Genomic DNA, 444358 nt, shown 5'->3' with positions numbered 1-444358 from the left:
GTGGTGCCGTTCGTGCGGCTGGGGCGCGAGGACAATTCGCTGTCGCAGTTGCGGGGGGCGGGGTTCTCGCTGGTCGCCACTGTGGTGCGCGATGGGTTGCCGTTGTTCGAGGCGCCGATTCCCGAGCGCGTAGTTTATGTGCTGGGTGCGGAGGGGGAGGGGATGTCGAGTGCGCTCGCTGCGTTGTGCGACTTGCGCGTGTCGATTCCTGGGAGTGGCAAGGTCGAGAGCTTGAATGTTGCGGCTGCGACTGCGGTGTTGCTTGCTGAGTGGATTCGGAGACGCTAAGAGCGCGACTCCATCATTGGCGCGCCGCCCGAACGTGTGAAGTTCCAAATTTTTTTGGGAAAAAAATTTGAAACTCCCCACGCTGGGGCATTACCTTGCGGGTCGCTTCGATCAGAGGGCTTTCGCTGGGGCAGTCGTTGGGGGCTGCAAAGCAAGCTTTGCAGATGGCCGATCGTTTTCAACAGCGACCACCTCCCCTCCGGGGAGGTCAAAAAGAAGCCCGCCGAATGGCGGGTTTCTTTTTGGGTGGGGTTCCCGACCGACTTCGCAGAACATCCAGTCGCGAGATTTGTCCCGCGCGGGATGGGCGTTCGTCTGATTGGTTGCACTCACGTCCGCTTGCAGCATGGACGTCCACTGCAATCGCGGAGGTCCCCATGAGTCGCATCCCCACGCCCGAGGTTCTCGTCGTTCCGGAATCGGCGCAGCGCAAACTGGTCCACGTGCACGAGCAACTGCGATTTCTCACGAGGGCGACGGACGCCGCGAATTCGTCCAGCGCATTCGACAACCTGTTCCGCGACCAGTCGTTGTCCTGGTGGTTCACGCGCCTGGCGCGCGACCTGGATGAAATCCTCGAAGAAATCGATCGCGAAAACGGTCTCGCAGTGAGGCAAGCGCAGTAGCCCACCGCAGCCACGCCCCCCCGCCACGCCCCCGCTCTCAACAATCGGCTACCTGCAAAGCTCCGCTTTGCAGCCCCCAACGATTGCCCCAGCGAAAGCCCCTGATCGAAGCGACCCGCAAGGTGATGCCCCAGCGTGAGTCGTTTCAAATTTTTTTCCCAAAAAAATTTGGAACGACTCACGTTCGGGCGGCGCGCCAATGCTGGAGGAAACGCAAGAAGTCGAGGAGAACTAACAGCAACTTGACACCCCACCCCCCAGCCTCCAAAGGATGCCCACCGACCCGAACGCGAAATCCGCAGCCCAGGGAGGCCTGACCTACGTCGGCGACACCGACCCCGGCATCCGGCGCAAGCGTGCCGGCAAAGGCTTCGCCTACCTCGACGCCCGAGGCCGCACGCTCCGAGATAAACGCACGATCCAACGCATCCGCACCCTTGCCGTTCCACCCGCGTGGACCGACGTCTGGATCTGCACCAAACCCGATGGCCACATCCAGGCCACCGGCCGCGACGCCCGCGGCCGCAAACAGTATCGCTACCACCCCCGCTGGTCCCACGTCCGTGGCGTCGAAAAATTCGACCGCATCGTCGACTTCGGCAAAGCCCTGCCGAAGCTGCGCCGCGCCCTGCGGCGCGACCTCGCCCTCGATGGACTGCCGCGCGAAAAAGTCGCGGCGATCGTCGTTGCACTCCTCGGCGGCACCCTCGTGCGCGTGGGCAACGACGAATACGCCGAGACCAACAACAGCTTCGGCCTGACGACGCTGCGCAATCGCCACATCGAATTCATCAAAGGGGGCCGCGCGCGCATCGCGTTCCGCGGCAAGGCCGGCAAGGACCACGAGATCGTGCTCGACGATGCGCGCCTCACGCGCCTGGTCCGCCGCATCCAGCAACTGCCGGGGCAGCAGTTGTTCCAGTACGAGGACGACGAGGGGAAGCCGCAGCCCGTGGACTCGGGCACCGTCAACGACTATTTGCGCGACGCGATGGGCGCCGACTTCACCGCGAAGGACTTCCGCACCTGGGGCGGCACGATCTCCGCGTTGCGACTACTGGCTGACCAGCCGGTGCCGCTGAAGGACGACGGCAGCCTCAACCAGCGCGTGGCGAACGCACTGCGCAATACGGTCGTCGAACGCGTCGCCAAGCGACTGGGCAATACGCCCGCGGTGTGCCGCAAGTCCTACATCGACCCCGGCATCTTCGCCGCCTGGGAAGACGGGCGTCTGCATCGCGCCTGCGCCGACGCGCGGGGCCCGCGCCAGTGGGAGCAGGCCGGACTGCGCGTGCTGCGCGCCGCCCACCGCGGCAACGGGGCGCCGGTTCGCTAGACTGCGCGCATGACGCTCCGCATCGCGCTCGCGCAATTCGACTTCCCGGTGGGGGCCGTCGCCGCCAACGCCGACCGCATCGCCGCCTTGATCGTGGAGGCACGCGACCTCCACGGCGCCGACATCGTCCTGTTCCCCGAATTGGCGGTCAGCGGCTATCCGCCGGAAGACTTGCTGCTGCGGCCGCGCTTCCTCGCCGATTGCGAGGCGGCGGTTGCGCGCATCGCACAAGCGACGGACGGCATCGTCGCCGTCGTCGGCTGGCCGCAGGCGGTGGGCGCGGTCGTCTACAACGCCGCGAGCGTGTTGCGCGACGGCGCGATCGAACAGACCTATCGCAAGCGCGAGTTGCCGAATTACGCGGTGTTCGACGAGCGCCGTTACTTCGACGTCGATCCCGATGGCGAAGCCTGCGTGTTCGAAGTCGACGGCACGCGCGTTGGCCTGGTGATCTGCGAAGACCTGTGGTTTCCCGAACCCTTGTCGCGCACGGTGGAAGCCGGTGCGCAGCTGGTGCTGGTGCCCAACGCCTCGCCGTTCGAACGCGACAAGCATGCGCAGCGCGATGCGCTGATCGCCGATCGCGTGCGCGAGTCGGGCTGTGCGCTGGCATACCTCAACGTCGTCGGCGGGCAGGATGCGGTGGTGTTCGACGGCGCGTCGGTCATCGCCGATGGCGACGGCCACGTGCATCCCGCGGCGCGCGCGTTCGAGGAACACTGGCTCGTCGCGGATTTCGACGGCGGCACGCGCAAGTTCGTGCCGGTGTCCTGGCCGGTCGAAGACGAGGAAAGCCGCGACGCGCTCGCGTGGCGCGCGATCGTGCGCGGCATCCGCGATTACTGCGGGAAGAACGGGTTCCGCAACGTGTGGCTCGGGTTGTCGGGCGGCATCGATTCGGCACTGGTGCTCGCGTTGGCGGTCGATGCGCTGGGTGCGGAGAACGTCACCGCCGTGCGCTTGCCATCGCGCTACACGGCCGGGATGTCGAACGATCTTGCAGCCGAGCAATGCGCCTCGCTCGGCGTGAAGCTGCACGCGGTGTCGATCGAGAAACCCTTCGCTGGTTTCCTCGAAGCGCTCGCGCCGATGTTCGACGGCAAGCCGGTGGACGTGACCGAAGAAAACCTGCAGTCGCGCAGCCGTGGCGTGCTGCTCATGGCTTTGTCGAACAAGTTCGGTGGCCTGTTGCTGACGACCGGCAACAAGAGCGAATACGCGGTGGGCTACGCGACGATCTACGGCGACATGTGCGGCGGCTATGCGCCGATCAAGGATCTGTACAAGACCGAAGTCTTCGCGCTCGCGCGCTGGCGCAATGCGTCGGGCGGCTCGGCGCCCAACGGCGGCATGGTGATTCCAGTGGCGGTGATCGATCGCCCGCCGTCGGCGGAATTGCGCGAGAACCAGAAAGACCAGGATTCGCTGCCGCCCTACGACGTGCTCGACGCGATCCTCCTGCGCTACGTCGACCTGGAGCAATCGCCGGAAGAAATCATCGCGGCGGGGTTCAACGAACAGACCGTCGAACGCGTCGTGCGCCTGGTCCGCATCAGCGAATGGAAGCGGCACCAGGCGGCGCCGGGGCCGAAGGTGTCGCGCCGTGCATTCGGCCGCGAGCGGCGGTATCCGATCACGAATGGGTATGGTTGATCCAAGCCAGGCTGAAACGAAAACGGCGCCCGAAGGCGCCGTTCTTGTTCAAGGACCCGGTGGTCCTCAGTCCCCGTGCTCCGCACCCGACTTCTCGCCCGCGAACGGGTTGAGGCGGCGGAACGTGGAAGGGTAATCCGGCCAGTCGCCCGAGAAATACGGGTGGTTGGGCTCGTTGGCCTGCAGCACGCGCTTGGCGTCGGCGGCGAGCACCTGGTTGCCGATGTGCTCGTAGCCCACGACCAGCGTGGCCACCGCATCGTCCTGCGAGGCGCTCTGCGGATAGGTTTCCAGCAGGTACTTCGCGCGCGTGATCGCGGCGACGTCCGCGCCGCGGCGCAGGTAATAGACCGCCGTGTCGAGCTCGTGCTTCGCGAAGAGGTTGCGCAGCGAGATCATCCGCTGGGCCGCGTCGGCGGCGTAGCGGCTGTTCGGGTAGCGCTCGACCACGATCGAGAAATCGTTGTACGCCTGCATCGGCGTGCTGAGGTCGCGGTTGCTGGTCTGCAGCGAGAACACGCGCGCGAGGAAGATCGCGTTGCGCGTGGCGTTCGACAGGCCGCGCAGGTAATAGAAGTAGGCGATGTTGCGGTGCGTCGGGTACGTGCGAATGAAACGGTCGATGGTCGACACCGCGTCGTCGTGCTTGCCGGCCTTGAACTCGGCATACGCCATTTCCATCTGCGCCTGCTCGGTGTACGGGCCGTACGGATACTGGGCAATGAGGCGCTGCCAGGTTTCCGTCGCGCTGGCCCAGCGCTCTTCCAGCATCTGTTCGTGCGCCTTGTCGTACAGCACTTCGACCGGCTGGCCCTCGTTGGGGTCCTTCTTCTTCCAGAGCTTGCTGATCGAGCTGCAGCCCGACATCGACAGCACCAGGGCGACGAGCAGCAGGATCAGGGCGGGGCGCTGGAACAGGGGGCGGCGCATGGAGCGTGGGGTCATGGGCAGGACGCAGCTTCGTTCAGGGGCGCCGGGAGGGCACGAAGGACCGATAATACCAGTCCGAAGAACCACGCCGGACCGGGCCATGCCTCCGGCGGCTGAACCGGAGTACCGATGACACCCAACGATCCACCCGCGGGCGACGCCGCGCGCACCGCCGTCGTCCCCCACGAGGCCGCGGGCCGTCGTTTCGACGCCGTCCTGGCCGATTTGTTCCCCGAATTCTCGCGTTCGCGCCTTTCGGAGTGGATCAAGTCGGGCGACGCCCTGCTCGACGGCCGCCTCGTGCGCGGGCGCGATCCCGTGCGTGGCGGAGAGTCGGTTTCCCTCACCGTGGTCCTGGAAGTGCAGACCCACGCGGTGGCCGAGGACATCCCGCTCGACGTCCTGTACGAAGACGCGGCCGTGTTCGTCATCGACAAACCGGCCGGCCTGGTCGTCCACCCCGGCGCCGGCAACCCGGCCGGCACGCTGGTCAATGCGCTGCTGCATCGCGATCCGACCCTGGCCAACCTGCCGCGCGCGGGCATCGTGCATCGCCTCGACAAGGACACCTCCGGCGTCATGGTCGTCGCGCGCACGCTCGAAGCGCACACCGCGCTGGTGGAACAACTCTCCGCGCGCGGCGTGCATCGCCAGTACCTGGCCGTCGTCGTCGGCGCGCTGGTCTCCGGCGGCACCGCGAACGCGCCGATCGACCGCCACCCGCGCGACCGCATCCGCATGGCCGTGCGCGAAGACGGCCGCGAAGCGATCACGCATTACCGCCTGCGCGAACGCTTCCGCGCGCACACCGCACTCGAATGCCGCCTGGAAACGGGCCGCACGCACCAGATCCGCGTGCACATGGCGCATCTGAAACACCCGATCGTCGGCGATCCCCTGTACGGCGGCCCGCTGAAACTCCCGCGCGGCGCGACGCCGGCATTGATCGAAACCTTGCGTGGCTTCAAACGCCAGGCCCTGCACGCCGAAACCCTGGAGTTCGCGCACCCCGTGACAGGCGAACCGATCCGCTGCACCGCGCCCGTCCCCAGCGACATGCGCGCACTGATGGATGCATTGCGCGACGACCAACGCGCGGCGACGGAGTTCGGCCGGTGACGGCCTTGCGTGCGGATTGGCCGTTGACCGGCAGCGTCGAAGTCTTCACGACCCTGCGCCACGGCATCGGCCACTCCCGCGCACCCTTCGACACTTTCAACCTCGGCACGCGCAGCGGCGACGACACACACGCCGTCGCACGCAACCGCGCAGACCTCATCCAACACTTCGCGCTTCCGAGCGAACCGCGCTGGCTGCGCCAAACCCACGGCACGCACGTCGCGATCGAACCCGGCACCGACGAACCCGAAGCCGACGCCGCCCTCACAAGAACCCCCGGCACCGTCCTGGCGATCCTCACCGCCGATTGCCTCCCCGTCGTCCTCGCCTCGAGAACCGGCGACGAACTCGCCGCCGCACACGCCGGCTGGCGCGGCCTGGCAAACGGCGTCCTCGAAGCCACGCTCGATGCAATGCGCACCCCGCGCGAAGCCATCACCGCATGGCTAGGCCCCGCAGCAGGCCCGCAGTCCTACGAAATCGGCCGCGAAGTCCACGACGCATTCGTCGCGCACGACAACAACGCCGAATCCGCCTTCGTCCCCACGCGAGAAGGCCATTGGCGCGTCGATCTCTACAAACTCGCACGCCAACGCTTGGCAGCCGCCGGAATTACGGATGTACACGGCGGTGGACTCGACACCATCGGCGACACCCGGTTCTACTCGCATCGCCGCGACCAACACACCGGACGCATGGCGACGATCGCCTGGCTCCGCTAAAAAATGATCGGCTAGTGCGAAGCTCGCTTCGCACCCACCAATGACTGCCCGAGCGACCGTCTCCGATCGAAGCGACCCGCAAGGTGATGCCCCAGCGTTGTGAGTTTCAAATTTTTTTCCCAAAAAGATTTGGAACTCACAACGTTCGGGCGGCGCGCCAATGCTGGAGCAACGCTCTTAAGCAGCAGCCCCAAGCATCCCGACAATCTGCTCCCGAGCAACCTGCGCAAGCACATTCCGCTCATTCGCAGCCAACCCGACCGTCTCGATCGGCGTACCGAACCGAACACGAATGACCCCCGGCCGCACCAGAAACCCCGAAGGCGGCAACACCTTCCCGGCCCCCTCGATCGCCACCGGCAACACCCGCACACCGGCCTCCAACGCAACCTGCAGCGCCCCCGCCTTGAACGGCCCAACGACACCATCCTTGCTGCGCGTCCCTTCCGGAAACGCAGCAAACGTCGCATCCCCACGCAACTTGTCCGCCGCGGCCACCAACTTGCGCTTCGCCTCCCGCGCATTCCCGCGATCGATGAACACCATCCCCATCATCCGCGCATACCACCCGACCAACGGGATCTTCGCGATCTCGTGCTTGAGCACGAACCGCAACGGCACGGGCACCGCGCGAAACAACGACGGAATGTCGATCATCGACTGATGATTGGCGACCAGGACCATCGGCTTGGACCAGTCGATCCCCTCGGCCCCCTCGACCTCCAGCCGCGCCCCCGCACCGGCGAACAGCAACGGCGCCCAGTACCAGGCGGCCATGCGCAACGCCAACCGCGGCCCGAGCACCAGGGCCAGCACGAAGGCCACCGGCATCCCCAACACCGTCACCACGACCGTAAACAACGCTTGCAGCGCGTTGAGCGCCCCCCACATCCACCGCGCCATGCGAACCGAACCTGCCGAGCCTGAAAAACGGCCGACAGGATACCCGCACCGGCGCTTGCATCCGGCCTCCACGCCCGCATCTCCACGCTATTCGCCGGCCGCCGGGCCGGCCCCAGTCTCCAGAGGTCCCATCCCCATGCGAATGGACAAACTCACGTCGCGATTCCAGGAAGCGCTGTCCGACGCGCAGTCGCTGGCCGTCGGCCGCGACCACAGCGTGATCGAACCGGTCCACCTGCTCGCCGCGTTGCTCGACCAGCAGGGCGGCACCGCCCGGTCGGTGCTCACGCAGGCCGGCGTCAACGTGCCGCTGTTGCGCGAACGCATCGGCGAGACGCTCGAAAAACTCCCCAAGGTGTCCGGCCAGGCCGGCAACGTCAGCCTCGGCAACGATCTGGCCCGCCTGCTCAACGTCACCGACAAGCTCGCGCAGCAGCGCGGCGATACCTTCATCGCGAGCGAATTGTTACTGCTCGCGCTCGCCGACGACGGCAGCGAGGCCGGCCGCGCGCTGAAAGCCGCCGGTGCCTCGAAGCAGAAACTCGAAGCCGCCATCGACGCCATTCGCGGAGGCGAGAAAGTGCAGAGCGAAAACGCCGAAGACCAGCGCCAGGCGCTGGAGAAATACACCATCGACCTCACCGAGCGCGCCGAGAAGGGCAAGCTCGATCCGGTCGTGGGCCGCGACGAGGAAATCCGCCGCACCATCCAGGTCCTGCAGCGCCGCACCAAGAACAACCCGGTGCTCATCGGCGAGCCGGGCGTGGGCAAGACCGCGATCGTCGAAGGCCTCGCGCAACGCATCATCAACAACGAAGTGCCCGAAGGCCTGCGCGGCCGCCGCGTGCTGTCGCTCGACATGGGCGCATTGATCGCCGGCGCGAAGTTCCGCGGCGAATTCGAAGAACGCCTGAAAGCCGTGCTCAACGACCTGGCGAAGAACGAAGGCCAGATCATCCTGTTCATCGACGAACTGCACACGATGGTCGGCGCGGGCAAGGCCGAAGGTTCGATGGACGCCGGCAACATGCTCAAGCCCGCGCTCGCGCGTGGCGAACTGCATTGCATCGGCGCGACCACGCTGGACGAATACCGCAAGTACGTCGAGAAAGACGCCGCGCTCGAGCGCCGCTTCCAGAAGGTCTTCGTCGGCGAACCCAGCGTCGAGGACACCATCGCGATCCTGCGCGGCCTCAAGGAAAAATACGCCGTGCACCACGGCGTGGAGATCACCGATCCGGCGATCGTCGCCGCGGCCACCCTCTCGCACCGTTACATCAGCGACCGCCAGTTGCCCGACAAGGCCATCGACCTGATGGACGAAGCGGCCTCGCGCATCCGCATGGAGATCGACTCCAAGCCCGAGGAACTCGACCGCAAGGAACGCCGGCTGATCCAGCTGAAGATCCAGCGCGAGGCGCTGAAGAAGGAAAAGGACGCCGAATCGAAGCAGCGCCTGCAGGACCTGCAGGAAGAAATCGATCGCCTCGAACGCGAATACAACGACCTGGAAGAAGTGTGGAAGGCCGAGAAGGCCACGCTGCAGGGCGCGACCAAGATCAAGGAACAGATCGAGCAGGCCAAGCTCGAACTCGAAGGCGCGCAGCGCAAGCAGGACTTCGCGACGATGAGCGAGATCCAGTACGGCCGCTTGCCGGAACTGGAGAAGCAGTTGCAGGCGGCGCAGGAAGTCGAATCCAAGGGCTTCACGCTGCTGCAGGACAAGGTGACCGCCGAAGAGATCGCCGAAGTGGTTTCGCGTTGGACGGGCATCCCCGTCACCAAGATGCTCGAAGGCGAGCGCGAGAAGCTGCTGCAGATGGAATCGGTGCTGCAGAAGAAAGTGGTCGGCCAGGCCGAAGCGGTGCGCGCGGTGTCCGATGCGATTCGCCGTTCGCGCGCGGGTCTGTCCGATCCGAACCGGCCGAATGGATCCTTCCTCTTCCTCGGCCCGACGGGCGTGGGCAAGACCGAGTTGACCAAGGCGCTGGCGGATTTCCTGTTCGATTCGCCCGACGCGATGGTGCGCATCGACATGAGCGAATTCATGGAGAAGCATTCGGTCGCGCGCCTGATTGGTGCGCCCCCGGGCTACGTGGGTTACGAAGAGGGCGGCTATCTCACCGAAGCGGTGCGTCGCCGTCCCTACAGCGTGATCCTGCTCGACGAAGTGGAGAAGGCGCATTCGGATGTCTTCAACATCCTGCTGCAGGTGCTCGACGACGGGCGCCTGACGGACGGGCAGGGGCGCACGGTCGATTTCCGCAACACCGTGATCGTGATGACCTCCAACCTGGGCTCGCAGATGATCCAGGAACTCTCGGGCGAAACCCCGGAGGCCTACACGCAGATGAAGGCCGCGGTGATGGGCGTGGTGCAGGCGCATTTCCGGCCGGAGTTCATCAACCGGCTCGACGAGATCGTCGTGTTCCATCCGCTCGACAAGGCCCAGATCCGCGAGATCGCGCGCATCCAGACGCAATACCTGGGCAAGCGCCTGGGCGAGCGGGGCATCCGCATCGAGCTCTCCGATTCGGCGCTGGCCTTGCTCGGAAACGTGGGTTTCGACCCGGTCTACGGTGCGCGGCCGCTGAAGCGGGCGATCCAGCAGCAGCTCGAAAATCCGCTGGCGCAGATGATCCTGGCCGGTGAATTCGTGAGCGGCGATACGATCCGGGTCGAGGCCGAAGGCGGGAAATTGGCGTTCAGCAAGGGCTGAGCGCCACCGCGGCTGCTAAAATCCCGGGGCTATGATCTCCTTCCGCAATTTCTCGCTCCGCCGGGGCGAGCGCCTGTTGTTGTCCAACGTCGATCTCGCGATGCACGCGGGGTACCGCGTGGGCGTGGTCGGGCGCAACGGCACCGGCAAGTCCTCCCTGTTCGCCGCGATGATGGGCGAGGTGGAAGCCGACAAGGGCGACATCGACATGCCCGGCAAGGCGCGCATCGCCACCGTCGCACAGGAAACGCCGTCGCTGCCCGATTCGGCCATCGACTTCGTGCTCTCCGGCGACCAGGCCGTGCACGACGCGATCCAGATGGAAGCCAACGCCTTCGCCAACGAAGACTGGGAAGCCGTCGCCGTCGCGCATCACAAGCTCGAAGAACTCAACGGTTACGACGCCACCGCGCGCGCGGGCCGCTTGCTGCACGGTCTGGGTTTTCCGCCGGAAACGCACGCGAAAGCCGTTTCGGATTTCTCGGGCGGCTGGCGCGTGCGCCTCAACGTCGCGCGCGCGCTGATGACGCCGAGCGACCTGTTGCTGCTCGACGAACCGACCAACCACCTCGATCTCGACGCGGTGTTGTGGCTCGAACAATGGCTGCTGCGCTATCCCGGCACGCTGCTGGTGATTTCGCACGACCGCGAATTCCTCGACAACATCTGCACGCACACGCTGCACCTGCACGAACAGCGCGCCAAGCTCTACGCCGGCGATTACACCGCCTTCGAACGCCAGCGCGCCGAGCAATTGCGCCAGCAGCAGATCGCCTTCGAGAAGGAACAGGTCGAGCGCGCGCACCTGCAGTCGTTCATCGATCGCTTCAAGGCAAAGGCCAGCAAGGCCAAGCAGGCGCAGTCGCGCATGAAGCGCCTGGCGAAGCTCGCGGGCACCGAAGCCGTGCGCGCCGAACGTTCGCTGCACATCACCTTCCCCGAACCGCAGCGGCTGCCGACCTCGCTCGTGCGCCTGCGCGATGTCGATGCGGGCTACGGCGACGTGCAGATCCTGGGCAACGTGAACTTCGGTCTGGAAGCGGGCGATCGCGTCGGCTTGCTGGGTCCGAACGGCGCGGGTAAATCGACGCTCGTGAAAACGCTCGTCGGCGAATTGCCGCTGCTGGCGGGCGAACGCATCGCGCATCCCGACATGCGCATCGGGTATTTCGCGCAGCACACCGTCGAATCGCTGATGGCCGGGCAGACGCCCATCGACCATCTGCGCAAGGTCGCCGGCGACCTGCCGACGCAGGTGTTCCGCGATTTCCTCGGCAAGTGGAATTTCCCCGGCGACCGCGCGTTCGAATCGATCGACGGTTTCTCCGGCGGCGAGAAAGCGCGCCTGGCCTTGGCGATGATCGCGTTCAAGCAGCCCAACGTGCTGCTGCTCGACGAACCGACCAACCATCTCGACCTCGACATGCGCGAGGCGCTCGCCGAAGCGCTGAGCGATTTCGATGGCGCGATCGTGCTGGTGTCGCACGATCGCCATTTGATCGGCCTGGTCTGCGACCGCTTCGTGCGCGTGGCCGACCACAAGGTCGAGGATTTCGACGGCGACCTGGATCAATACGCGGCGTGGCTGCGTTCGCGTCCGGGCAGCGAGTCGTCGAAGGCCGAAAAGGCCGCGAAGGCGCAGCCCGCGGTTGCCGCACCGCCGCCGCCGAAGGCGCCTGCGAAGAAGATCAACACGCACGCATTGCAGAAGGCCGAGGCCCGCGTGGCGGAGCTGGAGGCGAAGATCGCGCAGCTCGACGCGCAACTCGCCGATCCGAAGGTCTATGCCGACGGCCGCGCAACCGATCTGGGCAAACAGCAATCGAAGTTGCGCAACGATCTCGAACGTGCCGAAGCCGACCTGCTGGCGTTGTACGACGCCGCCTGACTTTTCAACGAACCGAATCGAATCCCGCCATGCCCATCTACGCTTTCGAATGCACCAACTGCGGCCACACGTTCGACCGTCTGCAGAAGATGTCGGACGCCGATCCGACGACGTGCCCGAACTGCGGCAAGGAAACGGTGAAGCGCAGCATCACCGCGCCGTCGTTCCGTCTCTCGGGCAGCGGTTGGTACGAGACGGATTTCAAGAAGGACGGCGACAAGAAGAAGAATTTGACGGGGGAGGCGAGCAAGCCGGCGGAGTCGAAACCGGTGGAATCCAAGCCCGCCGCTGCGAAGCCGTCGTCGTCCGAGTAAAGCCGCGGTTTCACGTCGCGGAGTGACTCTTGGTGGCGGGGCGATGCTGCGCCACCGCGGTGTTGTATAAGGCGGCCATGCGCAAACTTCCGCGATGGACCGCACTGGGCTTGCTGGCCTGTCTCTCGCTCTCGAGCGAGGCGTTCGCCTGTTCCTTCTTTTTCCCGGTGATGCGATTCGAGCCGAACGCAAAGGCCGATGCCGCGCTGCTCCGCAGTGATCCGCCGCCCGCCGTGGACGTCAAGATCGGCGCGATCGAGCGCACGAGTTCGGCCGCGGCCTGCGACGTCTACGCAAGCGTCGACCTCGAGTTCTCTTGGTCCGATCCTTCGGCGCCGAAGTGGAGCGATGTCGGTTTCATCGTTCGCCCGGTGCTCGCGGATGGCTCCTCGCCCGAGTTCGGCAAACACGTGCATCGCACGCGCGCCGGGGACGGGGAACCCATCGAAGCCGAGATGGTGCAGGTGATCGACGGCAAGGCACACCTGGACGTGATCATCGGCGATTCCCCGCCGGGCGGCGCACTCGACTTCGACATCGACGTCACGCCGATGGATCGCGCCGGCCGCCTGGGACAAACCACGCGTGTGCACGTGCACTCGAACGCGCGCCCCGGGGAACGCTTCGAAAGCGACCTGCGCCTGAAATCGCGCCTGCTGGCGGAGGGCGACAAGCAGGGGTTCGTCTGGTTCACCCATGCGCTCGAAGCAGAGGTGAAAGCGGGAACAATCTCCTACGAACCGTGCGGACCCTACGCGCCCTATGGCTGCGGCGCGACAGAGACCGCGCTGCTTGCACGGGGCGAGATGCCGTACGCCGTGCTCGAGTGGGAAGAATCGAAACCCTGGAAGCAAGCCTGCGTGGGCGTGCGTCAATTCTCCGGTCGCGTCGCGCGCGTGGTGATGATCGACGATGGGTTGTTCACCTCCATCGCGGCCGCCGAATGGGTGCAAACCAGCGGCGCAAACTGGATACGGGACGCCGCCTTGGGATGCCGTGCACTCATGGACGTAGCGATCGCCCGCGAAACCGCCTACCTGGACGCTGGAAAAGCGCGTTACGCGCATTTCCGCCGCCTGCGCGAGCTTCGCGAAGCTGCGGAAGCCAAGGAAGCCAAACCACCGGCGAAGTCCAACTAGCCGCAGCTAAGCCGCCACACCCGCACTCCACTGCACGATCCGATTGCGGCCACCACGCTTCGCTGCAAGCAACGCCAAGTCCGCGCGATGCAGCAAATCGGACAAGGTCTCACCCATGTGCCACTCCGCGACACCCACACTCGCAGTACACGAAAACCCATCGACCGCCAGCGCACCGATCCGCTCGCACACAACCGCGATGAACTGCTCCGCCTCCAGCGCATGCATCCCCGGCAGCAACAACGCGAACTCCTCGCCGCCCACGCGCCCGATCAAACGCCCTTCGCCCTGCAACTCCAGCAGGCAATGCGCGACTGCCGCGAGCAACTGATCCCCGATGCGATGCCCGCCCTCGTCGTTCACCCGCTTGAAATGATCCAGGTCGACGAAGCAAGCACTCAGCACCTGCCCGGGCCGCATCCGCATCAACATGTCTTCGCCGGACTCGATGAAATGGCGGCGATTCAACACCGACGTCAACGCATCGAGCCGCGCGCGTTGCTCGAGCTCTTCCTCCGCGAGGAAATACCCGCGGCGCGCGTTGTCGACCGTCGCGTGCATCGCCATCGCGATCGCCCCGCCGGCCAATGCCTGGATCCCGTAGGCCAGCCACACCGTGCTGCCCGCAGCGCTGTGCCACAGGGCCAGCGCGCCTGCGAGATAGGCGCAGACGATCGCGATGAACACCGTCCGCGCGCGTGCCCAGAACGGCGCGGTCACCAGCGGCGTCGCGACGAACATCGGCAGCAGCAGTGCGAGCCCGCCGTGGCCCGGGCGCGTGCTCAGGGCGCAGAACACGAGGAACAAGGTCTGCAACGCCACGCCCGCCCAGGCGAACAGGTCGGCACTGCGCACGGTCCGCATCCACAGGCCGATGGCGCCCAGCAGCACGAAGCCGATCCACGTGAGGGGCGCCCGCAGCCAGTCGGCCAGCGGCGCCGGCATCAGCAGCGCCTGGATACCGATGAAGATCAGGAAGAACAACGGCGCGAAAAGCACCAGCCGCCGCAGGCGCGTGCCCTGCCAGCCGAACATCCTTTGTACGTACGCCGCCTCGCGTTCCGGCGGAAATACCATCGGCTGCCCCTCGCGACCCCTTGTCCTGATCCAAACGGGGGCAGCGGCCGGAGGAGGACGGGCTAGAATGGCGCCCTTTCCGGCGCCCGCGCCGGTGGCAACTCGAACGGAACCCCCATGCGTACCCACTTCTGCGGCCTCGTCGACGAGGCGCTGATCGGCCAGACCGTCACCCTGTGCGGCTGGGCCGATGTCGCCCGCGACCTCGGCGGCCTGTGCTTCATCGACCTGCGCGACCACGAAGGCATCGTCCAGATCGTCGCCGAACCGTCGGAAACCGCCGGCAACGCCGCAGTCGTGGCGGCCGCTTCCCAGGTCGGTTATGAGGATTGCCTGCGCATCACCGGCACCGTGCGCCGCCGCCAGAGCGTGAACCCGAAGATCAAGACCGGCCAGGTCGAAGTCGTCGCCACGCAGATTCAGCTGCTCAACAAGGCGGAGCCCTTGCCCTTCCACGCGCACGAGAACCCGGGCGAGGACATCCGCCTGAAGTACCGCTACCTCGACCTGCGCCGCCCGGAAATGCAGCAGATGATGCGCACGCGCATCCAGCTGGTGCAGTCGCTGCGCCGCTGGCTCGACGCGCGCGGCTTCCAGGACATCGAAACGCCGATCCTCACCAAGGCCACGCCCGAAGGCGCGCGCGACTTCCTCGTGCCCGCGCGCATGCACCACGGCGAGTTCTACGCGCTGCCGCAGTCGCCGCAGTTGTTCAAGCAGATCCTGATGATGGCGGGCTTCGACCGCTACTACCAGATCGCGCGCTGCTTCCGCGACGAAGCCCTGCGCGCCGATCGCCAGCTGGAATTCACGCAGCTGGACATGGAGTTCGCGTGGGTGTCCGAACGCGACGTGCAGGACACGGTCGAGGAAATGATCCGCGTGGTCTTCCGCGAAGTGATGAACGTCGAACTGGCGAATCCCTTCCCGCGCATGACGTACGAAGAAGCGATGCGCCGCTACGGATCGGACAAGCCGGACCTGCGCAATCCGATGGAATTCACGGATATCGCCGAACTCGTGAAGACCTGCGAATTCAAGGTCTTCACCGATTGGGCGAACCACGCCGACGGCCGCGTCGTTGCGTTGCGCACGCCGGGTGGCGCGCAGTTCTCGCGCAAGCAGATCGACGACTACGCCTCGCACGCCGCCAAGTACGGCGCGAAGGGCTTGGCGTGGATGAAGGTCGACGATCTGGCGAAGGGCCGCGAAGGCATCAACTCGCCGATCGCCAAGTTCCTCGACGATGCGACGCTCGACGCCATCCTCAAGGCCACCGGCGCGCAGAGCGGCGATGCGGTCTTCTTCGGCGCCGCCACCTACAAGTCCGCCTCCGACTTCATGGGCGCGCTGCGCCTGAAGCTCGGCAAGGACCTGGGCCTGGTCGCCGACGGCTGGACGCCGTTGTGGGTCACCGACTTCCCGATGTTCGAATGGGACGACGAAGAAAACCGCTTCGTCGCGCTCCACCATCCCTTCACCGCACCGGCCGTGGATTCGATCGAAGACCTGCGCGCGAACGCGAAGACCGCGGTCTCGCGCGGCTACGACATGGTGCTCAACGGCAACGAGATCGGCGGCGGTTCGATCCGCATCCACAACTCGAAGATGCAGAGCGCGGTGTTCGAACTGCTCGGCATCGGCGCGGAAGAAGCCGAAGGCAAGTTCGGCTTCCTGCTCGACGCGCTGAAGTACGGCGCGCCGCCGCACGGTGGCATCGCGTTCGGCATCGACCGCATCGCCGCGCTCATGGCGGGCACCGAATCGATCCGCGACGTCATCGCCTTCCCGAAGACCACGACCGCGCAGTGCCTGATGACCGGCGCGCCGTCGCCGGTGCCGGATGCGCAGCTGGCCGAGGTGCACATCCAGGTGCGCGAGAAGCCGGCGAAATGAGCGCCGACGTGATCCGCCGCGCGACGCCCGACGACGCCGCGGTGTTGTCGGATGTCGCCGAGCGCGCATTCGTGCGTGCGTTCGGCCATCTGTATCCGCCGGCGGATCTCGCGCAATTCCTGCAGGACAGTTATTCGGTCGAACAGCACGAGAAGTTCCTCGCCGATCCAAAGTGCGCGATGTGGATCGCGCAGCGCGATGGCGAGGTGGTGGGTTACGCGCTCGCAGGCCGCCCGTGCACGTTGCCGCATGCCGAGGTTCGCCCCGAAGACGGCGAGCTCAAGCGCATCTATCTGTTGCCCGAAGCGCAGAACGGCGGCCTTGGATCGCGCCTGATCCAGACGGCGTTCGATTGGCTGGAACAGGACGGCCCGACCACCTTGTGGATCGGCGTGTACTCGAAGAACTTCGGTGCGCAGCGTTTCTACGAGCGCCTGGGGTTCGAGAAGGTCGGCAATTACGAGTTCCTCGTCGGCAGCGTGCGCGATCCCGAATTCATCCTGCGCCGCGCGCCCGCCGCGTGAAACGCACCGTCGTCCTGTTGCACGGCCTGTGGATGCCGGGCGTGGCCATGCATTGGCTGGCGCGGCGCCTGGAAGACGCGGGTTACGACACCGAAGTGTTCTCGTACATGAGCGTGGCCGATGGCCCCGATCGCGCGGTGCAGGCGCTGGTCGAGCACATCGGCGCGCGTGAAGTCGACCTGGTGGCCCACAGCCTCGGCGGCCTGATCGCGATGCAGGCCTTGCGCCAGGCGCCGCAGCTCAAGGTCGGCCGGCTGGTCTGCATCGGTTCGCCGCTCAGCGGCAGCGGCGCGGCGTCGGGGCTGTTGCGGCTGCCGATGGCGGCGATCCTGCTGGGCCAGAGCGCGACATTGCTGCGCGAAGGCTTCCCCGATTGGGAGGGCGCCACGGAGGTCGGCGTGGTCGCCGGCAACTCGCCGCACGGGCTCGGCGCCTTGTTCGCAGGCTTCGGCGGGGAGCACGACGGCACGGTCGCGGTCTCCGAAACGCGCCTGCCGGGCGTGAAGGACCACGTGGTCATCGCGGCCAGCCACAGCGGACTGCTGTTTTCGGCCGAAGCCGCCGACCGCACCCTCGCTTTCCTCGGCAGCGGCCGGTTCGAAGGGCAGGGCGCTTAGCCGCCCCCGCCTGTAGAATCCGCGCCTTCGCAACGCAGCTCCTAGGTTTCCAGCATGGGTCGTGGCCCTTCCATCGAAGCCCGCAAGAACGCGGTCGACGCGCAGCGCGGCAAGATCTTCACCAAGGTGATCCGCGAAATCGGCGTGGCCGCCCGCGCCGGCGGCGGCGACCCGTCGGGCAATCCGCGCCTGCGCGCGGCGATCGACCGCGGCCTGCAGGTGAACATGTCCAAGGACGTCATCGAGCGCGCGATCAAGAAGGCCACCGGCGAACTGGAAGGCATCACCTACGAAGAGATCCGCTATGAAGGCTATGCGCCCGGCGGCGTCGCGGTGATCGTCGATTGCCTCACCGACAACAAGGTCCGCACCGTCGCCGACGTGCGCCATGCGTTCGGCAAGTTCGGCGGCAACCTCGGGACCGATGGCTCGGTCGCGTTCATGTTCAAGAAGCTCGGCGTCCTCTCCTTCGCGCCGGGCGCGGATGAAGAGCGCATCACCGAGATGGCGATCGACGCCGGCGCCGACGACATCGTGGTCTATCCCGAAGACGGCGCGATCGACGTGCTCACCGCGCCGGACGCCTTCGAAAGCGTCAAGGCCGCGATGGAAGGCGCGGGCCTGAAGGCCGACCTGTCCGAAGTGACGATGCGCGCCGACAACGACATCGCGGTGACCGGCGAGACCGCCGAGCAGGTCGGCAAGCTCCTGCGCTGGCTTGAAGACCTGGACGACGTGCAGAACGTCTACTCCAACGCCGACCTCAACGCGTAAGCACCGGCGTAGACTCAAAACGTGACCCGCATCCTCGGCATCGACCCCGGTTCCCAGCGTACCGGCGTGGGCGTGATCGACGTCGACGACGCCGGGCGTTGCACGTTCGTGCATTGCGAAGCACTGGTCCTGCTCGATGCCGCCGATTTCCCCGCGCGCCTGGGCCGCCTGTGCGAAGGCCTGGAAGCGGTGATCGACGGCTATCGGCCCGACGAGGTCGCGATCGAAACCGTCTTCATGGACAAGAACGCGTCCTCCGCGCTGAAGCTGGGCCATGCCCGCGGCGCGGCGCTCGCCACCGTCGTGCGTCGCCACCTGGCCGTGCACGAATACGCGCCGCGCCTGATCAAGCAATCGCTGGTCGGCCGCGGCGCCGCCGAAAAAACGCAGGTGCAGCACATGGTGCGCCTGCTGCTCAAACTGCCCGACACCAAACTGCAACCCGACGCCGCCGATGCGCTGGCCGTCGCACTCACGCATGCGCACATGAACGCCACCGCGTTGCGCGCCGGCGCGAGCGTGGCCTTGTTGCGCCGCCGCCGCTGATCGACGACGCGATCGACACCCACCAGGACCCAGACACGTGATCGGACGCCTCAAGGGAATGCTCGTGCACAAGCAGCCGCCGTGGCTGGTGGTGGACGTCAACGGCGTGGGCTACGAACTCGAAGCGCCGATGAGTACGTTCTACGACTTGCCCGAGATCGGCCGCGAAGTCGCCTTGTTCACGCATTACGCGCAGAAGGAAGACAGCGTGTCGCTGTACGGCTTCCTGCGCGAGAACGAGCGCCGCCTGTTCCGCGACGTGCAACGGGTCTCCGGCGTCGGCGCGAAGATCGCGCTGGCCGTGCTCTCGGGCGTGAGCGTCGAGGACTTCGCGCGCATGGTGCAGACCAGCGATGTCACCGCGCTCACGCGCATCCCGGGCATCGGCAAGAAGACCGCCGAACGCATGGTGGTCGAACTGCGCGACCGCGCGGCCGACCTCGGCGGTGGCGGCGGCCCGCTCGGTTCCCCCGGCGTGCCGGGCGATCCGCAGTCCGAAGCCACCGTGGCGCTCCAACAACTCGGTTACAAGCCTGTCGAAGCGGCGCGGATGGTGCGCGACGCGGCTGCGACGGGCGACGACGCCGCGACCATCATCCGCAAGGCGCTAAAGTCCGCGCTCCGCTGAGGCACCCCGGTCCATGGCCGATACCCGCCAAGCTCCTTCCTCCAACCACGCACATGCCCACCATGCCGGGAAGTCCGGCCTGTTCGGGCTGGCCGTCGGTGCGGTCGGCGTCGTCTTCGGCGACATCGGCACCAGCCCGCTGTACACGCTGAAGGAAGCCTTCTCGCCGCACTACGGCCTGGTGGCCAACCACGACACCGTGCTGGGCATCCTCTCGCTCGTGTTCTGGGCGCTGATGATCGTGGTGACGCTCAAGTACGTCACCATCATCATGCGCGCCGACAACGAAGGCGAGGGCGGCATCATGGCCTTGATGGCGCTGGCCCAGCGCACGTTGCCGAAAGGATCGCGCTCGGCGTACGCGGTCGGCATCCTCGGCATCTTCGGCGCCTCGCTGTTCTTCGGCGACGGCGTGATCACGCCGGCGATCACCACGCTGTCGGCGGTGGAAGGCCTGGAAGTGGTCGCGCCGCAACTGGATTCTTGGGTCGTGCCGATCACGCTGGGCATCATCGTCTTCCTGTTCGGCACGCAGCGCTTCGGCACCGCGCGCGTAGGCAAGGTGTTCGGTCCGGTGATGGTGGTGTGGTTCATTTCGCTCGCGGGCATCGGCGTGTTCAACATCCGCCACAACCCCGAGGTCTTCCACGCGATCAACCCGTGGTGGGCGATGAACTTCTTCGTCACGCATGGCGGGCACGCGATCTTCATCCTCGGTGCGGTGGTGCTCGCGGTGACGGGCGGTGAAGCGTTGTACGCGGACATGGGCCACTTCGGCGCGCGGCCGATCCGGCATGCGTGGTACTGGTTCGTGCTGCCGGCGCTGATGCTCAACTACATGGGGCAGGGCTCGTTGCTGCTGCTCGATCCCAAGGTCGCGGCCAACCCGTTCTATCTCGCCGTGCCGGCCATGGTGCGCATCCCGATGGTCGTGCTGGCCACCGCGGCGGCGGTGATCGCCTCGCAGGCGGTCATCACCGGCGCGTATTCGGTGGCGCGCCAGGCCATGCAGCTGGGCTATATCCCGCGCATGCGCATCCAGCACACCTCCAAGGACACGATCGGCCAGATCTACATCCCGTGGATCAACTGGGTGCTCGCGCTGGCGGTGATCGCGGTGGTGCTGATGTTCCGCAGCTCCACGGGCCTGGCCTCGGCGTACGGCGTGTCGGTGTCCGGCACGATGCTGATCGATACGCTGCTGCTCTTCATCGTCGCCCGCGCGATGTGGCCGAAGGCGCGCACCTGGGTGTTGCCGCTGTGCGTGCTGTTCGGCGTGATCGACGTGGCCTTCCTCGTCGCCAACGGCGTGAAGTTCCTCGACGGCGCGTGGTTCCCGGTGGTGCTGGCGATCATCGTGTTCACGGTGCTGCGCACCTGGCGTCGCGGCCGGCAGCTGCTGTACGAGGAAATCCGCAAGGAAGGCATCCAGCTGGATTCCTTCCTGCCTGGCCTGATGCTCGCGCCGCCCACGCGCGTGCCGGGCACGGCGATCTTCCTGATCGCGCAGTCGGGCATGGTGCCGCACGCGCTGCTGCACAACCTCAAGCACAACAAGGTGCTGCACGAGCGCAACGTGTTCCTGACCGTGCAGACGCTCAACGTGCCGCACGCGCCGAAGGACAAGCGCCTGAAGATCGAGGCGATCGGCGACGACTTCTACCGCATCACCGTGCGCTTCGGCTTCATGGAAGTCCCCGACGTGCCGCTGGCGCTGATGCGCTCCTGCGACATGGGCGAGAGCATCGGCATCCCCTTCGACCCGATGGACACGACGTATTTCGCCAGCCGCGAAACCATCGTCGCCGGCCGCCACCGCGGCATGCCGGTCTGGCGCGATCGCCTGTTCGCCTTCCTGCATCGCAACGCGGCACCGGCGACGGGCTTCTTCCGCATTCCGGGCAACCGCTTGGTGGAGCTCGGCGCGCAAGTCGAAATCTGAACGGGCGCGCGGACGCGTTCACCCTTTTTCGGACGGAAGCTTGGCGTCCGGCGGCGCGCAATGCGATCCTGTCCCCGCCCATCCAGGCGGTGGGTGGAAGGCAAGGGGAAATGGGGATGCTGGACAACGCGGCGCGCGAAAGTGCGCGCACGTGGGCGGTCGTCGTCGGCCACCCGGGGCACGAATTGCGATTGCTCGGCTGGATGCGCCAGGTGCGCCCCGCCGTGGCGGTCCTCACGGACGGATCGGGCAGCGGCGAACGCGGCCGCCTTCCGCAAACGATCGAATTGCTCGACAAGATCGGCGCCGCCACCGGCCCGGTCTTCGGCGTGCTCGGCGATCGCGAGGTCTACGCCGCCATGTGCGCCGGGGATGCGGCGCCGTTCCTGGCCATCGCGCACCGCCTGGCCGATTGGTTCGTCGAAACCGGCGTCGATTGCGTCGCCAGCGATGCGCCCGAAGGCTACAACCCGACGCACGACCTGTGCGCGGCGATCACCGCCGTTGCCGTGCGCCTGGCCAACCAGCGCCGCGCCGATCCGGTGCGCCACTACACCTATCCCGTGATCCTGCCCCCGGTGCCCAGGCCCGCGAGCGTGCACGTGTCGCTCGACGACGCCGCGCTCGACGAAAAGCTCGACTTCGCGCGCGCCTACGCCGCCAGCGCGGGCGGCGCCCTGATCGAAGAAACCGAACAGATGATCGCGCACTTCGGGCGTGAGGCCTTCCGCGACGAAGTGATCTCCCCGGCCGACACGCAGGGCGCGTTCGCCGCCTTCGCCACGACCGCACCGTTCTACGAAGCCTACGGCCGCAAGAAGGTCGCCGAAGGCTTGTACGACACCGCGATCTGCTTCGCGCCCCACTTCGCGCCGCTGCTGCGCGCCATGGAGGCTTGAAGTGGCCAAGGCATCGAAGGGCGGGTTGCGCGTCCTCATCACCAACAACACCGCGGCGATGCGCGCCGGGTCGGAGCTGTACGTGCTCGACCTCGCGCGCGCGCTGCTGCGCCGCGGGCACCAGCCGGTCGTCTACAGCACGGTGCTCGGCGACGTGGCCGAGTCGCTGCGTCGCGCGACCGTGCCCGTCGTCGACGATCTGTCCGCGCTGAACATCGCGCCCGACGTGATCCACGGCCAGCACCACCTGGAAACGATGACGGCCGCGCTGCACTTCGCGGGCACGCCGGTCGTGGCGCTGTGCCATGGCTGGATGCCGTGGGAAGAAACGCCGCCGGTCTTCCCGACCATCGCGCGCTGGATCGCCGTCGACGATCTGTGCGCAGAACGCCTGGCGACGACGGCGGGCGTGGATCGCACGCGCATCCGCACGCTGTACAACGGCGTGGACATCGAACGCTTCCAGCCGCGCGCGCCGCTTCCGCAGACGCCGCGCCGCGCGCTGATCTTCAGCAACTACGCCACGCGCGATGCATGGGCCGCGACCATCGAGCGCGCGTGCCGCCAGGCGGGCATCGCCGCCGACATCGCCGGCCTGTGCTCGGGCAGCGCGAGCGACGCACCGGAAACCTTGCTGCGCGATTACGACATCGTCTTCGCCAAGGCGCGTTGCGCGCTCGAAGCGATGGCCGTGGGTTGCGCGACGGTCGTCGCCGACCGCGCGGGCCTGGGAGGCCTGGTGTCCTCGTCGAACTTCGACCGCCTGCGCGCGCTGAATTTCGGCATCCGCACCATGCAGGCCGCGGCGGTCACCGAAGCTGGCGTGCTCGAAGCCATCGCCGCCTACGACGCCGAGGATGCCGCGCGCATCCGCGATCGCGTCCGCAGCGAAGGAAACTACGACGCACTCGCCGACGCGCTCGTCGTCCAGTATCGCGAAGCCATCGACGCCGGCCGCTTCCCCGATCCGCAAGCCTGCACGCAAGCCGCCGCGCGTTACCTGCGCGACACGGTCTCGCCGATGGTGAAGTCGATGGAACAGGCGCAGGCCGCGCGACGCGAAGCCGAACAGGCGCGCGAAGCGCTGATCGAATCCGCCGCCGAGGCGACGGCTGCCGCGAACAAACGCATCCAGTCCGCGATCGACGCGCGCGAAGCGGCCGTCGTCGAACGCGCCGTCGCGCTCAAGGCGCACGACGAGATGGAAGGACGCGTGGCGCGCGCATCGCAGCGTGCGCTGGATGCGGGCATCGAACGCGACGCCGCGTTCGCCGCGCGCGACGAAGCCAAGGATGCAACGCTCGTCGCGACGCTCGCGCAGGCGCGCACCGCCGAGGCGCTCGCCGAAGCCTTGCGTGCGCAGGCGCAGATCGCACTGGATCTCAGCGAAGCCTTGCGCGGGCAGGGGCAGGCGACGCGCGAGTTGGCGCAGGCGCAGGCGCACATCGCCTCGCTGCAATCGCAAATCGACGAGGCGCATCGCGTGCGCGACGAACTGCATCGCTCGCGTGCATGGCGCGCGGTGAGCACGTATCGCCGCTTCCGGGCGAAGTTCGCATGACGCCCGTGGCCGTGGTGGGCTTCGGCCGCATGGGGCGCCTGCATGCGCGCACGCTGTCGGCGATGCCCGAATATCGCCTGGCCGCCATCGTCGATCCCGACGTGGGCTGCGCCGAGGAAGCCGCCGCACTGGGGGCGACCTGGCACGCTTCGATCGAAATGCTCGAACACGACATCCGCCATGCGATCGTCGCCGTGCCGTCGGCGCGCCACGCCCAGGTCGCCTGCGCGCTCGCGCGTCGCGGCGTGCATTGCCTGATCGAAAAGCCGGCCGGTGCCAATGCGCAGGACGCGGCCGCGCTGATCGCCGCGTCCGACATCGACGGCACCTGCATGCGCGTGGCCTTCAGCGAACGCTTCAACCCGGTGATCGAATCGCTGCTCGCCGCGCCGCCGCCGACGACGCTCGCGATCCGCCGTCATTCTTCGCATGCGCTGGATGTTCCGCGCGAGAGCGACGTGTTGCGCGACCTGCTCGCGCACGACCTGGATTGGTTGTGCGCACTCGCCAAGGCCGCGCCGACGCAGATCGAAATCCTCGATGCGCGCCGTCACTACGAACGTTGGGAGGCGATCCGTTGCCGCCTGCGTTTCCCGAACGGCATGGAAGTCGACCTCTCCGCGAGCCGCATCGCCACGCGCCCCGAACGCGCCGTGCACGTCGCGGGGAAGGGCGTGCTGCCGCTGGACGAAGTGCGCGAAGACGAAGATGCGCTGACCGCACAGGCGCGCGCGTTCCTGCGCGCCACGATGGACGAACCCGCGCCGCTGGCATCGCTCGAGCAGGCCTTCCAGGTGCATCGCGTGCTGGATCGCGTCGAACGCGCCGCCTGCGAACTGGAAGCCACGCATGCAGCGTGAGGTCGCCTTCTTCGACGCGGTCGCGCTGCATGCGCCGATCGCGGACGAACTGCTGGCCGCGTGCGAACGCGTCCATCGCCATGGGCAATATCTCGACGGCCCGGAAGTCGCGGCGCTCGAAGCGCGCCTGGGCGCGTGGGTCGGCGGCGAGGCGATCGCCTGCACGTCGGGGACCACCGCGCTGGTGATGGCCTTGATGGCGGCCGGCGTCGGTGCGGGCGACGAAGTGATCCTGCCGGCTTTCACCTTCGCAGCGCCCGTCGAAGCGGTGCTGCTGCTCGGCGCGGTGCCCGTGCTGGCCGACATCGAACCGGCGACGTATACGCTCGACGTCGAGGCCACTCGCGGTGCGATCACCCCGCGCACGCGCGCCATCGTCGCGGTGTCGCTGTACGGCCAGCCGGCCGACATGCCTGCGCTGCAGACGCTGGCCGATGCGCACGGCCTGATCCTGATCGAAGACGCCGCGCAAAGTTTCGGCGCCACGCTGCACGGCACGCGCAGCGGCGCGTTCGGCCACATCGCGTGCACGAGTTTCTTCCCGACCAAACCGCTCGGCGGCTGCGGCGACGGCGGCGCGTTGTTCACGCGCGACCCCGTGCTGGCGCGCGCGCTGCGCGAGATCCGCAATCACGGCCAATCCGCCAAATACGTCCACGCGCGCCTGGGCTTCAACGGCCGCATGGATACGATGGCGTGCGCGCAGTTGTTGGTGAAACTCGCGCATTTCGAAGCGCAACTCGCCCGCCGGCGCGCGATCGCCGCGTTCTATGCGCGCGCGTTGCCCGAAGCGCTGCAACGGCCCGTCGTCCGTCCCGGGGCCGAAAGCGCGTGGGCCCTGTACACGGTCCGCATTGAATCGCGCGATGCCTTCGCGAGCGCGCTGGCGCAGGCCGGCATCCGCACCGCGATCCACTATCCCGTGCCGCTGCATCGCCAGCCGGCCTTCGCCGGGCGCTGCCGCTGCCGCTGGACGCACCTGGATGCCACGCAAACCGCCTGTGCACAGGTCCTGAGCCTGCCCCTGCATCCGGCGCTGGACGATGCGGCGCTGGCCCGCGTGGCCGAAGCGGCCGCCGACGCCCTGGCCGTCGCCGCCTGAAGTTTTGCGCCCGCGCGCAAAGGGCGCGAACATGGCGGCATGAACGACACCCGCGTCATCACGTCCACCGCCACGCGCGAAGACGAGGCCATCGAAGCCTCCATCCGCCCCAGGAAGCTTTCCGAATATCTCGGCCAGGTGCCGGTCCGGGAGCAGATGCAGATCTACATCGAGGCGGCGAAGGCGCGCGGGGAGGCGCTCGACCACGTCCTGATCTTCGGTCCGCCGGGCCTGGGCAAGACCACGCTCTCGCACGTGATCGCCAACGAACTGGGCGTCGGCCTGCGCCAGACCTCCGGCCCGGTCATCGAGAAGGCGGGCGATCTGGCCGCGCTGCTGACCAACCTGCAGCCGCACGACGTGTTGTTCATCGACGAGATCCATCGCCTCTCGCCGGCGATCGAGGAAGTGCTGTATCCGGCGATGGAAGATTTCCAGATCGACATCATGATCGGCGAAGGCCCCGCGGCCCGTTCGATCAAACTCGACCTGCCGCCCTTCACCCTGATCGGCGCGACCACGCGCGCGGGCCTGCTCACCGCGCCCCTGCGCGACCGCTTCGGCATCGTGCAGCGGCTGGAGTTCTACACGCCCGAAGAGCTCACGCGCATCGTGCGTCGTTCGGCCAACATCCTGGCCATCCAGTGTTCGCCCGAAGGCGCGGCGGAAATCGCCAACCGTTCGCGCGGCACGCCGCGCATCGCCAACCGCCTGTTGCGCCGCGTGCGCGACTTCGCGCAGGTGCGCGCGGCCGGCATCATCGACCGCGAGGTCGCAGACGCGGCGATGCAGATGCTGAAAGTCGACCCGCAGGGTTTCGACGAACTCGACCGCCGCATGCTGCGCACCATCGTCGAATCCTTCGACGGCGGCCCGGTCGGCGTGGAATCGCTCGCCGCCGCGCTGAGCGAGGAACGCGGCACGCTCGAGGACGTGATCGAGCCCTATCTCATCCAGCAGGGTTACCTGGTCCGCACCGCGCGCGGACGCATGGCCTCGGCGAAGGCGTATCGCCACCTCGGCCTGCGACCGAAGGCCGGCGCACAGGACCTCTTCGCCTCGCCTGCACCGACGGATCCCGATGATGCAAGCGGTGAATGAGCCCGTGTTCAGTTGGCCGACACGGGTGTATTGGGAGGATACCGACGCCGGTGGCGTGGTCTACCACGCGCAATACCTGGCCTTCCTCGAACGCGCGCGCACCGAATGGATGCGCGCGCAGGGGCACGGCCAGGATCACCTGCGCAACGAACATGACCTGGTGTTCGCGGTGCGGGCGATGCAGATCGACTTCCGCCTCCCGGCGCGGCTGGACGATGCGCTGCAAGTGTCCGTCGCGTTGCGCGAATGCCGTCGCGCGAGCCTGGTGCTCGTGCAGGAAATCCGCCGCGACGGGGAACTGTTGCTCGATGCGCAGGTCCGTGTCGCTGCGTTGTCGGCTTCCCGCTTCAAACCCGTTGCCATCCCCCAACCGTTGTTCGATGCATTGAACCGCCTCGTGGAGACCCCCGCATGACGCCCATCCTGATGTTGCAGGAAGCCGCCACCCAGGCCCTGCCCGACCAGGCGCCCGCGCAAACCGTGTCGATCGCCGACCAGGCGGGGCAGGCGGCGCACGCCGCATCGGCGGGCAACATCAACGTGCTCGACCTGGTCCTCCACGCGAGCATCCCGGTGCAGCTGGTGATGCTGTTGTTGCTGTTCGCGTCGATCGCCTCGTGGGTGATCATCTTCCGCAAGAAGCGCGTGCTCGACCGCGCGGAAAAAGACACCGAACGTTTCGAAGAACGTTTTTGGTCGGGTGCCGAACTGTCGAAGCTGTATGCCGGCGCCACCGAGCGCGGCCGCGTCGCCGAAGGCCTGGAAGCGATCTTCGAAGCCGGCTTCCGCGAGTTCAACCGCATCCGCCAGCGTCGCGGCGTGGACAGCCGCATCCAGCTCGAAGGCGCGCAACGCGCGATGCGCGCCACCACCTCGCGCGAAGTGGACGGCCTGGAACACAACCTCGAATTCCTCGCCAGCGTCGGTTCGATCAGCCCCTACGTGGGCCTGTTCGGCACGGTGTGGGGCATCATGATTTCCTTCCAGGGCCTGGCGAACGTGAAGGAAGCGACGATCGCCACCGTCGCGCCCGGCATTTCCGAAGCGCTGATCGCCACCGCGATGGGCCTGTTCGCCGCGATCCCGGCGGTGTGGGCCTACAACCGCTTCGCCACCAAGGTCGAACGCATCGCCACGCGTTACGACGCATTCTCCGAAGAGTTCTCCTCGATCCTCCAGCGCCAGGCGCACGCCGACGAATAAGGAGCGGGCAATGACCGCCATGTCACCGCGCCGCCATCGCAAGCGCAAACTCAAGGCCGAAATCAACGTCGTGCCGTACATCGACGTGATGCTCGTGCTGCTGATCATCTTCATGGTGACCGCGCCCTTGTTGAACCTCGGCGTCGACATCGAACTGCCGCAGTCCAACGCGCGCCCGGTGGAACAGAAGCAGGAACCGGTCGTGATCAGCATGAACGCGCAAGGCAAGCTGTGGCTGAAGCTGCAGGGCCAGGAAAACGAAGCGACGACGCTCGACGACCTCGTGCTGAAGGTCGGCGCCTTCGTGCGCAACAACAAGGACACGCCGGTGTACGTGGCCGCCGACAACGACGTGGCGTACCAGAAGGTTTATGACGTGCTCACCGCGCTGCAGACGCGCGCCAACGTGCCGCGCGCAGGCTTGATGAGCCAGCCCACGGGCGCATTGGCGCCGGGAGCCGCGAAGAAGTGAAGGAGACGCGCGCCGATACGGTGCAGTCCATCGTTGCGGCGATCGTGCTGCACGCGCTCCTGTTTGCGCTGATGTATTTCGGCCTGTTCTGGACGTGGAGCGAGGCCGACGAGATCCAGCGCGGGCCGGTGATCGAGGCCACGCTGATCGATCCCAATGCCTTGTCTGCGTCGATGCGCCGTTCGCTGGCCAAGCGGCCCGAACAGACCACGCCCGCGCCGCAGGAAATCGCGCCGATCGAGCAACCCAAGCCCGAACCGCGTCCCGAGGATGCACCGACGCCGCCGCAGCCGATCGCGCAGGAGGTCGTGCCCGAGCCCGATGTCGAAACGCAGGAAGCGGTCGTCGACGCGCCTTCGCCGAAACCGCCCGCGCCGAAGGTGCAGGAAGCGAAACAACGCCAGGAACAGATCGACACGACCGCGCAGGAACGCCAGCAACAGGCCGAGCGCGAGCGTCGCCTGAGCGCGATGGAACAGATGCGCCAGAAGCAGCTCGAAGACATCCGTCGCCAGCGCGAAGCGAACCAGAAAGAATTGAACCTGCGCGAGCAGAAGTTGCGCCAGATCGCCGATGCGCGCGGGATGGCCGAGGCCGCAGCGACGGCCGATTCGAATTCCGAAGCCTCCCCGCAACCCGGCTCGGGCGGCGATGCCGACACGCTGCGTTCGCGCTGGTTGCAGGCCATCGTCGACCAGATCCGCCAGAACTGGAGCCGCCCCGACGACGTGCCCAACGGCATGTGCCCGATCCGCATCCAGATGGAGCGGGGCGGGCGCGTGGCGTCGGTCGAAGTGCTCCCCGGTTGCCCGTACGACGAACTCACCCGGCGTTCGGTCGAAGCCGCGGTGCTGAAGGCCCAGCCGCTCCCCTACGCCGGATTCGAGCGCGTTTTCCAGCCCGAATTGCGACTGGGTTTCCGCGCGGAATGACGCGACTCGACCCGCGGGTCCGGTCTCGTTCATCTTTGTTCCACATTTCACGGCCAAGCTGTTAACTACGTCCGCTCCATTCAGGAATCCCCCGATGACCCGAACGCTGCGCCGGCTCGCCGCCACTGTCCTGCTGCTGCTCTCGACCGGCATGGCCCCTCTGGCTGCATTGGCCCAAGTCGACGCCGAAGTCGTGGGCGGTACAGCCTCGGCCCTGCCGATCGCGGTCGTTCCCTTCGCCGGTTCCACGGGCGAGAACGAAATCGGGGGCATCGTCGCCGCCGACCTCGCGCGTTCCGGCGCCTTCCGCGTGCTGCCCGATCGCGACCTCGTCGAGCGCCCGACGCGTTCGAGCGAAGTGAACTACGCCACGTGGCGCTTGTTGAAGCAGGAATTCCTGCTCGCCGGCCGCGTGATGCCCGAAGGCGGCAACCTGCGCGTGGAGTACGAGCTGTTCGACGTCTCCAAGCAGCAACGCATCCTCGGCGAAGCGAAGATCGCTCCCGGCACCGCGGCGCGCGACCTCGCGCACCAGGTCGCCGACTCGGTGTACGAAAAGATCCTCGGCGTGCGCGGCGCGTTCTGGACGCGCATCGCCTACGTCACCGCGAGCGGCACGGGCAACAACCGCCACTACCAGTTGATGGTGTCCGACAGCGACGGCTTCAATTCGCAGGCCGTGGTGAGTTCGCCGCAGCCAATTCTCTCGCCGTCGTGGAGCCCGGATGGAAAGCGCTTGGCGTACGTCAGTTTCGATCGCGGAAATTCCTCGATCTACATCCAGAACCTGACGACCAGCGGGCGCGAACTGATCGCGAGCTTCCGCGGAATCAATGGCGCGCCGAGTTTCTCGCCCGACGGTACGAAGCTCGCGATGACGCTCTCCAAGAGCGGCAACCCCGAGGTCTACGTGATGACGCTCGGCAGCAAGCAGCTGAGCCAGATCACCAACCACTTCGGCATCGACACCGAACCGGTGTGGAGCGCCGACGGCGGCACGATCTATTTCACCTCCGATCGCGGCGGCAAGCCGCAGATCTACCAGGCGTCTTCTTCCGGTGGCGGCGCCACGCGCCTGACCTTCGCGGGCAGCTACAACGCACGCGCGACGGTTTCGGCCGATGGCAAGAAAATCGCCACCGCGCAGGGCAACGGCAACACCTATCGCATCGCGCTGATGGATCGCACGATGGGCAATCGGTGGACGCCCTTGTCGCCGGGCAACCTCGACGAATCGCCGAGCTTCGCCCCCAACGCATCGATGCTGTTGTACGCCGCGAAAGAAGGCGGGCGCAGCGTTTTGTACACCGTGTCCGCCGACGGCCGCGCCCGCGCGAAGCTGCCGGTACAGGGCGCGAGCGTCCAGGAACCGGCCTGGGGCCCGTACCGGCTGAAACGCTGAACGGGCGTAGTATTTCGGATCCACGGCCGTGTCCCCCGACGCGGCCGCCCCACACTGCGAGAAGACGAGGAACGACGATGAACGCAACGACACACAAGTTCGGTCGCATCATGATGGCCGCCATGCTCTGCACGGCCGTCGTGGCCTGCTCCAAGAAGGTCAAGGAAGAGCCGGTGCAGCCGGTCGCGCCGAGCACGATGGCGCCGGTGACCGAAGCGCCCGCCGCCGCGGGTGCGTTCACGCCCGAAGACCTCGACACCGATGCCTGCCTGCGCCAGCGCGTGGTGTACTTCGACTTCGACCAGGATTCGCTGCGTCCGGAATTCCAGGCCGCGATGGCGTGCCATGCCAAGTACCTGCGCGATCGTCCGTCCGCGCGCATGTCGCTGGAAGGCAACGCCGACGAGCGTGGCAGCCGCGAATACAACCTCGGCCTCGGCGAACGCCGCGGCAACGCCGTGTCCTCCGCGCTGCAGGCCAACGGTGGTTCGGGCAGCCAGATCACCGTGGTGAGCTACGGCGAAGAACGCCCGACCTGCAACGAATCGACCGAAGATTGCTGGGCCAAGAATCGTCGCGTCGAGATCGTCTACACGGCGAAGTAAGACATGCGGCGCCAGATCGCCTTGTGTGTCATCGCGGCGGCCCTCGTGGCCGCCGCGCCCGCGTTCGCGCAACGCGCCAGCCTCGCCGACCGCGTGGCCCTGCTCGAACAACAGGCGGCCAACAACCAGGGCAACGTCGACCTGCTCAACCAGGTGCAGCAACTGCGTTCGGAAGTGACGGCGCTGCGCTCGCAACTGGAAGAAGCGCACCAGCAGAACGCGCAGATGAAGGCCGATTACGACGCGCGCTGGGGCGATCTGGATGCGCGCCTGGCACGCATCGAAACCGGCGGCGGTGCGAACACCGTGCCGGCGACGCCCGCCAGTGCATCGACGGCGTCGCGTGGCGCGACGACGGTCGCTGCCGAACGCGCGCCGACCGTGCGCGGCGATGCCGGCAAGGTCGCGCAATCGGCCGACGAACGCAGCGCCTACAACGCCGCCTTCGACGTGCTCAAGGCCGGCGACTACGTGCAGTCGGCGCAGAAGTTCCAGCAGTTCCTGCACGACTATCCCGGCGGCACGTACACGCCGAATGCGTTGTACTGGCTCGGCGAGAGCTACTACGTCACGCAGAACTACGAGCTCGCGCAGGAGCAGTTCCAGGCCCTGCTGAGCCAGTATCCGACGCACGACAAGGCCCCGGGAGCGCTGCTCAAGGTGGGCCTGTCGCAGTTCGGCCTGAAGCAGATGGATGCCGCGGAAGCCACCCTGGCCCGCGTTTCCCAGCAATACCCGGGCACCGACGCCGCCCGCACCGCGGATGACCGGCTCCGGGCGATCCAGCTGAGCAAGGTTCGCTAAACCGCAGCCTCACATGGGGTCGCCAGGGGGCGTTGCCCCCTGGCTCCCACCGCACAAGTCGCCGGGCAATCAGGGTACTCGCGACCTGTAAAATGGCCCCATGTCTGCCGTCCTCCCCGCCACCGACGCGGCCCCCGCCGCCGAGGCCGCGCGCCTCAAGCTCACCGAAATCTTCCTGTCCCTGCAGGGCGAAGCCCGCGATGCGGGCTGGCCGACCGTGTTCGTTCGCCTCACCGGCTGCCCGCTGCGGTGCCGCTACTGCGATACCACCTATGCCTTCTTCGGCGGGGAGTGGTGGGACATCGACGCGATCCTCGCCGAAGTGGCCAAGCACGGCGTCCGCCACGTCTGCGTCACCGGCGGCGAACCGCTCTCGCAGAAACGCGTGATCGGGTTGCTGGCGAAACTCTGCGACGCCGGTTACGTCGTCTCGCTCGAAACTTCCGGCGCGATCGACATCTCCGATGTCGACACGCGTGTCTCGCGCATCGTCGACATCAAGACGCCCGACTCCGGCGAAGTCGAACGCAATCGCTGGGAAAACCTGGCGCTGCTCACGCCGCACGACCAGGTGAAGTTCGTGATCTGCAGCCGCGCGGATTTCGACTGGGCGTGCAAGGTGCTGTTCGAACACAGGATCTTCGAGCGCTGCGACGTCCTGTTCTCGCCGAGCCACGCGCAGATCGCCCCGCGCGAACTCGCCGACTGGATCGTCGAAGCGCGCTTGCCCGTGCGCTTCCAGACGCAGTTGCACAAGGCCCTGTGGGGCGAGGAGCCGGGCCGTTGAATCGTGAATCCAAGCGTGCCGTCGTACTCGTCTCCGGCGGCATGGACTCGGCGGTGGTGCTCGCGATCGCGCACGAACTGGGCTTCGAGACCTACGCGATGAGCGTGCGCTACGGCCAGCGCCACACGAGCGAACTGGACGCCGCCGACCGCGTGTCGAGTGCGCTCGGCGCCGCCGCGCACAAGACCGTGGTCGTCGACCTGCGTTCGATCGGTGGCAGCGCGCTGACCGACGCCGACATCGACGTCCCCGAATCCGGCGGCCCCGGCATCCCCGTCACCTACGTGCCGGCGCGCAACACGATCATGTTGTCGCTCGCGCTCGGCTGGGCCGAAGTGCTCGGATCCTCGGACCTGTTCTGCGGCGTCAATGCCGTCGACTTCTCCGGCTACCCCGACTGTCGGCCCGAATTCATCGACGCCTTCGAGAAAGTCGCGAACGTGGCGACCAAGGCGGGCGTCGAAGGGGCGGGATTCCGCGTCCACGCGCCGCTGATGCGGATGTCGAAAGCCGACATCGTGCGCGAAGGCCTGCGCCTGGGCGTCGATTTCTCGCAGACCGTCTCGTGCTACCAGGCCGACGCCGAAGGCCGCGCCTGCGGCCATTGCGACGCGTGCCGCCTGCGCGCCGAAGGCTTCGCGGCCGCGGGCGTCGAAGACCCGACACGCTACGTCGGGTAGAATGCCCGCCGCGCGCCGGATGGCGCCGCGCCTGGAACATGTGGGCCGTTAGCTCAGTCGGTAGAGCATCGGACTTTTAATCCGCTGGTCGATGGTTCGAATCCATCACGGCCCACCAGCTCGCGCTAAGCGCGCGGGCTGGTGGGGGTCATTCGCGAGGCGAATGACCTGCCCAACATTCGCTTCGCAAATGTCGGGGCCCTGCTTGCAGGCCAAATACCCCGCGCTGTCGCGCCGCCCCTTTTACTAAAAGGGGCTGTTCCTCCATTTCGGGGCGCAGATTTCTGGCGGTCAAAGCACGGCGCTGAATCCGCGGGGCGTGGGCATCCGTATCTGGATGCATGAACAAGCTCTCCCGAAGGAAAGTGATCGTCGCCGGTGGCTTGGCGCTGACCGGGTGTGTGCTCGGGCTGGGGGCCTGCGATGCGCAGCGTCCTGCGGCTGCGGCCGCCAGGCAATTCGAAATCATGCGTAGCGACGCGCAGTGGCGCGAGCGCCTGACGCCCGCCCAGTACGCCGTGCTGCGACAGGCGGCGACCGAGCGTCCTTATTCGAGTCCGCTGAACGACGAGCATCGCAAGGGCACGTTCGCATGGGCGGGCTGTGCCTTGCCGCTGTTCTCTTCGGCCACCAAGTTCGACAGCGGCACGGGCTGGCCGAGTTTCTGGCAGCCGCTGACCAATGCGGTCGGCGAGGACGTGGACACCTTGCTCGGCATTCCGCGCACCGAAGTGCATTGCCGTCGCTGCGGCGGCCACCTGGGCCACGTCTTCGACGACGGGCCGAAGCCCACCGGCTTGCGTTACTGCATGAACGGCGCGGCGATGACGTTCATGGCGGGCTGACCGCCTTCCACACGGGATTTCCGAATGTTGCTCCTCATCCTCGCTTACCTCGGCGGCGCGCTGACGATCGTCAGCCCGTGCATCCTGCCGGTCCTTCCGTTCGTGTTCGCACGTTCCGACCAACCCTTCGCACGTAGCGCGCTTCCGCTGCTCATCGGCATGGCGGCCACGTTCGCCGTCGTCGCCACGTTCGCGGCGGTCGGCAGCGAGTGGGTGGTGCAGGCCAACCACGTGGGGCGCTGGATCGCGCTCGTGTTGATGGCGGCCTTCGCATTGGCGTTGCTGTGGCCGGGCCTCGCGCTGCAAATCGGCAAGCCCTTCCAGTGGTTGGGCGGGAAGCTGAGCACGTCGGTCGATGGGGCCAACGGGCGCGGCGCGAGTGCAGGTTTCGGTGCATCGCTACTGCTCGGTGTTGCGACCGGTTTGCTTTGGGCGCCGTGCGCTGGCCCGATCCTCGGATTGGTGCTCACCGGCGCTGCGTTGCAGGGCGCGAATGTCGGCACCACCGGATTGTTGCTGGCCTACGGCCTCGGTGCCGCGACGTCGCTGGCGATCGCGTTGCTCGTCGGCGGGCGCGTGTTCGATGCGCTCAAGCGCTCCATGGGCGCCGGCGAATGGGTGCGCCGTGGCTTGGGCATGGCGATGTTGGTCGCGGTGGTCGCCATCGCGACGGGCGCCGACACGGGCGTGCTCACCAAGCTTTCCATCGCCAGCACCGGCCGCATCGAGCAACGCCTGCTCGACCGCCTGCAGCCTTCGCAAGCGCGCGCGGAAGCGGCCCCGAGCATGATGATGATGGACGCCAAATCGGGCGCAACGCAGGCCTTGCCCGTCGAAGGCACCTTGCCTGCGCTGGATGGCGCAACCGCGTGGTTGAACACCGCGCCGCTCACCGCAGCATCCTTGCGCGGCAAGGTCGTGCTGATCGACTTCTGGACGTACTCGTGCATCAACTGCCTGCGCACCTTGCCGCACGTGCGCGCGTGGGCCGACAAGTATCGCGACGCCGGCCTGGTGGTGATCGGTGTCCATGCGCCCGAGTTCGCCTTCGAGCGCGACCTCGGCAACGTCCGCAAGGCGGTGAAGGATCTGGGGATCACCTATCCGGTCGCCGTCGACAACGGCTATGCGATCTGGCGCGGCTTCGACAACCAGTATTGGCCGGCGCACTACTTCATCGACGCGCAGGGACGCGTACGCGCCCATCACTTCGGCGAAGGCGAGTACGCGCAGTCCGAGCAGATCATCCGCACGCTGTTGAGCGAAGCGGGGAAGCACGCGCTGCCCGCGATGGTCGCGCAGCATGCGCCGACGACGGGCGTCGAAGCCGATGCGGACCTGGCGCAGCTCAAGTCGCCCGAGACCTACATCGGGTACGCGCGCGCGGAAAACTTCGTGTCGGTCGGCGGCGTCGAAAAGGACCGCGTCAAGCGTTACGACGCGACACCCGGCGTGTCGCTCAACCACTGGGCCTTGAAGGGCGAGTGGAATGTCGGCGAAGAAGATGCGCGACTGGCATCAGCGAATGGCGACATCGTCTATCGCTTCCACGCACGCGACCTGCATCTGGTCCTCGCGCCCGGCAAGGAGGGCAAGCCGGTGCGCTTCCAGGTGCGCATCGACGGCAAGCCGCCCGGCGGCGACCACGGCGACGACATCGACGCGTCGGGCGCAGGCGTCGTCGACGGCCATCGCCTCTACCAGTTGGTGCGGCAACGCACGGCGGTGCAGGAACACACGTTCGAGATCCGCTTCCTCGACCCCGGCGTTCGCGCCTACGCATTCACCTTCGGCTGACGCGTCGCGACATTCGACGCGCAAGGAGTTCCGATGCACGTTGCAACAGAAAAAATCGTGGCCGGTGCGGTGGCACTCGGTGTCGTCGGTTTGCTGGTGGCTGGCCTGTCGACGATTCGCAATCCGGCGGTGGCCGCGGTCCAGGCGATCGAGGTGCCGGCGTTCGTCGAGACAACCGCCACCAGGCCCGCCGCAACGGCACGCCCGGAGACCGTCGTCTTCGCCGGCGGATGCTTCTGGGGCGTGCAGGGCGTGTTCCAGCACGTCAAGGGCGTGCAGCGTGCGGTGTCCGGCTACATCGGTGGCGACGCGGCGTCGGCGCACTACGCGATCGTCGCGACCGGGCTGACGGGCCATGCCGAAGCGGTGCAGGTCATCTACGATCCATCGCAGATTTCCTATCCGCAGTTGATGCAGGTGTTCTTCTCCGTCGTGCACGATCCGACGCAACGCAACTACCAGGGCCCCGACCACGGCACGCAATATCGGTCCGCCATCTACACGACGACGCGCGCCCAATGGCAGGACACCACCGCGTACATCGCGCAACTGCGCAAGGCCGCCATCTTCCACGCACCCATCGTCACGCAGGTGCAGACGGCGCGGCCCTTCTATCCGGCGGAGGCCTACCATCAGGATTACATGGCCCTGAATCCGCAGGCCGGCTACATCCGCTATTGGGATGCGCCGAAACTGACGGCGTTGAAGGCGACTTACCCGGCCTTGTACCGCGACAAGCCAATGCTGTTGACGCAGCGATAGATCGAATCTCGTCTGTCGCTCCCCCTCGCGGGTGACCCCGTCCGCATCGAAGCAAGGCAATCGTTTTTCTCCATGGCGGTGCTGCGATCCGCCCTGGAGATGCCCCATGAAGCCACGCAATCTCATCGGTGCGTGCGCACTCGCGTGCGCGCTGGCCTTCGGCGCGCATGCCGCGACGCCTTCCGATCCGCTCCTGCGGGCGCAGGAACTGATCACCACCGCGCCTGGCGTTTCGGTCAGCGTGTATGCCACCGGGTTCAACAACCCGCGCGGTTTGAAGTTCGCCATCGGCGATCGCCTCGTTGTCGCCGAAGGTGGCACGGGCGGTACGCAGTCGACGGCGGGGCGGTGCGATCAGATCGATCCGCCGATCGGGCCGTATACCGGCAGCGCGACGGGTGGGCGGATTTCCCGCGTGCTCGACTTCGGCGGGTTCCGTCGGCGCGCGACGTACTACAGCAACCTCCCCAGCAGCCAGACGAGCGCGGGCTCCGGTTCCCTCGTCAGCGGCGTCGCGGACATCGCGTACGTCGACGACACGCTGTACGCGCTGATCAGTGGTGCGGGTTGTTCCCATGGCGTCGTCAATCGCGACAACGCGATCGTTCGCCTGGTGCCTGGTGCTTCGCCCGTCATCGTTGCCAACCTCAGCCGGTGGTTGAAGGCGCACCCAGGCGGCGCGCTCGGGCCGGACGTCGAGACCGACGGCACCTGGTACAGCATGGTGGCGTACAACGGTGCGCTGTACGTGGTCGAGCCGAACAACGGGCTCTTCATCCGCGTGAATCCGACGACGGGTGCGATCACGCGCATCCTCGATGTCTCCGCGGCGCTCGGCGGCCACAGCGTTCCGACGGCGCTCACGCGACACAACGGCTATTTCTACATCGCCAACCTCGGCACGTTCCCGATCGTCGACGGTTCGCAGCGCGTCTGGCGCGTGTTGCCGAATCCGACACGCCTGCAAGCGGTCGCACGCGGAACCGCGATCCTCGGCATCGCGTTCGACAGGAACGATGCGCTCTACATCCTGCAGATGTCGTCCGGCGGGCCCGACCCGACGCCCGGCATGGGCAGCATCGTGCGGATTCGCCCGGGCGGTGGCCCGCAGACGATCGTGCGCGGGCTGACCTTGCCGACCGCGATGGTGATGGGACCCGGGGGGGATCTGTTCGTCTCGAACATCGGCTTCGGTCCGCCGCTGCCCGGCGCCGGTCAAATCCTGCGCGTGCATGTGCCCTGATGCGCGAAGCGCGTGATCGCGTCGAGGATCGGCGCGGTCTCGCCCAGCCACCACCAATGCGCGGTCCCGGGCAATTCGAGCCATTGCGCGCCGGGAATCGCGTTCGCGACCTGGCGGCCGGCGCCGACGCGCACGGCGCGGTCGCCGGTGCGATGCATGACCAGCGTCGGCACGCGCACCTGCGGCAGTAAATCGCGCACGTCGCTCAGCGCGAGCGTGCGCAGGACGGCGCGCATGCAGCGCGGGCTGGACCCAAGGCGCAGCATGCGGGCCCACCAGCGCTGCAACAGCGGATCGTCCGCGTGGCCGGGCGCGAAGGTCTCGATGTCCGCCGGCCGCCCCCATTGCGCGACGAGCGCATCGAGCCAACGCGCGTACTGCTGCGCAGTCAGTGCCCACGGATAGTCGTGCGTGGCGGTTCCGCGCGCGAGCGTTGCCCAAAGCGCGAGCCCCGCAACGCGTTCCGGATGCTCGACCGCAAGCCGAATCGCGATCGGCCCGCCTTCGGACACGGCGAACACGAGCGCGCGTTTGCTCCCGACTGCGTCGAGGACCGATAACGCGTCGACGCTGCTCACCGACGTATCGGAGGGATCGACGGTGCGATCCGAGAGCCCGACACCGCGCCGGTCGTAAAGGATCACGCGGAACTCGCGCGCGAGCGCGCGGAAGAAATCCGCGGGCCCGCCGGGCTCCCAGGCCTGCTCCAGGTTCGAGACGAAGCCGCTGATGAAGAGCACATCGAGCGCGCCGTCGCCAATCACCTGATAGGCAAGATGTGTGTCGCCGCTGCGCGTGAACCGCGCCGTCGCGGGTGCGGGGGCGTTGTCGTCGCGCATTGTCGTCCCGGCGTCGCGCGCGCGGATTTCATCGGCGACTCGAAGCGTCGCGGCTTCCGGTTCGACACCGAGCTCGTCGTGCAGGAGTTGCCGGCAGCGCTCGAACTGTTGCAAGGCTGCGTGTGGCTGTCCGACTTCGACGTACAGCCGGATGAGCCGGCGCTGCGCCGCTTCGTTCAGCGGATCGATCGCGAGCAGATCCTGCGCATGCTGGAGCGCGCGTTCGTACTGTCGTGCGTCTTCGAGCCGCGTGATGAGCTGGGACAAAGCCTGCGCACGCGCCTGGCGCAGCGATTCGCGCTGTCGTTCCAGCCACGCCGACAGCTCGTCGCATTCGTCGAGCACCAGGCCCTCCGCGAACTCGGCCGCGGCCAGGTGCGCTGCGTGTTCGAGGACGGTCAGGCGCTCGTCGCTCGCATCCTCGGTCGCGCGATACAGTCCTTCCGCGAGGTCGCGGCGCAGCGCAGCCAGGTCGGTGGCGGCACGCACATCGTCGGCGAGCGCGACGGTCTGACGATCGGTGACGAGCGTGTCGTGCCCAACGTGGCTCGACAGCGCATGCAACAAGCGGCGCATGCGCCCGCGCGCGTCTGTCTCGTCGGCATCGGGCCAGAGCAGGGCGGACAGGCGCGCGCGACTCATCGGACGCGCTTCGGCGGCGAGCAGCGCGAGGACTGCCTGCTCGCGCCGCGCGCCCGGTTCGAACGCGCCCGCTGCATGCTCGAGCCGCACCGGCCCGAGCACGCGAAGCGCGAGGGGCGATGTCACCTCAACGCTCATGCAGCGGCTCGTTCGCGACGTTCGACGTCGCCCCGGCGCGACTGCGCGCACAACCACGCGATGATTTCAGCGACCACCGCGTCCGGGCTGCGCGCCCAGGAGAAGTGCCGCCGCCACGGCGCGTCGGCGGTGACACCGTCGATCTGCCGACGCGCGATCGCGCAGGACGCGAGCTTGGCGAGCAACTCGGTCGTCGCGCCGGTCGGCGCCACCGGATCGCCACGGAGTTCGACCGACAACACGGGCAACACGAGGGCATGCAGCGCCTCCTCGTAATCGATTCTACTGCCGGCAAAGCGATACCGGCCGGTGCTGGCGTTGTAACTCCAATCGGCCATCAATCGACGCGGCTGGTCGCCGCCGAAGCCCAGCAGCCGGCCCGGATACCAGGGCAGCAATGCAGCCGCCATTCGCACCGCCTGCACCGTGATGCGCGCGCGCAGGCGCAGGGCGTTTGGCCACGCGCGATAGTGCGCGGTACCGCTTGCAATCAGGATCAAACCCGCGAGGCCGCGCGATGCGTGCACGGCCGCAAGACTGCCGAGCTGACCGCCGAGGCTATGGCCGACGAGATAAATGGGCCGACCGGGAAACTGCGCGGCGATCGCGGCGATCAACGACGGGAGGTCTTGCTCGACGATCTCCTGATAACCGAATCGCGCGCCGTGTCGTGCAAGCGCCGTGCTGTCGCCTTGTCCGCGCAGATCGGCCAGGACCGCCACGCCGCCGGTCGCTTGCGCAAGCGCTTCGGCGAACGGCGTGTAGAAGCTTGCGGCGACCCCCATCGCCGGCAGGCAGACGAACACAGGCGCGCGCGCGTGCGGCCGGGAATGATTGAAGAGGACGACGGTGGACGCCCCATCGTCGTCGGCGAACAAGGTTCGGATGGAATCGAAGATCGCCATGGTCGGCTCCCGGTGCATTGAGGAGCCGCGAGCGTAGGCATCGAGCGTCCGCTGATCGTCCGCTGGCGCGCGTGCTCACTCTCCGCCGGCGCCCATGCGGCGCATTCGCGAAAACGGAAAGCCATTGCAACCGGTCTTCGGATCGTCGCGGCGCGCGATGGTCGTGCGCTCCGCATCGGCTTGTGTGCGGGCGTTGTAAGCACTCAGGCAAAACCCCCATTCGTACGGCGGCATGCCGGGGAGGGCGACCCAGTCGATACGCGTCCACAGGCCGGCGTCGCTGGCGTTGGCGCCATCGTTTTGCGCGACCAGGTACTGCGCCTCCGGATGCCATGCGACCAGGCGATAGCGTGTGTTCGGCCGTTGATGCCATTCCTGCGCCGAGACGCGATACGGGATGCCGTAGTCGTCGACGAAGTCCCCGAGCAGCATTTGCGGAGGCGTGGTGTCGAGCGCGTCGCCATGGGAGGCGCAGCCGCAGAGCGCGAGCAACGCAACGAAGACGGCACGTCGCCTGAGTGATGGATGCATCGGGGCGGTTCCTCTTGCCGACCGGTCGTCGGCGTATTCTAGGAAGTTCGCAATCCCACCGCTGAGCCAGCGCGATCCAAGATGCCACCCAGCGATTCCCCGGATCTCGGCAACTCAGCACGGGCCATGGCCATGAAGGCGTGTCGGTCGCTCCTGCGCACACTCTCGTCGCAACGTCGCGTGCACATCTCGATCCACACTGCGCGCAAGGCGATTCGGCGCCTGCGCGCGTTGCTTTCGCTCCTGGCGTTCGTCGAATCGGAAGACAGCGACCACGTCCTGAAGCGTGTCGGCGACAGTCTGTCCGCGCTGCGCGATGCACACGTTGCGGTCCTGACCGCCGAGCGCCTGGGCAAGCAGGGCGCGAAGGAAGCATGGAGGCCGGTCGTGGTTTGCCTGCGTCGCCGGCGCGACGTGTTGATCCAGCGGGCGCTGGTGCGAGACCCCGAATTCCGGTTGCGTCGCACGCGGGTGGAACGCGTTGCCCGCGCGCTGGAGGCCCTGCCATGGCAGGAACTGAACGCCGCGGACCTGCGCTCCGCACTCAAGCGCAGTCGACGGCGTGTCGCCAAGGCCAGGCGGCGGGCGAAAGACGATCCGTCGATGCAGAACCTGCACCGTTGGCGTCGTCGCGTGCGCAGACTGCGCATGCAGTTGGAAGCCGTCGCCGAGTTCGCGCCCGACGTCGCGAAGAAGGCGACGAAACATCCCATCGAATCGGAAACACGGTCCCTGGAAAAGTTGGGCGACCGGCTCGGCGAGCGGCACGACGAAGCGGTCCTGCAGAAGCTCCTGCGTCGCCTCGCCGATCCGACGCGCCGCGCGACGGGCACGGGTCGCTGACCGTGGAACGGGACATCCGCATCTTCGAGGCGCAGGGACGACTCGAAATCACGTTCCGTGGCCCCGTCAGTTTCCAGGACCGCATCGACGTCATGGAGGCCGTGTTCCCGCTGCTCGTCGAACATGGGCTGAYGGGCATCCTGATCGACTACTCGAAGGCCTGGGTGCACGAGCCGTCCCCCGCAACGTTCCAGGCGCTGGAAGCGCGCCTGCGCAGCGAGCCTTACCTGCAACGGTGTCGCGTCGCATTGGTCAATCCGCCGGAGTTCCACGCCGTCCCCACCGAATCGATCGCGAAGGACATCGGCTACCCGGTGCGACGCTTCAACAGCCATCGCGCGGCGGTCGCGTGGCTCGAAAGCTAGCGCCGCCACTGCCGAGCCAAGCGCGTTGGCCCGAAGTCCAATGGATTCCCCTGCGGCCGAGTGTTGCCATTGCACGACAGGGCCGAACTGCGGAGGGTCGGCATGTCCGACAAGATGGATGCTGCCACCAGCCAGGCCCTGATCGACCGCCTGATCGAGCAGCGCCTGCCGCGTGCGCTGGCGCTGGACAAACGCATGGACGAGGGCGAGCGCCTGCGCGAGGAAGACATCGCGTTCCTCAAGCAGATGCTCGACGACGCCAATCGCAGCACGAGTTTCGTCGTGCAGCATCCGGAATTGCATTCGCTCGCGGGTCGCCTGGTCGACCTGTACGGGCAGATCATGCGCAAGGCGCTCGAAAACGAACAGAAGGGCGCGTGAGGCACGCATGTTCGCCGGCCTCAGGTTGCGCGAGGACGTCGTCGCCGGCTTGGTGACGGCGGCGGTCGTCATTCCCAAGGCGATGGCCTACGCGACCATCGCCGGGCTCCCGGTCGAAGTGGGCCTGTACACCGTGCTGGTGCCGATGGCGGTGTATGCGTTCCTCGGCACGTCGCGACCCTTGTCGGTCAGCACGACCACCACCATCGCCATTCTCACCGGCGCGGAGTTGTCGCAGGTCGTGCCGAATGGCGATCCCTCGCAACTGCTGGCCGCGACGGCGACGTTGGCGTTGCTCGTCGGCGTTGCCTTGATGCTCGCGGCCGTGCTTCGCCTGGGCTTCGTCGCGAGTTTCATCTCCACGCCCGTGCTGGTGGGCTTCAAGGCCGGCATCGCGGTGGTGATCATCGTCGACCAGGTGCCGAAGTTGCTTGGCCTGCATTTCGAGAAGGCAGGCTTCGTGCACAACATCGGTCAGATCCTGGGCGGGTTGGGGCATGTGTCGTGGCCGACCCTTGCCGTCGGGCTGGGCACGATCGCGTTGCTGACGACGCTCGAGCACGTACGCCCCCGATGGCCCGCGCCCTTGATCGCGGTCGCGGTGGCCATCGCGTGTTCGGCGCTGTTCGCGTGGGAGCGCTTCGGCATCGACCTGGTCGGTGCGATTCCCGGCGGCTTGCCGCACATCACGATGCCCGACCTGCACCTGGTGCAAGCGCTGTGGCCGGCGGCCCTGGGCATCGCGTTGATGAGTTTCACCGAGACCATCGCCGTCGCGCGCGCCTTCCAGGGGCAGGACGAGCCATCGCCACGGCCTGATCGCGAGTTGATCGCGACGGGTGCGGGCAACGCGGTCGGCGCGTTCTTCGGGGCGATGCCGGCGGGCGGTGGCATGTCGCAGACGGCGGTGAATCGGCGCGCGGGTGCGTCCTCGCAAGCCGCGGGCCTGGTCACCGCCGCGACCGCGCTGGTGACGATGCTGTGGCTCGCGCCGCTGATCGCGCGCATGCCGCAGGCCACGCTCGCGGGCCTGGTGATCGTGTACTCGGTCGGCTTGTTCAAGCTCGAGGACTTCCGCGACATCCTCCGCATCCGCCGCGTCGAATTCATCTGGGCGCTCGTGGCTTTCGCAGGCGTGATGCTGCTCGGCACGCTGAAGGGCATCCTCGTCGCGATCATCGTCTCGCTCGTCGCGCTGAGCCAGCAGGCGACGCATCCACGTCTGCATGTGCTGCGGCGCAAGCGCGGGACCAATGTGTTCCGGCCGATTTCCCCGGAGCATCCCGATGACGAAACCTTCCCGGACCTGTTGTTGTTGCGGCCCGAGGGAAGGCTGTTCTTCCTCAACACCGATCGCCTTGCCGAACGCTTCCAGGCCCTGGTCGCGGAGTACCACCCGAAGGTCGTCGCGATCGACATGTCGGGCGTATTCGACATCGAGTACTCGGCACTTCAGGCGCTGATCGCAGGGGAGCGGCGCATGCGCGAGGCGGGCATCCAGGTCGTGCTCGTCGGGCTGCTGCCGGAGGCCCTCGCGATGGTGCGCCGCTCCCCGCTGGACGAAACGCTGGGCCAGGGGCGCATGTTCTTCAATCTCGAAATGGCGGTGCAGGCGTTGCAGCCGCCGATGGCAAACGTAACGGAGTCATCCCCATGACACGCACCACGAAAAAGAGCGCGACGAAGAAAGTCGCGAGACTGCCACGCGCCGTGGCGAAGCACGCAGCCGTCGCCGAAGGCGAGGTCGCCGCGCCGCCCGGCAAGATGAAAGCGAAGGAGTACGAGGAAGAGCTGGACAAGCTGCACGTGGAGCTCGTGAAATTGCAGCGCTGGGTCGTCGCCAAGGGCCTGAAGATCTGCATCCTGTTCGAAGGCCGCGATGGCGCGGGCAAGGGCGGCACGATCAAGGCGATCACCGACCGCGTCAGCCCGCGCGTGTTCCGCGTGGTCGCGCTGCCCGCGCCGACCGAGCGCGAGAAATCGCAGATGTACCTGCAGCGTTACATCAAGCACCTGCCGGCCGCGGGGGAGATCGTGATCTTCGATCGCAGCTGGTACAACCGCGCGGGCGTGGAGCGCGTGATGGGCTTCACCGACGAAGCCCACGTGCAGCAGTTCCTGGCGATGGTGCCGATGGTGGAATTGGCGATCGTCCACTCCGGCGTGCAACTGCTCAAATACTGGCTCGAGGTGAGCGAAGAGGAACAGACCAAGCGCTTGCGGGATCGTGCGGAGGACGCGCGCAAGATCTGGAAGCTCTCGCCCATGGACATGAAATCCTTCAGCCGCTGGTACGACTACTCGCGCGCGCGGGACGAGATGTTCACGGCCACCGACAGCGGCCAGGCGCCGTGGTACGTCGCGCGCACCGACGACAAGCGCCGCGCTCGCCTCAACATCATCCGCCACCTGCTCGACCACGTGCACTACGAAGACCTGCCGCGTGAGAAGATCAAGTTCCCGAAACGGCAGAAGCCGCACGGGTACGTGGATCCCAAGTACCCCTACAAGTACGTGGAGGAGCGGTATTGAGGTTCATCCACTCTCCGCTCCATGCGCTCCACGACGGCGGCATGGAACTGCATCGCGGCAAGCTGGTGCCGTCGTTCGAGATGCCCAGCCGCGTCGACCACATCCTGGCTGCGATCGCGCAGGCGGGATGGTCGGTGGAGGCCCCGCGCGACTACGACGACGCGGTCCTGGAAGGCGTGCACGACGCCGACTACGTTGCATTCCTGCGCGGCGCGTACGACGAATGGCAAGCCGAGGGGCGCGACGGGTTCCTGTTGCCGGGTGCGTTTCCGGCGCGCGGCATGCGTCGCGACCGGATGCCGACGGGCTTGCACGGTCGACTTGGTTACTACAGCTTCGATTCGGGCAGCCCGATCGTGGCGGGCACCTGGCAGGCGGCACGCGCGGCCGCGCATTGCGCGTTTACGGCGGCCGACCTGGTGGCCGAAGGCGATCGCAGTGCCTATGCACTTTGCCGCCCGCCCGGCCATCACGCGGGGCGCGGCATGTTCGGTGGGTATTGCTTCCTCAACAACGCGGCGCTGGCAGCGCAGCGCCTGCGCGATGCTGGCATGGAGAAGGTGGCGGTGCTCGACGTGGACTACCACCACGGCAACGGCACGCAGGACATCTTCTGGGAGCGTGGCGACGTACTGTTTGTTTCGATCCACGGCGATCCGAATACCGAGTACCCGTACTTCCTCGGTCATCCCGACGAGCGTGGTGCAGGCGCGGGCGAGGGTTGCAACTTCAACTTCCCGCTGCCGCGCGGAACCGATTGGGCCGCGTATTCGGCCACGTTGGAGCGTGCCCTCGCGCATGTTCGCGACTTCGCACCGCAAGCGCTCGTCGTCTCGCTCGGCGTCGATATTTTCGAAGACGATCCGATCAGCCAGTTCCGCCTGGGCGCCGCGGATTTCCCGCGCCTTGGCGCGCAGATCGCGGCGCTCGACCTGCCGACGGTGCTGGTGCAGGAAGGCGGCTACGCGGTTGCGCAGATCGGCGAGAACGTGGCCGCCGTGCTGGCGGCGTTTCGCTGACGCCCCGACGCCTCAGGTGCGATGCTGCGCGCCCGCGAAATCGCGCGCGCGCGCCAGGACGTCCATCATCATCGCGTGGTCGATGGGCTTGACCAGGTGGAAGTCGAGCCCGGCTTCGCGCGAGGCGGCGTGATCCTGCGGCTGCCCGTAACCCGACAGCGCCGCGAGCACGCCGGTGCGTGGGCCGAGGCGTTCGCGAATGCTGCGTGCGAGTTCGTGTCCGGTGATGTCGGGCAGCCCGATGTCGAGGAAGGCCACGTCCGGCGGCTGCGCCACGATCGATTCGAATGCATCGCGCGCGCGATGGAAGACGCGCGCGCGATGTCCCATCGCCTGTAGCAGGACCTGCAGGGTTTCGGCCGCGTCCACGTTGTCGTCGACGACCACGATGTCCAGCGCGGTTCCCTCGGGCGTCGCGCGGTCGCTCGCGCGAGGGTCTTCGCTCGTCGGCGCTTGTGCCTGTGGCAGGGACACGGTGAACGCTGCACCCTGGTTGCGGCCCTTGCTGTCGGCCGTGATCGCGCCGCCGTGCAACACCACCAGGCTCCGCACCAGCGCCAGGCCGATGCCCAGGCCACCCTGCGTGCGATCGGGAGAACGATCGGCCTGCGTGAACAGATCGAAGATCTTCGGCAACAGTCCCGGATCGATGCCTTGTCCGTTGTCGCGGATCGACACGCGTACTTCGTCCTGCACCACATCGGCGACCAAATGGATCTCACCGCCTTCGGGCGTGTACTTGGCGGCGTTGTTCAGCAGGTTGGCGAGGATCTGCACCAGGCGCGTGCGGTCGCCGTTCACCCACATGCGGCCCGCCGGCAGGCGCGTGCGCAGGGCGTGGCCGCGCGCGTCGATGAGCGCGCGCACCTGCTCGATCGCGCTGGTCACGATCGACTTCAGGTCGACCGTTTCCATGTCCAGGTGCACCAGGCCTCGCGTGACGCGCGAGACATCGAGCAGGTCGTCGACCAGCTCGGTCATGTGCCGCACCTGTCGCGCGATGACTTCGCCCGCGGCGCGCACGCGCGTCGGATCGGAGGACAACATCAACAACTGCGAAGCGGTGCCGATGGGTGCGAGCGGATTGCGCAGTTCATGCGCGAGCATCGCGAGGAATTCGTCCTTGCGCTGGTCGGCGTCGCGCAGGGCGCGTTCGCTGCGTTCCAGGGCTTCCTGCGCGATGCGTTGTTCGTGGATGTCGGTGGCCGTGCCGAGCCAGTGCAGGATCGCGCCGTCGTCGCCGCGCACCGGCACCGCACGCGCCAGCACCCAGCGATAGCCGCCGGAGTGATGGCGCAGGCGAATCTGGACTTCGTAATCCTCGCCCGAGTCCAGGCTGCGGCGCCAACGCGACCAGGCGCGTTCGAGATCGTCCGGGTGCAGCACGTCGGCCCATCGCTCGCCTTCCGACGTGCCCGCGACCAGCCCGGTGAAGTCGTACCACTGCTGGTTGTAATAGTCGTTGTAACCATCCGGCAGCGCCGACCACACCATCTGCGGCATCGCATTGGTCATCGTGCGGAAGCGCGCTTCGCTCGCGCGCAGATCCGTTTCGGCGCGCACGCGGTCGCTGATGTCGGTCTGCACGACGACCGCGCCGGCGAGGTCGCCGCCCTCCAGGCGCACGGGCCTGGCCTGCATCAGCACGGTGCGCCGCGGATGGTCGTCGAACGGGGCGATCTCCACGATGTCGCCGCGCACGACTTCGCCCCGCAACGCGCGCGCCAGCGCCCAGTCCTCGTCGTCCAGGGCCTGCCCGCGGCGCGTGGAGTCGTCCGCCCACCAGCCCTGCCGCGCGCGATAGGCAGACAGCGCACCGGTCGTCGGAGGCATGCCCCAGAGCTCGCGATTGGCGGCGTTCACGCGCGTGATCACGCCTTCGGGATTGGCGAGCGCGACACCGGAGGGCAGCGACTCCACGACCGCATCCAGGCGCAGGCGCTCGGTTTCCACCTGGCGTTCGGCGAGGGCGTGGTCGGTCATGTCGGTGCCCTGGATGAAGATGCCGTCGACTCGTCCGTGGTCATCGACGATGGGCTGGAACACGAAGTCGACGATGCGGTCTTCGATGTCGCCCTCGTGCCCGCGACGCAGGCCGACGGGAATGCGGCGGCCGATATACGGCTGCCCGGTTTCGTAGACGTGCGTGAGCTGGTCGATGAACTTCTGGTCCAGTTCCGGCAGCGCGGTGCGCACCGACATGCCGACGATGCGCTCCTTCCCGACAAACGCCAGGTACGCCGGATTCGCGATCTCGTACACATGGTCGTGCCCGCGCGTGACCGCGACGAAGCCCGGCGCCTGTTCGAAGAGGGAGATCAGCCGCTGCATCTGCGCGATGCGCGTGCGCTCGGCGGTGACGCCCGCCGTGGTTTCCGTGCATGTGCAGAACATGCCGGCCACATCGCCCTGTTCGTCGGTGACCGGCGAATAGGAGAAGGTGAACCACGTCGATTCGTCGTAGCCCTTGCGCCGCATCATCAGCGGCAGGTTTTCCATGTACACCGATTCACCGGCCAGCGCGCGGCGCGCCAGCGGGCCGACGTCTTCCCAGATTTCCGACCAGATTTCCTCGAACGGCAGCCCGAGCGCGAAGGGATGCTTCGCGCCGAGCACTTCGGCGTAGGCATCGTTGTACAGAAACCCGAGCGCCGGCCCCCAGGCCACGAACATCGGGAACTCCGACCGCAGCATCAGGCTGACGACGCTGCGCAGCGATTGCGGCCAGCGATCGGGCGGTCCCAGCGGGGAGCGGCTCCAATCGTGGTCGCGCATCAAGGCTGCGACTCGCCCCGGTGCATCGAGGAAGCGCAGGTTCGAATGGGCGTTCATGGGGTGGGTTGCGTCGGGCACGCCCGATTATGAAGGCCCGGGTGGTGAACGATCAGCGACAGCGATACCGGCCCGGTGCCACGCGCTCGCACGAATCGGGCGGCCCGTACTGCTCCCATGCCTCCACCCAGCCGATCTTGCGCGCGGCCTCCGGGAATTGCGGCAACGCGCGCATCGGTGCGTTCTCCGGCGCCCACATGCGGAGCATGACGCCGGCGTCGTCGGTGATGAGGTGCCCGGCGAAGACATCGAGTGCGCGTGCGTACTGCTTCAGCCGCATCAGCGACAGGACGGTCCACGACGGCACGATCGCCGGGTGCGTGGCCAGGCATTCGTCGATGAGCCGCAGCGAGCGGGCCTGCGCGCCGGCATCACCGTGGATCGTGCCTTCGAGCAAGGTATCGAAATGGCCGGCACCCACGCCGCCGCAGAGCGAGGGATCGAGATTCGGTGCGACGCCCAGCAATCGCCGGGCTTGCACGAAATCGCCGCGGCGATGCGCGACTTCGCCCAGGCCTGCCTTGGCCAGGCTCAGGCCGAGTGCATCGGTACGCGCGAACAGCGCCTGCGCGTTGTCGATGTCGCCGGCGAACAGATATTGATAACCGCGCCAGTTGACCGCGTTCGGCAACATCGGATCGATCGCGATGGCGCGGTCCAGCTCGGCGATCCCTTGTTTGGTGTAACCGCTGACGATCAGCCATTGGCCCAGGTACATGTGGGCCGATGCGTCCTGTGGCGCCATCTGCACCGCGCGATCGAGATACGCCCGCGCCTGCGCCAGGTGGCGCGCGTAGCGCAAGGTCAATCCCATCACGTACACCGGCTGGGCCAGGTGCGGGTCCATCGCCATCGCCGCGCGCGCATGGCGCTCGGCTTGTGCGCCGTGCGCGGGGTCGCGGATGTCGAGCACCATCTGCACGAGCGCCAGTTGCGATCGCGCGCGTACGAACTTCGGGTCGAGCACCAGCGCTTGTTCGAGCCACGCGACCGCATCCTTCGCGTGCGCGTAGTCGCGCTTGTTCAACACCTCGCTCGCGCGCAGGTACATCCGATAGGCCTCGGGGTTGTCCGTGGCCTGCGTCACCAGGCGGGACTTCTGTTCGTCGTCCAGCACCAGTTGGAGTTCGTCGGCGATCGCGCGTGCGATCTGGTCCTGCAGCTTGAACACGTCCGACAACTCGCCGTCGTATTGCTTCGACCACAGGTGGATGCCGTCGACGCTGCGGATCAACTGCGCGGTGATGCGGACCCTGTTGCCCTGGGTGCGCACGGAGCCTTCGAGCACGTGCGCGACGCCGAGCGCCTTGCCGATCGTGCGCAGGTCGACGTTGCGGCCCTTGTAGTAGAACGACGACGTACGACCGGCCACGCGCAGGTCGCGGATCTGCGCGAGCGCATTGAGGATCTCCTCCGACATGCCGTCGGAAAAATAATCCTGGTCGTGCTTCGGGCTCAGGTCGGTGAAGGCGAGTACGGCGATCGACTTGTTGTCGGGCGCGGGTGCGGCCAGGGGTGCGGGTGTCGCGGACGATTCGACGACCTGCTGCCCGGGCCGCACGCTCGGCTGGCCGAAGAAAAACCAGGCAAGGCCGAGCGCAACCAGGACCAGCGCGATGCCGATCACGCGCTTGTTGCCGACCGGGGAGGGCTCGATGCGCATTCCCTCGGGCGTGAGTTCGAGCACCCAGGTGAGCACCACCACGATGGGGAATCCGAGCAGCAACACGAGGATGAAAACGCGCAGCACCCAGGCGGGTGCGTCGAAGGCGGGGAAGCCGATGCTCGCGGCCTGCACGGCGAGCCACGCCGCCACCAGGTAGACGGCACCGACCTTCACGACCTTGCGCCGCTTCAATTCGGCGAACAGAGCGCTAGCCATGCGTGCGGACACCCTTGGCGTGGCGGGCGCGTCCGCCGTAGCGAACCATACAACAAGCGGGTGGGGTGACGCGGTGACATGGACGATGGCGGCATGCGCGCCCGTTCGTGGAAGTGGGGCATCCGCGAGAGGCGGCGAGGTGCACGCCATGCAAGCAACGCAAGCTTCCACCACGAAAGGGTTATTGCTGGGTATCGCCTGGGTGGCGGCGATCACCGGGGCACTGGTTCCATCGACATCCTTCGCCACCACGCCCGGCGCGAAACGCAGCGATTTCAACGGCGACGCGCGCTCGGACATCCTGTGGCGCTTCGCCATTCCCATCGGCGGCACGAGGGAGGTCGCCTGGCTTTCGGCCGATACGGCCATGCGCCTGCAGGGACCGCTGATGCCCACCACCTTCCGGATCGTGGGCCTCGGGGATTACAGCGGCGACGGCCGCACGGACATCCTGTGGCGCGACACGGCAGGGGCCATGCGGATTTCGCTTTCGACCACGTCCGTGCTGCAGCCCGTGGCGAGCGTGAGCAACCTGTCCTGGATCGTCGTGGGCTCCGGCGATTACAACGGCGATGGACGCGCCGACCTGTTGTGGCACAACACCGGCACCGGTGCGAACGTGATCTGGCGCTCGGCCAATGCGGTGACGCGGCAAGCGGTGTCCTCGCTGCCCGTGGCTTGGGAAGCAGTGGGCTCGGGCGACTACGACGGCGATGGTCGCGCCGACATCCTGTGGCGCAATGGCACCACGGGCGCGAACATCATCTGGCGGTCGGGCAATTCGACAACGCCGCGCGCCGTCCACACCGTCGCCAGCCTGGACTGGGCCGTCGTCGGATCGGGCGATTACAACGGCGACGGGCGATCGGACCTGTTGTGGCGCAACTTCAGCACGGGCGCGAATGTCATCTGGCGCTCGGCCGATGCGGCCAATCCGCAAGCGGTGGCCGCGGTTGCACCCACATGGTGGATCGTCGGCTCGGGCGATTACGACGGCGACGGCCGCGCCGACATCCTGTGGCGCAACGCCAACACGGGAACCAACGTCATCTGGCGCGCGGCGAACAAGGCGACGACGCAATCGGTTGCCGCGATGGATTATTACCTGTGGTCGGTCGTCGGTTTCGGAGAGTAGGCGCAGCCGCGTCGATCAAGCCGTCGACGCAGCCTTGAACACCGCCAACTGCGCGGCGAACGCGCGCTGGTAGGCGGGGCGCGCTTCACCGCGCGAGACGTACGCGCCGAGGTTCGGATACGCATCGAGCAGGCCGCCGGCCTTCACCCGCAGCAACACCGTGATCATCATCAGGTCGCCGGCACTGAACGCGCCGTCGAGCCATTCCGCGTCCTTAAGGCGATCGGAGAGTTCGCGCAGACGTTCGTGGATGCGTTGTTCGACGGCGGGCAAACGTTTTTCGAACCACGACTCCTTGCCCTCCACGAACTTGACGATCACCAGGTCGAGGATCGGCGGCTCGATCGTGGAAAGCGCGGCGAACATCCACATGATCGCGCGGGCGCGGGCATTCGCATCGACCGGCAGGAGGCCGGGATGGCGCTGCGCGATGTGGAAGACGATCGCGCCCGATTCGAACAGCACCAGATCGCCTTCTTCGTAGATCGGGATCTGTCCGAACGGATGCAGCGCGAGATAGTCGGGCGACTTCATTGCTTCGAACGACAGCAGGCGCACGTCGTAAGGCTGCCCCACTTCTTCCAGCGCCCAACGCACGCGCATGTCGCGCGACAAGCCCCTGCCGCGGTCGGGTGAATGTTCGAATGCGGTGATCGTCGGCTTCATCGAAGTCCTCTCGAACGGTGGGTTTCAGTCGCGCAGTTCGGCTTCCAATCGCGCCTTGAGTTGCAGCGCATCGCGCCTGTCCTCGGGCACGGTGATCGACGCGATGCGTTGGCTGGACAACCAGAACCGCAATTCACGCGCGAGTTCCGGGGACTGCGCGTAAGTGGCAAGGATGCCACGCGCGCGGGCTTCGTCGATGGGCGCGGGGCAGTCGATCATGCGCTGGTCGCGCCCGCTTCCCGGCATGAGCTGGAAACAGTGCGTCCAGATGTAGTCCTGCACCGCGATGGGCGTGACGCTCCGGATGTCCTGCCGGTACTGCGGCACCAGGTTCATGATCATGCTGTCGGCCATGCGGTTGGTGTTGGACTCGAAATAGAACGCCAGCTGGCTGCGCAACTTCGGATCGGCGATCAGGCCCAGGTCGCCGGCATCGCGCATCTCGTCGAACGTATTGTTCTCGCGCGAATACGCATAGAACTGACCGCCCTGGAAATAGGCGAGCACGGTCTTCCATGCCGAGCCTTCGACCAGGTTGCCCGTCTCCGCATGCGCGAGCGCATGTTCGCCATAGCTGCGGACCTGCGCGAGGAATCGATCGCGATTGGCGTTCACCCGCAGGTCGGTGTCGAGGTCGGTGACGATGCGCGCGAGGTAGGCATGCTTGCGCCGTGCGTCGACCCGGTCCTCGTGCCAGTTGCCGACCTGCAATGCGATCAGGATGCCGGCCACCACGATCACCAGGTCGATCAGCGCGCCGACCCAATCGTGGTCGCGCAAGCGTCGGGCGAGTCGTCTGGGCATGCGTCATGCCAACGTGGCTGATCGGCGGGCCCGGCCATGCGAACCGGATTCGCGCGTTGGTGTATCCACCGGAGGGCCGGTCCGGGCAAACCGGCGAGGTGCGCGCCATGCAAGCAAAGCAAACATCGATCGCGATCGGGGTATTCCGCGCTTTGGCGTGGTCGGCGGTGGCCCCCGGCGTGCTGCTTTCGTCGGCGGCCTTGTCGGCGAACCACGTCGTGAATGCGAATTCGAACATGACCTTTTCGCCGAAAACCCTCTCCATTCCGGCCGGCGATACGGTGACGTTCCACAACAACGGCGGCACGCACAACGTGCGCTCCGATCCGGGATCGCCGACGAGTTTCCGTTGCGCCAACGGCTGCGATGCCACCGGTGGAAACGGCAACCTCAGCAGTGCGGCCTGGAACGGGACGGTGTTCTTTCCGACGACCGGCACGATCCGGTATTTCTGCGAGCGCCATGGCGCCGCCGGTGGCGTGGGCATGTCCGGCACCATCACCGTGACTGCGCCCATCGCGAAGCTCAGCAATTTCAACGGCGACAATCGCTCCGACATCCTGTGGCGCAACAGCAGTACGGGCGGCAACGTGATCTGGCGTTCGGGCAGTTCGACCACGACCACGGCGGTGACCACGCTCGCGGTCGCGTGGCGCGCAGTGGGCGTCGGCGATTACAACGGCGATCGCCGCGCGGACATCCTGTGGCGCAACAGCAGCACCGGCGCGAACATGATCTGGCGTTCGGGCAGTTCGGCCACGACACAATCGGTGGCGAGCATGATCAGCCTGTCATGGACCGTGGCGGGCTCGGGCGATTACAACGGCGACGGTCGCGCCGACATCCTGTGGCGCAACACCAGCACCGGCGCGAACGTGATCTGGCGTTCGGCGAGTTCGAGCACGACGACGGCGGTGTCCACGCTCTCGGTTGCGTGGCGTGCCGTGGGCTCGGGCGACTACAACGGCGATGGCCGCGCAGACATCCTGTGGCGCAACAGCAGCACGGGGGCGAACGTGATCTGGCGCTCGGGCAGTTCGGCGACAACGCAGGCCGTGACCACCATGGCCAGCCAGGCTTGGACCGTGGTGGGGTCGGGCGACTACAACGGCGATGGCCGCTCGGACATCCTGTGGCGCAACACCAGCACCGGCGCGAACGTGATCTGGCGCTCGGGCAGCTCGGCCACGACGCAGGCCGTGGCGACGGTCGCCACCGCGTGGCGCGCCGTCGGATCGGGCGATTACAACGGCGACCTGCGCGCGGACATCCTGTGGCGCAACACCAGCACCGGCGCGAACACGATCTGGCGTTCGGCCAACGCGGCGACCACGCAGGCGGTGGCCACCATGGCCAGCCAGGCGTGGTCTCCCGTCGCCTTTACGGAGTAGGCTTGCGCGACAAATTCCCGAGGAGCCGTCCACCATGAATGTATTGCTGAAGTTCGCCGCTTCCGCCGTCATCGGGGCCGTGGCATTCGCCGCGCCCGCGCTTGCCGCGTTGAAAGTCGATGCGAAGGCCCCCGACTTCAGTGCGCCGGCTTATCTCGCCGGTGCGCCGTTTACGTTCAACCTGGCCGATGCGCTGAAGAAGGGCCCGGTGGTCGTGTACTTCTTCCCCGCGGCGCACACGTCCGGCTGCAACCTGGAAGCGCATCTGTTTTCCGAGGCGATCGACCAGTTCAAGGCCGCGCACGCCACCGTGATCGGCGTGACCGCGGGCAACGTCGACGAGCTCGCCGATTTTTCGAAGGAAACCGAACACTGCGGCGGCAAGTTCGCGGTCGCCGCCGACGCAGGCGCGAAGATCGCGAAGCAGTACGACGCGATCCTCGCCGAGAAGCCCGAATGGTCGAACCGTACGTCCTACGTCATCGCGCCCTCGGGCACGATCGCGCACGTGTACTCCGACCTCAACCCCAACAAGCACGTGAAGGAAACGCTCGATGCGGTGAAGGCACTCGACGCCCATCACGCCGGGGCCGCGAAGTAAGGCCGATCAATACGCCGGCTTGTCGTGCGGTTTGTAGCGGAAGCCGGCGTCGACCAGCGTACGGTCGATGATCGAAGTGACTTGGTAACCGCTGCGTTCGATCGCAGCGCTGGCATCGTCGACCGTCATGCGGCCGGCGATGCTCACAAGGGGTGCATCGAAGTTGATGCGTGCGCCCAGGTCCACGTCGAGCAGCGCATCGATGATCGTGCGGATGCCGTCGTCGCCGCGAAGGCCGTCGATGCGCAGTTTCATCGTGCTTCCACCGTCGTTGTCTGCAGCGTTTCGGATTCGGCTTTGCGCCACCAGGTCGTGCCATGCGGCGCAGCCAGGTCGAGGCGTTCGCCCATGCGCGGTGTCGTCAGTGCGATGCCGCGCGCGGCGCTCAATGCGAGCACGCGTTCGAAAGGCTCCTGCCAGCCATGCATCGCAAGATCGAAGGTGCCGTTGTGGATCGGCATCAGCCAGCGGCCGCGCAGGTCTTCATGCGCCTGCACCGTTTCTTCCGGCTGCATGTGGACGTAGGGCCACTGCGGATCGTAGGCGCCGGTTTCGATCATCGCGACATCGAAGGGCCCGAAGCGCCGGCCGATTTCCCTGAATCCTTCGAAGTAGCCGGTGTCGCCGCTGAAGAACAGGCGCAACGCGGTGTCGTTCGGGCCGCGCGTGGTGCGCGCGCCATCGACGATCACCCACGAGGCCCACAGCGTCTTGTTGCCGTCGAAGAAACCGCGCCCGGAAAAGTGCTGCGCAGGCGTTGCGGTGAAGGTGATGCCGTCGATCGACGTGTCCTGCCACCAGTCGAACTGCCGCACTTTCCCTGCATCCACGCCCCAGGCGATCAGGCGGTCGCCCACGCCCAGCGGCGTGAGGAAGACATCGGTGGTCTGCGCCAGTTGCACGATGGTGTCGCGATCAAGATGGTCGTAGTGATCGTGCGAAAGAATCACGCCGCGCAGCGGCGGCAGGTCTTCCAGCGCGATGGGCGGCGCATGGAAACGCTTCGGGCCCATCCATTGCACGGGCGAGGCGCGCTGGGCGAACACCGGGTCGGTGATCCAGAACCCACCGCGCAGCTTGATCAACATCGTCGAGTGCCCGAGGCGGAACAGGCTCCGGTCGGGCGCCGCGTCCAGGGCCTCGCGGGTCAGGGCATCCACCGGCAGCGGGGCGGAGGGCACGGCCGTGGCGGGTTTGTTGAACAGCGCGTTCCAGAGAATCCGCACGATTTTCGCCGCGCCCTCGGCCGGCTTGGGGGCCGGGTTGCGGAAGCGGCCGTGGGCGGCCTGCGGGGAGGCGGGGTAGTCGGCGACGGGGAGGACGGGGCACACGTTCATGGACGGGTCCTGAAGAAGTACACGACACAGTGTAGTTTCCAGTTCCGAAAAGTAAACCCCCCGGTGTAAACTTTTTCGCATGTCCAGCCAGCCCACCCCCGTTCGCCTCACCGACCGCAAGCGCGCGGCCATCCTCGATGCCGCCATGGCCGAGTTCCGCCAGTCCGGTTACGCGGCCACCAGCATGGATCGCATCGCCGCCAGCGCCGGCGTGTCCAAGCGCACCGTGTACAACCACTTCCCCAGCAAGGAAGCGCTGTTCGCGCAGATCCTGGAGCAGCTGTGGGAACGCAGCATGGAAGGGGTGGACCTCGCCTACAGCAAGGCGCGACCGCTGCGCGCGCAGTTGCTCGAACTGCTGGACCAGAAACTGGCATTGCTGCGCGACGAAAATTTCGGCGAGCTGGCGCGCGTGGCGATCGCCGCGGGCCTGCATTCGCCCGAACTCGCGCAGGAAGTGATTGCCCGCATGGGCGATCGCGAAGAAGGCCTCACGACCTGGATCCGTGCGGCCGCCGCCGATGGACGCCTGAAGACCGACGACCCGCTGTTCGCCGCGATGCAGATGCATGCGTTGGTGAAGGGCTTCGCGTTCTGGCCGCAGATCGCGCTGGGGCAGGCGCCGCTCACGCCCGCGCAGGGCAGGCAGGTCGCGGAATCGGCGGTCGACATGTTCCTGGCGTACTACGAACGCCGGTGACCTCCGGGCGTTGTACGGGCCCAGCGCGTCCGTTACGCTCGGGCCAATGATCTTTCGCCGCCTCCACCGGTATTTTCGCGCCAGCTTGCTGGCGCTGCTGGTGTTGGGGCTGGTCGCGATGCCCGTCATGCACGTGATGTGCGAAGTGCATTCGATCCAGCACGCGATGCTGGCTTCGCAAGATCCGCACGGCGTGCACTTCGAAGGCGACAAGGACGATCCGGGCGACATGGGCCAATCGGGCACCAAGCACGTGCACGGCGCCGACGGCATCTGGAACCTCGGCGGCGGGCCGTCTTTCGCACCCGTCGCGCCGGTGTTCGCGATGACCTTGCTGGAACTGCCGCACGTCGCGCTGCCGCCGATGGCGACGTCTGACGTCGATCCGCGCGCAACCTCCTCTCCGTTCCGACCTCCGATCGCCTGACGCGGTTTGCCGCTGCCTTGCGCAGCCTTTCCCGTTGTCCATTCGATCCGGAGGTTATCCGTGGATTTGTCTTACCCATTGCGTCGCGGCTTGCTCGCGGGCGCACTGCTGGCCGTGTTGGCCACGCCCGCATACGCACAGACCGCCGACCAGCGCATGTCCGCGCTGGAAGCGAAGATCAAGCAACTCGAAGACGCCCAGGCCCAGACGACGCAGGCGCTGCAGGACGCGCGTGCGGAAATCGAAGCGCTGAAAGCCAACCCGCCCGCGCAGGCGCAGTCGGCGGAACAACCGCAGGTCGCCGAACAAGCGCAGGAAGCGCCGGCCGAAGAAGTCGCATCGTCGAGCGAAAGCGCGGCGTCCAACCCCAACGCGTTCAATCCCGCGATGAGCGTGATCCTCAACGGGCGTTATGCGTACAACTCGTTGAATCCCGACGACTACGTGCGCGCAGGTTTCCCGCTCGCGGGTGAAGCCGGTCCCGGCCCGCAGGGCCTGTCGCTGGGCGAAAGCGAGTTCGCCTTCTCCTCGAACATCGACGACAAGTTCTACGGGCAGGCGACGCTGTCGGTCCACAACGAAGATGGCGAGGATCACCTCGGCGTCGAAGAGGCCTACATCGACACGATCGCGATGCCCGGCGGTCTGTCGCTGCGCGCGGGGCGCTTCTTCTCCAACATCGGCTATCTCAACAGCCACCACGCGCACACCGATGCATTCTCCGATCGGCCGCTGGCCTACCAGGCGTTCCTCGGTAACCAGTACGGCGACGATGGCGTGCAGGTGCGTTGGGTCGCGCCGACCGATGTCTTCTTCGAAATCGGCGGCGAAGTCATGCGCGGCGATAGCTTCCCCAGCGGCGGTGCGGGCCACGCGGGTGCTGGCGTCAAGACATTGTTCGCGCACGCGGGCGGCGATGTCGGCACGAACAACGAATGGCTGGCCGGCGTGTCGATGCTGCGTTCGCAGACCGATGGCGCGGAAGACGGATTCCGCGGCGACGAAAACCTCTACATCGCCGATTTCACCTGGAAGTGGGCGCCAGGCGGCAACACGAAGGACGGCGGCGTCACCGTGCGCAGCGAATACTTCCACGAAGATCGCGACGGCCTGTACCTGGATCCGACGGATTCCGCGCTCGACCAGCCCTGGTCGGGACAACGCGCAGGCGCCTATGTCGAAGGCATCTGGCGCATCAATCGCACCTGGGAAACCGGCTATCGCTACGACCGCCTGTGGTCCGACGACAGCGGGCCTTTCGCGAGCGACTTCGATCCGTTCCGCCACAGCGTGATGCTCGCCTGGCACAACAGCGAGTTCACGCTCATCCGCCTGCAGCTGGGGCAGGACCGCCCGAACGCGCAGGACACCGACAACATCGTCAGCCTGCAATACCAGGCTGCATTCGGCGCCCACGGCGCCCACAAATTCTGATCGGAAGGTCAAATCAAATGAAAAAGCAACTTGCCTGTGTCCTCCTGCTCGGCCTGGTCGCGACGCCCGTGTTCGCCAAGCCGAAAATCTTCGCCTGCGAACCCGAATGGGGCGCGCTCGTCACCGAACTGGCGGGCGACAAGGTCGAACTCAGCGTCGGTACCACCGCGTTGCAGGACGTCCACCAGATCGAAGCCAAGCCCAGCCTGATCGCGAAGGTGCGCCAGGCCGACATGATCGCCTGCACCGGCAGCGAGCTCGAAGTGGGTTGGCTGCCGCAGCTGTTGAAGCAATCGGGCAACGCACGCGTCGCCAGCGGCAACGGTTATTTCATGGCGAGCGAGCAGGTGCAGACGCTCGAACGTCCCACCGCGCTCGACCGCGCGAACGGCGACGTGCACCCGCGCGGCAATCCGCACGTGCAGCTCGATCCGTATCGCGTGCTCAAGATCGCCAAGGCGCTCGATGCGCGGCTGATCACGCTCGACCCGGCGAATGCGGCGACGTATCAATCGCGCCTCGCCGATTTCTCCACGCGCTGGCAGGCCGCGATCAAGCGCTGGGAAGCGAAGGCCGCACCGCTGAAGGGCAAGAAGGTCGTCGTGCACCACATCAGCTGGGTGTACCTCAACACTTGGCTGGGCCTGCAGCAGATCGGCGCGCTCGAACCCAAGCCCGGCGTGCCGCCGACCAGCGGTCATCTGTCGAGCCTGATCGCCACGACGAAGGCCGCGGGCGCGTACGCGATCATCACCGCCGCCTACCAGGACCCGAAGCCCGCGCATTGGTTGTCCGATCGCACGGGCGTGCCGGTCGTCGTGCTGCCGTTCTCCGTCGGCGGCGATGCGCAGGCCAAGGATCTGTTCGGCCTGTACGACTCCACGATCGACAAGCTGCTGGGTGCCGCCAAATGAATCTCGACGGTCTCGACGCCAGCATCCTCGGGCCCGCGTGCGTCGCGGGCCTGATCGTGCTTTCCACGCACGTGCCGCTCGGTCGGCAGGTGTTGTCGCGCGGCATCATCTTCATCGACCTGGCGATCGCGCAGGTCGCTGCGCTCGGCGTGATCCTCGCGCAATACCTCGGCGTGGACGAGCACGGCTACGGCGTGGAAATCGCCGCGGCGGTCGCGGCGCTCGCGGGCGCGGGTTTGCTCGCGTGGACGGACAAGCGCTGGCCGAAGTTGCAGGAACCACTGATTGGCACCTTGTTCGTGTTGGCGGCGACCGGTGGCCTGTTGCTGCTCGCCAACAATCCGCAGGGCGGGGAACACCTCAAGGATTTGCTGGTGGGCCAGATCCTGTGGGTGAGTTACGACCAGTTGTGGCCCGCCGCGCTGTTGTCGGCGGCGTTGCTCGCGTTCGTCTGGTGGCGGCGCAACAACTTGCGCGGGCTCGCGTTCTACGGCGCGTTCGCCCTGGCGATCACCGTGTCGGTGCAACTGGTCGGCGTGTACCTGGTGTTCGCCAGCCTGATCATCCCCGCGTTGGCGACGGTCGGTGGCAAGGGCAAACGGCAATTGGTCGCGGCCTACGTCATCGGCATCGCCGGTTACGTGCTGGGCCTTGCGTTGTCGGCAGTGTTCGATTTGCCCAGCGGCGCGTTGATCGTCTGGTTGCTCGCGGCGTGTGGCTTGTTCGCGCAAGTGGTGCCGGCGGTGCGCAGGATGCATCCGGCGACACGTTGAAAAAAACGCGGCGGGATTTTGGTCCCGCCGCGTTCGCTACACGCAGCGCATGATCACTGCCGCGCGACCATGGTCAACCCGCTGTACGACACCGTGCCGACCAACTTGATGTAGTAGGTTCCGGCTTGCGGCGAAGTGATGCGGATGGTCTCGGAGTTCCCCGTGCGCACGGAGCGGAACTGGTACGACGCCGCGCTCGGAGCGGCATTGAAGCTGACGTACATCGACGCATCGCCGATGCCGCCGAAACTCATGAACGAAACCGGCACGCCCGCCTGCGCGACGAACTTGTACAACACCTCGCCACCGGTCGGCGCGCCTTGCGCCGGGGCATTGACGTTGTTGAACAACTCGATCGCGTCCAGGCACGTCTGCGTTTGCGGGTTGCACGGCGGTTGCAGGGCATTGGCCAGCGCACGGCTCGCGTCGAGGAGGCCGACGCCGATCGGCTGCAGCGCGGGAATCCCCACCGGGAACGCACGCGCGCTGCGCTTCAACAGCGCTTCCATCGCGGCGGGCGTCAGCGGCGCGCGGCCTGCGCCGACCACCGCGCTTTGCACGAGGGCGACCGTCGCGCTGACATGCGGTGCCGCCATCGAGGTGCCCGCCATGTAGTAGTACGCCGGGCCCGTCACCGGATCCAGGTTCGGCGCGGTGCGGCTGCTGTTGCCGGCCTGCAGGATGTAGCCCTTGGGAAGGCCGTCCGCCGTCGGGTCGCCGCCCGGCGCCGCGATGTCGACGATCGCACCGTAGTTCGAATACGACGCCTTGCCGCCGTTGACGCGCGAAGCGCCCACAGTGATCACGTTCTGGCAATTGGCAGGCGAATACAGCGACGAATCGTCCGCGGAATTGCCGGCGGCGACCACCACCGTGACACCGCGCGCGACGGCGCCGTTGATCGCGTCCTGCGTATAGGTTTCGCACGGGCCGAACCCGCCGAGGCTGAGGTTGATCACTTCGGCCGGCGTGGGGTTGTTCGGCACGCCGGCGACCGAACCGCCGGACGCCCAGGTGATCGCATCGGCGATGTCGGAGGTGTAACCGCCGCAGCGGCCCAGCACGCGGACCGGCAACACCTTCGCGTTGTGCGCGATGCCGGCGACACCGATGCCGTTGTTGGTCACCTCGCCGATCGTGCCGGCGGTGTGGCTGCCGTGCCAGCTGCTGTCCTTCGGACCGGTGTACGGGCCGCAGTCGTCGGTTTCGGTGAAGTTGCCGTTGGCGTAATCGCCCATGTCGAGCGCGCCGGGGGCGCGGTCGTCGGTGGCGCGGCGCGAGACGAAGGCATCGCTGATGAAATCGTAGCCGGGCAGCAGGTTCGCGTTGAGATCCGGATGCGGCACCACGCCGGTGTCGATGTCCGCGACGACGACGCCGTCGCCCTTGGAGGTGTCCCAGGCCACGTCGGCGCGCATGCCGCCGATCTCGTTGTACAGGTTCCACTGATCGGCGATGTAGGGATCGTTGAAATCCCACCATGCGGTCGGGTGCATCATGCGATCGACTTCGACGCTCTGCACGGTCGGATCGGCCTTGAGCTGCGCGACGATGCTGTTCAATTCCGCCTGGTTGAGCATGCGGCCGACGCGCATCAGGTCGCGCCCGTTCCTGAGCGCGCGCAGGCGCATGGCACGCAGCGGCGCCGTCGTCTTCCCCACGCTCGGCGTGCGCAGGTTCGCACGCGCCGCGGCCGCTTCGACGATGGCGCGTTTGCGCGCGTAGTCGGTGGGAACGACCACGTTGGCGCGGTAACTCACGATCAAGCGCGCGGAGTTGCGGGTGGTCGTTCCCGCAACCTGCATCGGCATGACCTTGGGCTTGGCGACGACCGCGGCGTGCGTGGTCGGACTGGATGCGGCGATGGCCAGCAAGGCCAGCACGCGGGTGATGTGTTGGATCTTCATGATTGCTGCTTCCTCGAATGGATGCTTACCAACCGAAACCGGCACCGACGCCGATCGAACTGTCCTCGCCGCTCACCGCACCGCCGATGGTCAACGTCGCGCGATCGCTGATCGCACGCTGGTAGCCGATCGACAGCGCGGCTTCGCCGCCTTGCGCGCCGACGCCGACGCCGACGCGGTTGGGCGTGCGCACGCCCGCGGCGCTCACCGCCATGTTGAGCATCGCCGCGCTCATCGCACCCTGGCGTTCGATGCGCTGGTCCTGTTTGCCGAGGCGATGTTCGACATCGGTGCGCAGCTGCGAGAGGTTGTCGTCCCACGCCGCGAAGCGCGCATCGGTGTAGGCGTTGGCCGAATGCAGGGTTTGGGTTGCGGTGGAGTTCGCATAGGTGCGCGCGGACGCAAGGGTTGCCGCGTCGCCCGCATCGGCGACGGCCTTCGCCTGCGTCACGGCCGTGTCGACCACGCCGGATACCTGCTGGTCGGTGTAGGTGTTGGCCTGCGTCACCGCGGTATCGACGGCATTGGTGGCCACGTTCAATGCGGTGTCCGCCGTGGCCTGCGCGGTGCCTGCTGCGCTCAGCGCAAGATCCGCAGTCGACTGCGCGTTGTTCGCGGCGGCCAGCGCGGTGTCGGCCTTGGTGTCGACGGCCTGCAACTGGTCGAGATTGACCGCATCGGTGCCTTGCGTGCCTGCGGCCACGTTGGTGATCTGGCGATCGACCGCCGAATGCACGTCACCGGTGACTTCGTCGGTCCAGTCCGCGGAGGCGCCGACCGAAACGCTGTCTGCACGATCCGCCACCGAACCCGCGCCGAGCGCAACGCTGTTGGTGCCCGTGCTGGTCACTTGTGCGAAGTGCCCGATCGCGACGCCGCGGTCGGTCTGTGCCCAGGCGTTCGCGCCGACGGCCACGCTGCCGGTGTTGCGCGCCCAGGCGTTGTAACCCAGGGCTGCGCCTTCCCAGTTCGCGCCGGATTCGGCGCCCACCGCCGTGCCATTGACGACGATGCCGCCGATGTCGGCGTGTTCGTCGTTCCAATCGGTCACTGTCGAGCGATAGCCGACCGCGGTGTTGCCGTCGCCGTTGGCGAAGGAATACGAACCCAGCGCAGTGGCGGCGACACCAGTGGCATTCGAAGTCGAGCCGAGGGCCGTGCCGAAGAAATCCGTCGTCAGCGCCGCGTTGCCGATGGCGGCGCTTTCCCAGCCACCGGCTACGCTGAAGGAGCCGATCGCCATCGCGAACGGTGAGGTCGTGCTCGAATTGCCGCCGATGGCCATGCTGTAGAAGCCCATCGCGTGGGTGTTGGCACCGATCGCAACCGCACCGGAGCCTTCGGACCAGCTCATCGTCCCCAGCGCGACGCCGAACCCGTAGTCGGTCCGCGCACCGGCGCCGACCGCCGTGGTCGCCACGTCGTTGGCCTGCGTGTAATAGATCGTGCCGTCCCATGCGACGTAGGCGCCGCCGATCGCCGTCGCGCTGGCAGCGGCGGCGTAGCTGTTCGATCCCATCGCCAAGGCGTTTTCGCCGAGCGCGGTGGCATTGAAACCGAAGGCGCTGGCCCAGTTCGCGAACGACAACGCACCGGCGCCGAAGGAAGAAGCGCCATTCCCGATGGCGTTGGACGACTCGCCGCCGGCGGTGGCTTCCTCGCCTTCGACATAAGCACCGGCATCGTCGGCCGGATCGGTGCGGCCGGTGGCGTCGAATTTCGACTGCGCCAGCGCCGGCAGCGCGCTGCCGAACAGGATCGTGCCCAGCGCCATGGCGAGCGCCTTGGTGGCTTTGCGCGAGAGCGGCCGCGGCGCGATCTCGGGCGCCGGGCGGAAAGAGGTGTTCATCGACGTGTTTCCCCAGGTGTGATTGCAGACGCACGGGCAAGGCCGTGTCCGCCGAACTCTGGGGAACGGGGTGGGCGAAGTCATCCACGGTTTGTTCGCAAAACTTCGCCAGATTTCGCAGAATGCAGGCGCAGGCCTCGGGGAGGGGAAGCGTGATCAGTCGTTCCTGGCTAGCCGTGTCCGCGTGGCTCGAAGACGTGCCGATCAGCGATCCGGTCGACCGCAAGAACGCGCCGTTCATGCAGTTGGTCCTGCTGTTCTTCGGCGTGTACCTGCCGCTGAATTTGTATCACTACCTGTTCGTGTCGGGCTTCGTGGCGCGTTCGCCCGCCGTTTCGACGTGGCTCAACGCGACCACCGACGTGGCGATCATCTTCTCGGCATGGATCGGGATCTGGCTGATCCGCCGTGGCCAGCTCCGTCGTGCGGTGATCGGCTTCCTGGCGGCGGTCCTGGTGTCGCTGACCGTGGTGTTCCTGCAAACCGGATTGCGCGGCCTGGTGATCGACACGACCTATCCGGTGCTGTGCCTGGTCATCGGCGGCCTGGTGCTCGGGCGCGGTGCGTTGTGGAAAGTGTTCGCGTCGCTCGTGGCGATGCTTGCGCTCGGTGCACTCGTCGATACGTTCCGCCCGGCAGTTGCGCCCACCACCGCATACGCGCCGAACTGGGCGATGTCCGCGTTCCTGCTGTACGTGATGATCACGATCGTGCTCGATCGCACCATCCGCGCACTGCGCGGCAGCCTGGACGAAAGCGAGCGCAAGAGCCGTGCGCTCGCGGACGCGAACCAGCGCCTGCACCGCGAAATGGCCGAGCGCGAACGCGCGCAGGCGCAACTGATCCACGCGCAGAAGCTGGAAGCGGTCGGGCGCGTGGCCAGCGGCGTCGCGCACGATTTCGACAACGTCCTCAACGTCGCGCTCGGCTATGCCGTGGGCCGCGAACGCATCGCCGACCGCGGCGCGCCGGCATTGATCGACGCACTCGAGGGCGTGGAGCTGTCGGTGCGTCGAGCGCTGTCGATCAGTCGCAAGTTGCTCAACTTCAGTCGGCAGGATCTCAGCCGGCCGGAAGTGTTCGACGCGGTTGCGGCGCTACGCGAACTGCAACCGATGCTGCGCCAGTTGTTCGGTGCGGCGACGCGCGTCTCACTCGACATGGCGGACGAAACGCTGCACGTGCGCATGGATCGCGGGCAGTTCGAGTTGATGGCGCTGAACATCGCGGCGAATGCGCGCGACGCGATGCCCGACGGCGGACGCTTCACGGTGAGCGCGAAGCGTTCGCACGAGGCCATCGAACTCACGTTTTCCGACAGCGGCGGCGGCATGCCGGATGCGGTGCGCGAACGCGTCTTCGAACCGTTCTACACCACCAAGCCCGCGGGAAGCGGGACCGGCCTGGGCCTGGCGGTGACGCAGGATCTGATCCAGCAACTGGGCGGTTCGATCCGCGTGGCAAGCAGCGACGCGAACGGCACGACGTTCGCGATCCGGTTGCCGCGCGTCGAGGACTAGCTCGAAGCTGCGAACAGGAACCCGACGCCGCGCGTCGCCACCAACGGCAGCGTCGTGCCGGCCTGCACCTCGGCCTTGCGCCGCAGGCGATGCACCAACGCATCGAGCCGGCGTGCATCGAAGTCGCGATCGCTCCCGGCCAGCGCCGTCACCAATGCTTCCCGTTCGACCGGTTCTCCGGCCGCGGCAAACAACAGTTGAAGCACGCAGCGTTCCGGCGCCGTCAGTGCCAGCAACGTGCCATTGGGTGCGACCAGGCACCAGTCGTTGGTCTCCAGCCGCCAGCGACCCGGCTCGGCCGGTGCGACGTTCGCCGACGTCGATGTCGACGTCATCCGCCGCGAAAGACTGTGCAGCGTGGCCGCCAGCACTTCGCCGTCGACCGGCTTGGCCAGGAAGGCATCGGCACCATTGGACAGTGCGCGCACATGCTTGTCGGCGCCGCTGCTCGCGGTGAGCATGACGATGCCGAGGCCGGGCAGGGACGCGCGCAGATGTTGGATGACCTCCAGGCCGTCTTCGTCCGGCAGGCCCATGTCGAGCAGCACGATGTCGAACGTCTTTCCGACCATCCGACGATAGAGCTCGGCCGCGGTCGCCGCGCCCGCGACATCGAAACCGTAGTCGCGCAAGGTGGGCAGCAGGAACGATTCCCGCAACGCGTCGTCGTCTTCGAGCACCGCGACGCGAACGAGGACGCGCGCGGCGTCATTCATCGGCTGGTGGGTGGGTTTGATGGTCGTCGCCAAGGGTCGAACGCTGGGTGTCCGATGGCCGCAGGGTAGCGTAAAAACCGCCCTCAGATATTCGCGTCCTCGGGCGGCGCGCTGCTGCCCAGCGGCGCGGAGCCGCCGGCATTGTGATCGCTCGCGGGCCGTTCCATGCCGACCAGATACGAGGTCATCGACAGGGAGCCGAACGCATACCCGTCGACCAATACCTCCAGTGGTTGCCGCGTCTGCGCACCGAAGCCGGCGATGTAAAGGAAGGGCAGGAAGTGTTCGGGCGTCGGCGCGACGCGCAGGAAATCCGCGTCGCCGACGAGCGACGCAGCGCGATCCGGCGCGGAGGTCGCAATCTCGATGGCCTTCTCGTTGAACCGTTTCGCCCAGTCGAAACCTGCGTCCTTCGCGTTGCGATCCATCGCACGCAGGTTGTGCACGACATTGCCGCTGCCCATCACCAGCACGCCGCGTTCGCGCAAGGCCGCGAGCTTCGCGCCCAACGCGAGGTGATGGTCGGCAGGCTTGGCGGCATTGATCGACAGCTGCACGACGGGAATGTCGGCATCCGGGAATGCGTGCACCAGCACCGACCACGTACCGTGGTCCAGGCCCCAGCTGTCGTGGTCGGCGCCGACGTATTCCGGATGCACGGCGTCGGCGACTTCCTCGGCGAGTTCCGGCAAACCCGGCGCCGGGTATCGCACGTCGAACAAGGCCTGCGGGAAGCCGAAGAAATCGTGGATGGTTTTCGGGCGTGCCATCGCCGTCACCGCGGTGGCGTTGACGTACCAGTGCGCGGAGACCATCAGGATCGCGCGCGGCCGGGGCACGCATGTGCCGACCGCACGCCATGCATCGGAGTAGCGGTTGCGTTCGAGGGCATTCATCGGGCTGCCATGGCCGAGGAAGACCGCGGGCATCTGCATGTTGTCTGCCATGTCGAACCCTCCGCCCTGCGCCAACCGCTTGCTCAGTCGTTCGTGACCGCCGCGACCGTGAGGCGCGTCGTGCGTCCGCCCGGCAGCGCCCACTGGATCGTCTGCCCGACGCGCAGGCCCAGCAAGGCCGCGCCGACGGGCGCGAGGATCGACACGCGGCCCGCGGCGAAATCCGCGTCGCGCGGATAGGCCAGCGTCAGCGCATGTTCGTCGCCCGTGGTTTCATCGATGCAGCGCACCTGCGAACCCATCCTGACGACGCCCTCGGGCATCTGGTCGGGCTCGCGATATTCCGCGCGCGCCAATTCGGCTTCGAGGTCGTGGGCGACATCGTCGGCCTGCGCCGATGCCAGCAAGGCTTCCAGTCGGGAAGCGTCCTTTGTCGATACAACGATGTTCGGCGTCGCAGCCACGGCAAATCTCCGGAACGTAAAAAAGAGGCAGCGGCCTTCGCCCTGCCTCGACAATGCACCCAACGTAGTCCGGCGCGCGCGAAAGGTCAACGCGACGGCTGAGTTCGCGCGCGACAACACGCCTCATACACGGAGTCGGTCGGAAGGTACGGGGATCGAAAGGAAACCCCCATGGCCTCCACGTCGGTCGATCCGATACGCCCCGCGCCACCGCACCCGGCGCACRCCTTTTTCCTCGCCGCGATGGTGTCGCCCTTCCTCGGCGCGGTGCTGAGCGATTACGCGTATACGAAGACGTACGAAATGCAGTGGAGCAACTTTTCTTCGTGGTTGCTCGCAGGCGGCCTGGTGTTCGGCGCGCTGGCGATCGTTTGCGCGCTCCTGGATTTCGCGCGCGCTGCGGGCCGTCGTCGTCGTGGTCTGCAGTCCCTCGCGCTGCTCGTGCTGGTGGCGACGTGGGTGATCGGATTGATCGACGCGTTCGTGCATGCCAGGGATGCGTGGGCGGTCATGCCGATGGGATTCGTGCTTTCGATCGTCGTGCTCGCACTCGCGCTCATCGCGACCTGGTTGGGATTCGCGCGTTTCGACCGGAGCCTGAGTCCATGAGTCGCGTCGTGTTTTCCCTCGTCGTGCTCTCTGCGACCGTGATGACCGCGTGCGGCGGCGGCAACGACCCCGACGTCGCGCAAGTCGGGCCGAACCCGAAGCTGCCCGAACAACAGGGCGGGCTGCTTCCCGACATGAAGATCGCCAACCCCGCGCAGTGGGGCAACGCGCGGCCGACGGTTCCGGCCGGTTACACGATCACGGCCATCGCCACCGATCTCGCGATTCCGCGCCAGACCCTGATCCTGCCCAACGGCGACATCCTCGTGGCCGAAGGACGCGGTGGTGCGGGCGAACCCAAGTTGCGCCCCAAGGACATCATCGCCGGCTACATCAAGGCGAAGGGCACCACGCATGTGAAAGGCGGCAATCGCCTCACGCTGCTGCGCGACGCGGACGGCGACGGCAAATACGAACTCAAGACGATCTTCGCCGGCGACCTCAACGCGCCCTATGGGCTCGCGCTCGTCGGCGCGCGGTTGTACGTCGCCAACCAGGATTCGCTGGTCCGGTTCGATTACCACGACGGGCAAACGCGCGCGAGCGCGCCGCCGGTCAAGCTCACCGACTTGCCGTCGGCGGTCAACCATCACTGGACCAAATCCCTCGCGGCGAGCGCGGATGGTCGCTTGCTTTACGTGGGCATCGGATCGAACAGCAACATCACCGAGCGCGGCATGTCGCTCGAAGCCGACCGCGCGCGCATCTGGGAAGTGGATGCGACGACGGGCGCGCATCGGCCGTACGCGACCGGCCTGCGCAATCCCACGGCGCTGGCGATCCAACCGGGGACCGGGCGCTTGTGGACCGTCGTGAACGAACGCGACGAGCTCGGCCCGAACCTCGTGCCCGATTATCTGACTTCGGTGCGCGAAGGCGGCTTCTACGGTTGGCCTTACAGCTACTGGGGCCACAACGTCGATCCGCGCGTGCAACCGCCGGATCCGAAGAAAGTCGCCTCCGCGATCGTTCCCGACTATGGCCTTGGATCGCATGTCGCCGCACTCGGCGTCGCGTTTTCGAAGCCGTCGATGGGTGCGCAATTCGCCGATGGTGTGTTCGTCGGCGAGCACGGCAGTTGGAACCGCCACGATCCGGTGGGTTACAAGGTCGTCTTCGTGCCGTTCCGCGACGGGCGCCCGTCGGGCGCGCCGATCGACTTCGTCACAGGATTCCGCGGCGGCGACGGCATGACGCGCGGCCGGCCGGTCGGCGTGAGCGTGGATCCGCGCGGCGCATTGATTGTCGCCGACGATCTGTCCAACACGATCTGGCGCGTGGTGCCGGCGCACTGAGTGCGTCAGATCTCCACGCGCGATCCCAACTCGATCAAGCGCGTGCCCGGGATGCGGAAGAAATCCGTCGCCGGCGTCGCGTTGCGATGCAGGAACCGGAACACGTTGTCGCGCCAGGTCGGCATGCCGTGCCGCCGGGCAGCGACCACCGATTCGCGGCTGGCGAAATAGGTCGTGTCCATCGGGTCGAAGACCGGGCCGCCGGCATCGGTCGAACGCATCAGCGCCATCGGGACGTCCGGCGTTTCCATGAAGCCGAAGCGCACGGTGGCCTGGTGGAAGTCTTCGCCGATGGTGTGCAGTTGCAGGCGGTCGGCCGGCGCCACATGCGGGACTTCGAGCGTTTCCACCGTCAGCAACACGTTGCGTTCGTGCAGCACCTTGTTGTGCTTGAGGTTGTGCAGCAAGGCCTTCGGCACGAGATTGGCCTGCGTGGTGAGGAACACCGCGGTGCCCGGCACGCGCAAGGGCGGGGCGAGCATCAGGCCCGGCAGGAACGTGTCGAGCGTGGGCCCTTCTTCGCGCATCTGCGCATTCAACAACTGGCGACCGCGCGACCACGTCCGCAGCAGCACGAAGACGGCGACGCCGAGCAACAGCGGGAACCACGCGCCATCCAGGAACTTGACCAGGTTCGCCGACAGGAACGCGACGTCGACGAGCACGAACAGGGCCGCCAACGGCCAGAACACCGCGTGCGGCATCGAAGCGCGATGGCGCACGGCGACGATGAGCAGGATGCTGGTGATCAGCATCGTGCCGGTGACCGAAACACCGTACGCCGTCGCCAGGGCGGTCGAATTGCCGAAGGCCAGCACCGTGCCGATCGTGCACAGCATCAGCAGCCAGTTGATCGACGGAATGTAGATCTGCCCGATCGTCGCGTGCGAGGTGTGGCGGATGTCCATGCGCGGCAGGTAGCCGAGCAGGATGGCCTGGCGCGTGGCCGAGTACGCGCCGCTGATGACGGCCTGGGACGCGATGACCGTCGCGAGAGTCGCCAGCACCACCATCGGCAACTGCGCCCACCCCGGAACGCCGAGGTAGAAGGGATTTGCGACCGCGCGCGCGTCGTGGAGCAGCAGTGCGCCCTGGCCCAGGTAGTTGATCGTCAGCGCGGGCAACACGAGCAAGTTCCATGCGTACTGGATCGGCCGCCGTCCGAAGTGACCCATGTCCGCGTACAAGGCTTCGCCGCCCGTCACGGCCAGGACCACTGCGCCGAGGATGAACATGCCGTGCGGCCCGTGATCGAGGAAGAAGCGCATGCCCCACCAGGGATTGAGCGCGCGCAACACATCGGGATGACCGGCGATGTTGGACACGCCGATCGCCGCGAGTGCGAGGAACCACGCGACGATCACGGGACCGAACGCCTTGCCGACACCCTCGGTGCCGAAGCGCTGCGTTGCGAACAGGACGACTAACACGCCGATGGTCAGCGGCAACACCCAATGCGAGAACGCCGGCGTCGCCACCTGCAGGCCCTCGACCGCGGACAACACCGAGATCGCCGGCGTCAGCACGCCGTCGCCGAAGAACAGTGCAGCGCCGAACACCCCGAGGATGCCGACGACATACGCGGCGCGCGAGGTCTTCGACAGGGAGCGTTGCGCCAGCGCGGTGAGGGCCATGATGCCGCCTTCGCCGTTGTTGTCCACGCGCATAATCACGGCGACGTACTTGACGGTGACGACGATCACCAGCGACCAGAACACCAGGGACAGAATCCCGAGCACCGTCGCCACGTCGGGCGTCAGTCCGTAGTGCGGCGAGAAGGCTTCCTTGATCGTGTACAGCGGGCTCGTGCCGATATCGCCGAACACCACGCCGATGGCGCCGAGCAGCAGGGTGCCGAAGCGGGATCGCGACGTGGGTTGCTGCGCTTGCGGGAGGGTGGTGGTGTTCATCGGGGGGGCCTGGCCTCGTGCCGCCAGTGTTCGTCCGAAGGGCGTCACGGCTGAATCCCCTGGGCCCGTCGCCGGCATCAATTCTTCGTCAATTCTCGATGCCGCCCGCTGCACCGGCCGCCTGCAAGCGCCACAATCCCGCCATGCCCAGCGCCCAGGCCCGCAAGCGCGATTCACGTGGTTACGTCCTGGCCGTGCTCGGCACGGCCGTCGGCGTTGGCGTGGCCGCATTGGCCGAACGTTTCCTGGGCATCGACGACCTCTCGCTGGTCTTCATGCTGGTCGTCCTGCTGGTCGCCGCGCGCACCCACACCGGCCCCGCCGCGCTCGCGGCCTTGCTCTGCTTCCTGGCGTACAACTTCTTTTTCATCGCGCCGCGTTATTCGCTTTACATCGATGCACAGCACGGCATCGCGACGGTCGTGTTGTTCCTCGCCGCAGCCCTGATCGCCGGGCGCATGGCCGCGCGCCTGGCGATGCAGGTCGACGCCTTGCGCACGACGGGGCGGCACATCGCCGCACGCCAGGAACTCTCGCAACGCCTGGGCATGGCGAACGACGAGAACGCGATCCTGCAGGCCGCGCATCATGCGTTCGAGGGAAGCCTCGACGCGGAAACCTGGGTGCGCACCGAATCGCCGGACGAAGCGCGCGTGGGCATCGGCAGCGGTACCGACGACCATGGCTGGTGGTTCCTGCCGTTGCAATCGGCCGAAGGCGTGCTCGGCACCATCGGAATCAAGTTGCGCGATCCGGTCGCCGACATCGACGACGGCCAGCGCGCCCTCGCGCGTGCGATGGCGAACGACGTCGCGCAGGCCTTGCTTCGCGTTCGCCTCGCCGCGGCGGTGGAATCCCAACGCATGGAAGTGGAACGGGAACGGCTGCGCAGCGCATTGCTGTCGTCGGTCTCGCACGACCTGCGCACGCCGCTGTCGGCGATGATCGGTGCGGCCGATACGCTGGCGTTGTATGGCGATGCGATGGGCGACCAGGACCGGCGCAGCCTGGTCGACACGGTTCGCGAAGAAGGGCTGCGGCTGGAGCGCTTCATCCGCAACCTGCTCGACATGACGCGCGTGGGGCACGGCATCGCTCCGAAACGCGACTGGATCGGCGTCGACGAATTGATCGGGGCCGCGATCGGCCGCCTGCAACGCAGTCATCCGGGCGTGCGCGTGGACGTCGCGGTCGCGGGCGACATCGGCCCGGTGTGGGTGCAGCCCGCGCTGATCGAGCAGGCGTTGTTGAACGTGCTCGACAATGCGGCGGGATTTTCGCCACCAAGTGCGCCGGTACGCGTCGATGCGCGTGAAGTGCCGGGTCATGACGGTACGCGCGCGCTGCGCATCGATGTGACGGACGCGGGCCCCGGCATTCCCGCGGACGAACGCGAGCGCGTTTTCGATCTGTTCTACAGCGTCGCGCGCGGGGACCGCGAGCGCGAAGGCACCGGCCTCGGGCTGGGGATCAGCCGCGGCATGGTGGCGGCGCATGGCGGTACGCTTGTCGCACTCGATGGCATCGATGGGCGCGGCACGACGATGCGCATCACCCTGCCATTGCTGCAACCCGTCAAGGCGACGTCGGCATGAACACCGCTGCCCGCATCCTGGTCATCGACGACGAACCGCAGATCCGCCGTTTCCTCGACATCAGCCTGCGCGCCCAGGGCTACCAGGTGCTGCACGCAGCGGACGCGCACGCGGGCCTGGAAGCGCTCGCCACGCAAGGCGTCGACCTGGTGATCCTCGACCTCGGGTTGCCCGATCGCGATGGGCTGCAGGTCCTGGCCGATCTGCGCGAATGGTCGAAGGTCCCGGTCCTCGTCCTGACCGCGCGCGACGACGAAGCGGAAAAAGTCACCGCGCTGGATGCCGGCGCGAACGACTACGTCACCAAGCCCTTCGGCGTGCAGGAGTTGATGGCGCGCCTGCGCGCGTTGTTGCGGACCCAGGCATTGCCGGAAGGTGCGCTGCCGCCGGTCTTCGACGATGGCGTGCTGCAAGTGGATCTCGCGCGCCGCGAAGTGCGCCTGCACGGTGAACTCATCGCCCTGTCGCGCAAGGAATATGCGCTGCTCGCGTTCCTGGTCAGGCATGCAGGGCGCGTGGTCACCCAGCCGCAACTGTTGCGCGAGATCTGGGGCCCGACGCACCAGCAGGACGCGCATTACCTGCGCGTCCTGCTTGCAAAGCTGCGCCAGAAACTCGGCGATGACGCCGCGCATCCGCGCTGGCTCGCGACCGAGCCCGGGGTCGGGCTCCGGTTCGTCTCACCGTGACGCGCGGCCCCCGGCGCGCGCGCCACTCGGACACTCAGTTTTCCGTCAACGCCTTGCGCGGCAACTTCTGCGCGCGCATCGCCGCGTTGTAGGCGAACGCGGCCACGATCGCGGAGGCCTGCTTCAGATCCTCCGGCGCGATGTGGTCGAGCACGTCCAGGTCGGTGTGGTGGACGTTGGTGAAGTAGTCCAGGTCGTCCTGCACGAACTGGAAGCCGGGCAGGCCGATATTGTCGAAGGAAATGTGGTCGGTGCTGCCGGTGGTGCGCTGGGTGACGATCGTCGCGCCGACGTCGTTGAAGGGCTTGAGCCACGCTTCGAAAATCGGCGCCGCCGCCATGTTTTCCTGCGCGTACACGCCGCGGATCTTGCCGCCGCCGTTGTCGAGGTTGAAATACGCGGCGAGGTTGCCGTAATCGCGCGTGGGCTGCAGCGTGCCCTTGACCTTGCGCAGCGAGAGCGGCATCGCCTTCTCCTGCGGGTCGGTCGGGTCGGGGTACTTGCCGAAGTGGCGGGACACGTAATCCGCCGAACCCAACAGGCCTTGTTCTTCGCCGGTCCACAGCGCGACGCGGATCGTGCGATCCGGCTTCGCGCCGACCGCCTTGAGGATGCGCATGGCTTCCATCATCACCGCCACGCCCGCGCCGTTGTCGGCCGCGCCCGTGCCTGCGTGCCAGGAATCCATGTGCGCGCCGATCATCACCACTTCGTTGCGGTGGGGGCCGGTGCCGGGGATTTCGGCGATGGTGTTGTACGCCGGTTGATCGGCGTCGCTGGTGAAATTCGCATCGACGTTGACGCGCAGGCGCACGGTTTCATTGCGGCCGAGCGCGCGCATCACGTTGTTGTAGTTTTCCAGGGACATCGACAGCGACGGCACGCCGACCGATTCGCCCGCCTTGCGCGAACCGCCGCCGGTGACGATCAGGATGCCGTTGTCCCAGCCGCTCGGGCTGATCGCGGCGATCGCGCCTTCGTCGACGAGGAACTGGTTGAGCAGCGGGGTGAATTCGATGCGCTTGCGGCGGCGTTCGCGCGCTTCTTCGCGGGACTCGGGCGTCTGGTCGGCCGGGACTTCCAGCGACTTCATGGCGCCGAGTGTTTCGTCGGTCTCGCGCGTCCAGTCGGCTTTCTCGCCCGGCTTGTAGGCGCGCGCATCGGCGATGAAGACGATCTTGCCTTTCAGCTTGCCCTTGAACTTTTCAAGGTCCGCCTTCGATTCGAGCTTGGCGGCGAAGGCATCGCCTTCGACCGGACCGTTGGTTCCGGGCGTCCAGGCTTTCGGCAGTGCGTGCAGCGGGAAGGCGCGGGGGCTGAGCATTTCGACGCTGGCCGAGCGGAATTCCCAGCCGCGGCCGAAGGCGTCGGTCATGGCTTCGTCGTGGACGTTCGCCAGGCCCCATTCATTGAACTTCGAGCGGGTCCAGGCGTTGGCCTGCGCCATCGCGGGGGAGTTGGTGAGGCGGGGGCCGATCTGTTCGGTCAGGTGCGTAAGCAGCGGCAGCACCTGCGAATGGGTGAAGGCTTCCTGCCGGATGCGACCTGTCACGGCCAGGTCGATGTTTTCCTCGGCGTGCACACCGCCGACCAGCATGGCGGCCACGGCCGCCACCAGCACTCGCTTCATTGCAATTCCCCTGGGAACCCGGCAAAGCGTCGAGTCTGCCATTGGGGGCGCCGTGGCCGCTGGCCCATCAGTCATGGTGGGCTGGGAAATGGTCACGTATAGCGCCGAGGGGTGCGCAGATGGGTCGTCGGATGGGTTGTGGTCGGCGCCACCAGAATTGCGCGGCGCGCCGCCGCATTGAAGGGCCTCATTGCTCCGCAAGAGCTCACGCTCCGCAATGAGGCCCTCCAACGCGACGACCACCGCGCGTAGCCATTTGTTATGCGCGACAGCAATCTGGTGAGTGTTGTCGTCGCGAATTGATCGCTGCGCGCCTACAGCCAGCACACCAGACGGGCCGGCGCCTCGCCCGTCGAGGACATCGCGAGTCGCGTGGGTGCTGGTCCTCGCAACCGCGATGTCCTCTCTCGGGCATCGGCGCCTTCGCGGCGATTTGACGGGTGAAGCGGCGCAGCGACTGGTTCTACGCCGACTTGCGGGCGCGCTTCTTTGTCGCCTTGCGCGATGTCTTGCGGGCGGGCGACTTGCGCGCGGCTTTCTTCGCCGTCGTGCGTGCGGTCGATTTCTTCGTCGCCGACTTGCGTCCAGTCGACTTCTTCGTCGCGGACTTGCGGGCGGTGGTTTTCTTCGTCGCTTTCTTCACGGCCTTTTTTGTCGTCTTCTTCGCGGGGAATTTCTTCACCGCTTTTTTCGTCGACTTCTTTGTCGCTTTCTTGGCGGCCGTCTTGGTCGCCTTCTTCGCGGTCTTCCGACCCTTCGCGCCGCCGTCCTGTTTGTTGACGGTCGCCCACGCGATGCGTTCGGCCGCGGCGGTCGAGCGGCCTTCCTTCTTTTCCGATTCCTCGATGTGCGCGGCCTGGCGCCGCTGCTTGGGTGAGTACGAAGACTTGTCGCCGCGTGGCATTGCCGTGCCCTCCGGTTTTCGCGTGCGCCTTCTTTAAAACGGCGCGTGTCGCGGGTTCGTGAGGACGATTGGAAGCGGATGCAAGAGGCATCGGTCCCTGCTGCGAATCCGAAGCGTCTCACGCAAGAAATGCCTCGTTCGCTTTTCTCCAGGACACGGCATTAGATGTCAAAACACCGTTCGAAGAGCGACATCATGTCGGATTCCCTGCGCGCCCCGAAGGCACCCCATCCCTTGCGAGCGCTGATCAGATCCTTGCCCCTCGTGCTGGTCCTGTCCGCATGCACGCCGACGCCCGAGGCAGACCCCACGAACACCGACATTCCCGCAGCGAAATCGCAGTCGGTCGCCACCACCGTTTATCCCACGCGCGCCTACTTCGGCGACACGCACGTGCACACCGGCTGGTCCGTCGATGCAGGGACCGAAGGCGTGATCACCACGCCCGAGGATGCCTTCCGCCTGGCGCGCGGCGATGAGATCACGTCGAATACCGGGCGCCCCGCGAAGCTCAAGCGCCCGCTCGACTGGATGGCGATCACCGATCACTCCGACGGCATGGGCACGATCAGCGAAGTCATCGCGCGCAATCCCGAGATGATGGCCGACCCGGTCGTCCGCGGTTGGTCGGATGCGCTGCGCAGCGGCGATGAACATCGCACGCACGAAGCGGCGATGGACCTGATTCGCCACCAGGCCAACGGCCAGACGCCGAAGGTGATGGAAGATCCCAAATGGATGGGCTCGGCATGGGAGAAAACCATCGCCATCGCCGATCGTTACAACGCGCCCGGCAAGTTCACCGCGTTCATCGGTTACGAGTGGACCGTCAACGCCAACGGCGGCAACAACCTGCATCGCAACATCATCTATCGCGACGGCGCCGACAAGGCGAAGCAGATGCTGCCGCTGACCACCTTCGAAAGCCAGGATCCCGAAACGCTGTGGGCGTGGATGGAAGCCTACGAGCACAAGACCGGTGGCAAGGTGCTCGCGATCCCGCATAACGGCAATCTGTCCAACGGCCGCATGTTCGAAGAACAGCGTTTCGATGGCCGTCCGTTGACGCCGGAATACGCGGCCACGCGCGCGCGTTGGGAACGCCTGTTCGAACTGGTGCAGATCAAGGGCCAGAGCGAAAGCCATCCCAGCCTGTCACCGAAGGATGCGTATGCCAATTGGGATCTGTGGGATGCCGGCAACCTGGTCGGCTTGCCCAAGCAGGCCGGCATGTTGCGCACCGAGTATTGGCGCGAAGCCTTGAAGTCGGGCCTGCGGCTGGAACGCCAGCTCGGCGTCAATCCCTTCAAGCTCGGCGCGAATGCGGCGACCGACACGCACACCGGCATGCCCACCGCCGAGGAAGACAATTTCTGGGGCAAGTTCCGCGGCGTCGAGCCCTCGGCCACGCGCTGGGAGCCGACGGTGCTCGGTGCCGGTCCGGCTGCGAAACACGGTTCGGACATGGTGTCGGCGGGCTACATGGGCGTCTGGGCCACCGCGAATACGCGCGAAGCCCTGTGGGATGCGATGCAACGCCGCGAAACCTTCGCGACCACGGGATCGCGCATGACCCTGCGTTTCTTCGGCGGCTTCAACTTCAGCAACGCCGACTTGAAGGATCTCGTCGCGAACGGTTACGCCAGGGGCGTGCCGATGGGCGGCGATCTGTCCGCTTCGCCGCAGCGCGCGAAGGCGCCGACCTTCCTCATCGCGGCGATGAAGGACGCCGACGGCGCGAACCTCGATCGCGTCTCGGTGATCAAGGGCTGGGTGGGTGTCGACGGGCAAACCTACGAAAAGGTGTACGACGTGAAATGGTCGGGCGACCGCAAGCCCGACGCCGCGGGAAACCTGCCCGATGTGGGCAGCACCGTCGACCTGAAGACGGCGACGTACAAGAACACCATCGGCGCACCGGAGCTGGTGACCGCATGGACCGATCCGGATTTCGACCCGCGCGTGCGCGCCGTCTACTACGTGCGCGTGCTCGAAATCCCGACGCCGCGCTGGACCGCCTACGACGTCGTGCGCTTCCATTCGAAGATGCCGGCCTCGGTGCAGATGACGCTGCAGGAACGCGGCTTCACTTCGCCGATCTGGTACACGCCCATCGCGGGAGCCCGATAAGTTGAACGTCCCGCGCCTGCTCCGCGAACCCTTGCTGCACTTCCTCGCCATCGGTGCGTTGCTGTTCGCGGTCAACGCGTTCGTGAACGGGCACGCGGCGAGCGATCCATCGGCGATCGTCGTCGACCAGGCGCAATCCGATGCCCTGGCCGTGCGCTTCGAACGCACTTGGCAACGGCCGCCGACGGAGGAAGAACTGCGGCAATCCATCGAAGCCTGGGTCGAAGACGAAATGCTGTATCGCGAAGGCCTGTCCGCCGGGCTGGATCGCGAAGACGAAGTCGTGCGCCGCCGCGTCGCGCAACGCATGGCCTCGCTCAACGAAGGCATGGCGGCCGCGGTGCCGCAGGACGCCGAGTTGCAGGCCTGGTTGCAGACGCATCCGGCGGCCTATCGCATCGCGCCGCGTTACACCTTGCAGCAGGTGTATTTCGATCCGCGGCGCCGCGGCGCGCGTCTGGATGCCGACGTGCGGGCGGCGCGGGCGCTGTTGTCGCGCGGCATCGATGCATCGCCCGGCGACGCCACGCTGTTGCCGGCCACCGTCGATGCGATGGGCGAAGAAGATCTTGCGGCATTGTTCGGCAGCGCATTCGTGCACGCACTCGGCCGCGCGCCGCTCGGCGAATGGAGCGGGCCGATCGCCTCCGGTTACGGCATGCACCTGGTTCGCGTGGAAGCACGCACACCGGCACGCATGCCGCCATTGGCCGAAGTGCGCGACGACGTGGAGCGCGACTGGTTGCGCGATCGCACGCAACGCGCCGACCGCGCCTATCTCGCGGCGCTGCGCAAGCACTATACCGTCGACATCGACGCGGACCTCGCGCAATCGATCGCCGAGAACGTCAAACGCCTCGCGGCCGACGGTGCCCCGTGATGCGATGGCCGATCCGGTGCATCGTCCTGTTCCTGATCCTCGGTACCTGGTTCGGCATCGCGCACGCCGATACCTTCCGCCCGGCGTACTTCGAACTCCGGCAGGTCGACGCCGAACGTTACGACGTGTTGTGGAAGTTGCCGGCGCTGGATCGCAGCACGCCGATGGCGATGCATGTCCGTTTTCCCGACGGCACGGTGGTCGATGCGCCGCCGCGCAGCGCATTCACGGGTGACGCGATCGTCGAGCAGTGGCGTGTGCACCGGCCGGGCGGCCTGGTGGGGCAGGCGATCGCCTTCGAAGGGCGCGCGACGGGCGCGACGGACATCATCGCGCGCGTGGAATGGGCCGACGGCGCCAGCCAGGTCGAACGCCTCCCGCCGGAACGCACGGCCTTCGTCGTGCAGGCGCCCGCGACGACGAGTCAGGTCGCTTGGTCCTACCTGGTGCTCGGCGTCGAACACATCCTCGGCGGCATCGACCATCTGCTGTTCGTACTCGCGCTGTTGCTGGTGGTGCGCGGCGGCAGGCGGATCGTCGCGACGGTGACGGCCTTCACCGCGGCGCACAGCCTGACGCTCGTCGCCGCGACGCTGGGCTGGGTGCATGTGCCCGGTGCGCCGGTTGAAGCGACGATCGCGCTGAGCATCGTGTTCGTCGCCGCGGAAGTGATCCGCGGGATGCAGGGAAAACCGGGGCTCACGGCGCGCGCGCCGTGGGTGGTCGCGTTCTCGTTCGGGTTGTTGCATGGATTCGGATTCGCCGGCGCGCTGGCAGATGTCGGTTTACCGCAGAAGGCGATTCCCGTCGCGCTGCTGACCTTCAACGTCGGCGTGGAAATCGGGCAGTTGTCGTTCGTCTGCGCGGTACTTGCCATGGTTGCGGCCACGCAACGCTGGATCCGGCGCCTGCCGGCCTGGAGCCATTACGCGCCGGCCTATGCGATCGGCGGTGCCGCGGCGTTCTGGACGATCCAGCGTACAGTGTCGATCTGGGCTTGATTCCAAGGGGACGCGCCGATGCGCGCATGGATACGCCGGGTCGCGATTCTCGGTCTGCTCCTTCTCCTGACCTTGCTAGGGCTGCGCGCCTGGCAGTCGACGCAAGGCCCGCCGTTGCGGCCCTGGCACACGATCGTGCCGGTCGAGTTGCATGCCGATGCGATCGCGCGCGGCACGTGGGCCGACTACGTCGCGGCCGAGTCCCGGATGTTCGACCAATTGCATCGCGATCTGCAGCGGACGATGACGCCCGCCGACCGCACGCCGATCAATCGTTACAACGACGGGGGCCTGTCCTCGCCCGCGTCCTTCGGCCATGACTGGAACCGCTCCTTCGTCCTGGAGCCTGCCGAATCACCGCGCGGCGTTGTCGTCCTGTTGCATGGATTGTCGGACGGTCCGTACAGCATGCGCAGCCTGGCGCAGCTGTATCGCGACACCGGCTGGATCGCGATCGTGCCGCGCCTGCCGGGCCATGGCACCGTCCCCGCCGGCCTGACGCGCGAAGGCCGCAAGCAATGGGAAGCGACGGTCGACATGGCCATGGCCGAAGCCACGCGCCGTGCCGGCCATCGCCTTCCGGTGCACCTGGTCGGTTATTCGAATGGCGGCGCGCTCGCGCTGCTCCACGTCATGCGCCGCGTCGGCAAGGGCGAGCGTAGCGATGTCCAACGCATCGTGCTGCTCTCGCCGATGATCGAGGTCAACGCCTTCGCGCGTTACGCCGGTCTCGCCGGCGTGCCCGCGTATTTCGGTCGCTATGCGAAGTCGGCGTGGCTCGACGTGCTGCCCGAATACAACCCCTTCAAGTACAACTCCTTCCCAGTGCGCGCGGCGCGCGAATCCTACCTGGTGACGCGCGATCTGCAGGAGGCGATGGATGCCGTCGTCGAACGGCAGGCGATGGGGCAGGTGCCGCCGATCCTCGCGTTCCAATCCGTGGTCGACGACACCGTCACGGCGCAGGCGGTGATGGTGCGGCTGTTCGACAGGCTCCTCGCGAACGGCAGCGAACTGGTGTTGTTCGATGTGCACCGCGGGCGCGTGATCGATCCGATCCTGCGGCCGACCGCCGCCGCGTGGATGCGCGATGCCTTCAAGGTCCCGCGGCGCTACACGCTGACGCTCATCGGCGCGACGTCGGAAAGCGATGCGACGGCCAGCGCGCGCACCCGCCGCGCGGGCGCCGCGCAGGTCGAAACGCAAACACTCGGCATGCGCTACCCGGGCGACGTGTATTCGCTCTCGCACGTCGCGCTGCCGTTTCCCGCGGACGATCCGCTCTACGGCAATCGTCCGTCGGGCCTACCGGTGCTGCAACTGGGCGCCGTTGCCGTGCGCGGCGAGCGCAACACGCTGGCGATTTCGCAGGACAGCATCGACCGCCTGACGTGGAATCCGTTCTACGACGAGATGGCCCGGCGCATCACGGCAACGATCACAGCTTCCGAACGCGGAACCGCTTCGCCTTGATCTTGCCTTGCGTCAATCGCGCGAGCGCATTGTTGGCCTGCGCCGCGGGAACAGCGACGTAGCTGCGCGTGGCGAACACATCGATCTTGCCGATCGTGTCGCCCTTCAACCCGCCTTCGCCGGTGAGCGCGCCCACGATGTCGCCCGGGCGCAGCTTGTCGGTGCGGCCCGCGTCGATGCGCAGCGTCGCCATCGGTGCGCGTTGCCCGACGTTCGCCTTCAACGCCGCCATCGGCGGACGCTGCAAAGTGGCGCGCAGATTCAGCGCGTCCTCGATCGCCTTGAGCCGCGGCAACTCGCGCGAGGTGCACAGCGTCAGCGCCAGGCCTTCGCGGCCCGCGCGGCCGGTGCGTCCGATGCGATGCAGGTAGGTGTCCGGGTCGTTGGGCACGTCGTAGTTGACCACCGCGCCCAGGTCTTCGATATCGAGTCCGCGCGCGGCGACGTCGCTGGCGACCAGCACGGTGCAACTGCGATTGGCGAAACGCACCAGCACTTCCTCGCGATCGCGCTGTTCCATGTCGCCATGCAAGGCGAGCGCGGAGAAACCCAAATGCGTGAGCGAAGCGACGACTTCTTCGGTATCGCGCCGCATGTTGCAGAACACGACCGCGTTGTTGCCGCCATGGTCCATCAACAAGCCGGCGAGGGCGGCGGGTTTGCGCTCGGGATCGACCTCGTAGAAGCGTTGTTCGATGGGCGCGGCATCGGCGGCGCCTTCGACGGTGACTTCGACCGGCTCGCGCATCGTGGCGCGCGCGATGGCGCGCACGGCATCGGGGAAGGTCGCGGAGAACAACAGGGACTGCCGGTCCTTCGGCGTGGCCTTGATGATTTCGCGAATGGGCTCCTCGAACCCCATGTCGAGCAGGCGATCGGCTTCATCCAGCACCAGCGTGCGAATGCCGCGCAGGTCGAGCGCCTTCTTGCGCAGCAATTCCTGCACGCGGCCCGGCGTGCCCACGACGACGTGCGGCGCATGCCCCAGCGACGCGAGCTGCGGCCCGAGCGCGACGCCACCGGTCAACGTCAGCAGTTTCAGGTTCGGCAAGCCGGTGGCGAGCTTGCGGATGTGCTTGGCCACCTGGTCGGCCAGTTCGCGCGTCGGGCACAGCACGAGGGCCTGCGCGCGGATTTGCGGGAGGTCGATGCGTTGCAACAGGGCCAGGCCGAAAGCCGCGGTCTTGCCGCTGCCCGTGGGCGCCTGGGCGATCAGGTCGTGGCCTTCGAGCAAGGCCGGGAGGCTGCGCGCCTGGACCGGTGTCATGCGCACGTGGCCGAGCGCATCCAGGCCTTGCATCAGCGCCGGATCGAGCGGGAGATCGGAGAATTCGACGGCGTCGTTCATGCGCCATGATACCGGCCGCCATCGCCCCGCGTTCACCGTGGTTTCAATACAACCGGCTGGTCCCCATTGCGGAGCCATGCATGTCCACGCCCCAGGAACTCGAAGGAAAAATGTGGAAGGCGCTGAAGTCCGACCGGACGCTCTTCGTCGGCCTGCAGGGTGAGGACCATGCGCGCCCCCTGACCGCCGTGTACGAGGAAGAACGCGGTCCGATCTGGTTCTTCACGGCGCGCGACAGTGCGCTGGTGCAACAACTGGGCGATACGGGTGCCCGCGCCGTTGGCAGTTTTGCATCCAAGGGCCATGACCTGTTCGCGAGCCTGCGCGGTTCCCTCGCGCTGCACATGGACCGTGAAGTGATCGACCGTCTCTGGAATCCCTTCATCGCCGCCTGGTACGAGGGCAAGGACGATCCGAAGCTCGCACTGTTGCGCTTCGATGCCGACGACGCCGAAGTGTGGGAGAACGCCTCGAGCCTGTTCGCGGGCGTGAAGTTGCTGCTCGGCGTGGATCCGAAGAAGAGTTACAAGGAGCATGTCGCCAAGGTCGACCTGCACTGAGTCGACCTTCGACATCGGCGAGGTTCGAATGCTGTTGCGCCCCGACCAGCTCGCAGTCGCCGACGTGCGCAATGCGCCGTTCCCGCTGCTGATCGCGCGCGACGTGCTCGACGATGCGGCGCGCGCTGAGCTCGATGCGGATTTCCCGCATTACAGCGGCGCGGGGTATTTCCCCCATTCGGACAATGATTGCGGGCAGAGCATCAACGCACTGGTGTCGGAGCTGACGGCGCCTGCGTTCGCCGACGCGCTCGGCCAACAGCTCGGCATCGAGCGGCTGTCGCAATACCCGCCATTGGTGACGATCTGCCGCTCGCTCAACCTTCGCCACGGTTCGATCCACACCGACAGCTTGTCGAAAGTCGCCAGCGCGCTGTTGTATCTCAACCCGCAATGGCCGAGCGAAACGCACGCAGGATGCCTGCGTTTCCTCACGCAGCCCAACGACATCGAAGCCACGCTCGTGCCGGAAATCCCGCCGGTCTACGGCATGCTGGCCGCCTTCAAGCGCAGCGATTGCTCCTACCACGGGCACTTGCCGTTCGAAGGCGAGCGGCACGTGATCCAGGTGGCCTGGCTGGTCGATGCCGCGGCGAAAGCGCGCAAGACACGGCGCGGCCGACTCTCGCGCTTCGTCAAATGGTTGACCGGCCGCATGGACCGCGGCTACGGCAAGCATCGCGACAAGAATGCCGCGCACCTGGATTGAGGGCGCGCCTGGATTCAGTAAGATTGCCGCATGCACCGTTCCCGACTCTGCGCCCTGCTGATCGACTGCAACACCGATGACATCGACGCCGCGGCCGGCTTCTGGTCCGCCGCGCTCGGCCGTGGCATCGACCGCGAGCACCCGGGCACGCGCGGCGACTACGTGATGCTTCAAACGCCGCAGGACGAACCCATCGTGCAGTTGCAGCGCGTCTCGCACGAAAGCCGCGTGCACCTGGATATCGAGACCGACGACATCCCGGCCGAAGTGGCGCGCCTCGAACGGCTCGGCGCGAAAGTCGTGCGCACGCTCGAGCGTTGGGTCGTGATGGAAGCACCGACGGGCCAGCGGTTCTGCATCGTCCGCGTGCAACGCCCCGGTTGGCCGAAGAACGCCACCACCTGGGAGTGAGCCCCACGCTATGATCCGCGCCAGCCTGGACCGCCGGTCCCGGCCCGGGGAGCCTCTGGGGAGGGGACATGAAGCGAGTCATGTGGGCGGCGGCGCTGGTCGCGGTCCTGATCGTGGGCTATCAAGTGCATCGCAGTTGGTCGAAGAAGATCGCACCGGCGATCGTGCAGGTGCAGGCCAAGGCCGCTTACGAAGGCATGGTCGCCAAGGCGAAAGCCGACCACCCGGACATGCCGCTCGCCGATGCGATGAAGGCGACGTCCACCGAACTGGCGAACAAGACGCTCGCTTCGCTGGATGCGAAGAACCGCGCCAAGATGGCGGCGGGCTTCTACATGGGTTTCCATTGGTCGAACACGCGCACGCGCAAGGACTATTGCAACGCGCGCGGCGTGGACATCGGCCCGTTCGTGTCCGCATTCGAAAGTGCGCATTCGCAGGAATACGCGCGCGCCACCGCCATCCTCGCCGCCGAAGGCACCGATCCGGAACAGGCGTATCCGCTGATCAAGCCGCAGATGGTGCAGGCGATCGACCAGGACATGCGCGACATCGGCAAGGGCGCGCATCTTGGCGAAGCCGAGAGCTGCCAATTCCTGGTCGACAACGCCGACCGGATCATTCCGCTGCTGGTGCTTCCGCCGGCGGTGAAGTCGGCGCTGACCGACGCGTGAGCGCCGCGGGCTAGCCGCCCGGCATCGGCAGGCACTCCATCACTTCCACGCCGTCGCCGGGGAAGACTGTGAAGTGCGGGTGCCCTTCGAACATGCGCGCGGCCGCGTCGTGCGAATCGGCCTGGACCACCACCCAGGCCGACATCGCGTTGCGGATCGGATGCACGCCTTGTTTGTCGACGCGCAGGGTCTTGCCCAACGGCGCGCCGTTTTCCTCGACGGCGCCGGCGTGCTTTTCCATCCACGCCTTCCAGGCGGCGATGCCTTCGCGCTCGCGCACCTTGCGCTGGTCGTCGGGCAACGCATCCCATCCGCTCGCCGCGCGGGCTTCGGGCGTGCCGGTGAAAATCGCGAGATAGCGGGCCATGGCGGGATCCTGCGGGGGGAGGGGATGCCGAGCCTAACGCGAAGCCAAAGCGCAGGCGGCCTGCGCAGGAATCGGATATTGGCGCTTGACGCGACGCGCCAGACTGGCGTTTTCCAACCGGATGCGCCCCGATGCCGACGCTCTACGACTACCTGCCTTCGCAAAACGCCTGGAAGGTCCGCCAACTGCTGCGGCACCTGTCGCTGGAACACCGCACGGTCGAAGTGTCGATCTTCGAAGGCGAAGGCCGCGCGCCGGCGTTCCTCGCGCGCAACCCGACGGGCAAGGTGCCGGTGCTGGAACTCGACGATGGCCGCACGCTCGCCGAATCCAACGCGATCCTGTCCTTCCTCGCCGATGGCACGCAGTACCTGCCGGGCGATCCGTTCGCGCGCGCCAAGGTGCATCAGTGGCTGTCGTTCGAACAGGAGAACGTGGAAGCCGTCATCGGTTCGCTACGCCACTGGACCATGACGGGCAAACTTGCGAAGCGTTCGCCCGAGCTCGTCGAAGGCAAGCGCGCGGGCGGCGTGCGCACGCTCGCCTTGCTCGATCGCGAACTCGCGCAACGCGACTTCATCGCGGGCGACACCTACACCATCGCGGACATCGCGCTGTTCGCCTATGCAAGCCGCGCAGAAGAGGCGGGCCTGTCGCTCGCGCCGTTCGGTGCGTTCCGCGCATGGGTGGCGCGCGTGGAAGCGCAGCCGGGGTTCCTGGCGCAGATGCATCCATATTCGATCGATCCGCATTCGATCGGCGAATTGCCGTGAATGCGGCCGCCTTGCGTTGATTTAATCTGAGCCCCCGCGTTCGGCGGGACGATGACCAGGAGAGCGCGATGCATCGGTTCGGTCTTGCACTCGTCGTGGCCTGCATGCTCTGCGCATGCGCGACGACGGACGCGAAGGAGAAAACGGCCCCGAACGGCAAGGGCGTCGCGAAGTGCGACACCTCCAAGCTCGACTGGGCGAAAGGGCAGCCCGCGAACGAAGCGAACGCGCGCCGCCTGGTGCGCGAGAGCGGCTTCGGGCTGTGGCGGATCATCGGGCCGGACAATGTCGAGCGCGCGGATTACCGCCCCGACCGCCTGACGATCTACACGGACAAGGACAACATCATCCAATCGCTCGATTGCCACTGAGCGAAAGGCGCACGCGCCGCAGCATCATCATCGCGCTGCGGCGCGCGCAGCGATACACCTTGCGTTTTCGTTCGTCCGCCTCGCTGGCCCGCCCGTCCGTTTCGTGCCCGTGAAGAAGCGCCAGCGGCGTTTCAATGCACGTGCACGCAAATGTGCAGGCCACACAGGTCAGGATCATGGCGCGCGCGCCGTCCCCCGGATTCACCTTGCTGGAGCTGATGATCGCCGTGGCGATCATCGCGGTGCTGGCCGCGCTCGCCGCGCCGTCGTTGTCCGACTTCTTCGACCGCAACCGCGTGCGCGCGGCGGCCGACGACGTGGCCAGCCTCATCAGTCAGGCGCGGGCGGAGGCGGTGAAGAACGATTTGCCGGTCCTGGTCTCGGCAAGCGGCAGTGGCACCAACTGGTGCGTGGGCGCGAACGCGGCGGATGCGCCGACGCCTGGCGAAAAGGCGCGTACGGATGCCGACGCTTGCGACTGCACCGATGGCAACGACTGCATGGTTGCAGGCATTCGACGCGTGGTGTCGTCGACCGACTATCGCGACGTCTCCATCGGCGCGCTTCCCGGCGACATCCTGTTCGACAACACGCTGGGTGCGATGGTCTCGGGCAGTGGCGTCAACCGGACCTTGGGCAACCAGACCCTGACCTTGACCTCTCCGACCGGGAAGTACGACGTCCGCGTGGACGTGCCAGCGCTGGGCCAGGCCCGGGCGTGCACGCCGGCGGCGAGTCCGGTGTTGTCGGGGATGTCGCAATGTTGATGCGCCAGCGGACAGCGGGATTCACGCTGATCGAGCTGATGGTCTCGCTCGTGCTCTCGCTCGTCGTGATGGCGGCGGTGACCACGCTCGTCGTCGCGGTCATCCGGTCGAATCGCGAGACGCTGCAATCCACGCGCCTGAACCAGGAATTGCGCGCGACCCTCAACCTGGTCGCCAATGACCTGCGGCGTGCGCGGTCGGTGGGGGATCCGCTCAGTGCGGCGCTGGGTGCCAACGCGTATCGCGAAGTGCGCACGCCGGGAAATACGTGTGCGATCTACGCCTACGACGATGCGGTCGAAGGACCGTGGCACACGCTTGCTTTGCAGAATGGCCGCCTGATGATTCGCGGTGCGAACGCTCGCCCCAACGCCTGTGTCGGCGGCGGCGCCCAGCTCAGCTCCGATCAAGTCGAAATCACCGACCTCCGCTTCGAACGCTTTCCCACCACCGCCCCCGACGACTTCGTCCGGCAGATCGACGTGACCATCACCGGCCGCCTCGTCGATACCAATCCCTCGGCCACGCCCGTCGTACGGACCATGCGCCAGACCGTCTACGTGCGCTCGGTCGGTACGGGCACTTGAACACCACGGAGGCCGCCATGCGTGCCCACTGTCTTTCGCGTTCGCGCCAGTCGGGCACCGTGCTGCTCATCGCGCTCGTGTTGTTGTTGCTCGCGGGCCTGCTGACGCTGTTCGCGCTGCGCGTGGGCGTGTTCGAGCAGCACAGCACCGGCAACGACGTCCGTTCGAAAGTGGCAGGCGAAGTGGCCGAGGCCGGTTTGGCCCAGGGCTTCGAATTCCTGATCCGGCAACACCCGGACATGCTGACCAACGCGGGGCTCTGGGAGCGTTGCGACGCGGCCGACACGACCTTCCCCTGCGGCGCCGTCCCCGACACGCGGTTCGAGGTCAACGGCACCGAGTTTTCGCGCCGCGGTTCGATGTACCGACTCAGGGCCGACACCACCAACACCATCGGCAACATCGACACCGCGCTGTCGCAATACATGTTGCGCATGCCGGCCTCCTCGAAGATCACCTCGATGGCGAACGGGCAGGGCGTCGCCTACGGCGTGGCGCCGGTCGTGTGTTTCGCGCAATCGCCGGAGACGGAGACATCGCCGATCCCCTGCGGCGCCGTCGGGTCGTCGAGCGTGGAGATTGCCACCTTCGTCAGCGTTGCGCGCCTGCCCGGCGAAAACACCAACAGCACGCTCGTCCAAACCGTGGGCCAGTATCCGAAGCTCGGCGACGAGATCGTCAGCACGCCGCCGATCATGGCTTCCGGCGCGGTCGACGTGACCGGCAACCTGCAGATCGTGACGAACGCGAGGGCCGGTGGCACCGGTGTGCCGGTCTCGGTCTGGAGCCGCCTGGACATCGACAAGCACGGCACGCCCAATACCTGCTATTCCGATGAATTCTTCCGCTACACGCAGGGAAACCACACGCCGTCGATCTACCAGAGCACGATCCGCTGCGACGACTGCACCTGCGACGGCAACGGCGCGCCGGCAACGTTGAGTTACGACACCAGCGGCCTGGACCGCTGCTTGAGCGCCACCTCCGATTGCGAAGGCATCGACATCCTCGACGTCGACGCGGGCACCAACTCCAACACGCTCTACAACACCGGCGGCCACGTGGGCGCGAATTTCAACGTGCGCTCCGATTCCCTGTCCTATCCCACCTGCGAGTTCCCGCCGGACATGTTCCGTTTCGTCTTCGGCGTCAAGGCGTGGGTCGACAACGACCTGGATTGCTTCGCCGAAACCAAGGCCGCTTCGGTGCTGTACCAGAACCCCGACAACGGGGTGATCGCGACCATGCCACCCGACGAGGCCTATCTGTACAAGATCGCCGACAAGGTGATCCCGACCCTCGCGCACCAGAACCTCGTGCGCACGCTGCAGAACGGCACCAGCGCGCTGCTGTCCGCTTCATCGAGCAAGGGCATCATCTGGTGCCAGGCCGATTGCGACATCAGCGGGCAGGTCGGCACGCCGGATGCCCCGGTGTTCCTGATCCTCGACGGGCCGGTGACGATCCACGGCGTCGTGTTCGGTTACGTGTTCGTGCGCGATACCGGCAACACGCTCCGCCCGGCCACGGGCAGCAGCCTGTCCGGCTCTTGCCCGAGCAATTGCATGCTGCAGATGAACGCAGGCTCCGCGATCTACGGCGCGCTCGTCGTGCAGGGCCAGATGAAAGTCAACGGTACCGCGGCCGTGATCTCCGACAGAAGCGTGCTCGGGAGCATCGTCACGCAGACGGGCGACGTGTACGCGACCTTGCCGGGTGCGTGGACCGACCGCGAGTCGTACTGAGGAGAACGCACGATGATCATCCATCGCTGCAGCGGCGGGTTCAGCCTCCTCGAGGTGCTGGTCGCCATCGTCGTCCTCACCGTCGGCCTGCTCGCACTGGCGGCCTTGCAGGGCAGCCTGACGCGCTCGTCGGCCGATGCGAAGGTCCGCGCACGCGTGGCGGCGATGTTGTCGGCGCGCATGGACGCGTTGCGCAGCGGGAGTTACGGGGGGCTCACCCCGGAAGGCACGCAGGCGGCCGTCGTCAGCCAGGATGGGGTGCCTGCCAATGATTGCGATCCGGCTTCGCCCGACAACACCGACTGGCTCGACTGCGCGCGCGTGGAGTCCGGCCTGGGCAGCCTCAATACGCAGCAAACGGTCAATACCTGGTACGGCGCGGGGTCCTTCGCCACGCCCGCGCCCGCACCGAACGTGCAGGATCCGAAGGTCGCGCAGTTCAAGCGCATCACCCTGAACGCGTGGTGGACCGATGCCGGCAACGTGCGCCACGACATGCAACTGGTCTCCGACGTCAGTGCGATGACGCTGACCAGCAGTGTCGTCATCCCGCCTGACCCGATCAGCGTCGGCACCGGCGGGCCGATCGTGCGCACGACGAGCCCTGCGACGAACGGTGTCATCCCGATCGCGCTCAGCGATCAATCCAACAGCGCCACGAGCAACCCGAGCCCGGAACTGGTCGGTTCGCGTAACAACCAGATCGTGGTCGGTACGCGCTACACGGTGCTGAACTATTCGCCGCCGGGCTTCGGCGACGGCGTCACGATCCAGAAGCGCTTCGACCAGGAAGTGGTGAAGTGCAGCTGCAAGTACGGCGCGGGCGGCAACAACCTGCCCGAGATCTATCGCACGGCGCTGTGGCCGGCGGTGTGGACCGGCGAGGGCTACGCGGTGGCGCAGCCGGCGGGCAGTCCTGCGGCGCCGGGGCAATCGAAGGCCTCGGGCATGAAGTCGGGCGTGACGCAAAGCGACCTGTGCCAGGAATGCTGCCGCGACCACCACGACACGGGCAACAACACGCAGGTGCGTTTCGATCCGGAGCGCAACGACAACTCCGTCTCCAAGTACGACCTCAACAATTCGAATGTCCTGGTCGCCGTCAACAACACCAACAACGGGACGTATGTGGATTCGTGCCGCTTGGTGCGCGTCGATGGCTTCTGGCGGACGGCGTCTGACCTGTATGCACGCCAGTTCGGCCTGCTCGAAACGCAGCCGGCCGGCAGCGTCGCGGCGAAGAGCGGCTTGCCGACCAACGATGCGGTGACGCGTTACACCAACTTCGTGAAGAGCTTCCTGTCCGGCTACAACGCCAGCTCGTCGACGGCGCCGTCGAATGCGCAGAACACGTTCAACAACGATTTGCTCTTCAACGCGCCGACCGTGAACATCGCGACGGCCTCCAACACCGACTATCGCTACCTGCATGGGCGCGGCCTGTACGTCGACTATCTCGAACAGGATGCGCGCGACAGGCTCGGCAAGGCGTTGCAGGACACCGCCGCCGACGGCGAGTGCCCGAGCGGCACGCCGAACGAAGAATGCGTGATGCCCTTCCTGCCCTTCACGACGGTCAACCTGACCGAAATCGCGAAGTGGACGGCCAGCAACGCCGCGGTGATCACGGTCAACAGCGGCAACCTGTTGGCGAGCGACCCCTTGCAGCCTTCGGGAAGCCGGACGATCGGCAAGACCGCCGGCACGGCGAACAACACCGGCGAGATGCGGCGCTCGAGTTCGGGCGTGGCGATCAATGCGTCGCTGCCGAATCTCGGCGGCGTGGATCCCAACGACAACAGCGAAGTGTGGTCCGATGCGCAGGCCTTCCAGGTCGGCGGCAGCACGGGCGGTACCTTCGACGTGCGCGTGACCGGTGGCGGCGGCAATCCATTCGTCTTCGCGACGGTGTCCACGGACGTCAACAAGGAATGCCTGAAGCCGGCCGGGACGGACCATCATTGCGTGTTGTCGGCGGGCAATGCCTTGCCGCAGACGGGCGCGCTGCTGATCTCGAACTATTGGCTCGAGACGACGACCAACCGCAGCATCACGGGTAACTGCGGTGGCCGCACGGTGACGGACACGATCGCGGTGCCCACCTTCCGCAACTATGTGTTGTCGACGGCGACCCTGGGCGGCATCAACGGGATCATCGGCTCGCCCACCAACGACAACAAGACGGCCGAGACGACGAGCGTGAGTTTCTCCGCGATCGCGCAGGGTGGCCTGGTGATGATCGGATTCACCGAGCAGGCCGGCAGCCCCACCTACGCGACGATCGCCACGTGCTCGACCAACGGCGGCGGCAACAAGATCCTCACCCCGACCTGGAACAAGCCGTGGCTGCAGTGATCGCGCGTCAATAGATCGGCGTGATCGTCATTTGCGGCAAGGGCCGCGGCGCGCCTTGCGTGAGGTCGGGTTGCATGTCGCCCCAGGTTTCGCCCTGGTGCACGAGTTGCTGCAGCAACCGCGCCGATTCGTTGCGCTGGAAGTAATCGGTGAACGCATACGACGGCGGTTCGGTGTCGGGCGATTCGGGTAACGCGTACGCGGCGGCGTAATCGGGAACGCGGAGTGCGGGATCGTGCGTGCGCGCGACCTGGCGCGTGTAGCGCTGCAGGCCGGAGGCGAGATTGCGCCAGCGGATCCAGTAATGGTTCTCGAAGGAGAACGTGTTGAAGCGTTCGCCGGCCGCGGTGCCCTTGGCGGCGATGCGTTCGAGCACGGCCTGCGGCATGTCGAGGTTCAGGCCGCCTTCGTCGCCCTGCAGGGCGATGTGCACGATGCGGTCGCGTTGGCCCGGTGCGCGCGCGAGGAGGAGATCGCGCCAGTTCTGCATGGTCGCCACGATGCCGAACAGAAAACCCGCGACATCGCCCGCGGCGTTGCCGTCGCCGAGCCGCTGATACGTGCGTTGCCAGCCTTGGGCGTTGCGTTCGGGCAGGAAGATCGCATCGGCGCGCGTGTCGTCGACGCCCGGATAAACCAGGTCGATCGCGAAGGTCGGCCACAAGGGCAGCGCGGCATCGAACAGGTGGATCGGGAAATTGCTGCCGATGCCGCCATCGGAGAACCACACCGGGCGCATCGCACCGATGTTCGATGGGGCGCGTGCACCACCGGTGGCGAGTTGGTCGGCGGCATCGGCCTGCGATTGCGCGGGCGCCGGTTGCGCGCGGTCCACTTCGGGTTCGGGCGCGGCGCGTCGCGCCGGCTCGTGCAGCGGCACGGCGCTCACCAGGAACGGGAAACTCAGGCTCATGCGCGTGGCGACGAGGACGGGAAGCTGGTCGTCGGCCGGGAGCGGGTAATACGTTTTGCCTTCGACCTGTTCGGGCGTGCCGCCATTGGCGATCATCCAGTCCACGACGTCCTTCGGGAACAGGCGGTCGAACTCGTCGCGCAGGAACCAGAAGCGCACGTCGCGGAAGGGCAGCGTGCGCGGTTCGCGATGCGAGATGCTGGTGGTGATCATGCGCAGCACGATGGCGTCGGGCGTCGCCGGTTCGCCTGCGAAACGCGGCGCGTTGCACAGGTCGGCGAAGGTGAGGGGCGCATTGCCGGTTTGGCCTGAGAGGCGTTGCAGGACCGCATGCAGCCACTCGATGAGCGCCGGTTTCGACGTTGCGGACATGCCGTTGCACAGGCCGAACAGATTCCCGCGCATCACGCGCGCCACGCGCAGCGCCGCCGAAATCGCCGCGGCCGCGTACGCGCAGAACAGGGACGGCAACACCATCGCGAGCACGCCGCCTGCGTTCGCGAGCCAATGGCCGAGCGCGAGCAACATCCCGAACACGAGCGCGAATTCCAGCGGCGCCGTCGCCAGGACCGCGCCGACGATCGCGGCGATCTTCTTCCAGCGCGGCGCCGTGCCCGTCGCGCACACCAGCGCGCGATAGGCATTGCGTGCACCCCACGCGGGTTGGAACAGGCGCGCGATGAAACCTTGCGTCGTCAATTGCGCGGCCACGTCCGCCAGACCGTCGAAGCCCATGCCCTGTGTATCGCCGCGTGCCGCGCCATCGGCCCTGCGCCGATCGCCGCAGGCCGCCGCGGCGGTGACCGCAGCCGCGATGGCGCCGGCCGACGTGCCGCCGACGCTCTTGAAGCGGAACTCCCGGGCCAGGGCCAGGACCGCATTGGGATACACGATGCCGCTCGTGATCCCGCCCTTCATCACCAGGTCGCAGTACTTCATCGCGTGCTCCATGCCGATGCGATGGGGCGACCTTGGCCCTTGCGGCGCGCCGATGCAACGGGTCATGCTCCCACGCCATGCATATCCTGATCTGCGGCGGAGCGGGTTACATCGGCAGCCACATGGCCCGCTGGCTCGCCCTGCGCGCCCATCGCGTCACCGTGCTGGACAATCTCTCCACCGGACATCGCGAAGCGGTGCAATGGGGCGAGCTGGTCGAAGCCGACGTCCTGCAACCGGCATCGCTCGACCGTGCGTTCGAAGGCCGGACCTTCGATGCGGTCATGCACTTCTGCGCGCGCTCGCTCGTCGGCGAATCCGTCGCCGATCCCTACGCGTATTACGCGGCGAACGTGACCGGCACGCTCAACCTGCTGGAGGCGATGCGGCGGCATGGCGTCGCGCGGCTCGTGTTCTCTTCGACCGCGGCGGTGTTCGGCCATCCGAACAGCGAGCGCATCGACGAAACCCATCCGACGCAGCCGATCAATCCCTACGGCGCCAGCAAGCTGATGGTCGAACGCATCCTGGCCGATGCGGCCGGCGCCTACGGCTTGCGTTCGGTCGCGTTGCGTTACTTCAACGCCGCCGGTGCGAGCCCCGAGGCGACGATCGGCGAATCGCATTCGCCCGAAACGCACCTGATCCCCAACGTGTTGCGCGCGGCCCTCGGCAGCGGCCCCGCGCTCAAGGTCTTCGGCGAGGACTACGCGACGCACGATGGCACCTGCGTCCGCGATTACGTGCACGTCGACGACCTCGCCGAAGCGCACCTGCGCGCGCTCGCCTTCCTCGACGCGCATCCCGGCGCGCATGCCTTCAACCTCGGCAACGGCCGCGGCTTCTCCGTGCGCGAAGTGATCGCCGCGGCCGAAGCGGTGAGCGGCCGTTCGATCCCGTTCTCGATACAGCCCCGCCGCCCGGGCGACCCCGCGGTGCTGGTCGCAGCGAGCGACAAGGCGCGCGCGGCGCTGGGCTGGGTGCCCGCCTACGATCGCCTCGAACCCATGCTCGAAACGGCGCTGCGCTGGCACCGCGACCAGCGCTTCTGATCGCGTGAAGGCGCCATGACGGCGCCTTCTTCACAATCCCGGCCTTCCTGACCCTGCGACGGCGCCGGAGCGCACGTGCTCGACTTCGAAGCCCTGTTCCGCCATTCGCCCAACCCCTACATGGTGGTGGATCGCGAGTTGCGCTACCTCGCGGTCAACGAGGCCTACGCGACGCTCCTGAGTACGACGACGCAGGCGCTCGTCGGACGTCGCGTGTTCGATGCCTTCCCGGGCGAGGTCGACGACGCGGGCCATTCCCAAAGCGATGCGGTGCGCCGTTCGATGCTGCGCGTGTTCGAAACCGGGCGCCCCGACATGCTCGCGCTGGTGCCGTACACCATCGAGCGCGAAGCACCGGACGGCCGGCACGTGGAAGAGCGCTACTGGAGCGCGACGCACACGCCGATGTTCGACGACAGTGGCCGCGTGCAGGCGGTGTTGCAGCACACGACGGATGTCACCGAGGTCGAACGCAATCGCGCGGAGCTGGAAGCGGTGCGCCAACGCGAAGGCGCGACGCCGGAACAGATGTGGCAAGGCGTGGTCTCGCGCGCTCGCGCCGTCCAGGATGCGAACAGCGCGCTTGTTGCGCAGGGCCGCCACCTGATGTCGCTGTTCGCGCAGGCGCCGGGCTTCATGGCGGTGCTCTCCGGCCCGGAGTACGTGTTCGAAATCGCGAATCCCGCGTACGAGGAACTCATCGGCCGCAGCGATCTCATCGGTCGCAGGCTGCGCGAGGTCCTGCCGGAGATCATCGACCAGGGTTACTTCAACCTCCTGGACCAGGTGCGGGAGACCAAACGGCGTTTCGTCGGTCGTGGCATGGAAGTGCGCCTGGCCTCCAGCGCCGGCGAGCTGCATCCGCGCTACGTGGACTTCGTCTACCAGCCCATCGTGGGCGAAGACGGGCAGACCGCCGCCGTCTTCGTGCAGGGCCACGACGTCACCGACCGCGAGTCCGCGCTCGACGCGCTGCGCGAAAGCGAGCAACGCTTCCGCACCATCGCCGAGATGATCCCGCAGATGGTGTGGTCCACGTTGCCCGATGGCTACCACGACTACTACAACCGCCAGTGGTACGCCTACACCGGTGTGCCGGAAGGCTCGACCGACGGCGAGGCCTGGAACGGCATGTTCCATCCCGAAGACCAGCCGCGCGCATGGGAGCGCTGGCGACACAGCCTCGCGACGGGGGAGCCCTACGAAATCGAATATCGCCTGCGCCATCGCAGCGGCGAGTATCGCTGGACGCTGGGCCGCGCGCTCCCGATCCGCGACGCCACCGGCGCGATCGTGCGTTGGATGGGCACCTGCACCGAGATCCACGAACAGAAGCTCGTGCAGGAAGCACTGGAACGCAGCGAGTATTCCCTGCGCGACGCCGACCAGCGCAAGGACCGCTTTCTCGCGACACTCGCGCACGAGCTGCGCAATCCGCTCGCGCCGATCGCCACCGCGGCCTCGCTGCTGCGCATGTCTCCCGACGATCCCGACCGCGTGCTCGCCGCCAGCGACATCATCCATCGCCAGGTGGAACACATGACGCACCTGGTCAACGACCTGCTCGACGTTTCGCGCGTCACGCAAGGACAGGCGGTGCTCGACGTGCGCGAGATGGACCTGGCGCAATCGGTGCGCGAAGCGCTGGAGCAGGTCGCGCCCCTGGTCGAACGCAAGCGCCACGCCGTTCGCGTGTCTCTGCCGGAGGGCCCGGTGCGCGTGATGGGAGATGCAGCGCGCATGCGGCAGGTGTTCGCCAACCTGCTCGTCAACGCGGCGAAGTACACGCCCGACGGCGGCCACATCGACGTGCGGGTCCACGTGGCCGACCACCTGGCGTGCATCGACGTGGAGGACGACGGCGTGGGCATGGACGCTACCCTGATCCCGCGCGTGTTCAACCTCTTCGTGCAGGCCGAGCCGACGCCGGACCGCAACGAAGGCGGCCTCGGCATCGGTTTGTCGCTGGTGCGCAGCCTCGTGCAACAGCACGGCGGAACGATCAAGGCCACGAGCCCGGGCCTCGGCAAGGGCGCGCGGTTCCGCGTGTGCCTGCCGGTGGATCTTCCGGTCGCGCCGAGGCTCGCCGCGGTTTGATCAATTGGGCAGCACGTTCGACACCTGGGTCAGGCCGATCATCCACAGATCGCTGAGTGCGGCATCGTCGGTGAAGGTCGCCAACGAACGATCGGGATGGCGGCTCGGCCATTCGGTGGGATCCGGCGAAAACACCAGCCAGGATTTGCTGCCGACCGAGATGCGCGGACGGCCCGCGTAGTTGGAAAGACCACCGAAGGGACCCACGCGCACCATGCCGCTGAAATCCCACGCACCCTGGCCATTGGCGATCAGCGCCTCCGCGGTGAGGAAGCCGCAGAACGTCTTGAGCGACGAGTCCGTCCACAGGTGCAGCGACGCTTGCGCCGCCTGGCCGTTCGAAGAGCGGATCAAACACTTTCCGTTGACCTGGCTGCGGATGACGTGCGCGACCTTGCCCGACAGCGACGTGACCGGATAGATCGACCAAAGCGGTTGCGTGTTGCCCGATGCCTGGCCGCAGCCGGCCGCATCGGGGTTCCAGACGAACAGGGAGGGCACGCTGGCGTTGCCGCTGTTGCCGACGATCACGCATCCGCCCCACCAGGAGGTGCCGGGCGCCATCTTCTTGTCCGCGTCGATGAGGTAAGTGCCCGGGGTGACGGCGACCTGTGCGATCGCGGTGGAGCCGAACGATGCGATGCCGACCAGTGCCGTGAGGACGATGCGGCGGATTGCGTTGCGGAACATTGCGAACCTCCGGATGGAATACGGAGTCCGCAGCTTGGATTCGGTGCCCGCGCGTCGCTAGGTGATGTGCGCCGCCGCGTGTGGCGGAAGAAGCGCGCGTAAGCGCAGAATTCCCTTGGACGCTCAGTCGATTCGGTACACGCGCGCGCCGGGCGTGTCGTCGTCGATGCGGAAGAACCAACGACCCGCGGCGCCCGGCACGATCTTCACCTCGGGGTTCTCCAGCGGCTTGTTCAAGGTGTAATGCCCCTTGAGCACTTTCCACCGCTGCCCATTGGCGAACGTGAACTCGGTGCCCGGTTCCCATCCCGTCAGCGTGCCGACGACGCGCGTGAGGATCACGCCCTCGTCGTAGCCGAAGAGCGACTTGCGTTGCTCGCCGCCTTCCGCCGGAACCGTGGCGACGGGTGCGGGCGCGGGCGCCGATGCAGCAGCGTCGCGCGCGTCGTCGCGCAGCAATTGGTTGAGGAGCGCGAGTTGTTCGGGCGTCAACGTATCCAGGCCCGTCGCGTGCATCTGCCTGGGCGTGAAGCGCTTTTCGAGATCGACCCACGGCGCGGCAGCCCAGGCGACGCAGGCGGTGAGCAGCAACAGGATCGGCAACCAGCGACGGCGATGGGCGGTCATGCGATTTCCTCGGCGGTTCGCAGTAGCGGCGCCGGATTCTGCGCGCCATAAACAGTAAGCACACGCTGCATCAGCGCCTCGTGGCTCCATGCGCGCGCATCGCGCGGGCCGGCGGCGGAGAGCAAGGTGCGCAGCACCGGATCGCGCAGCACGCGCGTGACCTGGTCGGCGAAGCCCTCGACGTCCTCCGGCGCCACCAACGCCGACGCCGCATCGCGCAGCACGGTCGCCGTTCCCATCACGGCGGTGGAGACGATCGGAACGCCCAGCGCCATCGCCTCGATCAACACCAGGCCCTGCGTTTCGGTGGGCGATGCGAACAGGAAGGCATCCGCCCCGCGATAACAATCCAGCAGCGTCGTGCGGCGATCGAGGTTGCCGAGGAACAGGACGTTCGCCTCGAGCCCGCGCTCGCGAACGAGTCGCCGCAGTCGCGGCGCGTCCGGGCCTTCGCCTGCGATCACGAAACGCACCGTGGGAAATTCGGGCACGAGGCGCTGCACGACGTCGACCAGGAACGCGATGTTCTTTTCGACGGCCAGGCGGCTCACGGTGGCGAGGACCGGCTGCACGTCCTTCAATCCATGGCGCGCGCGGAAGGCCGTGCGATCGCCGCCGGTGAACTCGGCCAGGTCGATGCCGGTCGGCAACACGGTCGCCGGTGTGTCGATGCCGTAACGGCGCAACACATCCGCCATCTCGTCGGTGGGCACGATGAGCCGGTCGACTTCGCCGCAAAGCTTGCGGGACAGGCGCCGCGCAAGGAAGCGCGTCAGCGGCGAAGGGCACCACGGCAGATAGTGCGCGACGTACTCCTCGAAGTAGGTGTGGTAGGTCTCCACCACCGGCGCATTGCACGCACGCCCGACGCGCACCCCGAGCGCATGCGCACGAAACGGCGTGTGGATGTGCACCACATCCCAGCGGCGATGCGCCAGGCGTTCGAACACCGCCCGCAACGCGCTGCCTTTCATCAGGCGATCTTCGGGATCGAAGAAGATCGTGCGCGCGGGCAAGCGGATCACCTCGAACGCGGGCCCGAACTCCGCATCGCGCATGCGCTGTTCCTCGCGGTGCGCGCCGCCGTAATCCGGCGCGACGAGCACGACGCGATGGCCCAGAGCGACCAGCGCCTTGGCGAAGGTGCGGATCGACGTCGACACGCCGTTGATCCGCGGGAAGTACACGTCCGACACCATCAGGATGTCCATGCCGGCCACGGTATGGCAGGCCTGTGACACTTTTGCGACCGGCTCAGGCCGCGAGGCGCCGCGCGGAGGGCAGGGTGGGCACGAGGGCCGGCCGGGGCCCGATCCGCGCGAGCGTGGCATGCGTGTGCGACAGTAGCCGCAGCGTGCCGTCGTGGTCTTCGACCAGCGCGGTCAGCGATTCGACCCAATCGCCGTCGTTGGCGTAGACCAGGCCGCGCCGCACTTCTAGCGACGCACGATGGATATGCCCGCACACGATGCCGTCGAGCCCGCGGCGGCGCGCTTCGGCCAGGCCCGCCTCGCGATAGCGCCCGATGTAATGTTCGGCGGCATCGCTGCGGCGCTTGAGGAATTCGGCGAGCGACCAGTAGCGCATGCCGAACCGACGGCGCGCGCGATTGAGCCATTGGTTGCCGGTGAGGATCCGGTAGTACAACCAATCGCCGAAGCGCTCCTGCAGATTGCCGAACTGCGTCTGCGCATCGAACTCGTCGCCATGCACGACGAGCAACCGGCGCCCGTCGGCGGTGACGTGCACCGCGCGCCGCCGCACGCGCATCGCCGGCAGGGCAAGCCCGCAGAAGCGACGCATCGGACGATCGTGGTTGCCGGGGATGTAGACGATGTCGGTGCCCGCGCGCCGCAATGCATGCAGGGCTTCGATCACGCGTTGGTGCGAGGCTTGCCAGTGCGCGCGCCGATGCGAGAGCCACCACAGATCGACGATGTCGCCGACCAGGTAAAGCCGATCGCATTGCAGTGATTCGAGGAACGCCGCCAGTTCCGCGGCGTGGCAATGCCTGGATCCCAGGTGCATGTCGGAGAGGAAGGCGGTCCGCCGCGGCGTGGGCGGCAAGGGCACGGCGACGGACGATGCGGGCGTGCGCATGCGGGCTCCGGTCGTGGTTCGACTGTGCGCAGCCTGCTGCCGCTTGAAGACACGCAGGTGACATCGTTGCGTCGGACGCATGACACCGGCGCTGTCATCGAATCAAAACATCCACGCACTAGCCTCTCGCCGCTCAGGGGGAATGCCATGCGACTGTCCAAGACCGACAAGGCCCGCGATGCGCTGGGCGCGGGCAAGTCCGGCGCGCTGGAACTGCGCGACCGACAGATCCTGATCCTCGCCGACGGCAAGCGGACGCGCGCGGAGTTGATCGCGATGCTCGGCGCCGAGCGCGTCGCGTCGATCGACCGCCTCGTGCGCGAAGGGTTCCTGGCTTCGACGGACAACGCGCCCGTCGTCATTCCGATGGCGCCTGCACCCGCGATCGCACCGGCGACGACGCCGCCCGCGAAGCGCCGCTCGCTCGCCGCAGCGAAGATGTACCTCATCGACATGTTGCAACTGCAACGCTCGCCCACGGCAGCGGAATTGCGCCTGTCGATCCAGTCGACCAGCGATCCGGAGCTGTTGCTCCAACGCCTGCTGGAAGCGCTCGCCCACCTGGTGGCTTCGACGCCGCCCAGTTACGGCGAACGCGTGTCCGCGCGCTTCTCCGAAGTCGTGCCGGAAGAGGCCTTGCCGCGATTGCCCACGCTCGCCGCGTGAGCGGTCGCACGCTGCGCGTCGATCGCGCGCAGCATGTCCAGCGCGGCGGGTGTCCACACGCGCCAGTTGTGGCCGCCATCCCGCACGAACACCTGTTGCGCGTTCAATGCAGGCACGAACAGCGGCATCGCCTTGCGCAGCCGATCCGCATCGCCGTAAGCCAACCAGATGCGTTGGCTGCGCGCGGGGTCGTCGGCGAGTTGCTTGATGTAACGCCACACATCGCGCTGCCAACTTTGCGCCGTGAATCCCTGCGACGCGCCGCCGTTCCAACGGCGCACGCCGCCGGCGGTGTCGATCTCGAGCAGCAAGTCGAAGTCGCCGAGGTAGGGCGCCAACAGGATCATGCCGTCGAGCTCGCCGGGGAATTGCGCGTCGTACATCAGCGTGCCCATGCCGCCCATCGATGCGCCGGCCATCCACACTTCGCGATAGCCCCGTGCGCGCAGCGGTTCGATCACCTCGGACCGCAAGCGCTTCGGCGCATCGCCTTCGCGATAGAAGTCGAGCGTGAGTTCGGCGAACACGACATCCGCATCGGGCCACGCCTGGTGGATGGCGTCGGCGACGCCGCTGTCGTGCAGTGCGCGCAGGTCGTCGCCGCGACCTGGCAAAACGATGACGAGGCGATCGGCCTTGCCGCTCGTCGCGGGAATCGTTGCCGTCGGAATCGGTTGCGACGGATCTCCCTTCGCCACGCACGCACACAACAGCGCGGCGACGAGCACGGCCTGCAGCAGACGGAACATGGCGGTCATCCTTGCCGTGCGAGAGGCGCGACGCTCGCATGGCGCGCCACAGTGCGACGTGAATGCCCGCATTGTGTTTTGTGCAAGCGGCCGATGTTCAGCGCGCAGTTGAAGTAATACCTTCGATTGCGCGCTGAATGCGCGGACGTATCACGTGTTTCTCATGCAACCAATTGCAGACTGGGCGGGCCGGAGAAACACACGCCGGAGCATTGGTAACCAGACGGAGAAGAATCACGATGGCCAACAATCAGAACGATCGTACTCAGCAGAACCCGGGCAGCCCGCAGGACAAGAGCCAGCAGGCCGGTCAGCAGGGCATGGGCAAGGATTCGGGCGCACAGCGCCAGGCCAACCCGAAGGACGCCGACCGCGACATGCAGGGCGGCTCCGGCAAGTCCGGCACGCAGAGCACCGACCAGGCACGCAGCAGCGACCAGAACAAGAAAAGCTGACGCGTTCGCCAATGCAATAAACAGCCTTTGATCAGGGCTGGCGACGGGAAGGCCGAGAGGTCTTCCCGTCGTCGTATGTGCGTTCATTCGGGAACGAGAATCTCGAGCACTTCGCGCCCGTAACGCTCCAACTTCGCCACCCCGACGCCTTGGACCCGTGCCAGGGCGTCCAGGTCTCCGGGTTCCTGCAACGCAATCTGCCGCAACGTCGCATCATGGAAGATGACGTAAGCCGGCACGCCTTGTTCCCGCGCCACGCTGCTGCGCCAGGCGCGCAAGGCTTCGAACCGTTGCGCTGCATCTTCCGGCAGGTCTGCAACGACCTCGGCGTTTTTCGATTCTCGCCGCTTCGGCGCTTTCTCTGTTTCCGCGCGCAAGGTCAAGGTCGTTTCGCCTTTCAGCAGGCCCGCGCTCGCGGAGGTCAGGCGAAGCGCGCCATGGCCTTCGACATCCACCGCGAGCCAGCCGCCCGCGACGAGTTGCCGGAACACGCTGCGCCATTGCCTGGCATCGAGTTCGGTGCCGACGCCGTAGGTGCTGACGTTCTCGTGCCCGAACTGGAATACCTTCTGCGTCTGTGCGCCGCGCAGGACGTCGATGACATGGGCGGCGCCGAAGCGCTGCCCGGTGCGATACACGCACGACAAGGCTTTCTGCGCGGCGACCGTGCCGTCCCAGCTGCGCGGCGGCGCGATGCAGTTGTCGCAGTTGCCGCATTCGCCTGCGTGGGGTTCGCCGAAATACGCGAGCAGGGTCTGGCGGCGGCACGCGGTGGATTCGCAGTAGCCGATCAGCGCATCGAGCTTGCGGCGCTCCAGGCGCTTGCGCTCTTCGCCGGATTCGGACTCCTCGATCATCCGCTGCAACAGAACCGCATCGCCGAGGCCGTAGGCCATCCAGGCATCCGCCGGATCTCCGTCGCGGCCGGCGCGGCCGGTTTCCTGGTAGTAGCCTTCGAGCGATTTCGGCAAGTCCAGGTGCGCGACGTAACGCACGTCGGGTTTGTCGATGCCCATGCCGAAGGCGATCGTCGCGCACATGACGATGCCGTCTTCGCGCAGGAAGCGCCGTTGGTGCGCGGCGCGTTTCTCCGCATCGAGCCCGGCGTGGTAGGGCAGTGCGGAAAACCCCTGCGCGACGAGGAATTCCGCGGTCTGCTCGACTTTCTTGCGCGAGAGGCAATACACGATGCCCGACTCGCGCCGCCGCGCGCCGAGGAAATCGACGAGCTGCCGCCGGCTGTCCTGCTTGGCGACGACCGTGTAGCGGATGTTGGGGCGATCGAAGGAGCTGACGAACTGGCGCGCGTCCTCCAGTTTCAAACGCTCGACGATCTCGCGGCGCGTGGGGGCGTCGGCGGTGGCGGTCAGCGCGATGCGCGGTACGTCCGGCCAGCGTTCGTGCAGCAGCGTGAGTTGGCGGTATTCGGGCCGGAAGTCGTGGCCCCATTGCGAAACGCAGTGCGCTTCGTCGATCGCGAACAGCGCGATGCGCGCGCGTTCCATCAACGACAGGAACCGCGGCGTCAGCAGGCGCTCCGGTGCAACGTAGAGCAGATCGAGATGGCCATCGGCGAACGCGCGTTCGACCGACACCGCTTGCCCGGCATCGAGCGAGGAGTTGAGGAATGCGGCCTTCACCCCCAATTGCCGGAGGGCTTCGACCTGGTCCTGCATCAGCGCGATCAGCGGCGAGACGACGATCGCCGTGCCCTGCCGCAGCAGGGCGGGCAACTGGTAGCACAGGGACTTGCCGCCGCCGGTGGGCATGAGCACCAGCGCATCGCCGCCTTCGGCGACGTGCCCGACGATCGCGCCCTGCACGCCGCGGAAGGCGTCGTAACCGAAAACGTGGCGGAGGGTGTCGAGGGCGCGCTGCATGGTGGAAGGGTAGCAGCGGCGTCAAGCGCGGTGGCGCCGAGTCGTCGGCAAAAGCGGGGAATGGGGAATGGGGAATAGTAGTTCACCTATTCCCTATTCCCTGTTCCCTATTCCCGCTCTTTCGCTACTGCAGCAACGCGCGCAGCATCCACGCGTTCTTCTCATGCACCTTCAGGCGCTGCGTCAGCATGTCGACGGTCGGGTCGTCGCCGGCCTTGTCGGCGATTTCCAGCGATTTGCGGTGCGCGCGCGCGACCGCTTCATTGCCCACCACCAGCTGGCGCACCATCTCCCGCCAATCGGTATGTTCGACCTTCGTGCCCGGTTTGATGCTGGTCAGGCGCTGGAAATCATCATAGGAGGCCGGCACGTTGTAGCCCAGGGCGCGGATGCGTTCGGCGATCTCGTCGAAGGCCATCCACTGCTCGTTGTACTGGGTCTCGAACATCGTATGCAGGCTGTTGAACATCTCGCCCGTGATGTTGAAATGGAAATTGTGGGTCTTCAGGTACAGCGTGAAGGCGTCCGCCAGCGACACCATCAGGGATTCGGAGATTTTCTTGCGGTCGTCGGTGCTGATCCCGATGTCGATGTCGGGGGCGTTGCCGCCGACCTGCGGGTCTTCTTTGAGGCTCTTGGCGGGGGTGGCCATGCGGTTGGTGCTCCTTCGCGTCGGGTTGCGATCACAATAGTGGGGCGGGGTTGGCGACGGAAATCGATAGTTGCTTGCGTCGCGATTGATTCGGTGAATGGTCTTGGAGTGTATGGATACCGGTGCAAAGGGCGCGTCATCGCAGGGCAGGCGGGCGATCGACGGCGGATTGTCGAAGGATCGCGGCCGCCTGCTGGGGCTGTGGAACCGCTGGAACGCCAAGCCTGGCGATGAAGCCGCGCGCGATGCGTTCGCCGCCGCGCTGGCCCGTTCGGTCGAAGCGCGCGAGCTCCGCGCCGCGCGGTTGCCGCAGGCGGCCGTGGACGACACGCTCCCCATCGCGGCCGAAGCCGATCGCATCGTCGAACTGATCCGTCGCCATCCGGTGGTCGTGATCGCCGGCGAAACCGGCTCGGGCAAGACCACGCAGTTGCCGAAGTTGTGCCTGGCCGCCGGTCGCGGCGCGGCGGGCATGATCGGTTGCACGCAGCCGCGCCGCATCGCCGCGCGCGCGGTGGCCCGGCGTGTCGCCGAGGAACTGAAGGTGCCGATGGGCGGCGCGGTCGGCTACCAGGTGCGCTTCACCGACAACGTCTCCGAGCAGACCGCGGTGAAGTTCATGACCGACGGCATCCTGCTCGCCGAAATCCAGTCCGATCGCTGGCTGTCGGCCTACGACACGATCATCGTCGACGAGGCGCACGAACGCAGCCTCAACATCGATTTCCTGCTCGGCTACCTGAAGCAACTGCTCGAACGCCGCAAGGACCTGAAGATCATCGTCACCTCGGCGACGATCGACACCGCGCGTTTCTCCGCGCATTTCAACGACGCGCCAGTGGTCAGCGTCGAAGGCCGCGGGTATCCCGTCGATGTGCGCTGGCGGCCGATCGAAGGCGAGGGCGAGGACACGGGCGATCGCACCGTGCTCGACGGCATCGTCGGCGCGTGCGACGAAATCGCGCGCGATCACCCGATGGGCGACACGCTGATCTTCCTGCCGGGCGAGCGCGAAATCCGCGATGCGCACCTGGCGCTGGAGCGGCGCAAATATCGCCACACGGAAATCCTGCCGCTCTATGCGCGACTCTCCGCGAAAGACCAGGACCGTGTGTTCAATCCGGGCCCGAAGCGGCGCATCGTGCTCGCGACCAACGTCGCCGAGACCTCGCTGACGGTGCCGCGCATCCACGCAGTCGTCGATCCGGGGCTTGCGCGCGTCAAGCGTTACAGCCCGCGGCAGAAACTCGATCGCCTGCACATCGAACCGATCAGCCAGGCCAGCGCCGACCAGCGCAAGGGCCGCTGCGGACGCATCGCACCGGGCACGTGTTATCGCCTGTACGCGGAAGCGGATTTCGAATCGCGCCCGCGCTTCACCGATCCGGAGATCCGCCGCGCAGCCTTGGCCGGCGTGATCCTGCGCATGTTGTCGCTGGGCCTGGGGCGCATCGAGGACTTCCCCTTCCTCGAACCGCCCGAGCCGCGCGCGGTCGCCGATGGCTGGCAGCAGTTGCAGGAACTCGGCGCGATCGAAGAGGGCGACAAGGGGTTGCGCAAGCTCACGCCCATCGGCCGCACGATGGCGCGCCTGCCCGTCGACGTGAAGCTCGCGCGCATGCTCATCGCCGCCAACGAACGCGGTTGTTTGCGCGAGATGTTGGCGATCGCCGCCTTCCTCGGCATCCAGGATCCGCGCGAGCGTCCGGCGGACCAGCGCGGCGCGGCAGACACCGCGCACGCGGAATTCGCCGACCCCAAATCCGAGTTCGTCGGCATCGTCAAATTGTGGGACGCCTACCGGCAGGCGCACGAAGACCTCACGCAGTCGAAACTGCGCCAGTGGGCGGAGAAACATTTCCTCGGCTTCCTGCGCCTGCGCGAGTGGCGCGAACTGCATCGCCAGTTGAAGTTGCTGTGCGATGAACTCGGATGGCAACAGAACGACGCCGACGCGCCCTACGCGGACCTGCATCGCGCATTGCTGACGGGCTTGCCGACGCAGGTCGGCAACCGCGGCGACCGCAACATCTACGACGGCCCGCGCGGGCGCAAATTCCAGCTGTTCCCGGGCTCGCCTTTGGCGAAGAAGCCGCCGCCGTGGGTGTTGTCGGCCACGCTGCTCGATACCGAGCGTGTTTGGTCGCTGACCAACGGCACCATCGAGCCGGAGTGGGCGATCGAGGCCTTGCCGCACCTGCTCGCGCGCCGCCAGCACGATCCGCGTTGGGCGCGCTCGCAAGGGCGCGTGGTCGGCAGCGAGCAGATTTCCCTGTTCGGGCTGGTGCTCGCGCCCAAGCGGCCGATCCATTACGGCGCGCTGTTCCCGGAAGAAGCGCGGCAGATCTTCGCGCGCGATGCACTGGTGACGGGCGAGATCAACACGCGTGCCGCCTTCCTGCCGCGCAACCTGGCGATGCTCGCGAAGGCGAAGGAAGAGGAAGCCAAGCAACGGCGCACCGGCCTGGTCGTCGACGACGACTGGCAGGCGCAGTGGTATCTGGATCGCCTGCCGCCGCATGTGCACAACGCGCAGGCGCTGGATGCGTGGTATGCGCGTCTGTCGAAGGAACAGAAAGCATCGCTGGAATGGTCGCTGTCCGACCTGATGGTCGGCGACGAAAGCGATGCGACGCGTTTTCCCCCGTATTTCCCGATCGGCGAGGCGCGCCTGGCCGTGCGTTATCGCTTCGAACCCGGCGCGCCCGACGACGGCATGACGGTCGTGGTACCGCTGCATTTGCTCAACGCGCTCGATGCCGCGCGGCTTTCCTGGCTTGCACCGGGCTTCGTCGCCGACAAGGCGAGCGCGCTGATCAAGTCGCTGCCGAAGGCCTTGCGTCGCAACTTCGTGCCGGCGCCGGATTTCGCGCGCGCCTTCGCCGAAGCGTTTCCGCAACCGACCGGCGATGCGATCGAAGGCGAACTGGCGCGCTTCCTGCACAAGCTCACCGGCGTGGCGATTGCGGCGACGGAATTCGACCCTGCATCGATCGATTCGCACCTGCATGCGAACCTGCGTCTGCTCGATGTGGTGAAGCAGGGCAGGGAGGCGCCGGTCCTCGCCGAATCCCGCGATCTGGCCGATTTGCGCGCCCGCTTCGGCGCACGTGCGCAGGCCGCCTTCGCCGCGCGGGCCGCGGAGGGTCTCGCGCAACAAGGCCTCGTGCATTTCCCCGAACAGCCGATTCCGCCTTCGGTGCCCGGCGCCGGTGGCGTGCCCGCGTATCCGGCGCTGGAGGATCGCGGCGAATCGGTCGCGCTCACGGTGCACGCGAGCCGCGCCGAAGCCGATCGCCGACATCCGCAGGGTGTGCGTCGCCTGCTGCGCCTGGAACTTGCGGACAAATTGAAACAGGCGCGCAAGCAACTGCCGATCCAGCCAAAACTCGCGCTGCTGTACGCGGCCATCGAATCGGCCGCCCCGCGCGATCTGTCCGGCAACGACTCCGATCGCCTGCGCGCCGATCTCATCGAAGGTGCGTTCGCCGCGCTCGCGGCCGACGATCTGGAGAATGTCCGCGACACCGCCGCTTTCGACGCGCGCCGCGAGGCCATCTCCAAGGGCCTGTTCCCCGAAGCGACCGCGCGCCTGCGCCAGGCCGAAACGATCCTCGGCCTCGTCGCGGAGGTCCGCGCGGGCCTGGACAGCAAGCTGGTGGGCTGGGCGAGCGGCAATCTCGACGACATGCGGCGGCAACTGGCCGCGCTGGTGCCGCCGGGATTCCTGCGCGACGTGCCGGCCGCCGCGCTCGCCGACTACCCGCGCTACCTGCGCGCGCTGGTCCTGCGCAGCGAGCGCGCCCTGCGCGACCCCGCCCGCGACCAGGCCCGCATGCTCGAACTCAAGCCCTTCGCCGATGCGCTGGCCGCTGCCGGCGCCGATGCGGCGCTGGATCCCGAGTGGCAGGCCTTGCGCTGGGACCTGGAGGAGTTGCGGGTGTCGCTGTTTGCGCAGGAACTCGGCGCGCGCGCGGGAGTCTCGCCCAAGCGGCTCGCGGCGCGGCTGGCGCGGCTTCGCGGTGAATGAACGGCGCTCCCGCGCCCTTCGCACGGGGCGCGGTACTGTAGGGCTGTCGCAGGATTCGAACCCTTGAGCAAGCTCACCCCCCTCACATTGCCCGCTTTGCTGGCGCTGCCGCCGGCCGATGCCATCCCGCAACCCCTGCGCGACGCGATGCTGCAGGTCGACGGCGATCCGTTCGCACAAGCGCCCGATCCGCCGGCGGTGCTCGCCGATACGCTCGCTTCCCTGGCCAAACTCGGCGCGGACGGCGACGTGACAGCGGCTGCGGTGCTGCGCGCGTTGCCGGCGGTGGAAGCGCAGCTACGCCCTCGCCTGGACAAGGAGCATCCGCAGATCGTCGCGCTGCTCGAAGGCCAGCGCGCGGCCGTGCAGGTGTGGGCGCTGCACGCCGAACAACGTGGCCACGGCAACAGCGAAGGCCTGCGCCGCCTGCTGCTGGCGATCGTCCGCGATCTGCGCGTGGTGCTGGTGCTGCTCTCGCGCCACCTCGCGCGCCTGCGCCTGGCCGCCAACGCGCCACCCGACCAACAACGCGCGCTCGCGCAACTCACGCGCGACATCCACGCGCCGCTCGCCAACCGCCTGGGCATCTGGCAGTTGAAGTGGGAGCTGGAAGACCTCGCGTTCCGGTACCTGGAGCCGCAGACCTACCAGCAGATCGCACGCCTGCTCGACGACAAGCGCAGCGGCCGCGAGCGTTACATCGAAACGGTCAAGGACACGCTGCGCGAAGCGCTCGACGCATCGGGCATCCGCGGCGAAGTCGCCGGCCGCCCGAAGCACATCTACAGCATCTGGCGGAAGATGCAGAAGAAGAACGCGCCCATCGGCGAGCTCTACGACCTGCGCGCATTGCGCGTGCTCGTCGACGACGTGCCCGCCTGCTACGCCGTGCTCGGTGTCGTGCATGCGCTGTGGCTGCCGGTGCCGGACGAGTTCGACGATTACATCGCGCGTCCCAAGCGCAACGACTATCGCTCGCTGCACACCGCGGTGATCGGGCCTGAAGGCAAGACGCTCGAAGTGCAGATCCGCACGCACCAGATGCATGCGCAGGCCGAGCTCGGCGTCGCCGCGCACTGGAAATACAAGGAAGGCCGCGCGACCAGCAAGGGCGCCGACGCCGCGATGGAAAAGCGCATCGCGTGGATGCGGCAGTTGCTGGAAGGCACGCCGGGCGAAGAAGCGAACCTGTTGCGCGAGCTCGACAGCGAACTCGTCGAGGATCGCGTCTACGTGCTCACGCCGCGCGGCGAAGTCATCGACTTGCCGCAGGGCGCGACCCCGGTCGATTTCGCCTATCGGCTGCACACCGACGTCGGCCATCGCACGCGCGGTGCGAAGGTCGATGGCCGCATCGTGCCGCTCGACCACGTGCTGCACAGCGGCGATCGCGTCGAAATCCTCACCGGCAAGGTCGCAGAACCGCGGCGCGACTGGCTCGTGCAATCCAACGGGTTCCTTGCGAGCCCGCGTTCGCGCGAGAAGGTGCGCAGTTGGTTCCACAAGCTCGATCGCGCGCGCAACCTGCTGGCCGGGCGCGAGCTGCTCGACAAGGAACTCAAGCGCCTGGGCCTGGCGAAAGCCGACCTGTCGCCGGTGTTGTCGCGTTTCAATGTTTCCAACGAAGACGAGCTCGTCGTGCTCGTCGCGTTGGGCGACGTCGGCCCGCACCAGGTCGGTCGCGCGTTGCTCGAACACGAGCGTGCGCTCGCCGAACCCGAATCCGTCCCATCGCCCGTCGTCTCGCGCGCGCCGGCGAAGAAGGGACGCTCGGACTTCACCATCGCCGGCGTCGGCAACCTGCTCGCGCAACCTGCGCGCTGCTGCCAGCCGCTGCCGGGCGAGCCCATCGTCGGTTACCTCACGCGCGGCAAGGGCATATCGGTGCATCGCGCGGGATGCGCGACCTACGAACGCCTGGCCGCGGCACAACCGCAACGCGCGATCCCCGTCGAATGGGGCGGCGTGGGGGGCGGGCACGATGTCGATGTCGTGCTGCTCGCGCTCGATCGCAAATGGTTGCTGAAGGACCTGACCAACCTGATCGCGCAGGAGAACGCCCACGTCGCGTCGATTTCCGGCGATCCCGAACGCGGCACGGGCCGCGTGCGCATCAACCTGCGGTTGCGCGTGTCCGATTACGGCCAACTCTCCTCGCTGCTCGGCAAGCTGTCGTCCGTGCCTGGCGTGGAAGACGCACGGCGTGCGACCTGACATGCCCCGCGTGCCGCTCCGCCGCGATCCGCTCCGCCTGCGCCTGTTCGACTGGCTGCGGCGCTGGCCGCCTGCGTTGCGCCGGCGCGTGGAGATCGGCGCGGTCGCCGTGGTCGGGCTCGTGGTGCTGATCGTCGCGTTCCGGCAACCGATGTCCGACAAGGTCTATCCCGAAGCGCAATACCAGCAGACGCTCGATGCGGCCGCGCGTGCCTTGCAGGCCGGCAAACTCACCGCGCCCGACGGCACCGGCGCGCGCGAGTTGTACGCCGCGGCGCTCGCGATGGATTCCGATCGCGACGAAGCGCGCGCAGGCCTGCAGCGCGTGGGCGAAGTCGCGTTGGCGAAAGCGGACAAGGCGACGGACGCGCGCCGCTTCCAGGAAGCGCACCTGGCCTTGCGGCTCGCGCGCGAGCTTGCGGTCCCCGATGCGCAGGTCGTTCGCATCGAAGATCGTTTGCGACAACAGGAAGTGGACCTGGTCGCCATCGACACGCTGCTCGCCGACGCGGACAAGGCGCGACAGGCCGGACATCTCGATGGCGATCCCACGGCCGCGCTGCCGCTGTACAAGGAAGTGCTGACACTGCAGCCGGCGAACAACACCGCGCTGGAAGGGCGGGAAGACGCCCTGTCGCACCTCCTGCAGCAGGCGCAGGCGCGCCTGTCGCGTGGCGAATTCGACGAAGCGGCGACGATGGTGGCGCGCGTGCGGGAATTCGACCCGGGCCACGTCGGCTTGCCCGATGCGCAGGCCGCACTGACACAGGCACGCGACAGACAACGCGCGCGTGGCGATACCGCCCTTCGCGGAAAGCAACTCGACGCGGCGACGGATGCCTATCGCGCGGCACTCGCGTTGGATCCGAACGACGCGCAGGCACGCGACAACCTCGCGCGCCTTGCGGAGGCCTGGGCCAAGCGCAGCCAGCGCGCAGCCTCGGACTTCGATTTCGACGAAGCCCAGCGCGCGCTGGACCTGGCACGGGTCATCGATCCGAAATCGCCTGCGATCGCCGAGGCCGAACGCCACCTCGCGCAATCGCGCGCCCGCGGCGAACGATTGCCGTTGCGTGCTTCGTCGCCCGGCCGCATCGCCGAAGTACGTCGACTGCTCGCCGGCGCCGCCGAATCCGAGGCGCGCGGCGACCTGCTCACGCCGCCCGGCGACAGTGCGTACGACCAGATTCGCCGTGCACGCGCGCTCGCGCCGGACGATCCGTCGGTGAAAGCCGCGCAGGCGCGTCTCCTGCCTGCGGCACGCACGTGTTTCGACGATGCGTTGCGGACCAATCGCCTCGTTCGCGCGGAAGGTTGCCTGGATGCGCGCGACCAACTCGGCGACGACCGGGCCAGCGTATTGCAGGACCACAACCGCCTGGCGATGCGCTGGATCGCAGTGGGCCAGGAACGCTTGGGCGCGGGGGAAATCACGACCGCGCAACGCGCGTTGATGTCCGCGCGTGCGTTGGATCCGAATGCCGAAGGGCTCGATGCCTTCGCCGAGCGCCTGCGGCTGGCTTCGCGCCGTTAAGGCTTGTTGAGCAGCACGCGTCGCACGACCGCGCGCCCGGCGTCGAGCGAAAAGTGTCGTTCGACATTCACCAGCGCGTTGTCGCGAAGGTGCGTCCACAACGCTTCGTCTTCGTACAGGCGCACGATCGCATCGGCGAAGGCCTGCGCTTCATCGGCGACCAGCACGTCTTCGCCCGCGCGCAGATGCATGCCTTCCACCGCGCAGGAGGTGGCGACCACCGGTTGCCCGTGCGCCATGCTCAGGTTGACCTTGCCCTTCACGCCGGCGCCGAAACGCAGCGGCGCGATCGCGATGCGCGCGCCGCGCATGTAGGGATCGATGTCGGGCACGTGCCCGTGCACGATGACGCCTTCGACCTTGCCCAGCGCGCGGATTTCGTCCGGCGCGTGGCTGCCGATGCAATGGAAACGCACCTGCGGCAGGCGCGCGCGCACCGTGGGGAAGATCGCTTCGACGAACCAGCGCACCGCATCGACGTTCGGCGGATGGCGGAACCCGCCGACGAACACGAGGTCTGCGCGCTGCGCGAAGGGCTGGCCCGCGCCTGCGACCTGGTGCAGGTTCGACAGGATGTCGACCTGCGCGCCCGGTGCGTCGATGGCGAGCAGCTTGCGCTCGACCTCGCTCACCACCAGCGTGGCGTCGCTGCGCGCGATCACGTCCAGTTCCAGCGCACGCGTGCGCAGCGCGCCGCGGCGCTGGGCGGCGTCGTTCGCCAGTTCCGCGCCGCGCGCTTCGCGCAGGTAATGCAGGTCGACCGTATCGAAGACCACGCGCGCCTGCGGCGCGTAACGGCGCGCGAGCGGGAGGAATTCGGCGGCGACGTAATGGCGGCTGAGCACGATCGTGTCGAATCGCGGCCCATGTTCGCGGAACCACGCCGGCGCACGCGGCGCGAAGGGCGCGTGCCAGCATTCCACGCCCAGTTGCTGCAGCGCGTGCGTGGCGGCGCCGTCGTTCGCGCGATTGGCCGGGAGGAAGACGACATGCGCGCCTTCTTCGCGCAGCAACCGCATCAGGTTCACCAGCCGCAGCGAACCCGAATCGTGGTCCGGATGCGGCGTCAGCGCATCGACGATCAGCACCTGCGGGGTGCGCGCATGCAACACGGCGGGCGTGGGGATCGTGCCGGGTGGCGCATGCGCGGCGAGCGCATCGCGCCATCGCGCTTCGAACCGCGCCTGGTTGCGCACCTGCGCCGCCTTCGGGCCGACGTTGACGTCGGTGCCCGCGGTGCCGCCTTCGTCGTGCACGACCACCGCGTCGGGCTGGTACAGCACGCGCAAGCCGCGCGCACGCACGGCGAAGGCGAGGTCGGTGTCCTCGTAGTAGGCCGGCGCATAGGCGTGCGCGAAGCCGCCGAGTTCGGCGAACAAGGCGCGCGGCAATGCGATCGCCGCGCCGCTGGCGTAATCGCAATCGCGCACGTAGGCGTACCGGCAATCTTCGGGGGACGCGCGGCGGCCGTAGTTCCAGGCGCTGCCATCGGCGAACACGACGCCGCCGGCTTCCTGCAGGCGCCCATCGGGATAGCGCAGTTGCGCGCCGACCAGGCCGACGTCCGCGTGTTCATCGAAGGTGCGCAGCAAGGCATCGAGCCAGCCGGGTTGCGGGATCGTGTCGTTGTTGAGGAAGACCACGTATTCGCCGCGCGCGAGCGACGCGCCGTCGTTGCAGGCCGCGATGAACCCGCCGTTTTCGGCGCGCCGGTGATAGCGCAGGCCTTCGACGTGGGGCAGGGCGTCGGGCGTTTCGTCCGTCGAACCATCGTCGACGACGATCACCTCGGCGTGCTCGGCCGGCGGATGCGCCGCCAAAGCGCGCAGGCAGGCGAGCGTGCGCGCGAACTGGCCATAGACCGGGATCACGATGCTCGCGCGCGGCGCGGGGCCGGCGACCTGCAGCGTGTCGGGCAATGCGAAGGGCGCGAAGGGCGTGGCCTGCGGCAGATACAGCTGCGTTCGATCCACCGAAGGCGCGCGCGCGAACCGCAGGCGCGCCTGCGCCAGCGTCGCCGACCAACCCCGCGTGCGCAGGCTCGCCAGCCCGCGCGTGGCCAGTCCGACGGCCCGTCGCAGGAAGAAGCGCGCATCGGCCGGGGTCATCGACATGCCAACACAACTCCGGCTGAAGAAAAGGGGTGGGGCCACGGGGCGCGAACTGGCGTGGACAAGGCCCTGCGCTAGACTCGCGGCTCCATTGTCGCATCGCCCCGGCCCTTGGCCAGCGGGCTTTCCCTGAAGACCCAATGCCCAAATCCCCGCGGATCGAATACGACGAAGACGACGACGGCCGCGACGGACACGGCACGGCGACGGTGCCGGGCTGGCGCCGCAGGCTGCTGACCTGGGGGTTGGCCGCGGTCGGGTTGGGGCTCGGTTTCCTGATTCCGTACACGATCTACCTCAACCACCAGGTCGGCGAACGCTTCGGCCAGTTGCGCTGGCAGTTGCCCACGCGCGTGTACGCGCGCCCGCTGGTGTTGCGCGCCGGCACGGCGATGGATGCGCAGACGCTGAAGACCGAACTGGAAGCCGCCGGTTATCGCGACGATGGCGCGGGTGTGCGCCCCGGCACCTATTCGCATGATGGCGGGCGCTGGCGCATCGCCAGCCGCGGGTTCTTCGATGTCGACGGCCAGGTCGCGCCGCGCCAGGTGGACCTCGTGCTGTCGGGTTCGCGCGTGGCCAGCGTGCGCGACCACGCGCGCAAGCAGGCGATCAAGGCCGCGCGCCTGGACCCGGCGCGCATCGCCACGCTCTACGGCCAGCAGCAGGAAGAGCGCCGCATCGTGCGCATCGAGGAAGTGCCCGAACTCCTCGTCACCGGCCTGCAGGCGGTGGAGGACCGCGACTTCAACCGCCACCACGGCATCGACCTGTCCGGCATCGCGCGCGCGATGTGGGTCAACCTGCGCTCGGGCGAAGCCCGGCAGGGCGCGAGCACGCTCACCCAGCAGCTCGCCCGCAGCGGCCTGCTCGGCATCGGCAAGGAACAGACCTTCAGCCGCAAGTTCAACGAAATCCTCTATGCGCTGCTGATCGAAGCGCGCTACGACAAGAAGACGATCCTCGAGGCCTACTTCAACCAGGTGTACCTCGGCCAGCAGGGGTCGCAGGCGATCCATGGCGTGGCCGCGGCATCTGAATTCTGGTTCGGCCGCGACCTGCGCGACCTGTCGACCGAACAGATCGCCCTGATGATCGGCATGGTGCGCGGCCCCTCGCTCTACGATCCGCGCCGCAATCCCGAACGCGCGACCGAGCGGCGCAATTTCGCGCTCGGCAAGATGCGCGAATCCGGGCTGATCAACGACGAGGAATACGCGCGCGCCAAGGCCGCCCCGCTCGGCGTGACGAAGACGCCGGTGAACATCGCCAATCGTTTCCCGGCGTATGTCGACCTCATTCGCCGCCAGCTCGCGCGCGACTATCCGGCCGATGCCCTGCAGGGCGCGGGCCTGACCGTGCTCAGCGCGATGTCGCCCTCGGCGCAGGCCTATGCCGAAGGCGCGGTGACGCGCACGCTGAAGGCCGTCGAAAACAAGAAGCGCCCGCCCTTGCAGGCCGGCCTGGTGGTGACCGACGTGCACAACGGCGATGTCGTCGCCGTCGTCGGCAGCCGCAGTTTCCAGGAGCACGGCTTCAATCGCGCGGTGGAAGCGCAGCGCCCGGTGGGTTCGCTGCTCAAGCCCTTCGTGTACCTGCTCGCGCTTGCGCAGCCGAACAAATTCTCGCTCGCCAGCTTCGTCGACGATGCGCCGGTGGCGGTCACGCTCGGTCGCGGCAAGCGCTGGACGCCCGGCAATTCCGACGGCCGCAGCCACGGCCTGGTGCGGATGATCGATGCGCTCGGCATGTCCTACAACCAGGCCACGGTGCGCGTGGGCATGCAGGTCGATCCGCGCCGCCTGGCCGCGCTGATCAAGGCGCTGGCGGGCATCGACGCCGATCCGCATCCGGCGCTGATCCTCGGTGCGGTGGACCAGAGCCCTTACGCGATGGCGCAGCTGTATCAGTTCCTCGCTTCGGGCGGCGAAATCCAGCCGCTGCATGCCGTGCGCGGCGTGCTCAATGCGAACGGCAAGGCGCTCACGCGTTACGACATCGCACCGGCGCCCGCGCAGGAAGGCGATGCGATCGCCGCGCGCCTGATCGGAACGGCGCTGCAGCATGCCGTCACCTCCGGCACGGGGCGTCCGCTCGTGAGCGACGGCCTCGGCCGCCTGCAGGCCGCGGGCAAGACCGGTACCTCCAACGACAGCCGCGACAGTTGGTTCGCCGGTTACACGGGCGACCATCTGGCGGTGGTCTGGGTCGGCAACGACCAGAACCAGCCGACGGGACTGTACGGCGCGACGGGTGGCATGCGCGTGTGGTCCGGCATCTTCTCGCGCCTGCCGAGCCGGCCGCTGGAAATCGGCGACAAGGGACTGGATTGGCAGTGGGTCGTCGGCGGCAACGCGACCAACGCCGAATGCCCGGGTGCGCGCCGCTTCGCCTTCGTCGCCGGGTTCCAGCCGCCTTTCGAACCTTGCAGCGTGCAGGCGCAGAGCGCCGACGAATCGGGCGGCTGGCGCGACTGGTTCGGCTTCGGCAAGGACGAACAACAACAGCAGCAACCGCCGCCGCAGCCGCAAGCGCAGCCGGCGCCGCAGGAACAGCAATGACGGTGCGTTTCGCCTTCGTCTTGGCGTGCGCGGTCGGCCTGTCGGCCTGCGCATCGGCGCCGCCGCCGGCCGCCGACAGCATCGCGCCCGCCTACGACCCGGTCGCGCTCGTCGCGCAGATCCGCGCGGCCGCGGGCCCGGAGGATGCGAAAGACGAACTCGCGATCCGCCCGCTGCGCGACCCGATGGTCGAAGGCCTGCGCAACGATGCCACGCGCGCCGAGCGTGAAGGCCGGCCCGCGGACGCCGCGAAATCCCTCGACGAGGCGATCGCGCAGGTCGGCGACGACCCCGCGATCCTCCAGGAACGCGCCGAAGCCGCGCTGCTGAACCGCGATCTCGACGGCGCCGAACGTTTCGCGCGCCAGGCCATCGAGGTCGGCGCCAAGGTCGGCCCCTTGTGCCGGCGCCATTGGGAAACCGTGCGCGTCGTGCGCCTGGAGCATGGCGATTCGGCGGCCGTCGCCGACGCGCAACGTGAACGCGACGCGTGCAAGGTGACCGCGCCACCGCGGTATTGATGCGGCCGTAAGATAGGCATGATGTCCGACCTGTCCGCCGCCGCGCGCGACGCGCTCGCCGAAGGCGGCGCGCTCGCCGACGCCATTGACGCCTTCACCCCGCGCGCCTCGCAGCAGCGGCTTTCCGTTGCGGTGGCCGAGGCATTCGACGCGCGTGGCACCTTGCTTGCCGAAGCGGGCACGGGCACGGGCAAGACGTATGCGTATCTGGTGCCGGCGTTGTTGTCGGGCCTGAAGACCATCATCTCGACCGGCACGCGCGCGCTGCAGGACCAGTTGTTCCTGCGCGACCTGCCCCGCGTGCGCGATGCGCTCGGCACGCCGATCAAGACCGCGTTGCTCAAGGGCCGCGCGAATTATCTGTGCAAGCATCGCCTCGAACGTGCGAAGGGCGAGCCGCGTTTCGCCAACCGCGAGCAGATCGCGCAGTTCCAGCGCATCGTGTCGTGGAGCGGTCGCACGCGCATGGGCGACATGGCCGAACTCGACGCGCTGCCCGAGGATTCGCCGCTGCTGCCGATGGTGACGAGCACCGCCGAGAATTGCCTCGGCAGCGAATGCCCGTTCTGGTCGGATTGTTTCGTGGTGCAGGCGCGCGCGCGTGCGCAGGCCGCGGACATCGTCGTGGTGAATCATCACCTGTTGCTCGCCGATCTCGCGCTCAAGCAGGAAGGCTTCGGCGAAATCCTGCCGGGTGCGCAGGCGTTCGTGGTCGACGAAGCGCACCAGTTGCCGGATTTGGCCGCGCAGTTTTTCGGCGAAGGGATCGGCGCGCGGCCGCTGGTCGAACTGGCGCGCGACGCGATCGGCGAATGCAAGGATGTCAGCGCGTCGATCGCGACCGTGCAAGGGCCGGCGCAGCAGCTCGAACAAGCCACGCGCGTGTTGCGCGCCGCGATGGAAGTGCTGCCCACGCGTGGCACGCGTGGACGCGCGCTGCAGGACGCGCCGGTGCGCGAGGCGTGCGCGCAGTTGATGGAGCGCCTGCAGCATTTCGTCGATGCCTTGTCGGGGCTGCGCGAGGCATCGCCCGGTTTCGAGGCGTGCCATGCGCGCGCGCAGGATTTCGCGGGGCGGTTGAAGCGTTGGGTCGAATCGCCGGACGCCGATGATTTCGCGGAGGCGGGCGAACCGGACGCAGGCGACGTGTTGTGGTTCGAACTCTCGCCGCGCGGCTTCCGTCTGCAGCGCACGCCGCTGGATGTCTCGGGCCCGCTGCGCGATCACCGCTTGCGTTCGCACGCCGCCTGGGTGTTCACGTCCGCGACCTTGTCAGTCGCCGGTGGTTTCGATCATCTGCGCACGCGCCTGGGCCTGGACGATCCGCAAACGCTGCTCGAGCCGAGCCCCTTCGACTGGAACGCGCAGGCGCTGTGTTACCTGCCGCCGCGCATGCCCGAACCGATGTCGCGCGATTACGGCGCGGCGGTCATCGATGCCTTGACGCCTGTGCTCGAAGCCTCGAAGGGACGCGCCTTCGTCCTGTTCGCCTCGCACCGCGCATTGCGCGAAGCGGCCACCGCGTTGCGCGAGGGCCCATGGCCCTTGTTCGTGCAGGGCGAAGCGCCGCGCCACGTGCTGTTGCAGCGTTTCCGCGAATCGGGCAACGGCGTGTTGCTCGGTGCAGCGAGTTTCCGCGAAGGCGTCGACGTCGCGGGCGATGCGCTCAGTGTGGTGGTCATCGACAAGCTGCCCTTCGCCGCGCCCGACGATCCGGTGTTCGAGGCGCGGCTGGACGCCATTCGCCGCAGCGGCGGCAACCCCTTCCGCGACGAACAACTCCCGCAGGCCGTGATCGCGCTGAAGCAGGGCGTGGGCCGCCTCATCCGCAGCGAGACCGACCGCGGCGTGCTGGTGCTCTGCGATCCGCGCCTGATCGGCAAGAGTTATGGTCGCGTGTTCTTCGAATCCTTGCCGCCTTTCGCGCGCACGCGGGACGTGGCCGACGTGGCCGCGTTCTTTGCGGCAGAATCCCTCCAACCCATCCTCGAGGAGCCCTCCCATGGCTGATCGTCCCCGCGTCCACGGCATCGGCGGCATCTTCTTCAAGGCCGAGGATCCCAAGGCGCTGACCGCCTGGTATTCGAAACACCTCGGTGTCGGCTCGGAAGAGTGGGGCGGCCATATCTTCAAGTGGAAGCGCGACGACGGCTCGCCGGCCTACAGCGTGTGGACGCCGTTCAAGGCGACGACCGACCATTTCAAGCCCAGCGACAAGCCCTACATGATCAACATGCGCGTCGACGATCTCGACGCGGTGTTGGCCGCGTTGAAGGAAGAAGGCTGCCAGGTCCTCGACGAGCGCTACTCGGCGAGCGAATACGGCAAGTTCGGCTACGTGGTCGATCCCGAAGGCGGCCTCATCGAATTGTGGGAACAACCGCCGGAAGAACCCGCGGCGTGAAACTGCTCGCCTTCGAAACCGCGACCGAAGCGTGTTCGGTGGCCGTGTGGGTCGATGGCGAGGTGTGCGAACGCTTCGAACTCGCGCCGCGCCGCCATGCCGAACTCGCGTTGCCGTGGGCGGATGAAATGCTCGCGCAGGCGGGCATCGCACGGACCGCGCTCGATGCGATCGCCGTCGGGCGCGGGCCGGGTGCGTTCACGGGCGTGCGTCTGGCGATCGCCTTGGCGCAAGGTGTCGCGCTCGCGCTGGATCGGCCGGTCGTGCCGGTGTCGACGCTGGCCGCGCTCGCATTGCAGGCGCGCGCGCCGCACGTGCTCGCCGCGATCGATGCACGCATGGGCGAGGTCTACGCGGCGGCGTTCCGTTGCGAAGGCGACAACGCGTTCGCGCTGGATGACGAGCGCGTGCTTGCGCCGGATGCGGTGCTGCTTCCCGATGATTCGAACGATTGGGTCGGCGTCGGCACCGGCTTCGATGCGCTCGACGGAAACCTGCGCAAAACGCGCGCGCATCGCTTCGCGCGCATCGATGCGACGGCCTTGCCGCGCGCGTCCGATGTCGCGCGCCTGGCGGCGCAGGCATTCAAACGTGGCGAAGGTGTTGCGCCGGAGCGCGCGGAGCCGGCCTATTTGCGCGACAACGTCGCGCTGACGCTGGTGGAGCAGGAAGCGAATCGCGCCAGGCGGCGCTGACGATCTGCCCGAAAGTACAATGGCGGACCAAGCGCCACCCGGCTGAAATGCGCCTTGCGATCGCGACGTGCGATTGGAAACAGGGCGATGAACGCAGGTTCGAATTTTCCCGTGCTCGGCACGGTGCACGTGCAGTCCGTGCTGTGCGGCCATGCGCCCGATGTCGTTGCGCGCGCCATGGCCCACCTGGAGCGCGCCGCCGACATCGCGATTTCCGCGGGCGTCGCGCAAAGCGTGTCGCTGATTTTCGGCGATTGCTCGCCGTCGCCCGCGCTGCGGGATTCGGTCGAAGCGTTGCGTCGTCCCGACTCGGCGTTTTCGTTGCTGGGGTACCGATTCTTCGGGGCCGGTGTGGGCTCGGCGCGCGGCCATAACCGGCTTTTTCGGGAGGCACACGCCGACGCCGTGCTGCTCATGGCGCCGGACGTGATGGTCGCGCCCAACCTCCTGCTGGAACTGGCGAAGCCTTTCGCCGAACGCTCCGCCGGACTGGTCGAAGCCAAACAACTGCCGATCGAAGATCCGAAGGCGTACGACGCAGCGAACGGCGAAACAGCGTGGGCGTCCACCGCGTGCGCGCTGCTGCCGGCCGAGTTGTTCGAGCGCCTTGGTGGTTTCGACGAAACCTTTTTCCACTGCAACGACGTCGATCTGTCGTGGCGCGCGCGCCTCGCGGGCCGCAGCGTTGTTTACCTGCCCAGCGCGTTCGTGTTCCGCGACAAGCCATTGGGCGAGCGCGGCGCACGGATCGCCAACGAGATCGAAGGCGCCATTGCGGTGGAAGCCGCGCTGCTGCTGGCCTGCAAGTACGACCGCGACGACGTCGTCGACGCGATCCTGCAGACCTGCATCGCAAGCGACGCGCCGCACATGCGCACGGCTGCGGATCAGTTCCAGCGCCGCCAGGCGCGCGGCGCGTTGCCGCGCAGGATCGCGAACGCGCACAAGGTGGCTTCGTTCGTCGATGGTCCCTATTCGCAAACCAGGTTCGCGCTTTGATGCACGACCTCCCGTTCCTGACCGTCGTGATGCGAACGCAGGGCAATCGCACCACGACCCTGCGCGAGTCGCTGCTGTGCCTGTCCGCGCAGTCGTCGCAGGATTTCGAAGTCTGCATCGTCGGCCACGATCTCGACGACGAACGACAACGCGCCGTGGAAGGCATCATCGCCGAGCTGCATGAGGACATGCGTGGCCGCGTCCGCCTCGTCCGCGTGGCGGGCGGTTCGCGCGCCACGCCGCTCAACGCCGGATTCGCCGCGGCGCGGGGACGCTACATCGCCGTGTTCGATGACGACGACCTGCTGCTCGGGAATTGGGTGGAAGCCTTCGCGCAGCTCGCGGAACAAGCGCCGGGAAAGTTGCTGCGCCAGGTCGCCGTCGGCCAGGATTGGGATCTGGTGTCGCCGGCCGTCGGAAGCACGGCCACTCGCGCGGTCGGCGCGATGAAGCCGGTGTACGCCAGGCGATTCGACCTGCTGGACCACCTCGTCGAGAACCGCACGCCACTGCATTGCCTGGCGTTTCCGCGCGCGCTCTTCCACGAGATCCATGTGCAGTTCGACGCGTCGCTCACCACGCTCGAGGATTGGGACTACATCCTGCGCGCGGCGCCGCTTGCCGGCGTCGTGGCATCGCCGTCGATCGGTTGCATCTACCGCCACTGGCGCAACCTGGAAACCTCGGTCGCCACGCACGCCTTCGATGAGTGGCAATCCAACTACTTCCAGGTGTTGGACAAGCTGGATCGGCTGCCGCTGTTGTTGCCCGAAGGTTCGGCGCGCCGGCTGCGGGACATGGGGATCGAACTGGCGAAGCACGCGGTCGAGCCTCCCGAAAACACGAAAGCCGAAGAGCCGGATCTGCGTATCGAACAGCTGCGCCTGCGCTGCAACGCATTGCTCAACTCGGGCCTGTGGCGCTGGATCGCTTCGATGCGCGCGTTCGGTCGCGTGCTTCGCGGCAAGCGCCAGCGCGAGCCGCTGTGCGTGTGGCGGATGACCGAAGCCGAACTCGAGCAGGAGATCGTGAAGATCGAACAGTCGCGTTCGTGGCGCCTGGCCCGGCGCCTTGGAACGCTCGGCCGATGATTGTCCGCGATGTGAACCGTTGGTATCCCGGCGCGCGCCAGCGCTTCCCCCGAGTGCAATGGAGTTGGCTGCACTCGCCGGATGAAACTCTGCGAATGTTCTTTCTCGTTGCCTCGCTGAGCGGATTCGCAGGCGCCCTGTTGGCCATCGTGTTGTGGGAATCGGGCGTGCGCGGCATTGCGCGCGCAGTGTCCCGCATGACCGGAGCGGGGCGTTGATCGTGTCGCGCATGTTGTCCGGGCCTTTCGAGGCGCTGCTCGCCAATCGCGTGCTTGTCGCGCGCCTGGTGTCGCGCGACATCCGTTCCCGGTTCCAGGGCTCGATGCTGGGCGCGTGCTGGGCGCTCGCGGTGCCGTTGATCTCCTTCGCCGCGTATTGGTTCGTGTTGGGTGTCGTCCTGCAGGTCAAGTGGGGTGGCCGGCAGGATGCGTCGTTCGCACTGATGCTGTTCTCGGGCCTGGTCGTCTATTGGTTCGCCGCGGACGTTCTCGCGCGCGCGCCTTCGTTGATCCTCGAACACCGCGGATACATCGGCAAGGTCGTGTTTCCCCTGGCGACGCTGCCGTGGGTGTCGGTTGCGACGGCCGCGTTCCAGTTGTGCGCGAACCTGCTCATCCTGCTCGTCGCGCAATGGTGGATCGTCGGCGCCGTTCCACCCGCGTGGCCTTTGGTCCTGCTGGTCCTGCTGCCGCTCGTGCCGCTCCTGCTGGGATTGTCCTGGCTGCTCGCCGCGCTGGGCGTGTATCTGCGGGATCTGCAGCAACTGATTCCGCTTTCGCTGACGCTCGGGATGTTCCTCAGCCCGATCTTCTTTTCGACCGCGACCGTGCCCGATGCCTTCCGGCAGGCGATGTTCCTCAACCCACTCACGCTCATCATCGAGCAGTTCCGCGCGGTCGCGATCGAAGGGCAAATGCCGGACTTGCGCGCACTGTCGCTCCACGCGTGCATCGCCCTTTTCGTGATGTACGCAGGCCACGCGTGCCACGCACGATTGCAGCGAGGCTTCGCCGATGCGGTGTGAGGCGCCCATCCTGCACGCCAGGGCGATCGGCAAGCATTACGCGCTCTTCGACAAGCCGTCCCATCGCCTCTGGCACATGCTGTTTCCGCGCATGCGGACGTGGTGCACGCGGCAGGAGGTCCTCGTCGATGTCGACTTCGTCGTGCGGCGTGGCGAGACCGTCGGGCTCGTGGGGAGGAACGGCGCGGGCAAGTCGACGCTCCTGGGCATCCTGTGCGGCACGCTGGAACCGAGCAGCGGTGCGGTCGTGGTCAACGGCAGGGTGGCCGCGCTGCTCGAGCTCGGCGCCGGCTTCAATCCCGAACTGACCGGCCGCGAGAACATCGATCTCCGCGCGCGGCTGTACGGACTCGACAGCGCGAGGATCGACGCCAAACGGGACGAGATGATCGCCTTCGCCGACATCGGCGACTACATCGATCGCCCGGTGAAGCGCTATTCGAGCGGCATGTTCATGCGGCTCGCGTTCGCGGTCGCGGCGCACGTCGATGCGGAGATTCTCATCGTGGACGAAGCGCTCGCGGTCGGCGATGCGTTCTTCGTGCAGAAGTGCATGCGGCACCTGGAACGGTTTCGCGAGGGTGGGGGAACGCTCGTCTTCGTCAGTCACGACATGGGTGCAGTCACCGCGCTGTGCGACCGCGTGCTCTGGCTCGCCGAAGGTCGGATCGCGATGGATGCGGGCCCCAAGGAAGTGGCCGGCGCCTACCTCGCGGCGCTGTACGGCGGCGGCCAGGGCGATTCGACGATCGTTCGCAGGCCGGCGACCGGTGCGGGCGCCGACCATCGCGCCGCGCTGCTCGAAGACGCCAGGCTGCGCAACGACATCGCGGTCGCGGGGTTCGTTCCGGCGCACGACTTCGGCGAAGGCGGCGCGAGCATCGTTTCCAGCGCGTTCGTCGGGGTCGATGGAGAGCGACAGTCCCGCATCGTGGGCGGCGAATGCGTCCGGCTCGACGTGCAGGTGGTCGCGCAACACGCCATCGCTTCGCTGATCGTCGGCTTCGTGGTCAAGGACAAGCATGGCCAGCCGCTGTTCGGCGACAACACCTACCTGAGTCATCGGGATGCGCCGATCGCACTGTCGCCGGGAGACGGCGCGCGGGCGACGTTCGAATTCCGGATGCCGGTGCTGCCGCCGGGCCACTATTCGATCAGCCTGGCCGTGTCGGATGGGACACAGCGCGATCATCGCGTGCACCAGTGGATCCACGATGCGCTCCTGTTGACCAGCCGCGGCGATGCGATCGCCACCGGGCTGATCGGGATCCCGATGCATCGCATCGCATGCGTGCGCGACGATGCGGCTGCCATGGCGGCGTCGACATGAGCCGCGCGAACAACTTCGACGCAGTCCGCATCCTGGCGGCAGTTGCGGTCGTGTTCGGGCATGCGTGGCCCTTGAGCGGTGGCGTGGCGCCCACGTTGGCCGGCAATGGCGTGCAGGCGATCGCGGTGAAGATCTTCTTCGTCGTCAGCGGGTTCCTCGTGTCCAAGAGTTGGCGCGCGGATCCGGATCCGCGGCGGTACCTGCTGCGGCGCGCGATGCGGCTCATGCCGGCCTTGTGCGTGGTGCTGCTCGTGACGGTGCTGGCATTGGGTTTGATCGCCACGACGCTGCCCCGCGCGGACTTCTTCGCGCACGCGGACACCTGGCGATACGTCGTCGGCAATCTCGTACTCGCGCCGGTGTACGGATTGCCCGGAGTCTTCGGCCAGAACCCTTATCCCAACGCCGTCAACGGTTCGTTGTGGAGCCTGCCGGTCGAAGCGTTGATGTATCTGCTGCTGCCGCTGGTGGTGGTGACCGTCGGACGCAGTGCGCGAGGTCTGTTCGTTGTAACGGTGGCGATCGCGGCCGCTTGTCTGTATCACCTTGCCGGTTCGGGCGATTGGATCGCATGGGGCACGTCGTCGCGCTCGGTTGCCGATGTCGCGCCGTATTTCTTCTTCGGGGCGCTGTACGCAGTGCCCGCGGTCGAGCGCCGCCTCGACCCCGCGCTCGCGTTGCTGATGATCGGCGCCGTCGCGCTCCTGCAGTGGCCCGGCGCCATGGTGCAGCAGTTGGCGCTGATGCTGGTGCTGCCCTTCGCGGTGCTGTCCTTCGCTACGCGCGCCACCCCGGCCGCGTGCCGCGCGGGGCGCTTCGGCGACCCGTCCTACGGAATCTACCTGTACGCCTTCCCGGTGCAGCAAATGCTTTTCCACGCGTTTCCCGGGATGGGCCCCATGACCAATGCCGTCGTTGCGATTCCGATCGTTCTTCTCTTCGCCTATGCCTCGTGGCACCTGGTGGAGAAGCGCATCCTCAAGCGGAAGCCGCGTGCGCCCGCGCGCGCTGCGGCCTGCACCGAAGTGCAGCCGGCATGAAGGATTGCATCCTCGTCACCGGCGGTGCCGGCTTCATCGGCAGTGCGTTGTCGCGCGCGTTGGCCGGAAACGTTCGCCTGCCGATCGTCGCCGTCGACAACCTGCACCCCCAGGTCCATCCCGTGCGCCAGCGTCCCGCGGACCTCCACCCGTCGGTTGCGCTCGTGGTCGCGGATGTCTGCGAACCGCGCACCTGGCGCGACGTGCTGTCGGAATGGCGGCCTTCGGTGGTCGTGCATCTGGCCGCGGAAACCGGGACCGGCCAGTCGCTCAGCGAAGCCACGCGACACGCGCACGTCAACGTGACGGGCACGACCATGATGCTCGATGCGATGTCGGCGGTGGGGCACGTTCCGCGGCGCATCGTCCTGAGCAGTTCGCGCGCGGTGTATGGCGAAGGCACGTGGCGCAAGCGCGACGGTGTCCTGTTCAACCCGGGCCAGCGCTCGCGCGGAATGCTCGAGACCGCGTGCTGGGATTTCGCGGATGCCGACGCCCTGCCGTTCTCCGCCGGGCGCACGCCACCGAATCCGACCAGCATCTACGGTGCCACCAAGCTCGCGCAGGAACACATCGTGCGCAGTTGGGCGCTGAGCTTCGGTGCGGAGTTCGCCTGCCTGCGATTGCAGAACGTGTACGGGCCCGGGCAATCGCTCGACAACCCCTACACCGGGATCGTCTCCCTGTTCTGCCGGCTGGCCCGCGAGCGAAAGAGCATCCCCTTGTACGAGGACGGCAGGATGCGCCGCGATTTCGTGTTCATCGACGATGTCGCGCGTGCGCTTCGCGCGGCGATCGAATCGCCCGCCGCCGCCGGCGAGATCTTCGACATCGGCACGGGCCAGGCCACGACCGTCGCGGACATCGCCGATTGGGTATCGCGCCATTACGCGGCGCCGCCGCCGCACGTCTGCGGCGCCTACCGCCACGGTGATGTGCGGCATGCCGCATGCGAGATTGAGCGCGCACGTGCGATCGGTTGGTCGCCCGGGACCGCACTGCGCGAGGGCATCGTGCCTTTGTGCGACTGGATCGACACGCGACTGGGAACACGCCGATGAAGACGCCTTCGAAATCCCCGCCGCTGCGCAACGTGCACGTGCAGTCGGTGCTGTACGGCAACGCGCCCGAAGCGATCACGCGTGCCATGGCCCATCTGGAGCGTGCGGCCGATATCGCGATCGCCGCGGGCGTCGCCGAAAGCGTCGCGCTGGTCTACGGCGATTGCTCGCCGACACCCGTGCTGAAGGACGCCGTCAAATCCTTCCGGCGCCCCGGGTCTGCGTTTTCGTCGGTGGAATACCGTTTCTTCGGGGCCAACCTCGGATCGGCCCGCGGCCACAACCGCCTGTTCCAGGAAGCGCACGCGGACTACGTGCTGATCATGAACCCGGACATCATGGTCGCGCCCAACGTCCTGGTGGAACTGGCACGGCCCTTCCTCGACGGTCGCGCGGGGATGGTCGAAGCCAAGCAACTCCCGATCGAACATCCGAAGCACTACGACACGGCGACCGGGGAGACATCGTGGGCGGCGACCGCATGCGCACTGCTGCCGGCCGAGCTCCTGGAACGCATCGGGGGTTTCGACGCGGAGACCTTCTTCCTCTATTGCGACGACGTGGACCTGTCCTGGCGCGTCCGCCTCGCGGGCCGCACCGTCGTCTACCAGCCCAGCGCGAGCGTCTTCCACGACAAGGCCCTGGGCGCGCGCGGTGCGTGGGTCGCGGGCGAAGCCGAGCGCCGTTTTTCCGCGGAGGCGGCGCTGCTGTTGGCGTGGAAATACGACCGCGACGACATCGTCGCCGGCGCGTTGCAGTACTTCAACGCAAGCGACGACCCGCACCTGCGAGCGGCCGCCGGGGAATTCGCGCGCCGCAAGGCGAGTGGCGCGCTACCGCCGAAGGTGGAGAACGCAGGCAGGGTCGCATCGTTCGTCGATGGTGCCTATTCCAGACACAGGTTCGCACTCTGATGGACGACTACGACAACCAATTCGCCGACGACAACGTCTACGGGCATGTCCTCGCCTTGCTCGGCAAGTTCTCGCCCGCGTCGGGCGGGCTGTTCGTCGACGTCGGCTGCGGCTTCGGGCGCATCGCGGAAGTCGTGCGCGAGCGCTGCGGGCTCGAGTATGTCGGCTTCGATGTCGACGAACGCGCACTCGCGTCGCTGGCCTCGCGCGGCTTCGAAACCGTCACGCTCGACCTGCGCGCGCCGAAGGACATCGTGGAAGCGGCGCTCCGCAGGCATCTGCGCGGCCGGACAGTCGCCGCCCTGTGCGCGATCGACATCCTGGAGCATCTGCCGGAACCGACGCAGGTGCTGCATGCACTGCACGGCATCGGACGCGACATCGGCGCGCCGCTCCTGCTGTCGCTGCCGAACGTGGCGCATCGCGATGTCGGGCTCAAGCTTGCGATGGGGCGCTACGACGAAACCGTCGCAGGCCTGCTCGATCACACGCACCTGCAATGGTTCACCGCGAAGCGGCTCGCGCGCGTCCTGCGCTCCTGCGGGTGGCATGAAGTGCATGCGAAAGACGTGCTGCGGCATTCGAGCGACCAGTACTTCCCCGCCGAACACCCGTTGCTGAGCCGCGCCGCGCCGTTGCATCGCCTGGTCGCGCACCTCCGCGCGTCCGCCGACGCCTACGACGTGGTGAACCAATTCGTGCGCGCCTACCTGCCGGGGCCGCCGACGGTCGAGGTGGCGTCGCCGCATCCGCAAACGGACAGCGATGCGGATGTGCCGTTCCTCACCGTCGTGGTGCGGACGCAGGGGGCGCGCATCGCAACGTTGCGCGAAGCGCTGCTGTGCCTGTCCGCGCAGTCGTCGCAGGATTTCGAAGTGTGCATCGTCGGCCACGACCTGGATGCGCAGCGGCAGCTCGCCGTGGAGCGCGTCATCGCCGATCTCCACGACGACATGCGTGGCCGCGTGCGCCTGGTCCGTGTGGCGGGCGGGTCGCGCGCGACGCCGCTCAACGCGGGGTTCGCCGACGCGCGCGGACGCTACATCGCCGCGTTCGACGACGACGATCTGTTGCTCGGCAGCTGGGTGGAAACCTTCGAGGACCTTGCGCGAGGCTCGCCCGGGCAGATCCTGCGGCAAGTGGCGGTCGCGCAGGACTGGGACCTCGTCTCGCTCGCCGCGAGCGGGACGGCCTCCCGGGCCACGGGCGCGATGAAGCCCCTGTATCCGGAGTCCTTCGACCTGTTCGACCACTTCGTCGAAAACCGCACGCCCCTGCATTCGGTGGCGTTTCCCCGCGCGCTCTTCCATGACCTGCACTACCACTTCGACGAGACGCTGACCACGGTCGAGGATTGGGACTACATCATGCGCGCGGCGCCGCTCACGGGCGTGGCGGCATCGCCATCGGTCGGCTGCATCTATCGTCACTGGCGCAACCTGCACACCTCCGTCCTTGCGCACGATGACAGGGAGTGGCAATCCAACTATTTCCATGTCCTGCGCAAGATGGATCGATTGCCCCTGTTGCTCCCCGCGGGCTCGGTGCAACGCCTCCGCGACATGGCGGTGGAAGTGGCGCGAGGCATGCACCGGCCGCTCGAAGTCGTGAACTTCGATCCGCAACCCGATGCGCGGGTCGAGCAGTTGCGTCTCCAATGCCACGCCTTGCGCAACTCGCGGTCGTGGCGCTGGACCTTTCCCGTGCGTGCGATCGGTCGCATCCTCCGGGGAAAGTTCCAGCCCGACACGGACGTGCGCGTATGGCGAATGAGCGCGCCGGAACTCGAACGCGAGATCGCGGCGATCGAAGCGTCGACGTCCTGGCGCGTGGCCAGGGTCCTGCGCAAACTCAGCGGTCGATCAATTCACCGCCCGGCATGAACTGCCAGGTACGCGTGACGTGCAACACGTCGACGTCTTCCGGCGTCTTGGGCAAGGGCGCGAAGGGTTCGCTGAGTTTGACGATGCGCATCGCGGCCTCGTCGAGCATCGGCACGTGGCTGGAGTCGACGATCAACATCTTCTCGACCGTGCCATCGCGGCGGATCGCCACGCTGATGACGAGCAGGCCGCCGATGCGGCGACGGCGCGCTTCGTCCGGGTAATTGAGATTGCCGACGCGCTGCACGCGGTCGACCCAATTGCGCATGTATGCCGCGTACGCGTATTCCTTCGTGCTCGCCGAAACGAACTTGCGCTTCGGGCGCTTGGCGTAGGCCTCGCTGCGCAACTGGATTTCGGCGGCGCGGCGCGCCATCTCCATGTCGCGCTCGACCTTCGCGCGGCCTTCGGGATAAGGCGCCTCGACGGGTGGCGGCGTGTCGAACGGTTGCGTGGTGTGCGTGTCGCTGCGCATCGCGGTGATCACGCGGGCTTCGGGCGGCGGTTGCGGTGCCGGCGATTGGCGACGCAGCGGTTGCGCGGCCACGCCCGGCGTCGGACGGTCGGCGATGCCGATCTGCGCTTCGCCGGGGCGCGAGGCCTTGTCGTGTTCGCCGCCGCCTTCGTTGTTGGCTTGCGCGAGGAAGTCGGCCTGCTTGGGCGTCAGCGGGCTCTGGACTTGCGTGAGGATGACATCGAGCGTGGGCAGCACCGGCGCGGCATCGTCGAGCGCGAAGCCCACGCCCAGCACGAGGATGCCGTGCAGGATCAGCGAGAACACCGCGGTCGCGCCGAGACGTGCGTTGTCGCCGATCTGCGGCGGCGGGGGCGGGGCGGCGACGGCGGACATCGGGTCGGTGCGGTCTTCGGCTCTGGCGTCAGCGTTTGGCGAAAGCCACCGCGGCGCGGCGTTCGATCGCGTCGAACAGCGTACCGGCGATGTTGATCCCGAACTGTGCGTCGAGTTCGCGGATGCACGTCGGGCTGGTGACGTTCACTTCGGTCAGCCAATCGCCGATGACGTCCAGGCCGACGAAGACCATGCCGCGCCGGCGCATCTCGGGCCCGACCTGGGCGGCGATCCAGCGGTCGCGTTCGCTCAGCGGGCGGCCTTCGCCGCGGCCGCCGGCGGCGAGGTTGCCGCGGAATTCGTCGCCCTGGGGAATGCGGGCCAGGCAGTAATCGATGGGCTCGCCGTCGACCAGGAGGACGCGCTTGTCGCCCTGCGCGATCTCCGGCAGGTACTTCTGCGCGACGGCCTGGTGGCGGCCGTTGGCGGTGATGGTTTCCAGGATCACGTTGACGTTCGGCTCGCCGGCGGTCACGCGGAAGATCGATCGGCCGCCCATGCCGTCGAGCGGCTTGACCACGGCCTGGCCCACTTCGGCGACGAAGGCCTTCAGCGCCGTGGCATCGCGCGAGACCAGCGAAGGCGGGCAGCACTGCGGGAATTCGAGCGACCCCAGCTTTTCGTTGAGGTCGCGCAGGCCCTGCGGATCGTTGACGACCAGGGCGCCGGCGCCCTGCGCCAGGCCCAGGACCTGGGTGTCGTTGAGGTAGTCGGTGTCGACCGGCGGGTCGGTTCGCATCAGCACCACGTGCCCCGAACCCAGCTCAAAGTGTGACGTAGCTCCCAGTTTGTAGTGGTCGCCGTAGGTGTCGCGCACTTCGAGCGGGGCCGCGGTGGCGCCCGCGCGCCCGTCGCGAACCCAGAGCCCGCCGGGCAGCACGTACCACAGGCGATGCCCGCGGCGTTGCGCCTCGAGCAGCATCGCGAACGTGGAATCCTTGGCGATCTTGATCGACCCGATGGGGTCCATCACCACGACGACATCGAACATGTGGGCCTTGGCGACAGCGGCAATGGCGCCGGATGTTAGCAGGCGCGCATCCCGTGCCCCCGCCGGCGTGCGTGTGAATGCGTAGACTCGCGATTCAAGCTGAATTTCCGCTTGACGGCGATTCAATGGTCTGGGATATAGAGTGACCGCAGCGGCGCCGGGAAATGGGGGAGCGACGTGCGATTCGAAGGGGATCCCGTGATGCAGGAAGACGCGACGACCAACCTCAGTGGCTTGAGGGTGATGGTCATCGACGACTCGAAGACGATTCGACGCACCGCCGAAACGCTGTTGAAGCGCGAGGGTGCGGAGGTCGTCACCGCGACCGATGGTTTCGAGGCGCTCGCCAAGATCGCCGACAACCAGCCACAGATCATCTTCGTGGACATCATGATGCCCAGGCTCGATGGGTATCAGACCTGCGCGCTGATCAAGAACAACCAGATGTTCAAGTCGACACCCGTGATCATGCTGTCTTCCAAGGACGGCCTGTTCGACAAAGCACGGGGTCGCATCGTCGGTTCCGAGCAGTACCTGACCAAGCCTTTCACTCGGGAAGAACTGCTCGACGCCATTCGCAAGCACGTCACAGCCTGAACCGGGGGGTAGGGCAGCAACATGGCAAGAATCCTTCTTATCGAGGACTCGCCGACCGATACGGCGGTCCTCACGCAGCTGCTTGAACGCAACGGCCACCAGGTCCTTGCGTCGGCCAGTGCCGAAGACGGCATCGCCGTCTGCAAGCGCGAGCTGCCCGACCTCGTCCTGATGGACGTGATCCTGCCCGGCATGAACGGGTTCCAGGCGACGCGCGCGCTGTCGAAAGACGCCGCGACGAGCGCCATCCCCGTGCTGATCGTCAGCACGAAGGGCATGGAAACCGACAAGGCATGGGGACTTCGGCAAGGAGCCAAGGACTACATCGTGAAGCCGCCGAATGAGCCCAGCCTCATCGCGCGGATCAACGAACTGCTGGGTGCGTAAGGACATGGCCGTGATGACCGCTCCGACCCCACTGCGCCTTTCGCCGTACGAGGTCATCGCGGACTACGAGCGCCGCAGCCTCTCGCACGTCGCGGGCCTGCCCGAACAGCTCGAAGCGCCCGGCCTGTGGCGTGGCGTGGGCTATCGCATCGGCAAGCATCGCCTGGCCTCCGGCTTCGACGAAGTGGTGGAAATCCTGCCGCTCCCGCCGGTGACGCCGGTGCCGGGCGCACAGCCGTGGATGCTCGGCGTGGCCAACATCCGCGGCAACCTGCTGCCCATCGTCGACCTCAAGCAGTTCCTCGAAGGCGAACGCACCGTGCTGCACGAAGGCCAGCGCGTGCTGATCGTGCGCCAGGCCGGCGGCGACGTCGCGGTGACCATCGACGAGCTGTACGGCCAGCGTTCCTTCGTCGACGAACAGCAGATCGCCACCGACGGGCTGGCCGAAGGCCGCTACTCGCACTTCATCGACCGGGCCTACCGCCTGGGCGAACACCCGTGGGGCATCTTCAGCCTGTCGCTGCTGGCCCGCACTCCCGAATTCCGACAAGCCGCGGCCTGAGCCGCATCAGCAAGACATATAGAGGTTCGACATGAGCACGATGATGGAAAAGGGCCGCAGCATCGGCACGACGGCGTGGATCGGATTGCTGATCGTGTCGCTGATCTTGTTGGTGGGCAACATCGCCTACGCGACCTACCGCAGCTCCAAGCTGTCCGGCGCGAACGCCAACGCGGCCAGCCTGCAGGTGCTGTCGCAGCAGCTCGCGGTCCAGGGTCGTGAAGCCGTGTCGGGCAAGCCCGAGGCGATCGCGTCCTTCAAGGCCACGAAGGGCGAGATCGAAGACAACGTCGCCCGGCTGCGCAACGACTACGGCAACGAAGTCCCGGGCCCGATCGAGAAGGTCGCCACCACGTGGGCGCCGTTGGGCCGCAGCGCGGACCAGGTGATCGGCGCCGAGAAGACGGTCGTCGAATTCGCCGGCCACGCCGACAAGTTCACCGCCAAGGTCCCGCAGCTCCAGGCGCAACTCGACGAAGTCGTGCGCGCGATGTCGGCCGGCGGCGCACCCTCCTCGCAGGTCTACATCGCCCTGCGCCAGGTGGTGCTCGCTTCGACCATGGCCCAGCGCGTGACGCAGATCCGCGCCGGTGGCGCGACCGCCTCGCTCGCCGGCGACGCGCTCAAGCGCGATACCGACGTGTTCGAAAACGTCCTGAAGGGCCTGCGCGACGGCGGTTCGGCCAACGTGCAGAAGCTGTCCAACAACGCGGCGATCAGCTCGCTCGGGCAGGCCAACGTCCTGTGGACGGACATGAAGAAGGACCTCGACGCGATCCTCGCAGGCTCGGGCAACCTCTTCGCCGCGCAGTCGGCGGCCGCCTCGATCACCACCGGTTCGGACGCCCTGCTCGACGACAGCAAGAGCCTGTTCGACGCGCTGACCGCCTTCGGTTCGGTCAAGAGCACCAATCCCGTCGGCCATCCGCTGGTCACGCTCGGCTCGGGCTCGTTGCTGGTCATCTCGATCCTCGGCCTGTTGTTCTCCTTGTGGCGCCAGCAGCAGAAGCGCTTCGAAACCACCAAGGAACTCAACGACCGCAACCAGGAGGCGATCATGCGCCTCCTCGACGAAATGGGTTCGCTCGCAGAAGGCGACCTGACGGTGAAGGCGACGGTCACCGAAGACATGACCGGCGCGATCGCCGACTCGATCAACTTCGCCGTCGAACAGCTCCGCAGCCTCGTGGCCACCATTAACGACACGTCGGTGCAGGTTGCTTCGAGTGCGCAGGAAACGCAGGCCACCGCCATGCACCTGGCCGAAGCCGCCGAACACCAGGCGCAGGAAATCAACTCGGCGTCCGACAAGATCACGGAAATCGCGGCGTCGATTAACCAGGTGTCGCGCAACTCGGCCGAATCGGCGGACGTGGCGCAGCGCTCGGTGCAGATCGCGACCAAGGGCGCCGGCGTCGTGCGCCAGACGATCGCGGGCATGGACTCGATCCGCGACCAGATCCAGGAAACCTCCAAGCGCATCAAGCGCCTCGGCGAAAGCTCGCAGGAAATCGGCTCGATCGTTGAGCTCATTAACGACATCTCGGAACAGACGAACATCCTCGCGCTGAACGCCGCGATTCAGGCGGCCTCGGCGGGTGAAGCGGGCCGCGGCTTCGCGGTCGTCGCGGACGAAGTGCAGCGACTCGCCGAACGCGCGTCCAACGCGACGAAGCGAATCGAAACGCTGGTCCAGACGATTCAGTCCGACACCAACGAAGCGGTGAGTTCGATGGAACAGACGACCTCCGAAGTGGTCGCCGGTGCACGCCTCGCGGAAGACGCGGGTACGGCGCTGGGCGAGATCGAAAAGGTGTCGTCCGACTTGTCGAACCTCATTCAGGGCATTTCGACCGCAGCGCAACAGCAGTCCGGCGCCGCGGCGAACATCACCGCCACGATGAACACCATCCAGCAGATCACCTCGCAGACCTCGCAGGGCGCGAGCCAGACGGCCGAATCGATCGGCAACCTGGCCCAGCTCGCTGCCGACCTGCGTCGTTCGGTCGCGGACTTCAAGCTGCCTGCCTAACAACGCGGCAGCAGCTGCAAGGGATCAAAAGGCATGACCGCGTTGCGCGACGCCATCGACACCACCACGCTCGGCTGGATCAAGCCGGAGATCGACGAGACCCTGCGCCAGGCGCGCAGGGACATCGAGGCCTTCGCCGAAGATCCCTCCGACACCAACTACATGCGCTTCTGCGCGAGCTTCCTGCACCAGGTGCACGGAACGCTGCGGATGGTGGAGCTGTACGCCCCGGCGATGGTCGCCGAGGAAATGGAGCGCCTCGCGCTCGCCCTGGTCGTGCCGCAAGGCGCGGCCGGTGCGGTGGCCGATCGCGACGAAGCCTGCGCTGCGCTGATGCGCGGTGTCGTGCTGCTGCCCGATTACCTCGAGCGCCTGCAGGGCGGCCACAAGGACATCCCGATCGTCCTGCTGCCGCTGCTCAACGAGTTGCGCGCCGCGCGCGGCGAAACCGGGCTGAGCGAAAGCGTGCTGTTCGCGCCCAACCTCGACCGCCCGCTTCCCGAACACCTGCCCGCGCCGATGGCGCTGCCGCGCCAGAGCCGCCAGCTCATGGCTGGCCAGCAGTTGTCCGCGTTGCGCGAAGCCCTCGCGCAATGGCCCGAAGACGGTGCGCCGACCAACATCGGCGGCATCGCGAAGGCGATCGACGGCCTGCTCGAAAGCGCCGACCACGAAGCCACGCGCCGCATGCTGTGGGTGGCCTCGTCGGTCGCCACCGCGCTGCGCGACGGTGCGTTGCCTGCCACGAAGGCGCTGCGCCAGGCCTTCGCCGGCGTCGAACGCGAAGCGCGCCACATCTTCGAAGGCGATGGCTTCAACGCGCCGCGCGGTGAACCCACCGCCGAACCGACCCGCCAGTTGCTGTACCACGTCGCCCACAACGAACAGGCGCACAACGCACTCGATGCATTGCGCGACACCTTCGACCTGGCCGCGCAACTGCCGACCGAATCCGAACTCGCGCATGCGCGCGGCAGCCTGAGCGGTCGCAATCGCGCGCTGCTGGATACCGTCGCCGCGGCGATCAAGGAAGACCTGCTGCGCGTCAAGGACGCGCTCGACCTGCACCTGCGCACCAAGCAGACCGGCGTTGCCGACCTGCAGCCGCAGGTGGAAGCCCTCAGCCGCGTCGCCGACACGCTCGGCATGATGGGCCTGGGCGTTGCGCGCAACGTCGTGCTGCAACAGCGCGATGCCATGCATGAAATCGTCGCGGGCAATCGTTCCGCCGACGAAGGCGCGCTGCTCGACATCGCCGGTGCGCTGCTTTACGTGGACGCATCGCTCGACGACCAGGTCGCACGCCTGGGCCGCGCCGACAGCGAAGACTCGGACACCATCGGTTCCGAATCGCGCAAGGTGCTCGACATCCTGATCCGCGAGGCGATCGCCAACTTCGCCGACGCGCGCCAGGCCTTCGTCGCCTTCGTCGAAACCAGCTGGGACCATTCGCAGCTGACCGACGTGCCGCGCCTGCTCGATGAAGTCGGCGGCGCGCTGCGCATCCTCGAATTGCCGCAGCCGGCCGAATACCTCGTCGGCGTCGCGCGTTACACGCAGAACGAATTGCTCGCGCGCAAGCGCGTGCCGAACGGCCAGCAGCTGGACACGCTCGCCGACGCGCTCGCCTCGATCGAGTACTACCTCGAAGCGATGCGCGACAACCGCCCGAACCGCGAGGGCATCCTCGACATCGCGCGCCAGAGTCTGGAAACGCTGCGCTACTGGCCGCTGCCGGCGGTGGAAGCGGCGAAGGCCGCCGAATCCGAAGCGGCGTTCGACATCGGCGCCAGCGCCGAAGCCGAATCCACGCAGGTCGTCTCCACGCCGACGCAGCCCGTCGACGCCGAGCCGGTTGCGTTCGTTTCCGAACCGACGCCGCCGGTCGCCGCAGCGCCTCCCGCACCGGTCGCCACCGGCGCCGCGGGCGGGTTCGAAGCGACCAGCGACGACATCGACGACGAGATCCGCGAAGTGTTCCTCGAGGAATTCGAGGAAGAGATCGGCCATCTGGAATCGATGCTGCCCGCATGGCGCGCGGCACCGGAAGACAACGACAAGCTGCGTCCGATCCGCCGCGTCTTCCACACGCTCAAGGGTTCGGGCCGCCTGGTCGGCGCGAAGACGCTGGGCGAGTTCAGCTGGAAGATCGAGAACATGCTCAACCGCGTGCTCGACGGCACGCGCCCGCCGAGCGAAGCGGTCATCGCGCTCGTCGACCAGGCCTATTACACGCTGCCGCACCTGCACGCCGCGCTGCGAGGCGAAGCGCCGCTGACGGCGGACCTGGCCGGCATCGAAGCCATCGCCGATCGCGTCGCCGCGGGCGAAGAGGCGACGTATGTCGCCGCCGCCGCGCCGGTGGTCGAAGTGGCTGCGCCCATCGCCGAAGCCACGGTCGAAACGATCGTCGAAGTCGTGGAAGCGCCCGCCGTCATCGCGGAAGCCGTCGTCGCCGACGAAGAACCGACGATCGCCGCGAAGGTCGACCCGGTGTTGCTCGAGATCCTCGGCACCGAAGTCGGCGGACACCTCGTCACCATCGATGCGTGGCTCGCGCAGGCGCAGTCGCATCCGATCGCCGCCAACGATGCATTGCTGCGCGCGATGCACACGATGAACGGCGCGTTCGCGATGACCGAAGTGCCGGCCATCACCAACCTGACGGGCCCGGCCGAAACCTACATCAAGCGCATGCTCGCCGCGCACGCGTTGCCGACGGTGCAGGGCGTGGCCGCGCTGGCCGCGACCGCCGAGGCGATCCGCCGCACGGTCGATGCCTTGCAATCCGACACGCCGCGCGTGCCGGTGTTCGAAACGCTCGCGCGCCAGGTCGCCGAACTCCGCGACTCGCTGCCCGAAGCGAAGATGCCGCTGCTGCCGACCGAACCGGTCGAACTGGAAGCGGCCGAACTCACCGGTGGCATGGATCTGTCGGAGTTCACCGACCTCGCAGCGCAGGCGCCGGTCGATACCGGCCTGCAGTTGCAGGACGAAGCCGCGCAGCCGGAAAGCGAAGGCGTGGCCACGACCGACGAGATGGTCGTGTCCGAAGACCTCTCCGCCTTCCTCGACCTCGCGCGGGAGATCCCGGTCGATGCCGGCATCGTCGGCGGCGAAGCCGAAGACGACATCGAAGAGATCGTCCTCGAGGACATCGTGCTCGACGGCGAGATCCAGACGCCGACGCACGATGAGATGCGCGCCGACCTGGAATTCGACGAAGCGTCGATCGAATCGATCACGATGGAAGCATCGGATCTGTCGCTCGAATCGCCCGCGATGGAATCGGGCGAGGCCTTCGATGCGGCCGCCGTAGATGCGCAGGCCGCGCTGGAAGCCTCCTTGCTCGACGCCGAGCGTCTGGAATCCGAGCGCATGGAAGCGGAACAGCGCCTGCACGCGCTGGAAACCGCCGAGCGCCTGGAAGCCGAACGCATCGCCTTCGAACGCGAAGAAGCCGAGCGCGTCGAAGCCGAACGCGTCGAAGCCGAACGCCTCGAAGCCGAACGCGTCGAAGCCGAGCGCCTCGAAGCCGAACGCGTCGAAGCCGAACGTCTCGAAGCCGAACGCCTCGAAGCCGAACGCCTCGAAGCCGAACGCGTCGAAGCCGAACGCGTCGAAGCCGAACGCGTCGAAGCCGAACGCGTCGAAGCCGAACGCGTCGAAGCCGAACGCCTCGAAGCCGAGCGCCTCGAGGCCGAGCGCCTCGCCGCCGAAGAAGAAGCCGAATACGCACGCATCGAAGCCGAAGAGGCCGCGCTGCGCCAGGCCCGCGAGCAAGCCGAAGCGCAAGCCGCGCAGCCGATCGCACCGGTGGATGAACCCGCCGTCGAAGCCGAACCGGAAACCGAATCCGAACCCGCCGTCGCGCAGATGCTCGCCGACGCGATGGCCGGCCACGGCGACCCCGACGAACCGCTCGACCTCAGCGACCTCGACCCCGAACTCGTCGACATCTTCTGCGAAGAAGGCGGTGACCTGCTCGACCATTCCGACGGCCTGCTCGCGCAGTTGCGCGAAGCGCCGACCGAGCGCGAACACCTGGTCGGCCTGCAGCGCGACCTGCACACGCTCAAGGGTGGCGCGCGCATGGCCGGCATCATGGCCGTGGGCGAACTCGGCCACGCGATGGAATCGCTGCTCGAAGCGGTGGTCGAACATCGCTCCGAACTCGGTCGCGACGGCATCCCGTTGCTCGAGCGCGGTTTCGACCGCCTGCATGCGATGGTCACGCGCGTCGCCGAACGTCGCGCGATCGCGATGCCGGACGCCCTGATCGCGCAGTTCGACGCGCGCGCCAAGGGCCGCACCTACGAGCCGGAAGCCGAACCGGCTTACGAACGTCCGGTGCACACGCCGAAGGTCGAACTCAAGCCGCTGTCCGCACCGGTGGATTCGCAGCCGGTCGGCGACGACGACGATGGCAGCGTGCGCGCCCCGCAGGAACAGGTGCGCATCCGCGCCGACCTGCTGGACCGCCTCGTCAACTACGCAGGCGAAGTCGCGATCTACCGTTCGCGCCTGGAACAGCAGCTCGGCGCCTTCCGCGGCGCCATGGGCGAAATGGAGCAGACCAACGCGCGTCTGCGCGACCAGCTGCGTCGCCTCGATATCGAAACCGAAGCGCAGATCATCGCGCGCTACCAGCGCGAGGACACGGCGGACACGACGTTCGACCCGCTCGAACTCGACCGATTCTCCAACCTGCAGCAGCTCAGCCGCGGCCTGGCCGAGTCCTCCGCGGACTTGACGTCCTTGCAGGGTTCGCTCGAAGACCTGACGCGCCAGTACGAAACGCTGCTGCTCCAGCAGTCTCGCGTGAGCTCGGAACTGCAGGAAGGCCTCATGCGCACGCGCATGGTGCCCTTCGATGCGCTCGTGCCGCGTTTGCGCCGCGTCGTCCGCCAGGCGGCGGGCGAAACCGGCAAGAACGTGCAGCTCAAGCTCGAAGGCGCGCAGGGCGAACTGGATCGCAACGTGCTCGAGCGCATGACCGCGCCGCTGGAACACATGCTGCGCAACGCGGTCGCGCACGGTCTGGAAGCGCCGGCCGAGCGCAAGAAGCACAAGAAGAACGAGGAAGGCACGATCCGCATCGCGGTGCGCCGCGAAGGTTCGGAAGTCGTGCTGGAAGTCGGCGACGACGGTGCCGGCCTCAACCGCAACGCCATCCGCAAGCGCGCCGAAGAACGCGGCCTGATCCGCAACGACGCCGTGTTGGCCGACGCCGACCTCGACGCGCTGATCATGGAGCCGGGCTTCTCCACCGCCGACACCGTCAGCCGCCTCGCCGGCCGCGGCGTGGGCATGGACGTGGTGGCCAGCGAAGTCCGCCAGCTCGGCGGCGCGCTCGACATCAAGAGCCGCCAGGGCGAAGGCACGACGTTCACGCTGCGCCTGCCGCAGACGCTCGCGGTCACGCAGGCGGTGTTCGTCAAGATCGGCGAAACCACGTACGCGGTGCCGATCGCATCGGTGCGCGGCGTGGGCCGCATCGGCCGCGAACAACTCTCGGGCGAAGAGCACTACAGCTACGGCGGCGAAGAGTACGGCCTGCACGATCTGGGCCTGCTGCTCGGCCACGCCGCGGCGAAGGCCGAAGGCCAGTTGCAGATGCCGCTGCTGCTCATCCGTTCGGGTGAACTGCGCGCGGCGGTGAGCATCGACCAGGTCGTCGGCAACCGCGAAATCGTGGTCAAGCCGGTGGGCCCGCAGGTCGGTTCGGTGCCGGGCATCTTCGGCGCGACCATCATGGGTGACGGCTCGGTGGTCGTGATCCTCGACGTCGCACCGCTCGTGCGCCGCCAGGCCTCGATGCCGCGCGACATCGCGCCGGCGCCGCAGGTCGAAGCGCGCCGCGTCCCGCTGGTCATGGTGGTCGACGACTCGGTCACGATGCGCAAGGTCACCGGCCGCGTGCTCGAACGCCACAACTTCGAAGTCGCCACCGCGAAGGACGGCGTCGACGCGCTCGAGAAGCTCGACGAGCGCGTGCCCGACCTGATGCTGCTCGACATCGAAATGCCGCGCATGGACGGTTACGAACTCGCGACCGCGATGAAGGCCGACGCGCGCCTGCGCAACGTGCCGATCATCATGATCACCTCGCGTACCGGCGAGAAGCATCGCCAGCGCGCGTTCGACATCGGCGTGGAGCGTTACCTCGGCAAGCCGTACCAGGAGCACGAACTGCTCCGCAACGTGTTCGAACTGCTCGCCGAACAGGGTGGCCCGCGCAATGACTGATCCGTCCCCGCGCGTCGCACTGCTCGCGCGCCCCGGTGAAGCCTGCGAGCGCTTGCGCGCCGCGCTGCGCGAAGCCGGCGGCGACGTGGTGATCGAAGCCGATCCGTCGGTCATCGATCCCGAAGCCCTGCGCATCGCCGCGGTGGAGACCGTGCTCGTCGCGCTGGATCCGGCGGTGGAAGACGCGTTGGAAAAGTTCGACGACGTACTGGCCGATCGCGCGATCGAAGTGATCTTCGACGAAGCCGATCTCGCCGCGCGTCGCGAAGGCTGGGATGCCGCACGTTGGGTGCGCCATCTGTCGGCGAAGCTGCATCGCCACGACGACGTGCTGCCGCCGGGCCGCGAACCCGACGCCGATCCGCTGCCGCGTCCGGGGCGCCCGGAGAAGCCGGAAGATCGCCACGTCGACGCCGACATCGCGACCTTCGTGGCCGAAGCCGACGATCACGTCGCGCAGGTGCCGCGCGAAGAAGCGATCGGTGCGCCGCCCGTCGTGGAAGCGATCGCAGTCGAAGCGAACGAAGTCGAAGCGAACGAAGTCGAAGCGATCGAATTCGACATGCCGACTATCGATGCGGTGGTCGCGATGCCGGAGGTCGAAGAGATTTTCGAGGCGCCGGTTTTCGAAGCGCCGGTACTCGAAGCCCCGGTTGCCGCGGAAACACAGGAAGACACCTTCTCCTTCGCGCTGCCCGATTTCGAAGCCGCCGAACGCGAAGTGCCCGCGGCAGCGCCGCAACACGGTGAAGCCGCGTCCGGCGCGCTGTCCTTCACCGACGACATCAACGATCTGGACTTCGCCGGCGATACGCCGTCGTTCGAAGCACCCGCGCCGGCCTTCCGCGAGGAATCGGCGCAGGATTTCGACACGCTGCTGCGCGATCTGGGCAATGCTCCGACGGAAGAATTCGCGCCGAAGGAAGAACTCCCGAGCATGGGCTTCGACATCGCGCCCATCGACGCGCCGCCGACGCCCAAGCAGGCCGAACGCGCGATTCCGAGCTTCGGGAATCTTTCGCTCGAAGACCTGACCGACGCACCCGCGACGACCACGCCGCGCGTGGAGGAAGCGCCGGTCGCCGCGCAGTTCAAGCAGAACCTCGACGCGCTGGAAAAGAAGATCTCGTCGCTTGCGCTCGTGGGCGCGGGCGCGTCGGGCGGCGACCACCAGGGCGCGGTGCTGATCCTCGCCGGCATCGGCGGCCCCGATGCGGTGCGCCAGATCCTGACCGCGTTGCCCGCGAGCTTCCCGCGCGCGGTGCTCATCAGCCAGCGCCTGGACGGCGGCCGCTACGACCGCCTCGTGCAGCAGATGGCGCGTGCGTCGATCCTGCCGGTACACCTGGCCGATGCGAGCACGAAGATCTTCCCGAACAACGTGTACATCGTGCCGCCCGAGCTCGGCCTGGACGGCACGCATGGCCTGAACTTCGCGCCGGGTTTCTCGCTGCTCGATGCGCTGCCGGCGGAAGACTCCGCCGTGCTGATGCTGAGCGGCGCGGATCCTGCGCTCGTCGATTCCGCGATGGCCCACGCCGCACGCGGCGCGCTCGTCGCCGGTCAATCGCCCGATGGGTGCTACGACGCGGCCGCGCCGATGGCCTTGACCGAACGCGGCGCCGCTGCCGCGTCGCCCCAGGAACTCGTCCAGTCGCTGCTGCAGCGCTGGCCTGCTTGACGCATTCGAGAATGACCGCGATGTCCAACGCCCAAGCCACCGATCACCAAACGCACGACGTCCGGGGCGTTCTCATCCAGATCGCCGGCGGCCGCCTGCTGCTGCCGAACGCGACGATCGCCGAAGTGATGTCCTACGCCGATCCCGAGCCGATCGCCAACACGCCCGACTGGATGCTCGGCCGCATCCGCTGGCGCGGCTGGCAGTTGCCGCTGATCGCGTTCGCGCGCCTGTCGGGCATCGCCAGCGGCGAAGCCGGCGGCCTGGGCAGCAAGGTCATCGTGCTCAAGGCACTGGGTGGCGACTCGAAGGCGCCGTACTTCGCGATGTTGACGCAGGGCTTCCCGCGCCTGGTGACGGTGTCCCGCGAGACCGTGATCACCGACGCCAGCGACCCCGACGACCAACTGCCCGAAGGCGTGCAGGCACGCGTGCTGCTCAACGAAGACCACGCCTTGCTGCCGGACCTGGAGCGCATCGAGACGTTGATCGGCGAAGCGTTGACCGCCTCGGCCGCGTAAGCCTCAGGCCAAGTCGCCGAATCGGCCCTGCAACGCCGCGATCGCGGCGATGCCCGCGGTTTCCGTTCGCAATACACGCGGCCCCAGGCGCAAGCCCGTGAATCCCGCCGCGTGCAAAACGGCGCGATCGCGCTCCGACCATCCACCTTCCGGCCCCACCGCGAGCACGCACGCGCCTTCGATGGCCGGTAGCGTGGCGATCGTGTCCCGTGCTTCGGGATCGAGCAGGAAACGGTGCGGCGACTCCAGCGCCTGCGCGACACCCGACAGCGGTTGCACGACCGCGATCGCCGGCACCCGCGCACGCCCGCTCTGTTCGCACGCCGACACCACCACGCTGCGCCAGTGCGCGAGGCGCTTCACCGCGCGGTCGGCTTCCAGCTTCACTTCGCTGCGGTCGCTCTGCACGGGAAGCACCGAGGCCACGCCGAGTTCGGTCGCCTTCTGCAGGATCCAGTCCATCTTCTCGCCGCGCGCGATGCCTTGCACCAGCGCGATGCGCAGCGGCGATTCATTCCCGACTTCGCGACGCGCACCAACCTGCACTTCCACGCTGCGCTTGTTGGCGACCAGCAGCGAGGCCGCGTAATCGCCGCCGTCGCCGTTGAACAACACGCACGCATCGCCTTCCTGCAGGCGCAGCACGCGGACCAGGTGGGTGGCCGCATCGCCGGGCAGGGAGATGATCGCGCCCGCTTTCAAGGGCATGTCGACGAACACACGCGTGGTGCGCATCAGGCGGCATCCTTCGTGGCGTGGAAGATGGCCTCGCGCGTGACGCGCGCGAGCAGGTCGAGCTGATCATCGTCGGTGCAGTAGGGCGGCATCCAGTACAGGATGTCACCCAGCGGGCGCAGCACCACGCCGAGTTCGAGGGCCTTGCGATAGGCGTGCAGGCCCACGCGCGATGCCGCATCGAAAGGCGTGGCCTTGTCGCCGTGCTTCGTCAGTTCGAAGGCGACGATCATGCCGGCCTGGCGCGCATCGGCCACGTGCGGCAATTGCGCGACCGATGCCGCGAGTTCGTCCATCCGCGCGGCCCGCGCCTGGTTGCGCACGAGCACGTCGTCTTCGTCGAAGATCGCCTGCGCGCGCAGGGCCGCCGCGCACGCCAGCGGATTGCCGGTGTAACTGTGCGAATGCAGGAAAGCGCGTTCGCGCGAATCGTCGAGGAAGCCGTCGTAGATCGACTGCGTCGCAAGGACGGCCGCAAGCGGCAGGAAACCGCCGGTCAACCCCTTCGACAGACACATCAGGTCCGGCTGGATGCCCGCCTGCTCGCACGCGAAGCGCGTGCCGGTGCGACCGAAACCCACCGCGATCTCGTCGGCGATGAGGAACACGCCGTGCGCATCGCACAACGCGCGCGCGCGCTTGAGGTACACCGGATCGTGCATGCGCATGCCGCCGGCGCATTGCACGCGCGGTTCGAGGATCAGCGCGCAGACTTCGTGGCCATGGCGCTCGAGAATTTCGCGCAAACCTTCGGCCGCACGTTCTGCGCAATCGACCGCCGTTTCGCCATCGCGGGCCAGATACGCGTCCGGCGACGGCGCGAAGAGCGCTTCGGCCAGCAGCGGCGCATACACGCGGCGATACAGCGGAATATCGCCGACCGCGAGCGCGCCGATGGTTTCGCCGTGATACCCGTTCTCCAGCGCGATGAACTTCGTGCGTTGCGGCTGCCCCTGGTTGCGGAACCAGTGGAAGGCCATCTTCAGCGCGACTTCCACGCCCGCCGAACCGTTGTCGGCGTAGAAGACCTTCGACAGCGGCGCGCGGCCGGCCTCGCGCGGGGCGAGCGCAAGCAGGCGTTCGGCGAGCGCGACCGCGGGCTCGTGCGTGAAGCCGGCGAGGATCACCTGTTCGAGCGTGCCCGCCTGTTCCGCGATGGCACGCGCGATGCGCGGCTCGGCGTGGCCGAACAGGTTGGTCCACCAGCTCGACACCGCGTCGAGGTAGCGCCGCCCGTCCATGCCGACGAGCCATGCGCCTTCGCCCCGCGCGATCGGCACCAGCGGCAGAGTGGCGGGGTGTTCGCGCATCTGCGTGCAGGGGTGCCACAGCACCGTCAGGTCGCGCGCTATCATCGGGTCGAAGCTGTCCATTCGTGCATTCTGCGTCCATGACCCGCCGCCTGCCCACCATCCACGGCATCACCGAGCACGACGCCGGCCCCTGGCGCATGGAGCGCCTGGACCTGGAGTTCGACAACGGCGAGCGCCGCCGCTACGAGCGCCTTCACGGGCGCGGCCACGGGGCCGTGATCGTCGTGCCGATGCTCGACGCCGACACCGCGCTGCTGGTGCGCGAATACGCCGCCGGCATGCATCGTTACGAACTGGGCCTGGTGAAGGGCCGCATCGACGCCGGCGAGACGCCCGAACAGGCCGCCGACCGCGAATTGAAGGAAGAAGCCGGCTACGGCGCACGCTCGCTGCAGGTGCTGCGGTCGATCACGCTCGCGCCCACCTACATGAGCCACCAGACCCACCTGGTGCTCGCGCGCGACCTGTACGAAGAACGCCTGCCCGGCGACGAACCCGAGGAACTCGAAGTGATCCCATGGAAGCTCGATGCGCTGGACCAGTTGATCCTGCGCGAGGATTTCTCCGAAGGCCGGTCGATCGCGGCCCTGTTCGTCGTGCGCGAATGGTTGCGCACGCAGGCGGCGCAGCGATGATGAAGATCGACGACGCGTTGCGCGAAGGCGCGATCCGCCTGGCCGAACAGGCGGCCGTCGCGATCCTCGGGATCTACCAGGCGCCCTTCGACGTGGAGCGCAAATCCGACCAGAGCCCGCTCACCGCGGCCGACCTCGCCGCGCATCGCATCCTGGTCGAAGGCCTCGAGAAACTGACGCCCGATATTCCCGTGCTGTCGGAAGAGGCTGCAGAAGACACGACCTGGAACATGCGCCGCGACTGGCGTCGCCTGTGGCTGGTCGATCCGCTCGACGGCACGCGCGAGTTCGTCAAGCGCAACGGCGAGTTCTCCGTGAACCTGGCGCTGATCGAAGACGGCGAAGTGATTTTCGGCGTCGTGCAGGCGCCGGTGACGGGCGATCTGTGGCACGCATCGCGCGGTGGTCCTGCCTTGCATCGCGATGGCGAACGCGAGCGCGTGATCGCTTCGCGCCGCCCCGCGACCGCGCCGCTGCGCGTCGCCGCCAGCCGCTCGCATCGCGACGAACGCACCGATGCGTTCATCGCGAAGCTGGGCCCGACCGAACCGCTGGGTTTGGGTTCGTCGCTGAAATTCTGCCGCCTCGCCGATGGTGGGCTCGATGTGTATCCGCGCTTCGGCCCGACGAGCGAATGGGACACGGCGGCGGGACAGATCGTGCTCGAATCTGCCGGTGGTCTGGTCGTCGATCCGAAGGGGCGCCCGCTGCGTTACAACCAGCGCGAGACCATCCTCAACGGCGATTTCCTTGCGATCGGCGACCCGCAGTTGCCGTGGCGCGAGTGGCTCGCCGCATGAGCAAGCCCGACATCCAATCGCTGCTGCAGATCATGGCGCGCCTGCGCGATCCGAACGGCGGGTGCCCGTGGGACGTGGAGCAGACCTTCGCCACGATTGCGCCGTATACGGTCGAGGAAGCCTACGAAGTCGCCGACGCGATCGATCGCAAGGACCTGCCGGGCTTGCGCGACGAACTCGGCGATCTGTTGCTGCAGGTCGTCTTCCACGCGCGCATGGCGGAAGAACAGGGCGCCTTCGATTTCGGCGATGTCGTCGCGGCGATCTGCGACAAGATGGTGCGCCGGCATCCGCATGTGTTCGCCGATGCGCAAGTCGGTGACGCAAAGGCGCAGACGGTCGCGTGGGAAGAGCACAAGCGCCGCGAGCGCGATGCGGCGGGGCACGAAGATACGAGTGCGCTGGCGGGCATCGCGCGCGGTTTGCCGGAGTGGCAGCGCGCGGTGAAGTTGCAGCACAAGGCGGCGAAGGTCGGTTTCGATTGGCCGGGGCCTGCGCCGGTGATCGAGAAGTTGCACGAGGAGATCGACGAGGTGCGGGCGGAGTTCGAGGCGGTCGCAGCGGATTCGTCGGATGCGTTCGCGCGGGATCGGCTGGAGGACGAGATCGGGGATCTGTTGTTCGTGTGCGCCAACATCGCGCGTCACGCGAAGGTGGATGTCGGGTCTGCGTTGCGGCGGGCGAATCTCAAGTTCGAGCGGCGGTTCCGGATGATGGAGGTGATGGCGGCGGCCGAAGGGGTGCATCTGTCGTCGTTGGACCTGGATGCGCAGGATGCGTATTGGGTGCGGGCGAAGCGGTCGGAGTCGAAATGAAGTTCGCGAGTTTCCGGGAGTTTTATCCGTTCTATCTCGGGGAGCATGCGAATGTGGTTTGCCGGCGGTTGCATTTTGTCGGGAGCTGCGGGGTGTTGGCGTTGATCGGCGTGGCGATCTGGAGCGGCAATGCCTGGTGGCTGCTTGCGGCGTTGGGCTGCGGGTATGGGTTTGCGTGGGTTGGGCATTTTTTCTTCGAGCACAATCGGCCGGCTACGTTCAAGCATCCGGTTTATTCGTTCCTTGGTGACTGGGTGATGTTCGTGGACGTTCTGCGCGGGCGCGTGAAGCTCTAAAGCGCGACACATTCACTGGCGCGCCGCCCGAACGTCGATAGTTCCAAATTTTTTTGGGAAAAAAATTTGAAACTATCAACGCTGGGGCATCACCATTCGAGCGTCGCTTTCGATCAAGGGGCTTTYGCTCGGGCTTTCGTTGGGGGCTGCAAAGCAAGCTTTGCAGGGAGCTGATCGCTTTCGTCAGGGGGTGACCGGATGATGCTGTCGGAAATGCCGGCTGAGATTCAAAGCGCGCTGGCGCCGCTCGCGACTGCGTTGAACGCTGCGCATTTGGCGCCGGTGACGTGGCAATACTCTGCGGAAGCATTTGGTAATTTCGTGGTCACCTTTCGCAGCGAGCGTCATGCGTTCACGCTGACGCGTGATCGGGGGCAGTTTTTGTTCGATGGTGCGGATCGCAAGTCGGCAGGTCTCGGGAGGGTGTTTGAATCCGCCGAGGATTTGCTTCCGCATCTACTGAGTTGGCTGCGACGGTAAGCTGTCGAGCCGAAGGGGATCCACTCATGGACAGCAACGAAATCCTGACCCGCCGGGGATTCATTGCGCGATTGCTGCAGGCATGGCCCATTCGCATCGGCTTTGCGCTGGTGGTCGCTGGCTTCGTCTGTCTCGTGGCCCTTGGTCTCTGGCATGGGCGTGACGTCGTCGTCGCCCTTGCGATCTATTTCCTCGTGGTCCTCGGGATCGACGCCGTCATCGAGATCCTGCCGTTCTCCAGTGCGACGCGGTCTCGGATGGTCAGGCGCCGGGAACTCAATGCGCGCTATTGGTCTTATCGGATCAAGAGTTTTTTCTGGATCGGGCTGGGCTTTCTCGTAGGGCCCACCTGGAGGGCGTATCCCGGCCCATTCCACTTCGACGACTTCCTGGTGCCCTTGGTACTCATCGCAAGCGGCCTTGGTGCAATGTTTGTCTGGCGCTTCAGGGATCGGGATTTGGAAGAATAGGGCGAGGGGCTTTTGCCCGAGCGTTTGTTGGGGGCTGCAAAGCACGCTTTGCAGGGAGCTGATCTTTTTCTGAAGCAGGGAGCCACGATGCAGCGCCTTATCGGACTACTCTTTTTTTCCATGATCTTCGCCTCGGCCGGTTGCGCGCGGCCGCCAGCGCCAGCGCCAGCGCCTTCGGGCTACGTGACACTTTGCATACCCGTCTCGGAGGAACTTCCGCCGGACCAGGGGGAGCACGCGCCCGTCTGCGGGAAGTCACTACGGGTCGCTGTCGCCGTGACGGAATCCGGCATTGCGGAGGGCGTGCGGCGTCTCGACGAATCGGGCAATTGGGTGCCTTCCACTTCCTACCACGCCGTCATGTGGATCGTCCCCGACGATCGCGCTCGCGTCCGCGACTTCCTCGCCTCGCGCGTCAATCAAGGTGTCGTCGTCGTCGCGGGTGCGACTGTGATTTCGAACCTCTACGTCATGGAGGCCGATGTGACGAGGTTGGAACTGATCCGCGATTCGTCGCAGGAAGTCGCACAGATTCTCGCGTTGGTGAAAGCGGAAGCCGGCTAAGTTGCCGGAGCCGTTCGCCAATGGGAGAACGGAGCGCCTGGGACATCGCTCTTTCGATTGTTGAACCAGCGACGCGGGCCTTCCACCTCAGGAACCAGGTCGGAAGGTCTGCCGCGATCGCGCATGAACTCTCGGCGGCTCAGGCATACGAATGCCGAGCCGGCGAGGCCCCCTTTGAGGATCTTGGCTTGTACGTCGGCGGCGAATCGTTCCATTCCCATCTCCCCGAGAAACTCCATCTCCCGGGCAAGCGGCTGTAGCTGCGTATTCTCGGCGCGCGGAACGACGATGTAGTGGCCTGACTCGTGGCGATAGGAGCTCAAGCGCACGTGGTTTCCCCGCGGATCTCCATATCCAAAGCGGTGTTGCTGATCTGGAGAACCATTTGCGGAGACTCAGGAAGGATCGAAGTAGATCGTCTCCGACTATGGACCCATTTGTACTGGCGTGCCGGAAAGTGGCTTGTTTCGGATGGGCGGTCGTCGCGAAGGGCGCTACTCCATCACGCTCTACGGTTGGTTGGCACAAATAAGAACCAGGACGCAGGCCAACCGCTCTCAAGATCGGCTACCTGCAAAGCTCGCTTTGCAGCCCCCAGTGACGGCTCGGGCGAAAGCGCCCTGATCGAAAGCGACGCACGTAAGGTGATGCCCCAGCGTGGTTGGTTTCAAATTTTTTTCCCAAAAAAATTTGGAACCAACGACGTTCGGGCGGCGCGCTGATTGGTTTCCGAGCGGGCGTTACCGACGAAACCACACCGGACCCTCTCCCCAACCCCTCTCCCGGTGGGAGAGGGGCTCCAAGCGCAACTCACTCCTTCGGCGGCGTGACCTTCTTCGCCTCACTCCCAAAGTCACCCTGCGCATCGGCCGCCAAATAAGCAAACACCGCATACGCCGCGACATTCTGCGCGAGCGCCTTCGGATCGATCTTGTCGAGCGTGTCGTCCGGCGTGTGGTGATAGTCGAAATAATCCGTGCCGTCCTGGCGCAATGCACCCCACGCCAACCCGTTGGCAGCGAACGGACTCACATCCGGCCCCGGCCCACCTTCGCCCGGCGTGTACGCGATGCCCAGCGGCGCCAACACCTCGGCAATCTGCTTCACCGCACCCAAGGCCCGTTCCGGCGCACTCGTGCTGAACGCATAGATGCGCCCCGCGCCGAAGTCGCTCTCCGCCCCGATCTGATGCTTGCGCACATCCGGCCCATGCTTCAGCGCATACGCACGGCCGCCATGCAAACCCTGCTCCTCGTTGGCGAAGGCGACCACGCGAATCGTGCGCGCCGGACGCTGCTTCATGTCGCCGATCAACTTGCCCGCGCCCATCGCGATGGCCACGCCCGCGCCGTCGTCGATCGCGCCAGTGCCGAGATCCCACGAATCCAGGTGCCCGCCGATCACGACCACTTCGTCGGGCTTGCTGCGACCGCGCATCTCGCCGATCACGTTGTACGAGGTCGCTTCACCCGTCCAACCGCAATCGAGCGCGACCTTGACGCGGATCGGCTTGCCGAGCGCGACCAGGCGCGAAAGTTGTTCGGCATCCGGCGTGGACAAAGCGGCCGACGGAATCGGCGTCAGGCCTTCGTCGAAATGCGTGATGCCGGTGTGCGGGTTGCGGTGCGAATCGGTGCCCGCCGAGCGCATCAGGTATGCCGAAGCGCCGGCCTTGATCGCCGCCGAAGGACCCGCGCTGCGGATCTGCGAGCCCATGCCATAACCACTGCCGTCCTTCGCGCGCGCCATCGGGAAATCGATGAAGGCGATCTTGCCCTTCAGCGAACCGGCGGGCGCGGCCTGCAGGGATTTCAGATCGGCGAAACGCACGACTTCGCCTTCGACCGTGCCGCCGGGGCTGCCGCCGAGTGCGGTGAGCGTGAGCTTTTGCGAATGCTCGCCGAGGACTTCGGCGTGCTCGCTGGTGCGCACCCATTTCGGAAAGGTCACCGGCTCGGTCCACACCTTGTCGTAACCGAGCGACTTGAATTTGGCGACGGCCCACGCGACGGCGCGTGCGTCGGCTTCGCTGCCCGCCATGCGCGGGCCGACTTCGGTCGTCAGCGATTCGACGATCGCATAACCGGTGTTGTCGTCGACGGCCTTGTCGCGCAGTTGCGTGGCGTGCTGGATCGACGCGGAAGAAATCGTGGTGTTCTGCGTTGCCGGCGTCGCGGCGTTGGCGGCGGCGATCGTGGTGGCGAGGACGGCGGCGAGCATCGTCGGAACAAGGCGCATTGCGGACACACCCCAGCTGGCGGAAAGACGCCGAGCGTAGCAGCGGACCCCTGTGGCGCAGGGGTGCCGCTGGTCATGTTTCGCCTATCGCGACTTCAGCGAATCGCGGATTTCACGCAGCAGTACGATGTCCTCGGGCGTCGCCGCTTCGGGTGCCGGTTCGCGCAGGCGGTTGTAGGCCTTGAGCACCAGGAAGATGACGAAGGCGACCAGCAGGAAGTCGATGCAGGTCTGCAACACCAGACCGTACTTGAACGCGACTTCGGGGGTCAGCACTTTGCCTGCGGCGTCGGTGACGCCGGGCGTGACGACGTACTTCCAGTCGGCGACGCTCGCGCCGCCGGTGATCATCGCGATGATCGGCATGACGATGCCGTCTACCAGTGCCGTGACGATCTTGCCGAAGGCCGCACCGATCACGACCGCGACCGCGAGGTCGACGACGTTGCCGCGTGCGATGAAGGCCTTGAACTCCGAGAGCATCCCCATGCGCGTCCTCCCCCGGCGACAGGCCGGTGCGGCGAGGTTAGCGCAGGGGCGGGCCAATGCGGCCGTGAAGGGCGGGCAGGTCGTCGATGCGGGCCGTGAAGACGTCGCCGGGCTGCAGCGGGCCGACGCCCGCGGGCGTGCCCATGAAGACCAGGTCGCCGGCTTTCAGCGCATAGAGCTTGGTCAGCTCGGCGAGGATCTCGGGCACGTCCCAGATCAGCTGGTCGAGCGTGGAGGCCTGGCGCTGCGTGCCGTTGACCTCGAGCGTGATGTGGCGCGCGGCGAGCGGCTCGATGCTTGCGGCGGGGACCAGTTCACCCACCGGTGCGGAGAAATCGAAGCCCTTGCCGGTGTCCCACGGCAGGCCCTTGGCCTTTGCGGCCGATTGCAGGTCGCGGCGCGTCAGGTCGAGGCCGACGGCGTACCCGAACACGCTTGCGCCGTCACCGAGGGCGACGACGAGTTCCACTTCATGGTGTAAATCGTTCGTGCCCGGCGGGTAGGGCACGACGCCATCGATCACGACGGCATCGGCGGGCTTGGCGAAGAAGACCGGCGTGCCGCGTTCTGCTTTCGATGCGGGCACCGCGGCGCCCATTTCCTTCGCGTGGTCGGCGAAGTTGCGGCCGACGCAATAAACGCGGCGCACGGGAAACGTGCCGCCACCGCGCACCGGGATGCGCACCGGCGCGGTCGGCGCGACGACGTCGCTCATGCGGAGGGGAGGGCGTGCTTGTCGTTGCGGACGGCGCGATATTCGCCGTCGATGACGCGTGGGTCGCGTGCAACGCGCGCTGCATTGCGCGACTTCCACAACTTGACCAGCAGGCCCGCCGAAATCATCGCCACGCCCACGACGACGCTCACGGCGACCAGCGCGACGAGCAGCGCAACGCCGATCAGCCCGAACAACACGCGCAACCACGGGCGACGCGGCTTGCGCGGCGCGAAAGCGTTGCGGAACGCGGTGGAATCGAAGCGGTGCGTGAAAGCGATCATCGTCGGGGGCCGTGACACAATGCGGCAGTGCCGGGGCGGCGAGTATCCGGCCCCCCTTCGCAAAGCGTGTGAGGACTTCGTTAAATCGTGAACTCCGACGTCCCACAACGCGACGCATTGCTCCGCTTCGACCAACTCCCGGATGGCGGGCTGACGGAAATCGAGGCGCGCCTGGAAGGCAACGACGCCGAATCGCTGATCCTGCTGCGCGAGGGCGACACCGTGCGCGCCTGGCTCAACGTGTGCCCGCACGCCGGCCGCCGTCTCGACTGGGCGCCGGGCCGCTTCCTGCAGGACAAGCAGGGCCGCCTGGTGTGCGCGGTGCACGGGGCCACGTTCGAGCTGCAGCAGGGCGAATGCATCGCCGGCCCGTGCCGGGGTGCCGCATTGCGCACAGTTCCCGTCGTCGTGGAGGACGGGCTGGTGCGCGTGGTGCTCAGTACATGCGGCTCTAATACATGATGTTGACGGCCGCCACGATCACGATCAGGTAGACCAGCGACAGCGGTGCACCGAGCTTCCACAAATCCCGCGGCTGGTAGCCGGCGGGGCCGGTGATCATCGACATCACCGGGTTGGACGCCGTCATGAAGTTGTTCGACGCCGACATCGCGACGAGCAACGCGAACGCGGTGGGATTGCCGCCCGCGGCCAAGGCCAGGTTGATCGCCATCGGCACCATGACGATCGTCGCGCCGACGTGCCCGATGACCAGCGAGAACAGGGTGGTCAACACGCAGAGCGCCACTTCGACCACGACCAGCGGCAAATCCGATGGCATCTGTTCGATCGTGTGTCCCGCGATCCATGCCGCCGCGCCGCTGGAATCCATCGCCCATCCCAGCGGAATGAGGCAGGCCATGACGAAGACGGTCTTCCAGCTGATCGCCGCGTAGGCTTCGTCGATGTGCAGCACGCCGGCGACGAGCATGCCCGCAACGCCGGTCATCAGCGCGATCGACACCGGGATGCGCGTGGAGAGCGCAAGCAGCATCGTCACCACGAAGATGCCGATCGCGAGCTTGAACTTGTGCGGCCGCTGTTCGCCCTTCGGGTAGTCGGTGACGACCACGAAGTCCTTGTTTTCGGCGGCCTGCGCGAGGTCCTGCCAGATGCCGTGCAGCACCAGCATGTCGCCGGCGCGCAGGCCGAGCTGGCGGACGTTTTCGCGATGCACGGTCTTGTCGCGGTTCACCGCCAGCAGGCTGATGCCGTACTGCTTGCGCAACTGCAATTCGGCCTGCGACTTGCCGATGTATTGCGAGGTCGGCGGCACCACGGCTTCGGCGATGCCCGCGCGGCTGGGGTTGAACAGGTCGCCGAAGGTGCGCAGGCGCGTGCTCATGCGCAGGAAGTGGTTCTGCGCGAAATCGGCGACGACCTGCCGCGGCCCCATCGCGCCGAGCACGCTGCCGACCCAGATGCGCGCATCGGCCGGCGGGGCCAGGCGCGATTCGTTGCCGGTCTTCAGCGCCAGCAGCAGCGGCGCGCCGCGCTGCGCTTCGGCTTCGCCCAGCGACATGCCCACCAGCGGGCTGTCGGCGGAGACCGTGAGTTCGTACACGTCGCCTTCGATGCCGTAGGCCTGTGCGAAGTAACTCTGCGTGCGCGCGGGCGTGACGCCGCGGTCGATGTCGTATTGCTCCAGGCGCTTGTCGCCGAAGAAGCGGAAATACAGCAGCCCCGCGCCGAGCAGCGCCAGGCCGATCGGCATCGGCGCGAACATGTGCAGCGGTTCCAGTGTCGCCGCGCCCGAGGGCAGGTTGGCGTTGGAGGAGACCAGCAAGTCGTTGAGGAGGATCAGCGGCGAGGTACCGACCATCGTCAGCGAGCCGCCCATCACGATGGCCACGGCCAACGGCAACAGGAAGCGCGACAAGGGCAGGCCCGTGCGCGAACTCAGTCGCGAGGCGACGGGCAGGTACAGCGCCATCACCGACGGGTTCTGCATGAAGGAGGAGTTGAGGCCCGCCACCGTGTTAGTGAGCAGCAGCAGGCGTTCTTCCATGCCGCGCGAGCGCCGCAACAACCAGCCCGCGAGGCGATTGAGCGCGCCGGTGCGGTCCAGGCCCGCGCCGAGGATCATCGTGGAAATCACCGAGATGACCGCGTTGCCGGAGAAGCCGCCGAACAGATCTTCCGGCGCGACCAGGCCGGTGAGGCCGAGCAACACGAGCACGACGAGCGCGACGACGTCCGCGCGGATGCGCTCGAACAGGAACATCACCATCGTGAAACCCACCAGCCCGAGCACGAGCTTCATGTCGGTGGTGAGCATCAACGCGGTGTCGTTCACGCGTTCGTTTCCCCGGTCCTGCCGTTGTCCGGCACGCTGTCGTAAAGAAGGTCCCACACCCCGTGGCCCAGCTTCTGCCCGCGCGTTTCGAAGTGCGTCTGCGGACGCCATTCGGGCCGGGGCACCGTCCCGCGCGGGCCGGCGCGGTTGGCCAGCCCGGGGGTCGCATCGAGCACGTCCCACATCTGCTCGGCATAGTCCTGCCAATCGGTCGCAAGGTGCAAGCGCCCCGTGGGCGCGAGCTTGCGCACGAGCAGCGCGGCGAAGGCAGGGTTCACCAGGCGGCGCTTGTTGTGGCGCTTCTTGTGCCACGGATCGGGGAAGTAGATGCGGACTTCGTCCAGCGATCCGTCGGCGATCTCGTGTTCGAGCACTTCGACCGCGTCGTGGTGGTACAGGCGCACGTTGCGTGCGTCGTCGGCGGCCAGTGCGTTGAGCAGGCGCCCGACGCCGGGTGCGTGGACTTCGATGCCGACCAGGTCGCGTCCGGGATCGCGCGCGGCGGCGTAACGCAGCGCCTCGCCATTGCCGAAACCGATCTCCAGCACGCGCGGTGCGTGGCGACCGAACGCTTGGTCGAAATCGCGCGGCGTGCCCGTGTAGTCGAGCCCGAAGCGTGGCCACTGTTCGTCGAACGCGCGCTGCTGCGCCGGCGTGAAACGCCCTTGCCGCAGCACGAAACTGCGGACCTTGCGCTGCCCCGGCTCTTTGGTGAACGGCTTCTTGTCGACCGGATCGCTCGCCATCGACGCGGCCATCAACCGATGAGGCCGTCGACGGGGCTCGACGCCGAAGCGAAACGCTTGCGCGGAATGCGCCCGGCGCGGAAGGCGGCGCGGCCGGCTTCGACGGCGAGCTTCATCGCGTGCGCCATCAGCACGGGGTTCTTCGCGCCGGCGATCGCGGTGTTCATCAACACGCCGTCGCAGCCCAGTTCCATCGCGATGGCGGCGTCCGATGCGGTGCCCACGCCGGCGTCGACGATGATCGGGACCTTCGCGTTCTCGACGATCTCGATCAGGTTGTATTTGTTCTGCACGCCGAGGCCCGAACCGATCGGCGCGGCGAGCGGCATCACCGCGACGCAGCCGATTTCCTCCAGGCGCTTGGCGAGGATCGGGTCGTCGGAGGTGTAGACCATCACGTCGAAGCCGTCGGCGACCAGGCGCTCGGCGGCGGCGAGGGTCTGCACGACGTCGGGATACAAGGTGCGCGCATCGCCGAGCACTTCGAGCTTCACCAGCTTGTGGCCATCGAGCAGTTCGCGCGCCAGGCGGCAGGTGCGCACGGCATCGTCGGCGGTGTAGCAGCCCGCGGTATTGGGCAGCAGCGTGAATTGCTCGGGCGGCAAGGCATCGAGCAGGTTGGGTTGGTTCGGATCCTGGCCCAGGTTGGTACGGCGGATCGCGACGGTGACGATTTGCGCGCCGGCCGCATCGGTGGCGCGGCGGGTTTCGTCGAAATCCTTGAATTTGCCCGTGCCGGTGAGCAGGCGGGAACGGTAACGGCGGCCCGCGACGACCAGTGCGTCGTCGGCCGCGAAGTCTGGGGTGTCTTGCATCGGTGAATGGTAACGCCGTTCGTCGGTTCGAGCGTCCCGGAGATCGTCATTCGTGGGGATTTGCACACCCGGTGTCCTGTGTTCACCGGGTGGTGCGTAAGGCTGGGGGAGTGGCATCGATTACGGAGGCGGGCTCACCCCTGACCCGACCGACGGATCACGCCGCTGCGCGCGATGCCCATCGCGCGGTACGCCACGGCACACCCGCGCGAAAGCCGGGGTCGCAAAGCTACGGGTCCTCCGGCACTCCCCCTGCCGCGGACAGCCGGGTTCCCGATACCGCACGATGGTGTCATCGCGCGTCTTTTTTTCTAGCCACCGCCGAGCGCGTGGACCACTTCGACGCGGTCCCCTTCGACAAGTACGCGCGTGATGTGCATGCCGCGCGGCACGATGTCGCCATTGACCTCCACCGCGACGCGACGGCCCGCGAGGCCCTCGGCTTCCAGCAGGGCAGCGATGGTGGCACCCGGCGGCAGGGCCCGGGTCTGTCCGTTGAGCAGAATATCCATGCGCGCATTCTCGCCCGGGGCGTGGCAGAGTTCATCCACCATACCCACCCGTTTGCCCTGGAGCGTTCGATGAAGCAGACCTACCGGGCTTTCAAGCCCGTCCGCAGTCTCCTTGCTGCCGCCCTTGCGTTCGCCGCGCTGCCCGCGGCCGCGCAGACCTACACGCAGACCGTGTTCTTCGGCGACAGCCTCACCGACGCGGGCTGGTTCCGCCCGGCGCTGGTCCAGGTGGGTGGTCCGCAGGCCGGCATCCTGGGCAAGTTCTCCACCAACCCGACGCTGGTCTGGTCCGAATACCTGGCCGACTACTACGGCACCAACGCCGCGAGCGCCAACCAGGGCGGCACCAACTGGGCCGTCGGCGGCGGGCGCACGGGCACCGACGACGTCGGCGCGCTGGGCGCGATCCCGTCGATGAGCACGCAGATCAACGCCTACCTCGCTTCGACCGGCGGCCGCGCCGATGCGCACGGTTTGTACACGGTGTGGGGCGGCGCGAACGACCTGCTCGCCATCGCCAGCGGTGCGCCCGCGCAGGCGACGATGGCGCAGGCCGTCGGCGCGCAGGTCACCAACGTGGCCACGCTGACCGGCGCCGGCGCGAAGTACATCCTCGTGGCGACCGTGCCGGATCTCGGCGCGACGCCGGCATTCCTGGCGCAGGGCCCCGCGGGTGCGGCGGCCGGCACGCAGTTGTCGACGACGTACAACGCGGCGCTGTTCTCGACGCTCTCCTCGCAGGGCCTGCGCGTCATTCCGCTCGACACCTTCAACCTGCTGCATGAAATCATCGCTTCGCCGCAGGCCTACGGCTTCACCAACATCACCGGCGTGGCGTGCACCACGGCATCGTCGGTGACGTGCAACCCGGGCTCGCTGGTCTCCCCGGATGCCGCCAACACCTATCTGTTCGCCGACGGCGTGCATCCCACGGGCCCCGCGCACGCGATCCTCGGCCAGTACGCGATCTCGGTGCTCGAAGCCCCGCGCCAGATCGCGTTGCTTCCGTACACCGAGCAATTGATCGGCAAGTCGCGCGCTGAAATGGTGGGCTCGCACATGCCGGTCAAACCGGCGGAAGACGGCGCACACTGGTGGGCGAACCTGCGTGGCGACACACAGCGTTACGACGCACCGGGCGATTACGACGGCACCGGTCCTTCGCTGCTGTTCGGCGTCGACTGGGCCAACGGCGACGTCGTGTACGGCGGTTTCGCCGGCTTCGGCCGCAACGATTTCGACTACGGCCACCGCATGGGCGACTTCTCGCAGGACGACCTGACGATCGGTGGCTTCGTCGGCTGGTTCTCCGGCAACGTGTGGGTCAATGCGCAGTTGAGCTGGACCAAGACCAGCTACGACGTCACGCGCAACGTGCAGCTCGGCCCGGTCCTGCGCACTTACGAAGGCTCGCCCGATGGCGACAACCTCTCGTTCGGTGCATCGGCGGGTTGGGATTTCCACGCCGGCGCGCTGACGCACGGCCCGGTCGTGTCCGTGCTCTCGCAGCAGATCGACGTCGATGGCTATGTCGAAAACCGCATCGACTCCGCCGGCCTTGCCTACCCCGACCAGAGCTACGACTCGCTGGTCGGCGCCGCCGGCTGGCAGGCGCGCTTCGAGATTTCGCCGACGGCCGTGCCGTACGCGAAGTTCACGTGGGAACACGAGTTCGAAGACGCGCCGGAAGAAGCCTTCGCGCAATCGCTCACGATCGCCGGCACCTTGCCGTATGGCGTGCCGAACATCGAGCACGACGAAAACTACGGCACGTTGGTGGTGGGCGTGCGCACGCAACTGTGGGGCGTGGACACCGACATCGGTGCGACCGCGAGCGTGGGCCAGGAAAATGGCGACAACGCGACGGTGTTCGTGAGCGTGGGCAGGCGGTTCTGATTGCGAGCGGCATCGCTGGACAAAAGAGGCCCGCGATCGCGGGTCTCTTTTTTGGTGCGATTCTCGCGGTACGAAAACGATCAACGTTCGGGCGGCGCGTCAATGACGTAGGCCCCCTGGCCCAGCCTGCGTCCCTGGAGGCGCCCCCCAAACGAAAAACGACGGCACAGGGCCGTCGTTCCGGAATCTGGAGCGGGTGATGGGAATCGAACCCACGCTAGCAGCTTGGGAAGCTGCAGTTCTACCATTGAACTACACCCGCGGCAGGCGCGAGTCTATGCCGCGGGGCGGGCGGCTGGCAACGCGGCGGGCCGCCGATTCCCGTCCGTCGCGGACTGCCGACAGTCCTTCATTCCGATAACACGCGCTCGCGTATGCTCCGCGCCCTCGGTCGGTTGGATGCCGGCCGCAATCCCCCTACCCAATGCATGCGCCTGCATGCAGTTCCCCCGGAGGCCATGTGGCCGCACGCGTCATGCTCGGTTGGCGGGAGTGGTTGGCGTTGCCGGCGCTCGGCATCGTCGCCATTCGCGCGAAAGTGGATACCGGTGCGCGCAGTTCCTCGCTGCACGTGGATGCCCAATGGCGCTTCGTCGAGGGCGGCGCGCCCTGGACGGGGTTCCGGATCGCCACCGGCATTCGCAGCGGGCAGGTGATCGAGTCGCAGGCGCCGATCAGCGACGAGCGGGAGGTCACCGACTCGGGCGGCAACCGCAGCCGCCGCGTGTTCCTGCGCACGCCGCTGCTGCTGGCAGGCGTGGAGCGGGAGGTGGAAATCAACCTGACCGATCGGCGTGGAATGCTTTTCCCCATGCTCCTCGGCCGTACTTCGCTGGCCCGTGCGTTCACCATCGATCCGGCCCGCTCTTTCCTGCATGGAAAACCCCCCGCATGAAACTCGCGATCCTTTCGCGCAACACCAAGCTGTATTCGACGCGGCGCCTGGTCGACGCCGCGCGCGAACGCGGCCACAGCGTGCGCGTGCTCGATCCACTGCGCTGCTACATGCGCATCGCGGTGGACGGCTTCGCCATGCACCACCAGGGCAAGCCGCTCACCGGCTACCACGCGGTCATCCCGCGCATCGGCGCGTCGGTCACGCGTTACGGCACGGCGGTGCTGCGCCAGTTCGAACTCATGGGTACCAGCACGCCCAACCCGTCCGATTCCATCCTCAAGGCGCGCGACAAGCTGCGCTGCCACCAGATCCTCGCCGCCGAAGGCCTCGCGCTGCCGGCGACGGTGTTCGGCGACAACCCCGACGACACCTCCGACCTGCTCGCGATGCTCGGTCCCACGCCGCACGTGATCAAGCTCAACGAAGGCACGCAGGGCGCCGGCGTGATGCTCACCGAGAAGCTCTCGGCTTCGCGCAGCGTGATCGAAGCGCTGCGCGGCCTGTACGCCAACTTCCTCGTGCAGGAGTTCGTCGCCGAAGCGAAGGGCGCGGACCTGCGCTGCTTCGTCGTGGGCGATCGCGTCGTCGCCACGATGAAGCGCCAGGCGCCGAAGGGCGACTTCCGTTCGAACCTGCATCGCGGTGGCACGGCGAAGGCCGTCACGGCCACGGCGGGCGAGCAGGAAGTCGCCTTGCGCGCGGCCAAGCTGCTCGGGCTGGGAGTGGCGGGCGTGGACCTCATCCGCTCCCGGCGCGGCCCGCTGATCCTGGAGGTCAACGCATCGCCCGGCCTGGAGGGGATCGAAGCGGCCAGCGGCGTCGATGTTGCCGGCAGCATCATCGAATACGTCGCCAACGGCGGCAAACGGTCGGGATCGCACAAGCGGGCCCCGACCGCCCACGCCGCCTGAGGATCTCGCGATTACGAATTTTTAACGCGATTCCACCGTCGGTTTTAACACCCGTTTAATCGCCCGGTGCGTAGCCTTTGCCTACCGCGAATCTGTCGTAGACCGCTCGGCCCGCCGCATCGGACGAAGCAGATTACGGTCATCGGGGCTTGATTTGGCCCAGGCACGCGCAACGTGCCTGGGCCTTTGTTTTTTCCGGGCCACGCCCCCACCATCGACACTACCGTCGCTTGCGGCTCTGGCAGAATCCGACGAATTCATCGTGTTGAACCCCGGTGCGTTCTCCGGGTCTCACTCGACCCCCCGCCTCACCTGCAGGACAAAGCCCGGATGCGCATCCTCGTCATCGAAGACAACCAGGACATCGCCGCCAACCTCGGCGACTATCTCGAGGACCGCGGACACACGGTGGACTTCGCCGCCGACGGTGTCACCGGCCTGCACCTGGCGGTGGTGCACGACTTCGATGCGATCGTCCTCGATCTCAGCCTGCCGGGCCTCGACGGCCTGGAGGTCTGCCGCAAGCTGCGCAACGAAGCGCGCAAGCAGACGCCGGTGCTGATGCTCACCGCGCGCGACTCGCTCGACAACAAACTCGCCGGCTTCGACTCGGGCGCCGACGATTACCTGATCAAACCCTTTGCACTGCAGGAAGTGGAAGTGCGCCTCAACGCACTCGCGCGCCGCGGCCGTGGCGTGCAGACGCGCGTGCTCAACGTGGGCGACCTTGAATACAACCTGGACACGCTCGAAGTGCGTCGCGAAGCCAAGCTGCTGCAACTCAACCCGACCGCGTTGAAGATCCTGCAGGCGCTGATGGAAGCCTCGCCGGCGGTGGTCACGCGCCAGGAACTGGAGACGCGCGTGTGGGGCGAGGAATTGCCGGATTCGGATTCGCTGCGCGTGCACATCCACGGCTTGCGTGCGGTTGTCGACAAGCCGTTCGGCACGCCGCTGATCCAGACCCGACACGGCATCGGATACCGGATCGCCGCGCCCGATGCCACTAGCGCTACCTGAAGCCGCGCGCCGCCCGCGCCGTTACCGGCGCCAGCTCCGCAGCCGCATCATCCTGTCGTTCGTCCTGCTCGGGTTCGGGCTGACGGCGCTGTTCGCCTACGCGGTGGACAAGGTGCGCAACCAGGTCGAGGACAAACTTGTCGTCGACCTGATGAACCGCAACATCGACCTCTACGCGCAGCAATACGCGCGCGATCCGCAGAACCCGAGCCTGCCGGTCGACCAGATCCGCGCCTTCGCCTTCACGCCCGACAAGTTCGAGAGCGTGCGCGAGAACCAGCCGCAGTGGTACGAACTGCCCGACGGCATCCACCAGTTGAGCGGCGTGGACGACGACGGCCAGGCCTTCTCCTACAAGCTCGCGGTGCGCAAGACGCCGACGGTGTGGTTCTTCCTCGCCTACGACATGACGCAGACGATGCGCGGCGCGGAGCAATTCAACCGCGGCATCTACGGTGCGGTGGTGGTGTTCACGCTGCTCTCCTTGCTCGTCGGCTGGTGGGCCGCCTCGCGCGTGATGAGCCCGGTGTCGGAACTCGCCAATCGCCTCAAGGGCTCGGGCCGCAGCAGCGAGCCGGTGTCGCTGGCCGAACATTTTCCGAACGATGAGGTCGGCCAGCTCGCATCGGCGCTCGACGATTACGCCGCGCGCCTGACCGAAGTGGTGCAGCGCGACCGCGAGTTCAACGCCGACGTCAGCCACGAACTGCGCACGCCGCTCGCGGTGATCCGCGGCGCGACGGAGTTGCTGCTCTCGCGCCCGGAACTCGACGAACGCATGCAGGCGCGTCTGCGCCGCATCCAGCGCGCCGAACAACAGTGCACCGACCTGATCAGCGCGTTGCTGCTGCTTTCGCGCAACGAGCGTGGCCACGGCGCGACCGATGTGAGCAAGGTCGCCGAACAACTTCTCGACATGTACCGCGCGCAGTTGGGCGGCAAGGCGCTGGTGCTGCGGATGGAAGGGGAGGGCGGGCTGGTGGTCGACGCGCCGGAAGCCGCGGTGGCGGTCGCGCTCGGCAACCTGATTGGCAACGCAGTGAAGTACACGCTGGAAGGCGAGGTCATCGTGCGCATGCGGCCCGATGGCGTCGACGTGGTCGACTCGGGCCCCGGCCTCAGCGCGGAAGAAGCCGCGCGCCTGTTCGAACGCGGCTATCGCGGTACCCATGCCGAGCATTCGCAGGGCGCGGGCATCGGTTTGTCGATCGTCCGCCGGCTTTGCGCGATGTACGACTGGGACGTGCGCGTGGTGCCGGGGGAGAAGGTGGGGGTCGTGGCGACGTTGCGGTTTGGGAACGTCGTGGGGTGAGACCCCCCCAATTCGCGCTGTGCGCGAATTGACCCCCCTTGAAGGGGGGTAGGGATTCGTCAGGCGTCTACGTATTCCAGCCAGCCCCACTTGTCCTGGGTCTTGCCGTTGAACAGGCCGAAGAACAGTTCCTGCATGCGCAGCGTCACCGGGCCGGCGCGGCCGATGCCGACCTGGCGGCCGTCGACCGAACGGATCGGCGTGATTTCCGCCGCGGTGCCGCACATGAAGAGCTCGTCGCACAGGTAGAGGTATTCGCGCGGGATGTCGCGCTCGACGACGGCGATGCCGTTCTCGCGCGCGAGCGTCATGATCGTGTTGCGCGTGATGCCGTTGAGCAGCGCGGCGCTGATCGGCGTGGTGTGCAGCGCGCCGTCGAACACGAGGAACAGGTTTTCGCCCGCGCCTTCGCTGAGCAGGCCCGTGGACGCCAGCGCGATGCCTTCGCCGAAACCGAGGCGACGCGCTTCGCGCGCGACCAACTGGCCGGACAGATAATTGCCGCCGGCCTTCGCGCCCGCGGGAATCGTGTTGGGCGCGAACCGCTGCCAGCTCGACACGCACGCATCGATGCCTTCTTCGAGCACGCCCTCGCCGAGGTAAGCACCCATCTGCCACGCGGCCACCGCCGTGTCGGTCGGCGTGTCGGCGGACAAGCCGAAACCGCCCAGGCCGCGGAACGCGACCGGACGCAGGTAAGCCTTGCCCAGTTCGTTCTTCTTCAGCACTTCGCGGCACGCCGCGTTGATCTGGTCGACCGAATAGGGCATCGGCATGTCGTAGATGCGCGCGGAGGCCATCAGGCGACGGTTGTGGTCGGTGAGGCGGAAAATCGCCGGGCCCTTGGGCGTTTCGTACGAACGGATGCCTTCGAACACCGACGAGCCGTAATGGATCGCGTGCGACATGACATGCGTTGTGGCGTCCGCCCACGGCTTGATGGCGCCGTTGTGCCAGATCCATTCGGGGTAGCGCATCGTCATGCCGGCAGGCTCGCTTGCAGGGGAACCGCAATTGTAAGCGGCCGKCGGCCTAGAGGCTCACCCACCAGCAGCCGTAATGGCGCCGCAGGCCCAGCACCGTGCGTGCGGGCGTGATGCTTTGCGGGAGCGTCTGTTCCAGGCGCAGGCCCACCGGCGGACGGCGGGCCGTCGTGCGCGGCACGTCGCCGGCTTCGCCCGTGATCGCGCCTTCGGCGACGGGGTCGGCGGAGACCGGCTGGATGTCGAGCAGCGGGCGATGCGCGATCCGGTCCAGGCGATCCATCACCGACATCGCCGCCGCATCGGACATGCCCACCCAGTCGTAGACACCCGACAGCCGGTTCGCGTCGCCCTGTTCGATCGCCGTGCGGATTTCGAACACGAGGTCCTGCAGAGTCTGCGTGCAGCCGCCCATGTAGAGGCGATTGCTTTTCGCCACTTCCGCCGCCGCGCCGGGGTTGAGCGTGGGCGGCGCCGGGAGATCGGTCGCGCCGAGCGCTTCGCAACGTTGGTCGGTGTAGAGCGGGCGCCCATCTGCGGAAATGCATTTGTGCACCTGGGCGTGCGCGACGTGCGGGCACGACCACGCCAGGGCGAACAGGGGGATCAGGAGCAGCGCGCGCATGGGTGCAAGCCTACCAGCCTGCCTGGAAAATCCGGCTTAGAAGCGCAGGAACACGCACCCTTCATTGCGAACCACGTCGAAGTCCTGGATCGTCGCGGACGCGTCGTTGCCGAATTGCAGTTGCATCACGCCGCCATTGGAAGCACCGCCGCCGGCGTCCGCGGTTTCCATCCAGCCGCCGATCTGCGCGTCGTAGAACTGCACGTCCACCAGGTTGCGCCTGGCCAACGATTGCAGGCGCGTCATCGTCGCGTTGGCCGCGCGCTGCGACATGCCGACCCAATGGAAACTCTCGGCGATACGGTTCACGTCGCCGAGCGCGAAGGCGCCGCGCAGGTCCATCGACAGCTGCGTCGGCGTGCGGGCGCAGCCGGCATGCACCGAGCGCCGGCCGATCGCTTCGCGCGCCGCGCGCATCGTGGCGGTGTTTGCGGTGGGCGCGGCGGTGCCCGTGACATAGGCCACTTCGACGCCGGTAAAGCGGGCTTCGGTCGCGCGTTCGCGCACAAGGCGCGTTGCGAGTTCGCCGCGCATCGCAACCGGCCGCGCGCCGATGCTGCGGCAGGGTTTGTCGGTATAGAGCGTGTTGCCGTCGGCGGTGATGCATTGCTGCACGAGCGGCGGTGCGGCGCGCGCCAACCTGGGCGCGATGCTCAACGCGGCGCACGAAAGCGCGATGCAAACTCCTGCAGTGATCGAACGAAGCATGGCAGCCGTGTGCGCGTGGAGGTCACGCGCAGCATCGGCTCGCCTGCGTCAACGCTTCGTGCCTGAACACGCCGCATCGCGGCGCATTCGTCGTAAATCAGTCGAGCAGTTCGATGACGTTCAGCGTCGGCTTCGACAGATTCAGCGTGTAGAAGTGCAACGCAGGTGCGCCGCCGTCGACAAGGCGTGAACACAACTGCGCGACGAACTCCGCCGCGAATGCACGGATGCTCTCGCTGTCGTCGCCGTAAGCCTGCATGCGCTTGGCGATCCAGCGCGGGATTTCCGCGCCGCACGCTTCGGAAAAGCGTCGAAGCTGCGTGAAGTTGGAGATCGGCATGATGCCCGGCACGATCGGGATCGTGATCCCGAGCTTGCGCGCGTCTTCGACGAAGCGGAAATACGCGTCGGCGTTGTAGAAGTACTGCGTGATCGCGCCGTCTGCGCCGGCGTCGGCCTTCGCCTTGAAGTGCAGCATGTCGGTGAATGCATCGTCGGCTTGCGGATGCATTTCCGGATAGCAGCCCACTTCGATGTGGAAGTAGCCGTCGTGCTCGCTGCGGATGAACTCGACGAGGTCGGAGGCGAAGCGGAAATCGCCCATGCGCGCCATGCCCGAGGGAATGTCGCCACGCAACGCAACCACGCGCTTGCAACCCAGCGCACGGTAGAGCTTGAGCAGGGAACGCAATTCCTCGCGCGTGCCGCCCATGCACGAGATGTGCGGCGCGGCGTTGAGACCGTGGTCTTCGCGCAGGCGCTGCACGGTTTCGGGCGTGTAGGACAGCGTCGAACCGCCGGCGCCGAACGTGCAGGAGACGTAATCGGGCGAACGCGACTTCAACCGGGCCGCGGTGCGGTCCAGTTGTTGGCGTTGGTCGTCGGTCTTGGGCGGGTAGAACTCGAAGGAGATCGGAACGCGCAGGGCCATGTGTGGGTCCGTTGCCAACGTTTGAAACGAAGCGGGCGGCCCGGAAGCCGCCCGCTCGCGGGACTCAGTAGCGGTAGTGCTCGGGCTTGTACGGGCCCTGCACCGACACGCCGAGGTAGTCGGCCTGTTCCTGCGTGAGCGTGGTCAGCTTGACGCCGATCTTCTCCAGGTGCAGGCGGGCGACTTCTTCGTCGAGGTGCTTCGGCAGGCGATACACCGTCTTCTCGTACGTGTCCTTGTTGGCCCACAGGTCGATCTGCGCCAGCGTCTGGTTGGCGAAGGAGTTCGACATCACGAAGCTCGGATGGCCCGTCGCGCAACCCAGGTTCACCAGGCGGCCTTCGGCCAGCAGGAAGATCGCGTTGCCATTGGCGAAGACGTACTTGTCGACCTGCGGCTTGATGTTGATGTGCTGCGCGCCGGAGGCATACAGCGCATCGACCTGGATCTCGTTGTCGAAGTGGCCGATGTTGCAGACGATCGCCTGGTCCTTCATCGCCTGCATGTGCGCGAGCGTGATGACGTCCTTGTTGCCGGTGGTGGTGACGTAGATGTCGCCGCGGCCGAGCGTGCTTTCGATCGTGTTGACCTCGAAGCCTTCCATCGCGGCCTGCAGCGCGCAGATCGGATCGATTTCGGTGACGACCACGCGGGCGCCGTAGGCGCGCAGCGAGTGCGCCGAACCCTTGCCGACGTCGCCGTAACCGCACACCACCGCGACCTTGCCGGCGAGCATCACGTCCATCGCGCGCTTGAGGCCGTCGGCCAGCGATTCGCGGCAGCCGTAGAGGTTGTCGAACTTCGACTTGGTGACCGAGTCGTTGACGTTGATCGCCGGCACCAGCAGCTTGCCCTGTTCGGCGATCTGGTAGAGGCGGTGCACGCCGGTGGTCGTCTCTTCCGAAACGCCCTTCCAATCCTTGACCACGTTGGTCCAGAAGCCGGGGCGTTCCTTGGCCACGCGCTTGAGCAGGTTCTTGATGATCTGCTCTTCGTGCGAACCCGAAGCGGTGTTCACCCAGTCCGAACCCTGTTCGAGTTCGTAACCCTTGTGGATCAGCAGCGTCACGTCGCCGCCGTCGTCGACGACAAGCTCCGGACCCTTGCCGCCCGGGAAGGTCACTGCGTCGAGCGTGCAGTCCCAGTATTCCTCGAGCGACTCGCCCTTCCACGCGAACACGGGCGTGCCGGTCGCGGCGATCGCGGCGGCGGCGTGGTCCTGCGTGGAGAAGATGTTGCACGAGGCCCAGCGCACGTCGGCGCCGACGTCCTTCAACGTCTCGATCAACACGGCGGTCTGGATGGTCATGTGCAGCGAACCGGTCACGCGCACGCCCTTGAGGGGCTTGGCGGCGGCGTGCTTGCGGCGGATGGACATCAGGCCCGGCATCTCGTGCTCGGCGATGTCGATTTCCTTGCGGCCCCAGTCGGCGAGCGAGATGTCGGCGACCTTGTAATCCTGGGCTTGCTTGACTTGCGCGTTCATGGCGTTTGCTCCGAATTTCGAGCGGGCGCCGTTACCTGGTGCACCCCTTCGAGCCTGGCCGTGCCTATCCACGGTCGCAGCGCCCCTCGAAAGAGCAGGGCGCGCGACCCTCGTGGTCGCGCGCCCGATTTTGGATCGCTTACTTCTTCAGCCCGCCGTCCTTGCGCAGCTCGTCGGCCTTGTCCGTCTTCTCCCACGAGAACGCGGTGGCCTTCTGCTTCTTGCCGGCGCCGTCGACGTATTCCACCTGCGTCGGCTTGCGGCCGAAGTGGCCGTACGAGGCGGTGGCCTGGTAGACCGGGTGGATCAGGTCGAGCATCTTGACGATGCCGTACGGGCGCAGGTCGAAGTGCTTGCGGATCAGCTTCTCGATCTTGTCGTCGGAGATCTTGCCGGTGCCGAAGGTGGTGACCGAGATCGACGTCGGTTCGGCCACGCCGATGGCGTAGGAGACCTGCACTTCGCACTTGTCGGCCAGGCCGGCGGCGACGATGTTCTTCGCGACGTAACGCGCGGCGTACGCGGCCGAGCGGTCGACCTTGGACGGATCCTTGCCCGAGAACGCGCCGCCACCGTGGCGGGCCATGCCGCCGTAGCTGTCGACGATGATCTTGCGGCCGGTCAGGCCGCAGTCGCCCACCGGGCCGCCGATCACGAAGATGCCCGTCGGATTGATGTGCACCTTGTTCTTCGGCAGCTTGTCGAGCCAGTTCTTCGGCAGCACCGGCTTGAGGATGTGCTCGTACACACCTTCGACCAGGTCCTTCTGCTTGATGCCCGGGTCGTGCTGCGTGGACAGGACGACGGCGTCGAGGCCGACGATCTTGTTGGCTTCATAGCGCAGCGTGACCTGCGACTTCGCATCGGGGCGCAGCCACGGCAGCTTGGAGTTCTTCGCCTTGCGCACCTTGGCCTGCTGTTCGACCAGGCGGTGCGAGTAATAGATCGGGGCCGGCATGAATTCCGGCGCCTCGTTGCAGGCGTAGCCGAACATCAGGCCCTGGTCGCCGGCGCCCTGTTCTTCGGGCTTCTTGCGATCCACGCCCGCGGCGATGTCCACCGACTGCTTGCCGAGCATGTTGATGATCGCGCAGGTGTGGCCGTCGAAGCCGACGTCGGAATTGTTGTAACCGATGTCGTTGATGACCTTGCGCGCGAGGGTTTCGATGTCGACCCATGCGCCGGTCGTGACTTCGCCCGCGACGATGGCCGCGCCGGTCTTCACCATCGTTTCGCACGCCACGCGCGCGCGCTTGTCCTGCGCGAGGATCGCGTCGAGGACGGCGTCGGAGATCTGGTCGGCGATCTTGTCCGGATGGCCTTCGGAGACCGATTCGGAGGTGAAGAGGTAGCTGGAGCTGGTCATCGCTGCGTATATCCTTTAATGCGGATGAAAGGATGAGGGCGCGCATTGTACAGGCGCGCGGACCGGATTGGGCAGTTTGCGCCCTCCCGCAGATAAATGAACATCGCTGCGGGCCCCCGAAGCGGGGCGAGGGCGGCAGGCTAGGATCGCCACATGGATTCGATCACGCACCTGTTCATCGGCGGGGCCATCGCGGCCGCCCTCGCGCCGCCGGCGCAACGACGCGCCGCGCTGTTCGCCGGCGCCGCGCTCAACTCCTTGCCCGACCTGGACGTACTGCCGCTGTTCCTGACCGACGACCCCGTCATCCGCATGACCTGGCACCGCGCGGCGACCCATTCGCTGCTCGTACTGCCGCTGGTGGGCTTGCTGCTGTGGTTCTGGTTCCGCTCGCGCGGCGGGCGCGTGGCGGCGGCGCCGACGCGCTGGTTCTGGGTCTTCCAGCTTTGCCTACTCACCCATCCCCTGATCGACGCCTGCACCGTCTACGGCACGCAATTGTGGTGGCCGCTGCCGGTGCCGCCGGCGATGTGGTCCACGCTCTTCATCATCGATCCGATGCTGACCCTGCCCCTGGCGCTGGGCTGCTGCATCGCGGCCTGGTTCGGCGCACGGCCACAGGCGCAACGCGCGTTGGTGGCATCGCTCGCGATCGCGGTCGGCTACGTCGGCTGGTCGTTCGTGGCCAAGGCGATGGTCGAACGCGAAGCGCGGGCCTCGCTCGCCGCGATCGGCCTGGGGGATGCGCCGCACTTCTCGGTGGCGATGCCGTTCAACACGTTGTTGTGGCGCGTGGTGGCGATGACGCCGGAAGGGTTCGTCGAAGGCGAGCGCTCGCTCATCGCCGACCGCGGGCCGATCCGCTTCACGCACTTCGCGTTCGACCGGCGTGCGCTGGATGCGGTGCGCGATGCGCCGCAGGTCGCGCGGCTGCTGTGGTTCAACCACGATTTCGCGAAGGCGCAGGTGCACGACGGCAAGCTGGTGCTCACCGACCTGCGCATGGGCGCGGAGCCCGATTACACCTTCCGATTCGCGATCGCCGAGCGTGACGGCGGCGCGTGGCGCGCGATCCCGGCGCAACAGTTGCACTGGCCGTGGGAGGCCTCGCGTCGCCTGCCCGCGATGTGGATGCGCATCTGGCACGCACCGCCCTGAGAGCCTTCGTGTCGTCGACGGGATGGATCGTGCAGACACGGCACGCGCGCCTTGCGCATGCTCGGGCCGTGGTCGACGTCAGTGTGCAGCCGCCCGTCGTGAGACGCGCCGACGAACACATTCCCCTGCAAAGACCTGTGACTCCGTAGTTTCGGACGTCGCGCACGACGCCACCACATTGCGCAAAGTCAGGCAGCCACCATCCACCCAACCGAGTCACCCGCAATCAGCGCATCGAAGTAATCCCGCGTCAGCGCGATCTGCATCTGCGCGCTTTCCGCACGATTCACCACGTGCCGGAATGCGTGGTTCTCCGGCCGATCCTTCGCGTACCACCCCAGGTGCTTGCGTGCGATGCGCACGCCGGAAAGCTCGCCGTAAAACGCGTGCAATGCTTCGAGATGGCCCAGCAGGACGTCGCGCACTTCGACCAGCGAAGGCGGCGCCAGCGTTTCGCCCGTCGCCAGGTAATGCGCGATTTCGCGGAAGATCCACGGCCGCCCCTGCGCCGCGCGCCCGACCATCACGGCATCGCAACCGGTCTGCGCAAGCACGAAGGCCGCCTTCTGCGGCGAATCGATGTCGCCATTGGCGACCACCGGGATCGACAGCATCGCCTTGATCTCACCGATCGTGTCGTACTCCGCCACGCCACCGTATTGCTGGTCGCGCGTGCGGCCATGCACCGCGAGCGCGGCGATGCCGCTTTCCTGTGCGATGCGTGCGATGACCGGCGCATTGCGCGCGTCGGCGGCCCATCCCGTGCGGATCTTCAGGGTCACGGGCACGTCGACGGCCTGCACGACCGCTTCGAGGATGCGCGCCACCAGGCCTTCGTCGCGCATCAGCGCCGAGCCGGCCCACGCGCTGCACACTTTCTTCGCCGGGCAGCCCATGTTGATGTCGATGATCTGCGCGCCGTGGTCGACGTTGTAACGCGCCGCTTCTGCCATCACGGCAGGCACCGTGCCGGCGAGCTGCACGCTGATCGGTGCCGGTTCGCCGTCGTGGTCCATGCGGTGCAGGGATTTGCTGGTCTTCCAGAAGCGCGGGTCGGAGGTCGTCATCTCCGAAACGCACAGGCCCGCGCCCAGTTGCTTGCACAGCACGCGGAAGGGCTTGTCCGTCACGCCCGCCATGGGGGCGAGGATCACCTTGGGGGCGATGGAGTGGGGGCCGATCTGCATGGGGGCATTCTACTTCTGCAGGGGTCAAACCCCCTCGAACGCGCTTTGCGCGTTCGATCCCCCTTGGAAGGGGGATGAAGGCCGTCGGATTGTCAGAGGACTGCCGTTACTTCCTGTTCGTCTATGTCGGAGATGATTTCCGCCGCGCCTGCGCCACGCCAGAGAACGAAGCGCAGGCCACCGGCGGCGGCCTTCTTGTCCAGGCGCATGCGCGCGACCAGCGCGGCAGGCGACAGGCCCGCGGGCACCGCGACCGGCAGGCCGAAGCGCGTCAGCAGGCTTTCCAGGTGCGTGGCCTGCGCATCGGTCGACAAGCCCAGGCGCGCCGACAAGCGTGCGGCGCACACCATGCCGACGGCCACTGCCTCGCCGTGGTTCAAGCCGCCGTAACCCTGTTCACTCTCGATCGCATGCGCGAAGGTGTGCCCGAAGTTGAGCAGCGCACGTTCGCCGCGTTCGAACGGATCCCGCGCGACGATCTCCGCCTTGTGCGCGCAACTGCGGGCGATGGCTTCCGCGAGCGCGTCGTCGTCGCGCGCCAGCAATGCGGTGGCGTTCGCGTCGAGCCAATCCAGGAAGGCCGCATCGCGGATCGCGCCGTACTTCACCACCTCGCTCAAGCCGGCGCGCAACTCGCGGTCCGGCAAGGTCGCCAGCGTCGCGGTATCGGCGAACACCGCGCGCGGCGGATGGAAGGCGCCGACGAGATTCTTTCCCTGCGGCATGTCGACGGCCGTCTTGCCGCCGACCGAGGAATCGACCATCGCAAGCAAGGTGGTGGGCAGTTGCACGCAATCGATGCCGCGCATCCAGCACGCCGCGACGAACCCCGCCAGATCGCCGACCACGCCGCCCCCGAGCGCGACCACGCAGGCATCGCGGGTCGCGCCGAAGTCGGCGAGTTCGCGCACCAGTTCGCCGAAACGCTCGAGTGTCTTCGCCGATTCGCCCGCGGGAATGCACGAGACGATGCAACGGATGTCGTCGCGCGCGCCCTGCAAGGCCGCGACCACGCGCTGCGCATACAGGGGCGCGACATGCGCATCGCTGACGACGAAGACATGGCGGCCGCGCACGTGCGCCGCGAGCGCCGCGCCGTCGCCGAGCAATCCCGCACCGATCGCGATCCGATACGGTTGCGCGCCACCGACATCGACCGTGCGCACGCCGCTCATGCCGCGGCCTCGCTGCGCTTCCACTGCGCATCGACCAGGCGGGCGAGTTGCAGGGCCGCCTCGTGGGCGCTCATGCCGTCGGTCGGGAAACGCAGGTCGGCGACCTGCGCATACAGCGCCCCGCGTTCCTCCGCGAGCTTGTGCAGCACCGCTTCGCGATCCGGCCGCAGCAACAGCGGCCGCGTGCGATCGCGCGCCAAGCGCTCGAGCTGCCCGTCCACCGCGATGTCGAGATGGACGACGAACGCGCTTTCACGCAGCAGCCGGCGATTGTCTTCCGACAGGACCACGCCACCGCCGGTCGCGATCACACCGGCCGGCGCATGCAGCGCTTCGACCAGCATGTCGTGTTCGCGCGTGCGGAAGCCGGCTTCCCCCTCCAGGTCGAAGATCGTGGTCACTTTCGTCCCCGCGCGGGCCTCGATGGCCGCGTCCATGTCCGTGAAGGGCAGGCCGAGGCGCTCGGCGAGGCGGCGGCCGATCGAGGTCTTGCCGGCGCCCATGGGGCCGACGAGGATCAGGTGCGGGGCGGGATTCATGCCGGCGATCTTAATGCGCGAGAATGCGGCCATGCGCGCCGACCTTCCCAAAGACGTCCTGTCCACCTTCGACCACCTCTTCGCGCAGGCCGCGGCGGCGGGCGAACCCGACCCCACCGCCATGGTCGTCGCGACCGCCGATGCACGGGGCCGTCCTTCGTCGCGCACCGTGCTGATGAAGGCGCACGATGCGCGCGGCTTCGTGTTCTACACGCACCTCGACGGCCGCAAGGGGCGGGAGTTGCAGGCCAACTCGCAGGCCGCGCTGCTGTTCCACTGGCCGCGCGTGATGCTCGGCGTGCAGGTGCGGATCGAAGGCGATGTCGAAATCGTCGACGACGCCGAGGCCGACACCTATTTCGCCTCCCGTCCGCGCGGCAGCCAGTTGGGTGCGTGGGCGTCCGATCAATCCGAAACGCTGGCGTCGAAGGAAACCTTCGAAACGCGCCTGGCCGATGCCGAGCGCCGCTTCGAAGGGCAGGACGTACCGCGCCCGCCACGCTGGAGCGGGTTCCGCATCGTGCCGCGCGCGGTGGAGTTCTGGTACGGCGCGCAGTTCCGCCTGCACGAACGCCACCTGCACGAACGCGGCGACGACGGCACGTGGTCCACGCGCATGCTGTTCCCCTGATGCCGCCGTCCCGCATCGTCTGCCTGACCGAGGAACCGACCGAAACGCTGTACGCGCTCGGCGAACAGGACCGCATCGTCGGCATCAGCGGTTTCACCGTGCGGCCCACCGCCGCGCGCCGCGACAAGCCGAAGGTCAGTGCGTTCACCAGCGCGAAGATCGACGCGATCCTCGCGCTGAAGCCGGATTTCGCGATCGGCTTTTCCGACATCCAGGCCGACATCGCGGCCGAACTGATCCGCCATGGCGTCGAGGTGTGGATCTCGAACCATCGCAGCGTCGAGGGCATCCTCGATTACATCCGCCGGCTCGGTGCGATGGTCGGCGTGGCGTCGCGCGCGGAGGCCTATGCGGATTCGTTGCAACGCCGGCTCGATGCGATCGCAGCCGACGCCGCGAAACTGGAACGCCGCCCGCGTGTCTATTTCGAAGAATGGGACGAGCCGCCGATCACCGGCATCCGCTGGGTCGCCGAACTGGTGCGCATCGCCGGCGGCGACGACATCTTTCCCGAGCGTGCGCTGGAGCCGCTCGCGAAGCAACGCATCCTGGAAGACAGCGACGAAGTGATCCGTCGCGCGCCGGACATCATCCTCGGCTCGTGGTGCGGCAAGCGCTTCCGCCCCGAACGCGTCGCCGCACGCCCGGGTTGGGACGCGATTCCCGCCGTGCGCGACGGGCAACTGCACGAAGTGAAGTCGCCGATCATCCTGCAGCCCGGGCCGGCGGCCTTGACCGACGGCGTCGACGCCATCGCGCGGATCGTGCGCGCCTGGGCTACTTCGCCACTTCGCGGGTGAAAGTGAGGGTGCGCGTGGGCGCGCCGGCCGGCGTGACCTGCACGGTGAACTGCAGCGTGTCGGGCGGGGTGATCGAGAACGTGCCGACGTTGTCGAGCAAGCCGTCGCCCGTGCGCAGTTCGCGCATCGCGATGTCGATCTTGCGGCCCTGCAGGTCGCGCGCGTTCGCGACGACCTTCGCCGGCATCGCGACGTCGCGGCCTTCTTCGCCCTGTCGCGTGGTCACGAGCAGCATCCACGTCTGTTCGCCGCGGGGAATGCCGTAGGTTTTCGTGACGCTTTCGGGCAAGGCGAGGGTGTTCACGGCGGTCGCATGGATGTGCAGGTCGCCGTCGTGCAGTTCGGCCGGCGGCGGCGCGGCTAGCGCGGGCACCGGCGTGGAACCGCCGCCGCACGCAGCGAGCGCAGCGGCGAGCAAGAGCACGACCACGCGTTCAATCGTTCGCATCGGACAACTCCTTGCCGCGCACGGCGGCAGCGTGCACGGCGCGTTGCACGAGTGCGCGGAAACCGCCGGCTTCGAAGGCTTCGATCGCTGCGTGCGTGGTGCCGTTCGGTGAGGTGACGCGGCGGCGCAATTCCGCGGCGTCGACGTCGCTTTCCATCAACATGCGCCCGGCGCCGAGGATGGTCTGGAACGCGAGGACGCGCGCTGCATCGGCTGACAAACCTTCGGCTTCGCCCGCGGCCTGCATCGCTTCGGCGAGCAGGAACACGTAGGCCGGGCCGCTGCCCGAGACGGCGGTGACGGCATCCATCTGCGCTTCGTCGTCGATCCAAACGGTGCGGCCGGCTGCGCCGAGCAACTGTTGCGTGCGCTCGCGCTGTCGCGCATCGACGCGCGTGTTCGCGAACAGACCTGTGACGCCCGCGCCGAGCAACGCCGGCGTGTTCGGCATCGTGCGCACGATGGGCAGATCGCCGCCGAGCCAACGGTCCAACTGCGCGGTGGTGATCCCCGCGGCGATGGAGACGATCAGCGGGCGCGTGGTTTGCGCGATGGGCGCAAGCGCTTCGCAGACCTCGCGCAGCACCTGCGGTTTGACGCCGAGGACCCACGTGCCGGCGGCGCGCGCGATGGGGGCGTTGGCGGCATCGACGTGCACGCCGAAATCCCGCGCGAGTGCGTCGCGCAGCGCGTCGACCGGTTCGGCCACGTGGATGGCCGAGGCGGGCACTTTGCCGGGCACGAGGCCGCCGATCAGGCTGCGCGCCATGTTGCCGCCGCCGATGAATGCGATGGGGTCGTTCATTGCGCAAGTTTAGCTGCGTGGCGCGCGTTCGCCGAACAGCGCCGTGCCCACGCGCACCATCGTCGCGCCTTGCGCGATGGCCAGTTCGAAGTCTTCGCTCATGCCCATCGACAGCGTGTCCATCGACCGGTGGCGCACGGCGAGGGTGTCGAACAAGGTCGCCATGCGGGCGAAGGCGGCGCGCCGGCGTTCCATGTCTTCGACCGGTGCGGGAATCGCCATCAGGCCGCGCAGCGCGAGCCGGGGCGATGCAGCGGCGACGGCATCGGCCAGTGCATCGGCCTGCTCCGGCCGGCAGCCGTGCTTGCTGGCCTCATCGTCGATGTTCACCTGGATCAGCACGTTGAGCGGGCCGCGATCATCCGGGCGGGCGGCGGCCAGCAGGGGGACGAGCTTGGCGCGATCGACGGTCTGGACCCAGTCGAAGGCGACCGCGGCCGCGCCGGCCTTGTTGGATTGGAGGTGCCCGATGAGGTGCCACTCCAAGCGCGCGTCGGCCAGTTCGGCCTGCTTCCCCAGCGCTTCCTGCACATAGTTCTCGCCGAACGCGCGCTGCCCGGCGGCCGCCAGGGCGGCGATGGCCGCGGCCGGTTGGCGCTTGGACACGGCCAGCAGCCGGGGGGCTGGCCGACCGTACTGCCGAGCCGCGTTCTCAAGTCTTTGAACGACAGCGTCAAGGGCAGGGGTGAGCATCTCGTCGCAACCTCGTGATCGCCGCGGAATCCGCGGTTGACACCGCGGGGAGGGCGGCGCCCATACTGCCCGCGGGGGTGCCACTGCACCAGTCGTTCAACGTTGGCACTTCAATCGCCGTGCGGGGGAGCACGTAATGGATATCGCCGAACTTCTGGCGTTTTCGGTCAAGAACAAAGCCTCGGACCTGCACCTGTCCGCCGGCCTCCCGCCCATGATCCGCGTGGACGGCGACGTCCGCCGCATCAACATCCCGGCGCTGGACCACAAGCAAGTGCACGCGCTGGTCTACGACATCATGTCGGACAAGCAGCGGCGCGATTACGAAGAATTCCTCGAGGTCGACTTCTCCTTCGAGATCCCGGGCCTTGCGCGCTTCCGCGTCAATGCGTTCAACCAGAACCGCGGCGCGGGTGCGGTGTTCCGTACCGTTCCCTCCGAAGTGCTGACGCTCGAAGACCTCGACACGCCGCGCATCTTCAAGGAACTGATCGACCAGCCGCAGGGCCTGATCCTCGTGACCGGCCCCACGGGCTCGGGCAAGTCGACCACGCTGGCGGCGATGCTCGACCACGTGAACAAGAACGAGTACGCGCACATCCTCTCGGTCGAAGACCCGATCGAGTTCGTGCACACCTCGCAGAAGTGCCTGATCAACCAGCGCGAAGTGCATCGCGATACGCACGGCTTCAACGAAGCGCTGCGTTCGGCCTTGCGCGAAGACCCCGACTACATCCTCGTCGGCGAAATGCGCGACATCGAAACCATCCGCCTGGCGCTCACCGCCGCGGAAACCGGCCACCTGGTGTTCGCAACGCTGCATACCTCATCGGCGGCCAAGACCATCGACCGCATCATCGACGTCTTCCCCGCCGGCGAAAAGCCGATGGTCCGCTCGATGCTGTCCGAATCGCTGCGCGCCGTGATTTCGCAGGCGCTGCTGAAGAAAGTCGGCGGTGGCCGTACGGCGGCGTGGGAAATCATGGTCGGCATCCCGGCCATCCGTAACCTGATCCGCGAAGACAAGGTCGCGCAGATGTATTCGGCGATCCAGACCGGTCAGTCGCACGGCATGATGACGCTCGACCAGCACCTCCAGGATCTCGTGAAGCGCGGTCTTGTGACGCGCCAGCACGCCAAGGAATACGCAAAGGACAAGCGACTGTTCGAGTGACAGTCCGGAGCAGACCATGAGCAGCATCGATTTCACCTCGTTCCTCAAGCTGATGGCGCACCAGAAGGCGTCGGACCTGTTCATCACGGCCGGCATGCCGCCGTCGATGAAGGTGCACGGCAAGATCTCGCCCATCACGCAGAACCCGCTCACGCCACAGCAGAGCCGAGATCTCGTGCTGAACGTGATGAACCCGCAGCAGCGCGAAGAGTTCGAAAAGACGCACGAGTGCAACTTCGCCATCGGCGTCGCGGGCGTCGGCCGCTTCCGCGTGTCGTGCTTCTACCAGCGCAACCAGGTCGGCATGGTGCTGCGCCGGATCGAGACGAAGATCCCGAGCGTGGAGGAACTCAACCTCCCGCCGATCATCAAGACGCTGGCGATGACCAAGCGCGGCATCATCATCTTCGTCGGCGCCACCGGTACCGGTAAGTCGACGTCGCTGGCCGCGATGATCGGCTACCGCAACGGCAACTCGACCGGGCATATCATCACCATCGAGGACCCGATCGAATTCGTGCACAAGCACGAGGGCTGCATCATTACGCAGCGCGAAGTGGGCATCGACACCGACAGCTGGGAAGCCGCGCTGAAGAACACGCTGCGCCAGGCGCCGGACGTGATCATGATCGGCGAGGTGCGCACGCGCGAAGGCATGGACCACGCCATCGCCTTCGCCGAAACCGGCCACCTGGTGCTGTGCACGCTGCACGCCAACAACGCCAACCAGGCGATGGACCGCATCATCAACTTCTTCCCGGAAGACCGCCGCGGCCAGTTGCTGATGGACCTCTCGCTCAACCTCAAGGGCGTGGTCGCGCAGCAGCTCATCCCCACGCCCGACGGCAAGGCCCGTCGCGTGGCGATGGAAATCATGCTGGGCACGCCGCTGGTGCAGGACTACATCCGCGACGGCGAGATCCACAAGCTGAAGGAAGTGATGAAGGAATCCACCAACCTCGGCATGAAGACCTTCGACCAGAGCCTGTTCGAGCTGTACCAGGCCGGCGAGATCTCCTACGAGGACGCCCTGCGTTACGCCGACTCGGCGAACGAAGTGCGCCTGCGCATCAAGCTGGCGCAGGGCGGCGATGCGCGCACCCTGGCGCAGGGGCTGGATGGCGTCGAGGTTGCAGAGGCGAGATAACGCCAGTCCAACGCGTAAGGCGATTCACGAAGGGAGCGGGAAACCGCTCCCTTCTGCTTTTTGGGCGACTTGTCGGCAATTCCACTGTACGCAGCTTGCGTACAGTCGTATCATGGATGCCACCTTCGTAGAACTCCCGCCCTTCCAGGGCGCGCTCGCCGACTATCTGGATGACGGCGCCTTCCAGGCGTTGCAACAGTTGCTGCTCGCCGACCCGGAGGCGGGAGATCTGATTCCGGGCGCCGGTGGCCTGCGGAAGGTTCGCTTCCTGGACAAGCGACGCGGCAAGGGCAAGCGCGGTGGCTTGCGAATCATCTATTACTGGTGGCCTGCAGGTGCGCAGTTGTGGTTGTTCGCGATCTACGACAAGAACGAAGTTCGTGATCTCACGCCGCTGCAGCGCACCTTCCTGAAGAAGCTCCTGATCTCCGAACGCAACTCAAGGCATTGACCATGGCGACCAAGCGCACGAAAAAAACCGCTCCCGCGCGTGTGGCCAAGCGGGCCGCGCCGCGCAAGAAGCGCGACCTGTTTGCGGAACTGGTCGCAGGCTTCGACGCATTGCGGGAAGCCCGCGAGGGCAAGCGCACCTTGCGCACGCACGTGGTCTCTTCGCGGACCATCCCCGACGTCAAGCCCGCCGAATTGATCAAGCTCCGCGAGGGCCTGGACTTGTCGCGCCCCGTCTTCGCCGACTTCCTGCGCACCAATCCCCGCACCCTCGAAAACTGGGAGCAGGGGCGCGCGCGCCCCAACGCCCAGGCTGCGGTACTCATCCGGCTTGTCCAGCGTTACCCCGACACCGTGCAACGCCTCGCGACGCTTTAGGCAACCGGGGGTAGAATCCCGCCCATGGAGTCCAACCCGACGCCACTCGCCAATCGGTTGCTGATCGCGCTCCCGGCGCTCACCGATCCGCATTTCGCGCGGAGCGTGGCGCTGGTGTGCCAGCACGATGCCGAGGGCGCGATGGGCGTTGTGGTCAATCGTCCGTCCGAATACACGCTGGGCGATGTCTTCCAGCAGATGGGCATCGACAGCGGCAACGACGACCTTCGCGGGCAGATCGTGCTGTCCGGCGGCCCGGTGCATCCCGAGCGCGGCTTCGTGCTGCACGACGGGGGCGATGGCTGGGATTCGACGATGCAGATCGGCGATGCGCTCTACGTCACCACTTCGCGCGACATCCTCGAAGCGATGGCTGGCGGCGCGGGGCCTTCGAACGCCATCGTCGCGCTCGGCTGCGCGGGTTGGGGCGCGGGGCAACTCGAACAGGAACTCATCGAAGACAGTTGGCTGACCGTGCCGATGGACCCGAGCCTGCTGTTCACCACGCCGCTGGACGCGCGCTGGCAAGCCGCGGCCGGCAGCATCGGCGTGGATCTCACGCAGATGGCCGACCACAGCGGGCACGCCTGATGCGCCTGGACGGCACCGTGCTCGGTTTCGATGTCGGCGCCCGGCGGATCGGCGTCGCGGTCGGCAGCGCGTTCGGCAGTGGCGCACGCGCGCTCGCGGTGATCGACGTGCATGCGCACGGCCCCGACTGGACCGCGATCGATCGCCTGCGTGCCGAATGGCGCCCCGATGGCCTGGTCGTCGGCGATCCGATGACGCTCGAGGGCGGCGACCAACCGATCCGTCGCATGGCCCACGCCTTCGCGCGCGAATTGCACGCGCGCTATCGCTTGCCGGTGGTGCTCGTCGATGAGCGCGCCAGTTCGATCGAAGCCGCGCAACGCTTCGCCGCCGATCGCGCCGAAGGCCGCAAGAAGCGCCGCGACGCCGCCGCGCTGGACGCAGTGGCCGCCGCGGTGATCATCGAACGCTGGCTCGCCGCGCCGCAGGACGCGATCGGCGTGGACGACAGCATCGAAATGCTGCCCAATGGCAGCACCCGACCCATCACAACCCAGAGCGGAGCCGCCGAGTGACCGTCGCCCAGGTGGATGCGCAGGGACGCCTGCGCCATTTCCTCACGCTCGAAGGCCTGCCGCGCACGGTGCTCGTGCGCCTGCTCGACCTCGCGCAGAACTTCGAAGACCGCCGCGGCGACATCTCGCTGCGCAGCACACTGGTCGGTCGCACGGTGTGCACGCTGTTCTTCGAGCCTTCCACGCGCACGCGTTCGAGTTTCCAGATCGCCGCGCAACGCCTCGGTGCCGACGTGCTGACCTTCGATGCGTCCACCTCGTCGACGAGCAAGGGCGAAACCGCGCGCGACACGATGCGCACGCTCGAAGCGATGGGCGTGCACGGCTTCGTCGTGCGCCACAAGGAAGACGGCGCCGTCGCCACGCTCGCGGGCGAGGCGCGCCCCGGCACCGCGCTGATCAACGCCGGCGACGGCCGCATCGCGCATCCCACGCAGGGCCTGCTCGACATGCTCACGCTGCGCCAGGCGAAGGGCTCGGACTTCTCGCGATTGAAGGTCGCCATCGTCGGCGACGTCAAACATTCGCGTGTGGCGCGCACCGATCTGCACGCCTTGCGCACGCTGGGTGCGGGCGAGATCCGCGTGTGCGGCCCGCAGTCGCTATTGCCGACGGACTCGACGCTCGACGGTTGCGTCGTCACGCAGGACTTCGATGCGGCCCTCGAAGGCGTGGACGCGATCATGATGCTGCGCCTGCAACGCGAGCGCATGGAAGAAGGCCTGGTCGGTTCGCTCGACGACTACCACCGCGATTACGGCCTCACCGCGACGCGCCTGCGCCGCGCGGCATCCGACGCCGTGGTGCTGCATCCGGGCCCGATGAACCGTGGCGTGGAAATCGACGACGATGTCGCCGACGGCCCGCAATCGCTCATCCTCCGCCAGGTCGCGAACGGCGTCGCCGCGCGCATGGCGGTGCTGGAAGTGCTGCTCGGCGCCTGACCGCCGCGTTGCGTCCGCGTTCGCGCTCAGCGAACGAGGATGATGCTGGCAAGACCGAGGAAGACGAAGAACCCCATGACGTCGGTGACCGTCGTAAGGATCACGCCGCCGGCCAGCGCGGGATCGAGGTTCATGCGCTTGAGCGTGAGCGGCACGAGCACGCCCGCGCTCGCGGCCGCGAGCAGGTTGATCGTCATCGCCGCGCCGATCACGCCGGCGAGCATCGGGTCGCGGAACCAGGCCCAGGTCGCGAGACCCACGATGCCGCCGAGCATCACGCCGTTCATCAGCGCCACGCGCAGTTCCTTCCATAGCAGGGTGCGCACGTTCGAGGCGCCGACCTGGCCGAGCGCCAGGCCGCGCACCATCAGCGCGAGCACCTGCGTGCCGGCGTTGCCGCCCATGCCCGCGACGATGGGCATCAGCACGGCGAGCGCGACGATGCGGTCGATCGTGGACTGGAATTCTCCGACGACGCTCGAAGCGAGGAACGCGGTGGCGAGGTTGACGCTCAGCCACACGATGCGGCGCCGCCACGCGCGCGGCACGGGCGAGAACAGATCCTCGTCTTCGTCCAGGCCCGCCGCGCCGAGCACCTGGTGTTCGGCCTGTTCGCGGATGATGTCGACGACGTCGTCGATGGTGATGCGGCCGAGCAGGATGTTGTTGTCGTCGACGATCGGCGCGCTGATCCAGTCGTGGTCGGAGAACTGCCGCGCGACTTCGTCCGAGGACTCGTCCACGCCGAGTGCGGGTTGTTCGTCGTCGATCAACTGGTTGATCGGCGTTCCCGGCTCGTGCGTGAGCAGCGACTGCAGCGAGATGCGCCCGAGGTACTGGTGGCGCCGGCTCACGACGTACAGGTGGTCGGTGTGGTCCGGCAGTTCGCCGCGCAGGCGCAGGTAACGCAGGACGACGTCGACCGTGGTGTCGGTGCGGACCGTCACCACGTCGGGGTTCATCAGGCGCCCGGCGGTGTCCTCGTCGTAGGACAGCACCTGTTCCAGGCGCTCGCGGTTCTCGCGGTCCATCGACTTGAGGACTTCGTCGATGACGGTGTCCGGCAGGTCTTCGACCAGGTCGGCGAGGTCGTCGATGTCCAGGTCCTCGACGGCCGCGACGATTTCGTCGGGGTCCATCTCGGCCAGCAGGCTTTCGCGCACGTCGTCGCCGACGTGGACCAGCACCTCGCCGTCGTCTTCGGGATCGACCAGGCCCCACACCACCGTGCGCTTGGCGGGTGGGAGCGATTCGAGCAGGTTGCCGATCTCGGCCGGGGACAGCGTGTTGACCAGGCGGCGCACGGGGCCGAGGCGGCCGCTGTCGAGCGCGTCCGATAACAGACGCAGCTGTCGTGCGGTCTTCTCGTGGCGGATCGCTTCGGCCATTCGGGGTCCGTTGGCGCGTCGCACACGAGGGCGCGACAGGGTCAGGCGTTCATGGCGCGAATTATGGCCTGCGCGGGATGAAGGCGCCTACCCCTGGTGCACGGATTTCGCGAATCCGTTGTCCTCGAGCCAGTCTTCGATGCCCTTGCGGTCCCGCGCGCGCAGCAACGCAGGCGCGTTCGCCCGCAACTTGCCCAGGTCGCTGTTGCGGATCGCACGGCGCAATTCGAGCAGCGTATTGGGGTGCAGGCTGAATTCCCCGAGGCCCAGCGCCAGCAGCAGGGGCGCGAACGTCGCGTCGCCCGCCATCTCGCCGCACACGGCCACCGGCTTCCCGCGGCGATGCGCGATGCGGATGATCTGGTGCAGCAGGCGGATCAGCGCCGGATGCAGCGGCGTGTAGATCTCGCCGAGCGCCTCGTTGTTGCGGTCGGCGGCGAGCAGGTACTGGACCAGGTCGTTGGTGCCGACCGAAAGGAAATCCACCACGCCCACGAAGCCGGGCAGGGCGATCGCCGCGGCCGGCACTTCGATCATCGCGCCGAGCGGGATCACGTCGGCGACCTCGTGGCCTTCGCGACGCACTTCGGCCAACACCTTCTTCAGCAGCCGGCGAACCGAGACGATCTCCTCGCGGCTGCTGATCATCGGCACCAGCACGCGCACCGGGCCGTAGCCCGACGCGCGCGCGATCGCGCGCAACTGCGTGCGGAACAAGGCTTCGCGCGCGAGCGACAAGCGCACGCCGCGCAAGCCGAGAGCGGGGTTGGGTTCGCCTTCGAGCACCAGGCCGCTGCGGTCGGCCTTGTCGGCGCCCAGGTCGAGCGTGCGGATGGTGACCGTGCGGCCCGTCATGCCGAGCACGACGTCGCGATAGGCGCGAAACTGTTCTTCCTCGTCGGGCAGCTCCATGCGCTGCAGGAAGAGAAATTCGGTGCGATACAGGCCCACGCCCGCGGCGCCGAGCGCATGCGCTTCGGCGACGTCCGCGCGCGATTCGGCATTCGCCCACAGCTTGATGTCCACGCCGTCGATCGTGCGCGTGGGTTCGCGGCGCAGTCGGTTGAGCTGGCGGCGTTCGCGCACCTGGTCGCGCATGCGCGAACGATGGCCGCGCAAGTCGTCGGCATTCGGTTCGAGCACGACCAAGCCGCTGGTGCCGTCCACCGCGAGCACGTCGCCGTCGTTCACCCGCAGCAGCGCCTGCGCGGCGCCGACCACGAGCGGCAGATGCAGGCTGCGCGCGAGGATCGCGCTGTGCGACAGCGCGCTGCCGCCCGCGGTCACCACCGCCATCACGCCCTGCTGCTGCAGTTGCGCGAGTTCGGCCGGTGCGATGTTGTCGGTGACCAGGATGTCGCCGGCCAGGCCCTCGACCGGAATTTCGCGACGATGCAAGGCGACGTGGATGCGCCCGATCACCTGGTCGATGTCGTCGATGCGGCTGCGCAGGTACGCATCGTCCATCGTCGTGAAGACATTCGCGATGCGGTCGCGCTGCAGGCGCAGCGCGTAGTCGGCGCTGTAGCGGCCGGTGCGGATCAGGTCGTCCAGGCCCTGCAGAAGCTCGGGATCGTCGAGCAGCAAGGCATGCAGGTCGAGGAACTCGCCGACTTCCTGCGCGAGCGCGCCATGCAGGCGCTGGCGCAGCACGCGCATCTCGCCACGCACGACGTCGATCGCGCCGTGCAGGCGGTCGAGTTCGGCCTCGACCTTGTCGGCTTCGATGTGCTCTTCGCGAACATCCAGCACGTGGGGCAGTCGCACCCGTGCCCGGCCGAGCGCGCTGCCGCGCGAAGCGCCGTGGCCGGGCAGGATCAGACGCATCAGCCGCCCTCGTCGAAGAGGCGTTCGAACAAGTCCGAGACGGCGGCGGCGGCTTGCTCTTCGTCGTCGCCGTCCACGCGCAGCACGACGGGCGTGCCCTGGCCGGCGGCCAGCAGCATCACGCCCATGATGCTCTTGGCGTTGACCTCGCGGCCCTTCGCCGCGATGGTCGCGCCGCAGCGATAGCCGGAAAGCAATTGCACGAGTTTGGCCGTGGCCCGTGCGTGCAGGCCCAGCTTGTTGGCCACCATGAGCTCGCGCTCGATCATGCTCGTCCTTGTCGCTCGGGGTCAGGCGTCATCATGGATCACGCCGTTGCGCGCGCCCGCGCCGGCGACGTTCGGAATCTCCTCGAGATCCATTTCTGCGTAATTCATCACGCGCAGCAGCATCGGCAGGCTCAGGGCCGAGACGCGCTTGACCGGCGTCCCGATGCGCGCGAGCTTCGCGGCGAGGTTGCTCGGGGTGGCGCCGTACAGATCGGTGAGCACCAGCACGCCCTGGCCGCCGTCGACGCGCCGCAAGGCCGCGCTGGCCATCGGCAGCAGGGCGTCGGGATCGGCGTCGAAGGGGACTTCGAAGGCTTCGGTCTTCAACGGCAGCTGGCGCAACAGGCGCGTGGCCACCGACAGCATGGCGCTGCCGATGCCTTCGTGGGTGATGAGCAGGACGCCGACGGTCATGGCCGAAGGTTAGTGCAAGTCAGTCCAGCTCGCGATGGTGCACCGCAACCTCGGCCCACCCCAGATCGCGGCAGTGGCGGGCGAGGCGTTCGGCCAGATACACCGAACGATGGCGGCCGCCCGTGCAGCCGAACGCGACGGTGACATAGCTGCGCGTGTCCGATTGCAGGCGCGGCAGCCAGGTATCGAGGAAGTGTTCGATCTCGCCGGCGTACTGCAGCACTTCCGGCTGCGCCTCCAGGTAATCGGCCACGTCCTTGTCGCGGCCCGACAGCGGGCGCAGGCGGGCATCCCAGTGCGGGTTGGGCAGGCAGCGCGCGTCGAACACGAAGTCCGCATCCGGCGGCACGCCGCGGCGATAGGCGAAGGATTCGAACAGCAGCGACAGGCTCGAGGCCTCGCCCAGCCCGAACTCGGTGATCACCACGCGCCGCAGCTTGTGCACGTTGAGGTTGCTGGTATCGAGCACGACGTCGGCGATCTGGCGCAGCGGCTTGAGCGCCTGGCGTTCCAGCGCGATCGCATCGGCGAGCGCCAGGCCCAGGTGGCTGAGCGGATGGCGGCGGCGCGTGTCGGCGTAACGGCGCAACAGCACGTCGTCGTCGGCGTCGAAGAACAGCAGCTTCGGATCCAGCCCGAGGCCGCCGACTTCCGACAACACGTCGGGAATCAGGCCGAGGTCGCCGCCGCTGCGCACGTCCAGGCCAACGGCGAGTTTTTCCGGACGCACTTCGCCGCGCGTCACGCGCCGCACGAATTCCGGCAGCAGATCGGCCGGCAGGTTGTCGACGCAATAGAACCCGAGATCTTCCAGCGTGTTGAGCGCCACCGACTTGCCCGAACCGGACAGGCCGCTGACGATCATCAACTTCGGGACATCGGGGGTCGGCACCGGAGGTGCGGGAGGCGGCGTGCTCACGTCGTCAGCTGGACCGTTCGAGGAAATGGGAATGGCGCGCCATGAAGGCCGCGGCGGGGTCGACGCCCTTCGCGCGCAGGATATGCACGCGCGCGGCGGCTTCGGTCAGCACGGCCAGGTTGCGGCCGGGCATGACGGGCAGGGTGATCTGCGGAACGTCGAGGTCGAGCAGGCGACGCACGCTCAGGTCCCCGATGATGCGCTCCATGCCGGCGGCCTGCGGTTCCAGGTGCGGCTTGGTCAGGTGCACGATCAGGCGCAGGTATTTGTTCTTCTTCACCGCGGTGTCGCCGAACATCTGGCGCACGTTGAGCACGCCCAGGCCGCGCACTTCCAGCAGGTCCTGCAACAACTCCGGGCACGTGCCGTCGAGCACGTCAGGCGCGATCTGCGTGAACTCCGGCGCATCGTCGGCGACGAGGCGATGGCCGCGCGTCACCAGCTCGAGTGCGAGTTCGCTCTTGCCCGATCCCGATTCGCCGGTGATCAGCACGCCGATCGAATAGATCTCCATGAACACACCGTGCAGCGTCACGCGCGGCGCGAGCGTGCGCGCCAGGTGGTACTGCATGTGGTTGAGCAACTCGTGGCCGCGCCGCGGCGAGAGCCACAACGGCGTGTGCGATTCCTCCGCCGCCTGGATCAAATCTTCCGGAACGCGTTGTTCCTTGCTGATGACCAGCGCGAGCGGGCGCGCCTGCATGATGTGTTCGATCACTTCCCAGCGCGCGCGCGAATCCAGGCCGTCGAGCCACTGCAGCTCCTCGGTCCCGAGGATCTGCACCTTGTTGGGATAGATGATGTTGAGGTAACCGGCCAGCGACGGACGCCGCGCGACGGTCTCCACCGATTCGAGCACGCGCGTTGCGCCCGACTGGCCGGCCACCCATCGCAAACCCAGGCGTTGCTGGTGCAGGTCGAACAATTCCTGCGCCGCGATGCGTTGCGTCATGGAGTGCGTACCGCTTCGTCGGGCGCGTAGGCCGGGTCCAGGAGCACCTTGCGCAGGGCCGACGCATCGGGCGCGGCGCGCAGGGCGTCGCGGAAGCGCGCGTCGGCGAACTGCTCGGCGATCTGCGCGAGCAGTTGCAGGTGTTCCTGCGTGAAATGTTCCGGCACGGCCATCGCGAACACCAGGTCGACCGGTTCGCCGTCGCTCGCGTCGAAATCGATCGGCGTGCGCAGGCGCAGGAACGCGGCGCGTGCATGGTCGAAGGCGTTGGTGCGTCCGTGCGGAATGGCGATGCCGTGCCCGATCGCCGTGCTGCCCAGGCGTTCGCGCTTGCGCAGGCTTTCGGCGATCGCCTGCGTGCCGGCGGGCGAGGCGTCGGAGAGCAGGCCGGCTGCGGCGTCGAGCACGCCGTCGCGGTCCCCGGCTTCTGAGAGCAGGACGACGCGTTCGGCGGCGAGCATCGACTGGAACGGCATCGTCTGCGGATCAGCCGCTGGCCGCGGCATCCCCGCCGCGATGGGAGTCGATGATCTTTTCCTTGTGCTTCATCAACAGGCGATCGAGCTTGTCGGCGAGCAGGTCGATCGCGGCGTACATGTTCTGGGCGGAGGCATCGGCGTGGAGGGTGCGACCGGCGATATTCACGTTGGCTTCGGCGCAATGATCCGTGCGCTCGAGGCGGAGTTGGGTGCGGACGTCGATGGGTTGGTCGAAGTGTCGGGAGAGTCGGGAAAGCTTGGATTCGACGTACTCGCGCAGGGCAGGCGTGACTTCGAGCTGCTGGCCGTAGGTGTCGATGCGCATCGCGGACCTCCTTTGCTCACTTCGGAAAGACAGGATACGCCCGGCGGCCGTGAGGGGAAGTAGGCGGCCGTGGGGCCCCGGATTCAACCGATTCGCAGGCGGTCCTGCGACGAGGGGATGCTCATGGCTTCCCGGTATTTGGCCACCGTTCGCCGCGCGACGGGCACGCCGGAGGCCTTCAGGGACTCGGCCAGGCGGGCGTCGGACAGCGGCTTGCGCGGGTCCTCGGCCTCGACCAGGCGGCGGATCATCGCCTGGATGGCGGTGCTGGACGCCTCACCGCCCGACCCGGTGTCGATGCCCGAGGCGAAAAACGCGCGCAGCGGGATGGTGCCGCGCGGGGTGCGCACGAACTTGCGTGCGATCGCGCGCGAAATCGTGGATTCGTGCAGGCCCACTTCGCCGGCGACTTCGCGCAGCGTGAGCGGACGCAGCGCCTGGTCGCCGAATTCCAGGAACGCCGACTGCTGCCGCAACAGGCAGCGCATCACCTTGAGCAAGGTATCGCCGCGCGCTTCGAGCGACTTGAGCAACCAGCGCGCTTCCTGCAGGCGACCGCGCAGGTACACCGCGTCGTTCTCGCTCGCCGAGCGGATCATGCGTTCGTAACCGCGATGGATCGAGATGCGCGGCCGCGCACCGGCCGCGAGCGCGACGCGCCACTGGCCCTGCTGGCGCCACACCACGCAATCGGGCGTGACATAGGTATCGGCGGACAAGCCGCCCAACTGCGCACCGGGGCGCGGTTCGAGCGAGCGCAGCAGGTGCACCGCCAGTTCGATGTCCGCGTGCGGGCGATGCAGTTCGTTCGCCAGGCCTGCCACGCCGATGCGCGGCAGGCGTTCCAGCGGGCCGTCGGCCATCTTCTTCGCCAGCTCGCGGCCCGGTGTTTCCTCCGGCAGCATGGCCAGCTGGATGAGCAGGCATTCGTTGAGCGAACGCGCGCCCACGCCCGGCGGATCGAAGCGCTGCACCTGGTGCAACACGGTCAGGATCTCGTTGGGCTGCGCGGTGACTTCCGGCTGCAGGCTCTCGGCGATCGCCTCGAGCGTTTCGCGCAGGTAACCGTCGTCGTCGATCGCTTCGATGATCGCCACGCCGATCGCGCGATCGCGCAGCGACAGGTGGCTCAGGTGCAGTTGCCACAACAGGTGGTCCTGCAGCGTCTCGTCTTCGGCCACCTGTTCGGCGATCGGTTCTTCGCTGTCGGCCGGGCCGATGCGTTCGTACCAGGTTTCGTCGCCGTCCCAGGCCGAGGCATCGGAGGGCGGTGCGTCGTCGTGCTCGTGGTCGGCGCCGTTGCCGTTGGTGTGTCCATCGCCCGGAAGGGGGTCGAGCTGCGCGGGCTCTTCCCAGTCCAGCAGCGGGTTGCTCTCCACCGCACTGGCGATCTCGATCTCCAGTTCCGCGGTCGACAGCTGTAACAAACGAATGGCCTGACGCAACTGCGGCGTCATGACCAAATGTTGTCCCAGCGATGTCTGGAGGCGGGGCTTCATGTCGAGTCCAACGGTGTCGGTGGGAACCGACGGCCGGACGCGACGGACCTACAGGCGGAAAGCTTCGCCCAGGTACACGCGGCGGACGTCGGGGTTCGCCAGCAGCGCGTCCGGCGCCCCCTGCGCGAGCACGCTGCCTTCGTTGAGAATATACGCGCGGTCGCAGATGCCCAAGGTCTCGCGCACGTTGTGATCCGTGATGAGCACCCCGATCCCGCGCGATTTCAGGTGGCGAACGATGCGCTGGATCTCGCCCACGGAGATCGGGTCGACGCCGGCGAAGGGTTCGTCGAGCAACATCAGGCGCGGCTTGGCGGCCAGTGCGCGGGCGATTTCGACCCGGCGCCGCTCGCCGCCGGACAGGCTGGCGCCCATCTGGCCGGCGACATGGCCGACCTGGAGTTCGTCCATGAGCGACTCGAGCTCGCGCTCGCGCGCGTTGTCGTCGAGGTCTTCGCGCAGCTCGAGCACCAGGCGGATGTTGTCGGCGACCGACAGCTTGCGGAACACCGAGGGTTCCTGCGGCAGGTAGCCCACGCCCAGGCGCGCGCGGGTGTACATCGGATCGCCGGTGATATCGCGCCCATCGAGCACGATCTGCCCGGCGTCGGCCGGCACCAGGCCGACGATCATGTAGAAACAGGTGGTCTTGCCCGCGCCGTTCGGGCCAAGCAGGCCGACGACTTCGCCGGCATCGAGCGTCAGCCCGAAGTCGCGGACGACGGCGCGCGTGCGATACGACTTGCGCAACCCTTGCGCGACCAGCATCAGCGACTGCCCTGTTGCTGGGCCTTCGGCACGAACTGCATCTTCACGCGCCCGTTGCCTTCACCGGTGCCCTGCACCTGGCCGGAGTGCATGTTGTACGCAATGCGCCCACCGGCGATGTTGCCGCGACCGGGCTGGTCGATCAGCGCATCGCCCGTGAAGACGACCGTGTCGGTGGCCATGTCGTAGTCGACGTTCTGCGCACGCGCCTTGATCGTCGAACCGTCGTCGAGTTCCTGCGTCATCTGCACCGGGCTGCCGGTGAACTGCACGCGGCGGATGTCGCCGTTGGCGCGATGGATCACCGCGCGGCCGGCGAGGATCACCATCGAGCCCTGGGTGATGTGCACGTTGCCGGTGAGCACGCACTGGCCGGTGTCGCTGAGCGAACAATCGCTGCCGCCGGCCTCGACGTTCATCGGCTGGCTGCGGTCCGACGTGCGCGCACCCGCGACGGCGGCCACGCCCAGGAGCGACAGCGCAAACCAGCGGAGCAGATCAGGGCGCAACGGACGACGGGACATAGCGGGCCTTTACGTTCGACGAGAAGCGGACGCGCTTGGAATCCAGCCGCGCATCCATGCCTTGACCGCGAAGTATAGAGCCCGGCTGGACCACCGTGACCGTCCCCGGAGAGGTGGCCCGGTTGGCCTGCGGGAAGACGTTCAGCCGCTCGGTGGCGATCGTCACGTGGCGGTCGGCGCCGCTGGCGGTCTTCGCATCGACGTCGCCGAGCAGCCGCAGTTCGTCGCCGTTCGCGCTCACCCAGCCGGTTTTCGAGCGCACTTCCCAACCCGCTTCACGCGTCGGGGCCTGCCCGGCGCCGGGCGAGACGGGGATGTAGAACACCGGCGTCTGGATGGTCATCGTCTGGTCGCCCGGGCTGCGCGCCAGCTTCGGCGCCTGCAGCGTGAAGGACTCCCGGCCCTGCTTGTCGAGCACGATGGCCTCGAAATTGGTCAGGACGTAATCCGAGCGACCGTTGTCGGCGTTGCCGACGCGGTTCTTCGGACGGTGCTTCCAGACCGACAACCCCATGCCCAACGCAACGACGAACAGGACGAGCAACAGCAGCCCCCGCTTGCTGATCAAACGTCCGAAGTCCGGTCGCTCCATCGTCACGAAGCCCGCTCCACGCGCACGCCGGTGACGTGCACGATGTCGGCGAGCAGGTCTTCGGCATGTCCTTGCGCGGCGAGCAGCAGATCGCAGACTTCGCGCGCCGCGCCTTCACCGCCGCGCGTGTGCGTGCGCCAATGCACGCGATCGCGCGTCCACGGATGCGCCTGCGCCGGCGCGACCGACAACCCGACCTGCAGCATCACGCGCAGATCGGCCAGGTCGTCGCCCATGAAGCACACCTGGTCCAGCGTGAGCCCCAGGCGCTGCGCGATGCCTTCCACGCACGCGAGCTTGTCGCTCACGCCGGTGTGCGATTCCACGCCCAGTTCGGCCGCGCGTTTTTCCGCCGCCGCGCTGGCGCGTGCCGTGACGAACGCCACCGCGATGCCCTTGCGCTGGATCAGCTTCAAGCCGAGCCCGTCGAACACGTGGAAGGCCTTGGATTCGTTGCCGGCGCTGTCGATGATCAGGCGCCCGTCGGTGAGCGTGCCGTCGACGTCGAAACACGCCAGGCGGATCTTCTGCGCGCGTTCGCGGATGTCGGCGGGGAAGTCGTTGAGGTGCGAGTAATTCATGTCAGACGACCCGGGCGCGGAGGAGATCGTGGATGTTCAGCGCGCCGACGACGCGACGGTCATCGTCCACGACGAGCAGGGCGTTGATCTTGTGTTCTTCCATCAGTTGGGCGGCTTCCACCGCCAGCGCATTGGCGCCGATGACTTTCGGCGCGCGCGTCATCACCGAGGCGATCGGCGTGGCGCGCACGTCGATGCTCGCATCGTCGAGCGTGCGGCGCAGGTCGCCGTCGGTGTAGAGGCCGAGCAGGCGGCCGTCGGCATCGACCACCGCGCTCATGCCCAGGCGCTTGCGGCTCATCTCGACGAGCGTTTCGCTGAGCGTTGCGGTTTCGCGCACGCGCGGCACCTCGTCGCCGGCGTGCATCACGTCGCGGATGTGCAGCAACAAGCGACGGCCCAGGGCACCCGCCGGATGCGAGCGCGCGAAATCCTCGGCGGTGAAGCCGCGCGCTTCGAGCAAGGCGACCGCGAGTGCGTCGCCGAGCGCGAGCGCGGCGGTGGTGCTGGCCGTGGGCGCGAGGGCGAGCGGGCAGGCTTCGGCCGGCACGCTGGCATCCAGGTGGACGTCGGCTTCGCGCGCGAGCGAGGAACCGGGGCGGCCCGTCATCGCGATGAGCAGGTTCTTCTGGCGCTTGAGGCCGGGCAACACGGTGAGCAGCTCATCGCTCTCGCCGGAATAAGAGAGCGCGAGCACGATGTCGGCGTCGGTGATCATGCCCAGGTCGCCGTGCGCGGCTTCGCCCGGATGCACGAAGAAACTCGGCGTGCCGGTGGAGGCCAGGGTCGCGGCGATCTTGCGCGCGACATGCCCCGACTTGCCCATGCCCGTGCACACCACGCGGCCCTTGCAGGCGAGCATGGCCCGGCAGGCGTCGGTGAACGCACCGTCGAGCCGGCCGGCGACCGCTTCCAGGCCCTGGACCTCGATGGCGATGACGCGGCGGCCGCTGGCGGCGAAGTCGAAGCCGGTGGCGTCCTGGGGAAGAGGGCGAGTCGCCATGGATGCGGATGCTCCGGGGCAGGCGGAAGACCGGGGTGGCGTTCCGCTAAACTGAAGGACGCAGTTTACAGGACCGCCCCGGAATGAACGCCGACACCATCCGCCACCTGATCGAACAAGGCCTGCCCGGCGCGCGTGCGCAGGTGCAAGGGGAGGACGGCGTGCATTTCGAAGCCACGGTCGTGTTCGCCGATTTCCAGGGCAAGTTGCCGCTCGCCCGCCATCGCATGGTGTACGCCACGCTCGGCGACCGCATGGGCGGCGAGATCCACGCACTGGCCCTCAAGACGCTCACGCCCGACGAGGCGAACGCCTGACATGCAGAAGATCCAGATCGAGGGCGGCGCGCCGCTCAACGGCGACGTGCAGATTTCCGGCGCCAAGAACGCGGTATTGCCGATCCTGTGCGCAACCTTGCTGGCCGACGAACCCGTCGAGATCAGCAACGTCCCGCACCTCCACGATGTGGTGACCACCGCCAAGCTGCTCGCCGGCCTGGGTGCGGAGATCACGGTCGACCAGGGCACGATCGGCAAGGGCAGCGAGAGCGGGATCGTGGTCGATCCGCGCAGCGTCAACAGCCATGTCGCGCCCTACGAGTTGGTCAAGACGATGCGCGCGTCGGTACTCGTGCTCGGGCCCTTGCTCGCGAAGTACGGCGCGGCCGAGGTGTCCTTGCCCGGTGGTTGCGCGATCGGTTCGCGCCCCGTGGATCTGCACATCAAGGGCATGCAGGCGCTCGGCGCGGAAATCAGCGTCGATCACGGCTTCATCAAGGCGCGCGCGGATCGCCTGAAGGGCGGGCGCGTGGTGTTCGACATGGTGAGTGTCGGCGCCACCGAGAATGTGTTGATGGCGGCGTGCCTGGCCTCGGGTACCAGCATTTTGGAAAACGCCGCGATGGAGCCGGAGATCGTCGATCTCGCGGACTGCCTCAATGCGATGGGCGCGCAGATCGAAGGCGCAGGCAGCAATCGCATCGTCGTGCACGGTGTGGAGCGCATGCACGGTGCGAAGCATGCGGTGGTCGCCGACCGCATCGAAACCGGGACGTTCCTCGTCGCCGGTGCGATGACGGGCGGGCGGATCACGGCGCGTCGCACGCGGCCGGAAACCCTGGACGCGGTGCTGGAGAAGTTGATGCAGGCCGGCGCGCAGATCGAGGTCGAAGGCGATCGGATCACGCTCGACATGCAGGGGCGTCGCCCGAAGGCGGTGAATCTCACGACGGCGCCGCATCCGGCGTTCCCGACGGACATGCAGGCGCAGTTCATGGCGCTCAATTGCATCGCCGAAGGCGTGGGCGTGATCAACGAGACGATCTTCGAGAATCGTTTCATGCACGTGCAGGAGTTGCAGCGCCTGGGTGCGGACATTCGCGTCGAGGGGCACACGGCGATCGTGCGCGGCGTGGAGAAGCTGAGCGGTGCGCCGGTGATGGCGACGGATCTGCGTGCTTCGGCTTCGTTGATCCTCGCGGGCCTGGTGGCCGATGGCGAGACGGTGATCGATCGTATTTATCACCTGGATCGCGGGTACGAGAACATCGAAGAGAAGTTGTCGGGCCTGGGCGCGCGGATTCGGCGCGTCGGCTGAGGGCTGCCGCGTCACGTCGCGGAGACTCCGGTTTCTGCATGCTCGGAGGCTCTCGTCATCGAGGCCTTCGATCATGACTTCTCCGATCACGGGCGAGGTGTCCAACAGTAAGGTCGCCGCTGTTTTTCCGCAGGAGATGGCTGCACGTCAGGCGGCGGAAGGTGTCAGTGCGGCGCTGTCGTTGGGTGCGGCGCAGGTGCAGGTCATCACGCCTGCCGAGCCGCATCCGGGGCGCAAGATGGAGCCGGAAAGCGCGGGGATCTGGCGCACGATCGTCGTCGCGCACGTCAAGCTGGGCATCGTTGGGATTGTCGTGGGGGCGCTCGTGTTTTTCGGAATGCGTGCGGCCGGGATTCCCTTCATCGTGAATTCGCCGGTAGCCGCAGCATTGGTGCTGATGGGCTTTGGCGGTGTCGCTGGGTTGATGCTCGGTGGGTTGGTGTCTCTGCGGCCTGATCACGATCGTTACGTGGCGGCGACGCGGGATGCGATGGCGGCGGGGAGCACGACGGTCGTGGTGCATGCGTTTTCGGAGGAGCAGCGTGCGCAGGCGGCCGAGTTTCTGCGGGCGCAGGGTGGCGAGGTGACGTCCACCCTTTGAAATGGATTCCACCTCCCCTCCGGGGAGGTCAAAAAGAAGCCCGCCGCATGGCGGGTTTCTTTTTGGGTGGGGTTGGGTGCGCTGCGGAAGCCCGCTCGAAACCCATCAGCGCGCCGCCGGGAACGTGGAGAGTTCCGAATTTTTTTGGGAAAAAAATTTGAAACTCTCCACGCTGCGGCATCACCTTGCGGGTCGCTTCGATCAAGGGGGTTTCGCCCGAGCCTTCATTGGGGGCTGCAAAGCAAGCTTTGCAGGCAGCCGATCGTTGGCGGGAGAGCGAAGAGCGGAGCAGGGTTCGCCCTCGCGCCGACGCACTCGGTTCGGTAGGCTGCGCCACAGTCAGGCGCGCTGACGATCGGACCAACGCGACCTCAAGGGGAGAGGCGATGAGAGAAGGCTGGTACGAGGACGACTACCTGCTGTTGTTTGATCCAGACGAGGTGCCGTCCGTTTCCGCTCGATACGAAATAGCGAGATGGCTGCCTGCGTACTCGGTGATCGGGTTGCGGAGCTGGGAGGCGTTGCTTGTCCAGGACGCGGCCGGCGGGAAGTTCTCGGTTCCATGCGTCCCTATTTCCAATGCGCACCTGACGTCGGTCACCGCTCCGCCGAGTGATGCCGTGTTGGCCGCCGACGCGCGGCTCTCCGGCAAGATCATGTGGCGCCTGACGCCGATCGCGTTCGGTGGCAGTCCAACCGATGAAGCCAACGTGCATTGGGTGACGCCGGAGCAGCATGCACAGCTGGTGGTGTTTTGGAATGCGCGTTTCCTGGAAGCGAAGGCAGCGGCACATGTTCAAACACAGATGCCAGGTTGAAGACCAACGTGTCCTGGCGCAGCGGGCCAATCCACTCGATGCGTCGTGGAACGAGTGGACGTTGGTCGTTTGTCCGAAATGCAAGACGCTCAGGGAATGGCAGCACCATTCGGACGAGCAGATGCACGGTGGCGATCTGCAAATTTCTGCAATTCCAACGACAGATTATTTGCACCATATTTATGGTCTCGCCGAGTCGGATGTCGCACTGATTCTCGGGCGCCGGAAAAAGGTGCGCAGGTACAACCGCCACACGGGAATCGTGGAAGAGCACGACGACTAGCGAAGCAACCCTTTGGGCCAACGCGGGATCCCCAGGATGAGAAGTGAGCTCGAGCAATTGCTGTCCCTGGGGCCGCTGACCAGTGAGTTCGCCCCCGACGTGGCGCTCCTGGAGCAGCAGGAAAACCTGGTCCTGGCGCTCACCGCGCCGGCGACCGACGAAGAAGCACGCGCGGCGATGGCGTTGTTCGGGGCGGATGGTTGCTTCGGACTGGCTTGGGCGGTCCTGCATTTCGTGGAGTCGGCACCCGGTTGGCCGATCCGGGAATGCATGGCGGACGAATCCAGTTACTGGGTTGGTGTCATGCGCGAGCGGTCGGCGAATGCGGCACCCGATACTCGTGGAACGGATGACAAAGTGGATCTGCTCCAATAACCCATGGGAACCACATACCGATTCATCGCCTCCCCATCCGAACCACGTTGCCGGAACTGAAAGCAGACCCCGAATACAAGCGAATCGAAGCGCAGGTTTCTGCTGCCGGCAAAGCTCCGTAACAAGCGCAAAGGGAGTGCACGGATGGCGGTTGGAAAGAACAAGGAACTGCCCTCGAAAGCCTGCCCGGCCTGTCGCGGGGCGGGGTGGATGAAATGCCCGACCTGTCATGGGGTGGAAGGCCGTACGACTGCCAAACGTGCAGTGCGTTCGCAGCCTCCCTTGGGAGAAGCGGTCGCGTCCCGTGTGTGCGGTGCAAGGGCGACGGCCAGGTCGCTCGCACCTGATCAGACGGATCGCACCATCCACTCTTCCGGAGAGAAAAGGACCGCAATGCAAACGTTGCTGCAAGCTGTGAGGAAATGGCGCCGTCAGCGCAGCCCCGCGATTGCGCTGAACGGCGCTGCGGTATCAATCAACGGTTGTGGCCTCGCGACGCTGGCGGACTATGAAGCGGCGCTTGGCGCCCATTCGCGAAAGCTGGACGCCCTCCAGGCCAAAAACACGCTGTATTTCTAGGATCGCGCCGGAATCGTCGCGTACGCACCGCTGTCGTCGGACAGGATTGCATCCTTCACCGCGTACTTGGCCAGGGGCCCATCTTCCGTATCGCCCAAAACCAGATTCGCGGGTTCACTGACGATCAATGGCGTACGGATTACACGCGAATCAACGCTTTCGTCGATTCGGCGCCTTCCTTTTCTGGATCGCCTGGACGACAACCAGTATTCCCACGACCAGGTGGCGCAATTCGCTGTCGATGGCTCGCAAACCAGCGTGTTGTTCAGCTTCAATCGCAAGGCCCATGCATTTGAATTTGAACCCCGAGTCCACTCATTTGCGGTGGATTTTGGAAAGGCGAAATGACATGACGAACTTCGCAAGATCCTTGGCATTAACGACCTTGCTGTCGTGCTTCGGCGCCTCTGCCTCGGAAGCGATCCGCGCGCCGCAGTACTGGTTGTTCCTGATCCAGAAGGATTTCGAGGCGTCGTGCAAGGTCGAGCGTTTCAAGGTCGGTACCGTCGTCGCCGGATACAACGGTCTCAGGGAAGAGCAGTGGTTCTTGCACACGTGCCACGGGGACGTCGAATATTGGGTCTCCTACTACCCGGAATCGGCATTCCCGGACCGCGCTACCCAATACGAAGTCCGACCCGTGACGCTGACTGGCGGCGGACATCAGCGGCCCGAGTAGCCGCCTGGAGTCGATATGTGCAGGAACATCAAAACCCTTTTCAACTTCGCCCCGCCGGCGACGGACGACGAAATTCGCGCCTCGGCTGTGCAATTCGTCCGCAAGCTGAGTGGGTTCAACGCGCCATCGAAGGCCAACGAAGCGGCCTTCAACCTGGCCGTGCAACAAGTCAGCGACGCAGCCACGACGCTCATCAATTCGCTCACCACCTTCAGCCCGCCGAAGAACCGGGAAGAAGAGCGGAGCAAAGCCGCGATCCTGTCGGCCAAGCGCTTTCCGAACAGCGCCGCCAGATCGAAGCCGCTTCGCGACTCGGCCTGATACAAGCAGGCCACCATGCGCGACGGGGACATCGACTATGCCGCGTACACGGTGCGCGAACTCGAAGAAGCGCTCGCGGGCATTGATCGCCGCCGGTATCCGAAGAACGATGCAAACCTTCGCGCCGCTTACGAGCGACTGACATCGAGGACACCGCCGCCACCACCTGCGCCGGAACCTGTACGCGAATTGCCTGCAGTCAGTCGGCCGCTACCGAAATACGACGAACACGGCCGATACATTCCCAATCAGATCGACGGCATCGAACGGGTCAGCTATCTCGCCTTTTCGGCGGTGATCCTGGCCTATGGCACCTACGGCGTCTCGACCAATGACCTTTACATACCGCGCCGAAGGCACGGCATCCATTTACACGACACCCCGGCCTGGCTCGTTTACGGCGCCATCGTATGCGCCTGCCTGGTCATGCTGTCCGTCTTTCGTCGACCACTACGACCGGCGGGACAACGAGAACAACTACCGGGTCTTTGCAAAAACCTTCATGGTGATCGGCTGGACCCTGTTCGGCCTCTCGCTGGTGTTCGATATGGTGCTTCGCGGCAAGGGAACGTGACTGGGCAGCACTCGCACTCACCAGGCAGACCTCGTACGCGCGCGCAAGGTGCGCAAAGATGCGCTCGACGTTCTCGTAGCTTTTGCCGTGATCCAGCTCGGTCCCCGGCATGCGGGGCCGGCTTTCGATCGAGAGGCGGGAAGTCCCCGCATCCGCCGCCTCGGCGCTGACCACGATCACCTCGCCGAACGTCCGAAACGACATTCCGATGCGCGCCTCAAGCGTCCTGCCGGCCATTTTCGCGACCTTGCTCTTGCGCAGCGACAGCACGGCATCCCGCGCCGCGAGGAGGGCCTGGTCCGGACCACAGTCGATCGTGACAACGCGCGTCTGGCGCACTTCGCCCGCGAGCTCCTTGTTCGGGAACTGCAGCGGATCGACGTAACGCCGATGAAGCCAACGCATCGATAGGCCAAACGCCATGATGCCTGCCGCGTTGACTGCGGCAACGAACAACGCGCTCTTGGAATCCATCCAGCATCCCCTTCTGCTGACGCCAGTTTGTCCCGAGATGCCACGTTGCGGAAAGATTCCGAGCGGGGCAGTAAAGTAGGGGCGACCATCGGCGGGGGAGAGTTCATGGACACCGCGCTATCGATAGCCGCCGGCGTCATCATCCTGCTGGCGACGGTTTTCTTCGCCATTTACGTCACATGGCTTTTCGCAACCCGCATCCGCTCCCGCGAATCCGCGCCAAAAAGTTTCCTGCGATGGCTGCGAGACCTATACGACCTCGCACTCGGCCTGTAGCCGCCAACAGGCGGCCCCGCTTCACCCATCAAATCACCGCGAAGGCACCTTGCCCGAGAGAGGACATCGCGCTGGCGAGGACATGCACCCACGTATGCCGCGATGTCCTCGACGGGCAAGGTGCCGGCCCGTCGGGTGTGCTGGCAGTCGGCGCGCATCCATCCACTCGCGACGCCCCCCACTCACCAAGTGCTGTCGCGCGAAACGACTCGCTACGCGCAGCGGTGCGTCGTGTTGGAGGCCGCATTGCGGAGCGTGAGCTCTTGCGGAGCAATGCGGCCTCCAATGCGGCGTGCCGATGCGCAACTCTGGTGGACACGCCCCCCACCCACACGACGCCAATTCGTCGAACAAAAAAAGCCCCGCATCGCGCGGGGCCTTTGATCACTTCATCGACTTGAGCTGCAAATCGACCTCATCCTGCCCATCCTTCCGCTGCAGGATCCGCGCAGGCGCAGGCATCCCATCGACGATCCACACCAACGTCTGCTTGTTCCCGTCCGTGCGCTCCACCTTCGTCGCCTGCCGCGCCTTCCCGCCGACCGTGATCGACTCCTTCCCGGCCACCGTGTACACCATGTCCTTCGCACGCCCATCGTCGACCATCCGATAACGCAACGGCTTCCCCGCGGCGACATCACGCGCCAGCGCAAGATTCACCAACATCGCATCCAGATCCCCAGGCTTGAGCTCCACCGGCCCCGCACGATCCGGCTTCACGTTGCCCGTCCACGTCGCGACACCCTTGTCCCAATCGTACTGCGCGTTCTTCACGACCTTCTTGATCAAGACCGACGAATTGTCGCTGCCCGACACCGGACGCCACTGCCCGCCGTTCTCCTCGAACATCGTCACCTGGCTCAACGACGCAAGACTGCTCTGGATACTCAACGAATACTTCCACTGCGCACCCGCGGGCGCGAGCTGCATGTGCGCATTGCCTTCCATGCCCATGTAATTGGCCACGTACTCGGCATTGAACGACTTCAGCGACGGCCCCGCGGCGAACGCAGGCACCGACACGCACGCCAGCAAAGCGGAAGCGACGAACGCGCGACGGAAACGATTGAAAGAACGCATGGGCAAGCTTCCTATTGGTACGCGACCAGTTGCAGTTCGAGATCCCCGTCATCGTCGTGCTGCACGATGCGGACGGGCGTCGGAACGGATTCGACGACCCAGAAAGTGGTGGCATTCCCGCCGCCGCGCACGCGATCCACGCGCAATGCGGCATAAGCCAGATCATCGACAACCTGCGACTCGCGCGCGGCGGCGACGCGGTACTCCTGGTCGCGCGCACGCCCATCGTCGACGAACCGATAGTGCAGGGTGGCCCCGGGGGCCGCGTCGCGCAACATCGCCAGGTTGATCAGCAGCGCGTTCATGTCCCCGGCCTGCAGCGGCACCGGCGCGCGGCGGGTCTTCTTCACATCGCCCGTCCACTGCGCGAGATTGCGAGACCAATCGTAGGTCCCGGTGATCTGCTTGCGGCTGAAGAGCGCTTTCCGCACGGTCGCCTGGCTCAGCGGGCGGAAGCCGCCGGGGGTTTCGTCGAAGACCGTGCTCTGCTGCAAATCGAGGTTGGCCAGCGACATCAGGCCGTGGGTGGCCTCGATGCGCAGGTCGATGCGCCAGCGGGCGTGGTCGAGGGCCACCAGCTCCAGCGTGGCGTCGCCGAGCGGCTTGCCGTCGCGGAAAACCGCATAGCGTGCGTTGAAGGGAAACAACGCCTGGACAGCCGGTTCCGCTGGCGCGACCGTGGTCGTCGCCGGCGCAGGTGCCTGCTGCGCGACCGCCGGGCACGCCCCTGCGACCACGACCAGCGCGGCAAGCAGCAGGGGAGAGGCGAGCGATTTCACCGGGTCGGTAACGCCAGACAGTCGAGTTCGGCGGAATCTAAGGGCAGCGGAGCCAACAGGGGATGACCGTCGAGCAGGGCCGTGTCGCCCTGTTCAGCGATCCGGCCCGCCACCGCCAGGCCCAGGACCTTGACCAGCAAGGGGTGTTCGGCGGCGAGCACGCGTTCGGCCAGCGCGTCGGGCGTGTCGCCGGGCAACACCGGCACGCGGGCCTGCGCGATGACAGCGCCGGCGTCGAGCTCGGGGCTGACGAAGTGGACGCTCGCGCCGTGTTCGGCGGCGCCGTCGGCGATCGCGCGTGCATGCGTCTTCAGACCGCGATACGCCGGCAGCAGCGAGGGATGGATGTTGAGCACGCGTCCGCGGAAGCGTTCGACGAAGGTCTCATCGAGCACGCGCAGATAGCCCGCGCACACGATCCAGTCCGGTTGCACCGCATCGAGCGCATCGGCGAGTTCGGCGTCGAATTCCTCGCGCGGCGCATACGACTTCGCATCGCGGCTCCAGCGCAATTCCGCGGGCACGCGTTCGAGCGCCGGCGCATTGAGCCGATTGGAGAACACGCCGACGATGTCCGCATCGAGGGAACCGGCGGCGATCGCATCCAGCAACGCCTGCAGGTTGGTGCCGCGCCCGGAGGCGAGGACGGCGAGGCGGCGCATCGGCAGGTGCCTCAACCGATGCGCACGCGTTCCGCGCCGCTGGCCGCCACGACCTGCCCGATCTCGCGATGCGCGAGGCCGAGGCGTTTCAGATCGTCGGACACCGCGGACACCGCATCGCGCGCGAGGACGAGCACGAAGCCCACGCCGCAGTTGAACGTGCGCCACATTTCTTCGCGCGGCACCGCGCCTTCGCGCTGCAGCCAGTCGAACACGGGCGGCAGCACGATGGCCGATGCTTCGATGTCGAGGCCCAGGCCTTCGGGGATCACGCGGATGATGTTCTCGGTGAGGCCGCCGCCGGTGATGTGCGCCATGGCGTGGAGATCGTGCTTGGCGAGCAGTTCGAGGATCGGCTTGACGTACAACTGCGTCGGCGCCATCAGCGCATCGACGAGCTTCACGCCGCCGACGTCGATCTCGGCCGGGCGGCCCGCGCGATCGTAGATGCGGCGGACCAGCGAGTAACCATTGGAATGCGGACCCGAGGACGCGATGCCGAGCAGCACGTCGCCCGCGCGCACCTTCGCGCCGTCGAGGATCTGCGACTTCTCGACCGCGGCCACGCAGAAGCCGGCCAGGTCGTATTCGCCCGGCGGGTACATGTCGGGCATCTCGGCGGTCTCGCCGCCGATCAATGCGCAGCCGGAGAGTTCGCAGCCCTTGGCGATGCCGCCGACGACGGCGACCGTCGTGTCGACATCGAGCTTGCCGGTGGCGAAATAGTCGAGGAAGAACAGCGGCTCGGCGCCCTGCACGAGGACGTCGTTGACGCACATCGCGACCAGGTCGATGCCGATGGTGTCGTGGCGATTGAGCTGCTGGGCCAGCTTGAGCTTGGTGCCCACGCCGTCGGTGCCCGAGACCAGCACCGGTTCCCTGTACTTGCCCGACAGGTCGAACAGCGCGCCGAAGCCGCCCAGGCCGCCCATCACTTCGGGCCGGAAACTGCGCTTGACCAGCGGCTTGATGCGTTCGACGACTTCGTTGCCCGCGTCGATGTCGACGCCGGCGTCCCGGTAGGTAAGCGGAGTGGGGGTGGTCACGCGGGTGGCCATTGGACGCCGGAAAGCGGCAAGGAGGAGGATTTTAGCAGGCGCGGCGGACGCGCCGGGTTGGCGCTGCGGGCAAGCCTGCGGCACCATGCAGGCCGTCGAGCAGGCAAGGATGGATCGATGCACCTGGCATTTCGCATGGGCAAGGCGTTCGCGGCCGCGGCGGTGTTGTGGCTGGCGAGCGGTTCTGCGTTCGCGCAACGCACCGAGGGCGACGTCGTCGCCGGCGCGCACGGCCTCTACGAGGCCGAGGTGAAGGTGAACAGCCAGGGCGAGGCCGAGCGCAACGCGGGCTTCGCGCGCGCCATGACCATCGTGCTGGGCAAGCTCACCGGCGATCGGTCCGCGCCGAGCCGGCCGGGGGTGGGGCAGGAGCTGCGCCACGCCAGGGATTTCGTGAAGAGCTACGACTACAAGCAGGACGAGGGCCGCTCGAGCACGGGCGCGCCGACGTTCAACACGACGCTGGTCGTCCGCTTCGACCCCGAACAGATCGACGGCATCGCCGCCACGCTCGGGCTGCCGGTGTGGGCCGAGCCGCGGCCCAAGCCGGTGCTGTGGCTGGCGATCGACGACGGACGCGGTCCGCGCCTGGTCGCGCTGGCGCAGACCAACGCCGCGCGCGCCGTGCTCGATCGCGCGCAGGAACGCGGCTATCGCCTCGGCCTGCCCTCGGGCAGCGCCGCCGAACAAGCGGCCGTCGGCGCCATCTGGCGTGGCGATACGGCCGCCATCGCACGCGCTTCCTCGCGCTATAGCCCGCCGATGCAGTTGATCGGCAAGCTGTATCGCACCACGGGCGGCGGCGGCTGGACCGCCGATTGGACCTTCGTCGACTCGGGCAAGGTGTTGTCGACCTGGACGTCCTCGCAGCCCGACGCGCGCCGCGCGATGGCCACCGGCGCCGACGGCGCGGCCGATGCGCTGTCGAAGAAGTACGCCAAGCGCAGCACCGCCGCCGGCGAACCGGGCCGCTACACCGTGCAGATCGACGGCATCCGCAATGCCGAGGACTACATCCGCCTGATGTCCTACCTGCAGGGCCTGCCCGTCGTGCGCGGCATGGCGCCGGTGCGCGCGGCGCCCGACGGCTTCATCGTCGAACTCGACCTGATCACCGGCCTGCCGGGCCTGCGCCGCGTGGTCGGCACCGGCGAGGTGTTGCTGGCCGAAGAAGACCAACCCGTCCTGCACCTGCGCTGATGGACATGCCCCTGTCGCCGTTCGCGCGCCGCATCCAGTGGGCAGGCATTGTCCTGATCACGGGCCTGCTGCTCTGGCTGCTCGCGCCGATCCTCACGCCCTTCGTGTTCGCCGCGCTGCTCGGCTGGCTCGGCGATCCCACCGTCGACCGTTTGCAACGCCGCGGCTGGTCGCGCCACATCGCCGTGGTCATCGTGTTCTGCACGATGGCCTTCATCGTGCTGGTGACGCTGGTGTTGCTGCTGCCGCTGATCGAACGCCAGATCGTCACGCTCGTCGAATCGCTGCCGCACTATCGCGACTGGTTCATCGGCACGGTGCTGCCGTGGTTCGAACGCCACACCGGCCTGGACCTGATGGCGTGGCTGGATCCGGACCGCCTGTTCCAGCTCGTGCGCGACCACTGGGAACGCGCCGGCGGCGTGGCGACGACGATGCTCGGGTATCTCTCGCGCTCGGGCTTCGCGCTGGTCGGCTGGATCGCGAACATCGTGCTCGTGCCCTTCCTCACCTTCTACTTCCTGCGCGATTGGGATGTGCTGAAGGAGCGCGTCGCATCGCTCGTGCCGCGCGACCACATCGGAACGGTCACGCGCCTGGCAACCGAATCCGACGCGGTGCTCGGTGCCTTCCTGCGCGGGCAGTTCACCGTGATGCTTGTGCTGGGGGTGATGTATGCGCTCGGCTTGTGGGCGGTCGGCCTGGACCTGGGCCTGTTGATCGGGCTCATCGCGGGCCTGATCAGTTTCGTGCCCTACCTGGGCCCGGCGAGCGGCGTGGTGCTCGGCGTGATCGCCGCGCTGGTGCAATACGGCGACTGGACGCACGTGGCGCTGGTGCTCGGCGTGTTCGGCGTGGGGCAGGTGATCGAAAGCTACGTGCTCACGCCGCGGCTGGTCGGCGACAAGATCGGCCTGCACCCGGTCGCGGTGATCTTCGCGATCATGGCCGGCGGACAGTTGTTCGGTTTCCTCGGCGTGCTGCTCGCATTGCCGGTGGCCGCGGTCGCGAACGTGTTGCTGCGTTACGCGCATGAGCGTTACACGCACAGCCGCCTGTTCACCGGCGATCGGCCGGGCATCGAACTGGACCCCTACGTCGACGCGGGGCTCGACCGCCCCGCGCCCGGCGACGACCACGTCTGATCGATCGCATGCCTGCACCGCAACTTCCGCTGGCCCTGCGTTACCCGCCGGACCAGCGCCTCGAGACATTCGTCGGTGCGCCCGAAGGCGCGCTCGCGCAGGTGCGTGCGATCGCCGAAGGCGCGGCACACGACTGGTTGTTCATCGCCGGCCCTGCGGGCGTAGGCAAGACGCATGTGTTGCTGGCCGCATGCGCCGCGGCCGAATCGACCGGGCGCACGGCGGCCTACCTGCCGTTGAAGAGTGCGGCGGGGCGCTTGCGCGATGCGCTGGAAGCCTTCGATGGTTTGTCGCTCGTCGCGCTCGATGGACTCGAAGCGATCGCGGGCGTGCGCGATGACGAAGTGGCTTTGTTCGATTTCCACAATCGTGCGCGGCAATCGGGTGCGAGCGTGTTGTATGCGGCGCAGGCGTCGCCGGATCAGTTGGCGCTGACGCTGCCGGACCTGCGCTCGCGCTTGTCGCAATGCGCGCGCGTGATGCTGTCGCCGCTCGACGACGAAGCGCGCCGCGATGTGTTGCGTTCGCGCGCGCAGCGTCGCGGCCTGGTGCTCGACGAGGCGGCGATCGATTGGTTGTTGCGTCGTCGCGGGCGTGATCTTGCGACGCTCACTGGTTTGCTCGACGTGCTCGATCGCGCTTCATTGGCGGCGCAGCGGAAGATCACCGTGCCGTTCCTCAGGCAAACGCTACACGACGAGTGACGCATCCAGTTCGGCAAGACGCTGCGGCGTGCCCACGTCGGTCCAGCGCCCCATGTGATGCGCGCCCTGCACCGCATTGCGCGCCATCGCAGCGACCAGCAGCGGCGGCAGCTTGAACCGCGGTGGCGTGCGCTCCACGCCTTCCACCTCGCCGATGATCTCGCGCCAGCCTTCGAACAAGGCGGCGCGAAACACGCCGATGCCGGCGTAAGTCAGCTTCTCGTGGCCGTGCGCCCGGACCGTGCCGTCGGATTGCAGATCGTAGTCGCCGTTCGGATGCTGCGGCGGATTGTCGACGAACACCAGGTGCGCATCGCGATCCATCGTGCGCGGCAACAGCGCGAAATCGAAATCGGTCCAGACATCGCCGTTCACCGTGAGGAACGGTGCGTCGCCGAGGGTTTCCAGCGCCTTGAGCATGCCGCCGCCGGTTTCCAGCGGCGTCGGGCCTTCGTAGCTGTAATGCAGCGTCATGCCCCAGCGACTGCCATCGCCGAGCACTTCGGGGAAGCGGTCGGCCAACCAACTCGTGTTGACGACCACTTCGCGCACGCCCAGCGCCGCGAGCTTTTCCAGGTGCCACACGATCAGCGGCTTGCCGCCCGCTTGAAGCAGGGGCTTGGGCGTGGTGTTCGTCAGCGGCCGCATGCGTTCGCCGAGGCCGGCGGCGAAGATCAGTGCTTTCACGATTCGTCGCCGGTGCCGTCGGTCCAGTGCGTGTATTCCTTCAGCGTCGGCCGCACGTGGCGTTCGATCAGCGCGACGAGCGGCGCGAGTTCCGGATACTTCGGCAAAACGCGGTCGAGATAGGCGAAGAAACGCGGGGCATCTTCGAGGTAATGCGGCTTCGCGTCGCGATGATGCAGCCGCGCGAAGATGCCGATCACCTTGAGGTGCCGATGCACGCCGATCCAGTCGACGTCGCGGCGGAATTGTTCCAGCGACGGCACGGGCAGCCCCGCGTCCTTCGCGCGCTGGTGGTAACGCTCCAGCCACGCATCCACGCGTTCCTGCGGCCAGCTGACGAACGCGTCCTTGAACAGGCACAGCGGGTCGTAGGCGATCGGCCCGCGCACGGCATCCTGGAAATCGAGCACCGCCGGGCCGTCATCGGCGGGCATGAGATTGCGCGGCATGAAATCGCGATGCACGAAGACTTGCGGTTGCTTCAGCGCCGCGTCGATCAGCAGGCGATGCACGCGTTCGAGGTGCTGCTCGTCGTGTGCGTCGAGGACCACGGCCAGGTGCTTGCCGAGGAACCATTCGTCGAACAGGCGCAGCTCGCGCAGCAACATCGCCTCGTCGTATTTCGGGAAGTCGGCGGGAACGGGAATGGCCTGCAGGCGGAGCAACTGGCCGATCGCGTCATCGAACAAGGCGTCCGCGTTGTCCGAGTTCAGCGCCGCCAGGTAGGTGTCCGCCCCGAGGTCCTCCATCAGCAGGAAGCCCTGCACGTCGTCCTCGCAAGCCACCTGCGGCACGCGCACGCCGGCGTCCTGGAGCATGGCGCGAATCCGCAGCCACGGCTTCACGTCTTCCTTGTCCGGCGGGGAGTCCATCACGATGCGGCTGGGCTCGGCCCCGAGGGTGCGCCAGTAGCTGCGGAATCCGGCGTCGGCCGACGCGCGGGCCAGGCCGACAGTGCGGTCTCCGAGGATCTGCCGTGTCCAGGCCAGGCGCTGTTCTTCGCGTGGGAGGGTTCCGGAGTCCATGGGCGGTGTCTGCGGCGGGCAAGAGCGCGAAGGGTAAACTGCCGGCAATGAATTGGGCGAGACGGACATGAGCGAATTGCGGCCGGTGTTGCTGTCGGGGGGCTCCGGCACGCGCCTGTGGCCGTTGTCGCGCGAGGCCTATCCCAAACAATTCCTGCCCTTGGTGGGCGAGGAAACGATGCTGCAGGCGACGTGGGAACGCGTCGGCCCGCTCAGCGCGCAAGCGCCCATCGTGGTCGCCAACGAATCGCATCGCTTCCTCGTGGCCGAGCAGTTGCGTCAGGTCGGTGCGCCGGTTCCGCGCATCCTGCTCGAACCGGTGGGCCGCAACACCGCGCCGGCGATCGCCGTGGCCGCGTTGCAGGCGCTGGCCGACGGCGGCGATCCCTTGCTGCTCGTGCTGCCGTCGGATCACGTGGTCGCCAATGTCGACGCGTTCCGCGCCGCGGTGCGCGAAGCTTGCGCGGCGGCGGAGGCGGGTGCGCTGGTCACCTTCGGCATCCTGCCGACGGCGCCGGAAACCGGCTTCGGTTACATCGAAGGCGAGGGCGCGGGCAACGGCGTGCGCCCGGTGAAACGCTTCGTCGAGAAGCCCGATGCGCAAACCGCGCAGCAGTATCTCGATGCCGGCGGCTATTACTGGAACAGCGGCATGTTCCTGTTCCGCGCCTCGCGCGTGCTGGAAGAACTCGAACGCTTCCGCCCCGACATCGTCGCGGCGTGTCGCACGGCCTTCGATGCGGCGAAACGCGATGGCGATTTCGTGCGCCTGGAGGGCGAGGCCTTCGCCGCGTGTCCGTCGGATTCGATCGACTACGCGGTGATGGAACGCACGGATGCCGCGATGGTGCTGCCGGTCGACATCGGCTGGAACGATGTCGGGTCGTGGTCCGCATTGTGGGATGTCACCGAACGCGATGCGCAGGGCAATGCGCACCACGGCGATGTCATCGCGGTCGACAGCCGGAATTCGTATGCATACGCGCGCCGGCTGGTGGCCCTGGTCGGCGTCGATGACCTGGTCGTGGTCGAAACCGACGATGCGGTGCTCGTCGCGCGCAAGGACCGCGTGCAGCAGGTGAAAGAAGTTGTCGCCCGATTGAAGGCGGCCGACCGCACGCAGGTCGCACTGCATCGCGAGGTGCATCGCCCCTGGGGCAGCTACGACTCGGTGGATGTCGGCGACGGGTTCCAGGTCAAGCGCATCAAGGTGAAGCCCGGTGCATCGCTGTCGCTGCAATCGCACGCGCATCGCGCCGAGCACTGGATCGTGGTGCGCGGCGTGGCCCGCGTCACGCGTAACGACGATGTCTACGACCTGCGCGCCAACGAAAGTACCTATATCCCCATCGGCGCCAAGCATCGTCTGGAGAATCCGGGCCGCGAAACGCTGGAGCTGATCGAGGTGCAATCCGGCGCTTATTTGGGTGAAGACGACATCGTCCGTTACGATGACGTCTACGGCCGAACGGGCCAGGGAGCCTGATTTTCATGCAGTTGAGCCATCTGGACCGCCTCGAAGCGGAGAGTCTCCACATCCTCCGCGAGGTGGCGGCGAGCTTCCGCAACCCGGTGTTGCTGTATTCGGTCGGCAAGGACAGCTCGGTGTTGCTGCATCTGCTGTTGAAGGCCTTCGCGCCGGGCAAGCCGCCGATCCCGTTGCTGCACGTGGACACCGGCTGGAAGTTCCGCGAGATGATCGAATTCCGCGACCGCCGTGCGGCGGAGACGGGTGTTGATCTTCGGGTGCACACCAACCCCGACGGCGTCGCGCGCGGCATCGGCCCGATTTCGCATGGCGCGACCGTGCATACCGACGTGATGAAGACGCAGGGCCTGAAGCAGGCGCTGGACCAGTACGGTTTCGACGCAGCCATCGGCGGCGCGCGCCGCGACGAGGAGAAGTCGCGCGCGAAGGAGCGTGTGTTCTCGTTCCGCAACGCACAGCATCGTTGGGATCCGAAACACCAGCGTCCCGAGTTGTGGGACCTGTACAACGCGCGCATCGCGACGGGCGAAAGCGTGCGCGTATTCCCGCTGTCGAACTGGACCGAGCTCGACGTGTGGCTCTACATCTTCCGCGAAGGCATCCCGGTGCCGACGCTGTATTTCGCCAAGGAACGTCCCATCGTCGAGCGCGACGGCGCGCTGCTGATGGTCGACGATCAGCGCCTGCCGCTGCGCGAAGGCGAAGTGCCGCAGATGCGCCGCGTGCGGTTCCGCACGCTGGGTTGCTATCCGCTGACCGGCGCGATCGATTCGGACGCCGACACGCTGGAAAAGATCATCGCCGAGATGCTGGTGGCGACGACCTCCGAACGACAGGGCCGCGTGATCGACCACGATCCCACCGCGTCGATGGAGAAGAAGAAGCAGGAAGGGTATTTCTGATGGATCTCATGGACCCCGCGACCAGCGTCGCCGAAGCGTTGCGCCGCCACGAACACAAGGGCCTGCTGCGCTTCATCACCTGCGGCAGCGTGGACGACGGCAAGAGCACGTTGATCGGCCGCTTGTTGTACGACAGCAAGCGCCTGTTCGACGACCAGCTCGCCGCGCTCGCCGCCGACAGCCGCCGCCACGGCACGCAGGGCGCGGAGATCGACTACGCGCTGTTGATGGATGGCCTGGCCGCCGAGCGCGAGCAGGGCATCACCATCGATGTCGCCTACCGTTTCTTCGACACCGAACATCGCAAGTACATCGTCGCCGATTGCCCCGGGCACGAGCAGTACACGCGCAACATGGCGACGGGCGCATCCACCGCGGAACTGGCGGTGGTGCTCGTCGATGCACGCAAGGGCCTGCTGGTGCAGACGCGCCGGCACACTTACATCGCCGCGCTGCTCGGCCTGCGCCACGTGGTGCTCGCGGTGAACAAGATGGACCTGGTCGGTTACGACCAGGGCGTGTTCGAAGCGATCGCCGACGAATACACGCAGCTCGCGCATTCGCTCGGCATCCCGCACGTGCAATGCATTCCGCTGTCGGCGCTGAAGGGCGAAAACCTGGTGCATCGCGGCGAGTCCACGCCGTGGTACGACGGCCCCTCGCTGCTCGAATACCTGGACACGGTGCAGATCGAACGCCCGCAGGCCGACAGCGGGTTCCGCCTGCCGGTGCAGTGGGTGCAGCGTCCCGATCGCAGCGATGCGAGCCGTGACTTCCGCGGCTTCGCGGGCACGCTCGTCGCCGGCACCGTCAAGCCGGGCGATGCGGTGGTCGTGTTGCCCTCGGGGCGGCGTTCGCATGTCGCACGCGTGCTGGGTCCCGATGGTGCGGTGGACCTTGCGGTCGCAGGGCAGGCAGTAATGGTCGTGCTCACCGATGAAGTCGACGTCAGCCGCGGCGATGTCATCGCGGCCGCGGACGATGCGCCGGAAGTCTCCGATCAATTCGCCGCGCACGTGCTGTGGATGGGCGAAGGGCAGTTGCTGCCGGGGCGCCCGTACTGGCTGAAGCTCGGCACGCGCACCGTCGGCGCGACGGTGACCACGCTCAAGCACAAGGTGGACATCGATACGCAGGCGCCGCTGGCGGCGACGCATCTGTCGTTGAATGAAGTCGGCTACTGCAACCTCTCGCTCGACCAGGCGATTCCGTTCGAACCGTATGCGCGCAATCGCGCGTTGGGCGGTTTCATCCTGATCGATCGCATCGACAACGCGACCGTCGCGGCGGGCACGCTCGACTTCGCGCTGCGCCGCGCGGGCAACCTGCACTGGCAGCACATCGATGTCGACCGCGCCACGCGCGCGCGCAGCATGGGCCAGGCGCCGCGTTGCGTGTGGTTCACCGGTTTGTCGGGTTCGGGCAAGTCGACGGTGGCCAACCTCGTCGACAAGCGCCTGCACGCGATGGGCAAGCATGCCTTCGTGCTCGACGGCGACAACGTGCGCCATGGCTTGAACCGCGACCTGGGGTTCACCGACGAAGATCGCGTGGAAAACCTGCGCCGCGTGGCCGAAGTGGCGAAGCTGATGACCGATGCGGGCCTGATCGTGCTGGTCAGCTTCATCTCGCCCTTCCGCGGCGAACGCGCGGCGGCGCGCGCGATGTTCGAGCCGGGCGAGTTCATCGAAGTGTTCGTCGATACGCCGCTGGCGGTCGCCGAGTCGCGCGACGTCAAGGGTTTGTACGCGAAGGCGCGGCGTGGCGATCTGCCGCATTTCACCGGCATCGATTCGCCGTACGAAGCGCCCGAGGCGCCGGAGTTGCGCCTGGATACGACGGCGGAAACGCCGGAGGCGCTGGCCGAGCGCGTGGTGCGGCGGTTGCTGGGCGAGTAAACAGTAACCACGCAACCCCACCCCAACCCTCCCCTGCAAGCAGGGGAGGGAGTTGCAGGACGTCAGACGGTGCGTGGCTTCTTGCCGCGGACCGCTTCCCACAGGAACAACAACACGATCGCCGCCAGGATCGCGATGACCCAGACCAGCGCGCGGTTGGTCACGTTGAGCATGCCTGCGATGTAACCGCCGGCCGCGGCGCCCAGTGCGCCGAGCACGATGGTCATGATCCAGCCGACCGGGTCCGCGCCGGGCTTGAAGAAGCGCGCCAGGATGCCGATCACGGCACCGCCCACGATGTACATCAGGAGCCCTTCGAACATGGTGTCCCCTCCTCGCGGCGCCGGATGACGCCGAGGGGGATGCTAGCGATGTGTGCGGCGCAGCATCGGCGCGGGGCCGACGGGCGGCGCCGTCGCGTCAGCAGCAACCGTGTTCGCCGCGCTCCTTGCCGCCCGCCATCGCCGCGCTGCCCTTGGTCTCGCCGCGCGCGCTGGCTTCGTGGTGGCGCGCGATCACGCGCGCAACGCAGGAGGTCACGCGCTTGCCCATCGGGATGTGCAGGAATTCGTTGGGGCCGTGCGCGTTGGAATGCGGGCCCAGCACGCCGGTGATCATGAACTGCGCGTCGGGGAATTTCTCGCCGAGCATGCCCATGAAGGGGATMGTGCCGCCTTCGCCCATGTACATCGCCGGCTGGCCGAAGAATTCGCGGCTGGCCTCGTCGATGGCCTGCGTGAGCCAGGGCGACATCGCCGGCGCGTTCCAACCGGTCGAGGCCTTCTCCAGGTCCAGCGACACCTGTGCGCCGTACGGCGGATCCTTTTCGAGCGTCTGCTTGAGCACGTCGCCCGCGCGCTTGCCGTCCAGCGTGGGCGGCAGGCGCAGCGACAGCTTCACCGCGGTGTGCGGGCGCAGCACGTTGCCGGCCGACGACAGCGGCGGCATGCCGTCGACGCCGGTCACCGAGAGCGCAGGACGCCACGTGCGATTGAGCACGAGTTCGGTGAGGTCCTCGGCCATCGGCTTTTCGCCGGGCAGGAAGGGGAACTTGTCGTACACCGCGGTGCCGACGACCTTCGCCGCTTCCTTCGCCTGCACGAGGCGTTCGTCGGGGATCTTGTCGTGCAGGCCGTCGAGCAGGATGCGACCGGTGGTTTCGTCCTCGATGCGCGAGAGCAGCTCGCGCAGGATGCGGAAGCTCGAAGGCACGATGCCGGACGCGTCGCCCGAGTGCACGCCTTCGCTGAGCACCTTCACGGTGAGGTTGCCGCCGGCCAGGCCGCGCAGGGACGTCGTGCACCACAACTGCTCGTAATTCGCGCAACCCGAATCCAGGCACACGACGAGCGAGGGCATGCCGATGCGATCGGCGAGATGGTCGACGTAGGCGGGCAGGTCGTAGCTGCCCGATTCCTCGCAGGCTTCGATCAGGATCACGCAGCGCGCATGCGGGAGCTTCTGTTCCTGCAGCGCGAGGATCGCCGCGAGCGAACCGAAGATCGCGTAACCATCGTCGGCGCCGCCACGGCCGTACAGGCGATCGCCCTTGATCACCGGCTTCCACGGGCCGAGGTCCTCGTCCCAACCGGTCATCTCCGGCTGCTTGTCCAGGTGCCCGTAGAGCAGGACGCAATCCTCGTCGCTGCCGCCGTTGGCCGCGGGGATCTCCAGGAAGATCAGCGGCGTGCGGCCCTGCAGGCGCACCGTTTCGACCTTCATGCCGGCGATCGCCTGCGCCTTCGCCCAGGTTTCCATCAGCGCGACGGCCTGGTCCATGTAGCCGTGCTGCACCCAATCGGCGTCGAACATCGGCGACTTGTTGGGAATGGCGATGTATTCGACGAGGCGCGGGACGATGTCGTCGTCCCACTTGCGCTCGACATAGCGTTCGAGGGCGGGGGCGTCGAGGGAACGATCCATGCGGGGGCACCTGGGGCGGGAAAGGACGCGATTCTAACGCGGGGGGTCCGTCCGCATCAGACATTCCCTACACGCCGGGCCTGAAAACAGCGACGGAGCGGTGCGGCAAAACCTGATGGGTTCAGCGGGCGCGGACCGGGAAACTGCACCTGTCCGCCGCATCGTGCCGCGGGCAAGGAAGCATCGCCCACCTCGTCAGGGAGACACCCATGCACTCGTTCATCAAGACCACCACCGTCGCGCTGCAGGCGATGGTCCTCTCCGTCCTGTTCGCCGGTGCCGCATACGGCGCCGATTCGGTGGACATCAACACCGCCGATGCGCAGACCATCGATCGCGTCCTGGTCAACATCGGCCCGTCGAAGGCGCAGGCCATCGTCGCCCATCGCGAAGCCAACGGGCCTTACAAGAGCCTGGAGCAACTCGCGAAGGTGAAGGGCATCGGGCTGAAGACGGTCGAGAAGAACCGCGACCGCATCCAGTTGGGCGGCGGCAGCGCGAAGGGGTCGGCGAAGCCGGCAACGGCGGCCGCCGCGCCCTGATCTTCGAAAGCACGCGGTTTTACAGGTGGCGTCCCGGCGGCACGTGCCGTTGGGCGGGGCGTCGTGCAGGGATGGGCAGCAAAGGACCTGCGCCCATTCCTGCCCTTTTTCGCGGCGGGCAGGTAGGCTGGCGCGCATGCCGACCGCTCGCTCCCGCGTGGTGCCCGCCAACGAATATCGCCGCGAGCGCTGGCGCAACGGCGCGGGCTGGACGCGCGAGATCGCGGCCGAACCCGCGCACGGCGAATGGGCGTGGCGGCTGTCGATCGCTGAGATCGAACAGGACGCGCCGTTCTCGCGCTTCGAAGGCATCGATCGCGAAATCGTGTTGCTCTCGGGCAACGGGGTTGCGCTGCATTTCGACGATGGCAGCGTGCATGCGCTGGAGCCGCCGCACGGGCGGCATCGATTCGCGGGCGAGGCCAATGTCTCGGGCGTGTTGATCGACGGCGCGACGCAGGACTTCAACCTGATGTGGCGGCGCGATGCGATCGATGCGCAACTTTGGCATCGGCCGCTCGTGGGCCCGATGGTGATCTTCGCCGACCCCGGCACGACCTGGGCCGTGCATTTGCTCGCGGGGCAGGCGCGGTTCGCGGACGACTCGGGCTTGCCATCGCTCGCTGCGGGCGACACTGCGCTACTGCAGGCGGGTGATACGCGCTTGCGGCACGTGCTCGATGGTGGTGGCGAGGTATTGCTCGCGCAACTGCGGCCGCGCGCGTCGGTGCCCGCTGCTTAAAACAACGCCGGTACCAGCACGACCAGCATCACCACGAACGAAACGCCGAGCACGCTGACGACCAGTTCCTTCGCGTTGCGGCCGCGCGCCCACATCCAGATGCCCGACAGCCCGAGCAGCAACATCGCGATGGCGAAGCTGTCGGCGAGGATCGTCCAGCCGATGCCGCCGCCGACGGCCTTGTGCAATCGGTTGAGCGAGGCGAGCGTGTCGTTGCGCGTGTGCTTCACCTCGGCGGTCGGCTTGCCGGGCATGTATTCCATCGACCACGCGTCCTTCGCGGTGCCGCCGGACAAAGTCCACTTCGGTGCGTCGGCCTTCTTTGCTTCTCCGCCCTTCGCACCTTCCTTGCCACCGCCGGGCGGTGCCTTGCGGATGACCTGCGCATCCAGGCCCTGCGTGGCGCGCAGCCACAAGGACAAGGCTTCCGGCGAGGTCTGCGCCGCCACGGGAACCTGCAGCGTCACGCGCGCCTTCTCGTCGCTCTTGCCCTGCGGCCATGCGCCATCGCCGAAACGATGGTTCATGACCAGCCCGGTGAAGCCGTAGATCACCGCCGCCAGCGCGCCCCACGCGCCGATCCACAGGTGCAGCTGGCGGATCCAGCGGTAGGTGGATGCGGAGCGTCGGACGGGCAGGGCGGCGGTTGCGTTCATCGGGTTGTCTTTGTCAGAAGTCGTAGCGGATGCTGAGGGTCGCCGCGCGCGGCGAGCCCGGCATGATGTTGTTGTCGCTGTTCGCCGTCACTGCATATTCCTTGTCGAAGAGGTTTTCGACATTGAGCTGCAGCGACAGGTGTTCGCTGGCGTCGAAGAAGACGGCCGCGTCGTAGCGCGTGTAGCTCCGCAGGGTCACCAGGTTGCTGATGTTCGCGAAGATTTCGTCGCGGTACTGCGCGCCGAAGCCGAGGCCCCAACGTTCGGACACGTCGAAGCGATTCCACAGCGAGAAGGTGTTTTCCGGAAGCTGCGCCAGGCGCTTGCCGGTGTCGGCGCCGGCGAGGATCTCACCGTCCTGCCATGCATACGCGCCCGTGACGTGCCACCACTCGGTCACCGAACCCGCCAGCCCGAGTTCGACGCCCTTGGCGCGCTGGCCGTCGACGAGCATCGAGGTCGTCGCGTCGATCGGCACGATGACGTTCGAGCGGTCGAGGCGGTAGACCGCCGCGGTCACCGCCAGGCGCGGGTTGATGTCCCACTTCGCGCCGAGCTCGTAGTTGGTGAATTCTTCGGGATCGAGCGCCTGGTTGGTGACGTTGAGCGAGGAGAGCTGGTCGCCCGAACGCGGCTGGTAGGCCACGCTGTAGCTGGCGTACAGCGACATCGCTTCGACCGGCTTGTAGACCAGGCCGGCGCGCGGCGACCACAGGTTGTCGGTGGCGTTGAGGTCGCGCGCGGGGTTGCCGGCGGCCAGGCGATTGTTGGTGTAGTCGACGTCGAAGCGGTCGAAGCGCAGGCCGAGGATCGCCTGCCAGTGATCGCTCAGTTCAATCTGGTCCTGCACGTACAACGCGGCGGTGTTGGCGATGCTGTGGTTGTCGGCGTCGGTCGCGGACGGGCGGAAGTTGATCGGACCCTCGTAGCGCGGGTAGGACAGCGGCACGTTGACCGACGTCGCGTTGGAACCCGGCGCGCCGAAGTAGCCGGTTTCGCGATGGTTGTCGGTGTCCTGGTGCCCGAACTCGGCGCCGGCGAGCAGGGTGTGCTGCACGCTGCCGGTCGTGGCCTTCCAGATCAGGTCGGTCTGGTTGAAGAAGTTCTTGCGCGTGGTGGCGTTGTTGTAAGCGTTGATCGCGACTTCGGTGCGCGTCGAATTGACTGGGCCGGGGAAGATGTTCTGGTAGAACTTGTCGTAGTCGGCGACGCGCGTGCGATTGCGCAGCATGGCGCCGCCGCTGAAGCTGTGTTCGACGAGTGCCGTGAACGCGTCGACATCGGCGGTCACGTCGCTGCGGTTCGGGTCGCCGAAGGAGGTGGACGGATCGACGTCCAGCGGCGTGCGGCGGCCGTTGTAGGCGGCGGGCTCTGAAGGCACGCCGCGATCGGCGACGCGTTCGTCTTCGAAGTGCTCGTACGAGAGCACGATGTCGGTGGATGCGCCGGCCGAGAAGCCGATCGTCGGATTCAGGCCCCAGCGGCGGACGTTGAAGTCGTCGCGGTAGCTTTCGGAATCCTCGAACATGCCGTTGATGCGGAAGTCGACGTTCTCGTTGATCGACTGGCCGAAGTCGGCGGCGACGCGGCGCTTGTTCCAGCTGCCGAACTGCGCGGAGATCTCGCGCACGGTCTTGCCGTCGGGCTGCTTGGTCACGCGGTTGACCACGCCGCCGGAACCGCCGCGACCGAAGATCATCGCGTTCGGGCCTTTGAGCACTTCGACGCTGTCGATGTTGTAGAGATCGCGGATGTACTGCACGTCGTCGCGCATGCCGTCGACGAACATGTCGCCGGTGGTGCTGCTGCCGCGGAAGACCAGCGTGTCGCGATTGCCTTCGCCCTGCGCGACGCCCACGCCCGGCACGAAGCGGATGACGTCGGTCAGGCTGGTCATCGCCTGGTCTTCGATCAGTTGCTTGGGGATGACGGTGATCGACTGCGGGGTATCGCGCAGCAGGGTCGGCGTCTTGGTGGCGGTCGACGACTCGGGCACGACGTAGTCGTCGCGCTTGCCCACGACTTCGACCGTGTCCAGTTCGCGCGTCTTGCGCTGCGCGTCGCCGTCGGCGGCGTGGGCGGGGGTGGCGATGGCGAACGCAAGCGCGAGCGCAAGCGGCGTCGCGCGGAAAGCGGCGTGGGGCATGACGTCCTCAAGATTGTCGGTGCGGCGTGGGGCCGCGGCGGCCGCCATGTTAAATGCGAGCGATTCGCAAATGCAAATGGTTTGCATCGAGCGCCGACCGGCGGCGCTGTCGCCGCGCCTGCCTCAGGTGTCGTCGCGAGTCCAGACGGCCCCGTCTTCGACCTTCACCGGGTACTTGCGGACGGGCGCATAGGCGGGTGCGTTGAGCGCGCGGCCGTCGCGCACGTCGAACTTCGAACCGTGCAGCACGCACTCGATCGTCGCCTCTTCGCCGTCGTAGGGGCCGGAAGAGAGATCGAAGTCTTCGTGCGAACAACGGTCTTCGAGTGCGTAGTAATCGCCGTCGTAGTTGAAGACGACGATGGGCGTGTCGCCGTCCCACGCGACTTTCGATTCGCCGGGCAACAGCTCCGACGTCGCGCATACGCGCACCCAAGTCACAACGCCTTCTCCATGAGCTCAAAGCGCAGGTCGTCGCGCAGCGGAATGCCGAAGCGCGGATCGCCGTAGGGGAAGGGTTTCTTGATGCCGGTGCGGACGTAGCCGCGACGCTCGTAGAAGGCGATCAGCTCATCGCGGATGTCGATGACCGTCATGCGCATTTTGGGCAGCGCCCAGTCTTCGCGCACGATGCGTTCGGCTTCGGCGAGCACCGCCTTGCCGATGCCGCCGCCCTGGATGCCGGGCTGCACGGAGAACATGCCGAAATATCCGGCATCGCCGTCTTCGCACACGTGCGCGCAGGCGAGCATCGCGCCGTCGCGTTCGGCGACGAGCACGCGACTGCGCGGGCGCACGATGTCGAGCCGGAGCACGTCGGCATCGATGCGCGCACCATCGAGGAAGTCGGCTTCGGTCGTCCAGCCTTCGCGGCTCGCATCGCCGCGATAGGCCGACGTGACGAGCGCGACGAGTGCATCGACGTCGCCGACGCCCGCCGCGCGGAATTGCAGTTCGCCCATGTGCTGCGCAGACCCTTGGATCACGGGCGCACAGTCTAGCCGAGCAGGCGCCGCACCTTGCGCAGGGCGGCTGCGAAGGCTTCGATTTCCGCGTGCGTGTTGTAGAAGGCGAGCGACGCCCGGCAGGTGGCCGGCACGCCGAAGAACGCCATCAGCGGATGCGCGCAATGGTGGCCCGACCGGACCGCGACGCCTTCGAGGTCGAGCAGGGTGGCCAGGTCGTGCGCGTGCGCACCTTCGACGAGGAAGGACACCACCGCCGCCTTGCGCTCTGCCGTACCGATGATGCGCACGCCGTCGATGGCGCGCATCTCATCGGTCAGGTGCGCCAGCAGCGCGGCTTCGCGCGCGGCGATCGCCTCCATGCCGATGCCGTCGAGATACGCCACCGCGGCCCCGAGCCCGATGTGGCCGGCGACGTTCGGCGTCCCCGCTTCGAAACGATGCGGCGGATCGCTGAAGACCGTGCCTTCGAAGCGCACTTCCCTGATCATTTCGCCGCCGCCGAGGAAGGGCGGCATCGCGGCCAGCAATTCGCGGCGCGCCCACAAGGCGCCGGTGCCCGTGGGCCCGCACATCTTGTGGCCGGTGAGGGCGTAGAAGTCGCACCCGATCGCGGCGATGTCTACCGCCATGTGCGGCAGCGCCTGCGAGCCGTCGACGATGGTCGTGATCCCGCGCCTGCGCGCCTCGCGGCAGATCTCGGCGACGGGGTTGATCGTGCCCAGCACGTTCGAAACGTGCGCCACGCCAAGCAGCTTCACTTCGGGCGTCATCGCCGCATACAGCGCGTCGAGATCGAGCGAGCCATCCGGATGCAGGTCGGCCACGCGGATCGTGGCGCCCGTGCGTTCGCAGACCAGCTGCCACGGCACGATGTTCGCGTGGTGTTCCATGCGCGTGAGCAGCACGACATCGCCCGGCTTCAAGCGCGGCAAGCCCCACGAATACGCGACCAGGTTGATGGCGAAGGTCGTGCCGCTGGTGAGGACCAGGTCTTCGCTGGCGACGTTGAGATGCTTCGCCAAGGCCTTGCGCGTGCCTTCATAGGCTTCCGTCGCTTCGCTGCCGAGCGTGTGCACGGCGCGGCTCACGTTCGCATTGTGGCGGCGGTAGAAGTCATCGACGGTGTCGATCACCGACGCCGGCTTCTGTCCGGTGTTGGCAGAATCGAAATAGATCAGCGGCTTGCCGTGGACTTCGCGGCGCAACAGCGGGAAGTCCGCGCGGACGCGATCCCAGTCGACGTCGACGATGGCTTCGAAGGTGCTCATGCGGCGCCCTCCAGTTCGGCGAGGGCGCGATCGAGCGCGCGCTCGGCGAACGGACGCAGCGATGCATCGAGCTCGACCAGGACATCGCGACAGAACGCAGCCGTGAGCAGACGGCGCGCATCGCTTTCGGGCAAGCCACGCGAACGCAGGTAGAACAGCGCCGTCGGATCGAGCCCGCCGACCGATGCGCCGTGCGCGGCCTGCACTTCGTCGGCGTGGATTTCGAGCACGGGCTGCGCATCGATCTCCGCGTTCTCGCTGAGCAGCAGGTTGCGGCTCGACAAGGTGGCATTGCTGCCATCGGCGCCCGCGCGGATCAGGATGCCGCCGTGCAACACGGCGCGACTGCGATCCGCGGCGAGCCCACGCCACTTCAGATTGCAGCGCGTATCGCCGGCGACGTGGTCGATGTTCAGGCGGGTGTCGATGTGGCGACGGCCRCTGCCCAACAGCGCGCCATCGGCCTGGACGCTCGCATTCGTACCGAGCAGCCGGCAACCGAATTCGTGGCGCGACAAGCCGCCGCCGAGTTCGAGGTCGATGCGGCGATAGCGGGCATCGGCTTCGAGTGAAGCATCGGTGCGCGCGAACAAGGTTGCGCCGACCGATTCGTCCTGCACGCGCACGTGCGTCAATGCCGCGCCGCGCGCGACGCGAACAGTCGCGATGCTGTTGGACAAGTGCGAATGCGCGCCGGCCGCGAGGTGATGTTCGACGATGCGCACGCAAGCGCCGTCGGCGACATCGATCGCATGCCGCATGTGCCACGCCTGGTCCTGCGCGGCGGCAGCGCCGACGAACACGAGGTGCAAAGGCGCATCGACCTGCGCGTTGGCGGCCACGCGGAGGATCGCGCCGGTGTTCGCCAACGCGACATTGAGCGAGGCGAACACGCGATCCGGCCCGCCGACATCGACCGGCTCGGCGATCGAGCCCGCTTCCAGCGACACGCCACTCGGAAGTTCGCCCAGCGACGAGAGCGCCGCATCGAACAGACCATTGACGAACGCGAGGCGCGGCCCGTCGATTCCCGCGAGCAAGGCGGCATCGACGGTGCCCGCGGCGGCAGGCGCGAACACGCGCCGCTCCAGCGCCCGCAACGACGTGTACTTCCACGCTTCACTGCGCGGCTTCGGCAAGCCGTCGCGCAATGCGGCATCGAGCGTCGCGCGACGTGCGTCGTCGCCTTCGAATCCCCGCGCCAACGATTCCAGCAACGCGCTCATCAGGCCGCGGCCTCCGGCGCCTTGCGATCGGCGATCCACGAATAGCCATGCGCCTCGAGTTCGAGCGCCAGTTCAGGACCACCGCTTTCGACGATGCGCCCGTCGGCGAGTACGTGCACCACGTCGGGCTTGATGTAATCGAGCAGGCGCTGGTAATGCGTGATCACGAGGAACGCGCGATCGGGCGAACGCAACGCGTTGACGCCGTCGGCGACGTTGCGCAGCGCATCGATGTCCAGGCCCGAGTCGGTCTCGTCGAGGATCGCCAGCTTGGGCTCCAGCACCGCGAGCTGGAAGATCTCGTTGCGCTTCTTCTCGCCGCCGCTGAAGCCTTCGTTGACGCCGCGATGCAGCAGCTCGTCCTTCAGGTGCAGCACGGCGAGCTTTTCGCGCACCAGCTTGAGGAATTGCATGGAGTCCAGTTCGGGCTCGCCGCGCGCCTTGCGCTGCGCGTTGAGCGCAGAGCGCAGGAAGTAGGTGTTGTTCACGCCCGGGATTTCGACCGGATACTGGAACGCGAGGAAGATGCCCGCGGCGGCGCGTTCTTCGGGTTCCTGCGACAACAGGTCGCGGCCTTCGAACAGCACCGTGCCTTCGACGATGTCGTACCCCTCGCGCCCCGCGAGCACGTTGCCCAGCGTGGACTTGCCCGCGCCGTTGGGGCCCATGATCGCGTGGACCTGGCCCGGCGCGACGTCCAGCGAGAGGCCCTTGAGGATGTCGCGCCCGGCGACGCGGACGCGGAGGTTGTCGATCTTCAACATGTGTGGGGATTTCCTGGTTGTCAGCCGACGGCGCCTTCGAGCGAAACCTCGAGGAGCTTCTTGGCTTCCACCGCGAACTCCATCGGCAGTTCGCGGAACACGCTCTTGCAGAAGCCGTCGACGATCATCGAAACGGCGTCTTCTTCGGAAATGCCGCGGCTGCGGCAGTAGAACAGCTGGTCGTCGCTGATCTTGGAGGTCGTCGCTTCGTGCTCGACGATCGCGGTGGGATGCTTCACTTCGATGTAGGGATACGTGTGCGCGCCGCACTTCTTGCCGATCAGCAAGGAATCGCACTGCGTATGGTTGCGCGCGCCCTGCGCGCTGCGCTCCACCTTGACCAGGCCGCGATACGCGTTCTGCCCGCGGCCGGCGCTGATGCCCTTGCTGACGATCTTCGACTTGGTGCGCTTGCCGACGTGGATCATCTTGGTGCCGGTGTCGGCCTGCTGGCGATGATGCGTCAGCGCGACACTGTGGAATTCGCCGACCGAGTCGTCGCCGAGCAGCACGCAGCTCGGGTATTTCCAGGTGATCGCCGAGCCGGTCTCGACCTGCGTCCACGAGACCTTGGATCGCGCGCCACGGCATTCGGCGCGCTTGGTCACGAAGTTGTAGATGCCGCCGCGGCCTTCCTCGTCGCCGGGATACCAGTTCTGCACGGTGCTGTACTTGATCTCCGCATCTTCCAGCGCGACGAGTTCGACCACCGCCGCGTGCAGCTGGTTTTCATCGCGCATCGGCGCCGTGCAACCTTCCAGGTAGGACACGTAGCTCTTGTCTTCGGCGATGATCAGCGTGCGTTCGAACTGCCCGGTGTTCACCGCGTTGATGCGGAAGTAGGTGCTCAGTTCCATCGGGCAACGCACGCCCTTGGGAATGAACACGAAGCTGCCGTCGGAAAACACGGCCGAATTGAGCGCGGCGAAATAGTTGTCGCCGGTCGGCACGACGCTGCCCAGGTACTGCTGCACGAGCTGCGGATGTTCGCGGATCGCCTCGGACATCGAGCAGAAGATGATGCCCTTCTCGGCCAGTTCCTTGCGGAAGGTGGTGCCGACGGAGACCGAGTCGAACACCGCATCCACCGCCACGCCCGCGAGCTTGGCGCGTTCGTGCAGCGGCACGCCGAGCTTCTCGTACGTATCGAGCAGTTCCTGCGGCACTTCATCCAGCGATGCGTACTTGGCCTTCGGCGCGGAGTAGTAACTGATCGCCTGGAAATCGATCGGCGCGATGTCGAGCTTCGCCCAGTTGGGCATCGGCATCGTCAGCCAGTGGCGATACGCGGCCAGGCGCCATTCCATCATCCATTGCGGTTCTTCCTTCTTCGCAGAGAGGAAGCGGATGGTGTCTTCCGACAGGCCCGGCGGCAGTGCGTCGGATTCGATGTCGGTGACGAAGCCGGCGTCGTAGCGACGACCCAGCTGTTCGAGGATTTCGGCGTTGCTTTCGTGGTTCATGGTCAAACGGTCGCCAGGGTGGCGGGAATCGAACGGCGCGGTTCGACGGGGGCGGGGCCGAGCATGTCGGCGAGCGTGACCGCGCGCAGCGCGTGCGCGACGACGTCGTTGATGCGGCGCCAGTTCGCACGCACCCCGCAGGAGGATTCGATGCCGCAATTGCTCGCGTGCAGGCTGCACTCGGTCATGCCGAGCGGGCCTTCCATTGCTTCGACGATTTCGACCAGCGAAATCGCGTGCGCTTCGCGCGCGAGGCGATAGCCGCCGTGCGCACCGCGGAAGCCGGCGACCAGGCCCGCCTGCGCAAGCGGCTTGAGCAGCTTGGCGACGGTGGTGACTTCCAGGCCCGCGCGCTCGGCAAGCTCGGCCGCGCTGTGCACCCGATCGGGCGCAGCGGCGAGCACGGTCAGGACGACCGTGGCGTAGTCGGTGAGTTTCGTGACCCGCAGCATGGGCAGGGCGACCTGTAAAACGGACTGAAATTGTACGTTTTACCGGCCGCCGGGAAAACTCCCTTCGCCGCGAAGGCAGCTCCCTACCCTGCGAATGCAGGGGAGGGTTGGGGAGGGGTTCAGCCTTTTCGAGTCGATTTAGCCCGCAGAAGCAGGCTTGGCCTGATCTTCGGCCCCCGCAGGCGGCGGCGGGAAATTGAACTCGACGTAGGGAACAGGCGGCTTCTGCCCCGGCGGAAGGTAGGCCGGTGCAGGCTCGCCGCCCACCCCCAGCGACTTCACGAAGCGCAGGATCGCCAGGCGATCCTGCTCGCTCATGTCGCGCACGGCGAAGTCGGGCATCGGCGGGCGGGTGTGCAGCGTGCTCGTGTAGGCCAGCCACTTCGCGTCGTCCATGTCGGCGACCTTCAGGCGCAGGTTGGCGGGGTAGGTCGTACCCCAAGGGCCGGTCCAGCCGACCGGCGTCCCCACGAGCCATTGCGACTTCGGCACCTTGCCGCCGCTTTGCGGATAACCCGGCGTGTGGCAATCGTTGCAGCCGCCGATGCGCACCAGATAGTCGCCGCGTTCGATCAATTGCGCATCGGTCAGCGCGGCCGGGGTGGTCGCGACATTCGGCGTGACGACGGCGGCATCGGCCTTCGCTTCGTTCGCCGCGGGCTTGCACGCGCCCAGCGCGACGACGAGGGCGGCGGGAATCATGAGGATCGAAACGCGCATGGGTCGGGATCGCCACTTGGATGGAACCGGGGAATACGCACGGCGCGCGCGCGAACGGCCACGAAGATGGCGACTTCACCCGCAAAGCCCCACAATCCGCATCTTTCCTCGTTCGGATGCCTGCATGTCCCGCAAGATCGTCGCCCGTCGTTCGCAGATCCACGGCAACGGCGTGTTCGCCGTGGCCGCCCTCAAGAAGGGCGAGCGCCTGATCGAATACAAGGGCCAGCGGCGCACCCACGAAGAAGTCGACAACGACACCACCGGCGACGTGGAGAGCGGCCACACCTTCCTCTTCACCCTCAACGACGAGTACGTGATCGACGCCAACCACGGCGGCGGCACCGCGCGCTGGATCAACCACAGTTGCGATCCCAACTGCGAAGCCGTGCTCGAAGAAGCCGACGGCAAGGACCGTCGCAAGGACCGCGTGTTCATCGAAGCCATCCGCGCCATCAAGCCGGGCGACGAGTTGACCTACGACTACGGCATCACGCTGGACGAGCCCCACACCGCGCGCCTGAAGAAGATCTGGGCCTGCCACTGCGGGTCGAAGAAGTGCACGGGAACCATGCTCAAGCCCAAGCGCTGAGCCACCCCTTCCGGGCGTGATGCCCGGACTAGGCAAAAGGTTTGCATGACTCTCGGGACGCGGCGCGCGCGTCCCGCGTGAATAGCCTGCGCGCATCTTCCCCCGACCCGGACGTCCTTTCCCATGCGCAGCCGCTTGACCGCCGCGACCTTGACCGCCGCCATCCTGTTTGCGCTTTCCGGACAGGCCCTGGCCATTACGGTCGACGGCAAGATCGATCCGGCCGAATGGCAGGGCGCGCAACACATCACCGATTTCCGCATCACGCAGCCGCTCACCGGCGCGCCGGGTTCGCAGCCCACCGAAGCCTGGGTGCTCGCCACGCCCGAAGGCCTGGCGATCGGTTTCCGCAACACGCAGCCCTCGAGCATCCCGCGCAATCGGCAGAAGATCCGCCGCGACGAGCAGGCGCAGGTCGACCGCAACAACCTGATGATCGATTTCGACGGCGACGGGCGCACCGGCTACAACTTCATGGTGTCCTCGACCGACGGCATCAACGATGCGGTCATCACCAACCAGAACCAGTTCTCCACCGACTGGGACGGCAACTGGCAACACGCCGCCAGCGAAGACGAGAACGGTTGGTCGAGCGAAATGCTGATCCCCTGGTACATCGCGCCGATGGCCAAGGGCAAGGACGGCAAGCGCACGTTCCGCATCTATCTCGATCGCGTGATCGGCAGCACTGGTGAACGCAGCGCCTGGCCGGCGGCGAGTTTCGAGCGCCCGCGCTTCCTCTCCGACTTCACGCCGATTCAATTGCCCGTCTACAACCAGGCGCTGATCGCGATCACGCCCTACGTCTCGGGCGTGTACGACAACGTCGCCAAGGACCAGAATTTCGACACGGGCGCGGACATCTTCTGGAAGCCCAACGGCCAGTTCCAGTTGACCGCCACGCTCAACCCGGACTTCGGCCAGGTCGAGAGCGACGACATCGTCGTCAACTTCAGCGCGAACGAAACCTTCTTCAGCGACAAGCGCCCGTTCTTCACCGAGAACCAGGGCCCGTTCGAATTCACCACGCCCTCCGACTTCAGCCAGCTCGTCTACACCCGCCGCGTAGGCGGCAACGCCGACGACGGCAGCGGCGCGGGCGACATCACCGCGGCGGTGAAGGCCAACGGCAGCTTCGGTGCCACCAAGTACGGCGTGTTGATCGCCGATGAAGCGGACGAGGCCGGCCGCAGGTTCACCGCGCTGCGCCTGTCGCACGACTTCGCCACGCAGAACGTCGGCATGATGGTCACGCAGGTCGATCGCCCGTATTTCGATCGCACGGCGACGGTGGTCGGCTTCGACCAGAACTGGCGCCCGAACCAGAAGTGGAACATCCAGAACCGCCTGATCTTCAGCGACATCGACGAAGGCGTGGCCGGCAGCCCGGACTGGGGCCACGAAGGCAAGGGCGACGGGTTCACCACCATCATCGATTACGAGATGTCCAATGGCTGGCGCCAGCAGTTGCTCGGCATGCATTTCAGCAACGACCTGGAAATCAACGACTTCGGTTTCCTCTCGCGCCCCGACCTGAACTACCTGCACTACGAGCTCAAGCACCGCATCACCGACATGCCGAAGGATTCGGCGTATTCCTCGCACGATTGGCGCTGGCGCATCGGCGGCTCGAACGACGACTCGGGCCTGGACCTGCAGCGCCAGTTCCGCATGAGCGTTTCCAGCCAGCTGCGCGACGGCGGCAACGACTACGCGCAGATCAACATCAACAGCGACGGCCACGACGACCGCATCCTGCGCGGCAACGGCATCCTGAAAACGCCGTCCAACTTCAACGCCTTCGCCGAAAAGAACTGGCCGCGCAACGGCGCATGGGCCTTCTACGCCAACTTCGGCGCCAACAACAGCGGCATCGGCGATGCGAACAACGAGCGCCACATCGGCTGGAACACGCAGTTCCAACCGACCTACTTCGTCAACGACGACCTGAGCCTGTACACCACGCTCTACGTCGAGCGCACGCCGCAGTGGATGATCTGGTCGGGCGACAACCTGCTCGGTACCTTCGACGAACGCGCACAGCAGCTCGACTTCGGCGTGAACTGGAACTTCGCCGGCACCCAGGAACTGCGCGTCAAGATGCAGGCGCTCGGCCTGGATTCGAACCTGCGCCAGGCGTGGCGCGCTTCGGCCGACGGCACGCCGGTGCCGACCAACGATCCGATCAACGATTTCAGCCTCAGCAACCTGGGCTTCCAGGTGCGCTATCGCTGGGAGTTCAAGCCGCTGTCCTATCTGTACGTCGTGTACGGCCGCGGCGGCGACTTGTTCAACGAGTATTCGGTGAATGCGCGCGATTCGCTCAACGACGCGTTCTCGCTGCGCGACGACGAACAGCTCGTGGTGAAGCTCAGTTACCGCTTCGAGCTGTAAGGGCTACTGCGTCAGTTCGCGCAGGTCGGCCGAGGCGATGTGCCACGCGCGCTGCTCGGGCGTGGCACCGTCGACGACCGCGCGGCGCAGCGTGTAGGCGCCGACATAACGGCGCACGGTGCCATCGCGCGCGGTGGCTTCCACCGCGACCGGCACTTCGATGTAGCGCGATCCCATCGCGCCTTCCATGCGCGCGGGCGCATCCAGCGTCACGACGACATCGGCGGTGTCGGCGAAACCCGCGGCGAACTGCTCCGGCGTTTGCCCGCTCGAGCGGCCGCCGTCGCTCCACAACGCGTAGGCGCTCGCGTAATCCTTCGAACGAATCGCGTCGTAGTAGCGCTGCACGGCCTGCACGGCGTCGTCGGAGGTCGGTTCGGCCTGCGTCGCGGAGCCGTCGTCGTTCGCGCCGTCTTCCGACGCCGTGGGATCCGTATCGTCGATCGCGATGTCTTCCTGGTCGGCGATCGACGCGTTGTCTTCCGGCTGGCCAGGCCCCGGTGCCGCCGGCATGCCGGTGATCGAACCGCGCGTGCCTTCGGGCGTCGGCAGCGGATCCATCGCGCTGCCGTCGGGTCGGCGCGCGACGCCACCGGGCTTTTCGCCGCAGGCCGCGATCGACAGGGCGGCAAGGCAACACAGGCACAACAGGCGAACGCGCGGCATTGGAAGTCCGAAGGCTATTGGTCGAGGTGCAGGACGACCTTGCCGTCGCCGATCGTGGTTTCCCCGATGCGGCGCCCGGCCAGCGTCCCCCACGCATTATCGTCGAGACGATAGACCGGTTCCTGCTTCGCGTAATCGGAGAGCCAGGTATTGATCGCGCTGCGCGCCGGCGCGGTCATCGCGCCGCCGAGCGCGGGGACGTCGACGTCCATCAGTTCCGGGTCCACCAGGTGCAGGCCGCGCGTGGAAGGATCGAAACGCAATCCGCTCATCAGCGCGAAGTGCCCCGCGGTGGAGGTGCTGTCCATCCCCAGCCCGCCGAAGCCGACGTCGAACTCCATCCGGAGGCGATTGCTGTCTTGCGGGATCGTCAGACGCGGATGCATCACGCGCAGCGTGACCAGGCCGCCGAGCTTCTCGTAGTCGCGCGGGAATTGCCGGTCGAGGTAGCGCTGCAACTGCGGTTCGGAGAATGCGACCTGGTTGCCCACCAGGGCACTGATCGTCGTGCAGGCGGTCAGCAGGAGGGCAAGGGCGGCGGCGAAAGCGAAGGGCAGGGTGGGGCGGCGCATCCGGTGGTCTCCATCGAGCGATGCGCGCAGCGTGCGCCACCGATCGTGAATCGTCGATCCACCGGCGCCGGCCAAAAAAAACGCCCGGCGAACCGGGCGTCTTCTTGAAGCTTGGGTAGGCGCCTCAGGCGGCCGCGTCCTTGAGCTTCTTCAGCGGGCGCACCTTGACCTTGACCGAGGCCGGCTTGGCGGCGAACCACTGCTCTTCCTTGGTGAACGGGTTGATGCCCTTGCGCTTCGGCTTGGCCGGCACGTTGACGACGGTGATCTTCAGCAGGCCCGGCAGGGTGAACGCACCCGCGCCCTTCTTGCTGACCGAACCGTGCACGGCGCCTTCCAGCGACGACATCACGGCGCGCACGTCGCGCGGAGCGACGCCCGTCTGTTCGGAAATGTGCGCAACCAGGCCCGACTTGCCCAGCGCTTCCTTGATCGGCTTCGGCGCGGCCGACTTGGCTGCGGACTTCGGAGCGGCCTTCTTCGATGCGGCTTTCTTCTTCGCCATATGTGTCCTGATGACTCGTGTTTGAGTTGATGGAATGCCTGGTTGTCCCCCTCGGCCAGCGGAATGTAGGGCATGCCCGCGTTGCCGCCAAGCCCCGGAGGCGGTTTTTTTCGGGCTTTTTTTCAAGCTGCGGACGAGCGGGGCTTGTTTGGCCGTTCAATCCTCTTCGATCCGTGGCTTGAAAGCTTCCACCAGGCGTGATTGCACCTGCGCCGGAACCGGCTCGTAATGGCTGAAGTCGAGCGCGTAGCGCCCACGGCCGGCGGTCACCGATTTGAGCTCGGCGGCGTAGCCTTCCAGCTCCGAGAGCGGCACCTGCGCCCGGATGACGATCTCGCCGCCACGCAGCGAATCGGTGCCGCTGATGCGCGCGCGCTTGGAGGACAGCCCGCCGCTGATGTCGCCCATGTGCTGTTCGGGCGCGGCGACCTCCAGGTCGACGATGGGTTCGAGCACCTGCGGGCGCGCCTTGGATATCGCGTCCAGGAAGGCCTTCTTGCCCGCCGCGACGAACGCCACTTCCTTGCTGTCCACGCTGTGGTGCTTGCCGTCGTAGACGACCACGCGCACATCCTGCAGCGGATAACCGGCGACCGCGCCGGCGCCGAGCACCTGCCGCACGCCTTTTTCCACCGCCGGCATGAATTGCCCGGGGATCGTGCCGCCTTTGACTTCGTCGACGAATTCGAAACCGCCGCCGCGCGGCAAGGGCTCGATGCGCAGGAACACTTCGCCGAACTGGCCGGCGCCGCCGGTCTGCTTCTTGTGGCGATGGTGCCCTTCGGCGTTGGAACTCACGGTTTCGCGATACGCGATGCGCGGCGGGCGCGTGGTGACCTCCACGCCGTGCTTGTCCTTCAGGCGCTGCAACATCACGCGCAGGTGCAGGTCCGACAGGCCGCGCACGACGGTTTCGTTGAGCTCGCCATGATGTTCGACGGCGAAGGCCGGATCCTCTTCGGCGAGCTTGTGCAGCGCGCCGGAAAGTTTCTGCTCCTGGCCCTTGTGCGCCGCTTCGACGGCCAGGCCGAACATGGGCTTGGGGAATTGCGCCGGCGCCAGGTGGATCTGGTCCTCGTCGTGCGAATCGTGCAGCACCGCATCGAAATGCAGTTCGTCGATCTTGGCCACCGCCGCGATGTCGCCGGGCACGGCCTGCGCGACTTCGACGTGGTCCTTGCCCTTGAGCTTGAACAGGTGCGCGACCTTGAACGGCTTCTTGCCGTCGTCGACGAACAACTGCGTGTCCTTTTTCACCGTGCCCTGGTAGACGCGGAAGATGCCGAGCTTGCCGACGAAGGGATCGTTGACGATCTTGAAGACGTCGGCGATGACGTGTTTCGACGGATCGGGCTGCGCGTCGATCGGCGTGGCGTCGTCGCCCAGGCCCTTGATGAAATTCGGCGGATTGCCTTCGCCCGGATGCGGCAGGAGTTTGCCGGCGATCTGCAGCAGGTCGTCCATGCCCGCGCCGCTACGCGCGCTGACGAAGCACACGGGGACCAGGTGGCCTTCGCGCAGGCATTGCTCGAAGGCGTCGTGCAGTTCCTGCCCGGTCAGGCCGTCCTCGCCCAGGTCGAGGTAATGGTCCATCACCGTTTCGTTGACCTCGACCACCTGGTCGATGATCTTCTGGTGCCAATCGGCGATGGGGCCGAGATCCGAATCGCCTTGCGCGAGCTTGCCCGAATAACCGAAACAATCCACCACGCGCGTGCCGTTGTCGGCGGGCAGGTTGAGCGGGAGGACTTCGGGGCCGAAGGTTTCGCGCAGCGCTTCGAGCAGGCGCGCGTTGTCGGCTTCGGCGTGGTCGATCTTGTTGATGATGATGACGCGGCACAGGTTGCGTGCCTTGGCGTACTCCATCATGCGGCGCGTGCCGTATTCCACGCCGCCGCCGGCGTCGCAGACGATCGCGACGGTTTCCACCGCGGCCAGCGTCGACAGCGTGGGGCCGCGGAAATCCGGATAGCCCGGTGTGTCGAGGAGATTGACGTGCACCGGTTCGTTGTCGCTGGCGGTGTCGATACTTGCGATCGCCGCATCGATGGAGTGGCCGCGTTCCTTTTCGATCGGGTCGAAATCGGACACCGTCGTGCCACGCTCGATGCTGCCTGCCGTCTGGATCGCGCCGCCGGCATGCAGCAGGGCTTCGAAGAGCATTGTTTTGCCGGCGCCGGGGTGGCCTGCCAGGGCCACGTTGCGGATGTTTTCGGTCGTATAGGACATGAGGCCGTCTCTCCCGATGTGCGGGTGGAAGGAGGCCGTCATGGCTGTCCGCGGGTGCGAGACGAACCGGAGCGTGTCTGCCGTCCTGGCTGTTCGCCGGGCGGGCCGTCATGGCGGGGGCCCCGGCGGGAAAGCCGCCGGGACAGCAAATCTCCCGCAGCCGCGGTGAAGGGTCAAGCATGGCGGTGGAGTAGGCTGGCCATCCCCCACCCGTGCGCAAACGGAGCGTAGTGCCATGGCCTCGATCACCCGCAAAGCCACCGCCCATTGGGAAGGCGACCTCAAGTCCGGCCAGGGCCGGCTCGACACGCCGCAAAGCGGCCTGCTGGCGGGCACGCGCTATGGCTTCAACACGCGCTTCGGTGCCGAGAAAGGCACCAATCCGGAAGAACTGATCGCCGCCGCGCACGCGGGCTGCTTCACCATGGCCCTGTCGGCCAAGCTCACCGAAGCCGGCCACCCGCCGCAATCGCTCGACACCCAGGCCGAAGTGGAGCTGGGCATGGACGGCGGACCGACGATCTGCGAGATCCGCCTCAAGACGCAGGCACGCGTCGCCGGCCTGGATGCGGCGAAGTTCCGCGCGCTGGCCGACGATGCCAAGCAGAACTGCCCGGTGTCCAAGGCCCTGAGCGCCGTTCCGATCTCGCTGGAAGCCGAATTGCTGGCGTGAAGGCTTGACGCTGCACAACGCGCGCTGACGATCTGCTGTCGGCGCGCTAAATGCGTTTGGCTGCAAGCGTTTCCACGCCCGATCGATTCAGGGTGCATTGCCCGCCGCGACTCGACGATCCCCTCGCGCCATCCCGGCGCTTGGAGTCACGCCATGAAGCGCTTGTCCGCCACCTTGCTCGCACTGGGCCTGGCCGCTGCCGTGGGAACGGCGTCGGCGCAGACGTACGGCGGTTATTCGAACGGGGGTTATTCGAACCCCGGCTATTCGAACCAGTCCAACGCGATCTACGACTGGGCGCGCGTCGTGCGCGTGGATCCGGTGATCGATTCGCGCTACTCGTCCGGCTACGGCAACAACGGGTACGCCAACAACGGTTACGTCAACAACAACGGCAATCGCTGCTACACCTCCGGTGGTTCGTATCCGACGAACGGCGGGTACAACAACGGCAACTACGCGTCGAACGACCCGTACTACCCGCAGCAGGGCCGCTACGGCACCGATACCGGCCGCACGGTCGCGACGGTCGTCGGCGGCCTGGCCGGTGCGTTGCTCGGCAGCAAGGTCGGCGGCGGCAGCGGGCAGGTGGCCGCGGCGGCGATCGGTTCGATGGTCGGTGGCCTCGCCGGCCGCCAGGTGTACGAAGGCACGCAGCGCCGCAAGTACGAGCGCAGCAGCGTCACGGTGTGCGACGACCAGTACGGCAACAACAACGCCGGCTACAACGGCAACAACAATTACGGCAACAACAACTACGGCAGTTACAACGCGGGCAACGATGGCCGCGTCGTGGGCTACGACGTCACTTACGAATACGCGGGCCGCCAGTTCAAGACCCGCACCGACCACCACCCGGGCGACCGCATCCGTGTGCGCGTGGACGTCAATCCGGAACAGTGATTCCAGGGAAGGGGGTCGCGTCTTGCGGCCCCTTTTTTTTCGTCACGGCCAGTCGATGTGCCCTTCGACGACCGTGCACGTGCGACCGCCCGACCAGACTTCGCCATCGGCATCGACCGTGAGTTCGATGATCGCGTCGTGGCCGACTTCGCGGCCCTGGCTGATGCGATAGAAACCACCGCTCCCCGGCAATGCGCCCTGCGAAGACAGATACGCGGCCAGCGTCGCGTTCGCTGCGCCCGAGGCCGCATCTTCGAATTGCGCCGGCGCGCCGACCCAAGCGCGCACCGCGAGGTAGTAGACCGGATCGCGGCTGCGCGCGAAGACGCACACGCCCATGCTGTCGGTGTCCTGCGCGAGTTTGCCGATCGCGGCCCAGTCGGGCGAAGCGGCGCGCAACGCGGCTTCGTCCGCCATTTCCACCAACCACCAGCGGCGCCCGCCTTCGACCAGCGCCGGCGGCAATGCGCCGAGCGGCAGGCCGGCGAGGGCGGGGGCCAGGCGCGGATCGTCGGGCGACGCGGCTTCCAGCACCCGCGAACGCGGCGTGCGCACGGCGATCGTGCGTTTGCGACCAGCGCCCGTCACGCGCAGCGGGAGTTTGCCGGCGATGCCGTCCTGCACGAGCAACCCATCCTCGACTTGCGCCAGCCCCGCGGCGAGCGCGACGTGCGCGCTGCCGACGCTCGGGTGGCCGGCGAAGGGGACCTCCCGGCGCGGCGAGAAGATCCGCAGCCGATAGCTGCTGTCGGCCGAGGCCGCCGGGAACAGGAAGGTGGTCTCCGGCAGGCGCGTCCAGCGCGCGATGGCCTGCATCGCCGCATCGTCGAGCCCTTGCGCATCCAGCACGACCGCGAGGGGATTGCCGGCACCGGGCCGGTCGGCGAACACATCCACCTGCATGTAGCGGCGCAAGGCCATGGCAATACCCTAGAATCCCGGAGCCGCATTTTGCAGGCATCTGGCGCGAGAGTCGCGCATTCCGGGAAGACGACGGGGATCGGTGGTGTCGCAACCAGTGCGGTGGGTGGTCTTGAAGTTCGGTGGCACCTCGGTGTCGCGTCGCAATCGCTGGGACACGATCGGCCGCCTGGCGAGCAAACGGGTCGGCGAAGAAGGCGTGCGCGTGCTCGTCGTCGTGTCCGCGCTCTCGGGCGTGACCAACGAGTTGCAGGCGATCGCCTATTCGGCGCCCGGCGAAGCCTTCGATCACCGCATCGATGCACTCGTCGAACGCCACCGCGCGTTCTGCGCGGAGTTGGATCTGGATCCCGACGCGGTCCTTGGCGAACGCCTGGGCGCACTGCGCACACTTGCGACCGATGCACGCGCACCAATGCGCGCGCTTTCCTGGCAAGCGGACGTCCTCGCGCAGGGTGAGTTGCTGTCCTCGACGCTCGGCGCGGCCTACCTGCGTTCGCAGGGCCTGGATTTCGGTTGGAGCGATGCGCGCGACTGGCTCGATGCGGTCTCGTTGCCCAACGCGAGTCCGTGGGCGCAGCGCCTGTCCGTCAATTGTCGCTGCGCACCCGATGCCGCCTTGCAGGCGCGCTTCGATGCGCAACCCGCACCGATGTTGGTGACGCAAGGCTTCATCGCACGCCACGACGATGGCGGCACCGCGATCCTGGGTCGCGGGGGTTCCGATACCTCGGCGGCGTATTTCGGCGCCTTGCTCGGTGCATCGCGCGTGGAAATCTGGACCGACGTGCCCGGCATGTTCAGCGCCAACCCGCGCGAAGTGCCCGATGCGCGCCTGCTCACGCGCCTGGATTACGCCGAAGCGCAGGAAATCGCGACGACCGGCGCGAAGGTGCTGCATCCGCGTTCGATCGCACCTTGCCGCGATGGCGGCGTGCCGATCACCATCCTCGACACCGAACGCCCCGATCTTCCCGGCACGCGCATCGACGCGAGCGCCGCGACGGTGCCCGGCGTCAAGGCCATCAGCCGTCGCAACGGCATCGTGCTGGTGTCGATGGAAAGCATCGGCATGTGGCAACAGGTGGGCTTCCTCGCCGACGTGTTCGAGCGCTTCAAGCGCAACGGGCTGTCGGTCGATTTGATCGGTTCGTCCGAAACCAACGTCACCGTGTCGCTGGACCCCAGCGAAAACCTGGTGACGACGAACGTGCTGGAAACCCTGTCGGCGGATCTTGCCGAAGTCTGCCGCGTGAAGGTCATCGCGCCCTGCGCTGCGATCACGCTCGTCGGCCGCGGCATGCGTTCGCTGCTGCACAAGTTGTCCGACGTGTGGGCGACCTTCGGCCAGGAACGCGTGCACCTGATCTCGCAGTCGTCGAACGATCTGAACCTGACCTTCGTCGTCGACGAAGCCGACGCCGACGGCATGCTGCCGCAGCTGCACGCCGAGCTGATCCGTGGCGGCGCGATGCCGGTGCAGGACACCACGGTCTTCGGCCCGAGCTGGCGCGACATCGCGCACGGCAAGCCGGCGCGTCGCGTGCCGTGGTGGGCGGGCAAGCGCGAAGCGTTGCTCGCGATCGCCGGCCACGCCACGCCGACCTACGCCTACGACCTGGCGACCGTGCGCGACCGCGCGCGCGACCTGGCGTCGATCGATGCGATCGACCGCCGCTACTTCGCGATCAAGGCCAATCCGCATCCGGCCATCCTGCGCACGCTGGTCGAAGAAGGCTTCGGCCTGGAATGCGTGTCGATCGGCGAACTCGAGCATGTGTTCCGCACCGTGCCGTCGCTGTCGCCCGAGCGCGTGTTGTTCACGCCGAGTTTCGCGCCGCGCGCCGAATACGAAGCCGCCTTCGCGATGGGCGTGACGGTCACGCTCGACAACGTCGAAGCGCTGCAGCGCTGGCCCGAGGTGTTCCGCGGCCGCACGATCTGGTTGCGCCTGGACATCGGGCACGGCGGCGGCCACCACGCGAAGGTGAACACCGGTGGCGTCGCGGCGAAGTTCGGCCTGTCGCTGCAGCGGTTCGACGAATTCGTCGCGCAAGCGCAAAAACTCGACGTCCGCATCATCGGCCTGCATGCGCACATGGGCAGCGGGATCGACGACCCGCGCCATTGGCGCGTGGTGTACGCCGAACTCGCGGGCATGGCCGACAGCGTGGGTACCATCGAATCCATCGACATCGGCGGCGGCCTGCCGGTCGCCTACACGCCCGATGCGGAGGACTTCGACCTGGGCGCATGGCGCACGGGCCTGGAGGAAATCCGTGCCGCGTATCCGCGCTTCAAGCTCGTGGTCGAGCCAGGTCGCTTCATGGTGGCCGAATGCGGCGTGCTGCTGTTGCATGCCACGCAGGTCGTCGAAAAGGACGGCGTGCGCCGCGTCGGTTGCGACGCGGGCATGAACGCGCTCGCGCGCCCCGCGATGTACGGGGCCTACCACGGCATCCACAATCTCTCGCGGCTGTCCGATGTCGACGTACTGGATTTCGACGTCGTCGGCCCCATCTGTGAAAGCGGCGACGTGCTGGGCCATTCCCGCCTGTTGCCGGCGGCGACGGCGGAAGGCGACGTGATCCTCGTCGCCGACGCGGGCGCCTACGGCATGGCCATGGCGAGCACCTACAACCTGCGCGCGCTGCCCGCAGAGGACACCATCGAATGACCGGCTGGACTTTTTCGCGCGACGCGATCCGCGCGTTCCGCTTCGTGCGCAACACCTTCGATGCCGCCACCGGCGTGGCGCAGCTGGTCTACGCCTTCGACGAGGGTCCGGAGCTGATCGAAACGATCACTTTGCCTGGCGCTCCGTTCACGCTGGACGGCGCACGCGCGGACGCCGCGCAACGTGCGCTGCGCTTGCTGCATTTGCTGGCGGGCGTGAGTTACTACAAGGCGGCCGTGCCCGCGGAGATCCGCATCGAAGGCGAGCCCATCGATGCGGCGACGGCGTCGATGCTCGATTCGTTCTATCTCAACGGCCTGGGCGAGTTCGCCTATCGCAACGGGCTGCACCTGCACGAGCGCATCAAGTTCCCGCACTGGGGCGACAACGCGCCTGCAGCGCCCGCGGTCGGCTTGCCCGAGCACGCGCTCGTCGCGATCGGCGGCGGCAAGGATTCGCTGGTGTCCATCGAGGCGCTGCGCGCTGCGGGCGTCGCGCAGACGGTCACGTGGATCGGCGGTTCGCAGTTGATCAAGGCCTGCGCCGAACGCACCGGCCTGCCGACGCTCAACATCGGGCGCGCACTCGCGCCGGCCTTGTTCGAATTCAATCGACAGGGCGCGTTGAACGGACATATCCCGGTGACGGGCGTGAACTCGGCGATCATGTTGTTCGCCGCGATCGTGCTCGGCGCCGACCAGGTCGTGTTCTCGAACGAGCGCTCGGCGAGCTATGGCTCGCTGATCCCCGGCACCGGCGAGGTGAACCACCAGTGGTCGAAGGGCTGGGCGTGGGAGCAGACGCTCGCCGACTACGTGCAGTCGCATGTGGCGGCCGACCTGCATTACTACTCGTTGCTGCGGCCGATGAGCGAGCTCGCGGTCGCGCGGCAGTTCGCGAAGACCGACCGCTACGATGCGCACTTCTCCAGCTGCAACCGCAACTTCCACCTGCTCGGCGAACGTCCCGCGAACCGCTGGTGCGGTGTTTGTCCGAAATGCCACTTCGTGTTCCTCGCGCTGGCGCCGTTCATGCCGAAGCCGCGCCTGGTCGGCATCTTCGGGCGCAACCTGCTCGACGATCCCGCGCAGACCGCCGGTTACGACGCGCTGCTGGAATACCAGGACCACAAGCCCTTCGAATGCGTGGGCGAGGGGCGCGAATCGCGCGCCGCGATGGCCGCGCTCGCCGCGCGTCCGGAATGGCGCGAGGATGCGCTGGTCGAACGCTTCGCGCGCGAGATCGCGCCGCAACTCGATGCGGGAGAACTCGATGTCGCGGGCTTGATGGTGATCGACGACGAGCACCGCATTCCTTCCGCGCTGTGGGCCAAGCTGCGTGCGCATTTCGTCGCTTGACGGCAAGCGCGTCGCCCTCTGGGGCTGGGGCCGCGAAGGGCGCGCGGCATATCGCGCGCTGCGTGCGCGCCTTCCGCACCAGGCGTTGACGCTGTTCTGCGATGCGGCCGAAGCCGAGCAGGCCGCGGAACTGCACGACGCTGCGTTGACGACATGCACGCACGTCGACGGCGATGCGCTCTCCGCGTTCGACGTGGTGGTCAAATCGCCGGGCATCAGTCCGTATCGCAACGAAGCGGTGTCTGCCTCCGCGCGCGGCACGCGCTTCATCGGCGGCACGGCATTGTGGTTCGGCGAGCATGCGTCGAACGGCCACGGCAGCACCCTCTGCGTCACCGGGACGAAAGGCAAGAGCACCACGACCGCATTGCTCGCGCATCTCCTGCGCGCGGGCGGGCATCGCACCGCGCTCGCGGGCAACATCGGCATGCCGATGCTCGAATTGCTCGACGCCGATGCTTCCGCACAGGATGCACCCGCCTATTGGGCGATCGAGTTGTCGAGCTACCAGACCGGCGATGTCGCCGATAGCGGTGCGCGGCCCCATGTCGCCATCGCGTTGAATGTCTTTCCCGAACACCTCGATTGGCACGGCGGGCAAGCGCGCTACGTGGCCGACAAGTTGCGCCTGGTCACCGACGCGCGTCCGCGCATCGCGGTGCTCAACGCAGCCGACCCGACGCTCGCCGCGTTGCGCCTGCATGCGGATACGCAGGTGCGCTGGTTCAACCGCGAAGACGGTTGGCACCTGCGCGGCGATGTGTTGTATCGCGGCGATCGCGAAGTCTTCGACACCGCATCCTTGCCGCTGCCCGGCCGCCACAATCGCGGCAACCTTTGCGCGGTGCTGACCGCGATCGAAGCGCTGGGACTGGATGCGGCCGCGCTCGCGCCGCATGCCGCGGCCTTCCGCCCCTTGCCGCATCGCCTGCAGACGATCGGCGTGCGCGAGGGCATCACTTACGTCAACGATTCGATCAGCACCACGCCGCATGCGAGCCTCGCGGCGCTGGCGTGTTTCGCTGATCGGCGCGTCGCGCTGATCGCCGGCGGCCACGACCGCGGCATCGATTGGTCCGGGTTCGCCGACGCGATGCACGCGCATGCGCCCGCGGCCATCGTCACGGTCGGGCAGAACGGACCGAAGATCCACGATCTGCTCGAGCCGGTCGCGCTCGGCGGCGGGTTTGTCTTGCGCGCGGCGACCGACCTGCCCGACGCGATGGACCAGGCACGCGCGGCCTTGGCGGGCGAGGGCGTCGTGCTGCTTTCGCCCGGCGCGCCCAGCTTCGGCGCCTACAAGGACTACGTCGCGCGCGGGCGCCATTTCGCGGCGCTGGCGGGCTTCGACCCCGACGCGATCAGCGCGATTCCGGGCATCGGCATCGACTGAGCGTTCACGCCATGGACGCGTTTCCGGCGTAGTCTGCCGCAGCAGAACACCACCCAGGCAAACGGAGTCCGCCATGCGTCGCACGATGTTCGGTCGATCGTTGTTCGCGTTGATGCTTTGCGTTTTCGGGATGTCCGCCGCGCACGCCGAGATGCAGGCCAGGCCGGTCGAATGGAAGGTCGGCAAGGACACCTTCAGCGGTTACCTGGTGTACGACGACACGAATGCGATCAAGCGCCCCGGGCTGTTGATGGTGCCCGATTGGTACGGCGTCACCGATTCGGCGATCGCCAAGGCCAAGCATGTCGCCGGCGACGATTACGTCGTGCTGCTCGCCGACGTGTACGGCAAGGGCGTGCGCCCGAAGACCGATGCCGACGCGCAGGCGCAGGTGAAGAAACTCTACGACGATCGCGCGAGTTTGCGCGCGCGCGCGACCAAGGCGCTCGACGTGCTGCGCACCGCGAAGGACGTCCCGCTCGACACCAAGCACATCGGCGCGATCGGTTATTGCTTCGGCGGCGCGACCGCGCTGGAACTGGCGCGCAGCGGCGCGGATGTCTCGGCCGTGGCGACTTTCCACGGTGGCCTGAACACCACGATGCCCGCCAAGGCAGGCACGGTGAAGGCGAGCATCCTCGTCCTGAACGGCGCCGACGACCAATACACGGCCGGCGACATTCCCGCGTTCGAAAACGAAATGAACGCCGCGCGCGTGGACTGGCAGTTCGTGAACTTCAGCGGCGCGGTGCATTGCTTCGCGCTGCCCGATGCGAACAAGCCGCCGGGCTGCATCTACAACGAACTGGCGATGCGGCGCGCCGAACGGATGATGCGCGTGTTCTTCGCCGAACGCTTCGCAAACTGACGGCTGTCATCCCCCTTCCAAGGGGGATCGAGCGCGCAAAGCGCGCTCGAGGGGGATAACGCGTCAGCGATCCCGAGACACCGAATACCGCGCCAATCCCCGCAACGCATCGGTCGCCACATTCGCCGGCAGCGCATCCAACGCCGCCTCCGCCGCTTCGGCGAATTCGAAAGCGCGCGCGCGGCTGTAATCGAGCCCGCCGGTCGCGTTGATCGCGGCGACCACCTGCGGCATCGCCTCCACGTCGCCGTGTTCGACGGCATTGCGCAAGGCCGCGCGCGTGGGTGCGTCGCTGTGGAGGATCGCGTGGATCAGCGGCAGCGTGGCCTTGCCTTCGGCGAGGTCGTCGCCGAGGTTCTTGCCCAGGGCGTCGGCGTCGGCGGCGTAGTCGAGCACGTCGTCGGCGATCTGGAAGGCATAGCCCAGTTGCAGGCCGTATTCGTGCATCGCATCGCAGGTCTTCGCATCGGCGCCGGCGAGCAATGCGCCCAGGCGCGTGGCGGCGGCGAACAGGACTGCGGTCTTGCGCTCGATCACGCGCAGGTACGCCGCCTCGTCGGTGTCGGGGTTGCGCACGTGCAGCAACTGCAGCACTTCGCCTTCGGCGATCTGGTTGGTGGTGTCGGCGAGGATGCGCATGACTTCCATGCGGTCGAGTTCGACCATCAACTGGAAGCTGCGCGAATACAGGAAGTCGCCGACGAGCACGCTCGCCGCATTGCCCCACACCGCGTTGGCCGTGCGGCGGCCGCGGCGCAGGTCGGATTCGTCGACGACATCGTCGTGCAGCAGGGTCGCGGTGTGGATGAACTCGATGACCGCGGCGAGCTGGTGCGCGTGCGGGCCGCGATGGCCGAGCGCGCGCGCGGCGAGCAACAGCAGCATCGGGCGCAGGCGCTTGCCGCCGGCGCCGATGATGTACTCGCTGACCTGGTTGATCAGCACCACGTCGGAGGCCAGGCGCTTGCGGATCAGCGCGTCGACGGCGGCCATGTCCTCCTGCGCGAGGGCCTGGATCGCGGGCAGGTCGGGGAGGCTGCGGTCGGGGGCTGCGTTCACGTCGGAGGCGGGCAAGGCGGCAGGGCGGGCGGCAATTATAGGCAGCCCCGCACATTCACCGTCCCGCGTTTGCCGCACGGGGTGGGGGCATGAGACCATTCGCGGGTACAACCAGCACCACCTGTCGCGTGGGAGAGACCGGTTCGACGCCGGCGCCGAAGGAGCAACCGCCCCGGAAACTCTCAGGCAAAAGGACCTCGCGGCAGACACAATCTGAAAAGTGACCGGCGGTCTCGCACCGCGCGTCCCGGAGTTCCTCCCCCATCCGGCCGCGCGAACCCTGCATGCGACCCGTCCCGGCCCGCCGAAGGAGTAACGCTCTCAGGCGAATAGACAGATGGGGCGCCCTATTTCACCAAGGCGCGCCCATGACCACCCCGCTGGATACCCGCAACGAATTCATCGCGCGCCATATCGGCCCGCGCGAGGCAGACACGCAGGCGATGCTCGACCTGCTCGGCCACGCCTCCCTCGACGCGCTCACGCAGAGCGTCGTTCCCGCCAGCATCCGCGGCACCGCGGTCCTCCCGGCCAGCGATGGCCTGGGCGAAGCCGAAGCGCTCGCGCAACTGCGCACCTACGCCGACAAGAACCAGGTCCTGCGTTCGTTCATCGGCCAGGGCTACTACAACACGCACACGCCCGCGCCGATCCTGCGCAACCTGCTTGAGAACCCCGCGTGGTACACGGCCTACACGCCGTACCAGCCGGAGATCTCGCAGGGCCGCCTGGAAGCGCTGCTCAACTTCCAGACGCTGGTGTCCGACCTGACGGGCATGGAAATCGCGAACGCCTCGCTGCTCGACGAAGGCACCGCGGTGGCCGAAGCGATGACCTTCTGCAAGCGCCTGTCGAAGAACAAGGGCGCCAACGCGTTCTTCGTTTCGAATCATTGCCATCCGCAGACGATCGACGTCGTGCGCACGCGCGCCGAACCGCTCGGTTACGAAGTCGTCGTCGGCGACGAGTTCGCGCTGGACGATGTCTCGAAGTTCTTCGGCGCCGCGCTGCAGTACCCGGCGACCAACGGCGACGTGCACGACCTGCGCGCCATCGTCGGCAAGTTCCATGCGGCCAATGCGCTCGTCGCGGTCGCCGCCGATCTGCTCGCGCTGACGCTGCTCACGCCGCCGGGCGAATTCGGCGCGGACCTGGCGATCGGCAGCGCACAGCGCTTCGGCGTGCCGCTGGGCTTCGGCGGCCCGCACGCGGCGTATTTCGCGACCAAGGATGCGTTCAAGCGCGACATGCCGGGCCGCGTGGTCGGCATTTCGATCGACCGCCACGGCAAGCCGGCCTATCGCCTGGCGATGCAGACGCGCGAACAGCACATCCGCCGCGAGAAGGCGACTTCCAACATCTGCACCGCGCAGGTGTTGCTGGCCAACATCGCGAGCATGTTCGCGGTCTACCACGGGCCCGAAGGCCTGCAGGCGATCGCCGAGCGCACGCACGCGCTCACCGTGATCCTCGCCGCGGGCCTGAAACAGCTCGGCGTGCAGGTCGAACAGGCCACGTGGTTCGACACGATCACCCTCGCCACCGGCGGCCGCACCGGCGCGCTGCACGACAAGGCGCGAGCGGCGGGCTACAACCTGCGCGAGATCGATCCCTCGCGCTTGGGCATTTCGCTCGACGAAACCACCACGCGCGGCGACATCGAAGCGCTGTGGCATGTGTTCGCCGGCGAAGGCGCGGCGATCCCCGACTTCGATACGCTGCGCGGCACCGACGCGACGCTCCCCAAGGGCCTGCGCCGCACGTCGAAGTTCCTGCAGCACGCGGTGTTCAACACGCATCGTTCCGAAACCGAGTTGATGCGCTACCTGCGCCGCCTGGCCGATTACGACCTCGCGCTCGACCGCACGATGATCCCGCTGGGCTCGTGCACGATGAAGCTCAACGCCGCGAGCGAGATGATCCCGGTGACCTGGCCGGAGTTCGGCGCGCTGCATCCCTTCGCGCCGGAAGACCAGGCGCTGGGCTACGCGAAGATGACGCAGGACCTCGAACGCATGCTGTGCGAGGCCACCGGTTACGACGCGGTTTCGCTGCAGCCCAACGCCGGTTCGCAGGGCGAATACGCGGGACTGCTCGCCATTCGCGCCTACCACGCCAGCCGCGGGGAAGGGCATCGCGACATCTGCCTGATTCCCTCCTCGGCGCACGGCACCAACCCCGCGACGGCGAACATGGCCGGCATGCGCGTGGTCGTCACCGCGTGCGATGCGCGCGGCAACGTCGACCTCGACGATCTGCGCGCGAAGGCCGCGCAGCATTCGGACAAGATCGCGGCGATCATGATCACGTATCCCTCCACGCACGGCGTGTTCGAGGAAGGCGTGCGCGAGATCTGCGACATCGTGCATGGCCACGGCGGCCAGGTGTACATCGACGGCGCGAACATGAACGCCATGGTCGGCCTGTGCGCGCCGGGCAAGTTCGGCGGCGACGTCTCGCACCTCAACCTGCACAAGACCTTCTGCATTCCGCACGGCGGCGGCGGCCCGGGCGTCGGCCCGATCGGCGTGAAGTCGCACCTCGCGCCTTTCCTGCCGGGGCATCGCACCGGCCACCTCGCGCGCAAGGACGGCGCAGTGGCTGCGGCGCCCTACGGCAGCGCGAGCATCCTGCCGATCACGTGGATGTACATCCGCATGATGGGCGGCACGGGCCTGCGCCTGGCCTCGCAGATGGCGATCCTCAACGCGAACTACATCGCGCGCCGCCTCGAAGAGCATTACCCCGTGCTGTACGCCGGCCACGAAGGCCTCGTCGCGCACGAATGCATCCTCGACCTGCGCCCGCTGAAGGACAGCAGCGGCATCAGCGTCGAAGACGTGGCCAAGCGCCTGATCGACTTCGGCTTCCACGCACCGACGATGTCCTTCCCCGTCGCCGGCACGCTGATGATCGAGCCGACGGAAAGCGAATCGAAGGAAGAACTCGACCGCTTCTGCGAGGCGATGATCGCGATCCGCGAAGAGATCCGCGCGGTCGAGAGCGGCGTGCTGGACAGAGAGGACAATCCGCTGCGCAACGCGCCGCACACCGCCCAGGAAGTGGTCGGCGAGTGGACGCATCCGTACTCGCGCGAAGCCGCGGTGTATCCGCTGCCGTCGCTCGTGGCCGGCAAGTACTGGCCGCCGGTGGCGCGCGTGGACAACGTCTACGGCGACCGCAACCTCGTCTGTTCCTGCCCGCCGCTCGAGGCTTACGCCGAGTAAGGGCAACGGCCGGCGTTGTGCACTGCGCAATGCCGGCCTTCCCGGCGACCGTCCTTCCCCTGCAGTGCGCCGCCGGTCCGGGGGGCACGCCTGCCGACGCCTCGTCGTGCGCGCTCGTCACCCGGCGCGCCGGACGGGGCTAGCATCGGCGCATGGAAACCTCCGCTGCCGTCGCTGTCGACAAGCGCAAGCACGCCCGGTTCAACGTGTTGTGCGCGGTGCTCGTCGCGCCGAACGGGCATTCGCACGAGGGTTACATCCTGGATCTGTCCGAAGGCGGCGCGCGCGTGGACCTCGTGCCGGGGTGGACGCCTTCCGACGGCACGCAACTGCGCATGTTCTTCGACGTGACCGACGGCGACGCGATCACTTTGCAGACGCACGTCGCCTGGGTGGCGATCGACCACATGGGCCTGCGCTTCGACGCCGAACAGGGCGCCGAGATCGAGCGCCTGATGGAAGCCGCCGGCGCGGTGTGATCGCGGCTAGGCCGAGTCGGTTTCGCGCGCGAGTTCGATGAGGTCGCGGATGTTGCGCGCGCCGAGCTTGCGCATGATCTTCATCTTGTAGGCGCTGACCGTCTTGTTGCTCAGGCGCATGTGCTCCCCGATGTCGCGGTTGGACTGGCCGGCGACCAGGCAGCGGAACACTTCGAACTCGCGTTCGGTCAGGCGCGTGACCGGACGGCCGTCGGTCTGTCCGTCGCCGGCCAGCATCAGCAGTTCCTGGTTGAAGTAGGACTTGCCGCGCGCCACCACGAGCGCGGCCATCGCGATTTCGCTCATCGCATCGGTCTTGTGCACGAACCCGTTGGCGCCGGCACGCAACGCGCGCAGGCCGCTTTCGTGCGCCTCGCCGCCGGAGACGACGAGGATGCCCACGCCCGATCCACCTGCACGCAGGCGCGAGATCACCTCCACGCCGCCGAGCACGGGAACGCCCAGGTCGATGATCAGCAGGTCCGGTTGCAGCGTGCGCACCGCCGAGAGGGCCGCGCCGCCGTTGTCGTGCACGGCGACGACTTCGAAGGTCTCGTTGATTTCCAGCAGGTCTTTCAGTGCGGCCGACACCATGGGATGGTCGTCGACGATGATGACTCGATACATGGATCTGGCCCTGGTTGGACGAAGGTGGCGAGCGAGCGCGCCCCCGCGATCGCATGCGACCCGATTCTAGGCACGCGATCGCCGTGGACGACGGCAGGTGGTGCAGATCTGCACCAAGGGGCACGCGTGTCGCACAGGGACGACATCGCGAAGGCGCGGATTAGAAGGCAAGCGCCAATCCCGCGAAACGCACGGAGTACAAACATTCGCAGAGTTAAGACGTTTCCAGTCCGCATCCGCGCTGATTCATCGATGCGCAAGTGGCGGACTGCCCTGGGAGGGCGGCGGGTCCGCGATGTCCGCCCCCGGGCGCCGGACGGGCCGCGGGTGTGATTCCGCCGACAGGTCGGCAGGCGCCGTCCCCGGCCGCTGGTACCATGTGCGCACTGGCCCGCCGGCCCCCCGCGACCGGCCGTACCCATCCCGCATTCGAGGACACGCACTCCATGGCACGTGGCATCAACAAGGTGATCCTGGTCGGCAATCTCGGCAACGACCCGGAAACCAAGTACACGCAGGGCGGCATGGCCGTCACCTCGATCAGCCTCGCCACCACCAGCGTGCGCAAGGACAAGGAAGGCAACACCCAGGAACGCACCGAGTGGCACCGGGTGAAGTTCTTCGGAAAGCTCGGCGAAATCGCCGGCGAATACCTGCGCAAGGGCTCGTCGGTCTACGTCGAAGGCTCGATCCGCTACGACAAGTTCACCGGCCAGGACGGTGTCGAGAAATATTTCACCGACATCGTCGCCGACGAGATGCAGATGCTCGGCGGCCGTGGTGAAGGCGGCGGTGGTGGCGGTGGCGGTGGTGGTCCCCGCGCCGAGCGCGGCGGCGACCGCCCGCAGCGTTCCGCGCCCCCGCAGCGCCAGGGCCAGGGCCAGGAAGGCGCACCGCGCCGCGATTCCGCGCCGCCCGCCCGCGACTTCGGCGACGACTTCGCGGACGACGACATCCCGTTCTGATCGCGCGTCGCCGCGGCCTCGTGTCGCGGGCGGCAACGATGCAGGACACGCGGCCCGGGAGAGGGGCCGTTTTACCGGGGAATGTCCCCATCGCCGGTCTGGGGCGGCGACTCGCAAGGCACTGGAGGCTGATGTGACGACCTGGTTGGTGACCGGCGGCGCCGGATTCATCGGCGGCAATTTCGTACTCGACGCGGTTCGCCGCGGCGTGCGCGTTGTGAACCTCGATGCGTTGACCTACGCGGGCAACATCGACACGCTCGCGCCGCTCGCCGGCGACGCGAACCATGTGTTCGTGGAAGGCGACATCGGCGATCGCACGCTTGTCGATCGCTTGCTGCGCGAGTACACACCCGATGCAGTGATCAACTTCGCGGCCGAGAGCCACGTCGATCGTTCGATCGATGGCCCGGCGGCGTTCGTGCAGACCAATGTCGTCGGCACGCTCGCCCTGCTCGAATCCACGCGCGATTACTGGAAGTCCCTGCAGGGCGCGGCGAAGGACGCCTTCCGCTTCCTGCACGTCTCCACCGACGAGGTCTACGGCTCGCTGGGCGACACCGGCAAGTTCACCGAAACCACGCCGTACGCGCCCAACTCGCCGTACTCCGCGTCGAAGGCCGCCTCCGACCACCTGGTCCGCGCCTTCCACCACACCTACGGCCTGCCGGTCCTGACGACCAACTGCTCGAACAATTACGGGCCGTACCAGTTCCCGGAAAAGCTCATCCCGCTGATCATCGCGCGCGCGCTGGCCGGCGAACCGCTGCCCGTGTACGGCGACGGCAAGAACGTGCGCGACTGGTTGTACGTCGGCGACCACTGCGCCGCGATCCGCACCGTGCTCGCGGGCGGCCGCGTCGGCGAAACCTACAACGTCGGGGGCGATGCCGAGCGCCAGAACATCGATGTCGTGCGCACCATCTGTGCGCTGCTCGACGAACGTCGCCCGCGCGACGACGGCAAGAAGCGCGAATCGCAGATCACCTTCGTCACCGATCGCCCCGGCCACGATCGCCGCTACGCGATCGACGCCGACAAGTTGAAGGGCGAACTGGGCTGGAAGCCCGAACACACCTTCGAACAGGGCATCGCCGACACCGTCGACTGGTATCTCGCGCACCAGGACTGGGTGGGTCGCGTGACCGACGGCAGCTATCGCCTCGAACGCATCGGGACGGCCGCATGACGCCGGCGCGCACGACGGCACGCAAGGGCATCATCCTCGCCGGTGGTTCGGGCACGCGCCTGTATCCGATCACCAAGGCGATCAGCAAGCAGCTGCTGCCCGTCTACGACAAGCCGATGATCTACTACCCGCTGAGCGTGCTGATGCTCGCCGGGATCCGCGACGTGCTGATCATCAACACGCCGCACGAGCAGGCCCTGTTCCAGAACCTCATCGGCGATGGCTCGCAGTGGGGCATGAACATCGAATATGCCGTGCAACCGAGCCCCGACGGCCTGGCGCAGGCGTATCTCATCGGCGAGAAGTTCGTCGACGGCAAGCCGAGCTGCCTGGTCCTGGGCGACAACATCTTCTACGGCCACGGCCTGACGGAGTTGTTGCAGCGCGCCGACGACCGCACCGACGATGCCGCCACCGTGTTCGGTTACTGGGTGCGCGATCCGGAGCGTTACGGCGTGGCCGAGTTCGACACCGACGGGCGCGTGGTCGGCCTGGAAGAGAAGCCCGCCAAGCCGCGCTCCAACTACGCCGTCACCGGCCTGTACTTCTACGACGGCAACGCGAGCGAATACGCCGCCAAGCTCAAGCCCTCGGCGCGCGGCGAACTCGAAATCACCGACCTCAATCGCGTGTACCTCGAGCAAGGCCGCCTGCACCTGGAGAAACTCGGTCGCGGTTACGCATGGCTCGACACGGGCACGCACGAATCGCTGGTCGAGGCCTCGACCTACATCGAGACGATCGAAAAACGCCAGGGCCTGCGCGTCTGCTGCCCCGAAGAGATCGCCTACTTCAACAAGTGGATCGATCGCGACCAATTGGAAGCGCTGGCCAAGCCGCTCGCGAAGAACGGTTACGGCCAATACCTGCTCAGCCTGCTGGAACACGGACGCGTCGAATGAAAGTCGTCGAAACGCAATTGCCCGGTTGCGTGGTGATCGAACCCGCCGTTTGGGGCGACGCACGCGGTTTCTTCTACGAAGCGTGGAACGCCGAGCGCTTCGGCGCGCTCGGCTTGCCGACCAACTTCATGCAGAGCAACGTGTCCTCCTCCAGCCGCGGCGTCCTGCGCGGCCTGCACTACCAGTGGCCGAACCCGCAAGGCAAGCTGGTGAGCGTGCTGGAAGGCGAGGTGTACGACGTCGCGGTCGACATCCGCCGCGGTTCGCCGACCTTCGGCCAGCACGCCGGCGTGATCCTCAGCGCCGACAACAAGCGCCACTTCTGGGTGCCCGAAGGCTTCGCGCACGGGTTCGCGGTGTTGTCCGAACGCGCGCTCTTCAGTTATCTGTGCACGGCGCCGTACGACAAGGCGGCCGATGCCAGCATTCGCTGGAACGACGCGCAGCTGTCGATCGACTGGCCGATCGGGCATCCGTCGCTGTCGGACAAGGATGCGAACGCGCCTTTCCTCGCAGACGTCGCACCCGAACGCCTGCCAGTCTTCGCGGCGCCATGAACGTCCTGCTCCTCGGCGGCGACGGCCAGCTCGGCCGGCGCCTGCGCGGCACGCTCGCGCCGCTGGGCGATGTCGTCGTCACCTGCCGCAGCGGCACGCTGTCCGACGGCACGGTGTGCGAAGCGCTGGACCTGGCCGACCTGGACGCGATCGACGCACTGATCGCGCGCGTCGCACCCGACGTCGTCGTCAACGCCACCGCGCATACGGCGGTGGACCGCGCCGAGTCCGAACCCGAGCTTGCGCACCGCATCAACGCCGAAGCACCGGCGCGCATCGCCGCCGCCTGCGCCGCGCGCGATGCGTATTTCGTGCATTACTCGACCGATTACGTCTTCGACGGGCAGGGCACGCGCCCGTACCGCGAGGACGATCCGACGGCGCCGCTCGGCGTGTACGGGAATTCGAAGCGCGCAGGCGAAGTCGCGATCATCGGCAGCGGCGCACGCCACGCGATCTTCCGCACCGCGTGGGTGTACGACGTGCACGGCCACAATTTCCTGCGCACGATGCTGCGCGTGGGCGCCGAGCGCGAAGAACTGCGCGTCGTCGATGACCAGGTCGGTACGCCGACTCCTGCATGGCTGCTCGCCGACGTCACTGCGCAGGTGCTGCGCGCACCGGATCGCCGCAACGGCCTGTGGCACCTGGCCACGACCGGCAAGACGAGTTGGCACGGCTTCGCAACGGCGATCTTCGAAGGCGCGGTTGCACGTGGCCTGCTCGCGAAGGCGCCGCGCGTGGTGCCGATTCCGACGTCCGATTACCCCACGCCTGCCGCGCGCCCCGCGTATTCGGTGCTCGACACCAGTGCCGTGCAACGGGATTTCGGCATCGCGCTGCCGGATTGGCATGCGGCGCTGGACGCCACGCTCGACCGGATGCCGCCCGTCACTTGACCCCGTGCATCCACCGCTTCAACAGCGGCGTGATCACCAGGAACACCACCGCCGAACCGATGCCGATCCACAGCATCAGGTGGAACAGGTGCGCGTACTTCCCCGCGGCATCGACCACGTCGATCGCACCGCCTTCCGGAATTTCGATCGAAGCGAGCTTGCCGAACGAGGCCGCCAGCACTTCCGAATACGCCGTCGCGAGCCAGAAGCCGCCCATCATCAACCCGACGACTTGCGCGACCGACAACTGCGTCACCGCCGACAGGCCGATCGGCGACAGGCACATCTCGCCGAATTCGAGCAGGAAGTAGGCGAGCACCAGCCACCACACACTCGCCATCGCGCCGGGGCCGACGGTGTGCGCCGCCGCGAGTAGCGGCAGGAACGACAGCGCGGCGAACAACAACCCGATCGCGCTCTTGAGCGGCTTGCTCGGATTCGCGCGGCGCTTCTCCAGCCACGGCCACAGCCACGCGAAGAAGGGCGAGAGCAGCACGACGAAGAACGAGCCCAGGAAGGTCAGGGATCCCGCCGTTTGCGGCACCAGCACGACATCGCGGAAGCACGCGACCGCCATCGCGAGCACCCAGATGGCGACGAGCGTGCGCGCGAACGCGCGTTTCCCCGCATCGCTCGCACGCAAGGCCATCACGATCAGGACCGGCGAACCCGCCATCAACCAGATCGACCACGGCAGCGTGCCGCTCGCATCGCTCACCAGCGACGGGAACATGTCCTTCGTCATCAGGCGGTCGGTGAAGGTCAGCCACGAGCCGTAGGTCTGCTCGTACAGGGTGAAGAACACCAGCACGCCGAGGATGATGATCAGCAGCGCGATCATCTGCTCGCGTTGTTCGCGCGAGCAGCGCGCGACGACGTACCAGACGAACCACGCGAAGAAAAACGCGGCCACCACGTGCATCGACCAATGCACCGCGCCGGTGGTCTGGATCAACCGCCACACCACCGCCACGCCGGCGATCGAGCCCAGGTAGATCCACCATTCGCGCGAGAGTCCCGCCACGCGCGTGCGCAGCGCCGCCGGATCGCGCGGCTCGGCGTGGCCATGCAAATACTTCTGTCCCCACAGGAACATCGCCAGCCCCGCGAGCATCCCGACGCCCGCCGCGCCGAAGCCGTATTTCCACCCGTAGGTTTCGCCGAGGAACGCGCAGATCAAGCCGGCGAACAAACCGCCGACGTTGATGCCCGCATAGAAGAGGGTGAAGCCCGAATCGCGTCGCGGATCGTCGTCGGCGTAAAGCTTGCCGACGATCGTCGAGATGTTCGGCTTGAGAAAGCCCACGCCCATGATGATCAGCGCGAGCGAAGCGTAGAAGACCTGCAGCGCGCCGGCGTCGCGGACCATGACGCCGTTGACCCGGTGCGCGGCTTCGCCTTCGACCGCCATGCCCAGGTGCCCGAGGCACAACAGGATGCCGCCGAGGACGACCGCCTTGCGCATCCCGAGCCAACGGTCGGCGAGCAGGCCGCCGATCACCGGCACGGCGTAAACCAGGCCGCCATAGGCGCCGATCAGGTCGTAGCCCGCGTCGTCGTTGAACCCGTGGTGCTTCAGCAGATAAAGCAGCAGCAACGCCTTCATCCCGTAGAAGGAGAAGCGCTCCCACATCTCGGTGAAGAAACAGACGAAGACGCCCTTCGGATGCCCGAGGAAGTCTTCGCTGCGCGGAATGTCGGTGTAGGCGGTGACGGACGACGACATCGCGCTGGCTCCCCCCGGGGCCGGACAGGCGCCGCGAGTATAGGCCGCGGGGCCTGCGCGCTGGACTTGTGACCGGCCGTCCGCTTAGGGTGGGCCGGATTTTTTGACATCCTTCCGGGAGATCGCCGAGTGTCCAGCACTGCGCCAGCCGGCCTCGAGCCGCGTACCGAATTCACCCTGCGCGCCCTCATCCTGGGCGTCGTCGTCACCCTGGCCTTCACGGCCGCCAACGTCTTCTTCGGCCTCAAGGCCGGCCTGACCTTCGCCACGTCGATCCCGGCGGCGGTGATCTCGATGGCCTTGCTGCGCAACTTCAAGGACTCGACGATCCAGGAAAACAATATCGTGCAGACCGTCGCTTCGGCGGCGGGCACCTTGTCCTCGATCATCTTCGTGCTGCCCGGCCTGGTGATCATCGGGTGGTGGACCGGCTTCCCGTACTGGGCGTCGTTCCTGATCTGCGCGCTCGGCGGCATCCTCGGCGTGATGTATTCGATCCCGCTGCGCCGCGCGCTGGTCACCAACTCCGAGCTGCCGTATCCCGAAGGCGTGGCCTGCGCCGAAGTACTCAAGGTCGGCAGCCCCGGCGCCGAAGCCACGGCGCACGGTGCCGAAGACAGCCGCGCGGGCCTGATGGCAGTGGTGTGGGGCGCGATCGTCGCCGCGGTGTTCGCCGCCGTCGTCGCCACGCGCCTGTTCGCCAGCGACGTGAAGAGTTACTTCAAGGTCGGCGAGGGCGTCACCGGTTTCGACTTCGCACTTTCGATGGCGCTGTTCGCCGTCGGCCATCTCGTCGGATTGTGGGTCGGTCTTGCGATGTTGCTCGGCGCGCTGATCGCGTGGGTATGGGGCGTGCCGCATTTTTCCGCGCTCGCCACGGGGCTCACGGGCGGATTCGAAGACATCGCGAGCGCGACGTGGAGCACCAACGTGCGCTTCGTCGGCGCCGGCACGATCGGCGTCGCCGCGATCTGGACGCTCGGCAAGCTGGTCAAGCCCGTCGTCTCCGGCCTGACCTCCGCGATGGCGGCCAACCGCGCGCGCAAGTCGGGCGACCTGGCCTCGATGCCGCGCACCGAACACGACATCCCGATCACGATCGTGGGCGCGGTGATGCTCGCCTGCTTCGTGCCGCTCGGTTTCCTGCTCTCGCACTTCAGCACCGAAACCGGCCTGGGCGCGCACGCATTTCCGCTGATCGCCGGCGGCTTGTTCTACATCGTGGTCATGAGCTTCCTGGTCTCCACCGTGTGCGGTTACATGGCCGGCCTGATCGGTTCGTCGAACAGCCCGCTCTCCGGCATCGGCATCCTGGTGGTCATCGGCGCGGCCTTGCTGCTCGTGTTCGGCATCAAGCCGATGCTCGAACCGGGGCATGAAAAGGGGCTCGTCGCGTTCGCGTTGTTCGTCACCGCGGTGGTGTTCACGGTGGCGGCGATCGCGAACAACAACCTGCAGGATCTCAAGACCGGCCAGCTCGTCGACGCCACGCCGTCCAAGCAGCAGTGGGCGCTGGTGGTCGGCGTGATCGCGGGCGCGGCGATCATCCCGTTCGTGCTCGACGTGGTGAACCAGGCCTACGGTTTCGTCGGCGCGCCCAACGCGACGAAGAACGCGCTCGCCGCGCCGCAGGCCGGCCTGATCTCCGCGCTGGCCAAGGGCGTGATCGAAGGCGGCATCGACTGGAGCCTGATCCGCATCGGCATGTACATCGGCGTGGTGCTGATCGTCGTCGACGAAGTGCTGCGCCGCACGACCAAGAGCGCGCACCTCTCGCCGCTCGCCGTCGGCCTGGGCATCTACCTGCCGACGTCGGCGACGTTGATGGTGGTCGTCGGTGCGATCGTCGGCTGGTACTTCGACAAGCGCGCCGACCGCGGCCCGCGCCCGGAAGCGACCAAGCAACTCGGCGTGCTGCTGGCCTCCGGCATGATCGTCGGCGAAGGCCTGATCGGCGTGCTGATCGCCGGCATCGTCGCGTTCCAGTTGTTCCCGCTCGCGATCGTCGGCGACGCATTCGCCAACGGCCCGGGCGTCTGGATCGGCGGCGTGCTCTTCGTTGCCTCGATCTTCCTTCTCTACCGTTGGGTCGGGCGCGCCGCGCGCACCGTCGACGTCTAATTCCACGCACCACTGCAGGATCCACGACATGAATCTGCGTCACACCCTGTTGTCCCTCGCGTTGTTGTCCGCGTTGCCGCTCGCCGCGCATGCCGAGCGCGGCTTCGAGGTGCGCGATCTCGCCAAGCTCGATCGCGTCTCCGCGCCCGTGTTGTCGCCCGATGGCCGCAAGGTCGTGTTCGCCAAGCGCGTCGTGGATTTCGATGCGAACAAGAGCGCGACCTCGCTGTGGATCGAAGACCTCATGGCGCGCGATGCCGCGCCGCCGGTGCGCCTCACGCCCGAAGGCTGGAACGTCAATTCGGCGACGTTCTCCGACGACGGCACGCGCGTGTACTTCCTCAGCGCGAAGGGCGGCTCGATGCAGCTCTACGCGATCCCGGTCGCCGGCGGCACGCCGGTGCAACTGACCGATGTCGTCGGCGATGTGGGCGGCTACGTGGTCTCGCCCGACGGCAAGCGCGTCGCACTGGCGCTGGAAACCTTCGCCGACTGCAAGTCCGACCTGCAGTGCAACGTCAAGCGCAACAAGGCGCGCGAGGATCGCAAGGCCTCGGGCGTCGTGTTCGACCGCTTGTTCATCCGCCACTGGGATGCCTGGAACGAAGGCAAGCTCAATCGTGTGTTCGTCGCGCCCTTCGGCGCCAATGGCGCGAAGATCACGCAGGCCACGCTGGTCGGCGGCGACGTGATCGGTGACGTGCCATCGCGTCCCTTCGGCGATACCAGCGAGATGACGTGGTCGCCCGACGGCAAGTCGCTCGTGCTGTCCGCGCGCAAGGCCGACGGCCAGGAACCGTGGTCGACCAACTTCGACCTGTACCTGGTCAACGCCGACGGCACCGGCACCGCGAAGAACCTCACCGCCGCCAACAAGGCGTGGGACACCACGCCGGTGTTCTCGCAGGACGGCAAGACGCTGTACTACCGCGCGATGAAGCGCCCGGGTTTCGAAGCCGATCGTTTCGCACTGATGGCGATGGACCTGGGATCGGGCAGCACGCGCGAAGTCGCATCGAAGTGGGATGCCTCGGCCAACGGCATCGCGCTGTCGAAGGACGGCAAGTCGATCTACACCACTGCCGAAGAACTCGGGCAGGCCCCGTTGTTCTCCGTCGACATCGCGAGCGGTGAAGTCACTTCGATCATCAAGGACGGCACGGTCACCGCGCTCGACCTCAAGGGCCCGACGCTCGTCTACACGCGCAACTCGCTGCAGACCGGCGATCAGTTGTTCGCCGCGCAGCCCGACGGCGCGACGCCGCGTGCGATCACGCAAAGCGCGGGCGAAATGCTGCCCGACGTGAAGTTCGGCGAAGGCACGCAGTTTAAGTTCGCCGGCTGGAACAACGAGACCGTGCACGGTTACGTCGTGAAGCCCTGGAACTACCAGCCGGGCAAGAAGTACCCGGTGGCGTTCCTGATCCACGGCGGCCCGCAGGGCAGCTTCGGCAACGGCTGGAGCTATCGCTGGAATCCGCAGACCTACGCCGGCCAGGGCTACGCGGTGGTCATGATCGACTTCCACGGTTCGACCGGTTACGGCCAGGCCTTCACCGACGCGATCAGCCAGCATTGGGGCGACCGCCCGCTCGAAGACCTGCAGAAGGGTTGGGACGCGGCGCAGAAGCAGTTCGACTTCCTCGACGGCTCCAAGGCCTGCGCGCTCGGTGCGTCCTACGGCGGCTTCATGGTCAACTGGATCGCCGGCAACTGGAACGCGCCCTGGAAGTGCCTGGTCACGCACGATGGCGTGTTCGACCAGCGCATGATGGGTTACGCGACCGAGGAACTGTGGTTCAGCGAATGGGAAAACGGCGGCACGCCGTTCGAGCATCCGGACAACTACGAGCGTTTCAACCCGGTCAACCACGTCAAGGATTGGAAGAAGCCCATCCTCGTCGTGCACGGGCAGCAGGACTTCCGCATCCCGGTGGAGCAGGGCATCGGTGCGTTCACCGCGGCGCAGCGCCAGGGGATCGAGTCGAAGTTCCTCTACTTCCCCGACGAGAACCATTGGGTCCTCAAGCCGCAGAACAGCGTGCTGTGGCACGACACGGTCAATGCCTGGCTGAAGCAGCACATCGGCCAGTAATCCGGCCGTTGCGACCGACCAAAGGCCCCGCAGTTGCGGGGCCTTTGTTTTTCACGCAGGCTCGACAGTGGCCGCACGAGGGTGGCCGCTCGGACGAGGGGGAGACCGCATGTACGAGATCGACCACGGGGGCGAGTTCAAGGCCTATCGCGGGCCGGACCGGCGGAAGAACGGCGAGCGGCGCGTGTCGAACGATCGCCGCGAAATGATCCGCTTCGAGCCCGACAAGGCCGACCGGCGCTCGGGCAAGGATCGAAGGAAAGCGGCGGCGTGGGGGACGATCGCGTCGCGCACCTGACGTGCGCGACGCTTCGGATCGTCAGTACTCGAACACACGCGCGCACGGCGTCGGATTCACCACGCCGGCGCCGTTGTTCAATGCATCCAGGTAATTCTTCAGCACTTCCTGTTCCGCGCGATCCGGATGCCCGGCCGGCGTGTACGGGCTGTCGCCGAGCGATGCATTCGCCACCGCGATCAACTCGTTGATCGTCCCGCCGAAGGGCGCGTAGATGCGCGTGCCGTCGACGAAACCCGCTTCGACGTTCAGCCGCATCGCCGCCAGGTGCGTCGACAATTTCCACGCCATGTTCGTCGCGTTGCTGTCGAGCAGCCACGTGGCGAACTGCGGATGCGTCGTCGGATCGAACGGGCTTCCGCTTTCCCCGACAAGGTTGAGCGCGGAAAGCAGCGCGAACTCCGGCGCGAGCGAGCCGCCGTCCATCAACGTCGCCAGGCCATTCTTGTTGTGCCAGTAACCCGGCGTCTTGCCCCCGCTGGGCTTGGTGCAGTAGTTGCCGAAGGTCAGCTGCGTCGTCTTGCCGACCTGCACCGCGATTCCCGTCTGCGGATTGATCGGATGGCCTTGCCCATCGACAGGCGCCGACTGCACCCAATTGCCCCCGAGCGGCGTGGCTTCGGACACGATGTAATCGGTGCCGATCGGGATGTTGGAAAACTGCGCGTAGCCGAAGCTGTCGGTCGGCAGCGTACCGAGCGGGCCGAGCGTCGCGGAGCCCAGTGTCATCGGCCAACCCGCCAGCCGCACTTCGCCGGCATCCTGGATGCCGTTCGCATTCCGGTCGTAGAACTTCTTGACGATGATCGTACCGGTGGAGCAGTAGCAGGCCCACGCCGTTCCGGTCGCGAGTGTCGCGGCGACGAGTGCGGTGAGCAGGTGTGTCCGTTTCATGGGGTCCATCCTCGGGGTGTGTTCCCAACGAACGGATGAGTTCGCCCCGAACCGGACAGCCGCTTGCCGGATTTCGAGGATTTCACGTACCGCTAACGACAAACGCTCACGTGGCCCTCACATGGGCGACAACGATCGGGTCAGTGCGAAGCTTGCTTCGCACCGGCAAAAGAGTGCCCGGGCGAAGCGCCCGAGCGAGAGCCAACGCTCGAAAGGTGGATGCCCCAGCGTTGTGAGTTTCAAATTTTTTTCCCAAAAAAATTTGGACCTCACAACGTTCGGGCGACGCGCCAGTGACGAAGGGAGCGCGCTTTACCAACGCTAACAACAGCGAGACCGCCCCTTCCCATACCGCGCCTGCATCCGTTCAATCGCAAACGCCTCACGCGTCATCGGCGTCGAGTCAGGATGCGACGCCCGAACATGCGCGACATACGCATCGTAATCGGGCAACCCGATCGCCAGCCGCGCCGTGGCCTTCGCCGCCGACCACGCCTCGCGCAGCTGCTCAACCAATCGCATCGAGCGCCACATGCGGCGTCTCCATCGCGGTCGGCGTAGTGCTGCGTCGCGCGCGCAAGGCCGCAAGCGTCGCGAACACCAGCGTGAGCACCACCACGCCCATGAACAAAGCGCACAACCCCGCGTCGACCTGATAGTTGAAGATCACGCGACGCATCTCGTCGAGCGACGTCGCCGGCGCAAGCACCTCACCCCGCGCGAGCGCCTCGCTGAAACGCCGCGTACTCGCGAGAAACCCGATCTTCGGATCATCGTGGAAGAGCTTCTGCCAACCCGCGGTCAACGTGCACACGAGCAGCCAGGCGGTCGGCACCGCGGCGACCCACAGGAAACGCTCGCGCTTCATCTTCACCAGCACCGCGCAGACGAAAATCATCGCCAGCCCCGCGAGCATCTGGTTCGCGATGCCGAACAGGGGCCACAGCGTATTGATGCCGCCGAGCGGATCGACCACGCCCTGATAGAGGAACCAACCCCAGCCCGCAACGGCCAGCGCCGTGCACACCAGGTTCGCCGTCCAGCTTTCCGTGCGTCGGAACGCAGGCACCGCGAGCCCGACGACTTCCTGGATCATGAAACGCGCCACGCGTGTGCCCGCGTCGATCGTGGTCAGGATGAACAAGGCTTCGAACAGGATCGCGTAGTGGTACCAGAACGCCATCATGCCGCTGCCGCCGACGATGCCGTGGAGGATCTGCGCCATGCCGACGGCGAGCGTCGGCGCGCCGCCGGTGCGCGAGAGGATCGTGGTTTCGCCGATGTCGCGCGCGGTCTGCGTCAGCACGTCGGGCGTGACGACGAAACCCCATTGCGCGATCGCGTGCGCCGCCGATTCGGCCGTCGTGCCGATCGCGGCGGCCGGCGCGTTCATCGCGAAGTAGATCGCCGGATCGAGCACGCACGCGGCGACCAACGCCATCACCGCGACGAACGCTTCCATCAGCATGCCGCCATAACCGATCGCGCGGATCTGGCCTTCGCTCGCGATCATCTTCGGCGTCGTGCCCGACGCGATCAGCGCGTGGAAGCCGGAGATCGCGCCGCACGCGATGGTGATGAACAGGAACGGGAACAGCGCACCTGCGAACACCGGCCCGGTGCCGTCGACGAAGCGCGTCACCGCCGGCATCTTCAGCTCCGGCATCGCGACGAGGATCGCCACGGCGAGCAACACGACGGTGCCGATCTTGAGGAAGGTCGAGAGGTAATCGCGTGGCGCGAGCAGCATCCACACCGGCAACACCGCGGCGATGAAGCCATAGGCGATCAGCATCCACGCCAGGGTCTTGCCATCGAAGGTGAACAGCGGCGCCCATTCCGGAGCGTTCGCCACGTGCCCGCCCAACCAGATCGATGCGAGCAGCAACACCAGGCCGACGATCGACGCTTCGAGGATGCGCCCCGGTCGCCACCAGCGCAGCCACGCGCCCATCAGCAAGGCGATCGGAATCGTCATCGCCACGGTGAAGGTGCCCCACGGGCTCTGGCCGAGTGCCTTCACCACGACGAGCCCGAGCACCGCGAGCAGGATCACCATGATGGCGAGGATGCCGATCATCGCCGTGACGCCCGCGGCGGCGCCGAGTTCGGTGCGGATCATCTCGCCGAGCGAACGCCCGTCGCGGCGCACCGAAAGGAACAGGATCATCATGTCCTGCACCGCGCCGGCGAGCACGACGCCGAACAGGATCCACAGCAAACCCGGCAGATAGCCCATCTGCGCGGCGAGCACCGGTCCGACGAGCGGACCGGCGCCCGCGATCGCGGCGAAGTGATGCCCGAACAACACCGACTTCTGCGTCGGCACGTAATCCAGGCCATCGTTGCGTCGCCACGCGGGCGTCGCGCGCGTCGGGTCGATGCGCAGCGCCTTCTCCGCGATGTAGCGCGCATGGAAGCGATAGCCGATGCAGAACACCGACACCGCCGCCGACACGATCCACAACGCACCGACCGTTTCGCCGCGCGACAGTGCCAGCGTCGCCAGGCACATCGCCGCGAACAGGGCGAGCGCGCCCCAGCCGAGCCAAGCCACCTTCCGCATTGGATGCTTCTCCCCGTGGCGGCTCAGAGCCAGCGCACTTTCTTCAGGTAACGGTACAGGCCGATCACGACCACGCCGACGACGCACACCAGGATCGCGTAACCGTGGCGCGCGTGAAGTTCGGGCATGCCGACGAAGTTCATGCCGTACCAGCTGGCGATCAGCGTCGGCGCGGCGAGCAAGGCCGCCCAGCCGGCGAGTTTCTTCACCACCTCGCCCTGGTTCACGGTGACCAGCGAGAGGTTCACGCTCATCGCGGCGGTGAGCATCTCGCGCATGGTGTCGGTGGATTCGTTCACGCGCATCGCATGGTCGAGCACGTCGCGGAAGTACAGGCGCACTTCGTCGGGCACCAGGCCACCGTGCATGCGCGTGAGTTGCGCGAGGATGTCCTGCATGGGCGAGACCGCCAGGCGCAGTTGCGTGAGTTCGCGCTTGAGTTCGTAGAGTTTGACGATCGTTTCGCGGCGGAAGGTTTCGGCGAAGATGTCCTTTTCCAGCGCGTTGAGCGAATCGCGGAAGCCTTCGACGATCGGCTGGTAATTGTCGACGACGAAGTCGAGCACCGCGTACAGGCCGTAGGCCGGGCCGAGCGCCAGCAGTTCGGGTTCGCGCTCCACGCGCGAACGCACGGGTGCGTAGGAGAGCGATGCGCCGTGGCGCACGGTCACCAGGTAACGCGGGCCCAGGAACGCATGCGTTTCGCCGAACTGGATCTTGTCGTCGACCAGCTGCGCGGTATGGACCGCGACGAACACCGAATTGCCGTAGGCCTCGATCTTCGGCCGCTGGTGCGCGTGCAGCGCATCCTCGATGGCGAGTTCATGCAGGCCGAATTCCTCCTGCAGTTTCTCCAGCAGCGTGTCTTCCGGTTCGTACAGCCCGACCCAGACGAAGCTGTCGTCCTCGACCGACAGCACGTCGCTGATCTCGTCGAGCGTGATGTCGCGACGCTGGCCGTGGCGGTCGTAGACCGCGCAATTGATGACGCAGGGAGGCAAGGCGGGCACTGTCATGCCCGCATGCTGCCTCAAGCGCGGCGGACGGGAAAGGCCAGTGCCGCGTGGATCGGCAGCAGCAAGGCCAGCCATGGCGCCTGGAACTGCGCACCGGCGGGCAATTGCAGGAAGCAGGCGATCACCCCGCCGACGACGACCGCGATGCGGACCCACTGGTGGAAGCGCGAGGTCGCGCGCCCGCGGAGCAAGGCCCACGCACCCGGCAACAGCAGCAGGCACAGCGGCGAGAACAGCAGCAGGTTGCGGTTGGCCCAGCCGGCGTGGTGTTCGGTGCAGCACCAGATGAACGCGATGACCCCGCCCAGCGCGCCGCATGCGAACCAGAAGGACAGCGCGACGGCGCCGAAGATCCGCGGCCGGTGGGTCATCAGCGCGCGCAGCCCGATCGCCAGCAGCAGGCCCGCGATCAACCAGGGCCACCAGCGGCGCGGTGCATCCGGCGGTTCCGGCGGGAGGCGATGGGGCAACAGCACCGACTCGGCGCGCACGAGCGGGCGGCCTTCGGTGTTCTGCATTTCGCGCAGGCTGGCGGCCAGGCGCATCGGTACGAAGGCGTCTTCCCAGCGCGACAGCGGGCGATCGGCATACGGGCCCAGGCCGATGTCGAAGCCGAGCCACATCCACGTCGCCGGCGAGGCCAGGCGCACGGATTCGCTGCGGAAGGTATCGCCCGCCGAACGCACCGCGAGCTGCTTGCGCAGCGCGCCGCCCATCGCGCGGTCGAGCGCATCGCGCACGCGCGTGGAGCAGTTGTCGGTGAAGTAGTCGTAGCGATAGCGCGCGTTCTCGGGACGCGCGTTGAAGGCGAGCGCCTGCGCGAGCGCATTGGCCTGCGCGGGCGTGAGGTCGAGCCACTGGATGGAGACGCCGCGGCCGACTTCGCGGTAGTACGTCAGATCCTCCGACATCGGCAACACGGCCAGCAGATAACGCATGTCGCCGCGCACGAAGCGGCCGATGAAGCCGGCTTCGCCCGGATCGAAGAACCCGAAGTTGTAGGACAACGGCGCCGGCGCATCGGGATCGTCGACGACGATCGCGTTGTGGCCGAAGCGTTCGAAGAAGATCTCGCCCGGCTGCATCGTCATCACGCCGATGCGCGGCGTCGCGGCGCTGGCCGCCGTGGCGAAGAGCCACAGCAGCAGCGCGATCAGCGGGAAACCGACCTTACGCGTCTGCATGCACGCTGACGTGCAGGGCGTGCAAACGGCGCGCATCGGCGCGCGCGACGCGGAAGCCGAAGCGGCCCAGCGTCAACTCTTCGCCGGCTTCGGGCAGGTGCCCGATCGCCGCGGTCAGCAGGCCGCCGATGGTGTCGTATTCGTCGTCGTCGAAATCCGAACCGAAGCGTTCGTTGAAATCGGCGATCGGCGTCAGCGCGTCGACGACGAAGTGGCCGTCGGCCTGCGCGGAAATCAGCGCGGTCTCGTCGACGGCCTCGTCGTGCTCGTCGTCGATGTCGCCCACGATCTGTTCCAGCACGTCTTCGATCGTGACCAGGCCGGCGACGCCGCCGTATTCGTCGATCACGATCGCCATGTGGTTGCGCGACTGGCGGAATTCGCGCAGCAGCACGTTGAGTTTCTTCGACTCGGGGATCAGCACGGCCGGGCGCAGGAATTCGCGCACGCTGTTGCGGGCATGGTCGTGGTCGGCGACGACCACGCGCAGCAGGTCCTTGGCCAGCAGGATGCCGAGGATTTCGTCCTTGCCTTCGCCATGCACCGGGAAGCGCGAATGGCCGGATTCGACGACCAGGCGCATCAGCGTTTCGAGCGGGGCGTCGGCCGACAGCGCGACCATCTGCGCGCGCGGGATCATCACGTCGCCCACCGTCAGGTCGGACACCGCGATGGCGCCTTCCATCATGCGCAGGGTGTCGGCCGCGATCAGCCCGTCGGCCTGCACGTCGCGCAACAGCTCGACCAGGTCCTCGCGGGTGGTGGGTTCGCCGGACAGTGCGGCGGTGATGCGGTCGAGCCAGGTGCGGCGGCTCTTGTCTTCGGTTTGCGGGGGACTGTCGTCGTCGGCCATGGGGGTCGGGGATGGGCTCCGGATGCGTGGAGCGACCGTCGCCGAGTCTAGCGCAGGCGGTGGTCGGGCCGGTGAATCGTGCTTCGACGGGGGCCGTCAGTCTTCGGCGTAGGGGTCGTCGATGCCCATCTCGGCGAGGATTTCGCGCTCGAGCTGCTCCATGCAGTCCGCTTCCCGGGCGTCCTCGTGGTCCCAGCCGAGCAGGTGGAGCGTGCCGTGGACGGTGAGGTGGGCGTAGTGGGCGATGAGCGCCTTTTTCTGCTCGCGCGCTTCGCGGGCGATGACCGGCGCGCACAGGACGATGTCGCCGAGCAGGGGAAGCACCACGCCTTCGGGCAATTCGGCCGGGAAACTCAGAACGTTGGTCGCGTAATCGCGCCCGCGGTAATGGCGGTTCAGGGCGCGGCCTTCCTTCGTGCCAACGATGCGGATGGCGAGGTCCGCCTCGCGGATGCGGCCGTTGAGCGCGGCGCCGACCCATTTGCGGAAACTCACCGCCGCGGGCAGGCCGAGGCGGGGCAGGGCGTATTCGACCGACACATCGAGACGAACGGGGCCCTGGGTCATGGGGTGCCGGCTCCGGTCGCCTTGTCGTCGGTGTCGCGCGCGTCGTAGGCATCGACGATGCGCGCCACCAGCGGATGGCGGACGACGTCGCGTGCCTGGAAGAAGGTGAAGCTGATGCCGTCCACCGCCCGCAGCACGTCGATGGCATCGCGCAGGCCGGACTTCTGGTGCTTGGGCAAATCGATCTGCGTCACGTCGCCGGTCACCACGGCGGTCGAGCCGTAACCGATGCGCGTCAGGAACATCTTCATCTGTTCGATGGTGGTGTTCTGCGCTTCGTCGAGGATCACGAACGCATCGTTGAGCGTGCGCCCGCGCATGTAGGCCAGCGGCGCGATCTCGATGACGTTCTTCTCCAGCAACTTGACCACTTTTTCCACGCCGAGCATTTCGTACAGCGCGTCGTAGAGCGGGCGCAGGTAGGGATCCACCTTCTGGGTGAGATCGCCGGGGAGAAAGCCGAGTTTCTCACCCGCTTCCACCGCGGGGCGCACGAGGATCAGGCGCTGCACGCGCGATTCGTTGAGCGCTTCGACCGCCATCGCCACCGCGAGGAAGGTCTTGCCCGTGCCCGCGGGGCCGACGCCGAAATTGATGTCGTGCGTGGCGATGGCGTGCAGGTATTTGGCCTGGTTGGCGCCACGGCCGCGGATCGTGCCGCGCTTGACGCGGATCGACACGTCCTGGGGTTCGATCTCGCGCGTCGTCGTCGCCGCGTCGTCGTCGGCCACTTCGTTCAGGCGCACGTTGATCGCGTGGCCGTCGAAGGTTTCCTCGCCGGCTTCGTCGTAGAGCGCGCGCAGGAATTTTTCGGCGCGCGCGGTCGCCGGCGCCGGACCGGTGACGCGGAAGATGTTGCCGCGGTTGGCGATCTCCACGCCCAGGCGCAATTCGATCTGCCGCAGGTGCGCGTCGAAGGCCCCGGCCAGATTGGCCAGGCGTTCGGTGTCGTCGGGTTCGAGGGTGAAGTCGCGCTGCGAAGGTTCGTTCATGCGGCGAAAGGGTAGCGCGGACGCCGGGCGGTGCGCGATGAACGCCGCGGCGCGCCGAAAAAGTAGGTCAAAAGGGACGGCCGTCGGATGGAATGCAATGCGTGGTCCTCGATGGGGCCTGCGCGACCGCCCGTCGGGTCTCGCTTGGCCTTAATTAATTTACGAATTAAATTCTGCCGCATGAGCCCGCTCCCTACCAAAGCCCGTCGGAAACCCGCCGCGGAAGCGCCGGAAGTGCTTGAAACGGCAGAGCTTCCGCCTGCCAAGCGCCCCAAATCCGGCCGCCGCGCGGTCGGCCGCCCGACGGGCGAGGGCGGCGATCTGCGCGCCCGCCTCCTGGACGTGGCCGTCGCCTGTTTCGGGCGCCACGGCATCGCCGCCAGCACCCTGCGCGAGATCGCGCACGAGGCCGGCGTGAACCCCGCGCTCGTCCACTATTACTTCGGCGACAAGCAACAACTGCTGCAGGCGGTGATCTCCGAACGCCTGATGCCGGCCTTCTCCGACGTGCGCGACGCGACGCTCCAGGGCGGCGACGACATCTCGGGCGTGATCGCCGGCTTCGTGCGCGGCATGTGCGAAACCGTCGAGAAGCATCCCTGGCTGCCGCCGCTGTGGGTGCGCGAAGTGTTGTGCGAAGGCGGCGCGCTGCGCGAGTTGCTGTTCACCACGATGGCGCCGCAGATGCCGCAGATCCTCGCGGCGAAGTTCGCGCAGGCGCAGGCCGCGGGCCAGCTCAATCGCGAACTCGATCCGCGCCTGCTCGTCACCTCGCTGATCGGCCTGACCTTGTTCCCCGCCGCGGGCGCGCCGATCTGGCGCCGCCTGTTCGACGCCGACGACATCGACGCGGCCGCCATGAAACACCACGCCATCGCATTGCTGGATGCCGGCATCGGCGTTCCCTGACCACGAGCCTCCCATGACCCTTCGTCCGCTTGTCCTGTGTGCCTTCACCGTCCTCGCAGCGTGTCGCAACGATGCGCCGCAGGCGCTCGGCACGCTCGAATACGACCGCATCACCTTGCCCGCGCCCGCCGCGGAAAAGATCGTCGCCATCGGCGTGCGCGAAGGGCAGCAGGTGAAAGCCGGCCAGTCGCTGCTGCAACTCGAACTCGACCGCACGCGCGCCAGCACCGAAGCGATGCGCGCGCAGGCGGCGCGCCAACGCGCGAGCCTGGCCGAAATGGAGGCCGGCCCGCGCAGCGAAGAAATCGCACGCGCGCGCGCCGAACTCGCCGCCGCCCGCGCGCAGGCGGAGGACACCCGCATCTACTACAACCGCGTGCGGCAACTCGGGCCGCGCCAATTGATGGCCGCCTCCGACATCGATCGCGCGCGCGCCGCCGCGGACAACGCCGCGGGCACCGCACGCGCGCTGGAGCAGGCCTTGCGCGAACTCGAAGCCGGCACGCGCGTCGAACAGATCGCGCAGGGCGAGGCGGCCCTCGCCGCATCGGAAGCCGATGTCGCCGCGCAACAGGTGACGCTGCAGAAACTGTCGGTCGTCGCGCCGCGCGACGGGCTCGTCGACAGCCTGCCGTACAAACTCGGCGACCAGGCCGCGGTGGGGCAGCCGCTCGCGATCCTGCTCGTCGGCCAACCTTATGCGCGCGTCTACGTCCCCGAACCGATCCGTTCGAAGGTCGCCGTCGGAACGAAGGCCCGTCTCTACATCGACGGCAAGGACGATGCGATCGCCGGCACCGTGCGCATGATCCGCACCGAGCCGACGTTCACGCCGTACTTCGCACTGATCGGCAAGGACGCCGCGCGCCTGTCCTACATCGCGGAAATCGGCGTCGACGAGAAGAACGCCAAGCTCCCCGCCGGATTGCCGGTGCGTGCGGAGTTCGACGAGTGAATGCGCCGACCGCCGACCTCGCGATCCGTGCGCGCGGGCTGACCAAGCGCTTCAAGGACCTGGTCGCCGTCGACCATGTCGACCTGAGCGTCCCGAAGGCGAACGTCTACGGCTTCCTCGGCCCCAACGGCTCGGGCAAGACCACGACGATCCGCATGTTGTGCGGCCTGATGACGCCGACCGAAGGCGAGATCGAAGTGCTCGGCCTGCAGTTGCCGAAACAAGCCGAAGCGCTGCGCCTGCGTATCGGCTACATGACGCAGAAGTTCTCCTTGTTCGACGACCTGAGCGTGCGCGAGAACCTGGAATTCCTCGCGGCGGTGCAAGGCCTGCCCCGCGCGAAGGCGCGCACGCGCATCGACGAACTGGTGCAGCGCTATCACTTCGAGGATCGGCAGAAGCAACTTGCCGGCACCATGAGCGGCGGCCAGAAGCAGCGCCTCGCGCTCGCCGGTGCGGTCATCCATTCGCCGGAACTGTTGTTCCTGGATGAACCGACGAGCGCAGTGGATCCCGAATCCCGCCGCGATTTCTGGGAAAAACTCTTCGAACTCGCCGATGCCGGCACGACGATCCTGGTTTCCACGCACTACATGGACGAAGCCGAACGCTGCCATCGCCTCGCGATCCTCGACCGCGGCGTGCTCGTCGCCGACGGCAGCCCCGCCGAACTCACCGGCGCGATCACCGGCCGCACGCTGGCGGTGCAGTCGAACACACCGCGGCGCGCACGCCGCGCGTTGATGGAAACACCCGGCGTGATCAGCGCGGCGCAGGTCGGCAACACGCTGCGCGTGCTGACCAGCGAAAGCGGAATCGCCGATCGCCTGCAACGCGTGCTGTCCGACGCCGGGCTGCACGGCGAAATCGCCGAATCCGAGCCCAACCTCGAAGACGTCTTCGTCTCCGCCACGCGCGGCCGCGAAGCCGCCCAGGCGAAGGAGGCCGCATGAGCTGGCGCCGCCTGTTCGCCGTGATGGTCAAGGAGTTGCGGCAGATGCGCCGCGACCGCATCACGCTGGCGATGATCGTCGGCATCCCGGTGATGCAATTGGTGCTGTTCGGCTACGCGATCAACTTCACCCTGCGCAATCTGGATACGGCGATCGCCGACCAGGCGAACACCGCCGGTTCGCGTGCGCTGGTGATGGACCTGCAGAACACCGGCGTGCTCAACCCGGTGAAGGATGCGAGCTCGCCGCAGGAATTGATGACGATGCTGCGGCGCGGGCAGATCAGCGTCGGCGTCGTGGTGCCGCCGGATTTCGAACGCCGCCGCATCGATGGACGCGAAGCGGTGCAGATCCTCGTCGACGGCAGCGACACCGCCGTGCAGGGCGCGGCCGGGCAACTCACGCAGGTGCCGCTCGACAGTGCGGCGACGGTGCAGAAGGCGCCGTCGCAGATCAGCGTCGTCGGCTTCTACAACCCCGAACGCCGCTCGGCGATCAACATCGTGCCGGGCCTGATCGGCATCATCCTGACGATGACCATGGTGATGTTCACCGCGGTGTCGATCGTGCGCGAACGCGAGCGCGGCAACATGGAATTGCTGATCGCAACGCCCGTGAGCAGCAGCGAATTGATGATCGGGAAGGTGCTGCCGTTCGCGGGCATCGGCCTGATCCAGACGACGCTGGTGTTGCTGCTCGGCGCGTGGTTGTTCGAAGTGCCCATCCGCGGCGCGCTGCTGGATGTCTACATCGCGGCGGTGCTGCTGATCCTGGCGAATCTCGCACTCGGCCTGATGATCTCGACGAAAGCGCAGTCGCAGTTCCAGGCGATGCAGATGACCTTCTTCGTCTTCCTGCCGTCGATCCTGCTGTCGGGCTTCATGTTCCCCTTCGCCGGCATGCCGAAGATCATCCAGTGGCTCGCCGAGGTGCTGCCGCTCACGCACTTCCTGCGGCTGGTGCGCGGGATCATGCTGCGCGGCGCGAGCCTGTGGGAACTGTGGCCGGAGATCCTGGCGTTGATCGCGTTCATCGCCGTCATGATGACGGTGGCGATCGGCCGATTCCGGAAACGCCTCGACTAAACGACGACGCTCGCCCGCAACGAGTTCGTCATCGCTTCGGTGATGACGACATCGACGAACTGCCCGATCAAACGCGGATGGCCGGCGAAGTTGACCGAGCGCATGTTCTCGGTCTTGCCGGTCAGCTCGTTCGGATCCTTCTTCGACGGGCCTTCCACCAGCACGGTCTGCACGCTGCCGACCATCGCCTGCGAAATCTGCGCGGCATGCACATTGATCGCCGCTTGCAGGCGCTCCAGGCGTGCGTGCTTCTCCGCGTCGGTGGTGTCGTCCGACAGATCGGCGGCCGGCGTGCCGGGGCGACGCGAATAAATGAAGGAGAAGGATTGGTCGAAACCGACGTCTTCGATCAGTTTCATCGTCTTCTCGAAATCCGCATCGGTTTCGCCGGGGAAGCCGACGATAAAGTCCGAGGAGATCGAGATGTCCGGGCGCACGGCGCGCAGCTTGCGGATCTTCTGCTTGAACTCCAGCGCCGTGTAGCCGCGCTTCATCGCCGCGAGCACGCGGTCGCTGCCGGCCTGCACCGGCAGGTGGAGATAGTTGGCCAGTTGCGGCACGTCGCGATAAGCCTCGACCAGCGAGTCGGAAAACTCGAGCGGGTGCGAAGTGGTGAAGCGGATGCGGCCGACACCGTCGATGCCGGCGATCGCGCGGATCAGCAAACCGAGGTCCGCCCAGCTTTCATCGGTATCCTCACCATCGCCCAGCGGACCGCGATACGCATTGACGTTCTGCCCGAGGAGGTTGATCTCGCGCACGCCCTGCGCGGCGAGCTGCGCCACTTCGACGAGCACGTCTTCGAACGGCCGCGAGACTTCTTCGCCGCGCGTATAGGGCACGACGCAGAAGGAGCAGTACTTCGAGCAGCCTTCCATGATCGACACGAACGCGCTCGGGCCATCGGCGCGCGGCTCGGGCAGGCGATCGAACTTCTCGATCTCCGGGAAGCTGATGTCCACCTGCGGCTGCCCGCTCGCGCGGCGCTCGCGGATGAGATCGGGCAGGCGGTGCAGGGTCTGCGGGCCGAAGACCAAGTCGACGTAGGGCGCGCGCTTCACGATCGCCGCGCCTTCCTGCGAGGCCACGCAGCCGCCGACGCCGATGATCACCGGCTTGCCGTCCTTCTTGAGCGCCTTCCAGCGGCCGAGCTGGCTGAAGACCTTTTCCTGCGCCTTCTCGCGGATCGAGCAGGTGTTGACCAGCACGACGTCGGCTTCCTCGACGTTGTCGGTCAGCTCCAGGCCGTCGCTGGCGGCGAGCACGTCGGCCATGCGGGCCGAGTCGTACTCGTTCATCTGGCACCCGTGGGTCTTGATGAACAGCTTGCCGCGCGGGGCGGGGCGGGAGGCGTCGGCCGCGGGCGCGGCGACGTCCAAGAGGACGGTCAATTCGGTCATGGCGGGTCCGGGAGGGCGGCGGTTAGTCCGCGCCGGGAAGGTCGGTCACGTGAAGGGGGCGAAGTCTAGCGCGGTCGCCGGGCGTCCGGTTCGCGACGGGGGTCTCGTTCACTTGGGTCAAGCGTCTGTTCATATGAATCAAGAACTTGTCAAGCCTCACGATTGAGGGCAGCATGCCGGCCATGATCAGGGGATGGGGATTCTCGCGCGGCCTGGCCGCCCTCGTGCTTGTCGTCGCCGCCTCCGCGGCGATGCCGGCAGTCGCGGGCACGCTCTATCGTTGCGATGGCGCCGACGGCGCGCGCAGCTACGTCGGCAAGCGCATCCCCGGCGCCAAGTGCACCGTCATCAGCTATGCGAAGGCCACGCCCGCGCCCGCCGCACCGCGCGCCGCCGCGGTGGGCAGCACCACGACGGCGAGCAATGTCGCCGGTTCGCCGATCACCGAAACCGTCTCGAACGACGCCGTCGCGCCGACGCCGGCACCTTCCGCCCCCGCGCTGAAGCCTTACCAGGCGCCGCGCCTGGTGCAGGGCCAGGTGTATTCGTACATCCAGGACGGCGTGCGCCATTACACGAGCAAGCCGCCGAAGGGCGTCGCGGGCGCCACCGCGCTGCGCACGATCCGCTACAGCTTCATGGAGACGTGCTACGCCTGCGCCGCGCGTCCCGGCGTCAACTTCAACACGTTGCGCCTCAATACCGACGCCTATGCCGCCGAGATCCGCGCGGCCGCCAAGCTTCATGGCGTGGACGAAGCGATCGTGCGCGCGATCATCCACGCCGAGTCGGCCTACAACCCCAATGCGCTCTCGCGCGTGGGCGCGCAGGGCCTGATGCAGCTGATGCCTGCCACCGCCCGCCGTTTCGGCGTGGGCAATGCCTTCGACGCCACCCAGAACATCTCCGGCGGCGTGCAGTACCTCGCCTTCCTGCTCAAGCGCTTCAAGGGCGATCTCAGCCTTGCCGCGGCCGGCTACAACGCAGGCGAGGGCGCGGTCGACAAATATCGCGGCGTTCCGCCGTACAGCGAGACCCGCCGCTACGTCGAGCGCGTCTCGGTGCTGGCCGACCGCTACCGCGGCGCCATCGCCAGCAACGCGCTGGCCACCAAGTAATCCGCCGGCGGTACGGCCGGCGCTCGCCCGGTCGCGCCATACGATTGTCGGCCGATTAAGCGTTCCGTTACACTTCCCCGTCTTTGTTGGCCGCCTCCACGCACAAGTGCGCGGGGCGGACCAGCGCTTCGGTTCAGCGCCTTACTGCGGAGTGTCGGATGGCCAATGTTGGGGTAGGGGTCAACGATCCCGCTCATGTCCACGACGGGGAACCCGTCAACCAGGGCCGTCGCCGGTTCCTGACCGCCACCACGGCCGTGGTCGGTGCGGTCGGTGTCGGCTTCGCTGCCGTGCCCTTCATCAAGTCCTGGAACCCGAGCGCGCGCGCCAAGCTCGCCGGCGCCCCGGTGACCGCCGACATCAGCGCGCTGGCCGAAGGCACGCGCATGGTGCTCGAGTGGCGCGGCCAGCCGATCTGGATCGTGAAGCGTTCCAAGCAGATGCTCGACGTGCTGCCGACGCTCGATCCGCGCCTGCGCGATCCCAAGTCCGACAACCTCGACCAGCAGCCGACGTACGCGCGCAACGAGTTGCGTTCGATCAAGCCGGCGATCTCCGTGCTGGTGGGCCTGTGCACGCACCTGGGCTGCTCGCCGGAAATGAAGGCCGAGATCAAGCCCGAGCCGTTCGATCCGGAATGGAAGGGCGGTTACTTCTGCCCGTGCCACAAGTCGCGCTTCGACATGGCCGGCCGCGTGTTCGACGGCGTGCCCGCGCCGATCAACCTGCTCGTGCCGCCGCACCACTACGAAAGCGACACGTCGATCGTGATCGGCGTCGACCCGAAGGGAGCGGCATAAGCCATGGCCAATTTCCTGACGCGGACCACGACCAACGTGATGGACTGGGTCAACGCGCGCGCGCCCGGCATGATGCCGGTGTACCGCAAGCACATGACCGAGTACTACGCGCCGAAGAACTTCAACGTCTGGTACTACTTCGGTTCGCTCGCGATCGTCGTGCTGGTCAACCAGATCCTGACCGGCATCTTCCTGACGATGCACTTCAAGCCCTCCGCGGCCGAAGCGTTCTCGTCGGTCGAATACATCATGCGCGACGTGGAGTGGGGCTGGCTGATCCGGTACATGCATTCCACCGGCGCCTCGCTGTTCTTCATCGTCGTCTACCTGCACATGTTCCGCGGCCTGATGTACGGCTCCTATCAGAAGCCCCGCGAACTGGTGTGGGTCATCGGCATGGTGCTGTACCTGGTGCTGATGGCCGAAGCCTTCATGGGCTACGTGCTGCCGTGGGGCCAGATGTCGTTCTGGGGCGCGAAGGTGATCATCTCGCTCTTCGGCGCGATCCCGGTCATCGGCAACGGCCTGACCGAATGGATCATGGGCGACTACCTGCCCGGCGACGCCACGCTCAACCGCTTCTTCGCGCTGCACGTCATCGCGCTGCCGCTGGTGCTGCTGCTGCTCGTCGTGCTGCACCTGGGCGCGCTGCATGAAGTGGGTTCGAACAACCCCGACGGCGTCGACATCAAGAAGGGCCCGAAGGGCAACCGCTGGTCGACCACCGCGCCGGCCGACGGCATCCCGTTCCACCCGTACTACACGACGGGCAAGGATCTGTTCGGCGTCGCGTTCTTCCTGATCCTGGCGGCCTTCATCATCTTCTTCGCGCCCACCTTCGGCGGCCTGTTCCTGGAGCACGACAACTTCACCGAGGCCAACCGCCTGGTGACGCCGGAGCACATCAAGCCGACGTGGTACTTCACCCCGTACTACGCGATGTTGCGCGTGATCCCGTCGTTCTTCGCCATCAAGCTGTGGGGCGTGTTGGTGATGTTCGCCGCCATCGCCGTGCTGTTCCTGGTGCCGTGGCTCGACAAGTCGCCGGTCAAGTCCTATCGCTACCGCGGCAAGCTGTCGTGGGCGATGCTGCTGATGTTCGCCGTGTGCTTCGTGTGGCTCGGCAAGATCGGCGGTGGCCCGGGCACGGACCCGGCCGAGACGATCATCGGCCGCGTGCTGACGTTCCTCTACTTCGTATTCTTCATCACGATGCCGATCTGGACGAAACTGGATCGGACCAAGCCGGTGCCGGAACGGGTGACGATGCATGACTAACTTCTTCGTCCGCGCCGGCAAGGCCGCGGTCCTCGCCGCAGGCCTGCTCACCGCATCGCTCGCCTTCGCCAGCGAAGGCGGCAACCTGCAGCAGTCGGGCGCACGCCTCGACGATCGCGCTTCGCTCCAGCGCGGCGCGCAGCTGTACATCAACTACTGCAGCGGCTGCCATTCGCTGAAGTACCTGCGTTACTCGCGCATGGCCGAAGACCTCGGCCTGAGCGAGGACGAGGTGCAGGCCAACCTCAACCTCACCGGCGTCAAGGTGGGCGAGACGATCGGCACGTCGATGACGCCGGAACACGCGCAGCAGGCCTTCGGCAAGATGCCGCCGGACCTGAGCCTCATCGCGCGCGTCCGCGGCACCGACTGGATCTACACGTACCTGAAGTCCTTCTACCTCGACGAGACCCGCCCGGTCGGCTGGAACAACACGCTCTTCCCGAACGTGTCCATGCCCAACCCGCTGTGGGAAATGCAGGGCCTGCAGCACGCCGTGCTCACCAAGCCCGACGCCGCCGGCGAAACGCACGTCGAGCGCCTGGAACTGCGCTCGCCCGGCACGCAGACCGCCGAGCAGTACGACCAGAGCGTGCGCGATATCTCCGCTTTCCTCGAGTACGCCGGCGAACCGGCCGCCCTCAAGCGCCAGAGCCTAGGCGTGTGGGTGATCCTGTTCCTTGCGGCTTTCACGTTCCTCGCGTATTTGGTCAAGAAGGAATACTGGAAGGACGTGCACTAAGCGTACGCGGGCCGGGTCGGGACGCATGCCCGGGAGGGCAGGCACCGATTCGGCCACCGGAAGTTGGCGCCAGGGGTGGCGACTTTTTCCGGAAGCGGCGCTAGGCTCGGGAAGTCGTGGCGACCGCCCGCAAGGGGTGGGCGGCGCCAAGCCGATGGTCGGGAAGCCTTGCAGGGTTCCGTCCGCGATCGGCGCTGCGATCGATGGAGAGATCGATGATGGCCGCGAGCCCGCGTATGCGTAATGCCCTGACGTTGTTCTCGTCGACCGACGACGTGCTGTGCCACCGCGTGCGCCTGGTGCTGGCGGCCAAAGGCGTCACCTACGACCTGATCCCGGTCGATCCGCAGAATCCACCCGAAGACCTGATCGACCTCAACCCGTACCACTCGGTGCCGACCCTGGTCGAGCGCGAGCTGGTGCTGTACGCAGCGTCGGTGGTCACCGAATACCTCGACGAGCGCTATCCGCATCCGCCGCTGATGCCCGTCGACCCGCTCTCGCGCGCCCGCCTGCGCCTGGCGATGCTTCGCCTCGAACATGACTGGGTCCCGCAGGTGCAGGCCATCCAGCTGGGCAACCGCCAGCAGGCCGAAGCCGGCCGCAAGCGCCTGAAGGAACTGCTCACCGCCTCGGTGCCGCTGTTCAAGGCCAGCAAGTTCTTCCTGAATCCGGAAATGAGCCTCGCCGACTGCGCGATGGCGCCGATCATCTGGCGCCTGGAAGCGCTCGACATCCCGCTGCCGAAGGACGGCAAGGTGATCGAGGACTACGGCAACCGCATCTTCCGGAATCCCGGGTTCTTGCGCAGCCTCACCGACCAGGAAAGGAAGTTGCGCGTCGTCCCGGCATGAGGCCGTTCGGAGCGGCTAGACTCGATCCATGGAAGACGACCATTCCGGTAACAGCGGCACCGGCGACACCGGCCCTTCGATGACCAGCCATCGTCCGTACCTGCTGCGCGCGCTCAACGAATGGATCGCCGACAACGGCATGACGCCGCACCTGCTCGTGGATGCCACGCGCGCCGGCGTGCAGGTGCCGCCGCAATCGGTGAGCGATGGCAAGGTCGTGCTCAACATCGCCGAGCGTGCGGTCGCGCGCCTGATGATCGACAACGATGCGGTGACCTTCACCGCGCGCTTCGGTGGCGTGAGCCATCCGGTGATCGTGCCGATCCCCGCCGTGCTCGCGATCTACGCGCGCGAAACCGGGCAGGGCATGGCGCTGCCGGACGATCCCTCGGGCCCGCACGACGAACCCACGCCACCGGCCGACACCTCGCCCGAGACCAGCGGAACACCGCCGCGTCGCGGGCACCTGCGCGTGATCAAGTAAGACTCAGTGCAACTGGATGACGTTCGCCGCCCGCACGGGCCCGGCGAACGACACCAGCCGGCCCTTGCGCAACACCAGGCGGCCGATGTGCCGGTCGCTGCCATCGTAGGAATACTCGAAACGGAACGTGCGCTCGAACCCGAGCCATCCGTCGTCGCCACGCTGCAGGCGCAGGCCCGCGGCATGCACCGACTGGTCCAGCCATTGCACGCCCGCGGCACTGCACGCGTCGCGCCCGAGCGCTTCGGCGCGTTCGGCGGCCGCGCGCCCCGCGCTCCAGTACGCGAAGGCGAGGCCTGCGACGATCATCACAACCAGTAGACTTCCCATCCACCTAATGTGACGGCGCGCTGGCGGCCCTGCAAGGGCGCCGGCGGGGGAATTCCTTGACGCTATACGCAGGACGCGACGGAGCCACGCGCATGAAACTCGTCTTTCCAGGCGGCGAACACCCACAGGTGTTGCTCGGTCCCGGTGTCAACCGCGTGGGCTCCGATCCGCAGGGCACCATCGTGCTCGATCGGCCCGGCGTGCGCCCGCAGCATTGCCAACTGCACGTCACGCCCAGCGGCGTGATGCTCGACGTGCCGCCCGGCACCACCGTTTCGGTCAACGGCCGCCAGGTCGACGGGCTGATCTCGCTGCGCCCCGGCGACAGCGTCGCCTTCGACGGTGTGGAAGCCAAACTCTCTTCGATGGAAGCGCCGGCCGCGGTGCGCCATCGCGCCGGCATCCCCGGCCGCCTGCCCGAATCGGCGAACGACGATCCGGGTGCGACGGCCGTGCGCCCGGTGTTGCCGCGCTATGTCCTGCGCGGCGTTTCCGGCGAAGCCTTCGGCCGCTCGTATCCGCTGCACGGCAGCACCACGGTCGGCCGTGCCGACGAATGCAACCTGTGCCTGGACGAACCCGGCCTGTCGCGCACGCATGCGCGCCTGCTGCCCACCGACGACGGCGTGCTGCTCGAAGACCTCGGTTCGACCAACGGCAGCTTCCTCAACGGCAAGCGCGTGCTGCGCGGCGAAGCGCGGGTCGGCGACGAGATCGGTTTCGACACGCTGCGCTTCCGCCTGATGGCCCCAGGCATGGCCGAGGCGCACCACGAAGAACACGCGCACGACGCATCGACACCGAACCGGATGTGGGTGCTGATCGCGGGAATCGCGGTGGTGGCCGCGGCGGTGCTGGTGTTCGCGTTCCGCTGACGGTTCAGCCGCGCCGTCCCAGCTTCATCGACAGGTCGATCGCGCGGACGTGCTTGGTCAGTCCGCCGATCGAGATGCAATCCACGCCGTCCTGCGCGATCTCGCGCACGGTGTGCAGGTCCACGCCGCCCGACACTTCCAGCGGAATGCGCCCCGCCGCACGACGCACCGCTTCGCGGCGCATGTCGGCGTCGAATTCGTCGATCAGGATGCGCTCGCAACCTTCGCGCAGCGCTTCATCCAGTTGATCGAGCGTTTCCACTTCCACGATCAGCGGCAAGGCCGGTTGCGCGGTGCGCGCATTGCGGATCGCGGCGGTCAACGAGCCCGCGGCGCGCACGTGGTTTTCCTTGAGCATCACCGCATCGAACAGGCCCATGCGATGGTTCACGCCGCCACCGACGCGCACCGCGTACTTCTGCGCCACGCGCAGGCCGGGGATCGTCTTGCGCGTGTCGAGGATCTTCGCGCGCGTGCCTGCGACGGCGGCGACGTAATCGGCCGTGACCGTCGCCGTGCCGCTGAGCGTCTGCAGGAAATTGAGCGCGGCGCGTTCGGCCGACACCAGCGCGCGTGCGCGGCCCTCGAGCGTGGCGACCACCGTGCCGGCGCGCACGCGGTCGCCCTCGGCGACGTGCCAGGCGATGGCGACTTCCGGATACAGCGCGCGATGGCAGGCATCGAACCACGGCCGCCCGCAGATCACCGCCGATTCCTTGCAGAGCAGGTAGGCGGTGTCGCGGATGTCGGGGAGCAGGGCGGCGGTGACGTCGCCGGTGCCGAGGTCTTCTTCGAGGGCGCGCGCGACGTCGGCGGCGACGATCGAGTCCGGTGGCGGCATCAGGTCGCTCATGCCGGCGGGAAGTCGGGCACCTGGCCCGCGGCGATCGACTCGTCGGCCAACAGCACCGGAATGCCGTCGTCGATGCGGTAGACCAGCTTGCGGTCGCGGGTGATGAGCGCTTCGCGCAGGGCCTGGGCCTGCGGCTGGCCGTCGGCGCGCTGGATGCCGCCCTGCGCGATCGCGGCATTCAGCGCCGCCAGGCCGCGCGCTTCGAGCATCGACAGCGGCTGGCGCGTGGCGGGGCAGGCGAGGATGTCGAGCAACTTGCGATCCATGGGCACGCGCGGGGCAGGGCAACGGAAGGCCCGCTAGAATACCCCCCTTCGCAGAAGGCGCCAGCCGCACGGGAACGCCATGGCCTCAAAGGAAGACGCGGGCAACGCCGCGCCGCTGGTTGGCATCGTCATGGGCTCGCGCTCGGACTGGGAGACGATGCAACACGCGGCCCAGAAGCTCGAAGCGCTGGGCGTGCCGCACGAAGTGCGCGTTGTTTCCGCGCATCGCACGCCGGACGTGTTGTTCGACTACGCCGCCACGGCGCAGCAACGCGGGCTGCGCGCGATCATCGCCGGCGCCGGCGGTGCCGCGCACCTGCCCGGCATGCTGGCCTCCAAGACCGCGGTGCCGGTGCTCGGCGTGCCCGTCCAGAGCAAGGCGCTCAACGGCATGGATTCCTTGCTGTCGATCGTGCAGATGCCAGCCGGCATTCCGGTGGCCACCTTCGCCATCGGCAACGCAGGCGCGTCGAACGCCGCCCTGTTCGCCGCCGCGATGTTGTCCGCCACGCACCCGGCCATCGGCGAAGCACTCGCGCAGTTCCGCGCGCGCCAGACCGACGACGTCGCCAACAACGACGATCCGCGAAAATAAGTTGATGACGACCGTAGGCATCCTCGGCGGCGGCCAGCTGGCCCGCATGCTCGCTCTTTCCGGCGCGCCGCTCGGCCTGCGCTTCCTCGTGATGGATACCGTCGCCGACGCGTGCGCCGGGCAGTTCGCGCCGATGATCGTCGGCGACTGGCGCGACGAACGCGCGCTCACCGAGTTCGCGTCGAAGATCGACGTGGCCACCTTCGATTTCGAGAACGTCCCCGCCGAATCCGCGCAGTGGCTCGCCGAACGCGTGCCCGTGTTCCCGAGCCCGGGTGCGCTCGCGGTCGCGCAGGATCGTCTCGCGGAGAAAACCCTGTTCCGCGAACTCGGCATCCCGGTGCCGCCGTTCGCGCCCATCGATTCGCGCGACAGCCTCGACGCCGCGCTCGCATCGATCGGCACGCCGTGCATCCTCAAGACGCGCCGCCTGGGCTACGACGGCAAGGGCCAGTTCCGCCTGAAGTCGCCAGCCGACGCCGATGCGGCGTGGGACGCACTCGGCGGACAGGCGCACACGGTGGGCCTGATCCTCGAAGGCTTCGTCGCCTTCGACAAGGAAGTGAGCGTGGTCGCCGTGCGCGGCCGCGACGGCGAATTCCGCGCGTGGCCGCTGACGCAGAACTGGCACGTCGACGGCGTGTTGTCCGCGAGCCTGGCGCCCGCGCCGGTGCCGCAGGCCCTGGAAGACAAGGCACTCGCGCATGCACGCGCGCTGGCCGATGCACTCGGTTATGTCGGTGTCTTTGCGCTCGAGTTGTTTTGCCGCGACGGCGAACTGCTGGCCAACGAACTCGCGCCGCGCGTGCACAACTCCGGTCACTGGACCATCGAAGGCAGCGAGACCTCGCAGTTCCAGAACCATCTGCGCGCGGTGCTCGGCCTGCCGCTCGGCGCCACGCGCATGGTGGGCGAGGCGTGCATGCTCAACTGGATCGGCACGATGCCCGATGCCAATGCCGTGCTCGCCGAACCCGGCGGCCATTGGCACGACTACGGCAAACAAGCGCGCGCCGGCCGCAAGGTGGGGCACGCGACCCTGCGGGCGAATACGCCGCAGGAATTGGCGCAGACGCTTGCGCGCGTCGGAAAAACGCTGGGCCGCGAATCCCAGGTCGAACCCGTGATCGCGGCCCTGCGATAAAGCGTGTCGCTACGCTGCGATCAGCGCATCTGGCTGGAAACGAAATCCCAGTTCACCAGGTTCCAGAACGCTTCGACGTACTTCGGGCGCGCGTTGCGATAGTCGACGTAATACGCGTGTTCCCACACGTCGCACGTCAGCAGCGGCACGTCTTCGCCGGTGATCGGCGTCGCAGCATTGGGCGTGCTCGCCAGCGCAAGCGAACCATCGGGGCGCTGCACCAGCCAGGCCCAGCCCGAACCGAAGGTCTTGACCGCGGTGTCGGAGAACTGTTCCTTGAACTTGCCGAAGTCGCCGAAGGCCTTGGCGATCGCGTCGCCCAGCTTGCCCTGCGGCTCGCCGCCGCCGGCGGGCTTCATGCAGTTCCAGTAGAAGGTGTGGTTCCAGACCTGGGCGGCGTTGTTGAACATGCCCCCTTGCGACTTGCGCACGATCTCCACCAGGTCCATCGACTCGAACTCGGTGCCGGCGATCAGCTTGTTGAGGTTGTCCACGTAGGCCTTGTGGTGCTTGCCATGGTGGTAATCCAGCGTTTCGGCCGAGATGTGGGGTTCCAGCGCGGTGCGGTCGTAGGGCAGGGGCGGCAGCTCGATCGCCATGACGGACTCCTTGTGGGGCGGTGAAGACTTACAATTCTAGCCCCACGTCGCGTCAACGCTTTTACGGAGCCACCATGTCCCTGCAGTCCGTGCCCATCCAGGAGCGCATCCGGGCCGAAGTCACCGGCCATCCCATCGTGCTCTTCATGAAAGGCACCCCGCAGTTCCCGATGTGCGGCTTCTCCAGCCGCGCGGTGCAGGCGCTGCGCACGGCCGGCGCTTCGGATTCGGAGCTCCACACGGTCAACGTGCTCGAAGAGCCGGAGATCCGCGCCAACCTGCCGCGTTACTCGGATTGGCCGACGTTCCCGCAGTTGTTCATCAACGGCGAGCTCATCGGCGGTTGCGACATCACGTGCGAGCTCGCCGAAGCCGGCGAACTGGCGCGGATGATCGCCGAAGCGCAGAAGGCGTGAGTTTCCCCACCGACCACGCCCCGCTCGCCGGGCGCATCGTCCTGGTAACGGGCGCGCTTGGCGGGCTCGGCAGCGCAGCCTCCAAGGCCTGCGCGCAAGCCGGCGCCACCGTGGTGCTGCTCGGCCGCAACGTGCGACAGCTCGAAAAGCTGCACGATGCGATCGCCGCGATCGCAAAACCGCCCGTGCTGTATCCGCTCGACCTGGAAGGCGCATCGCCGGACGATTTCGCCGAACTCGCGCACCGCGTCGACGATGCCTACGGGCACCTCGACGGCATCCTGCATTGCGCCGCCGATTTCCGTGGGCTGACGCCGGTCGAACACACCGAGCCGGCGGCGTTCGCACGCGCGATGCACGTCAACGTCACCGCGCCGGCGTGGCTCACGCAGGCGTGCCTGCCGGTGTTGCGCAAGTCGAAGGATGCGTCGGTGGTGTTCATCGTCGACGACCTGGAGCGCGTGTCGAGCGCCTACTGGGGCGCCTACGGTCTGGCGCAACATGCGCGCGTCGGCCTGGTGTCGATGCTGCATGCGGAACTCGCGAACTCGCCCATCCGCGTCGCCGGCCTGCAGCCGGGCCCGATGCGCACGGGCTTGCGTGCGAAGGCCTTCGTCGACGACATGGACCGCGATGCACGCGATCCCGCGTTCGCCGCGCAGGCCTGCGTCGAACTGTTGTCGCCGCGCGGCGCCGCATTCAACGGCGAGATCGCGCAGGGCGCCACCGGTTCGCTCGAATGACGATCGCCTCGGCCGCGCTGCTGCTGTTCCTGATCCTCGATCCGCTCGGGAACATCCCGGTCTTCCTCGGGCTGCTCAAGCCGCTGGCACCGGCGCGCCGGCGCATCGTGCTCGTGCGCGAACTGCTGATCGCGCTGGGCGTGCTGATGGTGTTCCTGTGGGGCGGCAAGTACGCCCTCGACCTGATGCACCTGCGCCAGGAGTCGGTGTCGATCGCCGGCGGCATCGTGCTTTTCCTGATCGGCCTGCGCATGATCTTCCCGCCGCCCGAAGGCCTGATGGGCGACCTGCCGGGCGGCGAACCCTTCATCGTGCCGATGGCGATCCCGCTGGTCGCCGGTCCTTCGGGCATGGCCGCGGTGATGCTGATGGGCAGCAACGAGCCCGAACGCCTGGCCGAATGGAGCCTGGCCCTGATGATCGCGTGGGGCGCCACGGCCGTGATCCTGTTCTCGGCCACCGTGCTTTATCGCTTCCTCGGCACGCGCGTGCTGATCGCGGTCGAACGCCTGATGGGCATGCTGCTCGTGGCGATCTCCGTGCAGATGTTCCTCGATGGGCTCGGGACCTATCTGACGAGCACGATCTCCCCGGGGGCATGACCCCCGGCGCGGCCTTCGCAGGCCGCGCTCCCTGAAGGATTCAGCGAGGCAGGGCCTCGCCGACACCGTCCCGCAGCCGTCATTTCCCGGTCATCCGCGGGACCTATGGTGTTAAACTGTCGTTAGCCCAAGCGCGCAGCGCAGCGGGCGGGGACACACCCATTGTTCGGTCTCAGGCCAACGCATACGGACATGCGGGCGTGAGGCTGCGTCTGTTCGAAAACACTCCCATCCAAGGTGATCCAAGATGACTGATCGAAATCGCGTCCGGCTGTCGAAGCTGTCGGTTGCGCTGATCGCGGCGCTCGCTGCCGCGCCCGTGTTCGCACAGAGCACGTCCGCCGGTGTCGGCGGCCGCGTTGTCGATGGTTCCGGCCAGCCCGTCGCGGGCGCCGAAGTGACGATCGTGCACGCCGAATCGGGCACCGTCAGCAAGGCCGTGACCGACGCGAACGGTCGTTACGCAGCGCGCGGCCTGCGCGTCGGCGGCCCGTACACGGTGACGGTCAACAAGGCCGATGCCGGCACGAAGTCGCAGCAGAACGTCTACCTCGGCCTGGACAAGGTCTCGCAGGTCGACCTCTCGATCGCGCCGCAGGAACTCGCCGCCGTCACGGTGACGGGCGCTTCGGTCATCCAGCCCGACAACAAGGGCATCGCCACGCGTCTGTCGCGCGAAGACATGGACCGCATGCCGGCCCCCGACCGTTCGATCCAGAACGTCGTGCGCGCCGATCCCCGCGTCGTCATCACCGACCGCGACCGCGGCGCGTTCTCGGCCAACGGCCAGAACTTCCGCTACAACAGCATCACCGTCGACACCGTCAACGCCGGTGACCCCTTCGGCCTGAACGACAACGGCCTGCCGACCAAGGGCACGCCGATCTCGCAGGACGCGATCCAGGAATACAACATCTCGACCGCCAACTACGACGTGGCCACGCGCCGCGGCGTCGGCGCGACGATCAACGCCGTCACCAAGTCGGGCACCAACGACCTGCACGGTTCGGCGTACTTCGTGTACCAGAACGCCGCGAGCATGATCGGCGAGAACGCGTCGGGCAAGGGTTGGGAAGGCTACGACAAGGACCGCACGCTCGGCCTGACGCTCGGCGGCCCGATCATGAAGGACAAGCTGTTCTTCTTCGTCTCGCTCGAGAAGCAGAAGAAGGACGGCATCGGTTCGATCACCGGCCCGGCCGAATCCAGCGCGACGCTGAAGGTCCCCGGCATCTCGCAGGACTTCATCGACAACGTCATCGCCACCGCCACCGCCAAGGGCATGACGCCCGGCGACAACGGCCAGGCGCCGGACATGGACACCAAGCGTGGCCTGGTCAAGCTGGACTGGAACATCAACGACGCGCACCGCGCCAGCCTGCGCCTGAGCCAGACGAAGGAATTCGAGCCGATCGTCATCAACGGCACGGTCACCGGTTCCTCGCCGCGCCTGTCGCTGTCGTCGAACTGGTACACGCTCGACAAGAAGTCCACCGCCTACGCGCTGAGCTTCTACGACGACTGGGCGGACAGCTTCAGCACCGAAACCTCGGTGGCCTACAGCGAATTCAACCAGGACCGCGACCCGATGTTCGGCGGCCACCAGCCTTCGGTGCTCGTGCGCACCGGCACCTCGAACAGCGGCCCGGGCATCTTCCTCGGCACCGAACCGCCGACCCACGCCAACCGTCTGAACGTCAAGACGTGGAACGCGTACTTCGCCGGTAGCTGGTACCTCGGCGACCACGTCATCAAGGGCGGCCTGGATTACCAGAGCGACGAGCTCTACAACCTGTTCCTGCAGAACTACAACGGCGCGTACGAGTTCAACGGCCTGCAGAACTTCATCAACGGCACGTACAACCGTTACCAGCTCGCCACGCCGGCGCCGGGTTACGACCTCAACAACGTCGCCGCGGTGCTGACGAGCAAGCAGTACGGCTTCTTCCTGCAGGACACCTGGCAGGTCAACGATCGCCTGTCCGTGCAGTACGGCCTGCGCTACGACATCCCGCAGATCAACGACACCCCGACGTTCAATCCGTGCTTCGCCGCGGCTCCGGGCCTCCCGGCTGGTGGCGTGGTCAATCCGGTGACGGGCGCGACGGAAGTCGACCTGGGTCCCTGCGGCCTGCGCAACAACCCGGGCAATGCGAATGCAGCGGTCGGCGGTTACGGCTTCAGCAACCAGGGCACGATCGACGGCAACGACGTCTTCCAGCCGCGTGCGTCGTTCAACTTCATGATCGACGAGAAGTCGCAGATCCGCGGCGGCGCGGGCGTGTTCGTTTCCAACACCCCGGCCGTGTGGCTCGGCAACCCGTTCTCGAACAACGGCGTCGCCGTGTCGACCTACGACATCGGCTTCGACGCGACCCTGCCGTTCAACCCGAATGGTTCGACGCAGACGCCTCCGGGCGCCGCGGCGACCGACCCGGGCCTGGGCCGCTCGACGATGTCGCTCGCGCTCGTCGATCCGGACTTCCAGCTGCCGACCGTCGCCAAGTACACGCTGGGCTACGACTACCAGCTGCCGTTCCTGGATTCGGTGTTCACGGTCGAAGCGCAGCACATCGACACGATCAAGGGCATCAAGTACGACAACATCAACCTCGGTGCGCCGACCGGCGTGCTGCCTGACGGCCGCCTGGCCTACCAGCGCAACCCGAACGGCACGACCACCGGCACCAGCGGTTCGAACCCGGCGCGCGACAACGCCAACCCGTCGTTCGGCCAGAACATCCTGCTGACCAACACCGACAAGGGTTACGCCGACAACCTGACCTTCCAGTGGCGCAAGCCGTTCGCGAACGACTGGTCGGCGTCGGTGTCGTACACGCTGTCCGATGCCAAGGAAGTCAACCCGGGCACCAGCTCGGTCGCCAGCAGCTCCTACGGCAACCGCGACTGGATCAACCCGAACGACGACTACCTGGCCACGTCGAACTACTCGATCCCGCAGCGCCTGCTCGCCACCTTCGCGTGGGAACACGCGTACTTCGGCGAATACAAGACGAAGTTCTCGGCGTTGTACGACGGCCACTCGGGCGCGCCGTACAGCTGGGTGTTCGGCAACGACGTGAACGGCGACTCGTCGTTCCGCGACCTGGCCTACATCCCGGTCAACCGCGACGACGTGACGTTCGTGCAGGGGACCAGCCAGGCCTCGATCGATTCGTTCTTCCGCTACATCGCGAACAACGACCAGCTCGTGCGCCAGCAGCGCGGCATCTTCGACCGCAACGAAGGCCGCGCCCCGTGGGTGAACCAGCTCGACCTGTCGTTCGCGCAGGAAATCCCGGGCTTCGGCGAAGGCCACAAGGGTGAGATCCGCCTCGACATCTTCAACTTCCTCAATCTGCTCAACAAGGATTGGGGCGTCGAGCACCGCGCCAGCTTCCCGCTGGAGCGCACGCTCGCCAACGTGTCGGACGTGGAGAACGGCAAGTACGAGTACGACATCCGCCCGTACCTGGATGCCAACGGCAACTACGCGCCGACCGCGCTGCCGGTCAACGAGAGCTTCACGCCCTCGCAGCGTTGGGCCGCCAACGTGACCCTGCGTTACGAGTTCTGATCGGCTAGCCGCAAGCAACACGGCGACAAAGGAAACGGCCGGGGAAACCCGGCCGTTTCCCGTTTTGCGCTACCCTTTCGGCATGAACGACGAACCGACCAGCCTGCTTCCCACCGTCAACGCGCGCATCTATCCGCGCGGCGGCCTCGATGTCCTTTCGCGCGCCGAAGTCGCGCGCTTGCGCGACGCTTCTTCCGGCGGCATGCACGACCTGTTGCGTCGATGCGCGCTCGCCGTGCTTACCAGTGGCAGCGCCACCGACGATCCGCGCGCGGCGCAGGAGCTGTATCCGGATTTCGATATCCAGGTGCTGCAGCAGGACCGTGGCGTGCGCATCGACTTGCATCACGCGCCGGCGATCGCGTTCGTCGATGGCGAGATCATCCGCGGCGTCGCCGAGTTGTTGTTCGCCGTCGTGCGCGATCTCGCGTACACCGCAATCGAACTCAACGAGCGCGAACTCGACACGGGCGATGCCATCACCGACGCGGTGTTCGGCCTGCTGCGCAATGCGCGCGTGCTGCAACCGGCGGAACCGAATCTCGTCGTTTGCTGGGGTGGCCATTCGATCGGCCGCGACGAATATCTGTACACCAAGCAGGTGGGCTACGAGCTCGGGCTGCGCGGCCTGGACATCTGCACGGGCTGCGGCCCCGGTGCGATGAAGGGGCCGATGAAGGGCGCGACGATCGCGCACGCCAAGCAACGTCGCCGCACGATGCGTTACATCGGCATCACCGAGCCGGGGATCATCGCGGCCGAATCCCCGAACCCGATCGTCAACCACCTGGTGATCATGCCGGACATCGAGAAGCGCCTCGAAGCGTTCGTCCGCATGGGGCACGGGATCATCGTGTTTCCGGGCGGCGTGGGGACGGCGGAAGAAATCCTGTACTTGCTCGGCATCCTGTTGCGCGAGGAGAACGCGGAGTTGCCGTTCCCCTTGATTCTCACGGGGCCGACGGCGTCGGCCCCGTATTTCGAGCAGATCGATCAGTTCCTGCGGTTGACGCTCGGCGATGCGGCGCGTTCGCGTTACGAGATCATCATCGGGGATCCGGGGAAGGTGGCCAAGCGGATGGCGACCGGCGTGCGCAAGGTGAAGGATTATCGGATCGCGCAGAAGGATTCGTTCTTCTTCAATTGGGCGATGCATGTGCCGCTGGAGTTCCAGAAGCCGTTCGTGCCGACGCACGAGGCGATGGCGGCGTTGGATCTGCACCATGGGCGGAAGCCGCATGCGCTCGCCGCGGATTTGCGGCGTGCGTTCTCGGGGATCGTGGCGGGCAACGTCAAGGAAGAGGGGTTGCGGCGGATCGAGGAGCGCGGGCCGTTCGAGATCCACGGGGACCGCGACATGATGGAAGCGCTGGATGCGTTGCTGCGGGCGTTTGTGGAGCAGCGGCGCATGAAGATCGCTGGCGAATATCGGCCGTGCTACCGCGTGGTGACCTGAGCTACTTGCGCCAGCAGTAGTCGGCGTCGCCGGTACTGACGCCCTTGGTGACCACGCCTGAAACCATGGTCATGGTGAAGTTGCCGCACTTGGGGTCGCTGGTCATCTCGCCCTTGCGCGTGGCGGTGAGCGTGTAGCCGGTGGCCGTGTTCCCGGACACGGCGACCGTGTAGTACTTCAGGCCGGTGTTGTAGGCCGTGACATTCGCCACGCTGCCGAGCACGTTGGTGGCGGTGGAGTTGGACGTCGTGTCGCCGTAGGTGGGATGGTCGGCGCGGAAACTCTCCTGGCGCAACTGGAAGTCGCCCAGGGCCTGCGCGGCTTCGGCGCGTTTGCCTTTGCGCGATTGTTCGCCGTACATCGGCAGCGCGATCAGCGCGAGGATCGCGACGACGGCGACGACGACCATCAGTTCGATCAATGTGAAGCCGATCTGGCGACGCATTCGCGCACTCCTTCGTAACCCTCGAAGAATGCTACGCCTGCGCATTCACGGTTCCGGAACCGTTGGGACCCCCAGCCGTTCCCGCTCGTCGGTCTGCACTGGATCGCGCGCCGGAACGCCGTGCTACACCAGTGCGCAATGGACAACACGGAGAAGGCACGGATGCCTCGGTACATGCGCGCCCGGCGGGCGCCCGGTTTCACGCTGGTCGAACTCATCGTGGCGACGACGGTCTTCGCGATTCTCGCGATGTCGGCGGTGCCCGCCTTCACCACGTATTTCGAGAAGGCACGTTTGCGTGGCGCCGCCAATGCGGTGGTCGCGCTCATCGCACAGGCCAGGCTCGCGTCGGTGAAGCAGGCGCGCGCGGTTTCGGTGCGCATGTCGGGGCAGGGTGCGCAGTGGTGCGCAGGTGCGCGCGAGGCGCCGTTGCCGGCGGTCGGGATGCCGATGGCGGGTGTCGATGTTTGCGACTGTGTTGCCGGCGATGGATGCGTGGTCGATGGGCAGCGCGCGGTGGTGTCGGCGGAAACGTACGCCGGGGTGGTCTTGTCTTCCGCGGTCGATGCGTTCGCGTTCGATGGTGCGACGGGGATGCGCAGCGGCGACATGCGCGATGCGGTGCGGCTCGGATCGCGTAGCGGGCGGTTCTCGTTGCGGATCGCCGTTTCGCCCTTGGGCCACGCGTCGATGTGCAGCGACGGCGGCGCGATCGCGGGAGTGCGGTCGTGTTGATGCGCGGATTCACGCTCGTGGAGTTGCTCGTCGCGCTCGCGCTCGGGCTGCTGGTGGTCGCCGCCGCACTTGGGTTCTTCCTGCAACTGTTGCGCGCCGGAAGCGAGACGGTGCTTGCGACCCGCCTGCAGCAGGAACTGCGGACGACGATGTCGTTCGTCGCGGCGGAGGTGCGGCGGGGACGCACTGGTGGCGCCGAGGTGCAAGTCGCGCCCGGGTGCTTTCGCGGCGCGGACATCGCGATCCGCGAACATGCGGGGAAGATCGAAGTGCGTCGTGGTGCCGGTGCCGACTGCGCAGGCGCGGGTCTGATCATCGGCAGCGACGCGGTGCGTGTCACCGCGCTGCGCTTCGTCCGCGATGCGGCGGTGAACGATCGGCGCGTCGAGATAGCCTTGTCCGCGACGTTGCGCGATCCGCCCGCGTTCCTGTCGGGCCGCGAAGCGACGCTGCGGCATGTCGTCGCGCTGCGTTCGAACGGAGGCGGATGAGCCATGCGGTCTTCAGGCGGGAATGCGCTGGTCGCGGCCATCGTGGTGCTGTTGCTGGCGAGTGTCGTGACCTTGTTGACGCTGCATGTCGGCGTGTTCGACCAACGCGCGTCCGGCAATGTCGTGCGGGCGCGGGTGGTCGGCGAGCTCGCGGAGGCAGCGGTCGCACAAGGCGCCGCGTGGCTCCACGCCGAGCCGGCGCGATTCGCGCACGGCCCGCAGTGGAGGCCCTGTAGCGAGTTGGCGCAGGCGTTTCCCTGCGGAGCGATTGCGGACGCTGCGCGGCGTGCCGCGATGTCTTATTGGTCGGAGCCCGGCGGCGATCGCGATGGCGATGGTGTCGTGGATGCATTCGACGCACGCATGCTGCCGCTTGTGGAGAGTCGGATCGCGCAGGTGGGCGCGTTCCAACGCATCGCGTACGGGGCGGGGGTCGTCTTGTGTCGCGTGGCGCGGGACGATGCCGCGCGCTGTACGACCGATCCGGCCGACGCAAGCAACGATCTGCAATACACCCTCGTCGGTGTCGCCCGACTACCGGACGAGGGCGCGCGCGCGACGGTGGCGCAGACGTTCGCGCGGTCCGACGTGTTCACGCCGGACGTGCGAATGCCGCCGGTGGTGGCCAGTGGCGACATCGACCTGCGCGCGCCGCTGCATGTCGTCGCCAATCCGAACGCCGGCGGCGACGGCCTTCCGGTCTCTGCGTGGAGTCGGAAGAACGTGCACAAATCCGCGGCGAACACTTGCCACGCGGGTGAGTTCTTCGATGGCGGTGCGTCGATGCTGGAGGGCGGCGTCGCGATCTGCGATGACTGCCGGTGTCCCGTCGATGGTGGTCTTGTCGACAGCGCCGAGCCCGAGGGCATCGACGTGCTCGATGTCGACGGCAGCGACGGCACGAATGCCCTGGGCGTGAACCTCGACGTGGCGCCGGACGCGTTTCCGTGCGACCTGTTCGCGCAGGTGTTCGGCGTTTCCGCGCGCAATGATGCGGATGGCGACGGGTTTTGCGAATCGCGCATGCCGATGGTCTCTTTCATCGCGCCTTCGACGATGCGGCGGATCGAACTTCCCGCCGACGAAGCCTTCCTCTACCGCCACGCCACGCGCATCGTGCCGCGCGACGCCGCGGCCAGCGCGCTGAAGCGGCCCGACCAGGCACAGCAGGCGCCCTGGCCATCGCATCTCTCCGGTCTGATCTGGTGCCAGGCCAATTGCGACATTGCCGCCGGCGATCAACTCGGCACACCTGACGCGCCCGTCGTGCTCGTCGTCGATGGCGCGCTGGCCGTACGAGGACGCGTGTTCGGCGTCGTGTTCGCGCGCGCTCGCGAAGACGTGCTCGATCCCGCGACGGGTGGCAGCGCAACGTTGCGCCTGCATGCCGGCGCCACGATCTACGGGGCCGTGGTCGTCCAGGGCAGCGTCGAACACGCGAGCGGCGACAGCGCGATCGTGTCCGCACCGGATGTCATCGCGAAGCTCCGCGACACCGTGCCCGCCGCCCACGCGCCGATCCCGGGTGCGTGGAGCGATGGCGTGTCGTACTGAGGGGGCACCGATGAGACGAACGAACACCGGATTCTCCCTGCTCGAAGTCCTCGTCGCCGTCGCATTGCTCGCCACCGGCCTGCTCGCGCTTGCGGCGCTGCAGGGTGCGCTGGCCCGAAATGCAGCCGAGGCGAAAGGCCGCGCGCGCATCCTTGCGCTGGTGTCGAGCGAACTTGACGCCTTGCGTGCCACCCCGTTCGCCGACATCGCATCGCTGGAGGGGCCGATCGACGCGCGCCACGTCGCCTGTGCCACGCCCGCCAACGAAGTCGAACACGCTGCGTGCGACAGCGGCCTCCGCGGGCTGCTCCTGCATCGCACGATCGAACCGTCGGCAGGCGGCGCATTGAAGTCGGCCCGCGTCGCTGCGGAATGGACAGCACCCACCGGCGAAACGCGAACCGTGGAATTGCGCACAGTGCTGGGCGACCTGGCGCTGGAGCCCAATCGCCTCCATGCCGCTGCACCCGCGCCCCTGCATCCACGCGTGCACCGCGGGGCCGACGCATCGCTCCTCGACACGCTTCCGATTCCCATCGGTGACGGTCGTATGACCGCCACCACGCCACCGTCGATCGATCCGCTGGGTAGCACCCGATTCGACGTGCTCACCTACACCGACGAGGGGACCGGCGCGCGACTCGAAAACCGCATCGAAACCCAGATCGTCAAATGCGCCTGTCGATACGGCGCAGGCGGCGAGCGACTGGGTCCGTCGCATCGCACCGCACGCTGGCCCGCAATCTGGACGGGCACGCGCTACGCCATCTACGCGCCGGATGACAACGCGCAAGCGCCCGGCGAACGCTACCTCGCCGGTCCGAATCCCGATGTCCCCCAAAGCCCGCGTTGCCGCGAATGTTGCCGCGACCGGCACGATGCGCCCGGGCCTTCGCTGCATCCGAAATTCGACGCCGCAAGCACGGACCCCGCTTATCGTAAATACGCACTCGACGAAGCAGGCGCGCTCGTCGTCGTCGACGACACCGCCTCGGGCGACTACGTCGACAGTTGCCGCGTGGTGCGCATCGACGGCTGGTGGCGCACGGCTGCGGATCTTCGCGGGCGCCACTTCGGGTTGCTGCAGACCCGCAGCGTCGATGGTGTCCCGGCCACATCGCGCAAACCGGATCCCGGGGCGGGGGATCGCTACACGACGTTCCTGCGCGACTACCTCGCGCAATACGCCGAAGGCACGCCGGAGAACGCGGACGCGCTGCACGGCGACCCCGCCCGCGGCCTCGATCAACCCGACCGCATCGCACTCCCCGCGGCGTCACCGACCGATCGCCGCTACCTGCACGCCCGCATGCTTTACGTCGACCACCTGGAGCCGCAGGCGCGCGCGACGCTCGACGCCGCCATCGATGCGCGCCGGGCGCAAGGCGCGTGCCCGCCGGGAGCCGCGATCCTCGCCGATTGCGTCCTGCCGTTCCTCCCGTTCTTCAGCCTGGACCTCACCGACCTCGCGCAATGGTCCGCGCGCGATCCTGCGATCCTCACCGTCGATTCGCGCGATCCCGGCGCACCCGTTCCCACACCCGGCGGGCGCGTATCCGGCGTCGCGCCGGGCGTATCCGAAGCCGTCGCGGCCGCTCGCACCTCCAATTCCGGCGCTGCCAGCAGCGCACGGGTGCCCGGCGCGACCGACCTGCAAGGCGATGAAATCGTGGTGGAAGACACGCAAACGTTCGAAATCGGCGAAAGCGGCGTCGCGCGGATTGACGCCGCCCCGCACGGCCGGCCAGAATATGCGCCCCCGCCCGAATAGCTCAGCCGGTTAGAGCACTTGACTGTTAATCAGGGGGTCGTTGGTTCGAGTCCAACTTCGGGCGCCAGATTCGATTGACGAAAGGCCTGCAGCGATGCAGGCCTTTTTTCTTGCGCGCGTGCCGCTCCGACGCTTACATCGGCGCGATGCAAGCATTCGCCTGCGCGGGCGACGCAGGTGCTGCGCGCAACGCGCCGGTGTTGTTCATCACGAGCGACACCGCGCGCCGCGGYCCGCGGCCGTCGCACAGGGTGAAGGTGACATTCGAGCCCGCGGCGCTGCCATCGGGTTGGAAGACCAGCCGCGTGCGGCCGACCGTCGTGCGCAGGTGCGTGCGACCGCCGGGCGGGCCCGCACGGTGCAACAGCGCTTCGCGGGCGGGGTCGCGCAAGCGGTCGCCATCCAAGTCGGCGAAGACGATCCAACCGGCGCTCCAGTCATGCGTTCCCGCGCATCCGCTCGGCGCGCCCGGGCAGACGACCACTTCCACGCCGTTCGACGCCGCATGCGTCGGGGCCGCCATCAGCGAGGCGAGCAGGGATTGTTGCGCGGCGCTGCTGCGTGCCGCCTCGCGCGCGGCGCCCAAACGCGGGACCGCGAGCGCGGCGAGCGTCGCAACAGCCGCCACGACGATCGACACCTCCAGCAAGGTGGCGCCGCGCGCGCAACGGCGGCCGAAGCCGTTGAAATCAAAGGGCAGGGGACGCATATCGAAGCCTCGCAACCAGGCCTTCCGATGCTGCGTCGCATGCATTGCGACCGCCGTCGGGGAGGCTCGCGCCCTGGCATCAGGGAAGCCCGCGCCAACGGCTCAGGCTTCATCCGCCCGGCGCTACACTCGCCAATTCCCCGCTGCACCCCTCTGTCGAAGACCCGATGCGCCCAGAGTCGTCCAACGCCACGCCCTTCCAGCTTGTCTCCCCGTATTCGCCCGCCGGCGACCAGCCGCTGGCGATCGAGAAGATCGTCTCCAATTTCGAATCGGGCCTCGCGCGCCAGACGCTGCTCGGCGTCACCGGCTCGGGCAAGACCTACACGATCGCGAACGTGATCAACCGCGTGCAGAAACCCACGCTGGTCATGGCGCCGAACAAGACGCTCGCCGCGCAACTGTACGGCGAGTTCAAGGCCTTCTTCCCGCACAACGCGGTCGAATACTTCGTCAGCTACTACGACTACTACCAGCCCGAAGCCTACGTCCCCTCGTCCGACACCTACATCGAGAAGGACAGCTCGATCAACGAGCACATCGAGCAGATGCGCCTGTCGGCGACAAAGGCGCTGCTGGAACGGCGCGACGCGATCATCGTCTGCACGGTCTCGGCCATCTACGGCCTGGGCGACCCGAACGAATACTTCAACATGGTGCTGCACATGGTGCGCGGCGAGCGCATCGAGCAGCGCGAGCTGATCCGCCGCCTCACCGAAATGCAGTACACGCGCAACGAGTTCGAACTCCAGCGCGGCCACTACCGCGTGCGCGGCGAAACCATCGACGTGCACCCGGCCGAAAGCGACATGGAGGCCCTGCGCATCGAGTTGTTCGACGGCGAGATCGAAACGCTGTCGATCTTCGACCCGCTCACCGGCGAAGTGCTGCGCAAGGTGCCGCGCTACACGATCTATCCGAAGTCGCATTACGTCACCACGCGTCGCACCGTGTTGCAGGCCGTCGACCTGATCAAGGCCGAACTGCGCGATCGCCTGGAATACCTGTATTCGCAGAACAAGCTGGTCGAAGCGCAGCGCCTGCAGCAGCGCACCACTTACGACCTGGAAATGCTCGCCGAAGTCGGCTACTGCAACGGCATCGAAAACTACTCGCGCCATCTCACCGGCCGCATGCCGGGCGAGCCGCCGCCTTGCCTGTACGACTATCTGCCGCCCGACGCGCTGCTGGTCGTCGACGAATCGCACGTCACCGTTCCGCAGATCGGCGCGATGTACAAGGGCGACCGTTCGCGCAAGGAAACGCTGGTGGAGTTCGGTTTCCGCATGCCCTCGGCGATGGACAACCGGCCGCTGAAGTTCGAGGAATGGGAATTGCGTTCGCCGCGCAGTATCTATGTCTCGGCGACGCCAGGTCCGTATGAATTGCGCGAGTCCGCCGGCGAAGTCGTCGAACTCGTGGTGCGCCCGACCGGCCTGATCGATCCCGAGGTCGAAATCCGCCCCGTCGCCACGCAGGTCGACGACCTGCTCGGCGAGGTCAACCTGCGCGTGGCGATGGGCGACCGCGTGCTGGTCACCACGCTGACCAAGCGCATGGCGGAAAACCTCACCGAATACCTCGGCGAACATGGCTGCCGCGTGCGTTACCTGCATTCGGACGTCGACACGGTGGAGCGCGTGGAAATCATCCGCGACCTGCGCCTGGGCAAGTTCGACGTGCTGGTCGGCATCAACCTGCTGCGCGAAGGCCTGGACATGCCCGAGGTCTCGCTCGTCGCGATCCTCGACGCCGACAAGGAAGGCTTCCTGCGCAGCGCCGGCTCGCTGATCCAGACCATCGGCCGCGCCGCGCGCAACCTGCGCGGCAAGGCGATCCTCTACGCCGACAGCATCACGCGTTCGATGAAGCTGGCGATCGAGGAAACCGACCGCCGCCGCGCGAAGCAGGTCGAATACAACGCCGAACACGGCATCGTGCCGGTGTCGGTCTCCAAACCCATCGTCGACATCCTCGAAGGCGCGCGCAGCGACCCGGGCGAAACGAAGAAGAAGGGCAAGGGCCGCGTGGCCGCGGTGGCGGAAGAACGCGTGGATTACGCCGCGCTCGATGCGTCGCAGATCGCCGCCAAGCTCAAGCAACTCGAAGACCGCATGTACAAGCATGCACGCGACCTCGAGTTCGAAGACGCCGCGCGCGTGCGCGACCAGATCCGCAAGCTCAAGGACGCAAGTCTCGCGACCTGATCGCAAATCCTCGCAAATCGGCTGCAATCGGCTACCGCTGGTCAACCGCGCGCATGGATGCGCTGCGTATGATCCCCGCGGGGAAAATCTGGGGATTGCATGGCAAGGCACGCTTGGGGATGGGTGGCGATCGCGTCGATCGTCGCCGCCGCCGGATGGGGATTCGGCGAATACGAACGTTCGGCAACACCGCAAGTCCGCAAGGCACCCACGGACCAGGCGCCCACCGCGCCGGTCCTGCGCATCGAGGGCGAGGTGGACCGCCCGCAGCCGATCCGGCGCAATGCCCGCACGGGGACGGAGATCGGCTGAACACGGGGCGCCCGGACACGGCGCCGTATATCGGGCGAACCCTCCTGACCAATGGCCCTTTCGGCGGCTGCCGGCGCGGCTAAGATGCGCGCTGCGGTCGGTTCCGAGCGGTGGTTTTCGATGGGGATGGTCAAGGGGGCGGTGGCCTGCGCGGTTCTCGCGGCAGGTGTGGGTCTGGCGGTGTGGAGCTTGCACGCGGAACACGCGCGCGAGATTGCGCCCGCGTCCCCGACATTCACGGTCGCCGAAACCGGCGTGCCCACCCTGTTCCTCGGCAACACCGCGCAAGGCATCCACCTCGACGCCGGCATGGCGCGTCGCGCGCTGCGCGATGGCACGCTCGAAGTCGTGCTGCCCGACGGCAGTTCCTATCCGGTCAAGATCGAACGCCAGGAAACGCACGGCGGCGGGCATTGGTCGCTGGTCGGCCGCGTGTCGACCGTCGCCGGTTCGCAATCGATGGTGCTGACCTTCGGCCCCAACGCGGTGTTCGGCCAGTTGCCGATGCCCGACGGCCACGCGATGCAGATCGAAACCGAAAACGACGGGATGGTGACCGTCGCGCCGGCGCGCAATCTCGTGCCGCGTGGCACGACGGGCCGCCCGGCGACGCCCGATTACCGCATTCCGCCCGGCGCGCAATTCGACGCCGAATACTTCAAGGCCGTCGCCGAGCATCCGATCCGGATGGACGATCGCGCGCCGGTGCGCATCGATCTACTCGCGCTGTACTCGCCCGAACTGGTCACGCTGCGCGGCAGTCGTGCGGCCGCGGAAACGCAGATCGCCCATTTGATCGCCGTGGCGAACCAGGTGCACCTCGATAGCGGCACGCGCGTGCGCCTGAACATGGTCGGCGCGCGCGAAGTCGCGATCCCGGCCACGCTCACCAATGCCGAAGCGCTCGACGTGCTCACTTCCGGCATGTACGGCGACATCGACTTCGAAGCGATGCGCGACGCCACCGCCGCCGACCTGGCCGCCTTCATCCGCCCGATGCCCGACGCGAAGGACGACACCTGCGGCGCATCGTGGTTGAACGGCGCCAACCAGCAGGGCGACGCGAACCTCGATCCCATGCACGGCTATGTCGTCGCGAACGTCGCCCCATGCGGTGCGTACGTCCTCGCGCACGAACTCGGTCATGCGATGGGCGCGGCGCACGACCTCGCGGCGCAGACGGCCGAGGACGGCACCGTGACCTACGGTGCGTTCGCGTTCTCCTTCGACCTGCGCACGCCGACCTTCGGCACGCTCATGACCGATCCGGGCACGGGAATCTGGCTGGGCCGCTTCTCCGGTCCGGACCCGCGGGCCTGCGACGGCGCCCCCTGCGGCGTGGCCGGGCGCATCGACAACGCGCGCGGCATCGACTTCATGGCGCCGGCGATTTCGAGCTTCCGCCAGCGCACCCGCAACGACGCGCCTGTTGTCGCAGCGCAGCACCTTCGTTAAACTGCGCAGCCCCGTTCGGCCGCAAGGCCGGGCAGGGCGATACGGGCGGTTAGCTCAGCGGTAGAGCACTACCTTGACATGGTAGGGGTCACAGGTTCGAACCCTGTACCGCCCACCACGCTTGGAAAAAGCGTGGCACCCTTGGCGACGAAGACAGAAAAGGTGGTCCGCGGAAACGCCGGCCAAGCGTGCGACATGAGCACTACGCGCAACCCGTCCTGACCCTTCCCGAGTCGCAGCGACAGCAGGCGCCCTCGGGCGCTTTTTTCATTTCTGGTGCCCCGCAATGAATGCAGAAGTCCAAACCCCCGTCGCGATCACGCTGCCCGACGGCAGCGTCCGCAGCTTCGACCATCCGGTGACCGTCGGCGAGATCGCCGCCTCCATCGGCGCGGGCCTGGCGAAGGCCGCGCTGGCGGGCAAGGTCGACGGCAAGCTGGTCGACACCAGCTACCGCATCGACCACGACGCCGCGCTGGAGATCGTCACCGACAAGCATCCCGACGCGCTCGACGTGCTGCGCCACTCCACCGCGCACCTGCTCGCGCAGGCCGTGCAGCGCCTGTATCCCGGCGCGCAGGTCACCATCGGCCCGGTGATCGACAACGGCTTCTACTACGACTTCGCCTACGAGCGTCCCTTCACGCCCGACGACCTGCCGGCGATCGAAGCGGAAATGCAGAAGATCGTCAAAGAGGCGCAGCCGGTCTCGCGCAGCGTGAAATCGCGCGACGACGCCGTGCAGTTCTTCCGCGGCATCGGCGAGGACTACAAGGCGCAGATCATCGAATCGATCCCCGCCAGCGAGGAGCTCTCCCTGTATTCGCAGGGCGAGTTCACCGACCTGTGCCGCGGCCCGCACGTGCCGGGCACGGAAAAACTGCGCGCCTTCAAGCTGATGAAAGTGGCCGGCGCCTATTGGCGCGGCGACCAGAACAACGCGATGCTCAGCCGCATCTACGGCACCGCGTGGCTGAACGACAAAGACCTCAAGGCCTACCTGACGCAGCTCGAGGAAGCCGAGAAGCGCGACCACCGCAAGATCGCCAAGCAGCAGGACCTGTTCCACCTGCAGGAAGAAGCGCCGGGCCTGGTCTTCTGGCATCCGAAGGGCTGGTCGATCTGGCAGGTCGTCGAGCAGTACATGCGCAAGGTGTATCGCGAGTCGGGCTACCAGGAAGTGCGTTGCCCGCAGATCCTCGACGTATCGCTGTGGAAGCGCTCGGGCCACTGGGACAACTACCAGTCGAACATGTTCTTCACCGAGTCGGAGAAGCGCACCTACGCGGTCAAGCCGATGAACTGCCCCGGCCACGTGCAGGTGTTCAATCACGGCCTGCACAGCTACCGCGACCTGCCGATCCGCTACGGCGAGTTCGGCGCCTGCCACCGCAACGAGCCCTCCGGCGCGCTGCACGGCATCCTGCGCGTGCGCGGCTTCACCCAGGACGACGGGCACATCTTCTGCACCGAAGACCAGATCGAGGCCGAAGTCACCGCCTTCCACAAGCAGGCGATGGACGTCTACGCCCGCTTCGGCTTCGAGGACGTGCAGCTGAAGATCGCCCTGCGCCCGGAACCGCGCCTGGGCGACGACGCCACCTGGGACAAGGCCGAAGAGGCCCTGCGCTCGGCGCTGCGTGCCGCGGGCGTGGAATGGCAGGAGTTGCCGGGCGAAGGCGCGTTTTACGGCCCGAAGATCGAATACCACCTCAAGGACGCCATCGGCCGCACCTGGCAGCTGGGCACGATGCAGGTCGACTTCATGATGCCGGGACGCCTCGGCGCGGAGTATGTCGACGAGCACAGCGCCAAGCGCCATCCGGTCATGCTGCACCGGGCCATCGTCGGCTCGATGGAGCGCTTCATCGGCATCCTGATCGAGCACCATGCCGGGCATTTCCCCGCCTGGCTGGCCCCGGTGCAGGCCGTGGTGATGAATATCACCGACGCGCAGGCCGACTGGGTGGCCGAGGTTCGGAAAACCCTTACGAATCAAGGCTTCCGGGTCGACGCCGATTTGCGGAACGAGAAAATCGGCTATAAGATCCGCGAGCACACGCTGCAGCGCGTGCCATACCTGCTCGTGGTCGGCGACCGCGAGAAGGAAAATGGCGCCATCGCGGTGCGTACGCGCAGTGGCGAGGACCTGGGGACCATGTCCATCGCCGACTTCGCGCAGCGCTTGCGCGACGAGCAGTAGCGTCAGACAACAGTTCCGCGTGCGTCCCCTCGCGCGTGCGGCTCGATACTCCACGGAGATTGCGACATCAGCACCCCTGAAAAGCAGAATCGAAAGAACAGCGAAATCCGCGTGCCGCGCGTGCGCGTGATCGGCAGCGACGGCGAAATGATCGGCGTGCTCACGCGCGACGAAGCCTTGCGAATGGCCGAAGACGAAGGGCTCGACCTCGTCGAGATCCAGCCCAACGCCGATCCGCCGGTGTGCCGCATCATGGACTTCGGCAAGTTCAAGTTCGAGACGCAGAAGAAGGCCGCGGCTGCCAAGAAGAAGCAGAAGCAGGTCGAGATCAAGGAAGTGAAATTCCGCCCCGTGACCGACGAGGGCGACTACCAGATCAAGCTGCGCAACATGCGCCGCTTCCTGGAAGAGGGCGACAAGATCAAGGTCAACATCCGCTTCCGCGGTCGCGAGATGAGCCACCAGGAGCTGGGCCAGCAGATGGCCAAGCGCATCGAACTCGACCTGGGCGAGGACATCGTGATCGAGTCGCGGCCGCGCCTGGAAGGCCGGCAGATGGTGATGATGATCGCGCCGAAGAAGAAGACGTAAACGATCGACCGACGGGCCGCGCAATGCGGCCCGTTCGTTTTTGGGCGGCCGAGCGCCAGTCGCGCAGGCCCGTGAGACGAAGCCGCCCACCACGGGCGAGCCGCCCGACTAAGGTTTTGAATTGCAACGCATTCGCCGGGCCTGCATAATGCCGGGCCCGGTTCGCCGGGGTTGTTGTTCAAGGATCCCGTCGCGGCACCCCCAGGGGCGCACGACACAAGCCGGCGCAGGCACGGACGGAAAGAGTGGCTCACGCCACCGCCACGCCAGACATCGTTTCGAAACGGACTACACCCATGCCCAAGATCAAGACCAATCGGGCGGCGGCCAAGCGCTTCCGGAAGACTGCTTCCGGCAAGTACAAGTGCGGCCACGCCAACAAGAGCCACATCCTCACCAAGAAGGCGACCAAGCGGAAGCGCAATCTCCGGCAGACGAACCACGTTCGTGCCGAAGACGCGGGCCGTCTTGACCGCATGCTTCCGTATCTCTGAGGAGGGCTGACAAATGGCACGAGTCAAACGTGGTGTGACGGCCCGCCGTCGTCACAAGAAAATCCTGAAGCAAGCGAAGGGCTACTACCACGCCCGCCGCAAAGTCTTCCGCGTCGCCAAGCAGGCGGTCACCAAGGCGCTGCAGTACGCCTACATCGGCCGCAAGCAGAAGAAGCGTAATTTCCGTTCGCTGTGGATCACGCGTATCAACGCGGCGGCCCGCATCAACGGAATGAGCTACAGCCGCTTCATGAACGGCCTGCTGAAGGCCGGCATCACCCTCGACCGCAAGGTGCTGGCCGATATCGCCGTGCACGATGCGGTGGGTTTTGCGGCGCTGGCCGAAAAGGCGAAGAGCGCGCTCGCGGCGTAATGCAACAACCGCGAAAGCCCGCGCTCCTTGCGCGGCTTTCGACGGAAAGCAACGCAGGGGGGAAGGGCGCAGGTCCTTCCCCCCTTTTTCGTTATGGAATGCCCGTTCCCAGGGAATCGAAATGGACGGAATCGATACGTTGTTGCAGCAGTCCCTCCGCGACATCGCGGAAGCCAACGCGCCCGATGCGCTCGAAGCGCTGCGCGTGAGCCTGCTCGGCAAGCAAGGCAGCATCACCACCCAACTCAAGTCGCTCGGCACGCTGCCGCCCGACGCACGCAAGGCCGCAGGCGAGGCGATCAATCGCGCACGCGACGCGATCGGCGAAGCACTCTCCGCGCGCAAGCACGCGCTCGACGAAGCCGCGCTCGAACACAAACTCGCCACCGAATCCATCGACGTCACGCTGCCCGGCCGCGACGCCGCGCGCGGCGGCCTGCATCCGGTCTCGCGCACGCTTGAACGCATCGCCGACATCTTCGGCCGCCTCGGCTACGAACTCGCCACCGGCCCGGAAATCGAAGACGACTGGCACAACTTCGAAGCGTTGAACTTCCCGCCGCACCACCCGGCGCGCGCGATGCACGACACCTTCTACTTCGGTGATGGCCGACTGCTGCGCACGCACACCAGCGGCGTGCAGATCCGCTACATGAAGGACATCAAGCCCCCGCTGCGCATGATCGCCGCCGGCAAGGTGTACCGCAGCGACAGCGACCAGACGCACACGCCGATGTTCCACCAGGTCGAAGGCCTGCTCGTCGACGAACACGCGAGCTTCGCCGATCTCAAGGGCACGCTCGCCGAATTCGTGCGCGCCTTCTTCGAGCGCGATTTCGAAATGCGCTTCCGCCCGAGCTACTTCCCCTTCACCGAACCCTCGGCCGAAGTCGACATCGCCTGGCACCAGCCCGATGGCACGACCAAGTGGCTGGAAGTGCTCGGCTGCGGCATGGTGCATCCGAGTGTGCTGCGCAACGTGGGCATCGATCCGGAGCGCTACACCGGCTTCGCCTTCGGCCTGGGCGTCGAACGCTTCGCGATGCTGCGCTATGGCGTCGACGACCTGCGCAGCTTCTTCGACAACGACGTGCGCTTCCTGCGCCAGTTCGCCTGAGGATCGGAACGCATGAAGTTCAATGAAAACTGGCTCCGCCAGCACGTGCGCACCGATGCCACGCGCGACCAACTCTCCGCCACGCTGACCGCCATCGGCCTGGAAGTGGAGCAGATGGACGTGCTGGGCGAAGGCCTCGACGGCGTCGTCGTCGCGCGCATCGTCGAATGCGCCAAGCATCCCGAAGCCGACAAGCTGCAGGTCTGCAAAGTCGACATCGGCACCGGCGAACTGCTGCAGATCGTCTGCGGCGCACCGAACGCACGCCCGAACCTGATCGCGCCGCTCGCCACCATCGGCACGCAAGTGGGCAGCCTGACGATCAAGGCCGCGAAACTGCGCGGCGTGGATTCCAACGGCATGCTCTGCTCGGCGAAGGAACTCGGGCTCGACGCCGACGCCTCCGGCCTGCTCGAACTCCCGCACGACGCGCCGATCGGAGTGCCGCTCGCCGAGTACCTCGGCCTGCCCGACGCGCGCTTCGAACTCAAGCTCACGCCCAACCGCGCCGATTGCTTCAGCGTGCGCGGCATCGCATACGACGTTGCCGCTGCTTTCGGCAGCGAAGTCGTGCCCTTCGACGCAACACCGATGCCCGCGCTCAACGACGCGGAGATGACGATCAAGCTCGACGCCGGCGCCGACGTGCCGCGCTTCGTCGGCCGCGTCATCGAAGGCATCGACGCGCACACGCCCACGCCGATCTGGATGGCCGAACGCCTGCGCCGCAGCGGCATCCGCCCGATCAGCCTGCTCGTCGACGTCACGCAATACGTGATGCTCGAAATCGGCCAGCCGATGCATGCCTTCGACCGCGATCTGCTGAAGGGCCCGATCAGCGTGCGCCGCGCGCGCGCCGGTGAAGCGCTCAAGCTGCTCGATGGCCGCGACGTCGCCCTCGACGATCAATTCCTCGTCGTCGCCGACAACGACCGCGCCGTCGCGCTGGGCGGCATCATGGGCGGGTTCGATACGCGCGTGACCGACACCACGCGCAATGTTTTCCTCGAAGCCGCGCACTGGGTGCCGAGCGCGATCATCGGCCGCGGCCGCCGCCTCGGTTTGCACACCGACGCCGGCCATCGCTTCGAACGCGGCGTCGACCCCGACCTCCCGCGCCAGGCGATCGAAATCGCCACGCGCCTGATCGTCGAAATCGCCGGCGGCGCGCCGGGCCCGGTGACCGAAGCCGTGCTGCCCGAACACCTGCCGCAACCCAAGTACGTCGGCCTGCGCCGCGCGCGCCTCGCACGCGTGCTGGGCACCAACGTCCCCGACGCCGAAGTCCAACGCATCCTCCACGCGCTGGGCCTGGCCGTCGTGCCGACCAACGATGGCTGGAACGTGCTGCCGCCGACGCGCCGCTTCGACATCGCGATCGAAGAAGACCTCGTCGAGGAAATCGCGCGCATCTTCGGCTACGACAACATCCCCGCCACGCTCCCCGGCGGCGGCACGCGCCTGGCCGCGCCGACGGAAACGCGCGTCGAGGAATCCACCGTGCGCAGGCACTTGGCCTCGCGCGATTACCTGGAAGCGGTGAACTACGCCTTCGTCGACGAAGCGCTGCTCACCACCTGGCACGCGACCGACAACGCCGTGCCGCTCGCGAACCCGCTGAGCGCCGAACTCGGCGTGATGCGCACGCAGTTGTTGCCGGGCCTGGTCGCCGCACTCGCGCGCAACGCCGCGCGCCAGCAGACGCGCGTGCGCCTGTTCGAAATCGGCAACGTGTTCAAGAAATCGACCATGGGGTTTGAGGGGGCATTGCCCCCTCACGCACAGCACGCGCAGCCCCCGACCGAAACCCAACGCATCGCCGCCGTCGCCATCGGCAGCGCAACGACCGAACAATGGTCCGACCGCCCGCGCCACGTCGACTTCCACGACCTGAAAGCCGACCTCGAATCCCTCGCGGGCTTGGCCAACGCACCGCTGTCCTTCCGCCCCTCGACCGCTCCGCACGGCCACCCCGGCCGCTCGGCCGACGTCTTCCGCCTGACGGAAGAGGGCGAGGCCCGCATCGGCTGGATCGGCCAACTGCACCCGCGCTTGGCGAAGACCCTCGACCTGCCCGGCGAAGTGATCGCCTTCGAACTCGACCTGGCCCCGATGCTGGCCCGCAACATTCCGCGCGCGGCGGCCCTGTCGAAGTATCCGTCCGTCCGCCGCGACCTCGCGTTCATCGTCCCGGAAACGGTGCGCTGGGCCGACGTGCAGGCGACCGTGAAAGCGGCCGCAGGCGGATTTTTAAGGGACTTGGTGCTGTTCGACCGCTACAGCGGCGCCGGGGTCGAATCGGGATTCAAGAGTCTCGCTATGGGCTTGATTCTCCAAGATGAATCGCGCACCCTGACCGACCGCGACGTGGAGCAAGCAGTGACCGAGGTGGTCTCGGCATTGCAGGCCCACCACCACGCCGCGATCCGCAGCTGATCGTCGGGGGGACGAGATGGCACTGACCAAAGCGGAAATGGCCGAACGACTGTTCGACGAGGTCGGCCTGAACAAACGCGAGGCGAAGGAATTCGTCGACGCGTTCTTCGACGCGCTCCGCGAAGCGCTGGAGCAGGGCCGCCAGGTGAAGCTGTCGGGCTTCGGCAACTTCGACCTGCGCCGCAAGAACCAACGCCCGGGCCGCAACCCGAAGACCGGCGAAGAGATCCCGATTTCCGCCCGCACGGTGGTGACCTTCCGCCCCGGGCAGAAGTTGAAGGAACGCGTCGAGGCCTACACAGGAGCCGGCAATGCTTGACCCGGGTAGCAACAAGGAACTCCCGCCCATCCCGGCCAAGCGCTACTTCACCATCGGTGAAGTCAGCGAACTGTGCGACGTCAAGCCGCACGTGCTGCGCTACTGGGAAACCGAATTCCCGAGCCTCAAACCCGTCAAGCGCCGCGGCAACCGCCGCTACTACCAGCGCCACGACGTGCTGATGGTCCGCCAGATCCGCGGCCTGCTGTACGAGCAGGGCTACACCATCGGCGGCGCCAGGCTGCGCCTGGAAGGCGAGGGCGCCAAGCAGGAAAGCGCACTGAGCACGCAGATCATCAAGCAGGTGCGGATGGAGCTCGAAGAAATCCTGGTGTTGCTGCGTCGCTGAACGCGCAGAACTGGGCCGAAATGCGGCGATGCGGTATGATCGCCGGCCTACCCGGGGTATAGCGCAGCCTGGTAGCGCACCAGTCTGGGGGACTGGTGGTCGTCGGTTCGAATCCGGCTACCCCGACCAAATCTTTATCGAACCAGCGGTTGCGACTCACCATCGCAGCCGCTTTTTCGTTTTTGCAGTCCCATCAAACTAGGGGAAACGTTTTGCTTTACATCATTGCGACCCTCATGGGCATCGTCATCACTTACAACATGCTTGTTTCGCGCGCAGCGCAGCAGTTCATCGGCACTTCGTTCGCCGACCCCACGCCTCGCCTCCTCCTTTCGCTTGGTGGACTCGGAGGGTGGTTCTGCATTCTCCCCGCTGCCTACTTCGCAGGCAGTGCCGACGGGCACGGCTTCCTCCAGGGCCTGTTGTTTGTACTGGCCTCACTTGGCGGGGCCATTGTCGCGGGCCTGTTCCGTATTCCGGGACTTACCCAGCTCGTGGCAATCCTGGCGCTGCCAATCAATGTTGGATTTGCGGTCCTTGTGTACTACCTCACCCGCCACTGAAGCGGGAAAAGGTCTACCGACCGCGGCATCTACGAAGCCTCGCCATTCCAGCGGGGCTTTTTTTGTTGACCTGGGGTATCGCCGAGCCCGTGTGCGAGGAAATGACTCGCGCAGTCGTTTTGCCGCTTCTTTCCAACGCCCACGTTAGTAACATGGGTGTCAGGGAAAGTCGTGATCAGGGGAAGTCAGAGTGGCCAATTTCTCGAAGGCGCGAACCGGCGTAATAGGCTCCGCCGGATTTTCGAATTCGCTTGCCGTGAGTCCCAGGCATGGCTAAGCGCCCCAGCCGCGTTGAAGGGATCAGTCGGCGGTTTTGGTTCGAGCACAGCTCCGGGACACGCCTGTATCCCTATCGCTCACGAGAGCTCGGTGGTGAACGCTGGGCTTTTCGCGTCGCGCCTCCTGGTACCGGCGCCAACAAGAATCAAACGCTGATCGATGACGAAGACGAGGTTTATCGCTTCGTTTTCAGCAAGGGCTGGTCTGTGCGCCTGTGCGACGCAAATGGCAAGCATGACGGGCTCTACAACAAGGATGTCGGCTACAGCATCGTCGGCACTTCCGAGGATGGCCGAAAATCGCCCCCTTCGGTTGCCGACTATGTACGCGTCCTTGCGAACGTCAAAGCTTCCGCGGGGGCGCGAGCGTTTCTCGTCGCGCACTACTACGCGCTCGGCCACAAGTCATCGATGGAGGAGCTCGCGTTACGCACCGGCTACGACAGCTTTGAATCGGCCAATCTTCACTACGGCCGTTTTGCGCATGCCATTGCTGATGCTTTGCCGTCCGCGCCGAGTGATCTGCCGGGTGGGCGCTACGCGAACTGGACCCAATCGCTTGCGCTGGGCAATGGCGATCGCACTGAAAACGGCCACTTCGTGTGGACGCTGCGGCCCGAAGTCGTAGCTGCCCTGGAAGAGTTGGGCTGGGCGAATGGCGACAGTACGCCAGACATAAAAGACGAGGTCGTGGTAACCGGTACTGAGCGTCAAGCGATCATCGCCGCTCGCCGTGGACAGGGCCTTTTTCGAAGTCGCGTCATGCAGTACTGGGGCGGCCGGTGTGCAGTTACAGGCTGCGGATTGTCCCCCGTGCTGATGGCCTCGCATATCAAACCGTGGGCGGACAGCACGGATGCGGAACGATTAGACGGCTTCAATGGCCTTCTCCTGACGCCCAACTTGGATCGGCTGTTCGACCGTCATCTTGTGACTTTCGACGACGAGGGCGCGTTGCTCGTTGCACCAGCGCTGTCTCCAATCCAGCGCCGCGCCCTTGGCGTCGACGTGCCGTTGCGCATCGAGCGTCTGAACAGCCGACACCTGCGCTACCTCGTCGCGCATCGACAAACCTTTTTTGATTCGGGGCGAATGCCTCAAGCAACTTCCATCGAAGCAGAAATCGCATGACCAACGAAGAATTCAAGCGCACCCTTTGGGAAGCGGCCGACAAATTGCGCGGATCTGTGTCCGCGGCACAGTACAAGTACCCGGTCTTGGGGCTGGTGTTTTTGAAGTATGTGTCGGATATGTACGACGCGCAGTCGACGGTGATACGCGGGCGACTTGCAGAGCCTAAGTCCGAGTACTACATCGACGATCTTCGAACGCGAGAGGAAAGCGAAGCTGCATTCGTCAGTGACAAGACGTTTTACGACGTCGACAACGTCTTCTGGATTCCGCCAGAAGCGCACTTCGCGCTGCTACTGGTGTAAGCCACTGCGCCAGACCTGGCGCAGCGCCTGGATAAGGCGATGGGCCTGATAGAGGCGGATAATCCACGGCTTAAAGGCGTGCTGTACCGCGAGTTTTCGCGACTTGAGTTGGAGCCTGGCAAGCTCGGTGAGCTCATGGGGCTTGTTGCGAGGCTGAAGTTCGACGCGCACAAGCACAACAGCCGCGACGTTTTTGGCGAGGTCTACGAGTACTTTCTCGGGCAATTCGCGCTGAAGGAAGGCGCGCGCGCTGGTGAGTTCTACACGCCGAAGAGCGTGGTGAACTTATTGGTCGAGATTCTTGCGCCGTTCAAGGGGACCATATACGACCCGGCCTGTGGCTCGGGCGGTATGTTCGTGCAGTCCGCGCGATTCAAAGACGCTCACCAGAAGGCGCTTAAAAAACGAGGAGATCTTGCGATCCATGGTCAGGAGTTGATGGCCGCCACGCGCCGCCTATGCCTGATGAACCTTGCGGTGCATGGCCTTGATGGCGACCTCGGCGCGAGCTACGGCGACACCTTTGCCAACGATCAACACAAGACTCTGCGCGCCGATTACGTACTAGCTAATCCGCCGTTCAACATCTCCGATTGGGGCGGCGAGAAGCTCGCCGACGACCCACGTTGGGTTTACGGCATCCCGCCAAAGGGCAATGCGAACTTTGCCTGGCTGCAGCACATGCTGGCGAGATTGTCCGCACGTGGTCGCGCCGGCATCGTACTGGCGAATGGATCGACGAGCTCGCAATCCGGCGATGGCGATATCCGTCGTGCGATGGTGTTGGCAGACGTGGTGGAGTGCATGGTGGCGCTTCCGGGTCAGCTGTTCTCCAACACGCAGATCCCGGTATGCCTATGGTTTCTGTCAAAGGACAAGGATGCGGGTGGTAGTGGCAAGGCGGACCGGCGCGCACAGATTTTGTTTATCGACGCGCGAAAGGAGGCCAGCGGCCGCTTCAGTCGGACGCAGATCGAGTTCACCGAGGCAGACTTGCACCGTATCGCACAGGCGTACCACCGTTGGCGTGGTAGCGACTTCAGCGACGGTGTTGAATACGACGATGTGCCTGGATTTTGCTACAGCGCATCGCTGGCGGAAGTGGAGACGCATGGCTTCGTTCTGACTCCGGGCCGCTACGTTGGCGCGCAGCTGGACGAGGAGGATGACGAGACCTTTGGTGACACGATGGGAAGGTTGGTGGAGCGGCTGGCCGAAGAGATGGAGAAGGGTGCTGAGCTGGATGCGGTGATCCGCGAAAAGCTGGGGGGTCTTGGTTATGGTGTCTGAGTGGCGATCTGCGCGGCTTGGCGATATCGCTTCCGAATTAACAGGGCGAATTTCGTCGAATCATTCGGGACTGAAGGTTTTTGGGGTCCAAAAGGGCGTGGGATTGACAGCAGAAACGAGATACGCCTCGGCCGACGTATCCAAATACAAGCTGATTGAGCCGGGCGATTTCGCGTACAACCCAATGCGATTGAACATTGGGTCGATTGGGATGTGTCGACACGAGTTGGGCCCTGGACTTGTAAGTCCGGATTACGTGGCCTTTCGATTAAACGATTCCGTCGATCCAAACTTCTTGGCCTACTACACTGAGACACAAGCTTGGCGCGAGTGGGTGGAACGGGCGGGCGGCGGATCGGTTCGGATTCGAATTTATTTTGCCAACCTTGCAGAAATGGTCGTGCGCTTTCCAGATCTGAAATCTCAGAAATCTGCAGTTGCTGTTCTCAGATCTATAGACGACCGAATTGAAAACCTTCGTCAAATTAACGTAACGCTGGATGCGATGGCGCAAGCCGTGTTCAAGTCTTGGTTTGTGGACTTCGATCCCGTGCGAGCCAAGTCCGAAGGTCGCGAACCGCGGAACATGGACGCCGCTACAGCAGCCCTATTTCCAGCCGAGTTCGAGAATTCTCAGCTCGGTCTCATTCCAAAGGGTTGGCGCGCAAGGCCGTTTGGGATGCTGCTAAGACACTCAATTGGTGGAGATTGGGGAAGCGAGACTCCAGAAGGCGACAACAATGAACGTATCTCGATTATTCGGGGTACTGACATTCCAGATCTTCGTTCCCAATCCGCATTTCGCGTTCCCGATCGCTTTACGTCAACGCGTAAAGTTTCTGGTCGGGCGCTGTCTGCTGGTGACCTCGTGGTGGAAGTGTCGGGGGGAAGTAAGGAGCAACCTACCGGTCGCTCACTCTACGTGACGCCTCAATTGCTTGGCCTCTTCGATTGTCCTGTAGTACCCGCCAGTTTTTGCCGAAAGTTTTCGCCTGTGTCGCCCCACCTCGGGCTGCTTCTGGCGCAGCATATGGATTTCATCTATGCGGCTGGTCGGACGTGGGGATACCAAAACCAAAGCACTGGCATCGCGAACTTCCAGACGAAGCGCTTTTTGGCGAACGAGCTTGTCGTAGTGCCATCAGACGACGTCTTGGAGGAGTTCAAAAAGGTGGTCGGGGTAATGGTTGAGAGGACGCAGGTATCGCAGGCGCGGCGACTGGCTGAGCTCCGCGACGCAGTTCTCCCTCGCCTGATTTCCGGCAAGCTCCGCGTTGCCCATGCGCACCGCGAAATCGAAGAAGCGCTCGTATGAAGGCTTCCGTCAATGCGCTCCGCAAAATGCTGTATGCGAATTGCCGACACCCTATCCCGGTTTTCCAGCGCACTTGCCGTGGCCAATTCCCTTGGAGTGCAACCGCACGCGACGTGGTGAGGCGGCGAAGATGAAGGAAAACGATTTGGAGGACGTGTGCCTTGATTGGCTGTCAGCGCTTGGCTGGACGCGCGCACTGGGCGAGACGCTCGCGCCCGGTGGCGCTGATTCAGCGCGTGAACGCTGGTCGGACGTGGTGCTTGCGCCGCGATTGCGCGACGCCATCGTCCGTCTGAATCCTAGCCTCGCTTCAAGTGAAGTCGACGCTGCAGTTGCGCACGTGTCGGGCTACGGCGCGCAATCCTTAGTGGATGGCAATCGCGAAATGTACGACTGGCTGCGCAACGGCGTGCCGATCGAACATGCTGATCGCGACGGGCACCGCTCCGTGATGCGAGTGCGGGTTATCGACTTCGAGGCAGGGCGCAACGATCTCCTGGCCGCGCAGCAGTTCACCGTCCAGGGAGGTAATAAGCTACGTCGGCCCGACATCATCCTGTTCGTCAACGGCCTACCGTTGGTAGTGATCGAGCTGAAGAACCCGGCCGACATCAACGCCGACTTCGAATCCGCTTTCAACCAGATCCAGACCTACAAGGCCGATGTGCCGCAGTTGTTCTGGTTCAACCTGCTCAACGTGATCTCTGATGGCACTGTCGCGCGCTACGGGTCGCTGAGCGCGGACCTGTCGCGACACTCGCGGTGGCGGCTGCTGGAAGGCAAGAAGGTGGGCAAGGGGCAACTGGAGTTGGAGGTACTTATGCGAGGCTTACTGGAGCCACGCACACTCCTCGACTTCTTCCGCGGCTTCGTTGCCTACGGCGGCGCCGACGGCGGCGCCAGCTTCAAGATCATCGCGCAGTGGCATCAGTACCACGGCGTGAAGCGCGCGGTGGAGCGCGCAGTCGACGCGCTCGTGCATCGAAAAGACGGAAAGGGCGGGGTCATCTGGTTCACACAGGGCTCGGGAAAATCGCTGCTGGCGCTTTTCTATGTGATGGCATTGCGTGATCGCTCCGAATTCGGTAACCCCACCGTTGTGCTGGTAACGGACCGCAACGATCTCGATGGGCAGTTGTTTGAGACCTTTGCCGACTCGGCCTGGTCATTGCGCGCGACGCCGAAACAAGCGGATAGCCGTGAAGATCTTCGTGAGCAGCTTTTCCAGCTACAGGCCGGCGGTATCTTCTTTACAACCATCAACAAATTCGCCCCCATGCCCGGCGAGCAGCGCGTTCCCGTGCTGTGCGACCGCAGTAACGTGGTGGTTATCGCGGACGAGGCGCATCGTACACAGTACGGCTTCACAGCCGAATTGGACGCGAAGCGCGGGACCACGAAGTACGGCCTCGCGAAATACATGCGCGACGCGCTACCGAACGCCATCTACCTCGGCATGACCGGCACGCCAGTCAGCTTGGACGACCGCGATACCGAGGCCGTGTTTGGCACATACGTCGACGTGTACGAAATGATCGCCGCGCAGGAAGATGAGGCGGTCGTCCCGGTGAGTTACGAGTCCCGCATTATCGAACTGAGGTTCAACGAAGCAGAGAAGCAGGCGCTCATGGACGAGTTCCTCGACGTCACCGACGACGAGGATGATACCCAGCAGAGCCGCACTGCGAGCCGGCACACGCGCCTGGAAGCGTTGGCGATGGCGGATGGCAGGCTCGCCACACTCGCGGATGATCTCGTCGCGCATTGGGAAGCGCGCACGCAGTCATTGGCCGGCAAGGCAATGCTCGTCTCCATCTCGCGCGAGGCCGCCATCCATCTGTACGACGAGATTGTCGCGCGGCGACCGGACTGGCATGACCCCGACGTCAACAAGGGCCGGATCAAAATCGTCATGACGGGCAGTTCGGCGGACCCGCTGCATTACCAGCCGCACCGCACCGACAAGGCGCAGCGGAAGTTGTTGGAGAAGCGCTTCAAGGACGCGAGCGATCCACTCGAGATCGTGATCGTGCGCGACATGTGGCTCACCGGCTTCGACGCACCGCCGGTGCACACGCTCTACGTCGACAAGCCGATGCAGGGCCACGGCCTGATGCAGGCCATCGCCAGAACCAACCGCATCTGGAAGGGCAAACCAGGTGGCCTGATCGTCGACTACATCGGCATCGGCGAAGAGCTGAAGAAGGCTATCAAGCAGTACACCAAGGCCTCCGGAAACGAGCGGGAGCCGGTCGACACATCGGGCCAAGCCCTCGCCATTCTACTCGACACGCTCGATGTCATCCGGCGCGAGTTCTTCCATGGGTTTGATCGCACCGGCGTAGAAGATCCCAAGGTAGCGCTGGGCCTGCTAGGGCCGGCGATGGAGCATTTGTTGCAGGTTGATCCAGAGCCTGATGATCGCGGGCGCAACCGTGGCGTCCGCCGCTATCTCGACCAGGTCGCGAAAATGACCAAGGCGCAGGCGCTGGCGGGCACGCGCGCCGAAGCAATGGCGTTGCGTGAAGAGATTGCCTTCTACCAAGCCGTGCGTGTCTGCCTGATTAAGCTCACGCGAGCAGGCGAAACTCGGTCGCGTCTGGAAAAGGAGGCAGCGCTACGCCAACTGGTCGCCAAGGGCGTGCTTGTGGAAGGGGTGAACGACATCTTCGGCACGCTGGGGTTAGGCAAGCCAGATATCTCCTTGCTGGACGAAGCCTTCCTCGCGCAGATTCGTGATATGCCGACCCGAAACCTGGCGGCAGAATTACTGGAGCGTCTCGTCGCAGATCAGGTTCGCGCGCGCGGTATGCGCAATGCGATGCAAGGTAAGGAGTTCACCGATCGCCTTGAGGACGCGATCGCGCGCTATCAGAGCCGCGCTATTACCACTGCCGAGGTCATCGAAGAGTTGATCCGAATCGCGAAGGAGATCAACTCCGCGCGACCGCCGCATGGGCTTAGCGAGGAAGAATTTGCGTTCTACCAAGCGCTGGCGACGAATGAGTCTGCGGTGCGCGAGATGGGGGATGAAGAGCTGCGCAAGCTTGCCCAGGAGCTGACCGATAAACTCCGCCGGTCGGCGACCATCAACTGGCAGAACCGCGTCTCGTCAAGAGCAAAAATGATGGCGATGGTCAAAGTCTTGCTCGCAAAGTACAAATACCCGCCCGACAAGCAGCCAGCCGCAACGGAGAAGCTGATGGCGCAGGCAGAGTTGCTGGCTGACACATGGGCGCTTGAAGCGGCCTGAGGATGCAGGTCGTCCGCCGTGCCAAGAGCGAAGCCCGCGCCGCCGCTTCGGCAGCACTCCGCGCCCCCCATCACGCTCCCTATGGCGTTTGCGTTTGCTTACGTGGTGTGGCGAGCTGCACCAGTGCAACGACGATCGTCGCAATATTGACGATCGACCAGATAGCGCGTGTTGAATGCACGGGGACTATGGGGTTGTAGATGCCTGCCACGGCTACCCAAAGCCAAGTCCATGTCGTTGACCGCTGCTGGTGGGCGTAGAAGGCGAGGGAACACGCCGCAACGCACAAGGGCCACCGCATGACCGGATAGAATCCATACGGCATCGAGGGGGCGAGTGCCAGGGCCGCCAATAGCAAGACGACGAGTGCCGCGATGCGCATGGTCATCGCAGGATTCTCTTTGCGGTTTCCGGCGAGACAAAGCTCAAAGTGATCGCATCGTCGCTTGGATTTTTGGCGTAAGTCAAACCGACCAAGCCATTCTCGCGGCCTTCGCTCTGCGTTCCTTTTTTCCCGTTGGGTATGTACATCTCGTTGACCTGCAGGCCGGTGTCGTCTCGATGGATCCTCAACAGGTGATAGTTGGCTGCGACGCTTCGCTTAATCTCTTCCGCGTCGTAGCCGTTCGCGTAGATCGAACAGGCATTCTGATCGGATGCCCCAAGAAGGATGACTTTTTGCTTCTTCTTGTTGTTGACTACCACGAACCCTTTGCCGCTGCCTGTCATCGGCCCCAGGATCGACATCATTGACTTGGGTACCTCGGGATAGTCGAGTGCCTTGGCGGCTTCGACGATCTTGGAGAAGCGTGCATCCATTCGGTAGCACATGCCTTCGAATATCTCGACAGGCTTCGGCACATTTGATCGTGCGGCGACGCTTTCCTCGCTTGAAGCGGGCTGTGCCGGTGATGAGGACGCGACATGATGCGAGGCCTGTGGCTGACAGGCAGCAAGCAACACGAGAAGCGCTGGCGCGCCGAATCGACTGAGCTTCGTCATATTTTCCCCTGATCTGCGGATCTCATTACGGATTATCCCCAACCGAATTCTAATGGGGTCGCGGTTGAGAACAACAGCTTGCAATCCCCAGTCGATGCGCAAGCTGTCCTTCGGATCCGAAATTAGCGGTGCTTCAAATCAGCGTGGACCCAGTCCGATTTCATCCGCCAACCGCGACGCCTGGTCGGGCTCGTATTTCGAGCACCCCTCTCGGCTCCATCGCCCCCCTTCCGCCAAAATCCTCCCGTCCATCAGGGGGACCACCAATGCTCCGCACCACCAACTAGCCGCACCGCGGCCGTGCTCTTTGCCACCGCCTGGGGCAGGCAAGCCCCAGGCACCTTCCACTACGAAGTCGACGCCACCACGGCGCCCAAAGAACCCCGCGATCTTCTGCCGGGCATTGCGCCCCGAGAAGCAATTCAAGTCGTCGGCGTTAAAGAATATCTTCGTCGCCGAAAGCAGCCACGAAACCCGCGAGCGATCGCGGGTTTCGAGCGTGCACGCAACGCTCGCGTGCAACCATGCTTTGCATGCCGGCTATAGGTTTATCTCGCAAGAGTAGCTGTAACCGATGTTCGCTCCCAAAGCACAGGTGTCGGTTCCGCTTTCCCCCGTTGACGACATCCGCGTTCGCATACATCGTGATGTAATCATTGCCACTGCCACCAACGACCCACCCGTCGTTGACGCCGAGAACAAAGATCGTGTCAGCGCCATCTCCTCCATCGACGGCGCCGTAAACTGCGACTTCCAGGACAGCAATGGTGTCATTGCCGCCCCCGCCATACACGGTGTCCCCGCTGTCGATGGTTCCGCACGAAATGATGTCGTTGCCCGACGTTCCCACGAGACCGGGGGCGCCGTTGACGGTGCAGTCGGTGGCATAGGCGGGCCCCGCCACGGCGACGAGCAATAGAGCCGTCAGGCTGAGGGACTTTCGAATGAAATCGATGCGCATGGTGTTCTCCTGGCCGACGCGTGGCGCCGGCAAGTCAACTGCGAATTCACACTCGCCCGGCGCTCTGACGTACGCAATCGTTGCGGAAGGTCACCACCGAACGAACGATTCGCGCGCGGATGCTATGCGCTTGTGGACGGCGCAGCTGTAAGAGGATTTCTTGTCACGGACGATTCCTGTCGGTTCGATGCGTCAGCGAGGCATTTCGATGGTCAAGCGAGTTCGGGCTGGGTTCGGTGCCACAGTTGTCGTCATATCGATCGCATTGGCCGGCGTCTCATGCGGTCGCGTCGCGATGGATGGCGGGCCTGCCGGAGCAGCGGTGACGCGCGAGGCGTTGGTCGGCGACTGGGTCGAGCCAGCGCCTGGTCTGGAAGGCGAAGTGCAGGGCTTCTCACTGCATGAGGATGGCACCGCAAGCTCGATCAACATGGCCACGTTGCTCTACCGGCGCTGGCGACTCGACAACGGCAAATTGGTCTTGACCGGCGAGTCGATCGGCAATCGCACGTCCAGCCTGTTCGACGAGGCGTATCGGGTCCACTCGGTGTCGACAGGGCGGCTGGAGCTGATCGACGATCAGGGGCGAACGCAAATCTTCGCAAGACCTGCACTTTGAATCGCGGTGGTGATCTCTGATGCGCGTTCGCTAAAATCCCCCCGTCCATCAGGGGGACTCACCAATGCACCGCACCACCAAACTAGCCGCTCTGGCGGCGTTGCTGTTCGCAACCGCCTGGGGCAAACCCCAAGGCACCCTCAACTACGAAGTCGACGCCACCACGCCGCCCAACGAAACCGCCATCATCCGCGCGGCGTTGCCCTCCGAAAAGCAATTCAAATCCTCGAAGTGGAAGCGCATCTTCGTCCAGGATTCCTTTACCCAGTTCCTTGTCATCTCGCGGGGCTACGACATCCCGGGGGCGGCGAACGTCAAGAAGTACGGGGCCGTGCGCGTGAAGCCAGGCAGGTATCTGGCGCGCGTGGTGTGCAGTGGCATGTTCATCGGGTCGTTCGACATGTTTGTCGATGCGGAGGCGGGCGGGGAGTATCTGCTGGAGTGCTCGGGGGACGGGCACACGATGCGGGCGCATGCCTGGCGCAAAGATCAACCGACGGTGGCGGGTGCGGAGACTGTTCCGGCCGCGGCGACGACTGCTGATACGACGGAGGGTGCCGCGCAGGCGCCTGCGCCGGCGTCCACGTGGGTCGCGCCGTGGAGCTGGAAGTAGGGTCCGGTTCCATCCCCCATTCGCGTTAGCCCCCAATGGAAGCGGCCTTTTTCAGCAATCGCCGCTTCCATTAACGATTCACGCGACCACACACAGGTGAATGCCGGTGGCCCCGCCACCGGCAGCCACCCCGCAGTACCCTCGCCCAAGGGCGATCGCAAACGGACACCATGGATGAAGAGCAAGGATTTCCTCGACCTCAACCTGCGTGACCTCCGCGAGTCGATGCCGCACCTGCTGGCCAACAGCACGGGCGCGCGGCATTTCATCGGGATCTTCGGGGGCGTGGCCGGTGCGATCGTCAACGCGGCCAGGGAGTTCGGGCCCGACGCGGAGATCTACGCCACGTACAACGTCGGCAAGATGCTGGTGGACTTCGCCGCCGAATGCGAAGCGCAGCGTGCGGCCGCCGATCCGCCGACGATCATCGTGGATCCGTACGAGCGGGGCGGGGAAGACTTCGAACGGCCGCTGGATCGCCTGGTGCGTCGGAAGAAGGAAATGGAGCGGGTGGAGAAGTCGTCGACCTGATGGGGCAGGGCGCGCGCCTTTGCCGATTGCGTCGGTGAAGTTCTGGATTGACGTCGTTCCAATGCCGACTGCGGTCGGCGTTTCGTCGTTGGAAGCTGGTGTCTCGGGAATCCACTCACGTCGGTGATCGTTCCCGCCGTGGCCGCGCGAAAACCCCTCATCAGACTTCGACCCGTTTTGCCCCAAGGCACAATGCCTTTCGCGTCAGAGCTGGGGAACACTCTGATCTCCTTCAGCGGAGATTTCCCATGCCCCAGAACCGCGCTTCGGGTAGGACAAATCCGAAACCACATCGCGGCTTTGCCTGATAGCCCCGCTTGGGTTCACCTCGGCATTCTTCGTTTCGGAGTTTGAAAGCTCCGCTACAAGTCGGCGCCACGGAAAGCGCCAAAGGCGTATCCCCTGCGTCGGGAGGGGACATCAATACAACACCCCGCAAGGGGAAATAGCGTCCACCGTCTTGTAGCGGCCTTTCAACCTCCCGACACCCCTTGCGCCGATCCGCGGCGCAAGGTTCTTTCCGGACGATGGAGGTTGCCATGCGACACGCCCCCGGTGCGCCACGCGAGCGCGCGCCCGCTGTTTACGCCCTTCCCGAACACGCGCACGTCGAACTGGTCCAGCTGCGCGAACACCTGCGCCTGATGGTGCAACTCACCGATGTCGGCACCGTCGCCAGCGCCCACGACGCAAGGCTGCGGCCGGATGCGTTGGCGTGGTGGTTCCAGCGCCTGGCGCGGGACATCTCGGCGATCGTGGAAGCGACGTATTGGTCGGATGCACTTGCGAAGGCGCTGGCGCCGAAAGCGCTGCGCAAATCCAGATCCCGCAAACCCGAGCGACGCCAACATGCCTGAATTCAAGTTCTCCCTGCGGTTCCAACTGGGCGACGGCGAGGATCCTTCGCGCCACCTGGATGCGCTCGCAGCGCAGGGCTGCACCGACGCCGTCGTCGGCGTGGGTCGCATCGGGCGCATCGCGTTGGACTTCAGTCGAGAAGGGCCGACACTGCTCGATGCGATCGCATCGGCAGTGGGCGACGTCGGCCGAGCGATCCCCAATGCCCGCCTCATCGAGATGCCGCGCATCGCGGAGGTGATCACGGTCGAGCGGTCAGATCGCAGCCCTTGAGACACCCGATTCGCATCGTGCCGCCATTCCAACGGAGAGCGGAACATGCGCAATTTCCATGCATGGCAGCGCCGCACGATGCGGCGCGCGGACAGGCAGTTGTGGGGTGGTGTGCTGTTGGTCGTGGCGACGACGGCGACGTATTTCTGCATCGCCTCTTTGCTGGAACCTGTTGCGCCAATGGCGGCTTCCGTTGCGGTGATCTTGCGTTATCTGGCATTACTACCCGTCATCGCGGGCGCAGGGCTGGCGGCGATCGGTGGATGGACGATCTGGCGGCTGCAGCGCGATCCGATCCTGATGTATTACCGACGAGACGGGCGCTGAGGTCGCGCGCTACGATCCCCCCATGCGCGACATCCACCAGCTCGTCACCGACTGCTTCAACGCCCAAGGCCTGATGCACACCTTGGGCACGCGCCTGGTCTCCGTCGATCCCGGAGAGGTCCGCATCGCGCTGACGCCATCGCCCGCGCTCACGCAACAGAACGGCTTCGTCCACGCCGGCGCGCTGACGACCATCCTCGACAGCGCCTGCGGCTACGCGGCGATGACCGTCGCGCCCGAAGGCTGCAACGTGCTCACGGTCGAATTCAAGGTGAATCTCTTGCGCCCCGCGCTCGCCGATGAGTTCCTCGCCATCGGCAAAGTCGCCAAGGCCGGCCGCACCTTGACGGTGTGCACGGCGGAAGTGATCGGCACGCGCGATGGCGAAACGAAGACCATCGCGATGATGCAGGCGACGATTGCGAACGTGCCTTCGCAGGCTTAAAGCAAGCCCAGGTGCGTCGCCTTCAACGTCGCCGCCGCCCGCGTCGAACTTTCCAACTTCCGGAACACGCTCTCGATATGCGTGCGAACGGTGCTCGGGCTGATCCCCAGTTGTTGCGCCACGCGCTTGTTGCTCGCGCCCAGGCTTACCAGGCGCAGGACTTCTTTCTCGCGTTCGGTCAATAGGCCGGTGGATCCGTTCGCAACGGGCGCGCGACGCGGCGTGCGCGGTTTGCTCAAGAGCGCATCGACGACACTGGTGTCGTAGCGTCCCGCACGCGCTTCCTCCTGCAACAGCGTCACGGCCGGCGCCGGGGCGTGTGCGAGCCGCCATGGGCGATCGGCAACCAACGCGCCATACGCCGCCGCTACCGCGAGGATGCGACCTTCGATCGAGATGTAGTCGGCCTTCGACTCACGGAAGTAACCGGATCCATCGATACGCTCGTAGGTATACGACGCGACGTCCGCCTCGCGCGCGAGCGAGCCGATCTGCCGCGCGGCGCGCCCGGTCCAGTAAGGCGCCAGCCGCACGCGTTCCCAGGACGCCGGCGGTAGTTTGCCTTCCGTATTCCAGATCATGTTGGGCACCGACGCCCGGCCCATGCCATGGATCAGCGCCGCGCGATAAACGGTGCGTTGTGCGTGGTCATCGAGGCCGAGTGCTTGCGCGGCGTTGCGCGCGGACTCCGCGACGCGCCGCGAATGACCGGTCATCCACGGCAGTTTGAGATCGATGACATCCGCCAGGATTTCCAGCGACGTCGTGCGATCCTCAAACGCCGCATCGAGCGAACACGCCCCCGACATCGCCGGATCGCTGTCCAGCGCTTCCAGCCATCGCGAAGCATTCGACAGCAGCGCCGCGGCGAGCGGACGCGGATACAACGTGCCCGCGCGTTGGCCGATCAGGGTGCACGCCTGGTCGATCCCATACAGTCGATGGAAGATGTCGAGGTCGCCTGCCAGTGAGGCCAGGTAGACGGCGGTAGGCACTTCGTCGCCGCGCAAGCTGTCCGGTGCACCGCTGCCATCGAAGTTTTCGAACAGGTGGCGCAGCGCGTGCTGTGTCGACGGCGCAAGACCGAGTTGCGCGGCGATGTCGCCGGAGACTTCGCAATGGATGCGCGACAGCGAGAGAAACGCCGACGCACTGCGCGTCGTCGCGGCACGAAAGCTGCTGCCCGAGGTTTGCATCGACAGCAAGGCCTTGCGCCCGCCGACATCGTCGCCGAACAACTGCGCGAACTCCGGAGCGTTGGCGGTGCAGCCCGACCAGCGCAGCAACGAGACGGTCATCGCTTCCGTGCACTGTGGCGCGTCGCCGCCGGTTTCGCGCGCCAGTTGCCCTGCGATCCAGGCCGCGCGCGGGGAGTGGTCGATGGGTTGACCCATGGCCAGGTCGCCGACGAAGGCGAGGGCGCGGATCACATCCAGCAGGGCGACATCGGAAGCGTGCACGTCGGTGCGTCTCCTTCGGGGGCCGGACAGTCTGTCGATGCGTCGCCGCGCGGGGGATCGGTCATTCGACCGATGTTGCGCGCAAGCGGGCGCGGGCAACCTTTGCTCCGTGGCCGGTCGCCGGTCATTCGACCCTCCCCCGGGCGGGGTATGTCCCGCACTGCTGACCCCATCCTAACCTCGGAGATTCTCCATGAAATTCAAATCCCTCCTCGCCACTACGGTTGCTGCCATGGCCCTCTCGTCTACTGCTGGTGCCGCCAATCCCACCCCCGCGAAGAACGTCGTGCTCGTCCATGGCGGCTTCGTCGACGGCTCGGGTTGGCAGAAGGTCTACAACGTCCTGAAGAACGACGGCTACAACGTCACCATCGTGCAGAACCCCACCACTTCGCTCGCCGACGACGTCGCGGCGACCAAGCGCGCCATCGCCGCGCAGGATGGCCCGGTGGTGCTGGTCGGCCATTCCTACGGTGGCGTGGTGATTTCCGAAGCGGGCACCGACCCCAAGGTCGAGCGCCTCGTGTACATCGCCGCCTTCGCGCCCGACAAGGGCGAGTCGGTGCAGACGCTGATCGCCAATCCGCCGCCGGGTGCGTCGGTGCCGCCGATCCTGCCGCCGCAGGATGGGTTCCTGTTCCTCGATCGCGACAAGTTCGCCGCATCGTTCGCGGGCGACGTGCCGAAGGACGAAGCCGAGTTCATGGCCGCCTCCCAGGTGCCGTGGGGTGTGCAGGCGCTCGCTGGCGCCGTGACCGAACCGGCGTGGAAGTCGAAGAAGAGCTGGTATCTGGTCGCCACCGACGACCACATGATCCCACCGCCCGCGCAGCAGATGATGGCCAAGCGTGCGGGCGCGAAAGTGACCGAAGTCGCCGGCAGCCATGCGATCTATGTCTCGCAGCCCGCGGCGGTCGCGAAGATCATCGAACAGGCGGCGCAAGGCGTTCACTGATCGCTGCTCTTGTTTGTCGAAGAAGCGGAGCGCCACGTGCGCTCCGCTTTTTTTGCGTTCGCATCCCGCGCGACGCCCGCGCGTACGCTCGCAGCGCATGGCCTTCCGCTACATCGCCCCCACGCGCCCGCTGCCGCCCGCTTGCCGCTGGCTGCTGCAGGAAGGCTCCGCGCACCTGCTGTGGAACGCCGGCTGCATCGCGATGGTGATGCGCGATCGCAACGGACGCTGGCATACGCAGATCCAGTGGCGCATGGCGGTGCTGCAGGCGCGCTGTGGATCGCAGGCGCAGGGGATGCGATGGATCGAGCGATGGATGGAGAAGCGGGGCGGGTTGCCGGGGAGTGGGGCGCGGCGGGAGGTCAGACAGCCGGCGTGGAGGGTGGCGTTCGGCGCGCGGGCTGGCATCATCGACGGGTCCAGGCGCACGCATCCATGACCCAAGCCCCCACCGCCGAAACGCTCCACCACCACTTCCGCCCCATGCGCGGGCGCGACCCGAACGAGCCGCATCGCGTTGCCACGCCGCTCGAACTGCTCTTCGACCTGACCTTCGTCATTGCCTTCGGCACGGCCGCAGCGCAGTTCGCGCATGCGCTCGCTGAAGCGCACTACGCCAATGCGTTGCTGGGTTTCGGGTTTGCGTCGTTCGCGATTTGCTGGGCGTGGAGCAACTTCACGTGGTTCGCGTCTGCGTTCGACACGGACGACTGGTTGTTCCGCCTCGCCACGATGGCGCAGATGAGCGGCGTGCTCGTGTTCGCGCTCGGGTTGCCGCGGATGTTCGCGTCGCTGGAAGTCGACGACGGACGCATCGACATCGGGATCATGGTGCTGGGCTACGTGATCATGCGCCTGGCGATGGTGTTCCAGTGGTTGCGAGCAGCGCGGCAGGATCCGGTGCATCGCCAGACCTGCCTGATGTATGCGCTCGCGATCTCGGTGGCGCAGGCGGGGTGGTTCGCGATGATCTTCGCCCACTTTCCGCCGGTGCTGACGGGCGTAGCGATCGTCGCGCTCATCGGCATGGAACTCGCGCTGCCATGGCTCGCCGAACGCCTGCACGGTGGCACCCCGTGGCACGCGCACCATATCGCCGAGCGTTACAGCCTGTTCGCGATCATCGCGATGGGCGAGGGGATCGTGGGGACGGTGGCGTCATTGTCCGCGGTGGTCGATGTCGAAGGCTGGTCGTTGGATGTCGCACTGGTGTGCATCGCCGGCGTGGGGCTCACGTTCGGCATGTGGTGGATGTATTACATCCTGCCCTCGGGTTACGTGCTGCACGTCCATCGCCGGCGCGAATTCAAATGGGCGTATACGCAGCTACTGATCGTCACCTGCATCGTTGCCACCGGTGCGGGACTCCACGTCGCGGGCTATTACCTGCAACACCAGGCGCATATCAGCGCGCTGGCGACCTTGCTGGCGACGGCGATTCCGGTCGGTGTGTACATCCTGGCGATCTACGCTTTGTATACCTACCTCGTGCGCCGCGTGGATCCCTTCCACCTGTGGCTGTTGGCCGCGACGGTCGCGGTCATGGTGGGCGCGATCTGCGCCGCGGTGGCCGGCGTCGACATGACGGTGTGCCTGTGCCTGTTGATGCTCGCGCCGGTAGTGACGGTGATCGGCTACGAGTGGCGTGGGCACCGCCACGAGGCGGCGTCGCTGGGGAACTAGCGAACCAGCGACAACCCATCGCGATACACCGGTTCGAAGCGACAAATGTGTTCGATGTGGCGGCGTGCATCGGGCGACAGCCATCCGAGTAGTTCGGTGAATCGACGGTGCCGGTCCGCGAGGTCGGACAGATGCGCAATCGGCTCATGGTGGAAGATGCGATTCCGGACGAGCCGAGCTTCCTCGATACGGCGTCGCACTTTCGGTCGCGTGCGCCATGTCTTCGGTATGCGGGGGAACACAACGGGCAGCAGCCTCGGCCATGGGCCACCGGCGGTTTCGTAGGCACCGTTGAACATGCCGCACCAGAACCCGAACCGGAGTTCGGCAATGACGCGGTCAGGCGTGGAAGGCCTTCCCCTGTCGAGCAATCCCGCTTTCGCGTCGCGGACGAGCGCGGCATGTCCAGGATTCAGCCAGCCTTGGTCGTACCAGTCGTCGGCCTGAAGGTGCTCTCGCAATGCATCATGCAGGCTGTTGCGCATCACGACTTCGAGCATATGCAGCACCGGATACATGGCTTCACTCAACAAGATATTTCGGCCATGCATCGCGACGGCTTCGATATCGTTGGCTGCGCGCGTGTAGGACGCCAACCTGGGACGTGAGACGGCCTTGGCCACTCCACGGGCGAGCTGCCCGTCGATCCGCGTTGCCCACGCAGGACTGTTGAACATCGTTCTGTCTTCCTCTAGCATTCGTGCCGCATACCCCGGCTAGCTCCTCTCCTCACACGCGGCACGTGAGTGAAGGGTCCGGGGTTTTTTATTGCCTGCGCTGCGCCCGGGCAATCGGCGTGCGCCTCGACAGCAAGCGGATGCATCTTCATCCCGCGCCGCAACAACGCATTCGCCGCCGCATCGCGGTCATTGCGAATGGATGAGTCATCCGTTCGTCGGCGTATCCGTCGGTTCACCAACCTTTGTCATTTGTTTCGAACCTCACTCATGTCAATGATCGTGGCTCGGACAGAGGACGACAGGCCGTCGTCCGCCGAATCGGAAGGAGACGCGCATGCGTTACGCCCCTGTTGTCGCGCTTTCCGTCGTGTTGTTCGCCAGCGGTGCCGCGCTGGCGCAGGAAGCGCTCGGTTCCATCGAGGTCAAGGCAGAAGACTCGGAACGCACGATCACCATCGCGTGCAGCGATCCGGCGCAGCCCACGCTCAAGGAAGTGGAAGCAGTGCTGCAGATCAACGACCCGACGCAGTCCAAACCGCTGCGCGACAAGTTGATGGCCGCGGCCGCCGAGGCCTGCTCGCAGAAGGTGCCGAAGATCATCGTCATGCGTTCTGCGACGGGCTCGTTGACCTGGAAGCCGATGCAATAGCGCACGCGCGGGGCACGCGCCCCGTGTGATTGCGCCCGCGGCCCCGCCGCTACGGGGCCGCGCGGCAGTGTGCGCGGTCGGCTAAAGTACGGGTTGACGCCTACAGCCAGGCCACGCAGGGGACCAGGGGAATGAGCAGCAATCCGTACGCGGCGCCGGGCGCCGTGGTGGGTGAGGTGGTTTCGCATGGAGAGCAACAGCGCTTGCAGCGCGTGGCTTCCGGGCAGCGCATGATGGTTTGGGCAGTGTTGGGGACATTCTTGACCAACGGCTCGATGCGTGCGGTCGAAGACTCGATGTTGGGCACCGGCGTCCTCTTTCTGCTGTGGCTTGCATGCCTCATCTTCGCGATCATCGGCGCCGTGCGCCTGCTGCGCGGGCTCGGCGCGCGCGTCGTAACGTGCGTGTTCGTCGCGATCTTCATGATCATTCCGCTCTTCAACCTCATCGCGATGCTGATCCTGAGCAACCGCGCCACGCGCGCACTCAGGGCCGCGGGGTTCAAGGTTGGCCTGATGGGCGCGCGCGGGATCTGACGCGCTTCAGCGCACCATCTGCTCCGCCGGCGCCAGCCACTTGAGCAACACCGTCCGCAACGCATCGGGCTCGAAGGGTTTGCCGATGAAGTCGTCCATGCCCGCCTCGCGGCAACGCTGGCGGTCGTGTTCGAGCACGTTGGCGGTCATCGCGATGATCGGCAGTTCGCGCAGGCGCGCATCGGCGCGCAAAGTGCGCGTGGCCTGCAGGCCATCGAGCACGGGCATCTGCATGTCCATCAGGATCAGCGCGTAATCGTTGGCGCGTGCGCGTTCGATCGCTTGTGCGCCATCGTCCACGACATCCACTTCGACGCCCAGATCCTCCAGCTGTGCGCGCGCGACTTCCTGGTTGAACAGGTTGTCTTCGGCCAGCAGGATGCGACGTCCGCGCAGTTGCGAGAGGTCGACTTCTGCGATCGCCTCGTGTGTGTCCGCCGGTGCCTGGGTGATTTCGAAGGGAAGGGAAAGCCAGAACGTCGCGCCGCGTCCGGGAATGCTCTGCACGCCGACGTCGCCGTCCATCGCTTCGGCGAGCTTGCGGGAAATCGACAGGCCCAGCCCCGTGCCGCCATAGCGGCGCGTGGTCGAGGCATCGGCTTGGTGGAAGGATTTGAACAGTTGCGCCTGCACCGCATCCGGAATGCCGACGCCGGTATCGCGGACGTGGAATCGCAAGCGCACGCGGTCGCCGTCCATTTCCAGCACGCGCGCGGCGATCGCCACTTCGCCGGCATCGGTGAACTTGATCGCATTGCTGACGTAGTTGACGAGGATCTGTTCGATGCGGAATGCATCGCCGAGCAACCACTGCGGCACGTCGTCGGCCACGTGGAGCGTGATTTCCAGGCCCTTCGCCGCGGCGCGTTCCATCGCCATCACGAGCACGTTGCGCAGTGATTCGCGGACATCGAACGCCACGTGTTCGATCTGCAACATGCCGGCGTCGATCTTCGAAACGTCCAGCACGTCGTTGATCACGCGCAGCAGGAACCCGCCGGCCTGGTGAATACGATCGGCGAAGCTACGTTGCCGCGGGGCGAGTTCGGATTTCAGCAACAGGTGCGACATGCCGATGATCGCGTTCATCGGCGTGCGGATTTCATGGCTCATGTTGGCGAGGAACGTCGACTTCGCCGCATTGGCGTCTTCCGCCGTGCGGCGCGCGCGTTCCAGTTCCTGCAGCGCTTCGGCGAGTTTGACCTCGGTGGCGTGCTGTTCGGTGATGTCCAGGACGTGGCCGCGGAACAGCACACCTTCGGGAACCGCGGTCGGGATGCCGAACGCGGTGAGCCAACGCCGTTCGCCGGTCACCGCGTGGGTGATCGGGTATTCCACGCGCACGGGCGTGAGCGACATGGCCGCGGCGCCGACCTGCATGCGCACGGGCATCACGTCGTCGGGGTCCATCAGTTTTTCGAAGTTGCCGTAGTCGGCCATGATGTGTTCGACCGGCAGGCCCGACAGCGTCGAGGCCGGCGCGCTCGCGAACATCAGCGAAGTGGTGCCGTCGAATCGCACCAGGTATTCGATGATCGCGCCGGGCACGCTGTTGGCGACTTCGTCCAGGCGCTTGCGACGTGCTTCGGATTCCGCCAGTTCCGCGCGCAAGGCCTGCGTGCGCCGCGCGAGCCATGCCGCGACTGCGAGCGCAATCAGGGCGATTACGGCGAGCGCGCTAGCGAGCACTACTTCCATGCGCTGCAACGAAGGCTTCGACGGCTTCGACAAGATCGGCGACGCGGACGGTGGCGTCGTCGACGAGTGCAGTGACGAGCGCGGGCGATGAGCCGATCGACGCTGCGTCTTCGAGGGTGTCCAACAGGTCGGAGGTCGCCATGTCGTCGACCTGCGCGCACGCGGACTTCAACTTGTGCGCGACTTCGGCGATGCCGCGCAGGTCCAGGCGTTCGCGCGCCTGCCCGAGCAGGCGCAGGTCCTCGCGCGTCGCCGCGCCGAACGCGCCCAGCACGCGCACGAGCGTCCCTTGGTCGGGGAACAACCGGCGCATCGTGGAGAAGCGTTCGTCCTGCATAAGCGCTCGCGCAGCCTTTCAAAACTGCGAAAACGCATCCTGCACCCGCGCCGACGGCCGGGACAAGGCGATGGTGCAAACGCCCGACGACCGGCAGTGGCCCGATTGTTGCCCCGGCCGCGGGCTTAGCCGGCGGCCGTCTTCACCGCGGTCGACTGGAGCGTGGGCCAACGCGCAAGCACCGAGGCGTGGATGCCCGCGACATCCAGGCCCGCTTCGGCGAGCAACTGCTCGCGGCTGGCGTGGTGCTGGAACGCGTCGGGCAGGCCCAGGTGCAGGACCGGATGCGCGAGCCCTTCGGCGGCGAGCAGTTCGGCCACGCCGGAACCCGCACCGCCGGCGACGACGTTGTCTTCCAGCGTGACGAAGCCTTCGTGCGTCTTCGCCAGCTCGAGCAGCAGCGCGCGATCCAGCGGCTTCACGAAGCGCATGTTGACGACGGTGAGGCCGAGTTGTTCGCCGACCTGCTGCGCCGCCGGCACGATCGCACCGAAAGCCAGCAGCGCGATGCGCGCGCCCTTGCGGCGCACGTCGGCCTTGCCGATCGGCAGCGTGTCGAGCGTGTCCTGCACAGTCACACCGGGACCGGTACCGCGCGGATAACGCACGGCCGTCGGGCCGACGTGCTTGAAACCGGTGGTGAGCATCTGCCGGCATTCGTTTTCGTCGGCCGGCGCCATCACCACCATGTTCGGCACGCAACGCAGGAAGCTCAAATCCAGGTTCCCCGCATGCGTCGCGCCATCGGGGCCGACCACGCCGCCGCGGTCGATCGCGAACAGCACGTCGAGGTCCTGGATCGCCACGTCGTGCACGAGCTGGTCGTAGCCGCGTTGCAGGAAGGTCGAATAGATCGCGACCACCGGTTTCGCGCCTTCGCACGCCATGCCCGCGGCGAGCGTCACCGCGTGTTGTTCGGCGATGGCGACGTCGAAGTAACGCTCCGGATATTCCTTGCTGAAACGCACCAGGCCCGAGCCTTCGCGCATCGCCGGGGTGATGGCGAGCAGCGTTTCGTCGGCGGCGGCCATGTCGCACAGCCAGTCGCCGAAGACGTCGGTGTAGGTCGGCTTCTTCGCGCCGGGCTTGCTGACCAGGCCTTGCGCGGGATCGAAGGGGCCGACGGCGTGATAGCCGATCTGGTCGCCTTCGGCGAGTTCGTAGCCTTTGCCCTTGGTCGTGATGATGTGCAGCAGCTGCGGACCCTTGAGGGTCTTGAGCGTCTTCAGCGTCGCGACGAGCGCGTCCACATCGTGGCCGTCGATCGGACCGGTGTAGTGGAAGCCCATCTCTTCGAACAACGTGGACGGGACGAACATGCCTTTCCAGTGTTCTTCCCAGCGGCGCACGAATTTCGCGGTCGGGTTGTTCTTGTCGCCGAGCAGTTTCTTGCCGCCCTCGCGCAAGGCGTTGAGCGTCTTGCTGCCCGTCATGCGGCCGAGCATCTTGGTCAGGCCGCCGACGTTTTCGGAAATCGACATCCGGTTGTCGTTGAGGATCACGAGCAGGTTCGGCTCGGGGTCCATGCCGCCGGCGTGGTTCAACGCTTCGTAGGCCATGCCCGCGGTCATCGCGCCGTCGCCGATGACGGCCACCACGCGGCGCGTGTTGCCGGCGCGCGCGTTGGCGATCGCCATGCCGAGGGCGGCGGAGATCGAGGTCGAGGAATGGCCGACGCCGAAGGTGTCGTATTCGCTTTCTTCGCGCTTCGGGAACGGCGCGACGCCGTCCTTCTGCTTCACCGTGTGGATGTCGTCGCGGCGGCCGGTGAGGATCTTGTGCGGGTAGCACTGGTGGCCGACGTCCCAGACCAGGCGGTCGTCGGGCGTCTCATACAGCCAGTGGAGGGCGACGGTGAGTTCGATGACGCCCAGGCCGGCGCCGAAGTGGCCGCCGCTGCGGCCGACCGATTCGATCAGGTAGGCGCGCAGTTCCTCGGCGATCGCCGGCAGCTGATCTTCGCCGAAGGTGCGAAGGTCGGCCGGCGTGGAAATCCGGGACAGGCGCGGGTAGCGCGTGGAGTCGATCATTTTGGGGGGCTGCGACAACAAGGCGGCAATTGTAAGCCGCCGGCCGTCATTTGCCCCGCAAACGCCCGAACAAGCCGCCCTTCTGCGGTTCCACGGGTTCGGGCTCGTCGGAAACGACTTCGGCGAAGCCGGTGGCGAGGTTGGCGTTCACGAAATCCACGACGTCCTCGAAGGGCACGCCGCTGGCGGTGGCCACCTCGTCCAGCGAGGCCGGGCCTTTCATCATCGCGGTGGCGATGCGGAAGTGCTTGGGGAATTCGCGTTCGGTCTGCGGCCACTTGGTGAGCCGGTATTGCGCGGCGGGGTCGAAGCCCGGCAGCAACTGGCCCTGGCCGGCGAGGAGGCCGCCGTACCACTGCAGGCGCGCGAGCGGTTGCGCGGCGCCGAGCGCGGTGGCTTCGCGGGCGAAGGTGGCATCGTCGATCGAACCGAAATGATCGCGCTTGACCGGGCCTTCGAAGTAGCTGGCCAAGGGCTTGAGCGCGGCGGGGCCGTGGTATTGGCGCGCGTCGGCGTCGATCAGCACCGCCGGGCCGTTGCCGAGCTGGTAACGCAGCTTGCCCTGGAGTTCGCCGGGGGCGAACCAGTCGCCGAGCCGGCGTTCGCGCGGCGGAGCGACGGTGGCGACATTCACCGGCGCGGCGGCAGGTTCGATCGTGGTGGGCTTGAGCGAACCGGCCTGCACGGAGTCGGGCAGCTTCGGCGCGGGCGCCGGCGCGCGCAGGTCTTCGCGCGGCTTGACCGGCATTTCTTCGGGAAGTTGGTCGTTCGGCACCGGCGAGGGGCTCATGCCGGAGGGCACGGCCTGCGCGACGGGTTCGGACGGTGCGCTCACGCTGCCGCCGCCGGCGATCTGGTCGAGCATCGCGGCTACGGTCTGCGTGTTGATCGGACGCTCCAGGCGCCAATCGGTCTGCGTGCGCGGCGCCGAGGTCAGGCCGACGACCTGCTTGCCGGCTGCATGCAGGCGCAGCCAGCTCATGGGGCCGTACATGCTGTCCATGTCGACGACGACGTAGTCGGCCTCGGCTTCCGGAACGAGCTTCCAGCGGCCGCCCTGGGTTGCGTTGGCCTGCAGGAAGGCGGCGCGCAGTTCCGCCTCCGTGGCGGAATCCATGCCGGTGGTGCCGAGCGTCAAAGCCATCTTTCGCGAATCCGGGACAGGAAAGTCCGGAGTGTACAGCGGCGGTTCACGCGATTGAACGCGCTCGCTTGGGCAGGTGCGATTTCAGGAACGCCATCTGGTCGGCCAGGATGTGGCGATTGGAGAGGATCAGGTGTTCGATCCAGCTCGGGCGGAACGGAACGGCCAGTAAGGGCATGCCCGCTTGCTGCGGGGTGCGGCCGCCCTTGCGCGAATTGCAGTGGAAGCAGGCCGAGACGACGTTCTCCCACGTATCGCGCCCGCCCTTCGACAGGGGCATGACGTGGTCGCGCGTGAGATGCGGGCGCGGGAACTCGTGGCCGCAGTACAGGCACAGGTGCTGGTCGCGCGCGAACAGTGCGGCGTTGGTCAGCGCGGGCGTGGGGTCGAGCGCCTGCGGGCGCGCATGGCCCTTGGCGGCGACGATGGGATGCAGGTCGAGCACGCTTTGCGCGCCGGTCGCGCGACAGATGCCGCCGTGTACGGTGATGCAGGGGTCGCCGAGGGTCCAGGCGACGGCGCCGCGTGCGTAGAGACACGCCGCATCCTGCCAGCTCATCCAGTCGAGCACGCGCCCATGGGCGTCGAGCGAGAGCAGCCGCACCGCATGGATGCGGGCCTGCTGCATGTCGACAACCTTGCGGTCGTCGATGGCTGCAAGTTCCGCTACAGGCGGAAGGACGAGGCGAAGTGGCGCTCTATCGGTCTCCATCGAGAGTCGAGCTTATACCCCTTCAATGACCAGAAGAATACCCAACTCAGCCATTTTCCCGCCCGAAGCGCGCACTCAGTCTCCGAATCGCTCCGACGGCATGGCCATCAGGGGCGCCGCGCCGCTCGCGATCGCCAGTGCATGCGCGCTCGTGCGCGGCAGCAGGCGGGCGAAATAGAAGCGTGCGGTTTCGCGCTTGCTCGCCTTGAATGCGGCCGATTGCGACGACGCATCGGCCGCGGCGACGCTGCGTGCCCACCAATACGCGAGTGCGACATATCCCGAGTAGAAGAGGTAGTCGTACGCCGCAGCGCCAACCTCATCGGCATCGCCGACCGCGCGCTGTCCGACCTGCATCGTGAGCGCCTGCCATTCGGCGGCCTTCGCGCGCAGCGGTTCGATGAACTCGGCGAGCGACGCATCCGCGGCGTGCGCGTCGCAGAAGCTTTCGATCATGCCGAGGAAGACCTGCAAACCTGCTGCTTGCTGCTGCATCACCTTGCGGCCCATCAGGTCGAGCGCCTGGATGCCGGTGGTGCCTTCGTAGAGGGTCGTGATGCGTGCGTCGCGCGCGAGTTGTTCCATGCCGTGCTCGGCGATGTAGCCGTGCCCGCCGAAACATTGCAGCGCGTGGTACGTGCATTCCACGCCCCATTCGGTGAGGCACGCCTTGACGATCGGCGTGAGGAAGCCGAGCAGCGCATCGGATTGCCTGCGCTCGCCTTCGTCCTTCCCGTGGTTGGTCGCGTCGACCAGCGACGCGGCGTGATACCCGAGCACGCGGCCGCCTTCGATCAGCGCCTTGCACGTGAGCAACATGCGGCGCACGTCGGGGTGCACGATGATCGGGTCGGCCGGTTTGTCGGGGAACTTCGCACCCGAGAGCGAACGCATCTGCAAACGGTCGCGCGCGTAACGCAGGGCGTTCTGGTATGCGCGATCCGAAACACCGAGGCCCTGCAGGCCGACGGCCAGGCGCGCGGTGTTCATCATCGTAAACATCGCCAGCAGGCCTTTGTGCGGCGCGCCGATCAGATAGCCCTGCGCGCCATCGAAGTTGATGACGCACGTCGCCGACCCATGGATGCCCATCTTGTGTTCGAGCGCGCCGCAACGCACGGCGTTGCGCTCGCCCATCGCGCCGTCGCGGCCCACCCGCATCTTCGGCACGATGAACAGCGAGATGCCCTTGACGCCCGCGGGTGCATCGGGAAGGCGCGCAAGCACCAGGTGCACGATGTTCTCGGTGAAGTCGTGCTCGCCGGCGGTGATGAAGATCTTGGTGCCGGTGATGGCGAAGCTGCCGTCGTCCAGCGGCTGCGCGCGCGTCTTCAACAGGCCCAGGTCCGTGCCGCAATGCGCTTCGGTCAGGCACATCGTGCCGGTCCAGCGGCCTTCGACGATGGGCTTGAGGAAGACTTCCTGCTGCCAGGCTTCGCCGTGGTGCATCAGCGCTTCGGTGGCGCCGTGCGACAACAGCGGGAAGTTGCCCCACGCCAGGTTCGCCGCGTCGATCATTTCCTTCAGCGGGAGGCCGGCGAGGTGCGGCATGCCCTGGCCGCCGAATTCGACGGGCGAAACCAGGCCGCTCCAACCGCCCTCGACGAATTTCTCGTACGCCTCGCGGAACCCCGGCGGCGTGCGGACCTCGCCGGTCGCCTTGTCGTAGGTGCAACCGACGCGATCGCCGATTTCGTTGAGCGGGGCGAGCACGGTTTCGGTGAAACGCGCGCCTTCCTGGAGGATCGCGTCGAGCACGTCGCGCGTGGCGTCGTCGAAGCCGAGTTTCTGGAACAGGGGTTCGGCGCCCAACACGTCGTACAGGGCGAAGCGCATGTCTTCGAGCGGTGCGCGGTAACTGCTACCCATCCGACCGGCCCTCAGCGCAGCACGCCCGGCAAGCCGGGCACGGGGTTGAGCTGGTTGCGGCGCTCGAGCTGGAACGTGCGCGGCTTGCCGTCGGCCGATGCGTTGACGGTGCCGTCGAGCGAATAGGAGATCCCCTGGCCCGAGGCCAACGCGTCGGCCATCGCGATGCGCGCGCCGGAGGTGGGCGTGAGCTTGATCGTGGCGATGTCCGCCGATTCGGGGCCGACGGGCAGGGCGGGCGAAGCGCTCAGCGTGCCGGCGGTTTCATCGCCGATCTTGATCGCGAGCGAGACGGTGTCGAAGGTCATCGGCACGTTGCTGTAGTTGTCGATGCGCACGTCGACCGACCAGGAGCCGTCGGCTTGCACCGTCAGTTGCTGGATGCCGACCGCGGGCTCCGACACGCGCTTGACCAGGCCGTTGCCGCCGCAGGCCGACAGCAGGGCCATCACGGCCACCGCGCACCACACCTTCAACCCCTTCGACCGCATGACTGCCTCGCGCATTTGAAGTGCGGGCGAGCATACACGGACCGGCTGGAACCGTTCCCGGGCACCACGTTCGGGTGATCGCGCCGTTCTTTTTCGGGGCCGGCCGCGAAATGGGCCTGTTTTCCCGACGAACGGCGAGGTTGCGTAGCCGGTCTGTCGTGTCCGGCGCGTTCAATTCCACACAGGGCCAGGCTCTGCCATTCGGGTGTCCAACAAGTCGGACCGGCGACGCGAGGAGAGGCGTCGCCGGGGGGAGAAGAGGTCGATGAAGCTGTCCGTGTACGAGCAGGGTGGAACGGTCGCGTTCCTGCCTGCCTGTTGTCTCCCGCCTCGGGAGATGTATACCCAGATGCCGGAGTCGCGTCTGTGCGGCACGGTGGAAGTGCCCGACTCGGGCCCGGGGGATTGGGGCCACATCCTGGATGGGGTGGACCACGCGCTGTTCGTGTTCATGCCCATCGAGAAGGCCATCCTGCTGTTGACCAACGGGCGCTTCCCGCGCTGAGGCCATAGCCTCCCGAAAGGGCAATACCGTGCCCGCGACCAAGCGGCCAGACTCCGCGTGTCCCCACCCGGAGAGTTCGCATGGACCGTCACACCGCGCTCCGTCCCACGCTTGTCGCGACCTGCCTGGCCGCCGTGCTCGCCTTGCCGGCCTTCGCGCAGGCGCAGCAGACCACCGATGCCCCGCGCTCGATGGAGCAGACCATCGAGAAGACCGCCACCGTCACCGCCATCGACAAGGCCAAGCGTGAAGTGACGCTCAAGTCCGAAGATGGTGAGTCGCAGACCATCGTGGTCGACCCGGAAGTCAAACGCTTCGACGAAGTCGCCGTCGGCGATACCGTGCGCGCGAAGTACACCGTCGGCATCACCAGCGAGTTGCGCGCGCCGACCGAGGAAGAAAAGGCCGACCCGCTCGTCGCCGTCGAAGGCGCAGGCAAGGCACCGGGCGACAAGGCGCCCGCCGCCGGCGCCGCGCGCATGTTCCGCGTCGTGGCCACCATCGAGGCGATCGACAAGACCAACCAGACCGTCACGCTCAAGGGGCCGGAGGGCAACCAGATGACGGTGAAGGTGCAGGATCCTGCGTTGCTGGCGAAACCGCACGTCGGCGATACCGTCGTGATCACCGCCGCCGAATCGGTCGTGCTCTCGCTCGAGAAAACGACCGCCAAGAAGTAGGGCGCGATGCATCCGTGGTTGTCATCGCTCCTGGGCGGCGTGCTCATCGGGCTCGCCGCCACGTGGCTGCTTTGGGCGAACGGGCGCATCGCCGGGGTCAGCGGCATCGTCGACAACCTGACGAAACGTTCCCCGTTCGCAGAATGGGGATGGCGCGCGGCCTTCGTTGCCGGCCTGATGCTCGCCGGTGGCATCGCGATGCACGTGCAAGGCCAACACGCCTTGTCGCCGTCGCGGTGGCCGATCTTGATCCTCGCGGGTTTGTTCGTGGGTTACGGCACGACGCTCGGCGGCGGATGCACGAGTGGCCACGGCGTTTGCGGCCTGGGGCGGATGTCGAAGCGATCGTTCGTCTCGGTGCTCTTGTTCGTCGCCACTGCGATGGTCACGGTGTTCGTCGTGCGCCATCTGCTCGGGGCATCGACATGACGCGCATCCTCTCGGCCTTCCTCGCCGGCGCGGTGTTCGGCATCGGGCTCGTCGTCGGGCGCATGAGCGATCCGAATGTCGTGCTCGGGTTCCTGGATGTCGCGGGGAATTTCGATCCCTCGCTGTTGTTCGTGATGCTGGGCGCGACCGGCACGACGGCCTTGCTGTTCCGTTTCGTGCTGCGCCGCGGTCGTCCGCTGCTCGACGCCGACTTCCATCTGCCGACCAAGACCATCGTCGATGCCAGGCTCGTAATCGGCGCGGTGTTGTTCGGGATCGGCTGGGGCCTGTCGGGTTATTGCCCCGGGCCCGTGCTCGTGGGTGCGGGCGGGGGCATGTGGACGGCCTGGGTGTTCATTCCGGCGATGCTCGCCGGCGGCCTGCTGCAACGCAGGATGTCCGCCGCGCGCTGAAGCGCATCACGCGCGCAGCGACTCCAGATCCGCGAGTTGCCGCTCCACGTCCGCAAGCGGCCCTTCCATCGCGAGCTTCGCGAACCACGCCGGCTTGCGCCACATCACCAGCGCCGCACCCGCCGCGAGCACGAGGCCCACACCGAGGTTGCCGAGCACGAACCACGGATTGACGAGCCACGCGTCGAAGCGGATCGCGCGCAATCCCATCATCATGATCGGCACCCACATCACCGCGCCGGCGATCCAGAGCACGCGTTCGCAGTGGATGCGCGTGCGGCGCAAGTGCAGCAACCGCTGCTGCACATCGGCGACGGGCAGCGCGTAATCGACATTCGCCAGGCGCACCAGCAGCACGATCGCCGTCGCCAGCAACGCGATGCCGTACGCATGCACCGCCAGCCCGTAGGCAACCAGATGCGGCGTGCCCAGATGGTCGAACCAATAGCCGCCGCCCCACACGGCGAACAGCAAGCCGATGGCGATCTGCCCCCACTGGCCGAACGAGACGCGCGCGAGCGTGCCCCTCGTGCGCAGTGCGAGGTTCCGGGTTCGCAATTGCGCGAGTTCCTCCGCCTGCCGCGCGACGCGCGCATCCAGGGTCTTCCACGCCGATTGAAGTTCGTGCAGTTCCATGTGCGTCTCCGTCATGCATCGGCGACTTCGCGCCGCAGGTGGGTCTTGATGCGGTTCAACCGCGTGGCGACGTTGCCTTCGGTCGTGCCGAGGACCTCCGCGCTTTCGCGATGGCTGCAACCTTCCAGGTGCAACAGCAGCAGCGCACGGTCGAGATGACCGAGCGTGGACATCGCGCGTTGCACGAGGTCGAGTTGCTGGCGTGTTTCGACATCGACGTCGAGCGCGCCGGCAAGTTGCGCGTCGTCGTCCTCCTCGAGCGATTCATGGCGGCGATGCCGTTCGCGGCGTTGCCAGGAAATCGCGACGTTCAATGCCACGCGATACAGCCACGTCGAGAACATACGCGTGGCGTCGTACGCGGGCCACGCCTGCCACAGGTGCATCGCGATGTCCTGCGCCAAGTCCGCGCGATCTTCCGGCGCGCGCGCATACGTGGCGGCGACCTTCAGCACGATGCCGCGATGGGCGGCGAGCAGTGTCTGGAAATCGGGGGGCAGGGCGGCGGTCATGCCGGGGTGATACGCACGAGGGCGCGGAATATCACGGCGCCCCAGGGTCAGCCGGCCAGCGGCTCGCGCGCCTGAAACACGTTGCCTTCCGGGTCGCGGCCGTCGCAGGCGCGGAAGCCGCGGGTTTCGGACTCCCATTCGCGCTCGGCCGGCCAGACTTCACCGCCGAGCGCCGTGGCTTCGCGCCGCACGTAGTCGATGCTGTCGACGGGGAAGCACAGCTTCACGTAGGTGTCTTCACGCGTGGCCCCGCTGGCCGCGGATTCGCCACGCAGGCCATGGACGGTGAGCTGGAACCCGTCGCGCTCGAGCACGACATAGGTCGCATCGCCTTCCAGGTGGCGCATGCGGAATACCGTGCGATAGAACGCCGCGACGCGCGCGACATCGGCGGCGAACACGACGGCGGCAGGCGAGGGCATGCGCATGGCGCGAAGCCTACACTGCCCGGCGTGGCGTTCAACCGAACGCGCATCCCCTGCATCCAACCGCGACACGCCCGACCCAAGGCCCTCCATGTCGACCCTCCGCACGCTCGCCGCCCTGAGTCTCCTGCTTCCCCTCGCGGCCCACGCCACCGAACGCTCCACGATCACCGTCCGGCTCGACCCTGCGGCCACCACCGCGACCGGCGGCCGCCTGATCGTCTTCGCCGTTCCCGAAGCCAAGGCCGACAGGAACAAGGAGGGCACGGTCGAGCGCATCGATGTCGACGGCTTCGCACCGCAGAAGGTGACGATCGCCGCGCAGGAAGTGCCGCGCATCGCGCCGCGCGAATCGGTCGTCGCCGACCTCGACACGCTCGCCTTCCCCGCGGCGTATTCGACGCTCCCCGCGGGCCGCTATTTCCTGCAGGCCGTGCTCGACGTCGACCACGACTACAACTACAGCGGGCGCGAGAACGGCGACTGGGCGAGCGCCGTCGTGCCGGCGACGATCGGCAAGGGCGCTTCGCTTCCGACGCTGACCTTGTCGAAAGTCGCGGACACGCACGACCCGTGGGATCTGTCGCATCCCTTCATCGCGAAGGCCACGCGCGAAGCCGGCCCGGAAGCGCGCCAGCATGCGACGCACATCGATTTCGAAAGCGCGGTGGTTTCGCGCTTCTACGGCCGCCCCATGAAGATCCCCGGCTGGGTGCTCACGCCGCCGGGATACGAGGCAGGGAAGGCGCATTACCCGACTGTGTACATGACGCTCGGCTGGACCGGCAGCGTCGATTCGTCACAGGCGACCCTCGCCGGCCTCTACGCCGAGATGCTGGATGGCCGCGCGCCGAAGATGATCTGGGTGATGCTCGGGATGGACATCGCGACCGGCGCGCACGAGTTCACCGATTCGGTGAACAACGGGCCCTGGGGTGAAGCGCTGGTGCGCGAATTGATCCCGGACCTCGAACGTCGCTTCCCCATGGACGCACGCGCGAGCGGGCGTTTCACCTTCGGCCATTCCTCCGGCGGGTGGGCCGCGCTGTCGATGCAGATCCTGTATCCGAAGATGTTCGGCGGCGCGTTCGCGACCTCGCCCGATCCCACCGACTTCCGCGACTTCATGGGCCCCGACCTCTACGCGCCCGGCGCGAACCTCTATCGCAAGCCCGACGGCACCCCGTGGCCGGCGATGCGCGACGGCGGCAAGGACCTGTCGTTCGCCGAAGACATGGCGAAGACCGAACGCGTGTTCGGCGACTACGGCGGGCAGATGGCCTCGTTCGAAGCGGTCTTCTCGCCGCACGGTGGCGACGGCAGACCGATGCCGCTGTTCGATCGCGATACCGGCGCGATCGACCCCATCGTCGCGGCGTATTGGCGCGACCATTACGACCTCGCGCACCGCCTGCGCACGCAATGGCCCGCGTTGAAGCACGATCTCGACGGCAAGATCCACGTCTGGGTCGGCACCGCCGATACGTTCTTCCTCGACGGCCCCGCGCACCGGTTGCAGGAAACGCTCGATGGGCTCGGTGCGAAGTCGGAGTTCCACTTCATCGAAGGCCGCACCCACGGCGACGTGTACACGATCGGCGAGGACCGCAATGCCTTGCGCGCGCAGATCGCGCAGGCGATGTACAAGCTCGCGCGACCCTGAAGGCATCACCAGATCTTCTTGCAAACGATCTGGCCATTGAAGCCCATGTCCATCGAACGGCAGTACGCACCGAACCCGCCCCTGCCGCGCTGCAGGTAGACCACTCTGCGATTCCAGACGTCCGGCCACCCTGCATCGATCACATCCGATGTCGAGAAGTACGCGTGGCTGAGGTCGGACGTCGGAAGCGAGCACTGGATCTTCTTGTCGGTACCGACGATGGTGCAGAAGTTGGCGAATCCACGGCCCCCGACATCCGAAAGCTGCGCGTACCCCGAGTAGCCGATGTCAGCCGGAAAGTTGCGCGAGAGCACGCGGAACGTCGTTCGGTTGTCGGGGTCCCAGGTGTAGCAGATCATTTCCTTGCCGATGTCTTCGTTGTAGATGGCGCAGAAGTCCTGCCTGCCATCCTTGTCGTAGTCGATCCATTGCCCAGTCGACGCGATGTAGCTGCGCGCGTGGGGGTGAACGCTCACGCGCCCGGCGAAGCCGGTGCCATCGGTGTTGGCGAGCAAGCACTCGATGAACGTGAGATCCGGTTTCGTCACGCAATAGTCGGCCTTCAGGTCGCCGTTGATATCCACCATCGACTTGTACAAGTCGGAACCCACCATGTGGTCCGCCAGCGGCGTCGTGAAATCCCCCTTCCACGCATTGCTGAAATTGCCTTCGGATCTGGCGTTCGCCACCTGGCAACCGAGCAGGTAGGTGCCATCGCCCCACATCACCCTGCAGAAGTCCGCCCTCCCGTCCGCCGGCCCGGCCATGCTCCCGACATCGCCCCACATCCTGTCGCTGGCGTATCCGGCATCGATATAGCCGGAGACAATGTCGGTACTCCGGAACAACCCACCCGCGACGCCCGGAGCCAACACCGGAGAGCAGCGGATCTCGGTATAGGTGAACACGATCCGACAGTAGTCGGGCGTATTGGAGTTGCTGACGGGCACCCATGCCCGGCCGTCTCCCCAACCCAGGTCGCGGCCGCTTGTCGAGGCCTGCACGGTGTCGAATGTCAAACCGTGGTTGTAGGCGCACGTCATCTTGGTGTTGTTGCTGGCGTAGCAGTAGTCGGTTTGACCGTCGTGATCCACGTCCACCCACCAGCGATCCTGGCCTTCCGGCAATGCGGTCATCTGGTCGTGACTGAACCTGAGCATGAAGTCCGCAGGGGTCGCGGCGTGCAACACCTTCGGTGTTCCGCACGCTGGTCCCTCACCAAGGGCCCGGCAGTTCGTCGGCAGGAACGATGCACTCCAGACCCACTTCGGATCGGAGCTGGGAATGCCGACGAGATCGGCGCGGTCGTCGCGCAGGAAGTCGTGACTGGGGTACGGCCCCGCGTTTGGGGTACTCGGCGTCGCGTCGTAGTCGGGATTGACGATCGAGTCGTATTTCAGAAAACCGCCCTCCATGCGGTAATTCGTGCGGGCTTCCTTGATGTTTCGAGCCGGGATGCCTCCGTACTTCACCCATTCCCTTTGATTCGCAAAGCTCTGCAGGATCAGGTTCAACCTGCCTTCGATGTAGGCCGCCCGCTCGGCTGGCATGTCGACGAGGCTCTGCACGCGCTCGATTTCCGCGCCGAGCGAAATCGACACGTTGTAGAAGGTCTGGTCCGGACGTATGACATAGACCCAGGACGACGCGGTGTCCATGAGTGTCGCGCGCCAGTTGATCGCAACGTCTTCATGGTCGGTCGTCGAAACGAACGTCGCCCTGTGTCGCTTCGGGTTCACGACATGTTGACTGACGATCGTCTCAGGAAAAAAGTGCTGATAATTCGCAAAAACCGGGGAGTCGAGCCCGTGCTCGAACGCAACCGTCGGCGATGTCTGGTCGGCGCGATAGTGCATGACTTGCGTCTGTGCCGCGGCCGGGGAGGTTGCGAGAACCAGCGTCGAAAGCAGCATGCAAGCCTGGAAGCGTCTGGATGACAGCTTGCGGATCGAATCGATCATTCCATGAACCCCTTTTGTTCGCGTTTTCCAAGGGTTGATGTTTGCGCGACCAACGAAGCGCTCTCCAGATGTTCGATCTGGAATGGATGGGGGCCATTTCGGAGAGAAGGCCAGCGAAATGCTGGCGATTCATGGAGAATCGCCCACGCATCAATCCGCGAACATCAACCCGGTCGCGGCGGGAACGGACCTAAGGCGCGCGCTCCAGGAACGCCGCCGCCCAGCGCAACACGTCATCCGCGCATTCCCGATGCGGCACATGCCCGCAGGGATGCACGATCATGCGGCCATCGCGCACGCCCTGCGCGATGCGCTGCGGAAATGCGACCGAGCCGAATTCATCGCGCTCGCCGTGGATGGCGAGCACGGGGCAGGTGATGCGCGGCAGCGCGTCGTCGATCGACCACGCCGCGAATTCCGGCGACAGCCAGACTTCGGTCCACGCATCGAGCACCCAACGCGTCTTGTCGCCATGCCATTTGGCGAGGCGCGCGAATTGCGCGGGATCCTCGAACGCCGCTTTCGCCGCGCGGATGCCATCGAGCGTGCGTGCTTCGACGAAGGCTTGCGCCGATTCGGTGATGACCGCTTCGCAGCGCGCGCCTTGCGAGGCCGCGATCGCGAGCGCCATCGCGCCGCCGACGCTATGGCCGAACAATACGAAGCGCGTCAGCCCGAGCGCATCGGCGAGCGCGGGGAAAAACACCGTCGCTTCGGCGTCGATGAAATCGCGAGAGGGCCGCGCATCCCGCGCGCTGGAGCGCCCGAACCCCAACCGGTCGTAGGCGATGACGTCCCGCTGCGTCGCACTTGCGAGCGCTCGCGGAAAGTCACGCCATTGCTCGACCGAACCCAGCGAATCGTGCAGCAACACGATCGGAGCACGGTCGGAATCGCCCGGCCATCGCCGCACGAACACGCGGCCGCCGGGGATGTCGACATCGCTGTCGTGCGGAGCGCGCATTGGCGCGTCGGTCAGGAACGTCGGCGTCCGAATGCCGACGGCGCCAGGACCCACCAGCCGACAAACAGCAGCGCGAAACCCGCACCGATCCAGCGCATGGTTCCGCTCCACGCGCCGACGCTCGAGGTCCACGTTGCACGCGCGTACTTCTGCGATGCCGCCCAGACATCATGGAGGGGCGTCGGGGAAGCGGAGACCGGCGGAGTCGTCGGCGCCGCCGTCAGTGTGGTGACCGGTCGCTTCGGCGGCAGCGGAGGCTTCGCACCGGGCATGACGCGTCGACAACGCGTGCTGTAGATGATCTGCAGGCCGCTGTTGGTGCCGGAACCCGCGATGTCCAGGCAATGGTCGTTGTTGAAGTCGCCGACCACCATCGAATGCGGTTGCGATTGGTTGCCGACGCTCATGTGCGACTTCACCTCGCGATCCAGGCCGAATGTGTTCCCGCCGAGCCGCTTCTGCTCCTGGTAACCGATGGCCGACCACCCGACGTGCTTCACGAGCAAGTCGTCCAGCCCGTCGCCGTTCATGTCGGCGGTGAGCAGGGTCTGCGGAATGTCGTATGTCGGCCATTCGCGGACGAACGCGAGGCTGCCATCCGCCTTCTGCGACCACTGCATGAGTTTCGCCCAGGGTGCGTTCTGGCCCGACGACATCACGATATCGAGATGGCCGTCGTTGTCGAAGTCGCCCACGGTCGGCCATCCCCCGCGATTGTCGGTATCGCCCGGGCCCGCGTAATTCGTGTAGGGCAGGAAACTGTCGACGCCATCGTGATAGGCAACCGCCACGCCCGCGAGCATGTCCGGGCGGCCGTCGCCATTCATATCGTGCACGAGCCCGCCGTCCTCGAGCGACGTGAGCTTCTTGCGCACGAGCAAGCCCGTGCCATTGCCGTAATAGATCGCCCATTTGGTGAACGTACCGACGCCGTCGCCGCCGGTGCTCAAACGCGCGAGGACGTCCATGTGGCCGTCGCCGTTCATGTCCGCCTGGTCGAGTCGAAATGCGCCGTTGGCACCACTGATGCCGGTGTAGGCGACGGGCAACCGCATGCCCGCCGGGCTGCCGAGCATCACGTAGATGCATTGCGTGCCGTCGCCGCTGAAGTGGTAGCCGCTGAACACGATGTCGGTGTAGGCGTCGTGGTTGAGGTCGATCGCGATCACGTCCGTCAGTTCCATCGTCGGCACGGGCGTGGCCAGCGGTGCGGCCATGGTGCCGTCCGGTTTCTGCCGATAGGCGTACAGCCGGTAGTCGCCGGGGTAGGGCTCGAATTGCGACCAAGCGCCAGCGAGCACGAACAGGTCGTCCAGGTTGTCCGCGTTGGAATGGCCCTTGACGATGCCGACCGTGTACTGGTCCTGCGATTCCAGGCGTTGCGTCATCGCATGTTGGAACATCCCCGTGCCGGCAGCCACGGGCGGTGGCGGATCGAACGTGCCCGTCACCTTCCGGATGCGTGCATTGCCCGCGTCGGCGATATGCAGGTTGCCCTTGGGATCGAACGCGATCGCAACGGGGTCGCGCATCTTCGCCAGCGAAACGGGGCCGCCGTCGCCCTCGAAACCGGTGCTGTTCGGGCCGTCATCCCACGTCGTGTCGTTGAACACGCCCACGGCGGCGTAGGTGATCGTGTTCGCCGGGCTGATGATCGAGACGTAATTGCGAAGATTGGCGACGAAGAGGTTGCCGTTGGCGTCGAACGCCAGGCCGGATGGGAACCAAGGGTCCGTATACAGCGCGACCGGGTCGCTGCGGTAGCGTGGGAATGCGCCCGAGATGCGGGTCACCCTGCCGCTCGTGTCGATCTTGCGGATGCCGGAAAAGTAATGATCGACAAAGTAGAGGTTGCCGGACCTGTCGAAGGCCAGATCGAGGGGATCCACGCGAGCCAGCGTCGCCGGCCCGCCATCGCCCTCGCTTCCGCCGGATGAGACGTCGCCGATGCCTGCGATGGTGGTGATGATTCCATTGGTGGAAATCTTGCGCACGCGCCCGCTATCGCTGAAGTACGCATTGCCGACAGCGTCGAACGTGATGTCCTGGGCGTCGTAGATACTCGCCGACGTCGCGGGCCCGCCGTCGCCGGTGAAGCCCCCTGCGCCGGTGCCCGCGACGTAAATGAAATTACCGGCGGGGTCGATCTTGCCGAGGCGAAGGTTGTAGTACACCCACACGTTGCCGAACCCATCGACGGCGACGGTTTTGGAGCAGATCGCACCGCTCTTGGCCGACGCGCCATTGGCGGGGAGATCTCCGCCCCAACCGTTGCCGCCGATGGTGGTGATGACCCCGGCGGGCGTGATCTTGCGGATCCTGCACACTTCGGCGACGTAGAGGTTGCCGGCCTTGTCGAAGGCGATGTCGCGGATGTCTTCCAGCGTCGCCTGGCGGGCCTGTCCACCGTCTCCGTTGCCGCTGGCCGGCGTGCCGCCACCGGCGATGGTGTCGATGATCGGCTCGGCCGCAGCCGCGGCCCCGCAGGCCAGCGCGATCGACGCGACCGCGCAGAATGTCTTCCACATAGGTGCTTCCCCCCGCCGCAGCTTCGCGGACCCGCGCATCTTATGTGGCTGCCTCGCCCCGTGCGAGTGCGTCAGGGGCCCTCGGCGAGCAACCAGGCAATCGCGTCGGGCCGCTCGCGGAACTTGCGCATGCGGTATCCGAAACCCGCCGCCACCGGCTCCGACGCCGTCATGAGCGCGTCGGGTTGGTTGAGGAAGGCGATGCGCGCACCGCGCGGAAACGACAGCGCGGTCAACTTGTCGAGGAAATGGACAGCCATCGCCGGCGGCTCGTCCGCCGGCCACGCGGAGGTGTAGTTGACGAGCAGGCGCTTGAAGCCGCCGCGCCGGTAGCGATCCTCGAGATCATCGAGCGCGGACATGCGCGCAGCGTGGTCGATCTCGCCGGCGTAACGCAGTTCGATGATGTCCGTGTTCGGAATCACCTTGATCGTGCTGGGCATCGATCGCTCTCCACGTACCGTCCCCTGGTCGCCGGCGGGGCGGACTGTAACAGGACGCGCGCTGTTCGACTGCGACCTGGCTCAAGTCGTCGAATAGAGCGTCACGACGAACAACAGCAGGCGATAGCCGAGCACGATGGCCAGGACGGAGAACGTGAGCGCCGCAGTCTGCGCGGCTCGACGCAACCCGGTAGCGCCATACACCCGCCCGATGGCGAGGAACACGAAGATCGCGCACGCCGCCAGATGCAGCGCCGTGAGCGCGTGGTCGACGCGTGCGGACGCAAGCCCCGCACCACCGAGCATGCGGTCGGCCACGCCCAGCAGCAGCGCGATCGAAAACACCACCAGCAGGAAGGCCCACGCATGCAGCGCGAACGCCGCATGCAGCAGGAACGGCCGATCCCGTCGATGGAACAGCAGCCATGCGATGAACGCGAACGCACCGGCCATCACGATGATCAGCGACTTGGCATTGGCTTCGGCGATGCGGTCGAACTTCGGCGCGTATTGCGCGAGTGTCATCGACGTGTTCGCCAGGCGCGCGTTCACCAGTTGCGTCGCCCATTCGCGCCAGTCCTGCACTTGCATGTGCGAGGCCAGCGACGCACCGAAGACGTTGATCGGCGAGATGGTCTGCACCGCGAAGAACACGACGTTGGCCAACAGGAAGATCTGCAGCGGACCGATGTAGGGCTTGCGACGTCCGGCGATGTAGGCGACGGTCAGTGCGCCGGGGTGGCGCAACAGCGTCCACGCGGTGCGCATCACGCGCTTGTCGACATTCGTCAGTGCGTGCGCGATGCGTTTGACCAGTCCGCGCAGGGTGAGGTCGCTCGCGTCGAGCCTGCGCTCACCGCATTGCGAACAGTACGGCGTGCTCACCGTCGTGCCGCACGTGGGGCACGACCAGGGAGCAGGCGGCGGCGAAGGCATGCGGGCTCAGTAGTCCGCGAGCTTCCTGCCGTCGACCTCGATCAAATGGTCGAGCCGCAGCGAATCTCCCGAATCCAGTTCGACGAACTCCGCGCCTTCACGGACGCGGATGTCGACGATGGTTGCATCGCGCTGTTCGGTGGCGCCCTCGTCGTTGCGGAACACGATCTGCGTGCGCTTGCGCAGGGTCGCGAGCGATTCCAGCAGATCATGGAACTCGCAATTGATCGGTGCGTAGGGCAGGGGGCGCGTGGCCATCCGATTCGCCTGGGGTCGTTGCGGGGGAAATGGTACACCCGCAAAGTCACCCTGCCGGACGGCACTCCCCGCGCGCGGGCGCGCAGACTTGAATGGCGCCTCCCCCCGATCCGGTCCGACCACATGCCCTTCGCGCGCCTGTCCCTTTTCGTTGCGCTGGCGCTCGCCGCGCCGTTCGGCTTCGCCCGCGCCGCCGATGCGGTGCAAGTCGCGCCGGACGACTTCCACCTCGAAGCCCTGCGCCCGACGACGCAAACCTACGTCGTGTACTTCCACGGCGCACCGGACACCGGCTTCAAGCGTACGATGCTCGCGACGACGCAAGTCGCACGCGAACGCGTCGACGGCGCCGATGCCTGGGTCGTCACGCAACACTGGGAAGACGAGACCGGCGTGGTGCACTCCGCGCGCACCGTGCATGCCGCGCGCGACCTGGCAACGCTGGCGCAAACCACGATGTGGAAGCGCCCCACCGCGCAATACACGACCACCGTCGATCCGAAGAAGGGCAGCGGCACGATCGAAGGCACGCTTCCCGATGCCGCGCGCCAGAAGATGGAAGCCGGCTTTCCGTCGATGAAAAACGGTTGGTGGATGAACTGGCATTCCGACCTGAGCCTGCTGCCCTTGTTGCCATGGGAAAAGGGCGGCACCTTGCGCGTGCATTTGTTCGACGTCGGCATGGAGGCGCCGATGGACGTGGACTACATCGTCGTTGGCGAACGCAAATTGCTGGGCGGCGACGGCACGCAACGCGATTGCTGGCTCGTCGAAACCGAAAGCGGCCAACCCGGGAAAGGGAACTACCAGCGCTTCTGGATCGACAAGGCGCGCCGCGTGGTGTTGAAGGAAGAGGATGTCTTCAACGGCATGTATCGCTCGAAGGTGTTGCTGAGCGTGCCCGCGGTGGTGGAATACCCGTTGCCGGCGGCCGCGCCGGCGCCGTGATTCAAGCCTCGTCGACGCGCTTGAATGGGTTGTAGGCCAGGTTGAGCCGTTCGCCCAGCATCACGCCGATGCGCGCGCAACTGGCTTCCATGTCCGCGAGCACGACGCGATCGGGTTCGGCGAGCGCGTCGCTGGAGCGCAATAGGTACAAGCCGGTGACGACCGGTTGCAGCAGGTCGCGGATCTCGCGCTCGGTCGCGGTGACCAATTCTTCGCGCGAAGCGTTGTCGCTCCGGATCGTCTGCAACTGCGAGAGGCTCGCGCTCAGCTCGTCGGCGATGTCGAGTTGGTGTCCGATCAATTGGGCGAACAGGGTGATCGACTTGAGCTTCACCGGATCGACGTCGACGTCGCTGGGTGCGCTGTCGATCGCGCACAGGGTGCCGAAAAAATCGCCGTCGCGGCGGAAGATCGGCACCGAGACGTAACTTTCCAGGCCGTACTTCAAGGGCGTGTGGTGCGTGCTGTAGACCGGATGCGCGCTGGCATGGCCGAAGATCACCGGCTGGTGGTGCTGCCGGATCTCGTTGCAGATCGTGGTCTCGATGACCAAGTCGCCGCCCGGTGCGAGGCCGAAGCCGAGGTCGTCGCGCACGGCGCACGCGGTCCATCGGGTTTCGGTCACGCGCGCGACGGCGGCGAAGCGCAGCCCGGTCAGTTCGACGACTGCATCGAGGATCGTCGGGACGGACGTGCAGCGTGCGATTTTCGCGACGTCGTCGTCGATCGCGTTCGGGTTCGAAAGATTGGTCATGCAGGCAGTCTACAATCGGGGTGAAGGCGCCAATCACGTCGCTGAATGGCGCGATTCATCTGCGTGAATCCGATGGTTAAGCGCGCTTTCCCCGCGGCAGCGTACCCTGTCGTTTCATGGAGACTCCCAACCCCGATGCGGTGCCCTCGTCCAGCGAGGGTTCCGTCGCTTCTGCGTGCGACCAACCCCATTGCAGTCGATGCGACGCGGTTTGCTGCCGGCTGACCGTCGTGGTCATGCCCGAAGATCGCGTTCCCTCCCACCTGCTCGATACGCGCAACGGCCTCACGGTCATGGCGCACGATGAAGAAGGCTGGTGCGTGGCGCTGGATTCTGCGCGCATGTGCTGCTCGATCTACGAGTCGCGCCCCGAAGTCTGCCGGCGCTTCGTGATGGGTGGGCCGTACTGCCGCAGCGTGCGCGAGGAATACTCGGAGCGACGCGCCCTGGGGATCGAACTGGTCTCCTATTGAGACCATGAAGGAGTGAGGCCATGCACCGTATCGCATGGAGGCCGCGATGACGCCGACGCAGACGGGCCTTGCGATCGCGCTTGCGGGCCTGTTGGCGGCATGCGCGGGCAGCGCCGTCGAAAGCACGCCGCCGGCGCCGGCCGTCGCAAAGGTGCCGGAACTGAAACCCGGCGTGCCCGCCGGATACCTGGGGCGCGCACTGCCCGACAGCCTCGCGCTGGTTCCACCGCCACCGACGGCCGATTCGCGCGCGTTCGCGCAGGACCAGGCCATCCACGCGGCAGCGCAGGCCTTGCGCAACGGCCCGCGCGGAACGATGGCGACGTCCGATGCCGACTTGCATTTCCCGCATGCGCCCACTGCATTCGACTGCGCGTTGGGCAAATCGATCACGCCCGAAAACACGCCGCGCCTTTACAAGATCCTGCAACGCACGCTGGTCGATGCCGGTCTGGCGACGTATCGCGCGAAGGACCACTACAACCACGAGCGCCCGTTCGTGCATTACAACGAGTCGACTTGCGCGCCCGCCGACGAAGCCGCGTTACGCAAGGATGGGTCCTATCCCTCGGGTCACACGGCGATCGGCTGGACGTGGGGCCTGATCCTCGTGGAGGTCGCACCCGATCGCACCGATGCCGTGCTGGCGCGTGCGCGTGCGTTCGGCGAAAGCCGCCTGGTGTGCAACGCGCACTGGCAGAGCGACATCCTCGCCGGGCGTACGGTCGCGGCCGCGACGTTCGCGCGATTGCAATCCGACGCGACCTTCGCCGCCGACGTGCAAGCGGCGAGGGCGGAAGTCGCGGGCGCCGCTTCCGTCGATCCTGCGAAGTGCGAAGCGGAATCGGCGCTGGTGGCGCCGATTCCGGGGACGCTCTGAGGCGCGCATCACTCGGTGAAGTCGACGACGCTCCAGGTCTGGCTGGGAACGCTGTTCACGGCCTGCGCGGTCGCCGAGTTCGCCGAACGCCAGATGACGTTCGCGCCGTTGGCGGTGTTGCGCCACAGGATGTCGGCTTTCCCGTCGTTGTTGTAATCGCCCGAGCCGGCGACGATCCACGCGATCGCCACGGTCTTCACCGCCATGGGCGTGGCCGCATTCGCCGAACGCCAGATCACGTTCGCGCCGTTGGCCAGATTGCGCCACAGGATGTCGGCACGACCATCGCCGTCGTAATCGCCGGATCCGACCACGTGCCATGCCTGTGCGGCAACGGCTTTCACGGCTTGCGGCGTGGCGGCATTGCCCGAACGCCAGATCACGTCGCCGCCCGTCGCCGTATTCCGCCACAGGATGTCGGCGCTGCCGTCGCCGTTGTAATCGCCCGAGCCCACGACGCTCCACGACGTCGCGACGGCCTTCAATGCCACCGCGGTCGCCGCATTCGCCGAACGCCAGATGACGTTCGCGCCGCTGGTGGTGTTGCGCCACAGGATGTCGGCGCGGCCATCACCGTTGTAATCGCCCGATCCGACGACATGCCAGGCCGGGCTGATCAGCGCCGATACCCCCTGCGGCGTGGCGGCGCTGCCCGAACGCCAGATCACGTTGGCGCCGCTGGTGTTGCGCCACAGGATGTCGGAGTGGTCGTCGCCGTTGTAATCGCCAACGCCGACGGCTTGCCACGACAGGGCGACCGTGTTCGTCGCCTGCTGCGTGGCCGAGTTGGCCGAACGCCAGATCACGTTGCCGCCCGAAACTCTGTTGCGCCACAGGAGGTCCGAACCGCCATCGCCGTTGAAATCGCTGCGATGCGCGACGGGGGTGACAGGCGCGGTCACCGTGATCCGGCCCGACATGCCCAGGCCACCGGCGCCGCCGTGTTCCTGGCAGAAGAAATTGATGGTGCCGGCCGAGGGGAAAGTCACCGTCGCGGACCATGCCGCCGGGCTGATCCCGCCGTTGCCGCCGGCGCCGTCGCAGCCGTTGGCGCAGCGGAACATCGTCACCGACCCCGGATCGGACATGGCGTTGTGGAAGCCGCCTGCGTTGCGGAAGGTCACCGTGTCGCCGGCGGCGATGGTGAGCGTGCTCGGTGTGAAGGTCATGCCGCTCGCCGTCACGACATGGTCGGTGGCGAACGCCGGCGCGGCCAGGGACAAGCCCAGGACCGCAGCGGGGCAGGTGATGCTCAGCAGTAAGGCATCGGCAACTGCGTTGGACTTGACTCGCATGGCGCACCCCGTTGGCGGTGGGGAGCGGCCGGACCCGGCCGTTCTCCCGTTCTCGGTATTGCCGGGGAGAACGGGATTGGTTCAATGCGAAGGTCTTGCGTGCGCAAAAAGCTCAGGTCGGAGCGAAACCGCGCGTGGCCTTCTTCTCGTTCTTGGCGTCGCGCTTTTCCTTCTTGGTCTTTTCCGGCTTTTTCTTCGCTTCTTTCTTACGGTCCATGCCTTTCATTTTCGACTCTCGGTAGATCGGCCCTGTGGGTGCGCCGGGCGGGCCGCCGTGGTTGGGGTTGAGGCCGTTTGCAGCTTCTGCAGCACATGGGTCGTGCCGAGCTTCTCGATCATACCGCCACGCTCGCGGAAGCTCGCCAGGTCGGCGGCCAGCTGTTCGTGGGTGATCGATCCCTTGGTGGTCTTGCGGTCGAACGTCCTGGGCATCGCGTTTTGCGAAGCGGTCATGCAGTGCTCCTGGCGGGGCGGAGCTGCACGGAGGCTCGGGTCACGACGCGGAGAACCCGCGGTCGAGTGCGAAGGCATCATAGCCGCTTGGCCGTCAAGGATCGTGAAGTGCGGTTGCGCCCGCGCCGAATTGACGCCGCCTGCACACGATGTTGACGAGCCGCTCGTCGAAAATCCCGCCAGCATTCATCCGGTGGCTTCATGTCCTCCCCATCTCTATCGCTGCCCCCTCCCATCCGGACGGGGGTGGCCGGTCTCGACATCATCCTGGCCGGCGGCCTCACGCCGCATCGGTTGTACCTGCTCGAGGGCGTGCCCGGCTCGGGCAAGACGACCATGGCGATGCAATTCCTCATGGCCGGCGTCGCCGCCGGCGAGCGGGTCTTGTACGTGACCTTGTCGGAAACCGAGCGCGAGTTGCGCGAAGTGGCGCATGCGCACGGTTGGTCGCTCGACGGCATCGCGATCCACGAGTTGTTCCCGGTCGGCGACCAGCTCGATCCGGAGTCGCAGTACACGATGTTCCACCCATCGGAGATCGAACTGGTCGAGACCACGCGCCGCGTGCTCGATGAAGTCGAACGCCAGCAGCCCGATCGCGTCGTGTTCGATTCGCTCGCCGAGCTGCGCCTTCTGGCCGGTTCGATGCTGCGCTTCCGCCGCCAGGTGCTCGCGTTGAAGCAGTACTTCGCGGGGAAGGGCACGACGGTCCTGATGCTCGATGAAAGCCAGGTCTCCGATCAGGGCTTGCACGTACACACCATCGTGCATGGCGCGATCCAGCTCGACCACCAGACACTCGATTTCGGCGGAGACCGGCGCCGCCTGCGCATCAGCAAGATGCGCGGACGCGCGTTCCGCTCGGGCTACCACGACTACAAGATCGAGACCGGCGGCGTGCGCGCGTACCCGCGCCTGATCGCCGCCGAATATCGACGCCACGGCGAGAACGTCCCGGTCGCCAGCGACCTGGCCGAACTCGACCTGCTGCTCGGCGGCGGCCTGGACCGCGGCACCAGCACGCTGCTGATCGGCGCGGCCGGCGCGGGCAAATCGTCGCTGGCTTCGCATTTCGTTCGCTCGGCGGCCGCGCGCGGCGAACGTTCGGCGCTCTTCCTGTTCGACGAAAGCCAGCGCGCGATGGTCACCCGGTCCAAGGGAATCGGCTTCGACGTCGAGCGTTGCATCGACGAAGGGACCGTCGACCTGCAATCGATCGACCCGGCGGAGCTTTCGGCGGGGGAATTCATCGAACGCATCCGGACCGCGGTGGAAGTCGACAACGCGAAGTTGATCGTGATCGACAGCCTCAACGGCTTCCTCAACGCGATGGTCGAAGAGCACCACGTGCTCAACCAGTTGCACGAATTGTTGTCCTACCTCGCGCAGCTGGATGTCACCACGATCCTGATCGCCTCGCAGTTGGGCCTGATCGGGCAGATGCAGACCACGCTGGATGTCAGCTACCTGGCGGACACGGTGGTGCTGCTGCGCTACTTCGAAAGCCGCGGCGAGGTGAAGCAGGCGATCTCTGTGCTGAAAAAGCGCACCGGTCCGCACGAACGCACCATCCGCGAAATGCGCATCACCTCGCAGGGCCTGCAGATCGGCGAACCGCTGCGGCACTTCCGCGGCGTGCTGACGGGCGTGCCGCAGGAAGAGCCGCCGAACGACCTGACCGTGAGCGAACCCACCCCCATCGGCGACGCGGAATGAACGCACAAGCACCAGGCGCGAGCCTGCGCGTGCTGCTGTTGCTGCCGACCGCGCGCGACGCCGATCTCACCTGCGGCATCCTCGAAGACAATGGGTTGGAATGCCATGTCTGCCGCAGCGCCAGCGAACTGAGCGACGAGTTGGCGTTGGGTGCGGGCGCAGTGCTGGTGGGCGAGGAACTGTTGAAGAACGACGGCGTCCACGCCGCGATCGCCCAGGTGCTCGAAGACCAGGGCGCGTGGTCCGACCTGCCCGTGCTGATCCTGACCGGGCGCGGCGCGGATTCGCTCGCGGTCGGCGACGCGGTGGCCGCGCTCGGCAACGTGACCTTGCTCGAGCGCCCACTGCGCGTGTCGGCGCTGCTCAGTGCGTTGCGGACATCGTTGCGCGCACGCGCGCGCCAGTACGAGATTCGCGACCATCTCGATGCACTCGAACGCGCGCGCGACGCCGAGGCCGACGCGGTGCGCCGCAAGAACGAATTCCTCGCGATGCTCGCGCACGAATTGCGCAATCCGCTCGCGCCGATCCGCAACGCATTGCACGTGCTGGCGATGGAAGAGGCCGACGCGACGCGCCGCAAGGCCCTGCACGCGACGATGAGCCGCCAGGTCGACCACATGGTCCGCCTGATGGACGACTTGATGGAGGCCTCGCGCGTGTCGCGCGGACGCATCGAACTGCGCCGCCGCGCGATCGACCTGCGCCACGCCTTGCGCAGCGCGCTGGAATTGAGCGCGCCGCTGGTCGAAGCCGGCTGCATCACCTTGCACGTGGAGATGTCCGATCACCCCCTGGTCGTCGACGCCGATTCGGTGCGCCTGACCCAGGTCTTCGGCAACCTGCTCAACAACGCGGCCAAGTACGGCCATCCCGGCGGCTGCATCTGGGTCAGCGCCCGTGCCGACGGGGATTGCGCCATCGTCGAAATCCGGGATGACGGGATCGGCATCGATTCGACCGTCCTTCCGCACGTCTTCGAACTCTTCACCCAGGGGCGCCGCGATCGCAATCGCCTGCAGGACGGGCTCGGCATCGGCCTGGCGTTGGTGAAGCAGTTGGTGGAAATGCACGAGGGCCGCGTCGAAGTGGACAGCGAAGGCGCCGACGCAGGCACGCGCGTGATCGTGCATCTGCCGTGCGTCGCCGATTCCGCCGGTGCGCTCGAGGCGCAGGAGAAGACGCTCTCCGTCGCGCCCAGGCCCCTGGGACGCGATGCCATGCGCGTGCTCGTCGTGGACGACAACGAAGACGCGGCACGCACGCTCGCGATGTTGCTGGAATTGCTCGGCATGGATTTCCGCATCGCCTCCGACGGCGTGCGGGCATTGGCCCTGGCCGCGGACTTCGAACCGCACGTGTGCCTGCTCGACATCGGCCTGCCCGGCATGAACGGTTACGAGCTCGCCCGTCGCCTGCGCGCTGACCCGCGCCACGCAGCTGCGGTGTTGATCGCCATCACCGGTTGGGCCGGACCGCAGGACAAGGCGCAGGCCTACGCAGCGGGGTTCTCGGACCACTTCCGCAAACCCGCCGATGTCACGCGCCTGTCCGCGCTGCTGGAAGCCACGCGCGCGAACCTGATGCATCGCGCCAGGGCCGAGCGCTCGACTGCCTGACGCCGGGCCGCGGACCGGCGATACTGTCGGTGTGACCACCCCAGACTACAGCGTCGTGTTTTCGCGCCCCCGGGACGGCTTGATGGCCACCGTCACCGGCGAGCGCACGCTTGCGAACACCATCGCTTACTGGAAGCGCATCGTCGAGGAAATCGCAGCCCAGCGCCCCGCGTGGCTGTTCGTCTGCGATCGGCTGGTCGGCCACGAGTTGGCGATCGCCGACTGGCGCAAGCTGGTCCAGGACATGAAGGGCCGCGGCCTGGAAGGCCTGCGCATCGCGCACGTCAAACCCAGCGGCATGGATCATCTCGAATACTGCGAGATCTTCGCCCGCGAGGCGGGGATCGATGCGCGCGCGTTTTCCGATGCGGGCGTCGCCGATCGTTGGTTGCGTTACGGCGTCGACGAAGAGTAGCCACGCGCGGCGATTGGCTGCCGGCGAGCGAACACGCGTTTGGCCTGCGTGACACTGGGGTGGTCTTCGTCGTGGTACAGGGCGACGCCGTCGAGCACGACGGGGCAGTCGCTGGCGCAGAAGTCGTTCGATACATCCCAAACTTCGACATTCGGGAAGGGCCTGGCGCGTTCGCGGAGTTGCGCGATGATCCGCCCGTTCTCCGCTTCGAAGGCCGCGCGCGACACCCCGCAGTGCACTTCGCCCCGGATGCATCGCGCGGCCGGCGCCTGCATGATCGGGGTCGGGCCGATGACCACGACGCGCTTGAAACCACGCGCGGCCTGCAAGGTCGGCGTGATGTCGACCTCGTGATACACCGCCCAACGCGCCGCGATGTACAGCGTGTCGCCGGTGAGGTGTTGCACCACATCGTCGTTGAACTCGCGGCAGCCGCGACGCCCCTTGCGGCCGGGGATGGGCGCGCATCCGGGGAAGCTGTAGACGACGCCGCGCGGCAACCCGGCGCTCCACGAGAGCGCCATCGAATCTCCCCAGAACGTGGCGTCGGCAGCGAACGGCGGGAGGCATTTGGGAACCGTGTCGCCTTCGTGGTATTCGCACTTCCGCGAGAGATGATCGTTGTGCGCCTGCTCGGCGAAGGCTTCCTTCGTGCCGGCGGCCGGTGGCGCAGGTTCGTGCAGGCTCACCGCGCACGCACCCAGCGCCAGCAGGACCGAAGCGCTGGCGCCTGCGACCACGGTGCGACGCGGCCGGAAGCGCATGCGTCGGAAGGGTTGTTCGACGAAGCGCCAGGACAAGGCGGCCATCACCAACGCAGCCGCACACAACGCGAGCGCGACGGTCTGCGAATCGCCCCCGTTGGCGCGATAGAACGCGAGCAGCGGCCAGTGCCACAGATACAGCGAATACGACACCAGGCCCACGGCGACCATCGGTTTGCTCGCGAGGAACCGATTGGTCCCGCCGCCGTGCACGAACGCGATCACCAGCGATGCGCCAGCGACCACCGGGAGCGCGCCGGCACCCGGAAAGACCGGTGTCTTGAACAGGCACGCACCGATCGTCAGCGCGATGCCGAACAAGCCGACCCACCATGGCATGCGCCAGCGCGGCGCCGTGGCGATCAAACCGCCGGCCGCCAGTTCCCAGAAGCGCGCAGGCATGCGGAAGAACGCCGCCTCGGGGTTGGTGGCCATCCAGTATTCGGCCAACACGAACGACGCCAGCGCCAGGGCGGCGATCACTTTCCGCGAGCGCGTGAAAATCAACAGCGCAGGCCATAGGAAGTAGAACTGCTCTTCGACCGACAGCGACCACAGATGCAGCAGCGGCATCTGCTCGGAGGCGTTGTCCCAATAGCCGCCCGTGGTGAACTCGAAGAACGCGTTGGCGAGGAACAGCAGGGCAGCCCCCGCGCTGCGCGCGGTCTCCTGCGATGCATCCGCCCCGGGCAGCAGCCACGAGAAGGACATCACCGCCAGGACCACGACCGCCGCCGCCGGCAGGATGCGGCGCACGCGGCGCGCATAGAACGCCAGCACGTCGATGCGCGGCGCGGACAACAGGATCGAGGTGATCAGGTAGCCGCTGATGACGAAAAACACGTCGACACCCGCGTAACCGGCGACCACGACCCCTGCGTGATACAGCACGACGGCCAGCACCGCGATGGCGCGCAGGCCGTCGATCTCGGGGCGGTACGTCGATGCGCTGCTTGTCCCCACGACCGCCCCCGGTTCCCGATCGGGCCAAGAGTAGCTCGATCGCCGGCATCGCGACGAGATCCGTTAGTCTTGCCCGGCGATCAGGGGGATCAAGCACATGCACGGCACGATTGTGGGAGGCGGCCGTCCAGGTCGCAGGCAAGGGCGTGTGCGCATTCCATGGCTCGCGATCGTCCTGCTTCTGTCGACGTCGCCGTCGGCGTGGGCCGATGCGCAGATCGAGAAATTCAGTGGCGACACGCCGATGCGCGCCGATGCCCTGGGCACATCCGAATTCGATGCGATCGTGGCCGAGGCGCAATCGGTCGCGCAGGCACCGCGTTCGACATCCGTCGTTCCCTTGCCTGCGCACTGGAAGACGCTCGATGCGGGCAAGCTCGTTGCGATGATGCGCATGCCGGCGTTCGTGGAGATTCCCGAATCCACGCGTGGCGTGTTGCTGGACCAGGCCGCGACCTGGGATCTGCTGGAGTTTCGCCGACCGTCCGATGCAGCGGTGCTGTGGGAACGCCTGTGGCCGCGCGCGGCCGGTGCCGATCCGAAGAAGGCGCCCAACGGGAGCGACGGGATCGGCTATTTGCCCGACCCCACGTGGTCGACGACCGCGCGCGCGATGTCGACGATCTTCGCGTGCTTCCCGGGCGTGGCGTGGTCGGGCGCCGAAGATCCTGCCGTCTTCGCGTTGCGCAATCCCGACGCATGGCAATGGCGCAACGACGCGGGTTGGGACGGCTTCCGTCGCTGCGTGCCGCAGGGTGCATTCTTCGACGACACCCGCCCCGACAAGGCAGGTACGCAAGCGCTGCTGGAGTTGCTGCGGACGAAGTTCCGTGCGGAGCTCATCGAAGACCGATGCAGCCGACCCGGGCCCGACAGTTGCCTGTTGTTGTTCCAGGCGCTGTTTTCGCTCGACCAGAGCGACCCGGAATTGCCGCGCGTGCTCAAGGGCATGGCGCCCTCGTTCCATCTCGATCAAGCCATCGGGCTTCCTGCAACTTCCGAAGCGCTTGACGCAGCCGAAACCGAAGTCTTGCGCAGGATGGTGTTCCTGACGCTCAAGTTGCCCGTGTTGCTGCGCTATCCGGGCGCGTGGCCGGTCGGCGAGCGCGAGCGGACCTTCGTCCAGGCAACCGAATTGACGGTGCTGTTCGCGCGCCTCGAGCAACGCAATACGGCGCGGCACCAGATGTTCGATCGTTATTACAGTAGTCCATGGCAGTGGGTCGATGCGACGCAGGATGCGTCGCTTGCCGACACCCAACGCCGACTCGGTGTCGACGCCGCGCGCAAGGACGCGTGTGCACTGGGCACGCTCCCGGCCGACGAGGGAATTCCGTTCTTCTGGCAGGGTTATGCGCTGGAAAACATTCGCCTTGGCCACGGCGACTGCGAGCGTTTCGACGATCTTCGGCTGGCGCACGAGTATCAGGCCGCCACCAAATCCCACGCGTCGATGGATCTCTTTCAATCGATCGCCGCCACGTTGATGCAGCCGGGCCCGCTGCATGATCGGGCATTGGATGCCATGAAGGAGACCTGCGCGACGCAGCGGCACGCGACCACGCGCGACCCATGGCAATTGTGCGCGAGCGTCAAGGCGCGCGACGCTGAGCGCGCGGCAATCGAACGGCAACGCATCGCCGCAGAACGGGCGTCGCAACCTCCAGTGGATCCGCTGGCTTGCGAGGACGGCACGATTGCGCGCGCAGCCGACGCGCTCGGCTTCGGCGCCGGCGCGGATTTCTGGAGCGAGTGGAACGCGGCCTGTCGTCTCGATCCATCGAACGCCGGCCACGCGATCGTTGCGCTGACGTACCACCCGGGCGAAGAACAAACCGGCGAAGCACGCGACGACACCGACACCGATTATCTACGGGACCTGGACATCGTCGTGCTGGATCTCGCCCACGATGCCGTCCTCGCGCATCGCCACGAAGCAGGCGCGATCCCGTCGGACGCGATCCGGTTCGAGGGTTTGAGCATCGACACCGGTCGATATGTATTGGCGCCGGGCAAACGGGCCTTCGGTGTTCGCACCAGCCACAGCGCGCATTGCTATCAATGCGCGTACGGCGATTCGGACCTTGCTTTGTACTTGCGCGAAGGCAAGCGGATCCAACCGCTCCTTCAGGTGCGCGTGGGTGAAACCCGGAACGCGGAGACGCCGGCTTGCCCGGACGCGATCACCGAATCGGCGACGGAAATCGATGTGGGCCCGGGAATGCAGCACGGACTGGCAGACTTGTCGTTGCGCACGACGATCAACACCTCCGCCAATGGCGAGGACGCGCCGGTTTCGTGCGAGCCACCGCAGACCGAAACGGTGCGCGCGCGTTTCGACGGGCACGCGTACCAATTGCCACCGGCGGCAGCCGACGCGCGCTGAACATCACGTGCTGTCCGCGGTTTCCAGCGAAGCCAGCAACTTCAGCAGCACGGGCAGGGAGATCGGTTTGACGAGGTGATGGTCGAACCCGGCGGCGAGGGCGCGCTTGCGTTCGGCCGGCTGGCCCCAGCCGGTCAGCGCGATGAGCGGGACTTCGACGCCCCGCGAGCGCAGCGCACGCGCGACGTCGTATCCGGTCACGCGCGGCATGCCGATGTCGAGGATCACGACCGACGGCGCGACGCGATCGAAGGCGGCGATCGCGTCAATGCCATTGTCGACGACATGCACGTGCGCACCGAACAGGCGCAGGGCTTCGGCAAGGCTGTTTCCGACATCCTGGTTGTCGTCGGCGAGCAGCACGCGCAGGGACAGCTTGATCGCATCGGTCCCGCCCGCCCTGGCGGCATCGCCGGGGGCGTCGGTTTGCAGCGGCAATCGGAGGTTGAACACACTTCCCTTGCCGAGCCCTTCACTGTGCGCATCGAGCGAACCGCCGTGCAGCGTGGCCAGTCGACGCGCGAGCGCAAGGCCGATGCCGAGGCCGCCCTGGTGCGACGAACGCACCCGGTCGCCGCGAGTGAACATTTCGAACAGGTGCGGAATTTCCGCGGGATCCATGCCCATCCCCGTGTCGCTGACCGACAGCGACAGCATCTCCGCCGACGCCACCGCGCGCAGTGCGATGTCGCCGCCGGGCTCGGAATACCGGGCCGCGTTGTTCAACAGGTTGACCAGCACCTGCGCCAGCCGCACGGCGTCGCCGAGCAGCGTCACGCGCGAGTGCGGCAAGTCGATCGAAAGGCGATGGCCGCCTGCATCGATCGCCGGGCGGGCTGCTTCGACCGCGCTCTCCACCACCGAGCGCAGGTCCACCGATTCCATCTGCAGCGACACGTTGCCGCGCGTGATGCGCGAGACCTCCATCAAGTCGTCGACCAGGCGCACGAGATGATCGACCTGCCGCTCCATCATCGAATGGATGCGAACCTGCGCGCCGTCGCCCGGGGGCGTGCGTCGCAGGATCTCCAGGCCGTTGCGGAGCGGAGCGAGCGGGTTGCGCAGTTCGTGCGAGAGCGTGGCGAGGAATTCGTCCTTCGCGCGGTCGGCCTCGGCGAGGCGTTGCGCGTGTTCGCGCATGACCTGCTCGGCGGCCTGGCGGTCGGTGACGTCGCGCGTGGTGCCTGCAACGGCAACCACGCTGCCCGCGGCATCGAAGACCGGCGCGAAGATGTAGTCGTAGATGCGGCGTCCGTTCGTGCCGGTGAACGGGATTTCCCCGCGAATGGGCGCACGTGTCCGGATCACCGTGGCGATCTCGCGATCGTGCATGTCCGCGTGCCATTGCTCGTAGCCCAGGTCCATCCACGTCAGGCCGCGAACGTCTTCCACGCCCCACACCTTGAGCAGGGCTTCGTTCGCATAGATCGCGCGATGGTCCGTGCCGAAGATGTAAACGAAGTCCGGCGTGTTGTTGAGCGCCGCTTCGTAGATCCGGCGCTGCCGCTCCGAGTCCAGCCGCTCCGTCGAGGCCTCCTCGGACTGGTGCAGGATGAATTCCACTTCGCCCGCGTCGTCGAGGACCGGGCTGTTGGTCGCGGCCCAATGGCGTTCCCGGAACTGCCCGTTCGAGGGATCGGCGACGTCGAAACGTTGCTCGTGGCGTTCGGCCTTGCGCGTGCGGATCACGCGTTCGAACGAGGCGGTCAGGGCCGCGACGCTCCCCGGCGAATCGGGTGCGTCGGGAAACAATTCGAACACCCCGCGGCCCAGCGCATTGTCGGGGTCGGCCAGCAGCGACCGCAGGGTCGCGTTCATCGCGACCACGGGAAACCCCGGGACCGCCCTGAGGAGCGCCACGTTGCCGGGGAGGTGTTCGAGGACGCGGTTCAGATCGCGCGGATTCATGGCGTGGGAGCGGTGTCTGGAATCGCCAAGGTTAACCAGCGGACCGTCGACGCGGCTTCACTGTGTCGTGGATGCGCACGGCGCCCACGCTGCCTCGAAATTCGGTTGTCCCTCGAGGATCAGGTTGCGCCGGGTCGCGACGAAACGCTTGAAGTCGCGCGCACCGCCGTCGACCTCGCTCCATGCCACGCGGCCGCAGGTGAGGGCGCCGAACTTCTGCGTTTCCACCATGCGCACGCCTTCGAACCGCAGATCGCGCGGCTGGTGCAGGCGCGTGGCCACCAGGCGCCGGAGATGCGGTGTGGTATCCGGAACCGGGTTCGTGGCCACGGGTGCCGCGGGAGCACGGGCTTTCGGCCAAGTCAGCCAGCCGATCGCGGCCGCGCCCGGCAGGACGACGATTGCGATGAGAAACAGACGGAAGCGCATGGAAAAAGCGGCTGCGCGATGCGCAGCCGCCAGGACCTCAGTAGTTGCCGTAGGTGGCGTCGCAGTTCAGCGTGCGGTTCGTGGAGCGCAGATAGTTGTCGAAGCAGCTGGTCGTGTTGTCGGTGGTGAAGATGCCGGCTTCGCCCGGCGCGCCCGTGCCCGTGACGTGGTTGTCACTGATACGGCTGTACTGGCCGATCACGTACAGGCCGTACGCGACCTTGCCCGGCGCTGCCGTCGTGCCGGCGACGCCGTTGTCGAGGAACGTGCTGGACAGCGAGCCATCGCTGAAGATGCCGTAGGCCGCCGAGTACGGCGAGTTCGTGCCGACGACGATGTTGTCGCGCACGATCTGCAGCTTGAAGCCGTTGGGCACGTTCGAACCGCCCACGCGGATGCCGATCGCGTACTGGTTCAACTGCCCGCCGATGTCGTAGACCTTGTTGCCGGTGACTTCCACGCCGCTGCCGTACGCACGGATGCCGGTCCAGAAGGGCCCGGCGACGTAGTTGTCCTGGACCTGGATGTAGTAGTTCTTGTTGGCGACCGTCAGGTTCTGGAACACGTCGATGCCGTTCTGGAACCCGCCGATCACGCGGCAGTGCTGGATGTTCACGTTGTTGTGGCCGTTGAGGAAGATCCCCGCCGACGTGCCGGCGTTGGACGTCGCCGTGTTCTTCAACATGTGGCCCTGGCAATCGAGCGTGACGTCGTTGGCGTTGATCGTGATCGCCTTGGCCGTCGTCGAATTCATGGTGAAGTCCTGCGCGAGGCAGTACTTGCCCGGTGCGCCGATCGTCGCCGGCACCGCGGTGATTTCGGTGCAATCCTGCGCGAAGGCCACGGCCGGGCTGCCCAGCAGCACGGCGGCTGCCAGCAAATGAAGCTGCTTCATTGAATCCCCCTGGATTTTTGGATTTGGAACGTCTTCCACGCCCACCTGCTGCAAGGCGCGGCGGGCGCGGGCGGGATCTTAAACCATGGGGCGCGGGGGCCGCCGGCGTGAAGGTCCGTTCATCATTTCCTTGGTGCAATCGTCATCGGATGGCTTGCACCTGGTACGCGCAAATGACCGAATCTCCCTATCTCCGGGCAGAGTTCCTCCTCATCCTGGAGGCATTGGAACAGGGGATCGTCCCCGGCGACGAAGCCGCCCGGGAACTGATCGAAATGGGGCTCCTGGAACCGGGCGCGAACGGCCCGCGGATGACGGTCCAGGCGCGGGTCAAGCTCGAAAACCTGCGCGCGCAGGCGTCTGCGGCAAACCTCGCCAGCCCCTGACTGCACCGCGCAAACAAAAAGCCCGCAACGCGTGCGGGCTTTTCGTTCAAAGCTGATCGCCGGAATTAACGGAGGGACTTGCCCGCCGAATCATCCGTCGTCTGCTTCTGGTCGCCGGAAGCCTTGCGGTCCGTGTCCGTTTCCGGGCTCGGCTTGGGGTCTTCGACCTTCGCCGTCTTGCCGTCGCTCGGGTTCTCGACCTTCGTGACCGGCGGCGTCTGCGGGCTGGCGGTCTTGTTGGTATCGGTGCTGTTCGAATTGTTCATAGGTCTCACCTTGGAAGGATCCGATTGGGATCATTGTTGGCCATCGCCAAAATTTGCCTGCGGAGCAGGCATGGGGCTCAAAGGCGAGGAGGCAAGTCGGTGAGTGCCGCCGGAAGACATCCTTGTTTCCAGGTGCCTGCGCAGCATGGGCGCATCGCGATGACAGGGTCGTGATGTCCGGGGCGGACAGTTGGGTCACGACCGACTCACCACCAACGGCGCACCGTACTTGCTATCGACAGGCATCGGAGAGGATCGAGATGGGAAACGACTGGACAATTGGGATCGAGCGCGCACGTGAGTCGGACGCCCATGTGGCGGCCTTGCTCACTGCTGCCCTGATCGCGCGCACAACGCACCCCAGCGGAACGAGCGCGAGGCTGGAGGCGGCGAACGCAGTGGATCTCTATCGATGCGTGCGCAGGGCACTGGAGAGCGAAGAGCCTGGTCGGGTGGGAGCCTCCGCGAGCCCGACGATGGATTCGGCAGCCATGCAATTGCTCGACGTCTCAAGGGACGGAATGAAGTTTCGCTACGGCGCGTTCCTCTACGAAAAGCTGGACGAGGCTCTGGAATATGCCCGGGTCGATCGTGAGCGTCGTCATTTGGCCGCGTAAGGAATGGCGCCAGCGTGGCCGACGTACTGCCTAACTCCAGTCACCTCGTTCAATTGCTCCTTCCGCTCAAAGGCAACGACGGTAATCCGTTCGGAAAGGCGAAATTCGACGCGGTGCGGTCAGAACTGGTCGAGCAATTCGGCGGTGTTACTGCGTACGTTCGGTCTCCAGCAGTAGGCGCATGGGAGGACGGCGACGGGGCGGTTTGCCGAGACGATGTGATCCTTTTCGAAGTCATGATCGAGAAACTCGACCGCGACTGGTGGGACGCTTTCAAGAAGCGGATCGAGCTTTCGTTCCACCAAGAGTCAATTCTCGTTCGGGTCTCCAGGGTTCATGTTCTCTAGGCGACGCCCGGGTGTAGCGTTCGCCAAACCTGTTGCTGTTTCATAAATCTCGATGCATACAGAATCGTGGCTTGCGTATTGTGGATACCTGATCTGGTTATTGGCTGGATTGGGTGACTTCATTTGCCACCGGCGGACCGACCTTCCGCACACCTCTGGCGTCGCCGAGTCATGGACGCATCTGTTACAACTGACGACGCTCGGCGGCGCGATAATGATCGGACTTGCTTTTGACATGAGCGCGGCGATCGCGCTGGCGATGTGCGCGCTGGTAGCCGCGCACGCCGGCATCGGCTATTGGGATACCCGCATCGCTTTCCGCCGCCGACGCGTGCTGCTTCCGATCGAGCAACACATTCATAGCGTGCTGGACATGGCGCCCATTGTTGCGTTGGGGTGGGTCCTGGCAAGGTCTTGGCCGAGCGTGGCCGGCGACTGGCAAATCGCACTTCGGGTGTCTGCCATGCCGAACGGGGTTTGGATCGCCGTACTGTTCCCGGCCGTGATGCTGTGTGTGGCGCCCGCGCTAATGGAATTTCGGGCAGCGTACGCGGCGTCGCTTGCGGGACGGTCGAAGCCGACCGTAGATGCATGAATCAGTGGGGGCGCAATACCACCTTGCGGCAATCGTCCTCCGCTTTGTCGAAGATCTTGTAGGCCCGCGAATGGTGGGGTCGGGGACGGTTTCCACGCGCACGTCATGCGTTCCTTGCCAAGTCAGGGCTTTCATTTGTCGACTCCGGTGATGTCGACTTCGACAATGCAACGCGTGCGATCAATCTCGCGAAACAGCGGCCTTCGTTCAGCGCGTTCACGTGGGACGCGCGAAGAACGCCTCACGGGCCATTTCGCGTGGCGCCGGCGCAAATCGATGGCCCCGGCATCCCGCCGAAGTCACGCGCTCCCTGAAACGATGGGCGCCCATCCGGAGTCGTCCAGAAAATGCGAAGCAGGATTCGAACGAGTGGTTGCTTGATCAGCGTGATCGCCTCGATCGTGTTGACCGTACTGCTCAACCTTCTCCTGCGGGGGTGTGTCGCTTGAGAAAGCTGACTCGTTCAGCCGCGTTGTCCCAAGGACACGCGCCGGTATCACGGTTCCGCGACTGCGATGAGCGAACGATGCCCAACTCCCCCGATGCTTTCGAGAATCCACAATGGCTCGCAATATCCTCAAGACGCTCAAGGATGAGCACGATGTCCTCCGCGCCCTCTTCGAAGAGATGAAGGGAACCACCGACCGTGCTGCGAAGAAGCGGGTCGAATTGCTCGACAAGATCGAGTCCAGCCTGATTCCCCACGCCAAGTGGGAAGAGCTGGTGTTCTATCCCGCGTTCAAGGAACGGGCCGACCGCGAGGGATTGCAGACACATTCCGAAGCGCTCGCAGAGCATCACGCGGTCGAGAACTCGGTGATCCCCGAAGTGCACCAGGCCGAACCGGGCACGCCGGAATTCGCAGGCCGCACGAAGGTCTTCGGCGAGTTCGTCGACCATCACGCCACCGAAGAAGAGAAGACGATGTTCAAGATGGCGCGCGAGATGTTCGACGCCACGGAGCTCGCGCAAATGGACGAGGACTATGCGTCCTGGAAGGCATCGCCGGATGCGGAGAAGCTCGTGATCGCCGAGAAGGCCAAGGCTGCGAAGGATTCGATAGCCCCGCGTCAGAGAGCGCAGATGGCCTGAACGCAAAAGCGTCAAACCGTCGCTGTGTTCACCAGGGCCGGTCAGTCATTGACCGGCCATTCGCATGTGAACGAGACCAACGAGGCTCATCCGTGCGCCTTCGTGAACATGTTCATGATCCATCGCATCATTCGCATGTCACGGCGAGCAGTGCACTTTCAACGCACTGAAATTTTCAAGAGTCACGACGCATGGCAAGCAGCAAGAAGCCCAGGACACCCACGACCGCCACGGCCGGTCGCGCCGCCGCACGCAACACCGACAGCGCGGGCGCCGGTGGCGTCCCCAAAGGCTCCGGCGATCGCATCGCCGAACGCGCGGTCGATGTCGACGCGACAGCCGAAGCGATGCCGTTCAATGCGAACAAACCGTTCGAATACGGTTACGACAACGCGCACGCGCCGCAGGAAGGCGAGGGCGTGGAGCCGCCGAGCGACGACGTCGGCGCAAGCACGCTGAGCGAGGTCAATCACTCCGACAAGCTCGGCACGCGCGCGGCCAGTGGTGAACCCGTTGCCGTCGGTCCGCTGGATCCGGTGCGCACCGACGCCACCGCGCAACGCATGACGACCAACCACGGCGTTCCGGTTTCCGACAACCAGCATTCGCTCAAGGCGGGATTGCGCGGCCCGGCGCTGCTGAAGGACTTCATCCTTCGCGAGAAGATCACGCACTTCGACCACGAACGCATCCCCGAACGCATCGTGCATGCACGCGGCAGCGGCGCGCATGGCTTCTTCGAATGCTATGCGCCGTTGACCGACATCACGCGCGCGGCGCCGTTCCAGGCGAAAGGAAAGATCACGCCTGTCTTCGTGCGTTTCTCCACCGTGGCGGGCGAGCGTGGTTCGAAAGACACCGCGCGCGACGTGCGCGGCTTCGCCGTGAAGTTCTACACCGACGAAGGCAATTGGGACCTGGTGGGCAACAACATCCCGGTGTTCTTCATCCAGGACGCGATGAAGTTCCCCGACCTGGTGCATGCAGTGAAGCCCGAGCCGCACAACGCGATGCCGCAGGCGGCCTCGGCGCACGATACGTTCTGGGATTTCGTGTCGCTCATGCCCGAGAGCACGCACATGCTGATGTGGGTGATGTCCGATCGCGGCATCCCGCGTTCGTATCGCATGATGCAGGGCTTCGGCGTGCACACCTTCCGCCTGGTCAATGCGCAGGGCGAAGCGGTCCTGTGCAAGTTCCACTGGACGCCGAAGCTCGGCACGCATGCGATGGCGTGGGAAGAGGCCGTCAAGATTTCCGGCGCGGATCCCGACTTCCATCGTCGCGATCTATGGGAAGCGATCGAAGCCGGCGCATACCCGGAGTACGAACTGGGCGTGCAAATCTTCACCGAAGAAGATGCGGCGCGTTATTCGTTCGACATCCTCGATGCGACCAAGCTCGTGCCCGAAGAGCTGGTGCCGGTGCAGCCGATCGGCCGCATGGTGCTCAACCGCAATCCCGACAACTTCTTCGCCGAGACCGAGCAGGTTGCGTTTTGCACGGCGCATGTCGTGCCGGGCATCGACTTCACGAACGATCCGCTGCTCGCCGGCCGCATCCATTCCTACGTCGACACGCAGATCACGCGCCTGGGTGGCCCGAACTTCCACGAGCTCCCGATCAACGCGCCGATCGCGCCGGTGCACAACAACCAGCGCGACGGCATGCATCGCCAGGCGATCCATCGGGGTCGCGTCTCGTATGAGCCCAACAGCCTCGGCGGCGGTTGCCCGTTCCAGGCCGGTGCAGCGGGTTTCGTGTCCTTTCCCGAACCGGTGAAGCAGGACGAGTTGCGTGGGCATCCGGAAAAATTCGCCGAGCACTACAACCAGGCGACGCTGTTCTTCAACAGCCAGACGCCGGAAGAGCAGGCGCACATCGCAGGCGCCTTCCGCTTCGAACTGAGCAAGGTGACGGTGCCGGCGGTGCGGGCGCGCATGCTCGCCGGATTGGTGAACGTCTCGCGCGATCTCGCCGCGAAAGTCGCCGACGGGCTTGGCATGGCGCTACCGGATGCATTGCCGCGCGCCATCGCACGCGTCCCGAAGGCCGAAGTGAAAACCTCGCCTGCGCTTTCGATGATGGCGCGCCCCGGCGAACCCGGTGTGCGCTCGCGCAAGTTCGCGATCCTCGTCGCCGACGGCGTGGACGGCAAGACCGTCGAAACCGTGCAACGCGCTTTGCTCGATGCCGGTGCGGTGCCGCGCCTGATGGGCGTGCGCATCGGCCCATGCAAGACCAACGCGGGCGGAATGCTCGATGCCGATGTCTCGCTCGAGAACGAACCCGGCGTCCTGTTCGACGGCATGATCGTTCCCGATGGCGCGGACCGCATGGGCGAACTGCGCTCGGATGCGCGCACGCTCGATTACCTCAAGGAACAGTACCGCCATTGCAAGACGCTGCTGGTGTTCGGCGATGGTGAGGCGCTGCTGGAGACTGCGGGTATTCCGAGTCAATTGCCCGATGGCGATCCGGATCCCGGCTTGATCATCGCGAAGGATGCGCGCGCGGCGATCCGTTCCTTCATCGAGGTCGGGGGTCGGAGACATTGGCAGCGGGAGACCGATCCGCCGCGGGTGTGAGTGCGGAGCGGAGCGACGTGCGCGTGTCCGTTTGTGTCATGACCCGCCGCGCCTGCGTCATCGAGATATGGTGCGTGTCCCAGTAGAGCGCCACGTCGCCGCGGAACGCGGGACACTCGGCTGACGTGCAGAACTGGGCAGACACGTCCTGCACTTCGACGTTCGGAAAGGTCTTCGCCTGTTCGCGTAAGCGCGCAAGGATCGGGCGCGACTCGGCATCGAACCGCGCCCGCGGGATGCTGCAGGGCAGGGCGTTTCGCAAGCATCGTCCCACTGCGTAGCGCAGCTTCGGCGACGGCCCGATGACCACGACGCGCGGCACGTCGCGCAAGACTGCGAAAGTGCGGGTCATGTCGGCGGCCTGGTACTCGCGCCAGTTCGCAGCCAGATAAACCGTGTCGACGCCGAGAATGCGTGCCGGGACGGAAGCATTGAACGCCGCACACCCGCCTTGCTTCGTTTCGAAGCCAACGACCGGCGGGCATCCATGCATGGTGTATTGCAGTGTGTCCGTGGGTAACCCGGCGCGCCAAGCCAGCGCCATCGAATCCCCCCAGATCGCCACCTTCGCCCCGACCGGATCGGGGCACTTCGGCAGCTTGTCGCTGGGGTTGTATTCGCAAGCAATCGAGATCCGGTCATGTTCGACGCGGTACGCCAGTGCTTCCCGGGAGTGATCCATGATGGCCGGCGGGGGCACGTCCCGCAGCCCGATCGCACACGCGCTCAACGCCAGCAGGCCGGACAGCGCCGCGCCCGTGGCGACCGTCTGCCCGCTCGGGAAGCGCATGCGGCGTAAGGGCTGCTCGATGAAGCGATACGACAAGAGCGCCATTGGGACTGCGACCACGCAAAGCCCGATGCGGATCGCCAGATCGTCGCCGCCCTTTGCCCGGTATAGCGCCAGCAGCGGCCAATGCCACAAATAAAGACTGTAGGAGACCAATCCGACGCCCACCATCGGGCGTGAGGCCAGCAACGCAATGCGTGCGCCGCCATGCACCGCTGCGATGACGGCACACGCGCCCAGCACCGCAGGCAGTGCGCCGTAGCCAGGAAAGTGGCCGACCGGAAACACACAGGCGGCCAGCGTCACCACGACGCCGACGGGACCAAGCAGGCGGGGCAGGGCGCGGGCAGGGCTGGCAGCGATCAGGCCACCGATCGCAAGCTCCCAGAAACGCGCCGGCATCTGGAAGAACGCGGCATCGGATCCGCGCGCGATCCAGAACTCGGCCAGTCCGAAGGACAGCAGCGTCAGCGCGAGCATCGTGCGGCGCGAACGGGTGAAGATCAAAAGCGCCGGCCAAAGGAGATAGAACTGCTCTTCGACGCTCAGCGACCACAGATGCAGCAGCGGCATCTCCTCGGATGCGCCGTCCCAATAACCGCCCGTGGTGAGTTGGAAGAAGACGTTGGCCCCGAAGACCAGCGCAGCCCCCGCGCTCTTCGCGGCCTGCGCCTGGGCCAGCGGGTCGAGCAACACCCACGACGCGCACAACGTTGCCACCACGACCACGGCGGCGGCCGGAAAGATGCGGCGCACCCGTCGCGCGTAGAAGGCAAGCAGGTCGATCGACCCCGTCGACGCGTGCTCCTGCAACAGCAGCGACGTGATCAGGTAACCCGAGATCACGAAGAACACGTCCACGCCGACGTACCCCGCCCCGCCGATGCCGGCATGGAACGCGACGACGGCGAGCACGGCGATGGCGCGAAGCCCATCGATTTCCGGGCGGTATTGGATCCCCATGGCGCAAGGATACGAATTTACGGTGCGGGGGGGCGAAGAGTTGACAAACATCTCCGCGCATCGGATACGACGGGTTGGAAGCGGCTGTCCGGGGAGGCGCCAATGACTCGCAATCTGATGCTGCTCGCTTCGATCACAGTGCTCGTCGCCGGGTTTTCCGCGTCGGGTTGTCGCAAGGAACCGGTGGCGCCTCTCGGTTCGCTTGCCTGCACCGATGCAACGAAGCTCGTCGATGTCCGCTTGATTTCGGAGGGACACACCCTTTCGCTCCGCGCGCCCGCCAACTTCTTCGGGCGTGCCAACGAGTGGGAGGGAGGAAACCAGGCGTCCTTGACGTTCAACGTCGAGTATCCCGCCATGCGCGCGATGCCCAGGGGCACGCTCTACAGCACTTGCCGAGCCGACTCCGTCCGAAAGGCTGCCGACCCATCCGAGTGGACGGCCGATCGCCTCGAAATCAGTCTTGCCCGCCCCACCCTCCGACACCCCTCCGACCCACTGCAGGAAGTGGCGTCGGACGTCCCTTCGCTGGTCCAGAAATCTTCGGCTTGCATGATTGCGGACCCCCCGCACGCGATTCCCAGGGGCGCCGCAGCCGGAAGATGCTCCTACGTATTCTGGTATTTCCCGCCCACGCCGATGCCCAATGGGCCGCAGGCGTTCGATTGCCGCGGCGTGGTGGAAAACACGTCCGCCTCGTGCGTCGGCCACTTCATTTACCGCGGCATCCCCGTCGACTACACGTTCAAGCGCGCGCGCCTTGGCGAATGGCAGGCGATCCACGAGCGGGTGAAACAATTGATCGACGGCTTCGCGGCGGCCGCGGTCGTCTCGCCGGGCTGATGCCTTCGGCGGCTTCGTCGGAACAACAAAAAGCCCGCAACATGTGCGGGCTTTTGCTTAACACCTTGAATCGCATGGTGGCCGGGGAGGGAATCGAACCCCCGACACGGGGATTTTCAAGGCACAGTCCAAGTCGGCGAGTTTCTAAATCAATCAGCCACTTACGGCGCTTGTCCCTTGTTCAAACCGTAGTTGACGTATTGGTCAACGCACTTGAGTCGGGCCACAGGATGTCCGCTTACGACCCATTGCGGACACTCGCCGGCTGTGCGCCGATCGATGGAGGCATGCAATCATGCGGCCAACCTTCGGCGCTCCTGACCACCCGCATGCTCCGCATCGCTTCCGCATTTCTCGCTCTTGTTGCCCTGTTCGGCTGCGCTCCGAGCGAAGCGGTGCAACCTCCGGTGAATCCACGCGCCATCGCCGTCTTGGTCTCCACCGATCCGTGGCTGATGGTCATTGGATCGGACACACCAAGGGTTGCGCTCTACGACGACGGGTACGTCATCTACGCGGAACAGACATCCGAGGACGAGTACGTGCACATGGCGGCTCGTCTGACGCCGTCCGAGCTGGCTAGCGTCAAGGCCAAGCTCCTCGCGTTCACTACCGATCCTGTTTCGACACAAATCAACCTGCGACCTGGTAGGACCGATCAACCAGAAACCAACATCGCCCTCGATGTCGACGGACACAAACTGATCACCTACATCAGCGGCCGACTGGGGCCGGTCGAGGAACTTGACGGAACATTGCGCAAGCCGGCCAACGCCGACCCGCTGCCCGCACAGGTCGAAGGCTTGATTCAATACCTATCCGAGTTTCGCGTTGCGAATGCCAAGCCATGGGTCCCCGAACAACTCGAGGTGATGCTCTGGGACTACGGCTACGCGCCGGAAGCTTCGATCCAGTGGCCCTCCGACTGGCCGGGCTTACATGATCCGACCACGCTGAAGCGCGGAGACGACTCCTATTCCGTCTTTCTGCCAGGCAAGCAGGAGGAGAAGTTGATTGAATTCCTCGCGACCCGGAAGGACAAGGGTGCGATTGAAGTCGACGGCAAGAAGATGGTCGCCTCCTATCGACGGGTATTCCCGCGGTGGAAAGACGCGTTTCGCGGGTAGCTGGGGCGCGGAGAATTGGTGTCTGACCCTGCCTTCTGCGGAGGAGGCCGAGTGACCGCTTTCGACCCAAAGCGGACATTCGCCTGACCGCTCGCGCCGAATCGCGCTGTCCGGTAGCCTCATCAAGCCAACGCCGCTTCGCGGCTCGATCCAGGTGTCAGTTGTGCTTGTGAGCGATCCGCTACTCGTAATTCTGGAAAATGCACTAGCGGACACGGCTGGTGTTTACGTCAATAAGGGCGYCGACCAAGAACGCTACTTCGTCGATCTGGCCTCCGATATACGGTCGCACACATGCTCCCCGTTTCCGCTTAGCGCCACGGTTACTTCTCCCGGCTTTCCCGATGCCGCCGAAGGCAGCAGCATTTCCGGGCACTGTGTTGCTCACCATGCTGGCTACTGGCTCGTGTATCAGCCGCAGCGAGAACGATTCCTTTGCTTCTGGGGCACTGATCAGAGCAACCTTGGCGCGCCTGGCGTGTTCGGCAGTCCGCTCTACTGTTGGTCGGCGTAGAGCTCCCAGCGCGCTCGGTCTATTTCGTAAGCGAATGTCCGCTTCTGGCCGAAAGCGGTCATTGGGAGTGACTGTTGGTCACCGGGTGAAAGACCGGCGCTCGGATGTCCGCTTTCGACCCAAAGCGGACATTCGGATTTGCAACGACCGCATCTTGGTTTTGGCTTGCCCGCGCCGTTGTCATCTCGCGCCGTTGTCATCTATCGATGACCTGGTGGGACAGGCCGATGCATGATCAAAGTCAGTCGAGCGATCCGTTTGAGACCGGGCGCGGCAGGGTCGCGAATTGGTCGAGGTACACGCTCTCTGATATTCCCACTGGCGCGTAAAGGCGCGCGCCCCAATCAACTCCCATTGGGGCCGGGCGCAGCCCGTACACCGCGACGTGTCCGGTCGGTAGGTGATGCTCGAACAGCTCCTGCACCTCCTTCATCCAGCGGCATTCCGCATGGATCGGGCCACCAACGAACTGGACGAGAACGACTGCCTCTTGGCTCATTGGTCCCCCGGATGAGCCGAGTCTAGCGACCGGGCGCAACACAAGCGATACCCGCGCTGCGACGTTCCGCCTAGCGGCGGCCCTAAATCGTCTACCAGCATGGCCCGCGCCTTAAAATGGCAACTCCCCCAATCCCTACGAAAATGATGCAGCGACGGATCGAGGTCCATCAGGAAGCCCACCGGATCGAGGTGAGCTATCAGGGGCCGGTCACCTTTCGCGACAGGATCGGCACGTTCGACGTGCTCGCCCCGCTGGTAATTGAGGGCGCGATCACCCGCGTTCTGATTGATTACACGCAGGCGTGGGTGGACTCCCCTTCGGTGGAGGCTTTCGAGCAACTGGAAGCGCGGATGCGAAGTGAATCAAGCATGCGCGGGTTGAAGATCGCGCTAGTTAATCCGCCGGATTTCCACGCCGCGCCCACCGAGGGAATTGCCACCATCATTGGATTCAAGGTGCGCCGATTCAAAGATCGCGCTGCCGCGATCGCCTGGCTCAGTCGCGGCCACGACGCCTCTTAAAAACGATGCGCTCCAACAGGGGCCCTTCTCGAAGGGTTACGACGAGTGGACATCCGACGGCTTGACCCCGAGCCTTGCGTCTGAACTCGCCTGCGACAGGAGCTTCCCACCCCGAGCTATGCCACTTGCGGAGTTTGCGCAATCATAGATTGGCGTGGCTCTGCGGCGGTACTCAGGTGGACCAGTCTGAAACGTCGCCGCTAAACAACTCAACGCTTGAGGCTAGTCGTTTAATGGAACGCAGGTTCTGCAGTTTCACGCGGGCGGTTATCGTCATCACCCATTCGCCGTTCGGACCAGGCTCGATAAACCCCATTTCTTGAAGTTCAACCGCCGCCCTATCGCTAGGCGTTACACCGCTTTCGAGCGCATCGAGAAGAAGCAAGAATTGACTGTCACGATCAGAATTCATTTCCACAACCGCGGGCCTCTTAATCGATCCTATTATGGGATCATCATTAAGCTTAACGACCCTTCACGCCCAGCAATGGGACGCGGGTCGCGTCGCATTTGTGGCAACTACAAATTTTTTTTTCGGCCTGGATTGGCAGCTTGTCTCGGCCTGCCTGCCCGACCCGGAACGGCACCGAATGACCGCTGGCCGAAAGCGGACACCTAGGCACACCTTTGACACATCTGTCCCTGCGTCGCCTCAGAACGTAGGCACAGCGCGGCTTTCAGAAGTCCGGCGCGGAACTTTTCAAGGCACAGTCAAAGTTGGCGAGTTCTTAATTCAATCAGCCACTTGCGGCGCTTGCCACCTATTCAAGCCGTAGTTGAGTCGTCCTCTAGGGCAGTTGAGCGAGGCCACGGATGTCCGCTATCGGCCAGAAGCGGACATCCCGTCTATTCGGCAGGGTCGAGCTGCACGCCTTCATTGGTGTTCGCACCAGTTGGCTGCGGTCAGCCCCTACCGCACTGCGGTATCGATAACGCTTTCAGCAACGATATACCGCGACGGGACTTCATTCTTTCTCCACCGATAGACCCCGTACAGATCTATGGTGACGTTGCTCGCTCTTGGCCCTGGATAGCCTTCCCAAACGAGGTTCATCATCTTCTCTATCTCGGGCGCGCCCTCTAGGTTGCTTGGCACGTCCAGTACGACAACCGCGTCTTTGCAATTGTCGTCATAAAGCAAGATAACCGAATGGGCAGAAGGCCTAACCATGGATTTTAGGTGAACTCGACTGCCTGCGAACTTTTCCGGGTTTGCCACCAGCTGGCATACGCTCGTATGAACCAACGCATTTTCCGTGTTCGACGTAGGCGAGCTTGCGCAGCCAGTAAACAGCGAACCGAGAACGCTCGCGAGTCCAAGCAACGCCATGTCCATCAACCGTTTCATCGCGCCCCCYTTGATACGGCGTCACGGTATGCGGACGCGGTCCGGCCAACAAGCCCTTCGAATGCCTGCACCTCGAATAAGGATCGAATGTCCGCTTTGGGTCGAAAGCGGTCACCCAAGCTCGATGTCCGCTTTCGGCCAAAAGCGGACATTGGCTTCCCGGGTCTCACTCGCCATCAGTGTTCCAACCAGCTCGCCCACGGCACATCGCTGGGGTGAAGCGCGATGCCATCAAGAACGAGCGCTCGCAACGGAGCTGCTTCCTCCGAGGCAAGAACGCGCCCGTCGATCACGATGTCGACTGGCCCGAAAAGCATGAACTGCCCTGCTGTTGCCGGGCGGAAACGCTGCATCAAAACAATCGGCTCGTCCATGCCGTGAGTCCAGGCGGAAACGATAAGCACGTCCGCGTTTATGGTGCCGCCAGGCTCGGACCACAAACCCTCGCGACCGAAGCCCCAGTCGTCGATGTGTTCTTTGAACTCCGCAAGGCTGGCTTTACCGTTTTCGATAGCCTCTGCTTGCGACTCGGCCTCAAAGGGGACCAGTTCCCGATTGTCGTCCTTCGTGACAATCGCGAACGGGCAGACAAGTTCACCTTCGCCCAGATCGGACGCAATCAACGCGGCGTGCGCCAACACCATGCCGCCGAAGCGAACTGATCTATCGATCGGCGAACGTAAGGTGCGTTCAACGTGCATTGGACGGTGGGGCCCCCGATTCCTGAGGCCGAGATGATAGACCGGACCAAATGTCCGCTATGGGTCGAAAGCGGTCATTCGAGGTCAGGGCTTATCCCGTAGTTCTTCCGGAAGCGGTGGACGAACGTGCGGAAGGTCTTCTTCCCGAGAAGCTCCGAACGCCATGTAGTTGGCGCGACCCTGGGTGAGGCTGAGGTCGCCATTGGGGCCACCCCGCATGACGTCGGCGTCGAAATCGTCTTGGCCGTCGTCCTCCCAGTAGCAGACAGCGCAGACTTGGAATGTTCCGCGCTCACGCAGCGTCTTGTAGGCGCAACATGGGCAGCGAAGTGGAAGTTGATTTTCAAGACACATGCATGGTTCCCGGTGGATGAGCGGTGCCCGCATGTCCGCTTTCGGCCATAAGCGGTCATTCGTTACCGGCTGCGGCGAGAGCAAGCAGCTCATTGATTGCGGCCATCGAGAATGCCTTGGTGTACACAAGCTCTCTGCGCCCGCCTTTGATCTGCACGTAGACGCCAATTGGAATTCCTGAAATGGGCGCCACACGCGACGGGAAAATCGCGCCGATGTCGCTATACGGCACGCCCCAGGCCCGGCGCCACGAGCGATACGCGATGCCGGACGACGAGAAGGTCAGCCGATAGCGAGAAAGCCAAAGAAACGCTGTTGCCATGGCCGCGAGGCAAAACACAACGGGCATCACCATGCCTTTGGCCTGAAACTCCACCCAACCGAACTTCGCGAGCACAGCGGCAGCCGGCACGAGCGGAATGCCGAGCAGCGTTAGCCAAAGCGCGTAGCTTCCGAAGTCGGCGCGATAGACGCGGTCAGTTTCCATCCGACGAGATTATCCGACACGACGCCAGCCGCGGTGGTCGAACTGCGGGCCGCGCGCCCCAATGTCCGCTTTGGGTCGAAAGCGGACATTCGGCCACCTGGCCCGCCCGGGGCTACAGCCGGTCACGTAGTGACCACTATTGACCCAAACGGACATTCCGATCCCCGCTGATACGATGCAGGCAATCTGCGATTGGGCGCAGGTTGGCCTATTCGATACCAGTGAAGGAACGCGTATGAACCTGCAGGATTTCCTGAAACGAGCGTTGGTCGAGATCGTCAACGGCGTGGCTGACGCAAGTGAAGCCGCGCACGAGAGCGGGGCGAGCTTGGGGTCGTTCAAGTTTTATGGGCGGACCGACTTAGTGGGGAGAATCACCGACAGCCGAGGGCGCCCTGTCGCCCACGTTGAGTTCGACATCGTCTTGGCCGACGGAACGGCCACTGACACGAAAGGTGGCATCGGCGTCTACTTGGGCGCCGTGGGTCTGGGCTCGCAGGGCGCTTCTCATGGGGAGTCTTCGACGCATTCTCGGGTGAAGTTCTCGGTCCCAATCATCTTTCCTCCCGCGAAGGGGACCGATAGCGACGGAACTTTTTCCTGAGGCAGCGGGGCTAAGTCGTGGCCAAAAAACGCGTTCGAGTGAATGTCGCGGGGCGAAAAATAGCTCTGACTCCCGATCAGGCTGCCAGGATCAATTCGAGAGTTGCCGAGTTTGCGCGACTTGAGCGATCGATCCATGGTCTCTTCAGCGAGCGATGGATTCCAAAGTATCTCAGGCGAAGCGGGCTACCCATTAGCTGGTCCTGGGCGCACGAGCTTAGCGTCCCCGAGCTTGTCTATTTTCTTTCGCAACTAACCGATTCTGCGGAACTGCTGGTAAAGGCTGCGGGCGAGAACAGATACGAAGACCTGCTAAACGGCTTGGATAGCATAGAGGCAGACGAAAGCAACTTGCGATGCAAACGGCGAAAGGTCGTTGTTGTAGTCGCGCTGCTGATTGCGCTCTCTTACTCTTGTCGATCCATCGGCCTCTATTCCCTGTCAATTCCAGAGCTTGTGAGCAAGGGATTGGATGGTGATGCGGTTGCGCTTCGGCACGCAGCCTCAGTTGATCCAAGCGTAATAACAATGCCGTCCGTTGCGTCACACCTGGCCAAACTCCAACTCGGAGGAGATAGGAGAGCATTGGCGTTGGTCTTGCGTGCTGCGGTAAAAGGTCCGAGTAAGCAACTGCAGCCAAGCTGGCAGTTGCGCTACATGGAGCGCGTTTTTAGAGAAGGCGGGACGGTCGAATCGTACGGACGGGACGCAGTATTCCGCTTGGTCACTGAGCGCCTAAGACTTTACGACTCGCGTGGCGCCGACCCGTTCAAGGGACTCTTTACTGCATTTGAGCGATGGGAAGAAAGCGCAACCACATAGTTTTGCTATTCCGTGTGGTTTGGCCCAGGAAAACCAAGGCATAGCTTCCATGTTGCTCCAATTCCGGAGCGACTAGGAAGAATGCGATGAACGGGGAATTCGAGTGCCGCCATGCGGCGGACGACGGCCAGAAGGCCGCGGGAGCGGCCTTGGCCGGAGCCGCAGCGGGTGCGCCACCCAGTATCACAGCACCCGCAAACTGCATCAGACCGCTCCGGCATGGGGTGGACAGCTTGTATCTGTCCTTTCCCGGATCAGTCGACCCAGAGCTTGCAGTCTGGTTACAGCAGTGCAAGGACCGCGCTCAATCGGCAAACGAGCATGTCGCTTCACTTGCCGGGATTAGCCTTCAAGATCACCAGTTCTTGGTGATGCCGCGCGGCCGGGGGAGGTTCGCCTTCGTGCTGGAAGACAACTGGTTCTCTATCCAACTGTCCAATGCATCAGCGGGAGTCTTGCCGTTGGCGTTGGTGCAAATCCGAAGTGAGTATTTGACCGCCGTTGGACCCGAAGAAGCAGTGCGCGCAATTACAGCGCTGGTTGAAAAGATGGGGCAGTTGAGCGGTCCGCCGAAGATCAGCCGCATCGATCTCTTCGCGGACTTCTGTGCTGACTATGACCTGGCATCACTTCCCGGGCACCACTGGGTGAAGCGCTGCAAGACGCGGGCGATCCACGAAGAAGGCGATGCGCGAACCGGCGTAACGTTTGGCCCCGGCAATGAAGTCAGTGCACGTCTTTACAATAAAACGCGCGAGATTCAGAAGTCCGGAAAGGACTACATGCGACCGTTGTGGGCAATGGAGGGTTGGAACGGGCAGGAGGATGTCTGGCGCATGGAGTTCCAGATTCGCCGCGAAGGCTTACCGGAGCCGATGCTGGGACCAGCCAGTGAAGCGCTGGCCATGTGCGGCAATTTGTGGGGCTATCTTTGCGCGGAGTGGTTAAGGCTTGCGATTCCTTCGGAATCAGACGACACCCGCAGCCGGTGGCAGACCCATCCGGTGTGGGAAGACTTGACTCGCTTGTGGGATATCGACCCGGAAGCGCCGCCGATGACTCGGGTACCCAAGCGCCGTCTCCCTTCTGATGACCGCCTTTTTCGACACGGAATTTCGGGCCTGTCGGGCTACATGGCGCGCGAAGGCATCACCGACTTCGATCATGGATTCGGGGAGTTCCTGCACGCGATGGAGGCGTACTGGAGCGACCCGCAGCGCCAATTCCCGGAAGGATTGCAGGACTACATCCGCCGCAAAACGAAGGCCAAGGCGCGTCGTTACAACGTGCGCTTGGACGACCGATGAGCGGGGGTGTGCCATGCGCTCATTCGACCTGGAGGAAGCCGCGCGCTTCCTCCGCATGTCGCCCGCCGTCCTGCGCCAGCATGCCCGCCAAGGCCGACTTAAAGCGGCCAAGCCGGGCAAGCGCTGGGTATTCCTCGAAGACGACCTTGCCGCGTATCTCGGCCAGCTTTACGCTGGCCGCAGGCAAGCGCCGCTAAGTGGCTCCAACCGGGAGAAATCCTCATGGGGCTATACAGACGCGGTGATGTCTGGTGGGTCCGAATCACCGCACCAGACGGCACGCGAGTACGCAGTTCTACTGGGACTGACAACGAAGCCCACGCGCAGGAGTACCACGACCGGCTCAAGGTCCGGTTGTGGGAAGAGCAAAGGCTAGGAGTCAAACCCGAGCGAAGTTGGCAGGACGCGGCCGTGCGATGGGTGAAGGAAACACGCGACAAGCGAACGCATGGAAAGGATGTGGCGAAGTTGCGGTATTTGCATCGCTTCTTGGGTCACTTGCAATTGTCGCAAGTGACTCGGGATGTGGTCGATGCAATCGCGGAGCGAAAGACGCGCGAGTCGAGTCCGAGCAATGCGAACCGCTACCTGGCACTCATCCGGGCGATCCTGAGGCGCGCACGGGACGAATGGAATTGGTTGGACACCATTCCGAAAGTCCGGCTGTACCGGGAACCGAAGGGGCGCATTCGCTTCTTGTCCCCGGAGGAGGCACAGCGGCTCCTTGCGGAGTTGCCGGCCCACCTTCGGGACATGGCGCAGTTCGCACTCGCAACGGGCCTGAGACAGCGCAACGTGTCCTTCCTGCGGTGGGAGCAGGTGGACATGGCCCGCCGTGTTGCATGGATCCATCCAGACGAAGCCAAGGCCGGACGGGCCATTGGCGTCCCACTCAACGAGTCCGCCGTCGAGGTTCTGCGGCGGCGACTCGGGCAGGACAACGCGCACGTCTTCACCTATGAAGGGAAGCCCGTGGCGCGATGTTCGACCAAAGCGTGGAAAGCGGCGCTGGCACGGGCCGGGATCGAACGGACGTTTCGCTGGCACGATTTGCGCCACACCTGGGCGTCGTGGCATGTCCAAAGCGGAACGCCGTTGCAGGAACTGATGGAGCTAGGCAGTTGGGCTAGCTACGAGATGGTCCTGCGGTACGCGCACCTGGCGGCGGATCACCTGCGCGGCGCCGCGTGCCGGATCGATGACACGTTTTTGGCACAAACGAAAAGCCCGCAACGAGTGCGGGCTGCGTAAAACCTTGAAATCGCTGGTGGCCGGGGAGGGAATCGAACCCCCGACACGGGGATTTTCAATCCCCTGCTCTACCAACTGAGCTACCCGGCCAGCGAGCCGCGCATGTTACGGAAAGGGCGGGGGCAGGGCAAGCCGGATGGCCGCTGAATAGCGTGCGGGCGGGGTTGAACCGCGCAGGTTCGTCGGGAGCAAGATGGATCGGGCGACCCTGCAATGGGGCCGCGATACCGGAGGTTCGAAGATGAAAGGCCAGGTGCTTTCCGCGATCGCGGCGGTCTCCGCGACCTTGGCGCTCGCCGCGTGTTCGTCGGGCATGACGCGCGCCGAACGTCTGTCCCTCTACCAGGACAATGCCGGCGAGCCGGTGGCGAAGATCAATTACTTCTCGCCGCAGGGTTGGGAGGAAGTCGACGGCAACCACATCGTCGTGACCATGCGCCCGAAGGAAACCTACCTCATGACCCTCAGCGGCCCGTGCCTGGATTACGACAACGGTGCCGGGGCGATGGTCATCACCACGCAAACCGGTTCGTGGGTGCAGGCGAAGTTCGATCGCGTGGCGTTCAGCGGTTCTCCCATGCATTGCCGCATCGAAGAGATTCGTCCGCTCAACATCGAAGGGGTGCAGGCGCAGCGCAAGGCGATGGCGATCTGAGGGATCAGGCGTCGGGCGCGACGTAGCCCGCGGGTTTCTCGGCGCCCTCGCCGAAGAGGAACTTCTGCATTTCGACCTCGAGCATCGCGCGATGCTTGGGGTCGAGCGGGGACAGGCGGTTCTCGTTGATCAGCATGGTCTGGTGCGCGAGCCAGCGTTGCCATGCCGGCTTGCCCACGTGTTCGAACACGCGCTTGCCCACCGGGCCGGGCCAGGGAATGAAATCGAGGCCGTCGGTTTCGATCTGGTCGACGACGCAGAACACGGTGCGTGGCATTTCAGGTTTCCAGTAGTTTGCGGACCGGCGCGGGCAGGCCGAGCGTGCCCAGCGACGCGCGCGGGATCCAGCGCAGGTCGCCATTATCGCTCGCCGCGCGCAGGGGCTGCGTGTCCCGCCACCGCAGCGGCTGGATGTGCAGGCGGTAATGCGTGAAGCCATGCGCGACGGGCGCCAGGGTTTCGGAGGTTTCGAACTCGGCGGCGATGTGGTCGGCGAACCAGGCGCGCGCGGCATCGCGATCGGCGTATTCGGGGAAAGACCACAGCGAGCCCCAGATGCCGGTGGCAGGGCGGCGCTGCAGCAGCACGCGGCCTTGCGCATCTTCGATCCACAACATCAGCGCGCTGCGTTCGGGCAGCGGCTTGCCGGGTTTCGGCGTGGGCAGCTCGGCCGTGCGGCCTTCGCGCAAGGCCACGCAGGTACTTTGCATCGGGCATAGCACGCATGCCGGATCCGCGCGCGTGCAGAGTGTGGCGCCGAGGTCCATTTGCGCCTGCGTGTAGTCGGCCATGCGCGCGTCGGGCAATTGCGCTTCGGCGATCGCCCACAATTGTTTTTCGACTGCGGGCAGGCCGGGATAGCCTTCGATGCCGTGCACGCGCGACAACACGCGTTTGACGTTGCCGTCGAGAATCGGAAAGCGATCGCCCCACGCTTGCGACAGGATCGCGCCAGCGGTGCTGCGACCGATGCCGGGCAGGGCGATCAGTGCGTCGAGATCGCGCGGCAGATCGCCTTCATGTCGATCGACGCAGGCTTGTGCGGCCGCATGCAGGTTGCGCGCGCGTGCGTAGTAGCCCAGGCCTGCCCACAGGGCGATGACCTCGTCGAGCGGCGCCGCCGCGAGTGCGGGCACATCAGGCAAGGCCGCGATGAAACGCTCGAAGTACGGAATCACGACGCGCACCTGCGTCTGCTGCAGCATCACTTCCGACAACCACACCCGATACGGCGTTCGCGGATGCTGCCAGGGCAGGTCGTGTCGACCGGAAACATCGAACCACGCAAGCAGTCGGTCGGCGAAGGATTCGGCCTGGATCATGGCGCCACGGTGTCGAGCGCGGGATCGTGCATGCGCATGTCGACGCCTTCCAGGATTGCGCCGCCGATATCGAGCGTCGGCGTGGTGAGGCGGCCGCTCAACGGTGGCAGCGGCGAACCCGGCGCTGCATCGATCCAGTCGAGGACGGCGGGCAAGGCAAAGCGTGCATCGAAGCGCGTTTCGTCGCGCGCCAGTTGCAGGCGTGCGATCGACGAGAAATCGAAAGGCCCCGCGTAATCGAGCACGACCGGCAAGGGTGCATTCGATTGTCCGATCGGCGGCGGCAATGCGGGCCATGCGTCCGGCCACGTCGCCAACTTGCCGCCCAGATGCAGCATCGCCTTGTCGGTGTACGCAAAGGCCACGCGTCCATCGAGATTCGGAACGACGCCCTTGCCGCGTAACGCGATACCCGCCGGCGACAGCGAAACCGCGCCGCCTCCGATGCGCAGCGGCCCGTTGAGCGCGAACGCAAACGGCAGGTCGAGGTCCTTCTGCGTGTAGCGCGCGACGATGGACGCACGCAGCGGTGCGATGCGAACGCCGTGGTCGTCCACATGCAACGGGCCCGACACGCGCAAGGTCGCAGGCATGCGGCGGCCGGGTTGCTCCAGCGTGAGCGTGCCGTGCGCACCGAGGCCGGCGTCGTTCGCGGGCTTGCGCAACGAAAGCGCGAGCGCGAACGGCACGCGCGTCTGCGCGGCGACGTATCGGCCCGACACATCGGCGTCGACCGGCGTATCCGGCATCACGCGCGGCACGTCGAGCGCGATCGCATCGACCGACCATCCCGCACCCAGCACGCGCCCATCGCGCACGCGCAGGCCATCGGACAAGGTCGGCGTCTGCTGTTCGCTCGGCGGGCGCGAGGCGAGCCACGCCTGCAGCATCGGCAGGTCGAGCACGGGGGCGTCGAGTTCGACGCGTTTGATCGCCAGGTCCGCGCCGCGCGAGCGCACGGTCGACCACGGCACGGACACGTCGATGCGCGCGGCGCGCAACAACGGACGCGGCGCACCGGGCGCGCGCGCCTGCACATCGCGCAACACCAGGCGCGGACCACCGGCCAACCGATATTCGGAGGTGCCGCGCGCCGTGATTTCGAGCCCCAGCGTCGCGCTCAATTGCGAAACGACGAAGGACGCAACGCGTTGCGGCCGCGAAGCCCACCACGCGACGAGCGCGAGCAGCAGCGCCACCGCCGCGCAGGCCAGCAGCCAGCGGCGCGCGCGCGTCATCAGGTGCCGAGCGATTCCGGGAGCAGGGCGTCGACGAAGGCTTCCGCATCGAACACGCGCAGATCCTCCGGACGCTCGCCGATGCCCGCGTAGCGGATCGGAATGCCGAACTCGCGCGCGAGCGCGAACACCACGCCGCCCTTCGCGGTGCCATCGAGCTTGGTCACGACCAGACCGGTGACGGTCACCGCCTGGTTGAACTGGCGCAGTTGCGAGAGCGCGTTCTGGCCCGTCGTGCCGTCGATCACCATCAGCACTTCATGCGGCGCGGACGCATCGACCTTCGCGATCACGCGGCGGATCTTGCCCAGTTCGGCCATCAGGCCTTGCTGCGTGTGCAGGCGGCCGGCGGTATCGGCGATGAGGACATCGACCCCGCGCGCCTTCGCCGCATTCAAGGCATCGAACGCGACCGAGGCCGCATCCGCATTCTGCCCCTGCGAGACGACGGGCACGTCGTTGCGATCGCCCCAGGCCTGCAATTGCGCGACGGCGGCGGCGCGGAACGTGTCGCCCGCGGCGAGCATCAGGCTGCGGCCTTCATCCTTGAAGCGACGCGCGAGCTTGCCGATCGTCGTGGTCTTGCCCACGCCGTTGACGCCGACGGTGAGCAGCACGAAGGGCTTGGCGCGCGGATCGATCACCAGCGGCTGCGCGACGGGCGCGAGCATCGCGATCAACTCCATGCGCAGCGAATGCAGCAAGGCCCGGGCATCGGCGAATTCGCGGCGCTTCATGCGCTGGCGCAAACCTTCGAGCAGTTGCGTCGTCGCCGCCACGCCGACGTCGGCGGTGAGCAAGGCGGTTTCGATCTCGTCGAGCAGGTCGTCGTCGAGCTTGGGATTGCGCGAGAACAGGCCGCCGAGGCTCTTCGCGAACCCGCTGCCGCGCAGGCGTTCGCGCCAACCGGGCTTGCCGGCGGAGGCGGCCGGGGCGCGATCGACGAAGGGCGGCTCGACGACCGGTTCGAAGTTGCGGTCGATTTCCACGGGCGCAACGTCGGGCTCGCCGGCGGCCGGCGCGACCTCGGACGGCGCGTCGGGGCGCGGTGCGTCGGTCGGAAGGTCGGTCGAAGGCGGCGCGCCGTCGTCGGATTTCTTGCGTCGGAACCAGCGCATGCGGCCGCGGCATTCGATGTTGGACAATGGCCGGCATGGTAGCACCCACCCCCGGAACGCCCCGATGACGCGCCGTGACCCTTCCGCCGGCCAGGTCCGCATCATCGGCGGCCGCTGGCGCGGCACGAAACTGCGCGTGCCCGATCGCCCGGGCCTGCGCCCGAGTTCGGATCGCGTGCGCGAAACGCTGTTCAACTGGTTGATGCCGATCTTGCCGGGTGCGCAGGTGCTCGATCTGTTCGCCGGCACCGGCGCGCTCGGATTCGAAGCGCTCTCGCGCGGTGCGGCAAGCGCGGTCCTGGTCGAACACGATCGCGAGGCGGCGGCGTGCCTGCGCGAGGCGGCCGCGCGTTTGCAGGGCGGCGACGCGGCGGAAATCGTGCAGGCCGATGCGATGGCCTGGCTGCATGCGCAGCCCGAAGGCTGTTTCGACCTGGCCTTCGTGGACCCGCCCTTCGACGCGAACCTGTGGGGCGGCGTGCTGCCGGTGCTGGTCCCGCGCTTGCGCGCCGGCGGCTGGTTGTACGTGGAGGCCCCCGCGGCCGACGACGCGCCGCCGCCGGAGGGCTGGCGCCTGCACCGCGAGGGCCGGACGCGCGAGGTGCGCTATGCGCTCTACCGGCGGGTTACACTCGCCGGCGACTCCTGAGCCGAAACCGCGCACGCAATGCCCGTGGCCTCCCGCATCGCGGTTTATCCCGGCACGTTCGATCCGATCACGAACGGGCACGTGGACCTCGTCGACCGCGCAGCGCCGCTGTTCGAGCGCCTGATCGTCGGCGTCGCGCACAGCCCGGGCAAGGGTCCGGCGTTGCCGCTGGACCTGCGCGTGGACCTGGCCAGGCAGGCGCTGTCGCGCCACCCGAACGTGGAGGTGCGCGGCTTTTCCGGCCTGCTCGCGCACTTCGTCACCGAACTGGGCGCCGGCGTGCTGCTGCGCGGCCTGCGCGCGGTGTCGGATTTCGAATACGAGTTCCAGTTGGCGAGCATGAACCGGCACCTGATCCCGGGTGTCGAAACGCTCTTCCTCACGCCCGCCGAGCAATACGGTTTCATTTCTTCGTCGCTGGTACGCGAGATCTCCCGCCTCGGCGGCGATGTCTCGGGGTTCGTGCCGGCGGCGGTCGCCGCCGCGCTGCAAGCCGAATGGCAGCGCACTTCCGTCTGATCGACTGTTTAGTTCCGGGGGGTTCCACCATGCAACACAAGCTGCTCACGATGTCCCGCACCGCGCTGCTCGCGCTGCTCGCTGTCGTCGCCCTGGCGGCGTGCAAGAAGGAAGAAGCCCCGAAGGCCGTGGCCGCCGCGGTGGCCGTGCCCACCAACGGCGATCCGAACGCCTGGCAGGCCTACGCCAGCGACGTGGTCAAGAAGAACATGGACGGCGTCACCAGCGCGCCCTTCGTCTACTTCCTGCCGCAGGAAACCGATCCGGACTTCCAGGCGCAGTACGACGCGCAGATGGACAAGGTGAAGAGCGATCTCACCCGCGGCATCCTGGAAGGCAACATGCTCGCCTTCGTCTCGCCGGCCTCGGCGAAGATGGGCGACCTGGTCATCGCGGCGTTCACCGACGTGCCGGCCGATTCGATGAAGGGCGTCAAGGTGCTCTTCATCGGCCAGTCCGCCGACAACGCCCGCGTGCAGCCGGTGGTGACCAAGTCGGGCGCCAAGTACGTGTTCGTCGAAGCGAAATAAGGTATTTCCGGCGCGTGGCCGCACGTCGGCCACGCGCACCGGTCCCAACCCATGTCCCTCAAGATCAACGAGCTCTGCGTCAACTGCGACGTCTGCGAGCCGGTCTGCCCCAACAAGGCGATCTCCCAGGGCGAAACGATCTACGTGATCGATCCGGCGCGCTGCACCGAATGCGTCGGCCACTACGACGAACCGCAATGCGTGGTCGTCTGTCCGGTGGAATGCATCGATCCGGATGCCGCGCATCCCGAATCCAACGAGCAACTGCTCGCCAAGCTCCTGCGCCTGCAGCAGGAAGACGGCACCACGGAGCCTCCTGCATGACACCAGCGTTGCGCCCGGTCATCCGGCACGCCTTCACCTTCTGCGCGACGCTCTTGTTGTGCGCGACCTTCACCGCCGCGGCCGCCGAGGCAGGCGCCGCGCGCCCGCAACATCCGCCCGGCGCCGTCGTCGCCAGCGCACAGGCGCTCGCCACCGACGCGGGCCTCGAAGCGATCCGCAACGGCGGCAACGCCTTCGACGCCGCGGTCGCCACGTCCGCCGTGCTTTCGGTGGTCGAACCGATTTCCTCCGGCATCGGCGGCGGCGGGTTCTTCCTGCTGCACGATGCGAAGACCAATCGCGATGTGTTCGTCGATGCGCGCGAAACCGCGCCCGAATCGGCGACGCCCGAGGCCTACCTCGACAAGCAGGGCGAGCTCGACGTCGACCGCGCCGAGAACGGCCCGTGGTCGGCCGGCATCCCGGGTTTGCCCGCGGCGCTGGTGCATATCGCGTCGAAGTACGGCCGGCTTCCCCTGCGCACCACGCTCGCGCCGGCGATCCGCCTGGCGCGCGAAGGGTTCGAGGTCTATCCGCGCCTCGAACGCGGTTACGGCAGCCGYCGCGAAGTGATGGAGCGTTACGCCGGCACGCGCGCGGTGTTCCTCGCCGACGGTACGCCACCCAAGGCGGGGGAAATCCTCAAGCAGCCCGACCTGGCGCACACGCTCGAATTGCTCGCCGAAAAAGGCCGCGACGGTTTCTACAAAGGCGAAGTCGCCGAAAAATTGTTGAAGGGCGTCGCCGAAGAAGGCGGCAAGTGGACCGCCGCGGAACTTGCGAGCTACCACGTGCGCGAACGCGAGCCGCTGCGGTTCAAGTATCGCGGTTGGGATGTCGTCACCGCACCGCCGCCGTCGTCGGGTGGCGTCGCGCTTGCGCAGATGCTGCAGATCCTCGAAGGCTGGGACCTGGCCAAGCTCGATGAAGCGCATCGCGTCCACGTCACCGTCGAAGCGATGCGCCGCGCATTCCGCGATCGCACGATCTACCTGGGCGATCCCGATTTCGTGACCGTGCCGATGGCGCGCCTGATGGATCGCAACTATGCCGCGGGCCTGCGGGCCTCGATCCATCCGGACAAGGCGACGCCGAGCGCGTTGATCTCCGGACAGCCGGCACCGCTGGAAGACGACGAGACCACGCACTTCGCGATCATCGACGCCGAAGGCAACCGCGTGAGCACGACGCAGACCGTCAACCTGTTGTACGGCTCGGGCATGATCGCGCCGGGCACGGGCGTGTTGCTCAACGACGAAATGGACGATTTCGCGCTGCGCCCGGGCACGCCGAACGCATTCGGCGTGATGGGCTTCGAAGCCAACGCGCCGAAGGCCGGCAAGCGCATGCTCAGCTCGATGACGCCGACGTTCCTGGACAACGGCGACAAGGCCATCGCCATCGGCGCACCCGGCGGCAGCCGCATCATCACCGAAGTGCTGCTCGGCATCCTCGGTTACGACGCGGCCCTCTCGCCGCAACAAGTCGCCGCGCTTCCGCGCTTCCACCACCAGTGGATGCCGGACGTGATCTCCGCGGAGAAGGGTGCGTTGTCGCCGGAAGCGGTGAAGGCACTCGAAGCGATGGGCCATACCGTCAACGCCGCCGAACCGACCTGGGGCAACCTGCAGACGGTGCAGTGGGATCGCCGCACGAATACGTTGTCGGGCGGAAGCGACCCGCGCAATCCCGTCGGCAAGGCCGAGGTGCAGCTGAGCGGCACGAAGGGCAAATGAGCGAACAACCGCCGAAGAAGCCGACGCTGCACCACGTGCCCGCGATCCTCACGGGCGCGGCGGCGCTGATCGCGTCGCTGACCGCGGTGTACGTCAACGTGCGCGGCGATCGCAATCCGCCGCAAGCGCCCGCGGCCGCCGTCGCGTCCGCGACGCCGCGTGCCGAAGCGCAAGCAACCCCGGCGCGCGAAACACCGAAGCCCGTCGATCGCTACACGGTCGCGGTCGACCGCATCGCCGTCGAACACGATGGCTCGCCGGGCACCACCGATTGGCGCTTCACGGTGGAAGCGGACGACGATGCGTTGTTCGCCTTCCAGCAGGACGACCTGGACGACACCGGCGGCCGCAACGTCGCGGTGCCGAAGGACGCCTCGGGCGTGCTGCGGCTGGAAGGCCGCCCCGGTGCGCGCATCGTCATCAAGGGCTGGCGCGGGCGCCTGTTCGGCCTGGGAAGGGCGCCGGATGCGATGGGCGAGGGCCGCCTGTCGGCCGGCGGCGCGATCGGCGCGATCGAAGTGGCGGCGAGCGAACCGCAAGGCGGCGCGTTCGTCTTCCATTTGTCCGCCGATCCGGTGCGCTAGCGGTTCGTTAACCACGCCTGCGCTTACAATCGGCCGCATGAAGCTCTGGTCGATCCTCGGCAACTCGCAGAAGCTCGATGGCGGCGCGATGTTCGGCAACGCGCCGCGCGCGTTGTGGTCGCGCTGGTCGTCGCCCGACGAAGCCAATCGCATCGCATTGGCCTGCCGCGCGCTGCTCGCCAGCCCGCTCAACGGCAAGACGGTGTTGTTCGAAACCGGCATCGGTGCGTTCTTCGATCCGAAGATGCGCGAGCGCTACGGCGTCGTCGAAGAGCGCCACGTGTTGCTCGAGTCCCTGCATGCGGCGGGCTTCGAACACGAGGACGTCGATGTCGTCGTGCTCTCGCACCTGCATTTCGACCACGCCGGCGGCCTGCTCGCGCCCTGGGCCGAGGGCCGCGCGCCGGAACTGTTGTTCCCCAATGCGACCTACGTCGTCAGCAAGGAATGTTGGGAACGCGCGAACCATCCGCACGCGCGCGACCGCGCTTCCTTCATTCCCGAGTTGCAGGGGCTGCTGGAAAGAAGCGGACGCCTGGAACTGGTCGCGGGCGCGCACACGCCGGCGCTCGGCAAGAGCGTGCGTTTCCATTACAGCGACGGGCACACGCCCGGTTTGATGCTGTCGGAAATCATCGGCCCGGATGCGAGCAACGGTGAAGCGCACGGCGGTGTCGTGTTCTGCGCCGACCTCATTCCCGGACGGCCGTGGGTGCACGTGCCGATCACGATGGGCTACGACCGCAACGCCGAGTTGCTGATCGACGAGAAGCGCGAATTTCTGGAAGACAAGCTCGCGCGCAACGTGCATCTGTTCTTCACCCACGATCCGGAGTGCGCGCTCGCGCAGGTCGTGCGCGACGCCACGGGCCGCTTCGGCACGACGCACGAAGTGGCCGAACTGCACGCGCGGGCCCTGGCCGCATGAGCCCCGCGCTGCGGGGGATCCTGGCGCTGCTGATGTTGCTGGCGGCGGGTTTCGTGCACGCGCAGGAAGGCGATCCGGTGTCCGATGAAGTGGTGCGCGACCGCGAGTTCGGTGTCAGCGCGCGGCACTTCGGCCTGGAACGTCGCGTCGAGATGTACCAATGGCGCGCGAAGGACGGCGGTTACGAACGCGTCTGGAGCGAAACGCCGATCGATTCGAGCGGTTATGCACCGGGCCACGAGAACCCGGATTTCCCGATGCGCGGACGACGCTGGACCGCGCAACAGGTGACGCTCGACGACAAGCCGGTCGACCGCAGCGTGATCGAACAATACGGTCAGTGGCGCTTGTTCCGCCCGAATTTCTCGGCGTTGCCGGGGAATCTCGCCGCGACCTTCCAACCCGAAGGCGATGGCCTGGGCAGCGCGGAGAATCCGCTGGATCCGCAGATCGGCGACCTGCGCATCGGTTGGCGCGAATTGACCTTGCCGCCGCTGAAGGGACGCGTGTCGCTCGAACGCGGCACGTGGTTCCCGATCGCCGGCGATCCGCTCGATGCGCGCAACGATCCGCCCTTGCCGCAACTGGCGCCGACCGCGGCGACGATGCCGTTGCCGACGACGACGCTGTTGTTCGCCGCGCTGCATGCGCTGATGTTGATGGGGCTGACCGCGCAGGTGTCGCGTTGGCGCGGGAAGGCGCAGGTCGGCATCGGTGCCGGACAGAGCGACGAATTGCGCCGCTGGGTCCGCGTGCATGGCAACTTCATCGAATACGTGCCGCTGGCGCTGTTGCTGCTCGCGCTGCTCGAAATCGCGGGCGTCGGCCGCCAGTGGATCTTCACCGGCGGCGCGCTGTTGCTGCTCGGCCGCGTGCTGCACGCGTGGGGCCTGGGCCGCCACGCGGGCACGTCGATGGGCCGATTCCTCGGCATGGTGCTGACGATGGTGGTGCTGGGCAGCGCGGCGGTTGCCGCGCTGTGGGTCACGATGCGCTGATCAGGCCGCCGCCGCCTGCGCCTGCCGCGGACCTTCCACCAACGCACGCTTCACCATCGACACCAGCAGATCGATCTCTTCGCTGTCGACCATGAAGTGCGGGGTGAAGCGCAGCGAGTTCGCGCCGCCATGGATCACGCCCATGCCGTGTTCGCGCAGCCATTCTTCGGTCGAGCCCACGCCGTAGCCCTTGAACTGCGGGGCGAGTTCGCACGAGAACAGCAGGCCCGTGCCCTGGACCTTGGTGATCAGGCCGCCGAGCTCGGCCTTCAGCGCTTCGAGCTTGGCGATGGCTTCCTTGCCGCGTTCGCGGATGTTGGTGCGGATCGCCGGCGTGAACTGCTCGAGCACCGCGACCGCCACGTCGAGCGCGCGCGGGTTGGTGGTCATCGTGTTGCCGTAGGTGCCGGCGCGATACAGCTTCTCGGCGCGCTCGGTCACGGCGAGCACCGACAGCGGGTACTGCGCGGCGTTGAGCGCCTTGGAATAGGTTTCCATGTCCGGCGCTTCCAGGCCTTCGAAGCCCGGGTAGTCGACGATCGACAGCACGCCGTTCGCGCGCAGGCCGGCCTGGATGGAGTCGACCAGGAACAGCGAACCGTGCGACTTGGTGAGCTCGCGCGCGGCGGCGTAGAACGCCGGCGGCACGCTGCGGCCCGGGTCGCCTTCGCCCATCACCGGCTCGAGGAACATCGCCTCGATGAACCAGTTGTTGGCATCGGCGTCGGCGAAGAGCTGCTTGAGCTGGTCGATGTCGTAGGGCTCGACCGTCAGCAGCGTGTCTTCGCCACGGAAGCTGGCCAGGTGCTGCAGGTAGGTCTTGCGCGAGGAATCCGAATACAGCGCCGGGCGCTCGGTGCGGCCGTGGAAGCTACCCTTCACCACGATGCGCTTGATGGCGCGGCCGGCGTACTTCGCACCCGGATCGGTCATCAGCTTGGTGTTGACGTCGGCGATGCGCGCGGCGAGCGACACGCTTTCCGAACCGGAGTTCAGGCACAGGAACTTGGTGTACGGGCTGCCGCCGCGCGTGTGGCCGATTTCCTTGCGCATCGCGCGGTCGAAGCGCAGCTGCGAAAGATTCGGCGTCATGATGTTGGCCATCGCCTGCGGGCGGGCCATCGCTTCGATCACAGCGTCCGGCGTGTGGCCCAGGCCGAGCATGCCGTAGCCGCCCGAGTCGTGGAGCACCGCGCCCTTGAGCGTGACCACCCACGGGCCGCGCGCGGCGAGCGCGACGTAGGGGTTCACCGCGTCCATCGAATAGAAATTGACGTAGCCGGCCTGCACGGCGCGGATCTGCGCGTCTTCGTCCAGGTCCAGCAGGTCGGCGAACTCGGCGCGCACGCGCGCGTATTCGGCGGCTGCGGCGGCGATGGCCTGCGCGAGTTCGGGGTGGTTCGCGGACAGGCGCAGCAGCGTGGCGTCGTCGAGACCTTGCGTCCGACGCTTGCCGCCGTGGGCGCGCAGGGGGGCGAGGGGAGCGAGCAAAGCGTTGGCGTTCATGGCACGAACCTCGGGAAAATCTTGACGGTGGGAACCCTCCAAAACAAAAACGCGGCGGGGGCCGCGCAGTGCGTGTTTCCGAGGGATTTCAAAAGCTTGCGCGAGTCTACCACCGCCCCGACCCCGATATAACCCCCGCCGGCCGCTACACTAGGCGGCCTTGTTCGACGGCCCCGTGGCCACCTGCCTTGAAGCGCTCCGACTTCCATTACGACCTGCCGCAGGCGCTGATCGCCCAGGCGCCGCTGCCCGAACGCTCCGCCAGCCGCCTGCTGGTCGTCGAGCCCGAGCCCGCACCTCTGCAGGACCGGGGCGTTCGCGACCTGCCGGACCTGCTGCGCGCCGGCGACCTGCTGGTCTTCAACGACACCCGCGTGATCCCCGCGCGCCTGTTCGGCCAGAAGGCCAGCGGCGGGCGCGTGGAAATCCTCATCGAACGCCTGCTGCCGGGCAACGAGGCCCGCGCCCAGGTCGGCGCCAGCAAATCGCCGAAGGCCGCCTCGCGCATCGCACTCGACGCCGGCGGTGAAGCCGAAGTCCTGGGCCGCGAAGGCGAGTTCTATCGCCTGCGCTTCCATGTCGATGGTCCCTTCGAGGATTGGTTGCAGCACGCCGGCCGCCTGCCGTTGCCGCCGTACATCCAGCGCGACGCCGATGCCGAAGACGACGCGCGTTACCAGACCGTCTTTGCGAAGGAAACCGGCGCCGTCGCCGCGCCCACCGCGGGCCTGCATTTCGATAACGCATTGTTGGATGCGTTGCGCGCGAAGGGCATCGCGTTCGGCCACGTCACCCTGCATGTCGGCGCGGGCACGTTCCAGCCGGTGCGCGTCGACGATCTTGCCGACCATCGCATGCATTCGGAGTGGCTCAACGTCGGCGCGCAGCTGGTCGAACAAGTCCGCGCCACGCGGGCGAACGGTGGCCGCGTGATCGCGGTCGGCACGACCGTCGTGCGCGCGCTCGAATCGGCGCTGGTCGATGGCGCGTTGCAGCCGTTCTCCGGCGAAACCTCGATCTTCATCCTGCCGGGCTATCGCATCCGCAGCGTCGATGCGTTGCTCACCAACTTCCATCTGCCGGAGAGCACCCTGCTCATGCTGGTGTCCGCGTTCGCCGGCAAGGCGCGCATCTTCGAGGCCTATGCGCATGCGATCGCGCAGGGCTACCGCTTCTTTTCCTACGGCGACGCGATGCTGCTGTGGCCTTCCAGCGAGGCCGGCGCATGAGCCGCATGCGTTTCGAATTCCTGGGCGAAAACGGCGGCGCACGCCGCGGCCGCCTGCATTTCCCGCGCGGCACGGTGGAAACGCCGGCGTTCATGCCGGTGGGCACGTACGGCTCGGTCAAGGGCGTGTTTCCCGAAGACGTCCGCGCGTTGGGTGCCGAAATCATCCTCGGCAACACCTTCCATCTGTACCTGCGCCCCGGGCTGGAAGTGATCGAAGCGCACGGCGGCCTGCATGGCTTCGCGCGCTGGGACGGGCCGATCCTCACAGACTCCGGCGGCTTCCAGGTCTTCTCGCTCGCGCATCGCCGCAAGATCACCGAAAAGGGCGTGACCTTCGCCGCGCCGACCGACGGTTCGACCGTGTTCCTCGGTCCGGAGGAAAGCATGCGCATCCAGCGCGTGCTCGATTCGGACATCGTGATGATCTTCGACGAGTGCACGCCGTATCCGGCGACGCATGAGGTGGCGCAGGCCTCGATGCAACTGAGCCTGCGCTGGGCCGAGCGTTCAAAGCGCGCGCACGAAGGCAACGACGCGGCGCTGTTCGGCATCGTGCAGGGCGGGGTGCACCACGACCTGCGCAGCGCATCGGCCGCGGGCCTGCGGGACATCGGCTTCGACGGTTACGCGATCGGCGGCTTGGCCGTCGGCGAACCCGAGCACGAACGCAACGCGATGCTCGACCACACCTGCCCGCAGCTGCCCGAAGATCGCCCGCGGTATCTCATGGGCGTGGGGCGGCCCGAGGACCTGGTCGAAGCGGTGGCGCGCGGGGTGGACATGTTCGACTGCGTGATGCCCACGCGGAACGCCCGCAACGGCCACTACTTCACCAGCACCGGGACCGTGCGCATCCGCAACGCGAAATACGAGAAGGACACCCGGCCGATCGAGGAGGGCTGCGGATGCCCGACCTGTTCGGGCGGCTATACGCGGGCCTACCTGCGCCACCTGGACCGCTGCAACGAGATGCTGGCGCCCATGCTCGGGACCCTCCACAACCTCTGGTACTACGAAAAGCTGATGGCCGACATGCGTTCGGCCATCGAACGGGGAACCTTCGCGGCATTCAGGGAGTCTTTCCACGCCGCCCGCGCCGACCAGCCCGGGGCGCAGCCCACCCACGTGGCATAATCGCCCGCCTTTTCACATTGCCGGACCCAGCTCAATGGACCTGCTCGACTTGTTGATCGCCCCCGCCCACGCCCAGGCCGCCACGCCGGCCGCCGGCGGGAGCATGTGGCAGACGCTTTTGCTGCCGGTCGTCTTCATCGGCCTGATGTACTTCCTGATGATCCGCCCGCAGATGAAGCGCCAGAAGGAACACCGCGGGATGCTCGACAAGCTCAATCGCGGCGACGAGGTGATCACCAGCGGCGGCATCGCCGGCACGGTCACCGAGCTGGGCGACAACTTCGTCACCGTCGAAGTGGCCAACGGCGTGCAATTGCGCGTGCAGCGCGGCGCCATCGCCAACGTGCTTCCCAAGGGCACGCTGAAGTCCGCTTGATCCTTTAGTTCTTCCGAAGACTTTTCACGAAACGCAGTTGCGGCGGCCATGAAGGTCGCCGCGGGGTCGCCCGATGCTCGAATACGCGCGCTGGAAATACGTCGTCATCCTGCTGGTCCTGGTGCTGAGCACGCTGTACGCGCTGCCCAACATCTATCCGCAGGATCCCTCGGTGCAGGTCACCGCCAACCGCGGTTCGACCGTGGATGCGACCACCAAGGCCCGCGTCGAGGGCACGCTGAAGAAGATCGGCGTGGCCCCGAAGACGGTGGAGCTCACCAAGGACGGCAACCTGCTGGTTCGCCTGCGCGATCCGAACGTGCAGATCAAGGCGGCCGACGCGGTCCGCGAGGCGATGGGCAGCGACTACGTCGTGGCGCTCAACCTCGCCTCGACGGTGCCGGAGTGGCTGCAGAAGATCGGTGCGCATCCGATGCTGCTCGGCCTGGACCTCCAGGGCGGCGTGCACTTCCTGATGCAGGTCGACCAGCAGGCCGCGCTGGCCAAGCGCTTCGAAGCCACCGCCGAAGACGTGCGCGTGGCGCTGCGCGAAGGCGGCGTGGCCTACACCTCGGTCGAACGCCGCCCCGACAACAGCATCATCGCCACGCTCGCTTCCAACGCCGATCCGGCGAAGGCGCGCGGCCTGCTCGCCAAGCAGTTGCCGACGCTGCAGCAACTCGACAGCCCGCTGCCGAACCAGGTCGTCGTGCGCATCCCGCAGGCGGAACTGGACAAGGTGGCCACCGACGCCATCGAGCAGAACGTCAGCACGCTGCGCAACCGCATCAACGAGCTCGGCGTGGCCGAGCCGATCATCCAGCGCCAGGGCACCGACCGCGTCGTCGTGCAGTTGCCGGGCGTGCAGGACACCGCCGAAGCCAAGCGCATCCTCGGCGCCACCGCTACCCTGGAATTCCGCGGCGTGCACGAAGGCAGCATCGATGATGCGATGAAGGGCAACGTCCCGCCGGACGCGCGCTTGTTCACCGCGCGCGGCCGCAACGGTGGCCCCAGCTATCCGGTGCTGCTGAAGAAGCGCGTCATCGTTTCGGGCGAACAGCTCGTCGGCGCGCAGGCCACGCGTTCGCCCGACGACGGTTCCCCGGCGGTGTCGATCACGCTCAACGGCCCGGGCGGCCAGCGCATGTTCGACTACTCCAGCGAGAACGTCGGCAAGGGCCTGGCGGTCGTGTACATCGAACGCATCCCGGAAGTGAATGTTGTCGACGGCAAGGAAGTGCGCAGCACCAAGGTGAAGGAAGAGGTGATCTCGGTCGCCAACATCCGCGAGCCGCTGGGCAAGAACTTCCAGACCTCCGGCCTGGACAGCCCGAAGGACGCCTCGGACCTGGCGCTGCTGCTGCGCGCCGGTGCGCTCGCAGCGCCCATGGAATTCGTCGACGAACGCACCGTGGGCCCGAGCCTGGGCGCGGAGAACGTCGATCGCGGCATGACCGCGGTGCTGTACTCCTTCGGCTTCGCGCTCGTCTTCTTCCTCGTCTACTACCGCATGTTCGGCATCATCACGTCGGTGGCGCTGCTCATCAACCTGCTGATGGTGATCGCGGTGATGTCGATCCTCGGCGCCACGCTGACCCTGCCGGGCCTGGCGGGCATCGCGCTGACCGTGGGCATGTCGGTGGACGCCAACGTGCTGATCAACGAACGCATCCGCGAAGAGCTACGACTCGGCATGCCACCCCTGGGTGCGATCAAGGAAGGCTACGAACGCGCGGCGGGCACCATCGCCGACGCCAACATCACGGCCATCCTCGCGGGCGTCGCGCTGTTCGCCTTCGGCACCGGCGCGGTGAAGGGCTTCGCCGTCTCGCTGATCGTCGGCATCCTGACGTCCATGTACACCGCGGTGTCGGTCTCGCGCGGCGTCGCCACGCTGATCTACGGCCACCGCCGCAAGCTCAAGTCCATCGCGGTCTGATCGGGAAGCCAAGCAAATGAAACCGTTCAACGTCTTCCCGTACGACAGCAACATCAACTTCATGCGCTTGCGCTGGGTGTCGCTGACGATCGCGGCGCTCATCATGTTCGTCGGCATCTTCGCGATGGTCGACAAGGGCTTCAACTTCGCCCTGGACTTCACCGGCGGCGTGGGCGTGGAATTGCGCTTCCAGAAGCCCGCGGACGTCGACGGCATCCGCTCGCGCCTGGAAAAGGCCGGCTACGCCAACGCGGTGGTGCAGACCTTCGGCACCGGCAGCGACGTGCTCGTGCGCCTGCAGGATCGTCCGCACGCCGCCTCGCAGGCGGGCGGCACGTCTTCCAGCATCGCGCAGGAAGTCCGCACGCTCGCCTCCTCGCCCGACAACCAGGCCGAGGTACGCAGCAGCGCGCAGATCTCGCCGCAGGTGGGCAAGGAGCTGGCGCAGAACGGCCTGTACGCGCTGTTGTTCGTGCTGTTCGGCTTCGGCGTCTACATCTCGGCCCGTTTCGAATGGAAGTTCGCCGCCGCGGCGATCGTGACCACGCTGCACGACGTCATCGTCGTCGCCGGCTGGTTCGCGGTCAGCGGGCACGAGTTCGACCTGACGGTGCTCGCCGGCGTGTTGTCGGTGATGGGGTATTCGATCAACGACACGATCGTGGTGTTCGACCGCGTGCGCGAAAACTTCCGCGGCATGCGCGCGCCGCCGTACGAGGTGTTGAACAAGTCGGTCAACCAGACGCTCTCGCGTACGGTGATCACGTCGTTCGTGGCCTTCCTGACGGTGTTGGCGCTGTACGTGTACGGCGGCGGTTCGCTGCGCGGCATGGCCGAGTCGCAGATGATCGGCATCGTGATCGGTACGCTGTCGTCGATCTTCGTGGCCTGTCCGTTGCTGATGTGGTTCGGCGCGAGCAAGCAGGACCTGATGCCGAAGGCGCGCGACGAAGCGGCGCTGGCGCGTCGTCCCTGACGGAATCGCGGCGCCCTTCGGGGTTCGGCAAAACAAAAAAGGCCGCGCTTTGTGCGCGGCCTTTCTCTTTTGGTCGCGGATTGAAAGCGCCTCTTCGGAAGGACGGCGCGCCACGTGACGTGGTGTGGTTCCCCTGCCGCTCCCGTTCCAGGAGCGGCAGGGGCACCACATCGATTCGCGCGGCGAGTCGTCAGCACGAAGCGTCGCGCTTCAAAAATTCAAAACGCCGCAGCGTACCCAGAACCCACGATCGCCTTCTGCAACTGCTCGCTGAGCTTGAGATTGCCCGCCACCAACTGGCGGCCGAGGATGCCGCGCTGATCCATCGGCCCCGTCGCGGCGCCGCGGAAATCGGTGACGCGGCCGCCGGCCTCGCGCACGAGCAGCACGCCCGCGGCGATGTCCCACGGCTTCACGCCCGCTTCGAAATAACCGTCGACGCGACCGCAGGCCACGTAGGCCAGGTCGAGCGCGGCCGAACCGGTGCGGCGGATGTCTTCGGCATCGCGCAGCAACTCGCCGACGCAGGCCAGGTGCGGCGCAAGGCGCTCGCGCTCGCGCGGCGGGAAACCGGTGATGAGCATCGCGCCGGTGAGGTCCTTGCGCTCGGTCACGCGCAACTTGCGGTCGTTGAGCACCGCGCCGCCGCCCTTGCTGGCCGTGAACAACTCGTTGCGCAGCGGATCGAAGATCACCGCGTGCTGCGGCTCGCCGCCTTCGACCAGCGCGATCGACACGCACCAGTGCGGGATGCCGTGGAGGTAATTGCTGGTGCCGTCGAGCGGATCGATGACGAAGGTCGAACGGCCGCGGCCGCTGGCGCCCGTTTCCTCACCGAGGATCGAGCAGTCCGGCATCGCGCGCTTGAGTTCCTTCACGATCTCGGCTTCGGCCAGGCCGTCGACCTCGCTCGCATAGTCCATGCGCTCTTTTTCGACGACGTTGAGCGCGTCGAGGCGGTTCATGTGGCGCAAGAGCACGTTGCCCGCGGCGCGGGCGGCCTTGACCATGACGGTGACGGCGGGTTTCTGCATGGACGGGGCCGATCGCGAGGGGCGCGGAGTTTAACATTCGCGCCATGAGCGAACCGATTCCTTCCGCCTCCCGCCTCGAAACCCTCGCGCGCGATCGCGTCCGCATCGTGCTCGTCGGCACCCAGCACCCCGGCAACATCGGGGCGGCCGCCCGCGCGATGAAGACGATGGGGCTGGCCCGCCTGGTGCTGGTCGCGCCCGAGAAGACGCCCGACCGCGACACCGTCGCGATGGCCGCCGGCGCCGAGGACCTCGTCGACCAGGCGCCGGTCTTCGCATCGCTGGCCGATGCCGTCGCCGATTGCGCCCTCGTGCTCGGCTGCACCGCGCGCAGCCGGCGCGTGCAGCTGGAACAGCTCGCCCCCGACGAGGGCGCCGCCCGCGCGCTGTCCTTCGCCGCGCAGGGCCCGGTCGCGCTCGTCTTCGGCCGCGAACGCACGGGCCTGGACAACAACGAGCTCCAGCTCTGCCATGCGGCGATCCACATTCCGTCCGATCCGGCCTTCAGTTCGCTCAACCTCGCCGCCGCCGTGCAGGTGCTGAGCTACGAAGTCCGTCGCGCAGTGCTGGGCGGGCAGGGTGTCGCACGGCCCGTCGCCGCGCCCCCGGCCCTCGCATCGGAAGAAGGCCCCGCGCCCCATGCCGAACTCGAAGGCCTGTTCGCCCAGTTGGCCGAAACGCTGGACGCCATCGACTTCCACAAGGGCCGGACGCCGGATTCGGCGATGCGCAAGCTGCGCCGCCTGTACCTGCGCGCGGGCCTGGGGAGCGCCGAGGTCCGCCTGCTGCGCGGGGTGCTGGCCGATACCCAGCGGATGGCGATGCTCGCAGGGCGCACGAATCCGCCGGCCGACGACTGATGAAACTGCTTTGTAACGGCGAACAATCGCTGTCTCGGGCCAGATAAATGGGCTAGGCTTCACGCACTTGGGGGAGTCAGCAGGGCTTTCGCTTTGGTTGCGTTCCGTCGCATTGCCGCGGGGCTGTTGTGCATCGCCGCGGCGCTCACATCCCCCCTGATCCATCGTGATGCCCGTGCAGCGGACGCAACGGGCGTCGACGATGCGCACGTGCTCGTCCTGGGCCGCATCAGCGACGACCCCAAGGAACACTACGAACAACTCAAGCCGCTGCTCGACTATGTCGTGCCGCGCATGGCCGACGTCGGCATCCGCGAAGGCCGCATCCTGATGGCCCACGACGTGCAGCAGATGAACAGCTATCTGCGCCGCGGCCGGGTCGACTGGGTCACCGAAACCGCCGGCACCGGCATGCTGCTGAAACAGGGGTCGGGCGCGCAGCCGCTGCTGCTCACCGAACGCGACGGCGTCAGCGAATACACGACCGTGTTCTTCGTGCGCAAGGACAGCGGCATCCGCAGCCTGGCCGACATGCGCGGGCGCCGCGTCGCCTTCCAGAACCCGAATTCGACCAGCGCCTACTACGTCCCGGCCTCCGAGCTGCTCGACCACAGCCTCAAGCTCGAAATCCTGCTCTCCCCGATGGATCGTGCCGAACCCGGCAGCGTCGGCTATTTGTTCGCGCGCACCGAGTTGAACATCTCCACGTGGGTCCACAAGCGCATGGTCGATGTCGGCGTGATGAGCAACCTGGACTGGCAGAACCCGCAACGCGTGCCCGCGGCCTTTCGCGCCGACCTTGCGATCGTGCACGAAACCGCGCCGTATCCGCGCGCGCTGGAAATGGTGCGCGGCACGATGGATCCGAAGGTCGCCGCACGCCTGCGCGAAGTGCTCATCGAAGCCTCGCGCGATCCCGACGCGCGCGAAGCGCTGCTGCGCTTCTTCAAGACCACGCGCTTCATGCCCATCGACGCGGGCGCGCAGCAGGCGCTGCAGCGCATCGGCGGCGGCGTGCAGCGCATCCGCGCGGAGGTCGAATGACCTTGCGCTTCGGGTTGCAGGCGAAGTTCCTCGCCGGCATGGCCCTGGTCCTGCTCGGCGTGCTCGCGCTGATGGTGGTGATGTGGCAGCGCCAGGAAGCGATGCAGGACCAGGTGTTCGACGTCGGCCGCCAGACCATGCGCGAGCTGGTGGGCGAGCGCCTCAAGCGCCGCGGCGAAGCCGGCGTGCAGCAACTCGCCGAATCGCTCACCAACCCGATGTACTACTCGGACCTGGACGCCATCGGCACGCTCGCGCGCGCGGCGATGCGCCAGCCCGACGTCGCCTACGTGCTCGTGTTCGATCCGCAGGGCCGCATCGTGCACGACGGCTCGGGCGACATCCCGGCCTTCGGCCAGCCGATGAACGATCCCTTCGCCTTCGAGGTCGTCACCGCGCGCACGACGCACGTGCAGAGTTCCGATCACATCGTCGACATCTCCGCGCCGATCATGATCGGCGACCAGCGCCTGGGTGGCGTGCGCCTGGGCTATTCGCTTTCGGCGATCAAGCGCGACGAGGACAGCGCCAACGGCGCGATGCACGCGCGCCTGGAAGCCATCGGCCGCAAGCACGTGGCGTGGATCGCGATGATCGGCGCGGGCCTGCTCGCGCTCGGTGCGCTGGTGGTCGCGCTCGTGCAGAAGACGCTCGTCCGGCCGATCCGCCAGCTGGCGGATGTGGCGCAGGAAATCGAGGCCGGCAATTTCGAAACCGACGCGCCGGTGACCAGCCGCGGCGATGAAGTCGGCGATCTCGTGCGCGCCTTCGGCCGCATGAGCAGCTCGGTGGCGCGCCATGATCGCGACATCCGCCGCATGGCCTACAGCGATGCGCTGACGGGCCTGGCCAATCGCCTGGCCTTCCGCGAATCGCTCGACCGCCGCCTGCTGCAGTTGCGCGGCGCGGGCCGGCAGCTGGCGTTGCTGTTCGCCGACATCGACGACTTCAAGCGCGTCAACGACACGCTCGGCCACGATGCCGGCGACGAAGTGCTGGTCCAGTTCGCCAACCGCATCCGCGAGACCGTCGAGCGCATGGGCGGCGAGGGCGCGATGCTCGCGCGTTTCGGCGGCGACGAATTCGTCATCCTCATCGAAAGCGTGCTGTCGCCGACGGGCAACCACGGCGACGTGCGCACCGCCGCGAGCCGGTTGGCCGAAGCGCTGGTCGCCGAACTCAGTCGTCCGATCGTCGTGCAGGAACGCCAGGTGTTCCTGGGCACGTCCATCGGTATCACGTTGTTCCCGGAAGACGCATCGGGTTCGACGATGCTGATGAAGAACGGCGACATCGCGATGTACCAGGCGAAGGTCGCCGGCAAGAACTGCCATCGCTTCTATTCGCGCGCGATGGACCAGGCGGTCGAACGCCGCGTGCGCATGGAGCAGGATCTGCGCGGCGCGTGGGATCGCGGCGAACTGAGCCTGGCCTACCAGCCCGTCTACAGCCTGGCCGACAACCAGTTGCGCGGCGCCGAAGCCTTGCTGCGCTGGCAGCATCCGGAGCACGGTGCGATCGCGCCGTCGGTGTTCATCGATGTCGCCGAGCAGAGCGGCCTGATCGAAACCATCGGCCCGCAGGTGTTGCGCGCGGCGTGCGAAGACACGGTGCGTTGGCAACAGGCGCATCCGAAGGCCGACAAGTTGTTCGTCTCCGTCAACGTGTCCCCGCGCCAGTTGCGCAGCGGCGATCTGCCGCGCGTGGTCGCGTCCACGTTGAAGGACACGGGCCTGGAAGCCGAACGCCTGCACCTGGAACTCACCGAGACCGCGGTCATCGGCGACGAAATCCACGCCAGCGGTTTGCTGTCGCGCCTGCGCGCGTCGGGCGTGAAGATCTGGCTCGACGATTTCGGCACGGGCTTCTCCGGCCTGAGCCACCTGCGCCGCGTGCCGGTCGATGGCGTGAAGATCGACCGCAGCTTCATCGCCGACGTGTTGCGCGATCCCGACGATCTCGCGCTCACCACCGCGATCATTGCGATGGCGCACTCGCTGGGCATCACCGTGGTCGCCGAGGGCGTGGAGAAGGAAGGCCAGTTCGACATCCTGCGCGAACGCGGTTGCGATCTCGCGCAAGGTTATTGGCTGGGTTATCCGATGAACGCCCACGACTTCGGGCAGTTGCTGGCCTGAGCGAGCGGCTCGGCGTCAGATCAGAAGATCGATCCCGTGCGCAGCCTGGAGCGTCAGGTTCCAGCTCAGCGCAGCCGCGACCAAACCCACGGCCCATGCGACGAGCATCAGCACGCCATCGCGTTCCAGCAGGGCCAGCGCGAAGGCGAGCAGGGTGCCGCCGAACAGATAGTTGGTCAGCGGAATCGGCAGCGACAGCAGGAAGCCGAGCAACAACAGCAGCAGCCCCGTCACGACGCCGGCGATCCGGCTGTCCAGCATCCACGGCAAGCGCGGGCGCACGAGTTTTTCCAGGCGGGACAGCACCGGTGCCAGGCGTCTGTCGAAGGTCGCGATCGCGTGGCGATGCACGCCGCGTTTGCCGATGAAATCGGGCAGCCACGGCTTGCGCAGGCCGATGCACAACTGGATGCCGATGAACATCAGCAGCGGCCCGCTGATCGCACCGCCGATCGGGATCGGGATGAAGGCCGGCAGCACGCACACGAAGGCCAGCATGCCGAATGCGCGGCGGCCCAGGCCCGAAAGAAGATCGCGCAGGGTCAACAGATCGTCGGGATTGCCTTCGGCGAGCGCGTCGAGGATGGCGCGCGTCCCGTATTCGGCGTGCGGCGCTGCGTCCTCGCCCTCATGCATCGTTGGTTTCCCGATCCAGGCGCTGCAACAGCAGCTTGTCCACGCGCGGGCCATCGAGGTCGACCACTTCGATGCGCCAGCCTTCCCAATCGAAATACTCGCCGACGTTGGGGATGCGCCCGAAGTGCGCGATCGCCATGCCCGCGGCGGTGTGATAGTCGAACTCTTCGATGTCCGGCAAGGCGATGCCGCCGAGCAACTCGCGCACGTCCTCGATCGGCAGCGCGCCATCGACGAGCAGCGAACCATCCTCGCGACGCGCGACCATCGCATCGGTTTCGTCGGTCTGCATCGACTGCAGGCGGCCGAGGATCGCGCCCATCACGTCGGTGACGGTGACCATGCCCTGGATCTCGCCGTATTCGTCGACGACCAGCGCGATGGATTGCTGTTCCTCGCGGAAGATTTCCAGCAGCTTCAGCGCGTGCGTGGATTCGGAGACGAACACGGCGGGGCGGATGTCGCGGAACAATTCCGGCTCGGTCTTGGCCAGTTCGTCGAGCAGCGTCTTCACTTCGAGCACGCCGATCACGTCGGCATCGGAGCCGCGATACACCGGATAGCGCGAGTAGGGCGTCTCGCGCATGGTTTCCAGGTTGTCCTCGCGATCGGCGGCGGCGTCGAGCCACGCGATGCGCATGCGCGGCGTCATCAGGCTTTCGGCCGTGCGGTCGCCCAGGCGCAATACGCGCGTCATCATGTTGCGTTCGTCGGCGTCGATCACGCCCTGCTCGTGGCCTTCGCTCACCAGCAGCTGGATTTCTTCTTCGGTGATCGCACCGCGCGCGTCGTCCTTGATGCCGAGGATGCGCAGCACGAGGCGGTTGATCGCGGCGAGCGTGGCGACGAGCGGACGCGCGCCGCGCTGCACCCAGTCGATCGGGATGGCGACCGCGCTGGCGATGCGTTCGGGATTGGTGAGCGCAAGGCGCTTGGGGATCAGCTCGCCGAAGATCACCGAGGCGGCGGTGATGACGACGACGGCGACGACGGTCGCGATCTTGTCCGCGTAGGCATCGACCCACGGCAGGGTCGGCATGTTCGCGGTGATCGCGGTGCCGAGCGATTCGCCGCCGTAGAAGCCGGTGAGCACCGTGATGGCGGTGATGCCCACCTGCACGGTCGAGAGCAGGTTGTCCGGATGCTCGGCCAGGGCCAGGGCCGTGCGTGCGCCGCGGCTGTCCTCGCCCATCTGCTTGAGCTTGAACTTGCGCGAAGTCATCAGCGCCATCTCCGACATCGCGAAGAAGGCGTTGAGGACGATCAGGAAGGCGACGATCAGCAGCTCGAGCACGCGGGCGGGTCCATCCAGGGGAAGGCCTTGGGGTGTCCGGCGGGGGCGGTCGGGGCGTCGTCCATGGGCGTGCGCGGGGGCGCGGCGGCATCATAGCAGCCGTCCCGGAGGGGCACTGTCATACGCTTGTCATATGACGGCCTGTCATAATTGCGCCTTCATCCCGTCAACACCGTGAAACGGAGCCACCCCGCATGTTCTCCCTGCAGACGATCTTCGGACAGGGCAAGCAGTTCTACAGCCTGCTCAACGACGCCGCGGTCGCCGCCCACGACAGCACGGTGGCCCTCCACGAAATGCTGAAGTCGCCCGAGCGCACCCCCGCGCTGGAAGCCTTCAAGCTCGCCCGCCAGCGTGAGCGCGTGGCCTCCGACAAGATCAGCCAGGCGCTGGTGGACAGCTTCATCACGCCGATCGAACGCGAAGACATCGAGTCGCTCGCTTCGGCGCTGTACAAGATCCCCAAGCAGGTCGAGCGCTTCGCCGACCGTTACGCGCTCGCGCGCCATCGCCTGGACGGCATCGACTTCGCGCCGCGCGCGGCGATGCTCGAGCAGGCCGCGCAGGTCGTGGTGAAGATGGTCGCCGAGCTGCACGAGCTGCGCCTGGAACCGATGAAGCAGCTCAACGATCGCCTGCGCGTGATCGAAGCCGAGGCCGACCGCCTGATCCTCGAGTTGCACCGCGACATCTATTCCGGTCGCCTGGACGCCGCGGAGATGTTCCTGCTCAAGGAATTCTTCGAGATCCTGGAGAAGGCGATCGACCGCTGCCGCGAGGCAGGCGTCGTCGCCTATTCGATCGCGCTCAAGAACAGCTGACGCAAGGGCGCCTGCATGCTCACCCTCGTGCTGCTCGTGGTGGCCTTCGCGCTGATCTTCGAGTTCATCAACGGTTTCCACGACACCGCCAATTCGATCGCGACGGTCGTCGCGACCAAGGTGTTGTCGCCCGGCCAGGCGGTGATCCTCGCCGCCGGCATGAACCTGATCGGTGCGTTCTACGGCACCGCGGTGGCCAAGACCATCGCCTCGGGCATCGTCGATACCGACGTGGTCGCCGTCTCCTCGCAGGTGCTGATCTGCGCGCTGCTCGGCGCGATCGCCTGGAACCTCATCACCTGGTGGCGCGGTTTGCCGTCGTCGTCCTCGCACGCGCTGATCGGCGGCCTGTGCGGCGCCGCATTGTCGGCCGCGCACAACAACTGGCATGCGCTGATCTGGTCCAAGCTCGGCGACGCGGGCTGGGCGACCAACAAGGGCCTGCTCTGGAAAGTGTTCCTGCCGATGATCAGCTCGCCGTTCTTCGGCTTCCTGCTCGGCGTGCTGATCCTGGGCTTGCTGTACGCGATCATCGCCGGCCTGTATCGCGCCGGCGGGCCGTTGCGCCGCCTGTCGCGCCCGCGGTGGGTCAACGCATTCTTCGGCAAGGCGCAGCTGGGGTCCGCGGCTTACATGGGCTTCGCGCACGGCAGCAACGATGCGCAGAAGACGATGGGCATCATCGCGCTGGCGATCTTCGCCGCGCAGACCGAAGGTGCGTTGAACGGCTTGCCGGACTGGCTGTCGTTCCTGCATCCGGACGGCGGCAAGGACGCGATCGACAGCTGGATCGTCGCGACCTGCGCCCTGGTCATGGCGGCGGGCACCGCGGCCGGCGGCTGGCGCATCATCAAGACGCTCGGCCACAAGATGGTGAAGCTGCATCCGATCGATGGTTTCGCCGCGGAAACGGCGAGCGCGACCATCCTCGTCACCGCCGCGCACTTCGGCATGCCGGTGTCGACCACGCATTCGATCTCCACCGCGATCATGGGCGTGGGCTTCGCGAAGAACCCGCGCGCGCTGAAGATCACCGTGATCGAGCGCATCGTGTGGGCGTGGATCCTGACGATCCCCGCGGCCGGCGGTATTTCCTACGCGTTGTTCCGCGTGGTCGAGGCGATGGGGTGGAGTTGACGCCCTAGAGCAGGTCGCCGCCGGCGGAGAGCGCGCGCTCCATGCGGTCGCCCATGCCGCCGATCTCCAGGATCAGGCGGTCGACTTCCGACGGCGAGACGCAATCGTAGGGGCGGTTCTCGCACAGGGTGAGGTAGGGCACGCCGTCGAGCTCGCCAATGGCGAGATAGCCCACGCGGCTTTCCCAGTTGAACGCGAGCGCACGGCGCGCATCCAGGCCCGTCGTCGGCGCGACCGCCGTGCTGACGCGCAGGTAATTGCGGCCGTCGTCGTCGACCATTTCCGACAGGAAGATGGCCTGGTGCCGCGTGCCCTGTTCGAGCGAGAGTTCGACGCACATGACGTAAGGCTCCTGCATCGTGATGCGGAAGCCGCCTTGGCCAAGGTGCGTACGGATCTGCTCGAAGTTCTGCATTGCGGGGTCCGGGGGGCGCGGAATCGCTATGCTAGACCCTCATGGCCGACCTGTCTCCCGCCGAGCGGATCATTGCCGCCATCCGTGCCATTCCCCCGGGCCAGGTCGCCGGTTACGGCCACGTGGCACGCCGCGCCGGGCTGCCGGGCCGCGCACGCATGGTGGCGCGCGTACTGCGCGAACACAGCGCGCCGGACCTGCCCTGGCATCGCGTGCTGCGCAGCGACGGCAAGATCGCATTCCCGCCCAATTCCAAGGGCTATCGCGAACAGACGCAACGCTTGCGCGCCGAAGGCGTCGACGTGCGTTCCGGCCGCGTGCGCATCGCAGAATCGGTGAAGGACCTGGACGGCAACCTCGACGCCGCCCTTTGGCGGCCGCGCTGAATCAACGTGGGCGGCGGCGCATCCACGCCGCGATGCTCCAGCGTTCGCGCGTGGCGGGCAGCACTTCGTGTTCGAGTTCGCTGAGGAAGCACAGGCTGCCCGTGCGCGGCACGATGTCGTTGTCGCCATCGGGCAGCGACAGCCGCAACGCACCGCCGTCTTCGTCGCGCCAATCCGGATTGAGATAGGTCACGAAGGAAATCACGCGCGCATCGTCGTCCCGGAATCGATCGCGATGCCGCGCATACCGCGCGCCGGCGGGATAGGCGGCGTAGTGCGCTTCGACCTGGTCGGCGCCGAGGAACAGGCGGCGGTTGAGTTCGACGCGCAATGCGTCGAGCGCAGCGAGGAACGTAGCGGCCGCTGGGCCGGCGCGCGCGTCGTCGAGCCAGAGCGTCGCATCGCCGCGGATCTGCGCGTGCTGCCCGAGCGAGGCGCCATGGCCGACGGCCGCCGCGGACAGGGCGCCCGCGGCCTGCAGGCGGCGCAGGTCTTCACGCAAGGCCAGGGACGTGGCGGCGTCGGGAAAGTCGGGGAGCCGGCATGCGCCATGGGTGCGCAGGGCGTCGGCGATGTCCGCGACGTCGTGCACGGCGGCAAGCGCGATCATGCCGTTATGATAGCCGCGCTCCCCCCGAATCCCCCGTCGAAGAGAGCCCTTCCCGCATGTTCCCCCGCCTGCCGCCCGTCACCAAGGCGCTGCTGATCGCCAACGGTGTCGCGTTCGTATTGCAGTTGATCGCAGGCGACGCGCTCCAGATTTTCGAGCTCTGGCCGATCGGCCTGGACCAGTATTCGCCGTACGCCTCGCCTTTCATGCCGTGGCAGATCGTGACGTATGCGTTCCTGCACGACGCGTCCAATCCGATTTCGTTCCATCTGTTGTTCAACATGCTCGCGTTGGCGATGTTCGGCGCGCCGCTGGAATACACGTGGCGCAGCAAGCGTTTTGCGACGTATTACTTCGCCTGCGTGGTCGGCGCGGCGCTTTGCCAGCTTGGCGTGGCGTGGTGGTCGATGCAGTCCGGCCATGAAGTGGGCCCGACGCTCGGTGCATCCGGCGGTATCTTCGGGTTGTTGCTCGCGTACGGGATGTTGTTTCCGAACCAACGCGTGATGTTGCTCTTCCCGCCGATTCCGATGAAGGCGCGCACGCTCGTCATCGGTTACGGCGTCATCGAATTGCTGCTCGGTGTTTCCGGCGCGCAACCTGGGGTCGCGCATTTCGCGCATCTGGGCGGGATGTTGTTCGGGTGGTTGTTGATTCGCTACTGGCGCGGGCAGCCGCCGTTTGGGCGGAAGCCGCCGCCGAGGCCGCGGATCGTTCGCTGACGCTCGGGATTCTGCGACTCCAGATTTGCGCGGCGAGCCGCCGCATTGGAGGGCCTCATTGCTCCGCAAGAGCTCACGCTCCGCAATGAGGCCCTCCAACGCGACGACCACCGCGCACCTGGCGTTGGGTTGCGCGACACCACTGTGGGGAATGGGCGCGCCGTGCACTGCGGCATGCGCGCCTACAGCCAGCACACCAGACTGGCCGGCGCCTTGCCCGTCGAGGACATCGCGAGTCGCGTGGGTGCTGGTCCTCGCAACCGCGATGTCCTCTCTCGGGCATCGGCGCCTTCGCGGCGACCGGATGGGTGAAGCAGGGACGCTGCGAGATCATGCGTCGACTCCCGCTTTTCGATCAGATCGCTGCGAGGAACGTCGCCTGCCAGAGGCGACCATGTGCGAAGACTCGAGCGCCGAGGTGGGCGACGTTCCGTCCGTCTGGTGTGCTGGCAGTCGGCGCGCATCGATCACCCGCGACGGACACACTCATCAAGTGCTGTCGCGAGACCATCAGCCGCCAGCGCAGCGGTCGTCGTGTTGGAGGCCACATTGCGGAGCGTGAGCTCTTGCGGAGCAATGTGGCCTCCAATGCGGCGCACCGCTGCGCCGCACTGGTGGGGTTGAACCTAGCCGGCCCGCGTTGTCATCTGCGAAACCGCTCTTACGGCCAAACGCGAATCGGATCCTTCGACACCATCGCGCTACCAGCCTTGCACGTATAAGCCTCGCCGAACGCAGGCAGATTCATCAGCGGCCCATTGACGCGCCACTTGCCCGGTGCGTGCACGCCGGTCGCCGCACGCGCCGTCGCTTCCTGCGCACTCGTCTGCTGCGCCCACAGATTCGCCCAGCCCTGGAAGAAGGCCTTCTGCGCTGTCGCATCGGCGGCTGCATTGCCGTTGCGCCACGCATCCCACGCCAACTCCACGCCCGACTGATCGGCGACATTCGCGTTGAGCGATTGCGCCGCGTTGAGCTTGATGCCCGGCAACGCCGGATCCTCGAACTGGCCGTACTGCGTAGTCACCTTCTGGCCGATCGCATTCCATGCGTCGTTTTCCGCCGGCGTCCACCAATCGCGCACGGTGTCCTTCGCATCGACGAAGCGCCCCTTGTTGTCGACCGCGTGCCCGAGTTCCAGGCCCACGAGTCCGCCGAAGGCGCCGTACTGCGCGGCCGGGTCGGCGCTCATGTCGAGCACCGGCGCCTGCAACATCGCGGCGGTGACGATCAGGCGGTTCTGTGCGATGTCGTAGGCCAGCGTCGGTTGCTGCGGCAGCACGTCCCAACGGCGGTCGGCGTTGCCGCGGCCGATGCGCTTCATCTCTTCGCGATGGCGCCAGGTCGACGCGATCAGCATGTTGCCGCCGAAACTGCCGCGGCCCATCGGCTGCACGCTGTAATCCAGGTCGCGACGGGGCGTGCCGATTTCGATCTTGAGTGCGTCGAGCTTCGCCTTCGCCTCGGTCTTCGCAGCCGCGCCCATCCACGGCGAACGATCCACCGCGCGGCCCAGTGCGGCGCGCACGTCGGTCGCGATCTGCTCGGCGCGCGTCTTCGTCGCCGTCGGCACGTAACGCGCGGCGTATTCGTGGCCGAGCATCGGGCCGGCCGCGGTGTTGATCGCGTCCAGCACCACGCGCCAGCGTTCCGGCGGCGTCGCCTGGCTGCGCAGCACGCGGCCGCGGAATTCGAATTCGGCGTCGCGCCAGGCCTTGGCGAGGTAGGGCGCCATCGCATTGCCGACATGGAAGCGCAGGTAGGCCTGCCACTGCGAGGGCGGCAAGCCGCCGGCCAGGGTTTCGAGTTGCGCGAACAACTGCGGGTTGGCGATCGACACCGTGTCGTCGGTGACGCCCTGCGCCTTGAGGAACTCGGCCAGCTGCAAACGCTTGTAGGTCTTGGCGATGTCCTTCACCGCCACCGGTGCGTAGTTGCCCTGCACGTCGCGCAGGGAAACGATCGGCTTGCTCGCCTGCGCGATGCGCGTTTCCAGGTCGATCACCGCCTTCGCATCGGCGGCGAGGCGATCGGCGGGCGTGCCCGACAAGGTGAGGATCTTCTTGACGTAATCTTCGTAGCGCGACATCACCGCCTTGGTGTCGGCATCGCCGCGCGTGTAGAAGGCAGGATCGGGCAAGCCAAGGCCGCCCTGGCTGAAGTAACCGATGTGGCGCGAGAGATCGTGCAGGTCGATGTCGGCGCCGAAGTTGAAGGCCACCGGGATGCCGACCTGGTGCAGCGCGGCGATGGCCGGCGCGACGTCCTTGGCCTTGCGGATGCCATCGATGCGCGAGAGCAGGGGCGCGACGGGATTGGCGCCGTCGCGTTCGACCGCGGCTTCGTCCAGGCCGCTCGCCCAGAAATCGCCGAGCAGTTTCTGCACGTTGCCTTGCGGGCTTTGCATCGCCGCATCGAGCAGGTCGCGTTGCTGTTGCAGCGAACGCTCGGCGAGTTCGCCCATGGCCGACACGCTGCCCGTCGCCGGCACCGGATGGGCCTTGGCCCAGTCGGCGGATGCGACGCTGTAGAAGTCCGTGCACGCCGTCGGTGCAGCCGGTTCCTTGGGCTTGGCCGATTTCTTTTTCTTGGCCGCGATCGCGTCGGGAGAGGCAAGGCCCGCGACCAGCACGAGGCTCAGGGCAAGGGCGAGGGGGGCGCGGCTGTGAAAAAGCACGTTCGGCGTCATTGCGTGCAACCCGATGAAAGACCGGTCGAGTGTAGCAAGCACTTCGCCGCCCGCAGGATGAACGGAAGCGGCAGCGGATCACAAAAGGAAAAGGCCCGGTTTCCCGGGCCTTTCCTTATCGACTTCGAAACGCGATGCCGTTACCAGATCAGGATGCGCTTGCCTTCGCCGCGCACCATCGGGTCGGTGGCTTTGCACGAGAACGCGGTGGCGAACTCGGGCATGTTCGACGGCGCGCCGATCGCGCGGAAGCTGGCGAGCGCGTGCTCGTCGGTCGCGATGCGGCGGTCGATTTCCTTCTCGGTCATGCTGCGGCGCCACACGGTGCCGAAGTTGAGGAAGAAGCGCTGGTCGTTGGTGAAACCGTCGGTCTTGGGATCCGGCGCGCCGTTGGTGGCCTTCTTCATCGCCTGGTAGGCGACGTTGAGGCCGCCGAGGTCGGCGATGTTCTCGCCCAGCGTCAGGTTGCCGTTGAGCTTCTTGCCCGGCGCGGCTTCGTAACCGTTGAACTGGTCGACGAGCATCGTGGTCAGGCCCTTGAAGCCCTTGGCGTCGGCCGGCGTCCACCAGTTCTCGAAGTTGCCGGTCGGCCCGAAGCGGCTGCCCTGGTCGTCGTAGCCATGGATCATTTCATGGCCGATGACTGCACCGATGCCGCCGTAGTTGGTCGCATCGTCGGCCTTCGGGTCGAAGAACGGCGGCTGCAGGATCGCGGCGGGGAAGGTGATCTCGTTGGCGAGCGGGTTGTAGGAGGCGTTGATCGTCTGCGGCGTCATGCCCCATTCGGTCTTGTCCACCGGCTTGCCGATCTTCGACATCTCGTACTTGTAGTTGAACGCGTTGGCGGCGAGCACGTTGCCGATGTAGCTGTCGCGCGAGGTCTCAAGACCATCCCAGGGGCGCCACTTGTCGGGGTAACCGATCTTGGGCTTGAACGCGGCCCACTTCTCCATCGCCTTCTTCTTGGTCTCCGGGCTCATCCACGCCAGGTTTTCCAGGCGCACCTTGAGCGCGTCGCGCAGGTTCTGCACGAGCATTTCCATGCGCGCCTTCGACTCGGCGGGGAAAGCGACCTGCACGTACATCTGGCCCAGCGCTTCGCCGGCCTGGTTGTTGGTGGTGGACAGCACGCGCTTCCAGCGCGGCTTGATTTCCTTCTGGCCGCGCATCGCCGCGCCGTAGAAGTTGAAGTTCTCCTGCACGAAGGCGTTGCCCAGGTACGGCGAGGCCTCGTCGATCACGTGGAAGCGGAAGTAGTGCTTCCACTGCTCGACCGGCGTGTCGCTGCGCATCTTGTTCCACTCGGCGTGGAAGGCGGGCATCGCGAAGGAGAACAGCTTCGGCGTGTCGACACCCTGCGACTTGAAGAATTCTTCCCACGAGAAGCCGGGCGTCAGCTTGTCGGCGTCGGCCGGCGAAACGGGGTTGTAGTACAGCGAGATGTCGCGCTGCAGGTCTTCGCTCGACTTCGACGCCTTGGCCAGGCGCGTTTCGAACGCGAGGATGTCCTTGGCCTGCGTCGCCGCATCGGCGGCGGGCGTGCCGCCCAGCTCGAGCACCTTGGCGATGTGCTTGACGTAGTCGTCGCGGTTGGACTGCTTGTCGGCGTCGAAGTAGTAGTTGCGATCCGGCAGGCCCAGGCCGCTCTGCGTGGCGTAGGCGGTGTTCATCGACGAGTTCTTGAAGTCGGCTTCGGGGCCGAAGCCGAAGATCGCCGCTTCGCCCTTCGCCGCGGTGTCGCGCATGTAGGCGGAGATCGAATCGGCGTCGGTCAGCTTGTCGATCGCGGCCAGGCGCGATTCGAGCGGCTTGATGCCCTGCGCTTCGATCTTCGCCTCGTCCATGCCGGTGGCCCACAGGTCGCCGACGATCTTTTCAACGCCCTTGGCGTTGGCATCGGCGGCCGCCTGTTCGGCGAGCTGGCGCTGCACGGCGGTGGAACGCTCGTCGAGCATTTCGAACGCGCCCCACGAGGTGCGGTCGCCCGGGATCGGATTGGCGGCGAGCCACTTGCTGTTGACGTAACCGTTGAAGTCGGTGCACGCGTTCTTCGAGGTGTCCAGGTCGCTCGCCATGAAGTGGTTGACGCCCGGCAGCTTGCTTTCGTCGAGGGTCAGCTTCGGCGCGGCGCCTTCGCCGGGGGCGGCGACGTTGCCGGCGGGCTTCTCGGCAGGCTTGCACGCCGCGAGGGCGGCGACGATGGACAGGGACAACAGCAATACCTGCGGTTTACGGCTCACGGGACACTCCGGGAATGGTCGAGGCGGGGCGCCCACGCGTGGGGCGACAGGCGACTCTACCGGGTGCCGGGGGCCGGGCAGGGGTGTCGAAGGTCACGGGCCGGGTCAGGCCGCGGCGGCTTCCCGCAATTCATGTGCCCGCGATTCACCCAGGTAGGACGTGATGGCCTGCCGGAGCACATAGATCAAGGGAATCAACACGATGGCCGCCAGCATCTTGTAGACGTAGTTGACGGTGCTGACCGCCAGGAACAACGACATCGACCAGTGCTGCGGCCCGATCACGAAGGCGATGTAGAGCACGACGAAACTGTCGACGAGCTGGGACACGGCGGTCGACGCGGTCGCGCGGAACCAGATGTGCTTCTCGCCCGTGCGCTGGCGGATGCGATGGAACACCGAGACGTCGATCAACTGGCCGATCAGGAAGGCGATCACCGAACCGCCGATCGTCCACAGGCCCTGCCCGAACACCGCGGCGAAGGCCTTCTGGTAATCCGGCACGCCCTGCGATTGCGCCGCGGCCACCCACCAACTCGCCGGCGCGAGCGAGATCGCGGCGAAGGCGAAGGCGAAGCCATAGATGATCAACACCACGGCGATCCACGAAATCATGCGCACGCCGCGCTTGCCGAAGAACTCGTTGATGACGTCGGTGAAGATGAAGACCATCGGCCACAACAAGGTGCCCGCGGTGAAACTCAGTGAGCCGGTCTGCCCGAACAGGTTCCACTGGAAGGGCGTGATGCCCAGCGTGTCTTCGAGCGCGAAGATCTTGACGCCGATGAACTCGGCGAGCACCGCGTTGACGCAGAAGAACGCGGACAGCGCGATGAAAAGGCGCGTGGCCCGGTCGGCAAGGGGATTGGGATGCATCAGGCGTCGGCAGGCGCGCGCGGCGGTGGGGCGAAAGGAATCGAATCCGGCGACACCGCACCACCGGAGATGATGAAGCTCATGGCCTGGTCGACGGTCCAGTCGGTCGGCGTCATCTTTTCCACCGGCACGATTTCGAGATAGCCGCCGGTCGGGTTCGGCGTGGTGGGCACGTACACCGCCGCCAGTTCGCGCCCGGTACCTTCTTCGCGCATCACGCGCGTGACGAAGCCGATGCTCTTCATCTCGTTGTGCGGGAAGTCGATCAGCACCACGCGCTGCGTGCCGTCGGGTTTGGTCTGCAGGATGTTGAGCAACTGCCGCGCGCTGCCGTAGATCGTGTTCGCCAGCGGAATGCGTTGCACCAGGCGTTCGAACCACCGCAGCAGCGTCTGCCCGACGACGACGCGCGCCATCACGCCGGACATCAGGATCACCGCGAGCGTCGCCAGCAGCGCGAACGCCGTCTGCACCCAGGGCGCCGCCAGCCAACCCAGCGACGGATTCCCGCCGGCGATGCCGGCCAGCAGCGGCCCGATGAGGGGCCGGCTGATGTCGGACAACATGACGAAGACGAACTTGACGACGACCCATGTCAGCCAGATCGGCAACAGGGTGAGGACGCCGGTGATGAAAAGCCGGCGGAGGCTGGGACGCGGGGAGGGTTTGCGCATGGCGCCCATTATGGGGCGCGACGCCGTCAGTCGTGAACGAGCTTCACGGCGACGTCGTCGTAACCGCGCTCGCGTTCGATCGCGCGCGGCTTCGGCCCGCGCCAGCCCGTGCCCGCGACCGACCCGTCGCGCAGCCAGGTGGCGTAGTTGCGTGCGCCGGTCTGCGAGGGCGTGGCGCCGACTTCACTGCTGGTCGGCAGGCGCACCTTGGTCCCGTTGCGGCTGGCCCAATGCGCGTAGGCCTGCGCGTCTTCGTAGGAGATGCAGACCACCGGTTGCGTGTCGGACTGTTCGAAGCCCGGTTCGCGCCAAGTGCGCGGCTTGACGATGCGGAACAGCGACATGCGTTCGCGGCACAGCGCCGATTCGCGGCCGGTGGCGGCGACGAAGCGTGCGTATTCGGCGCGCGTCAGGGTGCGCAGCGTCGGTTGCACGGCCGCGCCCGTGGTGCCTGCGGTGATCTCGGCTTCCGGCGTGGCGGCGCTCGCGACCGAGATCTTCTCGGCGCGCGCGCGCAGCGTATCGCCGAGCGCCTGGTCGCCCGCGAACTCGTTGGCGAGCGCGGCGGTGGCGAGTGCGTCCTTGCGATTGCGGTCCTTCTCGTCGGCCTCCATGCGCTTACGCAGTGCGTCGGCGGCCTTTTCGTGGATGCCGTGCAAGGCTTCGGCGCCGAGCGGCGCGGTGCGATCGGCGAATTGCGTCGCGCGCTGCAGGTAATCGCGCGCGCGATCGGCGTCGCCGCGACGCAAACGCATCGCCATCTCGTCGCCGAGCGAGCCGAGCACGCCCACCACCAGCGGCGGCAGGCCCGCGTGCGCGGGATCGGCATCCCACGCGGCGAGCACGCTGTCGTAGGCGTTGTCGCCCTGCGGCGCGGTGAGCTTGCGCGCGGCGAGTTGTTGTTCGGCCGAGGTGACCCATTGCTGCGCCGGCGATTCCGGCGGCGGCTGCAACATGCGTTCGACCACTTCGGGCACGACGGGCTTGCGGATTTCGGGCAGGGTTTCGACGCGGAAGAAGTCGTCGCTGCCGGCGTCGTGCTGCGAGGCCACGCCGATCATCGCCGCGCACAGCAGGCCACCACCGATCAACAGGGGCTTGGGCATCAGGCGCGTGCGACGCCACAGTTGCGCGAAGTTGGCGAACACCGCCGCGAAGGAGAAGCCGCCGCGTTCGATGCGATCCAGCGCTTCGAGCATCTGTTGCGCGCTGCGGAAACGCGTGGCCGGCGACTTCGACAGCGACTTGTCGATGAAGCGCTGCCAGTGCATCAACTCGGCGGGCAGGCGGGGGATCGGATCCTTGGCGTGCATCACCGCCATCGACAGCGCGTCGGCGGCGTTGTACGGCAGCATGCCGGTGAGCATTTCCCAGGCGAGCACGCCGATGCTGTACAGGTCGGCGCGGCTGTCGACTTCTTCGCCGCGCGCCTGTTCCGGCGGCATGTAGGCGGTGCTGCCCACGGCCAGGCCCGTCATCGTCAGGCGCGGGTTGATGCCCTTGCGCAGCGCGATGCCGAAGTCGGCGAGCAGCGGGCGCTCGGCGTCGTCGAACAACACGTTCTCGGCCTTGACGTCGCGATGCACCACGCCGCGCACGTGCGCGTAGTCGAGGGCTTCGAGCAGGGAGCGCAGCGTGGCGATGACGCGCGATTGATCCTTGGTGCGGCCGTCCTGTCGCGAGATGCGCTGGCCGAGGTGGCCACGCGCGAGGTAAGGCATCGCGTAGTAGGGCAGGTCGTCGGCGGTGCGGCCGACTTCGTAGATGCCGACGATGTTGGGGTGGTCGAGGCGGGCGATGGTGCGCGCTTCGTTCTCGAAGCGGCGCCGGCTGACTTCATCGGTCAACGCCTCGGGCAGCATCACTTTGAGCGCGACCTTGCGGCCCAGCGAAATCTGCTCGGCGAGGTACACCGTCGACATGCCGCCCTGGCCGATCTCGCGCAACAGGCGAAAGCCTGCGATGCGCGGCAGCGCACTGGCGGCGTCGGATGGCGACGACGTATCCACGCTCATTGTTGACGGTCCCCTGTTCCGTGGCGGAAGAATACGCTGGCGCAACACGACCAGCCAGCGGCGGGGAGACCGTTGGCGGCCGCATTCCTGATGGGTTCATGCACCGGGGCGCGTGAAGGGCCTCTTCACGCGACGTGTTGCGTCGCAGCGTGACGCACAGGGTCGTTGGGTGATGCGCGTCACCCGTGCATGCGTCACACCAGCAGTAGCGAGGCCATGCGACGCCGCATGCGGCCGACGAGTTCGGCATCGTCGACCACCTGGAAGGCATCGATCAGCGCCTTGCGCGGCAGGCCATCGTCGAAGCTGCGATCCAGCCGCAGCATCTCGAGGAATTGTTCGAGGCCGGCTTCCGCATCCCCGGCGACGATGCGATGCACGCCGAGCAGATGGCGCGCGCGCAGGTCCTTCGGATCGCTGGAGATTGCGGCTTCCAGGACTTGCGGTGCGGGCGCGTCCTTCAACAACGCAGCGAAGCCCAGGCGTGCGCGTGCACGCACCGCGCGATCATCGTGCGCGAGGTTGGCGGGGAGGGCATCGAGCAGTTGTTCGGCTTCGTGCGCATTGCCGGTTTGCAGCAGGGCGAGCGCGAGGTCGAGGCGATGTTCGGGCTTGTCGGCTTCGGTTTCGACCAGCTTGCGCAGGCGCATCACTTCGGCATGCGGATCGGCCGGCGGTTCCGGAGCGACGTCTTGCGCGGCCTCATCCTGCGGCGCACCCGGCGCGATGCCGTGGTGGGTGAGGAATTCGCGCAGCTGGCCTTCGGGCAAGGCGCCGGGGAACCCGTCGACGAGCTGGCCGTCCTTCACCAGGTAGACGGTCGGGATCGAGCGCACCTGGAAAGCGGCGGCGAGCTGCTGCTCCTTGTCGACATCGACCTTCGCCAGGCGGAAGGCGCCGTTGTATTCGGCCGCGAGCTTTTCGAGGATCGGGCCGAGCGATTTGCACGGGCCGCACCACTCCGCCCAGAAGTCGACGAGGACGGGCGTTTGCAGCGACGCCTGGAGCACGTCGGTTTCGAAGGTTTCGGCGGTGGCGTCGAAAACGTGCGGGGAAGCGGTGGTGGCCATGGCGATCGTCGAAGAGTGGATGCGCCACAGATGGGGACGCCCCTGCGGCGCGGCAAGCCCGCACGCTAGCATGGGCGGATGCGCACACCTTCCACTTCGCCTGCACGCCTGCCCTCCGTCCGCCTGCTCACGGCCCTCGCGCTGTTGGGCTTCGTCGTTTCATTGCTGGGGTTCGGCGCGGCGCTGCATGGGTTTTCCCATGCGATACAACCGGTCGCGCTGCTCGGCGCGCGCGGCGTGCCGCGCTGGTGGGCCTTCGATTTGTTCGGTTTCCTGCTGCCGGGGCTGCTCGCGTGGGCGGCGACGGTGCGCCTGTCGATCGCCGATCGCGCACGCGATGCGGACAGCCGCGTGCTCGGCGTGGGTTGGACGCTGTGCGCCTTCGCGGCGCTCGCCTTCGCGGCGCAGGGCGTGCTGCCGGTCGATGCGACGCGGGGGTTGGGCTACGGCGTGGGCAAGATCAACACGGCCGCATGGACCGTGTGGTGGATTGCGTTGGTCGCGGGCTGCGTGTTGCTGGCGGTGGCATGGCGCGGGCAGGTGGCCTTGCGGTTCGCGACTGCGTTCGTCGCGGCGTTGGTGCTTGCATTTGCGATGTTCGTCTCCGTGCCCGGTGCGCCGGCGATGGGGCAGCGGATCGGGATCGTCGCGTGGTTGGGGTGGCTCGCGTGCGTGGCTTGGGGCGTGTTCGACGCAAGGCGCGCATCAGCCGGGTGAGGCGGGGCAGGTTGCGACGGGAATGCCGTCGGCCGATGCAGGCCCGACGCTGCAGGGCTGTGCGTGGCCTTCGACGAACCACGCCGAATCCGCCAGTGGAACGCGCGCGAGGCCATCGCGGCCCACGAGCGCATGCGTCGTCCCCGATGCATCGACCACGCGCGCGCCCAGGGGTGGCGCACGGCCATCGCCGATGTCGATGCGCACGAAGTGCATCGGGCGAAAGCTGCTGGCGAGCGGGACATCGATGATGGCGCCCGCGCGCGGCACCACGATGCGCTCCGTCCAGTCGAACGCCACGTCGGGCGAAGCGCCGCCCACCTCGATGCCCACGCGATTGCGCCGATAGGGCGACAACTGCGGCACGAGTGCATGGCCGCGCCGGTCGAGACGCACGTTGGGTGCCTGCAGCACGTGCGCGCCGGCACCGTGATCGGCGCGCACGAGTGCGATGGTGTCGCCGAGCGTCGGACCGAGCGTGACGCCATGCGGATGCACGAGCACGCCGCCTTCGGCCGTCACCGAGGCCTGGCGCACCGCCGGCGAGAGGCTCAGGCCCGCGTCGATGCGTCCCGCGCGCCCGGCGTGCCCGAGCGACGCACTTTTCGTCGTCGCGCCGCCGCGCGCGTCGGCGGTCCGCGAGACACCGAGGTTCCAGGCGTTGCGATCGCGCAGCACGCCGCCGATCCCCGATTGCAGGTCGAGCCGCTGCGGGCCCGCGCGCACGTGCGCATGGGCGAACGCCGCGTTCCCGGCATCGCCGAAACCCAGGGGCAGGGTGAGCGACAACACGGCGTCGTTGGTCGCGCGATGCGCGATCCGGCGCGTGTGCTCGATGGAGGCATTCAACACCGCGCCGCTGCGCGCGGTGGGGATCGACAAGCCGAAGCGCGCGCTGCGTTGCGGGCCCTCGATGGCGTGGAAGCGACGATCCACGAGGGAAAGGTGCAGCCCGTGCCGCCGGTCGCAAAAGGATTTCTGGAGCGTGGCATCGAAGCGCTGGCGTTCGCGGCGCGCGTCGGGCGCGTGGAGCGCTTCGCGCAGCGCATGGTACGCGGCAGGGGTCGAGGTTGCGCTGAGTTGCAAGGTCGTGCGCGCTGCCGGTATGTCGGTCGTGAAGGCCGCGCGCGTGGCGCCGCCGCGCGCGAGGCCCGCGTCGCGCGCGGTGCGCGCGTGCAGGCGATCGATCGACAAGGCGCCCGCGAGCGACGCGAACGCGACGCCCGCCAAGGCCTGCGCGTGACCCGTGGTGGCCTGCGCCGCGGCACGCAGCGTGACGCGATCCTGCAGGCCCGATTCCAGCGCACCCACGACGACGGGCGCATCCCATCTGTCGATGTCGGATAACCAACCCGCGGCCAGGCCGAATCGCATCCGCCCGGCGCGCAGCAACCCCGGCATCGTGGCGTAGGGAACCGCGAAGGTCTGCACGCGACCGTCGGCTTCCACGAGGCGCACGTCGAGATCGCCACCGCGCCCGAGCGGTTGGACGTCTGCGAGCGCGAACGGCCCCGGCGGCACCGTCGTGTCGAACAACAACCGCCCTGCCTGCCGCACCTGCACGCGTGCATTGGTGTCCGCGACGCCGCGGATGACGGGAACGTTGCGCTGCTGCGCCGCCGGCACCATGCGGTCGTCGGATTGGAAGCGGATACCGCGCAGCGAAACGGGATCGAACAGCAGGCCGTTGGCGTGGAAGTCGCCGAGGGTGAGGCGTGCGTCGAAGCGCGGAACGTCGCGCTCCAGGTGCGCGGAAAGGGTGTCGCTTTCGCGACCATGCGCTGGTCGCCACAGGTGTGTGCTGCGGTGGCGCACGCGCCAGGCTCCCGCGTTCAACCCCGCGTCGAGCCGCAGGCTGGCCCGGTCGAAGGCTGGCATGTTCGCCATTTCGGATCGCAACAAGGTTGCGCCGTACGCGAGGCGGAAGGCGGTGATTCCGGCATCGGGCGGAGCAGCGTCGACCGTCGTGTTCCTGACCGCCAGCAAGGCTTGCGGGATCGATACGTGCAACGCGAAATCGCCTGGTGCGTAACGTGCGCTTGCGGCTGGATGGAGGGCATCGATCTGCGGGCACGGGGTCTGCGCAAACGCGTCGCGACTGGCGAGCGCAAGCCGCGTGGTATCCACGCCGAGCCACCGCATGAAGCCGGTATCGAAGCAGGGCTGTGCATCGGCGCCGGCGAAGCGCACGCTGCGCCGCCCCAGCGGTGCGCCGTTCCGCCACACTTCGACGTCATGCACGCCCGCTCGCACGGGTTGGCCCGCTTCGAACGCAGAGACATCCACGTCGCGCGCATTGCGCAACATCGTGGCGTCGAAACGCACGTGCGGCGAGGCCGGTTCGCCCGCGCGCAAGGCCGCGCAAGCGAACGCGAGCACGAAGACCGGCTTGCCGCGCATCACCGGGCCTGCGCTTCCGACAACGCACTTTCGAACCGATCGCGCCCGCCCAGGTCGTTGATCGCTTCGAAGGTGATGCGTCCGCCGCGACGCGCCGACTTCGGCCGCACGGTGGTACTGGCGAATGGTGCGACCATTTCACCGAGCACATCCCAGGCCTCGCCGTCGGCGATGCGCGCGATGGTGACGTGGTAGGGCGTGGGGTTGTCGATTTCCAGCCGCGCATCGTCGAGCACGCGCCACTGCAATGCGGCCGGCGCCCGACCCGGGGAACCGGGCAGGCCGCTTGGCCGATGCAGCAGTTTCACGCGCGTGCGCAAAGCGATCTTCATTGCCGAGGCGTCGGCTTCCGCCGGTGGATCCGGTGGCACGTCGAGCACGTTGAGCCAGAACAATGTCTCGCGATCCGTCGCGAGCGCGCCGGGCAAACGATGCAGGCGCAAGGTTTGCCCTTTGCCCGGGTCGATGCGGAACAGCGGTGGATCGGGCGCGAAGGGGATTTGCGTCGCGGCGACCGGCGATTCCACCCACGCTTCCACCAGCACCGGATGCGCATGGCGGTTGCTCAGTCGCACCGTGACATCACGCGCGTCGCCGGGAAAGACGACGCGCGTGTTGTCGAGCACGACGCCCGCGTGCGCGATGGACGCGAACGCGAACGCCAGCAGCGCGATCCCGCAGGACGCGATGCGAACGACGATGCTCACGGATAGTGCAGCGAATACACGACGCTCGTCGTCACCACGCCGGCCATGGCCCCTGCCGCGCCGACGTTCTGGTAGGCGACCTGGTAATCCATGGTGTCGAAGGTCTGGTAGAGCGTGTTGTCGTCGCGCTGCGTTTCGCTGCCGACCGCGATCTGCGTACCGTCGCCGTTGAACAGCGCGAGGTTGACGTCGGGCAGGCTGGTGGTGAGCGTGCCCGAGGCGGGATCGACGGTGGGACCGCCCTCGAAGAACACCCGCACGCCGTTGGCGACGACCTGGCAATTGGACAGGGCCATGCGGAAGTTGGTGCGGCCGGCCACGTCGCCCGGGCCCAGCTGGTTTGTGCTGATGACGGGCAAGCGGACGGCGAACGACGGCGTCCCCGTGGTGCCGCCGCTGACATCGCAGGTGGCGTCGGTGATCTGGCCGTCGAAGGAGATCGTGCCGGAGGTGGCGGCGGCGGTGGGCGAAGCCAGGCAACCGGCGACGAGCAGGGCCGGGACGATGGCGAAGGTGCGGGAATCGGTGTGGCGCATGGAACACTCCTTGTTGGGTGTGTCCACATCCTCCGGTTCGGCCGCTTTCATCGCAGTCGGTGAACCCCGCATTGCAATGTCAGGAAACCCTGAAACCTCATCCCCAGCGCAACTTCATCCCCAAAATCGCCGCCGACAGCCCCAGCGTGATCGTGTTCGACACGATCATCGGCCAGGAATGCAGCGCGATCCCGTAGGCCAGCCAGAACCCCACGCCGATGGTGAACACCACGTACATGTGCAGCGAAATGCTGCGGGTATCGCGCGTGCGGAGGATTTTCACCGCCTGCGGCACGAAGCACAGGGTGGTGAGCGTGGCGGCCACGTAGCCGGTCCAGGTGAGGTCGAGGTCCATGCCGGCAGTATCGCCGGTCTGATAGGCTCTCCGGCCCACTATTGTCCGTGCAAACGACCGATGTCCGCCGCCCCCGACGCGCCTGCCTACGACCCCCGCACCCTCGAAGCCGCCGCCCAGCGCTTCTGGTCCGACCGCCGCGCGTTCGAAGTGACGGAAAACGACCCCCGGCCGAAGTTCTTCTGCCTCTCGATGCTGCCGTACCCCTCGGGCGCGCTGCACATGGGCCACGTGCGCAATTACACGATCGGCGACGTCATCAGCCGCTTCCAGCGCATGAACGGCCGCAACGTGCTGCAACCGATGGGTTGGGACGCCTTCGGCCTGCCCGCCGAGAACGCGGCGATCAAGAACCGCACCGCGCCGGCGAAGTGGACCTACGCCAACATCGACCACATGCGCGACCAACTGCGCACGATGGGCTACGCGATCGACTGGTCGCGCGAATTCGCCACCTGCCGCCCCGATTACTACGTGCACGAGCAGCGCATGTTCGTGCGCTTGCTGAAGAAAGGGATGGCGTATCGCAAGAATTCGGTGGTCAACTGGGATCCGGTGGACCAGACGGTGCTTGCCAACGAGCAGGTGATCGACGGTCGCGGCTGGCGCTCGGGTGCGGTCGTGGAGAAGCGCGAGATCCCGCAGTGGTTCCTGCGCATCACCGACTACGCGCAGGAATTGCTCGACGGCCTCGACGCATTGCCGGGCTGGCCCGACGCCGTGCGCACGATGCAGCGCAACTGGATCGGCCGCAGCGAAGGCCTGGAATTCGCGTTCAAGGTCGACGGTAGCGACGAAGAACTGCACGTGTTCACCACGCGCCCCGACACGCTGATGGGCGTGACCTTCATCAGCATCGCCGCCGAGCATCCGCTCGCGAAGCAGGCCGCCGCGAACGATCCCTCGCTGGCGCAGTTCATCGAAGACATCCGCCACGGCGGCGTGTCGGAAGCCGAACTGGAGACGCAAGCCAAGCGCGGCCGCGACATCGGAATGCGCGCGTTGCATCCGATCACCGGCGAAGCGCTGCCGATCTACGTCGCCAATTTCGTGCTCATGGGTTACGGCACGGGCGCGGTGATGGCGGTGCCGGGCCACGACCAGCGCGACTGGGAAATGGCGCGCCATTACGGCCTGCCGATCCGCATGGTGATCGTGCCGCCGCAGGTGCGCGATGCCGTCGCGGAAATCGCGTCGGGTGTGCCGATGCAGCACGATCCGATGGACGCCGCGTTGCATGGCGGCAGCGCCGACCTGTACGAAACGCGCGCCGCCGTCGAAGTCATCCAGGAATTCGAGCGCAAGATCCAGGAAGAGAGCGCGTACACCGAACGCGGCCTGCTGGTGAATTCCGGCGAATTCGACGGCATGGATTACGACGAGGCGTTCGAAGCGATCGCGTCGCGCTTCCAGGCCGAAGGCCACGGCACGCGCCGCGTGAACTTCCGCCTGCGCGACTGGGGCGTGAGCCGCCAGCGTTACTGGGGTTGCCCGATCCCGGTCATCTATTGCGCCAAGTGCGGCGCGGTGCCGGTGCCGGAAGACCAGTTGCCGGTCGTGCTGCCCGAGGACGTGGCGTTCTCCGGCGTGCAATCGCCGATCAAGGCCGATCCGGAGTGGCGCAAGACGACGTGCCCGGATTGCGGCGGCCCGGCCGAACGCGAGACCGACACCTTCGACACCTTCATGGAGTCGAGCTGGTACTACGCGCGCTACACCTCGCCGGGCGCGGCCGACATGGTCGATGCGCGCGCCAATTACTGGACGCCGGTCGACCAGTACATCGGCGGCATCGAACACGCGATCCTGCACCTGCTGTACTTCCGCTTCTACCACAAGCTTTTGCGCGACGCGGGCATGGTGCACAGCGACGAGCCGGCGACGAACCTGCTCTGCCAGGGCATGGTGATCGCCGAGACGTATTACCGCGACAACGCCGATGGCTCGAAGGAGTGGATCAATCCCGCCGACGTCGACGCCGAACGCGACGAACGCGGCCGCATCACCGGGGCGCACCTGAAAGCCGACGGCAAGCCGGTGCACATCGGCGGCGTCGAAAAGATGTCGAAGTCGAAGAACAACGGCGTCGACCCGCAGGCGATGGTCGACCGCTTCGGCGCCGACACCGTGCGCCTGTTCTCGATGTTCGCCGCACCGCCCGAGCAATCGCTGGAGTGGAACGAAGCGGGCGTCGAAGGCATGGCGCGTTTCCTGCGCCGCTTCTGGCGCGAAGTGACGACGCACGTCGCGCAACCGGATCATCCGGAAGTCGCACCCGCGTCGCTCGACGCCGCGCAGAAAACCCTGCGTCGCCAGGTGCACGAAACGATCCAGAAAGTCGGCGACGACTACGGCCGCCGCCACAGCTTCAACACCGCGATCGCCGCGTTGATGGAACTGCTCAACCACGTGTCGAAATTCACCGACATGAGCGACCAGGGCCGCGCCGTGCGCCACGAAGCCCTGCAGGCGATGGTGCTGCTGCTCAACCCCGTGACGCCGCACGTCAGCCACGCGCTGTGGCAGGCCTTGGGCCACCCGGAAACCTTGCTGGAAGACATCCCGTTCCCGAAGGCCGACCCCGATGCGCTGAAGCGCGATGCCCTGACGCTCGCCGTCCAGGTCAACGGCAAACTGCGCGGCACCATCGAAGTCGCACCCGATGCATCCAAGGACTTCGTCGAGGCCGCGGCACTCGCCGAACCCGCAGTCGCGCGCTTCCTCGAAGGCCAGGAAGTGCGCAAGGTCATCGTGGTGCCGGGCAAGATCGTCAACATCGTGGCTTCCGCCTGACGTTCCCTGCGGTGGCCTTGCCCACCGCAGCCTCCCTCGTCCAGACTGGCCTACATGCGAATGCCCCCCACGCTTGTCCGAACCACGATGCTGCTGGCGCTCGTCGCCCTGAGCAGCGCCTGCGGATTCCACCTGCGCAACGCACTCACGCTGCCGGTCGAACTCAACCCCGTGCGCGTGGTGTCGCCCGACCCCTACAGCCCCCTGGCCGAATCGCTGGCCGACCAGATGACCCGCGCCGGCGCGGTCCCCGCGACCGACCCCGCGCAACCCTCGACCACCCTGCAGATCGTTTCCGAACGCTGGGGCGATACCCCGATCAGCATCGACGAACGCGGCCGCGCCCAGGAATTCAGCCTGCGCTACGCGGTGATCTTCGCCCTGCTGGACCAGGCCGGGAACGTCGTGGTGCCGCAACAGGCCGTCGAACTCTCGCGCGACTACGTGGCACCGCCGGCCGATGCCGTCGGCGCGACCTCCGAGCGCGAACTGCTCGCGAAGGAACTGCGCCGCGAAATGTCGACGGCCATCCTGCGTCGCGTCGGCGCCGCGTTGAACGTCACGCGCCCCGAAATCCACAACGGCGTGCGCACGACCCCGCCTGCTTCTCCGTCCACGACGCCCACGCTCCCGGCTTCGGCGTCCACGACGTCCACGCCGCAACCCTGACGCGATGGCCGACCTGAGGCCCGATCGGCTCGCGGCGCAACTCGCCTCCGAGCCCATGCGGCCTGCGTACCTGATCGCGGGGCCCGAAACGCTGGTCGTGCTGGAAGCCGCCGACGCCGTGCGCGCCGCCGCGCGCGAGCAGGGCATCGGCGATCGCGAGGTCTACGACATCGAAGGCCGAGACCCGGATTGGGACAGCGTGGCCGCCGCTTTCCAGGCACCGGGCCTGTTCGCCGCGCGGCGCGTGGTCGAAATCCGCATGCCCGGCGGCAAGCCGGGCAAGGATGGCGCGGAGATCCTGGCGAAATTCGCAAGCGATCCGCCGCCCGATGTCGTGCTGCTCGTCACCGCCGGCGATTGGAGCAAACAACACGGCGGCAAGTGGAGCGAAGCGCTCGCGCGCATCGGCCATCAACTGATCGCCTGGCAAGTGAAACCGCACGAGCTCAACGGATGGATCGACGCGCGCATGCGTGCGCGCGGATTGCGTGCCGATCGCGACGCGGTGCAGGCACTGGCCGATCGCGTCGAAGGCAACCTGCTGGCGGCCGCGCAGGAAATCGACAAACTGTCGCTGCTCGCCGAAGGGCGCATGCTCGATGTGGCGACGATGGAATCGCTGGTGTCGGATTCGTCGCGCTACGACGTGTTCCGCCTGGTCGACGCGGCGATGAACGGCCAGCCCGCGCAAGTCTCGCGCATGCTGCACGGCTTGCGCGGCGAAGGCGAAGCGGTGCCCGCGTTGCTCGGCATGGTCGCGATGGAATTGCAGCGCGCGGCGGCGCTGGCGCGCGTCGCGGCGCGCGGCGGAAACCTGCAGGCCGAATTCAAGGCGCAGCGCATCTGGGATTCGAAACAGGCCGCGTATACGCGTGCATTGAAACGCCATGACGCCGCCCGCTGGGAGCGTTTCGCCGCGGAAGCCGGGCGCGTGGATCGCATCGCGAAAGGCCGCCCGCAATGGGGGCGCGATCCGCACGATGCGTGGCTCGCGCTCGAACGCGTGCTGCTCGCGGTCGCCGATCCGCGCGCGTTGCGCCTGCTGGGCTGACGCGTGACGCCGCTCGTCCTCTGCTACGGCGGCACCTTCGATCCCGTCCACACCGGTCATCTGTTCATTGCACGCGCGGTGCGCGATGCGCTGCATGCCGACGTGCACCTGCTGCCCGCCGCCGATCCGCCGCACAAGGGACCGACGCACGCCGATGCGGCGCAACGCGCGCACATGCTCGACCTGGCGATCGACGGGGAAGCGGGCCTGATCGTGGATCGCCGCGAATTGCGTCGTGCGGGTCCGTCGTACACGGTCGACACGCTGCGCGAGTTGCGCGCCGAATACGGGCCGCATGCACCGCTGGTGTGGATGGTGGGCGGGGATTCGGTGTTCGAATTGGACACCTGGCACCGCTGGCGCGAATTGTTCGAACTGGGCCACGTGCTCGCGATCGACCGCCCCGGCGCCCCCATCGACCAGGCCGCCCTGGCCACGCGTGCACCCACGGTCCACGCCGAACTCGCGCCGCGCTGGTGCCTGCCCGCGCAATTACATGCGCTGCCGGCCGGTGGCTTCGCCGAATTCCGCCTCGGCGCGGAGCGGCCGGAGTCGTCCACCGAACTGCGTCGCCGCATCGCCGCCGAAGATCCGCGCTGGCAGGACTGGGTGCCGGCGCGGGTGGCCGCATTCATCCGCCAGTCGGGGCTTTACGGACGCTTGCACTCGTGATGCCGACAGTTTCACGCCTGCCGGCCGCGAGCGCCTCGTATAATCCCACCGTCTCCACCGAGCCCAGCTGCCCTTGACCACTGCCGCGCAAGTCATCAAGACCCGCCTTCCCAATCCGCCGCCGCCGGCAGACGTCCTCCTCCAACACGTGCGCAACGCCGTCGAGGAGCTCAAGGCAAAGGACGTCGTCGAAATCGATGTTCGCGGCAAGACCAGCGTCACCGACCACCTGGTCATCGCCTCCGGTACCTCCACCCGCCACGTCAAGTCGATCGCCGACGAAGTCGTCCGGCACGCCAAGAAGCTCGACTGCATGCCGCTCGGCGTGGAAGGCGAGCGCGAGGCCGAATGGGTCCTCGTCGACCTGGGTGATGTGGTGGTCCACGTGATGTTGCCGCGCGTGCGCGAGTTCTATGCGCTCGAGCGGCTGTGGACCGTCGGCGACCAGCCGCCGGAAGAGGAAGACGCGCTGGCCGCCGGCCGCGCCGAGTAAGCAAGGCGTGCGATTGCGCACGTCGCGGCGATGAAGGCAAGACTCATCGCCGTCGGCGAACGCGCCCCTGCGTGGGTCGCCGACGGATTCGCCGAATATCGAAAACGGCTGTCGCACTGGCTGCCGCTGGATCTTGTCGAAATCGAACCGGGCGTGCGCGGCAAGGGTCGCGACGCTGCGCGCGCGACGTTCGAGGAAGGCCAGCGCGTGCTGGCCGCGATTCCGAAAGGCGCATTCGTCGTGGCCCTCGATGGACGCGGGCGCACGTGGAGTTCCGAGCAACTCGCGCAACGCATGGAAACCTGGCGTGGCGCGGGGCGCGATTTGTGTTTCCTGATCGGCGGGCCGGAAGGCCATGCGAGTGAAGTGATCGCGCGGGCCGACGACACGTGGTCGCTCGGCCCGCTGACCTTGCCGCACATGCTGGTTCGCCTGGTGTTGGCGGAGCAGTTGTATCGGGCGAATGCGATGTTGGCGAATCACCCCTACCACCGCGCGTAGATCACCGCAGCACGAACTTCACCGGCACCAGGCCCACCGCCTGCACTGCGTGTCCATCCTGTGTCGCCGGCTTGAACTTCCACTTCTTCAGGATGTGCTTGCGCGCCGCTTCGTCGAGCGAGCGGTTGCCGCTGCTCGTCTGCACGCGCACGTCGAGCGGCACGCCATCGACGCCGACCAACACTTCCAGGATCACCGTGCCTTCGATGCGGCGCGCCATCGCGTCGCGCGGATAGGCCGGCGGCGGTGCGCTGGCGTATTCGAGGCTGTCGGCGCGGATCGGGCCGACGACGGGCGGCGTGGTTTCGATCGCGATCGCGGTGTCGGGGTTCGGGTCATAGGGTGGCGCGACGTCCGCGCCGACGGGATCGACGACGGGCGGTTGTTCGACGGGAATTGGCGTCGGCGCAACGTTGGGCCGCGTTTCGAAATGGCGGATCGTCGGCGGGGGCGGCGGAGGCGGCGGCGGTTCGACGTGCCTGGGAAAATCGAAAATCGGAATGACCACGTCTTCTTCCATCAACGCCTGCGGCGGCGCCATCGGCATCATCAGCAACATCAGCGCCGCGCCATGCAGCGCGATCACACCTGCGATCGCGGTGATGCGCGCAGGACTCGGGCGTTCGAGCAGATGCCCGATTTGCATCGGGCGGCGGGGCAGGGACGGCGCGATCGTGTGCGACATGGCGTGGCCTCCGTGGTTGCGTGATCGCTTCAACGCACGGGGTTGCACAACGGGGTTGCGGTGTCGCGCGCGAACCGCGTCGCCTCAGTGGTTCGACGCATCCTTCGCCGGATCGGCCTGTTCGTCCGTATCCCGATCGATGCCAGGCTCGTCGGGCTGGTTGCCCGGCTTCGGCCCCTTCGCCTGCGCATCGCCCTTGTCGCGCGGCTGGTTCTCGGCGTACCCCGGATTACGACCCGCCCGCGGATCTGCCGCGGGCGGGGTGTCGCGTTGCTTGTCGGCCATGGCGCTGGTCTCGCTGATGCGCGCGATGCGCGATGGCCGCAGTGTTACTGGCCCAGTTCGAAAACCACGTCAAGGCTCACCGACAGCGTGGTTTCGCCCGGCGCGACCGAGGTTTCCTTGGCCATCGCCATGTCGCTGGCCTGCGCACGCATCATGTAGGGCATCGGCGGGCGCGACGCACCCCCTTCGGCGATGCTCACCACGCGGCGCACGCGCAGGCCCATCGCCTTGGCGTAGGTCTGGGCGCGGGCCTTGGCCTTGTCGAGCGCGGCCAGGCGCGCTTCGTCGTATGCCGGTTCGGGCTTGTCGATTTCGAAGGACGGGCCGTTGACCTGGTTGGCGCCGCTGGCCACCAGCGCATCGAGCACCTTGCCGAGCTTGCCGATGTCGCGCGCCTTGATGTTCACCGTGTTGCTGGCCTGGTAGCCGGTGATCGTCGGCGGCGTGTTCTCCGCGTACTTGTATTGCGGCTGCACCGAGATGCCGGCGGTCTGGATGTCGCGCTCGGCGATGCCCGCGGCGCGCACGGCTTTCATCACCGCGTCCATCTGCGTGGCGTTGTCGCGCATCGCGGCATTGGCGTCGGCGGCCTGCGTGACGACGCCGGCGGAGATCGTCGCCACGTCGGGCACGCGACGGGACTCGGCCTGGGCCGACACCGAGAGCAGCGTGCCGTCGGCGGGAATGGGGGCGGTCTGGGTGCTCTGGGCGTGGACGGGCATGGCGGTTCCGAAGGCGAGGGCAAGGCCGAGCGCAGCAGACAGCGTGAGGGGACGAAGGGTCATTCGAGGCTCCATTGGTGAGGGTGTGCTTTCCGTATCGCGGCACTGACGTGCGGCGGAGTGAACGAACTGTGAGCCTTGGCGGGGTCAAGCCGAAAGCGCGCGAATGTCTCCGTACAGCCGCGGGTTAGACTCCGGACGATGCTGCATCTCGCCTCGCGTTCCCCTCGACGCTCCGAACTGCTGTCCCGCCTGGGATACACGTTCGGCACCCTCGAGCTCGACATCCCCGAACACCGCGGGCCTTCCGAAGGTGCGGGCGACTATGTGCGCCGCGTCGCCCGCGAAAAGGCCGGCGCGGGCCTGTTGCAGGTGATGGCAACGCCCGGCGCGGTCGTGCTCGGCGCCGACACCGAAGTGGTGCTCGGCGATGAAGTCTTCGGCAAGCCGCGCGATGCCGACGATGCCGCCGCGATGCTCCGCCGCCTCTCCGGCCGCACCCACCAGGTGATTTCCGCCGTCAGCGTGGTCAGCGCCGGACGCGAAGCGCAGGTGGTCTCCGAATCGCAGGTGACCTTTGCCACGTTGTCGGACGAGGACATCGCGGCCTACCTTGCCAGTCACGAATGGGACGGCAAGGCCGGTGCCTACGGCATCCAGGGGCGCGCGCAGGTGTTGATCGCGCACCTGGCCGGCAGCTTCTCCGGCGTGATGGGCCTGCCCATGTACGAAACCGCGCGCCTGTTGCGCGAATTCGGGATCGCGCCGTCGACCGGGGGGGCACGCGCATGAGCGAGGAAATCCTGGTCAACGTCACCCCGCGCGAAACCCGCGTGGCGGTGGTCGAGAACGGCATGCTGCAGGAGCTGCACATCGAACGCGGCTGGCGGCGCGGCGTGGTCGGCAACATCTACAAGGGCCGCGTGCAGCGCGTGATGCCCGGGATGCAGGCGGCCTTCGTCGACATCGGCCTGGACCGCGCCGCATTCCTGCATGCCAACGACATCGTGCGCGCCTCGACGCTGCCCGCGGTCGCCGGCGAAGACGCCCCGCTGCCGCCCGCGCAGACGCGCCCGATCCTGGAGCTGTTGCGCGAAGGCCAGGACGTCGTCGTCCAGGTGGTCAAGGACCCGATCGGCAGCAAGGGTGCGCGCCTGACGACGCAGCTTTCGATTCCTTCGCGCTATCTCGTGCTGCTGCCGCAGTCGCGGGTGGTCGGCGTGTCCTCGCGCATCGAAGACGAAACCGAACGCGCACGGCTGAAAAGCCTCGTCGCCGAATTCGCCGGCGGCAGCGAGCAGGGCTACATCGTGCGCACCAACGCCGAAGGCCAGCCGGCCGAAGCGCTCGCCGAAGACATCGCCTATCTCAGCCGCGTGTGGGCCCTGGTGGAAGACCAGCAGGGCACGACGAAGGTCGGCGCCTGCATCTACGAAGACCTCAACCTGCCGCTGCGCGCGGTGCGCGACCTGATCCGCCGCGACGTGGAAAAGGTGAAGGTCGATTCGCGCGAAACCTGCGAACGCCTGCAGACCTTCGCCGCGCAATACATGCCGGGCCTGGCCGAAAAGATCGAACCCTACAGCGGCGCGCGCCCCATCTTCGACCTGTACGGCGTCGAAGACGAGATCCAGCGCGCGCTGGAAAAAGAGGTGCCGCTGAAGTCCGGCGGTTACCTGGTCATCGACCAGACCGAAGCGATGACCACCGTGGACGTGAACACCGGTTCCTTCCTCGGTCAACGCAATCTCGAGGAAACCGTTTACCGCACCAACCTCGAAGCAGCGCAGGCGGTGGCCCGCCAACTGCGCCTGCGCAACCTCGGCGGCATCATCATCATCGACTTCATCGACATGACCGACGCCGAGCATCGCCGCCAGGTGCTGCGCACGCTCGAGAAGTCGCTGACCAAGGACCACGCCAAGACCACGGTGTACGACTTCTCCCCGCTGGGCCTGGTGGAGATGACGCGCAAGCGCACCGTCGAATCGCTCGAGCGCCAGTTGTGCGAGCCCTGCCACGAATGCGGCGGCCGCGGCACGCTCAAGACCTCCGAGACGGTGACCTACGAAATCTTCCGCGAGATCACGCGCGCGGTGCGCCAGTTCGAAGCGGCGCGCCTGCTGGTGATCGCCTCGCCGAAAGTCGTCGCGCGCATCACCGACGAAGAAAGCGCGGCGGTGGCGGAGTTGGAAGAGTTCCTCGGCAAGTCGATCCGGTTCCAGGCGGACGAGCAGTATCTGCAGGAGCAGTTCGATGTCGTGCTGCTCTGACGACACCGGATCGCGCTAGATGCCGACGCCTTTTCGACGCAGGATGCGGCACGCACGGCGCTTCGTCGGCTATGGCGCGCTGGTGGCCGTCATCTTCGTCGCCTTGCTGGTCGGCCTTGCGAAGCAGCTGTTGCCGCTCGCCGAACGACATCCCGACCGCATCGCCGCATGGCTGAGCGAACGCGCCGGACGTCCGGTGCATTTCGCGAAAGTCGAAACGCAATGGACGCGGCGTGGACCGTTGTTGCGGCTCGACGACCTGCGCCTGGGCGACGGCGCGCAATCGATCCTCATCGGCGATACCGAAATGCTGGTCTCGCTCTACGGCGGGCTGTTGCCGGGCGGGACGTTCTCCGAGTTGCGCCTGCGCGGCCTGGATCTCACGGTGGAACGCGCGGCCGATGGCTTCTGGTCGGTGCGCGGTTTGCCCGGGCAGCAGACCGAAGGCGGCGATCCCTTCGCGGCGCTCGAACGCCTGGGCGAGTTGCAGATCATCGGCGGGCGTTTGCATGTCGTCGCACCGACGCTCGGCATCGATGCGACCGTGCCGCGCATCGACCTGCGCCTGCGCGTGGAAGGCAACCGCATCCGCAGCGGCATGCGTGCATGGATGCAGCCGAACGTCTCGCCGCTCGATGCCGCGCTGGATTTCGACCGCAAGCTCGGCGACGGCCAGGCCTACGCCGGCGCGGTGAAGGCCGACCTCGGCGCGTGGGCGCCGCTGCTGCACGTGCTCGGCGTGGAAGCGCAGTCGGGCCACGGGCGCGCGCAGGCCTGGGCGCAATTGCGCGGGCATCGCGTGGCTTCGATCATCGCCGACGCCAAGCTCGACGATGTCGCGCTGCGCGGCGCCCCCTTGCGCGATGCGAGCGGCGTGCGCGTGCCGCAGGCGCGGTTCGGCCACGTGGAATTGCGTGCGCGCCTGAAACACAACGGCGGCGAATGGCGCTTCGATGCGCCGAAGTTGCTGATCCACACCGACAACAGCCAACAGAAACTCGACGGGCTGCTGCTGGTCGGTGGCACGCGCTTCGGCATGCGCGCCGAACGCGTCGACGCCGGCCCCTTGCTCGCGGCCGCCGCGCTCAGCGATCGCATGGACGCAGGTTTGCGTCGCTGGATCCTGCTCGCGAAACCGCAAGCGTTGCTGCAACAGGTGGAAGTCGTCGGCATGCACGACGGTGCGTTGCAAGCGCACGGCACGCTCTCCGGCGTGGGCTTCGCGCCCGTTGGCAATTCACCGGGCCTGCGCCAACTGGCGGGCGAAGTGATCGGCGATGCCGACGGCTTGGTGTTCACCGCCGACCCGAAATCCACCGTCGACTTCGACTGGCCGGCCGGCTTCGGCGTCGTGCATCCGGTGACGCTCGCCGGCCGCATCGCGCTGTGGCGCGAAGGCGCGGGCTGGCGCGTGGGCACCGATGGCTTCCGCGTGCGCGGCCGCGATTTCGGCGTGCATGCGCGCGGCGGCATGTGGTTCCAGAACGATGGCACGCGGCCTTGGATCGACTTCGCCGTGGATCTCGATCCGACCCTGCTGCCGACGGGCAAGGGATTCCTCGTGCGCCACCTGATGCCCGATGCGACGGAGCATTGGCTCGACGCTGCGCTCGTCGGCGGTTCGTTGAAGAACGGCCATGCGATCGTCTCCGGCGATCTCGACGACTGGCCCTTCCTGCACAACAACGGCCTGTTCCGTGCCGATGCCGAGCTCGACGACGCGACCGTGAAATTCTCGCCCGACTGGCCCGCGACCGAACACATGTACGGTCCGATCAGCTTCGTCGGCAACGGCTTCTCGGTCGAAGGCAAGGCGACGCTCGCGGGCGTGGACATCCCGCACATCCGCGCGGGCATCCCGGATTTCAGCAAGTCCGAGTTGTACGTGCAGGCGCAAGGTTCGAGCGATGCATCGAAGCTCGTGAGCCTGTTGCAGCACAGCCCGCTCAACAAGGAAAACGGCGAAACGCTCTCCAACATCGAAGCCAGCGGCCCCGCGGACGTCACCTTCGACATGCTCCTGCCGCTGCATTCGCCGCACGCGGTGGGCCGCACGAAGGGGACGGTCGAACTCAAGGGCGCGCGCCTGCGCGAAAAGCGCTGGGATCTCGCATTCGAAGACGTGCGCGGCAAGGCCGATTACGGCGATGGCGGTTTCGCTGCCAACGCCTTGACGGTGCTCCACGAAGGACAGCCAGGCACGCTCGGCCTGCGCGCGGGCACGGCGTTCGTGCGCGACAAGGCGCAGGCCTTCGAAGCCGACATGCAGGTGACGATGGAGGCGAAGGCACTCATCGATCGCGCGGGCAACCTGGGCTGGTTGCGCTCCTACCTGGAGGGGCGCTCGCCGTGGACGGTGTCGCTCGCGTTGCCGAAGGCGAGTGGTTCGAGCGCATCGCCGACGAAACTCACGCTGCGCTCCACGCTCGTCGGCACCACGCTCGACCTGCCGGCGCCGCTGCACAAGGCGACGAATACCGCATTGCCCGCGACGATCGAAGCCGATCTTCCGCTCGGCGAAGGCGAAGTGCGCGTCGGATTCGCGAACATCCTGGCGCTGCGCGCGCGCACGCGTGGCGATCAGACCGGATTGCGCGTGGTGGTCGGCAGCGATCGCGTCGACGAAGCGCCGCCGGCCTCGGGCCTGGTCGCAACGGGACATGCGCCGTCGCTGGACCTCATCGATTGGATCGGCCTGGCCGAAAGCGGCAAGGGCGGTGGCGACGGGAAGGGCGGCGGCGGATTGCCGCTGCGTCGCATCGACGTGCGCACCGACAAACTGATGTTGCTCGGCGGCGTGTTTCCCGATGCGCGCGTGCAGGTGACACCCGCCAACAACAACGCGAGCAGCGTCGTGGTCAGCGGCCCCGCGCTTGCGGGCACCGCGACCGTGCCCGATGCGCAGGGCGCGGCGATCACCGGCCGCATGGACCGCGCGTATTGGCATTCGCCGGCGAAACCCGCGAATGCACCCGCCACACCGCCGGTGCCCGATGCGCATCCGATCGATCCGGCGTCCATTCCCGCGCTTTCCTTCGACGTCGCCGACCTGCGCATCAACGCGATGTCGCTCGGCACGGCAGTCATCCGCACGCGGCCGACCGCGACCGGCATGCGCTTCGACACGATGCAGGCGCAGTCCGACCAGCACAAGATCGCGGTGACCGGCGATTGGAGCGGCATGGGCGCGGCGGCGCGCACGCGCGTGGGCCTGCAGATCCAGAGCGAAGACTTCGGCAAGTTGATGGATGGCTTCGGCATGGCGGGCCAGTTGGCGAGCGGGCAGGGCACGGCGAAGTTCGATGCGACCTGGCCCGGAGCGCCGCGCGAGTTCGGCGCGCGCGGCGTCGACGGCACGCTGGCGCTGGACGTGAAGGAAGGCACGCTGCTAGAAATCGAACCGGGCGCGGGCCGCGTGCTCGGCCTGCTGAGCCTGGCGCAACTTCCGCGGCGACTGCTGCTGGACTTCCGCGATTTCTATTCCAAGGGCCTGGCGTTCGATCGCATCGACGGCCACGTGCGCCTGTCGCAGGGCAAGGCGCGCACCGACGACCTCACCATCGACAGCCCCGCCGCGCAGATCGAGATCCGCGGCGCCGCCGACCTGCAGGCGCAGACCTTCGACCAGACCGTCGAGGTCGTGCCGCGCGCGGGCAACCTGTTGACCGTTGCCGGTGCCGTCGTCGGCGGCCCGGTGGGCGCGGCCATCGGCGCGGCGGCCAATGCGGTGCTGAAGAAGCCCATCGGCCAATTGACCGCCAAGACCTACCACGTGACCGGCCCCTGGAAAGATCCGAAGGTCGAAGTCACCAAGAAATCCGCACCGCAGGGGCGGTCGAGCGCATCGGCCGACGATTCCCCGAACGGATGAGCCGCCGCAGGCGGTTGCGTCACGCGTGTTGCATCACCATCTGAGTCTGCGTCACCGACGCACTTATTCTGGATCGCCCATGACCCTGCCGCTGAAGATCGCCGAAAACCGCCTGCTCGTCCCCGCCGGCCTCGCCACCGGGGCGCTCGATACGGCTTTCGGCGCGTTGCTCGGGCCCGGTATCGACTTCGGCGACCTGTATTTCCAGCACGCGCGTCGCGAGAGTTGGACGATGGAAGACGGCATCGTCAAGGACGGCGCGCATGCCATCGAACAAGGCGTCGGCGTTCGCGCGATCTCCGGCGAGAAAACCGGCTTCGCGTATTCCGACGAGATCGACACGCCTGCGCTGATCGAAGCGGCGAAATCCGCGCGTGCGATCGCACGTGATGGCTCGTCCGCCTCGCCGCGCGCGCTGGTGCCCGGCACCGGTCGCAGCCTGTATTCGTCCGACGATCCGATCGACGGCATGGCCAACGGAGAAAAAGTCGAAGCCCTGCGCGAGATCGATCGTTTCCTGCGCGCCGCCGATCCGCGCGTGAAGCAGGTGATGGTGTCGCTGGCCGGTGGCGTCGACACGGTGCTCGTCGCGCGCAGCGACGGCGTGCTCGCCGCCGACGTGCGTCCGCTCGTGCGCCTCAACGTGCAAGTGATCGTCGAACACAACGGCCGCCGCGAAAGTGGTTACGCGGGCGGTGGCGGGCGCTATTCCTACGCCGAACTGCTGGCGGACGGGAAGCCGCAACATTTCGCGCGCGAAGCCCTGCGCCAGGCACTCGTCAATCTCGAAGCGATCGATGCGCCCGCGGGCCTGATGCCCGTCGTGCTCGGCAACGGATGGCCCGGCGTGCTGTTGCACGAAGCCGTCGGCCACGGGCTGGAGGGCGACTTCAACCGCAAGGGCACGTCCACTTACGCGGGCCGCATGGGCCAGCGCGTCGCTTCGCCGGGCGTCACCATCGTCGACGACGGCACGCTGCCCAATCGCCGCGGTTCGCTCAACGTCGACGACGAAGGCACGCCGACGGCCTGCACGACGCTGATCGAAGACGGCGTACTCGTCGGCTACATGCAGGACACGCACAACGCGCGCCTGATGGGCATGCAGCCCACCGGCAACGGCCGCCGCGAATCCTTCGCGCACCTGCCCATGCCGCGCATGACCAACACCTACATGCTCGCCGGCGACCACGACCCCGAGGAAATGATCCGCTCGGTGAAGAAGGGCCTGTACGCGGTGAACTTCGGCGGCGGGCAGGTCGACATCACCAGCGGCAAGTACGTGTTCTCCGCGACCGAGGCCTATCTGATCGAAGACGGCAAGATCACCGCGCCGGTGAAGGGCGCCACCCTGATCGGCAACGGCCCGGAAACGATGCAGCGCGTGAAGATGATCGGCAACGACCTCGCGCTCGACGAAGGCGTGGGCGTGTGCGGCAAGGACGGGCAGAGCGTGCCGGTCGGCGTCGGGCAGCCGAGCCTGTTGATCGACCAACTGACGGTGGGTGGAACGCAGGCGTGAGCGGCTTACGCGCCCTCGTCGTCTTCCGGTTCGGCCTGCATCGCTTCGCGTACGACCTGGAAGATCTCGCGGAACGCACGCGGCGGCTTGTTGCGATTCCGTTCCTCGATCGCATTGCGCACCAGCGTGCGCAGGCGCTGGCGGTCGGATTGCGGAAACGCGTCGAGGAATTCGGCCAGGGCTTCGTCGCCGCCGTCGATCAGGCGCTCGCGCCAGGCTTCGACGCGATGCATTTCGGCCACTTCGCGCCGCGACGCCTCGCCCTTTTCGTCGAGCGCATCGCGCAGCGCGTCCAGCGTTTCTTCGTCTTCCCGGCGCATTTGCTTGGCCAGGAATTGCAGTTGCCGCTTGTGCGCGATGTGCGAGGTGATGCGGCGCGTCTCGAGGATGTGCGGCATCAGGCTGTCGGGAATCGGCAGCTTCGCCAGCTGGGCGTCGCTCAGCACCGCCAGCTTGCCGCCCAGTTCCAGCACGTCCAGCGCCGCGCGGCGCTGTTCGCTGCGGCTGGGGCTGTAGAACTCACCGGTTTGATCGTCCTTCCCGCGCATCGCCCGATCCCTGCCTTTGTTCGCTTTCAAGGATAGACCATTGGACAACGCCCCCCTGTCGACGGCCGGTCAGGCCTCCTCCCGCGACGAGAGCGTCGCCCGCATGGGCGTGCTGTCGGACATCGCACGCCAGTTGCTCGACCGTTGCCGCGCCGCCGGCGCCTCCCAGGCCGAGGTCTCCTGCTCGCAGGAGCACGGCCTCAACGTCAACGTCCGCATGGGCGCGGTGGAAACCGTCGAATCCACGCGCGACCGCGGGATCGCGGTCACCGTGTATTTCGGCAAGCGCAAGGGCAGCGCGAGCACGGCCGACCTGCGCGAGGAAAGCCTGGCCTCCACGGTCGAGCAGGCCTGCGCGATCGCGCGGCACACCGAGGACGACGAGGCCTCGGGCCTGGCCGATCCCGAATTGATGGCGAAGGACCTGCGCGAATTCGATGCCTGGCATCCCTGGGAGATCGACGCCGACCGCGCGCTCGACATCGCGCTGGCGTGCGAGCAAGCCGGCCGCGACCAGGATGCGCGCATCGAGAACAGCGACGGCGCGTCGGTCGGCAGCAGCGAATCGCTCGGCGTGTATGCCAACTCGCACGGCTTCGTCGGTGCCGAACGCAGTACGCAACACACGATCGGTTGCGCGTTGATCGCCGGCCGCGGCGACCAGATGCAGCGCGACGGTTGGTATACGACGGCGATTTCCGCCGACGACCTGGAATCGGCGGCATCCGTCGGGCGCCGTGCGGCCGAACGCGCGGCCTCGCGTCTTGCGCCGCGGTCCTTGCCGACGGGCGAGGTGCCGGTGTTGTTCGCGGCCGAAATCGCGCGTTCGCTGGTCGGGCACTTGTTGGGCGCGGTCTCTGGCGGTGCGTTGTATCGGCGCGCGAGTTTCCTGGTCGATTCGGTGGGCACGCAGTTGTTCCCCGATTGGTTCTCCATCGCGGAAGATCCGTTCCTGATGCGCGGCTTCCGTTCGGCGTCCTTCGATTCGGAAGGCGTGGCGACGCGCGCTTCGTCCCTGGTCGACGGCGGTGTGCTGCAGCGCTACGTGCTCGGGAGTTATTCGGCGCGGAAGCTCGGTTTGCAGACGACGGCGAATGCCGGCGGCGTGCATAACCTGCAGGTGCGCGCGAATGCGGGCGATTTCGACGCGTTGGTCGGCGGAATGCAGCGCGGGCTGCTGGTCACCGAGTTGATGGGGCAGGGCGTGAACGCGGTGACGGGCGATTATTCGCGCGGTGCGGCGGGGTTCTGGGTCGAGGATGGCGAGGTGAAGTTCGCGGTCGACGGGATCACGATTGCGGGGAACCTGAAGAAGATGTTCTCGGCGATTGAAGCCGTGGGATCGGATGTGGATCCGCGCTCGCATATTCGATGCGGGTCGATTCTTGTTGGGCGGATGACGGTGGCTGGCGAGTAAGAGCGCTACTCCATCATTGGCGCGTCGCCCGAACGTGTGAAGTTCCAAATTTTTTTGGGAAAAAATTTGAAACTCCCCACGCTGGGGCATCACCTTGCGAGTCGCTTCGTTCAAGGGGCTTTCGCCCGAGCCGTCATTGGGGCCTGCAAAGCAAGCTTTGCAGGGAGCCGATCATTGTCGTGAAAAGCGCGCGCTACTTGGCAACCGGCGCCGCCGGCGCAGGCTCGTCCGACGGATGATCGACGATGTATTGCCACCGCCCGTCGATCTTCTTCTGCACATCGACATACCGGCCGCGCTCCACCGACTCCGCACCGGACTTCTTGTCGACAAGCGTGATCGCATACGTCCCCCACGCCACGCGCGTATCGCCCATCGCTTCCTGCCCGATCTCGGATAGCGTGGCGTCCTTGACCGTCATGGCCGCCATGTAACCCGCGAATCCGTCCTTGATCGCCGCGCGCCCCTTGGCCATCGGCCCGCCCGGGAACCAGATGACCGCGTCATCGGCATAACAGGCCGCGACCTTGTCCGCGTCATTGGCCTTCATCCCCGCCAGGAAGCAGTCTCCGGCCGACATCGGCTCGGCAGCCACCGCCACTCCCGACGCCAAGGCAAGCCCACACGAAAACAACACGGCGCCCATTCGGTTTCGTGCACGCATTGCGGCATCTCCACTAATAGCGGGCCCACCGCCCGCAACAAGCTCTACGCCAGCCCCATCCGACAGCGGCCATGAAGGCAGGCTCTGGCCGTGCCGAAAACGATCAGCTTCCTGCAAAGCGCGCTTTGCAGCCCCCAAAGATCGCTCGGGCGAAAGCCCCCTGATCGAAGCGACCCGCAAGGTGATGCCCCAGCGTTGTGAGTTTCAAATTTTTTTCCCAAAAAAATTTGGAACTCACAACGTTCGGGCGACGCGCCAATCGGTTTCGAGCGGGCCTTACTACACAAACAAAAAGGGCGACGCTTCCGCGCCGCCCTTTCAGTTCGCCATTAGCGAATATCAGTTGATCAACCGCAGCGTGAACGGATAACGATAAGCCGTCCCTTCATTCGCCTTGATGGCAGCGCTGCTCGTCAGCACCAACCCCGCCACCCCGATCAGGACCCTCAACACGAACCCGATGACCACGAGGATCAGGATCGCCCACACCCCCATCGCGATCGTCACAGTGATCTGGAAATTGAGCGCCTCCTTGGACTGATTGTCGCCGAAGGGCATCGTCTCCTTCTTGACCAACCAGATCACCAAC

General features: G+C 66.6%; 436 protein-coding genes, 6 tRNA genes, 8 pseudogenes and 3 riboswitches (1 of these 453 cut by a window edge). Of the genes and pseudogenes, 271 read left to right on the top strand and 179 right to left on the bottom strand.

The window, feature by feature from the left end; translation table 11 throughout:
* The 4 genes from AC1DOM_RS05550 to AC1DOM_RS05535 form a co-directional block, all read left to right on the top strand.
* Positions 1 to 288: the final stretch of a TrmH family RNA methyltransferase gene (locus AC1DOM_RS05550; protein WP_498961026.1), read on the top strand. It extends 609 nt beyond the left edge of the window; only the last 288 of its 897 coding nucleotides appear in the window; the start codon falls outside the window, past its left edge; it ends in the stop codon at positions 286 to 288.
* Positions 289 to 665: 377 nt separating this feature from the next.
* Positions 666 to 914, top strand: coding sequence for an XAC0095 family protein (locus AC1DOM_RS05545; RefSeq protein ID WP_498961024.1), 249 nt, complete (start codon positions 666 to 668; stop codon positions 912 to 914).
* A gap of 271 nt (positions 915 to 1185) precedes the next feature.
* Complete coding sequence (locus tag AC1DOM_RS05540; protein WP_498961022.1) at positions 1186 to 2250, top strand: DNA topoisomerase IB; 1065 nt, start codon at positions 1186 to 1188, stop codon at positions 2248 to 2250.
* 9 nt (positions 2251 to 2259) lie between these two features.
* Positions 2260 to 3903 (top strand): NAD+ synthase, encoded by a 1644-nt coding sequence (locus tag AC1DOM_RS05535; protein ID WP_498961020.1) that lies wholly within the window; start codon positions 2260 to 2262, stop codon positions 3901 to 3903.
* Positions 3904 to 3969: 66 nt separating this feature from the next.
* Here AC1DOM_RS05535 and AC1DOM_RS05530 read toward each other — a convergent pair whose 3' ends face one another.
* On the bottom strand, positions 3970 to 4833 hold the full coding sequence (locus AC1DOM_RS05530) for an outer membrane protein assembly factor BamD (RefSeq protein WP_498961018.1): 864 nt from the start codon (positions 4831 to 4833) through the stop codon (positions 3970 to 3972).
* 129 nt (positions 4834 to 4962) lie between these two features.
* On the opposite strand from AC1DOM_RS05530, the gene rluD reads away from it, so the two are divergent.
* Both rluD and pgeF read left to right on the top strand, forming a co-directional pair.
* Complete coding sequence (rluD, locus tag AC1DOM_RS05525) at positions 4963 to 5952, top strand: 23S rRNA pseudouridine(1911/1915/1917) synthase RluD (RefSeq protein ID WP_498961016.1); 990 nt, start codon at positions 4963 to 4965, stop codon at positions 5950 to 5952.
* A complete protein-coding gene (gene pgeF / locus AC1DOM_RS05520; protein ID WP_498961014.1) occupies positions 5949 to 6674 on the top strand; it encodes a peptidoglycan editing factor PgeF in 726 nt (241 codons plus the stop codon). The genes rluD and pgeF overlap by 4 nt, the downstream gene beginning before the upstream one ends.
* Positions 6675 to 6851: 177 nt before the next feature.
* On the opposite strand, the gene AC1DOM_RS05515 is transcribed toward pgeF, so the two are convergent.
* Entirely contained in the window at positions 6852 to 7577 is a 726-nt protein-coding gene (locus AC1DOM_RS05515) for a lysophospholipid acyltransferase family protein (protein WP_498961012.1), read from the bottom strand.
* A 136-nt stretch (positions 7578 to 7713) separates the two neighbouring features.
* Between AC1DOM_RS05515 and clpB the strand changes: the two genes are divergently transcribed.
* From clpB to AC1DOM_RS05495, 4 genes are all read left to right on the top strand, one after another.
* The gene (gene clpB, locus AC1DOM_RS05510; protein ID WP_498961010.1) at positions 7714 to 10296 is read left to right on the top strand and encodes an ATP-dependent chaperone ClpB; all 2583 of its coding nucleotides are present in this window, start codon (positions 7714 to 7716) and stop codon (positions 10294 to 10296) included.
* A gap of 31 nt (positions 10297 to 10327) precedes the next feature.
* Positions 10328 to 12184 (top strand): ABC-F family ATP-binding cassette domain-containing protein, encoded by a 1857-nt coding sequence (locus AC1DOM_RS05505; protein ID WP_498961008.1) that lies wholly within the window; start codon positions 10328 to 10330, stop codon positions 12182 to 12184.
* 29 nt (positions 12185 to 12213) lie between these two features.
* Positions 12214 to 12498 (top strand): FmdB family zinc ribbon protein, encoded by a 285-nt coding sequence (locus AC1DOM_RS05500; protein WP_498961006.1) that lies wholly within the window; start codon positions 12214 to 12216, stop codon positions 12496 to 12498.
* A gap of 77 nt (positions 12499 to 12575) precedes the next feature.
* Positions 12576 to 13637: a hypothetical protein gene (locus tag AC1DOM_RS05495; RefSeq protein WP_498961005.1), complete on the top strand. Its 1062-nt coding sequence runs from the start codon at positions 12576 to 12578 to the stop codon at positions 13635 to 13637.
* Positions 13638 to 13643: 6 nt separating this feature from the next.
* On the opposite strand, the gene AC1DOM_RS05490 is transcribed toward AC1DOM_RS05495, so the two are convergent.
* On the bottom strand, positions 13644 to 14672 hold the full coding sequence (locus AC1DOM_RS05490) for a GGDEF domain-containing protein (RefSeq protein ID WP_498961003.1): 1029 nt from the start codon (positions 14670 to 14672) through the stop codon (positions 13644 to 13646).
* Positions 14673 to 14831: 159 nt separating this feature from the next.
* Here AC1DOM_RS05490 and aspS point away from each other — a divergent pair, with 159 nt between their 5' ends.
* The 26 genes from aspS to AC1DOM_RS05360 all read left to right on the top strand — a co-directional run bounded on the left by aspS (position 14832) and on the right by AC1DOM_RS05360 (position 38696).
* The gene (aspS, locus tag AC1DOM_RS05485) at positions 14832 to 16610 is read left to right on the top strand and encodes an aspartate--tRNA ligase (protein WP_498961001.1); all 1779 of its coding nucleotides are present in this window, start codon (positions 14832 to 14834) and stop codon (positions 16608 to 16610) included.
* Positions 16607 to 17134 (top strand): GNAT family N-acetyltransferase, encoded by a 528-nt coding sequence (locus AC1DOM_RS05480; RefSeq protein WP_498960999.1) that lies wholly within the window; start codon positions 16607 to 16609, stop codon positions 17132 to 17134. Before aspS ends, AC1DOM_RS05480 begins: the two co-directional genes overlap by 4 nt.
* Positions 17131 to 17751 (top strand): alpha/beta fold hydrolase, encoded by a 621-nt coding sequence (locus tag AC1DOM_RS05475; protein ID WP_498960997.1) that lies wholly within the window; start codon positions 17131 to 17133, stop codon positions 17749 to 17751. The genes AC1DOM_RS05480 and AC1DOM_RS05475 overlap by 4 nt, the downstream gene beginning before the upstream one ends.
* Before the next feature lie 54 nt (positions 17752 to 17805).
* A complete protein-coding gene (locus AC1DOM_RS05470; protein ID WP_498960995.1) occupies positions 17806 to 18525 on the top strand; it encodes a YebC/PmpR family DNA-binding transcriptional regulator in 720 nt (239 codons plus the stop codon).
* A 21-nt stretch (positions 18526 to 18546) separates the two neighbouring features.
* Positions 18547 to 19071 carry a crossover junction endodeoxyribonuclease RuvC gene (gene ruvC, locus AC1DOM_RS05465; RefSeq protein ID WP_498960994.1) on the top strand — a complete coding sequence of 175 codons (525 nt, stop codon included), beginning with the start codon at positions 18547 to 18549 and terminating at the stop codon, positions 19069 to 19071.
* 37 nt (positions 19072 to 19108) lie between these two features.
* Positions 19109 to 19699 (top strand): Holliday junction branch migration protein RuvA, encoded by a 591-nt coding sequence (gene ruvA / locus AC1DOM_RS05460; protein ID WP_498960992.1) that lies wholly within the window; start codon positions 19109 to 19111, stop codon positions 19697 to 19699.
* A 13-nt stretch (positions 19700 to 19712) separates the two neighbouring features.
* Positions 19713 to 21641, top strand: a complete 1929-nt coding sequence (locus AC1DOM_RS05455) for a potassium transporter Kup (RefSeq protein WP_498960989.1) — start codon at positions 19713 to 19715, stop codon at positions 21639 to 21641.
* A gap of 110 nt (positions 21642 to 21751) precedes the next feature.
* Positions 21752 to 22540: a PIG-L deacetylase family protein gene (locus AC1DOM_RS05450; protein WP_498960987.1), complete on the top strand. Its 789-nt coding sequence runs from the start codon at positions 21752 to 21754 to the stop codon at positions 22538 to 22540.
* Position 22541: 1 nt separating this feature from the next.
* Positions 22542 to 24101, top strand: coding sequence for a glycosyltransferase (locus AC1DOM_RS05445; RefSeq protein ID WP_498960985.1), 1560 nt, complete (start codon positions 22542 to 22544; stop codon positions 24099 to 24101).
* Entirely contained in the window at positions 24098 to 24961 is an 864-nt protein-coding gene (locus AC1DOM_RS05440; RefSeq protein WP_498960983.1) for a Gfo/Idh/MocA family protein, read from the top strand. The genes AC1DOM_RS05445 and AC1DOM_RS05440 overlap by 4 nt, the downstream gene beginning before the upstream one ends.
* Complete coding sequence (locus tag AC1DOM_RS05435) at positions 24951 to 26063, top strand: DegT/DnrJ/EryC1/StrS family aminotransferase (protein WP_498960981.1); 1113 nt, start codon at positions 24951 to 24953, stop codon at positions 26061 to 26063. The genes AC1DOM_RS05440 and AC1DOM_RS05435 overlap by 11 nt, the downstream gene beginning before the upstream one ends.
* 39 nt (positions 26064 to 26102) lie before the next feature.
* Positions 26103 to 27164 (top strand): Holliday junction branch migration DNA helicase RuvB, encoded by a 1062-nt coding sequence (gene ruvB, locus AC1DOM_RS05430; RefSeq protein WP_498960979.1) that lies wholly within the window; start codon positions 26103 to 26105, stop codon positions 27162 to 27164.
* Positions 27148 to 27579, top strand: coding sequence for a tol-pal system-associated acyl-CoA thioesterase (ybgC, locus tag AC1DOM_RS05425; protein WP_498960978.1), 432 nt, complete (start codon positions 27148 to 27150; stop codon positions 27577 to 27579). The genes ruvB and ybgC overlap by 17 nt, the downstream gene beginning before the upstream one ends.
* The gene (gene tolQ, locus AC1DOM_RS05420) at positions 27576 to 28367 is read left to right on the top strand and encodes a protein TolQ (RefSeq protein ID WP_498960976.1); all 792 of its coding nucleotides are present in this window, start codon (positions 27576 to 27578) and stop codon (positions 28365 to 28367) included. Before ybgC ends, tolQ begins: the two co-directional genes overlap by 4 nt.
* Positions 28368 to 28377: 10 nt before the next feature.
* The gene (tolR, locus tag AC1DOM_RS05415; RefSeq protein WP_498960974.1) at positions 28378 to 28839 is read left to right on the top strand and encodes a protein TolR; all 462 of its coding nucleotides are present in this window, start codon (positions 28378 to 28380) and stop codon (positions 28837 to 28839) included.
* Positions 28836 to 29771, top strand: coding sequence for a cell envelope integrity protein TolA (tolA, locus tag AC1DOM_RS05410; protein ID WP_498960972.1), 936 nt, complete (start codon positions 28836 to 28838; stop codon positions 29769 to 29771). Before tolR ends, tolA begins: the two co-directional genes overlap by 4 nt.
* A 94-nt stretch (positions 29772 to 29865) precedes the next feature.
* A complete protein-coding gene (gene tolB, locus AC1DOM_RS05405) occupies positions 29866 to 31173 on the top strand; it encodes a Tol-Pal system beta propeller repeat protein TolB (protein WP_498960970.1) in 1308 nt (435 codons plus the stop codon).
* A 77-nt stretch (positions 31174 to 31250) separates the two neighbouring features.
* Positions 31251 to 31778 (top strand): peptidoglycan-associated lipoprotein Pal, encoded by a 528-nt coding sequence (gene pal, locus AC1DOM_RS05400; RefSeq protein ID WP_498960968.1) that lies wholly within the window; start codon positions 31251 to 31253, stop codon positions 31776 to 31778.
* A 3-nt stretch (positions 31779 to 31781) separates the two neighbouring features.
* Positions 31782 to 32582: a tol-pal system protein YbgF gene (gene ybgF, locus AC1DOM_RS05395; protein WP_498960966.1), complete on the top strand. Its 801-nt coding sequence runs from the start codon at positions 31782 to 31784 to the stop codon at positions 32580 to 32582.
* A 100-nt stretch (positions 32583 to 32682) separates the two neighbouring features.
* Positions 32683 to 33369, top strand: a complete 687-nt coding sequence (queE, locus tag AC1DOM_RS05390; protein ID WP_498960964.1) for a 7-carboxy-7-deazaguanine synthase QueE — start codon at positions 32683 to 32685, stop codon at positions 33367 to 33369.
* A complete protein-coding gene (gene queC, locus AC1DOM_RS05385) occupies positions 33366 to 34049 on the top strand; it encodes a 7-cyano-7-deazaguanine synthase QueC (RefSeq protein ID WP_498960962.1) in 684 nt (227 codons plus the stop codon). The genes queE and queC overlap by 4 nt, the downstream gene beginning before the upstream one ends.
* 42 nt (positions 34050 to 34091) lie before the next feature.
* Positions 34092 to 34167 (top strand) — tRNA-Lys (locus AC1DOM_RS05380).
* Positions 34168 to 34390: 223 nt separating this feature from the next.
* Positions 34391 to 34894 (top strand): peptide-methionine (R)-S-oxide reductase MsrB, encoded by a 504-nt coding sequence (gene msrB, locus AC1DOM_RS05375; protein WP_498960960.1) that lies wholly within the window; start codon positions 34391 to 34393, stop codon positions 34892 to 34894.
* 24 nt (positions 34895 to 34918) lie between these two features.
* Positions 34919 to 36691, top strand: a complete 1773-nt coding sequence (locus AC1DOM_RS05370; protein ID WP_498960958.1) for a cytochrome c biogenesis protein DipZ — start codon at positions 34919 to 34921, stop codon at positions 36689 to 36691.
* 33 nt (positions 36692 to 36724) lie between these two features.
* Positions 36725 to 37453 (top strand): peptide-methionine (S)-S-oxide reductase MsrA, encoded by a 729-nt coding sequence (gene msrA, locus AC1DOM_RS05365; RefSeq protein WP_498960956.1) that lies wholly within the window; start codon positions 36725 to 36727, stop codon positions 37451 to 37453.
* Positions 37454 to 37559: 106 nt separating this feature from the next.
* Complete coding sequence (locus AC1DOM_RS05360) at positions 37560 to 38696, top strand: ScyD/ScyE family protein (protein ID WP_498960954.1); 1137 nt, start codon at positions 37560 to 37562, stop codon at positions 38694 to 38696.
* On the opposite strand, the gene AC1DOM_RS05355 is transcribed toward AC1DOM_RS05360, so the two are convergent.
* The 3 genes from AC1DOM_RS05355 to AC1DOM_RS05345 all read right to left on the bottom strand — a co-directional run bounded on the left by AC1DOM_RS05355 (position 38669) and on the right by AC1DOM_RS05345 (position 41751).
* Positions 38669 to 40315 (bottom strand): bifunctional AfsR/SARP family transcriptional regulator/alpha/beta hydrolase, encoded by a 1647-nt coding sequence (locus tag AC1DOM_RS05355; protein ID WP_498960952.1) that lies wholly within the window; start codon positions 40313 to 40315, stop codon positions 38669 to 38671. The two genes, AC1DOM_RS05360 and AC1DOM_RS05355, sit on opposite strands and share 28 nt — an antisense overlap.
* Positions 40312 to 41220 (bottom strand): alpha/beta hydrolase family protein, encoded by a 909-nt coding sequence (locus tag AC1DOM_RS05350; protein ID WP_498960950.1) that lies wholly within the window; start codon positions 41218 to 41220, stop codon positions 40312 to 40314. The genes AC1DOM_RS05355 and AC1DOM_RS05350 overlap by 4 nt, the downstream gene beginning before the upstream one ends.
* 75 nt (positions 41221 to 41295) lie before the next feature.
* Positions 41296 to 41751, bottom strand: a complete 456-nt coding sequence (locus tag AC1DOM_RS05345; protein WP_498960948.1) for a hypothetical protein — start codon at positions 41749 to 41751, stop codon at positions 41296 to 41298.
* A gap of 126 nt (positions 41752 to 41877) precedes the next feature.
* Here AC1DOM_RS05345 and AC1DOM_RS05340 point away from each other — a divergent pair, with 126 nt between their 5' ends.
* From AC1DOM_RS05340 to AC1DOM_RS05315, 6 genes are all read left to right on the top strand, one after another.
* Positions 41878 to 42594 carry a CHAD domain-containing protein gene (locus tag AC1DOM_RS05340; protein ID WP_498960946.1) on the top strand — a complete coding sequence of 239 codons (717 nt, stop codon included), beginning with the start codon at positions 41878 to 41880 and terminating at the stop codon, positions 42592 to 42594.
* A gap of 2 nt (positions 42595 to 42596) precedes the next feature.
* On the top strand, positions 42597 to 42959 hold the full coding sequence (locus AC1DOM_RS05335; RefSeq protein WP_498960944.1) for a hypothetical protein: 363 nt from the start codon (positions 42597 to 42599) through the stop codon (positions 42957 to 42959).
* A gap of 102 nt (positions 42960 to 43061) precedes the next feature.
* Positions 43062 to 43340 (top strand): hypothetical protein, encoded by a 279-nt coding sequence (locus AC1DOM_RS05330; protein ID WP_498960942.1) that lies wholly within the window; start codon positions 43062 to 43064, stop codon positions 43338 to 43340.
* 7 nt (positions 43341 to 43347) lie between these two features.
* Positions 43348 to 44997 (top strand): SulP family inorganic anion transporter, encoded by a 1650-nt coding sequence (locus tag AC1DOM_RS05325; RefSeq protein ID WP_498960940.1) that lies wholly within the window; start codon positions 43348 to 43350, stop codon positions 44995 to 44997.
* Positions 44994 to 45872 (top strand): polyphosphate kinase 2, encoded by an 879-nt coding sequence (gene ppk2 / locus AC1DOM_RS05320; RefSeq protein ID WP_498960938.1) that lies wholly within the window; start codon positions 44994 to 44996, stop codon positions 45870 to 45872. The genes AC1DOM_RS05325 and ppk2 overlap by 4 nt, the downstream gene beginning before the upstream one ends.
* A 41-nt stretch (positions 45873 to 45913) precedes the next feature.
* A complete protein-coding gene (locus AC1DOM_RS05315; RefSeq protein ID WP_498960936.1) occupies positions 45914 to 46891 on the top strand; it encodes a histone deacetylase family protein in 978 nt (325 codons plus the stop codon).
* A gap of 12 nt (positions 46892 to 46903) precedes the next feature.
* On the opposite strand, the gene AC1DOM_RS05310 is transcribed toward AC1DOM_RS05315, so the two are convergent.
* Together AC1DOM_RS05310 and AC1DOM_RS05305 are read right to left on the bottom strand one after the other, a co-directional pair.
* A complete protein-coding gene (locus tag AC1DOM_RS05310; RefSeq protein WP_498960934.1) occupies positions 46904 to 49723 on the bottom strand; it encodes a hybrid sensor histidine kinase/response regulator in 2820 nt (939 codons plus the stop codon).
* Positions 49724 to 49775: 52 nt separating this feature from the next.
* The gene (locus tag AC1DOM_RS05305; protein ID WP_498960932.1) at positions 49776 to 51605 is read right to left on the bottom strand and encodes a tetratricopeptide repeat protein; all 1830 of its coding nucleotides are present in this window, start codon (positions 51603 to 51605) and stop codon (positions 49776 to 49778) included.
* A gap of 148 nt (positions 51606 to 51753) precedes the next feature.
* Here AC1DOM_RS05305 and AC1DOM_RS05300 point away from each other — a divergent pair, with 148 nt between their 5' ends.
* The gene (locus AC1DOM_RS05300; protein ID WP_498960930.1) at positions 51754 to 52740 is read left to right on the top strand and encodes an FG-GAP repeat domain-containing protein; all 987 of its coding nucleotides are present in this window, start codon (positions 51754 to 51756) and stop codon (positions 52738 to 52740) included.
* Positions 52741 to 52755: 15 nt separating this feature from the next.
* Here AC1DOM_RS05300 and AC1DOM_RS05295 read toward each other — a convergent pair whose 3' ends face one another.
* Positions 52756 to 53406, bottom strand: a complete 651-nt coding sequence (locus AC1DOM_RS05295; RefSeq protein WP_498960929.1) for a glutathione S-transferase family protein — start codon at positions 53404 to 53406, stop codon at positions 52756 to 52758.
* 24 nt (positions 53407 to 53430) lie between these two features.
* On the bottom strand, positions 53431 to 54210 hold the full coding sequence (locus AC1DOM_RS05290; protein WP_498960927.1) for a hypothetical protein: 780 nt from the start codon (positions 54208 to 54210) through the stop codon (positions 53431 to 53433).
* Between the two features lie 107 nt (positions 54211 to 54317).
* Between AC1DOM_RS05290 and AC1DOM_RS05285 the strand changes: the two genes are divergently transcribed.
* Both AC1DOM_RS05285 and AC1DOM_RS05280 read left to right on the top strand, forming a co-directional pair.
* Positions 54318 to 55601: an FG-GAP-like repeat-containing protein gene (locus AC1DOM_RS05285; protein WP_498960925.1), complete on the top strand. Its 1284-nt coding sequence runs from the start codon at positions 54318 to 54320 to the stop codon at positions 55599 to 55601.
* A gap of 34 nt (positions 55602 to 55635) precedes the next feature.
* Positions 55636 to 56202, top strand: a complete 567-nt coding sequence (locus tag AC1DOM_RS05280) for a peroxiredoxin (RefSeq protein WP_498960923.1) — start codon at positions 55636 to 55638, stop codon at positions 56200 to 56202.
* A 6-nt stretch (positions 56203 to 56208) separates the two neighbouring features.
* Here the strand turns inward: AC1DOM_RS05280 and AC1DOM_RS05275 are convergent, their stop codons facing one another.
* Complete coding sequence (locus tag AC1DOM_RS05275; protein WP_498960921.1) at positions 56209 to 56457, bottom strand: hypothetical protein; 249 nt, start codon at positions 56455 to 56457, stop codon at positions 56209 to 56211.
* A complete protein-coding gene (locus AC1DOM_RS05270; protein ID WP_498960919.1) occupies positions 56454 to 57539 on the bottom strand; it encodes an MBL fold metallo-hydrolase in 1086 nt (361 codons plus the stop codon). Before AC1DOM_RS05270 ends, AC1DOM_RS05275 begins: the two co-directional genes overlap by 4 nt.
* Before the next feature lie 79 nt (positions 57540 to 57618).
* On the opposite strand from AC1DOM_RS05270, the gene AC1DOM_RS05265 reads away from it, so the two are divergent.
* The 5 genes from AC1DOM_RS05265 to AC1DOM_RS05245 are packed head-to-tail and all read left to right on the top strand — an operon-like array spanning position 57619 to position 61787.
* Positions 57619 to 58239 carry a TetR/AcrR family transcriptional regulator gene (locus AC1DOM_RS05265; RefSeq protein WP_498960917.1) on the top strand — a complete coding sequence of 207 codons (621 nt, stop codon included), beginning with the start codon at positions 57619 to 57621 and terminating at the stop codon, positions 58237 to 58239.
* 46 nt (positions 58240 to 58285) lie between these two features.
* The gene (locus tag AC1DOM_RS05260; protein WP_498960915.1) at positions 58286 to 58666 is read left to right on the top strand and encodes a hypothetical protein; all 381 of its coding nucleotides are present in this window, start codon (positions 58286 to 58288) and stop codon (positions 58664 to 58666) included.
* Positions 58667 to 58726: 60 nt separating this feature from the next.
* Positions 58727 to 60100 carry an ATP synthase subunit B family protein gene (locus AC1DOM_RS05255; protein WP_498960913.1) on the top strand — a complete coding sequence of 458 codons (1374 nt, stop codon included), beginning with the start codon at positions 58727 to 58729 and terminating at the stop codon, positions 60098 to 60100.
* A 17-nt stretch (positions 60101 to 60117) separates the two neighbouring features.
* A complete protein-coding gene (locus tag AC1DOM_RS05250) occupies positions 60118 to 61014 on the top strand; it encodes a metal ABC transporter substrate-binding protein (protein ID WP_498960910.1) in 897 nt (298 codons plus the stop codon).
* Positions 61011 to 61787, top strand: coding sequence for a metal ABC transporter permease (locus AC1DOM_RS05245; protein WP_498960908.1), 777 nt, complete (start codon positions 61011 to 61013; stop codon positions 61785 to 61787). The genes AC1DOM_RS05250 and AC1DOM_RS05245 overlap by 4 nt, the downstream gene beginning before the upstream one ends.
* Before the next feature lie 53 nt (positions 61788 to 61840).
* On the opposite strand, the gene AC1DOM_RS05240 is transcribed toward AC1DOM_RS05245, so the two are convergent.
* Together AC1DOM_RS05240 and AC1DOM_RS05235 are read right to left on the bottom strand one after the other, a co-directional pair.
* A complete protein-coding gene (locus AC1DOM_RS05240; protein ID WP_498960906.1) occupies positions 61841 to 63694 on the bottom strand; it encodes a S8 family peptidase in 1854 nt (617 codons plus the stop codon).
* Between the two features lie 25 nt (positions 63695 to 63719).
* Positions 63720 to 65543, bottom strand: a complete 1824-nt coding sequence (locus AC1DOM_RS05235; RefSeq protein ID WP_498960904.1) for a YadA-like family protein — start codon at positions 65541 to 65543, stop codon at positions 63720 to 63722.
* Positions 65544 to 65695: 152 nt separating this feature from the next.
* Here AC1DOM_RS05235 and AC1DOM_RS05230 point away from each other — a divergent pair, with 152 nt between their 5' ends.
* Positions 65696 to 67063 carry a sensor histidine kinase gene (locus AC1DOM_RS05230; protein WP_498960902.1) on the top strand — a complete coding sequence of 456 codons (1368 nt, stop codon included), beginning with the start codon at positions 65696 to 65698 and terminating at the stop codon, positions 67061 to 67063.
* On the opposite strand, the gene AC1DOM_RS05225 is transcribed toward AC1DOM_RS05230, so the two are convergent.
* The 3 genes from AC1DOM_RS05225 to rnk all read right to left on the bottom strand — a co-directional run bounded on the left by AC1DOM_RS05225 (position 67060) and on the right by rnk (position 69139).
* The gene (locus tag AC1DOM_RS05225) at positions 67060 to 67779 is read right to left on the bottom strand and encodes a response regulator transcription factor (protein ID WP_498960900.1); all 720 of its coding nucleotides are present in this window, start codon (positions 67777 to 67779) and stop codon (positions 67060 to 67062) included. The two genes, AC1DOM_RS05230 and AC1DOM_RS05225, sit on opposite strands and share 4 nt — an antisense overlap.
* A gap of 83 nt (positions 67780 to 67862) precedes the next feature.
* Positions 67863 to 68726: a 4,5-DOPA-extradiol-dioxygenase gene (ygiD, locus tag AC1DOM_RS05220; RefSeq protein ID WP_498960898.1), complete on the bottom strand. Its 864-nt coding sequence runs from the start codon at positions 68724 to 68726 to the stop codon at positions 67863 to 67865.
* A gap of 32 nt (positions 68727 to 68758) precedes the next feature.
* The gene (gene rnk, locus AC1DOM_RS05215; RefSeq protein WP_498960896.1) at positions 68759 to 69139 is read right to left on the bottom strand and encodes a nucleoside diphosphate kinase regulator; all 381 of its coding nucleotides are present in this window, start codon (positions 69137 to 69139) and stop codon (positions 68759 to 68761) included.
* A 171-nt stretch (positions 69140 to 69310) separates the two neighbouring features.
* Here rnk and AC1DOM_RS05210 point away from each other — a divergent pair, with 171 nt between their 5' ends.
* Together AC1DOM_RS05210 and AC1DOM_RS05205 are read left to right on the top strand one after the other, a co-directional pair.
* A complete protein-coding gene (locus tag AC1DOM_RS05210; protein ID WP_498960894.1) occupies positions 69311 to 69748 on the top strand; it encodes a DUF2231 domain-containing protein in 438 nt (145 codons plus the stop codon).
* A 41-nt stretch (positions 69749 to 69789) separates the two neighbouring features.
* Positions 69790 to 71043 carry a PQQ-dependent sugar dehydrogenase gene (locus AC1DOM_RS05205; protein WP_498961290.1) on the top strand — a complete coding sequence of 418 codons (1254 nt, stop codon included), beginning with the start codon at positions 69790 to 69792 and terminating at the stop codon, positions 71041 to 71043.
* Between the two features lie 5 nt (positions 71044 to 71048).
* Here the strand turns inward: AC1DOM_RS05205 and AC1DOM_RS05200 are convergent, their stop codons facing one another.
* The gene (locus AC1DOM_RS05200; RefSeq protein WP_498960892.1) at positions 71049 to 72953 is read right to left on the bottom strand and encodes a potassium transporter Kup; all 1905 of its coding nucleotides are present in this window, start codon (positions 72951 to 72953) and stop codon (positions 71049 to 71051) included.
* Between the two features lie 143 nt (positions 72954 to 73096).
* Here AC1DOM_RS05200 and AC1DOM_RS05195 point away from each other — a divergent pair, with 143 nt between their 5' ends.
* Positions 73097 to 74548 (top strand): sensor histidine kinase, encoded by a 1452-nt coding sequence (locus AC1DOM_RS05195; RefSeq protein ID WP_498960890.1) that lies wholly within the window; start codon positions 73097 to 73099, stop codon positions 74546 to 74548.
* Positions 74545 to 75237, top strand: a complete 693-nt coding sequence (locus tag AC1DOM_RS05190) for a response regulator (RefSeq protein ID WP_498960888.1) — start codon at positions 74545 to 74547, stop codon at positions 75235 to 75237. The genes AC1DOM_RS05195 and AC1DOM_RS05190 overlap by 4 nt, the downstream gene beginning before the upstream one ends.
* A 34-nt stretch (positions 75238 to 75271) precedes the next feature.
* Here AC1DOM_RS05190 and AC1DOM_RS05185 read toward each other — a convergent pair whose 3' ends face one another.
* Positions 75272 to 76867 carry a M20/M25/M40 family metallo-hydrolase gene (locus tag AC1DOM_RS05185; protein WP_498960886.1) on the bottom strand — a complete coding sequence of 532 codons (1596 nt, stop codon included), beginning with the start codon at positions 76865 to 76867 and terminating at the stop codon, positions 75272 to 75274.
* A gap of 440 nt (positions 76868 to 77307) precedes the next feature.
* Between AC1DOM_RS05185 and AC1DOM_RS05180 the strand changes: the two genes are divergently transcribed.
* The 5 genes from AC1DOM_RS05180 to AC1DOM_RS05160 all read left to right on the top strand — a co-directional run bounded on the left by AC1DOM_RS05180 (position 77308) and on the right by AC1DOM_RS05160 (position 83255).
* On the top strand, positions 77308 to 77808 hold the full coding sequence (locus AC1DOM_RS05180) for a hypothetical protein (protein WP_498960884.1): 501 nt from the start codon (positions 77308 to 77310) through the stop codon (positions 77806 to 77808).
* A gap of 227 nt (positions 77809 to 78035) precedes the next feature.
* Complete coding sequence (locus AC1DOM_RS05175; RefSeq protein WP_498961288.1) at positions 78036 to 79901, top strand: DUF3604 domain-containing protein; 1866 nt, start codon at positions 78036 to 78038, stop codon at positions 79899 to 79901.
* Between the two features lies 1 nt (position 79902).
* Positions 79903 to 80781: a peptidyl-prolyl cis-trans isomerase gene (locus AC1DOM_RS05170; protein ID WP_498960883.1), complete on the top strand. Its 879-nt coding sequence runs from the start codon at positions 79903 to 79905 to the stop codon at positions 80779 to 80781.
* On the top strand, positions 80781 to 81782 hold the full coding sequence (locus AC1DOM_RS05165) for a HupE/UreJ family protein (protein WP_498960881.1): 1002 nt from the start codon (positions 80781 to 80783) through the stop codon (positions 81780 to 81782). Before AC1DOM_RS05170 ends, AC1DOM_RS05165 begins: the two co-directional genes overlap by 1 nt.
* 18 nt (positions 81783 to 81800) lie before the next feature.
* Positions 81801 to 83255: an alpha/beta hydrolase gene (locus AC1DOM_RS05160; protein ID WP_498960879.1), complete on the top strand. Its 1455-nt coding sequence runs from the start codon at positions 81801 to 81803 to the stop codon at positions 83253 to 83255.
* Here AC1DOM_RS05160 and dbpA read toward each other — a convergent pair.
* Positions 83221 to 84603, bottom strand: coding sequence for an ATP-dependent RNA helicase DbpA (gene dbpA, locus AC1DOM_RS05155; protein WP_498960877.1), 1383 nt, complete (start codon positions 84601 to 84603; stop codon positions 83221 to 83223). The genes AC1DOM_RS05160 and dbpA overlap by 35 nt on opposite strands.
* A gap of 80 nt (positions 84604 to 84683) precedes the next feature.
* Here dbpA and AC1DOM_RS05150 point away from each other — a divergent pair, with 80 nt between their 5' ends.
* From AC1DOM_RS05150 to AC1DOM_RS05135, 4 genes are all read left to right on the top strand, one after another.
* The gene (locus AC1DOM_RS05150; protein ID WP_498960875.1) at positions 84684 to 85163 is read left to right on the top strand and encodes a pyridoxamine 5'-phosphate oxidase family protein; all 480 of its coding nucleotides are present in this window, start codon (positions 84684 to 84686) and stop codon (positions 85161 to 85163) included.
* A 28-nt stretch (positions 85164 to 85191) separates the two neighbouring features.
* Positions 85192 to 85872 carry a 2OG-Fe(II) oxygenase gene (locus AC1DOM_RS05145; protein ID WP_498960873.1) on the top strand — a complete coding sequence of 227 codons (681 nt, stop codon included), beginning with the start codon at positions 85192 to 85194 and terminating at the stop codon, positions 85870 to 85872.
* Between the two features lie 30 nt (positions 85873 to 85902).
* Positions 85903 to 86283: a VOC family protein gene (locus AC1DOM_RS05140; protein WP_498960871.1), complete on the top strand. Its 381-nt coding sequence runs from the start codon at positions 85903 to 85905 to the stop codon at positions 86281 to 86283.
* 68 nt (positions 86284 to 86351) lie between these two features.
* The gene (locus tag AC1DOM_RS05135; protein ID WP_498960869.1) at positions 86352 to 86957 is read left to right on the top strand and encodes a hypothetical protein; all 606 of its coding nucleotides are present in this window, start codon (positions 86352 to 86354) and stop codon (positions 86955 to 86957) included.
* Positions 86958 to 86967: 10 nt separating this feature from the next.
* On the opposite strand, the gene AC1DOM_RS05130 is transcribed toward AC1DOM_RS05135, so the two are convergent.
* Entirely contained in the window at positions 86968 to 87324 is a 357-nt protein-coding gene (locus AC1DOM_RS05130) for a hypothetical protein (protein ID WP_498960867.1), read from the bottom strand.
* A gap of 131 nt (positions 87325 to 87455) precedes the next feature.
* Between AC1DOM_RS05130 and AC1DOM_RS05125 the strand changes: the two genes are divergently transcribed.
* Complete coding sequence (locus AC1DOM_RS05125; protein ID WP_498960865.1) at positions 87456 to 88097, top strand: glutathione S-transferase family protein; 642 nt, start codon at positions 87456 to 87458, stop codon at positions 88095 to 88097.
* 68 nt (positions 88098 to 88165) lie between these two features.
* Positions 88166 to 88468, top strand: a complete 303-nt coding sequence (locus AC1DOM_RS05120; RefSeq protein WP_498960863.1) for an I78 family peptidase inhibitor — start codon at positions 88166 to 88168, stop codon at positions 88466 to 88468.
* Here the strand turns inward: AC1DOM_RS05120 and AC1DOM_RS05115 are convergent.
* Positions 88443 to 88646 carry a hypothetical protein gene (locus AC1DOM_RS05115; RefSeq protein WP_498960861.1) on the bottom strand — a complete coding sequence of 68 codons (204 nt, stop codon included), beginning with the start codon at positions 88644 to 88646 and terminating at the stop codon, positions 88443 to 88445. The two genes, AC1DOM_RS05120 and AC1DOM_RS05115, sit on opposite strands and share 26 nt — an antisense overlap.
* Here AC1DOM_RS05115 and AC1DOM_RS05110 point away from each other — a divergent pair.
* The 4 genes from AC1DOM_RS05110 to AC1DOM_RS05095 are packed head-to-tail and all read left to right on the top strand — an operon-like array spanning position 88645 to position 93922.
* Complete coding sequence (locus AC1DOM_RS05110) at positions 88645 to 89235, top strand: GspH/FimT family pseudopilin (protein WP_498960859.1); 591 nt, start codon at positions 88645 to 88647, stop codon at positions 89233 to 89235. The two genes, AC1DOM_RS05115 and AC1DOM_RS05110, sit on opposite strands and share 2 nt — an antisense overlap.
* Positions 89235 to 89822: a prepilin-type N-terminal cleavage/methylation domain-containing protein gene (locus AC1DOM_RS05105; protein WP_498960857.1), complete on the top strand. Its 588-nt coding sequence runs from the start codon at positions 89235 to 89237 to the stop codon at positions 89820 to 89822. Before AC1DOM_RS05110 ends, AC1DOM_RS05105 begins: the two co-directional genes overlap by 1 nt.
* A gap of 17 nt (positions 89823 to 89839) precedes the next feature.
* A complete protein-coding gene (locus AC1DOM_RS05100; protein ID WP_498960856.1) occupies positions 89840 to 91567 on the top strand; it encodes a hypothetical protein in 1728 nt (575 codons plus the stop codon).
* 12 nt (positions 91568 to 91579) lie between these two features.
* The gene (locus tag AC1DOM_RS05095; protein ID WP_498960854.1) at positions 91580 to 93922 is read left to right on the top strand and encodes a type IV pilus modification PilV family protein; all 2343 of its coding nucleotides are present in this window, start codon (positions 91580 to 91582) and stop codon (positions 93920 to 93922) included.
* A 7-nt stretch (positions 93923 to 93929) separates the two neighbouring features.
* Here AC1DOM_RS05095 and AC1DOM_RS05090 read toward each other — a convergent pair whose 3' ends face one another.
* Positions 93930 to 95786: an RpoH suppressor gene (locus tag AC1DOM_RS05090; protein WP_498961286.1), complete on the bottom strand. Its 1857-nt coding sequence runs from the start codon at positions 95784 to 95786 to the stop codon at positions 93930 to 93932.
* A gap of 65 nt (positions 95787 to 95851) precedes the next feature.
* Here AC1DOM_RS05090 and galE point away from each other — a divergent pair, with 65 nt between their 5' ends.
* Together galE and AC1DOM_RS05080 are read left to right on the top strand one after the other, a co-directional pair.
* Positions 95852 to 96826: a UDP-glucose 4-epimerase GalE gene (galE, locus tag AC1DOM_RS05085; protein WP_498960853.1), complete on the top strand. Its 975-nt coding sequence runs from the start codon at positions 95852 to 95854 to the stop codon at positions 96824 to 96826.
* Positions 96827 to 96901: 75 nt separating this feature from the next.
* Positions 96902 to 98923, top strand: a complete 2022-nt coding sequence (locus AC1DOM_RS05080) for a PAS domain-containing sensor histidine kinase (RefSeq protein ID WP_498960851.1) — start codon at positions 96902 to 96904, stop codon at positions 98921 to 98923.
* On the opposite strand, the gene AC1DOM_RS05075 is transcribed toward AC1DOM_RS05080, so the two are convergent.
* The 4 genes from AC1DOM_RS05075 to AC1DOM_RS05060 form a co-directional block, all read right to left on the bottom strand.
* The gene (locus AC1DOM_RS05075; RefSeq protein WP_498960849.1) at positions 98924 to 99613 is read right to left on the bottom strand and encodes a hypothetical protein; all 690 of its coding nucleotides are present in this window, start codon (positions 99611 to 99613) and stop codon (positions 98924 to 98926) included. It abuts the gene before it with no gap.
* A 123-nt stretch (positions 99614 to 99736) separates the two neighbouring features.
* The gene (locus AC1DOM_RS05070) at positions 99737 to 100240 is read right to left on the bottom strand and encodes a hypothetical protein (protein ID WP_498960847.1); all 504 of its coding nucleotides are present in this window, start codon (positions 100238 to 100240) and stop codon (positions 99737 to 99739) included.
* Positions 100237 to 101451, bottom strand: a complete 1215-nt coding sequence (locus AC1DOM_RS05065; protein ID WP_498960845.1) for a glycosyltransferase — start codon at positions 101449 to 101451, stop codon at positions 100237 to 100239. Before AC1DOM_RS05065 ends, AC1DOM_RS05070 begins: the two co-directional genes overlap by 4 nt.
* A 43-nt stretch (positions 101452 to 101494) precedes the next feature.
* A complete protein-coding gene (locus AC1DOM_RS05060) occupies positions 101495 to 102340 on the bottom strand; it encodes a UDP-2,3-diacylglucosamine diphosphatase (RefSeq protein ID WP_498960844.1) in 846 nt (281 codons plus the stop codon).
* Between the two features lie 147 nt (positions 102341 to 102487).
* Between AC1DOM_RS05060 and AC1DOM_RS05055 the strand changes: the two genes are divergently transcribed.
* Positions 102488 to 103006: a hypothetical protein gene (locus AC1DOM_RS05055; RefSeq protein WP_498960842.1), complete on the top strand. Its 519-nt coding sequence runs from the start codon at positions 102488 to 102490 to the stop codon at positions 103004 to 103006.
* Here the strand turns inward: AC1DOM_RS05055 and AC1DOM_RS05050 are convergent.
* Complete coding sequence (locus AC1DOM_RS05050) at positions 102925 to 103755, bottom strand: alpha/beta hydrolase-fold protein (RefSeq protein ID WP_498960840.1); 831 nt, start codon at positions 103753 to 103755, stop codon at positions 102925 to 102927. The two genes, AC1DOM_RS05055 and AC1DOM_RS05050, sit on opposite strands and share 82 nt — an antisense overlap.
* A gap of 239 nt (positions 103756 to 103994) precedes the next feature.
* Between AC1DOM_RS05050 and AC1DOM_RS05045 the strand changes: the two genes are divergently transcribed.
* Positions 103995 to 104210: a hypothetical protein gene (locus AC1DOM_RS05045; RefSeq protein ID WP_498960838.1), complete on the top strand. Its 216-nt coding sequence runs from the start codon at positions 103995 to 103997 to the stop codon at positions 104208 to 104210.
* 83 nt (positions 104211 to 104293) lie between these two features.
* Here AC1DOM_RS05045 and recQ read toward each other — a convergent pair whose 3' ends face one another.
* Both recQ and AC1DOM_RS05035 read right to left on the bottom strand, forming a co-directional pair.
* A complete protein-coding gene (gene recQ, locus AC1DOM_RS05040) occupies positions 104294 to 106090 on the bottom strand; it encodes a DNA helicase RecQ (RefSeq protein WP_498960837.1) in 1797 nt (598 codons plus the stop codon).
* A gap of 124 nt (positions 106091 to 106214) precedes the next feature.
* Positions 106215 to 106691: pseudogene (locus AC1DOM_RS05035) on the bottom strand (Dps family protein); the annotation flags it as partial.
* Between the two features lie 154 nt (positions 106692 to 106845).
* On the opposite strand from AC1DOM_RS05035, the gene hrpA reads away from it, so the two are divergent.
* The 3 genes from hrpA (at position 106846) to AC1DOM_RS05020 (ending at position 114520) form a co-directional block, all read left to right on the top strand.
* Positions 106846 to 110772: an ATP-dependent RNA helicase HrpA gene (hrpA, locus tag AC1DOM_RS05030; protein WP_498961284.1), complete on the top strand. Its 3927-nt coding sequence runs from the start codon at positions 106846 to 106848 to the stop codon at positions 110770 to 110772.
* A gap of 63 nt (positions 110773 to 110835) precedes the next feature.
* Positions 110836 to 112986, top strand: coding sequence for a RelA/SpoT family protein (locus tag AC1DOM_RS05025; RefSeq protein WP_498960835.1), 2151 nt, complete (start codon positions 110836 to 110838; stop codon positions 112984 to 112986).
* A 1-nt stretch (position 112987) separates the two neighbouring features.
* Positions 112988 to 114520, top strand: coding sequence for a tetratricopeptide repeat protein (locus AC1DOM_RS05020; RefSeq protein ID WP_498960833.1), 1533 nt, complete (start codon positions 112988 to 112990; stop codon positions 114518 to 114520).
* Here the strand turns inward: AC1DOM_RS05020 and AC1DOM_RS05015 are convergent.
* Positions 114517 to 116634, bottom strand: coding sequence for a glycosyltransferase (locus AC1DOM_RS05015; RefSeq protein WP_498960831.1), 2118 nt, complete (start codon positions 116632 to 116634; stop codon positions 114517 to 114519). The two genes, AC1DOM_RS05020 and AC1DOM_RS05015, sit on opposite strands and share 4 nt — an antisense overlap.
* A gap of 137 nt (positions 116635 to 116771) precedes the next feature.
* On the opposite strand from AC1DOM_RS05015, the gene mrcB reads away from it, so the two are divergent.
* The 14 genes from mrcB (at position 116772) to AC1DOM_RS04945 (ending at position 132154) form a co-directional block, all read left to right on the top strand.
* The gene (gene mrcB / locus AC1DOM_RS05010) at positions 116772 to 119192 is read left to right on the top strand and encodes a penicillin-binding protein 1B (protein WP_498960829.1); all 2421 of its coding nucleotides are present in this window, start codon (positions 116772 to 116774) and stop codon (positions 119190 to 119192) included.
* Complete coding sequence (locus AC1DOM_RS05005) at positions 119189 to 119713, top strand: hypothetical protein (RefSeq protein ID WP_498960827.1); 525 nt, start codon at positions 119189 to 119191, stop codon at positions 119711 to 119713. Before mrcB ends, AC1DOM_RS05005 begins: the two co-directional genes overlap by 4 nt.
* Positions 119714 to 119734: 21 nt before the next feature.
* Entirely contained in the window at positions 119735 to 121723 is a 1989-nt protein-coding gene (gene yoaA, locus AC1DOM_RS05000; RefSeq protein WP_498960825.1) for a DNA repair helicase YoaA, read from the top strand.
* Positions 121716 to 122117 carry a VOC family protein gene (locus tag AC1DOM_RS04995; protein ID WP_498960823.1) on the top strand — a complete coding sequence of 134 codons (402 nt, stop codon included), beginning with the start codon at positions 121716 to 121718 and terminating at the stop codon, positions 122115 to 122117. The genes yoaA and AC1DOM_RS04995 overlap by 8 nt, the downstream gene beginning before the upstream one ends.
* Entirely contained in the window at positions 122114 to 122812 is a 699-nt protein-coding gene (gene tsaB / locus AC1DOM_RS04990) for a tRNA (adenosine(37)-N6)-threonylcarbamoyltransferase complex dimerization subunit type 1 TsaB (RefSeq protein WP_498960821.1), read from the top strand. The genes AC1DOM_RS04995 and tsaB overlap by 4 nt, the downstream gene beginning before the upstream one ends.
* A gap of 87 nt (positions 122813 to 122899) precedes the next feature.
* The gene (locus AC1DOM_RS04985; protein WP_498960819.1) at positions 122900 to 123811 is read left to right on the top strand and encodes a glycosyltransferase family protein; all 912 of its coding nucleotides are present in this window, start codon (positions 122900 to 122902) and stop codon (positions 123809 to 123811) included.
* Positions 123811 to 124902: a glycosyltransferase family 2 protein gene (locus AC1DOM_RS04980; protein ID WP_498960817.1), complete on the top strand. Its 1092-nt coding sequence runs from the start codon at positions 123811 to 123813 to the stop codon at positions 124900 to 124902. Before AC1DOM_RS04985 ends, AC1DOM_RS04980 begins: the two co-directional genes overlap by 1 nt.
* On the top strand, positions 124899 to 125120 hold the full coding sequence (locus AC1DOM_RS04975) for a hypothetical protein (RefSeq protein ID WP_498960815.1): 222 nt from the start codon (positions 124899 to 124901) through the stop codon (positions 125118 to 125120). The genes AC1DOM_RS04980 and AC1DOM_RS04975 overlap by 4 nt, the downstream gene beginning before the upstream one ends.
* Before the next feature lie 11 nt (positions 125121 to 125131).
* Positions 125132 to 125926 carry an ABC transporter permease gene (locus AC1DOM_RS04970; RefSeq protein WP_498960813.1) on the top strand — a complete coding sequence of 265 codons (795 nt, stop codon included), beginning with the start codon at positions 125132 to 125134 and terminating at the stop codon, positions 125924 to 125926.
* Entirely contained in the window at positions 125916 to 127256 is a 1341-nt protein-coding gene (locus tag AC1DOM_RS04965) for an ABC transporter ATP-binding protein (RefSeq protein WP_498960811.1), read from the top strand. Before AC1DOM_RS04970 ends, AC1DOM_RS04965 begins: the two co-directional genes overlap by 11 nt.
* Positions 127253 to 128296 carry an acyltransferase family protein gene (locus AC1DOM_RS04960; RefSeq protein WP_498960809.1) on the top strand — a complete coding sequence of 348 codons (1044 nt, stop codon included), beginning with the start codon at positions 127253 to 127255 and terminating at the stop codon, positions 128294 to 128296. Before AC1DOM_RS04965 ends, AC1DOM_RS04960 begins: the two co-directional genes overlap by 4 nt.
* Positions 128293 to 129357, top strand: coding sequence for an NAD-dependent epimerase/dehydratase family protein (locus AC1DOM_RS04955; protein WP_498960807.1), 1065 nt, complete (start codon positions 128293 to 128295; stop codon positions 129355 to 129357). Before AC1DOM_RS04960 ends, AC1DOM_RS04955 begins: the two co-directional genes overlap by 4 nt.
* A complete protein-coding gene (locus AC1DOM_RS04950) occupies positions 129354 to 130271 on the top strand; it encodes a glycosyltransferase family 2 protein (protein WP_498960805.1) in 918 nt (305 codons plus the stop codon). The genes AC1DOM_RS04955 and AC1DOM_RS04950 overlap by 4 nt, the downstream gene beginning before the upstream one ends.
* Entirely contained in the window at positions 130271 to 132154 is a 1884-nt protein-coding gene (locus AC1DOM_RS04945; RefSeq protein WP_498960803.1) for a methyltransferase domain-containing protein, read from the top strand. The genes AC1DOM_RS04950 and AC1DOM_RS04945 overlap by 1 nt, the downstream gene beginning before the upstream one ends.
* Here AC1DOM_RS04945 and AC1DOM_RS04940 read toward each other — a convergent pair.
* Positions 132123 to 133004 carry an energy transducer TonB gene (locus tag AC1DOM_RS04940; RefSeq protein ID WP_498960801.1) on the bottom strand — a complete coding sequence of 294 codons (882 nt, stop codon included), beginning with the start codon at positions 133002 to 133004 and terminating at the stop codon, positions 132123 to 132125. The genes AC1DOM_RS04945 and AC1DOM_RS04940 overlap by 32 nt on opposite strands.
* Positions 133005 to 133032: 28 nt before the next feature.
* Positions 133033 to 133995, bottom strand: a complete 963-nt coding sequence (gshB, locus tag AC1DOM_RS04935; RefSeq protein ID WP_498960799.1) for a glutathione synthase — start codon at positions 133993 to 133995, stop codon at positions 133033 to 133035.
* 201 nt (positions 133996 to 134196) lie between these two features.
* On the opposite strand from gshB, the gene pilG reads away from it, so the two are divergent.
* The 5 genes and pseudogenes from pilG to AC1DOM_RS04910 all read left to right on the top strand — a co-directional run.
* The gene (gene pilG, locus AC1DOM_RS04930) at positions 134197 to 134592 is read left to right on the top strand and encodes a twitching motility response regulator PilG (protein ID WP_036169627.1); all 396 of its coding nucleotides are present in this window, start codon (positions 134197 to 134199) and stop codon (positions 134590 to 134592) included.
* A 21-nt stretch (positions 134593 to 134613) separates the two neighbouring features.
* The gene (locus tag AC1DOM_RS04925; protein ID WP_498960797.1) at positions 134614 to 134979 is read left to right on the top strand and encodes a response regulator; all 366 of its coding nucleotides are present in this window, start codon (positions 134614 to 134616) and stop codon (positions 134977 to 134979) included.
* 13 nt (positions 134980 to 134992) lie between these two features.
* Positions 134993 to 135544, top strand: coding sequence for a chemotaxis protein CheW (locus AC1DOM_RS04920; protein WP_498960795.1), 552 nt, complete (start codon positions 134993 to 134995; stop codon positions 135542 to 135544).
* Between the two features lie 31 nt (positions 135545 to 135575).
* A complete protein-coding gene (locus tag AC1DOM_RS04915) occupies positions 135576 to 137576 on the top strand; it encodes a methyl-accepting chemotaxis protein (RefSeq protein ID WP_498960792.1) in 2001 nt (666 codons plus the stop codon).
* 33 nt (positions 137577 to 137609) lie between these two features.
* Positions 137610 to 139745: pseudogene (locus tag AC1DOM_RS04910) on the top strand (FimL-related protein); the annotation flags it as partial.
* Between the two features lie 1072 nt (positions 139746 to 140817).
* Here the strand turns inward: AC1DOM_RS04910 and AC1DOM_RS04905 are convergent.
* A pseudogene (locus AC1DOM_RS04905) lies at positions 140818 to 141222 on the bottom strand (pentapeptide repeat-containing protein); the annotation flags it as partial.
* On the opposite strand from AC1DOM_RS04905, the pseudogene AC1DOM_RS04900 reads away from it, so the two are divergent.
* The 4 genes and pseudogenes from AC1DOM_RS04900 to AC1DOM_RS04885 form a co-directional block, all read left to right on the top strand.
* Positions 141105 to 141353: pseudogene (locus tag AC1DOM_RS04900) on the top strand (hypothetical protein); the annotation flags it as partial. The pseudogenes AC1DOM_RS04905 and AC1DOM_RS04900 sit on opposite strands and share 118 nt — an antisense overlap.
* A 99-nt stretch (positions 141354 to 141452) precedes the next feature.
* The gene (locus AC1DOM_RS04895) at positions 141453 to 143825 is read left to right on the top strand and encodes a response regulator (RefSeq protein ID WP_498961281.1); all 2373 of its coding nucleotides are present in this window, start codon (positions 141453 to 141455) and stop codon (positions 143823 to 143825) included.
* Positions 143818 to 145506, top strand: a complete 1689-nt coding sequence (locus AC1DOM_RS04890) for a chemotaxis protein CheB (RefSeq protein WP_498960791.1) — start codon at positions 143818 to 143820, stop codon at positions 145504 to 145506. Before AC1DOM_RS04895 ends, AC1DOM_RS04890 begins: the two co-directional genes overlap by 8 nt.
* A 20-nt stretch (positions 145507 to 145526) precedes the next feature.
* Complete coding sequence (locus tag AC1DOM_RS04885) at positions 145527 to 146027, top strand: chemotaxis protein CheW (protein WP_498960789.1); 501 nt, start codon at positions 145527 to 145529, stop codon at positions 146025 to 146027.
* 3 nt (positions 146028 to 146030) lie between these two features.
* Here the strand turns inward: AC1DOM_RS04885 and AC1DOM_RS04880 are convergent, their stop codons facing one another.
* Both AC1DOM_RS04880 and bioA read right to left on the bottom strand, forming a co-directional pair.
* Positions 146031 to 146762, bottom strand: coding sequence for a 16S rRNA (uracil(1498)-N(3))-methyltransferase (locus AC1DOM_RS04880; RefSeq protein WP_498960787.1), 732 nt, complete (start codon positions 146760 to 146762; stop codon positions 146031 to 146033).
* A complete protein-coding gene (bioA, locus tag AC1DOM_RS04875) occupies positions 146762 to 148135 on the bottom strand; it encodes an adenosylmethionine--8-amino-7-oxononanoate transaminase (RefSeq protein WP_498960785.1) in 1374 nt (457 codons plus the stop codon). Before bioA ends, AC1DOM_RS04880 begins: the two co-directional genes overlap by 1 nt.
* 17 nt (positions 148136 to 148152) lie before the next feature.
* Between bioA and nudE the strand changes: the two genes are divergently transcribed.
* The 7 genes from nudE to AC1DOM_RS04840 all read left to right on the top strand — a co-directional run bounded on the left by nudE (position 148153) and on the right by AC1DOM_RS04840 (position 152135).
* A complete protein-coding gene (gene nudE / locus AC1DOM_RS04870; protein WP_498960784.1) occupies positions 148153 to 148710 on the top strand; it encodes an ADP compounds hydrolase NudE in 558 nt (185 codons plus the stop codon).
* Positions 148707 to 149510, top strand: a complete 804-nt coding sequence (gene cysQ / locus AC1DOM_RS04865) for a 3'(2'),5'-bisphosphate nucleotidase CysQ (protein WP_498960782.1) — start codon at positions 148707 to 148709, stop codon at positions 149508 to 149510. Before nudE ends, cysQ begins: the two co-directional genes overlap by 4 nt.
* Entirely contained in the window at positions 149507 to 150325 is an 819-nt protein-coding gene (gene mazG / locus AC1DOM_RS04860; RefSeq protein ID WP_498960780.1) for a nucleoside triphosphate pyrophosphohydrolase, read from the top strand. The genes cysQ and mazG overlap by 4 nt, the downstream gene beginning before the upstream one ends.
* Entirely contained in the window at positions 150322 to 150621 is a 300-nt protein-coding gene (locus AC1DOM_RS04855) for an Mpo1-like protein (protein ID WP_498960778.1), read from the top strand. Before mazG ends, AC1DOM_RS04855 begins: the two co-directional genes overlap by 4 nt.
* Before the next feature lie 198 nt (positions 150622 to 150819).
* Complete coding sequence (locus AC1DOM_RS04850) at positions 150820 to 151101, top strand: hypothetical protein (RefSeq protein WP_498960776.1); 282 nt, start codon at positions 150820 to 150822, stop codon at positions 151099 to 151101.
* 26 nt (positions 151102 to 151127) lie between these two features.
* Positions 151128 to 151571, top strand: a complete 444-nt coding sequence (locus tag AC1DOM_RS04845; protein ID WP_498960774.1) for a hypothetical protein — start codon at positions 151128 to 151130, stop codon at positions 151569 to 151571.
* Between the two features lie 87 nt (positions 151572 to 151658).
* The gene (locus tag AC1DOM_RS04840; protein ID WP_498960772.1) at positions 151659 to 152135 is read left to right on the top strand and encodes a hypothetical protein; all 477 of its coding nucleotides are present in this window, start codon (positions 151659 to 151661) and stop codon (positions 152133 to 152135) included.
* Here AC1DOM_RS04840 and AC1DOM_RS04835 read toward each other — a convergent pair.
* The 5 genes from AC1DOM_RS04835 to AC1DOM_RS04815 form a co-directional block, all read right to left on the bottom strand.
* Entirely contained in the window at positions 152132 to 152458 is a 327-nt protein-coding gene (locus tag AC1DOM_RS04835; protein ID WP_498960770.1) for a hypothetical protein, read from the bottom strand. The two genes, AC1DOM_RS04840 and AC1DOM_RS04835, sit on opposite strands and share 4 nt — an antisense overlap.
* Positions 152459 to 152945: 487 nt before the next feature.
* Positions 152946 to 154355, bottom strand: coding sequence for a M28 family peptidase (locus AC1DOM_RS04830; RefSeq protein ID WP_498961279.1), 1410 nt, complete (start codon positions 154353 to 154355; stop codon positions 152946 to 152948).
* Between the two features lie 102 nt (positions 154356 to 154457).
* A complete protein-coding gene (gene mscL / locus AC1DOM_RS04825; protein ID WP_498960768.1) occupies positions 154458 to 154862 on the bottom strand; it encodes a large conductance mechanosensitive channel protein MscL in 405 nt (134 codons plus the stop codon).
* 37 nt (positions 154863 to 154899) lie between these two features.
* Positions 154900 to 155577, bottom strand: coding sequence for a fumarylacetoacetate hydrolase family protein (locus AC1DOM_RS04820; RefSeq protein ID WP_498960766.1), 678 nt, complete (start codon positions 155575 to 155577; stop codon positions 154900 to 154902).
* A complete protein-coding gene (locus AC1DOM_RS04815; RefSeq protein ID WP_498960764.1) occupies positions 155574 to 155861 on the bottom strand; it encodes a hypothetical protein in 288 nt (95 codons plus the stop codon). The genes AC1DOM_RS04820 and AC1DOM_RS04815 overlap by 4 nt, the downstream gene beginning before the upstream one ends.
* 87 nt (positions 155862 to 155948) lie before the next feature.
* Between AC1DOM_RS04815 and AC1DOM_RS04810 the strand changes: the two genes are divergently transcribed.
* Positions 155949 to 156323, top strand: coding sequence for a Rieske (2Fe-2S) protein (locus AC1DOM_RS04810; protein ID WP_498960762.1), 375 nt, complete (start codon positions 155949 to 155951; stop codon positions 156321 to 156323).
* Here the strand turns inward: AC1DOM_RS04810 and AC1DOM_RS04805 are convergent.
* From AC1DOM_RS04805 to thiS, 4 genes are all read right to left on the bottom strand, one after another.
* A complete protein-coding gene (locus AC1DOM_RS04805; protein WP_498961277.1) occupies positions 156313 to 158139 on the bottom strand; it encodes an SLC13 family permease in 1827 nt (608 codons plus the stop codon). The genes AC1DOM_RS04810 and AC1DOM_RS04805 overlap by 11 nt on opposite strands.
* A gap of 14 nt (positions 158140 to 158153) precedes the next feature.
* Positions 158154 to 158915, bottom strand: coding sequence for a tRNA (guanosine(46)-N7)-methyltransferase TrmB (trmB, locus tag AC1DOM_RS04800; protein ID WP_498960760.1), 762 nt, complete (start codon positions 158913 to 158915; stop codon positions 158154 to 158156).
* Positions 158915 to 159718: a thiazole synthase gene (locus AC1DOM_RS04795; RefSeq protein WP_498960758.1), complete on the bottom strand. Its 804-nt coding sequence runs from the start codon at positions 159716 to 159718 to the stop codon at positions 158915 to 158917. The genes trmB and AC1DOM_RS04795 overlap by 1 nt, the downstream gene beginning before the upstream one ends.
* Before the next feature lie 187 nt (positions 159719 to 159905).
* A riboswitch (cyclic di-GMP riboswitch) is annotated at positions 159906 to 159996 on the top strand.
* A gap of 33 nt (positions 159997 to 160029) precedes the next feature.
* Positions 160030 to 160230 (bottom strand): sulfur carrier protein ThiS, encoded by a 201-nt coding sequence (gene thiS, locus AC1DOM_RS04790; RefSeq protein ID WP_498960756.1) that lies wholly within the window; start codon positions 160228 to 160230, stop codon positions 160030 to 160032.
* A 69-nt stretch (positions 160231 to 160299) separates the two neighbouring features.
* On the opposite strand from thiS, the gene AC1DOM_RS04785 reads away from it, so the two are divergent.
* Entirely contained in the window at positions 160300 to 162126 is a 1827-nt protein-coding gene (locus tag AC1DOM_RS04785; RefSeq protein WP_498960754.1) for an autotransporter domain-containing protein, read from the top strand.
* A 188-nt stretch (positions 162127 to 162314) separates the two neighbouring features.
* On the opposite strand, the gene AC1DOM_RS04780 is transcribed toward AC1DOM_RS04785, so the two are convergent.
* Positions 162315 to 162388 (bottom strand) — tRNA-Gly (locus tag AC1DOM_RS04780).
* A 198-nt stretch (positions 162389 to 162586) separates the two neighbouring features.
* On the opposite strand from AC1DOM_RS04780, the gene AC1DOM_RS04775 reads away from it, so the two are divergent.
* The 4 genes from AC1DOM_RS04775 to AC1DOM_RS04760 all read left to right on the top strand — a co-directional run bounded on the left by AC1DOM_RS04775 (position 162587) and on the right by AC1DOM_RS04760 (position 166267).
* The gene (locus AC1DOM_RS04775) at positions 162587 to 163021 is read left to right on the top strand and encodes an ATP-dependent zinc protease family protein (RefSeq protein WP_498960752.1); all 435 of its coding nucleotides are present in this window, start codon (positions 162587 to 162589) and stop codon (positions 163019 to 163021) included.
* Positions 163018 to 163935 carry a 30S ribosomal protein S6--L-glutamate ligase gene (rimK, locus tag AC1DOM_RS04770; protein WP_498960750.1) on the top strand — a complete coding sequence of 306 codons (918 nt, stop codon included), beginning with the start codon at positions 163018 to 163020 and terminating at the stop codon, positions 163933 to 163935. The genes AC1DOM_RS04775 and rimK overlap by 4 nt, the downstream gene beginning before the upstream one ends.
* Positions 163936 to 164265: 330 nt before the next feature.
* Positions 164266 to 164955 carry a response regulator transcription factor gene (locus AC1DOM_RS04765; RefSeq protein ID WP_498960748.1) on the top strand — a complete coding sequence of 230 codons (690 nt, stop codon included), beginning with the start codon at positions 164266 to 164268 and terminating at the stop codon, positions 164953 to 164955.
* A complete protein-coding gene (locus tag AC1DOM_RS04760) occupies positions 164936 to 166267 on the top strand; it encodes a sensor histidine kinase (protein WP_498960746.1) in 1332 nt (443 codons plus the stop codon). Before AC1DOM_RS04765 ends, AC1DOM_RS04760 begins: the two co-directional genes overlap by 20 nt.
* Positions 166268 to 166326: 59 nt before the next feature.
* On the opposite strand, the gene AC1DOM_RS04755 is transcribed toward AC1DOM_RS04760, so the two are convergent.
* The 6 genes from AC1DOM_RS04755 to metK all read right to left on the bottom strand — a co-directional run bounded on the left by AC1DOM_RS04755 (position 166327) and on the right by metK (position 172366).
* The gene (locus AC1DOM_RS04755) at positions 166327 to 167250 is read right to left on the bottom strand and encodes a branched-chain amino acid transaminase (RefSeq protein ID WP_498960744.1); all 924 of its coding nucleotides are present in this window, start codon (positions 167248 to 167250) and stop codon (positions 166327 to 166329) included.
* 49 nt (positions 167251 to 167299) lie between these two features.
* Entirely contained in the window at positions 167300 to 167875 is a 576-nt protein-coding gene (locus tag AC1DOM_RS04750; protein WP_498960742.1) for a hypothetical protein, read from the bottom strand.
* Between the two features lie 36 nt (positions 167876 to 167911).
* Positions 167912 to 168583 (bottom strand): hypothetical protein, encoded by a 672-nt coding sequence (locus AC1DOM_RS04745; RefSeq protein ID WP_498960740.1) that lies wholly within the window; start codon positions 168581 to 168583, stop codon positions 167912 to 167914.
* Positions 168584 to 168680: 97 nt separating this feature from the next.
* Positions 168681 to 169514, bottom strand: a complete 834-nt coding sequence (gene metF, locus AC1DOM_RS04740; protein ID WP_498960738.1) for a methylenetetrahydrofolate reductase [NAD(P)H] — start codon at positions 169512 to 169514, stop codon at positions 168681 to 168683.
* Between the two features lie 64 nt (positions 169515 to 169578).
* Complete coding sequence (ahcY, locus tag AC1DOM_RS04735) at positions 169579 to 171000, bottom strand: adenosylhomocysteinase (protein WP_498960736.1); 1422 nt, start codon at positions 170998 to 171000, stop codon at positions 169579 to 169581.
* 16 nt (positions 171001 to 171016) lie between these two features.
* Positions 171017 to 171094, bottom strand: a riboswitch (S-adenosyl-L-homocysteine riboswitch).
* Positions 171095 to 171139: 45 nt separating this feature from the next.
* Positions 171140 to 172366, bottom strand: a complete 1227-nt coding sequence (gene metK / locus AC1DOM_RS04730) for a methionine adenosyltransferase (RefSeq protein WP_498960734.1) — start codon at positions 172364 to 172366, stop codon at positions 171140 to 171142.
* 153 nt (positions 172367 to 172519) lie between these two features.
* Between metK and AC1DOM_RS04725 the strand changes: the two genes are divergently transcribed.
* Complete coding sequence (locus tag AC1DOM_RS04725) at positions 172520 to 173524, top strand: metal-dependent hydrolase (RefSeq protein ID WP_498960732.1); 1005 nt, start codon at positions 172520 to 172522, stop codon at positions 173522 to 173524.
* 188 nt (positions 173525 to 173712) lie between these two features.
* Here the strand turns inward: AC1DOM_RS04725 and dusB are convergent, their stop codons facing one another.
* The 3 genes from dusB to AC1DOM_RS04710 form a co-directional block, all read right to left on the bottom strand.
* Complete coding sequence (gene dusB / locus AC1DOM_RS04720) at positions 173713 to 174711, bottom strand: tRNA dihydrouridine synthase DusB (protein ID WP_498960730.1); 999 nt, start codon at positions 174709 to 174711, stop codon at positions 173713 to 173715.
* 92 nt (positions 174712 to 174803) lie between these two features.
* Positions 174804 to 175886, bottom strand: a complete 1083-nt coding sequence (gene aroB, locus AC1DOM_RS04715; protein ID WP_498960728.1) for a 3-dehydroquinate synthase — start codon at positions 175884 to 175886, stop codon at positions 174804 to 174806.
* Positions 175883 to 176425: a shikimate kinase gene (locus AC1DOM_RS04710; protein WP_498961275.1), complete on the bottom strand. Its 543-nt coding sequence runs from the start codon at positions 176423 to 176425 to the stop codon at positions 175883 to 175885. The genes aroB and AC1DOM_RS04710 overlap by 4 nt, the downstream gene beginning before the upstream one ends.
* Before the next feature lie 31 nt (positions 176426 to 176456).
* Between AC1DOM_RS04710 and pdxH the strand changes: the two genes are divergently transcribed.
* Together pdxH and AC1DOM_RS04700 are read left to right on the top strand one after the other, a co-directional pair.
* Positions 176457 to 177056 (top strand): pyridoxamine 5'-phosphate oxidase, encoded by a 600-nt coding sequence (gene pdxH, locus AC1DOM_RS04705; protein WP_498960726.1) that lies wholly within the window; start codon positions 176457 to 176459, stop codon positions 177054 to 177056.
* Positions 177056 to 177856, top strand: a complete 801-nt coding sequence (locus tag AC1DOM_RS04700) for a cobalamin-binding protein (protein ID WP_498960724.1) — start codon at positions 177056 to 177058, stop codon at positions 177854 to 177856. Before pdxH ends, AC1DOM_RS04700 begins: the two co-directional genes overlap by 1 nt.
* Here the strand turns inward: AC1DOM_RS04700 and AC1DOM_RS04695 are convergent.
* From AC1DOM_RS04695 to AC1DOM_RS04685, 3 genes are read right to left on the bottom strand one after another with little or no spacing between them, the layout of a single operon-like run.
* Positions 177834 to 178304 carry a DUF4426 domain-containing protein gene (locus AC1DOM_RS04695; protein WP_498960722.1) on the bottom strand — a complete coding sequence of 157 codons (471 nt, stop codon included), beginning with the start codon at positions 178302 to 178304 and terminating at the stop codon, positions 177834 to 177836. The two genes, AC1DOM_RS04700 and AC1DOM_RS04695, sit on opposite strands and share 23 nt — an antisense overlap.
* Positions 178291 to 179109: a pyrroline-5-carboxylate reductase gene (proC, locus tag AC1DOM_RS04690; protein WP_498960720.1), complete on the bottom strand. Its 819-nt coding sequence runs from the start codon at positions 179107 to 179109 to the stop codon at positions 178291 to 178293. Before proC ends, AC1DOM_RS04695 begins: the two co-directional genes overlap by 14 nt.
* Before the next feature lie 9 nt (positions 179110 to 179118).
* Positions 179119 to 179802, bottom strand: coding sequence for a YggS family pyridoxal phosphate-dependent enzyme (locus AC1DOM_RS04685; RefSeq protein WP_498960718.1), 684 nt, complete (start codon positions 179800 to 179802; stop codon positions 179119 to 179121).
* A gap of 136 nt (positions 179803 to 179938) precedes the next feature.
* Here AC1DOM_RS04685 and AC1DOM_RS04680 point away from each other — a divergent pair, with 136 nt between their 5' ends.
* The 7 genes and pseudogenes from AC1DOM_RS04680 (at position 179939) to AC1DOM_RS04650 (ending at position 185001) form a co-directional block, all read left to right on the top strand.
* Positions 179939 to 180976, top strand: a complete 1038-nt coding sequence (locus AC1DOM_RS04680) for a type IV pilus twitching motility protein PilT (protein WP_498960716.1) — start codon at positions 179939 to 179941, stop codon at positions 180974 to 180976.
* Positions 180977 to 180992: 16 nt separating this feature from the next.
* A complete protein-coding gene (locus tag AC1DOM_RS04675) occupies positions 180993 to 182123 on the top strand; it encodes a PilT/PilU family type 4a pilus ATPase (RefSeq protein WP_036171929.1) in 1131 nt (376 codons plus the stop codon).
* Between the two features lie 112 nt (positions 182124 to 182235).
* On the top strand, positions 182236 to 182574 hold the full coding sequence (locus AC1DOM_RS04670; RefSeq protein WP_498960713.1) for a hypothetical protein: 339 nt from the start codon (positions 182236 to 182238) through the stop codon (positions 182572 to 182574).
* 2 nt (positions 182575 to 182576) lie between these two features.
* Positions 182577 to 182951, top strand: a complete 375-nt coding sequence (locus AC1DOM_RS04665) for a helix-turn-helix domain-containing protein (protein ID WP_498960711.1) — start codon at positions 182577 to 182579, stop codon at positions 182949 to 182951.
* Between the two features lie 24 nt (positions 182952 to 182975).
* On the top strand, positions 182976 to 183542 hold the full coding sequence (locus AC1DOM_RS04660; RefSeq protein WP_498960709.1) for a YqgE/AlgH family protein: 567 nt from the start codon (positions 182976 to 182978) through the stop codon (positions 183540 to 183542).
* Positions 183542 to 183976, top strand: a pseudogene (ruvX, locus tag AC1DOM_RS04655) (Holliday junction resolvase RuvX); the annotation flags it as partial. The gene AC1DOM_RS04660 and the pseudogene ruvX, both read left to right, overlap by 1 nt.
* 77 nt (positions 183977 to 184053) lie before the next feature.
* On the top strand, positions 184054 to 185001 hold the full coding sequence (locus AC1DOM_RS04650) for an aspartate carbamoyltransferase catalytic subunit (RefSeq protein ID WP_498960707.1): 948 nt from the start codon (positions 184054 to 184056) through the stop codon (positions 184999 to 185001).
* Between the two features lie 26 nt (positions 185002 to 185027).
* On the opposite strand, the gene mgtE is transcribed toward AC1DOM_RS04650, so the two are convergent.
* The 14 genes from mgtE to AC1DOM_RS04580 all read right to left on the bottom strand — a co-directional run bounded on the left by mgtE (position 185028) and on the right by AC1DOM_RS04580 (position 196541).
* Entirely contained in the window at positions 185028 to 186389 is a 1362-nt protein-coding gene (gene mgtE / locus AC1DOM_RS04645; protein WP_498960705.1) for a magnesium transporter, read from the bottom strand.
* Between the two features lie 87 nt (positions 186390 to 186476).
* Positions 186477 to 188216, bottom strand: coding sequence for a phosphoenolpyruvate--protein phosphotransferase (gene ptsP, locus AC1DOM_RS04640; RefSeq protein WP_498960703.1), 1740 nt, complete (start codon positions 188214 to 188216; stop codon positions 186477 to 186479).
* On the bottom strand, positions 188216 to 188485 hold the full coding sequence (locus AC1DOM_RS04635; protein ID WP_498960701.1) for an HPr family phosphocarrier protein: 270 nt from the start codon (positions 188483 to 188485) through the stop codon (positions 188216 to 188218). The genes ptsP and AC1DOM_RS04635 overlap by 1 nt, the downstream gene beginning before the upstream one ends.
* 21 nt (positions 188486 to 188506) lie before the next feature.
* On the bottom strand, positions 188507 to 188899 hold the full coding sequence (locus AC1DOM_RS04630; protein ID WP_498960699.1) for a PTS sugar transporter subunit IIA: 393 nt from the start codon (positions 188897 to 188899) through the stop codon (positions 188507 to 188509).
* A gap of 19 nt (positions 188900 to 188918) precedes the next feature.
* Positions 188919 to 189764 carry an RNase adapter RapZ gene (gene rapZ / locus AC1DOM_RS04625; protein ID WP_498961273.1) on the bottom strand — a complete coding sequence of 282 codons (846 nt, stop codon included), beginning with the start codon at positions 189762 to 189764 and terminating at the stop codon, positions 188919 to 188921.
* A gap of 58 nt (positions 189765 to 189822) precedes the next feature.
* The gene (hprK, locus tag AC1DOM_RS04620) at positions 189823 to 190770 is read right to left on the bottom strand and encodes an HPr(Ser) kinase/phosphatase (protein WP_498960697.1); all 948 of its coding nucleotides are present in this window, start codon (positions 190768 to 190770) and stop codon (positions 189823 to 189825) included.
* On the bottom strand, positions 190767 to 191246 hold the full coding sequence (locus tag AC1DOM_RS04615; RefSeq protein ID WP_498960695.1) for a PTS sugar transporter subunit IIA: 480 nt from the start codon (positions 191244 to 191246) through the stop codon (positions 190767 to 190769). The genes hprK and AC1DOM_RS04615 overlap by 4 nt, the downstream gene beginning before the upstream one ends.
* A gap of 10 nt (positions 191247 to 191256) precedes the next feature.
* On the bottom strand, positions 191257 to 191574 hold the full coding sequence (gene hpf / locus AC1DOM_RS04610; protein ID WP_498960693.1) for a ribosome hibernation-promoting factor, HPF/YfiA family: 318 nt from the start codon (positions 191572 to 191574) through the stop codon (positions 191257 to 191259).
* 83 nt (positions 191575 to 191657) lie between these two features.
* A complete protein-coding gene (locus AC1DOM_RS04605) occupies positions 191658 to 193073 on the bottom strand; it encodes an RNA polymerase factor sigma-54 (protein ID WP_498960691.1) in 1416 nt (471 codons plus the stop codon).
* Positions 193074 to 193121: 48 nt separating this feature from the next.
* On the bottom strand, positions 193122 to 193841 hold the full coding sequence (gene lptB, locus AC1DOM_RS04600) for an LPS export ABC transporter ATP-binding protein (RefSeq protein ID WP_498960689.1): 720 nt from the start codon (positions 193839 to 193841) through the stop codon (positions 193122 to 193124).
* The gene (gene lptA, locus AC1DOM_RS04595) at positions 193841 to 194350 is read right to left on the bottom strand and encodes a lipopolysaccharide transport periplasmic protein LptA (RefSeq protein WP_498960687.1); all 510 of its coding nucleotides are present in this window, start codon (positions 194348 to 194350) and stop codon (positions 193841 to 193843) included. The genes lptB and lptA overlap by 1 nt, the downstream gene beginning before the upstream one ends.
* Positions 194340 to 194957, bottom strand: a complete 618-nt coding sequence (gene lptC / locus AC1DOM_RS04590) for an LPS export ABC transporter periplasmic protein LptC (protein ID WP_498961271.1) — start codon at positions 194955 to 194957, stop codon at positions 194340 to 194342. Before lptC ends, lptA begins: the two co-directional genes overlap by 11 nt.
* A gap of 2 nt (positions 194958 to 194959) precedes the next feature.
* Positions 194960 to 195538 (bottom strand): KdsC family phosphatase, encoded by a 579-nt coding sequence (locus AC1DOM_RS04585; RefSeq protein ID WP_498960685.1) that lies wholly within the window; start codon positions 195536 to 195538, stop codon positions 194960 to 194962.
* A gap of 1 nt (position 195539) precedes the next feature.
* The gene (locus AC1DOM_RS04580) at positions 195540 to 196541 is read right to left on the bottom strand and encodes a KpsF/GutQ family sugar-phosphate isomerase (protein WP_498960683.1); all 1002 of its coding nucleotides are present in this window, start codon (positions 196539 to 196541) and stop codon (positions 195540 to 195542) included.
* A gap of 83 nt (positions 196542 to 196624) precedes the next feature.
* Between AC1DOM_RS04580 and AC1DOM_RS04575 the strand changes: the two genes are divergently transcribed.
* The 3 genes from AC1DOM_RS04575 (at position 196625) to AC1DOM_RS04565 (ending at position 198738) form a co-directional block, all read left to right on the top strand.
* Positions 196625 to 196858, top strand: a complete 234-nt coding sequence (locus tag AC1DOM_RS04575) for a BolA family protein (RefSeq protein ID WP_498960682.1) — start codon at positions 196625 to 196627, stop codon at positions 196856 to 196858.
* Between the two features lies 1 nt (position 196859).
* Positions 196860 to 198137, top strand: coding sequence for a UDP-N-acetylglucosamine 1-carboxyvinyltransferase (murA, locus tag AC1DOM_RS04570; RefSeq protein ID WP_498960680.1), 1278 nt, complete (start codon positions 196860 to 196862; stop codon positions 198135 to 198137).
* A 73-nt stretch (positions 198138 to 198210) separates the two neighbouring features.
* Positions 198211 to 198738, top strand: coding sequence for a hypothetical protein (locus AC1DOM_RS04565; protein ID WP_498960678.1), 528 nt, complete (start codon positions 198211 to 198213; stop codon positions 198736 to 198738).
* 28 nt (positions 198739 to 198766) lie between these two features.
* Here the strand turns inward: AC1DOM_RS04565 and AC1DOM_RS04560 are convergent, their stop codons facing one another.
* Positions 198767 to 198943, bottom strand: coding sequence for a hypothetical protein (locus AC1DOM_RS04560; protein WP_498960675.1), 177 nt, complete (start codon positions 198941 to 198943; stop codon positions 198767 to 198769).
* A gap of 181 nt (positions 198944 to 199124) precedes the next feature.
* On the opposite strand from AC1DOM_RS04560, the gene AC1DOM_RS04555 reads away from it, so the two are divergent.
* The 5 genes from AC1DOM_RS04555 to AC1DOM_RS04535 all read left to right on the top strand — a co-directional run bounded on the left by AC1DOM_RS04555 (position 199125) and on the right by AC1DOM_RS04535 (position 201472).
* On the top strand, positions 199125 to 199556 hold the full coding sequence (locus tag AC1DOM_RS04555) for a hypothetical protein (RefSeq protein ID WP_498960673.1): 432 nt from the start codon (positions 199125 to 199127) through the stop codon (positions 199554 to 199556).
* Positions 199531 to 199839, top strand: a complete 309-nt coding sequence (locus tag AC1DOM_RS04550; protein WP_498960671.1) for a hypothetical protein — start codon at positions 199531 to 199533, stop codon at positions 199837 to 199839. The genes AC1DOM_RS04555 and AC1DOM_RS04550 overlap by 26 nt, the downstream gene beginning before the upstream one ends.
* A gap of 36 nt (positions 199840 to 199875) precedes the next feature.
* Positions 199876 to 200214, top strand: coding sequence for a hypothetical protein (locus AC1DOM_RS04545; RefSeq protein ID WP_498960669.1), 339 nt, complete (start codon positions 199876 to 199878; stop codon positions 200212 to 200214).
* Between the two features lie 393 nt (positions 200215 to 200607).
* Positions 200608 to 200793, top strand: a complete 186-nt coding sequence (locus AC1DOM_RS04540; RefSeq protein WP_498960667.1) for a hypothetical protein — start codon at positions 200608 to 200610, stop codon at positions 200791 to 200793.
* A gap of 349 nt (positions 200794 to 201142) precedes the next feature.
* Entirely contained in the window at positions 201143 to 201472 is a 330-nt protein-coding gene (locus AC1DOM_RS04535) for a hypothetical protein (RefSeq protein ID WP_498960665.1), read from the top strand.
* On the opposite strand, the gene AC1DOM_RS04530 is transcribed toward AC1DOM_RS04535, so the two are convergent.
* Positions 201457 to 201825 carry a hypothetical protein gene (locus AC1DOM_RS04530; RefSeq protein ID WP_498960663.1) on the bottom strand — a complete coding sequence of 123 codons (369 nt, stop codon included), beginning with the start codon at positions 201823 to 201825 and terminating at the stop codon, positions 201457 to 201459. The two genes, AC1DOM_RS04535 and AC1DOM_RS04530, sit on opposite strands and share 16 nt — an antisense overlap.
* Before the next feature lie 392 nt (positions 201826 to 202217).
* A complete protein-coding gene (locus AC1DOM_RS04525; RefSeq protein WP_498960662.1) occupies positions 202218 to 202841 on the bottom strand; it encodes a hypothetical protein in 624 nt (207 codons plus the stop codon).
* Positions 202842 to 202946: 105 nt separating this feature from the next.
* On the opposite strand from AC1DOM_RS04525, the gene AC1DOM_RS04520 reads away from it, so the two are divergent.
* Positions 202947 to 203117, top strand: a complete 171-nt coding sequence (locus AC1DOM_RS04520; RefSeq protein ID WP_498960660.1) for a hypothetical protein — start codon at positions 202947 to 202949, stop codon at positions 203115 to 203117.
* A 384-nt stretch (positions 203118 to 203501) separates the two neighbouring features.
* On the opposite strand, the gene AC1DOM_RS04515 is transcribed toward AC1DOM_RS04520, so the two are convergent.
* From AC1DOM_RS04515 to purM, 4 genes are read right to left on the bottom strand one after another with little or no spacing between them, the layout of a single operon-like run.
* Positions 203502 to 204197: a DUF3108 domain-containing protein gene (locus AC1DOM_RS04515; RefSeq protein ID WP_498960658.1), complete on the bottom strand. Its 696-nt coding sequence runs from the start codon at positions 204195 to 204197 to the stop codon at positions 203502 to 203504.
* Between the two features lie 11 nt (positions 204198 to 204208).
* A complete protein-coding gene (locus AC1DOM_RS04510; protein WP_498960656.1) occupies positions 204209 to 204976 on the bottom strand; it encodes a DUF3108 domain-containing protein in 768 nt (255 codons plus the stop codon).
* Positions 204973 to 205638 carry a phosphoribosylglycinamide formyltransferase gene (purN, locus tag AC1DOM_RS04505; protein ID WP_498960654.1) on the bottom strand — a complete coding sequence of 222 codons (666 nt, stop codon included), beginning with the start codon at positions 205636 to 205638 and terminating at the stop codon, positions 204973 to 204975. Before purN ends, AC1DOM_RS04510 begins: the two co-directional genes overlap by 4 nt.
* 11 nt (positions 205639 to 205649) lie before the next feature.
* Complete coding sequence (gene purM / locus AC1DOM_RS04500) at positions 205650 to 206696, bottom strand: phosphoribosylformylglycinamidine cyclo-ligase (RefSeq protein ID WP_498960652.1); 1047 nt, start codon at positions 206694 to 206696, stop codon at positions 205650 to 205652.
* A gap of 117 nt (positions 206697 to 206813) precedes the next feature.
* On the opposite strand from purM, the gene AC1DOM_RS04495 reads away from it, so the two are divergent.
* The 3 genes from AC1DOM_RS04495 to hda are packed head-to-tail and all read left to right on the top strand — an operon-like array spanning position 206814 to position 209745.
* A complete protein-coding gene (locus tag AC1DOM_RS04495) occupies positions 206814 to 207896 on the top strand; it encodes a DUF2066 domain-containing protein (RefSeq protein WP_498960650.1) in 1083 nt (360 codons plus the stop codon).
* Positions 207897 to 207901: 5 nt separating this feature from the next.
* Positions 207902 to 209041: an AI-2E family transporter gene (locus tag AC1DOM_RS04490; protein ID WP_498961269.1), complete on the top strand. Its 1140-nt coding sequence runs from the start codon at positions 207902 to 207904 to the stop codon at positions 209039 to 209041.
* Positions 209042 to 209049: 8 nt separating this feature from the next.
* A complete protein-coding gene (gene hda / locus AC1DOM_RS04485; RefSeq protein ID WP_498960648.1) occupies positions 209050 to 209745 on the top strand; it encodes a DnaA regulatory inactivator Hda in 696 nt (231 codons plus the stop codon).
* Here the strand turns inward: hda and murU are convergent.
* Complete coding sequence (gene murU, locus AC1DOM_RS04480; RefSeq protein WP_498960646.1) at positions 209731 to 210432, bottom strand: N-acetylmuramate alpha-1-phosphate uridylyltransferase MurU; 702 nt, start codon at positions 210430 to 210432, stop codon at positions 209731 to 209733. The two genes, hda and murU, sit on opposite strands and share 15 nt — an antisense overlap.
* Positions 210429 to 211457, bottom strand: a complete 1029-nt coding sequence (locus tag AC1DOM_RS04475) for an aminoglycoside phosphotransferase family protein (protein WP_498960644.1) — start codon at positions 211455 to 211457, stop codon at positions 210429 to 210431. Before AC1DOM_RS04475 ends, murU begins: the two co-directional genes overlap by 4 nt.
* A 67-nt stretch (positions 211458 to 211524) precedes the next feature.
* Here AC1DOM_RS04475 and AC1DOM_RS04470 point away from each other — a divergent pair, with 67 nt between their 5' ends.
* From AC1DOM_RS04470 to cysN, 3 genes are read left to right on the top strand one after another with little or no spacing between them, the layout of a single operon-like run.
* Positions 211525 to 212943: a mannose-1-phosphate guanylyltransferase/mannose-6-phosphate isomerase gene (locus tag AC1DOM_RS04470; protein ID WP_498960642.1), complete on the top strand. Its 1419-nt coding sequence runs from the start codon at positions 211525 to 211527 to the stop codon at positions 212941 to 212943.
* Between the two features lie 5 nt (positions 212944 to 212948).
* Complete coding sequence (cysD, locus tag AC1DOM_RS04465) at positions 212949 to 213848, top strand: sulfate adenylyltransferase subunit CysD (RefSeq protein ID WP_498960640.1); 900 nt, start codon at positions 212949 to 212951, stop codon at positions 213846 to 213848.
* Positions 213848 to 215746 (top strand): sulfate adenylyltransferase subunit CysN, encoded by a 1899-nt coding sequence (cysN, locus tag AC1DOM_RS04460; RefSeq protein ID WP_498960638.1) that lies wholly within the window; start codon positions 213848 to 213850, stop codon positions 215744 to 215746. The genes cysD and cysN overlap by 1 nt, the downstream gene beginning before the upstream one ends.
* A 62-nt stretch (positions 215747 to 215808) precedes the next feature.
* Here the strand turns inward: cysN and AC1DOM_RS04455 are convergent, their stop codons facing one another.
* Positions 215809 to 216069: a GlsB/YeaQ/YmgE family stress response membrane protein gene (locus tag AC1DOM_RS04455; protein WP_498960637.1), complete on the bottom strand. Its 261-nt coding sequence runs from the start codon at positions 216067 to 216069 to the stop codon at positions 215809 to 215811.
* 97 nt (positions 216070 to 216166) lie between these two features.
* Positions 216167 to 217669, bottom strand: coding sequence for a M20 family metallopeptidase (locus AC1DOM_RS04450; protein WP_498960635.1), 1503 nt, complete (start codon positions 217667 to 217669; stop codon positions 216167 to 216169).
* A 209-nt stretch (positions 217670 to 217878) separates the two neighbouring features.
* On the opposite strand from AC1DOM_RS04450, the gene AC1DOM_RS04445 reads away from it, so the two are divergent.
* Positions 217879 to 218211, top strand: a complete 333-nt coding sequence (locus AC1DOM_RS04445; RefSeq protein ID WP_498960633.1) for a ComEA family DNA-binding protein — start codon at positions 217879 to 217881, stop codon at positions 218209 to 218211.
* Between the two features lie 136 nt (positions 218212 to 218347).
* Complete coding sequence (locus AC1DOM_RS04440; protein WP_498960631.1) at positions 218348 to 218953, top strand: HutD/Ves family protein; 606 nt, start codon at positions 218348 to 218350, stop codon at positions 218951 to 218953.
* Here the strand turns inward: AC1DOM_RS04440 and AC1DOM_RS04435 are convergent.
* The 10 genes from AC1DOM_RS04435 to AC1DOM_RS04390 form a co-directional block, all read right to left on the bottom strand.
* Positions 218950 to 219609, bottom strand: a complete 660-nt coding sequence (locus AC1DOM_RS04435) for a PepSY-associated TM helix domain-containing protein (protein WP_498960629.1) — start codon at positions 219607 to 219609, stop codon at positions 218950 to 218952. The two genes, AC1DOM_RS04440 and AC1DOM_RS04435, sit on opposite strands and share 4 nt — an antisense overlap.
* 13 nt (positions 219610 to 219622) lie before the next feature.
* A complete protein-coding gene (locus AC1DOM_RS04430) occupies positions 219623 to 221755 on the bottom strand; it encodes a TonB-dependent receptor (RefSeq protein WP_498960627.1) in 2133 nt (710 codons plus the stop codon).
* Between the two features lie 123 nt (positions 221756 to 221878).
* Positions 221879 to 222196 carry a Rieske (2Fe-2S) protein gene (locus AC1DOM_RS04425; RefSeq protein ID WP_498960625.1) on the bottom strand — a complete coding sequence of 106 codons (318 nt, stop codon included), beginning with the start codon at positions 222194 to 222196 and terminating at the stop codon, positions 221879 to 221881.
* Positions 222193 to 222717, bottom strand: coding sequence for a GNAT family N-acetyltransferase (locus AC1DOM_RS04420; protein WP_498961267.1), 525 nt, complete (start codon positions 222715 to 222717; stop codon positions 222193 to 222195). The genes AC1DOM_RS04425 and AC1DOM_RS04420 overlap by 4 nt, the downstream gene beginning before the upstream one ends.
* Positions 222718 to 222752: 35 nt before the next feature.
* Complete coding sequence (locus AC1DOM_RS04415; RefSeq protein WP_498960623.1) at positions 222753 to 223991, bottom strand: cysteine desulfurase; 1239 nt, start codon at positions 223989 to 223991, stop codon at positions 222753 to 222755.
* Positions 223988 to 225217: a Fe-S cluster assembly protein SufD gene (gene sufD / locus AC1DOM_RS04410; RefSeq protein WP_498960621.1), complete on the bottom strand. Its 1230-nt coding sequence runs from the start codon at positions 225215 to 225217 to the stop codon at positions 223988 to 223990. The genes AC1DOM_RS04415 and sufD overlap by 4 nt, the downstream gene beginning before the upstream one ends.
* Positions 225217 to 225981: a Fe-S cluster assembly ATPase SufC gene (gene sufC / locus AC1DOM_RS04405; protein WP_498960619.1), complete on the bottom strand. Its 765-nt coding sequence runs from the start codon at positions 225979 to 225981 to the stop codon at positions 225217 to 225219. Before sufC ends, sufD begins: the two co-directional genes overlap by 1 nt.
* 20 nt (positions 225982 to 226001) lie before the next feature.
* Complete coding sequence (gene sufB, locus AC1DOM_RS04400) at positions 226002 to 227444, bottom strand: Fe-S cluster assembly protein SufB (RefSeq protein WP_498960617.1); 1443 nt, start codon at positions 227442 to 227444, stop codon at positions 226002 to 226004.
* Positions 227445 to 227446: 2 nt separating this feature from the next.
* Positions 227447 to 227896 carry an SUF system Fe-S cluster assembly regulator gene (locus AC1DOM_RS04395; protein WP_498960615.1) on the bottom strand — a complete coding sequence of 150 codons (450 nt, stop codon included), beginning with the start codon at positions 227894 to 227896 and terminating at the stop codon, positions 227447 to 227449.
* 138 nt (positions 227897 to 228034) lie between these two features.
* Positions 228035 to 228616, bottom strand: a complete 582-nt coding sequence (locus tag AC1DOM_RS04390) for a cytochrome C (protein ID WP_498960613.1) — start codon at positions 228614 to 228616, stop codon at positions 228035 to 228037.
* A gap of 124 nt (positions 228617 to 228740) precedes the next feature.
* Between AC1DOM_RS04390 and AC1DOM_RS04385 the strand changes: the two genes are divergently transcribed.
* Complete coding sequence (locus tag AC1DOM_RS04385; RefSeq protein WP_498960611.1) at positions 228741 to 229208, top strand: SET domain-containing protein; 468 nt, start codon at positions 228741 to 228743, stop codon at positions 229206 to 229208.
* A gap of 123 nt (positions 229209 to 229331) precedes the next feature.
* Positions 229332 to 231602, top strand: a complete 2271-nt coding sequence (locus tag AC1DOM_RS04380) for a DUF5916 domain-containing protein (RefSeq protein ID WP_498960609.1) — start codon at positions 229332 to 229334, stop codon at positions 231600 to 231602.
* Between the two features lie 3 nt (positions 231603 to 231605).
* Here AC1DOM_RS04380 and AC1DOM_RS04375 read toward each other — a convergent pair whose 3' ends face one another.
* The 4 genes from AC1DOM_RS04375 to fusA form a co-directional block, all read right to left on the bottom strand.
* On the bottom strand, positions 231606 to 232268 hold the full coding sequence (locus AC1DOM_RS04375; protein WP_498960607.1) for a hypothetical protein: 663 nt from the start codon (positions 232266 to 232268) through the stop codon (positions 231606 to 231608).
* 14 nt (positions 232269 to 232282) lie between these two features.
* Positions 232283 to 232840: a DUF1439 domain-containing protein gene (locus tag AC1DOM_RS04370; RefSeq protein WP_498960605.1), complete on the bottom strand. Its 558-nt coding sequence runs from the start codon at positions 232838 to 232840 to the stop codon at positions 232283 to 232285.
* A 124-nt stretch (positions 232841 to 232964) separates the two neighbouring features.
* The gene (locus tag AC1DOM_RS04365; RefSeq protein WP_498960603.1) at positions 232965 to 233345 is read right to left on the bottom strand and encodes an HU family DNA-binding protein; all 381 of its coding nucleotides are present in this window, start codon (positions 233343 to 233345) and stop codon (positions 232965 to 232967) included.
* A gap of 156 nt (positions 233346 to 233501) precedes the next feature.
* Positions 233502 to 235574, bottom strand: coding sequence for an elongation factor G (gene fusA / locus AC1DOM_RS04360; RefSeq protein ID WP_498960601.1), 2073 nt, complete (start codon positions 235572 to 235574; stop codon positions 233502 to 233504).
* Positions 235575 to 235809: 235 nt separating this feature from the next.
* Here fusA and AC1DOM_RS04355 point away from each other — a divergent pair, with 235 nt between their 5' ends.
* Together AC1DOM_RS04355 and AC1DOM_RS04350 are read left to right on the top strand one after the other, a co-directional pair.
* Complete coding sequence (locus AC1DOM_RS04355) at positions 235810 to 236247, top strand: OsmC family protein (protein ID WP_498960599.1); 438 nt, start codon at positions 235810 to 235812, stop codon at positions 236245 to 236247.
* A gap of 153 nt (positions 236248 to 236400) precedes the next feature.
* Entirely contained in the window at positions 236401 to 237150 is a 750-nt protein-coding gene (locus tag AC1DOM_RS04350) for a glycine zipper 2TM domain-containing protein (RefSeq protein WP_498960597.1), read from the top strand.
* A 42-nt stretch (positions 237151 to 237192) separates the two neighbouring features.
* On the opposite strand, the gene AC1DOM_RS04345 is transcribed toward AC1DOM_RS04350, so the two are convergent.
* Complete coding sequence (locus AC1DOM_RS04345) at positions 237193 to 238071, bottom strand: PhzF family phenazine biosynthesis protein (protein WP_498960595.1); 879 nt, start codon at positions 238069 to 238071, stop codon at positions 237193 to 237195.
* 85 nt (positions 238072 to 238156) lie between these two features.
* Here AC1DOM_RS04345 and AC1DOM_RS04340 point away from each other — a divergent pair, with 85 nt between their 5' ends.
* The 4 genes from AC1DOM_RS04340 (at position 238157) to AC1DOM_RS04325 (ending at position 244367) form a co-directional block, all read left to right on the top strand.
* Positions 238157 to 240748, top strand: coding sequence for a bifunctional aspartate kinase/diaminopimelate decarboxylase (locus AC1DOM_RS04340; protein WP_498960593.1), 2592 nt, complete (start codon positions 238157 to 238159; stop codon positions 240746 to 240748).
* Positions 240745 to 242106: a UDP-N-acetyl-alpha-D-muramoyl-L-alanyl-L-glutamate epimerase gene (gene murL / locus AC1DOM_RS04335; RefSeq protein ID WP_498960591.1), complete on the top strand. Its 1362-nt coding sequence runs from the start codon at positions 240745 to 240747 to the stop codon at positions 242104 to 242106. The genes AC1DOM_RS04340 and murL overlap by 4 nt, the downstream gene beginning before the upstream one ends.
* Entirely contained in the window at positions 242087 to 243499 is a 1413-nt protein-coding gene (gene murD, locus AC1DOM_RS04330) for a UDP-N-acetylmuramoyl-L-alanine--D-glutamate ligase (RefSeq protein ID WP_498960589.1), read from the top strand. Before murL ends, murD begins: the two co-directional genes overlap by 20 nt.
* A gap of 85 nt (positions 243500 to 243584) precedes the next feature.
* Positions 243585 to 244367 (top strand): dienelactone hydrolase family protein, encoded by a 783-nt coding sequence (locus AC1DOM_RS04325; protein ID WP_498961265.1) that lies wholly within the window; start codon positions 243585 to 243587, stop codon positions 244365 to 244367.
* 63 nt (positions 244368 to 244430) lie between these two features.
* Here the strand turns inward: AC1DOM_RS04325 and AC1DOM_RS04320 are convergent, their stop codons facing one another.
* Entirely contained in the window at positions 244431 to 245426 is a 996-nt protein-coding gene (locus AC1DOM_RS04320; protein WP_498960587.1) for a polyprenyl synthetase family protein, read from the bottom strand.
* A 119-nt stretch (positions 245427 to 245545) separates the two neighbouring features.
* A riboswitch (glycine riboswitch) is annotated at positions 245546 to 245634 on the top strand.
* Between the two features lie 160 nt (positions 245635 to 245794).
* Here AC1DOM_RS04320 and gcvP point away from each other — a divergent pair.
* Together gcvP and AC1DOM_RS04310 are read left to right on the top strand one after the other, a co-directional pair.
* Positions 245795 to 248653 carry an aminomethyl-transferring glycine dehydrogenase gene (gene gcvP, locus AC1DOM_RS04315; RefSeq protein WP_498960585.1) on the top strand — a complete coding sequence of 953 codons (2859 nt, stop codon included), beginning with the start codon at positions 245795 to 245797 and terminating at the stop codon, positions 248651 to 248653.
* Positions 248654 to 248805: 152 nt separating this feature from the next.
* Positions 248806 to 249132 (top strand): PilZ domain-containing protein, encoded by a 327-nt coding sequence (locus AC1DOM_RS04310; protein WP_498960583.1) that lies wholly within the window; start codon positions 248806 to 248808, stop codon positions 249130 to 249132.
* Between the two features lie 6 nt (positions 249133 to 249138).
* Here AC1DOM_RS04310 and AC1DOM_RS04305 read toward each other — a convergent pair whose 3' ends face one another.
* The gene (locus tag AC1DOM_RS04305) at positions 249139 to 249759 is read right to left on the bottom strand and encodes a response regulator (protein ID WP_498960581.1); all 621 of its coding nucleotides are present in this window, start codon (positions 249757 to 249759) and stop codon (positions 249139 to 249141) included.
* Between the two features lie 446 nt (positions 249760 to 250205).
* On the opposite strand from AC1DOM_RS04305, the gene ssb reads away from it, so the two are divergent.
* The 5 genes from ssb to rfbD all read left to right on the top strand — a co-directional run bounded on the left by ssb (position 250206) and on the right by rfbD (position 254271).
* On the top strand, positions 250206 to 250724 hold the full coding sequence (gene ssb / locus AC1DOM_RS04300) for a single-stranded DNA-binding protein (protein ID WP_498960579.1): 519 nt from the start codon (positions 250206 to 250208) through the stop codon (positions 250722 to 250724).
* Positions 250725 to 250857: 133 nt separating this feature from the next.
* The gene (gene rfbB / locus AC1DOM_RS04295) at positions 250858 to 251913 is read left to right on the top strand and encodes a dTDP-glucose 4,6-dehydratase (RefSeq protein ID WP_498960577.1); all 1056 of its coding nucleotides are present in this window, start codon (positions 250858 to 250860) and stop codon (positions 251911 to 251913) included.
* On the top strand, positions 251910 to 252815 hold the full coding sequence (gene rfbA, locus AC1DOM_RS04290; RefSeq protein WP_498960575.1) for a glucose-1-phosphate thymidylyltransferase RfbA: 906 nt from the start codon (positions 251910 to 251912) through the stop codon (positions 252813 to 252815). Before rfbB ends, rfbA begins: the two co-directional genes overlap by 4 nt.
* Positions 252812 to 253372 (top strand): dTDP-4-dehydrorhamnose 3,5-epimerase, encoded by a 561-nt coding sequence (rfbC, locus tag AC1DOM_RS04285; protein ID WP_498960573.1) that lies wholly within the window; start codon positions 252812 to 252814, stop codon positions 253370 to 253372. The genes rfbA and rfbC overlap by 4 nt, the downstream gene beginning before the upstream one ends.
* Positions 253369 to 254271, top strand: a complete 903-nt coding sequence (gene rfbD / locus AC1DOM_RS04280) for a dTDP-4-dehydrorhamnose reductase (protein WP_498960571.1) — start codon at positions 253369 to 253371, stop codon at positions 254269 to 254271. The genes rfbC and rfbD overlap by 4 nt, the downstream gene beginning before the upstream one ends.
* Here rfbD and AC1DOM_RS04275 read toward each other — a convergent pair.
* On the bottom strand, positions 254264 to 255997 hold the full coding sequence (locus tag AC1DOM_RS04275) for a peptide MFS transporter (RefSeq protein ID WP_498960569.1): 1734 nt from the start codon (positions 255995 to 255997) through the stop codon (positions 254264 to 254266). The genes rfbD and AC1DOM_RS04275 overlap by 8 nt on opposite strands.
* Positions 255998 to 256126: 129 nt before the next feature.
* On the opposite strand from AC1DOM_RS04275, the gene AC1DOM_RS04270 reads away from it, so the two are divergent.
* The 3 genes from AC1DOM_RS04270 to AC1DOM_RS04260 all read left to right on the top strand — a co-directional run bounded on the left by AC1DOM_RS04270 (position 256127) and on the right by AC1DOM_RS04260 (position 260511).
* Positions 256127 to 258118: an OPT family oligopeptide transporter gene (locus tag AC1DOM_RS04270; RefSeq protein WP_498960568.1), complete on the top strand. Its 1992-nt coding sequence runs from the start codon at positions 256127 to 256129 to the stop codon at positions 258116 to 258118.
* Positions 258119 to 258146: 28 nt separating this feature from the next.
* Complete coding sequence (locus AC1DOM_RS04265; protein ID WP_498960567.1) at positions 258147 to 260213, top strand: S9 family peptidase; 2067 nt, start codon at positions 258147 to 258149, stop codon at positions 260211 to 260213.
* Positions 260214 to 260322: 109 nt separating this feature from the next.
* Positions 260323 to 260511: a hypothetical protein gene (locus tag AC1DOM_RS04260; protein WP_498960565.1), complete on the top strand. Its 189-nt coding sequence runs from the start codon at positions 260323 to 260325 to the stop codon at positions 260509 to 260511.
* A 21-nt stretch (positions 260512 to 260532) separates the two neighbouring features.
* Here the strand turns inward: AC1DOM_RS04260 and AC1DOM_RS04255 are convergent, their stop codons facing one another.
* The 8 genes from AC1DOM_RS04255 to AC1DOM_RS04220 all read right to left on the bottom strand — a co-directional run bounded on the left by AC1DOM_RS04255 (position 260533) and on the right by AC1DOM_RS04220 (position 268583).
* Positions 260533 to 261405 (bottom strand): SdrD B-like domain-containing protein, encoded by an 873-nt coding sequence (locus AC1DOM_RS04255; RefSeq protein ID WP_498960563.1) that lies wholly within the window; start codon positions 261403 to 261405, stop codon positions 260533 to 260535.
* Positions 261406 to 261726: 321 nt separating this feature from the next.
* Positions 261727 to 261927: a YbdD/YjiX family protein gene (locus AC1DOM_RS04250; protein WP_498961263.1), complete on the bottom strand. Its 201-nt coding sequence runs from the start codon at positions 261925 to 261927 to the stop codon at positions 261727 to 261729.
* A complete protein-coding gene (locus tag AC1DOM_RS04245) occupies positions 261914 to 263971 on the bottom strand; it encodes a carbon starvation CstA family protein (protein WP_498960561.1) in 2058 nt (685 codons plus the stop codon). Before AC1DOM_RS04245 ends, AC1DOM_RS04250 begins: the two co-directional genes overlap by 14 nt.
* 23 nt (positions 263972 to 263994) lie before the next feature.
* A complete protein-coding gene (corA, locus tag AC1DOM_RS04240; RefSeq protein ID WP_498960560.1) occupies positions 263995 to 264987 on the bottom strand; it encodes a magnesium/cobalt transporter CorA in 993 nt (330 codons plus the stop codon).
* 14 nt (positions 264988 to 265001) lie between these two features.
* A complete protein-coding gene (locus AC1DOM_RS04235) occupies positions 265002 to 266171 on the bottom strand; it encodes a lipoprotein N-acyltransferase Lnb domain-containing protein (RefSeq protein ID WP_498960558.1) in 1170 nt (389 codons plus the stop codon).
* On the bottom strand, positions 266158 to 267024 hold the full coding sequence (locus AC1DOM_RS04230) for a CorC family transporter (RefSeq protein WP_498960556.1): 867 nt from the start codon (positions 267022 to 267024) through the stop codon (positions 266158 to 266160). The genes AC1DOM_RS04235 and AC1DOM_RS04230 overlap by 14 nt, the downstream gene beginning before the upstream one ends.
* 96 nt (positions 267025 to 267120) lie before the next feature.
* On the bottom strand, positions 267121 to 267591 hold the full coding sequence (ybeY, locus tag AC1DOM_RS04225) for an rRNA maturation RNase YbeY (RefSeq protein WP_498960554.1): 471 nt from the start codon (positions 267589 to 267591) through the stop codon (positions 267121 to 267123).
* Complete coding sequence (locus AC1DOM_RS04220; RefSeq protein ID WP_498960552.1) at positions 267588 to 268583, bottom strand: PhoH family protein; 996 nt, start codon at positions 268581 to 268583, stop codon at positions 267588 to 267590. The genes ybeY and AC1DOM_RS04220 overlap by 4 nt, the downstream gene beginning before the upstream one ends.
* Positions 268584 to 268763: 180 nt before the next feature.
* Here AC1DOM_RS04220 and AC1DOM_RS04215 point away from each other — a divergent pair, with 180 nt between their 5' ends.
* From AC1DOM_RS04215 to AC1DOM_RS04200, 4 genes are read left to right on the top strand one after another with little or no spacing between them, the layout of a single operon-like run.
* Complete coding sequence (locus AC1DOM_RS04215) at positions 268764 to 269492, top strand: TetR/AcrR family transcriptional regulator (protein WP_498960550.1); 729 nt, start codon at positions 268764 to 268766, stop codon at positions 269490 to 269492.
* Positions 269493 to 269505: 13 nt separating this feature from the next.
* Positions 269506 to 270447: an HlyD family secretion protein gene (locus tag AC1DOM_RS04210; RefSeq protein WP_498960548.1), complete on the top strand. Its 942-nt coding sequence runs from the start codon at positions 269506 to 269508 to the stop codon at positions 270445 to 270447.
* A 23-nt stretch (positions 270448 to 270470) separates the two neighbouring features.
* The gene (locus AC1DOM_RS04205; protein WP_498961261.1) at positions 270471 to 271400 is read left to right on the top strand and encodes an ABC transporter ATP-binding protein; all 930 of its coding nucleotides are present in this window, start codon (positions 270471 to 270473) and stop codon (positions 271398 to 271400) included.
* Positions 271397 to 272485: an ABC transporter permease gene (locus tag AC1DOM_RS04200; protein ID WP_498960546.1), complete on the top strand. Its 1089-nt coding sequence runs from the start codon at positions 271397 to 271399 to the stop codon at positions 272483 to 272485. The genes AC1DOM_RS04205 and AC1DOM_RS04200 overlap by 4 nt, the downstream gene beginning before the upstream one ends.
* On the opposite strand, the gene miaB is transcribed toward AC1DOM_RS04200, so the two are convergent.
* Positions 272482 to 273885: a tRNA (N6-isopentenyl adenosine(37)-C2)-methylthiotransferase MiaB gene (miaB, locus tag AC1DOM_RS04195; RefSeq protein WP_498960544.1), complete on the bottom strand. Its 1404-nt coding sequence runs from the start codon at positions 273883 to 273885 to the stop codon at positions 272482 to 272484. The genes AC1DOM_RS04200 and miaB overlap by 4 nt on opposite strands.
* Before the next feature lie 182 nt (positions 273886 to 274067).
* Here miaB and AC1DOM_RS04190 point away from each other — a divergent pair, with 182 nt between their 5' ends.
* The 6 genes from AC1DOM_RS04190 (at position 274068) to AC1DOM_RS04165 (ending at position 279161) form a co-directional block, all read left to right on the top strand.
* Positions 274068 to 275003, top strand: a complete 936-nt coding sequence (locus AC1DOM_RS04190; protein ID WP_498961259.1) for a lytic transglycosylase domain-containing protein — start codon at positions 274068 to 274070, stop codon at positions 275001 to 275003.
* Positions 275004 to 275161: 158 nt separating this feature from the next.
* A complete protein-coding gene (gene petA, locus AC1DOM_RS04185) occupies positions 275162 to 275803 on the top strand; it encodes a ubiquinol-cytochrome c reductase iron-sulfur subunit (RefSeq protein WP_498960542.1) in 642 nt (213 codons plus the stop codon).
* A 3-nt stretch (positions 275804 to 275806) separates the two neighbouring features.
* The gene (locus AC1DOM_RS04180; protein ID WP_498960540.1) at positions 275807 to 277081 is read left to right on the top strand and encodes a cytochrome b; all 1275 of its coding nucleotides are present in this window, start codon (positions 275807 to 275809) and stop codon (positions 277079 to 277081) included.
* Entirely contained in the window at positions 277074 to 277823 is a 750-nt protein-coding gene (locus AC1DOM_RS04175) for a cytochrome c1 (RefSeq protein WP_498960538.1), read from the top strand. Before AC1DOM_RS04180 ends, AC1DOM_RS04175 begins: the two co-directional genes overlap by 8 nt.
* Positions 277824 to 278041: 218 nt before the next feature.
* Positions 278042 to 278677, top strand: coding sequence for a glutathione S-transferase N-terminal domain-containing protein (locus AC1DOM_RS04170; RefSeq protein ID WP_498961257.1), 636 nt, complete (start codon positions 278042 to 278044; stop codon positions 278675 to 278677).
* 28 nt (positions 278678 to 278705) lie between these two features.
* On the top strand, positions 278706 to 279161 hold the full coding sequence (locus AC1DOM_RS04165) for a ClpXP protease specificity-enhancing factor (RefSeq protein ID WP_498960536.1): 456 nt from the start codon (positions 278706 to 278708) through the stop codon (positions 279159 to 279161).
* Positions 279162 to 279164: 3 nt separating this feature from the next.
* Here AC1DOM_RS04165 and AC1DOM_RS04160 read toward each other — a convergent pair whose 3' ends face one another.
* Complete coding sequence (locus tag AC1DOM_RS04160; RefSeq protein ID WP_498960534.1) at positions 279165 to 279491, bottom strand: DUF3301 domain-containing protein; 327 nt, start codon at positions 279489 to 279491, stop codon at positions 279165 to 279167.
* Positions 279492 to 279583: 92 nt separating this feature from the next.
* Here AC1DOM_RS04160 and AC1DOM_RS04155 point away from each other — a divergent pair, with 92 nt between their 5' ends.
* A complete protein-coding gene (locus tag AC1DOM_RS04155; protein ID WP_498960532.1) occupies positions 279584 to 280366 on the top strand; it encodes an FHA domain-containing protein in 783 nt (260 codons plus the stop codon).
* A gap of 4 nt (positions 280367 to 280370) precedes the next feature.
* Here the strand turns inward: AC1DOM_RS04155 and nadC are convergent, their stop codons facing one another.
* A complete protein-coding gene (gene nadC / locus AC1DOM_RS04150) occupies positions 280371 to 281219 on the bottom strand; it encodes a carboxylating nicotinate-nucleotide diphosphorylase (protein WP_498960531.1) in 849 nt (282 codons plus the stop codon).
* Positions 281216 to 281485, bottom strand: coding sequence for a Trm112 family protein (locus tag AC1DOM_RS04145; RefSeq protein ID WP_498960529.1), 270 nt, complete (start codon positions 281483 to 281485; stop codon positions 281216 to 281218). Before AC1DOM_RS04145 ends, nadC begins: the two co-directional genes overlap by 4 nt.
* A gap of 79 nt (positions 281486 to 281564) precedes the next feature.
* Between AC1DOM_RS04145 and purE the strand changes: the two genes are divergently transcribed.
* Both purE and AC1DOM_RS04135 read left to right on the top strand, forming a co-directional pair.
* The gene (purE, locus tag AC1DOM_RS04140; RefSeq protein ID WP_498960527.1) at positions 281565 to 282080 is read left to right on the top strand and encodes a 5-(carboxyamino)imidazole ribonucleotide mutase; all 516 of its coding nucleotides are present in this window, start codon (positions 281565 to 281567) and stop codon (positions 282078 to 282080) included.
* A 4-nt stretch (positions 282081 to 282084) separates the two neighbouring features.
* The gene (locus tag AC1DOM_RS04135; protein WP_498960525.1) at positions 282085 to 283224 is read left to right on the top strand and encodes a 5-(carboxyamino)imidazole ribonucleotide synthase; all 1140 of its coding nucleotides are present in this window, start codon (positions 282085 to 282087) and stop codon (positions 283222 to 283224) included.
* 20 nt (positions 283225 to 283244) lie between these two features.
* Here AC1DOM_RS04135 and AC1DOM_RS04130 read toward each other — a convergent pair whose 3' ends face one another.
* Positions 283245 to 283823: a superoxide dismutase gene (locus tag AC1DOM_RS04130; protein ID WP_498960523.1), complete on the bottom strand. Its 579-nt coding sequence runs from the start codon at positions 283821 to 283823 to the stop codon at positions 283245 to 283247.
* Between the two features lie 89 nt (positions 283824 to 283912).
* On the opposite strand from AC1DOM_RS04130, the gene grxD reads away from it, so the two are divergent.
* The 5 genes from grxD to ppnN all read left to right on the top strand — a co-directional run bounded on the left by grxD (position 283913) and on the right by ppnN (position 290617).
* On the top strand, positions 283913 to 284239 hold the full coding sequence (gene grxD / locus AC1DOM_RS04125; protein WP_498961255.1) for a Grx4 family monothiol glutaredoxin: 327 nt from the start codon (positions 283913 to 283915) through the stop codon (positions 284237 to 284239).
* The gene (locus tag AC1DOM_RS04120; RefSeq protein ID WP_498960521.1) at positions 284236 to 284982 is read left to right on the top strand and encodes an SDR family NAD(P)-dependent oxidoreductase; all 747 of its coding nucleotides are present in this window, start codon (positions 284236 to 284238) and stop codon (positions 284980 to 284982) included. Before grxD ends, AC1DOM_RS04120 begins: the two co-directional genes overlap by 4 nt.
* Positions 284979 to 285584, top strand: coding sequence for a YhgN family NAAT transporter (locus tag AC1DOM_RS04115; protein WP_498960520.1), 606 nt, complete (start codon positions 284979 to 284981; stop codon positions 285582 to 285584). Before AC1DOM_RS04120 ends, AC1DOM_RS04115 begins: the two co-directional genes overlap by 4 nt.
* Positions 285585 to 285831: 247 nt before the next feature.
* Positions 285832 to 289161: a TonB-dependent receptor gene (locus tag AC1DOM_RS04110; protein WP_498960518.1), complete on the top strand. Its 3330-nt coding sequence runs from the start codon at positions 285832 to 285834 to the stop codon at positions 289159 to 289161.
* An 82-nt stretch (positions 289162 to 289243) separates the two neighbouring features.
* Complete coding sequence (gene ppnN, locus AC1DOM_RS04105; protein ID WP_498960516.1) at positions 289244 to 290617, top strand: nucleotide 5'-monophosphate nucleosidase PpnN; 1374 nt, start codon at positions 289244 to 289246, stop codon at positions 290615 to 290617.
* A 1-nt stretch (position 290618) separates the two neighbouring features.
* Here the strand turns inward: ppnN and AC1DOM_RS04100 are convergent, their stop codons facing one another.
* A complete protein-coding gene (locus AC1DOM_RS04100) occupies positions 290619 to 291062 on the bottom strand; it encodes a type IV pilin protein (RefSeq protein WP_498960514.1) in 444 nt (147 codons plus the stop codon).
* 174 nt (positions 291063 to 291236) lie between these two features.
* Here AC1DOM_RS04100 and AC1DOM_RS04095 point away from each other — a divergent pair, with 174 nt between their 5' ends.
* From AC1DOM_RS04095 to AC1DOM_RS04075, 5 genes are all read left to right on the top strand, one after another.
* Entirely contained in the window at positions 291237 to 291797 is a 561-nt protein-coding gene (locus AC1DOM_RS04095; RefSeq protein ID WP_498960512.1) for a pilus assembly FimT family protein, read from the top strand.
* Positions 291797 to 292288 carry a prepilin-type N-terminal cleavage/methylation domain-containing protein gene (locus tag AC1DOM_RS04090; RefSeq protein WP_498961253.1) on the top strand — a complete coding sequence of 164 codons (492 nt, stop codon included), beginning with the start codon at positions 291797 to 291799 and terminating at the stop codon, positions 292286 to 292288. The genes AC1DOM_RS04095 and AC1DOM_RS04090 overlap by 1 nt, the downstream gene beginning before the upstream one ends.
* A 3-nt stretch (positions 292289 to 292291) precedes the next feature.
* Positions 292292 to 293842 (top strand): hypothetical protein, encoded by a 1551-nt coding sequence (locus AC1DOM_RS04085; RefSeq protein WP_498960510.1) that lies wholly within the window; start codon positions 292292 to 292294, stop codon positions 293840 to 293842.
* 10 nt (positions 293843 to 293852) lie between these two features.
* Positions 293853 to 295613: a prepilin-type N-terminal cleavage/methylation domain-containing protein gene (locus AC1DOM_RS04080; RefSeq protein WP_498960508.1), complete on the top strand. Its 1761-nt coding sequence runs from the start codon at positions 293853 to 293855 to the stop codon at positions 295611 to 295613.
* Positions 295604 to 295680 (top strand) — tRNA-Asn (locus AC1DOM_RS04075). Before AC1DOM_RS04080 ends, AC1DOM_RS04075 begins: the two co-directional genes overlap by 10 nt.
* Before the next feature lie 66 nt (positions 295681 to 295746).
* On the opposite strand, the gene AC1DOM_RS04070 is transcribed toward AC1DOM_RS04075, so the two are convergent.
* A complete protein-coding gene (locus AC1DOM_RS04070; protein ID WP_498960506.1) occupies positions 295747 to 296322 on the bottom strand; it encodes a GspH/FimT family protein in 576 nt (191 codons plus the stop codon).
* 167 nt (positions 296323 to 296489) lie between these two features.
* Here AC1DOM_RS04070 and uvrB point away from each other — a divergent pair, with 167 nt between their 5' ends.
* The 19 genes from uvrB (at position 296490) to AC1DOM_RS03975 (ending at position 316313) form a co-directional block, all read left to right on the top strand.
* A complete protein-coding gene (uvrB, locus tag AC1DOM_RS04065; RefSeq protein ID WP_498960504.1) occupies positions 296490 to 298529 on the top strand; it encodes an excinuclease ABC subunit UvrB in 2040 nt (679 codons plus the stop codon).
* A 99-nt stretch (positions 298530 to 298628) separates the two neighbouring features.
* On the top strand, positions 298629 to 298841 hold the full coding sequence (locus tag AC1DOM_RS04060; protein WP_498960502.1) for a hypothetical protein: 213 nt from the start codon (positions 298629 to 298631) through the stop codon (positions 298839 to 298841).
* Between the two features lie 189 nt (positions 298842 to 299030).
* Positions 299031 to 300296: a reprolysin-like metallopeptidase gene (locus AC1DOM_RS04055; RefSeq protein ID WP_498960500.1), complete on the top strand. Its 1266-nt coding sequence runs from the start codon at positions 299031 to 299033 to the stop codon at positions 300294 to 300296.
* 43 nt (positions 300297 to 300339) lie between these two features.
* Positions 300340 to 300414: transfer RNA gene (locus AC1DOM_RS04050), tRNA-Val, on the top strand.
* A 168-nt stretch (positions 300415 to 300582) separates the two neighbouring features.
* A complete protein-coding gene (gene thrS, locus AC1DOM_RS04045; protein WP_498960498.1) occupies positions 300583 to 302499 on the top strand; it encodes a threonine--tRNA ligase in 1917 nt (638 codons plus the stop codon).
* Between the two features lie 66 nt (positions 302500 to 302565).
* Complete coding sequence (infC, locus tag AC1DOM_RS04040; protein ID WP_331713515.1) at positions 302566 to 303090, top strand: translation initiation factor IF-3; 525 nt, start codon at positions 302566 to 302568, stop codon at positions 303088 to 303090.
* A gap of 296 nt (positions 303091 to 303386) precedes the next feature.
* On the top strand, positions 303387 to 303584 hold the full coding sequence (gene rpmI / locus AC1DOM_RS04035; RefSeq protein WP_027083463.1) for a 50S ribosomal protein L35: 198 nt from the start codon (positions 303387 to 303389) through the stop codon (positions 303582 to 303584).
* A gap of 13 nt (positions 303585 to 303597) precedes the next feature.
* Entirely contained in the window at positions 303598 to 303957 is a 360-nt protein-coding gene (rplT, locus tag AC1DOM_RS04030; protein ID WP_036169932.1) for a 50S ribosomal protein L20, read from the top strand.
* A 121-nt stretch (positions 303958 to 304078) separates the two neighbouring features.
* Positions 304079 to 305074, top strand: a complete 996-nt coding sequence (gene pheS / locus AC1DOM_RS04025; protein ID WP_498960496.1) for a phenylalanine--tRNA ligase subunit alpha — start codon at positions 304079 to 304081, stop codon at positions 305072 to 305074.
* Positions 305075 to 305086: 12 nt separating this feature from the next.
* Entirely contained in the window at positions 305087 to 307510 is a 2424-nt protein-coding gene (pheT, locus tag AC1DOM_RS04020) for a phenylalanine--tRNA ligase subunit beta (RefSeq protein ID WP_498960494.1), read from the top strand.
* Positions 307511 to 307526: 16 nt separating this feature from the next.
* Complete coding sequence (locus AC1DOM_RS04015) at positions 307527 to 307829, top strand: integration host factor subunit alpha (RefSeq protein WP_156643100.1); 303 nt, start codon at positions 307527 to 307529, stop codon at positions 307827 to 307829.
* Positions 307822 to 308178: a MerR family transcriptional regulator gene (locus AC1DOM_RS04010; protein ID WP_036169922.1), complete on the top strand. Its 357-nt coding sequence runs from the start codon at positions 307822 to 307824 to the stop codon at positions 308176 to 308178. The genes AC1DOM_RS04015 and AC1DOM_RS04010 overlap by 8 nt, the downstream gene beginning before the upstream one ends.
* Before the next feature lie 52 nt (positions 308179 to 308230).
* A tRNA-Pro gene (locus tag AC1DOM_RS04005) sits at positions 308231 to 308307 on the top strand.
* A gap of 107 nt (positions 308308 to 308414) precedes the next feature.
* Positions 308415 to 308741 carry a hypothetical protein gene (locus AC1DOM_RS04000; RefSeq protein ID WP_498960491.1) on the top strand — a complete coding sequence of 109 codons (327 nt, stop codon included), beginning with the start codon at positions 308415 to 308417 and terminating at the stop codon, positions 308739 to 308741.
* A 269-nt stretch (positions 308742 to 309010) separates the two neighbouring features.
* Positions 309011 to 310150 carry an HNH endonuclease gene (locus AC1DOM_RS03995; RefSeq protein WP_498960489.1) on the top strand — a complete coding sequence of 380 codons (1140 nt, stop codon included), beginning with the start codon at positions 309011 to 309013 and terminating at the stop codon, positions 310148 to 310150.
* Positions 310147 to 310455: a type I restriction-modification system subunit M N-terminal domain-containing protein gene (locus tag AC1DOM_RS03990; protein ID WP_498960487.1), complete on the top strand. Its 309-nt coding sequence runs from the start codon at positions 310147 to 310149 to the stop codon at positions 310453 to 310455. The genes AC1DOM_RS03995 and AC1DOM_RS03990 overlap by 4 nt, the downstream gene beginning before the upstream one ends.
* A gap of 39 nt (positions 310456 to 310494) precedes the next feature.
* A complete protein-coding gene (locus AC1DOM_RS03985) occupies positions 310495 to 311745 on the top strand; it encodes an N-6 DNA methylase (protein WP_498960485.1) in 1251 nt (416 codons plus the stop codon).
* A gap of 97 nt (positions 311746 to 311842) precedes the next feature.
* A complete protein-coding gene (locus AC1DOM_RS03980; RefSeq protein WP_498960483.1) occupies positions 311843 to 313060 on the top strand; it encodes a restriction endonuclease subunit S in 1218 nt (405 codons plus the stop codon).
* A complete protein-coding gene (locus AC1DOM_RS03975; protein WP_498960481.1) occupies positions 313026 to 316313 on the top strand; it encodes a type I restriction endonuclease subunit R in 3288 nt (1095 codons plus the stop codon). The genes AC1DOM_RS03980 and AC1DOM_RS03975 overlap by 35 nt, the downstream gene beginning before the upstream one ends.
* 79 nt (positions 316314 to 316392) lie before the next feature.
* Here AC1DOM_RS03975 and AC1DOM_RS03970 read toward each other — a convergent pair whose 3' ends face one another.
* From AC1DOM_RS03970 to AC1DOM_RS03960, 3 genes are all read right to left on the bottom strand, one after another.
* Positions 316393 to 316701 carry a DUF6804 family protein gene (locus AC1DOM_RS03970; protein WP_498960480.1) on the bottom strand — a complete coding sequence of 103 codons (309 nt, stop codon included), beginning with the start codon at positions 316699 to 316701 and terminating at the stop codon, positions 316393 to 316395.
* Complete coding sequence (locus AC1DOM_RS03965; protein WP_498960477.1) at positions 316698 to 317417, bottom strand: hypothetical protein; 720 nt, start codon at positions 317415 to 317417, stop codon at positions 316698 to 316700. Before AC1DOM_RS03965 ends, AC1DOM_RS03970 begins: the two co-directional genes overlap by 4 nt.
* 334 nt (positions 317418 to 317751) lie before the next feature.
* Positions 317752 to 318276 carry a hypothetical protein gene (locus tag AC1DOM_RS03960; RefSeq protein ID WP_498960475.1) on the bottom strand — a complete coding sequence of 175 codons (525 nt, stop codon included), beginning with the start codon at positions 318274 to 318276 and terminating at the stop codon, positions 317752 to 317754.
* Positions 318277 to 318484: 208 nt separating this feature from the next.
* Between AC1DOM_RS03960 and AC1DOM_RS03955 the strand changes: the two genes are divergently transcribed.
* The 7 genes from AC1DOM_RS03955 to AC1DOM_RS03925 all read left to right on the top strand — a co-directional run bounded on the left by AC1DOM_RS03955 (position 318485) and on the right by AC1DOM_RS03925 (position 321942).
* Positions 318485 to 318895, top strand: coding sequence for a lipocalin-like domain-containing protein (locus AC1DOM_RS03955; RefSeq protein ID WP_498960473.1), 411 nt, complete (start codon positions 318485 to 318487; stop codon positions 318893 to 318895).
* A gap of 64 nt (positions 318896 to 318959) precedes the next feature.
* Positions 318960 to 319508, top strand: coding sequence for a hypothetical protein (locus tag AC1DOM_RS03950; protein WP_498960471.1), 549 nt, complete (start codon positions 318960 to 318962; stop codon positions 319506 to 319508).
* Between the two features lie 174 nt (positions 319509 to 319682).
* On the top strand, positions 319683 to 320039 hold the full coding sequence (locus AC1DOM_RS03945) for a hypothetical protein (RefSeq protein WP_498960469.1): 357 nt from the start codon (positions 319683 to 319685) through the stop codon (positions 320037 to 320039).
* 539 nt (positions 320040 to 320578) lie between these two features.
* A complete protein-coding gene (locus AC1DOM_RS03940) occupies positions 320579 to 320896 on the top strand; it encodes an XAC0095 family protein (RefSeq protein ID WP_498960468.1) in 318 nt (105 codons plus the stop codon).
* Positions 320889 to 321170 (top strand): hypothetical protein, encoded by a 282-nt coding sequence (locus AC1DOM_RS03935; RefSeq protein WP_498960466.1) that lies wholly within the window; start codon positions 320889 to 320891, stop codon positions 321168 to 321170. Before AC1DOM_RS03940 ends, AC1DOM_RS03935 begins: the two co-directional genes overlap by 8 nt.
* Positions 321171 to 321215: 45 nt before the next feature.
* The gene (locus AC1DOM_RS03930; protein WP_498960464.1) at positions 321216 to 321497 is read left to right on the top strand and encodes a hypothetical protein; all 282 of its coding nucleotides are present in this window, start codon (positions 321216 to 321218) and stop codon (positions 321495 to 321497) included.
* Positions 321498 to 321519: 22 nt separating this feature from the next.
* A complete protein-coding gene (locus tag AC1DOM_RS03925; protein ID WP_498960462.1) occupies positions 321520 to 321942 on the top strand; it encodes a PaaI family thioesterase in 423 nt (140 codons plus the stop codon).
* Here the strand turns inward: AC1DOM_RS03925 and AC1DOM_RS03920 are convergent.
* Positions 321939 to 323402 carry an HD domain-containing phosphohydrolase gene (locus AC1DOM_RS03920; RefSeq protein WP_498960460.1) on the bottom strand — a complete coding sequence of 488 codons (1464 nt, stop codon included), beginning with the start codon at positions 323400 to 323402 and terminating at the stop codon, positions 321939 to 321941. The genes AC1DOM_RS03925 and AC1DOM_RS03920 overlap by 4 nt on opposite strands.
* A 232-nt stretch (positions 323403 to 323634) precedes the next feature.
* Here AC1DOM_RS03920 and AC1DOM_RS03915 point away from each other — a divergent pair, with 232 nt between their 5' ends.
* The 3 genes from AC1DOM_RS03915 to AC1DOM_RS03905 all read left to right on the top strand — a co-directional run bounded on the left by AC1DOM_RS03915 (position 323635) and on the right by AC1DOM_RS03905 (position 326040).
* Positions 323635 to 324357, top strand: a complete 723-nt coding sequence (locus AC1DOM_RS03915) for an alpha/beta hydrolase (RefSeq protein WP_498960458.1) — start codon at positions 323635 to 323637, stop codon at positions 324355 to 324357.
* A 97-nt stretch (positions 324358 to 324454) separates the two neighbouring features.
* Positions 324455 to 324796: a hypothetical protein gene (locus tag AC1DOM_RS03910; protein ID WP_498960456.1), complete on the top strand. Its 342-nt coding sequence runs from the start codon at positions 324455 to 324457 to the stop codon at positions 324794 to 324796.
* A complete protein-coding gene (locus tag AC1DOM_RS03905) occupies positions 324793 to 326040 on the top strand; it encodes a low temperature requirement protein A (protein ID WP_498960454.1) in 1248 nt (415 codons plus the stop codon). The genes AC1DOM_RS03910 and AC1DOM_RS03905 overlap by 4 nt, the downstream gene beginning before the upstream one ends.
* On the opposite strand, the gene AC1DOM_RS03900 is transcribed toward AC1DOM_RS03905, so the two are convergent.
* A complete protein-coding gene (locus AC1DOM_RS03900; protein WP_498960452.1) occupies positions 326037 to 326717 on the bottom strand; it encodes a hypothetical protein in 681 nt (226 codons plus the stop codon). The genes AC1DOM_RS03905 and AC1DOM_RS03900 overlap by 4 nt on opposite strands.
* Before the next feature lie 337 nt (positions 326718 to 327054).
* Between AC1DOM_RS03900 and AC1DOM_RS03895 the strand changes: the two genes are divergently transcribed.
* Positions 327055 to 327369, top strand: coding sequence for a hypothetical protein (locus tag AC1DOM_RS03895; protein WP_498960450.1), 315 nt, complete (start codon positions 327055 to 327057; stop codon positions 327367 to 327369).
* A 203-nt stretch (positions 327370 to 327572) separates the two neighbouring features.
* Positions 327573 to 327905, top strand: a complete 333-nt coding sequence (locus AC1DOM_RS03890; RefSeq protein ID WP_498960448.1) for a hypothetical protein — start codon at positions 327573 to 327575, stop codon at positions 327903 to 327905.
* A 6-nt stretch (positions 327906 to 327911) separates the two neighbouring features.
* On the opposite strand, the gene AC1DOM_RS03885 is transcribed toward AC1DOM_RS03890, so the two are convergent.
* The 7 genes from AC1DOM_RS03885 to AC1DOM_RS03855 form a co-directional block, all read right to left on the bottom strand.
* Positions 327912 to 329603, bottom strand: coding sequence for an ATP-binding protein (locus AC1DOM_RS03885; RefSeq protein ID WP_498960446.1), 1692 nt, complete (start codon positions 329601 to 329603; stop codon positions 327912 to 327914).
* The gene (locus AC1DOM_RS03880) at positions 329584 to 329940 is read right to left on the bottom strand and encodes an Hpt domain-containing protein (RefSeq protein ID WP_498960444.1); all 357 of its coding nucleotides are present in this window, start codon (positions 329938 to 329940) and stop codon (positions 329584 to 329586) included. Before AC1DOM_RS03880 ends, AC1DOM_RS03885 begins: the two co-directional genes overlap by 20 nt.
* A gap of 125 nt (positions 329941 to 330065) precedes the next feature.
* Positions 330066 to 331970, bottom strand: a complete 1905-nt coding sequence (gene dxs, locus AC1DOM_RS03875) for a 1-deoxy-D-xylulose-5-phosphate synthase (RefSeq protein WP_498960442.1) — start codon at positions 331968 to 331970, stop codon at positions 330066 to 330068.
* 46 nt (positions 331971 to 332016) lie between these two features.
* On the bottom strand, positions 332017 to 333114 hold the full coding sequence (locus AC1DOM_RS03870; protein ID WP_498960440.1) for a hypothetical protein: 1098 nt from the start codon (positions 333112 to 333114) through the stop codon (positions 332017 to 332019).
* 46 nt (positions 333115 to 333160) lie between these two features.
* Positions 333161 to 333826 carry an HNH endonuclease gene (locus AC1DOM_RS03865; RefSeq protein ID WP_498960438.1) on the bottom strand — a complete coding sequence of 222 codons (666 nt, stop codon included), beginning with the start codon at positions 333824 to 333826 and terminating at the stop codon, positions 333161 to 333163.
* 75 nt (positions 333827 to 333901) lie between these two features.
* On the bottom strand, positions 333902 to 335695 hold the full coding sequence (locus tag AC1DOM_RS03860; RefSeq protein ID WP_498960436.1) for an acyl-CoA dehydrogenase C-terminal domain-containing protein: 1794 nt from the start codon (positions 335693 to 335695) through the stop codon (positions 333902 to 333904).
* Between the two features lie 11 nt (positions 335696 to 335706).
* Positions 335707 to 336186, bottom strand: coding sequence for an LEA/WHy family protein (locus tag AC1DOM_RS03855; RefSeq protein ID WP_498961250.1), 480 nt, complete (start codon positions 336184 to 336186; stop codon positions 335707 to 335709).
* Positions 336187 to 336451: 265 nt separating this feature from the next.
* Between AC1DOM_RS03855 and AC1DOM_RS03850 the strand changes: the two genes are divergently transcribed.
* From AC1DOM_RS03850 to AC1DOM_RS03835, 4 genes are all read left to right on the top strand, one after another.
* Positions 336452 to 336691, top strand: coding sequence for a hypothetical protein (locus tag AC1DOM_RS03850; RefSeq protein WP_498960434.1), 240 nt, complete (start codon positions 336452 to 336454; stop codon positions 336689 to 336691).
* Between the two features lie 80 nt (positions 336692 to 336771).
* The gene (locus AC1DOM_RS03845) at positions 336772 to 337371 is read left to right on the top strand and encodes a hypothetical protein (protein ID WP_498960432.1); all 600 of its coding nucleotides are present in this window, start codon (positions 336772 to 336774) and stop codon (positions 337369 to 337371) included.
* Positions 337372 to 337377: 6 nt separating this feature from the next.
* Complete coding sequence (locus tag AC1DOM_RS03840) at positions 337378 to 337800, top strand: YeeE/YedE family protein (RefSeq protein WP_498960430.1); 423 nt, start codon at positions 337378 to 337380, stop codon at positions 337798 to 337800.
* On the top strand, positions 337797 to 338213 hold the full coding sequence (locus AC1DOM_RS03835) for a DUF6691 family protein (RefSeq protein ID WP_498960428.1): 417 nt from the start codon (positions 337797 to 337799) through the stop codon (positions 338211 to 338213). The genes AC1DOM_RS03840 and AC1DOM_RS03835 overlap by 4 nt, the downstream gene beginning before the upstream one ends.
* A 6-nt stretch (positions 338214 to 338219) precedes the next feature.
* On the opposite strand, the gene AC1DOM_RS03830 is transcribed toward AC1DOM_RS03835, so the two are convergent.
* From AC1DOM_RS03830 to AC1DOM_RS03820, 3 genes are read right to left on the bottom strand one after another with little or no spacing between them, the layout of a single operon-like run.
* The gene (locus AC1DOM_RS03830; RefSeq protein ID WP_498960426.1) at positions 338220 to 338849 is read right to left on the bottom strand and encodes a hypothetical protein; all 630 of its coding nucleotides are present in this window, start codon (positions 338847 to 338849) and stop codon (positions 338220 to 338222) included.
* 11 nt (positions 338850 to 338860) lie between these two features.
* Positions 338861 to 339361 (bottom strand): sigma-70 family RNA polymerase sigma factor, encoded by a 501-nt coding sequence (locus AC1DOM_RS03825; protein ID WP_498960424.1) that lies wholly within the window; start codon positions 339359 to 339361, stop codon positions 338861 to 338863.
* Positions 339362 to 339408: 47 nt separating this feature from the next.
* Positions 339409 to 339789: a VOC family protein gene (locus AC1DOM_RS03820; protein ID WP_498960421.1), complete on the bottom strand. Its 381-nt coding sequence runs from the start codon at positions 339787 to 339789 to the stop codon at positions 339409 to 339411.
* An 88-nt stretch (positions 339790 to 339877) separates the two neighbouring features.
* Here AC1DOM_RS03820 and AC1DOM_RS03815 point away from each other — a divergent pair, with 88 nt between their 5' ends.
* Positions 339878 to 341449, top strand: a complete 1572-nt coding sequence (locus AC1DOM_RS03815) for an alpha/beta hydrolase (RefSeq protein ID WP_498960419.1) — start codon at positions 339878 to 339880, stop codon at positions 341447 to 341449.
* Between the two features lie 5 nt (positions 341450 to 341454).
* Here AC1DOM_RS03815 and AC1DOM_RS03810 read toward each other — a convergent pair whose 3' ends face one another.
* The 6 genes from AC1DOM_RS03810 to AC1DOM_RS03785 all read right to left on the bottom strand — a co-directional run bounded on the left by AC1DOM_RS03810 (position 341455) and on the right by AC1DOM_RS03785 (position 348539).
* Positions 341455 to 343410, bottom strand: a complete 1956-nt coding sequence (locus AC1DOM_RS03810) for a hypothetical protein (RefSeq protein ID WP_498960417.1) — start codon at positions 343408 to 343410, stop codon at positions 341455 to 341457.
* Between the two features lie 190 nt (positions 343411 to 343600).
* Positions 343601 to 344374: an alpha/beta fold hydrolase gene (locus tag AC1DOM_RS03805; RefSeq protein ID WP_498960415.1), complete on the bottom strand. Its 774-nt coding sequence runs from the start codon at positions 344372 to 344374 to the stop codon at positions 343601 to 343603.
* Between the two features lie 11 nt (positions 344375 to 344385).
* The gene (locus AC1DOM_RS03800) at positions 344386 to 346902 is read right to left on the bottom strand and encodes an NHL domain-containing protein (RefSeq protein ID WP_498960413.1); all 2517 of its coding nucleotides are present in this window, start codon (positions 346900 to 346902) and stop codon (positions 344386 to 344388) included.
* Between the two features lie 71 nt (positions 346903 to 346973).
* Entirely contained in the window at positions 346974 to 347345 is a 372-nt protein-coding gene (locus tag AC1DOM_RS03795; protein WP_498960411.1) for a SpoIIAA family protein, read from the bottom strand.
* An 81-nt stretch (positions 347346 to 347426) separates the two neighbouring features.
* Complete coding sequence (locus AC1DOM_RS03790) at positions 347427 to 348230, bottom strand: DUF3667 domain-containing protein (RefSeq protein ID WP_498960409.1); 804 nt, start codon at positions 348228 to 348230, stop codon at positions 347427 to 347429.
* Between the two features lie 57 nt (positions 348231 to 348287).
* The gene (locus tag AC1DOM_RS03785) at positions 348288 to 348539 is read right to left on the bottom strand and encodes a hypothetical protein (protein ID WP_498960407.1); all 252 of its coding nucleotides are present in this window, start codon (positions 348537 to 348539) and stop codon (positions 348288 to 348290) included.
* 123 nt (positions 348540 to 348662) lie between these two features.
* On the opposite strand from AC1DOM_RS03785, the gene AC1DOM_RS03780 reads away from it, so the two are divergent.
* On the top strand, positions 348663 to 349487 hold the full coding sequence (locus tag AC1DOM_RS03780; RefSeq protein WP_498960406.1) for a DUF3108 domain-containing protein: 825 nt from the start codon (positions 348663 to 348665) through the stop codon (positions 349485 to 349487).
* 1 nt (position 349488) lies between these two features.
* On the opposite strand, the gene AC1DOM_RS03775 is transcribed toward AC1DOM_RS03780, so the two are convergent.
* The gene (locus tag AC1DOM_RS03775; protein WP_498960404.1) at positions 349489 to 350241 is read right to left on the bottom strand and encodes a GAF domain-containing protein; all 753 of its coding nucleotides are present in this window, start codon (positions 350239 to 350241) and stop codon (positions 349489 to 349491) included.
* Between the two features lie 116 nt (positions 350242 to 350357).
* Between AC1DOM_RS03775 and AC1DOM_RS03770 the strand changes: the two genes are divergently transcribed.
* Positions 350358 to 350714 carry a YkgJ family cysteine cluster protein gene (locus tag AC1DOM_RS03770; protein WP_498960402.1) on the top strand — a complete coding sequence of 119 codons (357 nt, stop codon included), beginning with the start codon at positions 350358 to 350360 and terminating at the stop codon, positions 350712 to 350714.
* Between the two features lie 46 nt (positions 350715 to 350760).
* Positions 350761 to 351594 carry an acid phosphatase gene (locus tag AC1DOM_RS03765; RefSeq protein WP_498960400.1) on the top strand — a complete coding sequence of 278 codons (834 nt, stop codon included), beginning with the start codon at positions 350761 to 350763 and terminating at the stop codon, positions 351592 to 351594.
* 8 nt (positions 351595 to 351602) lie between these two features.
* Here AC1DOM_RS03765 and AC1DOM_RS03760 read toward each other — a convergent pair whose 3' ends face one another.
* Positions 351603 to 352889, bottom strand: a complete 1287-nt coding sequence (locus tag AC1DOM_RS03760) for an FG-GAP-like repeat-containing protein (protein ID WP_498960398.1) — start codon at positions 352887 to 352889, stop codon at positions 351603 to 351605.
* A 222-nt stretch (positions 352890 to 353111) separates the two neighbouring features.
* Positions 353112 to 353342 carry a hypothetical protein gene (locus tag AC1DOM_RS03755; protein ID WP_498960396.1) on the bottom strand — a complete coding sequence of 77 codons (231 nt, stop codon included), beginning with the start codon at positions 353340 to 353342 and terminating at the stop codon, positions 353112 to 353114.
* 201 nt (positions 353343 to 353543) lie between these two features.
* On the opposite strand from AC1DOM_RS03755, the gene AC1DOM_RS03750 reads away from it, so the two are divergent.
* The 3 genes from AC1DOM_RS03750 to AC1DOM_RS03740 all read left to right on the top strand — a co-directional run bounded on the left by AC1DOM_RS03750 (position 353544) and on the right by AC1DOM_RS03740 (position 357092).
* Positions 353544 to 355058: an ATPase domain-containing protein gene (locus tag AC1DOM_RS03750; protein WP_498960394.1), complete on the top strand. Its 1515-nt coding sequence runs from the start codon at positions 353544 to 353546 to the stop codon at positions 355056 to 355058.
* Positions 355055 to 356677: an ATP-binding protein gene (locus AC1DOM_RS03745; RefSeq protein ID WP_498960392.1), complete on the top strand. Its 1623-nt coding sequence runs from the start codon at positions 355055 to 355057 to the stop codon at positions 356675 to 356677. The genes AC1DOM_RS03750 and AC1DOM_RS03745 overlap by 4 nt, the downstream gene beginning before the upstream one ends.
* A gap of 82 nt (positions 356678 to 356759) precedes the next feature.
* Positions 356760 to 357092: a hypothetical protein gene (locus tag AC1DOM_RS03740; protein ID WP_498960390.1), complete on the top strand. Its 333-nt coding sequence runs from the start codon at positions 356760 to 356762 to the stop codon at positions 357090 to 357092.
* Here the strand turns inward: AC1DOM_RS03740 and AC1DOM_RS03735 are convergent.
* On the bottom strand, positions 357071 to 358819 hold the full coding sequence (locus AC1DOM_RS03735) for an acyltransferase family protein (RefSeq protein WP_498960388.1): 1749 nt from the start codon (positions 358817 to 358819) through the stop codon (positions 357071 to 357073). The two genes, AC1DOM_RS03740 and AC1DOM_RS03735, sit on opposite strands and share 22 nt — an antisense overlap.
* A 148-nt stretch (positions 358820 to 358967) precedes the next feature.
* On the opposite strand from AC1DOM_RS03735, the gene AC1DOM_RS03730 reads away from it, so the two are divergent.
* On the top strand, positions 358968 to 361205 hold the full coding sequence (locus tag AC1DOM_RS03730) for a PA3715 family protein (protein WP_498960386.1): 2238 nt from the start codon (positions 358968 to 358970) through the stop codon (positions 361203 to 361205).
* A gap of 3 nt (positions 361206 to 361208) precedes the next feature.
* On the opposite strand, the gene AC1DOM_RS03725 is transcribed toward AC1DOM_RS03730, so the two are convergent.
* Genes AC1DOM_RS03725 through AC1DOM_RS03715 form a run of 3 tightly spaced genes read right to left on the bottom strand, consistent with a single transcriptional unit; the run spans position 361209 to position 364437 of the window.
* On the bottom strand, positions 361209 to 363113 hold the full coding sequence (locus AC1DOM_RS03725) for a hybrid sensor histidine kinase/response regulator (protein WP_498960384.1): 1905 nt from the start codon (positions 363111 to 363113) through the stop codon (positions 361209 to 361211).
* Between the two features lie 57 nt (positions 363114 to 363170).
* Entirely contained in the window at positions 363171 to 363542 is a 372-nt protein-coding gene (locus tag AC1DOM_RS03720) for a hypothetical protein (RefSeq protein WP_498960382.1), read from the bottom strand.
* Positions 363543 to 363579: 37 nt separating this feature from the next.
* Positions 363580 to 364437: a right-handed parallel beta-helix repeat-containing protein gene (locus AC1DOM_RS03715; RefSeq protein WP_498960380.1), complete on the bottom strand. Its 858-nt coding sequence runs from the start codon at positions 364435 to 364437 to the stop codon at positions 363580 to 363582.
* A 173-nt stretch (positions 364438 to 364610) separates the two neighbouring features.
* Here AC1DOM_RS03715 and AC1DOM_RS03710 point away from each other — a divergent pair, with 173 nt between their 5' ends.
* Positions 364611 to 364823: a hypothetical protein gene (locus AC1DOM_RS03710; protein WP_498960378.1), complete on the top strand. Its 213-nt coding sequence runs from the start codon at positions 364611 to 364613 to the stop codon at positions 364821 to 364823.
* 65 nt (positions 364824 to 364888) lie between these two features.
* Here the strand turns inward: AC1DOM_RS03710 and AC1DOM_RS03705 are convergent, their stop codons facing one another.
* Positions 364889 to 365089 (bottom strand): hypothetical protein, encoded by a 201-nt coding sequence (locus AC1DOM_RS03705; RefSeq protein ID WP_498960376.1) that lies wholly within the window; start codon positions 365087 to 365089, stop codon positions 364889 to 364891.
* Between the two features lie 260 nt (positions 365090 to 365349).
* Between AC1DOM_RS03705 and AC1DOM_RS03700 the strand changes: the two genes are divergently transcribed.
* From AC1DOM_RS03700 to AC1DOM_RS03680, 5 genes are all read left to right on the top strand, one after another.
* Positions 365350 to 365706, top strand: coding sequence for a hypothetical protein (locus AC1DOM_RS03700; RefSeq protein ID WP_498960374.1), 357 nt, complete (start codon positions 365350 to 365352; stop codon positions 365704 to 365706).
* 14 nt (positions 365707 to 365720) lie between these two features.
* A complete protein-coding gene (locus tag AC1DOM_RS03695) occupies positions 365721 to 366053 on the top strand; it encodes a hypothetical protein (RefSeq protein ID WP_498960372.1) in 333 nt (110 codons plus the stop codon).
* Positions 366054 to 366105: 52 nt separating this feature from the next.
* Positions 366106 to 366648: a hypothetical protein gene (locus AC1DOM_RS03690; protein WP_498960370.1), complete on the top strand. Its 543-nt coding sequence runs from the start codon at positions 366106 to 366108 to the stop codon at positions 366646 to 366648.
* A gap of 561 nt (positions 366649 to 367209) precedes the next feature.
* Complete coding sequence (locus tag AC1DOM_RS03685) at positions 367210 to 367740, top strand: hemerythrin domain-containing protein (protein WP_498960368.1); 531 nt, start codon at positions 367210 to 367212, stop codon at positions 367738 to 367740.
* A 191-nt stretch (positions 367741 to 367931) separates the two neighbouring features.
* The gene (locus AC1DOM_RS03680) at positions 367932 to 370328 is read left to right on the top strand and encodes a catalase (RefSeq protein WP_498960366.1); all 2397 of its coding nucleotides are present in this window, start codon (positions 367932 to 367934) and stop codon (positions 370326 to 370328) included.
* On the opposite strand, the gene AC1DOM_RS03675 is transcribed toward AC1DOM_RS03680, so the two are convergent.
* The gene (locus tag AC1DOM_RS03675) at positions 370270 to 372081 is read right to left on the bottom strand and encodes an acyltransferase family protein (protein WP_498960364.1); all 1812 of its coding nucleotides are present in this window, start codon (positions 372079 to 372081) and stop codon (positions 370270 to 370272) included. The two genes, AC1DOM_RS03680 and AC1DOM_RS03675, sit on opposite strands and share 59 nt — an antisense overlap.
* Positions 372082 to 372183: 102 nt before the next feature.
* Here AC1DOM_RS03675 and AC1DOM_RS03670 point away from each other — a divergent pair, with 102 nt between their 5' ends.
* Positions 372184 to 372924 (top strand): hypothetical protein, encoded by a 741-nt coding sequence (locus AC1DOM_RS03670; RefSeq protein WP_498960362.1) that lies wholly within the window; start codon positions 372184 to 372186, stop codon positions 372922 to 372924.
* A 230-nt stretch (positions 372925 to 373154) separates the two neighbouring features.
* Positions 373155 to 374051 carry a hypothetical protein gene (locus AC1DOM_RS03665; RefSeq protein WP_498960360.1) on the top strand — a complete coding sequence of 299 codons (897 nt, stop codon included), beginning with the start codon at positions 373155 to 373157 and terminating at the stop codon, positions 374049 to 374051.
* 755 nt (positions 374052 to 374806) lie between these two features.
* Here the strand turns inward: AC1DOM_RS03665 and AC1DOM_RS03660 are convergent.
* Positions 374807 to 375064 carry a hypothetical protein gene (locus AC1DOM_RS03660; RefSeq protein ID WP_498960358.1) on the bottom strand — a complete coding sequence of 86 codons (258 nt, stop codon included), beginning with the start codon at positions 375062 to 375064 and terminating at the stop codon, positions 374807 to 374809.
* Positions 375065 to 375210: 146 nt separating this feature from the next.
* Between AC1DOM_RS03660 and AC1DOM_RS03655 the strand changes: the two genes are divergently transcribed.
* Entirely contained in the window at positions 375211 to 375588 is a 378-nt protein-coding gene (locus AC1DOM_RS03655) for a SpoIIAA family protein (RefSeq protein WP_498960356.1), read from the top strand.
* Between the two features lie 172 nt (positions 375589 to 375760).
* Here AC1DOM_RS03655 and AC1DOM_RS03650 read toward each other — a convergent pair whose 3' ends face one another.
* The 5 genes from AC1DOM_RS03650 to AC1DOM_RS03630 form a co-directional block, all read right to left on the bottom strand.
* Positions 375761 to 376000 (bottom strand): hypothetical protein, encoded by a 240-nt coding sequence (locus AC1DOM_RS03650; protein ID WP_498960354.1) that lies wholly within the window; start codon positions 375998 to 376000, stop codon positions 375761 to 375763.
* Between the two features lie 498 nt (positions 376001 to 376498).
* On the bottom strand, positions 376499 to 376936 hold the full coding sequence (locus AC1DOM_RS03645) for a hypothetical protein (RefSeq protein WP_498960352.1): 438 nt from the start codon (positions 376934 to 376936) through the stop codon (positions 376499 to 376501).
* Positions 376937 to 377112: 176 nt separating this feature from the next.
* Positions 377113 to 377637: a hypothetical protein gene (locus AC1DOM_RS03640; RefSeq protein WP_498960350.1), complete on the bottom strand. Its 525-nt coding sequence runs from the start codon at positions 377635 to 377637 to the stop codon at positions 377113 to 377115.
* A gap of 84 nt (positions 377638 to 377721) precedes the next feature.
* Positions 377722 to 377991: a CPCC family cysteine-rich protein gene (locus AC1DOM_RS03635; protein ID WP_498961248.1), complete on the bottom strand. Its 270-nt coding sequence runs from the start codon at positions 377989 to 377991 to the stop codon at positions 377722 to 377724.
* A gap of 55 nt (positions 377992 to 378046) precedes the next feature.
* Positions 378047 to 378478, bottom strand: a complete 432-nt coding sequence (locus AC1DOM_RS03630) for a hypothetical protein (protein ID WP_498960348.1) — start codon at positions 378476 to 378478, stop codon at positions 378047 to 378049.
* Positions 378479 to 378713: 235 nt separating this feature from the next.
* Between AC1DOM_RS03630 and AC1DOM_RS03625 the strand changes: the two genes are divergently transcribed.
* The 5 genes and pseudogenes from AC1DOM_RS03625 to AC1DOM_RS03605 all read left to right on the top strand — a co-directional run bounded on the left by AC1DOM_RS03625 (position 378714) and on the right by AC1DOM_RS03605 (position 382461).
* Entirely contained in the window at positions 378714 to 379082 is a 369-nt protein-coding gene (locus AC1DOM_RS03625; RefSeq protein ID WP_498960346.1) for a hypothetical protein, read from the top strand.
* Positions 379083 to 379989: 907 nt separating this feature from the next.
* Positions 379990 to 381210, top strand: coding sequence for a 3-isopropylmalate dehydratase small subunit (locus AC1DOM_RS03620; protein WP_498960344.1), 1221 nt, complete (start codon positions 379990 to 379992; stop codon positions 381208 to 381210).
* Positions 381211 to 381223: 13 nt separating this feature from the next.
* Positions 381224 to 381313: pseudogene (locus AC1DOM_RS03615) on the top strand (hypothetical protein); the annotation flags it as partial.
* Positions 381314 to 381432: 119 nt separating this feature from the next.
* Positions 381433 to 381570 (top strand): annotated as a pseudogene (locus AC1DOM_RS03610) (hypothetical protein); the annotation flags it as partial.
* Between the two features lie 51 nt (positions 381571 to 381621).
* Positions 381622 to 382461 carry a tyrosine-type recombinase/integrase gene (locus AC1DOM_RS03605; RefSeq protein ID WP_498961246.1) on the top strand — a complete coding sequence of 280 codons (840 nt, stop codon included), beginning with the start codon at positions 381622 to 381624 and terminating at the stop codon, positions 382459 to 382461.
* Positions 382462 to 382475: 14 nt separating this feature from the next.
* On the opposite strand, the gene AC1DOM_RS03600 is transcribed toward AC1DOM_RS03605, so the two are convergent.
* Positions 382476 to 382551 (bottom strand) — tRNA-Phe (locus tag AC1DOM_RS03600).
* A 103-nt stretch (positions 382552 to 382654) separates the two neighbouring features.
* Between AC1DOM_RS03600 and AC1DOM_RS03595 the strand changes: the two genes are divergently transcribed.
* Positions 382655 to 383116, top strand: coding sequence for a DUF6491 family protein (locus tag AC1DOM_RS03595; RefSeq protein ID WP_498960342.1), 462 nt, complete (start codon positions 382655 to 382657; stop codon positions 383114 to 383116).
* 4 nt (positions 383117 to 383120) lie between these two features.
* Here the strand turns inward: AC1DOM_RS03595 and AC1DOM_RS03590 are convergent, their stop codons facing one another.
* The 4 genes and pseudogenes from AC1DOM_RS03590 to ftsY all read right to left on the bottom strand — a co-directional run.
* On the bottom strand, positions 383121 to 383393 hold the full coding sequence (locus AC1DOM_RS03590) for an oxidative damage protection protein (protein WP_498960340.1): 273 nt from the start codon (positions 383391 to 383393) through the stop codon (positions 383121 to 383123).
* A 1-nt stretch (position 383394) separates the two neighbouring features.
* Positions 383395 to 384438 carry an A/G-specific adenine glycosylase gene (mutY, locus tag AC1DOM_RS03585; RefSeq protein ID WP_498960338.1) on the bottom strand — a complete coding sequence of 348 codons (1044 nt, stop codon included), beginning with the start codon at positions 384436 to 384438 and terminating at the stop codon, positions 383395 to 383397.
* Positions 384435 to 385676, bottom strand: coding sequence for an AsmA family protein (locus AC1DOM_RS03580; protein WP_498960336.1), 1242 nt, complete (start codon positions 385674 to 385676; stop codon positions 384435 to 384437). The genes mutY and AC1DOM_RS03580 overlap by 4 nt, the downstream gene beginning before the upstream one ends.
* Positions 385676 to 386617: pseudogene (ftsY, locus tag AC1DOM_RS03575) on the bottom strand (signal recognition particle-docking protein FtsY); the annotation flags it as partial. The pseudogene ftsY and the gene AC1DOM_RS03580, both read right to left, overlap by 1 nt.
* Before the next feature lie 241 nt (positions 386618 to 386858).
* Between ftsY and rsmD the strand changes: the two are divergent.
* Genes rsmD through AC1DOM_RS03535 form a run of 8 tightly spaced genes read left to right on the top strand, consistent with a single transcriptional unit; the run spans position 386859 to position 393062 of the window.
* Entirely contained in the window at positions 386859 to 387443 is a 585-nt protein-coding gene (gene rsmD, locus AC1DOM_RS03570) for a 16S rRNA (guanine(966)-N(2))-methyltransferase RsmD (protein WP_498960334.1), read from the top strand.
* A gap of 18 nt (positions 387444 to 387461) precedes the next feature.
* Entirely contained in the window at positions 387462 to 387962 is a 501-nt protein-coding gene (gene coaD, locus AC1DOM_RS03565; protein WP_498960332.1) for a pantetheine-phosphate adenylyltransferase, read from the top strand.
* 29 nt (positions 387963 to 387991) lie between these two features.
* On the top strand, positions 387992 to 388492 hold the full coding sequence (locus AC1DOM_RS03560; protein ID WP_498960330.1) for a hypothetical protein: 501 nt from the start codon (positions 387992 to 387994) through the stop codon (positions 388490 to 388492).
* Between the two features lie 51 nt (positions 388493 to 388543).
* On the top strand, positions 388544 to 388816 hold the full coding sequence (locus AC1DOM_RS03555) for a YfhL family 4Fe-4S dicluster ferredoxin (protein ID WP_156643005.1): 273 nt from the start codon (positions 388544 to 388546) through the stop codon (positions 388814 to 388816).
* Positions 388813 to 390552, top strand: coding sequence for a gamma-glutamyltransferase (gene ggt / locus AC1DOM_RS03550; protein ID WP_498960328.1), 1740 nt, complete (start codon positions 388813 to 388815; stop codon positions 390550 to 390552). The genes AC1DOM_RS03555 and ggt overlap by 4 nt, the downstream gene beginning before the upstream one ends.
* Complete coding sequence (locus AC1DOM_RS03545) at positions 390549 to 391136, top strand: hypothetical protein (RefSeq protein ID WP_498960326.1); 588 nt, start codon at positions 390549 to 390551, stop codon at positions 391134 to 391136. Before ggt ends, AC1DOM_RS03545 begins: the two co-directional genes overlap by 4 nt.
* A gap of 37 nt (positions 391137 to 391173) precedes the next feature.
* Positions 391174 to 392064: an MBL fold metallo-hydrolase gene (locus tag AC1DOM_RS03540; RefSeq protein ID WP_498960324.1), complete on the top strand. Its 891-nt coding sequence runs from the start codon at positions 391174 to 391176 to the stop codon at positions 392062 to 392064.
* A complete protein-coding gene (locus tag AC1DOM_RS03535; protein WP_498960322.1) occupies positions 392061 to 393062 on the top strand; it encodes a TMEM43 family protein in 1002 nt (333 codons plus the stop codon). Before AC1DOM_RS03540 ends, AC1DOM_RS03535 begins: the two co-directional genes overlap by 4 nt.
* On the opposite strand, the gene AC1DOM_RS03530 is transcribed toward AC1DOM_RS03535, so the two are convergent.
* Positions 393063 to 394568, bottom strand: coding sequence for an aminotransferase class III-fold pyridoxal phosphate-dependent enzyme (locus AC1DOM_RS03530; protein WP_498960320.1), 1506 nt, complete (start codon positions 394566 to 394568; stop codon positions 393063 to 393065).
* 188 nt (positions 394569 to 394756) lie between these two features.
* Between AC1DOM_RS03530 and queA the strand changes: the two genes are divergently transcribed.
* The 5 genes from queA to secF all read left to right on the top strand — a co-directional run bounded on the left by queA (position 394757) and on the right by secF (position 400227).
* Positions 394757 to 395797, top strand: a complete 1041-nt coding sequence (queA, locus tag AC1DOM_RS03525) for a tRNA preQ1(34) S-adenosylmethionine ribosyltransferase-isomerase QueA (protein WP_498960318.1) — start codon at positions 394757 to 394759, stop codon at positions 395795 to 395797.
* Positions 395794 to 396933 (top strand): tRNA guanosine(34) transglycosylase Tgt, encoded by a 1140-nt coding sequence (gene tgt / locus AC1DOM_RS03520; protein WP_498960316.1) that lies wholly within the window; start codon positions 395794 to 395796, stop codon positions 396931 to 396933. The genes queA and tgt overlap by 4 nt, the downstream gene beginning before the upstream one ends.
* Before the next feature lie 34 nt (positions 396934 to 396967).
* Positions 396968 to 397309: a preprotein translocase subunit YajC gene (gene yajC / locus AC1DOM_RS03515; protein ID WP_498960314.1), complete on the top strand. Its 342-nt coding sequence runs from the start codon at positions 396968 to 396970 to the stop codon at positions 397307 to 397309.
* Between the two features lie 73 nt (positions 397310 to 397382).
* On the top strand, positions 397383 to 399251 hold the full coding sequence (gene secD / locus AC1DOM_RS03510) for a protein translocase subunit SecD (RefSeq protein ID WP_498960312.1): 1869 nt from the start codon (positions 397383 to 397385) through the stop codon (positions 399249 to 399251).
* Between the two features lie 16 nt (positions 399252 to 399267).
* A complete protein-coding gene (gene secF / locus AC1DOM_RS03505) occupies positions 399268 to 400227 on the top strand; it encodes a protein translocase subunit SecF (RefSeq protein ID WP_498960310.1) in 960 nt (319 codons plus the stop codon).
* Between the two features lie 218 nt (positions 400228 to 400445).
* Here the strand turns inward: secF and AC1DOM_RS03500 are convergent, their stop codons facing one another.
* Positions 400446 to 401261 (bottom strand): inositol monophosphatase family protein, encoded by an 816-nt coding sequence (locus AC1DOM_RS03500; protein ID WP_498960308.1) that lies wholly within the window; start codon positions 401259 to 401261, stop codon positions 400446 to 400448.
* Between the two features lie 44 nt (positions 401262 to 401305).
* Between AC1DOM_RS03500 and AC1DOM_RS03495 the strand changes: the two genes are divergently transcribed.
* From AC1DOM_RS03495 to AC1DOM_RS03485, 3 genes are all read left to right on the top strand, one after another.
* Entirely contained in the window at positions 401306 to 402121 is an 816-nt protein-coding gene (locus AC1DOM_RS03495; RefSeq protein WP_498960306.1) for an RNA methyltransferase, read from the top strand.
* 156 nt (positions 402122 to 402277) lie between these two features.
* A complete protein-coding gene (locus tag AC1DOM_RS03490) occupies positions 402278 to 403165 on the top strand; it encodes a phosphate/phosphite/phosphonate ABC transporter substrate-binding protein (RefSeq protein WP_498961244.1) in 888 nt (295 codons plus the stop codon).
* Complete coding sequence (locus AC1DOM_RS03485) at positions 403162 to 405303, top strand: putative bifunctional diguanylate cyclase/phosphodiesterase (protein WP_498960304.1); 2142 nt, start codon at positions 403162 to 403164, stop codon at positions 405301 to 405303. The genes AC1DOM_RS03490 and AC1DOM_RS03485 overlap by 4 nt, the downstream gene beginning before the upstream one ends.
* 15 nt (positions 405304 to 405318) lie before the next feature.
* Here the strand turns inward: AC1DOM_RS03485 and AC1DOM_RS03480 are convergent, their stop codons facing one another.
* Together AC1DOM_RS03480 and AC1DOM_RS03475 are read right to left on the bottom strand one after the other, a co-directional pair.
* Positions 405319 to 405939 carry an exopolysaccharide biosynthesis protein gene (locus AC1DOM_RS03480; protein ID WP_498960302.1) on the bottom strand — a complete coding sequence of 207 codons (621 nt, stop codon included), beginning with the start codon at positions 405937 to 405939 and terminating at the stop codon, positions 405319 to 405321.
* Entirely contained in the window at positions 405932 to 407233 is a 1302-nt protein-coding gene (locus AC1DOM_RS03475; RefSeq protein WP_498960300.1) for a hemolysin family protein, read from the bottom strand. The genes AC1DOM_RS03480 and AC1DOM_RS03475 overlap by 8 nt, the downstream gene beginning before the upstream one ends.
* Positions 407234 to 407427: 194 nt before the next feature.
* Here AC1DOM_RS03475 and AC1DOM_RS03470 point away from each other — a divergent pair, with 194 nt between their 5' ends.
* On the top strand, positions 407428 to 408054 hold the full coding sequence (locus tag AC1DOM_RS03470) for a DUF47 domain-containing protein (protein ID WP_498960298.1): 627 nt from the start codon (positions 407428 to 407430) through the stop codon (positions 408052 to 408054).
* 15 nt (positions 408055 to 408069) lie between these two features.
* The gene (locus AC1DOM_RS03465) at positions 408070 to 409191 is read left to right on the top strand and encodes an inorganic phosphate transporter (protein ID WP_498960296.1); all 1122 of its coding nucleotides are present in this window, start codon (positions 408070 to 408072) and stop codon (positions 409189 to 409191) included.
* Between the two features lie 4 nt (positions 409192 to 409195).
* Here the strand turns inward: AC1DOM_RS03465 and AC1DOM_RS03460 are convergent, their stop codons facing one another.
* A complete protein-coding gene (locus AC1DOM_RS03460) occupies positions 409196 to 409606 on the bottom strand; it encodes a hypothetical protein (RefSeq protein WP_498960294.1) in 411 nt (136 codons plus the stop codon).
* 41 nt (positions 409607 to 409647) lie between these two features.
* Between AC1DOM_RS03460 and AC1DOM_RS03455 the strand changes: the two genes are divergently transcribed.
* A complete protein-coding gene (locus tag AC1DOM_RS03455; RefSeq protein WP_498960293.1) occupies positions 409648 to 409992 on the top strand; it encodes an MGMT family protein in 345 nt (114 codons plus the stop codon).
* 1 nt (position 409993) lies between these two features.
* Here AC1DOM_RS03455 and AC1DOM_RS03450 read toward each other — a convergent pair whose 3' ends face one another.
* A complete protein-coding gene (locus tag AC1DOM_RS03450; RefSeq protein WP_498960290.1) occupies positions 409994 to 410602 on the bottom strand; it encodes a 2OG-Fe(II) oxygenase in 609 nt (202 codons plus the stop codon).
* A gap of 56 nt (positions 410603 to 410658) precedes the next feature.
* Between AC1DOM_RS03450 and AC1DOM_RS03445 the strand changes: the two genes are divergently transcribed.
* Positions 410659 to 411324: a rhomboid family intramembrane serine protease gene (locus tag AC1DOM_RS03445; RefSeq protein ID WP_498960288.1), complete on the top strand. Its 666-nt coding sequence runs from the start codon at positions 410659 to 410661 to the stop codon at positions 411322 to 411324.
* A gap of 661 nt (positions 411325 to 411985) precedes the next feature.
* Here the strand turns inward: AC1DOM_RS03445 and AC1DOM_RS03440 are convergent.
* From AC1DOM_RS03440 to trxA, 6 genes are all read right to left on the bottom strand, one after another.
* Positions 411986 to 414013: a M13 family metallopeptidase gene (locus AC1DOM_RS03440; protein WP_498960286.1), complete on the bottom strand. Its 2028-nt coding sequence runs from the start codon at positions 414011 to 414013 to the stop codon at positions 411986 to 411988.
* A gap of 140 nt (positions 414014 to 414153) precedes the next feature.
* On the bottom strand, positions 414154 to 416232 hold the full coding sequence (locus AC1DOM_RS03435; RefSeq protein ID WP_498961242.1) for a M13 family metallopeptidase: 2079 nt from the start codon (positions 416230 to 416232) through the stop codon (positions 414154 to 414156).
* A gap of 126 nt (positions 416233 to 416358) precedes the next feature.
* Entirely contained in the window at positions 416359 to 417129 is a 771-nt protein-coding gene (locus AC1DOM_RS03430) for a queuosine precursor transporter (RefSeq protein WP_498960283.1), read from the bottom strand.
* A complete protein-coding gene (locus AC1DOM_RS03425; protein ID WP_498960281.1) occupies positions 417129 to 417812 on the bottom strand; it encodes a DUF502 domain-containing protein in 684 nt (227 codons plus the stop codon). The genes AC1DOM_RS03430 and AC1DOM_RS03425 overlap by 1 nt, the downstream gene beginning before the upstream one ends.
* Before the next feature lie 17 nt (positions 417813 to 417829).
* Entirely contained in the window at positions 417830 to 419812 is a 1983-nt protein-coding gene (locus AC1DOM_RS03420; RefSeq protein WP_498960279.1) for a bifunctional serine/threonine-protein kinase/formylglycine-generating enzyme family protein, read from the bottom strand.
* 200 nt (positions 419813 to 420012) lie between these two features.
* A complete protein-coding gene (gene trxA, locus AC1DOM_RS03415) occupies positions 420013 to 420888 on the bottom strand; it encodes a thioredoxin (protein WP_498960277.1) in 876 nt (291 codons plus the stop codon).
* Between the two features lie 78 nt (positions 420889 to 420966).
* Between trxA and AC1DOM_RS03410 the strand changes: the two genes are divergently transcribed.
* The gene (locus AC1DOM_RS03410) at positions 420967 to 421605 is read left to right on the top strand and encodes a DUF998 domain-containing protein (RefSeq protein WP_498960275.1); all 639 of its coding nucleotides are present in this window, start codon (positions 420967 to 420969) and stop codon (positions 421603 to 421605) included.
* Here AC1DOM_RS03410 and AC1DOM_RS03405 read toward each other — a convergent pair.
* The 4 genes from AC1DOM_RS03405 to AC1DOM_RS03390 form a co-directional block, all read right to left on the bottom strand.
* On the bottom strand, positions 421594 to 424005 hold the full coding sequence (locus AC1DOM_RS03405; RefSeq protein WP_498960273.1) for a fimbria/pilus outer membrane usher protein: 2412 nt from the start codon (positions 424003 to 424005) through the stop codon (positions 421594 to 421596). The genes AC1DOM_RS03410 and AC1DOM_RS03405 overlap by 12 nt on opposite strands.
* The gene (locus tag AC1DOM_RS03400; protein ID WP_498960271.1) at positions 424005 to 424712 is read right to left on the bottom strand and encodes a fimbrial biogenesis chaperone; all 708 of its coding nucleotides are present in this window, start codon (positions 424710 to 424712) and stop codon (positions 424005 to 424007) included. The genes AC1DOM_RS03405 and AC1DOM_RS03400 overlap by 1 nt, the downstream gene beginning before the upstream one ends.
* Positions 424709 to 425248 carry a fimbrial protein gene (locus tag AC1DOM_RS03395; protein WP_498960269.1) on the bottom strand — a complete coding sequence of 180 codons (540 nt, stop codon included), beginning with the start codon at positions 425246 to 425248 and terminating at the stop codon, positions 424709 to 424711. The genes AC1DOM_RS03400 and AC1DOM_RS03395 overlap by 4 nt, the downstream gene beginning before the upstream one ends.
* 97 nt (positions 425249 to 425345) lie before the next feature.
* The gene (locus AC1DOM_RS03390) at positions 425346 to 425603 is read right to left on the bottom strand and encodes a SemiSWEET transporter (protein ID WP_498960267.1); all 258 of its coding nucleotides are present in this window, start codon (positions 425601 to 425603) and stop codon (positions 425346 to 425348) included.
* 60 nt (positions 425604 to 425663) lie between these two features.
* On the opposite strand from AC1DOM_RS03390, the gene leuS reads away from it, so the two are divergent.
* From leuS to rlmH, 6 genes are all read left to right on the top strand, one after another.
* Positions 425664 to 428396 carry a leucine--tRNA ligase gene (leuS, locus tag AC1DOM_RS03385; RefSeq protein ID WP_498960265.1) on the top strand — a complete coding sequence of 911 codons (2733 nt, stop codon included), beginning with the start codon at positions 425664 to 425666 and terminating at the stop codon, positions 428394 to 428396.
* Between the two features lie 54 nt (positions 428397 to 428450).
* Positions 428451 to 429065 (top strand): LPS-assembly lipoprotein LptE, encoded by a 615-nt coding sequence (locus AC1DOM_RS03380; protein WP_498960263.1) that lies wholly within the window; start codon positions 428451 to 428453, stop codon positions 429063 to 429065.
* Between the two features lie 4 nt (positions 429066 to 429069).
* Positions 429070 to 430116 carry a DNA polymerase III subunit delta gene (gene holA, locus AC1DOM_RS03375; RefSeq protein WP_498960261.1) on the top strand — a complete coding sequence of 349 codons (1047 nt, stop codon included), beginning with the start codon at positions 429070 to 429072 and terminating at the stop codon, positions 430114 to 430116.
* Between the two features lie 3 nt (positions 430117 to 430119).
* Positions 430120 to 430788: a nicotinate-nucleotide adenylyltransferase gene (gene nadD, locus AC1DOM_RS03370; RefSeq protein WP_498960259.1), complete on the top strand. Its 669-nt coding sequence runs from the start codon at positions 430120 to 430122 to the stop codon at positions 430786 to 430788.
* Between the two features lie 73 nt (positions 430789 to 430861).
* Entirely contained in the window at positions 430862 to 431281 is a 420-nt protein-coding gene (rsfS, locus tag AC1DOM_RS03365) for a ribosome silencing factor (protein WP_498960257.1), read from the top strand.
* A gap of 30 nt (positions 431282 to 431311) precedes the next feature.
* Positions 431312 to 431782 carry a 23S rRNA (pseudouridine(1915)-N(3))-methyltransferase RlmH gene (gene rlmH / locus AC1DOM_RS03360; protein ID WP_498960255.1) on the top strand — a complete coding sequence of 157 codons (471 nt, stop codon included), beginning with the start codon at positions 431312 to 431314 and terminating at the stop codon, positions 431780 to 431782.
* 1 nt (position 431783) lies between these two features.
* Here the strand turns inward: rlmH and AC1DOM_RS03355 are convergent, their stop codons facing one another.
* From AC1DOM_RS03355 to AC1DOM_RS03345, 3 genes are all read right to left on the bottom strand, one after another.
* Positions 431784 to 432467: an energy transducer TonB gene (locus AC1DOM_RS03355; RefSeq protein ID WP_498960253.1), complete on the bottom strand. Its 684-nt coding sequence runs from the start codon at positions 432465 to 432467 to the stop codon at positions 431784 to 431786.
* 84 nt (positions 432468 to 432551) lie between these two features.
* Positions 432552 to 432752, bottom strand: a complete 201-nt coding sequence (locus AC1DOM_RS03350; protein WP_498960251.1) for a hypothetical protein — start codon at positions 432750 to 432752, stop codon at positions 432552 to 432554.
* 44 nt (positions 432753 to 432796) lie between these two features.
* On the bottom strand, positions 432797 to 433537 hold the full coding sequence (locus tag AC1DOM_RS03345) for an SIMPL domain-containing protein (protein ID WP_498960249.1): 741 nt from the start codon (positions 433535 to 433537) through the stop codon (positions 432797 to 432799).
* 138 nt (positions 433538 to 433675) lie between these two features.
* On the opposite strand from AC1DOM_RS03345, the gene AC1DOM_RS03340 reads away from it, so the two are divergent.
* From AC1DOM_RS03340 to tldD, 4 genes are all read left to right on the top strand, one after another.
* Positions 433676 to 434266 carry a Maf family protein gene (locus AC1DOM_RS03340; RefSeq protein ID WP_498960247.1) on the top strand — a complete coding sequence of 197 codons (591 nt, stop codon included), beginning with the start codon at positions 433676 to 433678 and terminating at the stop codon, positions 434264 to 434266.
* On the top strand, positions 434263 to 435747 hold the full coding sequence (rng, locus tag AC1DOM_RS03335; RefSeq protein ID WP_498960245.1) for a ribonuclease G: 1485 nt from the start codon (positions 434263 to 434265) through the stop codon (positions 435745 to 435747). The genes AC1DOM_RS03340 and rng overlap by 4 nt, the downstream gene beginning before the upstream one ends.
* A gap of 43 nt (positions 435748 to 435790) precedes the next feature.
* Entirely contained in the window at positions 435791 to 439618 is a 3828-nt protein-coding gene (locus AC1DOM_RS03330) for a YhdP family protein (RefSeq protein ID WP_498960243.1), read from the top strand.
* 79 nt (positions 439619 to 439697) lie between these two features.
* Positions 439698 to 441140, top strand: coding sequence for a metalloprotease TldD (tldD, locus tag AC1DOM_RS03325; RefSeq protein ID WP_498960241.1), 1443 nt, complete (start codon positions 439698 to 439700; stop codon positions 441138 to 441140).
* A 5-nt stretch (positions 441141 to 441145) separates the two neighbouring features.
* On the opposite strand, the gene yjgA is transcribed toward tldD, so the two are convergent.
* Positions 441146 to 441688 carry a ribosome biogenesis factor YjgA gene (yjgA, locus tag AC1DOM_RS03320; RefSeq protein ID WP_498960239.1) on the bottom strand — a complete coding sequence of 181 codons (543 nt, stop codon included), beginning with the start codon at positions 441686 to 441688 and terminating at the stop codon, positions 441146 to 441148.
* A 103-nt stretch (positions 441689 to 441791) separates the two neighbouring features.
* Here yjgA and pmbA point away from each other — a divergent pair, with 103 nt between their 5' ends.
* Complete coding sequence (gene pmbA, locus AC1DOM_RS03315) at positions 441792 to 443105, top strand: metalloprotease PmbA (RefSeq protein WP_498961240.1); 1314 nt, start codon at positions 441792 to 441794, stop codon at positions 443103 to 443105.
* Between the two features lie 193 nt (positions 443106 to 443298).
* Here the strand turns inward: pmbA and AC1DOM_RS03310 are convergent, their stop codons facing one another.
* Positions 443299 to 443751, bottom strand: coding sequence for a YybH family protein (locus AC1DOM_RS03310; RefSeq protein ID WP_498960237.1), 453 nt, complete (start codon positions 443749 to 443751; stop codon positions 443299 to 443301).
* A gap of 357 nt (positions 443752 to 444108) precedes the next feature.
* A partial coding sequence (locus AC1DOM_RS03305) for a DUF4870 domain-containing protein (RefSeq protein ID WP_498960235.1) occupies positions 444109 to 444358 on the bottom strand: 250 nt, incomplete at its 5' end.

This window comes from Lysobacter sp. P5_B12, from assembly GCF_056400425.1.
The sequence above is the reverse complement of the archived record's forward strand: the minus strand, read 5'-3'. Positions and strand labels throughout refer to the sequence as shown.

Excerpts from the sequence above, each read along its gene's own strand:
- AC1DOM_RS04395 (WP_498960615.1), bottom strand. The coding sequence starts at position 227,896 with ATGCTGCGGGTCACGAAACTCACCGACTACGCCACGGTCGTCCTGACC.
- AC1DOM_RS04085 (WP_498960510.1), top strand. The coding sequence starts at position 292,292 with ATGCGGTCTTCAGGCGGGAATGCGCTGGTCGCGGCCATCGTGGTGCTG.
- AC1DOM_RS05315 (WP_498960936.1), top strand. The coding sequence starts at position 45,914 with ATGGAACTGCATCGCGGCAAGCTGGTGCCGTCGTTCGAGATGCCCAGC.
- murL (WP_498960591.1), top strand. The coding sequence starts at position 240,745 with ATGACCGGCTGGACTTTTTCGCGCGACGCGATCCGCGCGTTCCGCTTC.
- AC1DOM_RS04250 (WP_498961263.1), bottom strand. The coding sequence starts at position 261,927 with ATGCGATTGGTTGAGCAGCTGCGCGAGGCGTGGTCGGCGGCGAAGGCC.
- AC1DOM_RS03750 (WP_498960394.1), top strand. The coding sequence starts at position 353,544 with ATGTCCTCCCCATCTCTATCGCTGCCCCCTCCCATCCGGACGGGGGTG.
- AC1DOM_RS04890 (WP_498960791.1), top strand. The coding sequence starts at position 143,818 with ATGACTGATCCGTCCCCGCGCGTCGCACTGCTCGCGCGCCCCGGTGAA.
- AC1DOM_RS05055 (WP_498960842.1), top strand. The coding sequence starts at position 102,488 with ATGCGACTGTCCAAGACCGACAAGGCCCGCGATGCGCTGGGCGCGGGC.
- AC1DOM_RS03555 (WP_156643005.1), top strand. The coding sequence starts at position 388,544 with ATGTCCCTCAAGATCAACGAGCTCTGCGTCAACTGCGACGTCTGCGAG.
- AC1DOM_RS05205 (WP_498961290.1), top strand. The coding sequence starts at position 69,790 with ATGACCGCGTGCGGCGGCGGCAACGACCCCGACGTCGCGCAAGTCGGG.
- cysQ (WP_498960782.1), top strand. The coding sequence starts at position 148,707 with ATGATGAAGATCGACGACGCGTTGCGCGAAGGCGCGATCCGCCTGGCC.
- ybeY (WP_498960554.1), bottom strand. The coding sequence starts at position 267,591 with ATGACCCAGGGCCCCGTTCGTCTCGATGTGTCGGTCGAATACGCCCTG.
- yoaA (WP_498960825.1), top strand. The coding sequence starts at position 119,735 with ATGTCCGACCTGTCCGCCGCCGCGCGCGACGCGCTCGCCGAAGGCGGC.
- AC1DOM_RS04015 (WP_156643100.1), top strand. The coding sequence starts at position 307,527 with ATGGCACTGACCAAAGCGGAAATGGCCGAACGACTGTTCGACGAGGTC.
- AC1DOM_RS04090 (WP_498961253.1), top strand. The coding sequence starts at position 291,797 with ATGCGCGGATTCACGCTCGTGGAGTTGCTCGTCGCGCTCGCGCTCGGG.
- AC1DOM_RS03780 (WP_498960406.1), top strand. The coding sequence starts at position 348,663 with ATGCCCTTCGCGCGCCTGTCCCTTTTCGTTGCGCTGGCGCTCGCCGCG.
- AC1DOM_RS04470 (WP_498960642.1), top strand. The coding sequence starts at position 211,525 with ATGAGCGAATTGCGGCCGGTGTTGCTGTCGGGGGGCTCCGGCACGCGC.
- AC1DOM_RS05265 (WP_498960917.1), top strand. The coding sequence starts at position 57,619 with ATGTCCAGCCAGCCCACCCCCGTTCGCCTCACCGACCGCAAGCGCGCG.
- AC1DOM_RS04145 (WP_498960529.1), bottom strand. The coding sequence starts at position 281,485 with ATGGATCGCAAGTTGCTCGACATCCTCGCCTGCCCCGCCACGCGCCAG.
- AC1DOM_RS04745 (WP_498960740.1), bottom strand. The coding sequence starts at position 168,583 with ATGCTTCGTTCGATCACTGCAGGAGTTTGCATCGCGCTTTCGTGCGCC.
- AC1DOM_RS03825 (WP_498960424.1), bottom strand. The coding sequence starts at position 339,361 with ATGACCGCCGCCCTGCCCCCCGATTTCCAGACACTGCTCGCCGCCCAT.
- pheT (WP_498960494.1), top strand. The coding sequence starts at position 305,087 with ATGAAGTTCAATGAAAACTGGCTCCGCCAGCACGTGCGCACCGATGCC.
- nadC (WP_498960531.1), bottom strand. The coding sequence starts at position 281,219 with ATGAGCGACCTGATGCCGCCACCGGACTCGATCGTCGCCGCCGACGTC.
- AC1DOM_RS04550 (WP_498960671.1), top strand. The coding sequence starts at position 199,531 with ATGTTCAAACACAGATGCCAGGTTGAAGACCAACGTGTCCTGGCGCAG.
- AC1DOM_RS04165 (WP_498960536.1), top strand. The coding sequence starts at position 278,706 with ATGGAAGACGACCATTCCGGTAACAGCGGCACCGGCGACACCGGCCCT.
- AC1DOM_RS05515 (WP_498961012.1), bottom strand. The coding sequence starts at position 7,577 with ATGGCGCGGTGGATGTGGGGGGCGCTCAACGCGCTGCAAGCGTTGTTT.
- AC1DOM_RS03350 (WP_498960251.1), bottom strand. The coding sequence starts at position 432,752 with ATGGCCGACAAGCAACGCGACACCCCGCCCGCGGCAGATCCGCGGGCG.
- AC1DOM_RS04605 (WP_498960691.1), bottom strand. The coding sequence starts at position 193,073 with ATGAAGCCCCGCCTCCAGACATCGCTGGGACAACATTTGGTCATGACG.
- AC1DOM_RS04975 (WP_498960815.1), top strand. The coding sequence starts at position 124,899 with ATGATTGTCCGCGATGTGAACCGTTGGTATCCCGGCGCGCGCCAGCGC.
- rluD (WP_498961016.1), top strand. The coding sequence starts at position 4,963 with ATGACACCCAACGATCCACCCGCGGGCGACGCCGCGCGCACCGCCGTC.
- rfbC (WP_498960573.1), top strand. The coding sequence starts at position 252,812 with ATGAAAGTCGTCGAAACGCAATTGCCCGGTTGCGTGGTGATCGAACCC.
- AC1DOM_RS04275 (WP_498960569.1), bottom strand. The coding sequence starts at position 255,997 with ATGTCGTCGTCCGTCACCGCCTACACCGACATTCCGCGCAGCGAAGAC.
- AC1DOM_RS04765 (WP_498960748.1), top strand. The coding sequence starts at position 164,266 with ATGCGCATCCTCGTCATCGAAGACAACCAGGACATCGCCGCCAACCTC.
- AC1DOM_RS03395 (WP_498960269.1), bottom strand. The coding sequence starts at position 425,248 with ATGCGCCACACCGATTCCCGCACCTTCGCCATCGTCCCGGCCCTGCTC.
- ppk2 (WP_498960938.1), top strand. The coding sequence starts at position 44,994 with ATGACACGCACCACGAAAAAGAGCGCGACGAAGAAAGTCGCGAGACTG.
- AC1DOM_RS04820 (WP_498960766.1), bottom strand. The coding sequence starts at position 155,577 with ATGAGCGACGTCGTCGCGCCGACCGCGCCGGTGCGCATCCCGGTGCGC.
- rimK (WP_498960750.1), top strand. The coding sequence starts at position 163,018 with ATGAAACTCGCGATCCTTTCGCGCAACACCAAGCTGTATTCGACGCGG.
- AC1DOM_RS04350 (WP_498960597.1), top strand. The coding sequence starts at position 236,401 with ATGAAGCGCTTGTCCGCCACCTTGCTCGCACTGGGCCTGGCCGCTGCC.
- AC1DOM_RS05105 (WP_498960857.1), top strand. The coding sequence starts at position 89,235 with ATGCGCCAGCGGACAGCGGGATTCACGCTGATCGAGCTGATGGTCTCG.
- hpf (WP_498960693.1), bottom strand. The coding sequence starts at position 191,574 with ATGCGCATCGACACCTACGGCCAGCAGCTCGAAGTCACGCCTGCCCTG.
- AC1DOM_RS04815 (WP_498960764.1), bottom strand. The coding sequence starts at position 155,861 with ATGATCGCTTTCACGCACCGCTTCGATTCCACCGCGTTCCGCAACGCT.
- tgt (WP_498960316.1), top strand. The coding sequence starts at position 395,794 with ATGAGCCGCATGCGTTTCGAATTCCTGGGCGAAAACGGCGGCGCACGC.
- AC1DOM_RS03680 (WP_498960366.1), top strand. The coding sequence starts at position 367,932 with ATGGCAAGCAGCAAGAAGCCCAGGACACCCACGACCGCCACGGCCGGT.
- AC1DOM_RS04955 (WP_498960807.1), top strand. The coding sequence starts at position 128,293 with ATGAAGGATTGCATCCTCGTCACCGGCGGTGCCGGCTTCATCGGCAGT.
- rsmD (WP_498960334.1), top strand. The coding sequence starts at position 386,859 with ATGACGCGCCGTGACCCTTCCGCCGGCCAGGTCCGCATCATCGGCGGC.
- trmB (WP_498960760.1), bottom strand. The coding sequence starts at position 158,915 with ATGGCCGCGTCGATGGCGAGCGATCCGGTCGACAAGAAGCCGTTCACC.
- msrB (WP_498960960.1), top strand. The coding sequence starts at position 34,391 with ATGAACAAGCTCTCCCGAAGGAAAGTGATCGTCGCCGGTGGCTTGGCG.
- AC1DOM_RS05490 (WP_498961003.1), bottom strand. The coding sequence starts at position 14,672 with ATGTTCGGCTGGCAGGGCACGCGCCTGCGGCGGCTGGTGCTTTTCGCG.
- AC1DOM_RS04160 (WP_498960534.1), bottom strand. The coding sequence starts at position 279,491 with ATGGGAAGTCTACTGGTTGTGATGATCGTCGCAGGCCTCGCCTTCGCG.
- AC1DOM_RS04170 (WP_498961257.1), top strand. The coding sequence starts at position 278,042 with ATGGCCGCGAGCCCGCGTATGCGTAATGCCCTGACGTTGTTCTCGTCG.
- AC1DOM_RS03910 (WP_498960456.1), top strand. The coding sequence starts at position 324,455 with ATGGCCTTCCGCTACATCGCCCCCACGCGCCCGCTGCCGCCCGCTTGC.
- AC1DOM_RS03725 (WP_498960384.1), bottom strand. The coding sequence starts at position 363,113 with ATGAATCCGCGCGATCTGAACCGCGTCCTCGAACACCTCCCCGGCAAC.
- AC1DOM_RS04095 (WP_498960512.1), top strand. The coding sequence starts at position 291,237 with ATGCGCGCCCGGCGGGCGCCCGGTTTCACGCTGGTCGAACTCATCGTG.
- AC1DOM_RS03580 (WP_498960336.1), bottom strand. The coding sequence starts at position 385,676 with ATGACGCGCGCGCGCCGCTGGCTGCTGGCCTGCGCGGCGGTGGCGCTG.
- AC1DOM_RS04795 (WP_498960758.1), bottom strand. The coding sequence starts at position 159,718 with ATGCAAGACACCCCAGACTTCGCGGCCGACGACGCACTGGTCGTCGCG.
- AC1DOM_RS03665 (WP_498960360.1), top strand. The coding sequence starts at position 373,155 with ATGTCCGCTTACGACCCATTGCGGACACTCGCCGGCTGTGCGCCGATC.
- AC1DOM_RS03975 (WP_498960481.1), top strand. The coding sequence starts at position 313,026 with ATGCGCACCGCGAAATCGAAGAAGCGCTCGTATGAAGGCTTCCGTCAA.
- sufC (WP_498960619.1), bottom strand. The coding sequence starts at position 225,981 with ATGTTGAAGATCGACAACCTCCGCGTCCGCGTCGCCGGGCGCGACATC.
- rng (WP_498960245.1), top strand. The coding sequence starts at position 434,263 with ATGAGCGAGGAAATCCTGGTCAACGTCACCCCGCGCGAAACCCGCGTG.
- AC1DOM_RS05075 (WP_498960849.1), bottom strand. The coding sequence starts at position 99,613 with ATGTTCCGCAACGCAATCCGCCGCATCGTCCTCACGGCACTGGTCGGC.
- AC1DOM_RS04960 (WP_498960809.1), top strand. The coding sequence starts at position 127,253 with ATGAGCCGCGCGAACAACTTCGACGCAGTCCGCATCCTGGCGGCAGTT.
- AC1DOM_RS05435 (WP_498960981.1), top strand. The coding sequence starts at position 24,951 with ATGCAGCGTGAGGTCGCCTTCTTCGACGCGGTCGCGCTGCATGCGCCG.
- AC1DOM_RS05225 (WP_498960900.1), bottom strand. The coding sequence starts at position 67,779 with ATGAATGACGCCGCGCGCGTCCTCGTTCGCGTCGCGGTGCTCGAAGAC.
- AC1DOM_RS04110 (WP_498960518.1), top strand. The coding sequence starts at position 285,832 with ATGACTGATCGAAATCGCGTCCGGCTGTCGAAGCTGTCGGTTGCGCTG.
- AC1DOM_RS05245 (WP_498960908.1), top strand. The coding sequence starts at position 61,011 with ATGAATCTCGACGGTCTCGACGCCAGCATCCTCGGGCCCGCGTGCGTC.
- AC1DOM_RS04430 (WP_498960627.1), bottom strand. The coding sequence starts at position 221,755 with ATGCCCCACGCCGCTTTCCGCGCGACGCCGCTTGCGCTCGCGCTTGCG.
- tldD (WP_498960241.1), top strand. The coding sequence starts at position 439,698 with ATGACCCTGCCGCTGAAGATCGCCGAAAACCGCCTGCTCGTCCCCGCC.
- AC1DOM_RS05250 (WP_498960910.1), top strand. The coding sequence starts at position 60,118 with ATGAAAAAGCAACTTGCCTGTGTCCTCCTGCTCGGCCTGGTCGCGACG.
- petA (WP_498960542.1), top strand. The coding sequence starts at position 275,162 with ATGGCCAATGTTGGGGTAGGGGTCAACGATCCCGCTCATGTCCACGAC.
- AC1DOM_RS05300 (WP_498960930.1), top strand. The coding sequence starts at position 51,754 with ATGCAAGCAACGCAAGCTTCCACCACGAAAGGGTTATTGCTGGGTATC.
- tolQ (WP_498960976.1), top strand. The coding sequence starts at position 27,576 with ATGACGCCCATCCTGATGTTGCAGGAAGCCGCCACCCAGGCCCTGCCC.
- AC1DOM_RS04575 (WP_498960682.1), top strand. The coding sequence starts at position 196,625 with ATGAACGCCGACACCATCCGCCACCTGATCGAACAAGGCCTGCCCGGC.
- AC1DOM_RS04970 (WP_498960813.1), top strand. The coding sequence starts at position 125,132 with ATGTTGTCCGGGCCTTTCGAGGCGCTGCTCGCCAATCGCGTGCTTGTC.
- AC1DOM_RS04965 (WP_498960811.1), top strand. The coding sequence starts at position 125,916 with ATGCGGTGTGAGGCGCCCATCCTGCACGCCAGGGCGATCGGCAAGCAT.
- AC1DOM_RS05325 (WP_498960940.1), top strand. The coding sequence starts at position 43,348 with ATGTTCGCCGGCCTCAGGTTGCGCGAGGACGTCGTCGCCGGCTTGGTG.
- AC1DOM_RS05345 (WP_498960948.1), bottom strand. The coding sequence starts at position 41,751 with ATGCATCCATCACTCAGGCGACGTGCCGTCTTCGTTGCGTTGCTCGCG.
- holA (WP_498960261.1), top strand. The coding sequence starts at position 429,070 with ATGGCCGACCTGAGGCCCGATCGGCTCGCGGCGCAACTCGCCTCCGAG.
- AC1DOM_RS05340 (WP_498960946.1), top strand. The coding sequence starts at position 41,878 with ATGGCCATGAAGGCGTGTCGGTCGCTCCTGCGCACACTCTCGTCGCAA.
- AC1DOM_RS05440 (WP_498960983.1), top strand. The coding sequence starts at position 24,098 with ATGACGCCCGTGGCCGTGGTGGGCTTCGGCCGCATGGGGCGCCTGCAT.
- AC1DOM_RS04455 (WP_498960637.1), bottom strand. The coding sequence starts at position 216,069 with ATGTTCGAAGGGCTCCTGATGTACATCGTGGGCGGTGCCGTGATCGGC.
- AC1DOM_RS04915 (WP_498960792.1), top strand. The coding sequence starts at position 135,576 with ATGAGCACGATGATGGAAAAGGGCCGCAGCATCGGCACGACGGCGTGG.
- AC1DOM_RS03345 (WP_498960249.1), bottom strand. The coding sequence starts at position 433,537 with ATGACCCTTCGTCCCCTCACGCTGTCTGCTGCGCTCGGCCTTGCCCTC.
- rfbD (WP_498960571.1), top strand. The coding sequence starts at position 253,369 with ATGAACGTCCTGCTCCTCGGCGGCGACGGCCAGCTCGGCCGGCGCCTG.
- AC1DOM_RS03445 (WP_498960288.1), top strand. The coding sequence starts at position 410,659 with ATGTTCCCCCGCCTGCCGCCCGTCACCAAGGCGCTGCTGATCGCCAAC.
- AC1DOM_RS03705 (WP_498960376.1), bottom strand. The coding sequence starts at position 365,089 with ATGAACAATTCGAACAGCACCGATACCAACAAGACCGCCAGCCCGCAG.
- AC1DOM_RS04435 (WP_498960629.1), bottom strand. The coding sequence starts at position 219,609 with ATGAACGCAACCGCCGCCCTGCCCGTCCGACGCTCCGCATCCACCTAC.
- AC1DOM_RS03775 (WP_498960404.1), bottom strand. The coding sequence starts at position 350,241 with ATGACCAATCTTTCGAACCCGAACGCGATCGACGACGACGTCGCGAAA.
- AC1DOM_RS03660 (WP_498960358.1), bottom strand. The coding sequence starts at position 375,064 with ATGAGCCAAGAGGCAGTCGTTCTCGTCCAGTTCGTTGGTGGCCCGATC.
- AC1DOM_RS03330 (WP_498960243.1), top strand. The coding sequence starts at position 435,791 with ATGCGGCACGCACGGCGCTTCGTCGGCTATGGCGCGCTGGTGGCCGTC.
- AC1DOM_RS04630 (WP_498960699.1), bottom strand. The coding sequence starts at position 188,899 with ATGACCGTCGGCGTCCTGCTCATCACCCACGAAGGCATCGGCAGCGCC.
- cysN (WP_498960638.1), top strand. The coding sequence starts at position 213,848 with ATGGATCTCATGGACCCCGCGACCAGCGTCGCCGAAGCGTTGCGCCGC.
- thiS (WP_498960756.1), bottom strand. The coding sequence starts at position 160,230 with ATGGATATTCTGCTCAACGGACAGACCCGGGCCCTGCCGCCGGGTGCC.
- murA (WP_498960680.1), top strand. The coding sequence starts at position 196,860 with ATGCAGAAGATCCAGATCGAGGGCGGCGCGCCGCTCAACGGCGACGTG.
- AC1DOM_RS04255 (WP_498960563.1), bottom strand. The coding sequence starts at position 261,405 with ATGAAACGGACACACCTGCTCACCGCACTCGTCGCCGCGACACTCGCG.
- purE (WP_498960527.1), top strand. The coding sequence starts at position 281,565 with ATGGCCTCAAAGGAAGACGCGGGCAACGCCGCGCCGCTGGTTGGCATC.
- AC1DOM_RS04660 (WP_498960709.1), top strand. The coding sequence starts at position 182,976 with ATGGAGTCCAACCCGACGCCACTCGCCAATCGGTTGCTGATCGCGCTC.
- AC1DOM_RS05050 (WP_498960840.1), bottom strand. The coding sequence starts at position 103,755 with ATGTTCCGTCTGCTGCAGGCCGTGCTCGTCGCCGCGCTGTTGTGTGCG.
- pmbA (WP_498961240.1), top strand. The coding sequence starts at position 441,792 with ATGGGCGTGCTGTCGGACATCGCACGCCAGTTGCTCGACCGTTGCCGC.
- AC1DOM_RS05120 (WP_498960863.1), top strand. The coding sequence starts at position 88,166 with ATGCATCGGTTCGGTCTTGCACTCGTCGTGGCCTGCATGCTCTGCGCA.
- ahcY (WP_498960736.1), bottom strand. The coding sequence starts at position 171,000 with ATGAACGCGCAAGTCAAGCAAGCCCAGGATTACAAGGTCGCCGACATC.
- AC1DOM_RS05125 (WP_498960865.1), top strand. The coding sequence starts at position 87,456 with ATGCCGACGCTCTACGACTACCTGCCTTCGCAAAACGCCTGGAAGGTC.
- AC1DOM_RS04080 (WP_498960508.1), top strand. The coding sequence starts at position 293,853 with ATGAGACGAACGAACACCGGATTCTCCCTGCTCGAAGTCCTCGTCGCC.
- proC (WP_498960720.1), bottom strand. The coding sequence starts at position 179,109 with ATGAACGACCCCATCGCATTCATCGGCGGCGGCAACATGGCGCGCAGC.
- hprK (WP_498960697.1), bottom strand. The coding sequence starts at position 190,770 with ATGACGCAACGCATCGCGGCGCAGGAATTGTTCGACCTGCACCAGCAA.
- AC1DOM_RS03340 (WP_498960247.1), top strand. The coding sequence starts at position 433,676 with ATGCTGCATCTCGCCTCGCGTTCCCCTCGACGCTCCGAACTGCTGTCC.
- rfbA (WP_498960575.1), top strand. The coding sequence starts at position 251,910 with ATGACGCCGGCGCGCACGACGGCACGCAAGGGCATCATCCTCGCCGGT.
- AC1DOM_RS04545 (WP_498960669.1), top strand. The coding sequence starts at position 199,876 with ATGAGAAGTGAGCTCGAGCAATTGCTGTCCCTGGGGCCGCTGACCAGT.
- AC1DOM_RS05505 (WP_498961008.1), top strand. The coding sequence starts at position 10,328 with ATGATCTCCTTCCGCAATTTCTCGCTCCGCCGGGGCGAGCGCCTGTTG.
- AC1DOM_RS04260 (WP_498960565.1), top strand. The coding sequence starts at position 260,323 with ATGTACGAGATCGACCACGGGGGCGAGTTCAAGGCCTATCGCGGGCCG.
- AC1DOM_RS05545 (WP_498961024.1), top strand. The coding sequence starts at position 666 with ATGAGTCGCATCCCCACGCCCGAGGTTCTCGTCGTTCCGGAATCGGCG.
- AC1DOM_RS03830 (WP_498960426.1), bottom strand. The coding sequence starts at position 338,849 with ATGGAACTGCACGAACTTCAATCGGCGTGGAAGACCCTGGATGCGCGC.
- AC1DOM_RS05160 (WP_498960879.1), top strand. The coding sequence starts at position 81,801 with ATGCGCGCATGGATACGCCGGGTCGCGATTCTCGGTCTGCTCCTTCTC.
- gcvP (WP_498960585.1), top strand. The coding sequence starts at position 245,795 with ATGACCACCCCGCTGGATACCCGCAACGAATTCATCGCGCGCCATATC.
- AC1DOM_RS04375 (WP_498960607.1), bottom strand. The coding sequence starts at position 232,268 with ATGCCGCGCGTTCGCCTGTTGTGCCTGTGTTGCCTTGCCGCCCTGTCG.
- AC1DOM_RS05065 (WP_498960845.1), bottom strand. The coding sequence starts at position 101,451 with ATGGACATCCTGATGGTGTCGGACGTGTACTTCCCGCGGATCAACGGC.
- AC1DOM_RS03655 (WP_498960356.1), top strand. The coding sequence starts at position 375,211 with ATGCAGCGACGGATCGAGGTCCATCAGGAAGCCCACCGGATCGAGGTG.
- bioA (WP_498960785.1), bottom strand. The coding sequence starts at position 148,135 with ATGGACAGCTTCGACCCGATGATAGCGCGCGACCTGACGGTGCTGTGG.
- AC1DOM_RS03500 (WP_498960308.1), bottom strand. The coding sequence starts at position 401,261 with ATGCAGAAACCCGCCGTCACCGTCATGGTCAAGGCCGCCCGCGCCGCG.
- AC1DOM_RS04370 (WP_498960605.1), bottom strand. The coding sequence starts at position 232,840 with ATGCGCCGCCCCACCCTGCCCTTCGCTTTCGCCGCCGCCCTTGCCCTC.
- AC1DOM_RS04475 (WP_498960644.1), bottom strand. The coding sequence starts at position 211,457 with ATGGACTCCGGAACCCTCCCACGCGAAGAACAGCGCCTGGCCTGGACA.
- rapZ (WP_498961273.1), bottom strand. The coding sequence starts at position 189,764 with ATGATCGTCAGCGGCCTGTCCGGTTCGGGCAAGTCGGTGGCGCTCAAC.
- AC1DOM_RS04305 (WP_498960581.1), bottom strand. The coding sequence starts at position 249,759 with ATGTATCGAGTCATCATCGTCGACGACCATCCCATGGTGTCGGCCGCA.
- AC1DOM_RS03455 (WP_498960293.1), top strand. The coding sequence starts at position 409,648 with ATGGCCGACCTGTCTCCCGCCGAGCGGATCATTGCCGCCATCCGTGCC.
- mscL (WP_498960768.1), bottom strand. The coding sequence starts at position 154,862 with ATGGGGATGCTCTCGGAGTTCAAGGCCTTCATCGCACGCGGCAACGTC.
- AC1DOM_RS04855 (WP_498960778.1), top strand. The coding sequence starts at position 150,322 with ATGAAGTTCGCGAGTTTCCGGGAGTTTTATCCGTTCTATCTCGGGGAG.
- cysD (WP_498960640.1), top strand. The coding sequence starts at position 212,949 with ATGCAGTTGAGCCATCTGGACCGCCTCGAAGCGGAGAGTCTCCACATC.
- AC1DOM_RS04725 (WP_498960732.1), top strand. The coding sequence starts at position 172,520 with ATGGATTCGATCACGCACCTGTTCATCGGCGGGGCCATCGCGGCCGCC.
- AC1DOM_RS04490 (WP_498961269.1), top strand. The coding sequence starts at position 207,902 with ATGCCCCTGTCGCCGTTCGCGCGCCGCATCCAGTGGGCAGGCATTGTC.
- AC1DOM_RS03545 (WP_498960326.1), top strand. The coding sequence starts at position 390,549 with ATGAGCGAACAACCGCCGAAGAAGCCGACGCTGCACCACGTGCCCGCG.
- AC1DOM_RS03935 (WP_498960466.1), top strand. The coding sequence starts at position 320,889 with ATGCCTGAATTCAAGTTCTCCCTGCGGTTCCAACTGGGCGACGGCGAG.
- AC1DOM_RS04495 (WP_498960650.1), top strand. The coding sequence starts at position 206,814 with ATGCACCTGGCATTTCGCATGGGCAAGGCGTTCGCGGCCGCGGCGGTG.
- purN (WP_498960654.1), bottom strand. The coding sequence starts at position 205,638 with ATGCGCCGCCTCGCCGTCCTCGCCTCCGGGCGCGGCACCAACCTGCAG.
- AC1DOM_RS04840 (WP_498960772.1), top strand. The coding sequence starts at position 151,659 with ATGCAGCGCCTTATCGGACTACTCTTTTTTTCCATGATCTTCGCCTCG.
- AC1DOM_RS05470 (WP_498960995.1), top strand. The coding sequence starts at position 17,806 with ATGGGTCGTGGCCCTTCCATCGAAGCCCGCAAGAACGCGGTCGACGCG.
- AC1DOM_RS05200 (WP_498960892.1), bottom strand. The coding sequence starts at position 72,953 with ATGAACACCACCACCCTCCCGCAAGCGCAGCAACCCACGTCGCGATCC.
- AC1DOM_RS03985 (WP_498960485.1), top strand. The coding sequence starts at position 310,495 with ATGGGCCTGATAGAGGCGGATAATCCACGGCTTAAAGGCGTGCTGTAC.
- AC1DOM_RS03675 (WP_498960364.1), bottom strand. The coding sequence starts at position 372,081 with ATGGGGATCCAATACCGCCCGGAAATCGATGGGCTTCGCGCCATCGCC.
- AC1DOM_RS04115 (WP_498960520.1), top strand. The coding sequence starts at position 284,979 with ATGACGATCGCCTCGGCCGCGCTGCTGCTGTTCCTGATCCTCGATCCG.
- AC1DOM_RS04200 (WP_498960546.1), top strand. The coding sequence starts at position 271,397 with ATGAGCTGGCGCCGCCTGTTCGCCGTGATGGTCAAGGAGTTGCGGCAG.
- AC1DOM_RS03650 (WP_498960354.1), bottom strand. The coding sequence starts at position 376,000 with ATGAATTCTGATCGTGACAGTCAATTCTTGCTTCTTCTCGATGCGCTC.
- secF (WP_498960310.1), top strand. The coding sequence starts at position 399,268 with ATGAAACCGTTCAACGTCTTCCCGTACGACAGCAACATCAACTTCATG.
- AC1DOM_RS03485 (WP_498960304.1), top strand. The coding sequence starts at position 403,162 with ATGACCTTGCGCTTCGGGTTGCAGGCGAAGTTCCTCGCCGGCATGGCC.
- mutY (WP_498960338.1), bottom strand. The coding sequence starts at position 384,438 with ATGATCCAGGCCGAATCCTTCGCCGACCGACTGCTTGCGTGGTTCGAT.
- AC1DOM_RS04565 (WP_498960678.1), top strand. The coding sequence starts at position 198,211 with ATGACTTCTCCGATCACGGGCGAGGTGTCCAACAGTAAGGTCGCCGCT.
- AC1DOM_RS05195 (WP_498960890.1), top strand. The coding sequence starts at position 73,097 with ATGCCCAGCGCCCAGGCCCGCAAGCGCGATTCACGTGGTTACGTCCTG.
- AC1DOM_RS03670 (WP_498960362.1), top strand. The coding sequence starts at position 372,184 with ATGACTCGCAATCTGATGCTGCTCGCTTCGATCACAGTGCTCGTCGCC.
- AC1DOM_RS03410 (WP_498960275.1), top strand. The coding sequence starts at position 420,967 with ATGCGCACACCTTCCACTTCGCCTGCACGCCTGCCCTCCGTCCGCCTG.
- AC1DOM_RS03595 (WP_498960342.1), top strand. The coding sequence starts at position 382,655 with ATGGATCGGGCGACCCTGCAATGGGGCCGCGATACCGGAGGTTCGAAG.
- AC1DOM_RS04345 (WP_498960595.1), bottom strand. The coding sequence starts at position 238,071 with ATGGCCTTGCGCCGCTACATGCAGGTGGATGTGTTCGCCGACCGGCCC.
- AC1DOM_RS03765 (WP_498960400.1), top strand. The coding sequence starts at position 350,761 with ATGACGCCGACGCAGACGGGCCTTGCGATCGCGCTTGCGGGCCTGTTG.
- AC1DOM_RS05190 (WP_498960888.1), top strand. The coding sequence starts at position 74,545 with ATGAACACCGCTGCCCGCATCCTGGTCATCGACGACGAACCGCAGATC.
- fusA (WP_498960601.1), bottom strand. The coding sequence starts at position 235,574 with ATGTCCTATACGACCGAAAACATCCGCAACGTGGCCCTGGCAGGCCAC.
- AC1DOM_RS04710 (WP_498961275.1), bottom strand. The coding sequence starts at position 176,425 with ATGAATCCCGCCCCGCACCTGATCCTCGTCGGCCCCATGGGCGCCGGC.
- AC1DOM_RS04830 (WP_498961279.1), bottom strand. The coding sequence starts at position 154,355 with ATGCTCGCCGCCGTCCTCGCCACCACGATCGCCGCCGCCAACGCCGCG.
- yajC (WP_498960314.1), top strand. The coding sequence starts at position 396,968 with ATGGACCTGCTCGACTTGTTGATCGCCCCCGCCCACGCCCAGGCCGCC.
- AC1DOM_RS05110 (WP_498960859.1), top strand. The coding sequence starts at position 88,645 with ATGGCGCGCGCGCCGTCCCCCGGATTCACCTTGCTGGAGCTGATGATC.
- AC1DOM_RS04785 (WP_498960754.1), top strand. The coding sequence starts at position 160,300 with ATGAAGCAGACCTACCGGGCTTTCAAGCCCGTCCGCAGTCTCCTTGCT.
- AC1DOM_RS05045 (WP_498960838.1), top strand. The coding sequence starts at position 103,995 with ATGGCCAACAATCAGAACGATCGTACTCAGCAGAACCCGGGCAGCCCG.
- AC1DOM_RS05350 (WP_498960950.1), bottom strand. The coding sequence starts at position 41,220 with ATGGCGATCTTCGATTCCATCCGAACCTTGTTCGCCGACGACGATGGG.
- AC1DOM_RS03850 (WP_498960434.1), top strand. The coding sequence starts at position 336,452 with ATGAAGCTGTCCGTGTACGAGCAGGGTGGAACGGTCGCGTTCCTGCCT.
- AC1DOM_RS03860 (WP_498960436.1), bottom strand. The coding sequence starts at position 335,695 with ATGGGTAGCAGTTACCGCGCACCGCTCGAAGACATGCGCTTCGCCCTG.
- tolR (WP_498960974.1), top strand. The coding sequence starts at position 28,378 with ATGACCGCCATGTCACCGCGCCGCCATCGCAAGCGCAAACTCAAGGCC.
- AC1DOM_RS03560 (WP_498960330.1), top strand. The coding sequence starts at position 387,992 with ATGCAACACAAGCTGCTCACGATGTCCCGCACCGCGCTGCTCGCGCTG.
- AC1DOM_RS03465 (WP_498960296.1), top strand. The coding sequence starts at position 408,070 with ATGCTCACCCTCGTGCTGCTCGTGGTGGCCTTCGCGCTGATCTTCGAG.
- AC1DOM_RS04805 (WP_498961277.1), bottom strand. The coding sequence starts at position 158,139 with ATGCTCACCACCGACATGAAGCTCGTGCTCGGGCTGGTGGGTTTCACG.
- AC1DOM_RS04390 (WP_498960613.1), bottom strand. The coding sequence starts at position 228,616 with ATGCGCGTTTCGATCCTCATGATTCCCGCCGCCCTCGTCGTCGCGCTG.
- AC1DOM_RS04880 (WP_498960787.1), bottom strand. The coding sequence starts at position 146,762 with ATGCGCACCACGCGTGTGTTCGTCGACATGCCCTTGAAAGCGGGCGCG.
- AC1DOM_RS03795 (WP_498960411.1), bottom strand. The coding sequence starts at position 347,345 with ATGCCCAGCACGATCAAGGTGATTCCGAACACGGACATCATCGAACTG.
- AC1DOM_RS04755 (WP_498960744.1), bottom strand. The coding sequence starts at position 167,250 with ATGACGATGCGCTACCCCGAATGGATCTGGCACAACGGCGCCATCAAG.
- dbpA (WP_498960877.1), bottom strand. The coding sequence starts at position 84,603 with ATGAACGACGCCGTCGAATTCTCCGATCTCCCGCTCGATCCGGCGCTG.
- ppnN (WP_498960516.1), top strand. The coding sequence starts at position 289,244 with ATGAACGACGAACCGACCAGCCTGCTTCCCACCGTCAACGCGCGCATC.
- AC1DOM_RS03770 (WP_498960402.1), top strand. The coding sequence starts at position 350,358 with ATGGAGACTCCCAACCCCGATGCGGTGCCCTCGTCCAGCGAGGGTTCC.
- AC1DOM_RS03640 (WP_498960350.1), bottom strand. The coding sequence starts at position 377,637 with ATGCACGTTGAACGCACCTTACGTTCGCCGATCGATAGATCAGTTCGC.
- aroB (WP_498960728.1), bottom strand. The coding sequence starts at position 175,886 with ATGAGCGGCGTGCGCACGGTCGATGTCGGTGGCGCGCAACCGTATCGG.
- leuS (WP_498960265.1), top strand. The coding sequence starts at position 425,664 with ATGTCCGCCGCCCCCGACGCGCCTGCCTACGACCCCCGCACCCTCGAA.
- AC1DOM_RS05280 (WP_498960923.1), top strand. The coding sequence starts at position 55,636 with ATGAATGTATTGCTGAAGTTCGCCGCTTCCGCCGTCATCGGGGCCGTG.
- AC1DOM_RS04010 (WP_036169922.1), top strand. The coding sequence starts at position 307,822 with ATGCTTGACCCGGGTAGCAACAAGGAACTCCCGCCCATCCCGGCCAAG.
- AC1DOM_RS03635 (WP_498961248.1), bottom strand. The coding sequence starts at position 377,991 with ATGTGTCTTGAAAATCAACTTCCACTTCGCTGCCCATGTTGCGCCTAC.
- AC1DOM_RS04310 (WP_498960583.1), top strand. The coding sequence starts at position 248,806 with ATGGAAACCTCCGCTGCCGTCGCTGTCGACAAGCGCAAGCACGCCCGG.
- AC1DOM_RS04635 (WP_498960701.1), bottom strand. The coding sequence starts at position 188,485 with ATGATCGAGCGCGAGCTCATGGTGGCCAACAAGCTGGGCCTGCACGCA.
- AC1DOM_RS03940 (WP_498960468.1), top strand. The coding sequence starts at position 320,579 with ATGCGACACGCCCCCGGTGCGCCACGCGAGCGCGCGCCCGCTGTTTAC.
- AC1DOM_RS03915 (WP_498960458.1), top strand. The coding sequence starts at position 323,635 with ATGGCCCTCTCGTCTACTGCTGGTGCCGCCAATCCCACCCCCGCGAAG.
- AC1DOM_RS04215 (WP_498960550.1), top strand. The coding sequence starts at position 268,764 with ATGAGCCCGCTCCCTACCAAAGCCCGTCGGAAACCCGCCGCGGAAGCG.
- lptC (WP_498961271.1), bottom strand. The coding sequence starts at position 194,957 with ATGGAGCGACCGGACTTCGGACGTTTGATCAGCAAGCGGGGGCTGCTG.
- yjgA (WP_498960239.1), bottom strand. The coding sequence starts at position 441,688 with ATGCGCGGGAAGGACGATCAAACCGGTGAGTTCTACAGCCCCAGCCGC.
- AC1DOM_RS05275 (WP_498960921.1), bottom strand. The coding sequence starts at position 56,457 with ATGAAACTGCGCATCGACGGCCTTCGCGGCGACGACGGCATCCGCACG.
- AC1DOM_RS04265 (WP_498960567.1), top strand. The coding sequence starts at position 258,147 with ATGAATCTGCGTCACACCCTGTTGTCCCTCGCGTTGTTGTCCGCGTTG.
- AC1DOM_RS05370 (WP_498960958.1), top strand. The coding sequence starts at position 34,919 with ATGTTGCTCCTCATCCTCGCTTACCTCGGCGGCGCGCTGACGATCGTC.
- AC1DOM_RS03925 (WP_498960462.1), top strand. The coding sequence starts at position 321,520 with ATGCGCGACATCCACCAGCTCGTCACCGACTGCTTCAACGCCCAAGGC.
- AC1DOM_RS03645 (WP_498960352.1), bottom strand. The coding sequence starts at position 376,936 with ATGAAACGGTTGATGGACATGGCGTTGCTTGGACTCGCGAGCGTTCTC.
- AC1DOM_RS04415 (WP_498960623.1), bottom strand. The coding sequence starts at position 223,991 with ATGAGCACCTTCGAAGCCATCGTCGACGTCGACTGGGATCGCGTCCGC.
- AC1DOM_RS05355 (WP_498960952.1), bottom strand. The coding sequence starts at position 40,315 with ATGAGCGTTGAGGTGACATCGCCCCTCGCGCTTCGCGTGCTCGGGCCG.
- aspS (WP_498961001.1), top strand. The coding sequence starts at position 14,832 with ATGCGTACCCACTTCTGCGGCCTCGTCGACGAGGCGCTGATCGGCCAG.
- AC1DOM_RS04060 (WP_498960502.1), top strand. The coding sequence starts at position 298,629 with ATGGCAAGGCACGCTTGGGGATGGGTGGCGATCGCGTCGATCGTCGCC.
- AC1DOM_RS05090 (WP_498961286.1), bottom strand. The coding sequence starts at position 95,786 with ATGGAGCACGCGATGAAGTACTGCGACCTGGTGATGAAGGGCGGGATC.
- AC1DOM_RS03495 (WP_498960306.1), top strand. The coding sequence starts at position 401,306 with ATGAGCGAACCGATTCCTTCCGCCTCCCGCCTCGAAACCCTCGCGCGC.
- AC1DOM_RS04750 (WP_498960742.1), bottom strand. The coding sequence starts at position 167,875 with ATGCGCGCGCTGCTCCTGATCCCCCTGTTCGCCCTGGCGTGGTCGTGC.
- msrA (WP_498960956.1), top strand. The coding sequence starts at position 36,725 with ATGCACGTTGCAACAGAAAAAATCGTGGCCGGTGCGGTGGCACTCGGT.
- AC1DOM_RS03960 (WP_498960475.1), bottom strand. The coding sequence starts at position 318,276 with ATGCGCATCGATTTCATTCGAAAGTCCCTCAGCCTGACGGCTCTATTG.
- galE (WP_498960853.1), top strand. The coding sequence starts at position 95,852 with ATGCATATCCTGATCTGCGGCGGAGCGGGTTACATCGGCAGCCACATG.
- AC1DOM_RS03955 (WP_498960473.1), top strand. The coding sequence starts at position 318,485 with ATGGTCAAGCGAGTTCGGGCTGGGTTCGGTGCCACAGTTGTCGTCATA.
- rlmH (WP_498960255.1), top strand. The coding sequence starts at position 431,312 with ATGAAGGCAAGACTCATCGCCGTCGGCGAACGCGCCCCTGCGTGGGTC.
- AC1DOM_RS03815 (WP_498960419.1), top strand. The coding sequence starts at position 339,878 with ATGTCGACCCTCCGCACGCTCGCCGCCCTGAGTCTCCTGCTTCCCCTC.
- sufB (WP_498960617.1), bottom strand. The coding sequence starts at position 227,444 with ATGAACCACGAAAGCAACGCCGAAATCCTCGAACAGCTGGGTCGTCGC.
- AC1DOM_RS04220 (WP_498960552.1), bottom strand. The coding sequence starts at position 268,583 with ATGAACGAACCTTCGCAGCGCGACTTCACCCTCGAACCCGACGACACC.
- AC1DOM_RS05020 (WP_498960833.1), top strand. The coding sequence starts at position 112,988 with ATGCCCCGCGTGCCGCTCCGCCGCGATCCGCTCCGCCTGCGCCTGTTC.
- AC1DOM_RS05500 (WP_498961006.1), top strand. The coding sequence starts at position 12,214 with ATGCCCATCTACGCTTTCGAATGCACCAACTGCGGCCACACGTTCGAC.
- rpmI (WP_027083463.1), top strand. The coding sequence starts at position 303,387 with ATGCCCAAGATCAAGACCAATCGGGCGGCGGCCAAGCGCTTCCGGAAG.
- AC1DOM_RS05495 (WP_498961005.1), top strand. The coding sequence starts at position 12,576 with ATGCGCAAACTTCCGCGATGGACCGCACTGGGCTTGCTGGCCTGTCTC.
- AC1DOM_RS03855 (WP_498961250.1), bottom strand. The coding sequence starts at position 336,186 with ATGCGGTCGAAGGGGTTGAAGGTGTGGTGCGCGGTGGCCGTGATGGCC.
- hda (WP_498960648.1), top strand. The coding sequence starts at position 209,050 with ATGCCTGCACCGCAACTTCCGCTGGCCCTGCGTTACCCGCCGGACCAG.
- AC1DOM_RS03440 (WP_498960286.1), bottom strand. The coding sequence starts at position 414,013 with ATGACGCCGAACGTGCTTTTTCACAGCCGCGCCCCCCTCGCCCTTGCC.
- AC1DOM_RS03900 (WP_498960452.1), bottom strand. The coding sequence starts at position 326,717 with ATGTTCAACAGTCCTGCGTGGGCAACGCGGATCGACGGGCAGCTCGCC.
- pdxH (WP_498960726.1), top strand. The coding sequence starts at position 176,457 with ATGCGCGCCGACCTTCCCAAAGACGTCCTGTCCACCTTCGACCACCTC.
- AC1DOM_RS04210 (WP_498960548.1), top strand. The coding sequence starts at position 269,506 with ATGACCCTTCGTCCGCTTGTCCTGTGTGCCTTCACCGTCCTCGCAGCG.
- ptsP (WP_498960703.1), bottom strand. The coding sequence starts at position 188,216 with ATGCGTCTGATCCTGCCCGGCCACGGCGCTTCGCGCGGCAGCGCGCTC.
- AC1DOM_RS03710 (WP_498960378.1), top strand. The coding sequence starts at position 364,611 with ATGACCGAATCTCCCTATCTCCGGGCAGAGTTCCTCCTCATCCTGGAG.
- AC1DOM_RS04420 (WP_498961267.1), bottom strand. The coding sequence starts at position 222,717 with ATGGGCGAACTGCAATTCCGCGCGGCGGGCGTCGGCGACGTCGATGCA.
- AC1DOM_RS03630 (WP_498960348.1), bottom strand. The coding sequence starts at position 378,478 with ATGGAAACTGACCGCGTCTATCGCGCCGACTTCGGAAGCTACGCGCTT.
- mrcB (WP_498960829.1), top strand. The coding sequence starts at position 116,772 with ATGCCCAAATCCCCGCGGATCGAATACGACGAAGACGACGACGGCCGC.
- AC1DOM_RS03625 (WP_498960346.1), top strand. The coding sequence starts at position 378,714 with ATGAACCTGCAGGATTTCCTGAAACGAGCGTTGGTCGAGATCGTCAAC.
- AC1DOM_RS04535 (WP_498960665.1), top strand. The coding sequence starts at position 201,143 with ATGACGAACTTCGCAAGATCCTTGGCATTAACGACCTTGCTGTCGTGC.
- AC1DOM_RS03755 (WP_498960396.1), bottom strand. The coding sequence starts at position 353,342 with ATGACCGCTTCGCAAAACGCGATGCCCAGGACGTTCGACCGCAAGACC.
- AC1DOM_RS03745 (WP_498960392.1), top strand. The coding sequence starts at position 355,055 with ATGAACGCACAAGCACCAGGCGCGAGCCTGCGCGTGCTGCTGTTGCTG.
- AC1DOM_RS04175 (WP_498960538.1), top strand. The coding sequence starts at position 277,074 with ATGACTAACTTCTTCGTCCGCGCCGGCAAGGCCGCGGTCCTCGCCGCA.
- AC1DOM_RS04885 (WP_498960789.1), top strand. The coding sequence starts at position 145,527 with ATGTCCAACGCCCAAGCCACCGATCACCAAACGCACGACGTCCGGGGC.
- AC1DOM_RS04585 (WP_498960685.1), bottom strand. The coding sequence starts at position 195,538 with ATGAATTACTCGCACCTCAACGACTTCCCCGCCGACATCCGCGAACGC.
- ybgF (WP_498960966.1), top strand. The coding sequence starts at position 31,782 with ATGCGGCGCCAGATCGCCTTGTGTGTCATCGCGGCGGCCCTCGTGGCC.
- AC1DOM_RS03805 (WP_498960415.1), bottom strand. The coding sequence starts at position 344,374 with ATGCGCGCTCCGCACGACAGCGATGTCGACATCCCCGGCGGCCGCGTG.
- AC1DOM_RS03905 (WP_498960454.1), top strand. The coding sequence starts at position 324,793 with ATGACCCAAGCCCCCACCGCCGAAACGCTCCACCACCACTTCCGCCCC.
- AC1DOM_RS04000 (WP_498960491.1), top strand. The coding sequence starts at position 308,415 with ATGGGCATCGTCATCACTTACAACATGCTTGTTTCGCGCGCAGCGCAG.
- AC1DOM_RS04950 (WP_498960805.1), top strand. The coding sequence starts at position 129,354 with ATGAAGACGCCTTCGAAATCCCCGCCGCTGCGCAACGTGCACGTGCAG.
- AC1DOM_RS04985 (WP_498960819.1), top strand. The coding sequence starts at position 122,900 with ATGAACGCAGGTTCGAATTTTCCCGTGCTCGGCACGGTGCACGTGCAG.
- AC1DOM_RS03620 (WP_498960344.1), top strand. The coding sequence starts at position 379,990 with ATGAACGGGGAATTCGAGTGCCGCCATGCGGCGGACGACGGCCAGAAG.
- AC1DOM_RS03870 (WP_498960440.1), bottom strand. The coding sequence starts at position 333,114 with ATGGCTTTGACGCTCGGCACCACCGGCATGGATTCCGCCACGGAGGCG.
- ybgC (WP_498960978.1), top strand. The coding sequence starts at position 27,148 with ATGCAAGCGGTGAATGAGCCCGTGTTCAGTTGGCCGACACGGGTGTAT.
- rplT (WP_036169932.1), top strand. The coding sequence starts at position 303,598 with ATGGCACGAGTCAAACGTGGTGTGACGGCCCGCCGTCGTCACAAGAAA.
- AC1DOM_RS03310 (WP_498960237.1), bottom strand. The coding sequence starts at position 443,751 with ATGGGCGCCGTGTTGTTTTCGTGTGGGCTTGCCTTGGCGTCGGGAGTG.
- AC1DOM_RS05540 (WP_498961022.1), top strand. The coding sequence starts at position 1,186 with ATGCCCACCGACCCGAACGCGAAATCCGCAGCCCAGGGAGGCCTGACC.
- thrS (WP_498960498.1), top strand. The coding sequence starts at position 300,583 with ATGAATGCAGAAGTCCAAACCCCCGTCGCGATCACGCTGCCCGACGGC.
- AC1DOM_RS03720 (WP_498960382.1), bottom strand. The coding sequence starts at position 363,542 with ATGCGCTTCCGTCTGTTTCTCATCGCAATCGTCGTCCTGCCGGGCGCG.
- AC1DOM_RS04530 (WP_498960663.1), bottom strand. The coding sequence starts at position 201,825 with ATGTCCCCGTCGCGCATGGTGGCCTGCTTGTATCAGGCCGAGTCGCGA.
- AC1DOM_RS04685 (WP_498960718.1), bottom strand. The coding sequence starts at position 179,802 with ATGCTCACCCCTGCCCTTGACGCTGTCGTTCAAAGACTTGAGAACGCG.
- AC1DOM_RS03700 (WP_498960374.1), top strand. The coding sequence starts at position 365,350 with ATGGGAAACGACTGGACAATTGGGATCGAGCGCGCACGTGAGTCGGAC.
- AC1DOM_RS03880 (WP_498960444.1), bottom strand. The coding sequence starts at position 329,940 with ATGCAGGACGAACGCTTCTCCACGATGCGCCGGTTGTTCCCCGACCAA.
- AC1DOM_RS03715 (WP_498960380.1), bottom strand. The coding sequence starts at position 364,437 with ATGAAGCAGCTTCATTTGCTGGCAGCCGCCGTGCTGCTGGGCAGCCCG.
- AC1DOM_RS03930 (WP_498960464.1), top strand. The coding sequence starts at position 321,216 with ATGCGCAATTTCCATGCATGGCAGCGCCGCACGATGCGGCGCGCGGAC.
- AC1DOM_RS05115 (WP_498960861.1), bottom strand. The coding sequence starts at position 88,646 with ATGATCCTGACCTGTGTGGCCTGCACATTTGCGTGCACGTGCATTGAA.
- AC1DOM_RS03390 (WP_498960267.1), bottom strand. The coding sequence starts at position 425,603 with ATGGACCTCGACCTCACCTGGACCGGCTACGTGGCCGCCACGCTCACC.
- AC1DOM_RS03430 (WP_498960283.1), bottom strand. The coding sequence starts at position 417,129 with ATGCATCCCAATCCCCTTGCCGACCGGGCCACGCGCCTTTTCATCGCG.
- AC1DOM_RS04130 (WP_498960523.1), bottom strand. The coding sequence starts at position 283,823 with ATGGCGATCGAGCTGCCGCCCCTGCCCTACGACCGCACCGCGCTGGAA.
- ruvB (WP_498960979.1), top strand. The coding sequence starts at position 26,103 with ATGAACGACACCCGCGTCATCACGTCCACCGCCACGCGCGAAGACGAG.
- AC1DOM_RS05060 (WP_498960844.1), bottom strand. The coding sequence starts at position 102,340 with ATGCGCACGCCCGCATCGTCCGTCGCCGTGCCCTTGCCGCCCACGCCG.
- miaB (WP_498960544.1), bottom strand. The coding sequence starts at position 273,885 with ATGACCGAATTGACCGTCCTCTTGGACGTCGCCGCGCCCGCGGCCGAC.
- AC1DOM_RS04155 (WP_498960532.1), top strand. The coding sequence starts at position 279,584 with ATGAAACTCGTCTTTCCAGGCGGCGAACACCCACAGGTGTTGCTCGGT.
- AC1DOM_RS03450 (WP_498960290.1), bottom strand. The coding sequence starts at position 410,602 with ATGATCGCGCTTGCCGCCGTGCACGACGTCGCGGACATCGCCGACGCC.
- AC1DOM_RS05130 (WP_498960867.1), bottom strand. The coding sequence starts at position 87,324 with ATGGCCCGCTATCTCGCGATTTTCACCGGCACGCCCGAAGCCCGCGCG.
- AC1DOM_RS04190 (WP_498961259.1), top strand. The coding sequence starts at position 274,068 with ATGATCAGGGGATGGGGATTCTCGCGCGGCCTGGCCGCCCTCGTGCTT.
- AC1DOM_RS05285 (WP_498960925.1), top strand. The coding sequence starts at position 54,318 with ATGCAAGCAAAGCAAACATCGATCGCGATCGGGGTATTCCGCGCTTTG.
- AC1DOM_RS03460 (WP_498960294.1), bottom strand. The coding sequence starts at position 409,606 with ATGCAGAACTTCGAGCAGATCCGTACGCACCTTGGCCAAGGCGGCTTC.
- AC1DOM_RS04940 (WP_498960801.1), bottom strand. The coding sequence starts at position 133,004 with ATGTCCGCCGTCGCCGCCCCGCCCCCGCCGCCGCAGATCGGCGACAAC.
- dusB (WP_498960730.1), bottom strand. The coding sequence starts at position 174,711 with ATGCAGATCGGCCCCCACTCCATCGCCCCCAAGGTGATCCTCGCCCCC.
- AC1DOM_RS03355 (WP_498960253.1), bottom strand. The coding sequence starts at position 432,467 with ATGTCGCACACGATCGCGCCGTCCCTGCCCCGCCGCCCGATGCAAATC.
- ygiD (WP_498960898.1), bottom strand. The coding sequence starts at position 68,726 with ATGGCAGACAACATGCAGATGCCCGCGGTCTTCCTCGGCCATGGCAGC.
- AC1DOM_RS05330 (WP_498960942.1), top strand. The coding sequence starts at position 43,062 with ATGTCCGACAAGATGGATGCTGCCACCAGCCAGGCCCTGATCGACCGC.
- nudE (WP_498960784.1), top strand. The coding sequence starts at position 148,153 with ATGACCCGCCGCCTGCCCACCATCCACGGCATCACCGAGCACGACGCC.
- queE (WP_498960964.1), top strand. The coding sequence starts at position 32,683 with ATGTCTGCCGTCCTCCCCGCCACCGACGCGGCCCCCGCCGCCGAGGCC.
- AC1DOM_RS05310 (WP_498960934.1), bottom strand. The coding sequence starts at position 49,723 with ATGAACGCCCATTCGAACCTGCGCTTCCTCGATGCACCGGGGCGAGTC.
- AC1DOM_RS03405 (WP_498960273.1), bottom strand. The coding sequence starts at position 424,005 with ATGCGCGGCAAGCCGGTCTTCGTGCTCGCGTTCGCTTGCGCGGCCTTG.
- AC1DOM_RS03835 (WP_498960428.1), top strand. The coding sequence starts at position 337,797 with ATGACGCGCATCCTCTCGGCCTTCCTCGCCGGCGCGGTGTTCGGCATC.
- gshB (WP_498960799.1), bottom strand. The coding sequence starts at position 133,995 with ATGTTCGATGTCGTCGTGGTGATGGACCCCATCGGGTCGATCAAGATC.
- AC1DOM_RS05530 (WP_498961018.1), bottom strand. The coding sequence starts at position 4,833 with ATGCGCCGCCCCCTGTTCCAGCGCCCCGCCCTGATCCTGCTGCTCGTC.
- mazG (WP_498960780.1), top strand. The coding sequence starts at position 149,507 with ATGAGCAAGCCCGACATCCAATCGCTGCTGCAGATCATGGCGCGCCTG.
- AC1DOM_RS03760 (WP_498960398.1), bottom strand. The coding sequence starts at position 352,889 with ATGCGAGTCAAGTCCAACGCAGTTGCCGATGCCTTACTGCTGAGCATC.
- AC1DOM_RS03535 (WP_498960322.1), top strand. The coding sequence starts at position 392,061 with ATGAGCCCCGCGCTGCGGGGGATCCTGGCGCTGCTGATGTTGCTGGCG.
- AC1DOM_RS04520 (WP_498960660.1), top strand. The coding sequence starts at position 202,947 with ATGGACACCGCGCTATCGATAGCCGCCGGCGTCATCATCCTGCTGGCG.
- AC1DOM_RS03820 (WP_498960421.1), bottom strand. The coding sequence starts at position 339,789 with ATGCGCATGCCCTCGCCTGCCGCCGTCGTGTTCGCCGCCGATGTCGCG.
- AC1DOM_RS04580 (WP_498960683.1), bottom strand. The coding sequence starts at position 196,541 with ATGGCGACTCGCCCTCTTCCCCAGGACGCCACCGGCTTCGACTTCGCC.
- tolB (WP_498960970.1), top strand. The coding sequence starts at position 29,866 with ATGACCCGAACGCTGCGCCGGCTCGCCGCCACTGTCCTGCTGCTGCTC.
- AC1DOM_RS03590 (WP_498960340.1), bottom strand. The coding sequence starts at position 383,393 with ATGCCACGCACCGTGTTCTGCGTCGTCGACCAGATCGAAACCGACGGC.
- AC1DOM_RS03480 (WP_498960302.1), bottom strand. The coding sequence starts at position 405,939 with ATGCATGAGGGCGAGGACGCAGCGCCGCACGCCGAATACGGGACGCGC.
- AC1DOM_RS05360 (WP_498960954.1), top strand. The coding sequence starts at position 37,560 with ATGAAGCCACGCAATCTCATCGGTGCGTGCGCACTCGCGTGCGCGCTG.
- AC1DOM_RS05185 (WP_498960886.1), bottom strand. The coding sequence starts at position 76,867 with ATGAAGCGAGTGCTGGTGGCGGCCGTGGCCGCCATGCTGGTCGGCGGT.
- AC1DOM_RS04920 (WP_498960795.1), top strand. The coding sequence starts at position 134,993 with ATGACCGCTCCGACCCCACTGCGCCTTTCGCCGTACGAGGTCATCGCG.
- AC1DOM_RS03865 (WP_498960438.1), bottom strand. The coding sequence starts at position 333,826 with ATGGAGACCGATAGAGCGCCACTTCGCCTCGTCCTTCCGCCTGTAGCG.
- AC1DOM_RS04980 (WP_498960817.1), top strand. The coding sequence starts at position 123,811 with ATGCACGACCTCCCGTTCCTGACCGTCGTGATGCGAACGCAGGGCAAT.
- AC1DOM_RS05165 (WP_498960881.1), top strand. The coding sequence starts at position 80,781 with ATGCGATGGCCGATCCGGTGCATCGTCCTGTTCCTGATCCTCGGTACC.
- AC1DOM_RS04385 (WP_498960611.1), top strand. The coding sequence starts at position 228,741 with ATGTCCCGCAAGATCGTCGCCCGTCGTTCGCAGATCCACGGCAACGGC.
- AC1DOM_RS04525 (WP_498960662.1), bottom strand. The coding sequence starts at position 202,841 with ATGGATTCCAAGAGCGCGTTGTTCGTTGCCGCAGTCAACGCGGCAGGC.
- AC1DOM_RS03540 (WP_498960324.1), top strand. The coding sequence starts at position 391,174 with ATGAAGCTCTGGTCGATCCTCGGCAACTCGCAGAAGCTCGATGGCGGC.
- AC1DOM_RS04675 (WP_036171929.1), top strand. The coding sequence starts at position 180,993 with ATGAGCAGCATCGATTTCACCTCGTTCCTCAAGCTGATGGCGCACCAG.
- AC1DOM_RS05150 (WP_498960875.1), top strand. The coding sequence starts at position 84,684 with ATGTCCACGCCCCAGGAACTCGAAGGAAAAATGTGGAAGGCGCTGAAG.
- AC1DOM_RS05140 (WP_498960871.1), top strand. The coding sequence starts at position 85,903 with ATGCACCGTTCCCGACTCTGCGCCCTGCTGATCGACTGCAACACCGAT.
- AC1DOM_RS04555 (WP_498960673.1), top strand. The coding sequence starts at position 199,125 with ATGAGAGAAGGCTGGTACGAGGACGACTACCTGCTGTTGTTTGATCCA.
- AC1DOM_RS03970 (WP_498960480.1), bottom strand. The coding sequence starts at position 316,701 with ATGACCATGCGCATCGCGGCACTCGTCGTCTTGCTATTGGCGGCCCTG.
- metF (WP_498960738.1), bottom strand. The coding sequence starts at position 169,514 with ATGGCCCTGCGCGTTCCGATCTCCTTCGAGTTCTACCCGCCCAAGACC.
- ssb (WP_498960579.1), top strand. The coding sequence starts at position 250,206 with ATGGCACGTGGCATCAACAAGGTGATCCTGGTCGGCAATCTCGGCAAC.
- AC1DOM_RS04380 (WP_498960609.1), top strand. The coding sequence starts at position 229,332 with ATGCGCAGCCGCTTGACCGCCGCGACCTTGACCGCCGCCATCCTGTTT.
- trxA (WP_498960277.1), bottom strand. The coding sequence starts at position 420,888 with ATGGCCACCACCGCTTCCCCGCACGTTTTCGACGCCACCGCCGAAACC.
- AC1DOM_RS05450 (WP_498960987.1), top strand. The coding sequence starts at position 21,752 with ATGGGGATGCTGGACAACGCGGCGCGCGAAAGTGCGCGCACGTGGGCG.
- AC1DOM_RS04540 (WP_498960667.1), top strand. The coding sequence starts at position 200,608 with ATGCAAACGTTGCTGCAAGCTGTGAGGAAATGGCGCCGTCAGCGCAGC.
- AC1DOM_RS04850 (WP_498960776.1), top strand. The coding sequence starts at position 150,820 with ATGATGCTGTCGGAAATGCCGGCTGAGATTCAAAGCGCGCTGGCGCCG.
- AC1DOM_RS03740 (WP_498960390.1), top strand. The coding sequence starts at position 356,760 with ATGGCCACCGTCACCGGCGAGCGCACGCTTGCGAACACCATCGCTTAC.
- lptB (WP_498960689.1), bottom strand. The coding sequence starts at position 193,841 with ATGCTGGTCGCGCAAGGGTTGCGCAAGTCGTATCGCACGCGCGCCGTC.
- AC1DOM_RS05535 (WP_498961020.1), top strand. The coding sequence starts at position 2,260 with ATGACGCTCCGCATCGCGCTCGCGCAATTCGACTTCCCGGTGGGGGCC.
- uvrB (WP_498960504.1), top strand. The coding sequence starts at position 296,490 with ATGCGCCCAGAGTCGTCCAACGCCACGCCCTTCCAGCTTGTCTCCCCG.
- AC1DOM_RS04615 (WP_498960695.1), bottom strand. The coding sequence starts at position 191,246 with ATGCCGTTCCAGTCGATGCTCGCCGCCGAACGCGTCGTCCTGCTCTCA.
- AC1DOM_RS04355 (WP_498960599.1), top strand. The coding sequence starts at position 235,810 with ATGGCCTCGATCACCCGCAAAGCCACCGCCCATTGGGAAGGCGACCTC.
- pheS (WP_498960496.1), top strand. The coding sequence starts at position 304,079 with ATGGACGGAATCGATACGTTGTTGCAGCAGTCCCTCCGCGACATCGCG.
- AC1DOM_RS04665 (WP_498960711.1), top strand. The coding sequence starts at position 182,577 with ATGGCGACCAAGCGCACGAAAAAAACCGCTCCCGCGCGTGTGGCCAAG.
- AC1DOM_RS04515 (WP_498960658.1), bottom strand. The coding sequence starts at position 204,197 with ATGCGTTCTTTCAATCGTTTCCGTCGCGCGTTCGTCGCTTCCGCTTTG.
- pilG (WP_036169627.1), top strand. The coding sequence starts at position 134,197 with ATGCAGGAAGACGCGACGACCAACCTCAGTGGCTTGAGGGTGATGGTC.
- AC1DOM_RS05270 (WP_498960919.1), bottom strand. The coding sequence starts at position 57,539 with ATGAACGTGTGCCCCGTCCTCCCCGTCGCCGACTACCCCGCCTCCCCG.
- AC1DOM_RS03785 (WP_498960407.1), bottom strand. The coding sequence starts at position 348,539 with ATGGCCACGCGCCCCCTGCCCTACGCACCGATCAATTGCGAGTTCCAT.
- pal (WP_498960968.1), top strand. The coding sequence starts at position 31,251 with ATGAACGCAACGACACACAAGTTCGGTCGCATCATGATGGCCGCCATG.
- AC1DOM_RS04945 (WP_498960803.1), top strand. The coding sequence starts at position 130,271 with ATGGACGACTACGACAACCAATTCGCCGACGACAACGTCTACGGGCAT.
- AC1DOM_RS03810 (WP_498960417.1), bottom strand. The coding sequence starts at position 343,410 with ATGATCGATTCGATCCGCAAGCTGTCATCCAGACGCTTCCAGGCTTGC.
- secD (WP_498960312.1), top strand. The coding sequence starts at position 397,383 with ATGCTCGAATACGCGCGCTGGAAATACGTCGTCATCCTGCTGGTCCTG.
- AC1DOM_RS05005 (WP_498960827.1), top strand. The coding sequence starts at position 119,189 with ATGACGGTGCGTTTCGCCTTCGTCTTGGCGTGCGCGGTCGGCCTGTCG.
- AC1DOM_RS05100 (WP_498960856.1), top strand. The coding sequence starts at position 89,840 with ATGCGTGCCCACTGTCTTTCGCGTTCGCGCCAGTCGGGCACCGTGCTG.
- AC1DOM_RS05235 (WP_498960904.1), bottom strand. The coding sequence starts at position 65,543 with ATGAACACCTCTTTCCGCCCGGCGCCCGAGATCGCGCCGCGGCCGCTC.
- dxs (WP_498960442.1), bottom strand. The coding sequence starts at position 331,970 with ATGATCGACTCCACGCGCTACCCGCGCCTGTCCCGGATTTCCACGCCG.
- AC1DOM_RS04895 (WP_498961281.1), top strand. The coding sequence starts at position 141,453 with ATGCTCGCCGACGCGATGGCCGGCCACGGCGACCCCGACGAACCGCTC.
- AC1DOM_RS04695 (WP_498960722.1), bottom strand. The coding sequence starts at position 178,304 with ATGCGAACGATTGAACGCGTGGTCGTGCTCTTGCTCGCCGCTGCGCTC.
- AC1DOM_RS03690 (WP_498960370.1), top strand. The coding sequence starts at position 366,106 with ATGCATACAGAATCGTGGCTTGCGTATTGTGGATACCTGATCTGGTTA.
- coaD (WP_498960332.1), top strand. The coding sequence starts at position 387,462 with ATGCCCGTGGCCTCCCGCATCGCGGTTTATCCCGGCACGTTCGATCCG.
- AC1DOM_RS05145 (WP_498960873.1), top strand. The coding sequence starts at position 85,192 with ATGCTGTTGCGCCCCGACCAGCTCGCAGTCGCCGACGTGCGCAATGCG.
- AC1DOM_RS05240 (WP_498960906.1), bottom strand. The coding sequence starts at position 63,694 with ATGAAGATCCAACACATCACCCGCGTGCTGGCCTTGCTGGCCATCGCC.
- AC1DOM_RS04245 (WP_498960561.1), bottom strand. The coding sequence starts at position 263,971 with ATGCGGAAGGTGGCTTGGCTCGGCTGGGGCGCGCTCGCCCTGTTCGCG.
- AC1DOM_RS05305 (WP_498960932.1), bottom strand. The coding sequence starts at position 51,605 with ATGGCTAGCGCTCTGTTCGCCGAATTGAAGCGGCGCAAGGTCGTGAAG.
- AC1DOM_RS05015 (WP_498960831.1), bottom strand. The coding sequence starts at position 116,634 with ATGTCGATGACCCCGGCCGATGCGCGCTTCTTCCTGCGACGGGCCGTC.
- AC1DOM_RS03800 (WP_498960413.1), bottom strand. The coding sequence starts at position 346,902 with ATGTGGAAGACATTCTGCGCGGTCGCGTCGATCGCGCTGGCCTGCGGG.
- AC1DOM_RS03470 (WP_498960298.1), top strand. The coding sequence starts at position 407,428 with ATGTTCTCCCTGCAGACGATCTTCGGACAGGGCAAGCAGTTCTACAGC.
- AC1DOM_RS03945 (WP_498960469.1), top strand. The coding sequence starts at position 319,683 with ATGAAGAGCAAGGATTTCCTCGACCTCAACCTGCGTGACCTCCGCGAG.
- AC1DOM_RS03990 (WP_498960487.1), top strand. The coding sequence starts at position 310,147 with ATGACCAACGAAGAATTCAAGCGCACCCTTTGGGAAGCGGCCGACAAA.
- AC1DOM_RS04100 (WP_498960514.1), bottom strand. The coding sequence starts at position 291,062 with ATGCGTCGCCAGATCGGCTTCACATTGATCGAACTGATGGTCGTCGTC.
- purM (WP_498960652.1), bottom strand. The coding sequence starts at position 206,696 with ATGGCCACCCGCGTGACCACCCCCACTCCGCTTACCTACCGGGACGCC.
- AC1DOM_RS05095 (WP_498960854.1), top strand. The coding sequence starts at position 91,580 with ATGATCATCCATCGCTGCAGCGGCGGGTTCAGCCTCCTCGAGGTGCTG.
- AC1DOM_RS03425 (WP_498960281.1), bottom strand. The coding sequence starts at position 417,812 with ATGGGCGCCATGCGCAAACCCTCCCCGCGTCCCAGCCTCCGCCGGCTT.
- AC1DOM_RS03995 (WP_498960489.1), top strand. The coding sequence starts at position 309,011 with ATGGCTAAGCGCCCCAGCCGCGTTGAAGGGATCAGTCGGCGGTTTTGG.
- AC1DOM_RS05260 (WP_498960915.1), top strand. The coding sequence starts at position 58,286 with ATGATCTTTCGCCGCCTCCACCGGTATTTTCGCGCCAGCTTGCTGGCG.
- AC1DOM_RS04760 (WP_498960746.1), top strand. The coding sequence starts at position 164,936 with ATGCCACTAGCGCTACCTGAAGCCGCGCGCCGCCCGCGCCGTTACCGG.
- AC1DOM_RS04135 (WP_498960525.1), top strand. The coding sequence starts at position 282,085 with ATGACGACCGTAGGCATCCTCGGCGGCGGCCAGCTGGCCCGCATGCTC.
- AC1DOM_RS04445 (WP_498960633.1), top strand. The coding sequence starts at position 217,879 with ATGCACTCGTTCATCAAGACCACCACCGTCGCGCTGCAGGCGATGGTC.
- AC1DOM_RS05135 (WP_498960869.1), top strand. The coding sequence starts at position 86,352 with ATGAAGCGAGTCATGTGGGCGGCGGCGCTGGTCGCGGTCCTGATCGTG.
- AC1DOM_RS04230 (WP_498960556.1), bottom strand. The coding sequence starts at position 267,024 with ATGGCCGACGACGACAGTCCCCCGCAAACCGAAGACAAGAGCCGCCGC.
- AC1DOM_RS03950 (WP_498960471.1), top strand. The coding sequence starts at position 318,960 with ATGCACCGCACCACCAAACTAGCCGCTCTGGCGGCGTTGCTGTTCGCA.
- AC1DOM_RS03530 (WP_498960320.1), bottom strand. The coding sequence starts at position 394,568 with ATGAACGCCAACGCTTTGCTCGCTCCCCTCGCCCCCCTGCGCGCCCAC.
- AC1DOM_RS05480 (WP_498960999.1), top strand. The coding sequence starts at position 16,607 with ATGAGCGCCGACGTGATCCGCCGCGCGACGCCCGACGACGCCGCGGTG.
- AC1DOM_RS05070 (WP_498960847.1), bottom strand. The coding sequence starts at position 100,240 with ATGACCGCCCATCGCCGTCGCTGGTTGCCGATCCTGTTGCTGCTCACC.
- AC1DOM_RS05455 (WP_498960989.1), top strand. The coding sequence starts at position 19,713 with ATGGCCGATACCCGCCAAGCTCCTTCCTCCAACCACGCACATGCCCAC.
- AC1DOM_RS05295 (WP_498960929.1), bottom strand. The coding sequence starts at position 53,406 with ATGAAGCCGACGATCACCGCATTCGAACATTCACCCGACCGCGGCAGG.
- AC1DOM_RS03885 (WP_498960446.1), bottom strand. The coding sequence starts at position 329,603 with ATGGAAGTAGTGCTCGCTAGCGCGCTCGCCGTAATCGCCCTGATTGCG.
- metK (WP_498960734.1), bottom strand. The coding sequence starts at position 172,366 with ATGACCAGCTCCAGCTACCTCTTCACCTCCGAATCGGTCTCCGAAGGC.
- AC1DOM_RS04180 (WP_498960540.1), top strand. The coding sequence starts at position 275,807 with ATGGCCAATTTCCTGACGCGGACCACGACCAACGTGATGGACTGGGTC.
- AC1DOM_RS04845 (WP_498960774.1), top strand. The coding sequence starts at position 151,128 with ATGGACAGCAACGAAATCCTGACCCGCCGGGGATTCATTGCGCGATTG.
- clpB (WP_498961010.1), top strand. The coding sequence starts at position 7,714 with ATGCGAATGGACAAACTCACGTCGCGATTCCAGGAAGCGCTGTCCGAC.
- AC1DOM_RS03840 (WP_498960430.1), top strand. The coding sequence starts at position 337,378 with ATGCATCCGTGGTTGTCATCGCTCCTGGGCGGCGTGCTCATCGGGCTC.
- AC1DOM_RS04365 (WP_498960603.1), bottom strand. The coding sequence starts at position 233,345 with ATGGCGAAGAAGAAAGCCGCATCGAAGAAGGCCGCTCCGAAGTCCGCA.
- AC1DOM_RS05290 (WP_498960927.1), bottom strand. The coding sequence starts at position 54,210 with ATGCCCAGACGACTCGCCCGACGCTTGCGCGACCACGATTGGGTCGGC.
- AC1DOM_RS04325 (WP_498961265.1), top strand. The coding sequence starts at position 243,585 with ATGTTCGGTCGATCGTTGTTCGCGTTGATGCTTTGCGTTTTCGGGATG.
- recQ (WP_498960837.1), bottom strand. The coding sequence starts at position 106,090 with ATGCAGCGCGCCCTCGACACCCTCCGCCACGTTTTCGGTTACGACGCC.
- AC1DOM_RS04925 (WP_498960797.1), top strand. The coding sequence starts at position 134,614 with ATGGCAAGAATCCTTCTTATCGAGGACTCGCCGACCGATACGGCGGTC.
- AC1DOM_RS04440 (WP_498960631.1), top strand. The coding sequence starts at position 218,348 with ATGCCGACCGCTCGCTCCCGCGTGGTGCCCGCCAACGAATATCGCCGC.
- AC1DOM_RS03380 (WP_498960263.1), top strand. The coding sequence starts at position 428,451 with ATGCGAATGCCCCCCACGCTTGTCCGAACCACGATGCTGCTGGCGCTC.
- AC1DOM_RS04235 (WP_498960558.1), bottom strand. The coding sequence starts at position 266,171 with ATGCAGACGCGTAAGGTCGGTTTCCCGCTGATCGCGCTGCTGCTGTGG.
- AC1DOM_RS04680 (WP_498960716.1), top strand. The coding sequence starts at position 179,939 with ATGGATATCGCCGAACTTCTGGCGTTTTCGGTCAAGAACAAAGCCTCG.
- AC1DOM_RS03895 (WP_498960450.1), top strand. The coding sequence starts at position 327,055 with ATGCGTTACGCCCCTGTTGTCGCGCTTTCCGTCGTGTTGTTCGCCAGC.
- mgtE (WP_498960705.1), bottom strand. The coding sequence starts at position 186,389 with ATGGCCGAAGCGATCCGCCACGAGAAGACCGCACGACAGCTGCGTCTG.
- AC1DOM_RS03845 (WP_498960432.1), top strand. The coding sequence starts at position 336,772 with ATGGACCGTCACACCGCGCTCCGTCCCACGCTTGTCGCGACCTGCCTG.
- AC1DOM_RS04670 (WP_498960713.1), top strand. The coding sequence starts at position 182,236 with ATGGATGCCACCTTCGTAGAACTCCCGCCCTTCCAGGGCGCGCTCGCC.
- AC1DOM_RS03685 (WP_498960368.1), top strand. The coding sequence starts at position 367,210 with ATGGCTCGCAATATCCTCAAGACGCTCAAGGATGAGCACGATGTCCTC.
- corA (WP_498960560.1), bottom strand. The coding sequence starts at position 264,987 with ATGACAGTGCCCGCCTTGCCTCCCTGCGTCATCAATTGCGCGGTCTAC.
- AC1DOM_RS04995 (WP_498960823.1), top strand. The coding sequence starts at position 121,716 with ATGGCTGATCGTCCCCGCGTCCACGGCATCGGCGGCATCTTCTTCAAG.
- AC1DOM_RS04700 (WP_498960724.1), top strand. The coding sequence starts at position 177,056 with ATGCCGCCGTCCCGCATCGTCTGCCTGACCGAGGAACCGACCGAAACG.